The organism is Streptomyces sp. GbtcB7, from assembly GCF_019091445.1.
GTDB classification, from domain to species: Bacteria; Actinomycetota; Actinomycetes; order Streptomycetales; family Streptomycetaceae; genus Streptomyces; species Streptomyces mirabilis.
Genome location: NZ_JAGXJM010000003.1, coordinates 1 through 461373, shown reverse-complemented (window position 1 = coordinate 461373; position 461373 = coordinate 1). Strand labels below are relative to the sequence as shown.

Annotated in this window: 404 protein-coding genes, 8 tRNA genes, 4 pseudogenes and 1 riboswitch (1 of these 417 only partly in view); of the genes and pseudogenes, 265 read left to right on the top strand and 151 right to left on the bottom strand. The window is 71.0% G+C overall.

Annotation, left to right across the window (positions count from 1 at the left end; genetic code table 11):
* The 4 genes from KVT44_RS07420 to KVT44_RS07405 all read left to right on the top strand — a co-directional run.
* Positions 1-1097, top strand: partial view of an MFS transporter gene (locus tag KVT44_RS07420; protein ID WP_217566448.1) — the 3' portion only. The gene continues 133 nt to the left of window position 1, outside the view; 1097 of the gene's 1230 nt are visible here — the last part of the coding sequence; its start codon lies off the left edge, out of view; the stop codon is at positions 1095-1097.
* Between the two features lie 235 nt (positions 1098-1332).
* Positions 1333-2676 carry an ABC transporter ATP-binding protein gene (locus KVT44_RS07415; protein ID WP_190169551.1) on the top strand — a complete coding sequence of 448 codons (1344 nt, stop codon included), beginning with the start codon at positions 1333-1335 and terminating at the stop codon, positions 2674-2676.
* 114 nt (positions 2677-2790) lie between these two features.
* A complete protein-coding gene (locus KVT44_RS07410; RefSeq protein ID WP_217566447.1) occupies positions 2791-4179 on the top strand; it encodes an aldehyde dehydrogenase family protein in 1389 nt (462 codons plus the stop codon).
* A gap of 74 nt (positions 4180-4253) precedes the next feature.
* On the top strand, positions 4254-5336 hold the full coding sequence (locus tag KVT44_RS07405) for a Zn-dependent alcohol dehydrogenase (protein WP_217566446.1): 1083 nt from the start codon (positions 4254-4256) through the stop codon (positions 5334-5336).
* Between the two features lie 104 nt (positions 5337-5440).
* Here KVT44_RS07405 and KVT44_RS07400 read toward each other — a convergent pair whose 3' ends face one another.
* The 3 genes from KVT44_RS07400 to KVT44_RS07390 all read right to left on the bottom strand — a co-directional run bounded on the left by KVT44_RS07400 (position 5441) and on the right by KVT44_RS07390 (position 8116).
* Entirely contained in the window at positions 5441-6412 is a 972-nt protein-coding gene (locus KVT44_RS07400) for a DMT family transporter (protein WP_190169553.1), read from the bottom strand.
* Between the two features lie 71 nt (positions 6413-6483).
* Complete coding sequence (locus KVT44_RS07395) at positions 6484-7209, bottom strand: metalloregulator ArsR/SmtB family transcription factor (RefSeq protein WP_217566445.1); 726 nt, start codon at positions 7207-7209, stop codon at positions 6484-6486.
* A 265-nt stretch (positions 7210-7474) separates the two neighbouring features.
* Positions 7475-8116, bottom strand: a complete 642-nt coding sequence (locus KVT44_RS07390; protein ID WP_217566444.1) for a TetR/AcrR family transcriptional regulator — start codon at positions 8114-8116, stop codon at positions 7475-7477.
* A gap of 84 nt (positions 8117-8200) precedes the next feature.
* Here KVT44_RS07390 and KVT44_RS07385 point away from each other — a divergent pair, with 84 nt between their 5' ends.
* From KVT44_RS07385 to KVT44_RS07375, 3 genes are all read left to right on the top strand, one after another.
* Positions 8201-9352, top strand: a complete 1152-nt coding sequence (locus KVT44_RS07385; protein ID WP_217566443.1) for an acyl-CoA dehydrogenase family protein — start codon at positions 8201-8203, stop codon at positions 9350-9352.
* A gap of 70 nt (positions 9353-9422) precedes the next feature.
* A complete protein-coding gene (locus KVT44_RS07380; RefSeq protein ID WP_067365118.1) occupies positions 9423-9653 on the top strand; it encodes a YiaA/YiaB family inner membrane protein in 231 nt (76 codons plus the stop codon).
* Positions 9654-9713: 60 nt separating this feature from the next.
* Positions 9714-10340: a TetR/AcrR family transcriptional regulator gene (locus KVT44_RS07375; RefSeq protein ID WP_099923504.1), complete on the top strand. Its 627-nt coding sequence runs from the start codon at positions 9714-9716 to the stop codon at positions 10338-10340.
* Between the two features lie 24 nt (positions 10341-10364).
* Here the strand turns inward: KVT44_RS07375 and KVT44_RS07370 are convergent, their stop codons facing one another.
* Positions 10365-10826: a MaoC family dehydratase gene (locus tag KVT44_RS07370; protein ID WP_067366373.1), complete on the bottom strand. Its 462-nt coding sequence runs from the start codon at positions 10824-10826 to the stop codon at positions 10365-10367.
* Positions 10827-10954: 128 nt separating this feature from the next.
* On the opposite strand from KVT44_RS07370, the gene soxR reads away from it, so the two are divergent.
* Complete coding sequence (gene soxR / locus KVT44_RS07365) at positions 10955-11482, top strand: redox-sensitive transcriptional activator SoxR (protein ID WP_099923505.1); 528 nt, start codon at positions 10955-10957, stop codon at positions 11480-11482.
* Between the two features lie 68 nt (positions 11483-11550).
* Here soxR and KVT44_RS07360 read toward each other — a convergent pair whose 3' ends face one another.
* Both KVT44_RS07360 and KVT44_RS07355 read right to left on the bottom strand, forming a co-directional pair.
* Positions 11551-12618: an RNA ligase (ATP) gene (locus tag KVT44_RS07360; protein WP_217566442.1), complete on the bottom strand. Its 1068-nt coding sequence runs from the start codon at positions 12616-12618 to the stop codon at positions 11551-11553.
* A 275-nt stretch (positions 12619-12893) separates the two neighbouring features.
* Positions 12894-13496 carry a hypothetical protein gene (locus KVT44_RS07355; protein ID WP_217566441.1) on the bottom strand — a complete coding sequence of 201 codons (603 nt, stop codon included), beginning with the start codon at positions 13494-13496 and terminating at the stop codon, positions 12894-12896.
* A gap of 358 nt (positions 13497-13854) precedes the next feature.
* On the opposite strand from KVT44_RS07355, the gene KVT44_RS07350 reads away from it, so the two are divergent.
* Entirely contained in the window at positions 13855-16647 is a 2793-nt protein-coding gene (locus KVT44_RS07350; protein ID WP_217566440.1) for a penicillin acylase family protein, read from the top strand.
* Between the two features lie 33 nt (positions 16648-16680).
* Here the strand turns inward: KVT44_RS07350 and KVT44_RS07345 are convergent, their stop codons facing one another.
* Both KVT44_RS07345 and KVT44_RS07340 read right to left on the bottom strand, forming a co-directional pair.
* The gene (locus tag KVT44_RS07345) at positions 16681-18003 is read right to left on the bottom strand and encodes a serine-threonine protein kinase (protein WP_217566439.1); all 1323 of its coding nucleotides are present in this window, start codon (positions 18001-18003) and stop codon (positions 16681-16683) included.
* A 110-nt stretch (positions 18004-18113) separates the two neighbouring features.
* Positions 18114-19376, bottom strand: coding sequence for an exo-beta-N-acetylmuramidase NamZ domain-containing protein (locus KVT44_RS07340; protein ID WP_217566438.1), 1263 nt, complete (start codon positions 19374-19376; stop codon positions 18114-18116).
* Between the two features lie 251 nt (positions 19377-19627).
* Here KVT44_RS07340 and KVT44_RS07335 point away from each other — a divergent pair, with 251 nt between their 5' ends.
* Genes KVT44_RS07335 through KVT44_RS07325 form a run of 3 tightly spaced genes read left to right on the top strand, consistent with a single transcriptional unit; the run spans position 19628 to position 22699 of the window.
* Positions 19628-20392, top strand: coding sequence for an SDR family oxidoreductase (locus KVT44_RS07335; RefSeq protein WP_075027741.1), 765 nt, complete (start codon positions 19628-19630; stop codon positions 20390-20392).
* The gene (locus tag KVT44_RS07330; protein WP_217566437.1) at positions 20389-22050 is read left to right on the top strand and encodes a class I adenylate-forming enzyme family protein; all 1662 of its coding nucleotides are present in this window, start codon (positions 20389-20391) and stop codon (positions 22048-22050) included. Before KVT44_RS07335 ends, KVT44_RS07330 begins: the two co-directional genes overlap by 4 nt.
* A gap of 55 nt (positions 22051-22105) precedes the next feature.
* Positions 22106-22699: a TetR/AcrR family transcriptional regulator gene (locus tag KVT44_RS07325; RefSeq protein ID WP_054231210.1), complete on the top strand. Its 594-nt coding sequence runs from the start codon at positions 22106-22108 to the stop codon at positions 22697-22699.
* Positions 22700-22868: 169 nt separating this feature from the next.
* Here the strand turns inward: KVT44_RS07325 and KVT44_RS07320 are convergent, their stop codons facing one another.
* The 7 genes from KVT44_RS07320 to KVT44_RS07290 all read right to left on the bottom strand — a co-directional run bounded on the left by KVT44_RS07320 (position 22869) and on the right by KVT44_RS07290 (position 27913).
* Positions 22869-24083, bottom strand: coding sequence for an acyl-CoA dehydrogenase family protein (locus KVT44_RS07320; protein ID WP_099923512.1), 1215 nt, complete (start codon positions 24081-24083; stop codon positions 22869-22871).
* 6 nt (positions 24084-24089) lie between these two features.
* Positions 24090-25112, bottom strand: coding sequence for a phosphotransferase family protein (locus tag KVT44_RS07315; protein ID WP_217566436.1), 1023 nt, complete (start codon positions 25110-25112; stop codon positions 24090-24092).
* 152 nt (positions 25113-25264) lie between these two features.
* On the bottom strand, positions 25265-25561 hold the full coding sequence (locus KVT44_RS07310; RefSeq protein WP_054231106.1) for a hypothetical protein: 297 nt from the start codon (positions 25559-25561) through the stop codon (positions 25265-25267).
* A 101-nt stretch (positions 25562-25662) separates the two neighbouring features.
* Entirely contained in the window at positions 25663-26001 is a 339-nt protein-coding gene (locus KVT44_RS07305; protein WP_308313926.1) for a DUF202 domain-containing protein, read from the bottom strand.
* Entirely contained in the window at positions 25998-26390 is a 393-nt protein-coding gene (locus KVT44_RS07300; protein WP_099923515.1) for a YidH family protein, read from the bottom strand. The genes KVT44_RS07305 and KVT44_RS07300 overlap by 4 nt, the downstream gene beginning before the upstream one ends.
* 32 nt (positions 26391-26422) lie before the next feature.
* Positions 26423-26944, bottom strand: coding sequence for an NUDIX domain-containing protein (locus KVT44_RS07295; RefSeq protein WP_099923516.1), 522 nt, complete (start codon positions 26942-26944; stop codon positions 26423-26425).
* A gap of 75 nt (positions 26945-27019) precedes the next feature.
* On the bottom strand, positions 27020-27913 hold the full coding sequence (locus KVT44_RS07290) for a DMT family transporter (RefSeq protein WP_217566435.1): 894 nt from the start codon (positions 27911-27913) through the stop codon (positions 27020-27022).
* Positions 27914-28223: 310 nt separating this feature from the next.
* Between KVT44_RS07290 and KVT44_RS07285 the strand changes: the two genes are divergently transcribed.
* The 5 genes from KVT44_RS07285 to KVT44_RS07265 all read left to right on the top strand — a co-directional run bounded on the left by KVT44_RS07285 (position 28224) and on the right by KVT44_RS07265 (position 34294).
* Positions 28224-29879: an FAD-binding dehydrogenase gene (locus KVT44_RS07285; RefSeq protein WP_217566434.1), complete on the top strand. Its 1656-nt coding sequence runs from the start codon at positions 28224-28226 to the stop codon at positions 29877-29879.
* Positions 29880-30226: 347 nt separating this feature from the next.
* On the top strand, positions 30227-31186 hold the full coding sequence (locus KVT44_RS07280) for a hypothetical protein (RefSeq protein ID WP_097284013.1): 960 nt from the start codon (positions 30227-30229) through the stop codon (positions 31184-31186).
* 44 nt (positions 31187-31230) lie between these two features.
* Complete coding sequence (locus KVT44_RS07275; protein ID WP_217566433.1) at positions 31231-32796, top strand: APC family permease; 1566 nt, start codon at positions 31231-31233, stop codon at positions 32794-32796.
* Positions 32797-32997: 201 nt separating this feature from the next.
* A complete protein-coding gene (locus KVT44_RS07270; protein ID WP_229888938.1) occupies positions 32998-33675 on the top strand; it encodes a molybdopterin-dependent oxidoreductase in 678 nt (225 codons plus the stop codon).
* Positions 33659-34294 carry a cytochrome b/b6 domain-containing protein gene (locus KVT44_RS07265; RefSeq protein ID WP_217566432.1) on the top strand — a complete coding sequence of 212 codons (636 nt, stop codon included), beginning with the start codon at positions 33659-33661 and terminating at the stop codon, positions 34292-34294. The genes KVT44_RS07270 and KVT44_RS07265 overlap by 17 nt, the downstream gene beginning before the upstream one ends.
* Positions 34295-34332: 38 nt before the next feature.
* Here the strand turns inward: KVT44_RS07265 and KVT44_RS07260 are convergent, their stop codons facing one another.
* The 4 genes and pseudogenes from KVT44_RS07260 to KVT44_RS07245 all read right to left on the bottom strand — a co-directional run bounded on the left by KVT44_RS07260 (position 34333) and on the right by KVT44_RS07245 (position 38165).
* Positions 34333-35367 carry an L-idonate 5-dehydrogenase gene (locus tag KVT44_RS07260; protein WP_217566431.1) on the bottom strand — a complete coding sequence of 345 codons (1035 nt, stop codon included), beginning with the start codon at positions 35365-35367 and terminating at the stop codon, positions 34333-34335.
* 48 nt (positions 35368-35415) lie between these two features.
* Positions 35416-36170: pseudogene (locus tag KVT44_RS07255) on the bottom strand (SDR family oxidoreductase).
* A gap of 31 nt (positions 36171-36201) precedes the next feature.
* Positions 36202-37599 carry a gluconate:H+ symporter gene (locus KVT44_RS07250; protein WP_075027728.1) on the bottom strand — a complete coding sequence of 466 codons (1398 nt, stop codon included), beginning with the start codon at positions 37597-37599 and terminating at the stop codon, positions 36202-36204.
* A 38-nt stretch (positions 37600-37637) separates the two neighbouring features.
* The gene (locus tag KVT44_RS07245) at positions 37638-38165 is read right to left on the bottom strand and encodes a gluconokinase (protein WP_099923523.1); all 528 of its coding nucleotides are present in this window, start codon (positions 38163-38165) and stop codon (positions 37638-37640) included.
* Between the two features lie 130 nt (positions 38166-38295).
* Here KVT44_RS07245 and KVT44_RS07240 point away from each other — a divergent pair, with 130 nt between their 5' ends.
* Complete coding sequence (locus tag KVT44_RS07240; protein ID WP_099925775.1) at positions 38296-38997, top strand: FadR/GntR family transcriptional regulator; 702 nt, start codon at positions 38296-38298, stop codon at positions 38995-38997.
* 5 nt (positions 38998-39002) lie between these two features.
* Here KVT44_RS07240 and KVT44_RS07235 read toward each other — a convergent pair whose 3' ends face one another.
* From KVT44_RS07235 to KVT44_RS07220, 4 genes are all read right to left on the bottom strand, one after another.
* On the bottom strand, positions 39003-39377 hold the full coding sequence (locus KVT44_RS07235; RefSeq protein ID WP_180293057.1) for a YchJ family protein: 375 nt from the start codon (positions 39375-39377) through the stop codon (positions 39003-39005).
* Positions 39378-39430: 53 nt separating this feature from the next.
* Positions 39431-40819 (bottom strand): M1 family metallopeptidase, encoded by a 1389-nt coding sequence (locus KVT44_RS07230; RefSeq protein WP_308313925.1) that lies wholly within the window; start codon positions 40817-40819, stop codon positions 39431-39433.
* 74 nt (positions 40820-40893) lie between these two features.
* Positions 40894-44769, bottom strand: a complete 3876-nt coding sequence (locus KVT44_RS07225) for a Pls/PosA family non-ribosomal peptide synthetase (protein WP_217566429.1) — start codon at positions 44767-44769, stop codon at positions 40894-40896.
* A gap of 330 nt (positions 44770-45099) precedes the next feature.
* Positions 45100-45184: transfer RNA gene (locus KVT44_RS07220), tRNA-Leu, on the bottom strand.
* A 188-nt stretch (positions 45185-45372) separates the two neighbouring features.
* Here KVT44_RS07220 and KVT44_RS07215 point away from each other — a divergent pair.
* The 3 genes from KVT44_RS07215 to KVT44_RS07205 all read left to right on the top strand — a co-directional run bounded on the left by KVT44_RS07215 (position 45373) and on the right by KVT44_RS07205 (position 48119).
* On the top strand, positions 45373-46698 hold the full coding sequence (locus KVT44_RS07215; RefSeq protein ID WP_190169572.1) for a M20/M25/M40 family metallo-hydrolase: 1326 nt from the start codon (positions 45373-45375) through the stop codon (positions 46696-46698).
* Positions 46699-46844: 146 nt separating this feature from the next.
* Positions 46845-47078, top strand: coding sequence for a chaplin ChpH (gene chpH, locus KVT44_RS07210; protein WP_054231124.1), 234 nt, complete (start codon positions 46845-46847; stop codon positions 47076-47078).
* Between the two features lie 150 nt (positions 47079-47228).
* On the top strand, positions 47229-48119 hold the full coding sequence (locus KVT44_RS07205; RefSeq protein WP_190169573.1) for a chaplin family protein: 891 nt from the start codon (positions 47229-47231) through the stop codon (positions 48117-48119).
* 140 nt (positions 48120-48259) lie between these two features.
* Here KVT44_RS07205 and KVT44_RS07200 read toward each other — a convergent pair whose 3' ends face one another.
* Positions 48260-48448, bottom strand: a complete 189-nt coding sequence (locus tag KVT44_RS07200) for a DUF5703 family protein (RefSeq protein WP_054231126.1) — start codon at positions 48446-48448, stop codon at positions 48260-48262.
* 47 nt (positions 48449-48495) lie between these two features.
* On the opposite strand from KVT44_RS07200, the gene KVT44_RS07195 reads away from it, so the two are divergent.
* Entirely contained in the window at positions 48496-49203 is a 708-nt protein-coding gene (locus KVT44_RS07195; RefSeq protein ID WP_067365213.1) for a hypothetical protein, read from the top strand.
* 133 nt (positions 49204-49336) lie between these two features.
* Here KVT44_RS07195 and KVT44_RS07190 read toward each other — a convergent pair whose 3' ends face one another.
* Positions 49337-51559, bottom strand: a complete 2223-nt coding sequence (locus KVT44_RS07190) for a helix-hairpin-helix domain-containing protein (RefSeq protein WP_217566428.1) — start codon at positions 51557-51559, stop codon at positions 49337-49339.
* Complete coding sequence (locus KVT44_RS07185; protein ID WP_217566427.1) at positions 51556-52539, bottom strand: aldo/keto reductase; 984 nt, start codon at positions 52537-52539, stop codon at positions 51556-51558. Before KVT44_RS07185 ends, KVT44_RS07190 begins: the two co-directional genes overlap by 4 nt.
* Before the next feature lie 150 nt (positions 52540-52689).
* Here KVT44_RS07185 and KVT44_RS07180 point away from each other — a divergent pair, with 150 nt between their 5' ends.
* Together KVT44_RS07180 and KVT44_RS07175 are read left to right on the top strand one after the other, a co-directional pair.
* Positions 52690-53745, top strand: a complete 1056-nt coding sequence (locus KVT44_RS07180; RefSeq protein WP_217566426.1) for an LLM class F420-dependent oxidoreductase — start codon at positions 52690-52692, stop codon at positions 53743-53745.
* A 237-nt stretch (positions 53746-53982) separates the two neighbouring features.
* The gene (locus KVT44_RS07175; protein ID WP_217566425.1) at positions 53983-54771 is read left to right on the top strand and encodes a ferritin-like domain-containing protein; all 789 of its coding nucleotides are present in this window, start codon (positions 53983-53985) and stop codon (positions 54769-54771) included.
* Positions 54772-54819: 48 nt separating this feature from the next.
* On the opposite strand, the gene corA is transcribed toward KVT44_RS07175, so the two are convergent.
* On the bottom strand, positions 54820-55818 hold the full coding sequence (gene corA / locus KVT44_RS07170) for a magnesium/cobalt transporter CorA (RefSeq protein WP_099923533.1): 999 nt from the start codon (positions 55816-55818) through the stop codon (positions 54820-54822).
* Positions 55819-55916: 98 nt separating this feature from the next.
* Here corA and KVT44_RS07165 point away from each other — a divergent pair, with 98 nt between their 5' ends.
* The 4 genes from KVT44_RS07165 (at position 55917) to mshC (ending at position 60207) form a co-directional block, all read left to right on the top strand.
* On the top strand, positions 55917-56603 hold the full coding sequence (locus KVT44_RS07165) for a histidine phosphatase family protein (protein WP_067365234.1): 687 nt from the start codon (positions 55917-55919) through the stop codon (positions 56601-56603).
* 121 nt (positions 56604-56724) lie between these two features.
* Positions 56725-57315: a DUF3090 domain-containing protein gene (locus KVT44_RS07160; RefSeq protein ID WP_054231134.1), complete on the top strand. Its 591-nt coding sequence runs from the start codon at positions 56725-56727 to the stop codon at positions 57313-57315.
* Positions 57279-58106, top strand: a complete 828-nt coding sequence (locus KVT44_RS07155) for an SCO1664 family protein (RefSeq protein ID WP_217566424.1) — start codon at positions 57279-57281, stop codon at positions 58104-58106. The genes KVT44_RS07160 and KVT44_RS07155 overlap by 37 nt, the downstream gene beginning before the upstream one ends.
* 871 nt (positions 58107-58977) lie before the next feature.
* Positions 58978-60207: a cysteine--1-D-myo-inosityl 2-amino-2-deoxy-alpha-D-glucopyranoside ligase gene (mshC, locus tag KVT44_RS07150; RefSeq protein ID WP_099923535.1), complete on the top strand. Its 1230-nt coding sequence runs from the start codon at positions 58978-58980 to the stop codon at positions 60205-60207.
* A gap of 75 nt (positions 60208-60282) precedes the next feature.
* On the opposite strand, the gene KVT44_RS07145 is transcribed toward mshC, so the two are convergent.
* Both KVT44_RS07145 and KVT44_RS07140 read right to left on the bottom strand, forming a co-directional pair.
* Positions 60283-60870, bottom strand: a complete 588-nt coding sequence (locus tag KVT44_RS07145) for a hypothetical protein (RefSeq protein WP_254649038.1) — start codon at positions 60868-60870, stop codon at positions 60283-60285.
* A gap of 60 nt (positions 60871-60930) precedes the next feature.
* The gene (locus KVT44_RS07140; protein WP_190169579.1) at positions 60931-62688 is read right to left on the bottom strand and encodes a S8 family peptidase; all 1758 of its coding nucleotides are present in this window, start codon (positions 62686-62688) and stop codon (positions 60931-60933) included.
* Between the two features lie 285 nt (positions 62689-62973).
* Between KVT44_RS07140 and KVT44_RS07135 the strand changes: the two genes are divergently transcribed.
* Entirely contained in the window at positions 62974-63972 is a 999-nt protein-coding gene (locus tag KVT44_RS07135) for an SMP-30/gluconolactonase/LRE family protein (protein WP_217566423.1), read from the top strand.
* A 75-nt stretch (positions 63973-64047) separates the two neighbouring features.
* On the opposite strand, the gene KVT44_RS07130 is transcribed toward KVT44_RS07135, so the two are convergent.
* The 8 genes from KVT44_RS07130 to KVT44_RS07095 all read right to left on the bottom strand — a co-directional run bounded on the left by KVT44_RS07130 (position 64048) and on the right by KVT44_RS07095 (position 72507).
* Positions 64048-65043 carry a PAC2 family protein gene (locus KVT44_RS07130; RefSeq protein ID WP_075027709.1) on the bottom strand — a complete coding sequence of 332 codons (996 nt, stop codon included), beginning with the start codon at positions 65041-65043 and terminating at the stop codon, positions 64048-64050.
* A 171-nt stretch (positions 65044-65214) separates the two neighbouring features.
* Positions 65215-65886: a FadR/GntR family transcriptional regulator gene (locus tag KVT44_RS07125; RefSeq protein WP_054231141.1), complete on the bottom strand. Its 672-nt coding sequence runs from the start codon at positions 65884-65886 to the stop codon at positions 65215-65217.
* Between the two features lie 100 nt (positions 65887-65986).
* Positions 65987-67288 (bottom strand): amidohydrolase, encoded by a 1302-nt coding sequence (locus tag KVT44_RS07120; RefSeq protein WP_217566422.1) that lies wholly within the window; start codon positions 67286-67288, stop codon positions 65987-65989.
* Entirely contained in the window at positions 67285-68043 is a 759-nt protein-coding gene (locus KVT44_RS07115; RefSeq protein ID WP_217566421.1) for a nucleoside phosphorylase, read from the bottom strand. Before KVT44_RS07115 ends, KVT44_RS07120 begins: the two co-directional genes overlap by 4 nt.
* A complete protein-coding gene (locus tag KVT44_RS07110; RefSeq protein ID WP_217566420.1) occupies positions 68040-68906 on the bottom strand; it encodes an ABC transporter permease in 867 nt (288 codons plus the stop codon). The genes KVT44_RS07115 and KVT44_RS07110 overlap by 4 nt, the downstream gene beginning before the upstream one ends.
* Entirely contained in the window at positions 68906-69940 is a 1035-nt protein-coding gene (locus tag KVT44_RS07105; RefSeq protein WP_217566419.1) for an ABC transporter permease, read from the bottom strand. Before KVT44_RS07105 ends, KVT44_RS07110 begins: the two co-directional genes overlap by 1 nt.
* A gap of 1 nt (position 69941) precedes the next feature.
* The gene (locus KVT44_RS07100; protein ID WP_217566418.1) at positions 69942-71468 is read right to left on the bottom strand and encodes an ABC transporter ATP-binding protein; all 1527 of its coding nucleotides are present in this window, start codon (positions 71466-71468) and stop codon (positions 69942-69944) included.
* Positions 71449-72507, bottom strand: a complete 1059-nt coding sequence (locus tag KVT44_RS07095; protein WP_229888904.1) for a BMP family ABC transporter substrate-binding protein — start codon at positions 72505-72507, stop codon at positions 71449-71451. The genes KVT44_RS07100 and KVT44_RS07095 overlap by 20 nt, the downstream gene beginning before the upstream one ends.
* A gap of 315 nt (positions 72508-72822) precedes the next feature.
* On the opposite strand from KVT44_RS07095, the gene mtnA reads away from it, so the two are divergent.
* Positions 72823-73854, top strand: coding sequence for an S-methyl-5-thioribose-1-phosphate isomerase (gene mtnA / locus KVT44_RS07090; protein ID WP_217566417.1), 1032 nt, complete (start codon positions 72823-72825; stop codon positions 73852-73854).
* 60 nt (positions 73855-73914) lie between these two features.
* Here mtnA and mtnB read toward each other — a convergent pair whose 3' ends face one another.
* The 3 genes from mtnB to KVT44_RS07075 form a co-directional block, all read right to left on the bottom strand.
* Entirely contained in the window at positions 73915-74436 is a 522-nt protein-coding gene (gene mtnB, locus KVT44_RS07085; protein WP_229888939.1) for a methylthioribulose 1-phosphate dehydratase, read from the bottom strand.
* Between the two features lie 83 nt (positions 74437-74519).
* Positions 74520-75239, bottom strand: coding sequence for an acireductone synthase (gene mtnC, locus KVT44_RS07080; protein WP_097226367.1), 720 nt, complete (start codon positions 75237-75239; stop codon positions 74520-74522).
* Entirely contained in the window at positions 75236-75835 is a 600-nt protein-coding gene (locus KVT44_RS07075; RefSeq protein WP_217566416.1) for an acireductone dioxygenase, read from the bottom strand. Before KVT44_RS07075 ends, mtnC begins: the two co-directional genes overlap by 4 nt.
* 552 nt (positions 75836-76387) lie before the next feature.
* On the opposite strand from KVT44_RS07075, the gene KVT44_RS07070 reads away from it, so the two are divergent.
* The 4 genes from KVT44_RS07070 to mtnK are packed head-to-tail and all read left to right on the top strand — an operon-like array spanning position 76388 to position 81255.
* The gene (locus tag KVT44_RS07070; RefSeq protein ID WP_254649037.1) at positions 76388-77494 is read left to right on the top strand and encodes a substrate-binding domain-containing protein; all 1107 of its coding nucleotides are present in this window, start codon (positions 76388-76390) and stop codon (positions 77492-77494) included.
* Entirely contained in the window at positions 77481-79013 is a 1533-nt protein-coding gene (locus KVT44_RS07065) for a sugar ABC transporter ATP-binding protein (protein WP_217566414.1), read from the top strand. Before KVT44_RS07070 ends, KVT44_RS07065 begins: the two co-directional genes overlap by 14 nt.
* Positions 79014-79038: 25 nt before the next feature.
* Positions 79039-80079, top strand: a complete 1041-nt coding sequence (locus KVT44_RS07060; protein WP_217566413.1) for an ABC transporter permease — start codon at positions 79039-79041, stop codon at positions 80077-80079.
* A gap of 15 nt (positions 80080-80094) precedes the next feature.
* Entirely contained in the window at positions 80095-81255 is a 1161-nt protein-coding gene (mtnK, locus tag KVT44_RS07055) for an S-methyl-5-thioribose kinase (protein WP_217566412.1), read from the top strand.
* 92 nt (positions 81256-81347) lie between these two features.
* Here mtnK and KVT44_RS07050 read toward each other — a convergent pair whose 3' ends face one another.
* The 4 genes from KVT44_RS07050 to KVT44_RS07035 form a co-directional block, all read right to left on the bottom strand.
* Entirely contained in the window at positions 81348-82964 is a 1617-nt protein-coding gene (locus KVT44_RS07050) for a glycerol-3-phosphate dehydrogenase/oxidase (protein ID WP_099923551.1), read from the bottom strand.
* Between the two features lie 19 nt (positions 82965-82983).
* Positions 82984-84522, bottom strand: a complete 1539-nt coding sequence (gene glpK, locus KVT44_RS07045; RefSeq protein WP_099923552.1) for a glycerol kinase GlpK — start codon at positions 84520-84522, stop codon at positions 82984-82986.
* A 132-nt stretch (positions 84523-84654) separates the two neighbouring features.
* The gene (locus KVT44_RS07040) at positions 84655-85449 is read right to left on the bottom strand and encodes an MIP/aquaporin family protein (RefSeq protein WP_054231152.1); all 795 of its coding nucleotides are present in this window, start codon (positions 85447-85449) and stop codon (positions 84655-84657) included.
* A 339-nt stretch (positions 85450-85788) separates the two neighbouring features.
* The gene (locus tag KVT44_RS07035; protein ID WP_054231153.1) at positions 85789-86553 is read right to left on the bottom strand and encodes an IclR family transcriptional regulator; all 765 of its coding nucleotides are present in this window, start codon (positions 86551-86553) and stop codon (positions 85789-85791) included.
* A 269-nt stretch (positions 86554-86822) separates the two neighbouring features.
* On the opposite strand from KVT44_RS07035, the gene metH reads away from it, so the two are divergent.
* The 4 genes from metH (at position 86823) to KVT44_RS07015 (ending at position 94932) form a co-directional block, all read left to right on the top strand.
* Entirely contained in the window at positions 86823-90350 is a 3528-nt protein-coding gene (gene metH / locus KVT44_RS07030) for a methionine synthase (protein WP_217566411.1), read from the top strand.
* Positions 90351-90487: 137 nt separating this feature from the next.
* Complete coding sequence (locus tag KVT44_RS07025) at positions 90488-91189, top strand: HAD family phosphatase (protein WP_054231155.1); 702 nt, start codon at positions 90488-90490, stop codon at positions 91187-91189.
* A 445-nt stretch (positions 91190-91634) separates the two neighbouring features.
* A complete protein-coding gene (locus KVT44_RS07020) occupies positions 91635-93242 on the top strand; it encodes an ABC transporter substrate-binding protein (protein ID WP_217566410.1) in 1608 nt (535 codons plus the stop codon).
* 106 nt (positions 93243-93348) lie between these two features.
* Complete coding sequence (locus KVT44_RS07015; protein ID WP_217566511.1) at positions 93349-94932, top strand: ABC transporter substrate-binding protein; 1584 nt, start codon at positions 93349-93351, stop codon at positions 94930-94932.
* Positions 94933-95067: 135 nt separating this feature from the next.
* Here KVT44_RS07015 and KVT44_RS07010 read toward each other — a convergent pair whose 3' ends face one another.
* Together KVT44_RS07010 and KVT44_RS07005 are read right to left on the bottom strand one after the other, a co-directional pair.
* Positions 95068-95742: a response regulator transcription factor gene (locus tag KVT44_RS07010; RefSeq protein ID WP_075027695.1), complete on the bottom strand. Its 675-nt coding sequence runs from the start codon at positions 95740-95742 to the stop codon at positions 95068-95070.
* A gap of 63 nt (positions 95743-95805) precedes the next feature.
* Positions 95806-96798: a RecB family exonuclease gene (locus KVT44_RS07005; protein ID WP_217566409.1), complete on the bottom strand. Its 993-nt coding sequence runs from the start codon at positions 96796-96798 to the stop codon at positions 95806-95808.
* Positions 96799-96985: 187 nt separating this feature from the next.
* Here KVT44_RS07005 and KVT44_RS07000 point away from each other — a divergent pair, with 187 nt between their 5' ends.
* From KVT44_RS07000 to KVT44_RS06990, 3 genes are all read left to right on the top strand, one after another.
* A complete protein-coding gene (locus KVT44_RS07000; protein ID WP_217566408.1) occupies positions 96986-98614 on the top strand; it encodes a site-2 protease family protein in 1629 nt (542 codons plus the stop codon).
* A gap of 52 nt (positions 98615-98666) precedes the next feature.
* Complete coding sequence (locus KVT44_RS06995; protein WP_054231160.1) at positions 98667-99569, top strand: tRNA (adenine-N1)-methyltransferase; 903 nt, start codon at positions 98667-98669, stop codon at positions 99567-99569.
* 266 nt (positions 99570-99835) lie between these two features.
* Positions 99836-100414 carry a hypothetical protein gene (locus KVT44_RS06990; RefSeq protein ID WP_099923558.1) on the top strand — a complete coding sequence of 193 codons (579 nt, stop codon included), beginning with the start codon at positions 99836-99838 and terminating at the stop codon, positions 100412-100414.
* Between the two features lie 48 nt (positions 100415-100462).
* Here the strand turns inward: KVT44_RS06990 and KVT44_RS06985 are convergent, their stop codons facing one another.
* Positions 100463-100768, bottom strand: coding sequence for a ferredoxin (locus KVT44_RS06985; RefSeq protein ID WP_054231162.1), 306 nt, complete (start codon positions 100766-100768; stop codon positions 100463-100465).
* A gap of 253 nt (positions 100769-101021) precedes the next feature.
* Between KVT44_RS06985 and arc the strand changes: the two genes are divergently transcribed.
* The 6 genes from arc to prcA all read left to right on the top strand — a co-directional run bounded on the left by arc (position 101022) and on the right by prcA (position 107132).
* On the top strand, positions 101022-102788 hold the full coding sequence (arc, locus tag KVT44_RS06980; protein WP_099923559.1) for a proteasome ATPase: 1767 nt from the start codon (positions 101022-101024) through the stop codon (positions 102786-102788).
* A 234-nt stretch (positions 102789-103022) separates the two neighbouring features.
* A complete protein-coding gene (dop, locus tag KVT44_RS06975) occupies positions 103023-104534 on the top strand; it encodes a depupylase/deamidase Dop (protein ID WP_343323942.1) in 1512 nt (503 codons plus the stop codon).
* A 166-nt stretch (positions 104535-104700) separates the two neighbouring features.
* Positions 104701-104919, top strand: a complete 219-nt coding sequence (locus tag KVT44_RS06970; RefSeq protein ID WP_075027689.1) for a ubiquitin-like protein Pup — start codon at positions 104701-104703, stop codon at positions 104917-104919.
* A gap of 5 nt (positions 104920-104924) precedes the next feature.
* Positions 104925-105530: an endonuclease VII domain-containing protein gene (locus tag KVT44_RS06965; RefSeq protein WP_217566407.1), complete on the top strand. Its 606-nt coding sequence runs from the start codon at positions 104925-104927 to the stop codon at positions 105528-105530.
* The gene (gene prcB, locus KVT44_RS06960) at positions 105482-106327 is read left to right on the top strand and encodes a proteasome subunit beta (protein WP_099923560.1); all 846 of its coding nucleotides are present in this window, start codon (positions 105482-105484) and stop codon (positions 106325-106327) included. The genes KVT44_RS06965 and prcB overlap by 49 nt, the downstream gene beginning before the upstream one ends.
* Positions 106328-106385: 58 nt before the next feature.
* Complete coding sequence (gene prcA, locus KVT44_RS06955; protein ID WP_099923561.1) at positions 106386-107132, top strand: proteasome subunit alpha; 747 nt, start codon at positions 106386-106388, stop codon at positions 107130-107132.
* 194 nt (positions 107133-107326) lie between these two features.
* Here the strand turns inward: prcA and KVT44_RS06950 are convergent, their stop codons facing one another.
* On the bottom strand, positions 107327-108343 hold the full coding sequence (locus KVT44_RS06950) for a LacI family DNA-binding transcriptional regulator (protein ID WP_229888906.1): 1017 nt from the start codon (positions 108341-108343) through the stop codon (positions 107327-107329).
* 123 nt (positions 108344-108466) lie between these two features.
* Here KVT44_RS06950 and KVT44_RS06945 point away from each other — a divergent pair, with 123 nt between their 5' ends.
* From KVT44_RS06945 to KVT44_RS06890, 12 genes are all read left to right on the top strand, one after another.
* Complete coding sequence (locus KVT44_RS06945; protein ID WP_217566406.1) at positions 108467-109726, top strand: MFS transporter; 1260 nt, start codon at positions 108467-108469, stop codon at positions 109724-109726.
* Positions 109727-109735: 9 nt separating this feature from the next.
* Positions 109736-111097, top strand: a complete 1362-nt coding sequence (gene pafA / locus KVT44_RS06940) for a Pup--protein ligase (RefSeq protein ID WP_054231169.1) — start codon at positions 109736-109738, stop codon at positions 111095-111097.
* A 128-nt stretch (positions 111098-111225) separates the two neighbouring features.
* Positions 111226-112233: an FKBP-type peptidyl-prolyl cis-trans isomerase gene (locus KVT44_RS06935; RefSeq protein ID WP_217566405.1), complete on the top strand. Its 1008-nt coding sequence runs from the start codon at positions 111226-111228 to the stop codon at positions 112231-112233.
* Between the two features lie 69 nt (positions 112234-112302).
* Complete coding sequence (locus KVT44_RS06930) at positions 112303-112674, top strand: FKBP-type peptidyl-prolyl cis-trans isomerase (protein ID WP_099923563.1); 372 nt, start codon at positions 112303-112305, stop codon at positions 112672-112674.
* A 197-nt stretch (positions 112675-112871) separates the two neighbouring features.
* Entirely contained in the window at positions 112872-113825 is a 954-nt protein-coding gene (locus tag KVT44_RS06925; protein ID WP_099923564.1) for a YafY family protein, read from the top strand.
* Between the two features lie 17 nt (positions 113826-113842).
* A complete protein-coding gene (locus KVT44_RS06920; protein ID WP_217566404.1) occupies positions 113843-114859 on the top strand; it encodes a YafY family protein in 1017 nt (338 codons plus the stop codon).
* 113 nt (positions 114860-114972) lie between these two features.
* A complete protein-coding gene (locus KVT44_RS06915; RefSeq protein WP_168517106.1) occupies positions 114973-115233 on the top strand; it encodes a hypothetical protein in 261 nt (86 codons plus the stop codon).
* A 10-nt stretch (positions 115234-115243) separates the two neighbouring features.
* On the top strand, positions 115244-115438 hold the full coding sequence (locus KVT44_RS06910) for a hypothetical protein (protein WP_101406110.1): 195 nt from the start codon (positions 115244-115246) through the stop codon (positions 115436-115438).
* A gap of 259 nt (positions 115439-115697) precedes the next feature.
* Positions 115698-115982 carry a Sec-independent protein translocase subunit TatA gene (tatA, locus tag KVT44_RS06905; protein WP_054231175.1) on the top strand — a complete coding sequence of 95 codons (285 nt, stop codon included), beginning with the start codon at positions 115698-115700 and terminating at the stop codon, positions 115980-115982.
* 47 nt (positions 115983-116029) lie between these two features.
* Positions 116030-116977, top strand: coding sequence for a twin-arginine translocase subunit TatC (gene tatC, locus KVT44_RS06900; RefSeq protein ID WP_217566403.1), 948 nt, complete (start codon positions 116030-116032; stop codon positions 116975-116977).
* Positions 116978-117008: 31 nt separating this feature from the next.
* Complete coding sequence (locus KVT44_RS06895) at positions 117009-117899, top strand: diacylglycerol kinase (RefSeq protein WP_217566402.1); 891 nt, start codon at positions 117009-117011, stop codon at positions 117897-117899.
* Positions 117900-117939: 40 nt separating this feature from the next.
* The gene (locus KVT44_RS06890; protein ID WP_217566401.1) at positions 117940-120801 is read left to right on the top strand and encodes an RNA helicase; all 2862 of its coding nucleotides are present in this window, start codon (positions 117940-117942) and stop codon (positions 120799-120801) included.
* A 65-nt stretch (positions 120802-120866) separates the two neighbouring features.
* Here KVT44_RS06890 and KVT44_RS06885 read toward each other — a convergent pair whose 3' ends face one another.
* From KVT44_RS06885 to KVT44_RS06865, 5 genes are all read right to left on the bottom strand, one after another.
* A complete protein-coding gene (locus KVT44_RS06885) occupies positions 120867-121793 on the bottom strand; it encodes a hypothetical protein (protein ID WP_217566400.1) in 927 nt (308 codons plus the stop codon).
* 171 nt (positions 121794-121964) lie between these two features.
* Positions 121965-123626: an allophanate hydrolase gene (gene atzF, locus KVT44_RS06880; protein WP_217566399.1), complete on the bottom strand. Its 1662-nt coding sequence runs from the start codon at positions 123624-123626 to the stop codon at positions 121965-121967.
* A 136-nt stretch (positions 123627-123762) separates the two neighbouring features.
* The gene (locus tag KVT44_RS06875; RefSeq protein WP_217566398.1) at positions 123763-127278 is read right to left on the bottom strand and encodes a 5-oxoprolinase/urea amidolyase family protein; all 3516 of its coding nucleotides are present in this window, start codon (positions 127276-127278) and stop codon (positions 123763-123765) included.
* Entirely contained in the window at positions 127275-127880 is a 606-nt protein-coding gene (locus tag KVT44_RS06870; protein ID WP_097283982.1) for an urea amidolyase associated protein UAAP2, read from the bottom strand. The genes KVT44_RS06875 and KVT44_RS06870 overlap by 4 nt, the downstream gene beginning before the upstream one ends.
* Positions 127877-128701 (bottom strand): urea amidolyase associated protein UAAP1, encoded by an 825-nt coding sequence (locus KVT44_RS06865; RefSeq protein ID WP_095855594.1) that lies wholly within the window; start codon positions 128699-128701, stop codon positions 127877-127879. Before KVT44_RS06865 ends, KVT44_RS06870 begins: the two co-directional genes overlap by 4 nt.
* A gap of 373 nt (positions 128702-129074) precedes the next feature.
* Here KVT44_RS06865 and KVT44_RS06860 point away from each other — a divergent pair, with 373 nt between their 5' ends.
* The 6 genes from KVT44_RS06860 (at position 129075) to KVT44_RS06835 (ending at position 134610) form a co-directional block, all read left to right on the top strand.
* Positions 129075-129701, top strand: a complete 627-nt coding sequence (locus KVT44_RS06860; RefSeq protein ID WP_217566397.1) for a TetR/AcrR family transcriptional regulator — start codon at positions 129075-129077, stop codon at positions 129699-129701.
* 290 nt (positions 129702-129991) lie between these two features.
* Positions 129992-131599, top strand: a complete 1608-nt coding sequence (locus KVT44_RS06855; protein WP_217566396.1) for an ATP-binding protein — start codon at positions 129992-129994, stop codon at positions 131597-131599.
* Positions 131596-132003: a roadblock/LC7 domain-containing protein gene (locus tag KVT44_RS06850; protein ID WP_054231184.1), complete on the top strand. Its 408-nt coding sequence runs from the start codon at positions 131596-131598 to the stop codon at positions 132001-132003. Before KVT44_RS06855 ends, KVT44_RS06850 begins: the two co-directional genes overlap by 4 nt.
* Positions 132000-132437 (top strand): DUF742 domain-containing protein, encoded by a 438-nt coding sequence (locus KVT44_RS06845; RefSeq protein ID WP_099923574.1) that lies wholly within the window; start codon positions 132000-132002, stop codon positions 132435-132437. The genes KVT44_RS06850 and KVT44_RS06845 overlap by 4 nt, the downstream gene beginning before the upstream one ends.
* On the top strand, positions 132418-133038 hold the full coding sequence (locus KVT44_RS06840; RefSeq protein ID WP_054231186.1) for an ATP/GTP-binding protein: 621 nt from the start codon (positions 132418-132420) through the stop codon (positions 133036-133038). Before KVT44_RS06845 ends, KVT44_RS06840 begins: the two co-directional genes overlap by 20 nt.
* A 102-nt stretch (positions 133039-133140) precedes the next feature.
* Positions 133141-134610, top strand: a complete 1470-nt coding sequence (locus KVT44_RS06835) for a cytochrome P450 (protein ID WP_217566395.1) — start codon at positions 133141-133143, stop codon at positions 134608-134610.
* Positions 134611-134626: 16 nt separating this feature from the next.
* On the opposite strand, the gene KVT44_RS06830 is transcribed toward KVT44_RS06835, so the two are convergent.
* Complete coding sequence (locus KVT44_RS06830; RefSeq protein WP_217566394.1) at positions 134627-135574, bottom strand: RluA family pseudouridine synthase; 948 nt, start codon at positions 135572-135574, stop codon at positions 134627-134629.
* Positions 135575-135610: 36 nt separating this feature from the next.
* Positions 135611-137161: an amino acid permease gene (locus tag KVT44_RS06825; RefSeq protein ID WP_099923577.1), complete on the bottom strand. Its 1551-nt coding sequence runs from the start codon at positions 137159-137161 to the stop codon at positions 135611-135613.
* 251 nt (positions 137162-137412) lie between these two features.
* On the opposite strand from KVT44_RS06825, the gene KVT44_RS06820 reads away from it, so the two are divergent.
* The 3 genes from KVT44_RS06820 (at position 137413) to KVT44_RS06810 (ending at position 140044) form a co-directional block, all read left to right on the top strand.
* Positions 137413-138063 carry a PadR family transcriptional regulator gene (locus KVT44_RS06820; RefSeq protein ID WP_217566393.1) on the top strand — a complete coding sequence of 217 codons (651 nt, stop codon included), beginning with the start codon at positions 137413-137415 and terminating at the stop codon, positions 138061-138063.
* A 191-nt stretch (positions 138064-138254) separates the two neighbouring features.
* Positions 138255-139271, top strand: coding sequence for an ATP-binding cassette domain-containing protein (locus tag KVT44_RS06815; protein WP_054231191.1), 1017 nt, complete (start codon positions 138255-138257; stop codon positions 139269-139271).
* Positions 139268-140044 carry an ABC transporter permease gene (locus KVT44_RS06810; RefSeq protein WP_060899887.1) on the top strand — a complete coding sequence of 259 codons (777 nt, stop codon included), beginning with the start codon at positions 139268-139270 and terminating at the stop codon, positions 140042-140044. Before KVT44_RS06815 ends, KVT44_RS06810 begins: the two co-directional genes overlap by 4 nt.
* 48 nt (positions 140045-140092) lie before the next feature.
* Here KVT44_RS06810 and KVT44_RS06805 read toward each other — a convergent pair whose 3' ends face one another.
* Together KVT44_RS06805 and KVT44_RS06800 are read right to left on the bottom strand one after the other, a co-directional pair.
* Positions 140093-140941, bottom strand: coding sequence for a siderophore-interacting protein (locus KVT44_RS06805; RefSeq protein ID WP_217566392.1), 849 nt, complete (start codon positions 140939-140941; stop codon positions 140093-140095).
* 207 nt (positions 140942-141148) lie between these two features.
* Positions 141149-142081 (bottom strand): 5'-3' exonuclease, encoded by a 933-nt coding sequence (locus KVT44_RS06800; RefSeq protein WP_217566510.1) that lies wholly within the window; start codon positions 142079-142081, stop codon positions 141149-141151.
* Positions 142082-142201: 120 nt separating this feature from the next.
* On the opposite strand from KVT44_RS06800, the gene KVT44_RS06795 reads away from it, so the two are divergent.
* The 5 genes from KVT44_RS06795 (at position 142202) to KVT44_RS06775 (ending at position 148221) form a co-directional block, all read left to right on the top strand.
* Positions 142202-143281, top strand: a complete 1080-nt coding sequence (locus KVT44_RS06795; RefSeq protein WP_217566391.1) for a glycine betaine/L-proline ABC transporter ATP-binding protein — start codon at positions 142202-142204, stop codon at positions 143279-143281.
* Complete coding sequence (locus KVT44_RS06790; RefSeq protein WP_217566390.1) at positions 143274-145883, top strand: ABC transporter permease/substrate binding protein; 2610 nt, start codon at positions 143274-143276, stop codon at positions 145881-145883. The genes KVT44_RS06795 and KVT44_RS06790 overlap by 8 nt, the downstream gene beginning before the upstream one ends.
* A gap of 80 nt (positions 145884-145963) precedes the next feature.
* Positions 145964-146227: a hypothetical protein gene (locus KVT44_RS06785; RefSeq protein ID WP_217566389.1), complete on the top strand. Its 264-nt coding sequence runs from the start codon at positions 145964-145966 to the stop codon at positions 146225-146227.
* A 563-nt stretch (positions 146228-146790) separates the two neighbouring features.
* Entirely contained in the window at positions 146791-147372 is a 582-nt protein-coding gene (locus KVT44_RS06780) for a helix-turn-helix domain-containing protein (protein ID WP_075027664.1), read from the top strand.
* 90 nt (positions 147373-147462) lie between these two features.
* Positions 147463-148221, top strand: a complete 759-nt coding sequence (locus KVT44_RS06775; RefSeq protein ID WP_217566388.1) for a helical backbone metal receptor — start codon at positions 147463-147465, stop codon at positions 148219-148221.
* A gap of 119 nt (positions 148222-148340) precedes the next feature.
* Here the strand turns inward: KVT44_RS06775 and KVT44_RS06770 are convergent, their stop codons facing one another.
* From KVT44_RS06770 to KVT44_RS06755, 4 genes are all read right to left on the bottom strand, one after another.
* A complete protein-coding gene (locus KVT44_RS06770; RefSeq protein WP_217566387.1) occupies positions 148341-149333 on the bottom strand; it encodes an aldo/keto reductase in 993 nt (330 codons plus the stop codon).
* Between the two features lie 111 nt (positions 149334-149444).
* Positions 149445-150554: a PP2C family protein-serine/threonine phosphatase gene (locus tag KVT44_RS06765; RefSeq protein ID WP_217566386.1), complete on the bottom strand. Its 1110-nt coding sequence runs from the start codon at positions 150552-150554 to the stop codon at positions 149445-149447.
* 194 nt (positions 150555-150748) lie between these two features.
* Complete coding sequence (locus KVT44_RS06760) at positions 150749-151318, bottom strand: NADPH-dependent FMN reductase (RefSeq protein ID WP_217566385.1); 570 nt, start codon at positions 151316-151318, stop codon at positions 150749-150751.
* Between the two features lie 95 nt (positions 151319-151413).
* On the bottom strand, positions 151414-152184 hold the full coding sequence (locus tag KVT44_RS06755; protein WP_180293063.1) for an SDR family NAD(P)-dependent oxidoreductase: 771 nt from the start codon (positions 152182-152184) through the stop codon (positions 151414-151416).
* Positions 152185-152421: 237 nt separating this feature from the next.
* Here KVT44_RS06755 and KVT44_RS06750 point away from each other — a divergent pair, with 237 nt between their 5' ends.
* A complete protein-coding gene (locus tag KVT44_RS06750; RefSeq protein WP_308313924.1) occupies positions 152422-152862 on the top strand; it encodes a helix-turn-helix domain-containing protein in 441 nt (146 codons plus the stop codon).
* 72 nt (positions 152863-152934) lie between these two features.
* Here KVT44_RS06750 and KVT44_RS06745 read toward each other — a convergent pair whose 3' ends face one another.
* Complete coding sequence (locus KVT44_RS06745; protein ID WP_217566384.1) at positions 152935-154059, bottom strand: TDT family transporter; 1125 nt, start codon at positions 154057-154059, stop codon at positions 152935-152937.
* Positions 154060-154153: 94 nt separating this feature from the next.
* Here KVT44_RS06745 and KVT44_RS06740 point away from each other — a divergent pair, with 94 nt between their 5' ends.
* Positions 154154-155080: a LysR family transcriptional regulator gene (locus KVT44_RS06740; RefSeq protein WP_217566508.1), complete on the top strand. Its 927-nt coding sequence runs from the start codon at positions 154154-154156 to the stop codon at positions 155078-155080.
* A 340-nt stretch (positions 155081-155420) separates the two neighbouring features.
* Positions 155421-156386 carry an aminoglycoside phosphotransferase family protein gene (locus tag KVT44_RS06735; RefSeq protein ID WP_217566383.1) on the top strand — a complete coding sequence of 322 codons (966 nt, stop codon included), beginning with the start codon at positions 155421-155423 and terminating at the stop codon, positions 156384-156386.
* On the opposite strand, the gene KVT44_RS06730 is transcribed toward KVT44_RS06735, so the two are convergent.
* Together KVT44_RS06730 and KVT44_RS06725 are read right to left on the bottom strand one after the other, a co-directional pair.
* The gene (locus tag KVT44_RS06730) at positions 156355-157080 is read right to left on the bottom strand and encodes a gamma-glutamyl-gamma-aminobutyrate hydrolase family protein (RefSeq protein WP_308313923.1); all 726 of its coding nucleotides are present in this window, start codon (positions 157078-157080) and stop codon (positions 156355-156357) included. The genes KVT44_RS06735 and KVT44_RS06730 overlap by 32 nt on opposite strands.
* 71 nt (positions 157081-157151) lie before the next feature.
* Positions 157152-157889, bottom strand: coding sequence for a FadR/GntR family transcriptional regulator (locus KVT44_RS06725; protein ID WP_060902306.1), 738 nt, complete (start codon positions 157887-157889; stop codon positions 157152-157154).
* 77 nt (positions 157890-157966) lie between these two features.
* Between KVT44_RS06725 and KVT44_RS06720 the strand changes: the two genes are divergently transcribed.
* The 6 genes and pseudogenes from KVT44_RS06720 to KVT44_RS06695 all read left to right on the top strand — a co-directional run bounded on the left by KVT44_RS06720 (position 157967) and on the right by KVT44_RS06695 (position 163477).
* Complete coding sequence (locus KVT44_RS06720) at positions 157967-159337, top strand: glutamine synthetase family protein (RefSeq protein ID WP_217566382.1); 1371 nt, start codon at positions 157967-157969, stop codon at positions 159335-159337.
* Positions 159338-159348: 11 nt separating this feature from the next.
* On the top strand, positions 159349-160728 hold the full coding sequence (locus KVT44_RS06715; RefSeq protein WP_217566381.1) for an aldehyde dehydrogenase: 1380 nt from the start codon (positions 159349-159351) through the stop codon (positions 160726-160728).
* A 53-nt stretch (positions 160729-160781) separates the two neighbouring features.
* Positions 160782-161552: a 3-oxoacyl-ACP reductase gene (locus KVT44_RS06710; RefSeq protein WP_099925786.1), complete on the top strand. Its 771-nt coding sequence runs from the start codon at positions 160782-160784 to the stop codon at positions 161550-161552.
* A 24-nt stretch (positions 161553-161576) separates the two neighbouring features.
* A pseudogene (locus tag KVT44_RS06705) lies at positions 161577-161762 on the top strand (haloacid dehalogenase-like hydrolase); the annotation flags it as partial.
* A gap of 334 nt (positions 161763-162096) precedes the next feature.
* Positions 162097-162591, top strand: a pseudogene (locus tag KVT44_RS06700) (haloacid dehalogenase-like hydrolase); the annotation flags it as partial.
* A 28-nt stretch (positions 162592-162619) separates the two neighbouring features.
* Positions 162620-163477, top strand: coding sequence for a DUF2510 domain-containing protein (locus KVT44_RS06695; RefSeq protein ID WP_217566380.1), 858 nt, complete (start codon positions 162620-162622; stop codon positions 163475-163477).
* Positions 163478-163483: 6 nt separating this feature from the next.
* On the opposite strand, the gene KVT44_RS06690 is transcribed toward KVT44_RS06695, so the two are convergent.
* Positions 163484-164686: an amino acid deaminase/aldolase gene (locus KVT44_RS06690; protein WP_217566379.1), complete on the bottom strand. Its 1203-nt coding sequence runs from the start codon at positions 164684-164686 to the stop codon at positions 163484-163486.
* 728 nt (positions 164687-165414) lie between these two features.
* On the opposite strand from KVT44_RS06690, the gene KVT44_RS57845 reads away from it, so the two are divergent.
* Both KVT44_RS57845 and mycP read left to right on the top strand, forming a co-directional pair.
* Entirely contained in the window at positions 165415-167247 is a 1833-nt protein-coding gene (locus KVT44_RS57845) for a hypothetical protein (protein WP_308313922.1), read from the top strand.
* Positions 167244-168506, top strand: coding sequence for a type VII secretion-associated serine protease mycosin (gene mycP, locus KVT44_RS06680; protein ID WP_217566378.1), 1263 nt, complete (start codon positions 167244-167246; stop codon positions 168504-168506). The genes KVT44_RS57845 and mycP overlap by 4 nt, the downstream gene beginning before the upstream one ends.
* A 103-nt stretch (positions 168507-168609) precedes the next feature.
* On the opposite strand, the gene KVT44_RS06675 is transcribed toward mycP, so the two are convergent.
* Complete coding sequence (locus tag KVT44_RS06675) at positions 168610-169581, bottom strand: serine hydrolase (RefSeq protein ID WP_217566377.1); 972 nt, start codon at positions 169579-169581, stop codon at positions 168610-168612.
* A gap of 149 nt (positions 169582-169730) precedes the next feature.
* Between KVT44_RS06675 and KVT44_RS06670 the strand changes: the two genes are divergently transcribed.
* The gene (locus KVT44_RS06670) at positions 169731-170462 is read left to right on the top strand and encodes an SseB family protein (RefSeq protein ID WP_054236134.1); all 732 of its coding nucleotides are present in this window, start codon (positions 169731-169733) and stop codon (positions 170460-170462) included.
* Between the two features lie 47 nt (positions 170463-170509).
* Here the strand turns inward: KVT44_RS06670 and KVT44_RS06665 are convergent, their stop codons facing one another.
* Positions 170510-170866, bottom strand: a complete 357-nt coding sequence (locus KVT44_RS06665; protein WP_054236133.1) for a DUF1844 domain-containing protein — start codon at positions 170864-170866, stop codon at positions 170510-170512.
* Positions 170867-171248: 382 nt separating this feature from the next.
* Here KVT44_RS06665 and infC point away from each other — a divergent pair, with 382 nt between their 5' ends.
* From infC to KVT44_RS06615, 10 genes are all read left to right on the top strand, one after another.
* The gene (gene infC / locus KVT44_RS06660) at positions 171249-171965 is read left to right on the top strand and encodes a translation initiation factor IF-3 (RefSeq protein WP_217566505.1); all 717 of its coding nucleotides are present in this window, start codon (positions 171249-171251) and stop codon (positions 171963-171965) included.
* Positions 171966-172120: 155 nt separating this feature from the next.
* A complete protein-coding gene (rpmI, locus tag KVT44_RS06655) occupies positions 172121-172315 on the top strand; it encodes a 50S ribosomal protein L35 (RefSeq protein WP_007829094.1) in 195 nt (64 codons plus the stop codon).
* A 96-nt stretch (positions 172316-172411) separates the two neighbouring features.
* On the top strand, positions 172412-172795 hold the full coding sequence (gene rplT, locus KVT44_RS06650) for a 50S ribosomal protein L20 (RefSeq protein ID WP_054236131.1): 384 nt from the start codon (positions 172412-172414) through the stop codon (positions 172793-172795).
* A gap of 1123 nt (positions 172796-173918) precedes the next feature.
* Positions 173919-174776 carry an RNA methyltransferase gene (locus KVT44_RS06645; protein ID WP_075027645.1) on the top strand — a complete coding sequence of 286 codons (858 nt, stop codon included), beginning with the start codon at positions 173919-173921 and terminating at the stop codon, positions 174774-174776.
* 53 nt (positions 174777-174829) lie between these two features.
* Positions 174830-176050: an ATP-binding protein gene (locus KVT44_RS06640; protein ID WP_099923595.1), complete on the top strand. Its 1221-nt coding sequence runs from the start codon at positions 174830-174832 to the stop codon at positions 176048-176050.
* A 179-nt stretch (positions 176051-176229) separates the two neighbouring features.
* Positions 176230-177354, top strand: a complete 1125-nt coding sequence (gene pheS / locus KVT44_RS06635) for a phenylalanine--tRNA ligase subunit alpha (protein WP_095855645.1) — start codon at positions 176230-176232, stop codon at positions 177352-177354.
* The gene (pheT, locus tag KVT44_RS06630; protein WP_217566376.1) at positions 177354-179858 is read left to right on the top strand and encodes a phenylalanine--tRNA ligase subunit beta; all 2505 of its coding nucleotides are present in this window, start codon (positions 177354-177356) and stop codon (positions 179856-179858) included. Before pheS ends, pheT begins: the two co-directional genes overlap by 1 nt.
* Before the next feature lie 548 nt (positions 179859-180406).
* A complete protein-coding gene (locus KVT44_RS06625) occupies positions 180407-181363 on the top strand; it encodes a PP2C family protein-serine/threonine phosphatase (protein WP_190169805.1) in 957 nt (318 codons plus the stop codon).
* Positions 181364-181610: 247 nt separating this feature from the next.
* Positions 181611-182951 carry a transcriptional regulator gene (locus KVT44_RS06620; protein ID WP_099923597.1) on the top strand — a complete coding sequence of 447 codons (1341 nt, stop codon included), beginning with the start codon at positions 181611-181613 and terminating at the stop codon, positions 182949-182951.
* A gap of 107 nt (positions 182952-183058) precedes the next feature.
* A complete protein-coding gene (locus KVT44_RS06615) occupies positions 183059-183634 on the top strand; it encodes an NUDIX hydrolase (protein ID WP_067365642.1) in 576 nt (191 codons plus the stop codon).
* Here the strand turns inward: KVT44_RS06615 and KVT44_RS06610 are convergent.
* Both KVT44_RS06610 and KVT44_RS06605 read right to left on the bottom strand, forming a co-directional pair.
* Positions 183631-183888: a hypothetical protein gene (locus KVT44_RS06610; RefSeq protein ID WP_054236124.1), complete on the bottom strand. Its 258-nt coding sequence runs from the start codon at positions 183886-183888 to the stop codon at positions 183631-183633. The genes KVT44_RS06615 and KVT44_RS06610 overlap by 4 nt on opposite strands.
* Before the next feature lie 226 nt (positions 183889-184114).
* Positions 184115-184975, bottom strand: coding sequence for a 3-hydroxybutyryl-CoA dehydrogenase (locus KVT44_RS06605; RefSeq protein ID WP_164331669.1), 861 nt, complete (start codon positions 184973-184975; stop codon positions 184115-184117).
* Positions 184976-185213: 238 nt separating this feature from the next.
* Here KVT44_RS06605 and KVT44_RS06600 point away from each other — a divergent pair, with 238 nt between their 5' ends.
* The gene (locus tag KVT44_RS06600; RefSeq protein WP_217566504.1) at positions 185214-186479 is read left to right on the top strand and encodes a glycoside hydrolase family 10 protein; all 1266 of its coding nucleotides are present in this window, start codon (positions 185214-185216) and stop codon (positions 186477-186479) included.
* 40 nt (positions 186480-186519) lie between these two features.
* Here KVT44_RS06600 and KVT44_RS06595 read toward each other — a convergent pair whose 3' ends face one another.
* Positions 186520-186711 (bottom strand): DUF1918 domain-containing protein, encoded by a 192-nt coding sequence (locus KVT44_RS06595; RefSeq protein ID WP_054230651.1) that lies wholly within the window; start codon positions 186709-186711, stop codon positions 186520-186522.
* A 44-nt stretch (positions 186712-186755) separates the two neighbouring features.
* Positions 186756-187694, bottom strand: a complete 939-nt coding sequence (locus tag KVT44_RS06590; RefSeq protein ID WP_099923631.1) for a DMT family transporter — start codon at positions 187692-187694, stop codon at positions 186756-186758.
* Between KVT44_RS06590 and KVT44_RS06585 the strand changes: the two genes are divergently transcribed.
* The 3 genes and pseudogenes from KVT44_RS06585 to KVT44_RS06575 all read left to right on the top strand — a co-directional run bounded on the left by KVT44_RS06585 (position 187693) and on the right by KVT44_RS06575 (position 190402).
* Positions 187693-189129: a PLP-dependent aminotransferase family protein gene (locus tag KVT44_RS06585; protein WP_217566375.1), complete on the top strand. Its 1437-nt coding sequence runs from the start codon at positions 187693-187695 to the stop codon at positions 189127-189129. The two genes, KVT44_RS06590 and KVT44_RS06585, sit on opposite strands and share 2 nt — an antisense overlap.
* Positions 189130-189220: 91 nt before the next feature.
* Positions 189221-189670, top strand: a pseudogene (locus KVT44_RS06580) (carotenoid oxygenase family protein); the annotation flags it as partial.
* A 147-nt stretch (positions 189671-189817) separates the two neighbouring features.
* Entirely contained in the window at positions 189818-190402 is a 585-nt protein-coding gene (locus KVT44_RS06575) for a histidine phosphatase family protein (RefSeq protein WP_099923636.1), read from the top strand.
* Here KVT44_RS06575 and KVT44_RS06570 read toward each other — a convergent pair.
* Positions 190399-190854: a DUF6314 family protein gene (locus tag KVT44_RS06570; RefSeq protein ID WP_217566374.1), complete on the bottom strand. Its 456-nt coding sequence runs from the start codon at positions 190852-190854 to the stop codon at positions 190399-190401. The genes KVT44_RS06575 and KVT44_RS06570 overlap by 4 nt on opposite strands.
* A gap of 154 nt (positions 190855-191008) precedes the next feature.
* Here KVT44_RS06570 and KVT44_RS06565 point away from each other — a divergent pair, with 154 nt between their 5' ends.
* Positions 191009-193495: an alpha-L-arabinofuranosidase C-terminal domain-containing protein gene (locus KVT44_RS06565; RefSeq protein ID WP_217566373.1), complete on the top strand. Its 2487-nt coding sequence runs from the start codon at positions 191009-191011 to the stop codon at positions 193493-193495.
* On the opposite strand, the gene KVT44_RS06560 is transcribed toward KVT44_RS06565, so the two are convergent.
* The 3 genes from KVT44_RS06560 to KVT44_RS06550 form a co-directional block, all read right to left on the bottom strand.
* Positions 193482-193925, bottom strand: coding sequence for a carboxymuconolactone decarboxylase family protein (locus KVT44_RS06560; protein ID WP_054230645.1), 444 nt, complete (start codon positions 193923-193925; stop codon positions 193482-193484). The genes KVT44_RS06565 and KVT44_RS06560 overlap by 14 nt on opposite strands.
* Positions 193922-194335 carry a MerR family transcriptional regulator gene (locus KVT44_RS06555; RefSeq protein ID WP_217566372.1) on the bottom strand — a complete coding sequence of 138 codons (414 nt, stop codon included), beginning with the start codon at positions 194333-194335 and terminating at the stop codon, positions 193922-193924. Before KVT44_RS06555 ends, KVT44_RS06560 begins: the two co-directional genes overlap by 4 nt.
* Positions 194336-194442: 107 nt before the next feature.
* Positions 194443-195240, bottom strand: a complete 798-nt coding sequence (locus tag KVT44_RS06550) for a LysR family substrate-binding domain-containing protein (protein WP_217566371.1) — start codon at positions 195238-195240, stop codon at positions 194443-194445.
* Between the two features lie 57 nt (positions 195241-195297).
* Here KVT44_RS06550 and KVT44_RS06545 point away from each other — a divergent pair, with 57 nt between their 5' ends.
* Both KVT44_RS06545 and KVT44_RS06540 read left to right on the top strand, forming a co-directional pair.
* Positions 195298-195726, top strand: coding sequence for a DUF5997 family protein (locus KVT44_RS06545; RefSeq protein ID WP_217566370.1), 429 nt, complete (start codon positions 195298-195300; stop codon positions 195724-195726).
* Positions 195727-195820: 94 nt separating this feature from the next.
* Positions 195821-196201, top strand: a complete 381-nt coding sequence (locus KVT44_RS06540) for a hypothetical protein (RefSeq protein ID WP_099923641.1) — start codon at positions 195821-195823, stop codon at positions 196199-196201.
* 53 nt (positions 196202-196254) lie between these two features.
* Here the strand turns inward: KVT44_RS06540 and KVT44_RS06535 are convergent, their stop codons facing one another.
* Positions 196255-196998 (bottom strand): VOC family protein, encoded by a 744-nt coding sequence (locus tag KVT44_RS06535; protein WP_217566369.1) that lies wholly within the window; start codon positions 196996-196998, stop codon positions 196255-196257.
* Between the two features lie 76 nt (positions 196999-197074).
* Here KVT44_RS06535 and argC point away from each other — a divergent pair, with 76 nt between their 5' ends.
* Genes argC through KVT44_RS06510 form a run of 5 tightly spaced genes read left to right on the top strand, consistent with a single transcriptional unit; the run spans position 197075 to position 201917 of the window.
* On the top strand, positions 197075-198103 hold the full coding sequence (gene argC / locus KVT44_RS06530; RefSeq protein ID WP_217566368.1) for an N-acetyl-gamma-glutamyl-phosphate reductase: 1029 nt from the start codon (positions 197075-197077) through the stop codon (positions 198101-198103).
* A complete protein-coding gene (argJ, locus tag KVT44_RS06525) occupies positions 198100-199251 on the top strand; it encodes a bifunctional glutamate N-acetyltransferase/amino-acid acetyltransferase ArgJ (RefSeq protein ID WP_217566367.1) in 1152 nt (383 codons plus the stop codon). Before argC ends, argJ begins: the two co-directional genes overlap by 4 nt.
* A complete protein-coding gene (gene argB / locus KVT44_RS06520; protein ID WP_099923718.1) occupies positions 199248-200168 on the top strand; it encodes an acetylglutamate kinase in 921 nt (306 codons plus the stop codon). Before argJ ends, argB begins: the two co-directional genes overlap by 4 nt.
* Positions 200165-201370 (top strand): acetylornithine transaminase, encoded by a 1206-nt coding sequence (locus tag KVT44_RS06515; protein WP_190169746.1) that lies wholly within the window; start codon positions 200165-200167, stop codon positions 201368-201370. The genes argB and KVT44_RS06515 overlap by 4 nt, the downstream gene beginning before the upstream one ends.
* Before the next feature lie 10 nt (positions 201371-201380).
* Positions 201381-201917 (top strand): arginine repressor, encoded by a 537-nt coding sequence (locus tag KVT44_RS06510; protein ID WP_054230636.1) that lies wholly within the window; start codon positions 201381-201383, stop codon positions 201915-201917.
* A 147-nt stretch (positions 201918-202064) separates the two neighbouring features.
* Here the strand turns inward: KVT44_RS06510 and KVT44_RS06505 are convergent, their stop codons facing one another.
* The 5 genes from KVT44_RS06505 to KVT44_RS06485 all read right to left on the bottom strand — a co-directional run bounded on the left by KVT44_RS06505 (position 202065) and on the right by KVT44_RS06485 (position 207048).
* The gene (locus tag KVT44_RS06505) at positions 202065-202802 is read right to left on the bottom strand and encodes an FAD:protein FMN transferase (RefSeq protein ID WP_217566503.1); all 738 of its coding nucleotides are present in this window, start codon (positions 202800-202802) and stop codon (positions 202065-202067) included.
* Positions 202803-202845: 43 nt separating this feature from the next.
* Positions 202846-203679 carry an FMN-binding protein gene (locus tag KVT44_RS06500; protein ID WP_190169747.1) on the bottom strand — a complete coding sequence of 278 codons (834 nt, stop codon included), beginning with the start codon at positions 203677-203679 and terminating at the stop codon, positions 202846-202848.
* Positions 203680-203698: 19 nt separating this feature from the next.
* Positions 203699-205078 carry a ferric reductase-like transmembrane domain-containing protein gene (locus KVT44_RS06495; protein ID WP_180293074.1) on the bottom strand — a complete coding sequence of 460 codons (1380 nt, stop codon included), beginning with the start codon at positions 205076-205078 and terminating at the stop codon, positions 203699-203701.
* Positions 205079-205160: 82 nt separating this feature from the next.
* Complete coding sequence (locus KVT44_RS06490; protein ID WP_099923722.1) at positions 205161-205670, bottom strand: FMN-binding protein; 510 nt, start codon at positions 205668-205670, stop codon at positions 205161-205163.
* Between the two features lie 7 nt (positions 205671-205677).
* Complete coding sequence (locus tag KVT44_RS06485) at positions 205678-207048, bottom strand: ferric reductase-like transmembrane domain-containing protein (protein ID WP_217566366.1); 1371 nt, start codon at positions 207046-207048, stop codon at positions 205678-205680.
* A gap of 184 nt (positions 207049-207232) precedes the next feature.
* Here KVT44_RS06485 and KVT44_RS06480 point away from each other — a divergent pair, with 184 nt between their 5' ends.
* Together KVT44_RS06480 and KVT44_RS06475 are read left to right on the top strand one after the other, a co-directional pair.
* Positions 207233-207985 carry a response regulator transcription factor gene (locus KVT44_RS06480; RefSeq protein WP_190169750.1) on the top strand — a complete coding sequence of 251 codons (753 nt, stop codon included), beginning with the start codon at positions 207233-207235 and terminating at the stop codon, positions 207983-207985.
* Positions 207982-209472 carry a cell wall metabolism sensor histidine kinase WalK gene (locus tag KVT44_RS06475; protein WP_099923724.1) on the top strand — a complete coding sequence of 497 codons (1491 nt, stop codon included), beginning with the start codon at positions 207982-207984 and terminating at the stop codon, positions 209470-209472. The genes KVT44_RS06480 and KVT44_RS06475 overlap by 4 nt, the downstream gene beginning before the upstream one ends.
* Before the next feature lie 94 nt (positions 209473-209566).
* Here the strand turns inward: KVT44_RS06475 and KVT44_RS06470 are convergent, their stop codons facing one another.
* The 3 genes from KVT44_RS06470 to KVT44_RS06460 form a co-directional block, all read right to left on the bottom strand.
* Positions 209567-210256: a L,D-transpeptidase gene (locus KVT44_RS06470; RefSeq protein ID WP_217566365.1), complete on the bottom strand. Its 690-nt coding sequence runs from the start codon at positions 210254-210256 to the stop codon at positions 209567-209569.
* Between the two features lie 3 nt (positions 210257-210259).
* Positions 210260-210847 carry a pyridoxamine 5'-phosphate oxidase family protein gene (locus KVT44_RS06465; RefSeq protein ID WP_099923726.1) on the bottom strand — a complete coding sequence of 196 codons (588 nt, stop codon included), beginning with the start codon at positions 210845-210847 and terminating at the stop codon, positions 210260-210262.
* A gap of 87 nt (positions 210848-210934) precedes the next feature.
* Positions 210935-211801 (bottom strand): hypothetical protein, encoded by an 867-nt coding sequence (locus KVT44_RS06460; protein WP_217566364.1) that lies wholly within the window; start codon positions 211799-211801, stop codon positions 210935-210937.
* Positions 211802-212110: 309 nt separating this feature from the next.
* Here KVT44_RS06460 and KVT44_RS06455 point away from each other — a divergent pair, with 309 nt between their 5' ends.
* From KVT44_RS06455 to KVT44_RS06435, 5 genes are all read left to right on the top strand, one after another.
* Complete coding sequence (locus KVT44_RS06455) at positions 212111-213304, top strand: argininosuccinate synthase (protein ID WP_217566363.1); 1194 nt, start codon at positions 212111-212113, stop codon at positions 213302-213304.
* 121 nt (positions 213305-213425) lie between these two features.
* Positions 213426-214859, top strand: coding sequence for an argininosuccinate lyase (gene argH, locus KVT44_RS06450; protein ID WP_099923729.1), 1434 nt, complete (start codon positions 213426-213428; stop codon positions 214857-214859).
* A gap of 154 nt (positions 214860-215013) precedes the next feature.
* Positions 215014-215985, top strand: coding sequence for an aldo/keto reductase (locus tag KVT44_RS06445; protein ID WP_217566362.1), 972 nt, complete (start codon positions 215014-215016; stop codon positions 215983-215985).
* 106 nt (positions 215986-216091) lie between these two features.
* Entirely contained in the window at positions 216092-216637 is a 546-nt protein-coding gene (locus tag KVT44_RS06440; RefSeq protein WP_180293076.1) for a TetR/AcrR family transcriptional regulator, read from the top strand.
* A 2-nt stretch (positions 216638-216639) separates the two neighbouring features.
* Entirely contained in the window at positions 216640-218163 is a 1524-nt protein-coding gene (locus KVT44_RS06435; RefSeq protein WP_217566361.1) for an MFS transporter, read from the top strand.
* Between the two features lie 72 nt (positions 218164-218235).
* Here the strand turns inward: KVT44_RS06435 and KVT44_RS06430 are convergent, their stop codons facing one another.
* Positions 218236-218907: a 1-acyl-sn-glycerol-3-phosphate acyltransferase gene (locus KVT44_RS06430; protein ID WP_054230621.1), complete on the bottom strand. Its 672-nt coding sequence runs from the start codon at positions 218905-218907 to the stop codon at positions 218236-218238.
* 297 nt (positions 218908-219204) lie between these two features.
* On the opposite strand from KVT44_RS06430, the gene KVT44_RS06425 reads away from it, so the two are divergent.
* From KVT44_RS06425 to KVT44_RS06410, 4 genes are all read left to right on the top strand, one after another.
* Positions 219205-219363 (top strand): hypothetical protein, encoded by a 159-nt coding sequence (locus KVT44_RS06425; protein ID WP_217566360.1) that lies wholly within the window; start codon positions 219205-219207, stop codon positions 219361-219363.
* Between the two features lie 198 nt (positions 219364-219561).
* Positions 219562-220773: a glycerophosphodiester phosphodiesterase gene (locus tag KVT44_RS06420; protein WP_190169758.1), complete on the top strand. Its 1212-nt coding sequence runs from the start codon at positions 219562-219564 to the stop codon at positions 220771-220773.
* A 74-nt stretch (positions 220774-220847) separates the two neighbouring features.
* Positions 220848-221354 (top strand): sigma-70 family RNA polymerase sigma factor, encoded by a 507-nt coding sequence (locus KVT44_RS06415; RefSeq protein WP_099923734.1) that lies wholly within the window; start codon positions 220848-220850, stop codon positions 221352-221354.
* Positions 221355-221400: 46 nt separating this feature from the next.
* Complete coding sequence (locus KVT44_RS06410; RefSeq protein ID WP_075027603.1) at positions 221401-221904, top strand: GNAT family N-acetyltransferase; 504 nt, start codon at positions 221401-221403, stop codon at positions 221902-221904.
* Between the two features lie 62 nt (positions 221905-221966).
* Here KVT44_RS06410 and KVT44_RS06405 read toward each other — a convergent pair whose 3' ends face one another.
* On the bottom strand, positions 221967-222341 hold the full coding sequence (locus KVT44_RS06405) for a hypothetical protein (protein ID WP_097288849.1): 375 nt from the start codon (positions 222339-222341) through the stop codon (positions 221967-221969).
* Positions 222342-222450: 109 nt separating this feature from the next.
* On the bottom strand, positions 222451-222810 hold the full coding sequence (locus KVT44_RS06400) for a hypothetical protein (protein ID WP_217566359.1): 360 nt from the start codon (positions 222808-222810) through the stop codon (positions 222451-222453).
* Between the two features lie 69 nt (positions 222811-222879).
* On the opposite strand from KVT44_RS06400, the gene KVT44_RS06395 reads away from it, so the two are divergent.
* The 9 genes from KVT44_RS06395 to KVT44_RS06355 all read left to right on the top strand — a co-directional run bounded on the left by KVT44_RS06395 (position 222880) and on the right by KVT44_RS06355 (position 235281).
* The gene (locus tag KVT44_RS06395; RefSeq protein ID WP_217566358.1) at positions 222880-223527 is read left to right on the top strand and encodes an HAD family hydrolase; all 648 of its coding nucleotides are present in this window, start codon (positions 222880-222882) and stop codon (positions 223525-223527) included.
* 375 nt (positions 223528-223902) lie between these two features.
* Positions 223903-224937: a methionine ABC transporter ATP-binding protein gene (locus tag KVT44_RS06390; protein WP_217566357.1), complete on the top strand. Its 1035-nt coding sequence runs from the start codon at positions 223903-223905 to the stop codon at positions 224935-224937.
* A complete protein-coding gene (locus KVT44_RS06385) occupies positions 224934-225671 on the top strand; it encodes a methionine ABC transporter permease (protein WP_099923738.1) in 738 nt (245 codons plus the stop codon). Before KVT44_RS06390 ends, KVT44_RS06385 begins: the two co-directional genes overlap by 4 nt.
* Positions 225672-225771: 100 nt before the next feature.
* Positions 225772-226602 carry a MetQ/NlpA family ABC transporter substrate-binding protein gene (locus KVT44_RS06380; RefSeq protein WP_075027598.1) on the top strand — a complete coding sequence of 277 codons (831 nt, stop codon included), beginning with the start codon at positions 225772-225774 and terminating at the stop codon, positions 226600-226602.
* A gap of 164 nt (positions 226603-226766) precedes the next feature.
* Positions 226767-227405 carry a GNAT family N-acetyltransferase gene (locus KVT44_RS06375; RefSeq protein WP_075027597.1) on the top strand — a complete coding sequence of 213 codons (639 nt, stop codon included), beginning with the start codon at positions 226767-226769 and terminating at the stop codon, positions 227403-227405.
* Positions 227406-227580: 175 nt separating this feature from the next.
* Entirely contained in the window at positions 227581-228792 is a 1212-nt protein-coding gene (gene cbiE / locus KVT44_RS06370) for a precorrin-6y C5,15-methyltransferase (decarboxylating) subunit CbiE (protein ID WP_217566356.1), read from the top strand.
* 345 nt (positions 228793-229137) lie between these two features.
* Positions 229138-232947, top strand: coding sequence for a nicotinate-nucleotide--dimethylbenzimidazole phosphoribosyltransferase (gene cobT / locus KVT44_RS06365; RefSeq protein WP_217566355.1), 3810 nt, complete (start codon positions 229138-229140; stop codon positions 232945-232947).
* A gap of 206 nt (positions 232948-233153) precedes the next feature.
* Positions 233154-234398 carry a uroporphyrinogen-III C-methyltransferase gene (gene cobA / locus KVT44_RS06360; protein WP_217566354.1) on the top strand — a complete coding sequence of 415 codons (1245 nt, stop codon included), beginning with the start codon at positions 233154-233156 and terminating at the stop codon, positions 234396-234398.
* Positions 234399-234462: 64 nt separating this feature from the next.
* Positions 234463-235281 carry an RNA methyltransferase gene (locus KVT44_RS06355; protein ID WP_060902351.1) on the top strand — a complete coding sequence of 273 codons (819 nt, stop codon included), beginning with the start codon at positions 234463-234465 and terminating at the stop codon, positions 235279-235281.
* Here the strand turns inward: KVT44_RS06355 and KVT44_RS06350 are convergent.
* The gene (locus tag KVT44_RS06350; RefSeq protein WP_254649033.1) at positions 235278-236630 is read right to left on the bottom strand and encodes a serine/threonine-protein kinase; all 1353 of its coding nucleotides are present in this window, start codon (positions 236628-236630) and stop codon (positions 235278-235280) included. The genes KVT44_RS06355 and KVT44_RS06350 overlap by 4 nt on opposite strands.
* 196 nt (positions 236631-236826) lie before the next feature.
* On the opposite strand from KVT44_RS06350, the gene KVT44_RS06345 reads away from it, so the two are divergent.
* From KVT44_RS06345 to KVT44_RS06330, 4 genes are all read left to right on the top strand, one after another.
* Positions 236827-237102, top strand: a complete 276-nt coding sequence (locus KVT44_RS06345; RefSeq protein WP_060902353.1) for a hypothetical protein — start codon at positions 236827-236829, stop codon at positions 237100-237102.
* Positions 237103-237301: 199 nt separating this feature from the next.
* Positions 237302-237508, top strand: a complete 207-nt coding sequence (locus tag KVT44_RS06340; RefSeq protein WP_054230606.1) for a hypothetical protein — start codon at positions 237302-237304, stop codon at positions 237506-237508.
* A 421-nt stretch (positions 237509-237929) separates the two neighbouring features.
* Positions 237930-238868, top strand: coding sequence for an aminoglycoside phosphotransferase family protein (locus KVT44_RS06335; RefSeq protein WP_308313921.1), 939 nt, complete (start codon positions 237930-237932; stop codon positions 238866-238868).
* A gap of 74 nt (positions 238869-238942) precedes the next feature.
* The gene (locus KVT44_RS06330) at positions 238943-239242 is read left to right on the top strand and encodes a zf-TFIIB domain-containing protein (RefSeq protein WP_099923743.1); all 300 of its coding nucleotides are present in this window, start codon (positions 238943-238945) and stop codon (positions 239240-239242) included.
* A gap of 67 nt (positions 239243-239309) precedes the next feature.
* Here the strand turns inward: KVT44_RS06330 and KVT44_RS06325 are convergent.
* The 5 genes from KVT44_RS06325 to KVT44_RS06305 form a co-directional block, all read right to left on the bottom strand.
* Positions 239310-239384: transfer RNA gene (locus tag KVT44_RS06325), tRNA-Val, on the bottom strand.
* Positions 239385-239422: 38 nt separating this feature from the next.
* A tRNA-Val gene (locus KVT44_RS06320) sits at positions 239423-239494 on the bottom strand.
* A 34-nt stretch (positions 239495-239528) separates the two neighbouring features.
* A tRNA-Val gene (locus tag KVT44_RS06315) sits at positions 239529-239600 on the bottom strand.
* 1 nt (position 239601) lies between these two features.
* Positions 239602-239675 (bottom strand) — tRNA-Cys (locus KVT44_RS06310).
* A 39-nt stretch (positions 239676-239714) separates the two neighbouring features.
* Positions 239715-239787: transfer RNA gene (locus tag KVT44_RS06305), tRNA-Gly, on the bottom strand.
* 156 nt (positions 239788-239943) lie between these two features.
* Between KVT44_RS06305 and KVT44_RS06300 the strand changes: the two genes are divergently transcribed.
* The 3 genes from KVT44_RS06300 (at position 239944) to KVT44_RS06290 (ending at position 242742) form a co-directional block, all read left to right on the top strand.
* Complete coding sequence (locus tag KVT44_RS06300; RefSeq protein WP_217566352.1) at positions 239944-240993, top strand: chorismate-binding protein; 1050 nt, start codon at positions 239944-239946, stop codon at positions 240991-240993.
* Position 240994: 1 nt separating this feature from the next.
* Positions 240995-241816, top strand: coding sequence for an aminotransferase class IV (locus KVT44_RS06295; protein ID WP_217566351.1), 822 nt, complete (start codon positions 240995-240997; stop codon positions 241814-241816).
* Between the two features lie 101 nt (positions 241817-241917).
* Complete coding sequence (locus tag KVT44_RS06290) at positions 241918-242742, top strand: N-acetyltransferase (protein WP_099923746.1); 825 nt, start codon at positions 241918-241920, stop codon at positions 242740-242742.
* A 58-nt stretch (positions 242743-242800) separates the two neighbouring features.
* Here the strand turns inward: KVT44_RS06290 and KVT44_RS06285 are convergent, their stop codons facing one another.
* Positions 242801-243319, bottom strand: a complete 519-nt coding sequence (locus KVT44_RS06285; protein ID WP_075027586.1) for a DsbA family protein — start codon at positions 243317-243319, stop codon at positions 242801-242803.
* Between the two features lie 171 nt (positions 243320-243490).
* Here KVT44_RS06285 and KVT44_RS06280 point away from each other — a divergent pair, with 171 nt between their 5' ends.
* Positions 243491-243937, top strand: a complete 447-nt coding sequence (locus tag KVT44_RS06280; protein WP_099923747.1) for a hypothetical protein — start codon at positions 243491-243493, stop codon at positions 243935-243937.
* Positions 243938-244081: 144 nt separating this feature from the next.
* Positions 244082-244234 (top strand): hypothetical protein, encoded by a 153-nt coding sequence (locus KVT44_RS06275; protein WP_168490065.1) that lies wholly within the window; start codon positions 244082-244084, stop codon positions 244232-244234.
* 67 nt (positions 244235-244301) lie between these two features.
* On the opposite strand, the gene KVT44_RS06270 is transcribed toward KVT44_RS06275, so the two are convergent.
* Complete coding sequence (locus KVT44_RS06270; protein ID WP_054230598.1) at positions 244302-244859, bottom strand: CGNR zinc finger domain-containing protein; 558 nt, start codon at positions 244857-244859, stop codon at positions 244302-244304.
* A gap of 567 nt (positions 244860-245426) precedes the next feature.
* Positions 245427-245840: an SsgA family sporulation/cell division regulator gene (locus KVT44_RS06265; protein ID WP_003959770.1), complete on the bottom strand. Its 414-nt coding sequence runs from the start codon at positions 245838-245840 to the stop codon at positions 245427-245429.
* A 191-nt stretch (positions 245841-246031) separates the two neighbouring features.
* Between KVT44_RS06265 and KVT44_RS06260 the strand changes: the two genes are divergently transcribed.
* From KVT44_RS06260 to KVT44_RS06230, 7 genes are all read left to right on the top strand, one after another.
* Entirely contained in the window at positions 246032-246466 is a 435-nt protein-coding gene (locus KVT44_RS06260; RefSeq protein ID WP_217566350.1) for a TIGR02611 family protein, read from the top strand.
* An 81-nt stretch (positions 246467-246547) separates the two neighbouring features.
* Positions 246548-246622 (top strand) — tRNA-Val (locus KVT44_RS06255).
* A 1237-nt stretch (positions 246623-247859) separates the two neighbouring features.
* On the top strand, positions 247860-249149 hold the full coding sequence (locus KVT44_RS06250; RefSeq protein ID WP_190169766.1) for an ABC transporter substrate-binding protein: 1290 nt from the start codon (positions 247860-247862) through the stop codon (positions 249147-249149).
* Positions 249150-249160: 11 nt separating this feature from the next.
* Positions 249161-250117, top strand: a complete 957-nt coding sequence (locus KVT44_RS06245; RefSeq protein WP_095858215.1) for a carbohydrate ABC transporter permease — start codon at positions 249161-249163, stop codon at positions 250115-250117.
* Positions 250114-250986 carry a carbohydrate ABC transporter permease gene (locus tag KVT44_RS06240; RefSeq protein WP_217566349.1) on the top strand — a complete coding sequence of 291 codons (873 nt, stop codon included), beginning with the start codon at positions 250114-250116 and terminating at the stop codon, positions 250984-250986. Before KVT44_RS06245 ends, KVT44_RS06240 begins: the two co-directional genes overlap by 4 nt.
* Before the next feature lies 1 nt (position 250987).
* Positions 250988-251614, top strand: a complete 627-nt coding sequence (locus tag KVT44_RS06235) for a hypothetical protein (RefSeq protein WP_254649030.1) — start codon at positions 250988-250990, stop codon at positions 251612-251614.
* 79 nt (positions 251615-251693) lie between these two features.
* Complete coding sequence (locus tag KVT44_RS06230; protein WP_217566348.1) at positions 251694-254426, top strand: Tat pathway signal sequence domain protein; 2733 nt, start codon at positions 251694-251696, stop codon at positions 254424-254426.
* A gap of 111 nt (positions 254427-254537) precedes the next feature.
* Here the strand turns inward: KVT44_RS06230 and KVT44_RS06225 are convergent, their stop codons facing one another.
* Positions 254538-256928, bottom strand: coding sequence for an SCO7613 C-terminal domain-containing membrane protein (locus tag KVT44_RS06225; RefSeq protein ID WP_217566347.1), 2391 nt, complete (start codon positions 256926-256928; stop codon positions 254538-254540).
* A gap of 89 nt (positions 256929-257017) precedes the next feature.
* Here KVT44_RS06225 and KVT44_RS06220 point away from each other — a divergent pair, with 89 nt between their 5' ends.
* Positions 257018-257464 carry an SRPBCC family protein gene (locus KVT44_RS06220; RefSeq protein ID WP_217566346.1) on the top strand — a complete coding sequence of 149 codons (447 nt, stop codon included), beginning with the start codon at positions 257018-257020 and terminating at the stop codon, positions 257462-257464.
* A gap of 62 nt (positions 257465-257526) precedes the next feature.
* Positions 257527-257598: transfer RNA gene (locus KVT44_RS06215), tRNA-Val, on the top strand.
* A 56-nt stretch (positions 257599-257654) separates the two neighbouring features.
* Here the strand turns inward: KVT44_RS06215 and KVT44_RS06210 are convergent.
* Positions 257655-258380, bottom strand: a complete 726-nt coding sequence (locus KVT44_RS06210; RefSeq protein WP_060902366.1) for a 3'-5' exonuclease — start codon at positions 258378-258380, stop codon at positions 257655-257657.
* Positions 258381-258550: 170 nt separating this feature from the next.
* Between KVT44_RS06210 and KVT44_RS06205 the strand changes: the two genes are divergently transcribed.
* The 3 genes from KVT44_RS06205 to thrS all read left to right on the top strand — a co-directional run bounded on the left by KVT44_RS06205 (position 258551) and on the right by thrS (position 262443).
* The gene (locus KVT44_RS06205; RefSeq protein ID WP_054233932.1) at positions 258551-259117 is read left to right on the top strand and encodes a DUF4365 domain-containing protein; all 567 of its coding nucleotides are present in this window, start codon (positions 258551-258553) and stop codon (positions 259115-259117) included.
* Positions 259114-260340: a hypothetical protein gene (locus KVT44_RS06200; protein WP_190169771.1), complete on the top strand. Its 1227-nt coding sequence runs from the start codon at positions 259114-259116 to the stop codon at positions 260338-260340. Before KVT44_RS06205 ends, KVT44_RS06200 begins: the two co-directional genes overlap by 4 nt.
* Positions 260341-260466: 126 nt before the next feature.
* Positions 260467-262443, top strand: coding sequence for a threonine--tRNA ligase (thrS, locus tag KVT44_RS06195; RefSeq protein ID WP_097283914.1), 1977 nt, complete (start codon positions 260467-260469; stop codon positions 262441-262443).
* Between the two features lie 87 nt (positions 262444-262530).
* Here the strand turns inward: thrS and KVT44_RS06190 are convergent, their stop codons facing one another.
* Positions 262531-263217 (bottom strand): potassium channel family protein, encoded by a 687-nt coding sequence (locus KVT44_RS06190; RefSeq protein ID WP_217566345.1) that lies wholly within the window; start codon positions 263215-263217, stop codon positions 262531-262533.
* A gap of 67 nt (positions 263218-263284) precedes the next feature.
* Between KVT44_RS06190 and KVT44_RS06185 the strand changes: the two genes are divergently transcribed.
* Positions 263285-263845 (top strand): HIT domain-containing protein, encoded by a 561-nt coding sequence (locus KVT44_RS06185; RefSeq protein WP_099923757.1) that lies wholly within the window; start codon positions 263285-263287, stop codon positions 263843-263845.
* 131 nt (positions 263846-263976) lie between these two features.
* Here KVT44_RS06185 and KVT44_RS06180 read toward each other — a convergent pair whose 3' ends face one another.
* Together KVT44_RS06180 and KVT44_RS06175 are read right to left on the bottom strand one after the other, a co-directional pair.
* Positions 263977-265650 (bottom strand): hypothetical protein, encoded by a 1674-nt coding sequence (locus tag KVT44_RS06180; protein ID WP_217566344.1) that lies wholly within the window; start codon positions 265648-265650, stop codon positions 263977-263979.
* Positions 265651-265807: 157 nt separating this feature from the next.
* Positions 265808-268003 (bottom strand): elongation factor G-like protein EF-G2, encoded by a 2196-nt coding sequence (locus KVT44_RS06175; protein ID WP_099923758.1) that lies wholly within the window; start codon positions 268001-268003, stop codon positions 265808-265810.
* A gap of 217 nt (positions 268004-268220) precedes the next feature.
* Between KVT44_RS06175 and pgsA the strand changes: the two genes are divergently transcribed.
* The 16 genes from pgsA to KVT44_RS06095 all read left to right on the top strand — a co-directional run bounded on the left by pgsA (position 268221) and on the right by KVT44_RS06095 (position 284909).
* The gene (pgsA, locus tag KVT44_RS06170; RefSeq protein WP_217566501.1) at positions 268221-268943 is read left to right on the top strand and encodes a phosphatidylinositol phosphate synthase; all 723 of its coding nucleotides are present in this window, start codon (positions 268221-268223) and stop codon (positions 268941-268943) included.
* Complete coding sequence (locus tag KVT44_RS06165; RefSeq protein WP_308313920.1) at positions 268940-269929, top strand: phosphatidylinositol mannoside acyltransferase; 990 nt, start codon at positions 268940-268942, stop codon at positions 269927-269929. Before pgsA ends, KVT44_RS06165 begins: the two co-directional genes overlap by 4 nt.
* Positions 269926-271086: a glycosyltransferase family 4 protein gene (locus KVT44_RS06160; protein WP_217566343.1), complete on the top strand. Its 1161-nt coding sequence runs from the start codon at positions 269926-269928 to the stop codon at positions 271084-271086. The genes KVT44_RS06165 and KVT44_RS06160 overlap by 4 nt, the downstream gene beginning before the upstream one ends.
* A 226-nt stretch (positions 271087-271312) precedes the next feature.
* Entirely contained in the window at positions 271313-272002 is a 690-nt protein-coding gene (locus tag KVT44_RS06155) for an SUMF1/EgtB/PvdO family nonheme iron enzyme (protein ID WP_302832034.1), read from the top strand.
* Positions 272003-272027: 25 nt separating this feature from the next.
* Positions 272028-272573: a hypothetical protein gene (locus KVT44_RS06150; RefSeq protein WP_054233941.1), complete on the top strand. Its 546-nt coding sequence runs from the start codon at positions 272028-272030 to the stop codon at positions 272571-272573.
* A 305-nt stretch (positions 272574-272878) separates the two neighbouring features.
* Positions 272879-273802: a pyridoxal 5'-phosphate synthase lyase subunit PdxS gene (gene pdxS / locus KVT44_RS06145; RefSeq protein ID WP_054233942.1), complete on the top strand. Its 924-nt coding sequence runs from the start codon at positions 272879-272881 to the stop codon at positions 273800-273802.
* Between the two features lie 39 nt (positions 273803-273841).
* Positions 273842-274450 carry a pyridoxal 5'-phosphate synthase glutaminase subunit PdxT gene (gene pdxT / locus KVT44_RS06140; protein ID WP_099923761.1) on the top strand — a complete coding sequence of 203 codons (609 nt, stop codon included), beginning with the start codon at positions 273842-273844 and terminating at the stop codon, positions 274448-274450.
* 74 nt (positions 274451-274524) lie between these two features.
* Positions 274525-275277 (top strand): YebC/PmpR family DNA-binding transcriptional regulator, encoded by a 753-nt coding sequence (locus KVT44_RS06135; RefSeq protein ID WP_054233944.1) that lies wholly within the window; start codon positions 274525-274527, stop codon positions 275275-275277.
* A 201-nt stretch (positions 275278-275478) separates the two neighbouring features.
* Positions 275479-276087, top strand: coding sequence for a crossover junction endodeoxyribonuclease RuvC (gene ruvC / locus KVT44_RS06130; RefSeq protein WP_217566341.1), 609 nt, complete (start codon positions 275479-275481; stop codon positions 276085-276087).
* Entirely contained in the window at positions 276084-276692 is a 609-nt protein-coding gene (gene ruvA / locus KVT44_RS06125; RefSeq protein WP_217566340.1) for a Holliday junction branch migration protein RuvA, read from the top strand. Before ruvC ends, ruvA begins: the two co-directional genes overlap by 4 nt.
* Positions 276693-276812: 120 nt before the next feature.
* Positions 276813-277883 (top strand): Holliday junction branch migration DNA helicase RuvB, encoded by a 1071-nt coding sequence (ruvB, locus tag KVT44_RS06120; RefSeq protein ID WP_075027568.1) that lies wholly within the window; start codon positions 276813-276815, stop codon positions 277881-277883.
* A 163-nt stretch (positions 277884-278046) separates the two neighbouring features.
* On the top strand, positions 278047-278559 hold the full coding sequence (gene yajC, locus KVT44_RS06115) for a preprotein translocase subunit YajC (protein ID WP_054233948.1): 513 nt from the start codon (positions 278047-278049) through the stop codon (positions 278557-278559).
* 139 nt (positions 278560-278698) lie between these two features.
* Positions 278699-280480 carry a protein translocase subunit SecD gene (gene secD / locus KVT44_RS06110; RefSeq protein WP_217566339.1) on the top strand — a complete coding sequence of 594 codons (1782 nt, stop codon included), beginning with the start codon at positions 278699-278701 and terminating at the stop codon, positions 280478-280480.
* A gap of 1 nt (position 280481) precedes the next feature.
* Positions 280482-281597 carry a protein translocase subunit SecF gene (secF, locus tag KVT44_RS06105; RefSeq protein ID WP_099923764.1) on the top strand — a complete coding sequence of 372 codons (1116 nt, stop codon included), beginning with the start codon at positions 280482-280484 and terminating at the stop codon, positions 281595-281597.
* Positions 281594-282142, top strand: coding sequence for an adenine phosphoribosyltransferase (locus tag KVT44_RS06100; protein ID WP_190169777.1), 549 nt, complete (start codon positions 281594-281596; stop codon positions 282140-282142). The genes secF and KVT44_RS06100 overlap by 4 nt, the downstream gene beginning before the upstream one ends.
* 229 nt (positions 282143-282371) lie before the next feature.
* Positions 282372-284909, top strand: coding sequence for a bifunctional (p)ppGpp synthetase/guanosine-3',5'-bis(diphosphate) 3'-pyrophosphohydrolase (locus KVT44_RS06095; protein ID WP_190169778.1), 2538 nt, complete (start codon positions 282372-282374; stop codon positions 284907-284909).
* Between the two features lie 103 nt (positions 284910-285012).
* On the opposite strand, the gene KVT44_RS06090 is transcribed toward KVT44_RS06095, so the two are convergent.
* Positions 285013-286242: a DUF349 domain-containing protein gene (locus tag KVT44_RS06090; RefSeq protein ID WP_217566338.1), complete on the bottom strand. Its 1230-nt coding sequence runs from the start codon at positions 286240-286242 to the stop codon at positions 285013-285015.
* A 135-nt stretch (positions 286243-286377) separates the two neighbouring features.
* Positions 286378-287199, bottom strand: coding sequence for a peptidylprolyl isomerase (locus KVT44_RS06085; protein ID WP_075027561.1), 822 nt, complete (start codon positions 287197-287199; stop codon positions 286378-286380).
* Between the two features lie 180 nt (positions 287200-287379).
* Here KVT44_RS06085 and KVT44_RS06080 point away from each other — a divergent pair, with 180 nt between their 5' ends.
* Positions 287380-288105 (top strand): MBL fold metallo-hydrolase, encoded by a 726-nt coding sequence (locus tag KVT44_RS06080; protein WP_060902378.1) that lies wholly within the window; start codon positions 287380-287382, stop codon positions 288103-288105.
* Between the two features lie 12 nt (positions 288106-288117).
* Entirely contained in the window at positions 288118-289380 is a 1263-nt protein-coding gene (gene hisS / locus KVT44_RS06075; RefSeq protein WP_099923767.1) for a histidine--tRNA ligase, read from the top strand.
* A gap of 166 nt (positions 289381-289546) precedes the next feature.
* Here hisS and KVT44_RS06070 read toward each other — a convergent pair whose 3' ends face one another.
* From KVT44_RS06070 to KVT44_RS06055, 4 genes are read right to left on the bottom strand one after another with little or no spacing between them, the layout of a single operon-like run.
* The gene (locus KVT44_RS06070) at positions 289547-290170 is read right to left on the bottom strand and encodes a response regulator transcription factor (RefSeq protein ID WP_054233957.1); all 624 of its coding nucleotides are present in this window, start codon (positions 290168-290170) and stop codon (positions 289547-289549) included.
* On the bottom strand, positions 290167-291372 hold the full coding sequence (locus tag KVT44_RS06065; protein WP_217566337.1) for a sensor histidine kinase: 1206 nt from the start codon (positions 291370-291372) through the stop codon (positions 290167-290169). Before KVT44_RS06065 ends, KVT44_RS06070 begins: the two co-directional genes overlap by 4 nt.
* Positions 291369-292214, bottom strand: a complete 846-nt coding sequence (locus tag KVT44_RS06060) for an ABC transporter permease (protein ID WP_217566336.1) — start codon at positions 292212-292214, stop codon at positions 291369-291371. Before KVT44_RS06060 ends, KVT44_RS06065 begins: the two co-directional genes overlap by 4 nt.
* Positions 292211-293077 (bottom strand): ABC transporter ATP-binding protein, encoded by an 867-nt coding sequence (locus KVT44_RS06055; RefSeq protein ID WP_121416717.1) that lies wholly within the window; start codon positions 293075-293077, stop codon positions 292211-292213. Before KVT44_RS06055 ends, KVT44_RS06060 begins: the two co-directional genes overlap by 4 nt.
* Before the next feature lie 139 nt (positions 293078-293216).
* On the opposite strand from KVT44_RS06055, the gene KVT44_RS06050 reads away from it, so the two are divergent.
* The 3 genes from KVT44_RS06050 (at position 293217) to rpsD (ending at position 296183) form a co-directional block, all read left to right on the top strand.
* Positions 293217-293852, top strand: coding sequence for a vitamin K epoxide reductase family protein (locus KVT44_RS06050; protein WP_099923771.1), 636 nt, complete (start codon positions 293217-293219; stop codon positions 293850-293852).
* A gap of 44 nt (positions 293853-293896) precedes the next feature.
* Positions 293897-295252, top strand: a complete 1356-nt coding sequence (locus tag KVT44_RS06045) for a replication-associated recombination protein A (protein ID WP_217566335.1) — start codon at positions 293897-293899, stop codon at positions 295250-295252.
* Positions 295253-295568: 316 nt separating this feature from the next.
* Positions 295569-296183: a 30S ribosomal protein S4 gene (gene rpsD, locus KVT44_RS06040; RefSeq protein WP_054233962.1), complete on the top strand. Its 615-nt coding sequence runs from the start codon at positions 295569-295571 to the stop codon at positions 296181-296183.
* Positions 296184-296216: 33 nt separating this feature from the next.
* On the opposite strand, the gene KVT44_RS06035 is transcribed toward rpsD, so the two are convergent.
* Positions 296217-298376, bottom strand: a complete 2160-nt coding sequence (locus KVT44_RS06035) for an AAA family ATPase (RefSeq protein ID WP_217566334.1) — start codon at positions 298374-298376, stop codon at positions 296217-296219.
* Between the two features lie 203 nt (positions 298377-298579).
* On the opposite strand from KVT44_RS06035, the gene KVT44_RS06030 reads away from it, so the two are divergent.
* The 13 genes from KVT44_RS06030 to nusB all read left to right on the top strand — a co-directional run bounded on the left by KVT44_RS06030 (position 298580) and on the right by nusB (position 311882).
* Positions 298580-299023 (top strand): DUF948 domain-containing protein, encoded by a 444-nt coding sequence (locus KVT44_RS06030; RefSeq protein ID WP_075027554.1) that lies wholly within the window; start codon positions 298580-298582, stop codon positions 299021-299023.
* A 7-nt stretch (positions 299024-299030) separates the two neighbouring features.
* Positions 299031-299375: a DUF6167 family protein gene (locus tag KVT44_RS06025; RefSeq protein WP_095855786.1), complete on the top strand. Its 345-nt coding sequence runs from the start codon at positions 299031-299033 to the stop codon at positions 299373-299375.
* Positions 299375-302047, top strand: a complete 2673-nt coding sequence (gene alaS / locus KVT44_RS06020; RefSeq protein WP_190169785.1) for an alanine--tRNA ligase — start codon at positions 299375-299377, stop codon at positions 302045-302047. Before KVT44_RS06025 ends, alaS begins: the two co-directional genes overlap by 1 nt.
* 38 nt (positions 302048-302085) lie before the next feature.
* A complete protein-coding gene (ruvX, locus tag KVT44_RS06015; RefSeq protein WP_054233989.1) occupies positions 302086-302550 on the top strand; it encodes a Holliday junction resolvase RuvX in 465 nt (154 codons plus the stop codon).
* A 122-nt stretch (positions 302551-302672) separates the two neighbouring features.
* Complete coding sequence (gene mltG / locus KVT44_RS06010; protein ID WP_217566333.1) at positions 302673-304460, top strand: endolytic transglycosylase MltG; 1788 nt, start codon at positions 302673-302675, stop codon at positions 304458-304460.
* The gene (locus tag KVT44_RS06005; RefSeq protein ID WP_217566332.1) at positions 304441-305280 is read left to right on the top strand and encodes a shikimate dehydrogenase; all 840 of its coding nucleotides are present in this window, start codon (positions 304441-304443) and stop codon (positions 305278-305280) included. The genes mltG and KVT44_RS06005 overlap by 20 nt, the downstream gene beginning before the upstream one ends.
* Positions 305281-305458: 178 nt before the next feature.
* The gene (gene aroC, locus KVT44_RS06000; protein ID WP_075027550.1) at positions 305459-306643 is read left to right on the top strand and encodes a chorismate synthase; all 1185 of its coding nucleotides are present in this window, start codon (positions 305459-305461) and stop codon (positions 306641-306643) included.
* Entirely contained in the window at positions 306640-307158 is a 519-nt protein-coding gene (locus KVT44_RS05995) for a shikimate kinase (RefSeq protein ID WP_217566331.1), read from the top strand. The genes aroC and KVT44_RS05995 overlap by 4 nt, the downstream gene beginning before the upstream one ends.
* Positions 307155-308246 carry a 3-dehydroquinate synthase gene (aroB, locus tag KVT44_RS05990; RefSeq protein ID WP_217566330.1) on the top strand — a complete coding sequence of 364 codons (1092 nt, stop codon included), beginning with the start codon at positions 307155-307157 and terminating at the stop codon, positions 308244-308246. The genes KVT44_RS05995 and aroB overlap by 4 nt, the downstream gene beginning before the upstream one ends.
* Positions 308247-308436: 190 nt before the next feature.
* Complete coding sequence (locus KVT44_RS05985) at positions 308437-309306, top strand: Pro-rich N-terminal domain-containing protein (protein ID WP_217566329.1); 870 nt, start codon at positions 308437-308439, stop codon at positions 309304-309306.
* A 407-nt stretch (positions 309307-309713) separates the two neighbouring features.
* Positions 309714-310820, top strand: coding sequence for an aminopeptidase P family protein (locus KVT44_RS05980; RefSeq protein ID WP_190169789.1), 1107 nt, complete (start codon positions 309714-309716; stop codon positions 310818-310820).
* Between the two features lie 58 nt (positions 310821-310878).
* Positions 310879-311445 (top strand): elongation factor P, encoded by a 567-nt coding sequence (gene efp / locus KVT44_RS05975; RefSeq protein WP_010988257.1) that lies wholly within the window; start codon positions 310879-310881, stop codon positions 311443-311445.
* Positions 311446-311447: 2 nt separating this feature from the next.
* Positions 311448-311882 (top strand): transcription antitermination factor NusB, encoded by a 435-nt coding sequence (gene nusB / locus KVT44_RS05970; protein WP_067366002.1) that lies wholly within the window; start codon positions 311448-311450, stop codon positions 311880-311882.
* A gap of 415 nt (positions 311883-312297) precedes the next feature.
* Here the strand turns inward: nusB and bldD are convergent, their stop codons facing one another.
* Positions 312298-312798 (bottom strand): transcriptional regulator BldD, encoded by a 501-nt coding sequence (bldD, locus tag KVT44_RS05965; protein ID WP_037621142.1) that lies wholly within the window; start codon positions 312796-312798, stop codon positions 312298-312300.
* Between the two features lie 253 nt (positions 312799-313051).
* On the opposite strand from bldD, the gene pyrR reads away from it, so the two are divergent.
* The 14 genes from pyrR (at position 313052) to KVT44_RS05895 (ending at position 329954) form a co-directional block, all read left to right on the top strand.
* Positions 313052-313642, top strand: coding sequence for a bifunctional pyr operon transcriptional regulator/uracil phosphoribosyltransferase PyrR (gene pyrR / locus KVT44_RS05960; RefSeq protein WP_217566328.1), 591 nt, complete (start codon positions 313052-313054; stop codon positions 313640-313642).
* 95 nt (positions 313643-313737) lie between these two features.
* Positions 313738-314715 (top strand): aspartate carbamoyltransferase catalytic subunit, encoded by a 978-nt coding sequence (locus tag KVT44_RS05955; protein WP_217566327.1) that lies wholly within the window; start codon positions 313738-313740, stop codon positions 314713-314715.
* 4 nt (positions 314716-314719) lie between these two features.
* Positions 314720-316006: a dihydroorotase gene (locus KVT44_RS05950; protein ID WP_075027544.1), complete on the top strand. Its 1287-nt coding sequence runs from the start codon at positions 314720-314722 to the stop codon at positions 316004-316006.
* A complete protein-coding gene (locus tag KVT44_RS05945) occupies positions 316003-316584 on the top strand; it encodes a hypothetical protein (RefSeq protein WP_217566326.1) in 582 nt (193 codons plus the stop codon). Before KVT44_RS05950 ends, KVT44_RS05945 begins: the two co-directional genes overlap by 4 nt.
* A complete protein-coding gene (gene carA / locus KVT44_RS05940; protein ID WP_190173391.1) occupies positions 316581-317738 on the top strand; it encodes a glutamine-hydrolyzing carbamoyl-phosphate synthase small subunit in 1158 nt (385 codons plus the stop codon). Before KVT44_RS05945 ends, carA begins: the two co-directional genes overlap by 4 nt.
* Positions 317731-321039, top strand: a complete 3309-nt coding sequence (gene carB, locus KVT44_RS05935) for a carbamoyl-phosphate synthase large subunit (protein WP_099923785.1) — start codon at positions 317731-317733, stop codon at positions 321037-321039. Before carA ends, carB begins: the two co-directional genes overlap by 8 nt.
* A gap of 95 nt (positions 321040-321134) precedes the next feature.
* On the top strand, positions 321135-322241 hold the full coding sequence (locus KVT44_RS05930; RefSeq protein ID WP_217566325.1) for a quinone-dependent dihydroorotate dehydrogenase: 1107 nt from the start codon (positions 321135-321137) through the stop codon (positions 322239-322241).
* Entirely contained in the window at positions 322238-323080 is an 843-nt protein-coding gene (pyrF, locus tag KVT44_RS05925) for an orotidine-5'-phosphate decarboxylase (protein ID WP_054233982.1), read from the top strand. The genes KVT44_RS05930 and pyrF overlap by 4 nt, the downstream gene beginning before the upstream one ends.
* A 310-nt stretch (positions 323081-323390) precedes the next feature.
* Complete coding sequence (locus tag KVT44_RS05920) at positions 323391-323714, top strand: integration host factor (RefSeq protein ID WP_016638838.1); 324 nt, start codon at positions 323391-323393, stop codon at positions 323712-323714.
* 37 nt (positions 323715-323751) lie between these two features.
* Complete coding sequence (gene gmk / locus KVT44_RS05915; protein ID WP_054233983.1) at positions 323752-324309, top strand: guanylate kinase; 558 nt, start codon at positions 323752-323754, stop codon at positions 324307-324309.
* Between the two features lie 47 nt (positions 324310-324356).
* Positions 324357-324629 (top strand): DNA-directed RNA polymerase subunit omega, encoded by a 273-nt coding sequence (gene rpoZ, locus KVT44_RS05910; protein ID WP_003982715.1) that lies wholly within the window; start codon positions 324357-324359, stop codon positions 324627-324629.
* A 91-nt stretch (positions 324630-324720) separates the two neighbouring features.
* Complete coding sequence (coaBC, locus tag KVT44_RS05905; RefSeq protein ID WP_217566324.1) at positions 324721-325923, top strand: bifunctional phosphopantothenoylcysteine decarboxylase/phosphopantothenate--cysteine ligase CoaBC; 1203 nt, start codon at positions 324721-324723, stop codon at positions 325921-325923.
* Positions 325924-326163: 240 nt separating this feature from the next.
* Positions 326164-327372 carry a methionine adenosyltransferase gene (gene metK / locus KVT44_RS05900; RefSeq protein WP_190173394.1) on the top strand — a complete coding sequence of 403 codons (1209 nt, stop codon included), beginning with the start codon at positions 326164-326166 and terminating at the stop codon, positions 327370-327372.
* Positions 327373-327806: 434 nt separating this feature from the next.
* The gene (locus tag KVT44_RS05895) at positions 327807-329954 is read left to right on the top strand and encodes a primosomal protein N' (protein WP_217566323.1); all 2148 of its coding nucleotides are present in this window, start codon (positions 327807-327809) and stop codon (positions 329952-329954) included.
* Between the two features lie 88 nt (positions 329955-330042).
* Here the strand turns inward: KVT44_RS05895 and KVT44_RS05890 are convergent, their stop codons facing one another.
* Positions 330043-330585, bottom strand: coding sequence for a hypothetical protein (locus KVT44_RS05890; protein WP_067366048.1), 543 nt, complete (start codon positions 330583-330585; stop codon positions 330043-330045).
* A gap of 345 nt (positions 330586-330930) precedes the next feature.
* On the opposite strand from KVT44_RS05890, the gene fmt reads away from it, so the two are divergent.
* Complete coding sequence (gene fmt, locus KVT44_RS05885; RefSeq protein WP_190173396.1) at positions 330931-331863, top strand: methionyl-tRNA formyltransferase; 933 nt, start codon at positions 330931-330933, stop codon at positions 331861-331863.
* A 75-nt stretch (positions 331864-331938) separates the two neighbouring features.
* On the opposite strand, the gene KVT44_RS05880 is transcribed toward fmt, so the two are convergent.
* Positions 331939-332325 (bottom strand): peptidoglycan-binding protein, encoded by a 387-nt coding sequence (locus KVT44_RS05880; protein WP_190173397.1) that lies wholly within the window; start codon positions 332323-332325, stop codon positions 331939-331941.
* A 242-nt stretch (positions 332326-332567) separates the two neighbouring features.
* Here KVT44_RS05880 and KVT44_RS05875 point away from each other — a divergent pair, with 242 nt between their 5' ends.
* The 12 genes from KVT44_RS05875 to KVT44_RS05820 all read left to right on the top strand — a co-directional run bounded on the left by KVT44_RS05875 (position 332568) and on the right by KVT44_RS05820 (position 345202).
* The gene (locus KVT44_RS05875) at positions 332568-333734 is read left to right on the top strand and encodes a sensor histidine kinase (protein ID WP_217566322.1); all 1167 of its coding nucleotides are present in this window, start codon (positions 332568-332570) and stop codon (positions 333732-333734) included.
* Positions 333731-334396 carry a response regulator transcription factor gene (locus KVT44_RS05870; RefSeq protein ID WP_190173398.1) on the top strand — a complete coding sequence of 222 codons (666 nt, stop codon included), beginning with the start codon at positions 333731-333733 and terminating at the stop codon, positions 334394-334396. Before KVT44_RS05875 ends, KVT44_RS05870 begins: the two co-directional genes overlap by 4 nt.
* A gap of 107 nt (positions 334397-334503) precedes the next feature.
* Positions 334504-335946, top strand: a complete 1443-nt coding sequence (locus tag KVT44_RS05865; RefSeq protein WP_190173399.1) for an RsmB/NOP family class I SAM-dependent RNA methyltransferase — start codon at positions 334504-334506, stop codon at positions 335944-335946.
* A gap of 164 nt (positions 335947-336110) precedes the next feature.
* On the top strand, positions 336111-337613 hold the full coding sequence (locus KVT44_RS05860; protein ID WP_099925807.1) for an NAD(P)/FAD-dependent oxidoreductase: 1503 nt from the start codon (positions 336111-336113) through the stop codon (positions 337611-337613).
* 70 nt (positions 337614-337683) lie between these two features.
* The gene (locus KVT44_RS05855; protein ID WP_190173400.1) at positions 337684-338511 is read left to right on the top strand and encodes an alpha/beta fold hydrolase; all 828 of its coding nucleotides are present in this window, start codon (positions 337684-337686) and stop codon (positions 338509-338511) included.
* Between the two features lie 213 nt (positions 338512-338724).
* Positions 338725-339411 (top strand): ribulose-phosphate 3-epimerase, encoded by a 687-nt coding sequence (gene rpe / locus KVT44_RS05850; RefSeq protein WP_099923794.1) that lies wholly within the window; start codon positions 338725-338727, stop codon positions 339409-339411.
* 78 nt (positions 339412-339489) lie between these two features.
* Positions 339490-340533 (top strand): sugar-binding transcriptional regulator, encoded by a 1044-nt coding sequence (locus KVT44_RS05845; RefSeq protein WP_099923795.1) that lies wholly within the window; start codon positions 339490-339492, stop codon positions 340531-340533.
* Between the two features lie 68 nt (positions 340534-340601).
* On the top strand, positions 340602-341033 hold the full coding sequence (locus tag KVT44_RS05840; RefSeq protein ID WP_308313930.1) for a ribonuclease domain-containing protein: 432 nt from the start codon (positions 340602-340604) through the stop codon (positions 341031-341033).
* The gene (locus tag KVT44_RS05835; RefSeq protein WP_099923797.1) at positions 341030-341416 is read left to right on the top strand and encodes a barstar family protein; all 387 of its coding nucleotides are present in this window, start codon (positions 341030-341032) and stop codon (positions 341414-341416) included. Before KVT44_RS05840 ends, KVT44_RS05835 begins: the two co-directional genes overlap by 4 nt.
* 107 nt (positions 341417-341523) lie before the next feature.
* Positions 341524-342966, top strand: coding sequence for a GuaB1 family IMP dehydrogenase-related protein (locus KVT44_RS05830; protein WP_180293282.1), 1443 nt, complete (start codon positions 341524-341526; stop codon positions 342964-342966).
* A 306-nt stretch (positions 342967-343272) separates the two neighbouring features.
* Entirely contained in the window at positions 343273-344739 is a 1467-nt protein-coding gene (locus KVT44_RS05825) for an amino acid permease (RefSeq protein ID WP_054236818.1), read from the top strand.
* Between the two features lie 10 nt (positions 344740-344749).
* Positions 344750-345202 carry an Lrp/AsnC family transcriptional regulator gene (locus KVT44_RS05820; RefSeq protein WP_015661832.1) on the top strand — a complete coding sequence of 151 codons (453 nt, stop codon included), beginning with the start codon at positions 344750-344752 and terminating at the stop codon, positions 345200-345202.
* Positions 345203-345283: 81 nt separating this feature from the next.
* Here KVT44_RS05820 and KVT44_RS05815 read toward each other — a convergent pair whose 3' ends face one another.
* A complete protein-coding gene (locus tag KVT44_RS05815; protein WP_217566320.1) occupies positions 345284-346024 on the bottom strand; it encodes a GntR family transcriptional regulator in 741 nt (246 codons plus the stop codon).
* A 212-nt stretch (positions 346025-346236) separates the two neighbouring features.
* Here KVT44_RS05815 and KVT44_RS05810 point away from each other — a divergent pair, with 212 nt between their 5' ends.
* The 10 genes from KVT44_RS05810 to KVT44_RS05765 all read left to right on the top strand — a co-directional run bounded on the left by KVT44_RS05810 (position 346237) and on the right by KVT44_RS05765 (position 357917).
* Positions 346237-347394, top strand: coding sequence for an ABC transporter substrate-binding protein (locus KVT44_RS05810; RefSeq protein WP_099923800.1), 1158 nt, complete (start codon positions 346237-346239; stop codon positions 347392-347394).
* Positions 347391-348302: an ABC transporter permease subunit gene (locus tag KVT44_RS05805; protein ID WP_217566319.1), complete on the top strand. Its 912-nt coding sequence runs from the start codon at positions 347391-347393 to the stop codon at positions 348300-348302. The genes KVT44_RS05810 and KVT44_RS05805 overlap by 4 nt, the downstream gene beginning before the upstream one ends.
* Positions 348287-349165, top strand: coding sequence for an ABC transporter permease (locus KVT44_RS05800; protein WP_190173402.1), 879 nt, complete (start codon positions 348287-348289; stop codon positions 349163-349165). The genes KVT44_RS05805 and KVT44_RS05800 overlap by 16 nt, the downstream gene beginning before the upstream one ends.
* A gap of 3 nt (positions 349166-349168) precedes the next feature.
* A complete protein-coding gene (locus KVT44_RS05795) occupies positions 349169-350245 on the top strand; it encodes an ABC transporter ATP-binding protein (RefSeq protein WP_217566318.1) in 1077 nt (358 codons plus the stop codon).
* Positions 350246-350289: 44 nt separating this feature from the next.
* The gene (locus tag KVT44_RS05790) at positions 350290-351765 is read left to right on the top strand and encodes an HAD-IA family hydrolase (protein ID WP_308313919.1); all 1476 of its coding nucleotides are present in this window, start codon (positions 350290-350292) and stop codon (positions 351763-351765) included.
* 140 nt (positions 351766-351905) lie between these two features.
* Positions 351906-354275, top strand: a complete 2370-nt coding sequence (locus KVT44_RS05785) for a nitrate- and nitrite sensing domain-containing protein (protein ID WP_217566317.1) — start codon at positions 351906-351908, stop codon at positions 354273-354275.
* Positions 354265-354735, top strand: a complete 471-nt coding sequence (locus tag KVT44_RS05780) for a roadblock/LC7 domain-containing protein (RefSeq protein WP_099923803.1) — start codon at positions 354265-354267, stop codon at positions 354733-354735. The genes KVT44_RS05785 and KVT44_RS05780 overlap by 11 nt, the downstream gene beginning before the upstream one ends.
* 7 nt (positions 354736-354742) lie before the next feature.
* Positions 354743-355123, top strand: coding sequence for a DUF742 domain-containing protein (locus KVT44_RS05775; protein ID WP_308313918.1), 381 nt, complete (start codon positions 354743-354745; stop codon positions 355121-355123).
* 252 nt (positions 355124-355375) lie between these two features.
* Complete coding sequence (locus tag KVT44_RS05770; RefSeq protein WP_217566316.1) at positions 355376-356164, top strand: carbon-nitrogen hydrolase family protein; 789 nt, start codon at positions 355376-355378, stop codon at positions 356162-356164.
* 58 nt (positions 356165-356222) lie between these two features.
* Positions 356223-357917 carry an NAD(P)/FAD-dependent oxidoreductase gene (locus KVT44_RS05765; RefSeq protein ID WP_099923805.1) on the top strand — a complete coding sequence of 565 codons (1695 nt, stop codon included), beginning with the start codon at positions 356223-356225 and terminating at the stop codon, positions 357915-357917.
* Positions 357918-357957: 40 nt separating this feature from the next.
* On the opposite strand, the gene KVT44_RS05760 is transcribed toward KVT44_RS05765, so the two are convergent.
* Positions 357958-358890: a TIGR03619 family F420-dependent LLM class oxidoreductase gene (locus KVT44_RS05760; RefSeq protein WP_099923806.1), complete on the bottom strand. Its 933-nt coding sequence runs from the start codon at positions 358888-358890 to the stop codon at positions 357958-357960.
* A gap of 58 nt (positions 358891-358948) precedes the next feature.
* On the bottom strand, positions 358949-359653 hold the full coding sequence (locus KVT44_RS05755; protein WP_217566315.1) for a DUF5995 family protein: 705 nt from the start codon (positions 359651-359653) through the stop codon (positions 358949-358951).
* A 214-nt stretch (positions 359654-359867) separates the two neighbouring features.
* Here KVT44_RS05755 and KVT44_RS05750 point away from each other — a divergent pair, with 214 nt between their 5' ends.
* Complete coding sequence (locus tag KVT44_RS05750) at positions 359868-360986, top strand: glycoside hydrolase family 6 protein (protein ID WP_217566498.1); 1119 nt, start codon at positions 359868-359870, stop codon at positions 360984-360986.
* On the opposite strand, the gene KVT44_RS05745 is transcribed toward KVT44_RS05750, so the two are convergent.
* Positions 360968-362362 (bottom strand): uracil-xanthine permease family protein, encoded by a 1395-nt coding sequence (locus KVT44_RS05745; RefSeq protein ID WP_190173407.1) that lies wholly within the window; start codon positions 362360-362362, stop codon positions 360968-360970. The two genes, KVT44_RS05750 and KVT44_RS05745, sit on opposite strands and share 19 nt — an antisense overlap.
* A gap of 121 nt (positions 362363-362483) precedes the next feature.
* Here KVT44_RS05745 and KVT44_RS05740 point away from each other — a divergent pair, with 121 nt between their 5' ends.
* Entirely contained in the window at positions 362484-363749 is a 1266-nt protein-coding gene (locus KVT44_RS05740; RefSeq protein WP_217566314.1) for an alginate lyase family protein, read from the top strand.
* A gap of 99 nt (positions 363750-363848) precedes the next feature.
* On the top strand, positions 363849-364310 hold the full coding sequence (locus tag KVT44_RS05735; RefSeq protein WP_217566313.1) for a thioesterase family protein: 462 nt from the start codon (positions 363849-363851) through the stop codon (positions 364308-364310).
* Here the strand turns inward: KVT44_RS05735 and KVT44_RS05730 are convergent.
* Entirely contained in the window at positions 364270-365481 is a 1212-nt protein-coding gene (locus tag KVT44_RS05730; protein WP_217566312.1) for an MFS transporter, read from the bottom strand. The two genes, KVT44_RS05735 and KVT44_RS05730, sit on opposite strands and share 41 nt — an antisense overlap.
* 120 nt (positions 365482-365601) lie before the next feature.
* On the opposite strand from KVT44_RS05730, the gene KVT44_RS05725 reads away from it, so the two are divergent.
* The 10 genes from KVT44_RS05725 to KVT44_RS05680 all read left to right on the top strand — a co-directional run bounded on the left by KVT44_RS05725 (position 365602) and on the right by KVT44_RS05680 (position 375019).
* Positions 365602-366822, top strand: coding sequence for an ROK family transcriptional regulator (locus tag KVT44_RS05725; protein ID WP_217566311.1), 1221 nt, complete (start codon positions 365602-365604; stop codon positions 366820-366822).
* Positions 366823-367289: 467 nt separating this feature from the next.
* Positions 367290-367420: riboswitch (FMN riboswitch) on the top strand.
* A gap of 153 nt (positions 367421-367573) precedes the next feature.
* Positions 367574-368209 carry a riboflavin synthase gene (locus tag KVT44_RS05720; RefSeq protein ID WP_054236274.1) on the top strand — a complete coding sequence of 212 codons (636 nt, stop codon included), beginning with the start codon at positions 367574-367576 and terminating at the stop codon, positions 368207-368209.
* Positions 368206-368850: a nicotinamide riboside transporter PnuC gene (pnuC, locus tag KVT44_RS05715; protein WP_190173411.1), complete on the top strand. Its 645-nt coding sequence runs from the start codon at positions 368206-368208 to the stop codon at positions 368848-368850. Before KVT44_RS05720 ends, pnuC begins: the two co-directional genes overlap by 4 nt.
* Complete coding sequence (locus KVT44_RS05710) at positions 368847-370184, top strand: bifunctional 3,4-dihydroxy-2-butanone-4-phosphate synthase/GTP cyclohydrolase II (protein ID WP_217566310.1); 1338 nt, start codon at positions 368847-368849, stop codon at positions 370182-370184. Before pnuC ends, KVT44_RS05710 begins: the two co-directional genes overlap by 4 nt.
* Positions 370185-370206: 22 nt before the next feature.
* Complete coding sequence (gene ribH, locus KVT44_RS05705; RefSeq protein ID WP_067366149.1) at positions 370207-370692, top strand: 6,7-dimethyl-8-ribityllumazine synthase; 486 nt, start codon at positions 370207-370209, stop codon at positions 370690-370692.
* Between the two features lie 34 nt (positions 370693-370726).
* Positions 370727-370999: a phosphoribosyl-ATP diphosphatase gene (locus KVT44_RS05700; RefSeq protein WP_099925810.1), complete on the top strand. Its 273-nt coding sequence runs from the start codon at positions 370727-370729 to the stop codon at positions 370997-370999.
* Between the two features lie 57 nt (positions 371000-371056).
* On the top strand, positions 371057-371914 hold the full coding sequence (hisG, locus tag KVT44_RS05695; RefSeq protein WP_099923816.1) for an ATP phosphoribosyltransferase: 858 nt from the start codon (positions 371057-371059) through the stop codon (positions 371912-371914).
* 17 nt (positions 371915-371931) lie between these two features.
* Complete coding sequence (locus KVT44_RS05690) at positions 371932-372387, top strand: PH domain-containing protein (RefSeq protein WP_054236269.1); 456 nt, start codon at positions 371932-371934, stop codon at positions 372385-372387.
* A 203-nt stretch (positions 372388-372590) separates the two neighbouring features.
* Positions 372591-373925 (top strand): hemolysin family protein, encoded by a 1335-nt coding sequence (locus KVT44_RS05685; RefSeq protein WP_217566309.1) that lies wholly within the window; start codon positions 372591-372593, stop codon positions 373923-373925.
* On the top strand, positions 373922-375019 hold the full coding sequence (locus KVT44_RS05680) for a hemolysin family protein (protein ID WP_099923818.1): 1098 nt from the start codon (positions 373922-373924) through the stop codon (positions 375017-375019). The genes KVT44_RS05685 and KVT44_RS05680 overlap by 4 nt, the downstream gene beginning before the upstream one ends.
* 99 nt (positions 375020-375118) lie before the next feature.
* Here KVT44_RS05680 and KVT44_RS05675 read toward each other — a convergent pair whose 3' ends face one another.
* Positions 375119-376984 (bottom strand): AAA family ATPase, encoded by a 1866-nt coding sequence (locus KVT44_RS05675; RefSeq protein WP_060902403.1) that lies wholly within the window; start codon positions 376982-376984, stop codon positions 375119-375121.
* Between the two features lie 436 nt (positions 376985-377420).
* Entirely contained in the window at positions 377421-378041 is a 621-nt protein-coding gene (locus tag KVT44_RS05670; protein WP_217566497.1) for a uridine kinase, read from the bottom strand.
* Positions 378042-378283: 242 nt separating this feature from the next.
* On the opposite strand from KVT44_RS05670, the gene KVT44_RS05665 reads away from it, so the two are divergent.
* Positions 378284-379642: a peptidase C39 family protein gene (locus KVT44_RS05665; protein ID WP_217566308.1), complete on the top strand. Its 1359-nt coding sequence runs from the start codon at positions 378284-378286 to the stop codon at positions 379640-379642.
* A gap of 49 nt (positions 379643-379691) precedes the next feature.
* On the opposite strand, the gene KVT44_RS05660 is transcribed toward KVT44_RS05665, so the two are convergent.
* Positions 379692-381194: a M1 family metallopeptidase gene (locus KVT44_RS05660; RefSeq protein ID WP_217566307.1), complete on the bottom strand. Its 1503-nt coding sequence runs from the start codon at positions 381192-381194 to the stop codon at positions 379692-379694.
* Positions 381195-381440: 246 nt separating this feature from the next.
* Between KVT44_RS05660 and KVT44_RS05655 the strand changes: the two genes are divergently transcribed.
* Positions 381441-381587 carry an SCO1431 family membrane protein gene (locus tag KVT44_RS05655; protein ID WP_107096575.1) on the top strand — a complete coding sequence of 49 codons (147 nt, stop codon included), beginning with the start codon at positions 381441-381443 and terminating at the stop codon, positions 381585-381587.
* A 170-nt stretch (positions 381588-381757) separates the two neighbouring features.
* The gene (locus KVT44_RS05650; protein WP_099923821.1) at positions 381758-382417 is read left to right on the top strand and encodes a TetR/AcrR family transcriptional regulator; all 660 of its coding nucleotides are present in this window, start codon (positions 381758-381760) and stop codon (positions 382415-382417) included.
* 51 nt (positions 382418-382468) lie between these two features.
* On the opposite strand, the gene KVT44_RS05645 is transcribed toward KVT44_RS05650, so the two are convergent.
* A complete protein-coding gene (locus KVT44_RS05645; RefSeq protein WP_217566306.1) occupies positions 382469-383710 on the bottom strand; it encodes a glycoside hydrolase family 18 protein in 1242 nt (413 codons plus the stop codon).
* 351 nt (positions 383711-384061) lie between these two features.
* On the opposite strand from KVT44_RS05645, the gene KVT44_RS05640 reads away from it, so the two are divergent.
* From KVT44_RS05640 to KVT44_RS05630, 3 genes are all read left to right on the top strand, one after another.
* Positions 384062-385255 (top strand): acyl-CoA dehydrogenase family protein, encoded by a 1194-nt coding sequence (locus tag KVT44_RS05640; RefSeq protein ID WP_190173419.1) that lies wholly within the window; start codon positions 384062-384064, stop codon positions 385253-385255.
* Positions 385256-385677: 422 nt separating this feature from the next.
* Positions 385678-386805: a hypothetical protein gene (locus KVT44_RS05635; RefSeq protein ID WP_217566305.1), complete on the top strand. Its 1128-nt coding sequence runs from the start codon at positions 385678-385680 to the stop codon at positions 386803-386805.
* Between the two features lie 11 nt (positions 386806-386816).
* Positions 386817-387929 (top strand): phosphotransferase family protein, encoded by a 1113-nt coding sequence (locus KVT44_RS05630; protein ID WP_217566304.1) that lies wholly within the window; start codon positions 386817-386819, stop codon positions 387927-387929.
* Between the two features lie 13 nt (positions 387930-387942).
* Here the strand turns inward: KVT44_RS05630 and KVT44_RS05625 are convergent, their stop codons facing one another.
* Positions 387943-388380 (bottom strand): hypothetical protein, encoded by a 438-nt coding sequence (locus KVT44_RS05625; RefSeq protein ID WP_099923826.1) that lies wholly within the window; start codon positions 388378-388380, stop codon positions 387943-387945.
* A 267-nt stretch (positions 388381-388647) separates the two neighbouring features.
* Here KVT44_RS05625 and KVT44_RS05620 point away from each other — a divergent pair, with 267 nt between their 5' ends.
* The 4 genes from KVT44_RS05620 to fxsA all read left to right on the top strand — a co-directional run bounded on the left by KVT44_RS05620 (position 388648) and on the right by fxsA (position 392789).
* Positions 388648-389088 carry an Lrp/AsnC family transcriptional regulator gene (locus tag KVT44_RS05620; protein WP_099923827.1) on the top strand — a complete coding sequence of 147 codons (441 nt, stop codon included), beginning with the start codon at positions 388648-388650 and terminating at the stop codon, positions 389086-389088.
* Between the two features lie 47 nt (positions 389089-389135).
* The gene (locus tag KVT44_RS05615; RefSeq protein ID WP_217566303.1) at positions 389136-390752 is read left to right on the top strand and encodes an amidohydrolase; all 1617 of its coding nucleotides are present in this window, start codon (positions 389136-389138) and stop codon (positions 390750-390752) included.
* A gap of 539 nt (positions 390753-391291) precedes the next feature.
* Entirely contained in the window at positions 391292-392086 is a 795-nt protein-coding gene (locus KVT44_RS05610) for a polyprenol monophosphomannose synthase (protein WP_099923828.1), read from the top strand.
* 133 nt (positions 392087-392219) lie between these two features.
* On the top strand, positions 392220-392789 hold the full coding sequence (gene fxsA / locus KVT44_RS05605) for an FxsA family membrane protein (RefSeq protein WP_095855845.1): 570 nt from the start codon (positions 392220-392222) through the stop codon (positions 392787-392789).
* A gap of 210 nt (positions 392790-392999) precedes the next feature.
* Here fxsA and KVT44_RS05600 read toward each other — a convergent pair whose 3' ends face one another.
* From KVT44_RS05600 to KVT44_RS05585, 4 genes are all read right to left on the bottom strand, one after another.
* Positions 393000-393374 carry an RNA polymerase-binding protein RbpA gene (locus tag KVT44_RS05600; protein WP_003977404.1) on the bottom strand — a complete coding sequence of 125 codons (375 nt, stop codon included), beginning with the start codon at positions 393372-393374 and terminating at the stop codon, positions 393000-393002.
* Between the two features lie 255 nt (positions 393375-393629).
* On the bottom strand, positions 393630-394979 hold the full coding sequence (locus KVT44_RS05595) for an MFS transporter (protein ID WP_217566302.1): 1350 nt from the start codon (positions 394977-394979) through the stop codon (positions 393630-393632).
* 42 nt (positions 394980-395021) lie between these two features.
* Entirely contained in the window at positions 395022-395789 is a 768-nt protein-coding gene (locus tag KVT44_RS05590; protein WP_217566301.1) for a glycerophosphodiester phosphodiesterase, read from the bottom strand.
* Positions 395786-396475, bottom strand: coding sequence for a YitT family protein (locus tag KVT44_RS05585; protein ID WP_217566300.1), 690 nt, complete (start codon positions 396473-396475; stop codon positions 395786-395788). The genes KVT44_RS05590 and KVT44_RS05585 overlap by 4 nt, the downstream gene beginning before the upstream one ends.
* Before the next feature lie 134 nt (positions 396476-396609).
* Between KVT44_RS05585 and KVT44_RS05580 the strand changes: the two genes are divergently transcribed.
* Entirely contained in the window at positions 396610-398109 is a 1500-nt protein-coding gene (locus tag KVT44_RS05580; RefSeq protein WP_099925812.1) for a PLP-dependent aminotransferase family protein, read from the top strand.
* A 137-nt stretch (positions 398110-398246) separates the two neighbouring features.
* On the opposite strand, the gene KVT44_RS05575 is transcribed toward KVT44_RS05580, so the two are convergent.
* Both KVT44_RS05575 and KVT44_RS05570 read right to left on the bottom strand, forming a co-directional pair.
* A complete protein-coding gene (locus KVT44_RS05575) occupies positions 398247-399806 on the bottom strand; it encodes a hypothetical protein (RefSeq protein ID WP_217566299.1) in 1560 nt (519 codons plus the stop codon).
* 37 nt (positions 399807-399843) lie between these two features.
* A complete protein-coding gene (locus KVT44_RS05570; protein ID WP_054236250.1) occupies positions 399844-400038 on the bottom strand; it encodes a hypothetical protein in 195 nt (64 codons plus the stop codon).
* Between the two features lie 360 nt (positions 400039-400398).
* On the opposite strand from KVT44_RS05570, the gene KVT44_RS05565 reads away from it, so the two are divergent.
* The 5 genes from KVT44_RS05565 to KVT44_RS05545 all read left to right on the top strand — a co-directional run bounded on the left by KVT44_RS05565 (position 400399) and on the right by KVT44_RS05545 (position 405780).
* Complete coding sequence (locus KVT44_RS05565; protein ID WP_099923833.1) at positions 400399-400791, top strand: ankyrin repeat domain-containing protein; 393 nt, start codon at positions 400399-400401, stop codon at positions 400789-400791.
* A gap of 301 nt (positions 400792-401092) precedes the next feature.
* Positions 401093-402511, top strand: coding sequence for a HEAT repeat domain-containing protein (locus tag KVT44_RS05560; RefSeq protein ID WP_099925813.1), 1419 nt, complete (start codon positions 401093-401095; stop codon positions 402509-402511).
* Between the two features lie 139 nt (positions 402512-402650).
* Entirely contained in the window at positions 402651-403775 is a 1125-nt protein-coding gene (locus KVT44_RS05555; protein WP_054236247.1) for a glycosyltransferase family 1 protein, read from the top strand.
* Positions 403772-404926 (top strand): glycosyltransferase, encoded by a 1155-nt coding sequence (locus tag KVT44_RS05550; RefSeq protein WP_217566298.1) that lies wholly within the window; start codon positions 403772-403774, stop codon positions 404924-404926. The genes KVT44_RS05555 and KVT44_RS05550 overlap by 4 nt, the downstream gene beginning before the upstream one ends.
* A complete protein-coding gene (locus KVT44_RS05545) occupies positions 404923-405780 on the top strand; it encodes an SGNH/GDSL hydrolase family protein (protein ID WP_099923835.1) in 858 nt (285 codons plus the stop codon). The genes KVT44_RS05550 and KVT44_RS05545 overlap by 4 nt, the downstream gene beginning before the upstream one ends.
* Positions 405781-405807: 27 nt before the next feature.
* Here the strand turns inward: KVT44_RS05545 and KVT44_RS05540 are convergent, their stop codons facing one another.
* From KVT44_RS05540 to KVT44_RS05520, 5 genes are read right to left on the bottom strand one after another with little or no spacing between them, the layout of a single operon-like run.
* The gene (locus KVT44_RS05540; protein ID WP_217566297.1) at positions 405808-406677 is read right to left on the bottom strand and encodes a biotin-dependent carboxyltransferase family protein; all 870 of its coding nucleotides are present in this window, start codon (positions 406675-406677) and stop codon (positions 405808-405810) included.
* On the bottom strand, positions 406674-407345 hold the full coding sequence (locus tag KVT44_RS05535) for an allophanate hydrolase subunit 1 (RefSeq protein WP_217566296.1): 672 nt from the start codon (positions 407343-407345) through the stop codon (positions 406674-406676). The genes KVT44_RS05540 and KVT44_RS05535 overlap by 4 nt, the downstream gene beginning before the upstream one ends.
* Positions 407342-408100, bottom strand: coding sequence for a LamB/YcsF family protein (locus tag KVT44_RS05530; RefSeq protein WP_217566295.1), 759 nt, complete (start codon positions 408098-408100; stop codon positions 407342-407344). Before KVT44_RS05530 ends, KVT44_RS05535 begins: the two co-directional genes overlap by 4 nt.
* Positions 408101-408130: 30 nt before the next feature.
* Entirely contained in the window at positions 408131-408961 is an 831-nt protein-coding gene (locus KVT44_RS05525) for a putative hydro-lyase (protein ID WP_099923839.1), read from the bottom strand.
* Positions 408958-410277 (bottom strand): MFS transporter, encoded by a 1320-nt coding sequence (locus tag KVT44_RS05520; RefSeq protein ID WP_217566294.1) that lies wholly within the window; start codon positions 410275-410277, stop codon positions 408958-408960. Before KVT44_RS05520 ends, KVT44_RS05525 begins: the two co-directional genes overlap by 4 nt.
* Before the next feature lie 171 nt (positions 410278-410448).
* Here KVT44_RS05520 and KVT44_RS05515 point away from each other — a divergent pair, with 171 nt between their 5' ends.
* The 4 genes from KVT44_RS05515 (at position 410449) to KVT44_RS05500 (ending at position 418583) form a co-directional block, all read left to right on the top strand.
* Entirely contained in the window at positions 410449-411153 is a 705-nt protein-coding gene (locus KVT44_RS05515; protein WP_217566293.1) for a GntR family transcriptional regulator, read from the top strand.
* 233 nt (positions 411154-411386) lie between these two features.
* Entirely contained in the window at positions 411387-412904 is a 1518-nt protein-coding gene (locus KVT44_RS05510; protein WP_217566292.1) for a hypothetical protein, read from the top strand.
* A 37-nt stretch (positions 412905-412941) separates the two neighbouring features.
* Positions 412942-413823 carry a hypothetical protein gene (locus KVT44_RS05505; RefSeq protein WP_067366242.1) on the top strand — a complete coding sequence of 294 codons (882 nt, stop codon included), beginning with the start codon at positions 412942-412944 and terminating at the stop codon, positions 413821-413823.
* A gap of 56 nt (positions 413824-413879) precedes the next feature.
* Positions 413880-418583 (top strand): hypothetical protein, encoded by a 4704-nt coding sequence (locus KVT44_RS05500; protein ID WP_217566291.1) that lies wholly within the window; start codon positions 413880-413882, stop codon positions 418581-418583.
* On the opposite strand, the gene KVT44_RS05495 is transcribed toward KVT44_RS05500, so the two are convergent.
* The 9 genes from KVT44_RS05495 to KVT44_RS05455 form a co-directional block, all read right to left on the bottom strand.
* Complete coding sequence (locus KVT44_RS05495) at positions 418580-420130, bottom strand: GMC family oxidoreductase (RefSeq protein WP_217566290.1); 1551 nt, start codon at positions 420128-420130, stop codon at positions 418580-418582. The two genes, KVT44_RS05500 and KVT44_RS05495, sit on opposite strands and share 4 nt — an antisense overlap.
* A 50-nt stretch (positions 420131-420180) precedes the next feature.
* Entirely contained in the window at positions 420181-421755 is a 1575-nt protein-coding gene (locus KVT44_RS05490) for an APC family permease (protein ID WP_217566289.1), read from the bottom strand.
* A gap of 103 nt (positions 421756-421858) precedes the next feature.
* On the bottom strand, positions 421859-423325 hold the full coding sequence (locus KVT44_RS05485; RefSeq protein WP_067366254.1) for an aldehyde dehydrogenase family protein: 1467 nt from the start codon (positions 423323-423325) through the stop codon (positions 421859-421861).
* A complete protein-coding gene (locus tag KVT44_RS05480) occupies positions 423318-424463 on the bottom strand; it encodes an aromatic ring-hydroxylating dioxygenase subunit alpha (RefSeq protein WP_099923845.1) in 1146 nt (381 codons plus the stop codon). The genes KVT44_RS05485 and KVT44_RS05480 overlap by 8 nt, the downstream gene beginning before the upstream one ends.
* 11 nt (positions 424464-424474) lie before the next feature.
* The gene (gene solA / locus KVT44_RS05475) at positions 424475-425629 is read right to left on the bottom strand and encodes an N-methyl-L-tryptophan oxidase (protein ID WP_099923846.1); all 1155 of its coding nucleotides are present in this window, start codon (positions 425627-425629) and stop codon (positions 424475-424477) included.
* A gap of 48 nt (positions 425630-425677) precedes the next feature.
* Positions 425678-428203, bottom strand: a complete 2526-nt coding sequence (locus tag KVT44_RS05470; RefSeq protein WP_217566288.1) for an FAD-dependent oxidoreductase — start codon at positions 428201-428203, stop codon at positions 425678-425680.
* 44 nt (positions 428204-428247) lie between these two features.
* A complete protein-coding gene (locus KVT44_RS05465; protein WP_217566287.1) occupies positions 428248-428904 on the bottom strand; it encodes an MBL fold metallo-hydrolase in 657 nt (218 codons plus the stop codon).
* Entirely contained in the window at positions 428901-429986 is a 1086-nt protein-coding gene (locus KVT44_RS05460) for an S-(hydroxymethyl)mycothiol dehydrogenase (protein ID WP_067366268.1), read from the bottom strand. The genes KVT44_RS05465 and KVT44_RS05460 overlap by 4 nt, the downstream gene beginning before the upstream one ends.
* A gap of 232 nt (positions 429987-430218) precedes the next feature.
* On the bottom strand, positions 430219-431040 hold the full coding sequence (locus KVT44_RS05455) for an IclR family transcriptional regulator (RefSeq protein ID WP_179436646.1): 822 nt from the start codon (positions 431038-431040) through the stop codon (positions 430219-430221).
* A 215-nt stretch (positions 431041-431255) separates the two neighbouring features.
* On the opposite strand from KVT44_RS05455, the gene KVT44_RS05450 reads away from it, so the two are divergent.
* Both KVT44_RS05450 and KVT44_RS05445 read left to right on the top strand, forming a co-directional pair.
* On the top strand, positions 431256-431576 hold the full coding sequence (locus KVT44_RS05450) for a bifunctional 3-phenylpropionate/cinnamic acid dioxygenase ferredoxin subunit (RefSeq protein ID WP_099923849.1): 321 nt from the start codon (positions 431256-431258) through the stop codon (positions 431574-431576).
* Between the two features lie 34 nt (positions 431577-431610).
* Positions 431611-432804 carry an NAD(P)/FAD-dependent oxidoreductase gene (locus KVT44_RS05445; protein ID WP_217566286.1) on the top strand — a complete coding sequence of 398 codons (1194 nt, stop codon included), beginning with the start codon at positions 431611-431613 and terminating at the stop codon, positions 432802-432804.
* Positions 432805-432990: 186 nt separating this feature from the next.
* Here the strand turns inward: KVT44_RS05445 and KVT44_RS57835 are convergent, their stop codons facing one another.
* A complete protein-coding gene (locus KVT44_RS57835) occupies positions 432991-433635 on the bottom strand; it encodes a hypothetical protein (protein ID WP_308313917.1) in 645 nt (214 codons plus the stop codon).
* Between the two features lie 607 nt (positions 433636-434242).
* Here KVT44_RS57835 and KVT44_RS05435 point away from each other — a divergent pair.
* Genes KVT44_RS05435 through KVT44_RS05415 form a run of 5 tightly spaced genes read left to right on the top strand, consistent with a single transcriptional unit; the run spans position 434243 to position 442246 of the window.
* On the top strand, positions 434243-437164 hold the full coding sequence (locus KVT44_RS05435) for a nitrate- and nitrite sensing domain-containing protein (protein WP_217566285.1): 2922 nt from the start codon (positions 434243-434245) through the stop codon (positions 437162-437164).
* Entirely contained in the window at positions 437161-437601 is a 441-nt protein-coding gene (locus tag KVT44_RS05430; protein WP_054237190.1) for a roadblock/LC7 domain-containing protein, read from the top strand. Before KVT44_RS05435 ends, KVT44_RS05430 begins: the two co-directional genes overlap by 4 nt.
* Positions 437602-437610: 9 nt before the next feature.
* On the top strand, positions 437611-438006 hold the full coding sequence (locus KVT44_RS05425) for a DUF742 domain-containing protein (RefSeq protein WP_054237191.1): 396 nt from the start codon (positions 437611-437613) through the stop codon (positions 438004-438006).
* Between the two features lie 24 nt (positions 438007-438030).
* Positions 438031-441660 carry a hydantoinase B/oxoprolinase family protein gene (locus tag KVT44_RS05420; RefSeq protein WP_217566284.1) on the top strand — a complete coding sequence of 1210 codons (3630 nt, stop codon included), beginning with the start codon at positions 438031-438033 and terminating at the stop codon, positions 441658-441660.
* The gene (locus tag KVT44_RS05415) at positions 441641-442246 is read left to right on the top strand and encodes an ATP/GTP-binding protein (RefSeq protein WP_054237193.1); all 606 of its coding nucleotides are present in this window, start codon (positions 441641-441643) and stop codon (positions 442244-442246) included. Before KVT44_RS05420 ends, KVT44_RS05415 begins: the two co-directional genes overlap by 20 nt.
* Before the next feature lie 118 nt (positions 442247-442364).
* Here the strand turns inward: KVT44_RS05415 and glpK (KVT44_RS05410) are convergent, their stop codons facing one another.
* The 5 genes from glpK (KVT44_RS05410) to KVT44_RS05390 form a co-directional block, all read right to left on the bottom strand.
* Positions 442365-443885: a glycerol kinase GlpK gene (glpK, locus tag KVT44_RS05410; protein ID WP_095855875.1), complete on the bottom strand. Its 1521-nt coding sequence runs from the start codon at positions 443883-443885 to the stop codon at positions 442365-442367.
* 55 nt (positions 443886-443940) lie between these two features.
* Positions 443941-444681, bottom strand: a complete 741-nt coding sequence (locus KVT44_RS05405; RefSeq protein ID WP_099923853.1) for an MIP/aquaporin family protein — start codon at positions 444679-444681, stop codon at positions 443941-443943.
* A gap of 423 nt (positions 444682-445104) precedes the next feature.
* Positions 445105-446730 (bottom strand): GGDEF domain-containing protein, encoded by a 1626-nt coding sequence (locus KVT44_RS05400; RefSeq protein ID WP_190173449.1) that lies wholly within the window; start codon positions 446728-446730, stop codon positions 445105-445107.
* Between the two features lie 171 nt (positions 446731-446901).
* Positions 446902-448092 carry a lipid-transfer protein gene (locus KVT44_RS05395; RefSeq protein WP_075027475.1) on the bottom strand — a complete coding sequence of 397 codons (1191 nt, stop codon included), beginning with the start codon at positions 448090-448092 and terminating at the stop codon, positions 446902-446904.
* A gap of 28 nt (positions 448093-448120) precedes the next feature.
* Complete coding sequence (locus KVT44_RS05390; RefSeq protein ID WP_190173462.1) at positions 448121-448546, bottom strand: Zn-ribbon domain-containing OB-fold protein; 426 nt, start codon at positions 448544-448546, stop codon at positions 448121-448123.
* A 289-nt stretch (positions 448547-448835) separates the two neighbouring features.
* Between KVT44_RS05390 and KVT44_RS05385 the strand changes: the two genes are divergently transcribed.
* Both KVT44_RS05385 and KVT44_RS05380 read left to right on the top strand, forming a co-directional pair.
* Positions 448836-449645: a M15 family metallopeptidase gene (locus tag KVT44_RS05385; RefSeq protein ID WP_217566283.1), complete on the top strand. Its 810-nt coding sequence runs from the start codon at positions 448836-448838 to the stop codon at positions 449643-449645.
* Between the two features lie 127 nt (positions 449646-449772).
* The gene (locus KVT44_RS05380) at positions 449773-450309 is read left to right on the top strand and encodes an NUDIX domain-containing protein (protein WP_217566282.1); all 537 of its coding nucleotides are present in this window, start codon (positions 449773-449775) and stop codon (positions 450307-450309) included.
* 28 nt (positions 450310-450337) lie between these two features.
* Here KVT44_RS05380 and KVT44_RS05375 read toward each other — a convergent pair whose 3' ends face one another.
* Positions 450338-452704 carry a TIM-barrel domain-containing protein gene (locus KVT44_RS05375; RefSeq protein ID WP_217566281.1) on the bottom strand — a complete coding sequence of 789 codons (2367 nt, stop codon included), beginning with the start codon at positions 452702-452704 and terminating at the stop codon, positions 450338-450340.
* A 204-nt stretch (positions 452705-452908) separates the two neighbouring features.
* Between KVT44_RS05375 and KVT44_RS05370 the strand changes: the two genes are divergently transcribed.
* On the top strand, positions 452909-454876 hold the full coding sequence (locus KVT44_RS05370; protein WP_217566280.1) for an acetoacetate--CoA ligase: 1968 nt from the start codon (positions 452909-452911) through the stop codon (positions 454874-454876).
* On the opposite strand, the gene KVT44_RS05365 is transcribed toward KVT44_RS05370, so the two are convergent.
* A complete protein-coding gene (locus KVT44_RS05365; RefSeq protein WP_217566279.1) occupies positions 454877-456196 on the bottom strand; it encodes an aminotransferase class I/II-fold pyridoxal phosphate-dependent enzyme in 1320 nt (439 codons plus the stop codon).
* Between the two features lie 112 nt (positions 456197-456308).
* Between KVT44_RS05365 and KVT44_RS05360 the strand changes: the two genes are divergently transcribed.
* Together KVT44_RS05360 and KVT44_RS05355 are read left to right on the top strand one after the other, a co-directional pair.
* Entirely contained in the window at positions 456309-457517 is a 1209-nt protein-coding gene (locus KVT44_RS05360; protein WP_217566278.1) for an MFS transporter, read from the top strand.
* A gap of 22 nt (positions 457518-457539) precedes the next feature.
* Entirely contained in the window at positions 457540-458433 is an 894-nt protein-coding gene (locus tag KVT44_RS05355; RefSeq protein ID WP_099923860.1) for a hypothetical protein, read from the top strand.
* Positions 458434-458501: 68 nt separating this feature from the next.
* Here KVT44_RS05355 and ptsP read toward each other — a convergent pair whose 3' ends face one another.
* Complete coding sequence (gene ptsP / locus KVT44_RS05350; protein ID WP_099923861.1) at positions 458502-460172, bottom strand: phosphoenolpyruvate--protein phosphotransferase; 1671 nt, start codon at positions 460170-460172, stop codon at positions 458502-458504.
* 83 nt (positions 460173-460255) lie between these two features.
* Positions 460256-460705 (bottom strand): PTS glucose transporter subunit IIA, encoded by a 450-nt coding sequence (locus tag KVT44_RS05345; RefSeq protein WP_099923862.1) that lies wholly within the window; start codon positions 460703-460705, stop codon positions 460256-460258.
* Positions 460706-461373 lie beyond the last annotated feature (668 nt).

Below are 461373 nucleotides of genomic sequence, written 5' to 3'. Positions count from 1 at the left end.
TCGGTGTGATCGCCGGTGTGTACGCCCTGCTGCCCCTCTTCGCCGCCGTACCGCTGGGCCGCCGTACCGACCACGGACGTTGTGCCCCGCTGCTGCCCGTCGGGGTCGTCCTCATCGCGGGCGGTTGCGCGCTCAGCGGTACGGCGGACTCGCTGGGGGCGATGGCTGCCTGGAGCGGGGTGATGGGCCTGGGTCACCTCTGCTTCGTCATCGGTGCCCAGTCGATCGTGGCCCGGCAGTCCGCGCCGCACGAACAGGACCGCAACTTCGGCCATTTCACCATCGGCGCCTCCCTGGGCCAACTGGTCGGGCCGATCGTCGCGGGCCTTCTGATCGGGGGTCCGGACAGGGCGGGCAGCAGCGCGCAGGCCCTGCTCGTAGCGGGTGCGCTCGCCGCGGTGTCGTTCACCTCGCTCTGGCGCATCGAGCACCGTACGCCCGCCGAGTCCCGTACGGCTCAGGGCGACCGTGTGCCCGTGCACCGCATTCTGCGTGCCCGGGGCGTACCCGCCGGAATCCTCATCAGCCTCTCCGTGCTGTCCGCGACGGACATCCTGACCGCGTATCTGCCCGTGGTCGGCGAGCACCGGGGCATCGCGCCGTCCGTGATCGGTCTGCTGCTCAGTCTCCGCGCGGCGGCGACCATCGCCTGCCGACTGGTCATGACGCCGATGCTGCGACTGCTGGGCCGGGCGGCGCTGCTCACCGCGACCTGTCTGGTGGCCGGTGTGCTGTGCGCGGGTATGGCGCTGCCCGTGCCGGTGTGGGCGCTGGCCGCGATGCTGCTGGTCCTCGGCTTCTGTCTGGGCGTCGGCCAGCCGCTGTCCATGACGACGGTCGTGCAGGCCGCCCCGGACGAGGCCCGCTCCACGGCCCTGGCCCTGCGGCTGACCGGCAACCGTCTGGGGCAGGTGGCCGCCCCGGCCGCGGCGGGGCTGGTCGCCGGGGTCGCCGGTGTGGCCGCGCCGTTCGTGATGCTCGGCGCGCTGTTGGTGCTGTCCTCGGGGATCGCGCTGCGCTCGCCGAGGAAGGCGCCCGCAGGCCGTGCCGAGCCCGTACGGCCCGGAGTGCCCCTGCGTCGCAAGAGCGACATCTGACCTTCCCGACCGGCCCGACGAGGGTGCGGCGAAGTGTCGGTCGGGCCGGTAGGCGATCGTCCGTTTCCGCCGCGTCCGAACAGGGACGGGAACCGACACGCCGGATCCCGCCGGGTGTCTTCCCCCGGGTGGTCGCGGTCCGTTAACTTCCGTGACTCATACGTCCCTTGCGGCCCGCTCGGGGCGTCTCGACCGCGGAGCGACAGCGCCCTTTGAGCCCCCGGGGGCACCCTTCATGACACGCGCCATCTCCCTGCACCAGGTCAGCAAGTCGTATACGCGCGGTGTCCGCGTGGTGGAGCGGCTGTCGCTGGACATCCGGCCGGGCGAGTTCCTCGTCCTGCTCGGTCCCTCCGGCTGCGGCAAGTCGACCGTGCTCAGGATGATCGCCGGCCTGGAGAACGCCACTGAGGGCGAGGTACGTCTCGACGGTGAGGACGCGGGCGATCTGCCGCCGTCCGAGCGGGACATGGCGATGGTCTTCCAGAACTTCGCCCTCTACCCGAGCATGACGGGCCGCGACAACATCGGCTTCCCGTTGCGGATAGAGACCCCCGGCGAGGACCCGCGTCCGCGCGTCGACGCCACCGCCCGGATGCTCGGCATCGAGGACCTCCTCGACCGTTTCCCCCACCAACTGTCGGGCGGCGAGCGCCAGCGCGTGGCGATGGGCCGAGCGATCGCCCGGCACCCTTCCGCCTTCCTGATGGACGAGCCGCTCTCCAACCTCGACGCCAAACTCCGCAACCACCTGCGCGCCGAGATCGCCTCGCTCACCAGGGAGTTGGGCGTCACCACGGTGTACGTCACCCACGACCAGGCCGAGGCGCTGTCGCTCGGCGACCGGGTCGCCATCCTGCGCGGCGGCGTCCTCCAGCAACTGGACACACCCCGTACGGTCTACGCGCTGCCCGCGAACGTCTTCGTCGCCGCCTTCATCGGCACCCCGCGCATCAATCTGTTGCGCGGCCTGGTCCGGGCCCCGCTCGACGGGGCCATGACGATCAGCCTCGGCAAGCAGTATCTGCCGCTGCGCGAGCCCTGGTCGGTGGATCAGCGGTTGCTGCGGGTGCAGCAGGGCCGCGAGGTCATCGTCGGGCTGCGTTCCGAGGCCGTCCGTCTGGCCATGCCGTCGGAGGCCCGGCCCGGCGAGGTGGCGATCAGCGGTCTCGTCGAGCATGTGGAGTTCCAGGGGCACGAGGTGCTCGTCCACTTCAACACCGGCTCGCGGCCCGCGTTCGTCCCGGATCTGGAGGCGCCGCGCCCGGTCCGCCCGGTCAGGCGCCGCCGTCGCGAGGGCTCGCTCCTCGACCGTCTCCGGGACCGCCGGGCCGGTCTGCGGGCCGGCCCGGTGGTCGACCTCGACGACCCCGCCGACGTGGGTCCCGCGCGCGACGACGAGATACCGCCGGAGGGCCGGCTCCCCGGCGACCTGGTGGTCCGCACCACCCCCGACTTCGACCTGCGTCACGGCATGCAGGTGCCCCTCCTCGTCGACCTCGCCCATCTGTTCGTCTTCGACCAGCACGGCGAACGCATCTGCCCCGCTCCGGCGCGGCTGCCGGACCTGGACGAGTGAGGTGAGCAGGGTGAGTCGCGGGAAGACGTCTGGCGCCTGAAAACTAACACCGCTAGTTTGTGGGTCGGACGATGCCGCGAGGCGGACGGCACGCCCCCGCCCGGGAGGAACACGATGAAGGCACATGACGGCATGTACATCGACGGTGCCTGGCGCCCCGCCGCCGGGACGGACACGATCGAGGTCGTGAACCCGGTGGACGAACAGGTTCTCGGCCGGGTTCCGGCGGGCACGGCCGAGGACGTCGACACCGCCGTACGGGCCGCCCGTGCCGCCTTCCCTGCCTGGGCCGCGACCCCGCCCGCCGAGCGGGCCGCGCGGCTCGGCGCCCTGCGTGACGTCCTCACCGCACGCAAGGACGAGATCGCAGAGACGGTCACGGCGGAGCTCGGCTCCCCGCTGTCCTTCTCGCAGGCGGTCCACGCGACCGTACCGATCCTGGTCGCGGGCTCGTACGCCGAACTGGCGGCCACCCATGCCTTCGAGGAGAAGGTCGGCAACTCGACCGTCTACCAGGAACCGATCGGTGTGGTCGGCGCGATCACACCCTGGAACTACCCGCTGCACCAGATCGTCGCCAAGGTCGCCCCCGCGCTCGCGGCGGGCTGCACGGTCGTCCTGAAGCCCGCCGAGGACACGCCGCTCACCGCCCAGCTCTTCGCGGAGGCGGTCGCGGAGGCGGGCGTCCCGGCGGGCGTCTTCAACCTCGTCACCGGCCTCGGCCCGGTCGCGGGCCAGGCCCTCGCCGAACACCCGGACGTGGACCTGGTCTCCTTCACGGGCTCCACGGCGGTGGGGCGGCGGATCGGAGCGACGGCCGGTGCGGCCGTCAAGCGGGTCGCCCTCGAACTCGGCGGCAAGTCCGCCAACGTCATCCTGCCGAGCGCCGACCTCGCCAAGGCCGTCAACGTCGGCGTCGCCAACGTGATGTCCAACTCCGGCCAGACGTGCAGCGCCTGGACCCGCATGCTCGTGCACGCCGCCCAGTACGAGGAGGCCGTCGAGCTCGCCGCGACCGCCGCGGCGAAGTACGGAGACCGCATCGGCCCGGTCGTCAACGCCAAGCAGCAGGCGCGGGTGCGCGGTTACATCGACAAGGGCGTCGCCGAGGGCGCCCGGCTCGTCGCGGGCGGCCCCGAATCCCCGCGCGAACAGGGGTATTTCGTCCAGCCGACCGTCTTCGCGGACGTCACCCCGGAGATGACGATCGCGCAGGAGGAGATCTTCGGCCCGGTGCTGTCGGTGATCCCGTACGAGGACGAGGAGGACGCCGTCCGGATCGCCAACGGCACGGTGTACGGGCTCGCGGGCGCGGTGTGGGCGGGTGACGAGGCCGAGGCGGTCGCCTTCGCGCGACGGCTCGACACCGGGCAGGTCGACATCAACGGCGGTCGGTTCAACCCCAGTGCCCCGTTCGGCGGTTACAAGCAGTCGGGGGTCGGACGGGAACTGGGCGCGCACGGCCTGTCCGAGTACCTCCAGACGAAGTCCCTCCAGTTCTAGCCCGTTCCACACCACTCCACTCCGTTCCACTCCATTCCCGTCAGTTCCAGAGTTCTGGGCCGAGGAGCTTTTACGTGGTTCGCGCTGCCGTACTTCCCGCCGTGGGCGCTCCCCTGGAGATCGCCGAGATCGACCTCCCGGCGCCCGGTCCCGGTCAGGTCCGCGTCCGGCTGGCCGCCGCCGGGGTCTGTCACTCCGACCTCTCGCTGTCCGACGGCACCATGCGGGTGCCCGTCCCCGCCGTCCTCGGCCACGAGGGTGCCGGGACCGTCGTCTCCGTCGGGGAGGGCGTGACGGGTGTCGCGCCCGGCGACGGCGTCGTCCTCAACTGGGCGCCCTCCTGCGGAAGGTGCCACGCCTGCTCGCTGGGGGAGGTGTGGCTGTGCGCCAACGCGCTGACCGGCGCGGGCGACGTGTACGCGCGGCGCGCCTCCGACGGGAGCGATCTCCATCCCGGCCTGAACGTCGCCGCCTTCGCCGAGGAGACCGTCGTGGCCGCCGGCTGCGTCCTCCCCGTCCCGGACGGCATCCCCCTCACCGACGCCGCCCTCCTCGGCTGCGCCGTCCTCACCGGGTACGGCGCCGTCCACCACTCGGCGCGGGTGCGTGCCGGTGAGACCGTCGCCGTGTTCGGGGTGGGCGGGGTCGGGCTCGCGGCGCTGCAGGCGGCGCGGATCGCGGGCGCGTCGCAGGTCATCGCGGTGGACATCTCTCCGGAGAAGGAGCCACTGGCACGCGAGGCCGGTGCCACGCACTACGTCGTCGCCTCCGACACCACCGCCCGCGAGATCCGCTCCCTCACCGGCAAGCAGGGTGTCGACGTCGCCGTCGAGTGTGTGGGCCGTGCCGTGACCATTCGCGCGGCCTGGGACTCCACCCGCCGCGGCGGGCGTACGACGGTCGTCGGCATCGGTGGCAAGGACCAGCAGGTCACCTTCAACGCGTTGGAGATCTTCCACTGGGGCCGTACGCTGTCCGGCTGCGTGTACGGCAACTCCGACCCTGCGCGGGATCTGCCGGTGCTGGCGGAGCATGTGCGGGCGGGGCGTCTGGATCTGGGGATGCTGGTGACCGAGCGGATCGGGCTGGACGGGATCGCGGGGGCGTTCGAGAACATGGTGGCGGGGAAGGGCGGACGCGCGCTGGTGGTGTTCTAGGGCCTGTCCGGCGGATCATGCCGCAGACGCGGGGCTTGGCACGCCCATCTGCGGCGTTCATGAGCCACCGCCCGTTTCCTGCGACTTGATCCGCCGGACAGGCCCTAGCCCCCGGTGACTTGGTTGTCCGCGGGTGCGTGGGGGCCGGTCGCGCGGTTCGCCGCGTCCCGGAAAGCCTTGGACCGGGGGCGGGAGCGGGACACCGCGACTCCGGCCAGGCACAGTGCGCCGCCCGCGAGCGTGAGCAGCGCCGGCACCTCGTCGAGGAACAGCCAGGACATCGCGACGACGAGCGCGGGCACCGCGTAGGTCGTCGCGCCCATACGGCTCGCGGTGGTCCGGGCCAGCGCGTACGCCCAGGTCGTGAACGCCAGTGCGGTCGGGAAGACGCCCAGGTAGAGCACGTTGAGGGTGGCGGCGGCGGGCGCGTTCGCCACGTCGTGGACGAGTTGCCCCGCGAACGGCAGGCACGCCACCGTCCCGACCAGACATCCGAACGTGGTCACCTGGAGGGCGCTCGCCCGCCCGAGCGCCGGCTTCTGCGCGACGACCCCCGCCGCGTAGCCGACGGCGGCGAGCAGGCACAGGACCACTCCCAGCACCGAGGACCCGCCCTCGCCGGACATCGACAGCCCCACCGCGACCGCCCCCGCGAACGACACCGCCATGCCCGCGAGCAGCCGCGGTGGCATCGCGTCGCCGAGCAGTCGGGAGCCGAGCAGCGCGATGAGAAGCGGGCCGATGTTCACGACGAGCGCCGCCGTGCCGGCGTCCACCTGCTGCTCACCCCAGTTGAGCACCACCATGTAGAAGCCGAACCAGAGCAGGCCGGATATAGCGATCCCGCGCCGGGCCGCGCGCGGCGGCCACCCCTCGCCGCGTACGAGACAGAGGGCGCCCAGCGCGACGGATCCCGCCAACAGCCGCCCGAGTGCCAGCGCGCCCGGCGAGTACGCCGCGCCCGCGCTGCGGATCGACACGAAGGCGGAGGCCCACAGCACGACCGTGACGGTCGCGGCGCCCGCGGCGAGCAGGTCCGCGCGACGGGCGGACGCGGGAGAGGTGGCGTTCATCATGGTCCCGAGGCTAGGTGGGGTACGGGGCAGGGTGCTCGCGGCTTTCGGACGCCGCGGTGGGACATGGCCGGTCAGCGGAGTGCCGCCGCCTCGATGCCCAGGAGTTCCGCGAAGGCCCGCTCGCCGTCCGGCGTGACCTTGACCGCGCGCTCCGAGCCGATACGTACGCACCAGTGGGCGTCCAGGGCGTGGCGGCACAGGGCCGCGCCGGCGGTACCCGCGAGGTGGGGGCGGCGTTCGGTCCAGTCGAGGCAGCCGCGGGTGAGGGGGCGGCGGCCGGTGCGGTTCAGGTCGATGCCTGCCTCGTCGAACCATCGCAGGCCCGCGTCCGTGAGCGCGAACCCGGTGTCCTGGCGGAGCAGGCCGCGGTGGGTGAGGGCGTCGGTGAGGGTGATACCGAGGCGGCCCGCGAGGTGGTCGTAGCACGTGCGGGCGCGGGCCATCGCGGAGCCCGTGCCGGCTTCCCGCAGGGTGCGGGGGCGTCGGGCGGTGTCGGGTGCGACCTGGGCGGCGAGGTCCTCGACGAGTTGGGCGACGTGGGGGTCCGCGAGCCGTACGTAGCGGTGTCGGCCCTGTCGTTCCTCGGCGAGCAGGCCGCCTGCGACGAGCTTGCCCAGGTGTTCGCTGGCCGTCGAGGGGGCGACGTGGGCGTGCCTGGCCAGTTCACCCGCGGTCCAAGCGCGGCCGTCGAGCAGGGTGAGCAGGAAGGTGGCGCGGGTCTCGTCCGCGAACATCGCCGCCAGCGCGGCGAGTCCCGGTGCGACCGGATCCGTCGACCTCGTCATGCCACCCATCATCCGCCCCGTACAGTTCGGCCCCCGCCGAACGGTCTCCGGGCCGCGGGGGTTCTTCGGCTGCCGGGCGGTGGGGGCTGGGCGCGCAGTTCCCCGCGCCCCTGGGGCACGGGGCTGCGCCCCGGCGCCCCATGGGCCTCATCATCGAACGCCGGACGGGCTGGAGGCTTTTGGGGGCGCGGGGAACTGCGCGCCAAGCCCCCACTCACCTGCAGCCGAAGAACCCCACCCGGGGGCGGCGGGGCGGGATCAAACCGGCTCGGCGCCGTCAGCCTTCGCCCGTCACCCTTCCGAACTGCTCCGTCAGCCCGTCCAGCAACGCCCCGAGCCCCACCTCGAAGGCCCGCTCGTCCACCTTCTCCTGCTGCTCGGCGAGCAGGTGGGCCTGTCCGAGGTGGGGATAGTCGGCGGGATCGTACGCGCTCTCGTCGTCGACGAAGCCCCCGGCGAAGGACCCGAGGGCGGAGCCCATGATGAAGTAGCGCATCAGGGCGCCGATCGACGTGGCCTGGGCCGGTGGCCAGCCGGCGTCGACCATCGCGCCGAAGACGGCGTCCGCGAGGCGCAGCCCGGCGGGTCGGCGCCCGGGACCGCGGGCGAGGACCGGGACGATGTTCGGGTGGTCGCGCAGGGCCGCCCGGTAGGACACGGCCCAGTCGTGCAGGGCGGTACGCCAGTCCCGCCCGTCCTCGAACATCGCCAGGTCGACCTGCGCGCTCACGGAGTCCGCGACCGCTTCCAGGATCTGGTCCTTGGTGCGGAAGTGGTTGTAGAGGGAGGGCCCGCTCACGCCCAGTTCGGCGGCGAGCCGCCGCGTGGAGACGGCGGCCAGACCCTCCGCGTCCACCAGGGCCCGTGCCGTGTCGACGATCCGGTCGGTGCTCAGGAGGGGCTTGCGCGGTCGGGCCATGGCGCACATAGTAGGGCTGCGGACTTAAACTAGCAGTGCTAATTTAGCTTTTCGAATGTACGGCTTTCAAATGGGGTGACCGTCATGAACCTGGAGCTCAGCGAGGAGCAGACCGCCGTCCGGCAACTCGCCAAGGACTTCGTGGACCGCGAGATCGCCCCTCATGTCGTCGAGTGGGACCGGGCGGAGGAGGTCGACCGCTCGCTCGTGAAGAAGCTCGGCGAGGTCGGCTTCCTCGGGCTCACCGTCGACGAGGAGTACGGCGGCAGCGGCGGCGACCACCTCGCGTACTGCCTCGTGACGGAGGAGCTGGGCCGCGGTGACTCCTCCGTACGCGGCATCGTCTCCGTCTCGCTCGGTCTGGTGGCCAAGACGATCGCGTACTGGGGGAGCGAGGAGCAGAAGCGGCAGTGGCTGCCGGGGCTGACCTCCGGCGCCTACGTGGGCTGCTTCGGCCTCACCGAGCCCGGCACCGGCTCGGACGCGGGCAACCTGACGACGAAGGCCGTACGCGACGGCGACGACTACGTCATCAACGGCACCAAGATGTTCATCACCAACGGGACCTGGGCCGACGTCGTCCTGCTCTTCGCCCGCTCCACCGACGCACCCGGCCACAAGGGCGTCTCCGCCTTCCTCGTGCCGACCGACACCCCAGGCCTGACCCGCCGCACCATCCACGGCAAGCTCGGCCTGCGCGGGCAGGCCACCGCCGAACTCGCCCTGGAGGACGTACGCGTACCCGCGAGCGCCATGCTGGCGCCCGAGGGCAAGGGGTTCTCCGTGGCCATGTCCGCCCTGGCCAAGGGGCGGATGTCGGTCGCCGCCGGGTGTGTCGGCATCGCCCAGGCGGCCCTGGACGCCGCCGTGCGGTACGCGACCGAGCGGGAGCAGTTCGGGAAGACCATCGCGCACCACCAGCTCGTCCAGGAACTGATCAGCGACATCGCCGTCGACGTGGACGCGGCACGGCTGCTGACCTGGCGGGTCGCCGATCTCGTCGACCGCGGACTGCCCTTCGCCACGGAGTCGTCGAAGGCCAAGCTCTTCGCCTCCGAGGCCGCCGTGCGCGCCGCGAACAACGCACTCCAGGTCTTCGGCGGCTACGGCTACATCGACGAGTACCCGGTCGGCAAGCTGCTGCGCGACGCCCGCGTGATGACCCTCTACGAAGGCACCAGCCAGATACAGAAGCTGGTCATCGGGCGGGCGCTGACGGGGGTTTCCGCCTTCTGAGTACGCCCGCACGCGGCACTGAGTACGTCGGCGGATGCGGCGGCGGTCGCGTCCGCCGACCCTTGTCCCCATGAGTGAGACACCCGTCAAGCATCAGAACACGGCGGCCTTCTACGGCCAGGCCGTGGCCTCCTTCTCCGTCGCCATGGTGGCGACCGCCGTCGGCATCTACAAGCTGCACGCCGACGCCTGGGTGCGAGCCTTTCTGGCCATCGCCGTTCTCTATCTCGTGACGTCGTCCTTCACGCTGGCCAAGGTGATCCGGGACCGTCAGGACGCAGGCGCTGAGCGGGCACGCTAAGCGCCCGCTCAGCTTCGGCGGTATGGTGTACCTCCTGTCAGCGAGAGGGGCGAACCAGCGATGAGTACGGCGGAGGAGACGGCCGGCGGCGAGATGCAGCCGTGGGCCGAGGTCACCCCGGACGCGGCCCGGCGGCTGCTCGTCGCCGCCGTGGAGGCCTTCGCCGAGCGCGGATACCACGCGACGACGACCCGGGACATCGCGGGCCGCGCGGGCATGAGCCCCGCCGCGCTCTACATCCACTACAAGACCAAGGAAGAGCTGCTCCACCGCATCAGCCGGATCGGGCACGACAAGGCGCTCGACATCGTGCGCGGCGCGGCGCAGGGCGGCGGCAGCGCCGCCGAGCGGCTCACCGACGCCGTGCGGTCCTTCGTACGGTGGCACGCCGGGCAGCACACCACCGCGCGGGTCGTGCAGTACGAGCTGGAAGCCCTCGGGCCCGAGGCGCGGGCGGAGATCGTCGCGCTGCGGCGGCAGACCGACGCGGCCGTGCGCGGCATCATCGCGGACGGCGTGGCGGCGGGCGACTTCGACGTGCCGGACGTGCCGGGCACCACGCTCGCCGTGCTCTCCCTCTGCATCGACGTGGCTCGCTGGTTCAACGTCGACGGGCCCCGTACGCCCGACGAGGTCGGCGCGCTCTACGCCGACCTCGTGCTGCGCATGGTCGGGGCCAAGCAGTAGCGGCCCCGGGGCGGTTGGGGGCGCTCAGAGGTAGTAGCGCGACACCGACTCGGCCACGCACACCGGCTTGTCGCCGCCCTCGCGCTCCACGGTGAAGGCCACGGACACCTGGACACCGCCGGTCACGTCCTCGACGCCGGTGATCTGCGCGGTGGCACGCAGCCGTGAGCCGACCGGTACGGGGGCGGGGAAACGCACCTTGTTCGTCCCGTAGTTGACGCCCATCCTCACGCCTTCGACCTTGATCAGCTGCGGGCCGAACAGCGGGAGCAGCGACAGGGTGAGGTAGCCGTGCGCGATCGTCGTGCCGAAGGGGCCGGTCGCGGCCTTCTCGGGGTCGACGTGGATCCACTGGTGGTCGCCGGTCGCCTCCGCGAAGAGGTCGATCCGCTTCTGCTCGATCTCGACCCAGTCGCTGTACCCCAGCTGCTCGCCCACCGCGGCCCGCAGTTCGTCGACCGTCGCGAACGTCCTCGGCTCTGCCATCTTCCCGACCTCCCACATGTCCATGTCTAAGCAACTGCTTAGCATGGTCGGGTACGGGGCGCGTGTCAACGGACCGGACGTGTGACGAAGTAGGTAGAGCGGGTGACGAAGTAGGTAGGGTTCGAGGGGTGCCCCAGATCCCTGAGAAGATCCACGAGCTGACCGTCGGCCAGCTGTCGGCCCGCAGTGGCGCCGCCGTCTCCGCCCTGCACTTCTACGAGTCCAAGGGCCTGATCAGCAGCCGTCGCACCACCGGCAACCAGCGCCGCTACCACCGTGACGCGCTGCGCCGTGTCGCCTTCGTCCGGGCCGCCCAGCGCGTCGGCATCCCCCTCGCCACCATCCGCGAGGCGCTCGCCGAACTCCCCGAGGAGCGCACCCCGACGCGCGCGGACTGGGCCCGGCTGTCGGAGGCCTGGCGATCCGAACTCGACGAGCGGATCAAGCAGTTGAGCCGACTCCGGGATCACCTGACCGACTGCATCGGGTGCGGTTGTCTGTCCCTGGAGAACTGCGTGCTGTCCAACCCGGACGACGTCTTCGGCGAGCGCCAGGCGGGCTCCCGGCTCATGGTGGAGCGCGTCACCGCGCGGCCGGAGCCGCAGCGGTCACAGGGGGAGCAGGAGTCGCAGCGCGCGGCCGAGGAGTGCTGCTGAGGGCACCCCTCGGCCCGCGCCGTGGCCGGGTGGAACCGCGACTCCCGTGCCGCGACCGCCCGGACCCGTCACTCGTACTCCGTGCCGCCCTTGCGCGTCAGATACGCCGGGCTGACCGCCTTCGCGATGGCCCGGCCGCCGGTCACCGGGCTGTAGCGCTCGACGGCAGGGCGTATCACGACGCCCTCCCGCAGATGCAGTGCGCGCCCGGACACGGTCTCCCGGCCCGAGGCGACCTCCAGGACGCGGTCGATGTCGTACGGGCCCTCGTACAGCCGTGGCACCAGCGGCAGTTCGCCGTCGAGAAGCGCGGCCGCGTCCAGCCAGCGGACCTCGCCGGCGATCTCCGCGGACACGTCGAACACGGCGTGGCCGAGGGACTCGCGGCGGCCGTCGGCGCCGTACGACAGGTCCTGCACGCCCGCCCCGTACACCTCGCCGAAGATGCCGACCCGGCGGGCGCCGAGCCGTTCGGCGAGCCGGGCCGCGGCCGCCGCGACGCCGTGGGCGTGGACGGCACGCCAGTACAGATTGCGGGAATCCTCCTTGAGGGCGAGGGACTTGGCGCCGAAGCCCTTGGAGGAGACGTACACGCGGTCCTGGTCGGCGAGGTAGGTCAGCAGGCAGGCCGAGCCGTGCAGCTTCTCCGTCAGGACGACGTTCTCGCCCGGCGCGAAGATGTCCGGGTACCGCTGGATGTTCTCGATGTCGACCCAGGGCAGCAGATCGGGCGCGGACTCGACGTCGCCGTTCATGGTGGGCGGGATCGGCGGCACCCACTTGACGATGCCGAGCGCCTCGGCGAAGTCGGTGCCGTCCGCGGCGGCCCGCGCCAGATCGACGTCGGCCAGCGCCTTCGGGCGGCAGACGATGCCCTGCGACAGCTCACCGCGCAGGCGTACGGCCTTGACGCGGTCCGAGCCGGGGCCCGCGAGGCGTCCGGTCAGGCCCAGCTCCTCGATGAGCGTGGTGGGGAGCACGGACTGCTCGGGGATGTAGACGGCACTCTCGCCGGTGCGGTAGGCGCCCTTGGCGACGACGGCTCGGTACAGGCCCACCTGGGCCAGTTCGAGCGCGTCGGCGTTCGGATGCTCGTGGACGGTCAGCACTTCGGCGGTGACGCGCAGCGTCGACATCGGGACTCCTCGGGTACCTCAACGGGGTTTCATCGAGCCCAACTGTCCCGAGGAGAAAGAGATGGAGCGAACGGATTTGCGCCTGCTAGCGTCGGATTCACAGGTCTGTACGCCCCGTCCGCACCCCGGCGAGGTCAGCGCCCCGCCAGGGGCGCGGGGAACTGCGCGCCCAGCCACGGACGATCCCGCAGCCGACGACTCACCCGCAGTCCCCGTAACCCGGCCGACCCCGACCCTCACCACGACCCCGCCCCCCGTTCAACCCGGCGGAGCGCTCACACTGAGACGAGCAACCGCCCGCGCCTGGCCTCCGCCAGCGCCTCGGGCGTGAGCACGGGCCGCGGTACGACGATTCCGCATTCCGTGCAGACGGGACCCGACGACGGTTCGTGGGCCAGGTCGTACTTCCAGGTGAGGCGCTCACCGGTGCAGACCGGGCAGACCGTGCCCGGCTCGCGCTCCAGCGCGGCGATCAGCCGGCGCAGCACCTCGGCCAGTGATTCGTGGGGGTGGATCCGCGGATCGTCGCACCACGCGACGCCGAATCCGCCCCAGGTCAGCCGATGCCAGTCGTCCACGCTGCCCGGCCGGCGCAGCCCGTCGTGCTTCTCCTTCTTGCGGCGCTCGGCGAACTCGACCTCGTAGGCGAGCCAGACGGAGCGGGCCTCCTCTAACTCGTCCAGTGCGGCCACGAGCCGCGCTGGATCGGGGGACCGGTCCTCGGGGCCGAACCCGGCCCGGGAGCAGAGATGGTCCCAGGTCGCCCGATGCCCGTAAGGGGCGAACCTCTCCAGGCACTTGCGCAGTGAATAGCGTCGCAGTGCCAGATCATTCCTCGGATCTCGCACCTGTCTCGCCAGACTCCGAAAACCCGCCATCGCCCTGCACCTCCGTCACACCTGCACCTGTACTTCGGTCACTTCGGCGTTGCCGTCCCAGGGACGTCGCCGAGTAGACGTATCGACACGCGATTCGGCTCCATCCAATTTCCGATGAGCGCCATAAGTCACCGGCCGAACTCCCTCCGGCCTACCTCCCCTCGCTGTCAGCCAGCTGTCGAAAAGCCCGTGGGCCGGGATGAGCGGGGTGTCGCCGGATCCGCATGGCCCGTCGATCTCTAAACGGCTCGTGACGTCCGAACAGCTCAGTGATCGTTGAAAAGTTGACGCATGTTCATCTTCCAACTCGGGGATACCGGCGGTAACGTCCGGCCCACCCCCGTCGGTAGGAGCAGCCATGCCACGGCGCACCCCACGCACCGCACTCGACAGACAGAGAACTCCCCGCAGATTCCCCAAGTTCCTGGGGGCGGCTTCCATCTGTGCTCTCATAGCCGCCCTGCTGTCCCCGCTGACCCAGGCGGCGGCCGCCGACAGCACGACCGCGCTCGCCGCCAACGACTACTGCGGCGGCCAGTGTTCCGACATCCTCCCGCCCGGTCAGAACGGCAACGCCACCCTCGCCCAGATCCTCCTCAACCAGGCCTTCGGCATCCAGCCCGACCACGCCGAGGACCAGCTCGGCCCCTACAACAACCTGGCCTCGGGTGCCGCCACGCTCACCGACGCCAAGATCAACGACTTCTTCAACGACGCGTCCTTCGGGGTCGCCTCCGACCAGGTCGCCTCCACCACCGCGCCCGGCGGACGCAGCGACGTGACGATCGTCCGCGACAAGAAGACCGGTGTGCCGCACATCACCGGCACCACCCGCTACGGCACCGAGTACGGCGCCGGGTACGCCGCCGCCCAGGACCGGCTGTGGCTGATGGATGTCTTCCGGCACGTCGGCCGCGGCCAGCTGACCTCCTTCGCCGGCGGGGCCTCCTCCAACCAGGGCCTGGAGCAGGAGTTCTGGCGCAACGCGCCCTACACCGAGGCCGATCTGCAGACCCAGATCGACAACGCCATCGCGAACAACGGCGCCCGCGGTCAGCAGGCCCTCGCCGACGCCAACGCCTACATCGACGGCATCAACGCGTACATCGACGCGTCCGACAGCGGCCGTTACTTCCCCGGTGAGTACGTCCTGACCGGCCACAAGGACTCCATCACCAACGCCGGCACCATCGACCACTTCAAGATCACCGACCTGGTCGCGCTGGCCTCCGTCATCGGCTCGCTCTTCGGCTCCGGAGGTGGCGGCGAGGTCAACAACGCCATATCGCTGCTGGCCGCCCAGTCCAAGTACGGCGTGACCGAGGGCACCAAGGTCTGGGAGTCCTTCCGCGAGCGCAACGACCCCGAGGCGGTGCTCACCGTCCACAACGGCGAGAGCTTCCCGTACGCCTCGAAGCCCGACACCGCGCAGGGCGAGGCCCTGCCCGACGCCGGCTCGGTGACCCAGGAGCCACTGGTCTACGACCGCACCGGCAGCGCGGCCACCGCCACGGCCACCAGCGCCTCGGCGACGGCGGCCGCCACCACCCTCACCTCCGCGAAGCGCGGGATGTCCAACGCCCTCGTGGTGAGCGGCAAGTACACCGCCAGCGGCCACCCCATCGCCGTCTTCGGGCCGCAGACCGGCTACTTCGCGCCACAGCTCCTCATGCTCCAGGAGATCCAGGGGCCGGGCCTCAGCGCGCGCGGCGCCTCCTTCGCGGGCCTGAGCATGTACGTCGAACTCGGCCGCGGCCAGGACTACTCCTGGAGCGCGACGACCTCCGGCCAGGACATCATCGACACCTACGCCGTCGAGCTGTGCCAGGACGACTACCACTACCTGTACCACGGCACCTGCACCGCCATGGACAAGGTCGAGCGGACCAACTCCTGGAAGCCCACCACGGCCGACGGCACCGCGGCGGGCTCGTACCGCATGCAGGTCTACCGGACCAAGTACGGTCCCGTGGAGTACCGCGCGACGGTCGGCGGCAAGAAGGTCGCGTACACGACCCTGCGCTCCTCCTACATGCACGAGGCCGACTCGATCATCGGCTTCCAGATGCTCAACGACCCGGACTACGTGAAGAGCCCGCAGACGTTCCAGAGCGCGGTGCAGCACATCAACTACACCTTCAACTGGTTCTACGCCGACTCCTCGCACACCGCGTACTACAACAGCGGTGACAACCCGGTGCGGGCGGCCGCCGTCGACGCCGAGTTCCCGGTCTGGGCGCAGGCCGCGTACGAGTGGCGGAACTGGGACCCGACGACGAACACCGCCTCGTACACCCCGCCGTCCGCGCACCCCAACTCCATCGACCAGGACTACTACATCTCCTGGAACAACAAGCAGGCCAAGGACTACACCACGGCCCCCTGGGGAGACGGTTCCGTGCACCGCGGGAACCTCCTGGAGGACCGGGTGAAGAAGCTGGTCGCCGCGGGCGGGGTGACCAGGTCCTCGCTCACCAAGGCGATGGCCGACGCCGCGCTGGCCGATCTGCGGGCCGAGGACGTGCTGCCGAAGCTGCTGAAGGTCATCAACAGTTCGACGGTCACGGACACCACGGCCGCGGCGGCGGTGACCAAGCTGTCCGACTGGGTGACGGCCGGCGCCAAGCGCAAGGAGACCTCGGCCGGTTCGAAGACCTACTCCAACGCCGACGCGATCCGCATCCTGGACGCCTGGTGGCCGCTGCTGGTGAAGGCCGAGTTCGAACCCGGTCTCGGCACCGACCTGTACACGGCCTTCTCCAACAACCTGCCCATCGACGAGTCCCCGTCGGCCGCGCACGGTCCGACCGGGGCGCACGCCGGAAGCTCCTTCCAGTACGGCTGGTGGAGCTATGTCGACAAGGACATCCGGGCGGTCCTCGGTGAGTCGGTGCAGGGCGGACTGTCGCAGAAGTACTGCGGCGGCGGCACCCTCAGCGCCTGCCGGGACGCCCTGATCAGCACACTCAAGACGGCGGCCGGCCTGACCGCCGCCCAGGTCTACCCGGGCGACGACCAGTGCTCGGCGGGCGACCAGTGGTGTGCCGACTCGATCGTCCAGCGGACGCTCGGCGGTATCAAGCACGGCAAGATCACCTGGCAGAACCGGCCGACCTACCAGCAGGTGGTGGAGTACACGTCGCACCGGTGACCCCGGAGCGCGTCGCGGACTCCCGGCGGCGGGTCATCGAACACGGCCCGCCGCCAGCACCACCTGGGCCAACTCCCGGTGGCAGATGTCGCTGTGGGCCCCGCTCGGGGGCCCGCCGCGGTTCACCACCGCGCACGCGTCGACGTTCACGCACCCCGACACCGGAAGCTGAGCGCGCAGCGCGTCGGCGAGCGTGAACGTCCTTGTGCCCTCCACCGCCTGCACCCCGTCGTGTCCCATCGCGCCCCAGCGGGCACCCAGGAGGTGTCCGGGGTCGAGGTCGACGCCCAGCACCGAACGGTCGTCGTCCGCCATCCGGGAGGCCAGCGGATAGATCGTGGCGAGCGCCGTGTCGAAGTGGGAGTAGCAGCACACCACAGGGCCGTCGACGCGGCTCTGCAGACCGCGCAGCGCGCCGCTCGCCCGCGGGTCGCCGGGCAGCGACGCCGCGAACGCGTAGTGCGAGAACGCCCCTTGGAGCAGCGTCACGGACTTCACCGTGCGCACGCCCTCGGGCAGTCCGCGCAGCGCGAAGGAGACCAGCCGTCCGCCGAAGCTGTGTCCGACCAGATGTACCCGCACCCCGGGCGCGGCGGTCGCGAGCTGTCCGAGCGCGCGCCCGAGCCCACGCTCACCCACCGTGCCCGCGCGCCGCTTCATGGCGTAGTAGGTGGCCTGGCGCAGCAGTTCACGCGCCCCGTCCCAGGGCCGCGGCAGGGCGAAGCTCTCGCCGGGGGCCGTCATCCCGGCCAGTGCCTCGGCGAACTCGCCGCACACCGTGGCCGTGTCCCCGAAGAACATCGCGGGGTCGCCCTGCGGCGCGCCCTCCGCGAGCGTGTCCGCGGCGAAGGCGGCCTGCGGTCCCTGCGGTGGTACCTCCACGAGCAGCCGCACCAGGCGCCCGAACTCCTCCAACGAGGCTCCCTCGTCCGGCTGTTGGTCCAGCAGGCGCGCGATCTGCTCGACGACCGTCGCCCGGCCCGGGAACACCTCCAGGAGCGCCTGCCGGGTGTCCTTGTCGAGCGCGGTACGGGCGGCGGCGGGCACGTCGGCGGCCACCGACCGGGGAAAGTCGGGGATCGGTTCGTCCGAGAACCGCATCGAGGGCCACACCACACCGACGTAGCCCAGACGCGCGTGCGGCGCGAGGTCCGGCACGGGCGCGAAGAACTGGCTGTAGAGGCGGGTCGCGCCGGAGCGGTCGTTGTTCCAGCCGTGCGCGAAGACGATCAGATCACGCACTCCGCGCCGGGGCACCTCCGCGAGCAGCCGGTCCCTTTCCCGGCCGTCCACGTCCCCGTCCGCGTCGAAGGTCAGCTCCCAGTAGGGAGAAACACTGACTGCCGGATCCGCCATGGCAAGCCCCCTCGTCCCCCGAAGGCGGTGCGATGTGGGCGCATCGTCCTACCGGGGGCGAAGATTGGCCATACGTCACGACTCAACCGCGGAAAAGAAGTTCTTTCCGCTCATCCGTAGAGAAGATATTCCTTCCGGATCCTTTGGAAGGCCTTCAGCTCGTCCTGCCAGGCGGCCACGACCTCGTCGGTCGTCGCCCCCGCGTCGATCATCGTGCGCACCTCGGCGGAGCCGGTCAGCTTGTCGATCCAGTTGTCCGAGCGCCAGGCGAAGCCGCTCCAGACCTTCTTGGCGGTCACCAGGAGGGCGATTCCGGTGCGGACGGGGTCGTACGCGGCCCGGTCGTCCACATGGATCTGCATGCCGCCGATCGTCTTTCCCTGGAACTTGGAGAAGGTCGGAGCGAAGTACGCCTCCCTGAAGCGCACGCCCGGGACCTTGAGCCGGTTCGCCTCCAGAGCCCATCGGCCGTCGATGCCCTCCGCGCCCAGCAGCTCGAACGGACGGGTCGTGCCGCGCCCCTCCGACAGGTTCGTCCCCTCGAAGAGACACGTTCCGGAGTACACCAGGGCGGTGTCGGCCGTCGGCATGTTCGGGCTCGGCGGCACCCAGGGCAGGCCGGAGGCGTCGTAGAAGTCCGACCGCTTCCAGCCCGACATCAGTACGGTGGTCAGCTCCACCGGCGCCGCCAGGAACTCCCCGTTGAACAGCCGCGCGAGCTCGGCCACCGTCATCCCGTGCGCCTGCGCGATGGGCTGCCGCCCGACGAACGTCGCGAACTCCTTGTGCAGCACCGGGCCCTGGGCGGCTCGTCCGGTCACCGGGTTCGGCCGGTCCAGCACCACGAAGCGCTTGCCCGCGAGCCGGGCCGCCTCCATGCAGTCGTACAGCGTCCAGATGTACGTGTAGAAACGCGCGCCCACGTCCTGGATGTCGAAGACGACGGTGTCCACGCCGGAGGCGGTGAAGACGTCGGCGAGAGGCTTGCCGCTCTTGAGGTACGTGTCGTAGACCGGGAGTCCGGTCGCCGGGTCGTCGTAGCGGCCCTCGGAGCCGCCGGCCTGCGCGGTGCCGCGGAAACCGTGTTCCGGGCCGAAGACGGCGGTCAGCTCGACGTGGGGGTCGGCGTGCATGACGTCGACGATGTGGCGAACGTCTCTGGTGACACCGGTGGGGTTCGTGACGACGCCGACACGCCGGCCGTGGAGGGCGGCGTAGCCGCTTGCCTGGAGCTGCTCGAAGCCGGTGCGGAGGGGGTCGGCATGGGATGTCGTCGTGGTGGGGGTGGTGCGGGTGGTGTGGGTCGCCGCGAAGGCGGCTGTGGCGGTGGCCGTGGCGGTGGCTGTGAGGAGGGCTCGGCGGGACGGGCGCATGGGGGGACCTCCGTGATCGCGGAAGGCTGGCACCGGCACGTTAGGGCTCCCGCCGGTCGTTTGGAAGCTGCGGGTGGTTCGTGGCTTGTCGCGCCCACGCGGCGGAGCCGCATATGTCAGAGCCCCGCGCCTCTGAAGGGGCGCTCCTGCGGGCCGGGGCTTTCAAAGGGCCCTTCCCCTGCTACATACCGACTGGTTAGTCTGGGGTCGCAGCTGAGCCGTGTTGCGTTGCGTCGTGTCGAAGGAGACCGATGGTGGAAGCCGTGCAGGATGCGGGAGTGGTCGTCACCGGGGCCGGAGGCGGCATCGGGGCCGCACTGGCCCGTCGTTTCGCCGCCGAGGGGGCCCGGGTCGTCGTCAACGACCTGGACGCCGCCAAGGCGAAGGCCGTGGCGGAGGAGATCGGGGCGATCGCGGTTCCCGGCGACGCGTCCACCATCGTGGCCGAGGCCCGGGACGCCCTCGGGGGCACCATCGACGTCTACTGCGCCAACGCGGGCCTCCCCTCGGCCGGCAGTGAGTCGGCCGACGAGAAGGTCTGGGCGCTCGCCTGGGACGTCAACGTGATGGCGCACGTCCGGGCGGCCCAGGAGCTGCTCCCGGCCTGGCTGGAGCGCGGCAGCGGCCGGTTCGTCTCCACCGTCTCCGCCGCCGGACTGCTCACCATGATCGGCGCCGCGCCCTACAGCGTCACCAAGCACGGCGCGTACGCCTTCGCCGAGTGGCTGTCGCTGACGTACCGCCACCGCGGCGTGAAGGTGCACGCGATCTGTCCGCAGGGCGTGCGCACCGACATGCTCGACGCCACCGGCAGCGCGGGCGACCTGGTCCTGCAGCCCACCGCCATCGAGCCGGAGGCCGTCGCCGACGCGCTGTTCGCGGGGATCGAGGAGGACCGCTTCCTGATCCTGCCGCACCCCGAGGTCGCCGGGTACTACCAGGTGCGGGCCGCCGAACCGGACCGCTGGCTGACGAACATGAACCACATCCAGCAGAAGTGGGAGGCGACCCGGTGACCACCTACGCCGACCGGCCCTGGGTGGCCCTCCTCAATGACGCCCAGAGCGGCCCGGTGAGCCCGGCCGACTCCCTGGTGCACGCCCTGCGCGGCGCCGTGGCGGACGCTCCGGACCGCGCCGCGCTCGCCTACTTCGACGGGCGGCTGAGCTACCGCGAGGTGGACGAGCTGAGCGACTCCGTCGCCGGGCACCTCGCCGCCCGCGGTCTGGAGCGCGGCGACCGCGTCGCGATCCTGCTCCAGAACTCCCCGCACTTCGTGCTCGCGCTGCTCGGCGCCTGGAAGGCGGGCGCGACCGTCGTGCCGGTCAACCCGATGTACAAGTCGGGCGAGGTCCGCCACGTCCTGCACGACGCGGACGTACGCGCCCTGGTCTGCTCCGACCGCGCGTGGGAGTCGTATCTGCGCGAGACGGCCGCCGACTCGGCCGTGAGCGTCGTCCTCACCGGGTGTGAGCTGGATTTCCAGACTCGGGGCGACGCACGGGTGCTGACCTTCGAGCGGCTGCCGCAGGCCGCGGACGCCGACGATCTGGTGGCGGTCGCCCGGGCGGGTCACAAGGCCCCCGCGGGGCGTGACGCGGAGCCCTCCGACATCGCGCTGATCAGCTACACCTCGGGGACGAGCGGCACCCCCAAGGGGGCCACCAACACGCACGGCAACATCATGTACAACGCCGAGCGGCAGCGGACGGGCCTCGGGCTGCCGGAGGCGCCCGTCTACTTCGCGATGGCGCCCCTGTTCCACATCACCGGGATGGTCTGCCAGCTCGCCGCCTGCCTCGACAGCGTGGGCACGCTCGTCCTCGCCTACCGCTTCGAGGCGGGGGTCGTCCTCGACGCGTTCGCCGAGCACAGGCCGCTGTACACGGTCGGCCCGTCGACCGCCTTCATGGCACTCGCGGCGCATCCGGCGGTCACGCCGGACCACTTCGCCTCCTTCGTGAACATCTCCTCGGGCGGCGCGCCACTGCCGCCGGCCCTGGTGGAGAAGTTCCGGGCCGGCTTCGGGCCCTACATCCGCAACGGTTACGGACTCACCGAGTGCACCGCGCCCTGCGCCTCCGTACCGCCGGGCCGGGAGGCTCCCGTCGACCCGGTCTCGGGCACGCTGGCCGTCGGTGTGCCGGGCCCCGACACGGTCGTACGCATCGTCGACGACCAGGGCCAGGAGGTGCCCTTCGGCGAACAGGGCGAGATCCTCGTACGAGGCCCCCAGGTCGTGCCCGGCTACTGGCGCCGCCCCGAAGCCACCGCCGAGACCTTCCCGGACGGTGAGCTGCGCACCGGCGACATCGGATTCATGGACCCCGAAGGCTGGCTCTATGTAGTCGACCGCAAGAAGGACATGATCAACACGTCGGGCTTCAAGGTGTGGCCCCGCGAGGTCGAGGACGTGCTCTACACGCACCCCTCGGTCCGGGAGGCGGCCGTCGTCGGCATCCCCGACGGCTACCGCGGCGAGACCGTGAAGGCCTACATCAGCCTGCGGCCCGGCGCGGATGAGGACCCCGACGCGCTCGCCGCGTACTGCAAGGAGAGACTGGCCGCCTACAAGTATCCGCGGCATGTGGAGATCCTGCCCGAGCTGCCGAAGACGGCGAGTGGCAAGATCCTCCGTCGGGAACTGCGTTCCCGTCCCCAGGAGTCTCAGTAGACGAGCAGTAGACGACGCGTTTCACCGGACAACGCTTGAAAGGCAGGTGGCGGCAGTGCCCAGGACGACGGACGGAGACGGTACGCCCGTCCCGCAGCGGCTCTTGGCCGCCGCCACCAGGCTCTTCGCCGAGCAGGGCTACGACCGCACATCCGTGCAGGAGATCGTGGAGGCGGCGGGCGTCACCAAGGGCGCGCTGTATCACTACTTCGGCTCCAAGGACGACCTCCTGCACGAGGTGTACGCGCGCGTGCTGCGGCTTCAGCAGGAACGGCTGGACGCGTTCGCCGATGCCGACGCGCCGGTCGAGGAGCGGCTGCGGGGCGCCGCCGCCGACGTCGTCGTCACCACGATCGACAACCTCGACGACGCGGCGATCTTCTTCCGCTCCATGCACCACCTCAGCCCCGAGAAGGACAAGCAGGTGCGCGCCGAGCGCCGCCGCTACCACGAACGCTTCCGCGCGCTCGTGGAGGAGGGCCAGAAGAAGGGCGTCTTCTCCACCGCCACCCCGGCCGACCTGGTCGTCGACTACCACTTCGGCTCGGTGCACCACCTATCGACCTGGTACCGCCCCGACGGCCCCCTCACCCCCCAGGAGGTCGCCGACCACCTGGCCGACCTGCTGCTGCGCGCGCTGCGGCCGTAGTTCCTCGGCTGCGGTGAGCGAGGGCTTGTAGCGCAGTTCCCCGCGCCCTTGGGGCGCGGGGAACTGCGCGATCTTTTTGCGGGGGTCTGGGGGCGCAGCCCCCAGGGGACGGGAACGGGTAGGGGCGGCGGGGGCGAAAAGCCCGTGACCGCCCCACCGGACCGTACGGTCACACGTACTTCTTGATCTCCCGTCGCGCCAGCGACCGCTGGTGCACCTCGTCCGGGCCGTCCGCGAGCTTCAGCGTCCGTGCGCTCGCCCACAGCTCGGCCAGCGGGAAGTCCTGGCTGACACCGCCCGCGCCGTGCAGCTGGACCGCCTTGTCGAGGATGTCCACGACCGTGCGCGGGGTCGCGATCTTGATGGCCTGGATCTCGGTGTGGGCGCCCCTGTTGCCGACGGTGTCCATCATCCAGGCGGTCTTCAGGACCAGCAGACGCAGCTGTTCGACGGCGACGCGCGCGTCCGCGATCCAGTTCTGGACCACGCCCTGCTGGGCGAGCGGCTTGCCGAAGGCCGTACGGGACACGGCCCGGCGGCACATCAGCTCGATCGCCCGCTCGGCCATGCCGATCAGCCGCATGCAGTGGTGGATGCGGCCCGGGCCGAGCCGCGCCTGGGCGATGGCGAAACCGCCGCCCTCCTCGCCGACGAGGTTGCTCACCGGGACGCGGACATGGTCGAAGACGACCTCCGCGTGCCCGCCGTGGGAGTGGTCCTCGTAGCCGTACACCTGCATGGCGCGCCGGACTTCGAGCCCCGGGGTGTCGCGCGGGACCAGGACCATGGACTGCTGGCGGCGGAGGTCCGGCCCGTCCGGGTCCGTCTTGCCCATCACGATGAAGATCTTGCAGTCGGGGTTCATCGCCCCGGAGATGTACCACTTGCGGCCGGTGATCACGTACTCGTCACCGTCGCGTTCGATGAGCGTGGTGATGTTGGTGGCGTCGGAGGAGGCCACCTCCGGCTCGGTCATCGCGAACGCCGAGCGGATCTCACCGGCGAGCAGCGGCTCCAGCCACTGCTTCTTCTGCTGCTCGTCGCCGAACTGCGCGAGCACCTCCATGTTGCCGGTGTCCGGCGCGGCGCAGTTCAGCGCGGTGGGCGCCAAGTGCGGGCTGCGGCCGGTGATCTCGGCGAGCGGCGCGTACTGGAGGTTGGTCAGCCCGGCGCCGTACTCCGCGTCGGGCAGGAAGAGGTTCCACAGGCCCTGCCTGCGGGCCTCCGCCTTCAACTCCCCGACCACGGCGGGCGTGTCCCACGGCGAGGCCAGCCGGGCGCGCTGCTCCTCCGCCACCGCCTCCGCCGGGTAGACGTACTCGTCCATGAAGGCGAGCAGCTTCCCGCGCAGTTCCTCGGTACGCGCGTCGAATGCGAAGTCCATCTCGGATCAGCCTTCCTGAAGAGTGGTCAGACCGTGCTCGATGAAGAACGGGACCAGTTCACCGATGCGGTCGAAGCCGGCGCCGACCGTCTGGCCGAGCGTGTAGCGGTAGTGGATGCCCTCCAGGATCACGGCGAGCTTGAACCAGGCGAACGCCGTGTACCAGGCGACGTCGGACACATCGCGCCCCGAGCGCGCGGCGTACCGTTCGACGATCTCGGCCGGGTCCGGGTGCCCGGCGGCCGAGGCGGTCGTGCTGATGGGGGAGTCGGGCAGGTCCAGCGGCGCGCTGTACATCACCAGCAGGCCCAGGTCGGTGAGCGGATCGCCGAGCGTGGACATCTCCCAGTCCAGGATCACCTTGATCCGGTCGTCCTCGCCGATCAGCACGTTGTCGAGCCGGTAGTCGCCGTGCACGACGGAGGGCGCGGGGGAGTGCGGCAGCTCACGGCCGAGGGCGGCGTGCAGTTCGTCGATCCCGGCGAGCTCACGGTTCCTGGAGGCGTCCAGCTGCTTGCCCCAGCGGCGCAGTTGCCGGTCGAGGAAGCCCTCGGGGCGCCCGAAGTCGGCGAGGCCCACGGCGGCGGGGTCGACGGCGTGCAGTTCGACGAGCGTGTCGACGAGCCCGAGCACCGCGTCCCGGGTGCGCTCCGGGCCGAGCGGGGCGAGCTGCTCGGCGGTGCGGTACGGGGTGCCGACCACGAACTCCATGACGTAGAAGGGCGCGCCCAGCACCTCCTCGTCCTCGCACAGCAGCACCGGACGCGGTACGGGGACGGCGGTCGGGTGCAGCGCGCTGATGACGCGGTGCTCGCGCTTCATGTCGTGCGCGGTGGCCAGTACGTGCCCGAGCGGGGGCCGTCGGACGACCCAGCTCGAGGTGCCGTCCGTGACCGCGTACGTGAGGTTCGACCGTCCGCCCTCGATCAGCCGGCCGGTCAGCGGGCCGTGCACCAGACCGGGCCGCTCGCCGTCGAGCAGGCCGCGCAGTCGGTCGAGGTCGAGACCTGGCGGGTGGTCGGGACTCATCATTTCTCCTGCACGCCGGGAAACGGGACGTGACCATGATGCCGACCAGTCGGTATGTCGTCCAGCGCCCGGGCGAAACGTGATCGGCGTCTCCCTCCGGGAGCCGGGGGAGACGCCGGGGCGCGCTTGCGTCCACCGGGGCGTGCTCGCGCCTAGTGGTCGTCCCAGTGGCCGTCGTGCTCGGCGTGGCGGTGGCCGTCGTGCAGGTAGTCGACGTGGTCGCCGTGCGCGACCGCGGGGTGCCCGCAGCCCTCGCCGTGCCGGTGGCCGTGTTCGCCGTGCGCCGTGTGGCCGCTCGGCTCGCACTCGTCCCAGTGTCCGGAGTGCTCCCGGTGCAGATGTCCGTCGTGCGCGTAGTCGACGTGGTCCCCGTGTGGCACGGCGGTGTGCCCGCAGTCCGGGCCGTGCGTGTGCTCGTGGGTCGGATGCTCCAGGTGAAGGGTGGTCATGGTGCTCACCTTCGTGAGTGGCGTGAAATGACGGCTCAGGCTAACGCCAGAAAGAACCGCATTCATCGCCATTTGCGTCGTTACGCCCCATTTGATCCGGCTCAGAACACCAGTGCCACCGCGCACACGGCCAGGGCGACCGTGCACAGGGTCGCCGCCGTGGCGTGCCACGGTGCGAGCGCGGGCGGACCGTCGGTGCCGGACGTCGCGAGCACCCGGATGCGCCGGTGCGCGAGCGCCAGGAAGCCCAGCCAGAGCGCGCAGCACAGGGCGCAGGCCGCCACGTCGGTCGCCGACGGGCCGCCGTGCAGCGCCGCCTTCGCCGCGAGGACCGCGGCGACGGTGCTCGACAGGGTCGTACGCCGCCACGCGAGCCGCGTACGCTCCGGCTGCAGCCCTGGGTCCCGCTCGGGACGGTGCTGGGGGCCGGGCACGGTCACCCTTCCCAGCCGACGAGCACGACGAGGACCATCGCGACGGCCACGATCGCGACGGCGATGCTCAGCAGTGCCGGGAAGCGCGACACGGGAAGGTCCTCCCCGCGGCGCATCGCGCGCTCGCAGCGCACCCAGTGATTGACGGCGCGCAGCGAGCAGAGCACGCCCGCCGCCAGCAGGGCCAGCGCGAGGCCGACCCGCCAGCCCCAGCGCAGGTCCGGCAGGAACTGATCCACGGCGAAGCCACCGCCGATCAGCGCCAGCGCGGTGCGCAGCCAGGCGAGGAAGGTCCGCTCGTTCGCCAGCGAGAACCGGTAGTCGGGCGTGACGCCCTCCTGCCGGACCTCCTCGGGCGCGAACCACAGCCGGACGTTCCGTACGAATTCGATCACGCCATCGACCCTACCGGGGCCCGTCGGGGGGCTCAGTCGGTGCCCGTCGCCCGGTGGTCCTTCAGGCGCTCGTACGCCGCCAGGCCGTCCGGCACCCACGTCCAGTCCGTCAGGTGCCGTTCCACCTCCTCCTCGGTGAGGAAGTCGTGCCAGGCGACCTCCTCCGTCTGGGGGTTCACCGGGAGCTCGCAGCGGACCTCGTAGACGGCCGACCACCAGGTCTGGCCGGAGCCGTTGTCGTAGAGGAACTTGAAGAGGGGGACGGGCTGAGGGAGTCCGGAGACCCCGAGTTCCTCCTCGGCCTCGCGCAGGGCCGCGGCGTCGTAGGACTCGCCCGCGCCCACGACCCCGCCGACGAACATGTCGTACAGGGAGGGGAAGACGAGCTTGGTGGGCGTGCGGCGGTGGACGAAGAGACGGCCCCGGGCGTCCCGGGCCTGGATGAACACGCAGCGGTGGCGACGACCGCGCGCATACGCCTCGCCGCGCGGGGACTGCCCGATGACCACGTCGTTCTCGTCCACGATGTCGAGGATCTCGTCAGCGGCGCTCATGGCCCCATCCAAGCAGCCGTCGGCACCGGGCGGGGTGCGCGCCGTCCGTGCGGCCCGACGCGGCGTCGTACGCCCTCAATGCGGCTGGAGGTCCCGTACCGACTCGGTCTTGGTGGAGCCCGACGGCATCGCGGGGTGCATGCCCAGCAGGACGATTCCCGCCACGATCGCCGCGAGCCCCGCCGCTTCCCAGGTGAGTGCCCCCACGTCCGTGTGCAGCTTGTCCCCGAGGAAGCCCACGCCGCACACGATTCCGGCCAGCGGCTGGGCGGCGGTGAGCGCGGGCAGTGACATCCGCAGCTCCGCCGTCTCGAAGGCGCTCTGCACCAGCACGAGGCCCGTCACCCCGAGCGCGAGCACCCCGTACGGCTGCCAGCCGGTCAGCAGCTCACTGAAGCCGCCGGCTCCGAACCGCTCTCCGCTCACCCGGGTGAGCGCGTCCTGCACGCCGTACAGCAGCCCCGCGGCCAGCGCGAGCAGGACGGGCGCCGCGGTCATCCGGGAGCGCTTGGCGTAGGTGGTGAGCAGTAGCGCGAGCCCGATCATGATCCCGATGATCAGCCAGTGCCGCAGCGGATCGGTCACCGAGTCGCCGCCCTTGGGCTTGCCCGCCACGATGAACGCCGTGACCCCGCCAGCGAGCAGGACGAGGCCCGCCCAGCCCTGGCGGCCCAGGGGGTGCTTGGTCTGGTGGCGGGTGAGCGCGAGCGCGAAGAGCAGATTGGTCGCGAGGAGGGGTTCCACTTGGGAGATCTCGCCCTTGCCCAGGGCGACCGCGCCGAGGACCATGCCGCACACCATGAGCCCGATGCCGCCCAGCCAGCGGGGCACCCGGATGAGGTCGAGCAGCAGGCGCCAGGAGAGGAAGTCGCTCAGCGGGGCGTGCGAGGCGGCGTTCTGCTGGAGCACGAAACCGAAGCCCAGACAGCAGGCCGCGCTCACCGAGAGGATCAGAACGAGAACCGACACGCTGGGTACCTCGATACGTTCGGGTCAGCACGGGTCGCGGGCGCGTATTCCCGCCGACTGTAGTGCCATCGACCGTGCCCTGCCCACGGGAGTACCCGGAACCGGGCAGTTGACTCGGTCACTCTTCTTGCCGAAGGATCTGACCGATCAGTAACAACGGCTGGTCGAGCGGCGCCGCTGTCTGTTCGACCGATACCGATGCCTGATGTCTTCCGTACCACTGTCTCATCAACCAACGACGATGCCGCCGGCTCGTGACGAAGCCGACAGAAGCCGACCGGAAACGTCGGCAGGCCGAGAGGACGGGCCCATGGCCTACGACGCAGATGTGATCGTGATCGGAGCGGGCCTCGCGGGGCTCGCCGCGACCGCGGAGCTCGTCGACGCGGGCCGCAAGGTGATTCTCCTCGACCAGGAGCCGGAACAGTCGATCGGTGGCCAGGCCCACTGGTCCTTCGGCGGACTCTTCTTCGTGAACTCGCCCGAGCAGCGCCGGATGCGGATCAAGGACAGTCACGCGCTCGCCCTCCAGGACTGGATGGGCACGGCCGGCTTCGACCGGGCCGAGGACCACTGGCCGCGCCGCTGGGCCGAGGCGTACGTGGACTTCGCGGCCGGTGAGAAGCGGTCCTGGCTGCACCGGCAGGGGGTCCGCTTCTTCCCGGTGGTCGGCTGGGCGGAGCGCGGCGGCTACGACGCCAACGGTCACGGGAACTCCGTGCCGCGCTTCCACATCACGTGGGGGACCGGGCCCGGAGTGGTCGCGCCCTTCGAGCGGCGGGTACGCGCCGGGGTCGCCCGGGGGCTCGTCCAGCTCAAGTTCCGCCACCGGGTGACCGGGCTGTCTCGCAGCGCGGGCACCGTCGACACGGTCACCGGGGAGATCCTGGAGCCGTCCGGCATCGCGCGCGGGCAGGCCAGCAGCCGTACCGTCGCCGGGGCGTTCGAGCTCAAGGCACAGGCGGTGATCGTCACCTCGGGCGGCATCGGCGGCAACCACGACCTGGTCCGCGCGAACTGGCCCGAGCGGCTCGGTACGCCGCCCGAGAAGATGGTCGCGGGCGTCCCCGCGCACGTTGACGGCAAGATGCTCGCGATAGCCGAGGAGACGGGCGCGCACCTCATCAACCGCGACCGCATGTGGCACTACACCGAGGGCATCCAGAACTGGAACCCCATCTGGGAGAACCACGGCATCCGCATCCTGCCGGGCCCGTCCTCCCTCTGGCTGGACGCCCGCGGGAACCGGCTCCCGGTGCCGCTCTTCCCGGGCTTCGACACCCTCGGCACGCTCGAACACATCATGAAGACCGGATACGAGTACACGTGGTTCGTGCTCGACCAGAAGATCATCGGCAAGGAGTTCGCGCTCTCCGGCTCGGAACAGAACCCGGACCTGACCGGCAAGTCGATCAGGGACGTCATCGGCCGGGCGCGCGCCGACGTACCGGGCCCCGTCAAGGCGTTCATGGACAACGGCGCGGACTTCGTCGTCGAGAAGGATCTGGGCGCCCTGGTGCGCGGCATGAACGCTCTGACCAAGGAGCCGCTGATCGACGAGGCCGCGCTGCGCCGCGAGATCGCCGCGCGCGACCGGGAGATCGCGAACCCCTTCACCAAGGACCTCCAGGTGACGTCGATCCGCGGCGCCCGCAACTACCTCGGGGACAAGCTGATCCGTACGGCCACCCCGCACCGCATCCTGGACCCCAAGGCGGGTCCGCTCATCGCCGTCCGCCTCCACATCCTCACCCGCAAGAGCCTGGGCGGCCTCGAGACCGACCTCTCCTCGCGCGTACTGACGGAGGGCGGCGACCCGCTCTCCGGTGTGTACGCGGCAGGCGAGGCGGCCGGCTTCGGCGGTGGCGGAGTCCACGGCTACCGCTCCCTGGAGGGCACCTTCCTCGGGGGCTGCCTCTTCTCCGGCCGCACAGCGGGCCGAGCGGCCGCCCAGGCGGTGAGCTGACCCTCGGAAGAGTCCGGGCCCGACGCCCCGGGCCCGCATCCCGCTCCGGCGGGCCCGGCTCCGCAGGGGACCGTTCCGTGGTCGGGTTTCAGCCGTGACCCGGACTGCGGGGAGCCGGGGTCCGGGCGCGGCTCGACCCCCGCGGGGAGTCGGGCTCGCCCCCGGAGAGAGTCGTCCCACCAGCCTGTTCCCGCCCCGGAGAGCGTGCGAGGGAACATCAACTCTGCGCCATTCAAGGGAAGTTGCATCGTGCAGCGGATCGATCGGGCCTTGACGTAAACCCTCAGCCAAGGGTTTGCTGTGCGTGATCTCCCCTTGACTAGCCGCGTCTGTGAGGAAGCCCCGCGGTGTCGCCACCCCCGCCACCCCCTCCTCCCCTCGGCCGTGGCCGCAAACGCGCGGTCCACGCCTTCGACGCCGCGCTCGACGACACCGAACTCGTCGCCGCGCGCACCTCGTTGGCCCAGGGGCGATGGACCGCGGTGCGCGCGCTGCTCGCCGCCACCGGCGACGACTGGGACCGCCGCGGACACCGCGTCACCGTCCTGGCCCAGGAGCCCGCCGCCCTCGCCTGGGCCCGGGACTGGCAGCTCGCGGAACCCGAGTCCGCCGACGCCGCCGTACTCCTCGCCTGCGCCACCGTCCAGCGCGCCCTGCACGGCAAGGACCGCCCGGAGCGGGCCCGTGAGGCCTGCGACGCCGCCGCCGCGCTCGCGCCCGCCGACCCGACCCCCTGGCTCGGCCTGCTGATACTGGAGCGTGCGCGCGGCAGCGAGGGCGACGTGGTCCGGCTCTTCGACGAGGTGCGCCACCGTTACCCCGAGCACCATCACGCCCACCACCTGATGGTCGCCCGGCTCGCCGAGCGCCGCGCCGAGGCCGGCCAGGACCCTCTCCACGAGGTCTACGACTTCGCGAACTGGGCGGCCGAACAGGCGCCCGCCGACTCTCCGCTCGCGATGCTGCCCGTCGTCGCGCACGCCGAGCGCTATCGCGTGCTGGCCGGCGCCGGCAGCGAGTCCACCGACCCGGCCGCCTCCGGGCACTGGGTCGGACGCCGGGCCCGCCAGGTGATGAAGGCCGCCTTCGACTGGTGGCTGGAGTGGGAGCGCGAGGACCACCCCCGCCGCCACCTCGACCTCAACTTCCTCGCCCACGCCAAGTTCTGCGAGGGCCGGGGCGCCGAGGCCGCCGCCCTGTTCCACCGCATCGGCCCGCACGCCACCCCGGAGCCGTGGTCGTACCCCGACCGCGACCCGTACCAAGCCTTCCGTGCCGCCCGCGACAGCGCCCTCGGCACGGTGTGACCCCACCCACAAGAAGTCGAGAAACCCGAAAGGACGGCCCCGCGATGACGACGGGCAGTTCGAGCACCTCGAGCAGTTCGAACACGGGTAGACCCGCCACGGCCGGTGGCGCCATCAGCACCTTCAAGGGCCAGGACCGCGCCCTGCACGCGGGGCGGCTCGGCACGGGAGGTCTGCTGCTCTCCGTCCTCGCGGCGACCGCCCCCCTCATGGTGGTCGCGGGTGTCATGCCCACCACATTCGCGGTGATGGGCATCGTCGGACAGCCGCTGCTCTTCGTCATCCTCGGCGTGGTGCTGGTGCTCTTCAGCGTCGGGTACGCCGAGATGAGCCGCCACGTCCACAACGCGGGCGCCTTCTACGCCTACGTCGCCCGCGGTCTCGGCGGCACCGCGGGCGCCGGCGCCGCCGCGGTCGCGCTCGTCGCCTACAGCGCCCTGCAGTTCGGCATCTACGGCATCTTCGGCTTCGAGGTCTCCGGGCTGTTCGCCACCTACGCCGACGTCGAGGTCGCCTGGTGGATACCGGCGCTGATCGCCGTCCTCGCCGTCGGCGCGCTCTCCTGGCTGAAGATCGACGTCAACGCGCGGGTCCTGGGCGTCCTCCTGGTCGTCGAGGTGGCGCTCGTCGTCATCTTCGACATCGCCGCCGTCGCCGACCCCGCCAAGGAGGGCCTCTCCCTGCACGCCTTCAACCCGGACACGCTCACCGGGGCGGGCGTCGGCACCGCACTGTGCTTCTGCATCGCGGCCTTCACCGGCTTCGAACAGGCACCGGTGTACGCCGAGGAGACCAGCCGCCCGCACATCCTCGTCCCGCGCGTGATGTTCCTGGCGATCGGCTTCGTCGCCGTCTTCTTCGCGCTCAGCTCCTGGGCGCTGACCGTCGCCGCAGGCCCCTCCGGGATCGTCGGGGCGGCGCAGAAGCAGAGCGCCGGACTGCTGTTCTTCCTCACCGAGTCGCGGCTCGGGGGCACCTTCACCGACGTCCTGCACGTCCTCTTCGTGACCGGCATGTTCGCGGCGCTGCTCAGCTTCCACAACGTCGTCGCGCGGTACGCCTTCGCCATGGGCCGCGAAGGGCTGCTGCCCTCCGCCTTCGGCCGGACCACCGGCACCAGCGGCGCGCCCGGCACCGGCTCGCTGCTGCAGACCGGCGTCTCCGTGATCGTGCTGATCGCGTTCGCCGTGACCGACGACAAGCCCACCGGCGACCCGACCGCGCCCGTGCTGCACCTGTTCACCTGGGCCGGCAACGTCGGCGCGCTCGGCGTCATCCTGCTGATGGCGGCGGCCTCGCTCTCCGTGATCGTCTTCTTCGCCCGCCGCGGCGCCGCCCGCGCCCAGGCCTGGCGCCTGGCCACCTCGGCAATCGCGGCCGTCGCCCTCCTGGTGATCGCGGGCTACACGGTCAAGGACTTCGACATCCTGGTCGGGGCCGGTCCGGACTCCGCGCTCAGCTGGCTGCTGCCCGCCCTGATCGCGGCCGCCCTGGTCGTCGGCCTGGTGCAGGGCCTGGTGCTGCGCTCCCGCAAACCCGAGGCGCACGCCCGTATCGGCCTGGGCAACGAGGCGTTCCAGCTGGACAAGGCGGCGGAGTCCACCCCCTGATCCGGAGCCCCGATACGGGGCTCCTGTTCTGAGAAGCGTGTGAGAAGTGGTTACGGAAGTCTGACGAGCACCCGCTGCCGCTGGCCTCAAGGGGGTCGCGGGTGCTCGTATGGGTGTGTGAACCCTGAACAGTCCCCACGGCGGGGACCGGACCGGCTCCGGGAACGCCCGCCGGAGGACCCGGAAGCCTCCGGCGCGCCCATCGGCCGCCGGCTCCTGCTCGGCACGCTCGGACTCGGCGCCTTCGGCGTGCTGGCCGCGCCCACCCTGCAGCGCGGCCTGGAGTCCCTCTTCGCCGACGACCCCACGGGGCTGACCGGCCTGCTCCCCAACGGCGGCGGTTTCCGCTACTACTCGGTGACCTCCTCCGTCCCGCACAAGGACGCGTCGAACTACCGCCTCACCATCGACGGCCTGGTCGACCACCCCCGCAGCTACACCCTGGCCGACCTGAAGGCCCTGCCGCAGACCCGGATCGTGCACGACGTCCAGTGCGTCACGGGCTGGCGGGTGCCCGGCACCCCCTTCGAAGGCGTACGGCTGTCCCATCTCCTGGACGCCGCCGGGGTCCAGACCAAGGGCCGCGCGATCCGCTTCACCTGCTTCGACGGGGCGTACACCGAGAGCCTCACACTCCAGCAGGCCCGGCGCCCGGACATCCTGGTGGCCCACCGCATGCAGGACAAGCCCCTCGGCCACAACCACGGCGGCCCGGTCCGCCTCTACGTCGCCCCCATGTACTTCTACAAGTCCGCCAAGTGGCTCTCCGGCATCACCGTCACCGAGGACGTCCGTCCCGGGTACTGGGAGGACCGTGGCTACGACGTGGACGCGTGGGTCGGCCGTTCGAACGGACGCGACGATGCACCCACGAGTTGACGACACCCCGACCCTCGCCGCGCCCGCGCCGCGCGTACGGCGCTTCAGCCACGCCGAGCGCTGGGTGCACCGCGTGACCGCCCTGCTGATGGGGATCTGCGTGGCGACGGGGGCGTGCCTGTACCTGCCGATGTTCGCCGAGCTCGTCGGCCGCCGTGAGCTCGTGGTCAGGATCCACGAGTGGGCGGGCCTGATGCTCCCGGTACCGGTCCTGGCGGGCCTGGTCTCCCGCGCCTTCCGCGCGGACCTGGGCCGCCTCAACCGCTGGGGCCCGCACGACCGTACGTGGCTGCGCGCGGCGCTACGACGGGACCGGCACCCTTCGTCCCGACCCGCGGCCAAGTTCAACGCGGGCCAGAAGACCTACGCCGCCTGGATCGCCGGCGCGACCCTGGTCATGCTCGCCACGGGGCTGCTGATGTGGTTCACCCACCTCACCCCCCTGGTGTGGCGCACCTCGGCGACCTTCGTCCACGACTGGCTGGCGCTCACGATCGGTGTCGTCCTCGCGGGCCACATCGGCATGGCCCTCGGCGACCCGGAGGCCCGCCGCGGCCTGCGCACGGGCTCGGTGAGCCGCGAGTGGGCGGAGCGCGAGCATCCCCTCTGGCGGCCCTAGGTCGAGTCTGCCGGGGGCCTGCGGCCCCCGGCACACCGCTAGCCCTGCTGGACCTCGAAGTCCAGCAGCACCTTGCACGAGCGGCCGCGGTCCGCGGCCAGGGTGAACGCCGACTCCGCCGCGGCGAGCGGGACCACCGCGCTGACCAGGGAGTCGAAGCGCGGCTCGGCCGCGAGCAGGACCAGAGCGTCGTCGAACTCCTCGTCGAAGCGGAACGCGCCCCGCAGCTCGATCTCCCGGCTCACCACCAGGTTCCCCGCGAACGGACTCTGGCCCGGCGGCAGCATGCCGAGCTGGACGACGACCCCGCCGCGCCGCACCAGGCGCAGGCAGGTGTCGAGGCCCGCGGCCACCCCGGACGCCTCGACGGCCACGTCGACCTCCGTCGGCCACCCGGGATCGGCGGGATCGTCGGCCCGTACCACCGCGTCCGCGCCCGCCGCGACGGCGTACGACAACGCCTGCGGCAGCAGGTCCGTCACGGTCACCCGGGCCGCGCCCGCGGCCTTCGCGGCGGCCACCACGAGACAGCCGATGGGACCGGCCCCCGTCACCAGGACATGCCGGTCCTTCACCGCACCGGCCCGTCGGACGGCGTGCAGCGCCACCGACAGCGGCTCGGCGAGCGCCGCCCGCCGCAGCGGGAGCCCCGCGGGCAGCTCCCTCAACTGCCGTGCGGGCACCACCACTTGGGCGGCGAACCCGCCCTGCACATGCGGGGTGCGCGCCGCGCTGCCCAGGTAGCGGGTGTCCCGGCAGACGTTCGCCCGCCCGTCGGCGCACTCCGGGCACACCCCGCACGGGGTCGCCGGGTGCACCGCCACGGCCGTACCCGGCGCGGGACCGGTGGCCCCGTCGCCGTACGACAGCACCGTCCCCACGACCTCGTGGCCCAGCACCATCGGCTCGCGCAGCCGGAAGTCCCCGACGCCGCCGTGCCGCCAGTAGTGGAGGTCCGACCCGCACACCCCGCCGTACCGGACGGCGACGAGTGCCTCGCCGGGCCCGGCGGAGGGGACCGGCAGTTCGTCGACCCGCAGGTCACCCTGCCCGTGAATCACACAGCCGAGCATCGTCAGGCCCCTTTCGCCGCGTTCACCGCTTTCACCGCGCGGTCCGCTTCACAGCACACTCGTCATACCGCCGTCGACGTACAGCACCTGCCCGCTCACGAAGTCCGCCGCCGGCGAGGCGAGGAAGAGCACCCCGCCGACCAGGTCCTCCGTACGACCCCACCGGCCGGGGTGCGCCGCCGCACCCAGGCGCTGAACTCCTCGTCGTCGACGAGGGGCTGGGTCAGCTCCGTCTCGATGTAACCGGGGCCGAGCCCGTTCACCTGCACCCCGTACTGCCCCCAGTCCGCGCACATGCCCTTGGTGAGCATCTTCAGCGCGCCCTTGGTGGCCGCGTACGGGGCGATGCCCGGACGGACGACCTCGCTCTGCAACGAGCAGATGTTGACGATCTTGCCGTGGCCGCGTTCCGTCATCCGTCGCGCCGCCTCGCGGCCGACCAGGAACGCGCTGGTCAGGTTGGTGTTCAGGATCCGGTGCCAGTCGGTGTCCGTGAACTCCAGGAGCGGCGCCCGCAGTTGCATGCCCGCGTTGTTGACGAGGATGTCGAGCGGGCCCACCCGGTCCTCGACGTCCGCTATTCCGGCGGCCACCGAGGGGCCGTCCGTGACGTCGAAGACCGCGGTGTGGACGTCGCCGGGCAGCTCCGACGCGGCCTCGGTGAGCCGGTCTGCGTCCCGCCCGTTGAGGACGACCGTGCAGCCCGCCTCCAGGAGCCCGCGGGCGAGCGCGAACCCGATGCCCCGGCTGGAGCCGGTGACCAGGGCCCTGCGACCACTGATGTCGAACAGAGGGTGGCTCATCCCCGTACTCCCGTCTCTCATCCTCGTACCCCTAGATGACCAGCGACAGCAGCAGGACCAGCCCGCCCGCCACCACCGAGATGATCGTCTCCATGACGGACCAGGTCTTGACGGTCTGGCCGACGCTGAGGCCGAAGTACTCCTTGACCAGCCAGAACCCGGCGTCGTTGACGTGGCTGAAGAAGAGCGAGCCGGCGCCGATAGCGAGGACCAGGAGCGAGGTGTGGGTGGTGGACATGTCGGCCGCGAGGGGTGCGACCAGGCCGGCGGCCGAGATGGTGGCGACGGTCGCGGAGCCGGTGGCGAGGCGGATGGCCACCGCGATCAGCCAGGCGAGCAGCAGCGCGGGGATCGACCAGTCCTTGGAGATGTCCAGGATCATCTGGCCCACGCCGGAGTCGATCAGGGTCTGCTTGAAGCCGCCGCCCGCGCCCACGATCAGCAGGATGCCCGCGATGGGGGCGAGGGACTTCTCGACGGTGGTGGAGATGCGGTCCTTGGTGAAGCCGGCCGCGCGGCCGAGGGTGAACATGCCCACGATCACGGCGGCGAGCAGGGCGATCAGCGGGGAGCCGACGATGTCGAAGACGCGCTGCACCATGTGGGTGGGGTCGTCCACGATGATGTCGACCAGTGCCTTGGAGAGCATGAGGACGACCGGGAGGAGCATGGTGGCGAGGGTGGCGCCGAAGCCGGGTCGCTTGTCGAGTTCTTCGGAGGCGCGGGTGGGGATCATGCGGTCGGGGGCCGGGACGTCGACCCAGCGGGCGGCGTAGCGGGAGAAGACCGGGCCCGCGATGATCACGGTCGGGATGGCGACCAGGACGCCGAGGGCGAGCGTGATGCCGAGGTTGGCCTTGACCGCGTCGATGGCGACCAGCGGGCCGGGGTGCGGCGGGATCAGGCCGTGCATCACGGACAGACCGGCCAGTGCGGGGATGCCGATGCGCATCAGGGAGTAGTTGCCGCGCTTGGCGACCATCAGCACGACGGGGATCAGCAGCACGATGCCGACCTCGAAGAACAGCGGCAGACCGATCACCGAGGCGATCAGCACCATCGCCCAGGGCATGGCGCGGCCGCCGGCCTTGGCGAGGATGGTGTCGACGATCTGGTCGGCGCCGCCGGAGTCGGCGAGGAGTTTGCCGAGGATCGCGCCGAGCGCGATGAGGACGCCGACGCCGGCGACGGTGGCGCCGAGGCCGGTGGTGAAGCTGGTGATGGTCTTGTCGAGCGGGGCCCCGGCGAAGGCGCCGAGGGCGAGCGAGCCGATGGTCAGGGCCAGGAATGCGTGCAGCTTGAACTGGGTGATGAGCAGGACGATGACGGCGATGCCCGCCAGCACGGCGATGCCCAGCTGAGCATGGCCCGCTGAGGTGATCGGCTCGACGGTGTCCGCTGCCAGCATCTCGACGCTGAGTCTGGTCACGGTGGTCCCTTGCTTGAGAAACGTACGTGGGGAAGGTGTTACAGAGAGGGCTGGGCAAGCCCCTGGAGTGCGGCCACGGCCCGTTCGGTGATCTCCCCGGGGTCGCCGGAGACGTCCACGGAGACACCCGCCTCGTCCGCTTCCAGCGGCTGGAGGGTGGCGAACTGCGAGTCCAGCAGCGCCGTCGGCATGAAGTGCCCCTGACGGTGCGACATCCGGTCCTCGATGAGCGCGCGGTCACCGGTCAGATGGACGAAGACGACCCCGGGCGCCTCGGCCCGCAGTCGGTCGCGATAGCTGCGCTTGAGCGCCGAACTGCTGACCACTCCGCCGAGCCCGTGCCGGTCGTGCGCCCAACGGCCGATGGCATCCAGCCACGGCCATCGGTCCTCGTCCGTCAGCGGGGTCCCGGCCGACATCTTGGCGATGTTGGCCTGCGGGTGGAAGTCGTCGCCCTCGGCGTACGGAACGCCGAGCCGGGCCGCAAGCAGGGGACCGATGGTGGTCTTGCCGGTGCCTGCGACGCCCATGACCACGACGACATGGGGGGTGCGCACTTGCTGCATCGTGCTCTCACTGTCTTCGTCGACATCTGATGTCGACGACACTGAAACTCATTAGGTACGACGAATTCAAGAGTGTGTGACATATAAGTCTGACTTTTTGTTCCAGGACTCCGCCTCGTACGCTGACCCCATGACCACACGGGGCCGGGGGCTGCACGGACAGGTACTGGAATCCCTCGGGCCGGCGATCACGGCGGGCGAGTACCCGCCGGGGAGCGTGCTGCGCACCGACGAACTCGCGCAGCGCTTCGAGGTGTCACGCTCCGTGATGCGCGAGGCGGTCAGGGTGCTGGAGTCCATGTACCTGGTCGAGTCCCGCCGCCGCGTCGGCGTCACGGTCCGCCCCAAGGCGGAATGGAACGTGTTCGACCCTCAGGTCATCCGCTGGCGGCTGGCCGGCGCCGACCGCCCCCACCAGCTGCGTTCGCTCACCGTGCTGCGCTCCGCCGTCGAACCGATCGCCGCGGGCCTGTCCGCCCGGCACGCCACCGCCGCGCAGTGCGCGGAGCTCACCGAGTGCGCCCTCGGCATGGTGGCCAACTCACGCGGCCACAAGCTGGAGGAGTACCTCGTCCACGACATGGCCTTCCACCGGGTGATCCTCAACGCCTCCGGGAACGAGATGTTCGCCCGTCTCGGTGACGTGGTCGCCGAGGTCCTCGCGGGCCGCACCCACCACGAGGTGATGTTCGAGGACCCCGACCCGGCCGCCGTCACCCTGCACGTCCAGGTCGCGGAGGCGGTCCGCGCGGGCGACGCGTCCCGCGCCGAGGAACTCACCCGCCAGATCACGGTCGGCGCGCTCCAGGAACTGGACATCCTCGCGCCGTAGGCGTCCTACCCCAGGAAGTCGCCGTCGACGTACACCCAGGCCCCGTCGACCCGCTCGAACCGGCTCCGCTCGTGCAGCGAACCGCCCCGGTAGGAGGCCCGGAAGGTCACGGTCCCCACGGAGTGGAAGGCCGACCCCTGCCCCGTGTCGAGGATCTCCAGACCCGTCCACCGCATCCCCGGATCGAAGTCGACCCGCGCCGGCCGTGTCCGCGGATGCCAGGTCCGCAGCAGATACCCCTCGTCCTCCTTGACGAAGGCGCAGTACCGCGACCGCATCAGACGCTCCGCGGTCGGCGCGAGCGCCTCACCGCGGTGGAAGCGCCCACAGCACCGCGCGTACGGCTCGGGCAGCCCGCACGGGCAGCTACGACTGGTCATGACCGCCATTCTCTCCCGGCCCGGAGGGGCCTCTCTCCCCGCCCGGAGGGTCCCTACGCCGAGTCGGCGTTGGTCGGTGGGTACGTCGGGCGGGCCGGCATCGGCGCGACCGGTACGGTCAGGGTGGGCAGCGGCGGCAGCTTCGCCGTACGCAGCCAGGCCCCGAACAGGTCGTCCAGCGGCTCGGCCGAGTACCGGGCGGCATGCGCGGTGAACGCCGCCGTGGTGACCGCGCCGCCCCGGTGCAGGGCGGCCCAGCCGCGCAGCATACGGAAGAAGGCGTCGTCGCCCATCGCGCAGCGCAGCGCGTGCAGGGTGAGTCCGCCGCGCTCGTAGAGCCGGTCGTCGAACATCAGCTTGCGGCCCGGGTCGGACAGCACCAGGTCCTTCGGCTGCCCGGACAGCTTGCGGTGCGCGAGAGCGGCCAACTGCTGGGCCGTACGGCCTCCCGACCGCTCCGACCACAGCCACTCGGCGTACTTCGCGAAGCCCTCGTTCAGCCAGATGTGCCGCCAGTCCGCGATGGACACGCTGTTGCCGAACCACTGGTGCGCCAGCTCGTGCGCGACCAGCCGCTCCGAACCCCGCGCCCCGTCCACGTGGTTGGCGCCGAACAGCGACAACCCCTGTGCCTCGACGGGGACATCGAGCTCCTCCTCGGTCACCACGACGGCGTATTCGCCGAACGGATACGGCCCGAAGATCTGCTCGAACAGCTCCATCATCGCGGGCTGCCGCGCGAAGTCCCGGGAGAACGCGGCGAGCAGGTGCGCGGGCAGATGCCCCGTCTGCGGTACGCCGCCGAGCCCGGGGTCGCCGAGCAGCACCGTCTGGTACTTCCCGATCGACAGCCCGACCAGATAGCTGGAGGTCGGCGCCGCCTGCTCGTACACCCAGGTCGTCGTCGACGCCTTCGTCGTGCGGGTGAGCAGCCGGCCGCCCGCCACCACCGAGTACGCCGACGGCGTCGTGATCGAGATCTGGTACGAGGCCTTGTCGGCGGGGCGGTCGTTGCACGGGTACCAGGAGGGAGCGCCGATCGGCTGGCTCGCCACCAACGCCCCGTCCTCCAGCTCCTCCCAGCCGAGCTCGCCCCAGGGGCTGGGGACCGGCTTGGGGTTGCCCGACCAGTGCACCTCCACGGTGAACGCTGCCCCGGCCCGTATCGGCTTCGGCGGGCGGATGCGCAACCGGCCGCCCCGGTGCGTGTAGTGCGGTGCCTTGCCGTCGACCCGGACCCGGCCGATCCGGAAGTCGGCCAGGTTCAGCTGGAACTCGGTGAGTGGAGCCCGGCCCGCTATGGCGTTGAGCCGCGCGGTGCCCGACAGCCGGTTGGGGCCGGGGCGGTAGTCCAGCGCGAGCTCATACCGGTGTACCCGGTAACGGGGATCACCGTTGGCCGGGAAGTACGGGTCCGAACCCACTGTCTGCTGAACGCTCACGCTTGCGTCTGCTCCCTGCGCTGTGCTCGTACGACGTGCCGGTGCACCGTCCCCGGACGCCGTACGGGCCGCGCCTAGGAACGCCATGCCTCGATCGGGTTGCCCAGCCAGCGGGTGTCGTCGGGGACGGATTCCGCCGCCATGACGAGCGACGCGGGTCCCAGCGTGCTGCGCGCCCCGACTGTGCTGCCGGGAAGGACGATTCCGCCCGGGCCCAGAGTGGCGCCCTCACGGAGGACAACAGTATCCGTCCGCAAGATCCGGTCGTGGAAGAGGTGGGTCTGCAGGACACAGCCCCGGTTGACCGTGGTCGCGTCCTCCAGGGTCACCAGGTCCGTCTCGGGTAGCCAGTAGCTCTCGATCCATGCGCCCTTGCCGATATGGGCGCCGAGGCCGCGCAGCCACGCCGTCATCAGCGGCGTACCGGGCACGGATCCGGCCAGCCACGGCACGGCGACGACCTCGACGAAGGTGTCCGCCAGCTCGTTGCGCCACACGAAACCGCTCCACAGCGGGTGCTCGCCCGCCCGGTGCCGGCCCACCAGCAGCCACTTCGCCACGATGGACGTCAGGCAGGCCAGCACACCGACGCCCAGGAACACGATTCCGGCCAGCAGCGGCGCCCAGACGCCCAGCGCGCTCAGCGCGGCGACGGTCAGCACCGCCAGCGCCGCCGAGCAGAACACCGGCACGATCCGGCACAGCTCCACGAGGGCCCGCGCCCACAGCAGCCGCGCGGGCGGGTCGTAGGTACGGCTCTGATCGCCGTCCTGCGTCGAGCGCGGCAGCTTCACCGGCGGCAGACCCAGGTACGAGCTGCCCTTCTTCGCCTTCTTCGGGGTCGCCGACAGCACCCCGACCAGCCCGCCGTCCGGCACGCTGCGGCCCGGCCCGGTCATCCCGGAGTTGCCCAGGAAGGCCCGGCGGCCGATCTCGGCACGCCCGATCCGCATCCAGCCGCCGCCCAGCTCGTACGGCGCGGTGAGGGTGTCGTCGGCGAGGAAGGCGCCCTCGCCCACGGTGGTGAGACTCGGCAGGGCGAGGACGGTGGAGACCTCGGCACCCCGGCCGATCTTCATACCGAGCAGCCGCAGCCACACCGGCGTGATCAGCCCGGCGTACAGCGGGAACAGCGTGTCGCGCGAGCGGTCCATCAACTGTGTGACGGTCCAGGCCTGCCAGCCGATCCGGCTGTGTGTCGGGTACGTGCCTTCGCGCAGGCCCAGGCTGAGCAGACGCACGCCGACCAGGAGCAGCAGCGCGTACGCGAGCCCGAAGGCGAGCGTGGCCGGGACCAGTGCGAGCGCCGCGCCGCGCAGGGCCGCACCGAGCCCGGCGTCCGCGCTCACGAACAGATGAGCCACCAGGAGCGCGGCTGCGGCGGAGAGGACAGGCAGTGCGGTCAGCCCGAAACCGGTCGCGCCGTACATCGCCCGCCAGTACGTACCCCGGCGCGGACGCTCCTTGGGCCAGGCACGCTTCGCCTTGCCGAGCTTGCCGGCGGGCGCTCCGGCCCAGCGCTGCCCGGTGGGGATCTGCCCGGCGACCGCCGAGCCCGGCGCCACCTCGGCCCGCTTGCCGACCCGCGCGCCCGGGAAGAGGATGCTGCGCGTCCCGACCACCGCACCGGCGCCGACCTTGACCTGCCCGATCTCCAGCCGGTCACCGTCCAGCCAGTACCCCGACAGGTCCACCTCGGACTCGACGGCGGCACCCCGGCCCAGCTTGAGCATGCCGGTCACCGGCGGCAGCGAGTGCAGATCGACGTCCGCGCCGACCTTGGCGCCCAGGGCACGCGCGTACCGCTCCAGCCAGGACCCGGTCAGCGAGGCCGCGCCACTGAACTCGGCCAGCCGCTCGGCGGTCCACAGCCGCAGATGCACACGTCCGCCGCGCGGATAGCGCCCGGGCTTCACCCGGCGCAGCAGCAGCCGCGCCCCACCCGCCGCGATCGCGAGCCGCCCCGGCGGGCTGTAGAGCACGACAGCGCTGGCACCGACGAGCCACCACGGGGCGCTCGGCGCCCAGGGGTAGGGACCGAACCAGTGCAGTACGTTCCCGAGCGCGGCCAGCGCCACGGTCCAGCGCAGCCCCATCAGCGTGAACAGGGGTATCAGCAGGAACAGCTGGGCCACCTTGGCGCGCAGCGGCACCGGGGCGATCACCCGATCGCCGCCGTCGTCCTGCGCGGACTTCTCCAGGTGCCGGGCCAGCTTCCGCAGGACGGGCTGCTGGTAGATGTCGAGCACGGCGGCGCTGGGGTAGCGGGTGCGCAGCCGGGTGGTGAGCTGGGCGGCGGCGAGGCTGCCACCGCCGATCGCGAAGAAGTCGTCGGACCCGCTGCCGACCGGGATGCCGAGGACTTCGCTCCACTGCTCGGCGAGCCAGGCCTCGGTGCCGTAGAGCTGTTCCTTCGCACCGCCGGTCTCCAGGCCCTCCAGGGGCCAGGGAAGCGCGTCGCGGTCGACCTTGCCCGAGGTACGGGTCGGCAGGTCCGCGACCGGGGCGAGCAGCGGGACTAGGGCCGCGGGCAGTTCGGCGCGCAGCTTCTCGACGGCGGCGGCCTGGTCCCAGCCCTCCTGCGTGACGACATAGCCGACGAGCAACTGGTTGCCGCTGCGGGCGGTCCGGACGGCGGCGGCGGCGCCCGCCACACCGGGGAGCGCCTGGAGCGCCGTGTCGACCTCGCCGAGCTCGATGCGGCGCCCGCCGAGCTTGATCTGCTCGTCGGCCCGCCCGAGGAAGATCAGCCCCTCCGGCTCGGCCTTGACGAGGTCACCACTGCGGTACGCCCGCTCCCAGCCGAGCGACTGAAGCGGCGCGTACTTCTCCGCGTCCTTCTCGGCGTCGAGATACCGGGCGAGCCCGACCCCGCCGATCACCAGCTGGCCGCTGTCGCCCATGGCCACGGGCTCGCCGGCCTCGTCGACCACGGCCAGCTCCCAGCCGTTCAGCGGCAGCCCGATCCGGATCGGCTCCTCGCCGGTCAAGAGGGAGGCACAGGCGACGACGGTCGCCTCGGTGGGCCCGTAGGTGTTCCACACCTCGCGGCCCTCGGTCACCAGCCGCTGGACCAGCTCGGGCGGGCAGGCCTCACCGCCGAAGATCAGCAGTCGTACGTCGGCCAGGGCCTCCGGCTCCCAGAGCGCGGCGAGCGTCGGCACGGTCGAGACGACGCTGATCTCCTGCTCGACCAGCCAGGGCCCCAGGTCGGCGCCGCTGCGCACCTGGGAGCGCGGCACGGGTACCAGGCAGGCGCCGTAGCGCCAGGCCAGCCACATCTCCTCGCAGGAGGCGTCGAAGGCGACGGACAGGCCCGCCATGACCCGGTCACCGGGCCCGATCGGGTCCTCGGTGAGGAACAGCTCCGCCTCGGCGTCGACGAACGCGGCGGCGCTGCGGTGACTGACGGCCACGCCCTTGGGCTTGCCCGTGGACCCGGAGGTGAAGATGATCCAGGCGTCGTGCTCGACACCGGGCCGCGCGGCGGGCACCTCGGAGGTGCCGTTGACGGTCAGCCGGTGCCCGGCCCCGATGACGGCCCGCACCTCCGCCTCGCCGAAGACCAGCTCGGCCCGCTCATCGGGGTCCTCGGCGTCCACCGGCACATAGGCCGCGCCCGCGGCCAGTACGGCGAGGATGGCGACGTACAGCTCGTTGGTGCCGGAGGGGACGCGGACGCCGACCCGGTCGCCGAGGCCCACCCCGGCGTCGCTCAGCCGCCGCCGCAGGGCCTCGACCTCGCCGGCCAGGGCGCGGTAGGTGAGGACCCGGTGGCCGTCGTCGAGGGCGGGCTCGTCGGGGTGGGCCCGGACGGTGGCGTCGAGGATGTCGACCAGCGTGCGCGGCGAGGCGGCGACGGAGGCGGAGAAGCGCGCCGGGTCGCCGAACTCCGCGCGCACCTCCTCGTCGAACAGCGCGAGTGCGGGGCCTTGCTCGAGGGCTGCCATCGGGTCCTCACGTGTTGTTCCCGGAGCGTCCGGGGAGCTGGTGGGCCCGCAGGTATGCCTGGGGATGTTCCGGTCCAGCTCCGAACAAGCCTTGAATTTTAGTACGACGCTAGTCGCGTACCTGGTCATCAGCCATGTGAGGAGGCCGTACGAGGGCACCGGAACCACTGATTCCGGCGTGGTGACGGTGCTCTGACATGGGGGTATGTCATCCTGACGAGATCTGCCCCACATCTGTCCGTAACGCGGCGAACACGACGAGTTGAGGCCTGTGATGCGTACAACGAGTGAGGGCCGCGACCTGATGGTCGCGGCCCTCACTCCTCTGTGTGTCCGAGGGGGGACTTGAACCCCCACGCCCGATAAAGGGCACTAGCACCTCAAGCTAGCGCGTCTGCCATTCCGCCACCCGGACAAGGTGTTTGTCGCGCGGGTTTCCCTCGCGGCGACAGAGGAAACATTACCAGGCTTTCGAGGGCCCCCGGTCACACCCCGTCGCCGCGTGAACGGCGTGTGACGGGCCGGGTCCGGCCTTGGGGTGGGGAGGGGGTGGGGGAGAGGATGAGGGAGGGACCACCAGTAGTGACAGTGGGAGGAAGCAGCGTGAGCGAGTCGAACACGGCCAGGAGCGTCTCTGGCGAGGACGAGGTCGTGGACCTCTGTCGCGAGCTGATCCAGATCGACACCAGTAACTACGGGGACCACTCCGGACCGGGTGAGCGCAAGGCCGCGGAGTACGTGGCCGAGAAGCTCGCCGAGGTCGGGCTCGAGCCGCAGATCTTCGAGTCGCACAAGGGGCGCGCGTCGACCGTGGCCCGTATCGAGGGCGAGGACCGCTCGCGCCCCGCGCTGCTCATCCACGGCCACACCGACGTCGTACCGGCCAACGCGGCGGACTGGACCCATCACCCCTTCTCCGGCGAGATCGCGGACGGGATGGTGTGGGGCCGCGGCGCGGTCGACATGAAGGACATGGACGCCATGACGCTGGCGGTCGTCCGGGACCGGCTGCGCAGCGGGCGCAAGCCGCCGCGTGACATCGTCCTCGCGTTCCTCGCCGACGAGGAGGCCGGCGGTACGTGGGGCGCGCGGCACCTCGTCGACAAGCACCCCGACCTCTTCGAGGGCGTGACCGAGGCGATCGGCGAGGTCGGCGGGTTCTCCTTCACGGTCAACGAGAAGCTGCGGCTGTACCTCGTCGAGACCGCCCAGAAGGGCATGCACTGGATGAAGCTCACCGTGGACGGCACCGCCGGGCACGGTTCGATGATCCACAAGGACAACGCGATCACCGAGCTGTCCGAGGCCGTCGGACGGCTCGGGCGGCACAAGTTCCCGGTCCGGGTGACGAAGACGCTGCGGCATTTCCTCGACGAGCTCGGCGACGCGCTCGGCACCGAGCTCGACCCGGAGAACATGGACGAGACGCTCGCCAAGCTCGGCGGCATCGCCAAGCTCATCGGCGCCTCCCTGCAGAACACCGCCAACCCGACCCAGCTCGGTGCCGGATACAAGGTCAACGTGATTCCGGGGCAGGCGACCGCGCACGTCGACGGGCGTTACCTGCCGGGGTACGAGGAGGAGTTCCTCGCCGACCTGGACCGGATTCTCGGACCGAGGGTCAAGCGGGAGGACGTGCACGCGGACAAGGCGCTGGAGACCACCTTCGACGGGGCGCTGGTCGACGCCATGCAGACCGCGCTGTCCGCCGAGGACCCGATCGCGCGCGCCGTGCCCTACATGCTCTCGGCCGGCACCGACGCCAAGTCCTTCGCCGACCTCGGCATCCGCTGCTTCGGCTTCGCCCCGCTCAAGCTGCCGCCGGAGCTGGACTTCGCGGGCATGTTCCACGGGGTCGACGAGCGGGTGCCGGTGGATGCGCTGAAGTTCGGCGTCCGCGTGCTCGACCGCTTCATCGAGGCGTCATGACGGGTTGACGCCTGCAATCGCCCGTACGTACGGAGATCGCCCGGGACGGGTGAATGGGACCATAAGCTCGTAGCTCAAGTACTTCTTCCTCGTTACAGGTGATGTGATCCGCTACTTGGGATCGCATTTGCCTACAAGGAGGAATAATGATCAAGAAGGTCGTCGCTGCTGCGGCTGCCACTGGTGGTCTGGTTCTCGCGGGTGCGGGCCTGGCTGTCGCCGACTCGGGTGCCCAGGGTGCCGCTGTGCACTCCCCGGGCGTCATCTCCGGCAACGTCATCCAGGTGCCTGTTCACGTCCCGGTGAACGTCTGCGGCAACACGGTCTCCGTGATCGGGCTGCTGAACCCCGCCTTCGGCAACACCTGCATCAACAAGTGACGTTGTGCCTCACCCCATGAGGGTCTGAGCCCGTCGGCCCCGGAGCGTGCGCCATGCGCTCCGGGGCCGACCGGCTTTCGGCGCACGCACGGACGGATGCGTGCGCTTTCCGGAGGGTCCAAGCCAAGGACTAAGGCAGGGAATTCAGCTATGCGACAGGTCACCCGCAAGGGCCTGATGACCGTGGCGGCCGCGACCGGCGTGCTCGCCGCGACCGGAGGCTACGCACACGCCGACTCGGGTGCGATCGGCGCCAGTTCCAACTCGCCCGGCGTGCTGTCGGGCAACACGGTGCAGGCACCGGTGCACGTGCCGGTGAACGTCTGCGGCAACACCGTGAACGTCGTCGGGTTGCTCAACCCGGCGATGGGCAACAAGTGCGTCAACCACGGCGGCGGTGGGTCGTCCGCCGGGGGGCACGGAGGCGGCCATGACGGTGGTGGCTACGGGGGTGGTGGTTCGCACTCGGGCGGCGCCCACGCCGGTGGGCACGCGAGTGACTCGCCGGGCGTCGGCTCCGGCAACCACGTCCAGGTGCCGATCGACGTGCCGGTCAACGTGTGTGGCAACAGCGTGAACGTCGTCGGAGTCGGCAACCCGGCGATGGGCAACGACTGCGCGAACGGACACGGCGACCACACCCACTATCCGCCCGGCGGCGGCCACCCCGGTCAGCCTGGTCACCCGGGTCACCCCGGTCAGCCTGGTCACCCCGGTCACCCGGGCCAGCCGGGCCAGCCCGGGAACCCGGGACAGCCGGGGCACCCTGGCCAGCCCGGACACCCCGGCCAGCCCGGGAACCCGGGTCAGCCCGGGAACCCCGGACACCCGGGTACGCCCGGACACCCCGGAACCCCGGGCACGCCGCCCAGCTCGTACCCCAACCACCCGGGGACGCAGAACGTCTCCCAGCCGCAGAGCGCCGCGGCGCAGCTCGCCCACACCGGCAGTGACCTGCCGATCGGCGCGGTGATCCCGGCGGCCGCGGGCGCGCTGCTGGCGGGCGCCGTGCTCTACCGCCGGGCGCGCTCGGGCGCGTAGTCGGCAGGACAGAGAGAAGTGTCCGGGCCTGGAACGGGGGCCGGGGCAGGCGTGATCGCTTCGCCACAGGCATCCCCTGTGGCGAAGCGACCGGAGCGGGCCCGCACGGGCGGGGCCCGCTCCGTTTCAGCCGCTTTCGCTCACCACGTGGCACGCACCTGGCGGATGATCCGCCGGCGCAGCCGCACCTTGCGGCTGCCGTCGGGGTGCAGGCTGAGGCGGTCCAACTCCCAGTGTCCGTACTCCGCATGGTCCGTCAGCAGGCGTGTCGTCTCCTTGCGGGACACCCCGCGCGGCACGTACACGTCGACAAATTCGTATTCCGGCATCGCATCTATTGTGCGGGCAGAGGCCCTGTACGGATAGCGTCTGCACTATGTCTGATGCTGTGCAGCCCACCACTGCCGAGGTACGCGCCGCCGCCGAGGCTGTCAAGACCGCACTCGACCGCCACCTGGCCGCGGTCGAGCGCAGGTCGGGCGATGACGACCCGGCCGTATACGAGGCGTTCAACGAGCTGGCCGCCGCGGCCGAGGAGTACGACGAGCTGCTCTACGACCGTTATGACGAGGTCACTCCCTTCGAGATCCCCGGCAGCGACGACACGCTGCCGCCGTACACGGGCCCCGAGGAGCCGAACGCGCTGAGCGTGCTGATCCGCCGCGACTACGCGGTGGTGGAGCCGCAGCGACTGCTGGCGCAGGCCCAGCGGGTGGAGGCCGTGGAGGAGAACGGGGCCACCGCGGCCGCGGGCTTCGACGCGGCGTCCGGCACGGTGCACGGGGCGCTGGGCGTCCTGTTCGGCGAGTTCGAGCCGGACGAGATCGCCTCCCGGCACAAGGAGTTCGGCCTGGAGGAGGGCGACTCCACACTCTGGGTCACGGCCGCCGACGAACCGGCCGACCCCGGCGAGTGGCTGGAGACCCCCTTCGAGGCGATCGACCCGCAGCGCGTGGTCTGCCGCTTCGACGTCAGCGCGGTCTTCGACGACGAGTCGGACGACGACGAGCTGGAGGACGACCTCGCCCCGGACTCCGAACTGGACGAGGACGGGGATCTGGAGCCGCTGGACGCCGATCGCTGAGCGCAGCGTCAAAGGGATCCTGAGCATGCCGTCGCGGGAGCGCTGAGCACCGCGTCACAGGAAGGTGGCGGTCACCGGAAGCCCGGTGGCCGCCACCTTCCCGCGTACGGGAGCCGTGTCCCTGGGCGGCGGCTCAGCCCGCCGCCGGGACCTGTGCCTTGAGCAGGGCGGGCAGGCGCGTGGTGCGCGGCTTCTGCGGGACCTCGGCCACCGCCCGCTGCAGGGCCTGCTCCACCCCGTGTACCACGGACAGATGGCGCTCGGCCCGGCCGAAGGCCGTGTAGACCCAGGGCCTGGTCAGGGCCGCCGCGGCGTCACCGGGGAGCACCACGACGGCGGCGGGCCAGCGCAGACCGACCGCCTGGTGCGCCGTGAGCGCCCAGCCGTGCCGCACGGACTGCTCCACCCGCTCCTTCGGTACGACGACGGGCAGACCCGAGCACTCCAGGTGCAGCCCGTCGGCATCGGCCTTCACCACGTGCCCCACCGTCGTACGACCCGGAGCGGGGGAGTGGGCGACGCGGTCCCCGGGGTCGAAGCCCCCGAAGCGGCCGGGGCCCGGGTTCAGCCGTTCCTTGAGCGCGCTGTTGAGTGCGCGGGTGCCGACGGCGCCGCCGTGCCCCGGGGTGATCACCTGCGTCTGCTCGGCCGGGATGCCGATGGCGCGCGGCACCGAGTCCGCGACCAGCTGCACGGTCCGGTGCACCGCCTCGCCGGCGTCCCGCACGGGGACGATCACGACTTCCTTGCCGGGCGCCTCGACCTGGTTCAGCTCGCCGATGCCGACCCCGGAGACCAGCTCCCCGACGGGGCCGGGGTCCGGCGTCCGCGAGGCCACCTGCGGGCACACCCGGGCGGCGAGCAGATCGGCGAAGACCCGCCCCGGACCCGCCGACCACAGCACCCCGGGGTCCCCGCTCAGTACCAGCCGTGCGCCGTCCGGCAGCGACTCGGCGAGCATCGCCGCCGTCTCGACGTCCAGCTGTGGTGCGTCCAGGACGACCAGGAGGTCCAGGTCGAAGGCGCCTTCCGCGTCCCGGCCAGGGCCCTCGGCGCCCGAGAGGAGTCCCGCGACGGTGGTGACGCCGGTGACCGGCCCGTCCCCGGCGTCGCCCGAGGGGCCGTCCGCCAGGTCGTGCCGCGCCATCCGGGCCGTGAAGTCGTCGCGGCCGCTCGGCGTGTGGGTGGCCGCCCAGCCGCGCAGGCCGAGACCGCGCGCGGCGTGCAGCAGTGCCGCCGCCTCGGCCTGGGACGCGTGCCCGCCGGTGTGCAGGACCAGGCCGTGGCCCGCGACCGCCCGGATCAGCTCCGCGGCGGAGCGGGTGGCCGAGGCGGCGGCCTGTTCCCATCCGTCGGCGGAGCCGTCCGTCTTCGGCACGGAGTTCATGACCCGGGCCAGTCCGTCGGCGAGGCTCTCCTCGGCCAGCGCGTACCGCTCCAGGCCGATGAGGACGCGGACCGGGCGCTCCTCGGACTCCTCGGCGCCCTCCTCCTGGGCCGGGGGCGCGGTGTCGAGGGCGTCCTGGAAGACCAGCGCGTCGCCCTCCTCGAGGGCGCTCTGCACGGCCGCGTCCGGATCCGGCACCGCGCGCTGGGCGAGAGCGGCGGTGAGCGCCGGGGCGTCGAGAGCGGTGTGCCCGGCGAGGGCCGCCTGATCCAGGAGCCATACGGTGACCGCCCGCCCGCGCCGCTCGTCGTCCGGGCGGCACTCCGCGCCCAGCAGCGCGCGGGCGAACCCGTCGGCCTGCTCGGGCCGCACCCCGGCGACCCGCAGCAACTGCCAGGGGTCCTCGCGCAGCTGGTCGTCAGCGCCCTCGCCAAGTGCCGCGAGGGCCCCCGGTGCGAGGGTGTCGGGTGCGCCGCCCTCGCCCAGTACCGCGCGTACGGCGGCGATGGCTTCCGGTGCGAGGGCCGCCGAGGTCTCGGCCGGGACTGCCACCGGCTGCGGGCGCGACACGGGCTCCTGGGCGACCGCCCTGCGCGGCGTCGGCTCGGGCTCACGGAAGGCGGTGGCCACGGGCTTCTCGCCGCTTTCCACGGCCCGCACCGCCGCGAGCAGATCGGCAGCCGTCCCGCTGAGCTTGGCCCCGGCCGCGATCGGCCCCTGCTTCTCGGCCTTCCGCCGCTCGATCCGCTCCCGCTCCAGCCGCTGCGCCGCCAACTCGGCCGCTGCCTCGGACAGCTTTGCGGCGTCCGCCGTGCCTTCGGTTTCCGCGCCGCCCTCGACCGCGTCCGCGTCCGTGACCGCGGCTGCGGCCGTGTCTGTATCCGTGTCCACGTCCTGCGGGTCGGCGGTCGCTCCCGCGCCCGGCGTCCCCGGCTCCACTTCCTCCGTGGTCTCGGGCTCCGTGCTCACAGCGTGCTCCAGTCGTGATCGGGATAGTGGTGCACCGGTGCCGACACGTCGTCGAGCGCCCGGCAGATCTCGTCAGGAAGACTAAGGGTCTCCACTGACAACGCGGCCGTGAGCTGCTGCGCGTTGCGCGCGCCGACGATCGGGGCGGCGACACCGTGCCGGTCGCGGACCCAGGCGAGGGCGACCTGCAACGGCGTGACCGCGAGGCCGTCCGCCGCCGTCGTCACCGCGTCCACGATGCCGCTCGCCGTGTCGTCCAGGTACGGCGCGACGAACGGCGCGAGGTGCTCCGAGCCGCCCCGGGAGTCCGACGGTGTGCCGCCCCGGTACTTCCCGGTGAGCACACCCCGCCCGAGCGGGGAGGACGGCAGCAGGCCCACGCCCAGGTCGAGCGCCGCGGGCAGCACCTCCCGCTCCACGCCGCGCTGGAGCAGGGAGTACTCCATCTGCGTACTCGCGATCCGCGTCCGTGTCCCGGGCGCCGCCAGCTGCCAGGTCGCCGCCTTGGCGAGCTGCCAGCCGCAGAAGTTGGACACCCCCGCGTACCGCGCGCGACCGCTGCTGACCGCGAGGTCGAGCGCCTGGAGGGTCTCCTCCAGCGGGGTGTCCGGGTCGAAGGCGTGGACGTGCCACAGATCCACGTAGTCCGTGCCGAGGCGCTGAAGCGAGGCGTCGAGTGCCGACAGGAGATGTCCGCGCGAGCCGTCGAACCGCCGGTCCGGGTCGGGCACACTGCCCGCCTTGGTGGAAATGACCAGGTCGCGACGCGGCACGAGCCCTTCTATGAGTTGTCCGAGCAGGTACTCCGACTCCCCGTCCCCGTACACATCCGCGGTGTCGACGAGGTTCCCGCCCGCTTCCCAGAACACCTTCAACAGCTCCGCGGCGTCGTGCTCGTCGGTGTCCCGCCCCCACGTGAGGGTGCCGAGTCCGATCCGGGACACACGCAGGCCGGTACGGCCGAGATGCCTCTGCTCCATGGACGCCGAGATTACTGGCCAAAACTCGCCTCGTGGGGGCCCTGTGGACAACCTGGATGATCAGACCTGAACCCGTTCCCGCCGCCGCGCCCACCAGCGCGCTAGGGTCTGCGGCACAAGGGACGTTACTGATCGGTAAGGGGATCGGCCATGCAGCTCGGGATCAACCTCGGCTACTGGGGCGGCGGAATGGACGCGGACAATCTCGCCGTCGCCCAGGAGGCCGACCGACTGGGATACGCGGTGTGCTGGGCCGCCGAGGCCTACGGCTCGGACGCGGCCACGGTGCTCACCTGGGTCGCCGCCAAGACCGAGCGCATCGACGTCGGCTCGGCGATCTTCCAGATCCCGGCCCGTCAGCCCGCGATGACCGCGATGACCGCCGCGACGCTCGACTCGCTCTCCGGCGGGCGCTTCCGCCTCGGCCTCGGCGTCTCCGGGCCGCAGGTCTCCGAGGGCTGGTACGGCGTCAAGTTCGACAAGCCGCTGGCCCGCACCCGCGAGTACGTCGAGATCGTACGCAAGGCGATGACCCGTGAGCGGCTGTCGTACGAGGGTGAGCACTGGACGCTGCCGCTGCCGGACGGTCCGGGCAAGCCGATCAAGCTGACGGTGCACCCGCAGCGCGAGCACATCCCGCTGTACATCGCCGCGATCGGCCCGAAGAACCTGGAGCAGACCGGCGAGATCGCCGACGGCGCCCTGCTGATCTTCCCCTCGGCCGAGCACCTCGAGGACACCGCGCTCCGCCATCTGCGCGCGGGTCGCGAGAAGGCCGGCAAGACCATGGAGGGCTTCGACGTCTGTCCGACGCTGCCGCTCGCCGTCGGCGCCGACAAGGACGTGACGGCGCTCGCCGACATGTTCCGCCCCTACACCGCGCTGTACGTCGGCGGCATGGGCAGCCGCAAGCAGAACTTCTACAACCAGCTCGCCCGGCGCATGGGGTACGAGAAGGAGGCCGCCGAGATCCAGGACAAGTACCTGTCCGGCGACAAGGAAGGCGCGGCCGCCGCCGTTCCGCACGCGCTGATCGACCAGACCACCCTGCTCGGCTCCGTGGACCGCATCGCCGAGCGGATGAAGGCCTACGCGGCGGCGGGCGTCACCACGCTCACGCTGTCGCCGGCCGGCTTCACGCTGGAGGACCGGATCGCCTCGCTCCGCGCCGGTTCGGACGCGCTGGAGCGGGCCGGTCTGGCGTAACGCGTCACAACCCTTTCCCCGGAGGGGCGGAAGAAGTTCTGCGGCCGTGGTGGGGGCTCGGGGGGTCTTCCCCGCCACGGCCGTCACGGGGAACAACGCGCGGGCGTGCCCTGGGTTACGCGCTCGGGTCCGCCCCGTCATCCTTCGTTCGGCGCATTTGTCCGACACATCGGTTGCCGGGCCCCCGGCATCCCATTTGACTCGTTTTCTGCGGACCCTGCAGAAAGGGTGTCATCGATGCTTTCGGCCAAGAGTCTGTTCCAGGAGATCCTCGACAACGACGAGTCGTTCCGGCTCTTCTGCTCCATCGCCGCCAGCGGGGAGTCGCAGGGTGGCTGGGAGAACGCGCGCATCGCCGCCCTCGTTCCGCCGAGCGCACGCGAACTCGCCCCGAAGATCACCCGGCACGGCGCCGACGAGGAGAAGCACGGGCGGATCTTCAACGCCCTGATGAACAAGCGCGGCCTCACGCCGGTCGAGGTCCCGGCCGACACCGACTACACGATGCTCCTGGAACGGCACGGCATCGGCCTCGCCCACGACAAGCTGAAGAGCCGGCAGCCACTCACCGTACGGGACATCGTCACCTACCTCGCCCACAGCAGGGTCACCGAGCAGCGTGCCTCCGAGCAGATGGAGCTGCTGCTCAGGCACTTCGCCGACCATCCCGACATCGGTCGCGCGGTCCGGATGATCTCCGAGGACGAGGACCGGCACCTCGCCTACTGCCACGAGGAACTGCTCCGCTTCGCGTCCGCCGGACACGGCCCAGCCATCCGGCGGACGCTGCGCGCGTACGCGCTCGCCGAGATCCGCGTCTACCGGGACGTCAGTCTCGCCGTGATGGCCCACATGGGAGGCATTCTCGGCTGGTCGAGAGCCAGGGCGGCGACGCTCGCCGCGGCCATCCACACCGTCTACGCGTACGAGCGCGCCGCGGGCTGGCGCCGCATGGTCTCCCTGAAGATGCCGGAACAGCGCGACGCCCTGGGCGGCCCCGCGCCCCCCGGACCGGAGGTGGCGTGACCCGCGGCCGCGAACCCTCCGTACGTCGCTCACCCGGTCGCACGCCGGTCACAGCCAGCCTCGCCGCTTGAAGAGGTGGAACAGCAGGAATTCCAGCGCCACCATCGCCAGGATCACCACCGGGTACGACCACAGCCAGTGCAACTCGGGCATGTGGTCGAAGTTCATGCCGTAGATGCCGGCGATCATCGTGGGGACCGCGGCCATGGCCGCCCACGCCGAGATCTTCCGCATGTCGTCGTTCTGGCGCACGCTCATCTGCGCGAGATGCGCCGCGAGGATGTCCGAGACCAGCCGGTCCAGGCCCTCCACCGACTCGTTCACACGGGCCAGATGGTCGTTGACGTCGCGGAAGAAGGGCTGCGCCTTCTCGTTCACGAACGGCACCGGGGTGCCGGCCGCGCCCGAGCCCGAGAGCCGGGTCAGCGGAACGGTCAGTGGGACCGTGGCCCGCCGGAACTCCAGGATCTGCCGTTTGAACGTGTAGATCCTGGACGCGGTGTGCCGTGAACCGCCGCCGTTCGGCGAGAAGACCTCCGCCTCCAGCCCCTCCAGGTCCGTCTGGAGCTCGGTCGCCACCTCCAGGTAGTGGTCGACCGTGGCGTCGGCGATCGAGTAGAGCACCGCCGTCGGCCCGTGTCGCAGCATCTCGGGGTCCTCCTCCAGCCGGCGGCGCACCTGCGCGAGAGGCGAGCACTCGCCGTGCCGGACGGTCACCACGAAGGCGTCTCCGATGAACACCATCACCTCACCGGTGGTGACCACATCGCTCTCCGCCTCGTACGCGACCGGCTTCAGGACCACGAACAGCGAATCGTCGTACATCTCCAGCTTGGGCCGCTGATGCGCCTTGAGGGCGTCCTCGACCGCCAGCGGGTGCAGCCCGAACTCCTCGGTGACGAGGTCGAACTCCTGCTCCGTCGGCTCGTACAGCCCGATCCAGATGAACGCGTCGCCCTCGGCGCGTGCCAGATCCAGGGCGTCGGAGAGGTCCTCGGGGCCCTCCGTCCGGCGCCCGTGATGGTAAATGGCGCAGTCGACGATCACGGAGCGTATTCTCCCGTCGCCCGGCCGCCACCGCACCCCGGCCGCCGTTGTCCACAGGCCCCTCCGGGTCCCCGAGTCACCCGTTTACGCTGGGCCGCATGCCCACCCTGATTCTCGTACGGCACGGACGTTCGACCGCCAACACCGCTGGGCTGCTCGCCGGCTGGACGCCCGGCGTCGCCCTCGACGAGCGCGGCGCCCAGCAGGCCGCGGCGCTGCCCGGGCGGCTCGCCGCGCTGCCGATCTCCGAAGTCGTCACCAGCCCCCTGCAGCGCTGCCAGGAGACCGTGCAGCCGCTGCTCGACGCCCGCCCCGAGCTGCGAGTGCACACCGACGAGCGGATCGGGGAGGCGCACTACGGCGACTGGTCCGGCCGCAAGCTCGCCGAGCTGAAGGACGAGCCGCTGATGGAGGTCGTACAGGCGCATCCGTCCGCGGCCGCGTTCCCCGGCGGAGAATCGATGCGGGCGATGCAGACGCGGGCGGCCGAAGCGGTGCGCGAGTGGAACGCGCGCGTGGAGCGCGACCACGGCGGCGACGCCGTCTACGTCATGTGCTCGCACGGCGACATCATCAAGTCCCTTGTCGCGGACGCACTCGGACTTCATCTCGACCTCTTCCAGCGGATCTCTGTAGAACCGTGTTCCATCACCGCGATCCGTTACACACGACTGCGTCCCTTCCTCGTGCGCCTCGGGGACACCGGCGACCTCGCCTCCCTCGCGCCGCGCGAGGAGCCCCCCAGCGGGGACGCCCCGGTCGGGGGCGGTGCGGGCGCACCGTGATCGTCGGCCGCAGTAGGGTGAAGCGGTCGAAGCAGCGCAGTAGTTGTCAGCAAGTTGTCAGCAGCCGATGAGGGCCGAGGCAGTCAGCCGGTCCACATGCCGATTCCAATGGAGACAGGACGTGTCCCGTCAGGTGTTCCTCTACGACCCCCCGGACCGTTTCGTGGCCGGTACGGTCGGGTTGCCCGGGCGCCGTACCTTCTTCCTGCAGGCCTCCTCAGGCCCCAGGGTGACCAGCGTCGCTCTGGAGAAGACCCAGGTCGCCGCGCTCGCCGAACGTATGGACGAGCTCCTCGACGAGGTCGTACGGCGCACCGGCGGCAGCGCACCCGTCCCGGCCATGGCCCCCGCCGAGGTGTCCGACACCGCCCCTCTCGACACCCCGGTGGAGGAGGAGTTCCGGGTCGGCACGATGGCGCTGGCCTGGGACGGTGACGAACAGCGCATGATCGTCGAGGCGCAGGCCCTCGTGGAGCTCGACGCCGACACCGACGAGGACCTCGCCGAGGCCGAGGAAAGGTTGCTCCAGGACGAGGAGAACGGCCCGCCGATGCTCCGCGTCCGGCTCACCGGCGCGCAGGCCAGGGCCTTCGCCAAGCGCGCCCTCGACGTCGTCAACGCCGGCCGGCCGCCCTGCCCGCTGTGCAGCCTCCCGCTCGACCCGGAAGGACACGTATGTCCGCGCCAGAACGGATACCGCCGCGGAGCGTGACCACGGCCGAGCTGCTCGCCCTGGGCGAGCTGAAGGTGCGCGGACGGATCCGTGAGGCCTCGAACGCGGTGCTGTACTGCTCCGTTTCGTACGAGGGCAGGGACGCGTTCTGCGTCTACAAACCGATCGCCGGGGAGCGGCCCCTGTGGGACTTCCCCGACGGGACCCTCGCCCAGCGTGAGGTGGCCGCGTACGAGGTCTCCGAGGCCACGGGCTGGGGGCTGGTCCCCACCACCGTGCTGCGCGACGGGCCCTACGGCGAGGGCATGTGCCAGCTGTGGATCGAGGCCCTGCCGGAGGCCGACGGGGACGGGCTGCTGGCCCTGGTGGAGGCCGAGGAGCCTGCGGCGGGCTGGAAGGCGATCGGCTTCGCCGAGGTAGGCGAGGGAGAGACGGCGCTGCTCGTGCACGCCGACGACGTGCGGCTGCGGCGGCTCGCCGTGCTCGACGCCGTGATCAACAACGCCGACCGCAAGGGAGGGCATCTGCTGCCCGCCGGTGAGGGGCGGTTGTACGGCATCGACCATGGGGTCACCTTCAACGCCGAGAACAAGCTGCGCACGCTGCTGTGGGGTTGGGCGGGGGAGTCGCTGACGCCGGAGGCGGTCGAGGTCCTCACCTCCCTGCGGGACGGTCTGGCGCCGGGCGCGCCGCTCGCCACCCGGTTGGTCGAACTCATCACCACCACCGAAATCGACGCCACACGCGTGCGTGTCGAGGCGATGCTCGCCTCGGGGAAACACCCGGAGCCGAGCGGGGAGTGGCCGGCGATCCCCTGGCCACCGGTGTAAACACCGTCGACCGTCCAGGGGCCGGGCTCGCCCGCCTCACACCGAGTACGCCAACCGGGTCTCACGAAATCCGGTTCCCCCGGGACGAATTCCGCCGCCCCAGCAGCGGATGGGCCCATTCCGGGGCGACCCACTCCCGGGCGGGGCCACTTCCGTGCGGGGCCACTTCCGGGCACGCGCACTCCCCGGCGGGGCCACTCCAGGGCAGGCCCACACGTGCGGGCCCGCTCCCGGGCGGGTCCACATCCGTGCGGGGCCACTCCCGTGCGGGGCTACTCCCGGACGGGCCCACCCCTGGACGGGGCCACTGCCGGGCAGGCCCACATTCGTGCGGGCCCGTTCCCGGACGGGTCCACATCCGTGCGTGGCCACCCCCGGACGGCGGGGCCACGCCCGGGCGCGCAGCCGCCCGTGGCGGTGCCTTGCCCGGCGGTGCCGTCATCGCCCGGTGCGTAGGCCTGCGGGGGGCGAGCCCCGCGGTGTTCGCGTCGCTGGGGGTGGCAGTCGTGGGTGTGGTGTGGCGGAGGTGCGGGACGTGGGGCGCCGGGTTGGGTGGTGGGCGCCCGTTGCCGCGCCACCGCCAGCGCCCGCGGCCGGATTCGGGTGCGGGCGGCTCCGGCTGACGGGTGGCGTCCGGTCCGCGGTCCGTGACTTGCGACACCCACCGCCTCGCGCTCGCGCTCACGGCGCATGTGAGGCGGGGCGGACCGCCGTCCTCGGCGGTGCGCGCGGGGCGTTGTGCCGTAGGGCGGCGCCCTCACCCCCGTAGGACCGATGACGCACAGCGTCGGGCGTCGCGCAAGAGGGCCTTCCGCGTCATCAGGGCTGGTCCGGTTCGTATACGGAAGTTCCGTCCGGTTAGGCTCATGACATGCATGCCTGGCCCGCTTCTGAGGTCCCCGCCCTGCCTGGTGAGGGCCGCGACCTCCGGATCCACGACACCGCGACCGGCGGCCTCGTCACACTCGACCCCGGTCCCGTCGCCCGTATCTACGTCTGCGGCATCACGCCGTACGACGCGACCCACATGGGTCACGCGGCGACCTACAACGCGTTCGACCTCGTTCAGCGCGTGTGGCTCGACACCAAGCGGCAGGTTCACTACGTCCAGAACGTGACCGACGTCGACGACCCGCTCCTGGAGCGGGCGGAGCGCGACGGCGTCGACTGGGTAGGACTCGCCGAGAAGGAGACCGCCCTCTTCCGTGAGGACATGACCGCCCTGCGGATGCTGCCGCCGCGGCACTACATAGGCGCCGTCGAGGCGATACCCGGCATCGTGCCGCTCGTCGAGCGGCTGCGGGACGCGGGCGCGGCGTACGAACTCGAAGGGGACGTCTACTTCTCCGTCGAGTCCGACCCCAACTTCGGCAAGGTGTCCAACCTGGACGCCGCCGCCATGCGCCTGCTCTCCGCCGAGCGGGGCGGCGACCCGGACCGTCCGGGCAAGAAGAACCCGCTCGACCCGATGCTCTGGATGGCGGCGCGGGAGGGGGAGCCCAGCTGGGACGGCGGCTCGCTCGGCCGCGGCCGGCCCGGCTGGCACATCGAGTGCGTCGCCATCGCCCTCGACCACCTCGGGATGGGCTTCGACGTCCAGGGCGGCGGCTCCGACCTCGCCTTCCCGCACCACGAGATGGGCGCCTCGCACGCCCAGGTGCTCACCGGCGAGTTCCCGATGGCCAAGGCGTACGTGCACGCCGGCATGGTCGCCCTCGACGGCGAGAAGATGTCGAAGTCCAAGGGCAACCTCGTCTTCGTGTCGAAGCTCCGGCGCGACGGTGTCGACCCGGCCGCCATCCGCCTCGCCCTCCTCGGGCACCACTACCGCGCCGACTGGGAGTGGACGGACACCGTCCTCGCGGACGCGGTCGCCCGTCTGGAGAACTGGCGGGCGGCGGTGTCGCGTCCCGACGGGCCGTCCGCCGAGGCGCTGGTCGAGGAGATCCGCGAGGCCCTCGCGAACGACCTGGACGCACCGGCCGCGCTCGCCGCGGTCGACCGCTGGGCGGCGCTCCAGCGCGAGACGGGCGGTACGGACGAGGGCGCCCCCGGCGTCGTCTCGCGTGCCGTGGACGCCCTCCTGGGCGTGGCCCTGTAGTTCCTCCCGTACGTGTGGGGCGCCGGGCGGTCGTACCGCCCGGCGCCCCTTCTCTCTCAGATCTCTCTCAGAGCGTCACTTGTTCACGATGACGGCCTGTACGGCGCTGCTGTTGGCGTCGTAGACGCCGATGACCTGCTGCCCGTAGGCGAAGGCCTGCTGGACCTCGTCGTGGGTGACCTGGTTGGGGTTCACCAGGGGGCGCCAGGCGTTGTCGATGAACAGGTAGAGGATCGACGGCTGGCCCGGGAGCGGGGTGACCACGTCCCAGAAGTGCTGGGCGATCCCGCTCGTCAGGACCTGCGCCTGCTGCTGTTGCTGCTGCCCGCCGAGCTGCTGGAGCAGCTGCTGGAACGGCTGCTGCTGCCCCATCTGCTGGAGCTGCTGCTGGAGGTGCTGCGGAATCTGCTGCTGCGGGATCTGCGGTTGCGGGTTCTGGTGCAGCGGGTTCTGCTGCAGCGGGTTCTGGTGCTGCGGGTTTTGGAGTTGCGGGTTCTGCAGCTGGCCGAACGGCTGCTGCATCTGCTGTCCGAACGCCATGGGCTGCTGCTGTCCGAACTGCTGGGGCGGCGCCGTGCTCGGTGCCTGCTGCCCCAGCTGGATGCCTTGCTGGATGCCCTGCTGGTGTCCTTGCTGCTGACTCATCTGCGGGGTGGTGCTCATACGGGTGCCACCTTCCGTGAATCATCGAATCGTTGACTTGCGGCTACGCCCTCGGACACGTCAGCCCGTGACCACCAGGCCGACGATCTCGTCGTCCGAGAACCAGACACGTACGTCGGGCCGTCCGCCCGCGAAGGCGGAGTGCACCGCCTGACGGATCTCGGGGGAGGGGTTGTCGAGGTTGCGCCAGTCACCGGCCACGAACAGCCGGAGCCTGGGCGGGAGTTCGCGCGGGTACGGCAGCAGCTCGTCCCAGTACCGTTCGGCCTGGCCCGAGCCGACCGCCTCCGGCAGCAGACGGGTGACCGCCGCCTTGATGTCCGGCCGGTTGCCGATCCGCTGGGAGGCGGGCCGGCCCGGCGCGTCCTGCTGCGGGGAGCCGGTGGCCCGCAGCACCGCGCGGGCACGCTCCGGGGACATCGGTTCCTGGGCCGCCGCCTTGAGCATGCCCTGCAGCGCGGCCAGGGCGCCGACCACCACCGGGGAGGCGGAGGAGGTCCCGGAGAACGTGTCCGTGTACCAGCCGATCTCCTCGGCACCGCCCTGCAGGTCGCCGGGCCGGTCCCAGAAGCCGCCGGTGGTCGTGACCTCGCGCCCCCAGCCCTGCGCGTCCACCCGCGCCCCGTAGTTGGAGAAGGCGAGGCGGGAGCGGTCCGGACCGTGGTCGCGGCCGTGCGTGCCGGGCGGCGGTGCGCCCGCGCCGACCAGCACCGCGCCCGATGACGGGTTGGCGGGGTTGAAGGGGTTGCGCCACCACGCGGGGAACTCGGCGGGGCGCCGCTCGTACACCGCGTCGTCGAGCGACTCGGCGCCGTTGCCCGCGGCCGCCACGACGAGCACCCCCTTGGCGGTCGCGTACCGGATGGCCGCGAAGTTGTCCGGCCACCACTCGATCGCGATGTAACCCTGCTGGTCGTCGCGCTCCTCGAAGTCGAACCGCGGCCCTGGGGCGTGCAGTTCGACCAGGATGATGTCACCGGGGCCCAGCCGGTCGGCCGCCGCGTGGATCGCGGCCGCCGTGCCCATGCCCTGGAAGGACGCGGCCGCGGTCACCGCGTCCGGCGCGATGCCGGTGATCCCGCGCTCGTCGCGGTCGCCGCCGATCACCCCGATGACGGCGGTGCCGTGGTTGCGCCAGGCGAGGTCCGTCAGCGGGGTGCCGACGACCACGCCCGCGAGCTTCGCGGCCAGGTCCTCGTGGCCCAGCTGCCACGCCCCCTCCACATCGATCACCGTCACGCCCTGGCCCGTACCGCCCGGCCGCTGCCAGGCCCAGTGGGCGTCGATGCCCTCGGGCGCCGGCCGCAGATAGCCCTGGCGGCTGGTGAAGTCCGGGGTGACGGGCGCCCCTTCCTTCGTCCGTCGGCCGTCGTCCGCGCTCGCTGAGCCGTTCGTGCTCCGCCCGACCGATCCCACCGAGGCGGGGACGGCGCCGGGCTTCACGTACGCCGTGTCGATCTCCGGCAGCGCGGCGATCCGGGAACGCAGCTCCTGGGCGCGGCTCTCGACGCCGCGCACCCGGTAGAAGAGCGCGAGGTCGCTTCCGCCCCCGCCGTCCGCCACCTCGGACTGCCGCAGTCGTTCCTCGCTGCCGAACAGCGGCTCCAGGGCGAGCTGTTCGTCACTGAGGAACATGTTGAGGGCCGACACGTCCGAGCCCGCCGCCGAACGGACGCCCTCGGCCCCGGCGCGCAGCCGGGCCTCGGGGCGTGCGACGACGATCAGCTCCTGCTCGGCTCCCCGGTAGGTGAACCCCGCTCCGTCGGGTCCCGGCCCGGCCGTTCCCGGGCCCTGCGTCGGCTGTACCTGGTCGGTCATCGCGTACCGCTCCTCTCGGTTCGGTTCTGCGGGTGTTGCCAAGTCCCGTCCCCGGGCCGTGCCTTCGGGGCACAACCTGGCACGCCCAAGGCGACTCGTCCACCCCGGCTTCGCCAACTCGGTTTGAAAACAAGTTGAATGGGGAAACCTGTGCAATCCGTCCTGAAACAGATGTCACGCAGCAAACCGGCCAAAGGCTGCGGAGTCAGGGGTCATGTGGTGGGGTGGCAGGGACAGTTGATCGCTGGACCGGTCAACTCCCGGTCCCACCCGGAAGGACGCACCGTGACATCCACGCACCGTTCGTTCCCAGGCCGTCTCAGCCGCCGAAGACTGCTCACCGCCGGTGCCGCGACCGCCGGCGTCGCGCTCGCCGGGTCCTCGGCCGGCCCGGGCTGGGCAGCGGAGACCTCGTTACCCACCGTCATCCATCTGCCGAACGGCATCCGCCCGGAGGGCATCACCATCGGCGGCGGCCCGTACGCCTACCTCGGATCCATCGCCGACGGTTCGGTCTACCGCGCCGATCTGCGCACCGGACAGGGCCGGACCATCGCCCCGGGGCCCGGTACGGCGGCGGCCGGGCTCAAACTCGACGGCAGGGGGCGGCTGTTCATCGCCACGGTCGGTACGGGCGCCCGCGTGGTGGACGTCCGTACCGGCGCCGAACTCGCGTCGTACATCCTCGCCACAGAGCCCGAAACCTTCGTCAACGATGTGGTCCTGACCCCCCGCGCGGTCTGGTTCACGGACTCCTACCAGCCCACGCTGTACGCGCTGCCGCTCGGCCCGGGCGGCGCCCTGCCGGACGCGGCCGAGGTCGTACGACTCCCCCTGAGCGGCGACTGGAGCCAGGTGCCCGGCGCCACGATCAACGCCAACGGGATCACGCGGACCCCGGACGGCGCCGCCCTGCTCGTCGTGCAGACCGGGGCCGGTGGCCTGCACCGGGTCGACCCGAGAACCGGAGTCACCCGGCTCGTCGACCTCGGCGACGCGGCGCCCCTCGTCAACGGCGACGGGCTGCTGCTCACCGGCCGGACGCTGTACGTGGTGCAGAACATGCAGAACGCGATCGACGTCTTCCGGCTCTCGTCCGACGGGCGCAGCGGCGTCTTCCAGCGCCGCCTCACCGACCCGGACCTCGACGTGCCGACCACCGTGGCCGCGTACGGGGACCGCCTGTACCTGCCCAACGCCCGGTTCACGACCACGCCGACGCCGGACACCCCGTACGACGTGATCGCCGTCGCACGCCGACGCGTGGAGACCGCGGGACGCTGAACGCGGAGGGGCGGTGCGCCAGGTGCGCACCGCCCCTTCCGTCAGCCCGGCTTCCGCCCGGCCCGATCCGTCCGCTCAGTCCTCCGGGGAGTCCTCGTCCTCGGTGCCGGTCTCCGGCCGCGGGGACTTCGGAGGCTTCGGACGACCGCCGGGGTTGTCCCGCAGATACGAGGAGCTGTCGCTGCCGTCGGCCGTGGCGTGTCCGCCGGGGGCCGGGCCCGCCGGACCCCCGCCGTCCCGCCGCCGCAGATAGCGCTCGAACTCGCGTGCGATCGCCTCGCCCGACGCCTCCGGCAGCTCCGCGGTGTCCCGGGCCTCCTCCAGCGTCTGCACGTACTCGGCGACCTCGCTGTCCTCGGCGGCCAGCTGGTCCACGCCCAGCTGCCAGGCGCGCGCGTCCTCGGGCAGCTCGCCCAGCGGGATCCGCAGGTCGATCAGGTCCTCCAGGCGGTTGAGGAGGGCCAGCGTCGCCTTCGGGTTCGGCGGCTGCGACACATAGTGCGGTACGGCCGCCCACAGTGACACCGCCGGTACGCCCGCGTGCGTGCACGCCTCCTGGAGGATGCCGACGATGCCCGTGGGGCCCTCGTACTTGGTCTCCTCCAGGTCCATCGTGCGGGCCAGGTCCGGGTCGGAGGTGACCCCGCTCACCGGCACCGGACGTGTGTGCGGGGTGTCACCGAGCAGTGCGCCCAGGATCACCACCAGCTCCACACCCAGCTCGTGCGCGAAGCCGAGCAGCTCGTTGCAGAACGAGCGCCACCGCATCGACGGCTCGATCCCCCGGACCAGCACGAGGTCACGCGGCTTCTCGCCGCCGACCCGGACCACCGACAGGCGCGTGGTCGGCCAGGTGATCTTGCGGACCCCGCCGTCCAGCCACACCGTGGGGCGGTTCACCTGGAAGTCGTAGTAGTCCTCGGCGTCGAGCGCCGCGAACACCTCGCCCTTCCACTCCTTGTCGAGATGCGCGACCGCGGTGGAGGCGGCGTCGCCGGCGTCGTTCCAGCCCTCGAACGCGGCCACCATGACCGGGTCGATCAGCTCGGGAACCCCCTCGAGCTCGATCACCCAGCGCCTCCTTCCGACGTGCCCCTTACGTACGCCCCAACCTTACGGCGTGCCCAGGGGGCCTCCGCAGCCCCCTTGCACGGGGGAGTGAACGGATCACTGCCCCACCGAGGGGCCGGAAACACGCGTGATCGCCACCATGAACCACCCCCCGAGTCATCCGAGCTGTTTCTACAGGGTGCTGCGCAGCCACTGCTCTACGCTCGCGATGTGCACCGTCGCCCACGAGCGGGCCGCCTCCGCGTCGCGGTCCCGCAGGGCGGACAGGATCGCCCGGTGCTCGTGCAGGGTGCGGCTGACCGCGTCCTCCTGGGTGAGGCCGCGCCAGATCCGGGCCCGGGTGGTGGGCCCCGAGAGGCCGTCCAGCAGCGAGCACAGGACCGAGTTCCCGGAGCTCTGCACGATGCCCCGGTGGAACTCCAGGTCGCAGGCGACGAGTTCCTCCACCGAGGGGGCGGCGCCCAGCGCGTCCAGCTGGGAGGTCAGGGCGTGCAGTTGCTGCTCGCTGATCCTCGAGGCGGCCATCGCCGTCGCGGCGGGCTCCAGGATCCGGCGCACGGCGAGGAACTCGAGCACCGTGTCGTCCCGGTGGAAGTCGACGACGAAGCTCAGCGCCTCCAGGAGGAGCTGGGGGTCCAGGCTGGTGACGTACGTGCCGTCGCCCTGCCGTACGTCCAGGATGCGGATCAGCGAGAGCGCGCGCACCGCCTCCCGCAGGGAGTTCCGGGACAGGCCGAGGTCGGCGGCGAGCTCGCTCTCCTTGGGAAGCCGGTCGCCGGGGCGCAGCGTGCCGGAGACGATCATGCCCTTGATCTTCTCGATCGCCTCATCGGTGACTGCCATGGCCGACCTCCCTGTCACTCCGGATGTCGCTGAGTCATCCGATGTCTTGGGCCATTATGTGGGGTCACCAGGACGAACGGACACACAATCCTCGGTCGGATCAGGCGAGAGCCTCCAGATCGGCGAGGGCGGTGGCCTCGTCGAGCGTCGTGAGCACGCGGTCCCGCATCAGGATCCTGCCGTCGACGACGGTGTCCCTCACGTCCGCCGAGTGCGCGGCGTAGGCGAGCGTGGACCACGGGTTGTGCACCGGCCGTACCTGGGGCGCGTTCAGGTCGAGCACGATCAGGTCGGCGCGCTTGCCCGGCTCCAGGGAGCCAAGGTGGTCGCCGAGGCCCAGTGCGCGGGCACCCTCGAGGGTCGCCATCCGGACCGCCTGTTCGGCGCCCACCGCCGTGGGATCGCCGGCCGCCTTGTGGACCAGGGCCGCCTGCCGCACCGCTCCCAGCACGTCCAGCGTGTTCGAGCTGACCGCTCCGTCCGTGCCGAGCCCGACCGTCACACCCGCGCTCAGCAGGCGCGGCACCGGAGCGATGCCGCAGCCGAGTTTCAGATTGGAGACCGGACAGTGCGCGACGGAGGTGCCGGTGCGGGCCAGGGCCGCGATCTCGGGACCCGTCAGATCCACGGCGTGCGCGATCAGCAGATCGGGTCCGAGCAGCCCGAGCGAGTCGAGCAGTTCCACGGGCCGCCTGCCGTGGCGGACCTCGACGGTGGCGACCTCGGTCGCGTTCTCCGCCGCGTGGATGTGCAGCAGCGCGCCGAACTCCCGTGCCAGCGCGGCGATGTCGGTGAGCTGATCGGGCGAGAGCGTGTAGGTCGAGTGTGCGAAGAGGACGGGACGGGTGCCGGGCCGAGCCGTCGCGCGATCGGCCAGGTCACGGCGGGCCCACGCCATCCGGTCCTCGTACGCGATGCCGTCCGCCGGGTCCGGTACGTCCATGAAGGTCGGCCCGGTGTGCAGCCGCCAGCCCGCCTCCCGGGCGACCCGCTCGGCCGCCTCGTGGAACCAGTACATGTCGAGTGCCGAAGTGACCCCCGCCCGTACGCTCTCGGCGATCGCGGCCCGCACCCCCGCGGCGACGCTCTTCGGCGACAACAACTCGGCTTCCCAGCGCAGCACCCGCTCGAGGAAGCCCTGGAGCGTGACGTCGTCGGCGCGGCCGCGCAGCAGCGTCATCGCCAGGTGCGTGTGGGTGTTGACGAGGCCGGGCAGGACGAGACAGCCCGTCGCGTCGAGGGTCTCGGCGGCCGCGTACCGCGTGCGCAGCTCCTCGGCGGCGCCGACTTCACGGATCTCGCCGTCGCGGACCACGACCGCGCCGGAGCGTACGAAGGTGCCCGCCTCGTCGACGGTGAGGACGTCCCCGCCGTGGACCAGCAGGTCGGCGTGCTCGCTCATGCGGCGCCCGCCCTCTCTTCCGCCAGCAGACGCAGTGCTTCCAGCGCGACCACCGCACCGCGCTCCACGCCCGCCGCGACGACGTCGCGGTGCGGGTTGTAGCCGCCGGTGTTCTCTTTGTCGACCAGTTCGTCCGCGTTCGCGCCGTCGATCACGAGCACGCCGCCCGCGACGAGACCGCGCAGCGACGCGGTGACCAGCAGTGCGGACAGCTCCATCTCGATCGCCGCGAGGCCCGCGTTGTCGTAGGCGGTCAGCGGAATCAGGCCCGGCTGGAAGGCCGCCCGGGTCCACACGAGACCCCGGTGGTGAGGTGCGTCCGCGGCGCGGGCCGCGCGCTGGAGCGCGAACACCGTTTCGGGGGACGAGACCGCCGGGTACTCCGGCGGCAGCAGCTGCTGGGTCACCCCGTCGTCCCGTACGGCCCCCTCCGCGATGACGAGATCGCCGTCCCCGATGCCCGGGCGCATCGCCCCGGCCGTACCGAACCGCAGGAAGGTCGTGACGCCCGCGTCGGCCAGCTCCTGGAAGAGCAGGATCGCGCCCGGCGCGCCGACTCCGTGCGAGGCGACGGTGACCGGCAGACCCTTCCAACTCCCGCTGAACACACGGTACTCACGGTGGTAGGAGACCTCTTCGGCGCCGTCGAGCAGGGCGGCGACGGCCGCGGCGCGCGCCGGGTCGCCGACGACCACGGCGGACGGCGGCAGACCGGTGCGGGGTATCCGGGTGATGGGCAGCAGGTCCTGAGTCATGAGACGGCTCCAGCGGGGGTGGTGCGGCGACGGCGGCGGGCCGTCGTGAGGAAGAGGGCGCCGAGCGTGACGACGTACGGCGCGGCGTCGGTCGCCTGCTGAGGCAGGCCGAGGCCCTGCAGACGGAAGCCGGCGGCCTCGGCGAGGCCGAAGAGCAGCGCGGCGAGCAGGACGCCGAGGGGCAGGGCGCGGCCGAGCATGACCGCGACGACGGCGATCCAGCCACGCCCCGCCGTCATGTTCTCGGAGAACAACGTGACGTTGCCGAGGGCGAGTTGGGCCCCCGCGAGCCCGCACAGGACACCCGAGACGAGTACGGCCGCGTACTGGTACCTGGCTGGACTGACACCGAGGGTCGCCGCGGCCTGAGGTGCCTCGCCGACCCCGCGCAGGCGCAGTCCCCACACGTGCCGCGAGAGCACCAGCGTGGCCACCGCGACCGCGGCCCACGCCAGATAGGCGAGCGGCGAGAAGCCACCGACCAACGGGAGCCCGGCCAGTGACGGGTCGTCAAAGGTGCCCTGCACACCGAAGACCGTACGCAGCAGGAAGCTGGTCAGGCCGACGGAGAGGAGGTTCATGGCGATGCCCAGAACCACCGCGTCCCCGCGCAGGGTGACCGCGCCGACGGCGAGGATCAGGGAGTACGCGGCGGCGGCGAGCGCGGCCGCGAGGACGCCGAGCCAGGGGCTGCCGGTGAACCAGCTCGTGGTCACGGCCGTGAAGCAGCCCATCAGCATCATGCCTTCGAGGCCGATGTTGAAGACGCCCGCCCGTTCGCAGAGCGCGCCGCCGAGCGCGGCCAGCAGGATGGGGGTGAGCGCGCGCAACGCCGACATGAGGAGATCGGAGTCGAAGAACATCAGACAGCAGCCTTCTTCCGGAGCCGGCCGCGCGGGAAGCGCAGCCGGGCCGCCAGGAACACGATGACGATGGCCTGCAGCACCTGCGTCAGTTCGCGCGGCACCTCGGTCGTGCGCTCCATCGAGAGCCCGCCGACCTGGAGCACGGCGAAGAAGAACGACGCCAGCACCGTGCCCAGCGGGGCCGCGCCCGCCAGCAGCGCGGCGGTCAGGCCCGTCCAGGTGTAGCCGGGCGCGGTGAGAGCCCCGTCGAGGAAGCGGTACGGGAAGCTCAGTACGCCGATCGCACCGACCAGCCCGGCCAGCGCGCCCGAGGTGGCCATCAGCCGCAGCGTCAGCCCCCCGCGCTCGACGCCCGCGTACGCGGCGAAGCGGGGGTTGAGCCCGGTCATCCGGATCTCGTAGCCGATCGCCGTGCGTCGGTCGGTGAACCAGTACGTGGCCGCCGCCAGCGCGACCAGCAGCAGCCCGACCGTCACGGTCGACGAGCCGAAGGCCGGCAGCGCGACCCCGTCCGGCAGTTGCCGCGTCTGCGGGAGGCTGGAGCCGGGCTCCTTGAGCGGATAGCGGGCCAGGTAGGAGGCGAGCGACGACGCCGGATAGCTGAGCAGCAGGCTGCTCACCAGGAGCGGAACCCCGAAGTGGTTCTCGCACAGGGCGGCCAGGGCGGCATACCCGCCGCCCGCCGCCATGCCCGCGAGGAGCGCGAGGACGACGGTGAGCGGTGCGGGCAGTGGCGCGTACAGCCCGGTGACGGCCGCGGCCATCCCGCCCAGCACCAGTTGGCCGTCCCCGCCGAGGTTGATGAGCCCGGCGCGCAGCGGGATCGCCAGCGCCAGGGCCAGGCCGAGGACGCTGGTGACGGTGGTCAAGGTCGATCCGATGCCGTCGGCGCCGAGAGAGCCGCTCAGGACGGCGCCGTACGCGGTGAAGGGATCGGCGCCGGTGCCCACGAGGAAGAGCGCGCCGATGACCACGCCGGCGAGGACGGAGAAGGTGACGGGGGAGCGGAGGGCTCCCGTTATTCGGTTCATGTCAGTCTCCGACCTCCACCGGAGCCGCGCCGCCGGCCATGGCCAGCCCCAGCGTCCGTTCGTCCGCCCCGTCCTTCGGGTACGTCGCCGTCACGCGGCCCTCGTACATCACCAGCACCCGGTCCGCGAGCCCGCGGATCTCGCTGAGCTCGGCCGAGACCAGCAGGACGGCGTGGCCCGCGTCGCGGTAGGCGATCAGCTCGTCGTGGATGTTCTGGATGGCGCCGATGTCCACCCCGCGCGTCGGCTGCTCCACCAGCAACAGCGGTGCCTCATGGGCGAGTTCGCGGCCGATCAGCAGCTTCTGGAGGTTGCCGCCGGACAGCGCGGAAGCGGGCACCTCGGGCGTGCCCGCCTTGACGCCGAAGCGCTTGACGAGCCGCCGCGCGTGGGCGCGTACGGCCGCGGGCGACAACAGCCCGCGGGACGAGAGGGACGTACGGTGGTGGCCCATCGCGAGGTTGTCCGCGACGGACGCGGCAGGCGCCGTGCCCACCGCGTGCCGGTCCTCGGGTACGTAGGCGAGGCCTCGCGCCCGCCGTTCGGTCGCGGAGGCGTGCGTGATGTCCCGCCCCCGCAGGGTGACCTGCCCGGCCGTGATCGGCCGCAGTCCGGCCAGTGCCTCGATCAGCTCGCTCTGGCCGTTGCCCGCGACGCCGGCGATGCCGACGATCTCGCCCGCGCGGACGGTGAGCCGGACCTCGCGCACCGCGTCCGTGGTGAGATCCTGCACGTCCAGCACCACGTCGCCCGGGGTGCCCGGGGCGTGCACGCGGTCCAGCTCGACCGCGCGGCCCGTCATCGCGGCGGCGATCTCGTCGGCGGTCGTCTCGGCGGTGCGCAGCCGGGCGACGACGCGTCCGTCGCGCAGCACCGTGACGTTGTCGCTGCCTTCGAGGACCTCACGCAGCTTGTGCGTGACAAGGATCACCGTGCGGCCCTGTGCGGTCAGCGACTTGAGCACCGCGAACAGGGCGTCGGCCTCCGCGGGGGTGAGCACCGCGGTCGGCTCGTCGAGGATGAGCGTACGGGCGCCGCGGTGCAACAGCTTCAGGATCTCCACGCGCTGGCGCAGCCCGACCGGCAGGTCGCCGACCCGGGCGTCCGGATCGACGGCGAGGCCGTGTTCCGCGGCGAGTTCGCGCACCCGGCGCCTGGCCGCCGCCCGGTCGACCAGACCGAAGCGGCGCGGCTCGGCCGCGAAGACGACGTTCTCGGCGACCGTCAGCGAGTCGAACAGCTTGAAGCTCTGGTGGACCATGCCGAGCCCGGCGGCCATGGCGGCACCGGGATCCGCGAAGGTCACCGCACGACCGTCGATCCGTATCTCACCGGCATCCGGCCGCTCCATGCCGTACAGGACCGACATGAGCGTGGACTTGCCCGCGCCGTTCTCGCCCATCAGCGCGTGGATCTCACCGCGCCGGACGGTCAGGTCGACGGCGTCGTTGGCGAGCGTGCCGGGGAACCGCTTGGTGATTCCCCGGAGTTCGACGGCGACCTCGGCGTCAGCTCGCTGCGGGGTCATCGACCTTCAGCTCCCCGGCGACGATCTGGTCGCGCAGCGCCTTGACCTTCGTCAGGACGTCCTTGTGCTGGGCGATGACGCACTTGGAGGAGTCGACGCCGGCCTCAAGACCGGTCAGGCTGATGCCACCCTCCTTCAGGCCGTACGACACGGTCGTGCCCGCCTTGCCGCCGAGGACCTGGTCGATGCCCTTCTCCACGGCGACGTCCGTGCGCTTGATCACATTGTCGACGACCGTGCCGGGCGAGGAGACGCACTGGTTGACGTCGACGCCGTAGGCGAACGCACCCTTGGCCTTCGCGGCCTCGAAGACGCCGTAGTTGCCGGCCGCGGCCGCCGCCATGATCTGGTCGGTGCCCTTGGACAGGAGAGAGTTCGCCTGCTCCTTCGCGCGCGCCGAGTCGTCGAACGGGGACTGGCCGCCGACGAAGCGCGTCGAGGTGGACGTCTTGGCGGCCACCTTCTTGGCACCGGCCGCGAACGGGTCGCTGTAGCGCCGGAACTGGGGCGTGTCGAGGACGTCCACCGCGCCGACCTTGCCGCTCTTGCTGAGCAGCCCGGCCTCGGCGCCCGCCAGGTACACGCCCTCGTGCTCGCGGAAGACCGCGCAACCGACGTTCTTGAACGTCTTCGTCGTGCATGCGTCGATCATCAGGAACTGCTGGTCGGCGTGGGCCTTGGCCTGCTGCGCGACCAGGTCGGCGAACTCGAAGCCGACCAGCACGATGACGTCGGGCTTGGCCTCCACCGCGGCCTGCACGTTCTGCTGCTGCGAGGCGGTGTCGGAGGACTCGTAGACCTTCTGCGTCCCGTCGTGCGCCTTGGCCGCGGCCTTCACCCCGTCGACCGCGAGCTTCAGGAACTCGTTCTGCCCGACGGCGTCGGGCGTGACCAGAGTGAAGGACTTGCCGCTGCTCTTGGCGCCTTCGGAGGAACTGTCCTTGGCGGCGGCGTTGCAGGCGGTGGCGAGGAGCGCGGTGCCCGCCGCGAGGGCGGCGAACTGGAGGGGGCGGCGACTTCTGCGGGACACGGGGGACATGGGGATGACCTTCCAGTGGGTGCGGCGGGGCACGCTGGGGCGGCAGCGCGAAGAGGGTGGAGCGGTGAGGGGGACCTCGGGGTGAACGGCGGGAGCTGAACTGCGGTCAGCTACGACAGCCGTCGGCGGCGCACCGGCCGAAGTCGAGGAAGCGGCGCATCGTGAGCAGCACACGTCCTCCTTCACGTCGGCCTGGGGGCTGCGGGTGCTGGAGAGTAACACCGGTTTCAGGACACGCGTCCGGCTGTCTCGAACTGTGGTTCGCAAAGGTCATGTACGGTGTCGCGCATCTTCGGAACATCAGGAGTGCCCGTCATGCCCCAGGAACTGCGCGCCGTCGACTGGACCGGAAGCAGCCTCGCGCTCATCGACCAGACGGTCCTGCCGCACCGCACCGAGACCCGCGAGATCCGTGACGTGGACGGGCTGGTGGACGCCATCCAGCGGCTCGTCGTGCGCGGCGCGCCGGCGATCGGGGCGGCGGGGGCGTACGGGGTGGCGCTCGCGCTGTTGCAGGGCGAGCGCGAGGGCTGGTCGGCCGAGGAGACGCGGGCGGCCGTGGCCCGCGTCCGTGCGGCGCGCCCGACCGCGGTGAACCTCATGGTGTGCGTCGACCGGGTGATGGCCCGCTTCGACGAGGGACTGGACGCGGTGCTCGCGGAGGCCGCGGCCGTCCAGCGCGAGGACGTCGAGGCGAACCGGGCGATGGGGGCGTACGGCGCGGACTGGCTACTCAAGAAGGTCGGGGTGGACCGGCCGCTGCGGGTGCTCACGCACTGCAACACCGGTGCGCTCGCCACCGCCGGCTGGGGCACGGCGCTCGGCGTCATCCGTGAACTGCACGCGCGCGGCCTGGTCGAGGTCGTGTACGCCGACGAGACGCGTCCCCTCCTCCAGGGCTCCCGCCTCACCGCCTGGGAACTGCTCCAGGAGGGCATACCGCACTACGTCCAGGCCGACGGTGCCGCCGCGGGAACGATCCTGAGGGGCGAGGTCGACGCGGCGATCGTCGGCGCGGACCGCATCGCCGCCAACGGCGACACGGCCAACAAGGTGGGCACGGTCGGGGTCGCCCTCGCCTGCGCGGACGCCGGAATCCCGTTCCTGGTGGCCGCCCCCACCACGACGGTCGACCTGGCCACGGCCACGGGTGCCGACATCCACATCGAACTCTGCGGCGAGGACGAGGTACTGGAGTGGTCGGGCATCCGTACGGCGCCCTCCGGGTCCCGAGGCCACAACCCGGCCTTCGACGTCACCCCGGGCCGTCTGGTGACGGGCCTGGTGACCGAACGCGGGGTGCTGGAGATATCGGCGGGCGAACTCCCGGCCCACCACCTGCGCTAGCCGCCGGGGGTGGACTCACACGGTGCTTTCATCCCGGGTGAGTCCACCCGCCGCAATGACTCAGCGGCCCGTCAGTTCCAACTCCAGCAGCCACTCCACCACTTCGGTGTGATGGCGGGCCCGGCGTGGGTCCGCGCCCCAGACGTACAGCCCGTGGCCTGCCACGACGACCGCCGGCATGCGGGGGTCGCGGGCCGCTTCCAGGCGGTCGCCCAGGACCTTCATGTCCTGGCTGTTGGCGATGACGGGGAGGGTGACCTCGACGTCGTGGGCGGGCAGGCCGACGCCCTTGAGCATCTCCAGGTCCCGGAACACGATGCCCCCGGGCTCCCGGCGCCCCATGGCCACGGACGCGACCGTGTGGACGTGGACGACGGCCCCCGCACCCGTGAGCGCGGCCACGCGCGCGTGCAGCTCGGCCTCCGCCGACGGCTTCCCGCCCGCGACCGCCGCACCCGAACCGTCCACCAGCACCACGTCGTCGGGCGTGAGTTCGCCCTTGTCGTGCCCGCTCGCGGTGACGGCGAGCCGCAGCGGGTCCCGGCTCAGGACGACGGACAGGTTGCCGGACGTGCCGCGCATCCAGCCGAAGGAGGCGAAGCGGGCCGACTCGGCGGCCAGGACCGCGCCCGCCTCCTTGAGGTCGAGGGCCGGCGTCTCGGCGGTCATGTGGTGCTCCTCGCGATGGTGATCTCGTCGAACGTCCCCGCCTGCGGGTGATCGCCGACTCCCTGCTCGTAGTACGGCTCCCCGGGGCGGCGTACCCCCACGGTCCGCCATCCGGCCGCCCGCGCCGCGTCCAGCTCGCCGGGCCGGTCGGAGAGGAAGAGCAGCCGGTCGGGCGCGGTGCCCAGCGCCGCCGCGATCGTCTCGTACGACGCCGGCTCCTGCTTGGGCCCCGCGTTCTCCGTGTCGTACAACCCTTCGACGAGCGGCAGCAGATCGCCCTCGGGGCTGGACCGGAACCACGCCCGCTGCGCCGCCACGGACCCCGACGAGTACACGTGCAGCCGTACGCCCGCCGCGTGCCAGGCGCGCAGCGCCGGGACGACGTCCTCGTAGAAGTGCGAGACGAGGTCGCCGCGCGCGAAGCCCTCGGACCAGATGATGCCCTGGAGCGTCTTGAGCGGGGTGGCCTTGCGATCCTCGTCGAGCCAGCCGTTCAGGGCCTTCTCGACGCGGGCGGCGTCCGCGTCGGGCTCCGCGATCAGCTCCCGCACCTGCGCGGTCGCCCGCGCCACCGCCGGATCACCGCTCCGCTCCGAGAGCAGTGCTCCGAATCGAGAGCGGGAGTACGGGTACAGCACGTCCACGACGAACCCCGTGGCGCTCGTGGTGCCCTCGATGTCGAGCACCACGGCGTCCACGTCGAACCGGAGCGTCACGCCGTGGCCCGGTCCCGCTGGTACCCCGCGTCGATCGTGTCGAAGTCCGGGAAGCGGTCCGCGATCCGGTCACCGGTGAAGTTCCCGACCCAGCCGTCCTCCTCGTGGAAGAACCGGATCGCGGTGAACGACGGCGACGTACCCATGTCGAACCAGTGGGTCGTACCGCGCGGCACGCCCAGCAGGTCGCCCTTCTCGCACAGCACGGCGTGCACCTCGCCGCCTACGTGGAGATAGAAGATCCCGGACCCCGAGACGAAGAAGCGCACCTCGTCATCGTCGTCGTGCGTGTGCTCCTGCAGGAACTTCGCGCGCGCCGCCTTCGCCTTGGCCGGGTACTCGGGGTCGTCGCTCGGGTGCAGCCCGAGGACGTCGACCGTCGTGAAGCCCTCCTCCGCGTTCAGCTTCTCGATCTCGGCACCGTACGCGGCGAACACCGTGTCGCTGTCCGCGTCCGCGGGCACGTCCTCGCGGACCGGCCACTGCTCGTAGCGCACACCGATCGGCGCGAGCGCGGCGGCGATCTCGGCCGGGTCGGAGGTACGGCGCACCAGCGTCTCGGGTCCGGACTCGGGCCACGTCGTCAGCAGGGTCATGGGAGAAACTCCAAGGGGTGGATGGGGTGTCCGGATACCGAGACTGGCATCGGTGCCCGGCCCAGAGATGAGGAGGGCGGCGTGCAGGAGGCGGGAGAGCCGGTGGTCAGCCGCGACATGCCGCGCCGGTACAGCGGTGCGTCGCTGTCGCGCATGGTGTCGTCATCGGAAGCCTCACTGTCCAACGTCGTCCGGCGATGGTAACTCCCGCCCGGTGATCGGCCGAGTGTGACAAAGCGGTTGTTCCACATACTGAGAAACGACGTCCAATTCTTTGACGGCTGGCTGGAAACGTTCACATGATCTGCCTATGAAGACGCTGCTGCTCGTGCGGCGGCTGTACGTGGACTTGCTCCGGTCGACCACAGCCCGCTGTCGCTGACCTCCCCCGGAGCGCTCAACCACGCCCCGCCCTCGGTGCGTTCCCCGTGAACCCGAGGCGCCCGCCCGTGTACGAGACGTATGCCGCCCTGGCAGTTTCCTCCCCGGCGCTCCGGACCGGCACTCCCTCTTCGCCCCGCTCATTTCTGCTTTCCCAGCCCTGGAGCCCTCATGTCCCGTACCGCCCGCACCCGCGCCCCCCTCGCCGCGCTGTCGCTCGCTTCCGTCTCCGCGCTCTTCCTCGCGGGCTGCTCCCAGTCCTCCAACGCCTCGCAGAGCACCGGCGACCAGGCCGCCTCGGCCGCCGCCGCGACCGGCAAGAAGCCCGCGCCGTTCAGCAAGGGCAACGTGAAGGTGGCCCTGGTCCGGCAGAGCGGCGCCGGCGACTACTTCGAGCAGTGGGGCAACGGCGCCAAGGCACAGGCCAAGGCCCTCGGCATCGACCTGACCGTGTACGACGCCCAGGCCGACAACGCCAAGCAGGCCACCGACCTGTCCTCGGCCATCAACTCCGGCGCGCAGGCCATCGTCGTCGACCACGGCTTCCCGGCCACGATCCAGCCCGAGATCGACCAGGCGGTGAAGAAGGGCATCAAGGTCGTCGTCTACGACGTGGAGACCACCAACAAGAGCGTCGTCAGCACCAAGCAGGACGACGCGAGCATGGCGCAGGCCGTGCTCGACGTCATGGCGAAGGACCTCGGCAAGAACGCCAAGGTCGGTTACGTCAACGTCGCCGGGTACGCCGCCCTCGACAAGCGCGACAGTGTCTGGAAGAAGACCGCCGACGCCCATGGCTGGAAGCAGGCGTTCAAGGTCGGCAAGGTCACCGACTCCACCGCCACCGACAACGTTCCCCTGGTGTCCGCCGCGCTCACCCAGAACTCCGACGTGACCGGCGTCTTCGCCCCCTACGACGAGCTCGCCAAGGGCACCGTCCTCGCCGTCCAGAACAAGAAGCTCCAGGGCAAGGTGAAGGTCTTCGGCGCGGACGTCTCCAACGCCGACATCCAGAACATGACCGCCAAGGACAGCCCGTGGGTCGCCACGGCGGGCACCGACCCGTCCGCGGTCGGCGCCGCGGTCGTCCGTACGGCCGCCCTGGAACTGGCCGGTCAGCTGAACACCACCTCGGTCGAGTTCCCGGCCGTCGCCATCACCCAGGACTTCCTGAAGCAGAACAAGATCGAGAACATGGACCAGCTGCGCACGGCGCTGCCCGCGCTGAACCTCTCCAAGGTCAGCACCGCGGACTGGATTCCCAATGTCGCCCACTGACGCACCGGTGGAGAGCGCGGCGGTCGCCCTCCGCGACGTCAGCATGGCCTTCGGGGGCAAGACGGTGCTCGCCTCCGTCTCCCTCGACATCGCGCCGGGCAGCGTCGTCGCGCTGCTCGGCGCGAACGGCGCGGGCAAGTCCACCCTCATCAAGATCCTGTCCGGCGTGCACACGGAGCACGGCGGCCAGGTGAGCGTGAACGGCGTGCCCGCCGCGCTCCACTCCCCGCTCGCCGCCCGCCAGTTGGGCATCCAGACGGTGCACCAGCGCATCGGCGAAGGCATCGTGCCCGGCCTCTCGGTCGCCGAGAACCTGGTCTTCGAGGAACTGGCCCAGACGCGCGGCAACCCGTTCCGGGGCGGACGCCGGCTGCTGGCCCGCGCCCGGGAGATCCAGTCGGCCCTCGACCTCGGCTGGAGCGACGCCGTGCTCAGGCGGGACGTCACCGAACTCGGCATCTCCGACCGCCAGTTGCTGATCCTGGCGCGGGCCCTGGCGACCCGGCCCCGCCTCCTCGTCCTCGACGAGCCGACCTCCGCACTCTCCGCCGCCGAGGCGGAGCGCCTGTTCGCGCTCGTCGAGCGGATGCGGTCGGAGGGCATCGCGGTGCTCTACGTCTCCCACCGCCTCGGCGAGATCGACGCGCTCGCCGACCGCCTGGTCGTCCTGCGGGACGGCCGTCTCACCGAGGACCAGGTCAAGCCCTTCGACTGGGACAGCGCCCTGCGCGCCATGCTCGCCCAGGCCCACGAGACGACCACCGCCCGGCCGCGGCACACAGGCGAACACGGCGAGGTCGTCCTCTCCCTGCGCGGCGTTCCGCTCCTGGCCGGCCACCCGCCCCAGGACCTCGACCTGCGCACCGGCGAAGTCACCGGCGTCGTCGGGCTGCTGGGCGCGGGCAAGACCGAACTGGCCCGCGGCCTCTTCGGCGCCGAACCCTTCACCGGGGGAGCCGTCGAGCTGGACGGGAAGCCCTACGAGCCGCGCCGCCCGGCCGACGCCATCCGCGGCGGCATCCACCTGGTCCCGGAGGACCGGCACACGGACGCGCTGGTGCCCGGCTGGTCGGTGGCCCAGAACATCTCCCTGCCGTTCCTCAGGTCGCTCTCCACGGTGGGACTCGTGAGCCGCTCCAAGGAGGACGCGCTCGGCCGCGCCACCATCGAGCAGCTCGGTGTCGTCGCCCGGGACGAACACAGCACCGTCGAGGAGCTGTCGGGCGGCAACCAGCAGAAGGTCGTCGTCGGCCGCTGGCTCGCCGAGAACCCCCGCGTCCTCATCCTGGACGAGCCGTTCCGAGGAGTGGACATCGGCGCCCGCCGCGACATCGGCCGCCGCGCCCGCGCCCTGGCGGCCGACGGGGCAGCCGTCCTCGTCCTGTCCGCCGATGTTGACGAGATCCTCGAGATCGCCGACCGGGTCGTCGTCCTGGCCGCGGGCGAGATCCGCCTCGACGCGTACGGGGAAGACGCGGAGCGCGACCGCGTGATCCAGACCATCTCGGCGTCCGTCTGATGCCCGGCACACCAGGAAGCACGCCATGACCACCACCCAGAGCACCTCCGTGCCGACGGCGGCCCCGTCCGCACCCGCCGTCGGCCACCGGATCCAGAACGCCGTCATCAAGTACGGCTTCATCTTCGTCACCGTCACGCTCTTCGCGTACTTCGCGATCAGCGAGCCGTCCTTCCGGGACTCGGCGACGCTCCTCGACACCCTCCGGTACGTCTCCGTCGCCGCCATCCTCGGCCTCGGCGTCACGCTCACCATGGCCGTCGGCGGAATGGACATGTCGGTCGGCGCCGTCGCCGGCCTCGGCGTCACGGTCGCCGCGAAGACGATGGTCACCTACAACCAGGTCGGCACGGTCGCGATCCTCGCGGTCGTCGCGGCGGGCGCGCTGGCCGGGTTGCTGAACGCCCTGCTGATCGTCGTCCTCAAGATCCCCGACATGCTCGCCACGCTCGGCACCATGTTCGTGATCCAGGGCACCAAACTCATCCTGGTCGACGGCCAGTCCATCACCCCCGGCATGACCCGGTCCGACGGCACCACCGCGCCCGGCAGGTTCACCGAGGGCTTCCTGCGCATCGACCGCGGCACCTTCCTCGGCGTACCCGTCTCGGTGCTGATCTTCGGCGCGCTGACCGTCGTCGCCTGGGTGTTCCTGGCCCGCACCCGCTGGGGGCGCGTGCTGTACGCGATCGGCGCCAACCCCGAGGCCTCGCGGCTGGCCGGCATCCGCGTCGGCGCGTACCGGGCGCTCGCCTACGTCCTCTCCGGCGTCCTCGCCTCCATCGGCGGCCTGATCCTGGCCGCCCGCATCGGCCAGGGCGATGTCTCCGCCGGTACCTCCCAACTGCTCGAAGCCGTCGCCGTCGCCCTCGTCGGCACCTCCGTCCTCGGCCGGGGCCGCCCCAACGTCTGGGGCACGGCCCTCGGCGCCGTCCTGATCGGGATCATCACCACGGGTCTGACCATCGAGGGACTGCCGTACTACACGCAGGACGTCGTCGAGGGCGCGGTCCTCATCCTCGCCCTGGTCTTCAGCTTCACCCTGTCCAAGCGCCGCACCGCATAAGGGAGTTACGAGTCGATGGGCTACCGCATCCTGGAGACCGAGGACGTCGCCGGCTATCTGCGCGAGCGCGGCCACTGGGGCACCGACGAGCCCGAGGTCCGCGAGGTCTCCGACGGCAACATGAACCGCGTCTTCCTCGTCACCGCCACCGACGGCACCCGGGGCCTCGCCGTCAAGCAGGCCCTGCCCTGGGTGCGGGTCGCGGGCCCCTCCTGGCCGATGAGCCCCGAGCGTGCCGACGCCGAGGCCCGCGCCTACGAGCAGGTCGCCAAGGTCGCCCCGGACAAGATCCCGGCGATCCACGGCTACGACTCCGACAACTACGCCCTCGTCATGGAGGACATGTCCGACCTGGAGGTGCTGCGCACGATCCTCAACGAGGGTGGCACCTACGGCCCGGACACCTCCCGCCGCATCGGCGAGTTCGTCGCCCAGCTCTCCTTCGCCACCAGCGACTTCGGCATGCCCTCCGCCGAACGCAAGGAGCTGATCGCGGCCTCCGTCAGCCCCGAGCTGTGCAAGATCACCGAGGACGTCGTGCTCAGCGAGCCGTACCTCGAGCACGAGCACAACCACTGGCACCCCGGCCTCGACGACCTCGCCGCCGCCTTCCGCTCCGACCCGCGACTGCGCACCGAGGTCGCCGAACTGCGCCACCTCTTCATGACCGGCGCGCAGGCCCTCCTCCACGGCGACCTGCACACCGGCAGCATCATGGTCGGCACGCGCGAGGGCGCCCCGGTGGTACGGGTCTTCGACCCCGAGTTCTCCTTCGTCGGGCCGATCGGCTTCGACCTCGGCCTGTACTGGGCGAACACGCTCGTCTCCGCGGCCCGCGCGGACGCGCTCGGCGTCGAGGGCGACCACGGCGACCAACTCCGGCTCTCCTGGGACGCGTTCCGGGCGGAGTTCCGCCGGCTGTGGCCGACCCGTGTCGACACCTTCTTCGACGACGCCTTCCTCGACCGCTTCCTGGACCGCGTCTGGACCGAGTCCCTGGGCTTCGCCGGCGCGGAGGTCGTCCGCCGCATCATCGGCTTCGCCCACCTCACCGACCTCACCACCCTGCCGGACCCGGTGCCCGCCTCCCGGCGCGCGCTTCTCCTCGGGCGTGAACTGATCGTGCGCCGCGCGGAGTTGACGTCACCCGAGGACGTCGAGGCACTCCTGCGCTGACGGGCGCCCGGCTGTGGCGGCGCACGCGGAGGGGCGGCTCCCCCCGTGGGAGCCGCCCCTCAAACCGATCGGATCACCCGCTCAGGGTGTGGTCACTTCTTGTCGAGCAGGTCCTGCACCTTGCCGCGGATCTCGTCCGTGGCAAGCCCGCGGATCGTCAGCGTCGTACGGCGGCGCAGCACGTCGTCCGTCGTCTCGGCCCACTCGTGGTCGCGGGCCCACACGACCTGCGCCCAGATCTCCGGGGCGTCCGGGTGGACGCGCTCGCCGAGCTCCGGGTTCTCGTTCGCCAGGCGCGCGATGTCGAAGGCCAGCGAACCGTAGTGCGTCGCCAGGTGCTTGGCGGTGTCGGCGCCCATACGGGGGCCGGGCGCCGGGCCGTCGACGAGCAGCCGGTGGGCGACCGCGCGCGGGTTGGCGACACCCGGCAGCGGCAGCTTCTTCGGCAGCTCGGAGATCGGCTCGAAGTCCTCGCCCAGCGGGCGGCCCGGCAGCGACTCCAGCTTCTTCATGACCGTACGGCCGATGTGCCGGAAGGTGGTCCACTTGCCGCCCGCGACGGACAGCATCCCGCCACGGCCCTCCGTGACGACCGTCTCGCGCTTGGCCTTCGAGGTGTCGCCGGGGCCGCCGGGCAGCACCCGCAGACCGGCGAAGGAGTACGTGATCAGATCACGGGAGAGCTGCTGGTCGCGGATGGAGAACGCGGCCTCGTCCAGGATCTGGGCTATGTCCTTCTCGTTGACCGCGACGTCCGCCGGGTCGCCCTCGTACTCCTCGTCGGTCGTACCGAGCAGCAGCATGTCCTCCCAGGGGAGGGCGAAGGTGATGCGGTACTTGTCGATCGGGGTGGCGAGCGCGGCCTTCCAGGGGGAGGTGCGCTTGAGAACCAGGTGCGCGCCCTTGGACAGGCGGATGGACGGCGCCGCGTTCGGGTCCTCCATCTTGCGCAGGTGGTCGACCCAGGGACCGGTGGCGTTGAGGACGAGGTGCGCGTTGACGCCGAACTCCGCGCCGTTCGTTCCGTCCTTGAGGTCCGCGCCCGTGACCCGGCCCTTGGTGAAGCGCAGGCCGGTCACCTCCGCGTGGTTGAGCACGACCGCGCCCGCCTCGACGGCCGCGCGGACCGTCATCAGCGCCATGCGCGCGTCGTTCATCTGGTCGTCGCCGTACACGGCCACGGCCTTGAGGTTCTCGGTGCGCAGCTCCGGCACGTCCTGCTGCGCCTTGGCCGGCGAGAGCAGGTGGCCGACGCCGTCACCGAACGCCGACAGCGCGGAGTAGGCGAAGACGCCCGCCCCGAGCTTCGCCGCGCCGTGCGGCCCGCCCTTGTACACGGGGAGGTAGAACGTGAGCGGGTTCGCCAGGTGGGGGGCCACCTGACGGGAGACCGCACGGCGCTCGAAGTGGTTCTCCGCCACCAGCTTCACCGCGCCGGTCTGCAGGTAGCGCAGACCGCCGTGGAGCAGCTTGGAGGAGGCGGAGGAGGTGGCGCCGGCGAAGTCGCCGGCGTCGACCAGAGCCACCCGCAGACCGGACTGCGCGGCGTGCCAGGCGGTGGAGATGCCCAGGATGCCGCCGCCGATCACGAGAAGGTCGTACGTCGCCTTGGAGAGCTGCTCCCGGGTCTCGGCGCGGCTCGGGTTGGAGCCGGAGGCCGGGTGCGTACCGAGGGCAGGCACGGTCTGCAGGGTGGACTGACTGGTCATTACGGGTTCTTACTCCTCGTCAGTTCTCGTCCTCGAGCCAGCCCATGGTCCGCTCGACGGCCTTGAGCCAGCTCTTGTACTCACGGTCGCGGGTCTCCGCGTCCATGTTGGGGGTCCATTCCGCGGCCCGGCGCCAGTTGGCGCGCAGGTCCTCGGTGTTGGTCCAGAAGCCGACGGCGAGACCGGCGGCGTAGGCGGCGCCGAGGCAGGTGGTCTCGGCGACCATCGGGCGCACCACGGGGGCGTCCAGGACGTCGGCCAGGGTCTGCATCAGCAGGTTGTTGGAGGTCATGCCGCCGTCGACCTTGAGGGCCGTGAGCTCGACGCCGGAGTCCTTCGTCATGGCGTCGCTGACGTCACGGGTCTGCCAGGCCGTGGCCTCCAGGACGGCGCGCGCGATGTGCGCCTTGGTGACGTACCGGGTCAGACCGGCGATCACACCGCGGGCGTCGGGACGCCAGTACGGGGCGAACAGACCGGAGAAGGCCGGCACGAAGTAGGCGCCACCGTTGTCCTCGACCGAGGACGCGAGGGTCTCGATCTCGGCGGCGGACTTGATCAGGCCCATCTGGTCGCGCATCCACTGCACCAGCGAACCGGTGACGGCGATCGAGCCCTCGAGGGCGTAGACCGGAGCCTGGTCGCCGATGCGGTAGCCGACCGTGGTGAGCAGGCCCGAGTACGAGTTGATGATCTTGTCGCCGGTGTTCATCAGCATGAACGTGCCGGTGCCGTACGTGGACTTGGCCTCGCCCTCGGAGAAGCAGGTCTGGCCGAACAGGGCCGCCTGCTGGTCGCCGAGCGCGGAGGCGACCGGGATGCCGCCGAGCAGCTCGCCGAGCGGGCCGCCGGTGACCTCGCCGTAGACCTCGGCGGAGGAGCGGATCTCCGGGAGCATCGCCAGCGGGACGCCGATGGACTCGGCGATCTTCTCGTCCCACGCCAGGGTGTGCAGGTTCATCAGCATGGTGCGGGAGGCGTTGGTGACGTCGGTGACGTGGTGACCGCCGTTCACACCGCCCGTCAGGTTCCAGATGACCCAGGAGTCCATGGTGCCGAAGAGGATGTCCCCGGCCTCGGCGCGCTCGCGCAGGCCCTCGACGTTGTCGAGCAGCCAGCGGGCCTTGGGACCGGCGAAGTAGGACGCGAGCGGCAGGCCGGTCTCGCGGCGGAAGCGGTCCTGGCCGACATTGCGGCCGAGCTCCTTGCAGAGCGCGTCGGTGCGGGTGTCCTGCCAGACGATGGCGTTGTGGACGGGCTCACCGGTGTTCTTGTCCCACAGCACGGTGGTCTCGCGCTGGTTGGTGATGCCGATGGCCTTGATGTCGTCGCGGGTGATGCCCGCCTTCTCGATGGCCCCGGCCACGACTTCCTGGACGTTGGTCCAGATCTCGGCGGCGTTGTGCTCGACCCAGCCCGGCTTCGGGAAGATCTGCTCGTGCTCCTTCTGGTCGACGGAGACGATGCGTCCGTCGCGGTCGAAGACGATGCAGCGGCTGGACGTGGTGCCCTGGTCGATCGCGGCGATGAAGGGGCCGGCGGTGTGTGCGTCGGTCACGGTGTGCTCCTGAAGGTTCCGTATGAAAGGGGCTGGCTCACGGCGTATTGCTCACGGCCTGACGGCGTATTGCTTACGGCTCGGAAAACCTTGCGGTTCAAGGAGGGCCCGAGGCCCGAAGGCCTCGGGGATTTAAGCAAAGGCGACGTTGTAGAGGCCTGCGGCGATCGCGCCGCCGATCAGCGGACCGACGACCGGAACCCAGGCGTAGCTCCAGTCGGAGCCGCCCTTGTTCGGCAGGGGGAGCAGCGCGTGCACGATGCGCGGGCCGAGGTCACGGGCCGGGTTGATCGCGTAGCCGGTGGGTCCACCGAGGGAGAGGCCGATGGAGACAACCACCAGCGCGGTGATCAGGGCGCCCAGGGGGCCGAGGCCGTTGCCCTTGTCGTTGAGACCCTGCGTGAGGACCGCGAGCACCAGCACGACGGTCGCGATGATCTCCGTGGCGAGGTTCTGCACCGCGTTGCGGATCTCGGGGCCGGTGGAGAAGATACCGAGCACGGGGCCCGCGCCCTTCTCCTCCGCCTCGACGGCCTTGGAACCAGCGGCCTGCGCGTCCGAAGCCCCCACGATGTCGGGGTCGGTCAGGTGCGCGTGGAACTGTCCGTAGTACACGACCCAGACCAGCGTGGCGCCGATCATCGCGCCGAGCAGCTGGCCGCCCCAGTACACCGGCAGATTGTTCCAGCCGCCGTCCTTGATGGTCAGCGCCAGCGTCACGGCCGGGTTCAGGTGTGCGCCGGACAGCGGCGCGGAGGTGTAGACCGCCGTGAGGACCGCGAAGCCCCACCCGAAGGCGATGGCGAGCCAGCCGGCGTTTCTGGCCTTGGAGGCCTTCAGCGTGACGGCGGCACAGACGCCACCGCCGAGCAGGATGAGTATGGCGGTACCTATGGTCTCGCCGATGAAGATGTCGGAGCTGGACACCCGCGACTCCTTTGTCCTTCGTCCAGGGGAAGGCGAACCCCGGGTCCCACCGGTGGTTCGCGCCCTCGGGGGTGAGGGCGATGCCGGCCCATGGCACTGTCACACTCTAACGCGTATTGCCGGTAGGTGTTCGACAATGCCGACCGATGGACGGGAGTCTTGCTCTGGCGTTACCAGCTCGTCAAGAGTTCCGTTATCGAAAACACGATCGTTATTGATCGCCCCGAGTTATCGATCTTGAGCGGCCCGGATAGCTCGCGCGTACATGCCAAAACAGGCCGGTACGTAGGACACGTACCGGCCTGTTGTCGTACGGGGTTCAGCTCGTCGTTCGGGGCGTCAGAACCGCCCGGCTCCCAGGTCCCGGGAGACCGCGCGGGCGCAGTCCCGCACCGCCGCGATCAGCTCGGGGCGCACCTCGCCGTCCCGGCAGATCCGCTCCACGGCTCCCGCGATGCCCACCGCGCCCACCGGCATGCGCCGCCGGTTGTGGATGGGTGCCGCGACCGAGGCGACGCCCGTCCATGTCTCCTCGACGTCGTCGGCGTACCCGCGCGCGCGGGTCAGGTCGAGGACCCCCTCGAACTGCTCCGGTTCGACCGTCGTGCGGGCCGTGAACGTCTTCCGCTCGGCCTCCAGGACCTCGCTGTGCGCCACCGGGTCGTAGGCCGACAGGACCTTGCCCAGGGCCGTGGAGTGCAGCGGCTGCATGGCCCCGACCTCCAGCACCTGACGGCTGTCGTCGGGCCGGAACACGTGGTGCACGATCAGTACGCCATGTTGGTGCAGCACGCCCAGGTAGACGCTCTCGCCACTGGAGCGGGCCAGGTCGTCGGTCCACACCAGCGCCCGCGCGCGCAGCTCGTGCACGTCGAGATAGGTGGTGCCGAGCCGCAGCAGCTCGGCGCCCAGCTGGTAGCGCCCCGAGACGCTGTCCTGTTCGACGAAGCCCTCCTGCTGGAGGGTGCGCAGTATGCCGTGGGCCGTGCCCTTGGCCAGGCCCAGCGAGGAGGCGATGTCGGACAGGCCGAGCTGCCGCTCGCCGCCCGCGAGGAGCCGCAGCATCGCCGCCGCCCGTTCGAGCGACTGGATGTTCCGTGCCATCGCCGTGCTGCCTCCGTCCCCTTCGACCGACAGCGTGCGCCTCCGCTACCGCCGTTCGGCAATGTCGAACACTACCGTTCGTTGCCGAGCTCCCGCTAATGGGTCGTCGCAACATGTTCGGTCTGTCTTAACACCCCGGACGCACCCACCACGCCCGTCCGCCCCGTGGACGGCCCTGACCCTGTGACGGTGCTCGGGCTACCCTGACGGCGTGCGCCTTCCATGGGAAGCGCAAAGCCGACAGCCGTCGCACTTCAGGGAGCACCTTCATGGCTTCGTTGCCGAACCCGTCCCTTTCGTCCGAGCTTGCCGAGAACCGGACCCGCATCGCAGCCCTCCGCGAGGCGCTCGCCGAGCGTGTCGTGGTGGCCGACGGCGCGATGGGCACGATGCTGCAGGCGCAGGATCCGACGCTGGAGGACTTCGAGAACCTCGAGGGCTGCAACGAGATTCTGAACATCACCCGCCCCGACATCGTCCGTTCCGTCCACGAGGCCTACTTCGAGGTGGGCGTGGACTGCGTGGAGACGAACACCTTCGGCGCCAACCACTCGGCCATGGCCGAGTACGAGATCTCCGACCGCGTGCACGAGCTGTCCGAGGCGGGCGCCCGCATCGCGCGCGAGGTGGCCGACGAGTTCGCCAGCCGCGACGGCCGCCGGCGGTGGGTGCTGGGCTCCATCGGCCCCGGTACGAAGCTGCCGACCCTCGGCCACATCGGCTTCCACACGCTGCGCGACGGCTTCCAGGCGAACGCCGAGGGCCTGATCGCCGGCGGCGCGGACGCCCTCATCGTCGAGACCACCCAGGACCTCCTCCAGACCAAGTCGTCCATCCTCGGCGCCCGCCGGGCCCTGGACGCGCTCGGGGCCGACGTGCCGCTGCTGGTCTCCCTCGCCTTCGAGACGACCGGCACGATGCTGCTGGGCTCGGAGATCGGCGCCGCGCTGACCGCGCTGGAGCCGCTGGGCATCGACATGATCGGCCTGAACTGCTCCACCGGCCCCGCCGAGATGAGCGAGCACCTGCGCTACCTCGCCCGGCACTCCCGCATCCCGCTGCTGTGCATGCCGAACGCCGGGCTGCCGATCCTCACCAAGGACGGGGCCTACTTCCCGCTGACCCCGCCCGAGATGGCGGACGCGCAGGAGACCTTCGTCCAGCAGTACGGCCTGTCCCTGGTCGGCGGCTGCTGCGGCAGCACCCCCGAGCACCTGCGCCAGGTCGTCGAGCGTGTGCGCGGGATGGCACCGGCGGAGCGGCGCCCCCAGCCGGAGCCGGGTGCCGCCTCCCTCTACCAGACCGTCCCGTTCCGCCAGGACACCGCGTACATGGCGATCGGCGAGCGCACCAACGCCAACGGCTCGAAGAAGTTCCGCGAGGCCATGCTGGAGGCCCGCTGGGACGACTGTGTGGAGATGGCCCGCGACCAGATCCGCGAGGGCGCCCACATGCTCGACCTGTGCGTCGACTACGTCGGCCGGGACGGCGTCGCGGACATGCGGGAGCTCGCCGGACGCTTCGCCACCGCCTCCACGCTGCCCATCGTGCTGGACTCCACCGAGGTCGACGTCCTGCGCGCCGGCCTGGAGAAGCTCGGCGGCCGGGCCGTCATCAACTCCGTCAACTACGAGGACGGCGACGGCCCCGAGTCCCGCTTCGCCAAGGTCACCCGGCTGGCGCAGGAGCACGGCGCCGCGCTGATCGCGCTGACCATCGACGAGGAGGGCCAGGCCCGTACCGTCGAGACCAAGGTCGCCATCGCCGAACGGCTCATCGAGGACCTGACGACGAACTGGGGCATCCACGAGTCGGACATCCTCATCGACGCCCTGACCTTCACCATCTGCACCGGCCAGGAGGAGTCCCGCAAGGACGGCATCGCCACCATCGAGGCGATCCGCGAGCTCAAGCGCCGCCGCCCCGAAGTCCAGACCACGCTGGGCCTGTCGAACATCTCCTTCGGTCTCAACCCGGCCGCCCGCATCCTGCTGAACTCGGTCTTCCTCGACGAGTGCGTCAAGGCGGGCCTGGACTCGGCGATCGTGCACGCGTCGAAGATCCTGCCGATCGCCCGCTTCACCGAGGAAGAGGTCCAGACAGCCCTGGACCTGATCCACGACCGCCGCGCCGAGGGCTACGACCCCCTCCAGAAGCTGATGGCGCTGTTCGAGGGTGCCACCACCAAGTCGCTGAAGGCGGGCAAGGCCGAGGAACTGGCCGCGCTGCCCCTGGACGAGCGACTCAAGCGGCGCATCATCGACGGCGAGAAGAACGGCCTCGAGGCCGACCTCGCCGAGGCCCTCCAGACCCGCCCCGCCCTCGACATCGTCAACGAGACGCTGCTCGACGGCATGAAGGTGGTCGGCGAGCTGTTCGGCTCCGGCCAGATGCAGTTGCCGTTCGTGCTCCAGTCCGCCGAGGTCATGAAGTCGGCGGTCGCCTATCTCGAACCGCACATGGAGAAGTCGGACGCCGAGGGCAAGGGCACCATCGTGCTGGCGACCGTGCGCGGCGACGTGCACGACATCGGCAAGAACCTCGTCGACATCATCCTGTCCAACAACGGCTACAACGTCGTCAACCTCGGCATCAAGCAGCCGGTCTCCGCGATCCTGGACGCGGCCGAGGAACACCGGGCCGACGTCATCGGCATGTCGGGCCTGCTGGTCAAGTCCACGGTGATCATGAAGGAGAACCTGGAGGAGCTCAACCAGCGCGGTCTGTCCGCCGAATACCCGGTCATCCTCGGCGGCGCCGCCCTCACGAGGGCGTACGTCGAGCAGGACCTGTACGAGATCTACGAGGGCGAAGTCCGCTACGCCCGGGACGCGTTCGAGGGCCTGCGCCTGATGGACGCGCTCATCGGGGTCAAGCGGGGCGTGCCGGGGGCCGTACTGCCGGAGCTCAAGCAGCGCCGGGTGCGGGCCACCGCCCCGACGGTCGTCGAGGAGCGCCCGGAGGAGGGCCACGTCCGCTCGGACGTCGCCGTCGACAACCCGGTGCCCACCCCGCCCTTCTGGGGCACCCGTGTCATCAAGGGCATCCAGCTCAAGGAGTACGCCTCCTGGCTGGACGAGGGCGCGCTGTTCAAGGGCCAGTGGGGCCTGAAGCAGGCCCGTGCGGGCGACGGACCGACGTACGAGGAACTCGTCGAGACCGAGGGCCGGCCCCGGCTGCGCGGACTGCTGGACAAGCTCCAGACCGACAACCTGCTCGAAGCGGCCGTCGTCTACGGCTACTTCCCCTGTGTGTCCAAGGACGACGACCTGATCATCCTGGACGAACAGGGCAACGAGCGCACCCGCTTCACCTTCCCGCGCCAGCGCCGCGGACGGCGGCTGTGCCTGGCCGACTTCTTCCGGCCGGAGGAGTCCGGTGAGCGGGACGTCGTCGGCCTCCAGGTCGTCACCGTCGGCTCCCGCATCGGCGAGGAGACGGCCAAGCTGTTCGAGGCGAACTCCTACCGCGACTACCTCGAACTGCACGGCCTGTCCGTGCAGCTGGCCGAGGCCCTCGCCGAGTACTGGCACGCCCGCGTCCGCTCCGAACTCGGCTTCGCCGGTGAGGACCCCTCGGCCATCGAGGACATGTTCGACCTCAAGTACCGCGGTGCCCGATTCTCCCTCGGCTACGGCGCCTGCCCCGACCTGGAGGACCGCGCCAAGATCGCCCGACTCCTGGAGCCCGAGCGCATCGGCGTCCACCTCTCGGAGGAGTTCCAGCTGCACCCCGAGCAGTCCACGGACGCGATCGTGATCCACCACCCGGAGGCGAAGTACTTCAACGCGAGGTGACGCGGCGCGAGGCGCATCACAGGGCCGTCACAACCAACAGGCGCTTCACCTGACGCCGTCGTACACTGGACGGTCCACAGCAGGCCGGTTCCCCCTGAGGGAACCGGCCTTCTCGTCCCTCAAGGAGGTGCGCCAGGATGACCACTACGGTTCCCGCGCTCGGTACCCGTACGGCCGAAGGCTCAGCGCTGCAGGCCGTGCTCCTGGACATGGACGGCACCCTGGTGGACACCGAGGGGTTCTGGTGGGATGTCGAGGTCGAGATCTTCCGGGCGCTCGGGCACACCCTCGACGACTCCTGGCGCCATGTGGTGGTCGGCGGACCCATGACCCGCAGCGCGGGCTTCCTGATCGAGGCCACCGGGGCCGACATCACGCTCGGCGAGCTCACGGTGCTGCTCAACGACGGTTTCGAGGACCGTATCGACCGGGCGCTGCCGCTGATGCCGGGGGCGGCCAGACTCCTCGCGGAGCTCGCCGCGCACGAGATCCCCACCGCCCTGGTCTCCGCCTCGCACCGGCGCATCATCGACCGTGTTCTGGCCTCCCTGGGCCCCCAGTACTTCGCGCTGACCGTCGCGGGCGACGAGGTGGAGCGGACCAAGCCCTTCCCCGACCCGTATCTGCTGGCGGCGTCCGGACTCGGCGCCGAACCGGCCCGGTGCGCCGTCATCGAGGACACCGCCACGGGCGTCGCCGCCGCGGAGGCCGCGGGCTGCCACGTGGTCGCCGTCCCCTCCGTCGCACCGATCGCCCCCGCCGTCCGGCGCACGGTCGTGACCTCCCTGGAAGAGGTCGACCTGCCATTTCTGCGTGGTCTGATGACGGAAATGCGCTAGGCGTTCACCCAGCGTGCATAACCGAATGTGCCGATAACCCCTGCGTATCCGCAGGTAAGGGCCCCGGACCTGCCGCGGGAAATTGATTCCGGGGCCGGATGGCCGAATTCCGGTACTCTCCCACCGAGTTGGGAGTGTGAGGTTCATCACCTGACAGGGGGTCGACATTCGGGCCGCCGTGTGCAGTGACCCCCCTTTCGGGGGTGGTCGACGTGCCCTTGTGTCCCGATTGGTGGAACGCTGCACTAATCCTTCCGCTGTCGGGTTATCGGTGCGTCCACGCCCGGTTTCGCAGCGTGATGGGAACTCAACTCCGGTCTCTGCGGGCCGTCCTGGTGGTGCGGACTAATGTCGTCGCGAGAACCTCGCCATAACCCCGGTGACTCGCCCGCACCACCCCTGCATGGCGGGTACACGGATACGACAGCTCTGGAGAAACTCGAGCATGAACCGCAAGACTTTGGTGCTGCCGGCCGTTGTCGGCTTGCTCGCCCCGGTGCTCGCCGCGTGTGGCGGTTCCAACAGCGGGGGAAGCGGCGGCGACGCGATCGTCGTGGGCACCACGGACCGGTTCACCGCATCGAAGGATGCCCCGGCTCCTCTCGACCCGGCGTACGCGTACGACGTCGGCACCTGGAACATCCTGCGCCAGACCGTGCAGACGCTGATGGTCCAGCCCCGCGGTGACGGCGACCCCCAGCCCGAGGCTGCCGAGAGCTGCGGTTTCACCGACTCCGGCAACGAGCGCTACGCCTGCACGCTGCGCGACGGACTGAAGTTCGCGAGCGGTGACCCGATCACCGCCAAGGACGTGAAGTTCTCGATCGACCGCGCCATGGCGCTCAAGGCCGACAGCGGTGTGTTCGCGCTGCTGTCCACCGTCGACACCGTGGAGACGCAGGGCGACCGCCAGGTGATCTTCCACCTGAAGACCGCGGACGCCACCTTCCCGTTCAAGCTGTCGACCCCGGTGGCCGGCATCGTGAACCCGAAGGACTACGAGAAGGGCAAGCTGCGCGACGGCTTCTCCGTCGACGGCTCCGGCCCGTACACCCTCCAGGCCGACGTCAAGAACGACGAGGCCGACAAGATCACCTTCACCAAGAACCCGAACTACAAGGGTCTGTTGAAGCCGAAGAACGACAAGGTCGAGATGCGCTCCTTCGAGAGCGCCGACGCCATGGGCGCCGCGCTCAACAAGGGCGACATCGACCTCATGACCCGCGCGATGACGCCGGCGCAGATCACCAAGCTCGGTGCCGCCGGTGCGACCGGCAAGATCGACCTGGTCGAGATGCCCGGCCTCGAGATCCGCTACCTCGGCTTCAACACCGACGACCCGACGGTGAAGAGCAAGGCCGTCCGCCAGGCCATGGCCGAGGTGATCAACCGCGGCGAGCTCGTCTCCAAGGTGTACGGCTCCCAGGCCGAGCCGCTGTTCTCGATGGTCCCGGCCACCATCACGGGTCACTCCAACTCGTTCTTCAACAAGTACGGCGACCCGAGCGTCTCCAAGGCCACCACGACGCTGAACAAGGCCGGCATCACCACCCCGGTGAAGCTCACCCTGCACTACACGACCGACCACTACGGCTCGGCCACCGCGCAGGAGTTCGAGGTGCTGAAGAAGCAGCTCAACGCCAGCGGCCTGTTCAGTGTCGAGATCAAGGGCGAGCCCTGGACGACGTTCCGTCCGGCCGAGAAGAAGAACGAGTACCAGGTCTACGGCATGGGCTGGTTCCCCGACTTCCCGGACGCCGACAACTACCTGGCGCCGTTCCTCGACAAGGACAACACCCTCGGCTCGCCGTACGTGAACTCCACGATCCGCGGCACGCTGATCCCGGAGTCCCGCCGCGAGGCCGACCGCCTCACCGCGTCGAAGAGCCTCACCGAGATCCAGGACAAGGTGGCCGACGACGTACCGCTCCTGCCGCTGTGGCAGGGCAAGCAGTACATCGCCGCGCGGGACGACATCACCGGCACCGAGTGGGCGCTCAACTCGTCCTCCACGCTTCAGCTGTGGGAGCTCGGCCGCGGTGTGAGCGGCTGACCGGTTCTTCACAGGGCGCCGGGTCCCGTGGACCCGGCGCCCGACCGCACGACCCGGCGTCCGCTCCACGTGGCGTTCCAGAGAAACAATGACAAGGCACCTCCTCGTGAACATGCGCAACCAGTGGCCAGTCCTGTCCGTCGCGACGGGGCTGGCCGCCGGTCTGCTCGCCGGCTGCGGCTCGCAGACGAGCGACACCGGCAGCACCGGCTCCTCCCTGGTGATGGGGATGTCCGACGACGTCCTGGCCACCGACCCGGCATCCGGCTACGACCCGGGGTCCTGGCTGTTGTTCAACAACGTCTTCCAGTCGTTGCTGAGCTTCCCCGACGGCGGTACGGAGCCGGTTCCCGAGGCGGCCAAGGAGTGCGCGTTCTCGGACGCCACGACCAAGGTCTACAAGTGCACGCTCCAGGACGGCCTGAAGTTCAGCAACGGTGACGCCCTCACCTCCGAGGACGTCAAGTTCTCCTTCGACCGCATCCTGAAGATCGACGACGCCTCCGGTCCGGCCGTCATGTTCCCCATGCTCGACACGGTCCAGACCCCGGACGCGAAGACCGTCGTCTTCAGGCTGAAGTACGCCGACGCCACCTTCCCCAGCAAGATCGCCTCCGGCGCCGGCTCGATCGTGGATCACCAGCAGTACGCGGACAACGGGCTGCGCAAGGACGACCAGGCGGTCGGCTCGGGCCCGTACAAGCTGGACTCCTTCGGCAAGGACCAGGCCGTCTTCTCGGTCAACGACAGCTACAAGGGCACCGCCAAGGTGAAGAACTCCGGCATCACGCTGAAGTTCTTCCACGGAGACCAGGCCGCCCTGAAGAAGGCGCTGCTGAACCACCAGGTCGACATCGCCTACCGAGGTCTCGCCGCCGACGACATCGCGGACATCAGCAACGACACCTCCACCGGCAGGGGCGTCAACGTCGTCGAGGGCACCAGCGCCGAAGTCCAGCACATGGTCTTCAACATGGACGACCCGGTCGCCGGCAAGCTCGGCGTGCGCAAGGCCATCGCCTATCTGCTCGACCGCGAGGCCCTGGTCAACAAGGTCTACGAGGACACCGCGACGCCGCTGTACTCGATCGTCCCGGCCGGTGTCACCGGCCACAACACGGCCTTCTTCGACCGCTACGGCGCCCGCCCCTCGAGGACGAAGGCCGCCGCCGCGCTCCGGGCCGAGGGCATCACCGGCAAGGTCAGGCTCACGCTCTGGTCGACCCCCTCGCGCTACGGCCCCGCCACCGACCAGGAGTTCAGGGCGATCGCCCAGCAGCTCAACGCCAGCGGGCTGTTCGACGCGACCGTGAAGTCCGTCGCGTACGACCAGTACGAGAAGGACATCGCCAAGGGCAAGTACGGCGTGTACGTGAAGGGCTGGGTGCCCGACTACCCGGACCCCGACAACTTCACGGCCCCCTTCTTCGGCAAGGGCAACGTGCTGAGCAACCACTACACGAACAGCACGATCACCGGGCGGCTCATCCCGAAGACGGCCGCCCAGAGCGACCGCTCCTCGACCGAAACCGAGTACGGCAAGATCCAGGACATCGTGGCCGAGGACCTCCCGGTCCTCCCGATCTGGCAGGCCAAGCAGTACGCGATCGTGCGGGACAACGTCTACGGCCTCGAGAACTGCCTCGACGCCTCGACGGTGTTCCGCTTCTGGGAGATCAGCAAGGACTGACTCCACCACCGCCGGTACCGACGCTGAGGGCGCCCTCTTCGTGGAAGGGGGCGCCCTCGGTCGTGCACTGGGACCCTCGGTCGAGCTCCGGGGACCCTCAGCCGAGCTCCTGGGGGAGTGCACGGGGTCCGGGGGTCACTGCTGTGCGCCCGGGCGCACCAACCCGCTCTCGTACGCGTACACCGCGGCCTGCACCCGGTCGCGCAGCCCCAACTTGGTGAGCACGTGGCCCACATGCGTCTTGACGGTGGTCTCGCTGACGAACAGGTCGGCGGCGATCTCCGCGTTCGACAGGCCGCGCGCCACCAGCTTCAGCACCTCGACCTCGCGCTCGGTCAGGGTGTGCAGTGTGTCGGGCACCGGCTCGTCGCCCGACGGCAGATGACCCGCGTACTTGTCGAGAAGCCGACGGGTGATGCTCGGCGCGAGCATCGCCTCGCCCGCGGCGACCACCCGGATCGCCTGCACCAGCTCATTGGCCGGCGCGTCCTTGAGGAGGAAGCCGCTGGCCCCGGCGCGCAGCGCCTCCACCACGTACTCGTCGAGGTCGAAGGTCGTCAGGACGAGCACCTTGGCCGGCCCGTCCCGCCCCGGACCGGTGATCTGCCGGGTCGCCTCCACCCCGTCCATCCTTGGCATACGGATGTCCATCAGAACCACATCGGGCTGCAGCGCACGTACCTGATCCAGTGCCTGCAGACCGTCACCGGCCTCGCCGACGACCGCGATGTCCTGCTCCGCCTCCAGAATCATCCGGAAGCCGGTACGCAGCAGCGGCTGGTCGTCGACCAGTAGGACGCGGATGGCCACGCAAGTCTCCTTGGAGTCTGTCCGGCGGACCAGGCCGGAGCTGAAAAACGCGCCGGACAGGCCCTAGTCCCGCCCCATTCTGCCCTGCTCGGTGACGGCGGAATCCGGCGCCCTGACCGGCAGCGGGTAGGGCGGGGGAGTACCGCCGAATTCCGGACATACCGCTTGGTGGTCGCACCAGCCGCAGAGCTTGGTGGGCCTCGGTCGCCAGTCGCCCGTCTCGGTAGCCTGCTGGATCGCCTCCCACAAAGCGAGCAGTTTGCGCTCGACCCGCTCCAGGTCCTCGATCATCGGGTCGTACGTCACCACGTCGCCGCTGCCGAGGTAGACGAGCTGGAGCCGGCGCGGGACCACCTGCTTCAGCCGCCACACCACCAGGGCGTAGAACTTCATCTGGAACAGCGCACCCTCGGCGTACTCCGGCCGCGGCGCCTTGCCCGTCTTGTAGTCGACGATCCGGACCTCACCCGTCGGGGCCACGTCGACGCGGTCGATGATGCCGCGCAGCTTCAGCCCGGAGTCGAGTCGGGCCTCGACGGACAGCTCACGCTCGGCGGGCTCCAGCCGCGTCGGGTCCTCGAGACTGAACCAGCGCTCCACCAGCTGCTCCGCCTCGCCGAGCCAGCGCGTCAACCGCTCGCCCTCGGGATCGTCGGCGAACAGCTCCACGACCTCCGGCCGCGTCTCGCGCAGCCGGTCCCACTGCCCCGGAATGAGTGACTTGGCGCGCGGAGCCGTCCGCTCCGCCGCCGGGGCGTCGAAAAGGCGCTCCAGCACCGCGTGGACCAGCGTGCCGCGGGTGGCCGCCTCGCTCGGCTTCTCGGGGAGTCTGTCGATCACCCGGAACCGGTAGAGCAACGGGCACTGCATGAAGTCGCCCGCCCGTGAGGGCGACAGCGAGCTCGGAGGCAGGGCCGGGCGGGCCGCGGGAACCGCCGCCGCGTCCGTCGCTTCGGCCACGGCGGCTTCGGCCACGGCGGCTTCGGCCACGGCGGCTTCGGCCGTGACGGCTTCGGTCGGCTCGGGCGGCAAGGCGCCCCCGGTGCTGGTTTCCATGTCCACAGACCTTACGGCCCGCCACTGACAGTGAGTGCACGGTCGGGGCTTGTGCGCGCTTGTGCGACGGAGCGGAAAACAGAGGGGGTGCCGGGGCGGAACGCGTCGCGACGGACGCATACCATCGACCCAGACCCTCCTGCTTCGCATGATCGGGAGCGGGAGACGCTTCGAACGAGGGGACATCGTGGACGAGAGCGGCGGGAGCGGGCAGCCGCGGTCCGGCACCGACGAAGCGACCGAGCGCCACGGGGAGCAGCGGGCCTCCTCGGCCCCGGCCGCGGAGGCCGCGCGCTCCGGACCGGAGCGCCCCGAGCACCCCACCGGGCCGACACCACCCACGGCAGCCCCGGGCACCTCCGAGGCCGCCCCGTCCCCCGACCGACCCCACGACCCCACCGACTCCGCCCGCGGGGCCGCGACGCACAGCGACCCTTCGAGCGGGGCCGAGGACGGGGCCGAGGTGACCGGCGCTTCCTCGGACCAGGCCGAGGCACCCGCCGGTTCCGGTTCCTCGGACGAGGCCGGGTCGTCCGCCCAGGACGCGCCCCACGGTTCCTCCGCCGGAGCCCACCCGCACCCCGAGCCCGAACACCCCCGAACCCTCGCCCACTCCGGAACCGGCACCGGTACCGGCAAGGCGCAGCCCCCGCGACGCGGCCGGGAACCCGGTGGCGGGCTGCTGATGGGGCGGCCGTTCGGCGTCCCGGTGTACGTGGCGCCCAGCTGGTTCCTCGTGGCCGCGCTGATCACCTGGGTGTTCGGCGGCCAGCTCGACCGCGTGCTGCCCGAACTCGGCGCCCTGCGCTACCTCGTGTCCCTCTTCTTCGCGGTCGCCTTCTACGCCTCCGTCCTCGTCCACGAGCTGGCCCACACCGTCGCCGCCCTGCGCTTCAAACTGCCGGTGCGCCGGATCCAGCTGCAGTTCTTCGGCGGCGTCTCGGAGATCGAGAAGGAGGCCGAGACCCCGGGCCGTGAGTTCGTGCTGTCCTTCGTCGGACCCCTGCTCTCCCTCGTCCTCTCGGGCCTCTTCTACCTCGCCATGCTGGCCGTCGAGCCCGGCACGGTGCCCGGCGTGCTGCTGGCCGGCCTGATGATCTCCAACCTCATCGTGGCCGCCTTCAATCTGCTCCCCGGCCTGCCCCTGGACGGCGGCCGCATGCTCCGCGCCGTCGTCTGGAAGATCACCGGCAGGCCGATGAGCGGCACGATCGCCGCCGCCTGGGTCGGCCGCGCCCTCGCCGTCTCCGTACTGATCGGGCTGCCCCTGCTCACCCAGTCCGGAGCGCTCGGCGCCACCCAGGACAACGTCGGCGGCATGGACACGGTCACCGACGCCCTGCTCGCCGCGATCCTCGCCGCGATCATCTGGACCGGCGCCGGCAACAGCCTCCGCATGGCCCGTCTGCGCGAGCACCTGCCCGAGCTGCGCGCCCGCTCACTCACCCGGCGCGCGGTCCCGGTCGAGACCAGCACCCCTCTCTCGGAGGCGCTGCGCCGTGCCAACGAGGCCGGCGCCCGCGCCCTGGTCGTCGTCGACGCCGACGGCGAACCGCTCTCCCTCGTCCGCGAGGCCGCCATCGTCGGCGTACCGGAGCACCGCCGCCCCTGGGTCGCCGTCAGCGGCCTCGCCCAGGACCTCACCGACGGCATGCGCGTCTCCGCGGAGCTCGCCGGCGAGGCCCTCCTGGACACCCTCCGTGCCACCCCGGCGACCGAGTACCTGGTGGTGGAGGACTCGGGCGAGATCTACGGAGTCCTCTCGGCGGCAGACGTCGAGCGAGCCTTCGTCAAGGCGATGGCCCGCCCGTCCTGAGCGCGGCCGGAACGTGGTCGGCGCCCCGCGCGGGGACCGGTAGGCTGGTCACATGTCCGAACCGACCGGTGCCGCCCGCAGGCGCGGGCCCTTCAAGGTCGGGGACCAGGTTCAGCTGACCGACCCCAAGGGCCGCCACTACACGTTCACGCTCGAGGCCGGGAAGAACTTCCACACCCACAAGGGTTCCTTCCCCCACGACGAGCTGATCGGCGCTCCCGAGGGCAGCGTTGTCCGCACCACGGGGAACGTCGCCTATCTCGCGCTGCGCCCCCTGCTCCCCGACTACGTCCTGTCCATGCCCCGCGGCGCCGCCGTGGTCTACCCCAAGGACGCGGGGCAGATCCTGGCCTTCGCCGACATCTTCCCCGGCGCGCGCGTCGTGGAAGCGGGCGTGGGCTCCGGCTCGCTCAGCAGCTTCCTGCTGCGGGCCATCGGCGACCAGGGCATGCTCCACTCCTACGAGCGCCGCGAGGACTTCGCGGAGATCGCCCAGCAGAACGTGGAGCGCTACTTCGGCGGCCCGCACCCCGCCTGGCAGCTCACCGTCGGCGACCTCCAGGACAACCTGTCCGACACCGATGTCGACCGCGTCATCCTCGACATGCTCGCCCCCTGGGAGTGCCTGGAGGCCGTCTCCAAGGCACTGGTCCCCGGCGGCATCCTGTGCTGCTACGTCGCCACCACCACCCAGCTCGCGCGGACCGTCGAGTCCATCCGTGAGATCGGTTCCTTCAACGAGCCGACCGCGTGGGAGTCGATGATCCGCAACTGGCACGTGGAGGGCCTGGCGGTCCGTCCGGATCACCGGATGATCGGCCACACCGGCTTCCTGCTCACCGCCCGCCGCCTCGCGGACGGCGTCGAGCCGCCCATGCGCCGCCGCCGCCCCGCCAAGGGCGCCTACGGCGAGGACTACTCCGGCCCGAACGCCGACGGCGGCTCAGGCCGCTGACCCGACCGGCGCGCACGCCGTCGACGTACTCAACGCACCACACCTGTGGCCGAGTTCCCGGAAGCACTCCGGAGCTCGGCCGCTGTGCGTTCCCGCGCGGGGGCCGCGGAACAGGTGGGCAACTCCGCCGCAAGCCCTTTCCGTTGACGTGCCGCGTTGACGCGCCGCCAGAAGTCCGGACCCCGCCGTTCCACCTCACTGTGACGTGTGGCACCATGCTGGCCACCCCACCCCCACCGTCACGGCCCTCCCAGGAGACGCTCCTAGTGCAGCAATCCGTCGTCCCGGAACTGGCACACACCCACACCCGCCCCATCCACTGGCTCGCCACGGCCACCGCCCTGGCCGGAGTCGTCGCCCTCTCCTCGGTCCTCCAGCCCGGCTCCGCGACGGCGGCCCAGCCCGGCCCCGAGGCCAAGTCCGCCCCGGCCGCGACAGCGCCCCCGGACCCCGCGGGCGTCACGTTCCCGATCGAGTGCGGGCCCCTCAAGGTCCTCGTGCAGAAGAAGGCGTCCGGAGACCTCGACGGCGACGGCAGCCCGGAGACGGTGGCCGTGGTCCGCTGCGACGCGGGCATCGGCACCCCGCCCAACGGCGTCTACGTCCTCACCCAGGGCGGGTCGGGAGCCAAGAAGCCCCGCGTCGTGGCCACCCTGGTCGACCCGAAGGACCGCCTCAACGTCACCGACTTCGCGGTGCGTGACGGCGCCGTCACGGCGACCCTGCTCGGCTACTCCTCTGCCGACGTGCCGAGTTGCTGCCCGGACGTGAAGGAGCAGGCCAAGTGGCAGTGGAAGAACGGCACGTTCATCCGCTCGACACCCTCCGGGGCACAGAACGCATGAGAAGCATGTGAGAAAAGAGACATGTCGTGACGCGGAGTGCCTTCCAGGTCACTCCGCGTCGGGACCGTAGACCTCGACCCTGTCCGAAACTCGACGTACGTGGATGCAGTCGCCCGGGCACTCCTTCGCGGAGTCGGCGACATCCCGCAGAAGCGTCAGCGGTACGGGCGTTGTGGCGCCCGGGGCCTGCAGGAGCTCGTCCTCGGCGCTCTTCACATAGGCCAGACCGTCGATGTCCAGCTCGAAGACCTCCGGCGCGTACTGGGCGCAGATACCGTCTCCGGTACAGAGATCCTGGTCGATCCAGACCTCGAGAGCCTCGCTGTCGCCTGGGGCCTCCTGCTGCACGGTCATTTCTCCTGCCGTTTCCTGCGTCGAGCGATCCGGAGACTGGGGAATCGGGCCAGCTCTGACGGGTGTTGAACATGTCGACCCTACCTCCGCCCGCTTCCCGACCGTGTTCGGTGGGTATTCCCCTGGCGTGAGGGAGAGCGCAAGGGTGAAGATCGGACACACCTCGACAGTCTTTGTGATCTAGGGGTTTCAATCGACACCCACCCAGGTAGGGTCTGGAAGCGTCCAGCTCCCCTTGGAGGAGGTGAGGACCGTGGCAGCCCACGACGACGACATGAACCGCGGCATCCGCCCGGGACGAGGGTCCGATGACCCTGCCGGGCAGGTTGCCTACCTTGAGCAGGAGATCGCCGTCCTGCGACGCAAGCTCGCCGACTCTCCGCGGCACACGAGGATTCTCGAAGAGCGGATCGTCGAGCTGCAGACCAACCTGGCCGGCGTGTCCGCACAGAACGAGCGGCTCGCCAACACGCTCCGTGAGGCCCGCGACCAGATCGTGGCCCTCAAGGAAGAGGTCGACCGGCTGGCGCAGCCACCGGCCGGCTTCGGTGTCTTCCTCGTGGCGAACGAGGACGGCACGGCGGACATCTTCACCGGGGGCCGCAAGCTCCGGGTGAACGTCAGTCCCAGCGTGGAGCTCGAAGAGCTCAGGCGCGGCCAGGAAGTGATGCTCAACGAAGCCCTCAACGTGGTCGAGGCCATGGAGTACGAGAGCGTCGGCGACATCGTCACCCTCAAGGAGATCCTCGAGGACGGCGAACGCGCCCTCGTGGTGGGGCACACCGACGAGGAACGGGTGGTACGGCTCGCCGAGCCGCTGCTGGACGTCACCATCCGTCCCGGAGACGCCCTGCTTCTCGAACCCCGTTCCGGCTATGTCTACGAAGTTGTCCCGAAGAGCGAGGTCGAGGAACTCGTCCTCGAAGAGGTGCCGGACATCGGCTACGAGCAGATCGGCGGCCTGGGAAACCAGATCGAACTGATCCGCGACGCGGTCGAGCTCCCCTACCTCTACCCCGACCTCTTCAAGGAGCACGAACTGCGGCCGCCCAAGGGTGTGCTGCTCTACGGGCCCCCCGGATGCGGCAAGACGCTCATCGCCAAGGCGGTCGCCAACTCGCTGGCCAAGAAGGTCGCCGAGGTCACCGGCCAGGCCACCGGCAAGAGCTTCTTCCTCAACATCAAGGGCCCCGAGCTCCTGAACAAGTACGTCGGCGAGACCGAGCGGCAGATCCGCCTCGTCTTCCAGCGTGCTCGTGAGAAGGCCAGCGAGGGCACCCCCGTCATCGTCTTCTTCGACGAGATGGAGTCCCTCTTCCGCACCCGTGGATCGGGCGTCAGCTCGGACGTGGAGAACACCATCGTCCCCCAGCTGCTCGCCGAGATCGATGGCGTGGAAGGCCTGGAGAACGTGGTCGTGATCGGCGCCTCGAACCGCGAGGACATGATCGACCCCGCGATCCTGCGCCCCGGACGACTCGATGTGAAGATCAAGATCGAGCGCCCGGACGCCGAGGCCGCCAAGGACATCTTCGCCAAGTACCTCACACAACGCCTCCCGCTGCACTCCGACGACCTCGGAGAGCACGGCGGGGACCGGGCGGCCACCGTCCACGGCATGATCCAGACCGCCGTGGAACAGATGTACGCCGAGTCCGAGGAGAACCGCTTCCTCGAGGTCACCTACGCCAACGGCGACAAGGAAGTCCTGTACTTCAAGGACTTCAACTCGGGCGCCATGATCGAGAACATCGTCGGCCGCGCCAAGAAGGCAGCGATCAAGGCCTTCCTCGAGCAGAACCAGAAGGGCCTTCGGGTCTCCCACCTCCTCCAGGCGTGCGTGGACGAGTTCAAGGAGAACGAGGACCTGCCGAACACCACCAACCCGGACGACTGGGCCCGAATCTCCGGAAAGAAGGGCGAACGGATCGTTTACATCCGTACGCTCGTCACCGGAAAGCAGGGCGCGGACACCGGACGCTCCATCGACACGGTGGCGAACACCGGGCAGTACCTGTAAAAGACAGGGCGGCTGCGGGTGCCCTCTACGGGTACCCGCAGCCGACTGCTTTCCGGGGCACGGTTGGAGCAGAGCAATGACGCAAATGATCTCCCCACCAGCGCAGAGGCGTTCTAGGCTCTTTCGTACCGCCGAGTCGCGCGTTGCGGGGACGGGCACCGCACACGCACCGGAGCACCAGCGGTACTTGAGCAGCGCCCCCGACCGAGGGCGCCGCCGGGCAAGGAGGGCCGCATGACCGTACGGCGAGTAATGGGCATCGAGACGGAGTACGGGATCTCCGTCCCCGGCCACCCCAACGCCAATGCCATGCTCACCTCGTCCCAGATCGTCAACGCGTACGCGGCGGCGATGCACCGGGCGCGCCGCGCCCGCTGGGATTTCGAGGAGGAGAACCCGCTGCGGGACGCGCGAGGCTTCGACCTCGCCCGCGAGGCCGCCGACTCCAGCCAGCTCACCGACGAGGACATCGGCCTGGCCAATGTCATCCTCACCAATGGCGCACGGCTGTATGTGGACCACGCGCACCCGGAGTACAGCGCTCCCGAGGTCACCAACCCGTGGGACGCCGTCCTGTGGGACAAGGCCGGCGAGCGCATCATGGCGGAGGCCGCGGAGCGCGCGGCCCAGCTCCCCGGCGCCCAGCCGATCCACCTCTACAAGAACAACACCGACAACAAGGGCGCCTCGTACGGCACGCACGAGAACTACCTGATGAAGCGGGAGACCCCCTTCTCGGACATCGTGCGCCACCTCACGCCGTTCTTCGTCTCACGCCAGGTCGTCACCGGAGCGGGCCGCGTCGGTATCGGCCAGGACGGGCACGAGCACGGCTTCCAGCTCAGTCAGCGCGCGGACTACTTCGAGGTCGAGGTCGGCCTCGAGACCACGCTCAAGCGCCCCATCATCAACACCCGCGACGAGCCGCACGCGGACGCCGAGAAGTACCGCAGGCTGCACGTGATCATCGGTGACGCGAACCTGTCGGAGATCTCGACCTATCTCAAGCTGGGCACGACCGCCCTGGTCCTGTCCATGATCGAGGACGGTTTCATCGCCGTCGACCTGGCCGTCGACCAGCCCGTGCGCACGCTGCACCAGGTCTCGCACGACCCCACGCTGAAGCGGCTCGTCACGCTGCGCAGCGGACGCACGCTGACCGCGGTGCAGCTCCAGATGGAGTACTTCGAGCTGTCGCGCAAATACGTGGAGGAACGCTTCGGGGCGGACGCCGACGACCAGACCAAGGACGTCCTGGCCCGCTGGGAGGACACTCTCAACCGCCTGGAGAACGACCCGATGAGCCTCTCAGGGGAGCTCGACTGGGTCGCCAAGCGGGAGCTCATGGAGGGCTACCGGCGCCGTGACGGCCTCGACTGGGACGCGGCACGGCTGCACCTGGTCGACCTCCAGTACGCCGACGTACGGGCCGAGAAGGGCCTGTACAACCGTCTGGCGGCGCGCGGCAAGATGAAGCGGCTCCTGGACGAGCGAGACGTCGAGCGGGCCCGTACGAAGCCGCCCGAGGACACCCGTGCGTACTTCCGCGGGCGCTGTCTGGAGCAGTACGCGGACGATGTGGCGGCGGCATCCTGGGACTCGGTGATCTTCGATCTGCCGGGCCGGGACTCGCTCCAGCGCGTCCCAACCCTGGAGCCGCTTCGCGGAACGCGTAATCACGTCAAGGAGCTCCTCGACCGCTGCCGTACGGCGGAAGACCTGGTCAGGGTCCTGTCGGGCGGCTGACCGGGCCGCCAGGGGCATCGGAGCCCGGGCGGCACAACGGGGTGGAAAGACGCGACGTCCGGGAATCATCGAGGTGGCTCCCGGACGTTGTAGCAACTGCGGGGCCGATGTCGGACCCTGCTTGTAGGGTCTGATCAAGAACGTCGAACCGAGCGGGGTGAGGGTTATGGCGACCAAGGACACCGGCGGCGGACAGCAGAAGGCGACGCGTTCCACCGAGGAGGTCGAGGAGACGGCGCAAGACGCGCAGGTCTCCGAGGACCTCAAGGAGCGCCAGGAGAAGCTGAGCGACGACGTCGACTCCGTACTGGACGAGATCGACGACGTACTCGAGGAGAACGCCGAGGACTTCGTTCGGTCATTTGTGCAAAAAGGCGGACAGTAAGGGGCATGTCGGACTCGCTCGAAGCGAAGCGGTGTACCGGATGTGGGCAAGAGTTACCGCTTGCTTCGTTCGCTGCCGACAGCAACCGGCGTGACGGCCTGCAGGTGCGGTGTCGGGAGTGCGTGGCGGAATATTCTGCCGCGCACTACCGGCGGCGCAGGGAAGCGCTCGGCAAGACGGTGCGCGAGAAGGTGGAAGTCCCCGCGGGGCACAAGCTGTGCCGAACCTGTGGGGAGGTGAAGCCGCATAGCGAGTGGCATCGAAACTCGTCGGCGTCGGACGGCCTGTCCACCCGGTGTAAGGCGTGCAGGGCCATCAGGGGGCGCGAGGATCACCTGAAGCGTCAGTACGGCCTCACCGAAGCCGAGCGTGACGAGATGGTCGCCTCTCAAATGGGGCTCTGCGTGATCTGTTTGAAAGCTCCTGCAGTTCATGTGGATCACTGCCACGAGACGGGTAGGGTCCGTGGCGTACTGTGCTTCAACTGCAATTCGGCCATCGGCAAGTTGGGAGATGATCCCGACGCTGTTCGTCGGGCTGCCGCCTACTTGGAAGGATCCCCGTGGAAGCCAACACTCGTAGCACCGGGCGTCTACCGGCTGCCTTCCTGACGCCCGGCTCGTCGTCCTTCATGGACTTCCTGTCCGAGCACCAGCCGGAGATGCTGCCGGGCAAGCGGCAGCTACCGCCCGTCCAGGGCGTGATCGAGGCCCCGCACGGCACGACCATCGTCGCCGTCACGTTCCCCGGCGGAGTGGTCCTCGCCGGCGACCGCCGGGCCACCATGGGCAACATGATCGCTCAGCGCGACATCGAGAAGGTCTTCCCGGCCGACGAGTACTCGGCGGTGGGCATCGCCGGTACGGCCGGTCTGGCCGTCGAGATGGTGAAGCTGTTCCAGCTGGAGCTGGAGCACTTCGAGAAGGTCGAGGGCGCCACGCTCTCCCTGGAGGGCAAGGCGAACCGGCTCTCCACCATGATCCGTTCCAACCTCGCCATGGCCATGCAGGGCCTCGCCGTGGTCCCTCTCTTCGCGGGTTTCGACGTGGACCGCGACAAGGGCCGCATCTTCTCCTACGACGTCACAGGCGGCCGCTCCGAGGAGCACGGCTACGCCTCCACCGGCTCCGGCTCGATCTTCGCGCGCGGTGCCATGAAGAAGCTCTACCGCGACGACCTGACCGAAGAGCAGGCCACGACCCTCGTCATCCAGGCGCTGTACGACGCGGCCGACGACGACTCGGCGACCGGTGGTCCCGACGTCGCCCGCCGGATCTACCCGATCGTCACCGTGATCACCGAGGACGGCTTCCGCAGGCTCACCGACGACGAGTCCTCCGACATCGCTCGCGCGATTCTGGAGCGGCGTCTGGAGCAGCCGGACGGTCCGCGGGCCGCTCTGCTCTGAGCCCGGCTCCTTTTGCCAAGGTGACCCAGTGACTTCGACAGAAAGGGACGGATAACCGGTGTCGACGCCGTTCTATGTCTCACCCCAGCAGGCCATGGCCGACCGGGCGGAGTACGCCCGTAAGGGCATCGCCCGCGGTCGCAGCCTCGTTGTGCTGCAGTACGCCGACGGCATTGTGTTCGTCGGCGAGAACCCGTCCCGTGCGCTGCACAAGTTCAGCGAGATCTACGACCGGATCGGTTTCGCGGCCGCCGGCAAGTACAACGAATACGAGAATCTGCGGATCGGCGGCGTGCGCTATGCCGATCTGCGGGGTTACACCTATGACCGTGATGATGTGACCGCCCGGGGTCTGGCGAATGTGTACGCACAGACGCTGGGCACGATCTTCTCCTCGGCCGCCGAGAAGCCGTACGAGGTGGAGCTCGTTGTCGCCGAGGTGGGGGACACCCCCGAAGGCGACCAGATCTATCGGCTGCCGCACGACGGGTCCATCGTGGACGAGCACGGGTCCGTCGCGGTGGGTGGCAATGCCGAGCAGATCAGCAGTTACCTGGACCAGCGCCACCAGGACGGGATGTCGCTGGCGGAGGCGCTGAAGCTGGCCGTGCAGTCGCTGTCGCGGGAGCCGAACGGGGGCGAGCGGGAGATCCCCGCGGAGCGCCTGGAGGTCGCGGTCCTGGACCGTACGCGTCCGCAGCAGCGCAAGTTCAGGCGGATCGTCGGGCGTCAGCTGGGCCGGCTGCTGGAGGAGGGCGGCGCGGAGACCGCCACGGAGGCCGAGGACGCCGAAGACGAGGAGTGACAGTTGGTCTTTGCCCTGCCTGCCGGGTGCCGGTGGGTGGGGCGGGGCAGGGCCGGTACATCAGCCCGTCGCCGCCGGATCGGACGTTGCCCTATGGGGAGCCGTTTCCAGATCCGGGCATAGGCGACGGGCTTTGATGTACCGGCACGGCCCCTTTCGTGCGTCGGCGGCTGCGGGCGCGGGGGGCGAGTGGTCTATGGGGCGCTCGGTGGGGCCGTGGAGCCTCGTACGACCAGTTGCACAGGGATGTCGTCGGTGGGTGGGGTACGGCCGTCCAGGACGGCCAGGAGGGCTTCCATGCCGCGTTCGCCGAAGCGTTCCGCGTCCAGGCGGACGGTGGTCAGCTCCGGGTCGATGGCCTGGGCCAGGGCCAGGTCGTCCAGGCCCGTGACGGAGAGGTCCTCGGGGATGCGCAGGCCCAGGCGGCGGGCGGCCTTGTAGGCGCCGGCCGCCAGTTTGTCGTCGTCGCAGACCAGGGCGGTGGGGCGGGGGCCGGGGGCGGCCAGGGCCGATCCCGCGGCGGCCACCGCGTCCTCGATGGAGATCGGGGCCCGGGTCGTGCGGAGGTCCGTGCCGGGGACCTCGGACAGGCGCTCGGCCAGTTCCCGGGCGCGTACCTCGAAGGTCCAGGACGGGATGTCCGCCGCGAGATGGAGGAAACGGCGGTGGCCCAGGGACAGGAGGTGCTCGGCCACCTGTCGTACGCCGTCCGTGATGTCGAGGTTGACGGTCGCCGCGCCCAGGCTGCCCTCGGGGTCGCTGTCGAGCATCACCAGGGGGAGTTGGTCGCCCCGGATGGCGCTCAGGGCGTCCGCGGCCATGGAGGAGGCGATGACGCCGTCCAGGGCGGCAGCCGCGGAGCCGAACGGGTCACGGGCGGGGCCGATGCCCTCGGGGGAGGGGTACAGGACCACGCCGAAGCCGTGTTCCGCCGCGACGCGGGCCGCGCCGGTGTAGACCCCGGCGAAGAACTCGGTGGTCAGCGCCGGGACCACCAGGAGGACCGTACGGGTGCGGCCCAGGCGGAGGTTGCGGGCGGCCAGGTTCGGGCGGTAGCCGAGCTCCTGGGCGGCCTCGCGGACGCGTTCCGCGGTCGTCTCGGAGACCCGGCCGCGCCACTTGTCGCCCAGCACGAGGGAGACCGCGGCCTGGGACACCCCGGCGGCCTGGGCGACGTCACGGCTCGTCGGGCGGGTGCTACCTCGTGCCACCGGCGACCTGCTCCTTCGTCTGGACTCGCGGACTGGGCACATGGTACGTATGACACAGGGCGTTATACGTAAAACCTCGTGTGCATGACCATCGGGCGTCACGCGCTACCGGAAGGGCATGACATGGCTGCGGGATACCTGGAGATCCTCAGGGCGAGGCACGCCGCACGGCTGCTGGCCGGCACGCTCACCGGGCGGCTGCCGAACGCCACCGCCGCGATCGCCGTCGTGCTATTCGTCCGGGCTGAGGGCGGGACGTACAGCCTGGCCGGTGCGCTCGCGGCCGTCTACGGGGTGGGCAACGCCGTGGGGCAGCCGCTGCTCGGGCGGCTCGTGGATCTGTACGGGCAGCCGCGCGTCCAGTTGCCGGCCGCGCTCGTCTCGGCCCTCGGGATGGGCGTCTTCGCCTTCTCGGGCACCGACCCGCTGCCGGTGGCGTACCTCTCGGTGGTCGTCGCCGGGCTCTTCACGCCGCCCCTGGAGGGCGGTCTGCGGGCGCTGTGGCCCTCCGTGCTGCGCCGGGAGGAGCAGGTGCACACCGCGTACGCGATGGACGCCGTGGCGCAGGAAGTCATGTTCACCGTCGGACCGTTGCTGCTGACCCTGTGTGCCTCGCTCTGGTCCGCCCGGGCGGCGCTGCTGATCCTGAACGTCGTCGGGGTGCTGGGCGCCCTCTCCGTGGTCCTCTCGCCACCCTCGCGCGCGTGGCGTTCGGCACCGCGCGAGGCGCACTGGCTCGGCGCGTTGCGCTCACCCGGGCTGCTGGCGCTGCTCGGCGCGTTCCTGTTCGTGGGGATCGCGCTCGGCTCGATCACGGTCGCCGCGGTGTCGTACGCCGACGACCACGGCGGCGACGCGGTGTACGGCTGGCTGATGGCGGCCGTGGGGCTCGGGGCCCTCGTCGGTGGGACGGCGTACGGGGCGCGGCGGTGGAGCGGAGCGCCCGAGCGGCGACTGCGGGTGCTGGTCGCCCTTCTGGCGGTGTGTTATCTGCCACTCGTGCTGATGCCGGGCGTGGTCGCCATGACGGCCCTCGCGGCGCTCGCCGGGGTCTTCCTGGCGCCCTGCATCGCCTGCGCCTTCATCATCGTCGACCGGCACGCGCCGAGGGGCACCGTCACCGAGGCGTTCTCCTGGCTTGTGACGACGTTCACCGTGGGCGCGTCGGTCGGAACGGGCCTCGCGGGCCCGGTCGTCGAGTGGGGCGGGGCGGTGTGGGGCTTCGCCCTGCCGGGTGCCGCGGGTGCCGCCGCACTGGTGGTTCTGCTGGCCACGGGGCGGGTCCTCGCAGCTACCGGGGACGGTGCGGTCGTTGCGGTCTCATCGGAAAATGATCCAAACCGTGCCGTCGAACCCCGTTTCAGCTCGGGGGATCGGGCGTAATGTTCAGTCATGGACCGCCGCATTTTCGGGCTGGAGAACGAGTACGGCGTCACGTGTACGTTCAGGGGACAGCGCCGCCTGTCTCCCGACGAGGTGGCGCGGTACCTCTTCCGCCGTGTCGTGTCATGGGGCCGCAGCAGCAATGTCTTTCTGCGGAACGGTGCCCGCCTCTATCTCGACGTGGGATCACATCCGGAATACGCGACACCCGAATGTGACAACGTGACGGAACTCGTCACCCACGACAAGGCCGGCGAGCGCATTCTCGAAGGACTCCTGGTCGACGCCGAACGACGCCTGCACGAGGAAGGAATCGCGGGCGACGTCTATCTGTTCAAGAACAACACCGACTCGGCGGGCAACTCCTACGGGTGCCACGAGAACTATCTGGTGGCCCGGCACGGGGAGTTCTCCCGGCTCGCGGACATTCTCATTCCCTTCCTGGTCACCCGGCAGCTGCTGTGCGGTGCCGGCAAGGTGCTGCAGACTCCGCGCGGCGCCGTGTACTGCGTGAGCCAGCGCGCCGAGCACATCTGGGAGGGCGTCAGCTCGGCGACGACCCGCTCCCGGCCGATCATCAACACCCGCGACGAACCGCACGCCGACGCCGAGCGCTACCGGCGGCTGCACGTCATCGTCGGTGACTCGAACATGTCCGAGACGACGATGCTCCTCAAGGTCGGCGCCACCGACCTGGTACTGCGCATGATCGAGGCCGGTACGGTCATGCGCGACCTCACCCTGGAGAACCCCATTCGGGCGATCCGTGAGGTCAGTCACGACATCACGGGCCGGCGCAAGGTGCGTCTGGCCAGCGGCCGGGAGGCCTCCGCGCTGGAAGTGCAGCGGGAGTACTTCGAGAAGGCCGTGGACTTCTGCGAGCGCCGCGGCATCCGCACCGGCACGGTCGAGCAGGTGCTCGAACTGTGGGGCCGCACGCTCGACGCGATCGAGGCCGAGGACCTCGACCGGATCGGTACCGAAATCGACTGGGTGATGAAGTACAAGCTCATCGAGCGGTACCGGGCCAAGCACAACATGACGATGTCGCATCCCCGGGTCGCGCAGATAGACCTCGCATATCACGACATCCACCGGCGTCGTGGTCTGTACTACCTGCTGGAGAGGAAGGGACAAGCCACCCGGATCTGCAACGATTTGAAGATCTTCGAAGGCAAGTCCGTGCCGCCGCAGACCACTCGGGCCCGGCTGCGCGGCGACTTCATCCGGCGCGCTCAGGAGCAGCGCCGCGATTTCACCGTCGACTGGGTCCACCTCAAGCTCAACGACCAGGCACAACGCACGGTGTTGTGCAAGGACCCGTTCCGTTCGGTCGACGACCGGGTGGAGAAGCTGATCGCGGGAATGTGAGCGCTGAGTTCCGGGTGTGATGGCGGAACGCAACGCGGGGCGCCGTACGTTTTCCGTACGGCGCCCTTCTCACGTCGTAGAGTTGCGCGCACGCCATCAACCAAGATCGATCGATAGAGGCCCTCACCGTGCGCCGACGCTCCCTCATGATTGCCGTACCCGCCGGACTGGTCACGCTCGCCGGATGCGGTGACGACAAGTCGGACAAGGCCAAGTCCAGCACCAGTAGCCCGTCCCCGTCGGCCGCCGCGTCCGCCTCGGCGGCGCCGCCGCCGAAGATCGTCGACGGTCCGCTGCCGGCGATCACGGCCGGGACGAAGTTCGGTGAGAAGCCGACCGTGGCCAAGGGCAGCGGCTCCCCGTCGAAGGATCTGGCGGTCAAGACGGTCATCGCGGGCGGCGGCAAGACGGTCGCGGAGAACGACTACATCCAGGCCAACTACCTCGGCCAGATCTGGGACACCGCCAAGGTCTTCGACAACTCCTACGACCGTAAGACGCCGCTGGTCATCCAGCTCGCGCAGGGCGGCATCATCGACGGCTGGCGCTATGGCCTGGTGGGCAAGAAGGTCGGCAGCCGCGTCGAGATGTCCGTGCCGCCCACCTGGGGCTACGGCACGCAGGGCAACACGCAGGGGGGCATCAAGGGCACCGACACGCTGGTGTTCGTCGTCGACATCGAGAACACCTTCAACGCGAAGAGCTCCGCCCAGGGCAAGGAGGTCGCACAGAGCGACGCCGCCCTCCCGAAGGTCGGCACCAACACCGACGGCAAGGCCCCCTCCATCGACGTGCCGAAGGCGACGGCCCCGACGAAGCTCGTGGCGAACTACGTCCTCGAGGGCGACGGCGACGAGGTCAAGGCGGACAGCAGCGTCCTGGTGCAGTACAAGGGCGTGCTCTGGGACACCGGCAAGGAGTTCGACTCGACGTACACCAGCGGTCGGCTGGCGTCGTTCTCGCTGCAGCAGGTCGTCAAGGGCTGGGCGCAGGGCCTGACCGGCAAGAAGGTGGGCAGCCGCGTCCTCATCGTCATTCCGCCGGCGCTGGGCTACGGCAACAACCCGCCGAGCGGCAGTGGCATCAAGAAGGACTCCACCCTGGTGTTCTCGGTGGACATCCTGGCCAAGATGTAACGCGTTGCGGGATGTGAGACTGTCGGTGTTGCTTTAAGGCCTTTACGCGAACAAGCAGGAGCTAGAGACGTGAGCATCGAGAAGCCCGAGATCGACTTCCCGGGCGGCGAGCCCCCGGCGGACCTCGAGATCAAGGACCTCTGGGAGGGAGACGGCCCGGTCGCCAAGGCCGGCGACTTCGTCAAGGTCCACTACGTGGGCGTGGCCTTCTCCACCGGCGAGGAGTTCGACGCCTCCTGGAACCGCGGCACCCCGCTGGAGTTCCAGCTCGGTGTCGGTCAGGTCATCAGCGGCTGGGACCAGGGTGTGCAGGGCATGAAGGTCGGCGGCCGTCGCCAGCTGGTCATCCCGGCGCACCTCGCGTACGGCGACCGTGGCGCGGGCGGCCGAATCGGCCCCGGCGAGACGCTGATCTTCGTCTGCGACCTGGTCGCGGTCTGATCCACGGCCGGATCGGGTCTTGATCCGATCAGCATGGAGGTCGGGTTCCCGCCCGATCTTCGTACGCCCTGTGATCGGGATTCGTCCGAAGCCGATCACCTGGGGCCCATGCCTGTCCGGGCATGGGCCCTCGGCTTTTGCCGGGGCACTCCGGAGCGGTACGGTCATCGGTCGGAAGCACCAGAGGAAGGGCGTCGATGGCCATTGCCAAGGCCGAGCGGCTGATGAACCTCGCGCTGTGTCTGCTCGGGACGCGGCGGCCGCTCAGCAAGCGCGAACTCCGCGAGTCCATCGAGGCCTATCTGGAAGCCGGGTCGGACGACTCCTTCAACCGGATGTTCGAGCGCGACAAGGACGATCTGCGCGAGCTGGGCCTGGTCATCGAGACGGTGGAGAACCTCGACGGCGAGGTCGGCTATCTCGCCCGCCGCGACAGCAACCGCCTGCCGCCCATCACCCTCGACGCCGAGGAGGCCGCCGCCCTCGGCCTCGCCGCCAAGGTCTGGCAGCAGGCCCGGCTGGCCGGCGCGGCCAGCGGTGCGTTGCAGAAGCTGCGCGCCGCCGGGCTGCCCGAGGACTTCGACCCTTACGAGGCGCATGGCGCCCTCGAACCGCACATCCCCGTGCACGAGGCGGCCTTCGAGCCGCTGATGCTGGCCTGCCGCGACCGCCGCCCGGTCGTCTTCGACTACCGCAAGGCCACCGCCGCCCACCCCGAGACCCGGCAGGTCGAGCCGTGGGCGCTGGAGTGCTGGCGCGGCCACTGGTACCTGGCGGGCTGGGACCGCGACCGCGGCGCCGAGCGTGTCTTCAGGCTCTCGCGGATCACCGGCAGGGTCCGCTCCCGCGCTGGGAGGTACACCGCCGAGGTGCCCGATGTCGTCACCGTGCGGGAGACCGTGGCGAGCTGGGCGGGCGAGATCGCCGACCGCTCCGCGCGGATCCGGCTGCGCACCGGCTCCGGCTACCCGCTGCGGGCCAAAGCGGTCTCCGTACGGGAACTCGGCGACGGCTGGGACGAGTTGGAGATTCCGTACGGGCACGGTCTGGACGCCTGGCTCGTCGAGTTCGGGCCCGACGTGGTGGTCCTGGAGCCCGCCGAGCTGCGGGCCGATGTAGTGGACCGGCTGCGCGCCGTGGCCAAGGGCTGAGGGGGAACGTAGAGAACGTGGCAGGAAAACCGGCCAGGCCCACGAACGCGATCGACCAGACCCGGCGGATGCTGTCCCTGGTGACCTATCTGCGCGAGCGCCCCGGCGCGCACGTCAGTGATGTCGCCCGGGCCTTCGGGATCACCGAGGACGAGCTGATCTCCGACCTCGACGTGCTGCCGCTGTGCGGGACCAGCTTCCGCGGCGGTGACCTCCTCGACATCGACACCGACGGCGACCGTATCTGGTGGCACAACCCCGACCTCGTCGCCGAACCCCTCCGTATCGCCGCGGACGAGGCGACCGCGCTGCTGGTGGCCGCCCGCGCGGTCTCCACGCTGCCCGGGCTGCGTGAGGGCGACCGGCAGGCGCTGCTGCGCGCCACCGCCAAGGTGGAGGCCGCCTCGGGCGAGGCGGCGGGCGCCAGTTCCCGCCTCTCGGTGACCTTCGAGTCCGAGGGCGGCGTCTTCGCGGACGTCGACCGGGCGATCTCCGAGCGGCGCCGGCTGTGGATCCGCTACTACTCGCCCTCGCGCGACGAGCTCACCGAGCGCGAGATCGACCCGATCCGCCTGGTCAGCGTCGGGCACACGTACGTGGAGGCCTGGTGCCGCCGCTCCGAGGCGCGCCGCACCTTCCGGCTCGACCGGGTCGCCGAGATCCGCATCCTCGACGAGCCGTCCGCGCCGCCCGAGGTCGAGCTGCGGGACCTCTCCGAGGGGCTGGTGCAGCCCGCGGCCGAGGACCCCGAGGTGGTCGTCGAGGTCGGGCCGGGCGGGCGCTGGGTCGCGGAGTACTACCCGCACGACAGTGCGGATGAGCTGCCGGACGGCGGGCTGCGTATCACCTTGCGGACCCCCGACCCCACGTCGCTGCGACGGCTGGCGCTGCGCCTGGGCCGGGACGGCCGGATCGTGTCGCCCCCGGAGCTTGCGGACAGCGCCCGCGAAGCGGCTCGGGAGGCACTCGCGGCCTACGACGGGCTCGAGGGCGATGAGGACGGACCGTACGACAGGCAGGAGCAGGGGCTTTGACCACGTCGGCGATGTCGGGCGCGTCGGGGAGGGCCGGTACCTCGCAGAGGGCCGGCGGGCCGGTGAAGGCGGGCGGCGCGGAGCGGGCCGGCGCGTCCGTGGGCGCGGCGGAGATGACGGCCGTCACCGCGTTCGCCGGTATGCGCAGAGTCGCCGACGTGCTGTTCAAGGCCGGCTGCCCCGACTGCCGGGCCGCTCTGGAGCTCAGGGCGAACGCCCTGATGCTGGCCATCGGCGCCACCAGCCGCACCACGTTCTACTCCTTCACCTGCACCGAGTGCGGCTCGGCCGTCCGCAAGCCCGCGGGCGAGCGCATCGTCGAACTCCTCACCGGCGGCGGGGTGCGCACACTCCGTCTGCACTCCACGTCTTAGGCTCGGCCTCATGTTCTGGCCGATGTTCGCGATTGTCGTGGGTTTTCTTGGAATCGCCGTTCTCGGCGTGCTCGCTGTCCGTGTCTTCGTGGAAGCGGAACGTCTGGGACGGCAGGTGACGGACTCCGCGCGCCGGATCAACCAGGCGGCCGACGACCTGGAGCGGGCGGCCGTCGGGGTCGCGCGTTCTGTGGATGCCGTATGACCTTCCAGGGATCCCGGTATGAGTCCGTCCAGGTATACGCAATGAGCCGTTTGAGCCTGTCAACTTGCCGGTGAGGGCGGGTACGCTTCTGATCGCGGTCCGGAGAACGAGGCGCCGGCCGCGAACTGGGAGTACGCACAGGGATTGCCCCGCGTTCACCCCTGAGCGTTACGATCGCTGTCATCACGACGTTCGGACACAAGTCCGACCGATCGGACAGCACCCCGACCCAGCCGCCTCGGTGAGAAGGTAAAGACTTATGTTCGGAAGGCTCGGCGCTCCCGAGATCATTCTCATCCTCGTCGTCATCATCCTGCTGTTCGGCGCGAAGAAGCTTCCGGACATGGCGCGCTCCCTCGGTAAGTCCGCGCGCATCCTGAAGAGCGAGGCCAAGGCGATGAAGGACGAGGGCAGCACCCCCGCCCCGGCCGGTCCGCCCAGCACCGACGAGCAGACCCCGGCTCAGCGCACGATCCAGGCCGCGCCCGGCGATGTGACCAGCTCCCGCCCGGTCACCGAGCCGACGGACACGACCAAGCGCTGACGCAGGGCCGGACGCCTCCGGCCCGCCGCACGAGATGAGGACGTGGGTTGCTCAACTCTGCCCGCCAGGAGAAGGACCCCGAGGGGCGGATGCCCCTAGCGGATCACCTTCGTGAGCTCCGCAACCGGCTCGCGAAGGCGATGCTGGCCATCATCGTCGTCACGATCGTGGCCGCCTTCTTCTACAACGACATCATCAACTTCCTCACCAAGCCGATCCTCGACTCGGTCGGCTGCGGGAAGACCTTCGAAGAGCTGACGAAGTCGACCGACCATACCCAGCCCTGCGCGCGGATCACGATCAACGGCCTGCTCGCCCCCTTCACGCTGGCCCTGCAGGTCTCGCTGATGGCCGGCGTCGTGTTCGCCTCACCGGTCTGGCTCTACCAGCTGTGGGCGTTCGTCGCGCCGGGTCTGCACAAGCACGAGAGGAAGTACGCCTACGCCTTCGTCGGCACGGGCGTGCCGCTCTTCTTCGTCGGTGCCTTCTTCGCCTACAACGTGCTGCCCACCACGGCGAAGGTGCTCATCGGCTTCACGCCGCACGGGGTCGACAACCTGCTGCCGCTCGACCAGCTGCTCCAGCTCGTCACGCGCATGGTGGTCGTCTTCGGTCTCTCCTTCGAGCTGCCCCTGCTGCTGATCATGCTCAACCTCACCGGGGTGCTCAGCGGCAAGCGCATGCTCGGCTGGTGGCGCGGCATGATCCTCGGCATCACGGTCTTCGCGGCCTTCGCCACACCCAGCACCGACCCGCCCACGATGCTGGCGCTCGCCGTGCCGATCTGGGTGCTGTACTTCGGCGCGGTCGCGTTCTCCCTGATGAACGACAAGCGCAAGCGCCGCCGCGAGGAGCAGGGCCCCGCCGACGACGAGGCCTCCGACCTGGACCTCACGCCCGAGAACATCGGCGAGGTCGAGAGCGTGTCGGCGCACCGCGCGCTGCCCGAGCAGTCGGGCACGGACCGGGTCAACGGTTATGACGACGTGACCTGACGAAGCCCGGAGATCTCGTAGGGTCAGGGCCGTGACCAGCGAGATCACCCTCTTTGTCAACCCCACCGCGGGACGCGGCCGGGGCGCCCACGCGGCGCAGCCGGCCGCTTTCGCATTGCGAGCGGCGGGATTCTCCGTCCGTACGGTCCTCGGGGAGAACGCCGAGGACGCCCTCACGCGCGCGCGGGAGGCCGTCGAGGGCGGCACCGGCGCCCTGATAGCCGTCGGGGGCGACGGCATGGCGAACCTCGCCCTCCAGGCCGTCGCCGGCACCCGCACCCCGCTCGGCCTGGTCGCCGCCGGCACCGGCAACGACTTCGCCCGCGCCCTCGGGCTTCCGGTGCGCGACCCGGCGGCCGCGGGACGGCTGATCGCCGAGTCCCTCAAGGGGGCGCGGCTGCGCGGCATCGACCTGGGCCGGGTGAACGGCACCTGGTTCGCCACCGTCCTCGCCTCCGGCTTCGACTCCCGGGTCAACGATCGCGGCAATCGCATGCGGTGGCCGGTCGGCCGCTTCAAGTACGACCTCGCCATGCTCGCCGAACTGGCCGCCCTCAGGCCCCTCCCGTACCGGATCACCCTGGACGACGGCGAGGTCCGGGAGATCCGGGCGACCCTCGTCGCGGTCGGCAACGGGTCGTCGTACGGCGGCGGAATGAGGATCTGCGCGGGCGCCGACCTGCAGGACGGGCTGTTCGACGTCACGGTCGTCGGGGAGTGCAGCCGTACGACCCTGCTCAAGGTGTTCCCCAGGGTCTACCGGGGCACCCACCTCGACCACCCCGTCGTCACCGCGCACCGGGCCGCCAAGGTCGAGCTCGTCGCAGAGGGTGTCACCGCGTACGCGGACGGGGAGCCGCTGGGGCCACTGCCGCTCACGGCGGAGTGCGTGCCCGCTGCGGTGCGCGTGGCCATTGCCTGAGCTGCGGGAATCCGGGGTTTGAGATAAACAGATCCGGATATTGATCGTCATGTTGTCAGTGGCTGCCGGTAGTCTCGAAAGCACGATGACAGAGGACCTCTCACCGGCCGAGCGGTACGCGGCAGCACGGAAGCGCGCTGTCGAGCAGGCCACCGCGCTCGCCTCCTTCCGCGAGATGTACGACTTCGGCCTCGACCCCTACCAGATCGAGGCCTGCCAGGCGCTCGAGACGGGCAAGGGTGTGCTCGTGGCCGCGCCCACGGGCTCGGGCAAGACGGTCGTCGGCGAGTTCGCCGTCCACCTCGCCCTCCAGCAGGGCAAGAAGTGCTTCTACACCACGCCGATCAAGGCGCTCTCGAACCAGAAGTACGCCGATCTGTGCCGCCGTTACGGCGCGGACAAGGTCGGCCTGCTCACCGGCGACAACAGCGTCAACTCCGAAGCCCCGGTGGTCGTCATGACCACCGAGGTGCTGCGCAACATGCTGTACGCGGGCTCCCAGACCCTTCTCGGCCTCGGCTATGTGGTCATGGACGAGGTGCACTACCTCTCCGACCGTTTCCGCGGCGCCGTCTGGGAGGAAGTGATCATCCATCTCCCGGATTCGGTGACCCTGGTGTCACTCTCGGCGACCGTGTCGAACGCTGAGGAGTTCGGCGACTGGCTGGACACCGTGCGCGGCCACACCGAGGTGATCGTCTCCGAGCACCGGCCCGTCCCGCTGTTCCAGCACGTGCTGGCCGGTCGCCGGATGTACGACCTCTTCGAGGAGGGCGAGGGCAACAAGAAGGCGGTCAACCCCGACCTCACCCGCCTGGCCCGGATGGAGGCCAGCCGTCCGTCGTTCCAGGACCGCAGACGTGGCCGCGCCATGCGCGAGGCCGACCGCGAGCGCGAGCGCCGGCAGCGCTCGCGGATCTGGACACCGGGCCGCCCCGAGGTCATCGAACGGCTCGACGCCGAGGGCCTGCTGCCCGCGATCACGTTCATCTTCAGCCGCGCCGCCTGCGAGGCCGCCGTCCAGCAGTGCCTGTACGCGGGCCTCAGGCTGAACGACGAGGAGGCGCGCGCGAAGGTCCGCGAGATCGTCGAGGAGCGCACGGAGTCGATCCCCTCCGAGGACCTGCACGTCCTGGGCTACTACGAGTGGCTGGAGGGCTTGGAGCGCGGCATCGCGGCCCACCACGCGGGCATGCTGCCCACGTTCAAGGAAGTCGTCGAGGAACTCTTCGTACGCGGCCTGGTGAAGGCCGTGTTCGCGACCGAGACCCTGGCACTGGGCATCAACATGCCTGCCCGCTCGGTGGTGTTGGAGAAGCTCGTCAAGTGGAACGGCGAGCAGCACGCCGACATCACACCCGGCGAGTACACCCAGCTCACCGGTCGCGCCGGGCGACGCGGCATCGATGTCGAGGGCCACGCCGTCGTGCTGTGGCAGCGCGGCTTCAGCCCCGACCACCTGGCGGGACTCGCGGGCACCCGCACCTACCCGCTGCGCTCCAGCTTCAAGCCGTCGTACAACATGGCCGTGAACCTGGTCGAGCAGTTCGGCCGGCACCGCTCGCGCGAGCTGCTGGAGACGTCCTTCGCGCAGTTCCAGGCCGACAAGTCGGTCGTCGGGATCTCCCGGCAGGTGCAGCGCAACGAGGAGGGTCTTGAGGGCTACAAGGAGTCCATGACCTGCCACCTCGGGGACTTCGACGAGTACGCGCGGCTTCGCCGCGAACTCAAGGACCGCGAGACGGAGCTCGCCAAGCAGGGCGCGGCGCAGCGGCGCGCAGAGGCGGCCGTGGCGCTGGAGAAGCTCAAGCCCGGCGACATCATCCATGTCCCGACCGGCAAGTTCGCGGGCCTGGCGCTGGTCCTCGACCCGGGGCTGCCCGCGGGCCGTTCCAACGGCCACCGCGGCTTCGAGCACCACGACGGACCGCGCCCGCTGGTCCTCACCGCCGAGCGCCAGGTGAAGCGGCTGGCCTCGATGGACTTCCCGGTGCCGGTCGAGGCGCTGGAGCGGATGCGCATCCCGAAGTCCTTCAACCCGCGCTCCCCGCAGTCCCGTCGCGACCTCGCCTCCGCGCTGCGCACCAAGGCCGGGCACATCGTTCCCGACCGGCTGCGCAAGCGCCGTTCCGAGGCCGCCGACGACCGTGAGATCGCCCGGCTGCGCACCGCGATCCGCGCGCACTCCTGCCACGGGTGCAACGACCGTGAGGACCACGCCCGGTGGGCCGAGCGTTACCACCGACTGCTGCGCGACACCAAGCAGTTGGAGAACCGCATCGAGGGCCGGACGAACACCATCGCCCGCACCTTCGACCGGATCGTCGCCCTCCTCACCGAGCTGGACTACCTGCGCGGCGACGAGGCCACGGAGCACGGCAGACGGCTCGCCCGGCTCTACGGCGAACTCGACCTGCTGGCCAGCGAATGCCTGCGCGCCGGGGTCTGGGAGGGTCTCGACCCGGCCGAACTCGCGGCCTGCGTCTCGGCGTTGGTGTACGAGTCGCGGGTCGGTGACGACGCGATGGCGCCGAAGCTGCCGTCCGGCAGGGCCAAGGCGGCGCTCGGTGAGATGGTCCGCATCTGGGGCCGTCTCGACGCGCTGGAGGAGGACTTCCGGATCACCCAGTCCGAGGGCGTCGGCCAGCGCGAGCCGGATCTCGGCTTCGCCTGGGCGGCCTACGAGTGGGCTTCCGGCAAGGGCCTCGACGAGGTGCTGCGCGAGGCGGAGATGCCGGCCGGTGACTTCGTCCGCTGGTGCAAGCAGGTCATCGACGTGCTGGGCCAGATCTCGGCCGCCGCGCCGGTGTCCGGCGGTGAGAGGTCGACGGTCGCGAAGAACGCCCGCAAGGCGGTCGACGGCCTGCTGCGCGGAGTGGTCGCCTACTCGTCGGTGGGATGAGCCGAGCCGGTGGCCCGGTCGCTCGTGGCGCGCCGCCTCCCTGCCGGGGGCGGCGCGCCTTCTTGTCAGCTCCAGCTTGGTGAGGCCTCGTGCGGCCCCTCATGCGGCACAGGGCGGCCGGTGTGGGCGTCCAGGAGGACACGGTCGCCGAGCGGGCGTGTCAGCTTCACCGTCGCCCTCGCGCGGATCATCTCACCGGTGCAGGGACCCTTCCGCGCTCCGAGGACGGACGCGGACAGCACCACACTGGCCCCGGTCTCCCGTACGTGCACGGCGGGTCCGGAGTCGCAGGACCCGTGGTCGGCCAGGACCGTGACGGACCGGCCGTCGCCGGCCACCTCGACGAGGCGGTCGAGCGGGACCAGCGTGCCGGCGGGGACATCCCGGCTCGGCCCGATCGGTGGCTCGGGGAGCTTCGAGGGGCCGACGGCAGCGCGCTTGAGCGGAGTGTCGTAGCCCTTCAGGGTGAACAGCCAGGCCGGAATGGTCGCCGGGCCCCGGCTGGTGGCCAGGGTCATCTCGCCCGGCTTCGCCCCGGTCACGGTCAGGTGCGGGCCGTCGTTCCCGCCGCGCGCCACCCTCTCGTACGCCTCGCGCGCCTCCATCAGCGGCAGGGTGAGGGAGGCTCCGCTCTTCCACCTCACCTCCCCGTCCTTGCGCGGGAGGGCCGGAAGTGCGCCGCGCAGCACGAAGTTCTGGGTGGTGAAGGCCCGCTGGTCGGCTTTGTCGCGCGGGCCGCCCTCGGGCAGCTGGACCGCGTCCGCCATCGGGTGGTAGCCCTGGCGCCACTGCCGAGCGGCCTCGGACCCGTCCCAGGCGTCGGCGACCTGTCGGGCGCGGCTCTCCGCCCGCGGCTCCTGACCGGTGCCGGGGGCCTCCACCCCGCTGCCGGCGGCCCTTTCGCTGCCGCACCCCGTGACGGCACCGGCTCCGGCGCTCAGGAGGGCGAGGGGGACGAGCAGACGGGCGATACGGGTGGTCGTGGACTGCATGGGTCCCCCGGGGGCCGGCGCTGACGAACGGAAGGCGAGTGGTGCGGCGCGAAGCTCGTGCCACGCCTGTGACGCCCCGGCCCCGGCGCACGTTCGGCCCGCGCCCGTTTTCGCGATGCTTTTTGCCGCATCGTGACTCGTCGCTTTTCCGGCCCGACCACGGTCGTGAGGTCAGGCGCGGGTCCGGAGGTAGCCGCGCCAGCCGCCGTACTCCGTGATGTCCTCGGCGCCTTCGAGCGCCGCGGGCTCGCACAGGAAGCCGGGCACGTGGGTGCCGTCGGCCAGTTCGACCCGGCCCAGTGCCATCGGTCGCGGCAGGTCGGCGAGCAGCCGGCCGAGGCCCGCCGCGGGCAGTCGCCACACCTCGGCCTCGATGCGGGCTCCGGCGCTCTCGCCGACGTGGACCAGGCCCGGCTTGGGCGGGGTGGTGGACAGTGCGTGCAGACGGTAGGCGGGTGCCGTCGTGGTCGTACGTTCCCACTCCGCGCCCAGGGACAGGAGCTGGGGGTTCAGCGGCTGGCCGGACAGGTGGGCGCCGACCACCGCGATCCGCAAGCCCGGCTGGAGCAGCGCGGCGATCCGGGCGAGGCGTTCGTCGGTGAACGCCGGGCCGATCAGCATCACGCCGAAGGGCAGAGCGGCGGGCGTGAGACCGGCCGGGACGGCGACCGCCGCCAGGTCGAAGAGGTTCGTGGAGTTGGTGAAGCGGCCCAGCCGGGCGTTGGCGCCGAGCGGGTCGGCGGCGACTTCCGCGAGCGTGGGGTGGCCGGGTGCGGTCGGCAGCAGCAGGGCGTCCGCGTCCCCGAGTTCGGCGAGGGCCCGGGTGCGCAGGGCCGCCAGCCGGTCCTGGTCGGCGAAGAGCTGGTGGGCCGGGATATCCCGGGCGCGGGTGATGATCCCGGCAACGGTCGGGTCGAGACCCTCACCCCCCTCGCTGATCAACTTGTCGACAAAGCTCCCCACCGCCGTATAGCGCTCGGCGACGAACGCGCCCTCGTAGAGCATCGCCGCCGCCTCGGTGAACGGGGTGAGGTCGAGCGTGCGCACCTCGGCCCCGGCCGCGACGAGCTGCTCCACGGCGGCCTCGTACGCCTGCGCCCAGCCCTCGTCGAGTTCGCCGAGTTGTGCCGTCGGGGGGACGGCGACGCGCCAGGGGCCGGGGGCCCGCTGGGGGAGTGCGGGGAGTTCGCGTCCGGAGGGGGACGCCAGGTACGCGAGGGCCTGCTCGGCCTCCGGGAGCGTACGGGCGAAGACGGTCACGCAGTCGAGCGAGGCGCAGGCCGGGACGACACCGGTGGCCGGGACCAGGCCGCGGGTGGGCTTGAGGCCGACGATGCCGTTGAAGGCGGCGGGGACGCGTCCGGAGCCGGCCGTGTCGGTGCCGAGGGCGAGGTCGACGATGCCGAGGGCCACGGCCACGGCCGATCCCGAGCTGGAACCGCCGCTGATCCTGGCCGGGTCCAGGGCGTTCCGTACGGCGCCGTGCGGGGAGCGGGTGCCGACCAGGCCGGTGGCGAACTGGTCGAGGTTCGTGGTGCCGAGGACGAGTGCGCCGGCTGAGCGGAGGCGGGCGACCGCGGGGGCGTCGCCCTCCGGGGTGTACGCGTAGGCCGGGCAGCCTGCGGTGGTCTGCAGGCCGGCCACGTCGATGTTGCCCTTCGCGGCGAGGAGCTTGCCGGCGAGGGGGAGGTGTTCGCCCGCGGCGAGGCGGGCGTCGATGGCCCGGGCTTCCTTCTCGACCTCCGCCTGGGGGCGGAGGTCGATCCAGATCTCGGGGCGGTCCACGGCTTCGATGTGGGCGTAGGCCATGCGGACTCGGGTCAGGGCGGACATGGGTTGCTCCTTGTTCTTCGGGCGCGGGCCGGTGGGTGGTCTGTGCCCACCCGTTCCGCCCATGGGGGTCCCCCCTGTTCGAGCGGAGCCGAGAACTTGGGGGAGGAACGCCTGCCCACAGACCACCGGCGTGTTTTCAGCTCACCGGCGCCAGGACCACCAGTGCCGTGCCCGCTTCCACCTGGGCGCCGGGCTTGGTGAGGACTTGTTGGACCACTCCGTCCATCGGGGCGGGCACCCTGGACTCCATCTTCATCGCCTCCAGCGCCAGCAGGGGCTGGCCGGTCGTCACCCGGTCGCCCGGCCTGACGTTCAGCTGCCACACGGAGGCCGCGAACTCGGCCTCGATCAGACGGCCACCCGGGGGGACGGTCACCTCGGCGGTGGGCGCCGCGGGCGCGGACACGGCGTCCGCGCGGTCGAACTCGCCCGCCGCCTCCCAGGCGTCCCGCTCGGCGGAGAACGCGGCGCCCTGCCTGGCCCGGAACTCCGCGATGGACGTGGAGTGGGTGGCGAGGAAGGCCTCGTACTCGGCGAGAGAGAAGACGCCCTCCTCGATCCGGGGTACGAAACGGCCCGAGATGATGTCGGCGCGCAGGTCGAGGAGTTCGTCGGGCTCGACGGCGTACCACTTGATGCGGTCGAAGAAGCGCAGCAGCCAGGGCGAGCCCGGCTCGAACGCGCCGCGCTGCTGCCACCCCGACCACACCTGGGTCGTACGGCCGACGAACTGGTAGCCGCCGGGGCCCTCCATGCCGTAGATGCAGAGGTAGGCGCCGCCGATGCCGACCGAGTTCTCGGCGGTCCAGGTGCGTGCCGGGTTGTACTTGGTGGTGACCAGGCGGTGGCGCGGGTCCAGCGGGGTGGCCACCGGTGCGCCGAGGTAGACGTCGCCCAGGCCCAGGACGAGGTACTCCGCGTCGAACACCGTGCGGTACACGTCGTCCACCGAGTCCAGGCCGTTCACGCGGCGGATGAACTCGATGTTCCACGGGCACCAGGGCGCGTCGTCGCGGACGCCCGCCATGTAGCGGGCGATCGCCTCGCGGGTCGCGGGGTCGTCCCAGGAGAGGGGGAGGTGCACCGTGCGGGAGGGGACGACCAGTTGGTCGCTCGGAGGGAGCGTGCGGACCGTCTCCCGCACCATGGCGAGGAGTTCGCGTTGCGGAAGCCTGCCGGGGTCCGTCTGGATCTGCAGGGAGCGGATGCCGGGGGTCAGGTCCGTGACGCCGTCGAGCGCGGCCTCGGCCACGGCTTCCATCAGCGCGTGGACCCGCATGCGCAGCGCCAGGTCCAGTTGCATGGGCCCGAATTCGACCAGCAGGTTGTCGTCTCCGCTGCGGCGGTACGTCACATCGCCGTCCCGCGCGAGCACCCCACCGTCGACGATCGCGGGCCGCTGCGAGCCGTCGTCGGCCAGCGGTGCGAAGCGCACGGTGTCACCGGGGCGGAACTGGCCGAGCTTCCAGCGTTCCGTGCTGACGACCGTCGCCGGGCAGACGAAGCCACCGAGCGAGGGGCCGTCCGGGCCGAGCAGCACCGGCATGTCGCCGGTGTAGTCGACGGCGCCCACCGAGTACGGCGTGTCGTGGATGTTGGACGGGTGCAGGCCCGCCTCGCCGCCGTCCGTGCGTGCCCAGCGGGGCTTCGGGCCGATCAGCCGTACGCCCGTGCGCGCCGAGTTGAAGTGGACTTTCCAGTCGGCGGCGTAGAAGTCGTGGATGTCGTCCTCGGTGAAGAACTCCGGTGCGGCGTGCGGGCCTTCGAGCGCGCCGACCCGCCAGGTGGAGGAGAACACGGGGCGGTCGCCGACCGGTACCGGCACCCCGTGATCCGTCGCCGAGCCGCCGTGCAGTACGTCGCCCGTACGCAGGGCGCGGCCTCCGTGCCCGCCGAATCGGCCCAGCGTGAACGTGGACGCGCTGCCGAGGAACGCCGGTACGTCCAGGCCCCCGCCCGCGAAGAGCACGTAGGTGCGCAGGCCGTGTTGGGTGGGGGAGCCGACCTCCAGCAGGGCCCCCGCCGGTACCGTCACCGGTTCCCACTGCGCGATCGCCGCGCCGTCCACGGTGACCCGCGCCGGTGCGCCCGTGACGCACACCGTCGTGGCATGGGTGAAACGCAGGGTCGGCCCCTGGAGGGTGCACTCCAGACCGGGTGTCCCCTCGGGGTTGCCGAGGACGCGGTTGCCGAGCCGGAAGGAGAGGTCGTCCATCGGACCGCACGGTGGCACGCCCACCTGCCAGTAGCCGGTGCGGCCCGGCCAGTCCTGGACCGTGGTGAGGGTCCCGCCGGAGACGACCTCGACGCGCTGCGTGGGATCGCCGACTTCGGCCAGCGTCGCCGTCGAGTGCGTCGCCCGCCGGAAGGACGGTTCGGCGAGCGCGGCCCGCACCAGCCCCAGGTTCGTCTCGATACCGTCCACCCGGGTCCTGGCCAGCGCCTCGTCGAGGCGTTCCAGCGCGTGCGCCCGGTCCGGGCCGTACGCGATGACCTTGGCGAGCATCGGGTCGTAGGACGTGGTCACCTCGGTGCCCGTCTCCACCCAGCCGTCCACGCGGACGCCGCCGGGGAACTCGACCCGCGTCAGCAGGCCCGCGCTCGGCCGGTGGTCGCGCGAGGGGTCCTCGGCGTACACCCGGGCCTCGACGGCGTGACCGCGCGGCGCCCCCGGATCGCGTACGACCTCCGACTCCCCGCGCGCGAGCCGCAGCATCCAGGCGACGAGGTCGACGCCGTAGATCTCCTCGGTGACCGGATGCTCCACCTGGAGGCGGGTGTTGACCTCCAGGAAGTAGGCCTCCTCGCGGGCGGCGTCGTAGACGAACTCGACGGTTCCGGCCGAGCGGTATCCGACAGCGGCACACAAGTCTCGTGCGGCAGCCGCGAGTTGGGTGCGGACGGAGGACGGCAGGCCCGGTGCCGGGGCCTCCTCCAGCACCTTCTGGTTGCGGCGCTGGAGCGAGCAGTCGCGGTCGCCGAAGGTGACGACCCGGCCCCGGCCGTCGCCGAAGACCTGTACCTCGACATGGCGGGCGTGCTCCACCAGCCGCTCCAGGAAGACCCCGGCGGAGGAGAAGGAGGCGGCGGCGACGCGCTGTACCCGATCCCACGCCCCGGTCAGTTCATCGGCGGAGCGACATGCCGACATACCGATGCCGCCGCCACCGCCGGTGGCCTTCAGCATGACGGGATAGCCGATGCGGGCGGCCGCCTCCAGCGCCTCGGTGAGACCGGGGAGAAGTCCCGTGCCCGGCGCCAACGGCACCCCGGCCGCCTCCGCCGCCGCCCGCGCCGTGTGCTTCGCCCCGAACAGCTCCAGCTGCTCCGGCGTCGGACCCACGAACACGATCCCGGCGTCCTCGCAGCGCCGCGCGAAGGCCGCGTCCTCGGACAGGAAGCCGTACCCGGGGTGGATCGCCCCGGCCCCGGTGTCCTTGGCCGCCTTCAGGACGAGGTCGGCGTCGAGATACGACTCCTTCGCGGGCGCGGGCCCCAGCCGTACCGCCTCGTCGGCGAGCCGGACGTGGGGTGCGGAGCGGTCGGCGTCCGAGTACACGGCGACCGTGCGCAGGCCGAGTTCACGGGCGGTGCGGATGATCCGTACCGCGATCTCGCCGCGGTTGGCGACCAGCAGAGTGTCGAAGGTCATCCCGTCGCCCCGCTCGCCTCGATGGTCATCTCCACCGCGGTCGGCTCGAAGCCGTTGCAGGGGTTGTTGATCTGGGGGCAGTTGGAGACCAGCACGAGGACGTCGCACTCGGCGCGCAGGGTCAGCGTGAGCCCCGGGGCCGAGATGCCGTCGACGATGCCGAGGGTGCCGTCCTTCTCGACCGGCACGTTCATGTACCAGTTGATGTTCGAGACGAGATCGCGCTTGCCGAGGCCGTACTTGGCGCCCTCCGCGAGGAAGTTGTCCACGCAGGCGTGCTGGGACCAGGTGTGGTGGCCGTACCGCAGGGTGTTCGACTCCTTGGAGCAGGCGCCGCCGACCGTGTCGTGCCGGCCCACCTCGTCCGCGACCACGGTCATCAGCGGGGTGTGCTCGTTGGACATCAGCACGCTGCCGGTGGTGAGGAAGAGGTTGCCCTGCGCGTGGATCGTGTCGGGCGCGCTGTAGCGCACGGTCGTGTCGTGGGCGTCGTACACCAGGAAGTCGACGGCCTGGTTGCCGTGCAGGTCGGTGACGGTGAGCGTCTCTCCGGTGCGGACGACGGCGGACCAGGCGGCCCGGGCCGGAACCACGGTCTTCATGCGATCCCCCTCGCGGCAAGGAACTCGGCGGTGTTCAGGAAGGCGCGGCGGCCCTCGGGCGTGGCCTCCCACAGCGGGTCGCCGGGCGCGGTCGCGGCCGCGCGCCAGGCGAGGACCTCCAGGGGAGTGCTGACGTACTCCGTACGGGGGTCGGCGGGGTGCGGCACGTTCGCGATCAGCACGGTCACGTCCTGTTCGGCGCGCAGCGTCACGCTGCCGCCGGGGCCCGCGGAACCGGTGAAGTCCAGCGAGCCGTCGTCACGGACCTCCACGCCCTGGAAGAAGGAGAGCGAGGGTGGCAGGTCGCGGGGTTCGAGGCCGTTCTTGGCGGCGGCCAGCTTGAACAGTTCGCGGCCGGCGGGGGAGGCGGACTGCGGAGTTCCGTCGCCGTAGCGCTGGGTGTTGCGTACGAGGGTGGAGGTGCCGCAGAGCGTGTCGTGGCGGCCGGAGGTGTCGGCGACCAGGGAGGCGAGGACGCGGCCCTGGTCGGAGAGGAGCAGCTGCCCCTCGCCGAGGTAGGCGTTCCACTGGACCTTGACCGTGTCCGCCACGTTCAGGCGTTCCCAGGGGCGGTCGGCGGCGTACAGGAGCAGGTGCGCGCAGGCGTCGCCCCTGAGGTCGGTGAGCCTGAGTTCCGTGCCGCGGGCCAGCACCTTGTGCGTGTAGTTGCCGGCCGCCACCGTCTCCGCCCACACCAGGTGGCCCGCCTCGCAGGGCGGCGCGGGCCAGGCGCTCGCCGGGACGACGGGCATGGCCTCCGTGCGGGAGCCCTCTTGCGCCCGGGCGTGGGCACGGGCTCCGTAAGTGGTCGCTGTCGCCATCGCGAGTCCTCCGGCTCCTGGGTGGTTTCTGTCGCTCGACAGAAATTAGGGGCGGGGAGGGTCGGGGCCGTGTCCCGAGTGTTGCCGGACGGTTACCGACCCCTCACCGGACGCTCCGCGGGTTTGGCGGTACGGGGCGCTCCGCGGGTTCGAGGATGCGGGTTGTGTGGGGCTGGGCGCGCAGTTCCCCGCGCCCCTGGTGGGTGGGGGCGTTGTGGGTTTGGAGGTGCGGGTTGTGTGGGGCTGGGCGCGCAGTTCCCCGCGCCCCTGGTGGGTGGGGTGTGCTGTGGGTTTGGAGCTGAGGGTTGTGTGTGGCGGGGCGTGCGGTTGCTCGCGCCTCTTGGGGGTGGTCCCGTGTGCGAGGATCGAACGCATGGGAAGTGGTGGTGGGCGACGGGTCGGGCGGCCCCGGGCTGCGCAGCGGCCGGACAGTGGGCTGTCGCCGCGGGACGAACTGCTCGACGCCGCCGCCGAGTTGTTCACGACGCGCGGGTACGCCGCGACGACCACCCGTGCCGTCGCCGAGCGGGCCGGGATGCGCCAGGCTTCGATGTACCACTACGTCTCCGGCAAGGAGGAGCTGCTCGCCGAGCTCCTGGAGTCGACCGTCACACCCTCGCTCGCCTTCGCCCGGGAGCTCCTCGCCGACGACGCGACCCCGCCCGAGAACCGGCTGTGGGAGCTGTGCCGCACCGACGTGGAGCTGCTCTGCGAAGGCCCGCACAACCTGGGCGGTCTTTATCTGCTGCCCGAGGTGCGCGCCGAACGCTTCGCCGGCTTCCATGCCGTACGGGCCGAGTTGAAGGACACCTACCGGCAGTTGCTGGCCGCGACCACGGCGGGTGGCGCGCTCGTCAAGAGTGAACTCGACCTGCGGACGGATCTGCTGTTCGGTCTCATCGAAGGGGTGATCCTCGTGCACCGGTCCGATCCCGAGCGGCCCGTGTCCGCCTTCGCCGAGGCAACCGCCGACGCGGCGCTGCGGATCGCCGGAATCTGACGTGCCGCCCTGTGGAGGTGCGGTTCTCGCATGCCCGTACACCACTACTCACCGTGTGCGAACGAAGCCTGAGCGTGTAAATGGCCGAGAGTACTCCTGTCGCGCGGGCGATTTCAGGCGGTTGCTGAATATGACACGGCGATGATCCGGTCGGACTAAGCTCGCCCGCAGCGCACCGAGTTGAGATGTAATCGTGCGCTTGTTCCCAAAAGTTCCGAAGATCCGGTTTGACCACGCAGTTTCCCCACGAACTCCCCCCTACCCCAGCCGATTTGTCTCAGAGGGCATACATGGTGAGTGTTCAATCGCCTCCCGGTGGCCGTGAACTTCCCTACGCGCGCGTGCTGTTGCCGCCGGCCATACTGATGGCCGCGGTGACCGGGGCCGCCGTCGCCTTGGTGACGGGCCCGGCCCGGGCCGCCGTCGGCTGGTGTGGCGGCATCGCGACCCTGCTGGTGATCGCGGTCGCCGCCGAAGCCGTACGCCGTGGCCGCGTCATCCGTGCCGTGCGCGCCGAACTGGCCCGCCGTACCGCGTTCCTGGAACAGCGCGTCGCCGCCCACGACCAGGACATCGAGCGCTTCCACCACGAAGTCCTGCCCGCCGCGATCCGGCGCATGAACCGCGGCATGAACCCCGACTCCGTGGCGCTCCGCTTCGGCGTCGACGACCCCAGCCTGCCGCAGATCTCCGAGGTGGAACGGGATCTGCTGGGGACCATCCTGCAGTTGCTGGACACCGAGAAGCTGCTGCTCGACTCCTCGCACCGCTCCTTCGTCAACATCGCCCGCCGTGTGCAGGCGATCGTCCACCAGCAGAACAAGGAACTCCGCGAGATGGAGGAGGACCACGGGCGCAACCCCGAGGTCTTCGACGACCTGCTGCGCATCGACCACGGCACCGCGCTGATCGGCCGCCTCGCCGACTCCATCGCGGTGCTCGGCGGCGGCCGCCCGGGCCGCAACTGGCCCAAGCCCGTGCCGTTGTTCAGCGTGATGCGCGGCGCGATGTCCCGGATCCTCGAGTACCGGCGCATCGAGCTGCACTCGATCGCCGACGTCAACGTCAACGGCATCCACGTCGAACCGGTCATCCACGCGGTCGCCGAACTCCTCGACAACGCGACGCGCTATTCGCCGCCGAACAGCAAGGTGCACCTGACCGCCCTCAAGGTGCAGACCGGTGTCGCCATCGAGATCGAGGACTCCGGCGTCAGCTTCAGCGACGAGGCCCGCGGCAAGATGGAGGAACTGCTCCGGCAGGCCGCGGCCGGCACCGACCTCCAGGTTCTCGGCGAGGCCCCCCGGCTCGGCATCTCCGTCGTCGGCCGGCTCTCGAAGATGTACGACATGGCGATCGCGCTCCGGCAGTCCGCGTACGGCGGTGTCCGCGCGGTCGTCGTGGTGCCGAGCAACATGCTCACCAAGGACCCCGCGGCCTCCCTCGCCCACGGCATCGGCGCGAACTCCACCGCGACCATGGACACCGACGGGGTCGAGGGGCCCAACCGCAAGCCGAAGAAGCGTCGCCCGACCACCGGACCCCGCCTCCCCGAGCAGGACGACGGGTCCAGGGACGACGACGCCCCCCTGGTCACCGAGTGGACGCCCAACGGCCTGCCGCAGCGGCGCAGCCGGGTCAAGATCCCGCTCAGGGAGCGGTACGCCGAGGCCGCCCGGCTCGCCGCAGAGGAAGCGGCGGCCGCCGCCGCGGCGCCCTCCTGGGGCACTGTGCCCGCCGCCCCGAAGAAGCAGGAGAAGGAGAAGGAAGAGGAGAAGCCACCGGGGCACTGGGTCGAGGCGTTCTGGGAGGGCCTCAAGCGTGACCCGGACCCCGACGCGTTCACCAGGAAGAACCAGGCGGCCTCGGAGGCCGACGACGAGGGGGACCTCAAGTGATCCATCAGCGGGACAACTTCGACTGGATGCTCAGGGATCTCGCTGACGGAGTACCGGGCATCCAGCAGATCGTGGTGCTCTCCGCCGACGGACTGCGCATCGCACGCTACGGCGGCAACCCGGACGCCGCCGACCGCGTCGCCGCGGCCTGCGCGGGCCTGCAGAGCCTGGCCGCGGCGGTCGCGAGCGAGGTTCCCAGCAGCGACGGCACGATGAAGATGGTCCTCATCGAGATCGACGGAGGCTACTTCTACCTGATGTCCGCCGGGGCCAACGCCTATCTCGCGGTCCTCGCCAACCAGATCGCGGAGCCCGGCCTCATGAGCAACCGCATGAGCGACCTCGTCGCCCGGATCGGCGCCCATCTGACCAGTCCGCCGAGGCGCAACGGGCAGACCGTATGACTCCTCCGCAACGCCGACGGCGATACCCCAAGGAAGAGTTCACCGACCCTCCCCGGGAGCGGCCTCCCCAAGAGGGTGAGGAAGACGGTGAGGAAGAGGACCCCAAGAATCCCGGGCGCCTGTATCTGCTCACCGGTGGGGGCGAGGCGGGCGAGCGGGCCGACCTGGACCTGGTCACCTTGATCGTGGCGCGCGCCGACGCGCCGACACCCACCACCCAGCCGGAGCAGTCGGCGCTGCTCCGGCTCTGCCAGGCCCCTCTGTCCGTGGCCGAGCTCTCGGCCTATCTCAATCTGCCGTTCAGCGTGGTGACCGTCCTGCTCACCGAGCTGCTGGCGGCCGAACTGGTACAGGCACGCGCCCCGATCGTTCGCTCGGCGCTCCCCGACCGTTCCCTCCTCGAAGCGGTGATGCATGGACTTCAAAAGCTCTGAGACGATCACCGGCCCGCGCGCCGAGGACCATCTGCCGCACACGGCGCAAGCCGCCGTGAAGATCGTGATCGTGGGCGGGTTCGGAGTCGGCAAGACGACCATGGTGGGTGCCGTCAGCGAGATCAAACCGCTGACCACCGAGGAGACCATGACGCAGGCCGGCATCGGCATCGACGACAACTACGGCTCGGAGACCAAGACCGCGACCACCGTCGCCATGGACTTCGGCCGCATCAGCATCACGGAACGGCTGGTGCTCTACCTCTTCGGCACCCCCGGCCAGGAGCGCTTCTGGTTCCTGTGGAACGGCCTGTTCGAAGGCGCGCTCGGCGCGGTCGTACTGATCGACACCCGTCGGCTGGAAGTCAGCTTCGACGTGATCGGCCGTCTGGAGGAGCGCGGTGTGCCCTTCGTCGTCGCCATGAACACCTTCCCGGACGCGCCCAGCTATCCGATCGAGGACCTGCGCGCCGCGCTCGACCTGTCCGAGGACATCCCGATCGTGCAGTGCGACGCGCGCCGCCGGGCCTCCAGCCGGGACGTCCTGATGACGCTGATGCACTTCCTGTACTCGCTCACGATGAGCCAGGCACACACCTGATGCCCGCGGCGGCCGCCACTCCCGTCCCAAGACACCGGACCACCCCCAAGAACCCGGACACCCCCAAGACACCGGATCCACTTCAGTTTCGGAGCCATCACCGTGACGTCTGAATCCCACTTCCCGGCCGGTACGGACGACCGTACGCTCGCCCCGCCGCCCGGCTGCCCCGCCCACGGCCTCGGCCCCGGCGGACTGCACCGGCTGTACGGCCCCGAGGCGGACGACCTGGGAGACCTGTACGAGAAACTCCGTCAGGAGCACGGTGCGGTCGCCCCCGTCCTGCTCCACAACGACGTGCCGATCTGGGTGGTGCTCGGCCACGCCGAGAACCTGCACCTGGTGAGCACCCCCACACACTTCTCCCGGGACAGCCGGCTGTGGACGGCTGTCCAGGACGGCACGGCCGGCCCCGACCACCCCCTCGCGCCGCACATCGCCTGGCAGCCCATCTGTTCCCACGCCGAGGGCGACGAACACCTGCGGCTGCGCGGCGCGGTCATCGGTGCCATGTCGACCATCAACCACCGCACCATCCGGCGGCACATCAACCGCGCGACCCAGCTGCTCGTCAACCGGTTCTGCGAGAAGGGCCGGGCCGACCTGGTCAGCCAGTTCGCCGAGCACCTGCCGATGGCCGTGCTGTGCGAGATCCTCGGCATGCCCGACGAGTACGACGACCGGCTGGTGCAGGCGACCCGCGACCTGCTCAGGGGCACCGAGACCGCGATCGCCAGCAACGAGTACGTCATGAACATCCTGATCCGGCACACCGCCCGGCGCCGGGTCGAGACCACCGGGGACTTCACCAGCGTCCTGATCAACCACCCGGCCCAGCTCACCGACGACGAGGTCTCCCAGCATCTGCGCCTGGTGCTGCTCGCCGCGTACGAGGCCACGGCCAACCTGCTCGCCAACGTGCTGCGCGTGGTGCTCACCGACCCGCGCTTCCGCGCCCAGCTGAACGGCGGGCAGATGACGGTGCCCCAGGCGGTCGAGCAGTCCCTGTGGGACGAGCCGCCGTTCAGCGCGGTCCTCGGCTATTTCGCCAAGCAGGACACGGAGTTGGGCGGCCGGGAGATCCGCCGGGGCGACGGTCTGATCCTGGGGATCGCGCCGGGCAACATCGACCCCAAGGTGCGTCCCGACCTCAAGGCCAACATGATGGGCAACCGCGCCCACCTCGCCTTCGGCGGTGGCCCCCACGAGTGCCCGGGCCAGGACATCGGCCGTGCCATCGCGGACGTCGGGGTCGAGGCACTGCTGATCCGGCTGCCCGACGTCGAACTCGAGGGCGACGAGGACGAGTTGCGCTGGCGTTCGTCGATGTCCTCGCGCCACCTGGTGGAGCTTCCGGTGTACTTCGCTCCGCAGGCGCCCCAGGACGTCGAGGAAGTGCCGTCCATCAGCCCCGTGCCGCGGCAGCGGCCGAGCCTGGAGGTCACGACGGACGAGCCGGCCGCGGCGCCCGCCCCGGCACCCGTGGCATCGCCCGTCCTGCCGGCGACACCGGAACCCGTGCGCCGACTCGGCGCCTGGCAGCGCTTCCTGCGCTGGTGGCGGGGCTACTGAGCCGGGCCGTCGACGATCACGCCTCCTGGGCCCAGTCGTCGTACGAGGACCAGGCCCGCAGTGCCCGCCCACTGACGAACCGGTGCGCGCGTCCCGTGACCGGATCGGTGAACTCCAGGACCCGCGCGAGCAGTTGGAGCGGACGCCGGAAGTCACCGGCCGGCACGGGGCCGGTCACCACCGGGTAGAGCGGATCGCCGAGGATCGGCACGCCCAACGCGTTCATGTGCACCCGCAGTTGATGGGTCTGCCCGGTGCGCGGCAACAGGCGGTAGCGCCCCAGTCCGTCGCGGTGGCCGGTGAGTTCGACCTCCGTGACGGCGTTGGCCTCGCCCGCCACCTCGCGCGCGGCCAGCACCCCGCGTTCCTTCACGATCCGGCTGGTGACCGTCCGGGGCAGCGCGAGCCCCGTGTCGTACGGGGCCACCGCCTCGTACTCCTTGCGGACCAGCCGGTCGCGGAACAGCGTCTGGTAGGCGCCGCGCTCCTCGGGCCGCACGGTGAACAGCACGAGCCCGGCGGTGAGGCGGTCCAGGCGGTGCGCGGCGCCGATCGCCGGCAGGCCGAGCTCCCGCCGCAGCCGGGCGAGCGCGGTCTCGGCGACATGGCCCCCGCGCGGGGTGGTGGCGAGGAAGTGTGGCTTGTCGGCGACGACGATGTGCTCGTCGCGGTACACCACGTCGAGGGCGAACGGCACCGGTTCCTCGTCGGGCAGCTCCCGGTGGAACCACACGAACATCCCCGGCTCGTACGCCGCGTCGGGCGCCACCGGACGCCCGTCGGCGCCGACGATCAGTCCGTCCCCGAACATCCCGTCGATCACCCCGGCCCCCGCCGCGAGCCGCTCCACCAGATGCTCCCGCACGGTGGCCCACCCCCCGTCCCGCGGCAGCCTGATCCGCACGGGGTCGACTCCCTCGCGCTGCGGCAGGGGGGAGGGCGGGATCCGGGGTCTGCGTCTCACCTGGTCAAGCGTACGAGGCTCGGGCGGGGGAGGGGTTCAGGCGTACGTGGCCGGGACCACCTCGGGAGTCTCGGCCACCGGTGTCCGCGCCCGGTAGGCCCGGTAGGCGGCGCCCGCGACCAGCGTCAGGCCCAGGAACAGCACCGTGAACCACTGGAAGTACCAGTGCCCGCCGGCCGGGTCGTACACCGCCGCGCGCGGCCAGGCGAGGTTGACGGTCATGAAGAGGCCGTAGACGAGGGCGATCGCGTTGACGGGGACGCCCCAGCGGCCCAGTGAGAAGAGCGGGGCGCCCCTCTCGTCGGTGCCGTCGGCGGTGAACTGCCCGCGCAGCCGGCGGACCAGCAGCGGACCGGTCACCATCGCGTACGCCAGGTACAGCATCACGATGCAGGTGGTGCCGATCGCCAGGAAGGCGTCCGGGGAGGCGAAGTTGAGCAGCAGCAGGGCGGCGGCGAGGACGCCGACGACCAGGGCGGGGGCGCTCGGCATGCCGGTGCGCGGGTTGACCGCGCAGAGGCGGCGGGAGAAGGGGAGCTGGCGGTCGCGGGCCATCGAGAAGAGCATGCGGCAGGCGGCGGTCTGGATCGCCAGGGTCGCCACCGCGATGGCCACCACGACGTCGGCGAGCAGCGCGCGGCCGACCCCGTCGCCGAGGCTGCTGGTCAGGACGTAGCTCAGACCGTCGACGCCGAGACGGCCGTCGGTGAGGCTGGGCGCGGCGAGCAGTCCGCCGAGCACGATCAGTCCGCCGAGCAGACCCGCGGCGCCGAGCGCGGTGAGGATCGTGCGGGGCGCGGTGCGGCGCGGGTTGTGGGTCTCCTCGCTCATCTCACCGGCGCTGTCGAAGCCGATCATGACGTACGCGGCCATGAACGAGCCCACCATCAGCGCCCCGAACAGGCCGGTGCTGCCCTGGCCGGTGTGGAAGGTGATGCCGGGGGAGCGCTCGGAGTGGGTGAGCAGGAGCACGATGATCAGGACGGCGCCGATGATCTCGGCGGTGACACCGATCCGGTTGATCATCGACATCACACGGTTGTCGATGACGTTCACCAGGGTGGTCAGCACGAGGAGGATCACGCCGAGGACCGCCGCGTTGGCCGCGCCGTCGGGGCTGGTGGGTGCCGGATCGCTGCCGACCAGCTGGAAGCCGGACCAGATCGCGGGCAGCACCATCTGCAGCGCGAGCGCCGCCGCCGCGACCACCACGATCTGCCCGATCACCATGATCCAGCCGGCGAACCAGCCGAAGGAGAGGTTCGACAGGCGCGAGGACCACTGGTAGATCGCGCCCGAGATCGGATAGCGCGCGGCCAGCTCCGCGAAGCAGGCGGCGACCGCCAACTGGCCCACCAGCACGGCCGGCCAGGTCCAGAAGAAGACGGGGCCGCCGAACGCGTACCCGAAGGCGAAGAACTGGAAGACGGTCGTCAGGACGGAGATGAAGGAGAACCCTGCGGCGAACGAGGCGTACCGGCCGAGGCTGCGGTGCAGCTCCTGGCGGTAGCCGAACTCGGCCAGGGAGCGGTCGCCGGAGGACTCCGGAGGGTCGGGGCGTACGTCGGAGGGGGCGGTGGTGGTCACGGCGGCACCTGCCTTCGGCGCGGAAGGGTGAGCGGGGTGGGTGTGCTGGACGGCGTGAGCCGGATTCCTGTCGGGTGACAGAAATTAGGGAGTGCCTGTTTCGCTCGCGTGACACGGCCGTGTCGGGGTCGGGCCTAAGTCCTCACGCCCTTGCGTCCCGTGAAGAATCGCGATACATCGTGTGTATTGACGCTCGCCCCGCATACGCGATATGTTCGGCCACGGATATTCGGAGACGAGGTGAGGTCATCATGGCGACGAAACGCCGGAAGCTGAGCAATCCGCTGGCGCTCGCGGTCATGGTGCTGCTCACCGAGAAGCCGATGCATCCGTACGAGATCGCCCAGACCCTGCGCCGACGGGGCAAGGACACCAGCCTGAAGATCAACTACGGCTCGCTCTACACCGTCGTGCAGAACCTGGAGAAGCACGGCTTCGTCGAGGTCGCGGAGGTGCAGCGACAGGGCAACCGCCCCGAGCGCACGCTGTACGGGATCACGGACGCCGGACGTGCGGAGGCCACGGAGTGGCTGTCGGACCTGCTCGCCGTCCCGGCGGAGGAGTATCCGATCTTCGAGGCCGCGCTCTCACTGATGGGCGTGCTCCATCCCGACGAGGTGGCACGCCTGTTGGGAGAGCGGCTCAACATGCTGGAGGTGCGGGCCGCGAGTCTGCGCGGCGGCCTGGAGAAGCTCTACGAGACGCTGCCCCGGCTCTTCCTGATCGAGTCCGAGTTCAAGTTGCACATGATCGAGGCGGAGGCCGAATGGGTCCGCGGCTTCCTGGCGGAGGTCACGGCGGGCACGTTTCCGGGCGTCAAGGAGTGGCGGTCCTTCAGTGAGACGGGGGAGGTCCCCGAGGAGTTCCTGAAGCTGGAAGCCGGTGAGGTCGAAAGGCCGTAGCCGAACAGAGAAAAGACCCCGGCGGCGCTGTTCCAGCAGCCCCGCCGGGGTCTCGAACCCCGAACCGAACCCGCCGTGAGGCAGCTCCGGGCCATCGAGGTGCGGCACACCCAGGATAGCCCGGCGCTCTTCACGCGGATCGGCTCGGCATACCCACCCGAGATCACCGCTCACACAGGAGAGCAGTCGTCATGAGCAGTACCCGTGCGCCCGCGGTCGAGGCGCGTCAGCTGATCAAGACCTATCCGGGTGACGTCACCGCGCTCAGCGGCATGGACGTCACCGTCGAGACCGGCACCGTCTTCGGCCTGCTCGGCCCGAACGGTGCCGGCAAGTCCACCACCGTCAAGATCCTCACCACCCTGGCCCGACCCGACTCGGGCACCGCCACCGTGGCCGGGCACGACGTGCTGCGCCATCCGGACCGGGTGCGCCGCGCGATCGGCGTGGTCGCCCAGAACTCCGGGGCCGACCCGGTGGCCACCGGCCGGGAGAACCTCCAACTCCAGGGCAGGCTCTACGGCTTGAAGGGCGCAGGGCTGAACCGCCGGGTGGACGAACTGCTCGACCGCTTCAAGCTCGCCGACGCGGCGCGGCGCCCGGTCAAGGGCTACTCGGGCGGCATGCGGCGTCGGCTCGACGTGGCGCTCGGTCTCGTCCACCGCCCCGAGGTGCTCTTCCTCGACGAGCCCACCACCGGACTCGACCCCGAGGCGCGCACCGCGATGTGGGACGAGATCGCCCGCCTCGCCGGCGACGAGGGGCTGACCATCCTCCTCACCACGCACTACCTGGAGGAGGCCGACCGGCTCGCCGAGCGCATCGCGATCGTCGACCGCGGGCGTGTCGTGGTCGAGGGCACCCCGGACGCCCTGAAGGGCGAACTCCGCGGTGACGCCGTCCACGTGGAACTGCGCGAAGCCCTGGGAGACGCCGGTCGTACGCTGCTGAACGGCGCCCTCACCGGGCTGCCGGGCGTGCACGAGGCGCTGTTCGACGGCCGCCGTGTCAGTGTCCGCGCCGATGACGGGGCCGCCGCGATGCCCGCCCTGCTCGGGGTGCTGGAGCGGGCCGGGGTCGGGGTCGCCGCCGCGACCGTCGCCCGCCCCTCGCTCGACGACGTCTACCTCCGCTACGCGGGCCGCCGTTACGCGGAGGCGGAAGCGGAAGGCGCCGAGAACCTCGTCCTCGCCGGAGGTGTCCGATGAGTACCGCCGTCTCCCAGACCTGGTACATGACCCAGCGTCAGCTGATGGTGTTCGCACGTCAGCCCGCCTACGCGATCATCACCCTGATCCAGCCGGTGATCTGGCTGTTCCTGTTCGGCAACCTCTTCAAGAAGGTCGTCGAACTCGGAGGCTTCGGCACCACCTCGTACCTGGACTACCTCGTCCCGGGCGTGGTCGTGATGAGCGCGCTCAGCTCCAACATGTGGGCGGGCATGGGCACGCTCGACGAGATCCAGCGCGGCACGCTCAACCGCTTCCTGACCACGCCCGTCAGCCGGGCCGCCCTGATGAACGGCAACGTCGTCAACAACGGCCTGATCACCGCGCTTCAGTCGGTCATCATCGTGCTGCTCGGCCTGCTGGGCGGCGCGGATTACCCGGGAGGCATCGGCGGTATCGCGATCCTGATCGTCGCCTCGGTCCTGCTCGGCACGATCTTCGGAGCGCTGTCCAACGCGCTGGGCATGCTGGTCCGGGAGCGGGAGTCGATCATCGGCATCAACACGTTCCTGCTGCTGCCGCTGACCTTCCTCTCCTCGGCCTTCATGGCCCCGTCCCAGATGCCCGGCTGGATGCGGCACATCGCCGACTTCAATCCGCTCAACTGGGCCATGGTGGCGGGGCGTTCGGCGATGTCCGAGCACCCCGACTGGGGTGTCGTGCTCGGCCGCTCGGGCGCGCTGCTCGCACTGGCCGTGGCGGCGGTGTGGCTGTCGATCCGTACGTTCAGGTCCTACCAGCGTTCCGTGTGACCCCGAGGGGCCGGGGTCGGCGTCCTGAGTGACGCGAGTGGGCGGGAGTCAGGAGGCGGCCGACGCGGTCGCCTCCTGCTCCGCCTCCACCTGCGCGTTCCAGTCCCGCTTGGAGGCCTGCCAGCCGTCCTCGTTGTGCCCAAGACGCCAGTAGCCGGAGATCGACAGGTCCTCGCGCGGGATCTCACGCTCGACCCGCAGCAGCCGGCGCAGCTCCTTCACGAAGCCCGCCTCGCCGTGCACGAACGCGTGCACCCGGCCCGCCGGGAAGTCGAGGGCGCGGACGGCTTCCACCAGGGCCTCGCCGAGCGGCCGGTCCCCGCGGTGCAGCCAGACGACCTCCACGTCGGAGTCGACCTTCTGCTCCTCCTCACGCCCGGAGATCTCCACGAAGGCGCGGGCCACGGCGCCCTCCGGCAGTGCCTCCAGGGCGGCGCTGATCGCGGGCAGCGCGCTCTCGTCACCGGCGAGCAGATGCCAGTCGGCGCTCGCGTCGGGCGCGTAGGCGCCACCCGGACCCATGAAGCGCACGACCTCGCCCGGTTGGACGTGCGCCGCCCACGGCCCGGCCAGGCCCTCGTCGCCGTGCACCACGAAGTCGAGCGTCAGCTCGCGCAGTTCGGGGTCCCAGGCACGCACGGTGTACGTCCGGGTCACCGGCCACTGCTCGCGCGGGAGTTCCTCGCGGATCCGATCCATGTCGAAGGGCTCGGGGTAGGTGACACCCTCCGGGGCGAACAGCAACTTCACATAGTGGTCGGTGCTGGTGCCCGCGGTGAACTCGGCGAGGCCCTCGCCGCCCAGTACGACACGCTGCATGTGGGGGGTCAACCGCTCGGTCCGCACGACGTGCGCGGTGTGGGGCTTCCTGGACCTGCGTGCCGGACGCTCTGCCATGACGGCCTCCTCGTTCACTCGCTTAGGCTTACCTAAGTTAGCATCTCTCCCCTAGTTAACACCCCCCGCGTGAAAAGCCCATGAGCCCCCCACGCCAGGGCTCGAGTCGCGCGGCGGCCGGGGTCGAGTCCTGCTCTACGAGTAAGGCTACCCTAAATTGAGAATGTCACTCTTCTGAATGTGAACGTCACTTTCACCCGCTCCCGTTCACTCGCCGAGCGTGGTGAGCAACCGCTGCAGCGACCCGCCCAGACCCCAACGCGCGGCCAGTCCCTCCAGCGCGGCCGGGTCGCGCGGCGCGTGCGGCAACGCCGTGTCGACGTCCGGCAGGGGAACGTCACCGGCGACCCGTACGACCTTGGGCGCGACTGCGACGTACGGCCGCGACTCGTCGAGCCGCTTGCGCTGAGAAGGTGTCAGCTTCGCCTTCGGGTCGTCGACCGCCGCCATGATTCCAGCCAGGTCGCCGAACTGGTCGAGCAGTTTGGCCGCCGTCTTCTCGCCGATCCCCGGCACCCCCGGCAGACCGTCGCTCGGGTCGCCGCGCAGCAGCGCCAGATCCGCGTATCCGGAGCCGTCGACCCCGTACTTCTCGCGCAGCCAGGTCTCGTCGGTGAGCTGGAGCGTGCCCACACCCTTGAGGGGATACAGGACGCGCACCCCCCGCTTGTCGTCGACCAGTTGGTAGAGGTCGCGGTCGCCGGTGACGATGTCGACCGGGCCGTCGGCGCGCCCGGTGAAGGTGCCGATCACATCGTCCGCCTCGTACCCCTCGACCCCCACGCGGGCGATGCCCAGCGCGTCGAGGACCTCCTCGATGACCGGCACCTGCGGGGAGAGCGTGTCCGGCACCTCCTCCTCGTCCGGCCGGCCGGCCTCGGTCTCCACGGCGACGCGATGCGCCTTGTACGAGGGGATCAGGTCGACCCGCCACTGCGGGCGCCAGTCCGCGTCCATGCAGGCCACCAGATCGTCGGGGCGGTGGTCCCTGACCAACCGGTCGATGAAGTCGAGCAGCCCGCGCACGGCGTTCACGGGCGTGCCGTCGGGGGCCTTCACCGAGTCGGGGACCCCGAAGTAGGCCCGGAAGTACAGGGAAGCGGTGTCGAGCAGCATCAGGCGTCTGGTCACGCCTCGCATCATGCCGTACGCCACTGACAGTGACCTGGACCACTCCTGTGTTTGCTCCGTGTAAGCGTGGGCAGGCGCGGCACCGGGACAACCCCGTTGGTTTTTCAACTGTCCGATCGAGAGGCACCCGTGTCATCCAGGCTTGAGGCCGAGCATTTGTACAAGGTGTTCGGGAGACGACCCGACGCCGCGGTGGAGCGGCTCCGTCAGGGAGCCGACCGTGAGGAACTGCGCGCCGACGGCACGACCGCCGCGGTGATCGACGCGTCCTTCACGGTGGAACCCGGCCAGATCTTCGTCGTCATGGGCCTGTCCGGATCCGGCAAGTCCACCCTCCTGCGCATGCTCAACGGACTCCTGGAGCCCACCGCGGGCCAGGTGCGCTTCGACGGCCAGGACCTGACCGCGCTCAGCGCCCGCGCGCTGCGCGAGGTCCGCTCGAAGAAGATCAGCATGGTCTTCCAGCACTTCGCGCTCTTCCCGCACCGCAGTGTCCTGGAGAACGCGGCCTACGGCCTGGAGGTCCAGGGCGTGCCGAGCGCCGAGCGCAAGGAACGCGCCACCAGGGCCCTGGAGCTGGCCGGGCTCGCCGGCTGGGAGAAGTCCTGGCCCGACGAGCTGTCCGGCGGTATGCAGCAGCGCGTCGGCCTCGCCCGCGCGCTCGCCACCGACGCCGATCTGCTGCTGATGGACGAGTCGTTCAGCGCGCTGGACCCGCTGATCCGCCGTGACATGCAGGACCAGCTGATCGAACTCCAGAAGAAGCTCAAGAAGACCATCGTCTTCATCACCCACGACCTCAACGAGGCGATGCGCCTCGGCGACCGGATCGCCGTCATGCGCGACGGCCGCATCGTCCAGACCGGCACCGCCGAGGACATCCTCGTGCGTCCCGCGAACGACTACGTCGCCTCCTTCACCCAGGACGTCGACCGCTCCCGGGTCCTGACCGCCGGGGCCGTCATGGACACCGACGTACGCGGCGACGAGGCGGACTGCGACTGCGAGACCGCCACGCCCGACACCCCCTTCGTGGACCTCTGCGCGATCAGCGCCCGCCTCACGCACCCGGTGGCGGTGCTCGACGAGCGGCGCGCACTCGTGGGCGTCGTCCACCGGCGGCGCCTCGTCGCCTTCCTCGGCGACGAGCAGGGGACCCCCGCACGCTGTGCCAGCCCTCGGGACGAGGCGGTGACGGCCGGTGCCTAGGATCCCCTTCGGCGACTGGGTCAACAGCGCCGTCGACTGGCTGCTGAACCACATGGCGTGGCTCTTCGACTTCTTCAAGACCGTCTTCCAGGGCACGTACGACGGCATCGACGCCGTCCTCCAGGCCCCCGAACCGCTCCTCCTCGCGGGCATCTTCGCGGTGATCGCGTTCTGGCTGCGCGGCACCTCCGCCGGTGTCCTCACCTTCGTGGGATTCGCGTTCATCGACTCCCTCGAACTGTGGGAGGACGCGATGGTGACCCTCTCGCTGGTCCTCGTCGCCACGCTCATCGCGCTCGTCGTCTCGGTACCCGTGGGCATCTGGGCGGCGCGCTCCGACCGGGTCAGCGGCATCGTCCGCCCGGTGCTGGACTTCATGCAGACGCTGCCCGCGATGATCTACCTCATCCCGGCGATCCTGTTCTTCGGCACCGGCGCCCCGGCCGGCATCGTGGCCACCCTGATCTTCGCGCTGGCCCCCGGCGTCCGCATGACCGAGCTGGGCATCCGCCAGGTCGACAAGGAACTCGTCGAGGCCGCCGACGCGTTCGGCACCACGCCCCGCGCCACCCTGCTGCGCATCCAGCTGCCGCTCGCGCTGCCCACGGTGATGGCGGGCGTCAACCAGGTCATCATGCTGGGCCTGTCCATGGCCGCCATCGCGGGCATGGTCGGCACCGGCGGCCTCGGTGGCGACGTCAACGAGGCCATCGGGCAGCTGAACGTCGGCCTCGGCTCCGAGGCGGGCGTCGCCATCGTCATCCTGGCGATCTACCTGGACCGCATGACCAGCGCCCTGGGCACCCAGGTCTCCCCGCTCGGCCGCCGCGCCGCCGCCAAACTGCGCGCCGCGCAGGGCCTGAAGATCTGGTCCTACCGCCCCAGCGCGGCCGTCGCCGTCATCGGTGTGGTCGTGCTCGCGCTGGTCGCGGGCGGCATGGGCATGTTCGGCGGGACCGACTCGACGTCCACCGCGGCCGACGGCCAGAACGTCGGCCAGGGCAAGAAGATCACCATCGGCTACATCCCGTGGGACGAGGGCGTCGCCTCCACCTTCCTGTGGAAGGAGATCCTCGAGCAGCGGGGCTTCCAGGTCGACACCAAGCAGTTCGACGCGGGCCCGCTGTACACCTCCCTCTCCCAGGGTGACATCGACTTCGAGACGGACTCCTGGCTGCCGACCACCCACGAGCAGTACTGGAAGAAGTACGGCAGCAAGCTCGACGACCTGGGCTCCTGGTTCGGCCCCACCTCGCTGGAGCTGAGCGTCCCCTCGTACATGAAGGGCGTCGACTCCCTGGCGGACCTCAAGGGCAAGGCCGGCACCTTCGGTGGCAAGATCACCGGCATCGAGTCCAGCGCCGGAATGATGAGCCTGCTCAAGAGCAAGGTCCTCAAGGACTACGGCCTCGACAAGGAGTACAAGGTCGTCGACAGCTCCACGCCCGCGATGCTGGCCGAGCTGAAGCGCGCGTACGCCAAGAAGGAGCCGATCGTCGTCACCCTCTGGTCGCCGCACTGGGCCTACAGCGACTACGACCTGAAGAAGCTCAAGGACCCGAAGGGCGCCTGGGGCAAGGGTGATGGCGTGCACACCCTCTCCCGCAAGGGCTTCGCGCAGGACAACCCGGTCGTCGGGCAGTGGCTGAAGAACTTCAGGATGACGGAGAAGCAGCTCACCGGTCTCGAGGCCGAGATCAACAAGGTGGGCAAGGGCAAGCAGCAGGACGCGGTGCGCGCCTGGCTGAAGCGGAACCCCGGAGTCGTCGACAAGCTGGCCCCGGTCAAGAGCTCCGTGGCCGCTGCCGAGACGAAGCGCCCGCTGGACGTGGCCTGGTTCCCCTGGGACGAGGACGTCGCCGTCAGCTACCTCTGGAAGAACGTCCTGGCGCGGCGTGGCTACACGCTGAACCTCAAGCAGATGGACGTCGGCCCCGTCTACACCGGCCTGGCCTCCGGCGACCTGGACCTCAACTTCGACGCCTGGCTGCCGTACGCCCAGTCGAACTACTGGGACCAGCACAAGAACGACCTGAGAGACCTGGGCACCTGGTACCGGCCGACCTCGCTGGAGATCGCCGTGCCCTCGTACGTGAAGGACGTCAAGTCCCTCGCGGACCTCAAGGGCAAGGCGGGCACGTTCGGCGGCCGGATCATCGGCATCGAGCCGGGCACCGGCGAGATGAACCTCCTGAAGACGAAGGTGCTTCCGGGCTACGGCCTGGACAAGGAGTACAAGGTCGTCGACGGCTCCACGCCCGCGATGCTGGCCGAGCTGAAGCGCGCCTACGCCAAGAAGCAGCCGGTCGCCGTCGTCCTGTGGTCGCCGCACTGGGCGTACAGCGAGTACCAGCTCACCAAGCTCGCCGACGACAAGAAGCTGTTCGGCGAGGGGAACACGATCCGGACCATCTCCAGCAAGAAGTTCCCCGAGCAGTACCCGCAGCTCACCAAGTGGATCAAGAACTTCAGGATGAGCGAGTCCGAGCTCGGCACCCTGGAGAGCGAGATCAAGCAGCGCGGCCAGGGCCATGAGGAGGCGGCCGTCGCCGCATGGCTGAAGGAACACCCGGACGTGGTGGAGCGGATGACGCCGCAGTAGCCGCAAGGACGTTCGGCGAGGGGTGGCCGTCGGTCACGCGGGTGCCGGGACCCGCATGACCGACGGCCACCCCGACCTTCGTGCGCCCCCTGTTCCGGCCCGCACTCGCGACCGACGACATCAGTGGCTACGTACTGGCGTACGAGAAGGATCCGGACAACCACATCGCCGTACGCGGCTACGCCGATCTGGACGCCCTCCTGTTCCGAGAACGCCTCCCACGCCTTCGATGCGCCGCGCACCCTGTCACGCTGCGCCGAGGCACTCCGGACATCACCTCCGTGCACGACGGCACGGTACGAGTCCACCGGTCACCACCGGGCACGCTGCGCCACCGACCGTGAACTCCGCGCCACCCTCAATGACTTCACGACCTGGTACGCAGGCCCCGACCGACGGCCGGACCGCGCCCCTGGAGTCCTGGGGCGTGTGCGGCGACATCGGCAACCGCTCGCTCCTCCAACTCGGCGCACTCAGAACGACTTTGACGGAAAGTCAGCAATGACACCGGGCTTCGGGAGGTGATGGACGTACGCCTATGATCCGACGACCGGGCGGGCTGATCGGCTGACCATCCGCACCCACGGCGGCAGTCGTGCGCTCGCCGATCCCTCCGTGCCCGCGCTCATCGATCCGCAGGGGCATCCGGCCCTGCTGGTCAGCCTTTTCGTCCCGCGGGAGGGTGTGGCGCCGGGGGAGCCGGGGCGACTCGTCTATTGGCGCGAATTGTGGCCCTCACCCTCCTCCGATGTGTCAGCGATGTGACGGGTGCATGAAACGGTTTGCCGAACATGCGTAGGGTGCAAACAACTCATCAGAAGTTGTGCGCCGAAGCAGCAGCCTGAGCGGCGGCCGAAGCGGCAGACCGAAGCAGTGGACCGACGACGCGTGGGAGGGAGCCGGAGCGATGGGCGACCACAAAGAACAGCCCCTTCGGGTGGGTGCGGCCGTCCGGCGGCGGCGCCGGGCACTGGAGCTCACGCTCGCCGTCGTGGCTGAGCGCAGCGGCCTGTCGGTGCCCTTCCTCAGCCAGGTCGAGAACGAACGGGCCCGGCCCAGCCAGAGCTCCCTGGAGCGGGTCGCCGACGCCCTCGGCACCACCGCCGTCGAACTGCTCGCGGCGGCCGACCCGGCGTGCAGTGTCGATGTGGTGCGCGCCGACTCGGGCGCCGAGTTCACTCCCGAAGCCCATATGCGCCCCCTGGTGCGCGGTCACCATCAGTTGCACGCCACGGAGTTCACCGGTGACCACGAGGAGGGCCGCGAACTCCAGCACCGCAACGACAAGTTGATGTACGTCGCCGACGGGGCCGTCGAGGTCGAGGCGGAGGGCCGCGCCCACCGCCTGGGGCGCGGCGACACGCTGTACCTCACCGGTGGGGTGCGCCACCGGTGGCGGGCGACCGTGCCGGACACCCGGGTGGTCGTGGTCGAGGTCGCCGACCACATCGAGGCGGTGGAGGACCGCCAGACCTTCGGCAAGCGCTGAGCCGTTCCCGCGCGGGCCACACCGATCGCGAGCGGCCACGATCGCGGGCCGCTGCGATACTGGATGCCATGCCGCCCGAGACCTTCCAGCATGCCTAGCGGGCCCGCCGGAGTGCGTGTCGTGTCCCTCGTGCCCTCGCTCACCGAGGCCGTGGCCGTCACCGTCCCCGGTGCCCTGGTCGGCGCGACCGACTGGTGCAGCCGTCCGCCGGACCTCGACGTCGTGCGCGTCGGCGGCACCAAGAACCCCGCGGTCGACCGGATCGTACGACTCGCCCCGGACCTGGTGATCGCCAACGAGGAGGAGAACCGCGAGCCCGATCTGACGGCGTTGCGGGAGGCGGGGATCGAGGTACTGGTCACGGAGGTCCGCGAGGTGCCGGAAGCCTTCCGCGAGCTGGCGCGGGTGCTGGGCGCGTGCGGCGCGCGGAGCCGCCCCCGCTGGCTGGACGAGGCGGAGGCCGCATGGGCGCGGCCACCCGCTCCCGACCGCCGTACGACCGCGATCGTGCCGATCTGGCGGCGCCCCTGGATGGTCCTCGGCCGGGACACCTTCGCCGGGGACGTCCTGGCGCGCCTGGGCGTCGACAACGCGTACGCCCACCATGCCGACCGCTACCCCCGCGTCCCGCTCCCCGAACTCCGGGCGGCGGCCCCCGATCTCGTGATCCTGCCCGACGAGCCGTACCGCTTCACCGCCGACGACGGACCCGAGGCGTTCGAGGGCGTGCCCTGCGTGCTCGTCGACGGCCGCCTGCTGACCTGGTACGGGCCGTCGCTGGCACAGGCGCCGAGCCTGCTCAGCGCGGCGCTGCGCGCAGGGCCTGCGGAAGCTCAATGTCGACCATGAGTGGAGGCCGGATGCCAGAACCTCAATGCTTGCTCCCAGCGCTGTCTGGGGATGACTCGTCCTTCCCAACGAAGGGGTCTCGGCTCACGCGAGCCGGGACCCCTCCGAACAGGTGTGGACTACTGGTTGATGCGGCTCATGTCGGCGTACCGGTCGCCGACCGGCGCCGCCACCTCGGACAGCTGCTCCAGCTGCCCGGCCGAGAGCACCAGCTCGTCCGCCGCCACGTTCTGCTCCAGGTTGGCGACCCGGCGCGTGCCGGGAATGGGCGCGATGTCGTCGCCCTGCGCGAGCAGCCACGCGAGCGCAACCTGAGCGGGCGTCGCGCCGAGCTGCTTGGCGACGTCGTCCACCTGCTCCACGATCCGGATGTTCGCCTCCAGGTTGTCCCCCTCGAAGCGTGGGTTGGACCGGCGCCAGTCGTCGGCGTCGAGCTGGTCGAGCGAGCGGATCGTGCCGGTGAGGAAGCCGCGGCCGAGCGGCGAGTAGGGCACGAAGCCGATGCCGAGCTCGCGCACGGTGGGGAGCACTTCGGCCTCGGGGTCGCGCGTCCACAGCGAGTACTCGGTCTGGAGGGCGCCCACCGGGTGCACGGCGTGCGCACGCCGGATGGTGGCGGGCGCCGCCTCCGACAGCCCGTAGTGGCGGATCTTGCCTTCCTCGATCAGTTCGGAAAGCGTCCCGACCGTGTCCTCGATCGGCGTCCCCGGGTCTATCCGGTGCTGGTAGTAGAGGTCGATGTAGTCGGTGTTCAGGCGTCGTAGCGAGCCCTCGACCGACCGCCGCACATTCTCGGGGGTGCCGTTCAGCCCGAGGACCGGCAGCCCGTTCTCCTCGGGCACGAGGTGGTTGATCTGACCGAACTTGGTGGCGATGACCACCTCGTCGCGGTGGCCCGCGAACGCCTTGGCCAGCAGTTCCTCGTTCGTGTAAGGACCGTAGATCTCGGCGGTGTCGAAATAGGTGACGCCCAGCTCCATGGCGCGGTGGATCGTGGCGATCGACCCGGAGTCGTCGGTGCCGGCGCCGGTGTAGCCCCCGGACATGCCCATGCAGCCGAGGCCCAGACGCGAGACCTCGAGCCCCTCGCCTCCCAGGGTGATCTTCTTCATGTGGATAGCCTTTCCTGATAGAGACTGATCTTGTGGTCGATGGTGGCGAGCCCTGCGTCTGCCGCCACGTGACATGTCCCCCGTCGAGCGGGCGAACGTGGCCGGCCAGGTTCACAGGCGCACGATGACCAGGGCGGTGTCGTCGGTGGCGTCACCGGGTGGGATGAGGTCGGTGAGTACGGCGTCGGCGAGGGTTTCCGGGTCGTCTGCCTGGTGGCGGGCCAGGGAGTCGGCGAGCCGGGCGAGGCCCGTGTCGATGTCTTCGCCGCGACGTTCGATCAGACCGTCGGTGTAGAGCACGAGGACGGCGCCCTCGCGGAAGGCCGCGACAGCCTGGATCCGGGGGCCGTGTTGAGGACGGGCGGCCAGTGGCGGGTCGGTGGCCTGGTCCAGGAACTCGACGGTCCCGTCCCTCTGCAGGAGCGCTGGTGGGGGGTGGCCGGCGCTGCTGTAGGTGATGGTGTGGTTCTCCCAGTCGATGAATGCCGTGGCCACGGTGGTGTTCTCGGCGCCGTCGACGGTGCGGGCGTACAGCCCGAGGACTTCCAGGGCGCGGGCGGGGCCTTCGGGGACGAGAGAGGCGGCGGTGAGGGCGCTGCGCAGTTGTCCCATGACGCCGGCCGCGTACAGGCCGTGGCCGACGACGTCGCCGACGGCGACGGCGATGCGATCGCCGGGCAGGTCGACCAGGTCGTACCAGTCGCCGGCCACATTCAGCGCTTCGGCGGCGGGCCGGTAGCGAACGGCCGCCGGGTGCCGGCCGACCGGGCGAGGAGCGGGCAACATGGCTTCTTGCAAGGTCAGCGCGACTTCACGGGCGCGGATGAGTTCGGTGACGTCCTCCACCCGGTGCAGCAGCAGCGTCACCCGCCCATCAGGTCCGAATACGGGAATGTTGGTCATGTTGAAATACCGCTCGTGCCATACCCCGGGCTGGTCGGGGTCCTCCATGTCGTAGCGCTGCAGCGCTACGATGCTGCGCTCACCGGTGTTCGCCGCCCGGCGCAGTGACGCCAGAATTCTGAGCAGGAGAGGCTCGGCGGGGTCCTTTTCGGGGCGGTCATCGGGCAGGAAGCGACCGATCACCTGCTCGCGGGGGAGGCCCCGGAGGCGCAGGAACTCCGCGTTGGCGTCCGCGAAGATCAGCTGCGGAGTCACCAGCGCCGCCGCCCCGGGAAGAGCCTGGAACACCGCCGCGTAGTCGACCGCCGGTTCTGCCATGATTTTCCCGCTTACCATGCCGCTGTCTGCCTTTTCACGATACGAGCACGGAGTCGCAGCTCGCACCATGAGGTTGCGGCGTTCCCACGCCGCCGGTACGCCTTGTGCACGGATCACGCCGGGTGGAAGGCCGTCCCTTGCCCGCCACCCGGCACCGGAACGCCTCCGCTCGGAGCGTGCCGGGGATACGGGGCTCAGGACTCGGGGACCTCGATGGCGGCGGCGAGGGCGCTGAGCACCTGCCTGAGCTGCGCGACGGCTTCGGTGTCATCGGCCGGGTGTGTCTCGGCGAACCGGGTCACCGATCCGGGTATCGCGAGTTTGGCGTCCTCCAGGATCGTGGCGCCGGCGATACCGGCGGACTTGCGGGCGTCGTCCTGGGCCCACACGCCGCCGTACTGACCGAAGGCGGTGCCGACGACGGCGGTCGGCGTACCCACCAGGGCGCTGGAGCCGAACGGGCGGGACAGCCAGTCGATGGCGTTCTTCAGCACGGCGGGCATGGTGCCGTTGTACTCGGGGGTGACGAGCAGGAACGCGTCGGCGCGCGCGGCGGTCTCGCGCAGGCGGGTGGCGGCGGGGGGGGGGCGCCGCTCGTCGGTGTCAATGTCCTCGTTGTAGAAGGGCACCTCGGCCAGGCCCTCGTAGAGGGTGACCTCGACGCCCTCGGGGGCGTGTTTGACGGCGGCCTCGGCGAGCTGACGGTTGTGCGAGCCGGAGCGCAGGCTGCCGACGAGGGCGAGGACGTGGACGTGGCCGGACATGGGTTCTCCAGATATGGACGTGCTGATATGGACGTGCTGACGGAACAAATGCGTACGGAGAGAGGCGTGGATCTTGGTCCGCGGTAGCGGCGGCGCTACTCGCGCATGGTCAGGCCGCCGTCCACCGACAGGATCTGGCCGGTGATCCAGCTGGACTCCGCGGACAGGAGGAAGACGATCATGGAGGCGAGGTCCTCGGGCTCACCGAGCCTCGGCAGCGCGGTCTTCTCCGACAGAGCCTCGCGGACCTCGGGGGGCGTGCCGGCGCGGACGTTCTCCGTGAGGACGACCCCGGGGGCGACGGCGTTGGCCCGGATGTTCTTTCGGCCCCACGCATGGGCGGTGTGGCGGGTGAGCGCGTGCAGGGCGATCTTGGACGAGGCGTACGCGGTGAGCCACGCTTCCCGCTGCCACGCCGCCAGGGAGGAGACGTTGACGATCGAGCCGCCGCCCGCGGCGACCAGGGCCGGCAGGCTTTCGCGGATCACGAGCCCGGTGCCGGTGACGTTGATCCGCATCATCTCGGCCCACACCTCGGGGTCCATGGTGTCGACGCCCTGGTCGCGGGCCATGAGGTCCGCGCCGACGGCGGCGGCGACATTGGCGACACCGTCGAGTCGGCCGAACCGGTCAGTGGTCTGGGCGACCAGGGAGGCGATGGAGTCCTCGTCCCGGAGGTCGAACCGGACCGTAAGCAGCCGATCGGCCGCTTCCGACGCCTGCTCGCGGATCCGCGCGAGCTTCTCGGCGCTGGTGCCGGCCGCGGTCACTCGGGCACCTTCGGCCAGCAGTCGCCGCACGGTGACCGCGCCGATGCCCGATCCGCCGCCGGTGACGACGAAGACCTTGTCCTTGAGCCCTTCCATGGCTGGGCACATCCCTTCGGCTTGTGAGGGTGCGGCGCCGGTGCGGCAGGCGGGAACAGTGCCGGAGCGATGAGGCGGGAATACGCTGGAAGTGCCCGGCGGTTGCCGCCCTGTGCGCAGAGCGACCGCTTCGACCAGTGCGTTGACGCCTGGTGCGTAGGCCCACTGTGCAGGAGTGCGACAAGGGTTACAAAAGGCATGTTTATGTTCCTGAGGAACATCGGAAGGGCGTCATCCGTGAGCAACGACGAGGGTCAGGCGGTCTCCACCGGCGAGGCGCGGGCGAACGTACTGCGCCTCTCGGGTCCGTGTGAGCGCTGGGACGAACGGGACGCGGACTTCATTCGCGAGATCCTCGACCTGGTGGGCGACAAGTGGAGCATGCTGGTCATCGGCGCCCTGGCCGTGGGCGACGCCCGCTACTCGGACCTCGACACCACGATCCCCGCCATCTCCCGGCGCATGCTCACCCTCACCCTCAAGCGCCTTCAGCGCAGCGGGCTGGTCGACCGCACCGCCTACGCGGAGGTGCCGCCCCGCGTCGAATACTCACTCACCGGCCTCGGCGCCTCCCTGCTCTCCGCCATCGAGCCCCTGGCTGCCTGGTCCGCCGAACGGCGCACCGAGATCCGACGCCACCAGGACGCGTACGACATGAGCGCCACACGGAGTGCGTGACAGGCGTGCGGACACTGGCTGAGGTTCCACCGACGCCTGGCCTGGAACTGCGCGTCCGTAGCGGAGTTACCTCTACCTAGGTGTTGCGAGCAGCTCGCCGCTGACCAGGCCGCGCGCGGTCCGAGCGGCGGCCACGCACCAGGCGGCCACGAGAAGCGCGTACAGGGCGACCGCGAGCCAGTCGAACGCGACCAGCCCGGTGTGCCGGGCCAGGCTCTCGGCGCCGGTGACACAGGTCCCCACCGGGAAGGTGAACGCCCACCAGGTCATCGCGAACCCCATGCCCTGTCGGCGGGCCCGCGCCACCAGCGCGCCGGCGAGGCCCAGCCACAGCAGTGCGAAGCCCAGCACGGGGACGCCGTAGAGGACGGCGAGCATCCCGAAACCCTGCTCGTAGGGGGCCGGCACGACGCCCGGTGCGAAGTCCGCGAACTTGCCGACCGCGGTCGTGGACTGGCCGAGCGGACCGAGCACGAGGAACAGCGTCGGAGTGAGCGCGAGCGGCAGCGGCCCCGCGGTGATGAGCCGGGCGAAGATCACCGGCAGCATCACGAAGGTGGCCAGCAGGCTCAGCCCGAACAGCGCGAAGCACCCGAGAAGCAGGGTCGCCCGGGGCTGGCCCGGGGGCAGATGGGGCACGAGGAGCGGTCCGAGGGCGGCCGACACCATGGGCGCGACGAGGGGGAGCAGCCAGACGGGCGTGGCCTGGTCGGCGCGGATGCGGTGGCGTACGACCATCAGGTACGGGATGGCCAGGGCGGCGGCGAGTCCGACGGCGGTGCCGGCGGTGAACAGCACGGCGTCCACGGCGACCGCCGCCCGCGTCCCGATCCAGTCCCCGCCGACGACGAGGGTGCCGCCGCCCACGGCCAGCAGGGCCATCGCCAGGCAGCCGTAGAAGGGGGCCATGGCCGGGTCGAGGAGGTGGGCGCGGGCCTGGTCGCGGTGGTGCGTCCAGTGCAGGGCGCGGGCGCCGAGCAGGGTCACGAGCATGAGGGCCGAGAGGGCCCAGACAGCCGTGCAGACGGTTCGCAGGCCCGGGACGTCGCCGGGGAGTCCGGCGCCCGCCGTCGCCACGATCGCGGTGCCCATGACGGAGGCGTACCAGTTCGGGCCGAGATACCGGACGGCGGTGACGCGCGGGTGTCCGACTTCGGTGGCGGGGGTCGACAGGAGGGGCTGGGCTGCGGTGACCATGCGTCCACGGTCGCGCGCCCGTCGGGTCCCCACCAGGGAGTACGGGTCTATGGGGGCATAAGCTGGCTTTATGGGCGTGAGTACTGAGGGATCGATGGAGGGTGGCCGGTCGGGGGAACCGGTCGCGGTCGGGATCGCGCATCGGGTGCCCGACCTCGGGGCGCTGGAACTGCTGCTCGCGGTGGCGCGGCTCGGGAGTCTCGGGCGGGCGGCGCGGGAGCTGGGGATCACCCAGCCCGCGGCCAGCAGCCGGATCCGTTCCATGGAACGGCAACTGGGTGTCGCCCTCGTCGACCGCTCGCCCCGGGGCTCGCGGCTCACCGACGCCGGGGTGCTGGTCACGGACTGGGCGCGGCGGGTCGTGGAGGCGGCGGAGGCGTTCGACGCGGGGGCGCAGGCGTTGCGGGACCGGCGGGACTCGCGGCTTCGGGTGGCGGCGAGCATGACCATCGCCGAGTATCTGCTGCCGGGGTGGCTGCTCGCACTGCGCGCGCAGCGGCCGGACACGGCGGTGTCGCTTCTCGCCGGGAACTCGACGGCCGTGGCGGAACGTCTCCTCGCGGGCGAGGCGGACCTCGGCTTCGTGGAGGGACTGTCGGTGCCGCCCGCCCTCGACTCGACGGTCATCGCGCACGACCGGCTGATCGTGGTGACGGCGCCGGGGCATCCGTGGGCCCGGCGTCGCGCGCCGCTCGCGGGGGCGGAGCTGGCCGCGACGCCGTTGATCCTCCGGGAGGAGGGGTCGGGTACGCGGCAGGTTCTCGACGCGGCGTTGGGTGGGTTGGCGCGGCCGTTGATCGAGCTTTCCTCGACTACGGCGGTGAAGGCGGCGGCGGTGAGTGGGGCGGGGCCCGCCGTCCTGAGCGAGCTGGCCCTCGGCGAGGAGCTGTCGACGCATCGGCTGGTGAGCATCCCGCTGTCCGACGTCCAGCTCCGCCGGGCCCTCAGGGCGGTCTGGCCCACGGGCCACCGCCCCACGGGGCCGGCACGGGAACTGCTCTCACTGACGCGAGGCTTGTAGGCCACCGCCACCGGGGGGCTCCGCGGTGAGTGTGTCGGCCGCGGGCCGGTGGGGCTGGTCGCGCAGTTCCCCGCGCCCCTGGGGCCGGGGCTGCGCCCCGGATCTCCGTCCGGTTGTAGTCGTTCGGGTGCGGGTGGGTGGGGGCTGGTCGCGCAGTTCCCCGCGCCCCTAAAAACCTCACCCGGGCCCGCGTCTCCAGCCCGTCCGGCGTTTGAGGACGAGGCCGTTCAGGCCGATGGGGGTCTGGGGGCGGAGCCCCCAGGGGACGGGAATGGGTAGGGGCGGCGGGGGCGGAGAAATCGGTGGCGGGCGGGGGCAGGGGCCCCGCAGGATGCGAGGCATGACTCCGACCGCCCCGCCCGCCGCCGGCTTGCGCACACCCTGGGAAGAACTCCCGCGCACGCTTCGCGACGCCGTCGCGGACGTGCTCGGTGCGCCGGTGCGGACGGCCGTCACGCAGGAGGGCGGCTTCTCGCCCGGTGCTGCCGCCCGCGTGACCACCGCGGACCACCGCCGTGCGTTCGTGAAGGCGGTCAGCGGAGAGACGAACCCCGACAGCCCCTCCCTGCACCGGACGGAGGCGAGGAACGCCTCCGCGCTCCCGCCGAACACCCCGGCCCCCAGGCTCCTCGGCACCTACGACGACGGCACCTGGGTCGCCCTCGTCTTCGAGGACGTGGCGGGCCGTCAGCCCCATGTCCCCTGGCGGGAGGGCGAGTTCAGACGTGTCCTCGACGCCGTCGAGGAGTTGGGTCGGACCCTGACGCCGGCACCGTTCGACGCCCCGACCGCCGCACACTCCCTGGCCCACGCCTTCCAGGGGTGGCGGCAGCTCATCGACTCCGGAGACACCGGGGGTGCTGGCCTCGACCCGTGGATCGCGGCGCACCTGCACGAACTGGCCGAACTCTCCGCCCCGTGGGCCGAGTTCGCCACCGGCGACACCCTCGCGCACGCCGACCTGCGCGCGGACAACGTCCTGCTCACGAAGGTCGGCGGGGTCGTCTTCGTCGACTGGCCGCACGCCGTGCGCGCCGCCCCGTGGTTCGACCTGCTGCTGATGCTCCCGTGCGTCCGCGCGCAGGGCGGCCCCGACCCGGAAGAGGTGTTCACCACCCACCCGCTGGGCCGCGACGCCGACCCGGAAGGCGTCACCGCCACCCTGGCGGCCCTCGCCGGCTTCTTCGTCCAGCAGTCCCGGCAGCCACCGCCCCCGGGACTGCCGACCCTGCGTGCCTTCCAGCACGCCCAGGGCGCCGCCGCCCTCGGCTGGCTCAGGAAGCGGCTCGCACCAACGCCCGCATGACCCTCAGGTCCTCACCCATCTCGGGATGCCACTGCACACCCAACACCCAGCGGGAAGAGGGGAGTTCGATCGCCTCCACCGTTCCGTCGAGCGCGTGCGCCGAGGCCGTCAGTCCCTCTCCGAGGCGTTCGACCGCCTGGTGGTGATACGTCGGCACGGCGCAGGTCTCCGGCACGACATCCCCGTACAGACTCCCCGTCACCGGCGTCACCTCGTGCCGCCCGAAGACCCCGACGTCCTTCACATGCCCGTCGATGTGCTGGACGAGCGTGCCGCCGAGGGCGACGTTGAGGAGCTGCATGCCCCGGCAGATGCCGAGGAGCGGGGTGCCGGCCGCCAACGCGGCGTCGATCAGGGCGAGTTCCCAGGCGTCGCGGGCCGCGGCCGGCGGTCCGGTCCGCAGGGAGCGCTCGGCGCCGTAGTGGACCGGGTCGACATCGGGGCCGCCCGCGATCACGAGGCCGTCGAGACGGGCGACGGTCGACGCGGCGTGGGAGGGGTCGTCCGGCGGCAGCATCGCGGCGAGACCGCCCGCCGCCTGGACGAGCCGCGGATAGCCGGCCGGCAGCAGAGCGGCCTCCAGCTCCCACACCCCCCAGCGCGCGCCGGCCTCCAGATACGTACTCACGCCGATCAGCGGTCTACCCACGCCGCTCACACCGCCCACGCCGCCCGCACCGTCCGTACCTCCCACGCCGCGCTCCCTACGGATTCAATGGAATGCAGTCATACCTTTGAAGTCTTTGTACGGTACCGGCAGAGGGCTCACGCCAGGAAGCCCCGCAGGAGCGCCGCCGTCCCCGCGCAGTGCTCCCGCATCATCTCCCGCGCCCCGTCCGCGTCCCCGTCGAGCACCGCCTCGACCAGCGCGGTGTGCTGGCGCTGGGAGTGCTCCAGGTTGCGGACCAGGAGGGGGATGCAGTCGAGCAGGTCGTTGACGGAGGCGCGGACGGCCGCGTACTGGGCCGTCAGGGACGGCGAACCGCTCAGCTCGGCGAGGGTGAGGTGGAGCAGGGTGTCCAGGCGCCGGTAGTCCGCCAGCGGCGCCTCGTGCGTGCGGGCCAGCGCCTCGCGCAGCCGCTCGGCCTGCTCCGGGGAGAGCCCGTGCGTCGCGCACAGCCCCGCCGCCCCCACCTCCAGCACCTCACGGAAACGCAGGACGTCCTCGATGTCGACCTCGGCGAACCGGCGCCGCAGCTCGTCCTCGCCGGGGGTCTCGGCCCTCGGCACCACGAACGTGCCGCCGTACCGGCCGCGCCGCGACTCGACAAGACCCTGGTCCTGGAGCACCTTCAGCACCTCGCGCAGCGTCACCCGGCTGATCCCCAGCCGCTCCGCCAGCTCCCGCTCCGCGGGCAGCCGTCCGCCGCCCGGCACCAGCCCCAGCCTGACCACCTGGAGGATCTGCTCCAGTGCCTCCTCGAAACCGTTGCCCGCCCGCACCGGCCGCAGCACCGGCGTCAGTCGGTCGTCCACACCACCGTCGGCTTCCGCCCGCGTCATCTGGTCGTGCCCCCTTCCCAAGCAATGGTTCTCGGCAATACCTTATGGCTCTCGGCTGACCCAAGGAGGCTTTTCCGGTGGCAGACCGCACACCCCCGCTCGCCGTCGAGGAGCTGCACGCCCTCGTCGCGGGCGGCGAGATCGACACCGTCGTCCTGGCCTTCCCCGACATGCAGGGGCGGCTCCAGGGCAAGCGGTTCGCCGCGCGCTTCTTCCTCGACGAGGTCCTCGAGCACGGCACGGAGGGCTGCAACTACCTCCTCGCCGTCGACACCGAGATGAACACGGTCGACGGGTACGCCATGTCCTCCTGGGACCGGGGCTACGGCGACTTCGCCATGCGCCCCGATCTCAGCACCCTACGGCGGGTGCCGTGGAACGAGGGCACCGCCCTGCTCGTCGCCGACCTCGCCTGGAACGACGGCTCCCCGGTCGTGGCCGCGCCCCGCCAGATCCTGCGCCGCCAGCTCGACCGCCTCGCCGAACTCGGCTACACCGCCCAGGTCGGCACCGAGCTCGAGTTCATCGTCTTCAAGGACACCTACGAGCAGGCCTGGGACACGGGCTACAAGGGGCTCACCCCGGCCAACCAGTACAACGTCGACTACTCGGTCCTCGGCACCGGGCGCATCGAGCCGCTGCTGCGCCGCATCCGCAACGAGATGCAGGCGGCGGGGCTGACCGTCGAGTCCGCCAAGGGCGAGTGCAACCCCGGCCAGCACGAGATCGCCTTCAAGTACGACGAGGCCCTCGTCACCTGCGACCAGCACGCCATCTACAAGACCGGCGCCAAGGAGATCGCCTCCCAGGAGGGCGTCTCGCTCACCTTCATGGCCAAGTACAACGAGCGCGAGGGCAACTCCTGTCACATCCACCTCTCGCTCACGGACGCGGACGGCACGAACGTGATGGCCGGCTCGGCGCAGGACCCGGGTGGCATGTCCGAGGTCATGCGGTACTTCCTCGCCGGGCAGCTGGCAGCCCTGCGAGACTTCTCGCTCCTCTACGCGCCCAACATCAACTCCTACAAGCGCTTCCAGCCCGGCTCCTTCGCGCCGACCGCGGTCGCCTGGGGACACGACAACCGCACCTGTTCGCTCCGCGTCGTCGGCCACGGCCGCTCGATGCGCTTCGAGAACCGGCTGCCCGGCGGCGACGTCAATCCGCACCTGGCCGTCGCCGGGCTCGTCGCGGCCGGCCTGTACGGCATCGAACAGAAGCTGGAGCTGCCGGAGCCGTGCGCGGGCAACGCGTACACCGCCGAGTACGCGCACGTGCCCACCACCCTGCGCGAGGCCGCCGAGCTCTGGGAGAACAGCCCCATCGCCAAGGCCGCCTTCGGTGACGAGGTGGTCGCGCACTACCGCAACATGGCCCGCGTCGAGCTGGAGGCCTTCGACGCCGCGGTGACCGACTGGGAGCTGCGCCGCTCCTTCGAACGCATGTGAGAGGTCCTTCCTTGTCGAACGAGCTCGATCTCCAGGTACTCAACCCGGCCACCGAAGAGGTCCTCGCCACCGTCCCGGCCGCCACCGCGGCCGACGTGGACGCCGCCGTCGTACGCGCCGCGCGGGCCCAGGCGACGTGGGCGGCCCTCCCGCCCGCCGACCGCGCCCGCCTGCTGCGCCGCTTCGCGGCCGCCGTCGACGGACACCTGGAGGAACTCGCCCGGCTGGAGGTGCGCGAGGCCGGGCACACGGTCGGCAACGCGCGCTGGGAGGCGGGCAACGTCCGAGACCTGCTCGACTACGCGGCCGGGGGAGTGGAGCGGCTCACCGGCCGCCAGATCCCGGTTCCGGGCGGCCTCGACGTGACCATCCTCGAACCGCTCGGCGTCGTGGGCGTCATCGCGCCCTGGAACTTCCCGATGCCGATCGCCGCCTGGGGCACCGCCCCGGCGCTCGCGGCCGGGAACGCGGTCATCCTCAAGCCCGCCGAGACGACCCCCCTGACGGCGCTCCGGCTGGCCGAGCTGGCTCTGGAGGCCGGTCTGCCCGAGGGGCTCTTCCAGGTGCTCCCCGGCCACGGCCCGGTCGCGGGCAACGCGCTCGTCGAGCACCCCGGCGTCGCGAAGATCGTGTTCACCGGGTCAACGGCCGTGGGCAAACAGGTGTTGGCGAAGGGCTCGGCCCTGCTCAAGCGCGTCACCCTCGAACTCGGCGGCAAGAGCCCCAACATCGTCTTCGCCGACGCGGATGTCGAGGCCGCCGCCGCAGCGGCTCCGATGGCCTTCCTCGACAACTCGGGCCAGGACTGCTGCGCCCGCACCCGCATCCTCGTCCAGCGCTCCGCCTACGACCGCTTCGTCGACCTCCTCGCCCCGGCGATCGAGTCCGTCGTCGTCGGCGACCCCTCCGACGAGCAGACGCAGATGGGCCCGCTGATCTCCCGGGTGCAGCTGGAGCGCGTGCGCTCGTACGTCCCCGCCGACACCCCCGGTATCCGCGGCAAGGCCCCCGAAGGCCCCGGCTTCTGGTTCCCGCCCACCGTCCTCACCGATGTCGAGCCCCACGCGCGTGTGGCCGTCGAGGAGGTCTTCGGCCCCGTCGCCGTCGTCCTGCCCTTCGAGGACGAGGCGGACGCGATCCGGCTCGCCAACGCCACCGAGTACGGCCTCTCCGGCTCCATCTGGACCCGTGACGTCGGCCGCGCCCTGCGCGTCTCGGGGGCCGTCCGCGCCGGGAACCTGTCCGTCAACTCCCACTCCAGCGTCCGCTACTGGACCCCCTTCGGCGGCTTCAAGCAGTCGGGGATCGGCCGCGAACTCGGCCCGGACGCGCTCACCGCCTTCACCGAAACCAAGAACGTCTTCATCAGCACGGAGGGCCCCGCACAGTGACCGAAGCCACCGCAGGCACCGCAGGCACCGAAGCCACCGCGGACGCCGAAGGAATCATCTGCCGCCGCCTCGTCGGCCGTACCGCCGTCATCACCGGCGCCGGCAGCGGCATCGGTCTCGCCACCGCCCGTCGGCTCGCCTCCGAGGGCGCCCACGTCGTCTGCGGCGACGTCGACGACGCCCGCGGCAAGGCCGCCGCCGACGAGGTCGGCGGGATCTTCGTCAAGGTCGACGTCACCGACCCCGAGCAGGTCGAGGCGCTCTTCAAGACGGCGTTCGACACCTACGGCTCCGTCGACATCGCCTTCAACAACGCGGGCATCTCGCCGCCCGACGACGACTCCATCCTGGACACCGGCCTGGAGGCCTGGAAGCGCGTCCAGGAGGTCAACCTCACCTCCGTCTACCTGTGCTGCAAGGCCGCGATCCCCTACATGCGGCGCCAGGGCAAGGGCTCCATCATCAACACGGCGTCCTTCGTGGCCCGGATGGGCGCGGCCACCTCGCAGATCTCGTACACGGCCTCCAAGGGCGGTGTGCTGGCCATGTCCCGTGAACTGGGCGTCCAGTTCGCCCGCGAGGGCATCCGCGTCAACGCCCTGTGCCCGGGGCCGGTCAACACCCCGCTGCTCCAGGAACTGTTCGCCAAGGACCCCGAGCGGGCCGCGCGCCGGCTCGTCCACATCCCCGTCGGCCGGTTCGCCGAGGCCGAGGAGATCGCCGCGGCGGTCGCCTTCCTCGCCAGCGACGACTCCTCCTTCGTGAACGCCTCCGACTTCCTGGTGGACGGGGGGATCTCGGGCGCGTACGTCACGCCCCTGTAGATCGCCCCGGTGTATGCACGTTCCATGCGATATCGATCCATTCGTATCACTTTCGCATGGACCCTGGTCGCGGCCGCCACCCTGGCGGCCGCGCCACCCGCCTCCTCCGGCACCCGTCCCGACTGCCCACGGCTGTCCGCGCGTTGGTACGGCGACAACCGCGCCCACCTGCAACAGGTGATCGACGAGCGAGGCACCTGCGCCGGGCCGATCCCCCCGGGGGCAACGACGAGATCGGTGCGCTGACCGTGGGTGCCATGCGCGCCGATACCGAACTTGATCCCGAGGCTTGACTCTTACGGGTGGGTTTAAGTGACGCCTGTGGAGGCTCGTGTAAGACCACATCCCTCGGGTGCGGCAGGAGCCTGCGAAGCAGGAACCCGTGGTGGCGCCGCTTTTGAGGCGCGGACCTGAATCGCCGACGGTGACTTCGGCGAGGGCGTCAATACGACCAGCAGCGCGACCTGGTTCGCGGACTGGCGCGGACTGGGTGACGGTCCGCGCACGACTCGCCTCGGCCTTCTTTGTGCTTCGCGGTGGCACCCGGCACACGATCGCCATCCGTTCGGTCCTCGACCGGTGCGGCCGGATCACCACCCGGAACGAGGGCTGCGGCGGCGTACCGGCGACCCGGGGCGAGGCCATCCCGTACGTCGACGGCAAGCGCTGCTGGATCAACCAGGAGATCTACGGCGTCCACGGCGCCGCGGCCTGGCAGCGGCAGGACCCACGCCACCGCACCGCGCTCGCGGCCGGCGACGCCGACACCGATGTGACCTTCGTCGGGGACGCCACCGGAGCCCACCTCGTCCTCAACCGCGACAAGAGCGAACTCATGGGCCGCGCGTACGACGACGCCGACGGCCGCTGGGTGATCAACCCGATGTTCATCGGGCCGCTGCCGCGCAGGCCCGAGCCCTACCCGTGCGCGACCAGCGCCTACCACGCGACCGGCGGCGGCGCGGGACCCGTCCTCAGGGACGACGGTTCGGTCGTACCCGACCAGAAGGACACCGTCTACGGAACACCCGTGTACTGATGTTCGGGGCGCGCCCTAGAGTGCCGGAATGAGCATGACGCCTCCGCCCGGCTGGTACCGCGACCCCTCGTACCCGCTCGTCGAGCGCTGGTGGGACGGCACCGCCTGGACGGACCACCGGCGAGGACCCGAGGCACCCCAGATGCCCCTGGCACCGCCGCGACCCGTCGGCGGCGGCTCCGGACGTGCCAAGGCCGTGGCGCTCGTCACCGCCGGAGTCGTCCTGGTCACCTCGATCGTCACGGGCGCCTTCGTGCTCGGCCGGGAGGGCGGCGGGGGCACCGCGGCGACACGGACCACCCCGCCCGCCGCACCCGCACAGACCGCCGGCTCCCCGGCCGACCCGTCCTCCGGCGACCCGTCCGTCGTCGTGGACGAGCTCAACGGCATCGCCCTGCCGCTGTTCGACGGCTGGGTCCGCGCCCAGGACGTCGCCGAGGACGACGTCATGATGACCACCCCCGGCACCTACGACTGCCCGGGCGACCCCGGCCTGTGCCGGCATGGGCGGGTCGTCTCGCGCACCGTCACCGCGAACGACGAGAGGTCCCCGAAGGCCCTCGCCGAGCACGACATCGCGGACGCCGCGAGCACCGCGTACGACCGCGACCTTCTCGACAAGCGGCCCTTCCACGGCGTCACCTCCCACCGGCAGCTGCGGGCGAGCCCGGTCGCCGTCGCGGGCAGCGTCGGATACCTCGTGCGCTGGCAGGTGAAGACGGGGGTGGGACCCGGGGGGTACGTCGAATCGCTGGCGTTCCCCTCCGGCGTGGGCTCACGGGCCCTCGTCATCGTCCGCTTCGTGTTCGACGCGGGTGCGGACGGGCCGCCGCTCACCGACATGGACCGGATCACCGAGGGAATCCGGCCGGTGGGCACGCGGTGAGCCCGGCTACAGGAAGGTGTGGCCCTCTCCCCGGTACGTCGGGACGGTCGCCGTCACCCTGTCGCCCTCGACCAGGTGCAGCGCGTCGAACCGCTCGCACAGCTCCCCGGCCTTCGCATGCCGGAACCACACCTTGTCGCCGATGAGCAGGTCGTCCGCGGGGGCGCCGAGCAGCGGCGTCTGCACCTCGCCGGGGCCCTCCTGGGGGTCGTAGCGCAGACCCTCCGGCAGGTGGGGGACCGGCAGCCGGTCGGGGCCCGGGGCGCCCGAGGCCGGGTAGCCGCCGCCGAGCACCGTGACGACCCCGACACCCGGCCTGCGTACCACCGGCTGCGCGAAGAGCGCGGCCGGACGCCCGCTGAACGACGTGTAGTTGTCGAACAGCCGAGGAACGTACAGCCCGGAGCCCGCCGCGATCTCGGTGACCGCGTCCTCGGCGGCCGTGTGCTGCACACTGCCCGTCCCGCCGCCGTTGACGTACTCGAGGTCCGGCTCCACGGCCCGTACGGCACGGACCACCTCGGCGCGCCGCCGCGCGAGCTCCTTGCGGGCGGTGGCCTGCATGAGCCTGACCGCACGCGACCGCAAGGGCCGCCCCGCGACGGCGTCACCGACACCCGCGACATGCCCCTCGTACGCCATGATCCCCACCAGCTTGAACCCGGGCCGGCGGACCACGGCGCGGGCCAGGTCGGCGACCTGGGCGGGCGAGTGCAGCGGCGAGCGCAGCGCCCCGACCCGCACCCGGCCGCCGAGCAGCTTGAGGGAGGTGTCCAACTCCAGGCAGACGCGCACCACTTCGGCGCCGTCCCGGCGGGCCTCGTCGATCAGGTGGAGCTGGGCGGGGTCGTCGACCATGACGGTGACGGCGGCGGCGAGCTTGGGGTCGGAGGTCAGCTCGGCGAAGCCCCCGGTGTCCGCCGAGGGGTAGGCGAGCAGGATGTCGTCGAAGCCGGAACGAGCCAGCCAGATCGACTCGGCCAGGGTGAAGGACATGATCCCCGCGAAACCGTCCCGCTCCAGAACGCGCTCGAGCAGGGCGCGGCAGCGCACCGACTTGCTGGCGACCCGGATCGGCTTGCCGCCTGCCCTGCGGACGAGATCGTCCGCGTTCGCGTCGAAGGCCTCCAGATCCACGATCGCGAGAGGTGCGTCGAGATGAGCTGTGGCCCGGTCGTAGCGGGCCCGGTCTGCGGCGCGGGCAGTCATGACCGAAGCCTGCCAGACTCGATTACCGCAGGGTAGGGGGACGTTCCGGGCAGATGCCCCGGGCACGCGGACTGGTTCCCTCCCTGCCCACGTCAACCCGTAGAGTGACGCGCACGCAGGGAGGAACGACCTTGTCCGGGCGGGTCGTGCCCGGGATGACGGTCCGTCGGCACGGGTATGGGTGCTCGTGACGGGTGAGTCGCCGAGGTGGTTTCTTCCGTACACGTGAGCGGCCCGGCGGATTCCGGGCCGGGTCGGTAGCCCGGGTACGAGGAAACGGGGGGTGCATGAGCACGGAAGCGCGCCGCGCCTCCATCCCGCCACGCCCGGCCACCCCACCCCGCCCGGCACAGCCGCCGGGAGAGTCCCCCGAGGGGACAGTCTCCCCCGAGGGGGCAGCGTCTCCCGAGGGGGCAGCGTCTCCCGAGGGGGCAGCGTCTCCCGCGCAGGACACCCCACCGCCTCCCACGGAGGGCCGCACCGGCTCCACGCCCTCCCGCCCGACGAGCCCACCACGGCCCGAACAGGCCCCGACGAGCGGGGAGCGCGTGCCGTCCGGCCGGGCGACCCCGCCGCGGCCCGTACCGTCTCCGGCGGGCGGAGAGGGCGTGCCCTCCTGGTCGGCGACCCCGCCCCGACCCGAACGGTCCCCGAGGAGCGAGGGCGGTGTGCCGTCCCGTGCGGCGACCGCACCGAGGCCGGAGATGTCTCCCGGGCAGGGGAATCCGGTGCCCCCGCAGAGGTTCGAAGCGCCGCCCGCGGGGGGCGTCACGCCGCCGCGTCCGGCGACCCCGCCGCGACCCGAGCAGTCCCCCGCGGGTGGGGACGCGGTGCCGCCCCGCCCGAAGTACCTGCCCTCGGGCGCCACTTGGCGGCCGCGTCCGGCCGAGCCGCCCGTGGGCGGCGAGCCCTGGTCGCTGCCGAGCCCGCAGGAACCGCCCGCCGCCACCGCCCCGGGGCCCCGCCGGACGGACCCGTCCGTGGTGGGCGAGCCCTGGACGCTCTCCGACTCCGGTGACCTGCCCCCGACTGGCGCCCCGCGCCGCCCGGCGGAGCGGCCCACCACGGCTGACGCCCCCGCCGCGCGCGCACCCCGGCAGAGCCGCCCGTCCCCGGCGGACGACGCCATGACGCCGCCCCGCGCGGGCGCCGCCTCCCTGTCACCCGGTCCGTCCACCGCCGGGACACCGCGGTCGGGCGGCGATTCCCGTACCCCGTTGTCGCCCGATACCGCCGGGGCGCCCCGCGCGGGCGGTGGTTCCCGGCGGCCGGTGTCGGCCGGCTCCCCCGCGGACGCGGTCTCGCGCTCAGGTGAGGCGTCCGACGCCTCCGGCGATGTCATGGCGCGCCCGGACGACGGCGGTCCCCGGGCGGCGCGCCCCTTCCGGCTCTCGCACGATCCGAAGCCGTCGGAGGGGTCGTCCTCCGCCGGTACGGCGTCCCCACCGGCGCCGGGTGCCACCGGCACCTCTGAGCCCCCGCGCCACGAGCCGACGCACCCCCGCTTCCCCGGCCGGCGCACCACCCCCGCGTCCCCGCCCCCGCCCCCGGCCTCCGCGCGCTTTCCCGACGCCCCGCCGGCCGGTCGGCATCCCGGCGTGCCGCACCCCGGCCCGACCCGGCGGACCCCCGTACCCGAGGACGGGATCACGGAGACGACCACGCGGCTGCGCCCCGTCCCCGCGGAGCGGCCCGTCGAACCGTCCGCCCCCGCGAGCCCGGCCCCCGGCACGGCACGCCCGTACGTCTCGTTCGCGGAGCCCGAGACCTACGACGACACCACGCGCCCGCGCCACGTAGGCGCGCGCACCCGGCCCCGGGTGGCAGCGGCCGCGGCCTGCGTCGTGCTGGGCCTCGGCCTCATCGGCGGCGCGGCGGCCGGAAGCTGGCTGACCGGCGACGGCACGGGCACGGACGGTGCGCGCAGCGCCTTCGTGGCGGCCGGAAGCCTGTGGCACAGCGTGCCCGTGGACCAGCTCTTCCCGCCCACCGTGCAGGGCCGGGGCGCGGGCCCCGGCGGCGCCGACCGCACCTGGACCCGACTCGCCGTCGCCCCGGACAGCGGCTGCGCGAACGCCTTCGATCCACTCCTGAGCAAGGCGCTCGCCCCGGCCGGCTGTCTGCGGCTGCTGCGGGCCACGTACACGGACGCGACCCGCAGTCAGGTCACCACCGTGGGCCTGCTGTTCACCAAGGCGGACCCGGCGGCCATGACCGCGCTGAAGAACCGTTTCCAGCAGGAAGGCCTCGACCGGCGCACCGATCTGATGCCCCGTCCGTACGCCGCCAAGGGCACCGTCGCCGCCGGGTTCGGCGACGCCCAGCGCGCGTCCTGGACGGTGTCGGTGCTCACCGACGCGCCCGTCGTCGTCTACGCCGTCTCCGGCTTCGCCGACGGCCGTATCGTCACCGCCCCGCAGCCCGCCGCGGACGCCATCAAGCCCGGTGCGACCACGGCCCCGGCCCAGGCGGGCCTGGGCCACGACGCACAGGGCCTCGCCGACCGCATCGAGCGCAGCCTGCGCAAAACCGTCGGCTCGGCCACGGAGAAGCCGTCATGACCCGCAAGGCCACCACCCGCAGGGCCACCACCAGCGAGGCCACCCACGAGGCCGCCCGTAAGGCATCCCGCAGGGCCACTCAGAGGGCCGGAGCCCTGAGCGTCCTGCTGGCCGCCTCCCTCGCCCTGCTCCCGTCCACCGCCGCGCACGCCGACGGCATACGCGCCCAGCAGTGGGCCCTCGACGCGATGCACACCCAGCAGGCCTGGCGCACCACGAAGGGCCAGGGCATCACGGTCGCGGTCCTCGACACGGGCGTCGACGACCAGCATCCGGACCTGGTCGGCAACGTCCTCACCGGAAAGGACATGGTCGGCTTCGGGGCGCAGCGCGGTGACCGCGCATGGGCCCGGCACGGCACCGCGATGGCCGGGATCATCGCCGGTCACGGGCACGGCGTCGGCAACGGCGACGGAGTCCTGGGCATCGCCCCCGAGGCGAAGATCCTCCCCGTCCGCGTCATCCTCGAAGACGGCGACTCGGCCCGTACGAGGGCCCGCAACACCCGTGGCAACGCCCTCGCCGAGGGCATCCGCTGGGCCACCGACCAGGGCGCCGACGTCATCAACCTCTCCCTCGGCGACGACTCCAAGTCCGCCCATCCCGAGCCCGCGGAGGACGCCGCCGTCCAGTACGCCCTGAAGAAGGGCGCGGTCGTCGTCGCCTCGGCCGGCAACGGCGGTGAGAAGGGCGACCACATCTCGTACCCGGCGGCCTACCCGGGCGTGATCGCGGCCACGGCCGTCGACCAGAACGGCACCCGCGCCTCGTTCTCCACCCGCCGCTGGTACGCCACCGTCAGCGCTCCCGGTGTCGACGTCGTCATCGCCGACCCGGACGACAAGTACTACGAGGGCTGGGGCACCAGCGCGGCCTCCGCGTTCGTCTCCGGCGCGGTCGCGCTCATCAAGGCGGCCCACCCGGGCCTGTCCCCGGCGCAGATCAAGAAGCTCCTGGAGGACACCGCCCGCAACGCCCCCAGCGGCGGGCGCGACGACTCCCGCGGCTTCGGCTTCATCGACCCCGCGGCGGCCATCGCGGCCGCCGGCCGCCTCAAGCCGGACAGCACCCACGCGGCGGCGTACGGCAAGAAGTACTTCGGTACGGGCCCCGACGCCGCCCCGGACGACAACCAGCCGTCCGGCTGGGTGGGCCCGGCGGCGGGCGGCGCGGGCGTGGTCCTGCTGGCCGCGTCGGTACTCCTGTGGCGAGGCCGCAGGTTCTCAGCGCAGGACGCGTCGGGCGACGTGCCCCTTTAGGGGCGCGGGGCTGTGACATATGCGGCTCCGCCGCGTGAGCGCGCCCGGCCACAACGCACCCGCACCCGAACGGACAACCCGCACCTTTACGGCCCCCCCGAACTCACGCGGAGCCGAACGCGGCCACCGCCGCCTTCGCCGCCGCCTCCACCACCGAGATCCCCTTGGCCTTGGTCGTGTTGCCGTTCGACAGCGCCGCCACCAGGTACTCGTCCCCGTCGACAGTCACCCGGCCGATGCTGTTGATGTCCCACAGCCCGGTCGAACTCCGCGCCAGCCACCCGTTCTTGAGGGCCCACTGCGTGCCGTCGGCCGCCGCCGACACCCCCCAGTGCTGATCGGCGGCGATCTCGCCCATCAGCCCCTGGAGATACGTCCGCGAGGCCTTGCTGAGTTCGGAGTCGTCCCCGAACACCTGCTGGAGCAGGGTGAGCTGGTCGGCCGCCGTGGTCTGGGTCAGCCCCCACAGCGCACCGTCCCCGCCGGAGGTACCGCTCAGCCCGAACCGCTCGTTCGCGGCGTCGAGGCCGTCCGCCTGCCCGATGATGTCCCACAGCGCGGACGCGGACGCGTTGTCGCTGTTCGTGATCATCGCGGTGGCGTACGTCTTCTCCGCCGCCGTCAGATGCCGGTCCGCGTCCTGCGCCTGGAGCAGCAGCGTCGCGAGGATGTCGACCTTGACGATGCTGGCCGTGTCGAAGGCCCCCTCGCCGTAGGCGGCGCCCTCGGCGGAGTCGATGTCGAACACCGCGACCGAGACCGCTGCGCCGTTCTCCAGCGCCACGGCCTTCATCGCCTTGGCGAGCAGGGCGTCCCGGTCCACCGTGGGCTCCGTCACAGGTTCCACCGATGCCTCCTGGCTGGGGGACGACGACGCGGCCGACGCCGAGGACGACGTACCCGGCGATGCCGAGGGGGAGGATACGAGGCTCCCGCGGTCGTGCGCCTGTGCCTTCACGTACACGGCACCCGCCGCCGTACCGCCCACGAGGACGGCGGAAGCCACCACGGTGTAGACGAGGGTCCTGCGTCCGGAGCGGCGGATGCGACGCCGACGAGCTCTGTGAGGGGCCATCCCGCGATGCTCGGGGCGGTGCCTGTGCCCGGCGTTAGACGCATGTTAGAGGTGTGTCAGCGAAAGCTGAGAATCCCGTGAAAGCTGTCAACGCCAGGTTTCAGGGCCCGCACAAGCCCAGCAGCATCCCCCCGATAGGGTCGGGGACCGTGGCGAACAAGAACATTCCCGACTCTGGCTTCCCCGACGACGACGGCTCCGCCGATCCCCGGCTGAGCGCGGCACTCGCGGCCTGGGCCGAGGACCGCACCGCCGTGGGGCCGGTCCTGGAGGCGCTCAAGGGCGCCCGGCTCCTCGTGCCCGTCGTGGCCGTCCTCGGCGAGGTCGAGGAGGACGAGAACGGGCTGCGTCACGAGAAGACCAGCGACATGGCGGTGCCCACCCTGAAGGCCGGCCACCGCACGGCCCTGCCCGCCTTCACCTCGACCGAGTCGCTGGCCCGCTGGGACCCGGCGGCCCGCCCCGTCGCCGTACCCCTGCACCAGGCCCTGCAGGCCGCCGCGCACGAGAAGGCCGACACGGTCGTCCTCGATCTGGCCGGTCCGGTGCCGTACGAACTGACCGGCTCGGCGCTGCTCGCCCTCGCCGAGGGGCGTACGACGGCGGACCCGCTCGCCGATCCCGCCGTGGTCGAGGCGGTACGCGCCGCCGTGGCCGCCGAGCCCGCCGTACTCCGCGCCCACCTGGGCCCCGGCCAGGCCGACGGCACGCTCGCGCTGGTACTGGACCCCACCGCGGCCCCGGCCGAGGCCGCCCGCGCGCTCGCCGGGCGGCTCGCCGCCGACGAAACACTGAGGGCCCGCCTGGTGCGCGGTCTCGACCTGGCACTGCTGCCGGCCGGGACGACGCCACCGGGCGAGCCCTTGTACGTACGTCAGTAGAAAACGGGAGCGGGAGAGGAACCAAGGCCTCTCCGGCGGATCAGGTCCTAGCCGTAGATCGGGCCCGTGTACTTCTCGCCCGGGCCCTGGCCCGGCTCGTCCGGGACGATCGACGCCTCGCGGAACGCCAGCTGCAGCGACTTCAGGCCGTCGCGCAGCGGGGACGCGTGGAAGGAGCTGATCTCGGTCGCGCTCGCGTCGAGCAGTCCGGCCAGCGCGTGGATCAGCTTGCGCGCCTCGTCGAGGTCCTTGTACTTGTCGCCCTCCTCGGTGAGACCGAGCTTCACGGCGGCGGCGCTCATCAGGTTGACGGCGACCGTCACGAGGACCTCGACCGCGGGGACCTCGGCGATGTCGCGGGTCATGCTGTCGAAGTCGGGGTTCTGGGGAGGGGTGTCACTCATGTCCCACACGATAGGCCCCGGCACGCAGGCACCCGTCCGCGGGAGCGCGGAGGCGCTCGGTTAGCGCGGGCCCGGGGGAGCTGCTAACCTTGTGTAACGACCGGCCGGATGCGCCCAGACGTATGTCAGCGTGCTCGGCCCACAAGTGGAGGCTCCGATCTCCCACCCGACCGTCCTCAGGGATGGCGGGTCACCCGGTCAGGTGGCCACCACCGTTCCGTACGGACGGTGGAGTCGCCCGAATGTGCGCCCCGCGGTTCACCGCGGCGGTGCTCCGGTATTCCTTGGAGCCCCGCCTGTGTACCGTCCGGGGCATTTTTCATGCCCCGCGGTGGTTGGTCCAATGTCATCAGAGACATACGCGGCTGTCCGCCAGACCGCCGTGTGGTGCTACCGAGGAGGATCCATCAGCACCGAGCCCCGCATTAACGACCGGATTCGCGTTCCCGAGGTGCGACTTGTCGGTCCCAGCGGCGAGCAGGTCGGGATTGTTCCGCTTGCCAAGGCGCTGGAGCTTGCGCAGGAGTACGACCTCGACCTGGTCGAGGTGGCGGCGAGCGCACGTCCGCCGGTCTGCAAGCTCATGGACTACGGGAAGTTCAAGTACGAGTCGGCCATGAAGGCCCGTGAGGCGCGCAAGAACCAGGCGCACACGGTCATCAAGGAAATGAAGCTCCGGCCGAAGATCGACCCGCACGACTATGACACCAAAAAGGGTCACGTCGTCCGGTTCCTCAAGCAGGGCGACAAGGTCAAGATCACGATCATGTTCCGCGGTCGCGAGCAGTCCCGGCCGGAGCTCGGCTACCGACTGCTGCAGCGTCTGGCTTCGGACGTCGAGGACCTCGGGTTCGTCGAGTCGAACCCGAAGCAGGACGGCCGAAACATGATCATGGTTCTCGGTCCGCACAAGAAGAAGACCGAGGCGATGGCCGAGGCCCGTGAGGCCCAGGCGGCTCGTAAGGCAGAAGCGAAGGCCAACCCCGGCCGCTCGCAGAACGCCGCCGACGGTGAGATCGCCGAGGGTGAGATCGCCGAGGGCGAGACCTCCGAGGCCGAGACCGCCGAGGCCCCGGCCGAGGCTTCCGCCGAGGCCTGATCCCAGGGCGAAGGCTCCGGGGAGTCCGGGACGACAGTCCATGGAGTCCACGGGACGTGAGTCCGGGGATGTCAATCGATACATACATGACGTTCCACCGTGCCCGGTTTAACGACCGGGCATCGGAACGCCACTGACGAGGAGAGAACGGCGCTATGCCGAAGAACAAGTCGCACAGCGGTGCCAGCAAGCGCTTCAAGGTCACCGGCTCCGGCAAGGTGCTCCGTGAGCGCGCCGGCAAGCGCCACCTGCTCGAGCACAAGTCGTCGCGCCTGACGCGCCGCCTCACCGGCAACGCCGAGATGGCCCCGGGCGACGCCAAGAAGATCAAGAAGCTTCTCGGCAAGTGACGTCGGGCGCGCACCGCGCGCCTGATCTCCGACCGGGACCCAATCGATTTCGGGCCGTGTGACGACATCCACGGCCCCGCTACAAGGAGTTAAAAAGTGGCACGCGTCAAGCGGGCAGTCAACGCCCACAAGAAGCGCCGGGCGATCCTCGAGGCGGCCTCCGGCTACCGCGGTCAGCGTTCGCGCCTGTACCGCAAGGCCAAGGAGCAGGTCACCCACTCGCTGGTCTACAACTACAACGACCGCAAGAAGCGCAAGGGCGACTTCCGGCAGCTGTGGATCCAGCGCATCAACGCCGCTGCCCGCGCCAACGGCATCACGTACAACCGCTTCATCCAGGGTCTGAAGGCCGCGAACATCGAGGTCGACCGCAAGATCCTGGCCGAGCTGGCCGTGAACGACGCCGGTGCGTTCGCCGCGCTCGTCGAGGTCGCGCAGAAGGCGCTGCCGTCGGACGTCAACGCGCCGAAGGCCGCGTGACGCTCGCGCTCGCCTGAGCCGTACGTCGCTGTGGACCCGCTTGCCTCACGGCTTGCGGGTCCCGGTGCGTTTGGGCTCCGCCGGCCTGTCGAGGCACGCTGCGCGTGGGCGATGTCGGTTCGGCACCGCCGGATTCCGCCGTCGCGGCTGAGCGCCGCGACGGCGGGGGGAGAAGCGCCTGCGGCGCGGGAACCCCTGCCCGGCTCGGCACCGAACGCCACGCCTGACGTGCCGTGTCCGCTGCCCCCACCGGGCAGACGAAGCCCACCCGCAACACCTAAGCCCTCCAGCGGGATACCCAGCCGGTTGGCCCCGGGTCCGGCGGCGGGTTCCGTCCCGGCCGATGCCCGGCCTCCGGCGGGGATACCTGGCCGGTCGGTTCCGGGCCTGGCGGCTGGGGTCCGTCCCGGCCGATGCCTGGCCTCAGGCGGGATACCTAGCCGGTCGGGCCGGGTCTGGCGGCGGGATCCGTCCCGGCGGACGCCTGGCCTCCGGCGGGGGCACCCAGCCGGTTGGTTCCGGGCCTGGCGGCGGGGTTCCGTCTCGGCGGACGTCTGGCCTCTGGCGGGGATAGCTGGCCGGTTGGCCCGGGTCTGGTGGCGGGACTCCGTCCCGGCCGTCGCCTGGCCTCCGGCCGGGGGCACCTAGCCGGTTGGCCCGGGTCTGGTGGGGCTCCGACTCGGCGGACGTCTGGCCTCTGGTAGGGACCCCTGGCGCCGGTTGGTTTCGGGCCCGGCGGCGAGACTCCGTCCCGGCCGATGCCTGGCCTCCGGCGGGGGCACCCAACCCGTCGGTCCCGGGACCGACGGCGGGGCTTCGTTCTGGTGGACGTGGTGTGCAGGGTCGTCGTTCTCCGTCGGAGCTCAGTCGGACCGAGAGTCCGGCACCGGCTCGTCGTAGTTCTGCCGGACCGGGCGTCCGAGTCCGCCGGGATCGCGGTCACCGGACGCTGGCCGGTGACGGCGGGCGACTCGTCGGCCCGGTCCCGGAAGCCCCGGCCCCGGCCCCGGTCCCGGCCGCAGTCGGCATGGACACACAGACCCCGTTCTCGTCTTCTTCTTCGAGGGGACCCGGCCCCGCCCTATCCCAAGCCGAACCCTCCGCAACCCCCTGAGGTGACCCCATGCCCGCCGCCCCCGAGCTGATCTCCCCGCGCTCGCCGCGCGTAGCCGCCGCGCGGCGGCTCGCCCGGCGGAACTTCCGCGGCAAGGAGCGGTTGTTCCTCGCCGAGGGACCGCAGGCCGTGCGCGAGGCGGCGGCGCACCGCGTCGACGAGGCGGCCACGCTCGTCGAACTGTTCGCGACCGTCGAGGCCGCGGAGCGCTACGCCGACATCGTCGGGGACGCCCGGGCCGCCGGAGCCCGGGTGCACCTCGCCGACGAGGAGGTGATCGCCGACATCTCGACCACCGTCACACCGCAGGGACTCGTCGGGATCTGCCGGTTCCTCGACACCCCGTTCGAGGAGATCCTCGCGGCCCGCCCCAAGCTCGTCGCCGTACTCGCGCACGTCCGCGACCCCGGGAACGCCGGCACGGTGCTGCGGTGCGCCGACGCCGCCGGCGCCGAGGCCGTCGTACTCACCGACGCGTCCGTCGACCTGTACAACCCCAAGGCCGTACGGGCCTCGGTCGGTTCCCTCTTTCACCTGCCGGTGGCCGTCGGCGTGCCCGTGGAGGCAGCCGTGCAGGGCCTCAAGGACGCCGGCGTACGGATCCTCGCCGCGGACGGCGCGGGCGAGGACGACCTCGACGACGAGCTCGACAAGGGGACCATGGGCGGCCCCACCGCCTGGGTGTTCGGCAACGAGGCCTGGGGGCTCCCGGAGGAGACGCGCGCGCTGGCGGACGCCGTCGTGCGCGTACCGATCCACGGAAAGGCCGAGAGTCTGAACCTCGCGACGGCCGCCGCCGTATGTCTCTACGCGTCCGCCCGTGCACAGCGCGCCTCCGGAGGGTGCCGCTCCGTCACCGACAGCTAGTAGGGTGACGGGCTCGGGGGCCCACTGCGCCAGACGAGAGGTGGGGTACGGGGATGGGTGTCGGCACGAGCGGTGCGAAGAGCGCACCGCGCGCACGGGACGTGCGCGACACACCCGCGCCTCGGCGCGCCGGGCAGCACGACGATCGGCTCGATGCCGATCATGACGCCGATCACGGTGTCGGCCCCGGGTCGGAACCAGGGGGCGAACTCGGTATCGACCCCGACGACCTGCCCGACGGACTCGTCATCGCCGACGAGAACGGCCGGGTCATCCGCTTCAACGCCGCCGCCGCCCGCATCACCGCCGTCCCCGCCGCCGCCGCCCTCGGACGCCACCTGGAGTCGGCCCTTCCCCTGGAGGACCTCGAAGGCCGTCGCTGGTGGCAGCTGACCGACCCGTACGGCGGCCTCGCGATCCGCGTCGGACAGCCCGAGCGGAATCTGCTGCTCCCCGGGGGACGTGAGGTGCTCGTCACCGCGCGCTACGTACGCACCGCGCCCACCGGGCCCGTCCGCCGCGTCGTCGTCTCGCTGCGCGACACCGAGGCCCGCCGCCGCACCGAGCGCAGTCACGCCGAGCTGATCGCCACGGTCGCCCACGAGCTGCGCTCCCCGCTCACCTCGGTCAAGGGCTTCACCGCCACCCTGCTCGCCAAGTGGGAACGCTTCACCGACGACCAGAAGAAACTCATGCTGGAGACCGTCGACGCCGACGCCAACCGCGTCACCCGGCTCATCGCCGAGCTGCTCGACATCTCCCGCATCGACTCCGGCCGACTGGAAGTGCGCCGCCAGCCCGTCGACATCGGCGCCGCCGTCGGCCGCCACATCCAGGCGTACGTCACCTCGGGCCAGCCCGCCGACCGCTTCCTGCTGCGCATCGAACAGCCCCTGCCGCCCCTGTGGGCCGACCCGGACAAGATCGACCAGGTGCTGAGCAACCTGCTCGAAAACGCGGTGCGGCACGGCGAGGGAACCGTCACTATTGACGTCACGCCCTCGGCGTCCCCGCGTGAGCGCGAGGACGGCGAGAACGCGGCCACGTCGGTCACCGTGAGCGACGAGGGCACCGGCATCCCGGAGGAGTCCATGAACCGCGTCTTCACCCGCTTCTGGCGGGGCAGCAAGCGCGGCGGCACGGGCCTCGGGCTGTACATCGTCAAGGGCATCGTCGAGGCCCACGGCGGCACCATCACGGTCGGCCGCGCCCCCGGCGGCGGTGCCGAGTTCCGATTTACGTTGCCCGTGGGCACCCCGGCGTACCTGCTGTAACGCCGAAGAGGCCCCACGGGCGCAGTCGTACCGGAGCCACCCCTTGGACTGCGCGTCCGAGGTCGGCTCCCACCCCGTTAGACTCGGCCTTTGGCACCTTTGCGTCCCCGTTTCAGGGACCATGCGTCCCCCGAGTCGGGACGGGGACCATCCGCCAGCCAACGGAAGCACGGGAAGAGATGTCGGCACCGAATAAGTCGTACGACCCTGTAGAGGTCGAGGCCTTGAAACCGGAAGAGATCGAGCGCATGCGGGACGAGGCGCTCGCCGCCTTCGCCGCCGCCGGTGACCTCGACGCGCTCCAGGAGGCCAAGGTCGCCCACACCGGCGGCACCTCGCCGCTGGCCCTCGCCAACCGCGAGATCGGCGCCCTGCCCCCGCACGCCAAGGCCGCCGCGGGCAAGCTGGTCGGCCAGGCCCGGGGCGCGGTGAACAAGGCCCTCGGCGCCCGCCAGGCCGAGCTGGAGGCCGAGCGCGACGCCCGGGTGCTGGTCGAGGAGGCGGTGGACGTCACGCTGCCGTACGACCGAGTACCGGCGGGCGCCCGCCACCCGCTGACCACCATGATGGAGCGCGTCGCCGACGTCTTCGTGTCCATGGGATACGAGATCGCCGAGGGCCCCGAGGTCGAGGCGGAGTGGTTCAACTTCGACGCCCTGAACTTCACGCCCGACCACCCGGCCCGGCAGATGCAGGACACCTTCTTCGTCGAGGGCCCGACGGGCGACCACGGCGAGTCCGGTGTCGTGCTGCGCACCCACACCTCGCCCGTGCAGGCCCGCGCCATGCTGGACCGCGAGCCGCCGGTCTACGTCGTCTGCCCCGGCCGGGTGTTCCGCACGGACGAGCTGGACGCCACGCACACCCCGGTCTTCCACCAGATCGAGCTCCTCGCCGTCGACGAGGGCCTGACCATGGCCGACCTCAAGGGCACCCTCGACCACATGGTCCAGTCGCTCTTCGGCGCCGACATGAAGACCCGGCTGCGCCCGAACTACTTCCCCTTCACCGAGCCGTCCGCCGAGATGGACATGCTCTGCTACGTCTGCAAGGGCGAGTCCGTCGGCAACCCCGACCGCCCCTGCCGGACCTGCTCCTCCGAAGGCTGGATCGAGCTGGGCGGCTGCGGCATGGTCAACCCGCGGGTGCTGGTCGCCTGTGGCGTCGACCCGGAGAAGTACAGCGGATTCGCCTTCGGGTTCGGCATCGAGCGGATGCTGATGTTCCGCCACAACGTCGAAGACATGCGAGACATGGTCGAGGGTGACGTCCGGTTCACCCGGCCGTTCGGGATGGAGATCTGATGCGGGTCCCGCTTTCTTGGCTGCGGGAGTACGTCGACCTGCCGGCGACGGAGACCGGCCGCGACGTCCAGGCCAAGCTCATTTCGGCAGGCCTCGAGGTCGAGACCGTCGAGCAGCTCGGCGCCGACCTCAAGGGTCCCCTGGTCGTCGGCCAGGTGCGGTCCATCGAGGAACTGGAGGGCTTCAAGAAGCCCATCCGCTTCTGCCTCGTCGACGTCGGCACCGCCAACGGCACCGGTGAGCTCCAGGAGATCGTCTGCGGCGCCCGCAACTTCGCCGTCGGTGACAAGGTCGTCGTGGTCCTGCCCGGCGCCGTGCTGCCCGGCAACTTCGCGATCGCCGCGCGCCAGACGTACGGCAAGACCTCGCACGGCATGATCTGCTCCGGTGACGAGCTGGGCATGGGCGACGACGGCAGCGGCGGCATCATCGTCCTGCCGCCGGAGATCGAGGTGGGCACCGACGCGATCGAGCTGCTCCAGCTCGTCGACGAGGTCCTCGACATCGCCGTCACGCCCGACCGCGGCTACGCCCTGTCGATGCGTGGCGTGGCCCGCGAGGCCGCCATCGCCTACGGCCTGCCGCTGATGGACCCCGCGCTGCTCGACGTACCGGCCCCGAACGCGTTCGGCTACCCGGTGCGGGTCTCCGACCCGATGGGCTGCGACCGCTTCACCGCGCGGACGGTGACGGGCCTCGACCCCGAGACCCTCTCGCCGATCTGGCTGCGCCGCCGCCTCCAGAAGGCGGGCATGCGTCCGATCTCGCTCGCCGTCGACATCACCAACTACGTGATGCTGGAGCTCGGCCAGCCCCTGCACGCGTACGACCGCACCCGCGTCCAGGGCGCGATCGGTGTGCGCCGGGCCGAGCAGGGCGAGAAGCTCACCACCCTCGACGGCGTCACGCGCACGCTGGACGCCGAGGACCTGGTCATCACCGACGACCGCGGCGCCATCGGCCTCGCGGGCGTCATGGGTGGCGCGAACACGGAGATCGACGACACCGACGGCACCACCACCGAGGTCGTCATCGAGGCCGCGCACTTCGACGCGCTCTCCATCGCGCGCACGGCCCGCCGTCACAAGCTGGCCTCCGAGGCGTCCAAGCGCTTCGAGCGCGGCGTCGACCCGCAGGCAGCCTCGGCCGCCGCCCAGCGCACGGTCGACCTCCTCGTCCTCCTCGCCGGCGGCACCGCCGACGCCGGGGTCACCGAAGCCATCGCGCCCTCCGCGCCGCACAGCATCACCATCCCGGCGAACCACCCGGACAAGGTGGCCGGTGTCGACTACGGCCGCGAGACCGTCGTCCGCCGCCTCCAGCAGGTCGGCTGCGACGTCTACGGGCAGGACGAGCTGATCGTCACCGTGCCGTCCTGGCGGCCCGACCTGACGGACCCGAACGACCTGGCCGAAGAGGTCATCCGGCTCGAGGGCTACGAGAACCTGCCCTCGACCCTGCCGAAGCCTCCCGCGGGCCTGGGCCTGACCGGCCGGCAGCGGCTGCACCGCCGGATCGGCCGCGCGCTGGCCGGCGCCGGATACGTCGAGGCGCTGAACTACCCGTTCATCGGAGAGCACGTCTTCGACCAGCTCGGCCTGGCCGCCGACGACCCGAAGCGCAAGGTCGTCAAGCTGGTCAACCCGCTCTCCGACGAGGAGCCCGCGCTCCGTACGACGCTGCTGCCGGGCCTGCTGCACGCCCTGCGCCGCAACGACGGCCGCGGCAGCCACGACCTGGCGCTCTTCGAGACCGGGCTCGTCTTCCAGCCGCAGGACGAACTGCGCGTCGCGGGCCGGCTGCCCGTCGACCGCCGTCCCACCGACGAGGAGATCGCGTCCCTCACGGCCGCGCTCCCCGTTCAGCCCCGGCACGCCGCCGTCGTCCTCGCGGGCGCCCGCGAGCAGGCCGGCTGGTGGGGCAAGGGGCGCCCGGCCGACTGGGCCGACGCGATCGAGGCCGCGCGCTCGCTGGCCCACGAGGCGGGGACCGAACTCCTCGTCCGTTCCGGGCAGTACGGGCCGTGGCACCCGGGTCGCTGCGCCGAACTGGCCGTCGTCGTCGACGGCCAGGAGAAGGTCATCGGGTACGCCGGTGAGCTGCACCCCGGTGTCCTGAAGACCCTGGGTCTGCCCGCGCGCACCTGTGCGATGGAGCTCGACCTGGACGCGCTGGAGCAGGCGAGCGCGGGCCTCCCCAAGGGCCCGAAGATCTCGACCTTCCCCGTCGCCACCCAGGACGTTGCTCTGGTCGTCGACAAGACCGTCCCGCACGTGGACGTCGAGGCGGCGCTGCGCGAGGGCGCGGGTGAACTCCTGGAGTCCATCCGCCTGTTCGACGTCTACGAGAACAGTGAGCAGCTCGGCGAGGGCAAGAAGTCCCTGGCCTACGCGCTGCGGTTCCGCGCCGACGACCGCACGCTGACCGTCGACGAGGCCTCCGCGGCGCGTGACGTGGCCGTGGCGCTCGCCGCTGAGCGTACGGGGGCGGTGTTGCGGAGCTAGCTCCGTCGGCAGTGCCGGGGAACTGCGGGTTGTCCTTCGGCCGCGCGTATGTCGTGGCTGGGCGCGCAGTTCCCCGCGCCCCTTTGGGGCGCGCTTTCCCTGGCCCACCTGCATAAATGCGGTTGTCCGAAGCCGTGTCACTCATTCGGGTGGCAAGTCGGGGCGATCTGGCCCGATCGGGGCATGTGGTCGACAGAATCGGACCGGCCTCTTGAAGGTCGTCTGCGCTGTCAGGGCCTATTGGGGGGCCAATCGGCATGATCCGTATCAAGGCTGGGGCTCCCCGCAGGGCGACGTCCCGGACGAATTCGCGGGGGCCGGCTCGAGTGGGCCTCCGGGCGCGACCCCGGGGGAGCGGTCTGCGGGCCGGGCTCGTCCGGGCGGTGAGCCGGGGCGGACCGCGCGTGCGACTGGCCCGGACGGTCCACGGTGGCGGTGCGCCGGACGGTCTCGACCGGACGGTGCGCCGGGCCGAGCGGCGGCCCCTGCGGCGGGTACTGAGCCTGGGGCTGCCCACCGCCTGGGGCGCGATCGCCATCACGTACAAAATGACCTGCCCGCTCGCCCAGCGGGACGGCCTCGAGGCGCGGATCGTCACCAGCGCCGTCTTCTTCGCCGTCGGCACTGGACTGATCCTCCACGTCAGACGGGCGCTGCTGCGGGAGCTGAGGCAGATCCGCAAGGTCGCGGGCGCCGCCCAGAGCGTGCTGCTGCGACCGCTGCCGCCACGCATCGACGGCCTCAACATCGCCGCGGCCCAGCTCTCCGCCGACCATGGCGCGAACATCGGCGGTGACCTGTACGAGGTGATCGCCACCGAGCACGGCGTACGGGTCGTCATGGGCGACGTGCGCGGACACGGCCTCGGCGCCATCGGAACCGTCGCCGCCGTCCTCGGCAGCTTCCGCGAGGCCGTGCACGACGAACCCGAGCTCGCCAGTGTGCTTCGGCGGCTGGAACGCGCCCTGGCCCGGCACCTGCGCGAACGGGCGCGCGCCGAACACCCCTCGGCGGGCCCGGACCCCGACAGCCCGGTCGCCGAGGAGTTCGTCACCGTACTGCTCCTGGAGATCCGCCGTGACGGCGAGGTGTACGCCCTCAACTGCGGTCACCCGTCGCCGTACCGACTGGGCACCGGTCGCGTCGAACCACTCACGGGAGCCGAACCGCTGCCCCCGCTCGGCCCGTTCCCGCTCCCCGCCGAACTGGCGGCCAGCCGGTGCGGCCGACTCCTCCCCGGCGAGGCCCTGTTCCTGCACACCGACGGAGTGGAGGACGCCCGCGACCCCAAAGGCTGCTTCTTCCCACTGCCCGCCACGCTCGCCGAGGCCGTCCGTACCCAGCCCGTCTCCCCGCAGACCGTTCTCAGGGCGGTCTTCACCCGCCTGTTGCGCCACACCGGTGGCAGACCGGCGGACGACGTGGCTGTACTGATCCTCCGCAACGACCGCAGCCGAGTCGTCCCGACGCAGCAGGGCTGCACCGTGGCCCGCCACATCGGGTAGGCACAGCTCTCTCAGTGACCCCGCTCAACCGGCGGAGCCGAGCCGCCGCACTGTACGAGGGGGAGCCGGCGGCCCGGCCGGCCTCTTGCGAGGCATTTCAGTCAACCGGCAAGGAACTCTGCGCGACAGCGTGCACACGGTACGGATACGAGCGTTCGGTTCACACCCCGTGTGAAGGGGGACCCACAAGCACAGGGGACGGATTACTCTGACCGCACTGTCGCCACCGAGCCACCCGGGGGCCCGAATGCAGCCCAACACTCTGCTCGACGCGATACTCGACGAGGCCGGCATCTCGCACGCCGGACTCGCCGCGCATGTCAACCAGGCGGGGAGGGCACGCGGCCTCGCGCTCAGATACGAACACACGGCTGTGGCACGGTGGTTGAAGGGTCAACGCCCGCGCGGCCAGGTGCCCGACCTGATCTGTGAGGTGCTCGCGGGGCGCCTGCACCGGCCCGTCACCCTCGACGACATCGGCCTCGGCGTGCCCGGCGAGCCGTCCGCCCCGCACGGCACCTCGCTCTCCGGTTTCGTGGAGCGCGCCACCGCCCTGTGGCGCTCCGACGAACAGCAGCGCCCGCACCTCCTCGGCGCCCCGGCCGTCACCGGAACGCCCGCAGTGATGCCGGTGTGGGAGTGGGAGAACCCGCCCGAGGACGTGGACGTCTCACGCGGCGGCCGCCACCACGTGAGCATGGCCGACATCGAGATGCTGCGCGCGGCCCGCGCCCACTACGAGCAGATGTACCGCAAGGCGGGCGGGGTGGCGACCCGCAGCCGGATCGTCGGTTTCCTCAACGCGGAGACCGCGCCCCTGCTGCGCGGCAGTTATCCCGACGCCACCGGCCGTCAGCTCCACCGTGCGACGGGCGGCCTGGTCGCCATCGCGGGGATCTGCGCCTACGACTCCGACGCGCACGGGCTCGCCCAGCGCTACTTCCACCAGGCGCTGCGGCTGGCGAAGGCCAGCGGGGACCGGGGTCTTGGGGCGTACGTCATAGCGCTGCTGGTCAACCAGTCGCTGTTCATGCGCGAGCACCGGCAGGCCGTCGCCTTCGCGGAGGCCGCGCTGCGCGCCGCCGGCCGGCACATCACCCCGGCGCTCGCCTCGGACCTCTACGCCATGCAGGCGAAGGCGTACGCACACCTCGGCGACGGCAGCAGCGCGCTGTCCTGCATCCGGCGTGCCGAACAGGCCGCCGAGCGCATCCGGCGCGGTTACGAACCGGACGAGACCGGCTATGTCCAGCCCGGTCTGGTCAACGTACAGGTGGCGGAGGCACTGCTGAGCCTCGGTGACCTGGTGGCCGCCGCGGCGCACGCCGAGGCGGCCGTGGACACTCCGGCGCACGACCGGGGGCGCGTGCACCGTCTCGCGATGCTCAGTCAGATCGAGCTGCGGCAGGGGAACGCCGACAAGGCGGTGGCCACCGCCGTCCAAATGGCCGAGCAGGCCCGGGGAATGGAGTCCCAGCGGCTGCGCGACAGACTGCGCGCGGTACGCGAACACCTGGTGCGCAGCGGCTGTGCGGGCACGGCCGAGGCCGCCGAACTCATCGACGGAGCACTGCGCGTACCGCTGTAGACCACCGAGTCCCGCCGCCGCACCGTGCACTGTGCGCTGCTGTGCGCCTGCTGTCAGGACGCTCCTGCTGCGATATTGCCATCTACTCGGCGGAAGGTGGCAGAACCGTGCAGTGGACGAAACAGAACGAACAAACTGTGTACGCAAACCGCTGGTTCAGCGTCAATCTCGCAGATGTCGAGCTGCCGGACGGTCGGCACCTCGATCACTTTTTGATACGGCTGCGTCCGGTGGCCGTGGCCACGGTGGTGAACGAGGCCAATGAGGTACTGCTCCTGTGGCGGCACCGCTTCATCACCGACAGCTGGGGCTGGGAACTCGCGGCGGGCGTCGTCGAGGACGGCGAGGACATCGCCGTCGCGGCGGCCCGCGAACTCGAGGAGGAGACCGGCTGGCGACCGGGACCCCTGCGCCATCTGATGAGCGTCGAGCCCTCCAACGGGCTCACCGACGCCCGGCACCACATCTTCTGGGCCGACGAAGGCGCGTACATCGGACACCCCGTGGACGACTTCGAGTCCGACCGTCGGGAATGGGTTCCCCTCAAGCTCGTCCCCGACATGGTCGCCCGCGGCGAGGTCCCGGCCGCCAATATGGCTGCCGCGCTACTCCTCCTGCATCACCTCAGGCTCGGGCAGGACGCGTTGCCCCGATCCATCCCCCCACGGCGTCCTGAGCGTTAGCGCCCGAGAGCCTGCCAGACCGCCACGGCGAGTGCGCCCACGGCCGTGAGGGCCGCGATCGCGGGCAGTGGCCAGCGGGTGTGTTCCAGGGCGACGACCCGTGCGCTCAGGTCGTCGAGCTCCTTGGCGGTCTGTTCGGCGCGGTGACTGAGCAGGGCGTGCCCTCCCTCGACGCGTGCGTATGCCACGTCTAGGCGACGGCGTAACTCTGCGAGTTCTCCATGGACCACGGGATGCTCCGGGTCGGCGGTCACGGGTCCGCTCCTTTCCGTAGTCGTCACATCCCTTGGATGCGCACGGAAAGTCAACTCGCCTGGTGGACGCGTGGGGAGCGTGTGCGAGGGGCATATGCGAGCCCGGCGCGCACACGGCGTGTGAATGGCGCGGACCCGGCACCGAAAGGGGTGCCGGGCCCGCGTACGCCTGAGTTTCACCGTACGTGATCAGGTGACGGTACGAAAAGGGGGCGACCGTACCTGATCAGGCGTAGGTGTAGAAGCCCGAGCCGGACTTCCGGCCGAGCCGGCCCGCGTCCACCATGCGCTGGAGCAGCGGGGGAGCGGCGTACAGCGGCTCCTTGTACTCCTCGTACATCGAATAGGCGACCGAGGCCACCGTGTCCAGGCCGATCAGGTCGGAGAGCTTGAGCGGGCCCATCGGGTGGGCGCAGCCCAGCTCCATGCCGTTGTCGATGTCCTCGCGGCTGGCGATGCCCGACTCGAACATCCGGATCGCGGAGAGCAGATACGGGATCAGCAGCGCGTTGACGACGAACCCGGAGCGGTCCTGGGCGCGGATCGCGTGCTTGCCGAGGGCCTTCTCGGCGAACAGCTGAGCCCGGCCGAGGGTGCCCTCGGAGGTGGTGAGCGCCGGGATCAGTTCGACGAGCTGCTGCACCGGAGCCGGGTTGAAGAAGTGGATGCCGACGACCTGGTCGGGGCGCGAGGTGGCGACCGCGAGGCGCACCAGCGGGATGGAGGAGGTGTTGGAGGCGAGGATCGCGTCCTGCCGGGTCACCACCTGGTCGAGCACCTGGAAGATCTCGGTCTTCACCTGCTCGTTCTCGACGACCGCCTCGATCACCAGATCGCGGTCGGCGAACTCGCCGAGGTCGGTGGTGAAGCTGAGCCGCTCCTGGGTGGCGGTGAGCTCGTCCGCGGAGATCTTTCCGCGCTCGGCGGCCTTGGCGAGGGAGTTGAACAGCCGGGTACGGCCGATCTCCAGGGCCTCACCGGTGGTCTCGGCGACCTTGACGTCGAGACCCGCGCGGGCGCAGACCTCGGCGATGCCCGCTCCCATCTGGCCGCAGCCCACCACTCCGACGCGTTCGATGTCGGTCACATCGTCCCCTTCGCTGATCTACGGCTGTCGCAGGGCCCCCGTTGTTCGGTGCCTGCTCCGATCGTGCACGTCCCGTGCACGTTACTCCGAAGTATCGATGATCGATCGCCCGGGTGGGGCATGCTGGCCGAGGAGACGATCCGTGACCGGACGGATCCGGAGCGTGGAGGAGCGGGGTGCGGTGGGGCGGACGGCGGGGACGGGGCGGGGGTCGCGGCGGGCGTTCACCGTGGCGGCGATGGCGACGCTGACGGGTCTCGTCACGACGGGGGAGCCTGGCCTCGTCACGGAGGGGGAGCCGGGTCTCGGCCCGGCGGAGGACTCGGCTGCCGTACCCCGTTCCGGGGGAACCCGGGGGCCCGGTCGGCCACGGACGGCCTCCGAGCTGCGGGGCATGTGGCTGTCGACCGTCATCAACCGCGACTGGCCCTCGCGGGCCGGCCTGTCCGTCGCCCGGCAGCGCGCCGAACTCCTCGCCCACCTCGACAGGGCGGTCGACCGCCGCTTGAACGCCGTGTTCTTCCAGGTCCGCCCCACGGCCGACGCGTTCTGGCCCTCGTCGTACGAGCCGTGGTCGCAGTACCTCACCGGCGTCCAGGGCAGGGACCCGGGCTGGGACCCGCTCGGCACGGCGGTGCGGGAGGCTCACGCGCGCGGCCTCGAACTGCACGCCTGGTTCAACCCGTACCGCGTCGCGAACCACACCGACCCCGGCAGACTCGTGGCGACTCACCCGGCCCGCAAGCACCCCGACTGGGTCATCCCCTATGGCGGCAGGCTCTACTACAACCCCGGGTTGCCCGAGGTCCGCGCCTTCGTCCAGGACGCGATGCTCGACGCGGTGCGGAAGTATGCGTTCGACGCCGTGCACTGGGACGACTACTTCTACCCGTACCCGGTCGCCGGCCAGGTCTTCGACGACGACGCGGCGTACCGGACGCACGGCGCGGGCTTCGCGGGCCGGGCCGCCTGGCGGCGCGACAACATCGACAGACTGGTGCGGGAGACGGCCACCCGCATCCCGCAGATCCGGCCCGGTACCCGCTTCGGGATCAGCCCGTTCGGGGTGTGGCGCAACCACGCGAGCGACCCGCGGGGCTCGGACACCCGGGCCGCCGTGCAGACGTACGACGATCTGTACGCCGACACCAGGAAATGGGTCCGCGAGCGGTGGATCGACTACATCGTCCCGCAGGTCTACTGGAACCTCGGCTTCGCCGCCGCCGACTACGCGAAGCTCGTGCCCTGGTGGGCGGCGGTCACGCAGGGCACGGGCGTGGAGCTGTACATCGGGGAAGCGCTCTACAAGGCCGGTGACCCCGCGCAGCCCGCGGCCTGGCAGGACTTGGCCGAACTCTCCCGGCACCTCACCTTCGCGCGCGACCACACACAAGTGCGCGGACACGTCTTCTTCTCCGCGAAGGAGGTCGACGTCGACCGCGTCGGAGCGATGGCGCGGGTCGTGTCCGACCACTACCAGCGGTCGGCGCGACCCGCGCGCTGAATCTGCCCAATGTCTACAGCGGGTTCTTGTGACCGAATGTCTACAGCGGGTCCTTGTGACGGATTTCCGAGTCGGGGCCCGGTGAGCAGATCGCCTCGTGCCCGTCGGTGAAGCGCACGCGGTACGGGGGCGTGCCCTCCGTTCCTATTACTTCGGTGATCTCCGCGACCTTGTCGTGCTGTCCGACAACCCTGCCGTGCTGCACGAGCTTGTCGCCCACGTCTGCATGCATCTGAAGGGTCTCCTCGTCATCTGCGGGAGTAACGGTCCTGGGGCTCAGCCCCGCGCTCGCTGGGTGAGCGCGATGCAGATCAGCACGGCCGCGGCCGTCAGCGGTGCGGCCGGTGTGAGCTGCTCGCCGAGGAGCAGTACCGACCACACCAGTGTGAGCAGCGGCTGCGCCAGCTGCAACTGGCTGGCCTTGGGAATTCCGATCGCCGCCATCCCGCGGTACCAGACGACCAGCCCCAGGAACTGCGATCCGGCGGCCACCCACAGCAGCCCCGCCACGCTGTGCGCCGACAGGTGGACCGGCTCGTACGACAGCGCCACCAGCGCGCCCGGCACCGACAGCGGCAGACACAGGACCAGCGCCCAGCCGATGACCTGCCACCCGGGCATGGTCCGGGCGAGCCGGCCGCCCTCGGTGTAGCCGGCGGCGCAGATCAGCAGCGCCCCGAAGAGATAGGCGTCCGCGCTGCTCAGCGCCCCACCGCTCTGCTGCACGGTGAACGCGATCACCGCGGCCGCGCCCGCGAGGGCGGCGCCCCAGAACATCCGTGAGGGGCGCGCGCCGGTCCGCAGCGCCGACAGCAGCGCGGTCGTCAGCGGCAGCAGCCCGACGACCACGGCCGCGTGCGCGGTGGTGGACGTCTGCAGCGCGAGCGTCGTCAGCAGGGGGAAGCCGAGCACGACACCGGCGGCCACCACGGCGAGCCCCGCCCAGTGCCGGCGGGCCGGTACGGGCACGCGCAGCGCCAGCAGACAGCCGCCCGCGATGACGGCGGCGAGGACGCTGCGCACGGCCACCAGAGACCAGGGGCCGAAGCCCTCCAGGCCCCAGGCGGTGGCGGGGAAGGTGAGGGAGAAGGCGGTGACGCCGAGCGCGGCCTGGAGGGTGCCGGAACGGCGGTCCGCCGGGGGCCCCTGTTCGGGCGTCCTGGGCGTGCTGACCGCTATCCCGATCTGGTCAATAGCGCTACTCTGTGCTCTCATGCAAGAGCGTAGCAGTGTCGGAGATCTGGCGAATCAGCTGCGACGGGAGCTGAACCGCTACTCACCCGGTGGAAAGCTGCCATCGAGTCGGGCACTCGTCGAGCGGTTCCGGGTGAGCCCGGTGACGGTGTCGCGGGCACTGGCTCAACTCGCCGCCGAGGGGCTGGTGGTGACCCGGCCGGGCGCCGGCGCGTTCCGCGCGCACCCGCGTACGTCCGCCGCGCCCGCCGGGGACACCTCCTGGCAGGAGGTCACGCTGAGCGCGGACGCCGCGACGGAACTCGTCCCGCGCACGGTGGACGCCTCCGGGGTCCTCGCCTCGCTCGCCGCCCCGCCGCCCGGCGTCGTCGAGTTCAACGGCGGCTATCTGCACCCCTCGCTCCAGCCCGAGCGGGCCATGGGGGCGGCCCTGTCGCGGGCGGGCCGGCGTCCGGGAGCCTGGTCGCGGCCGCCGATGGAAGGGCTGACGGAGCTGCGCGAGTGGTTCGCGCGGGGAATCGGCGGTGCGATCACCGCCGCGGAGGTGCTCATCACGGCGGGCGGCCAGTCCGCGCTGACCACCGCGCTCAGGGCACTCGCCCCGCCGGGGGCCCCGGTCCTGGTCGAGTCGCCCACGTACCCGGGCATGCTGGCGATCGCCCGCGCGGCGGGCCTCAGGCCAGTACCCGTACCGGTCGACGCGGACGGAGTGAAACCGGACCTCCTCGCCGACGCCTTCAGGGCGACCGGCGCCCGGGTGTTCGTCTGCCAGCCGCTGTTCCAGAACCCGACCGGCGCCGTGCTCGCCCCCGAGCGGCGCGCCGACGTGGTGCGGATCGCGCGTGAGGCGGGCGCCTTCGTCATCGAGGACGACTTCGTACGACGTCTGGTCCACGAGGACGCTGGGCCCCTGCCGCGTCCGCTGGCCGCGGAGGATCCCGACGGGGTCGTCGTGCACGTCTCCTCCCTGACCAAGGCGACCTCGCCGAGCTTCCGGGTCGGTGCGCTGGCCGCGCGCGGTCCGGTCCTCGAACGACTGCGTGCCATCCAGGTCGTGGACACCTTCTTCGTGCCGCGTCCCTTTCAGGAGGCCGCGCTCGAACTGGTCGGCTCGCCCGCCTGGCCCCGTCATCTGCGGGCCGTGTCCGCCGAGTTGAGGAACCGGCGCGACACGATGACGGCCGCGCTCCGACTGACGCTCCCCGAACTCGCCCTGCCCCACATCCCCTCCGGCGGCTACCACCTGTGGCTCCGCCTGCCCGACGGCACCGACGAGTCCGCCCTGGTCTTCGCGGCCCTCCGCGAGGGCGTGGCCGTCGCTCCCGGCCGCCCCTACTTCAGCGCGGAGCCCCCTGCGGGGCACCTCCGGTTGAGTTTCGTGGCGGTCGGGGGGACGGGGGAGATCACGGAGGGGGTGCGACGGCTGAGGGCGGCGTGCGACGGGGTACTGAGGTGACCGGCACCGACGGGGGTGCGTTGACACCCAAGAGTGGAACTGGTGGGTCGGCGCGCCCGGCCGCGGCGCCGAGCCCAACACCCGCTCCTACGACCGCCGATGGGTCGTCGACCTGGCCGCCGGCAGCGTGGACGAGCAGATCATCGACGACCTCGCCGTCGAATTCCCCACCCTCAACGAGGACTTCCTCGGCGCCGAGCACCGCTACCAGTACGCGGTCTCCTTCCCCGACCAGGACGGCTACGGCGGCTACGGCATCGTCAAGTACGACCGCACCGGCGGCGCCCGCCGCGTCCACCGGGTCGGCGACGCCCGCCTCCCCAGCGAGGCCGTGTTCGTCCCCGCCGCCGGCGCCACCCGCGAGGACGACGGCTACCTGCTCTCCGTCGTCTCCGACCTCAAGCAGGACGCCTCCCAGCTCCTGGTCCTGGACGCCTCAGGCCTCGACCGGATCGCGACGGTCCACCTCCCGCGCCGGGTCACCGGCGGCATCCACGGCTCCTGGATCCCCGACACCGACCTCGACACCTCCGCCGGCTGACCCCCAGTGGCCCCCAGGGGGATCCCCCTGCGGGCCCGGCCCCGCCCCCTCCGACAGGTCCGCTTCGGCAAGCACACTCCGCCAAGCCTGCGTATACCTTGCGTAACACCTATTGACCTGCGGAGTCCCGCACTCCACGATCTCCGCATGCATCTTCGGGTCACTTTCGTCGCCGCCGCTCGCAGCTCCTCGCTGTTGGCCGAACGCTTCGAGGACGACCGGCCGCTGGACCAGGCCGGCTGGGACGAAGTGCAGCGCGCCGCCCCGGAACTGGTGCCACTGGCGGCGGCCGAGCTGCGCTACTGCTCGCCGACCCCGCGCAGCCGCGCCACCGGCGACGCCCTCGGGTACGCGCCGCTGGCGCAACCCGCGCTGCGCGACTGCGACATGGGCCGCTGGCGCGGCTTCACGCTGGGTGAGGCGATGGCCCGCGAGCCGTCGGCGGTCGACGCCTGGCTCGCCGATCCGCGCTCCGCCCCGCACGGCGGTGAGTCCCTGACCTCGTTCATCTCCCGCGTCGGAGGCTGGCTCGACACCCGCCCGGCGGACGACGGCAGCCGGATCGTCGCGGTGGCAGAACCCTCGGTGGTGCGGGCCGCGCTCGTCTACGCGCTCAAGGCCCAGCCCTCGACGTACTGGAACATCGACGTCCGCCCCCTGTCGACGATCACCCTCACCGGCGTCAACGGCCGCTGGAACCTGCGCCTGGAAGGCGTGCCGCAGCACGCCTAGGAGATCCGTGTGTAGTCGGTCGTGAGGACCAGGTCCTTGGCGGGGCCGCCCACCCGCCACACCGTGCGCCAGTGGTCCTCGTCCCGCACCGTGAACTCGCCCCGGTAGAGGTCCGCCGCGCACGGGTGGTCGGCGACGTACCGGCCGGTGCTCAGGTCCAGGTCGTGGAAGGGGCGGCCGTCGGAGAACTGGACGAGGGCCGTCGCCGGGCTCGGCCCCGGCAGGAACCGCAGCGTCCGTTCGGCGGGCCGGGGCGTGCCCTGCCACACGAACGTGCCGGATTCCTGGTGCAGAAGTCCGTGCGGAGCTCCCGGTTCCCCCAGCGGGCCGAAAACCGTCGTCCCCGTGAACCGCCCCTCCGCACCGCTCGCGAGATCCCGCACCGAGCGCTCCACCCGCCAGCTCCCGCCCAGGTGGGCGAGCACGTCCGTCACTGGCCAGAACTCGCCCATACCGTCCCGCTCTCCGTCCCATGCGACGCTGCGCGACCCATTGACGCGCTCTGACCCCCTCCCTATCTTGCCGTTCGAAGTATTGATCGTTGTCCGAAATGTCGAACAACTCAAGACCTGGAACAACTCAACACCACAGAGCCGCGGAGTATCCATGTCACGCACCCGCACCCGCTGGCGACTCGGACTCACGGCCACCGCACTCCTGGTGGCCTCAGCCGTCGTTCCCGGGCCCGCCCACGCCGCCGCCGACGCCACCGACGCCACCGACTACGCGATCACCGTCGACCCGAAGGGCTCGGGCGCGAAGATCGACGACACCATGTACGGCGTCTTCTTCGAGGACATCAACCGCGCCGCGGACGGCGGACTGTACGCGGAACTCGTACAGAACCGGTCGTTCGAGTACAGCACCGCCGACAACAGGTCCTATACGCCGCTCACCTCCTGGGCCACCACGGGCACCGCGACGACCGTGGACGACGACGGGCGCCTCAACGCCCGCAACCGCACCTACCTCGCCCTGGGCGCGGGCTCGTCCGTCACCAACTCCGGTTACAACACCGGGATCAGGGTCGAGAGCGGCAAGGCGTACGACTTCTCGGTCTGGGCCCGCGCGGACGCGAGGACGCCGCTCACCGTGACCCTGCACGACGCCGACGGCGCGCTCGCCGAGGCCCGGCAGGTCACCGCGCGCGGCGGCTGGGCCAAGTACCGGGCCAGGTTCACCGCCACCCGCGACAGCACCACCGGGCGCCTCACCGTCGCCGCCGACGCTCCCGTCGCGCTCGACATGATCTCGCTCGTCCCACGGGACACGTACAAGGGCCACGGCCTGCGAAAGGACCTGGCCGAGAAGATCGCCGCCCTGCATCCCGGCTTCGTGCGCTTCCCCGGCGGCTGCCTCGTCAACACCGGCAGCATGCAGGGCTACGACGAGGCCTCGGGCTATCAGCGCCGGCGCTCGTACCAGTGGAAGGACACCATCGGCCCGGTCGAGCAGCGCGCCACCAACTCCAACTTCTGGGGCTACAACCAGAGTTACGGGCTCGGCTACTACGAGTACTTCCAGTTCGCCGAGGACATCGGCGCCATGCCGCTGCCCGTGGTGCCCGCGCTCGTCACCGGCTGCGGCCAGAACCAGGCCACCGACGACGACGCGCTCCTCAAGCGCCACATCCAGGACACCCTCGATCTCATCGAGTTCGCCAACGGGCCGGTGACCAGCGAATGGGGCAGGAAGCGGGCGGCGATGGGCCACCCGAAGCCCTTCCACCTCACCCACCTCGAAGTCGGCAACGAGGAGAACCTCCCCGACGAGTTCTTCGCCCGCTTCAAGCAGTTCCGCGCCGCCGTCCAGGCCAAGTACCCGAACATCAAGGTGATCTCGAACGCCGGACCCGACGACTCCGGCACCACCTTCGACACCGCATGGAAACTCAACAAGGAAGCGAACGTCGACATGGTCGACGAGCACTACTACAACAGCACCCAGTGGTTCCTGCAGAACAACGACCGCTACGACTCCTACGACAGGAACGGTCCCAAGGTCTTCCTCGGCGAGTACGCCTCCGGTGGCAACACCTTCAAGAACGCCCTCGCCGAGGCCGCGTACATGACCGGTCTGGAGCGCAACGCGGACGTCGTCAAGCTCGCCTCGTACGCCCCGCTGCTCGCCAACGAGGACTACGTGCAGTGGCGGCCCGACATGATCTGGTTCAACAACCACGCCTCGTGGGGTTCGGCCGACTACGAGGTGCAGAAGCTGTTCATGAACAACGTCGGCGACCGGGTGGTGCCGTCGACGGCCACCACCACGCCCTCGCTGAGCGCGCCCATCTCCGGCGCCGTCGGCCTGTCGACCTGGGCGACCACGGCGGCGTACGACGATGTGTTGGTGACCGGCGCCGACGGCACCACGCTGTTCGGCGACGACTTCAGCGGTGACGCCTCCCGGTGGACCCACACGGGCGGCGGGAACTGGAGCCTCCAGGACGGCCAGTACGTGCAGACCGACGTGGGCGCCGAGAACACCATGGTGTCGGCGGGCGACCCGGCCTGGCACGACTACGACCTGCAGGTGAAGGCCACCAAGAAGTCCGGCAAGGAGGGCTTCCTCGTCGCCTTCGGCGTCAAGGACACCGGCAACTACTACTGGTGGAACCTCGGCGGCTGGAACAACACCACCACCGCCGTCGAACAGGCCGTGGACGGCGGCAAGTCGACCCTGATCTCCAAGCCCGGCACGATCGAGACGGGCAAGGCGTACGACATCGACATCAAGGTCCGCGGCCGGCAGGTGACCCTCTACCTGGACGGCCAGGAGTGGGGGAGCTTCAAGGACGACAAGCCCGCGGAGCCGTTCCGTCAGGTCGTCACGCGGGACGCGAGGACCGGCGACCTGATCGTCAAGGTCGTCAACGCGCAGGCAGCGGACGCCCGTACCGCGATCGACCTGGGCGGGGCGAAGGCGGGCCGCAAGGCCGCCGTCACCACCCTCCAGGCGGCGCCGGAGGCGGTGAACTCGGAGACGGTGACCGCGGTCGCCCCTGTGAAGTCCGCCTTCGACGGCGTCGCCGACAAATTCACCTACACCTTCCCGGCGAACTCCGTGACCTTCCTGCGGATCAGGCAGCGGTAGCCGGAGGCGTGGGCTGCTGTCCGGCGGGCAGCAGCCCACGCTCCGCGAAGACCTTCTTCGCGACCAGGCTCGCGTTCATCGCCTTCGGTATGCCGCAGTAGACGGCCGAGTGCAGCAGCGACTCCACGATCTCGTCCGGAGAAAGACCCACGTTCAGCGCCGCGTTGACGTGCACCTCCAACTGCGTCTCACAGCCGCCGAGCGCGGTGAGCATGCCGAGCGTCACCAACTGGCGGTCGCGCGGGGCGAGTCCGGGCCGGTCGTAGATGTCGCCGAAGGCCCAGGAGACGATCTGGTGGCCGAGTTCGGGATTGATGTCGCCGAGCGCGTCGACGACGCGCTGTCCGGCCTCGCCGTCGACGCGCTTGAGGACCTCCAGGCCGTGTTCGAAGCGCTCCTCGCGAGTGGTGGCGGTGTTCGTGAGCGTCATGGGAGTTCGTCCGATCCCGGCTGGTCGAGCAGCCGTTCGTAGTGGTCGATCTTGTCGTCGAGGGAGGCCGCGTTGCGGCGCAGCGCCCGGATGCGGTCCGCGAGGTCGGCGCGGTGCTCCCGGAGCATCGCGAGCCGCTCGGGAACCGTGGCGTCGCCGCGCGCCCGCAACTCGGCGAACCGCTGCATGTCAGCGATCGACATGCCCGTCTCGCGCAGCCGGATGAGGAACTCCAGCCAGGCCAGGTCGGCCGCCTCGTAGCGCCGCTGGTTCCCGGTGGTCCGGCCGACCCGTTGGATCAGGCCGGCCTTCTCGTAATACCGCAGCGTGTCGTGCGAGAGGCCGGTGCGCTCGACGACCTGGGCGATCGTGAGCGTCGGCTCCTGCGGGAGGGGTTGTTCGCCGGCCATGGAGAAACCGTAGAACCTGGAGTGCGCTCCAGGTCAAGCTTCATCCGTCGGGCGATCCTGGAGAGGGCTCGACGGCGTTTCGACCCGGCTCGGGAGCGGCGCCCAGGTCAGGAACGGCGACGGGGCTTGCCCCGCTTGGCGCCGCCCTTGGCGCCTCCGGAACCGCCGCCGCGGGGGTTCCGGCTGGTCGTCGACTTGCCGGACGACTTGCCCGCGGCGGGCTTGCGCCGTGCGCCGCCGCCCGTCTCGGGACGCTTGGCCTTCGTCGGGGCCGCGGGCGCCGCCGGGGCCTGGGCGCGTCCCCGTGAGCTGTTGACGGTCCGGCCGCGGACGATCCCGATGAAGTCCTCGACCAGGTCGGTGGTCGCGTCCTGTGGCCAGGACAGCGCGACGCGCGACTCCGGGGCGTCCGTGACCGGCCGGTAGGTGAGGTCCTTGCGGTGGTGCAGGCGGGCGAGGGACTGGGGGACGACGAGGAGCCCGATGCCCGCCGCCACGAGTTCGACGGCGTCCGCCGTGGTGGCGGGGCGCTCGAACGCGGGCTGCCCCGGCGGACGCTCCCAGTCGAGCGTGTCGTCGAGGGGGTGCAGCACGATCTCGTCGGCGAGGTCCTCGGAGGTCACCTCGTCGACCGCCGCCACGATGTGGTCCTTGGGGACCACGACCACCGTCGTCTCGGTGTAGAGGGGGATCGCGCTGAGGTCCTCCCGGTCGACCGGCAGCCGGACGAATCCGGCGTCGGCGCCGCGGCCCCGCAGCACGTCGAACGCTTCGTCGGTGGAGACCGCGACGAGCGTGAGGGGGATGTCGGGCAGCCGCTCGTTCCAGATCCGCACCCACTTCGTGGGCGTCACTCCCGGGACATAGGCGAGCCGGAACGAAGGGGGTACTTCCGAGCCTGTCACCTCGCCAGGCTATCGGTCGTGGTCGGAGGTCGCGCACACGCTCGATACCCTTGACGCATGACGTCGCACCAGACCACCCAGACCATGAAGCCCGCCACCGCGGCGAAGAAGCTGGGTGTGTACCTCGAGGCCACCCCCGCCGAGTTCCAGGAGGGCGTCGTCTCGCGCGCCGAGCTGACCGCCCTGCAGGCCGATCCGCCCGCGTGGCTCCAGGAGCTGCGGCGCAACGGCCCGCACCCCCGGCCCGTGGTCGCCGCGCGGCTGAGCATCTCCATCGCCGGGCTCGCCCGCGGCGGGGTCACCGAGGCCCTCACCACGGAGCAGATCGACGCCCTGAAGCAGGAGGACCCGGGATGGCTGCGCCGGGAGCGCGCCACCCAGGCCGAGGTCCGCAAGGAAGAGGTCCGCATCAAGGAGAAGCGCGCGGAGCAGCACGCCGAGCGGAACACGGAGCGCGCAGCCCAGCCCCGCAGCTCCCGTTCCTGACCCCGCCCCGCCCGACCGGCCCGTCCCACGACGGTGTTCCGTGTTCGTGGTCGGGACCCTGGTGGCCGGACGCGTGCCGTGAGATCGTCCGCGGGTGAGCGACGCTGCTGAGGAAGTCGTCCCGGGACCGCCGGACGATCGTGCCGCATCCGTTCTGCGGTTCGCGGTGGAACTCGTCGCCTGGGTGGCGACGCCTTGGGCGCTGGCCGATCATTCCTGGCTATTGGCCGCCCTGTCCCTGATATTGCTGATCGGCCTCCCGACGGTCCTGTCCACCCCGGGGGACAAGGCCGACGTGATCATCGCCGTACCCGGCTGGGTCACGATCCTTCTGGTGCTGCTGCAGCTCGTCGCGGCCGTTGTCTCCTCGTGGGTGCTGTGGCCCACGTGGGCGGCGGTCGCGGTCACCGCGCTGGCCGCCACCGTCCTCGTCACGGAACGCCCGCGCCGGCGGTGGCTGCTCTCCATCCGCTGAAGGGCCCCCGGGCCGGGGTCTCCCACGTGTCGGGGTGTCGTCAAGGCTCCGCGTCAGGACCGGCCGAGGACGCAGAACTCGTGGCCCTCCGGGTCGGCCAGGCACGTCCACGGGACGTCGCCCTGGCCGAGGTCGAGGTCGGTGGCGCCGAGGTCCCGCAGCCGGGCCACCTCCGCCGCTTTGTCGTCACCGGGGTAGGGCAGCAGGTCAAGATGGACGCGGTCCGGCACGGTCTTCAGGCCGGGCGTGCGGAGGAACTCGAGATACGGGCCGACCCCCTCGGCGGAGCGCAACACCGCATGATCGTCGGTCACCTCGTGCAGGGTCCAGTCCGTCGCCTCACCCCAGAACCGGGCCATGGCCCGCGGATCCGCGCAGTCGACCACCACCACGGCGATCGGCCCGGTGTCCCGGTAGATCTCCCGAGGCTCCAGCACGCAGAACTCGTTGCCCTCCGGGTCGGCGAGGACCGTCCACGGCACGTCGCCCTGGCCCACGTGGGCGGGCGTCGCACCGAGAGCCTTCAGGCGCGCGACCAACTCCGTCTGATGGGCCGCGGAGGTGGTGGCGAGATCGAGGTGCACACGGTTCTTTGTCGTTGTCTTCGGTTCCGGGACGGTGACGACGTCGATGCAGACGGCGACCGGGTCCGGCCAGACGAAGCCGCCGACGGGTTCAACGTTGGTCACGCCGGGTCCCTCGCTGGAAACACCCCAGCCGAGTGCCTCCGCCCAGAACCGGCCGACCGCCGAGTCATCAAGAGCCTTTATGTTCACCTGAACAGGTCGCAGCGCCATGTCGGCGATCCTATACGGGCGGATTGCATAAACGTGCAGCGAAACGTATAGTCATGCCATCTAGGAGGAGGGTTCCATGGTGGTACGCGCAGCGGTGGCGGGAGCGAGTGGGTACGCGGGCGGCGAAGCCCTGCGTCTGCTCCTGGCGCACCCCGAGGTCGAGATCGGCGCCCTGACCGGCAACTCCAACGCGGGTCAGCGCCTCGGCGCACTGCAGCCGCACCTGCTGCCGCTGGCCGACCGAGTCCTCCAGGAGACCACCCCGGACGTCCTCGCCGGGCACGACGTCGTCTTCCTCGCGCTGCCCCACGGGCAGTCCGCCGCCGTCGCCGAACAGCTCGGCCCCGAGGTCCTGGTCGTCGACATGGGCGCCGACTTCCGGCTCAAGGACCCGGCGGACTGGGAGAAGTTCTACGGCTCCGCGCACGCCGGCACCTGGCCCTACGGCCTTCCCGAACTGCCGGGCGCCCGCGCCGCGCTGGAGGGGTCCAAGCGCATCGCGGTGCCCGGTTGCTACCCGACGGCCGTCTCCCTCGCCCTCTTCCCGGCGTACGCGGCCGCACTCGCCGAACCCGAGGCCGTGATCGTCGCCGCGTCCGGGACCTCCGGCGCGGGCAAGGCGGCCAAGCCCCATCTGCTCGGCAGCGAGGTCATGGGCTCCATGTCCCCGTACGGAGTCGGTGGCGTCCACCGGCACACCCCCGAGATGATCCAGAACCTCGGTGCGGCGGCGGGGGAGCCGGTCACCGTGTCCTTCACACCCACCCTCGCGCCGATGCCCCGGGGCATCCTCGCCACGTGCAGCGCGAAGGCGCGTGAAGGGGTCACCGGTGAGTCCCTGCGCGCCGCGTACGAGAAGGCGTTCGCCGACGAACCCTTCGTCCACCTGCTGCCCGAGGGGCAGTGGCCCGCCACCGCGTCCGTCTACGGTTCCAACGCCGTTCAGGTCCAGGTCGCGTACGACGAAGCGACGCACCGCATCATCGCGATCAGCGCCATCGACAACCTGACCAAGGGCACGGCCGGCGGGGCCGTGCAGAGCATGAACATCGCCCTCGGGCTTCCCGAGGAAACGGGTCTTTCCACGATCGGAGTCGCACCGTGAGCGTCACCGCTGCCAAGGGCTTCACCGCCTCCGGCATCGCCGCAGGCATCAAGGAGAACGGCAACCCGGACCTGGCCCTCGTGGTCAACAACGGGCCCCGCCTCGCCGCCGCGGGCGTCTTCACCTCCAACCGCGTGAAGGCCGCGCCGGTCCTCTGGTCCGAGCAGGTCCTCAAGGGCGGTCAGGTCTCCGCCGTGATCCTCAACTCCGGCGGTGCCAACGCCTGCACGGGCCCCAAGGGCTTCCAGGACACGCACGCGACCGCCGAGAAGGTCGCCGCGGTCCTCGACGTCAACGCCGGCGAGGTCGCCGTCGCGTCGACCGGGCTCATCGGCGTACTCCTGCCGATGGACAAGCTGCTGCCCGGGGTCGAGTCGGCCGCCGCCCAGCTCTCCGCGCACGGCGGCGAGAAGGCCGCCATCGCCATCAAGACCACCGACACCGTGCACAAGACCTCGGTGCACACGGGCGACGGCTGGACCGTCGGCGGCATGGCCAAGGGCGCGGGCATGCTCGCCCCCGGCCTCGCCACCATGCTCGTCGTGCTGACGACGGACGCGGACCTCGACTCCGAGACCCTCGACAGGGCGCTGCGCGCCGCCACCCGCACCACCTTCGACCGCGTCGACTCCGACGGCTGCATGTCGACCAACGACACCGTGCTGCTGCTCTCCTCCGGAGCCAGTGAGGTCACCCCGCGGTACGCGGAGTTCGCCGAGGCCGTACGCGCGGTCTGCGACGACCTCGGTCAGCAGCTCATCCGGGACGCCGAGGGCGCCAGCAAGGACATCAAGATCGAGATCGTGAACGCCGCGAGCGAGGACGACGCCGTCGAGGTGGGCCGCTCCATCGCCCGCAACAACCTCCTCAAGTGCGCGATCCACGGCGAGGACCCCAACTGGGGACGCGTGCTGTCCGCGATCGGCACGACCGGCGCCGCCTTCGAGCCCGACCAGCTCAACGTCGCCATCAACGGCGTCTGGGTCTGCAAGAACGGCGGCGTCGGCGAGGACCGCGAGCTCGTCGACATGCGCTACCGCGAGGTCCACATCGTCGCCGACCTCGCCGCGGGCTCCCAGACCGCCACGATCTGGACCAACGACCTCACCGCGGACTACGTCCACGAGAACAGCGCCTACTCGTCATGAGCAATGTGACGCGGAAACACACCGCACTGCCCAAGGCCCGGATCCTCATCGAGGCACTCCCGTGGCTGACCCGCCACAACGGCAAGACGGTCGTCATCAAGTTCGGCGGAAACGCCATGGTGAACGAGGAGCTGAAGGCCGCCTTCGCCCAGGACGTGGTGTTCCTGCGGCAGGCCGGACTCAAGCCCGTCGTCGTGCACGGCGGCGGCCCGCAGATCAGCGCCGCCCTCGACCGGCACGGCATCGTCAGCGAGTTCAAGGCGGGCCTGCGCGTCACCACCGAGGACGCCATGGACGTCGTACGCATGGTCCTGGCCGGTCAGGTGCAGCGCGAGCTGGTCGGACTGCTCAACCAGCACGGACCGCTCGCCGTCGGCATGACCGGCGAGGACGCGCACACCATCACCGCCACCAAGCACCAGCCCGAGATCGACGGGGAGTTGGTCGACATCGGGCGGGTGGGCGAGATCACCGCGATCGACACGGGCGCGATCGAGGCACTGCTCGCCGACGGCCGGATCCCGGTCGTCTCCTCGATCGCCCGGAGCCAGGACGACGGACATGTCTACAACGTCAATGCTGATACGGCGGCTGCGGCTCTTGCTGCGGCACTGGGCGCCGAAACCCTCATGGTCCTCACGGACGTCGAGGGCCTCTACGAGGACTGGCCCGACAGCGACGAGGTGATCAGCCGCCTGACCGCCTCCGAACTGGAGAAGCTGCTGCCCGAGCTGGCCAGCGGCATGGTGCCGAAGATGGAGGGCTGTCTGCACGCCGTGCGCAACGGCGTCACCACCGCCCGCGTCATCGACGGCCGGGTCCAGCACTCGATCCTGCTGGAGATCTTCACCGACGAGGGGATCGGCACGATGGTCGTGCCGGACACACGGCCCGATGAACAGGGGGACGCCGAATGACCGGGACCAACGCGGAGCTCACCCAGCGGTGGCAGGGCGCGCTCATGGACAACTACGGCACCCCGCGGCTGCCGCTCGTCCGCGGCGAGGGCACCCGGCTGTGGGACGCCGACGGCAAGGAGTACCTCGACTTCGTCGGCGGTATCGCGGTCAACGCGCTCGGCCACGCCCACCCTGCGATCGTCGAGGCCGTGAGCCGGCAGATCGCCTCCCTCGGCCATGTCTCCAACCTCTTCGTCGCCGAGTCGCCCGTCGCGCTCGCGGAACGGCTGCTCCAGCTCTTCGGGCGCGAGGGCCGGGTCTACTTCTGCAACTCGGGCGCCGAGGCCAACGAGGGCGCGTTCAAGATCGGCCGGCTCACCGGCCGGGGCCACATGGTGGCCACCCACGGCGGCTTCCACGGCCGCACCATGGGCGCCCTCGCGCTCACCGGCCAGCCCGGAAAGCAGGAGCCGTTCCTGCCGCTGCCCGGTGACGTCACACACGTGCCCTACGGTGACGCGCAGGCGCTGGCCGCGGCGGTCACCGAGGACACCGCCCTGGTGATCATCGAGCCGATCCAGGGCGAGAACGGCGTGGTCGTACCCCCGCCCGGCTACCTCAAGGCCGCCCGCGCGATCACCGCCGCCACCGGCAGCCTCCTCGTCCTCGACGAGGTGCAGACCGGCATCGGCCGCACCGGACCCTGGTTCGCCTACCAGGACCACGAAGGTGTCCTGCCGGACGTCGTCACCCTCGCGAAGGGCCTCGGCGGCGGACTGCCGCTCGGTGCGACCGTCGCCTTCGGTCGGGCCGCCGAGCTGCTGAAGCCGGGCCACCACGGTTCGACCTTCGGCGGCAACCCGGTCGTCTGCGCCGCCGGACTCGCCGTCCTCGACACGATCGCGTCCGAGGGGCTCCTCGAGAACGTGAAGGCCGCGAGCGAGAAACTGCGGGGCGGAATCGAGTCACTCGGTAACCCGTTGATCGACCATGTCCGGGGTGCGGGCCTGCTCCTGGGTATCGTGCTCACCGAGCCGCTCGCGCCCCAGGTGCAGCAGGCGGCTCAGGACGCCGGTCTCCTGGTCAACGCGCCCGCCCCCGATGTCGTACGGCTGATGCCCCCGCTGAACCTGAGCGACGACGAGGTGGACGCGTTCCTCCAGGCCCTTCCCGGTGTCCTCGACGCTGTAGCCAACGGGGACGGACGAGCCAAAGAATGAGACGACGACGATGAGTCAGGCGCAGGATCACGAGCACGTCGGGCCTGCCGTGCCGCAGACCCGCACCGCACGCCACCGCCGGATCGTGGACATCCTCAACCGGCAACCGGTGCGATCCCAGAGCCAGTTGGCGAAGCTCCTCGCCGACGACGGGCTGAGCGTCACGCAGGCGACGCTCTCCCGGGACCTGGACGAGCTGAACGCGGTGAAGATCCGCAACAACGACGGCGACCTCATCTACGCGGTGCCGAGCGAGGGCGGTTTCCGCACCCCGCGCGCGCCGCTGGGGGAGTCGGCGAAGGAGGAGCGGATGCGGCGGCTCTCGTCGGAGCTGCTGATCTCCGCGGAGGCGTCCGCGAACCTCGTGGTTCTCCGTACCCCGCCGGGGGCGGCGCAGTTTCTCGCCTCCGCCATCGACCAGGCCGAGCTGCAGGACATTCTCGGGACGATCGCCGGGGATGACACGTTGCTGCTGATCAGTCGTAATCCGACGGGTGGGCAGGCTCTGGCCGATCATTTGCTGCGGTTGGCTCAGAACAATCATTGAGTTGTACGACGGTGGAGGCGCACCCCGGGTTGGGGTGCGCCTCCACTTCCGTGTGTTTGAGTTTTGGGTGCGGCCCGGTTGTGGCTGGTCGCGCCCGCGCGGCGGAGCCGCATGATGTCAACGCCCCGCGCCCCTAAAAACGGACACTCACCCCAGGCGCTGTGCCAGGCCCCCCGTGCACCGCACCTCGTCTCCCGCCGTGATCAGTAGGGCCTCGATGTCGGGGAGGGACTCCAGCCAGGTCAGGCCCTCTCGGGAGCCCATGGCGAAGGCCGCTGTCGCCCAGGCGTCCACCCAGGTCAGGCGAGGGCCCACCACGGTCACGGCGACCAGGTCGGTGACCGCGGAGCGGCCGGTGCGGGGGTCGACGATGTGCGCCCCGCGCTCGGCGGTGCCGGAGGTGGCCACCGACAGTTCGTCGACACCGGCCGCGGAGACCACGGCCGCGAGTGAACCGGGACGCAGCGGGTCCGAGACGCCGACCCGCCACGGGCGGTGCGTGCCGGGCGCGCCGAGCAGCTGGACGTCGCCGCCGCCGTTCACGCTGACTCCGGTCGCGCCGGCCGCCGCGAGGTGACGGGCCACGCGCTCGGTCGACCAGCCCTTCACGATCCCCGTCGGGTCGAGCCGGCCCTCGTACGTCGAGCTGAACCAGCCGTCGCTGACCCGCTCCGCCTCGGCACACAGGTCGAGCACCTCGGCGACCTCCGGATCGCACTCCTCGACCGTCAGCTCCCCGCGCGCGAGGCGCGAGATCTGGCTGTCCTCCCGATAGGTGCTGAACACTTCGTCCACCCGGTGGAGTTGGGCGACCGCCTCATCCAACGCGGTCCGCACGGCCTCGGGTTCGCCGCCACGCACGTCGAAGGAGAAGACGGTGCCCATGACCTCTTCCGCGTGCCGCAGGGCGGGCGGCTCCTGGTCCGGGTCAGCCACCGGCCTTGTCCAGGGCCGACTGCAGGGACTGCTTGTAACCGGTGCTGGTGTAGGTCGCACCGGAGACGGCGTCGATGTTCGCGTTCCCGGCCGCGACCGCCTCCTGGTTGAGCTTGGGCACGGCCAGCGCGGTCTTCTGGTCGCTCAGCCCGCCCTTGGGCGCCTGCACGGCCTCGGACTTGGTGATCTTTCCGCCGCTGACGGTGATACGGACCTGGACCGCCCCGTACTGGGTCTGGGCGACGCTTCCGGTGACCGTCTTGGCCTGTGCGGCGGGCGCCTGGGACGAGGAGCCGGCGGAACCGGCGGAGCCCGCACCCGCGGACCCGGTCGATCCCGCGGCTCCCGAGGAACCGCTGCCGCTCGCCTTGGCCTTGTCGAGGGCCGACTGCAGCGACTTCTTGTATCCGGCGCTCGTGTAGCTGGCACCCGACACCGCGTCGATGTTGGCGCTGCCCGCGGCGACGGCCTCCTGGTTCAGCTTGGGCACGGAGGCGTTGCTGACCTCGGTGCTGCGTCCGCCGCTGGGAATCTGGACGACCTCGGACTTGGTGATCTTTCCGCCGCTGACGGTGATACGGACCTGAACGGGCCCGTACTGGGTCTGCGCGACGTCGCCGGTGACCGTCTGGGCCCCCGTGGACGACTGCTGCGCGCTGCCGCCCTGGGGCGACTCCTGACCCGCCACCGACTGCTGGGGCGCGGCGCCCTGTGCCGACGCGGACGCCGGGTCGGAGGCGGGCTTCAGCGACAGCAGCAGGACGATCCCGGACACGGTGGCGGCGCCGGCCAGCACGACACGCCGCAAGGGGTGGCTCTTCTTCATCGCTCCTGACTCCCGTCGCTCACATCTCGAACGACTCGTGATGGATGCGGCGGGCGGGGACCCCCGCGCCGCGCAGTGCTTCGTAGACCTGCTGCGCGAAGCCGGGCGGCCCGCACATGAAGACGTCGTGGCGGTCGATGTCCGGCAGCTTGCGGCTCAGCGTCTCCGCCGAGATGTCCGGACGCTCGCCCTCGGGGCTGTTCACCGCGTACATCAGCCGGGCCCCGCGCTCCTCGGCGATCGCCGCGAGCTCGTCCCACAGGGCCAGGTCCTGGGTGGTGTTGGCCCGGTAGAGCAGCGTCAGGTCGCCCGCCGCGCCGGGCAGCGTCTCGAACAGCGCCCGCATCGGAGTGATGCCGACCCCGCCCGCCACCAGCAGCACCTTGCCGCGGCTGCGCTTGCCCGCCGTGAGCGCCCCGTACGGGCCCTCGGCCCAGACCCGGGTGCCGGGCCGCAGGTCGCGCAGCGCCGAGCTGTGGTCGCCGATCGCCTTTACCGTGATGCGCAGCATGTTGGGGCGGGGCGCCGCCGACAGCGAGTACGGGTGCGAGCTGAGCCGCATGCCCGGCGCCAGGAAACGCCAGCGGAAGAACTGCCCGGCCTCGGCGCCCATGCGGTGCAGCTTGCGCCCGCTGATCAGCACCGAGACGATCCCGGGGGTCTCCTCGATCACGGCCTCGACCCGCATCCGGTGCTTCAGGTTCAGCCGGATCGGCGAGAGGATGCGATACCAGATCACCAGGGCCGTCACCGACCCGTACAGCCCGTACCAGACCGTCTTGGCGGTCGGCTCGACGGCGAACTCGTTGCCCGTGGACAGCTGGTGCCAGAACGTCAGGAAGACGGCGGCGTAGGTGAGCAGGTGGATGTGGTACCAGGTGTCGTAGCCCATCCTGCGGCGCACCGGGCCCATGGAGAGCAGGCCGATCAGGAACAGCAGACCGGTGCCGATAGCCGCCTTGCCCATGTCGGGCAGCTGGTTGATCGAGTCGATGGTCTGCTGGACGATGTCGCCGAAGCTCTTGCCGGCCTGCAGCGCGTAGCCCCACATGATCAGCACGAGGTGCGCGAGCACCAGACAGATCGTGTACCGGCCGCTCATGGCGTGCCAGCGCGCCACCCGGTCCGAGCCCACCCGGCGCTCCAAGGCGGGCACCCGGGCCATCTGCAGCACCACCAGCGCCATCAGATACCCCGCGAGCAGCCCGGTGATCCGGCCCGCGTTGAGGATCTTGCTGTTGTCGTCGGCGATGGACGGGGTGTTGCTCCACCACAGCCAGATGACCCCGGCCGCGCCCGCCCCGACGGCGAGCAGCAGTGGGACGGCGGGGGAGCGTCGTGGGCGAATACGGCGCAAGGTCTGGCGCCGCGCGGCGCGGCCACCGGCGATCGTGGACACGGTTCCTCCGTGGTCGTCCGTGGGGACGGGGCTAGGGGAGAGGCCCCCTGGCCCAGAGATACGGGCCCCGACGGCCGTGCGTTCAGAGGCCTGCCGAGTCCAGTGCCGATTGGAGGGACTGCTTGTATCCGTCGCTGGTGTACGAGGCCCCTGAGACGGAGTCGATCTGGGCGCTCTGCGCGGCCAGCGCCTCCCTCCTGAGCTGGGGAATGGCGTAACTGTTGATCTCCTGGTCCCGTGGGTTGTCCGTGGGATAGGAGACCGCGGTCACATCGGTGATCTTGCCGTTCTTCAGTGTGACGCGCACCTGGACGGGGCCCCAGCGGGTCTGGACCGTGTCACCGGTGACGGTCTTGGTGCCGGTGCTCTTCGTGCTCCCGGACGAGCCTCCCGATGAGCTGCTGGAAGAGCTTCCGGGTGCGGGTGACTGGGACGGCGACTGTGACGCCGACTGTCCGGGGGAGGACGACGCCTGCGCCAGGGTCGGCGGCGTGTGCGGCTTGAGCGACAGCAGCAGGACGAAACCGGTGACGGTGGTGGCCGCCGCCAGCGTCACCCGGCGCAGCGGACGGTGCTTCTTCAGGGCGTGCACGGTGACCTCACAGCTCGAACGACTCGTGGTGGATACGGCGGTCGGGGACCCCGGCCGCGCGCAGCGCCCCGTACAGGTCCCGCGCCATGGCGGGCGGACCGCACAGATAGACGTCGTGCCCGGCGAGATCGGGCACGGAGGCCCGCAGGGACTCGGCGGTGAACCGCGGACGTGTCCCGTCGGCGCCGTTGACCGCGTACAGGACGCGCGCCCCGCGCCACTGGGCTATCGCCTCCAGTTCGGCGCCGAGCGCGAGGTCCTCGGCCGTGCTCGCCCGGTAGAGCAGCGTCACGTCGCCGGGTCCGCCGGGCAGCGTCTCGAACAGGGCGCGCAGCGGTGTGATGCCGACGCCGCCGGCGATCAGCAGCGCCTTGCGTCCGGTGTGCCGCTCGGCGGTCAGCGCCCCGTAGGGGCCCTCCGCCCACACCCGGGTGCCGGGCCGCAGCAGCCCCACGGCGGCACTGTGGTCGCCGAGCGCCTTCACGGTGATCCGCATCCGGTCGGGGCGCGGCGGCGCCGACAGCGAGTACGGCGTCGAGGTCCACCGCATTCCGTCCGAGAGGAACCGCCAGCGGAAGAACTGCCCCGCTTCGGCGCCGAGCTCGTCCAGCCGCTCCCCGCACACGACGACGGAGAAGACCCCGGGCGCCTCGCGGTACACGGACTCCACGCGCAGTTTGTGGCGCAGGTTGAGCCGCACCGGGACGAGCAGCCGGAACCACACCACCAGCGCTGCCGTGCCCAGGTAGAGCACGTACCAGGCGGCCTGGGCGGCGGTGTTGCCGACGAGGTCCGAGCCCAGCGCGAGCTGGTGGAAGAAGGTGAGGAACACGGCCACGTACGTCAGCAGGTGCAGGTAGTACCAGAACTCGTGGGTGATCCGGCGGCGGGCCGCGCGCGCCGAGGTGATCCCGACGGCGAAGAGGATGAGCGTGCCGGTCGTGGCCTTGAGCATGTCCGGGTAGTCGAACACCACGCTCAGCGTCTCGTGCACGATGCCCGCCCCGTCCTGGGCGGCGTACCCGAACAGGATCAGCGTGACATGCGCCACCAGCAGGCTGACCGTGTACCGGCCGGCCATGGCGTGCCAGCGGGCCACCCGGTCGGAGCCGATCCGCCGCTCCAGCAGGGGCACCCGGGCCATCAGCGCCACGAGCACCGCGCAGCTGTAGCCGCACAGCAGCCCGGCGATCCGCCCGGCGTCCGTCAGCCACCCGGCGAGGCCCACCACCGACCGCGTGTCGTACCACCACAGGGCGACGACCGCGCCGGCTCCGGCCCACAGCAGGGCCAGCAGGGGCCCGGCGGGCGAGGGGCGCGGTCGTCCGCGTCCGCGTGACGGGCGAGGGACCGCTGTCCGCTCGTACACCGTGGTCATATGTCCGTCCTTCCGGCTGTCCGGGAGGAAACTGTGCTTCGGCAACTTCTGAGCAGCCTCTGAATGGGCGCCCTCGTCGCGGATTCACAGGAAACGCAGAGCGGCGCACGCGGCCCACTCAGAGGAAACTCAGAGGCGGGAGGGGTGCTGCCGGCTCCGGCGAGGGGTGATCCTGGAAGACGACATGAACACTCCCCGCTCCCGAGGCACCGGCCTGCCCGCGCTCACCCGCCCCGACGGCACCCCCGTACGCGTCCTCGTCGTCGACGACGACCCCGACCTGGCCGAGGTGCTCTCCGGCGCCCTGCGCTACGAGGGCTGGGAGGTCCGCACGGCGGGCGACGGGGCCTCGGCCGTCACCGAGGCACGCGAGCTGATGCCGGACGCCGTCGTCCTCGACGTGATGCTCCCGGACACCGACGGCTTCGCCGTGCTGCGCACCCTGCACACCGTGCACCCCGAGGTCTGTGTGCTCTTCCTCACCGCGCGGGACGCCGTCGAGGACCGCATCGCGGGCATCACCGCGGGCGGCGACGACTACGTGACCAAGCCGTTCAGCCTGGAGGAGGTCGTCGCCCGGCTGCGCGGCCTGCTGCGCCGCGCGGGCATGGCCCGGCAACTGGACGAGGGCCCGCGCCTGACCGTCGGCGACCTCGTGATGGACGAGGAGGCCCGCGAGGTGACCCGGGGCGGCGAGCTGGTCGAGCTGTCGCCGACCGAGTTCGAACTGCTGCGCTTCCTGATGCGCAACCCGCGCCGGGTGCTCAGCAAGGCGCAGATCCTCGACCGCGTCTGGTCCTACGACTTCGGCGGTCAGGCCCATGTCGTGGAGCTGTACATCTCGTACCTGCGCAAAAAGGTGGACGCGGGCCGCGAGCCCATGATCCACACGGTGCGGGGCGCCGGGTACGTGATCAAGCCGGTGGCCGGACGATGAGCCGGCGCCGGTGGCCACGGGTGCGGGCGGTCATCCGTCGGCTGCCGCTCCCGCGCACGATGCGGGCCCGCCTCACCGCCGGGCTCCTGGTCCTGCTCGCCGTCAGCTGCGCCGCCGTCGGGGTGGCCGCGGTGTACGAACTGAACGGCTTCCTCACCGGCCGCCTCGACCAGCAGCTGCACGACGTGGGGGTGCGGTTCCCCGCGAGCCTGGAGCACGGCACCGTCAAACCGTCGGACCGTGACGGCGACGAGAACGGCGACACCCGGCGGCAGAGCACCGGTACCTTCGGCGCGCGGCTGGTCGGCCGGGACGTCACCAACGCGGCCGTCGTGCCCTCCGGCCAGAACATCACCGACCTGAACGTGTCCCTGACCACCTCCGACCGGCAGACCCTGGCCGGCATCCCCACCGACGGCCGCGCCCACACCGTCTGCCTGTCGGCGCTCGGCGACTACCGCGTGCTGGCGGCGCGCGGACTGGACGGCGACGTCCTGGTCAGCGGGCTGCCGATGGAACCGGTCCGGGCCGCCGTGCACCGCCTGGAACTGGTCGCGGGCTGTGTCTTCGGCCTGGCCCTCGTGGTCGCCGGAGTCGCCGGAGCCCTGTGGGTGCGCTGGTCGCTGCGCCCACTGAGCCGGGTCGCCGCGACCGCGACCCGGGTCAGCGAGCTGCCGCTCGCCAGCGGTGAGGTGGCGCTGCCGCCGCGTGCGCCGGAGCAGGACCCGCGCAGCGAGGTGGGCCGCCTCGCCGGCGCCTTCAACCGGATGCTCGGCCATGTCGAGGACGCCCTGACCAAGCGGCACGCGAGCGAGGAACGGCTGCGCAGCTTCGCGGCCGACGCCAGCCATGAACTGCGCACGCCGGTCGCCTCGGTCCGCGGCCACGCTGAGCTGGCGCTGCTGCACCCGGGCCCGGTGCCGCCCGAGGTCACCCGAGCCCTCGAACGTATCGCCGCCGAGTCGGCGCGGATGGGCGAGATGGTCGACGACCTGCTCCTGCTCGCCCGCCTCGACGCGGGCCGCCCGTTGGAGCGCCTTCCCGTCGACCTCACCCACCTCGTCCTCGACTCGGTCACCGACGCCCGCGCCGCGGGGCCCGACCACCGCTGGACGCTGGAACTCCCGGAGGAACCGGTCACGGTGACGGGCGACGCCCACCGTCTCCAACAGGTGTTGGCCAACCTGTTGGCCAACGCCCGTTGGCACACACCCGTCGGCACCAAGGTCACGGTGTCCTTGGAGACCGACGCCAAGACGGCCGTCCTGACGGTCCACGACGACGGCCCGGGAGTCCCGGAGGACGTCCAGCCCGGCGTCTTCGAACGGTTCACCAGAGCCGACCGCCGCCGCACCGGGGGAGCGGGCGGTGGCGCGGGCCTCGGGCTGTCCATCGTGGCGGCCGTGGTGGAGGCCCACGGCGGCACGGTCGAGCTGGAGAGCCGTCCGGGGGCGACGACGTTCACGGTCCGACTGGGCGCCCCGTAAGCGGCGCGGGGCTGTGACACCCTGCGGCTCCGCCGCGTGGGCGCGCCCGGCCACGAAGCACCCGCACCTAGTCCCCGCCGCAAAGCACCCGCACCTAGTAACGGGTGATCGCAGTCCCGCCACTCACCGTCCCGATCGCGATACGCGGCCCCCGCGTGGGATCGACCCACGCCAGAATCCGCCGCATCGCGGCCTCCGACACCGACACACAACCAGCCGTCGCCCCGGCCCCGTCGACGTGCAGGAAGATTCCCGCCCCGCGCCCCCGCACGGGCCGCTCGTAGTTGAACCCCACGACCAGCGCGTACGCGTACTGCGTCTCATACGCGATCAGATGCTCGGACTCGGACGCACGGCAGTCGGCCGGTCGCGGCTCGGTCCACCGGTTGTAGGAACGGGAGTCGTTGTCCTGGCACCACCAGGACTCCTCCCGCACCCGCCGGTAGGGAACCGCGGTACCGGCCGGCGCGGCCTTGATCCCGAAGGCGAACGGAAGGTCGTACAGCCCCGTGGGTGTCGTGTTCGATCCCTGCTTGCGTGAGCCCCCCTCCGCCAGCCCTTTCGCCCCGAAGCGCGCCGCCGCCGAACCGGCCTTCACCCAGTGCGCGTCCCGCCGGTCCCACCAGGTGAGCGTGCCCGACGTCGAGCCCTCGCGGGGCGCCTGAGCCGTGATCAGCTGGCTGCCGCCACCGGTGTCCGCCATCTGCTCGGGGAGGGTGGGCGGATCACTCGGGACCAGGGCGAGCAGGGACGCGGACGCGAGGGCGGCGGCTGCGAGGCGCATGGCTCAGACCGTACGGGGAGGCAGCGGGAGCGGCAGCCCGGGCAGGCCGTCCAGGCTCGTCGCCACGTGGTCCTTCTTGGTGAAGTACTCGCTCAGCGAGGCGTCGTCCTCGCGCGCGAAGCGCTTGCCGTGCAGGTCGCGGTCCGCTTCGTACGACATGAAGGGCACCGCGTAGCCGCAGGTGTCCCGGACGAGTTCGGCGGTCACGACGATGATCGCGCGCAGACCGTGCGGGGTCGGGTCGATGCCCGGGAAGTGCGTCAGCAGTTCCTCGAAGCGGGGGTCGTCGCGCAAGACGGGCTCGCCGTGGCCGTGCACCCGGACGATGTTCGGCGGGCCCTGGAAGGCGCACCACATGAGGGTGATCCGGCCGTTCTCCCGGAGATGGGCGATCGTCTCCGCGTTGCTGCCGGCGAAGTCCAGGTAGGCGACGGTGAGTTCGTCGAGGACGACGAACGAGCCCGTGAGGCCCTTGGGGGAGAGGTTGACCGTGCCGTCCCCGGACAGGGGTGCGGTCGCGGTGAAGAAGAGGGGCTGCGCCTCGATGAACGAACGAAGCCTGCCGTCTATGCGCTCATAAGTCTTTCCCATGTCTAATGATTATTGGGCAAGACCATTCGCCTGTCTAAGGAATTCACCCGTCCGGGGCATGGGTTCACGCGGCGGCCACGGAAGACATCACTCGTTGAGCGTGCAGGTCGCGAGGGAGTCCAGACCCGTGGGCTTGGCCGCGGTGCGGCCGATGGAGATGGCGATGCGGTCGATGGTCGACTTCCGCTTGTCCGCGAGGGGGCCGAGGATCGCGTTCTGCACGAAGTTCGGTCCGCCCTGGCCGACGGTGTTCGCCAGTCGGGTGTTGGCCTCGGTGATCTGGGTGTTCAGGAGCGTGAGGTTGCGGGTGACCTCGGCCTGCGCGGAAGCGGGGATCGCGGGCAGCTTCGACGCGACGTCCGGGCAGGTGATGGTGCCGGCGGCGGTGGTGCTGCCGGTGTTACCTGTGGCGCCCGTGTTTCCGGTGTTCCCCGTGTTGCCTGCCTGCTGGGTGGCCGTCGCGCTCGGGGCCGCGGTGGCCGCGCCGCCGCCCGCGTTCACGCCGTTCGCGTTCAGGGTGCAGGGCGCGAGCGAGTCGAGACCCGTGGGCTTGGCCGCGGTGCGGCCGATCGCGGTGGCGATGCGGTTGATCGTCGCCACCCGCTTGTCCTTGAGGGGGCCGAGGATCGCGTTCTGGACGAAGTTGGGGCCGCCCTGGCCGACGGTGTCGACGAGCCGCTTGTTGGCCTCGGCGATCTGGGTGTCCAGGAGCGTGAGGTTGCGGGTGACCTCGGCCTGCGCGGAGGCGGGGATCGCGGGCAGGCTCGGCGCGACGGCCGGGCAGTTCACCGTGCCCGGGGAGGTCGCGGCCTTGGTGGTGGCGTTCGTGCCGCTCTTGGACGTCTCCCCGGCCAAGGCGTTGCCGGCGATCACGGCTCCGGAGAGCACCACCGCGGCGGTGCCGCCGATCATCAGGACGCGGCGCTTGTTGTACTTCGGAAGGGCCCTGGACATGCGGAAGCCTCACTCGGTTCGGGGGTGGGGGACCGTCCGGTGGTCGTCCGGGCGGTCCGTTGCTCGTCGCGCCTCGGTCTGCGAAGACCTCGGCGGCAAAAACCTCTGTGTACGGAAACCTCGGTGTACAAAAACGCGGCGCCTGCGTTCGGGGAGAGGTACGAGAAAGCGCGTTCCGTCGTTCAAACACCCTCGGACATTTTCGATCAGGGTTCTCCATGGCTCCTTCGAGGACGACCCGTGATTGACGAATCATGCAGAGTGCTGCATACTCATGCATGCCAGCGAATGCAGCGTGAGGAGAAACCCGTGACCGAGCGCGTCGTACTCGCCTACTCAGGCGGTCTGGACACCTCCGTCGCCATCGGCTGGATCGCCGAGGAGACGGGCGCCGAGGTCATCGCCGTCGCGGTCGACGTCGGTCAGGGCGGCGAGGACCTGGACGTCATCCGCAAGCGCGCCCTCGCCTGCGGTGCCGTCGAGGCCGAGGTCGCGGACGCCAAGGACGAGTTCGCCGAGGAGTACTGCCTCCCGGCGATCAAGGCCAACGCCCTCTACATGGACCGCTATCCGCTGGTGTCGGCCCTCTCCCGGCCGACCATCGTCAAGCACCTCGTCGCCGCCGCCCGGAAGCACGGCGCCACCACGGTCGCCCACGGCTGCACCGGCAAGGGCAACGACCAGGTGCGGTTCGAGGCCGGCATCGTCGCCCTCGCCCCCGACCTCAAGTGCATCGCCCCGGTCCGCGACTACGCGATGACCCGTGACAAGGCGATCGCCTTCTGCGAGCAGAAGAACCTCCCGATCGCCACCACCAAGAAGTCCCCGTACTCCATCGACCAGAACGTCTTCGGGCGCGCGGTCGAGACGGGCTTCCTGGAGGACATCTGGAACGCGCCGATCGAGGACATCTACGAGTACACCTCGAACCCGGCCGAGGCCCGCGAGGCCGACGAGGTCGTCATCTCCTTCAAGGAGGGCGTCCCGGTCGCCATCGACGGCAGGCCCGTCACCGTCCTGCAGGCCATCCAGCAGCTCAACGAGCGCGCCGGAGGCCAGGGCGTCGGCCGGATCGACATGGTCGAGGACCGGCTCGTGGGCATCAAGTCCCGCGAGGTGTACGAGGCCCCGGGCGCGATCGCGCTCATCACGGCCCACCAGGAGCTGGAGAACGTCACCGTCGAGCGCGAACTCGCCCGCTACAAGCGGCAGGTCGAGCAGCGCTGGGGCGAACTGGTCTACGACGGCCAGTGGTTCTCCCCGCTCAAGCGCGCCCTGGACGGCTTCATCGACGAGGCCAACCAGCACGTCAACGGCGACATCCGGATGACCCTGCACGGCGGCCGCGCGGTCGTCACCGGACGGCGCTCCGAGACCTCGCTCTATGACTTCGACCTGGCGACGTACGACACGGGCGACACGTTCGACCAGGCCGCCGCCAAGGGCTTCATCGACATCTACAGCCTGTCGTCGAAGATCGCCGCGAAGCGGGACCTCGCGTAACGGCTCGCACAACGGCTCGCGTACGACGAGGTCCACCCCACACGCACTAGCCTGACAGCCGCCTCCTCACTCACGGGTGGGGAGGCGGCGGCACATCCAGACCTTCCGAGGAGCAACGCAAGTGAGCAGCAACAGCGGAGACGTCCGGCTCTGGGGCGGCCGTTTCGCCGACGGTCCCGCCGAGGCGCTGGCCAAGCTGTCCGCGTCCGTCCACTTCGACTGGCGGCTCGCGCCGTACGACATCGCCGGATCGCGTGCCCACGCGCGCGTACTGCACAAGGCGAACCTCCTTGACGACGACGAGCTGACGCGGATGCTCGCGGGCCTCGACCAGCTCGAAGCCGACGTGGCGGACGGCTCCTTCGTGGGCACCATCGCCGACGAGGACGTGCACACGGCCCTGGAACGCGGGCTGCTGGAGCGCCTCGGCCCCGACCTCGGCGGCAAGCTGCGCGCGGGTCGCTCCCGGAACGACCAGGTCGCGACGCTCTTCCGCATGTGCCTGCGCGACCACGCCCGTACGATCGGCGGTCTGATCGCCGACCTCCAGGACGCGCTGATCGGCCTCGCGGAGGCGCACCCGGACGTGGCGATGCCCGGCCGTACGCACCTCCAGCACGCCCAGCCGGTGCTCTTCGCCCACCATGTGCTGGCTCACGTCCAGCCCCTGTCCCGGGACGCGGAGCGGCTGCGCCAGTGGGACGAGCGGACGGCGGTCTCGCCGTACGGCTCCGGCGCGCTCGCGGGCAGCAGCCTCGGCCTGGACCCGGAGTCGGTGGCGAGGGACCTCGGCTTCGAACACGGCTCCGTCGCGAACTCCATCGACGGCACGGCCTCCCGCGACTTCGTGGCGGAGTTCGCCTTCATCACCGCGATGATCGGCGTGAACCTCTCCCGGATCGCCGAGGAGGTCATCATCTGGAACACGAAGGAGTTCTCCTTCGTCACCCTGCACGACGCGTTCTCCACGGGCTCGTCGATCATGCCGCAGAAGAAGAACCCGGACATCGCCGAGCTGGCGCGCGGCAAGTCGGGCCGTCTGATCGGCAACCTGACGGGCCTGATGGCGACACTCAAGGCGCTTCCGCTCGCGTACAACCGCGACCTCCAGGAGGACAAGGAGCCGGTCTTCGACTCCATCGACCAGCTCGAGGTCCTGCTCCCGGCCTTCACCGGCATGATGGCCACGCTGACGGTGCACCGCGAGCGCATGGAGGAGCTGGCCCCGGCCGGCTTCTCGCTCGCCACGGACATCGCCGAGTGGCTGGTCAAGCAGGGTGTGCCGTTCCGCGTCGCCCACGAGGTCGCCGGCGAGTGCGTCAAGGTCGCGGAGGCCGACGGCAAGGAGCTGAACGACCTCACCGACGAGCAGTTCGCGAAGATCTCCGCCCATCTCACCCCCGAGGTGCGCTCCGTCCTGAACGTCCCGGGTGCCCTCGCCTCCCGCGACGGCCGCGGCGGTACGGCACCCAGCGCGGTCGCCGTCCAGCTCGCCGAGGTGAAGGCGGACGTGGCGGCCCAGCACGCGTGGGCCACGGCCAAAGAGAAGCGGTGAGGGAAGCGCCCCGAAAGGGGCGCGGGGAACTGCGTGAGCAACCCCCACGATCCCGCACCCGCCACATCGCCGCACGAGCCGAGCTCTGAGGCGAAGGTCATCGCGGGTTACGTTGGTCAGGAGCCGCACCGGAGCCGACCGAACGGAGCCCGCGATGCCCTTCGCCCGTCTCGCCACCGCCACGACGCCCACCTGCCACATCGGCCTGGGTCTCGCCGCCGTCGGCCGCCCGGGTTACATCAACCTCGGCCGAGACCATGACCTCGGAGAGGATCGCAGCGTCGCAACGCTGCGCGCCCGCACCCACGAACTCCTGGACGCCGCCTACGCGCAGGGCGTGCGCTACTTCGACGTGGCCCGCTCCTACGGCCGTTCGGAGGAGTTCCTCGCCGACTGGCTGAAGAGCCGGCCGGACGTCGACGACGTGGTCATCGGCAGCAAGTGGGGCTACACCTACACCGCGGACTGGACCACGGACGCCGAGAAGCACGAGGTCAAGGACCACACCCTCGCCACGTACGAGCGGCAGCGCGCCGAGACCGCCGCCCTGCTCGGTGACCGGCTCGACCTCTACCAGATCCACTCGGTGACCCCGGACAGCCCGGCCCTCACCGACAAGGAACTCCACGCGAAACTCGCCGAGGCGGCCGCCCAGGGCCTTTCGATCGGCTTCTCCACGAGCGGGCCCGCCCAGGCCGACGCCATCCGCGCCGCGCTCGCCGTGACGGTCGACGGCGAGCCCCTCTTCCGTACCGTCCAGTCCACGTACAACGCCCTGGAGACCTCGGCGGCTCCCGCCCTCGCAGAGGCGCACGACGCCGGGCTCACGGTGATCGTCAAGGAGGGCATGGCCAACGGCCGCCTGGCCGCCGAGCACGCGCCGGACGCGGTGCGGGCGATCGCCGAGGAGACGGGCCTCGGCGCCGACGCCGTCGCCCTCGCGCTGATCCTGCGGCAGCCCTGGGCCGGAGTCGTCCTCTCGGGCGCGGCCACCTCCGCCCAGCTCGCCTCGAACCTGCACGCGGCCGTCGTCGACCTGAACGAGGACCAGCTGACCCGCCTCGCGGTGCTCGCGGAGGACCCGGACGTGTACTGGGAGCGGCGCGGGCAGCTGCCCTGGCACTGACCGCGGCGGAAATCCCGGTACCGCAAAAACCGACAAAGTAGGGCGCAGGTGAGACTCGCGCACCCCATGTGAGACAAACATGTCTCACATGGGGTACCGTTGTCTCATGGCCGTCGACCGTGACCACGTGCTGCGCAGCGCAGCCGCCCTGCTCACCCGTAAATCCACCGCCACCATGGACGAGGTCGCCAGGGCGGCCGGGATCAGCCGGGCCACGCTGCACCGCCAGTTCGCCGGACGGGACGCGCTCGTCCGGGCGCTGGAGGCCCTCGGTATCGAGGAGTGCGAGGCGGCACTCGACGCCACCCGCCTCGACGAGGGCACCGCTCAGGAGGCACTGCGCCGCCTGGTGAAGGAGCTCGAACGCGTGGCCGGTCTGCTCGCCTTCCTCTACACCGAGAACCAGCTGTTCGAGGGCGAGGGGCAGAACGAGGGCTGGGCCCGGCTCGATGCCCGGATGGCCGCCCTGTTCCGGCGCGGCCAGGAAGGCGGCGAGTTCCGCATCGACCTCAGCCCCGCCTGGCTCACCGAGGCGCTCTATGGCCTCATGGCCTCGGGCGCGTGGGCCGTGACCGAGGGCCGCGTCGCCGCCAAGGACTTCCACTACATGATCGTCGAGCTGCTGCTCGGCGGCGCACTACGGAGAGAGTGATCATGACCAGCACCCTGCAGCCGGCGCTGACGGCGGAGGTGGAGAAGCGTCCGGGCCGTTGGCTCGCGCTCTGCGTCCTCGTCCTCGCCGTGCTGTTGGTGGCCGTCGACGCGACCGTGCTCGGTCTCGCGACCCCTTACATCAGCGAGGACCTGAAGCCCTCCGGCACCCAGCTCCTGTGGATCGGTGACGTCTACTCGTTCGTCATCGCCGGTCTGCTCGTCTCCATGGGCAGCCTCGGCGACCGCATCGGCCGCAAGAAGCTGCTGCTGATGGGCGCCACGGCGTTCGGCGCGATATCGGTGCTCAACGCGTACGCGACGACCCCGGAGATGATGATCCTGGCGCGGGCGCTGCTCGGAGTCGCGGGCGCGACCCTGATGCCCGCCACGCTCGCCCTCATCCGCAACCTCTTCCACGACCCGCGCGAGCGCAGCCTCGCCATCGGCATCTGGGGCGCCACGGCCTCCGCCGGTACGGCGGTCGGGCCCGTCGTCGGTGGCTTCCTGCTCGAACACTTCTGGTGGGGATCGGTCTTCCTCATCAACGTGCCCGTGATGCTGATCCTCGTCCCCGTCGGCATCAAGCTGCTGCCCGAGTCCCGCAACCCGAACCCCGGCCCCTGGGACCTGGCCAGCGTCGTGCTCTCCCTCGTCGGCATGATCGGCATCGTGTACGCGGTGAAGGAGGCCGCCACGCACGGGTTCACCTGGCAGCCGATGGCCGTAGGCGTGCTCGGCGCCGGGGCTCTCCACGGCTTCGTACGCCGTCAACTCGCGATGCCCGTACCACTGCTGGACATGCGGCTGTTCCGCAACCGGGGCTTCTCGGCGGCGGTGCTCGCCGATCTGCTGACCGTCTTCGGCCTGTCCGGACTGGTTTTCTTCCTGTCCCAGTACCTGCAACTCGTCCAGGGCAGGCCGCCGTTCCAGGCGGGGCTCGCCGAACTGCCCGCCGCCATCGGAGCGGTGGGAGCGGGTCTGATCGCGGGCTCGGCCGCGCGCCGCTACTCGGTCCGTGCCGTGGTCTCCGGTGGTCTCGCCGCCGTGGGCCTCGCGCTCGGCGTGCTCACCCTGTTGAACCAGTCCACCGGGTACTCGGTGCTCGGCTCGGCACTTCTGATCGTCGGCGTCGGCGCGGGCTTCTCGTTCACCGTCACCGCCGACGTGATCCTCTCCAGCGTGCCCAAGGAGCAGGCCGGCGCCGCGTCCGCGGTCTCCGAGACGGCGTACGAGCTCGGCGCCGCCCTCGGCATCGCCCTGCTCGGCTCCATCGTGACCGGCGTCTACGCGGGCTTCACCGGCCCCGCGGGCACCCCGGCAGGGGCCCACGACTCCCTGGGCGGCGCGGTGGAGGCGGCGGCAACCCTGCCCACCCACACCGCGGAGGCCCTGCTGACCGCGGCTCGCACATCCTTCGTGGACGGCCTGGCACTGGCGTCCGGCATCGGAGCGGCGGTACTGCTCGCCACAGCGGCAGCGGCGTGGTTCCTGCTGAAGGGCCAGAAACTGGAATCCGGGGTCTAGGCAGGCGCCCCGTCAGGGGCGCGGGGAACTGCGCGACCAGCCACACTCCACCCGCACCCGAACAACAAACTGCTACGCGGCCTTCGCCTTCGTGGCGTACATGTCCACGTACTCCTGCCCCGACAACCGCATGACCTCGGTCATCACGGAGTCGGTCACGGCCCGCAGCACATACCGGTCACGGTCCATGCCTTCGTACCGCGAGAACTCCATCGCCTCACCGAAGCGGACCGTGACGCGGCCCGGCCGCGGCATCCCCGCACCGCCGGGCTGCAGTTTGTCCGTGCCGATCATCGCGAACGGGACGACCGGGGCGCCGGTCATCAGGGTGAGGCGGGCGATACCGGTGCGGCCGCGGTAGAGCCGGCCGTCGGGGGAGCGGGTGCCCTCCGGGTAGATGCCGAAGACCTTGCCCTCCTCCAGAATGCGACGGCCGGTCATCAGCGCCGCGACACCACCGTTGGCGCCGTCCCGGTCCACCGGGATCATGCCGACGCCGGTGAAGAACCAGGCCATGAGGCGGCCCTTGAACCCCTTGCCGGTGACGTACTCGTCCTTGCCGATGAAGAGCACCTGCCGGTCGCAGACCAGGGGCAGGATCATCGAGTCGATGAACGTGAGGTGGTTGCCGGCCAGGATGACGGGGCCGTCGCCCGGGATGTGCTCCACGCCTTCCACCCGTGGGCGGAACATCAGGCGCATGATCGGTCCGAGCACTGCCTTGATGAGCGCGAAGCGGGACAACGGGCCCTCCGGTGTCAAGGGATCGGTATGAAGTATGTGCAGGTGAGGACGATACTCGCGGCCCTCCGGTGATTGCACATCGGGTTCACCGACTGGATACGGACTGTTGACCAATGTTTACCTGAGGTGGCGGGCTGTTGCGCGTTCGTCACACGGACGGAAGCATGTGACGTATCTCGCGACGGCTTCGGCCGCCACGCCGGACGAGTCGCACAGGTTCGCCGAACGAGTCGCCCAGTTCGACCGGGTCGCACGCCTTGCCCGGGTCGGACGGATGGAACGGGGATTGTGGGATACATGATCGTGACGCTCGCCGCCTTGGTCCTGATCTTCGGGAGTGCCGCAGTGGTCCTGATCCGCAGGGACCGCCGCCGCGTCTACGAGGCCCAGCACGTCAGCGACTCCGGGGCCGTCAGCGCCGCCCGGGACCGGGACCCCGGAATCGGGAACCTCTGACCGCGTACCCGGACCGCGTACCCACCACCGTCACCCCGAAACTGACGGACCGCCAGGCCCCCTTGTTCCGTACAGCTGTTCCGTACGCCATCCAGTGGCACCCACGTGTTCCGCCACAGGTCTCCCTCCCGTCACGGAAGGGAACCTACGATCGACCCGCTTTGACAGGTACGGGGCGGTACAGCGGGAGGAGCGCTCATGGGGACGCAGGGGACGCACGGGACACAGGGCATACCGGAGTCGCGGGAGCCGAACGGGCAGGACCGGGGCACGGCGCGACGCGCGCTGCTCGGGGCCGCGGTGCTCGGCGCGGGCGGAGCGGTCCTCGGGCTGCCGGGTGCGGCGAGAGCCGACGAGCGGCACGCGAGCGGCGGGCACGGCGGCGGCTACAAGAGCCTGCCGAAGCCGACCGTCATCGGGCACCGGGGCGCCAGCGGCTACCGGCCCGAGCACACCTTCGGCTCGTACCAGCTGGCCCTCGACATGGGCGCCGACGTCGTCGAGGCCGGTGACCTGGTGCCCACCAAGGACGGCCACCTCGTCTGCCGGCACGAGCCGGAGATCGGCGGCACCACCGACGTGTCGGCGCACCCCGAGTTCGCCGACCGCAAGACCACCAAGACCCTCGACGGCATCCCCACCACGGGCTGGTTCACCGAGGACTTCACCCTCGCCGAGCTGAAGACCCTGCGGGCCGTCGAGCGCATCCCCGCCAACCGCCCGCACAACACGCTCTACAACGGCCGCTGGGAGATCCCCACCTTCGAAGAGGTGCTCCACTGGCAGGACGAGCAGACCCGCAAGCGCGGCAAGCAGGTCTGGATCTACCCCGAGACCAAGCACCCCACCTACTTCCGCGCGTTGGGCCTCGGCCTGGAGGAGCGCCTCGCCAAGGTGCTCCGCAAGCACGGCAAGGACAAGAAGAACTCGCCGGTCATCATCCAGTCCTTCGAGCCGACCAGCATCCAGCGCCTCGACAAGCTGGTCGACAACCCGCTCGTCGTGCTGCTCTCCGCCGCGAACACCCGCCCCTGGGACTTCGTCACGACGGGCGACCCGCGCACCGTCGCCGACCTCGTCAAGCCCGAGGGCCTGAAGTGGATCGCCTCGTACGCCCAGGGCATCGGCCCCACGCTCGACCTGGTCATCCCCAAGGACGCGAACGGCGCCCTCACCACGCCGACCACGCTGGTCGCCGACGCGCACCGAGCGGGCCTGATCCTGCACCCGTACACCATGCGCAACGAGAACACCTTCCTGCCCGCGAACTTCCGGCAGGGCACCGACCCGAACGCCTACGGTGACGCCTTCGGCGCCTTCAAGACCTACTTCGCCACCGGCATCGACGGCGTCTTCTCGGACAACGCGGACACCGCGCTGCTCGCCCGCGAGGACTTCGTCAACGGATGATCCACTCACCCCGGATGGGGTGACAGTCCCCCGCCCCGGCAACCCTGTGCCGGGGCGGCGGCGTCCCGCCGCATATGACCCACGAGATGGTTTCCACCCTGCGTCCGCTGCTCGCCGCCGAGGCCTCGGCGGAAGGCTTTGCGTCCGGGACCGAACCGAGCGACCTCGAACAGGCCGTCTGGCTACGCCTCCTGGAGCGCCTCGACTCGGACGGGCCGCCCGTCGACCCGCAGGGCTGGTTGCGCCGCGCCGTGCGCTCCGAGGTCCGCCGCACCCGCCGTACGGCCCGGTACGAACGGCCGTACGTCTCCGAGCCCGCCGACGAGAGCGGGCCGGACCCCGAACAGCAGGTGATGACCGCCGACAGCCGGCGCGCCCTGCACGACGCGGTTCGTCGGCTGCCGGGCCGCTGCCCCAGCCTGATGGCGGCACTGCTCTCCCCGAAGGACCTCACCTATCGGGAGATCGCAGGCGAGTTGGGTATCTCACAGGGCAGTCTCGGTCCGGAACGTTCCAGATGCCTGGGATGTCTGCGTCGATTGCTCTCCCCGGTGGTTGCGGCCCGCGCACCACGGGGATAGGAGTGGGGGACGACCGGTGGAACAGGTGAGCGGGAGGCATGCACACATGGGCATGAGCGTGACCATCTCGGCGGCGACCGAGCAGGACGCAGAGCAGATCCTCAAGCTGCAGTACCTCTGCTACCAGAGCGAGGCCGAGCTGTACGGGGACTATGGCATCGAGCCGCTCACGCAGCCGCTCGACTCCCTCAGGGCGGAATTGGCGGACGGTACGGTCCTGGTGGCCAGGCTGGGCGAAGAAGTGGTGGCCTCGGTCCGCGGAGCCGTGGACCCGGACGGCACGGCCCGCATCAACAAGCTCATCGTCCATCCGCGCATGCAGCGCCACGGCCTGGGCGGGCGGCTGCTCGCCGCGATCGAGGCCACGCTCGCGACGGACGGCGCGGCCAAGTCCTTCCAGCTCTTCACCGGCCACCGCAGCGACCGCAACCTGCGGATGTACCGCAAGCACGGCTACGCGCAGGTCTCCACGGAGCGCGTCGACGAGCGGCTCACCCTGGTGACCCTGCAGAAGGGCGCCGACACGGGCGCGTTCGTGACCAGCGCCTGACCGGCGCCCGTGTTCTGGGCCCGAGCCACGGCTACGGGCCCGAGGTACGACTACGGCCCGAGCTATGCCGACCGGTCGGCCGTACGCGCCTTGCGCAACCAGTACATGGCCGACAGCGGCAGCAGCACCGGGATGAACAGATAGCCGATCCCGTAGTCCGACCACACGGTGGCGTCGGGGAAGGCGGACGGCTCGACCAGCGTCCAGGTCCCGACGGTCAACACGCCCACGAGCTCGGCGGCGCAGCACACCAGCGCCGCCCTGCGGGCCGTTTCGCCGCCGCGCACGAGTGAGTACGTGATGAAGCCGTAGACGAGGCCCGCGACCGCCGACAACGAGTAGGCGAGCGGGGCCTTGTCGAACTCCGTCGAGATCTGGACGGCGGAGCGCGACACGGCGCCGACGACCATCACGCCGTACAGCCAGAGCAGCAGCATGCCGGGGCCGCTGATCAGCCGGGTGCGCTTCTTCTCCCGACCCTCCTGGCTCTCCCGGCCCTCCTGATTCTCCTGAGGCGCGGTCCCGTTCTCCTCCGTGGCCGTCATCTCAGCCTCCCCAGATGTCATAGAGCCGCACCTCCAGTACGGCGAGGACGACTCCGCCGGCCGCCACCGTGATCGATCCCCAGCGGGTGCGCTCCGCCAGCGACATGAAGCCCGCGGCCGGAATGCACGCGAAGGCACCGAGCAGATACGCCACGAAGATCGTCGTGCCCTGGTCGGGCTTCTCGCCGCGCGCCAGCTGGACGATTCCGACCACCAGCTGGATCACGGCGAGCAGGGTCACCACGGCCATGGCGATGAAGTGCCAGTCCTTGGTGGGCTGATCACGGTAGGCGGCCCAGCCGCACCAGGCGGCGAGCGCGAGCGCGGCGACGGCGGTCGCGACCGTCAGGGCATCAAGCATGCCGTGACCCTATTACGGGCCAAAAGGCCCGATGCCCTCGCCCCCGGGCTGCCCCGTAGGGTCGAGCGCATGAAGATCCACGCTGATGCCCTGCTGTTCGACAACGACGGGACGCTCGTCTCATCCCTCGAGTCGGTGAACCGGTGCTGGACACGATGGGCGCGCGAGTACGGGATCACCGCGGAGGACTTCGCCCGGATCGAACTGCACGGCCGCCCCGCCGCCGAGATAGCCGCCGACCTGCTGCCCGCCGACCTCGTCCCCGAGGCCCTCGCGCGCATCGAACTGCTGGAGGTCGAGGACGTTCCCGGCGGCGTCGTCCTGCTCCCCGGCACCGCGGCGTTCCTCGACTCGCTGCCGGCCGACCGCTGGGCCGTCGTCACCTCCGCCACCCGTCGACTGGCCGAGGCCCGGCTCGCCGAGGTCGGTATCCGGCCCAAGACGCTGATCTCCGCCGACGACATCACCCGCGGCAAGCCCGACCCCGAGCCCTATCTCCTCGCCGCCCGTGAACTGGGCGTCGACCCGGCCCGCTGCGTCGTCTTCGAGGACGCCCCGGCGGGCCTGCAGGCAGGCCGCGCCGCCGGGATGACCACCGTGGCGTTGGCCACAACCCACGAGGCGTCCGAGCTGGACGCGGACCTCGTGGTGAAGGACCTCTCGGCCCTGTCCGCACTGGTCACCGGCCGGGGAATGGAGATCTCCACCCGCGGCTGAGAGGTGTCCACCGCTGTCCGCAATGCGGACAGCGGTTCTGGGTCCCGCCTGTACGTCTGCTTTACTTGATCCCATGACCACGACGAGCAACCGCATCCTTGCGACCGAGGCGACCATGACGCCCGGTGCTCGTTGTATGTGTCGAATGTGCGCCTTCTAGAGGGCCCCCGCACCACCGCCCCGTCTCGCGCCCCGAAGCGAGACCGCCGCGCCCTGTCCGTACCCCGTACGTGAGCGGCGCCGCCCCGCGCGCATGTTCTCCCCCGGATTCATCCGGTTCCATCGCCACCGCGAGAACCGTGTCGCGTTCCCGACCGAATGCACCCGTGCCGGCGCACACCCGCGCCCCGCACTCGACAGTGACGGAAACCCCCAGTGATCACGACAACGGGCCTCACCAAGGTCTACCGCTCGCGCGGCCGTGAAGTGACCGCCCTCGACGGCGTCGATCTGCACGTCCGCGAAGGAGAGGTGTACGGCGTCATCGGCCAGTCCGGCGCCGGCAAGTCCTCCCTCATCCGCTGCGTCAACCTCCTGGAGCGTCCCACCGCCGGCACGGTCACCGTCGCCGGACAGGACCTCACGGCGCTCGTCGGGCGCGGCCCCCGCGCGGGCAAGGAGCTCCGCCAGGCGCGCAGCCGTATCGGCATGGTCTTCCAGCACTTCAACCTGCTGTCCTCGCGCACCGTCCAGGACAACGTCGAGCTGCCGCTCGAAATCCTTGGCCTGTCGGGGAAGGAACGATCCTCCAAGGCGCTCGGGCTGCTCGACCTGGTCGGTCTCTCCGACAAGGCCAAGGCCTACCCCGCCCAGCTCTCCGGCGGCCAGAAGCAGCGCGTCGGCATCGCCCGCGCCCTGGCCGGCGACCCCAAGGTGCTGCTCTCCGACGAGGCCACCAGCGCCCTCGACCCCGAGACCACCCGCTCCATCCTCCAGCTCCTGCGCGACCTGAACCGACAGCTGGGCCTGACCGTCCTGCTCATCACCCACGAGATGGACGTCGTCAAGACGATCTGCGACTCGGCCGCGCTCATGGAGAACGGCCGCATCGTCGAGTCCGGCACCGTCAGCGAGCTGCTCGCGACCCCCGGCTCCGAACTCGCCGGGGCACTCTTCCCGGTGAGCGGCGAGCCGTCCGGCGACGACCGCACCGTCATCGACGTCACCTTCCACGGCGAGGCCGCGACCCAGCCCGTCATCTCGCAGCTCTCGCGCACGTACAACATCGACATCTCGATCCTCGGCGCCGCGATGGACACCGTCGCCGGCAAGCAGGTCGGCCGGATGCGCATCGAACTGCCCGGCCGCTACGAGGAGAACGTCGTGCCGATCGGATTCCTGCGCGAGCAGGGCCTGCAGATCGACATCCAGGGCCAGCAGCCCGTGCTCGTGCAGGACGGTGCCAAGTGACCTGGTCGGAGATGCAGCCCCTGCTGTCCCAGGCGTGTTGGGACACGCTCTACATGGTCGGCTGGTCCACGCTGATCGCGATCGTCGGCGGTCTGCCGCTCGGCGTTCTGCTCGTCCTGACCGACCGCGGCGGACTCCTGCAGAACGTCGTCGTGAACAAGGTCATCGGGCAGGTCGTGAACATCGCCCGCTCGCTGCCGTTCATCATCCTGATGGTCGCGCTGATGAACTTCACGCGCACGATCACGGGAACGACCATCGGACGCGAGGCGGCGATCGTGCCGCTCGCCGTGGGCGCGATCCCCTTCTTCGCGCGCCTGGTCGAGACGGCGGTCCGCGAAGTGGACGGCGGTCTCGTCGAGGCCGTGCAGTCGATGGGCGGCAACACCTGGACCGTCGTGCGCAAGGTGCTCGTACCTGAGTCGCTGCCGTCGCTGATCTCCTCCGCGACCACCACGATCGTCGCCCTCATCGGCTACTCCGCGATGGCCGGCACCGTCGGCGCCGGCGGCCTCGGCGACATCGCCATCCGCTACGGCTACCAGCGCTTCGAGACCGGACTCATGTGGATCACCGTGGCGATCCTCGCGGTCGTCATCTCCCTCATCCAGTTCGCCGGCGACTACGCGGCCCGCACCCTGCACCGACGCGGCGGCCACTCCGGCGCCGCCCCGAAGCTGCGGCTGCTGAAGGCCAGGGAGCCCGCCACCGCGGAGGTCGGCAAGGTCGCCTGAGACCGCCCGAACACCCCCTCCGGTTCTCTCCCCCCACCCGCAGATTTCCCCGTAACCACCCACCACGGGGTCGCTCCACCCTTAAGGAAAGGCACTTTTCGTGCGTAACACCGCCAAGATCACCACCGCAGTCCTCGCCGCCGGAGCCCTCACCCTCGGCCTCTCCGCCTGCGGCTCGGACAAGAGCAGCAGCGCCTCCGACACCAGCGGCCCGCTGGTCGTGGCCGCGAGCCCCACCCCGCACGCCGAGATCCTCGACTACATCAAGGACAACCTGGCGAAGAAGGCCGGCCTCGACCTGCAGGTCAAGGAGTTCACGGACTACGTCACGCCGAACACGGCGACCGAGGACGGGTCCGTCGGCGCCAACTACTTCCAGAACCAGCCGTACCTCGACGACTTCAACAAGAAGAACGGCACCCACATCGTGCCCGTCGTCACGGTCCACCTGGAACCGCTCGGTCTCTACTCCCACAAGATCAAGAAGACCGACGAGCTCAAGAGCGGTGCGACGGTCGCCGTCCCGAACGACACGGTCAACGAGGCACGGGCGCTCAAGCTGCTCGCCTCCAAGGGGCTCATCACGCTCAAGGACGGCGCGGGCAACAGCGCGACCACCCAGGACATCGCGAAGAACCCGAAGAACCTCAAGTTCAAGGAGCTGGAGGCGGCCCAGACCCCGCGCTCCCTGGACGATGTCGACGCCGCGGTGATCAACGGCAACTACGCCATCTCGTCCGGCCTCAAGCCGGCCAAGGACGCGCTCTTCCTGGAGTCCGCGACGAACAACCCCTACGGCAACTTCCTCGCCGTCAAGAAGGGCAACGAGAGCGACCCGCGGGTGAAGAAGCTCGCCAAGCTCCTGACCTCGCCGGAGGTCAAGAAGTTCATCGAGGACAAGTACGCCGGTTCGGTCATCCCGTCGTTCTAGTTCCGGTCATCCCGTCGTTCCGGTCGGGTCACCGTACGGGGTCCACTCCATCACTCGGAGTGGACCCCGTGGTGCAGTTCGGTGGCCTCATGCTGCATGCTGGGCAGTTCAGCGGGCCCGAAGGATCCGAGGGCCCGACGTCCCCGACGGTTACGGAGCGGCGCATGACCAGCACCTTCCCCGACATCTCCATCAGCACGGAGCGGTTGGTCCTGCGTGCGCTCGACGAGGACGACGTCCCCTCCCTGGCCGCGATGATGAACGACGAGCAGGTCGGGGCCTGGACCGACGTGCCCCAGCCCTACACCGAGGACGCGGCCCGCACCTGGATCACCGAGTACGCGCCCACCGAACGCACGGCGGGCCGGGGACTCGACCTCGCCGTCACCGAGTTCCTCACCCAGCGCCTGGTCGGCATCGTGCAACTCGCCAAGACCAACTGGCATGTGCGCTCCACCGAACTGTCGTACGTCATCGCCCCCTGGGCCCGCGGCGAGGGCTACGCCTCCGAGGCGGCGCTCGCCACCGCCCAATGGCTCTTCCGGGACCAGAAGTTCGAGCGCATCGAACTGCGCACGGCGGCCGACAACACCGCCTCCCAGCAGGTAGCCCAGAAGATCGGCTGCATCAGCGAGGGCGTCCTGCGCAACGCCTGTATAGCGCACACCCGCACCGAGGACGGCCGCTGGGTGGACCTGCGCACCGACTTCATCGTCTGGAGCCTCCTCCCGGAGGACCTCGACGGAGTCGGCGACCAGCTCGCCGACACGGGTGGTTTCACGTCGTTCTCCGACTGGAACTGAACCGGCGGGATTCCCCGCGCCGAATCCGGGGGACGTCCCGCAGCGCGTTCCGAAGAACCGCTCCCACCCGGCAGCGACCTGTACGCCCGCACCCAGCAAGACCAGGTACCCTCACGGAGCCCGCCCGCGGGCTGCCCACCGACGACCTGCGAAAACCTTCTGGAGACTGACGACGATGGCCGACCGGGTCACGGTGATCGGCTGGGACGGCTCGCCCTTGACCGCCGCGGCGCGCTCCGCCCTCGGCGCGGCCACCCTGGTGGCCGGAGCGGCGCATCACCTGGCGCTCCCCGAGGTACCCCGGGCCGCCGAACGCATCCGCCTCGGCAGCGTCTCCCTCGCCGCCCGCCGCATCGCGGGCCACCGCGGCAGCGCCGTCGTACTCGCCGACGGCGACCCCGGCTTCTTCGGAGTCGTACGCACCCTGCGTGCCCCCGAGTTCGGCCTGGAGGTCGAAGTCGTGCCCGCCGTCTCCTCGGTCGCCGCCGCCTTCGCCCGCGCCGGCATGCCCTGGGACGACGCACAGGTGGTCGTGGCGCACCGTCGCACCCTGCGCCGCGCGGTGAACGTCTGCCGTGCCCACACCAAGGTCGCCGTCCTCACCTCGCCCGGCGCCGGCCCCGCCGAACTCGGCCTGCTCCTCGAAGGAGTCCACCGCACCTTCGTCATCTGCGAGGAACTCGGCACCACGAGCGAGCGGGTCACCATCCTCACCTCCGACAAGGCCGCCGACCACACCTGGCGCGACCCGAACGTCGTCATCGTCATCGGCGGTTTCGTGGCCGCCGCCGAGGACGGCGGCTGGATCGCCGGACGCGACCCGGGCACCGGACCGCGCGGCTGGGCGCTGCCCGCCCAGGCGTACGGCGGCGCACTGGGCGAAGGCGAAACGGATCTGCTGCGCGCCGCCCAACTCGCCCGGCTGGGCCCGCGCGTCGGAGACCTCGTGTGGGACATCGGCTCCGGCAGCGGCGCCTTCGCCACCGAGGCGGCGCGCACCGGCGCGGCGGTCATCGCCGTCGACCGCAACCCCGGCTCCTGCGCCCGCACCGAGGACTCCGCGCGCCGCTACGGCGTCCAGATGCAGATCGTGCACGGCACCGCGCCGCACGTTCTGGAGAACCTCCCCGAACCCGACGTCGTACGTGTCGGCGGCGGGGGAGTGCAGGTCGTCTCGGCCGTCGCCGACCGCCGTCCGCAGCGCATCGTGACGCACGCGGCGACCCGCGACGCGGCCGAACTCGTGGGACGTGATCTCAGCGAGCACGGATATCAGGTCGAATGCGCCCTCATTCAGTCCGTCGAACTCGACACAAGAGCCTGGACGGAGACCGAGCGGAGCGTCGCGTTCCTGCTCACGGGCCGTCTGCCCGATCGCAACCCGTGATCCTGTTGTCGTACCGCGCGCGGTAGGCTGGCCGATCGTTGTACCGCTCCCGGGCGATCGGCCTTTCGTAGGCCAATGTCCGGAAAACGCGCCCGTTTTGAGGCGTGTGTGGTACGGCAGAACCTGAGGACGCGCAACGTGGCGCAGTCCACAGCGGGCCGTCGCGGATCAAGCTGTCGCGAGGGTCGGACGACCGGGACAATGCCTGTTAATGGCTTTGTCGTCTTTGTTGGCCGGTCGTTCGTGCCGCTGGGCACGCACGCTCGTTCTTCACTGCGGGGCGGTCGGTGCGCCGTTCCGGGCGAGCAGGACTTGGAAGCACTAACCGATGGGCGAGGGGTACGCATGACCGACACCGGCCAGGTCCCGGGCGAGGGACTGCCGGAGAACGCAGGCATGGTGGAGCAGCCGGGCGTCCCCGCCCCGGGCGCGTACACCTTCCTCGACCCCTCCGAGAACCCCGCCGAGGACGACGACCTGCTTCTCATGCCGGGCGCACAGGGAGCATGGGGCAACGAGGTGGCCCCGCCGCCCCCGCAGCCCCTCGTCGAGGAGCAGCCTCTCGTCCATGAGCCGGGTCCGCACGAGACGGCCGGCCGGGACAGCGGTTCACTCGACCTCAGTGGCGTCCGCGTACCCGGCCCCGCGCCCGCCCCGCAGCCGACGGCTCCGCGCCGTCCGCTGCACCTCGGGCCGCCGACTCCGGACGGCTCCGCGAGCCCGGTGCGCTCGCTCGCCGACCGCGGCCCCGCCGCCGCGCCCATGGCCACCCCGATGAACCCCATGACTCCCCCAACTCCGGTCCGGCACGCGGGTCCCCCGACGACCGGTCCCGAGTACCTCGACGTGTCGCAGCTCTCCGAGATCCCGCCGCAGGGCGCGGTGCCGTGGGGAGCGCCGCCGGTGGGTCCCGAGGGGCCGGCTGAAGAAACGGTCGTCCCGTCGGCCGTCCAGGGCCCCGAGGCCGGAGCGGTCGCCGAGGCGCTGACGGTGCCGGAGACGGCGCCGGTCGCGGAGGCCGCCGAGCCCGCGGAATTCGCCCCGGTTCCCCAGGCCGCGGAGGCGGCCGAGGGGGCCGAGGCTCAGGGATTCGCGCAGGCGCCCCAGGCTCCGGAGGCCGCCCACATGCCCGAGGTGTCGGAGGGTCACTTCGTCCAGCAGGCGGTGGAGGTCGCGCCGAGCCCCGAGACCGGGCCGAGCCTTGAGGCCGAGCAGAGCTTCGAGGCCGAGCAGAGCTTCGAGGTGGCGCCGGGCCCCGAGGCCGGGCCCGCGCCGGACGGCTTCCCGGCCCCCGAGATCCCGGCGGCCACCGCCGCTTCGGCGCCCTTCCCGGTCGCCCAGGACCTCCCGCACCTGGCCCCGACCGCGGACGACACCGCCGGGCACCTTGCCGACATCCCGGTACAGGTTTCCGAGGCGGGGGAGCACTTGGCGACCGAGCCGGTGCTCCAGCCCGCGCAGGACCCGCAGTCGACGCCCGCGGCCGAGCCGCAGGCCACCGAACAGGCCCCCCAACTCGCGGACCAGGCCACCCACCTCGCCGAGCCCGTCGCCCACGCGGTGGACCAGGCGTCACCGTTCCCGGCCCAGGACGCCCGGTTCCCGGAAGCAGGTGTCCACACCCCGGAACCCGTGGTCCAGTCGGCGAACAGCGGCGTGGAGCCCGCGTCCCTCGCGGAGGCCGCGCGGCCCGAGTTCGCCCCGGAGCCCCTCGTGGTGTCCGCCGCCCACGCGGCCGCCGAGGCCCAGGCACAGGTGGCGCACGCCGCGCACGACTCGTACGGGCAGGCACTCCCCGGCGTCGAGGCCTTCCCGGTCCAGGCCGCGCAGTTCGTGGCCCCCGCCGAGGCCCACGCCGCGTTCGCCGAGGCCGGTGCCGGTGTACCGGTCGGCGTCGCCGCCCACGCACAGGCGCCGCACGCGGCCACGAACCAGTCGCACGGCGAGCACCGCCCCGGCGACACGGCAGGCGCACCCGGATTCCAGGGCGCCCCTCTGGACTCCGCCGCGGACCAGTCCCTCGGCCAGTTCGTGCCCGTCGAGGGCACGGTGCCGACGACCCCGCACCTGGCCCCGACCCCGCCGCACGCCATGACCGTGCCGCCGCTGCCCACGGAGGAGCGGCCTTCGGTCGATGAGCCTCCGGTCGAAGAGCCCCCGGTGGCGGCGGAAGCGGTGGCGGTGGAGAGCCGGGAGGCTCCCCTCGCCCCTCTCGCCGAGGCGGAGCCCGCCATCGAGGCGGAGCCCGTCGCCCAGGTTCCCGCGCCCCGCGAGGCCGAAGCCGAGACATCCCCCGTACCGGAGCCGTTCGAGGCGGACCCGGAGCCCGTAGTAGTCGCACAGCAAGCGGACGACCTGGACACCCAGGTCGCCGACCAGGAAGAGAGCACGGCCGCAGTGGAAGACGCACGAGAGTCCACCGGCCCCGCGGCCCCCGGCTACGACGACGCCGAGCGCGAGGCCGTGCTGCGCGTGATGCGCGAACGCCGCGACATCCGCAACGGCTTCCGCAGCGACCCGATCCCGCACGACGTGCTGCTGCGGGTCCTGGAGGCCGCGCACACCGCACCGTCCGTCGGCCACTCCCAGCCCTGGGACTTCGTCGTCATCCGCTCCGACGAGACCCGGCGCACGATGCACGAACTGGCCGCCCGTCAGCGCGAGGCGTACGCCAAGTCGCTGCCCAAGGGGCGCGCGAAGCAGTTCAAGGAACTGAAGATCGAGGCCATCCTCGACACCCCGGTGAACATCGTCGTCACCGCCGACCCGACCCGCGGCGGCCGTCACACCCTGGGCCGTCACACCCAGCCCCAGATGGCCCCGTACTCCTCCGCGCTCGCGGTCCAGAACCTGTGGCTCGCGGCCCGCGCCGAGGGCCTCGGCGTCGGCTGGGTCAGCTTCTTCGACGAGCGCGAGATGGTCCGCGCCCTCGGCCTGCCCGAGCACCTGGACGTGGTGGCGTACCTCTGCGTCGGCTACGTCGACGAGTTCCCCGAGGAGCCCGAGCTGATGCAGGCCGGCTGGTCCAAGCGCCGCCCGCTGTCCTGGGTCGTGCACGAGGAGACGTACGGCCGTCGCGCGCTGCCCGGTGAGGAGCCGCACGACCTGCTCGCCGAGACGGTCTCCAACATCCGCCCGCTGGACGCCAAGGCGCTCGGCGAGGCGTGGGAGCGCCAGAAGCGGATGACCAAGCCCGCGGGCGCGCTCGGCATGCTGGAGATCATCTCCGCGCAGCTGTCCGGCCTGTCCCGGATGTGCCCGCCGCCGATCCCGGAGCCCGCCGCCGTCGCGATCTTCGCGGGCGACCACGGCGTGCACGCCCAGGGCGTCACCCCCTGGCCGCAGGAGGTCACCGGCCAGATGGTGGCCAACTTCCTGGGCGGCGGCGCGGTCTGCAACGCCTTCGCCAACCAGGTGGGCGCCGAGGTCTGCGTCATCGACGTGGGCGTCGCCTCCGACCTCCCCGCGACCCCGGGTCTCCTCCCGCGCAAGGTCCGCGCGGGCACCGCCGACATGACGACCGGCCCCGCGATGACCCGCGAAGAGGTCACGGCCGCCATCGAGGTGGGCATCGAGACGGCCCGCGACCTCGTGGCGGCAGGCAACAAGGCCCTGCTGACCGGCGAGATGGGCATCGCCAACACCACGGCGTCGGCGGCCCTGATCTCCGTCTTCACGGACACCGACCCGTCCGAGGTGACCGGCCGCGGCACCGGCATCAACGACGAGACCCTCGCCCGCAAGACCGAGGTCGTGCGCCGCGCCATCGAACTCCACCAGCCGGACCCGGCCGACCCCATCGGCGTCCTCGCCGCGATCGGCGGCCTCGAACACGCCGCCATGGTCGGCCTGCTCCTCGGTGGAGCCTCCCTGCGTACGCCGGTAATCCTGGACGGCGTCAGCGCCGGCGCCGCCGCCCTCGTGGCCCGCGCCATCGCCCCCGAGGTCCTCGCGGCCTGCATCGCGGGTCACCGCAGCGCCGAGCCCGGCCACGTCGCCGCCCTGAACAAACTGGGCCTGCGCCCCCTGGTCGACCTGGACCTGCGCCTCGGCGAGGGCACGGGCGCCCTGCTGGCGCTGCCGGTGGTCCAGAGCGCGGCGAGGGCGATGCACGAGGTGGCGACGTTCGACTCCGCAGGGGTCACCGAGAAGTAGCCCGACGACGCACCCGCTCGTGCGGGGTGCGGGGGCGCGGCCCCCGCACGCGGCGGAGCCGCACAGCGTCACTGCCGGGACGGGACGGGGCGGGCTCGGGGAAGGAGCCCCTCCCGCCCCCGCCGTATCGTGGACCCGCACTCAAAACAGCACGTCAAGGCCGCTCCAGCCGAGCGCAGCGGCCCCGTACGAGGAGCCGCACCGCCATGGCCGAAAACCCCGCCTACCCCGTAGGCCTCCGCCTCACCGGTCGCCGCGTAGTCGTCCTCGGCGGCGGCCAGGTCGCCCAGCGCCGCCTCCCGGCGCTCATCGCGGCGGGCGCGGACATCCACCTCGTGTCACCCGAGGCCACCCCCTCCGTCGAGGCGATGGTGGACGCGGGCGAGATCACCTGGACGAAGCGCCCGTACGAGGACGGCGACCTCGCCGACGCCTGGTACGCCCTGATCGCGACCAGTGACCGGCAGGCGAACACGGACGCCTCCGCCGAGGCGGAGCGCCACCGCGTCTGGTGCGTCCGCTCCGACGACGCCGACGCGGCGACCGCCTGGACCCCGGCCACCGGTCACAGCGAGGGCGTCACGGTCGCCGTCCTCACCACGAACGCCAAGGGCCGCGACCCCCGCCACACCGCCGCGATCCGCGACGCGGTGGTCGAGGGGCTGCGCGACGGGACCCTCGTGGCGCCCCACCACCGCACCCGCACCCCGGGTGTCGCCCTGGTCGGTGGCGGTCCCGGCGACCCCGACCTGATCACGGTCCGCGGCCGGCGACTGCTCGCCGAGGCCGACGTGGTCATCGCCGACCGCCTGGGCCCGCGCGACCTGCTCGCCGAACTCCCGCCGCACGTCGAGGTGATCGACGCGGCGAAGATCCCCTACGGCCGGTACATGGCCCAGGAGGCCATCAACAACGCGCTCATCGAGCACGCGAAGCAGGGCAAGTCGGTCGTCCGGCTCAAGGGCGGCGACCCGTTCGTCTTCGGCCGTGGCATGGAGGAGGCCCAGGCGCTCGCCGAGGCGGGCATCGCCTGCACGGTCGTCCCCGGCATCTCCAGTTCGATCTCGGTGCCGGGTGCTGCCGGTATCCCGGTCACCCACCGGGGTGTCGCACATGAGTTCACCGTGGTCAGTGGTCATGTCGCCCCTGACGACGAGCGATCCCTCGTCGACTGGCCGGCCCTCGCCCGGCTGCGCGGCACGCTCGTCGTCCTCATGGGCGTCGACAAGATCGGCCGGATCGCCGAGACCCTGATCGCGCACGGCAAGTCGGCCGACACCCCGGTCGCCCTGGTCCAGGAAGGCACGACCGCCGCCCAGCGCCGCGTCGACGCGACCCTGGCCACGGTCGCCGAGACCGTACGCGCCGAGGACGTGAAGCCCCCGGCGGTGATCGTCATCGGCGAGGTCGTGAACGTGGGTGTGCACAGCCCGCTGAACGCTTCCGAGTAACCACCGGTAACCCAACCCGTGCCCAGCCGTTGGCACCGCACCCAGGACAAGGCAGTATCACCCTGTGGCCGATCTCATCACCGTTGAGAACCCCGACGACCCGCGTCTGCGTGACTACACGGGCCTGACCGACGTGGAGCTGCGCCGCAAGCGCGAACCCGTCGAGGGCCTGTTCATCGCCGAGGGCGAGAAGGTCATCAGACGCGCCAAGGACGCCGGGTACGAGATGCGCTCGATGCTCCTGTCCGCCAAGTGGGTCGACGTCATGCGCGATGTCATCGACGAGCTCCCGGCCCCGGTGTACGCGGTCAGCCCGGAGCTCGCCGAACAGGTGACCGGCTACCACGTGCACCGCGGCGCGCTCGCGTCCATGCAGCGCAAGCCGCTGCCGACGGCCGAGGAACTCCTGCGGTCCGCGCGCCGGGTGGTCGTCATGGAGGCGGTCAACGACCACACCAACATCGGCGCGATCTTCCGCTCCGCCGCGGCCCTCGGCATGGACGCGGTGCTGCTCTCCCCGGACTGCGCGGACCCGCTCTACCGCCGCTCCGTGAAGGTCTCGATGGGCGCGGTCTTCTCGGTCCCGTACGCCCGTCTCGAGACCTGGCCCAAGGGCCTGGAGACGGTCCGCGACGCCGGCTTCAACCTGCTCGCCCTCACCCCGGACGAGAAGGCGAGGTCCCTGGACGAGGCGGCCCCGCACCGGATGGACCGGGTCGCGCTGATGCTGGGCGCGGAGGGCGACGGCCTGTCCACGAAGGCCCTGATGGCGGCGGACGAATGGGTCCGCATCCCGATGGCCCACGGCGTCGACTCGCTCAACGTCGGCGCGGCGGCCGCGGTCGCCTTCTACGCGGTCGCGACGGGCCGTCCCCAGCTCTAGACCGGCTCCGCAGCGACCTGGACCCGGCCCCAGGGCCTGTCCGGTCGGCTCCGGTGCTGCTCGGCCATCAGATCGCCGGACGGTGGCGCGTACGACGACTGCCCCTGTCGTACGTCCTTGCGCGTGCCCCCGTCGTCCAGCCCGCGGGCCGGCCCCTGGCAGCCCTGCGCCGCCGCGATGCCCAGCGCGACGAGCAGCGTCACCACGACGAACACGAAGAGCCGCTGACGCAGCAGTCGCGGATTGGCCGGCCGCCGTCCGGTCCCCGTGGTCCGGGGCGCGGGACGCCCGGCGCCGCTGCGGGGCGCGGGCCTGCTGCCGGAGCGTCCGGTACCCCGGGCGGGCGCGGGTCGCGCACCCGACTGCGACGGCCGTGAGCCCCCGTTGGTGCCGCCCGTGCGCGGCGGCGGTGTGCCCTGCGGGCGGCGCTGAGTGGGCTGCTCGGCGTACTGATCGGCGAGGCGCCCCGTCGGCCGGTCGGGATCATTGCGCTGCGCGGGCGGGCGGACGTCCGCCATGCCCTGCGTCTCGCGGGCCGCGATCTCCTTGAGCCGCAGGGAGAGTTGGAGCGTGCTGGGACGCTCCTCGGGGTCCTTGGCCAGACATGCGCGGACGAGCGGAGCCAACGCGTCCGGAACTCCGTGCAGCTGCGGTTCCTCGTGCACCACTCGGTACAGCATCACCTCGGAACTGCCGTGCCCGAAGGGCGAGTCGTTGGTCGCCGCGTACGCCAGCGTGGCGCCGAGCGCGAACACGTCGGTGGCCGGGGTGACGGCGGCGCCGCGCACCTGCTCGGGCGCGAGGAACCCGGGCGAGCCGACCGCCGTACCGACGTGCGTCAGGGTGCTCGCCCCCGTCGCCCAGGCGATGCCGAAGTCGATGATCCGCGGCCCCTTCGGGGACAGCAGGATGTTGGACGGCTTGAGGTCCCGGTGCACGACACCGGCCTCGTGCACGGCGACGAGCCCCTCGGAGAGCGCGGCCCCGACGGCGGCCACGTCGGCGGCCGACATCGGGCCCTCCTCGGCGACCTTGTCGTGCAGCGAGGGCCCCGGCACGTACTGCGTGGCGAACCACGGCCGGTCCGCCTCGAGATCGGCGGCCACGAGCCGCGCCGTGCAGCCGCCCCTGATCCGCCGGGCCGCCGAGACCTCGCGGGCGAACCGCGACCGGAACTCCTGATCCTCCGCCAGATCCGGTCGGATCACCTTCAGCGCGACCCGCTGGCCACGGCGGTCGGAGCCCAGGTAGACCACGCCCATTCCACCCGCGCCGAGCCGTCTGTGAAGCCTGAACGAGCCGACGACACGCGGGTCCTCGCGCCTCAGGCGCATCATCGCCATGTCCATCCCCGCTGCCCGGTCCGTTTGACGAGCCACAGCTTACGTTTCCGCGGCCGGGTGCGCGCAGAGGCCGCGCCCTCACGGCCCGATCGATTGTCAGTGCCGGGTGGGAAACTTGAAAGACGGTCAGGGAATGCAAGAACACGGCTGCCTTGGGCTGCCCGTGATCCCAACCGTCCGTCGCAGAAGGGGGATTGAACCTGTGAAGGGTGATCGCGTGGAGATAGTCGTGGACGCCGGGGACACGACGCGTACGTACGAGGTGGTGGCGAGCAGGGCGGGTCGCAGAGTGGAGACCGCGGTGCGCCGGGGGGTGGTGGAAGTGAGCGAAGTCACCCGAAGCGGATCAGTGGTGCGCACCGCCCGCTTCATGGCGACCCGGGTGCTGGCGCTGGTCGAGCAGCCGGTGCCGAGGGAGGACAGCTCGGAACAGTCCGGGCACACCGGACGCCCCCTCCGGGAAGACCCTGAGACCTAGGTCCTCATCTCCACCCAGGGGAGTACATCGCAGGTCATCGCTCATCCTCCGGGAGGCCCGGCAATCGGTACGAGGGCATGACGACCGATCGCCGCCGCACCCATAGATTTGAGGTCAAGCGGCGGGTGCAGCACTCGTCCCCCGAGGTCAGACACCCGCCGCTGCCAAACCACATAGATGCTCGGTCAGGAGAGGGACCATGGCCCACACGGCACCGCGGACGGCGATCCGCACAGGACGCAAGGCGTACAGCGCAGCGTTCCGCCCGCGTCGTCAGGGTCAGCGCCACCCCTTGGTGGCGACAGCGATGGTCCTTCCTCTGGCGGCCCTGCTCGTAGTCGTCTTCGGCGGCTGGGACGCGGTGGTCACACAAGCGTCGTCCGTGGGCGTGATGCTGGGGCGCTGAGCGGCGCCCCAGGCCCGGAAGAGCGGTCCGGGCGGGGACATCCGGCCATGAAACCCCGTGGGGACGGGGGTGCGGCGGACGGCACAAATGCCCGCGCAGCTGGGGAGCTGCGCGGGCATTGTTTTTGCCCGCGCAGCTCCCCGCGCCCTGAAGGGGCGCTGCGCGCATCTGCAGCCCCGTCCGGCGTTTGGGGACAAGGCCGTCAGGCCGCTGGGGCACCGGGCCGATGGGGCACCGGGGCGCAGCCCCGTGCCCCAGGGGCGCGGGGAACTGCGCGACCGGCCCCCACTCACCCGCACCCGACGAACCCACCCGGGGATCCGGGGGCGGAGCCCCCGGGAAGGGGAGGGGACTGGCAGGGGGCCGCAGGGGCGGAGAACGTACGCTCGCGAGGTACCGACCGCACACCCCAGGGGGCCCCGTGACCGCAGACGTGCTTCCCGCCCTGACCGCCGGGGCGCGCACCGCGGCCCACCCCGCAGGCGCCCCCTGCACCCACCACGACTCCGTCCTCGCCGACCGCCGCGACGGCACCGTCGTCCGCCACGGCGACACCGTGGCCAAGGCCCACGCCCCCGGCACGGACCGCGCCGAACTCTCCCGTCGTCTCGAGCTCGCCGCACGCCCCGCCCTCACCGGCATCCTCCTCGCCCCGCTCCGCCCGAAGCCCGTCGACCTCCACGGCCGCCTGGTCACCTTCTGGCCGTACGGCACCCCGGTCGACCCGCAGACCCCCGAGTCCGCTCCCTGGGAGGCCGCCGCGACCCTGCTGGCCCGCCTCCACCGGACCCCCGCGCCGGACGGCCTGCCGCCCATGCGGGGCCCCGCCAAGGCGGCCCGGGCGATCGCCCGGCTGCGGACGGCGGGCCCGCACCCGGCCGCCGCCCCGGTGCTGCGCGCCTGGGCGGCCCTGCCCGCCTGGGCCCGCGCCGAGGCCCCCATGCCGCCCGCGGGGACCCTCTGCCACGGAGACCTGCATCTCGGCCAGCTCGTCCGCCACCCCGCGCCGACCGGCCCCTGGCTCCTCATCGATGTGGACGACCTCGGCGTGGGCGTCCCGACCTGGGACCTGGCCCGCCCGGCCGCCTGGTACGCCTGCGGCCTGCTCCCGCCCGACGAGTGGACCCGCTTCCTGACCGCCTACCAACGCGCCGGCGGCCCGGCCGTACCCGCCGACGGCGACCCCTGGCCCGCCCTGGACGTGGCGGCCCGCGCCCTCACCGTGCAGACCGCGGCCCTGGCGATCGCCAAGTCCGTGGGGGAGGAACGCCCCTTGGACGAGGTGCAGCAGGCCGTGATCGACGCCTGTGACCGAATGGGAGCCGTCCCGCCCGAGTTGGCGCAGGGCCCGACCGCGTAGGGTGCAACCGTTCGAGGCCGGACAGTGTCTGTCCTGGTGGAAGCGGTACCGAACGGCGAGGAGTTGAGCCGAGCATGCAGTGTCCGAAGTGCCATGCGCCGATGCACACGTACAACCGCAATGGCGTCCAGATCGAGCAGTGCAGCGGCTGCCGCGGGATATTTCTCGACTACGGCGAGCTGGAGGCGCTGACGCGCGTGGAGGCCCAGTGGTCGCAGCCCGCGCCGCCCCCGTCCGCCCCGCAGGCCTACCCCTCGGCGCCCGCGCCCGCGTGGGGCGCCCCGCAGCACGGCGGACACGGAGGCCATGGCGGCGGTCACTACGGCGGTCACCACCGCCACAAGAGCTTCGGCCACATGCTCTTCTCCTCCTGAGCACGACCGGAGGAACGACCTGACACGACGAAGCCCCCGACCGTACGAGACGGCCGGGGGCTTCGGCTGGTGCGCGATACTGGGATTGAACCAGTGACCTCTTCCGTGTCAGGGAAGCGCTCTCCCGCTGAGCTAATCGCGCAGGTGACCCTGCAGAGGGTGCGGGTGGTGCGTACTGCGTGCGCGATACTGGGATTGAACCAGTGACCTCTTCCGTGTCAGGGAAGCGCTCTCCCGCTGAGCTAATCGCGCGGGGATCCAGATGGATCGGGTCCTTGCGGACCAGTGGACGATACTGGGATTGAACCAGTGACCTCTTCCGTGTCAGGGAAGCGCTCTCCCGCTGAGCTAATCGTCCTTGGAGGTGGAGACGGGATTTGAACCCGTGTAGACGGCTTTGCAGGCCGTTGCCTCGCCTCTCGGCCACTCCACCAGGAGTGTGGGGGTTCGGGATGATCCCCCTCTTCCTGCGAGCGGACGACCAGGTTCGAACTGGCGACCTCAACCTTGGCAAGGTTGCGCTCTACCAACTGAGCTACGTCCGCGTGTCGTTTCCGTTCGGCTTGCGCGTCCCGGCGACGTGTTGAACTCTAGCGGATTCCCGGGCCAGCACAAAAACGCGTTTGCGCAGCGTGCTGCGGTCTGTCCGGCAAAGGACACGGTCAGGGCACCCGCAGGTCACCCGACCTAGACTCGACTGCGTGCTCGACCTCCCTCCTCTCGCCCGTTTCGGTGGCCTCGTCGCGACCGGTCTCCTCGACGTCACCAGCGACCCCGCGGCCCTGGACTCGGCCGGTTTCTGGGCCGTCGCGGCCGACTTCGAGGGCAGCCTGGTCTGCGCCCGCTTCGCCGACGTACGCACCGAACCCGTGCCCGCCCCCGTCCCCGGACAGTGGCAGGGACCCACCCCCGGTGACTGGACGTCCTCCCTCGACCACGCCGCGTACACCGCCGGCGTACGCCGCATCCGCGCCCACATAGCCGCCGGTGAGGTCTACCAGGCCAACCTCTGCCGCGTCCTGTCCGCACCCCTCGCCCCCGACGCCGACGTCGACGCCCTCACCGCGCTGCTGGCCCGCGGCAATCCCGCCCCCTACGCGGGAACGATCCGCCTGCCCCGCCACGGCGTCGAGATCGCCACCGCCTCCCCCGAACTCTTCCTACGCCGCACCGGCCCCGTCATCGAATCCGGCCCCATCAAGGGCACCGGACGCACCGAGGCCGACCTCCTCGACAAGGACCACGCCGAGAACGTCATGATCGTGGACCTCGTCCGCAACGACCTCGGCCGCGTCTGCGCCACCGGCACCGTCACCGTCCCCGACCTGTGCGTCGTCGAAAAACACCCCGGGCTCGTCCACCTCGTCTCCACCGTCCGCGGCCACCTGCGCGCCGACACCGGCTGGCCCGAACTGCTGGCCGCCGCGTTCCCGCCCGGCTCCGTCACCGGCGCCCCCAAAACCAGCGCCCTGACCATCATCGAGGCTCTGGAGACCGCACCCCGCGGCCCCTACTGCGGCGGCATCGGCTGGGTCGACGCCGACCGCGCCACCGCACAGCTCGCCGTCGGCATCCGCACCTTCTGGACCGACCGCGCCGAAGGCGTCCTGCGTTTCGGCACCGGCGCCGGCATCACCTGGGGCTCCGACCCCGAAAGGGAATGGCAGGAGACCGAGCTGAAGGCCGCCAGGCTGCTCACGGTAGCGTCGGGACAGTACGGAGACGCGTACGAAAGTGGAAGGACTCTCTGACGTGAAGATCTGGCTCGACGGCGGTCTGCAGGACATGGAGTCCGCCCGCGTCTCCGTCTTCGATCACGGACTGACCGTGGGCGACGGCATCTTCGAGACCGTGAAGGCGGTGGAGGGGCGGCCGTTCGCGTTGACCCGCCACCTCGACCGGCTGGCCCGCTCGGCGCGCGGCCTGGGGCTGGCCGCACCCGACCTCGACGAGGTGCGCCGCGCCTGCGTCGCCGTCCTGGACGCCAACCCGATGCCGCTCGGCCGACTGCGGATCACGTACACCGGTGGCTACGGCCCGCTCGGCTCCGACCGCGGCGAACACGGCCCGACCCTGCTCGTCGCCCTCGGCGAGTCCACCCGCCGCCCCGACTCCACCGCCGTGATCACGGTGCCCTGGACCCGTAACGAGCGCGGCGCCCTCACCGGCCTCAAGACCACCTCGTACGCCGAGAACGTCGTCGCCCTGGCCCGCGCGCGCGAACAGGGCGCGAGCGAGGCGCTGTTCGCCAACACGGTCGGGCAGCTGTGCGAGGGCACGGGGTCGAACGTCTTCGTCGTCCTCGACGGTGAGATCCACACCCCGCCCGTCGCCTCCGGCTGTCTCGCCGGCATCACGCGCGCGCTCGCCGTCGAGTGGACCGGCGCCAGGGAGACCGATCTTCCGCTGGATGTCCTGGAGCGTGCGGACGAGGTCTTCCTGACGTCCACGCTGCGCGACGTGCAGGGTGTGCACCGGGTCGACGGGCGCCAACTCCCGGGCGCGCCGGGCCCGGTGACCGCCAAGGCCATGCGCGTCTTCGAGGAGCGGGCCGGAAGCGACCTCGACCCGTAGAGATCGTGCGTGGCACGTCAGCGCGCAAGAAGGACGACGGCAAAACAGGATGACGGCAAAACGGGATGACGACGGGGCACGGGACGGGTAGAACACCCCTGATGACCACCACCCTGCGGCCGACCGAGCCGCTTCAGCGCGGAGCCGACGGGGCGCTGTCCCGCCGCTACAAGGTGTGCGTGAACAGTCGTCCCGTGGGCGGGATCCACCTCTCCACGCATCCGGAGTACGGCCCCACCGTGGCCCGAGTCGGAGAGCTGTACGTCGAGGAACCCGACCGTGGGCGGGGCCGGGGCACGGTGGCCGCGCTCGCGGCCGAGGAGGTGGCCCGCGGCTGGGGCTGCAAGCGCGTCGAGACGTCGGTGCCCGGGGACGCGGACGGTGCGCTCCGGCTCGCCACGACCCTCGGGTACGTGCTGAGCAACCGCGTCCTGACCAAGCCCTTGGACGGCCCCGGCCCCGAACTGCCGGTCGGCAGTGTCGCCCGGCCCATGACCGAGGCCGAGTACGTGCCCTGGCTGGCGAAGGAGCGCGAGGAGTTCGCCGGCTCGCAGATCGAGCGGGGCGTGCCCGAGGCCGAGGCGTACCGCAAGACGGACCAGGGGCTCGCCCGGTTCCTGCCGGACGGACTGGCCAGTGAGAACACGGTGCTCAGCGTCCTGGAACACGAGGGGACCCCGGTCGGCACGCTGTGGCTGGGCCTGTGGCCCGACGCGGCGTTCGTGCTCGGGGTCGAGACCGACCCCGAGCACCGGGGCCGCGGCCATGGGCGCACCCTGATGCTGCTGGCCGAGGCCCGGGCGGTGGCCGGCGGGAGGGACCGCATCGGCCTCAACGTGTTCGCGGGGAACACCCCGGCGGAGAAGCTGTACGAGTCACTCGGCTATACGACGAGCGAGTACTACCTCTACAAGAACCTGCTCTGAACGACTACAAGAACCTGATCTGAACCACTTCGCGAGAACCACTTCGCGAGAACGAGGACTACGCGTCCTCGGCCAGCAGGCGGTCGGCGATCTCCTCGATGCGCTCGCGCAGGCCCTCCTGGCTCTTGCCGCCGTCGAGCCGCTCGCCGCCGATGACGTACGTCGGGGTGCCGGTCACGCCGATGGCCTTGCCCTCGGCCTGGTCGGCGTCGACGATCAGGATGTGCCGACCGTCGATCAGGGCGGTGTCGAACTCCTCGGCGTCCAGACCGAGTTCGCGGGCCACCTCGATCAGGAAGGGCTCGCCCTTGCGGTCCAGTACCTCGACACGGTCGAGGACCGCCTCGACGTACGGCCAGGACCGGCCCTGCTCCGCGGCCTCCTCGGCGGCCTGCGCCGCGGCGAAGGCGTGCTTGTGCTTCTCCAGCGGGAAGTGCCGCAGCCGCAGCTCCAGACGGTCGCCGTAGCGGGCGCGCAGCGCGCGCAGGTCGACGAGGGCGCTGCGGCAGTCGGGGCACTGGAGTTCGCACCAGACGTCGAGGACGGCGGTGGCGCGGGCTGCGGAGGAGTCGTTCATGGCACCCAGTCTCCCAGCCCTGCCGACGGCGCCCCAACCGGGACCTGGGGAGGACCCCGACCCGGAGATGTCCCTGAGGTCCGCCCGGAGCATGGCATATCGGGCGTGGGGCGGTGCAGGATGGAAGGGACGAACCGACCCGCTCTGCCGAGCCCTGCCCTGGAGGACCGGATGATTGCCGAGACTGTCTGTTCCGCCGTCTCCGCGGCCGGCCTCGGCATCGCCGCGGTCACGGCCTACCGCAAGCGGTTCCTCTCCGCCGCCCGCATCGCCGCCTACTCGCTGGTGCCGGTCGGCCTGGTGATGACCGGAGTCGTCGGCTGGCTGGCCGACACCGCCTTCAGCCCCACCGCGTGGGCGGGCTTCGGTGTGCTGGGCGTGGCCTGGCTGCTGTTCATGACCACGCGGGCGGTGGAGCGGCGTGGCGGCGGGACCCGGAAGGAACGCAAGGCGGCCGCCCGGGCCGCCCGGCGGGAGGCGGTGGCCCCCGCGGCCTCGGCGCCCTCGCTGAGCCAGGGCTCCCGTCCGGCCGCCCGGCCCGCGACGACGCCTCGTGCCACGGGTTCCGACGACGACTTCAGCGACATCGAGGCCATCTTGAAGAAGCGCGGCATATGACGGACTGAAACGACACAGAGGATCATGGGAGAGCGCGGAAACGATCACGTTCGTGCCTGCTCATCGCGGATATTGGCGAACTCCCGGTCATTCCGGGCGTGTTGATCGCGGAGCGGGTGGCGGCTGCGTCATCATCGCCGCGAGATGCTGGACACAACACAGAGCGACACCGCCGCCCCTCCCGAGGAGCCGCGGGGTTGTCTCTACGCGCTTTCCCAGCCACCGCTGATGATCTTCCTTGCGGTGATCGGCTGTCTGCTGCTCATGGCTTCGCTGCACGACCTGCTGCTGCTCTGAGCCGTACACGGAGCCCCTGGCGTCACCCGCCGAGGGCTCCGTCAGCCCGCCGCGCGTCCAGCGTCCGTCAGCCCGCCGCTTCCTTGCGGCGCGCCCGGTACGCCGCCACGTGGAGCCGGTTTCCGCAGGTCCGGCTGTCGCAGTAGCGGCGCGAGCGGTTGCGGGAGAGATCCACGAAGGCGTGCCGGCAGTCCGGGGCCTCGCAGCGCCGCAGCCGGTCCTGCTCTCCGGCGACCACGAAGAACGCCAGCGCCATCCCGCAGTCGGCCGCGAGGTGGTCGGCGACGGAGGCACCCGGCGCGAAGTAGTGCACGTGCCAGTCGTAGCCGTCGTGGTCGGTGAGCCGGGGAGTGGTGCCCGCGACGGCGACCAGCTCGTTGATGAGGCCCGCGGCGGTACGGGGGTCGTCGGCGGCGAAGACTCCGGCGAACCGGCCGCGGACCTCGCGTACGGCCGCGAGGTCCTGCTCCGACAGCACGCCGACATCACTTATCCCGTGCTTTCGTACGAATTCGTCGAGGGACGCGACGTCCGCGAGCCCGTCCGGCGTGTCGTTCTCCGCCGCGGTGTTCACCAGGTCCACCACGGCGTCGAGGGAGCGCCGGGTGTCGTGGGTGATCAGCACGTTTCGCTCCCTGGCCTGGGGGTCGGGCGGGCGCCCTCCGATGCTGGCCGATGGTAGTGGCTTCCTGGCGTGGGGGAGCGGGGGCGGTCGATCTGCACGCGGTCCGCCACGACTCCGGGCCGGTCACGGGCCAGTCGCGGGCCAGTTTCACGGGCCATGAACGGCACCCTGAACACCTCCGAAACAGCCTCAGCCCCCGTCCTGGCCGGCGCTGAGCCTGGTGGGCCGCGTGAGTCCGCCGGGCGTGCCCCGCCCGGCCTGCCGGCCCGACTCGACCCGGCGCCTGCCCCGTGCCCTGCCCCGTGCCCCGGGCGGCGCCCTTATCGGCTCTCACGGCTCTCGTCGGCGTCCCCGCCCGGGCAGGGCAGGGAAGGCGCGCCCCAGCCACGCGCGGCGGCGCTGGGGCCGTCGAGGCCTGCCGTCGACCACGCACACCGGCGCCGCCCCCGCGGGAGTCCGCGGCGACGGCGCCGGTGTTCGTGCCCTTGCGGTTGTGCCCATTGCAGATGTTTAGGCCCGAGCCGTCTCCCCGAGTGGACGGCGCCGGGCGGCTCTATGGGGGGCTCGTCAGCTCTCGGCCAGGATGTGTGAGAGCTCCGTGTCGAGATCGAAATGCCGGTGTTCCGTGCCGGGGGGCACGGCGGCGTCCGTTCGCTTCAGGAACGATTCCAGGGCCCGCGCCGGGGCTTCCAGCAGGGCCTCGCCCTCCGGGGAGCTCAGGGCGATGCATACGACGCCCTGGCCATGGCTCCGGGACGGCCAGACTCGGACGTCGCCGGTACCGGTGGGCCGATGCAGGCCCTCGGCGAGGAGGTCGCGGGCGAACACCCACTCGACGGTTTCCTCGGCTCCAGTGTGGAAGGTGGCGTGCACGGCGTAGGGATCGGCCGTGTCATACCGCAGTCCTGCGGGTACAGGCAGTGAGGACTCGCTCGACACAACGAGGCGCAGGTGCAGCTCGCAGCTGACCGTGGTGTTCATAAGCGCCAGGGCCTTTCGCTCAGTGTGCGCTCGGGGATTCGCACGTCGGCGAAATCGACATGCCACCTACGGTGCCGTTGTAAACCCCTCTGAGTGTTTTGCGTGTCTTTACGTAACTCTTCCGGCCGAGAGTACGTTCGCCGGATAGGGCCATTCCGGTGACTGGTTTCTCTCCGGTAGGGTTTGGCCGTATGAATACGGGGAGTGACGAGCCGGGCCAGGTCGCCACGGCCGATGGTGAGACGAAGATCGAGGGGCCGCTCGGATCGCGGGCGCCGGAATTCATCAAGGCCCGCCGTGCGCTGCATCTGAGCTGGCAGGTGGGTGTTTTCGTCGTGGGGCTCGCGGTGGTCGGCGCGGGCGTGATCATGCTTCCGCTGCCGGGCCCCGGCTGGCTGGTGATCTTCGGCGGCATGGCGATCTGGGCGACCGAGTTCGTCTGGGCGCAGCTGGTGCTCCGCTGGACGAAGCGCAAGGTCACGGAGGCGACACAGCGGGCACTCGACCCGAAGGTGCGGCGCCGCAACATCATCCTCACGAGTGTCGGTGTCGTCATCGTCGCGGCCCTCGGTGGCGTCTACCTCTGGAAGTTCGGCGTCCAGATGCCGTGGAACATCCAGGAATGACCGACGGGCGAAGGTCCCTCCTGGAGGCTCCTTGGCTGGTCGGAGCCACCCCTGACATGGGGTAATGTTCTCCCTGCGCCCGGGCGATTAGCTCAGCGGGAGAGCGCTTCGTTCACACCGAAGAGGTCACTGGTTCGATCCCAGTATCGCCCACCAGCACGACAGGCGACCCAGTTCCACGCACCACGTGGGCGGGGTCGCCTTCGTCGTTTCCGCACCACCCCGCAGGGGCAGGAGAGCGCGCCCACGGCACCGACGGACCGCACTCCGTGCCAGTGGCGGAACCGGTAGCGGTCCCCGCGCGGGCGTCGGAATCGGAGCCGGAGCCACGGTCGCAGCCGCCATCGGAATCGGCGCCGGCACCCCGCGCGGACCCGGCCCCGCCCACACCCCCGAACACCCTCCGCACACGGACTCAAGGCGAGTGGCAATCCTCTCCCAAGCCGCTGACCTCGGTAGACGCCCGTTCCCCCCAGATGGCGCCCGGCCCGACCCCCACCCTCGCACCGGTGGTGTCCGGCCATGTGGTGCGGCCATGTGGACCACGCGGCTCCGCTCGCCCCTCCGGCGCCGGGCGTCGGCCGGACTGCCGCGCAACCTGTCCGCGCTGCTCGCGAGCATCGCCGCCAGGATGCGACGCGGCGCGGTGCCGGGCACACGTTGCAGGCACTGCCCTGCGAAGTCTTGAACCCCGCATCGCTACTCCGCATCGCGGGACGCCCCCCGCATCGACCAGGGCGAACGCCGGACCAACGCGAGCGAGCCGCCGTCGGGACGCGCATCAAGCGGTCCGCATCGCGGGACGCCCCCGCACCGACGCGCCGACCAGGGCGAACGCCGGACCGACGCGAGCGAGCCGCCCTCGTGACGTCCACCAGCCGCCCGCATGGGTACAACCCGCCCACTTCGGCGCAACCAGCCTGAACCCGTCCAGACCTACCAGGGCCCGTCCAGCCCCCCGAGCCCCCGAAGCCCACCCACCCCCTGCCCGCCTCTCCACCCCCCACCAACCCCACCCACGCGTACGCCAGTTCGACCACCACCCCTCCCGGAAATCCACCCCTCAACCCCTCACTCTCGGTCCACCCACCCCTCCTCCGCCCCGCCCCGCCCTCGCATCCCCACCCGCACGGCAGTTGTTTTCGGCCCGGCCCCATGCTCGCCCGCCCCGTCGTTTTCCGTTCGACACCCCGACCGCACGCCCCGGACCTGCACATTCAGGCACCCCCACGGGGGCGGCACCCCCAACACCCCTCGCCACGCGGTCGAACCGCGTCACATCAATTCCTGTCCGAATCATTGACGCGCTTGGAAGCCCTCCGTACCTTGTGCCAGCAAGCGCTTACTTGAAACGATTCATGCAGGTGCAACGACGTCGCGGGGAGGCCCGACTGTGGGTAACAACGGGAGTGTTGAGAGGCGAACGGTCCTCAAGGCGGCCGGAGCTTCACTGGCCACGCTGGGGCTGGCCGCGACGACGGGCTGCGGTGGGGACAGCGGCAGTTCCGGGGACGGGACGGTCACGATCCGGTACGCCTGGTGGGGTGCCGACGAGCGGGCGAAGAAGATCAACCAGTCCATCGCGCTCTTCGAGAAGAAGTACCCGAAGATCAAGGTGAAGACCGACTTCCAGGATTACGTGGCCTTTTGGGAGAAGTTCCAGACCCAGGCCGCCGGTGGAAATCCCCCGGACGTATTCCAGAACGCCGTCGGATTCCTGCGGAAGTACGACAAGAGAGGCATCCTGCTCGACCTCAAGCCTCAGATAGAAGCGGGAAATCTGAGCCTCGACAACTTCCGCGCCGGAGTCGAGAAGGTCGGTCAGGTCGATGGAAAGCAGCTCGGTATTCCGGTCGGATCCAACACCATGTCACTTGTCATCGACGAGAAGGTGTTCGAGAAGGCGGGCGTCAAGCCGAAGCAGGGCTGGACCTGGGACGAGTACTTCGCCGCCCTGAAGAAGATCCACGACACCCAGAAGCTGCCGGGCGACACCGGCTACTTCAGCATCATGTATCTGTACGACCTCTACCTCCGGCAGAACGGCAAGGCGTTCTTCACCAAGGACGGACTCGGCTTCGACGAGGCCGACCTGACGGAGTGGTGGACGGACGGCTACAACCGCGTCAAGGCGGGCATCGTCACCGACCCCAAGCGGGTCGAGCAGGACAAGCCCAAGTCCTCGCTCTCGGCGGCCCACGGCGCCTCCGAGTTCACCTGGGACAACTTCACGGTCCGCTACACCGCCGAGGGCACCAGCACCTACGGCCTCGCGCCGATCCCGACCACCGACGGCAAGCAGACCGGCCAGTACCTCGCCTCCCTGATGCTGAGCGCCTCCGCCCGCACCAAGCACCCCAAGGAGGTCGCCCAGTTCATCAACTTCATGGTCCACGACCCCGAGGTCGGCAAGATCATGGGCTACGACCGGGGCATCCTCGCGACCACCGAGCAGTTCGACGCGTACAAGCCGGCCGACGCGCCCAACCAGGCGATCGCGAAGTACGAGACGGATGTCGCCGCGGCCGGAGTGCTCGGCACCATCACCCCGCACCCGGCGGGCGCCGACACCTGCGAGTCCGCCTTCCTGCGCATCGGCGGTGACATGTCGCAGGGCACGACCAAGGTCGCCGACGCCGTCAAGCAGTTCTTCTCCGAGGCGAAGACCGCCCTCGCCGCCTGATGGGAACCGCCGTGACGCTCGTCAAGGACTCTCCGCCCGACGCCCCGGAGATACGCCCCGAGGCCCCCGCCGCCAAAAAGCGGCGGGGGCGCCGGGAAAACCTCGCCGGCTATCTCTTCATGTCCCCGTGGATCGCGGGCTTCCTGCTGCTGACCGCGGGCCCGATGGCCGCCTCCCTCTACTTCGCGTTCACCGACTACAACCTCTTCAATTCGCCGAAGTGGATCGGCTTCGACAACTTCACCAAGATGTTCCACGATCCGCGGTGGCAGAAGTCGGTCGAGGTGACGGCCAAGTACGTCGTCATCGGCACCCCGCTCAAGCTGCTGCTCGCGCTCGGAGTGGCCCTGCTGCTCGCGCAGAGCCGACGGGGGCAGGCCTTCTACCGGGCCGCCTTCTACGCCCCCTCGCTCATCGGGGCGAGCGTCTCCGTCGGATTCGTGTGGCGCGCGCTCTTCTCCGACGACGCCATCGTGGACCGCACGCAGTCGTTCCTCGGCTTCCACACGGGAGGGTGGGTCGGCGACCCGAACTGGGTGCTCTACAGCCTGGTCGCGCTCACCGTCTGGCAGTTCGGCGCACCCATGGTGATCTTCCTCGCCGGACTCAAGCAGGTGCCGAGGGAGCTGTACGAGGCAGCGGAGGTGGACGGCGCCGGACCGTTCCGCAGGTTCTGGAGCATCACCCTGCCGATGATCTCGCCGGTGCTCTTCTTCAACGTGCTCCTGGAGACCATCCACTCCTTCCAGATCTTCGGCTCGGCGTACGTGGTCTCCAACGCCACCTGCGGACCGGCGGACGCCACGCTCGTCTACACCTGCTACCTGTACCAGAAGGGCTTCAGGGAGTCCCAGATGGGCTTCGCGTCCGCCATGGCCTGGATGCTGCTGCTCGCCGTGGCGCTGGTGACGGCCGTCCTCTTCTGGTCCCAGAAACGGTGGGTGCACTACGAGGAGGACGCCCGATGAGCACCACCCTGCGCAAGCCACTGGAGGTCGGTGGCCGCAAGCGTGCCGGCTCGCTGGTCTGGCACATCGGCGCGCTGCTGATCCTCGCGGTCGTCCTCTATCCCGTCGTCTGGGTCATCGGCGCCTCGTTCAAGCCCAGCCGGGACATCATCGGCAGCCTGAACCTGTTCCCGACCAGCCCCGTCCTCGGCAACTTCAAGGGCCTGGCCGACGGCATCGCGGACATCTCGATCGCGACCTTCTTCCAGAACTCCCTCTTCTACGCGCTCGGCTCCGTCGTCGGCATCCTCATCTCCTGCTCGCTGACGGCCTACGCCTTCGCCAAGATCCGGTTCGCCGGGCGGAACCTGCTGTTCTCGCTCATGATCGGCACGCTCCTGCTGCCCTATCACGTGCTGCTCATCCCGCAGTACGTGATGTTCCAGAAGATGGAGCTGGTCAACACCTACGTTCCGCTGCTGATCGGCAAGTACCTGGCAACCGAGGCGTTCTTCGTCTTCCTCATGGTCCAGTTCATGCGGAACCTGCCGCGCGAACTGGACGAGGCGGCCCGGCTCGACGGCTGTGGCCATCTGCGGATCTACTGGTCGATCGTGCTGCCGCTGTGCCGCCCCGCCCTCATCACGAGCGCGATCTTCACCTTCATCAACGCCTGGAACGACTTCATGGGCCCGCTGATCTACCTCAACGAGCCCAGCAAGTACACGGTCTCGCTCGGCATGATGATGTTCCGCGACCAGGAAGGCGTCGCCAACTACGGCGGCATGATCGCGATGTCACTGGTCGCCCTGCTGCCCGTGCTCCTCTTCTTCCTCGCCTTCCAGCGCTATCTGATCGACGGTATGGCGACCTCCGGATTGAAGGGCTGAGATGGCCACCAGCCAGCTGCGGGCGCGGGCGGAGCGGAAGAGGCGGGCGAAGGCGCGCAAGGCACCTCGCGACTCCGTCTTCGCCGAGCGTTTCGGCGTGTTCGCCGAGTGTCTGCTCACCGGGGTGTGGATCGCGGTGGCCTCGTTGCCGCTGGTCACCTACCCCGCCGCGTTCGCGGCCGGTGCACGCCATCTGCGGCGGCGTACGTCCCACGAGGCGGGTGGCCTGAGGGAGTTCGTCGCCGACTTCCGGGCCGCCGTCCGGGGCGGCTGGATTGCCGGGGTCGCCGGCTGGGCCGCGGCCGCCGCGGTCTGGGTGGACGTCCAGGCCGTGCGCGCCGGTATCCCCGGCGGCCCGCTCGTCGGGGCCGTCGGTCTCTTCGCCCTGATCGGCCTCGTCGTGGCCGGGCTGCGCGCGGCGGCCGTCTGGGAACCCGGCGCCTCCTGGCGGGCGCTGCTCGCGGAGGCGGGACGCCGTACGGTCCTCGATCCGGCCGGCTCTTTCCTGCTCGTGGGCGGACTGGCCGTCGTGGCCGCTTCCGCCCTGTTCGTCGCGCCGCTTGCGGTCCCCGTCCTGGGGGCCGTCGCGGCGGCGGCCGTGGCCGTCGAGGCACGCCGCCGCCGCTGAGCTCCTCGCAGGTCGGCGCCCACGGCGTCGTGCCTCGCTCTGTCATGCCCCTGACTTCCCCGCACGGAAAGGAAAGGCCATGTCTCCCATCCCCCGCAGGTCCCTGCTGAAGGCGGCCGCAGTCGCCGGAGCCGCCGCACAGTTCAGCTGGGCCCTGGGAAGCACGAACGCGCAGGCCGCCGCCAGATCCGAGGCCGCCGACACCGACCCCGTGACCCTGGACTGGCTGGAGGACGGCGCCCTTGGTGCCGCCCCCGGCTCCACCGTAGGCGTGCCCTGGCCGAAGGGCGCGTACCAGCAGGACCAGACCTTCGCGCTCACCGACGCCTCCGGCAAGGACGTGCCGGTGCAGTCCTGGCCGATCGGGTACTGGCCGGACGGCTCTCTCAAGTGGACGGCGCACGCGGTGAGTTCCGGCTCCGGGAAGCTCACGCTCGCCGCCGGTGCGCCCGCCGCCCCCGACAAGAAGGTGACCGTCGACAAGAGCGGCGGCACCATCGACATCTCGACGGGCGTCATCACCGCGAAGATCGGCAAGAGCGGCTCCACCCTGGTCAAATCGGTGAAGCGCGGCTCCACCGAGATCGCCAAGGACGGCCGGCTGGTGCTGATCCGCCAGCCCGAGATCGAGGACGACGACCAAGGCGCGGAGAAGTACGAGCGGTTCGAGAGCGTCATCGCCGAGGTCACGGTCGAGCAGGAGGGCCCGGTCCGTGCCGTCGTCCGCATCGACGGCAAGCACCGCAAGGGCAGCCGCAGCTGGCTGCCGTTCTCGATCCGGCTGTACTTCTACGCGGGCGCCGACTCCTTCCGGATGGTGCACACCATCACCTTCGACGGGAAGCAGGAGCCGGGGAAGACGAGCGGCGACTTCATCCGCGGCCTCGGCGTCCGCTTCAACGTGCCGATGCGCGACGCGGCGTACGACCGGCACATCCGCATCGGCGGCGACGGCTCCGGTCTGCTGCGGGAGGCCGTGCAGGGCATCACCGGGCTGCGCCGCGACCCGGGCGCGGCCGTGCAGGCGGCGCAGTTCGCGGGCGAGAAGCTGCCCGACCCCTCCACCTGGGACCAGCGGGTGACGACCCGCCTCCAGTACATCCCCGAGTGGGGCGACTACACCCTCTCCCAGCTCTCCGCCGACGGCTTCACCCTGCGCAAGCGCACCAAGAAGGGGCACGGCTGGATCGGCGCGGGCGGTGGACACCGGGCGAGCGGGTTCGGCTACGTCGGCGGGGCGAGCGGCGGTCTCTCCTTCGGCCTCAGGGACTTCTGGGAGAAGTACCCGGCGCAGCTCGACATCCGCGACGCGGCGACCGACGAGGCCGAGGTCACCCTCTGGCTCTGGTCGCCCGAGGCGCAGCCCATGGACCTGCGCTTCTACCACGACGGCATGGGCCAGGACACCTACGCCGAGCAGCTCGAAGGCCTCAACATCACCTACGAGGACTACGAACCCGAGTTCGGCACCCCCTACGGCATCGCCCGCACCTCCGAACTCCTCTTCTGGGCCAACGAGTCGACGCCCACGCCCGAGACGCTCGCCGAACAGGTCGCGGCCGTACGTGTGTTGCCGCAGCTCGCCGCCCCGCCCAAGCAGCTCATCAAGGCCAAGGTCTTCGGCGGCCTCTTCTCCGAGCCGGACCGCTCCACCGCCGCCAAGGCGAAGATCGAGGACCACCTCGACTTCCTCTTCACCTATTACAAGGACCAGGTGGAGATGCGCCGTTGGTACGGCTTCTGGGACTACGGCGACTTCATGCACTCGTACGACACCGTGCGCCATCAGTGGCGCTACGACGTCGGCGGCTACGCCTGGGACAACTCCGAGCTGTCGCCCGACATCTGGCTCTGGATGGCCTATCTCCGCTCGGGCCGCTCGGACATCTTCCGTTTCGCCGAGGCGCTCACCCGGCACACCGGCGAGGTCGACGTCTACCACCTCGGCCAGTGGGCGGGCCTCGGCACCCGGCACGGCGTGCAGCACTACGCCGACAGCGCCAAACAGCAGCGCATCGCCAACACCACATACCGCCGCTATTACTACTACCTCACCGCCGACGAGCGGGTCGGCGACCTCATGCACGCCAACGTCGACTCCGACGAGACCTTCCTCGTCCTCGACCCGATCCGCAAGATCCGCACCGAGCCGTACACCCCCGACCGGCACGCCCTGTCCATCGGCTTCGGCACCGACTGGAGCGGTCTGGTCTCGGCCTGGCTCACGGAGTGGGAGCGCAAGGGCCCGAAGTGGGAGAAGGCCAAGGCGCGCGTGCTGTCCACAATGGAGACGATCGCCGCCCAGCCCAACGGCTTCGTCCAGGGCAGCGGGCTGTACGACCTCGACACCGGCAGGTTCGCCATCGCCTCCGCGCCGGTCGTCTCGGTCTCGCACCTCTCCGCCGTTTTCGGCCTCAACGAACTGTGCGCCGAGCTGATCGACCTGGTCGACGTGCCGAAGTTCAAGGAGGTCTACCTCGACTACTGCCGCTACTTCAACGCCACCAAGACCGAACAGGCGGCGCGTTACGGCTCCAACTTCGGCTCCTTGCTGCTGTTCCAGGGCCACTCGCGCCTCGACGCGTACGCCGCCGTCCAGACCGGCGACGCGACGCTCGCCAAGCGCGCGTGGACGAAGTTCTACAGCTCCGACGGCTACATGGAGTCCTCGCCCTGGAAGACCGAGCCGCTGAGCGGCCCGGTCACGCTGGTTCCCGGCAGCGAGGCCAACTGGGTCAGTTCGAACGACAGCGCCCTGTACGGCCTCGCCGCCATCGAGAACCTGGCACTGCTCGGCGACAAGATGCCGTAGGGCCATCGGCGCTGGGCGAATCCGTTGAACCGGGGGTTCTGCCGCGCCCCTTCAGGGGCGCGGGGAACTGCGCGACCGGCCACGACGCGGCCGCAGTTTCGGACCGTCCCTTCAGCGCATCCGTCCGAGGACGTCCCGCACGCGTCGCGCGTCCCGAAGCCGCTGCTCGTACGTCGCGCCGAGTGCGAGCAGCACCAGACCGGCGAGTGCGGGAGGCACCCAACGCGGCAGCGCGCCCGCCATCTGCACGAGGTACGGGGCGAGTTCGTGCAGGGCGTCCAGCGCGAGCACGCCGCCCCCGAGGACGAGCGGGGCCCGCAGCCGGTGCCGGGCACCCACGAGGGTGACCGCGAGGGCCGCGACACCGAGCAGCAGGGGGCGCGGCCAGTCCGGGTCGACCCACGCCGTCAGGAGACTCGGCACGAGCGTGACGGACAGCCCCGCTCCGTACGCCGTCCAGGACGAGGTCAGCGGATCCTTGCGGCGCCCGAACGCTCCCACCAGCAGCGCCGGCACGGTCACCGGCAGTGTGTACGCCTCGACGGAGCCGACGCCCCAGCACGCCAGCCGGACCCAGGCGGCCAGCACGAACAGGGCGGTGGCCGCGTAACCGGCGGGCCGCCGGTCCTCCCGTACGGCGGTGCCCGCGGCGATCACCGCGCACAGGGCCAGCACCAGGGCCAGCAACGGCGGGTCGGGCACCGCGAGGCCGACGGCCAGCAGCCCGGCGACGGCGCCCGTCACCTCGATGGGCATGCGCGCGGGGGAGCCGACGAGGCGTGCCGCGAGCAGGGCCGCGACGACCGGTACGAGGAGGACCAGCAGCGCGATGTACTGCGACTGCCAGCCGAGGGACGCGCCCACGGCACAGGCCAGCGCGGTGGCGTACGTGAGGGCGGCGACCGGGGCGAGGCGCGAGCGCCCGGACAGGGCGGCGAACAGCACGGTCAGCGCGGTGAGGACGCCGAGGGTCGTGCCCTCGGCGGCGAGGGAGAGGCACGCGAGGCTCACCGAGCTGACAAGGGCCAGGAGGAAGAGGACCGGGCGCGGCTCCGCGGAGCGGGCGACGTACGCCAGTGCCGCCACGATCGTGAGTCCTTGCGCCGACATCCCGGCCCAGTAGGGGATGTCGAGGGCCGCGGGAAGGACGAGCGCGGCCGCCCAGACGAGGGCCGACGCGCCGATCGTCGCCCTGGGGCGCGACTCCGTACCGCGGACGGCCACGGCGAGGACGGTGGCGACGACCACGAGGACGAGCGGGGCCGTGGCCGCGTACGGAGGCCAGGGGACGCCGTCGGTCGTGACCGCCTCACGCGCGGTCGAGGGGGCCCCGGTCCAGACCCGTCCCATCCAGGCCACTGGGCCCAGCAGAGCGACGACGACCGGCGGCAGCGCCCACACCACCGCGACCGCCTGCACGGAGGCGGCCGCCAGGGCGAGGCCGCGCCTCATCGGCTCGGGGAGCCGGGTGCGTACGGCCGCCAACAGGGCCACAGCGCAGACCAGATACCCCGGAACCGTCCACTCGCCCGGCAGCGACGAGCGCGGAACGCCACCGAGCGCGGCGACCGTGAGCAGGCCGCCGGCCGAGGCGACCCAGGTGGCGCCGTTCGTGTCCGGCAGCCGCCACGCCGCCGCCAGAGCGATCGCCGCCGAGAAGAGGAGGAGCGCCGCCGCACGGGCGACGGCGCTCGGACCGGTGGCCGTCCAGGACAGCCAGCCGGCCGCGAAGGAGCCCCAGCCGCCCAGGCCGTACGCGCCCACGGCGGCGACGAGACATACGGACCGCACGGGCACCCGGAGCGCGACGGCCGTGTCGAGCGCCGCCGTGACCAGCAGCGCGGCCGTCATGGCGGGGGCGCCCGCGTCGGCCGCGGCCGCCCAGAAGATCAGGGGGAGCTGCGCGGCGGCCAGCGCCGTCGGCAGGGGCAGGCGCAGCGTGAGCCGCGCGGGGGTGGCCGGTTCAGCGGTCGGCCGGCGCGGCCCGCCGAGTGCGAGTCCGTACGCCGTCCACAGGGCCGCCAACAGGGCCGACGCGATGGCCGCGTAACCCAGGCCGTTCGTGTCGGGGAACGCGACCTCGTGCAGCGCGTACACGTCCAGGACCGTCAGCGCGAGTCCCAGCCCCGCCACGGCCTCCGCCGTCGAGCGCAGCCTGTGCCGGAGCAGGAGCACGGGTGAGCCGAGCGCGGCCAGCGTCACCGCGCCCAGCACCAGCGCCCGCCCGGCGATCCCCATCCGGCCCCAGCTGACCAGCGTGAACGCGATCGCGGCGATGGTCAGGAGGGTGCCGCCGAGGACGAGCAGCACGTTCTGGACGCGGGGAGCCGTGGTTTCGGGCCGGCGTACGGGCGGACGTGGGGGCGGCGGAGCCACGGGCGACCGGAGCGCGGTGATCAGCCAGGCGCGGCGCGCCAGCAACAGGGCCCGGCGCGCGTCGAGTTGCCGCAGCTCGGTGTCCAGGAGCCGCAACTCCTCGGCCGGGGGCGGAAGGTGGGTCATATTCCCGGAGTGTGGTCCCGGTCACCTTCTCCGGCATGAGTGCGCGTACTCATGTCGTACTCAGATGCCGGGTCGGGCACACTCCGTCCATGGACTGGAGCCATTACCGCTTCCGCAGTGTGTGGGCCCTGCCCGCGCCGCCCGCCGAGGTCTACCCCGTTCTCGAACAGGCCGAGGACTACCCGCGCTGGTGGCCCCAGGTCCGTGAGGTGACCCGGATCGACGAGCGCAGTGGCACCATGCGCATCCGCTCGTTCCTGCCGTACGACCTGGTGTTCACGGCGCGCGAGCTGCGCCGCGACCCGGCGGCCGGGGTCCTGGAGATCGCGATGGCGGGCGACCTCGACGGCTGGGCGCGCTGGACGCTCACCACCGTCGGGTCCGGCACCCGCGCCCAGTACGACCAGGAGGTCGACGTGAGCAAGCCGCTGCTGCGGCGGTTCGCGGTGCCGGGACGGCCGGTGTTCCGCGCCAACCACGCCCTGATGATGCGCGCGGGACAGCGCGGACTGGCGGCCCGACTCACGGGTGACTGACGGCTCACCTCGAAGCGGTTTGAACCACACCCGCAGGGACCTGTATTGTTCAGTGCGTTCCCGGGCGATTAGCTCAGTGGGAGAGCGCTTCGTTCACACCGAAGAGGTCACTGGTTCGAACCCAGTATCGCCCACCCGGAGAAGACCGGTCCGTCACAGACGGACCGGTTTTTCGTTGTCCCGCGCGGGCTCAGGCCGCCGCCGGCAGTTCCGGACGCAGCGGCCACGCCGGATCCACCGCCTCCGGTGAACCGCTGCGCGCGAACCACGCCTGAAGGCCGCGCGCCTGTGCCGCGTGCCACACCGACTGCAGGGTGTGCAGCTCGGCGGGGGAGAGCCGCTCCAGCCTGGTGGCGAAACGACGCCCCACCGCTCGTACGACCTCCATCGCGGCCAGTGCGTCCGCCGCCGCGTCGTGCGCGCCCTCCAGGACCACGTCGTAGTGCGCGCACAGGTCGGTCAGGGTGCGGCGGCCCTTGCGGTAGCGGTCCAGATGTTTGTCCAGAACCCGCGGATCGAGCACACGCAGCGGCGCCGGCTCGAACCACCGGTCGAGATTGGTGGCGCGATGGCGGCGCAACTCCCGGTCCAGGAGCGTCAGATCGAACGGCGCGTTCATCACGACGAGCGGGCGGCCCGCCGCGGCCTGCTCGCCCAGCACCCTGGCTATCTCGTCCATCACCGGCGACGGCCAGCGGCCGTTGCGCTGAAGGTGTTCGTCTGTCAGCCCGTGCACCGCCGTCGCACCCGCGGGCACCGGCACTCCCGGGTTCACCAGCCAGCGGGTCACCCGGGGCCGGGAACCCGCGGCGTCCTGGACGACGACGGCGGCCGACACGATCCGGTCGGTCTCGACGTCCACGCCCGTGGTCTCCGTGTCGAACGCGGCCAAAGGGCCTTCGTACCAGCACGTCATACGTACACAACTCCTCGTTCACCCACGGCAGCTGACGCACCGTCTTCTGCCCGTTTGGTGATACCCGGGCTGTTTGCGCCGTACGCCGGAAGGAGACAACACAGGTACGGGTCTTTGCAGTTCAGCGGCCCGTCGCGGGGAATCACTTGGCTTGGAAGGCTGTTGGACTCATGGCACTCGCGCAGCCCGAGCGGGGCGGGCTGCTGCCCCAGCGGACGGCACCCCATCGCGGCACACTCGCCACCACCGCCTGCATGGAGACCTTGCAGGTGGGCTACTTGCACGCCGTCGCGGCCGCGGCGGGCTGTTCGCTGTCCCAGCCCTTTCCCGACAACGGCATCGACTGGCACGTCAGCCACAGCGCCCCCGGGCACACGGTCGACGACGAAGTCACCATCAAGGTGCAGCTCAAGTGCACGTACCAGATCCCGCCGAACCCGCCCGGGCCCGCCTTCTCCTTCACGCTCGACAACGAGCACCTGGCGAAGCTCGCCCGCACCCCGGTCTCGGTGCACAAGATCCTGGTCGTGATGCTCGTGCCCAGGTCCCAGGACGACTGGCTGCGCGCCAGCCACGACCGCCTCGACCTGCGGCACTGCTGCTACTGGATCAACCTCGCCGGCCACGCGATCACCGGCCGGCGCCGGACCACCGTGCGTATACCGACCTCGCGCATCTTCGACGACAGGGCGCTCTGCGAGATCATGACGAGGGTCGGGACGGGAGGGAAACCTTGACACACCGCCCCATCGACTCCATCGGCGAACCGCTCCGGCCGGTCAGGCCGCACCCCGTCGAGTCCCACTGGACCGAGCCGCCCGAGCCGGGCCAGGTCGACCCCGCCGTCCTCAGCGCGCTGCTGCACCGCCACGGCTGGCAGCGCCGCGGCGGAGCGCCCGGACGGTACGGCCGGTGGACCCCACCCGGGCCCGGTGGCGGCGGCACGAGCCTGCTCGTGCCGGAGAACCGGGCCTTCCCCGACAGCGACGACCTCCTCGGCGAGGCGCTCGTCGCGCTCTCCCGCAGCGGCGCGCCGTCCGCGCGCGACGTGCTGGTCGCCCTCGCCGTGCCCAGCGACGAGATCCGCTGGTGGCGCGATGTGCCGACCGGACCCGTGGGCGCCACGTCCTGGAGCGTGGAGGAGCGGCTGCGCTCGGCCGCCCGCTCGATGCTGCTCGCGGCGGCGCTCGCCACACGCGCGCGTGCGGGCTATTACGGCGCCCGCCACCGCAGGCCCGCCGCCGCTTCCCTGGAGAACGTCCTGGTCGGCGCCGACCCCGGCGGGCGCCGGCTCACCGCCTTCGTGCCCGTCGACACCGGCCGGCCGCTGTCCGTACGCCTGCACCAGGCGCTGTACGCCGCCCGCGAGGCCATCGACTACCAGCGGGCCACCGGCGGCATGGACGCCTTCGACGCGGCCGTCGAGGCGGGCGTCAGCCATGAACTCACCGAAGCCGTCGTCGCCCTCGTGCGCGGCACGGAGGGCGCCCGGATCGCCGTCGAGTGGGCGCCCGCCGCCGGGGTCCCCGAGGGCTGTGCGGCGCCCGACGAGGCCGTCGAGTTCTCGCCCGGCGACCTGCCCGTCCTGCGCGAGGCCGGGGCCCGCTATCTGCGCGCCGAGCCGTCCGTACCGGTGCGTCTCACCGGCGCCGTGGTGCGGATGCGCAGGTCTCAGCCGCGCGGCGAGGGCACGGTACGGCTGCGGGTGATCGCGGGAGCGGAGGTCCAGCACGTCCGCATGACGCTCGACGAGGAGGCGTACCGGATAGCGGGCCACGCCCATCTGGTGGGGCTGCCGGTGCGGGTGCTGGGGCGGCTGGAGAGCCGCGGCGGTTTCCGCAGGCTCACCGACGCCTCCGGGGTCGTACCGGTGCAGGTGGACGAGGCCGAGCGGGACCGGCTGATGAAGTCGCTCCAGGAGAACCTGGACTTCTTCGAGGAGGCGTGCAGCGGGGACTGACGGCTTTGTGGAGCTTTGCCGGCAACCGTTTCGCGGAGGGTGCCCCGGGCTCGGTAGGATCGCCGGGCAGGCATTGCACTGCCATGCCCACTGGGTGAGCTTGCCCCCTTCAGTCAGGAGAGACCGGTGTCAGACGTCCGTGTGATCATCCAACGCGATTCCGAGCGGGAAGAACGCGTGGTGACGACGGGCACTACGGCCGCCGACCTCTTCACCGGCGAGCGCACCATCGTCGCGGCCCGCGTGGCCGGCGAGCTGAAGGACCTCGCGTACGAGGTGCGGGACGGCGAGGAGGTCGAGCCCGTCGAGATCTCCTCCCAGGACGGCCTCAACATCCTGCGCCACTCCACCGCGCACGTCATGGCGCAGGCCGTGCAGGAACTCTTCCCCGAGGCCAAGCTGGGCATCGGCCCGCCGGTCAAGGACGGCTTCTACTACGACTTCGACGTCGAGAAGCCGTTCACGCCCGAGGATCTCAAGGCCATCGAGAAGAAGATGCAGGAGATCCAGAAGCGTGGCCAGCGCTTCTCCCGCCGTGTGGTCACCGACGAGGACGCCCGCGAGGAGCTCGCCGCGGAGCCGTACAAGCTGGAGCTCATCGGCATCAAGGGCTCCGCGTCCTCGGACGACGGCGCGGACGTCGAGGTCGGCGGCGGCGAGCTGACGATCTACGACAACCTCGACGCCAAGACCGGTGAGCTGTGCTGGAAGGACCTCTGCCGCGGTCCCCACCTGCCCACCACCCGCAACATCCCGGCGTTCAAGCTGATGCGCAACGCGGCCGCCTACTGGCGCGGCAGCGAGAAGAACCCGATGCTCCAGCGCATCTACGGCACCGCCTGGCCCTCCAAGGAGGAGCTGAAGGCGCACCTCGACTTCCTCGTGGAGGCCGAGAAGCGCGACCACCGCAAGCTGGGCAACGAGCTGGACCTCTTCTCCATCCCCGACCAGATCGGCTCGGGCCTCGCCGTCTTCCACCCCAAGGGCGGCATCATCCGCCGGGTCATGGAGGACTACTCGCGGCGCCGCCACGAGGAAGAGGGCTACGAGTTCGTCTACACCCCGCACGCGACGAAGGGGAAGCTCTTCGAGACCTCGGGCCACCTGGACTGGTACGCCGACGGCATGTACCCGCCCATGCAGCTCGACGAGGGCGTGGACTACTACCTCAAGCCCATGAACTGCCCGATGCACAACCTGATCTTCGACGCGCGCGGCCGCTCGTACCGTGAACTGCCGCTGCGCCTCTTCGAGTTCGGGACCGTGTACCGGTACGAGAAGTCGGGCGTCGTGCACGGCCTGACCCGCGCCCGTGGCTTCACGCAGGACGACGCGCACATCTACTGCACCAAGGAGCAGATGGCGGAGGAGCTCGACAAGACGCTCACCTTCGTCCTGAACCTGCTGCGCGACTACGGCCTGACCGACTTCTACCTGGAGCTCTCCACCAAGGACCCGGAGAAGTCCGTCGGCTCCGACGAGGTCTGGGAGGAGGCCACCGAGACGCTGCGGCAGGTGGCCGAGAAGCAGGGCCTCCCGCTCGTCCCGGACCCGGGCGGCGCCGCCTTCTACGGTCCGAAGATCTCCGTCCAGACCAAGGACGCGATCGGCCGGACCTGGCAGATGTCGACCGTGCAGCTGGACTTCAACCTGCCGGAGCGCTTCGACCTGGAGTACACCGGCCCCGACGGCTCCAAGCAGCGTCCGGTCATGATCCACCGCGCACTGTTCGGTTCCATCGAGCGCTTCTTCGCGGTGCTCCTCGAGCACTACGCGGGCGCGTTCCCGGCCTGGCTGGCGCCCGTGCAGGCGGTCGGCATCCCGATCGGCGACGCGCACGTGGAGTACCTGCAGAAGTTCGCCACCGAGGCGAAGAAGAAGGGTCTGCGGGTCGAGGTCGACGGCTCCTCCGACCGTATGCAGAAGAAGATCCGCAACGCCCAGAAGCAGAAGGTGCCCTTCATGGTCATCGCGGGCGACGAGGACATGGCGGCCGGCGCCGTCTCCTTCCGCTACCGCGACGGCTCGCAGGAGAACGGCATCCCGGTCGACGAGGCGATCGCCAAGATCATGAAGGTCGTCGAGGAGCGCGCACAGGTCTGACGCACAGGTCTGGCGCGCAGGTCCGACGCGCAGGTCCGACGCGTACGGTGCCTCTTTGACGCACGTAACGGAAGGCCCCCGGAGAGCTCAGCTCCCCGGGGGCCTTTTCTTACCCCTGTTCCCGTCGTTCCCGTCGTTCTCGTCCTCGCGCGCGAACACCTGGAGCAGCCAGGACGAGAACGAGCCGGTCACCGCGCCGAGCAGCGCCAGACCGCACACCATCAGCACCGACGCGATCGTGCGCCCCATCGGGGTCACCGGCACCACGTCCCCGTACCCCACCGTCGTGAGCGTGGTGCAGGTCCACCACACCGAGTCCCCGAACGTCCGGATCGAGGCGCCCGGCGCTCCGCGCTCCTGCTGGTAGACGGCGAGGGAGCCCGCGAAGCCGAGCAGCGCGGACGACAAACCCGCGTAGAAGACCACGCGCGCGTGCAAGGAGAGACGGGGCTCTCCACGATGACGCTGTACGGCCTCGTAGACCTTGACGATGCGCAGCGGACGCAGCAGCGGCAGCAGGAGCGCCAGGGTGTCCACCGGGTGCGCGCGGACGAAGCCGAGGCGCTGTCCGCTCAGGCCCCAGCGCACCGCGTAGTCGACGCCGAACAGCACCCAGGCGGCCAGCATCGCCGCCACACAGGCCTGCCGCCAGACGACGGGCAGCGTGTGCCCGAGGACCAGGACGGCGTACGCGGCGAGAAACAACGCCGAGGCCAGGCTGAGCGGGATCTCGGTGCGCCTTTCCCACCGGGCCTGTCGGCTGTCGTCGTCCATCGGCCCAGCTTGGCCCGGCGAGCATTCGGGAGAGCCCCGCCGACACGCCGCGAACGGGCGAAGCAATATGCTGCACCACATGACGAGTGAGCCGGAGCAGCAGATCGGAGTGGGAACGCAGGACGCGTTCCAGCGCTTGTGGACGCCCCACCGGATGGCTTACATCCAGGGCGAGAACAAGCCCACCGGCCCGGGGGCCGACGACGGCTGTCCGTTCTGCTCGATCCCCGCCAAGTCCGACGAGGACGGGCTCATCGTGAGGCGCGGTGAGCAGGTGTACGCGGTGCTCAATCTGTACCCGTACAACGGCGGCCACCTCATGGTCGTGCCCTACCGCCATGTCGCGGACTACACCGACCTGACCGGCCCGGAGACCGCCGAGCTCGGCGAGCTGACCAAGCAGGCCATGACCGCGCTGCGCACCGCCTCGGGCGCGCACGGTTTCAACATCGGCATGAACCAGGGCACGGTGGCGGGCGCGGGCATCGCCGCCCATCTCCACCAGCACATCGTTCCCCGCTGGGGCGGCGACACCAACTTCATGCCGGTCGTCGGCCACACCAAGGTGCTCCCGCAGCTCCTGGCCGACACCCGCAAGATGCTGGCAGAGGCCTGGCCGACGCACTAGTTCAAACGGGGGGCGCCTGCTGACAGACGCCCCCCGTCGACGCGCCCCTTCAGGGGCGCGGGGAACTGCGCGACCAGCCCCCGACGACCGTCACTCTGCGCACCGGCCCATCCCGCCCCTCCGCCGGAGGCTCACGCGTCGTAGAGGTCGGCCTTCCGGGGCGACGGGTCCTGCACCGCCGTGCTGAGGAACGCCGACCGGTTACCGAACTTCTCCGTGTCGACCCCGTTCTCGTCCAGCACCTTGATCGCCGCCGCGTGCACGACACGCAGCACCGGCGTGGCCGCCCGCAGCGCGTCGTCGGCCATGAAGCGGTGCCGCCAGGGCTGGTCGGCCCACGCGTGCCGCAGGCCGAACGGCTCGGGCAGCGTCAGCTTGCCGCCGAGCCAGTTCAGCAGGGGCGGGTACCCGGTGAGCGGGGCGCGCGCGGTGAGACGTACGACCTCGTCCGTGGTGACCAGCGGCAGCTTCACCTTGCGGGTCTCCCAGAACTTGACCGCCTTGGCGACCTCCTTCGTCGGGGCCTCGGGCTTGCTGGTGAACAGGGAGTTCACGGGACCCAGGGCGTGCCCGGTGATCTCGATGCGCAGCGTCTCGTGCAGCACGGTCACGGTGATCAGCATGGTGATGATCAACTGGCCGTCCCACAGCGTCCACTGCACGCCGAGGTAGTGCCGCTGGCCGCTGCCGAACTGCTGCTTGTTGCAGATGTCCTGTATGGCGTGGCTCTTGATCGTGTACGCCTCGACGTCCGTGCCGCCCGGCCGGGACACCTCCTTGGCGTTCTCACCGATCGGCGAGACGATCCAGTGCTTGATCGAAGGGGTGGGGAAACCACCGGTGTTGAGCGGGCCGCGCTCCAGCATGCGGAGCTTGTCGTGGATGTTGCGGACGACGTCCCAGCTGCGGAAGGGGTGGATCTCCTTGTCCGGGTCCTTGGGGACGAGGTCCTCGGCGAGCTGCCAGCTGCCCCAGCGGGTGCCCATGCCGAGTATGCCCTTGGGTCCGGCGTAGAACACCGAGTTGGACTGCTGCTCGGCGCTGAGGGCGGCCAGGGCCTGGCGCAGCCGCTCGGCCGCCGTCTCGCCCGGGCTGCCGGGCACCGCCTCCGGGATCTTGGCACCGAGGCCACCGCCGGACAGCAGGCTGTCCCAGCGCGCGCGCAGGTCCTTGGCGGTCCGTTCGCAGATCTGCTTGGCCCAGAGCCAGCCGATCACCGGGAGGACCACCGACGCACGCGCGTACCAGGCCCAGAAGCCGGTGAAGGGCATGCGCACGAGGAAGACCACGGCGAGGGCGCCGAAGGCGACCAGGAGCGTGGTACCGAGGGCGCCGGCGCGCTTGTTCGTCTGCTTGGCGATCATGGACCGGAGCTGGAAGACCAGCAGCCACACCAGCAGCCCGGGCAGGAACAGCACACCGCACAGCACCATGACGGCCGACAGCCAGTTGTCCCGCTCCCGGCGGATGCGGTTCGCCGCGAGGCAGTGCTCGACGACGACCTGCGGCTCGGTGCCGAAGGACTGGATGAGGGGCTTGCGGTCGGCGCCCAGCATGCGGTCCACCACCGCCCGCCCGAAGGCCTCGCCGAGGTTGGGCCTGAAGATCGTGGCCCACTTGCGGCCTGAGCTGACGGTGGACTCGTGCCACTGGTTGTTCGCCTTGAGGATCTCGCCGACATCGCTGTCCCGGTACGCCGCCGAGGCCAGGGCGAAGGTCGCCGCCGTCTGTCCCGCCGAACCCGAGAGCGGCACCTGCGCCCCGGGAGTGAAATCGAAACCGTCGAACGCCACTTCCGCCCCCATCGCCGCCGCACCCGCTCCTGCGGCTTTCCCGACTTCCCTACCCCGCACACCTGTTGATCAGGTCATCGTCTTGATCAGTTCCCAGAGTATCGGCCGCGACCGACATTCGTCGGCGGACGGCCGAAGCCGCCCGCCGAGGGTGAGAGGAACCGAACCGTCAGGCGTTCTGGGCCTGTTCGCGCATCCTTTCGGCGATCTGCGACGGCATCGGCTCGTGCCGTGCGTAGGTGCGGTTGAAGCGTGCGGTGCCGTGCGAGAGGGAGCGCAGATCCACGGCGTACCGTCCGATCTCGATCTCCGGGACCTCGGCCCGTACGAGCGTGCGTCCGCCGCCCGCCTGCTCGGTGCCGACCACCCGGCCGCGCCGCCCCGACAGGTCGCTCATCACGGCGCCCACGTACTCGTCGCCGACCAGGACCGTCACCTCGGCCACCGGCTCCAGCAGATGGATCCTGGTGTCGGCGGCCGCCTCGCGCAGGGCGAGCGCGCCCGCGGTCTGGAACGCCGCGTCGGAGGAGTCCACGGAGTGCGCCTTGCCGTCGAGCAGGGTGATCCGTACGTCGATGAGGGGATAGCCCGCGACGACGCCCTTGGCGGCCTGGGCCCGCACCCCCTTCTCGACGGAGGGGATGAACTGCCGGGGCACGGCACCGCCGACGACCTTGTCCACGAACTCGATTCCCGAGCCGTTCGGGAGGGGTTCGACCTCGATCTCGCAGATCGCGTACTGCCCGTGCCCGCCGGACTGCTTCACATGGCGGCCGCGCCCCGCGGCCCTGTCCGCGAACGTCTCCCGCAGGGAGACCTTGTGCGGGACCACGTCGACCTGGACGCCGTACCGGTTGCGCAGCCGCTCCAGGGCGACGTCGGCGTGGGCCTCGCCCAGGCACCACAGAACGACCTGGTGGGTGTTCTGGTTCTGTTCCAGGCGCATGGTGGGGTCCTCGGCGACCAGCCGGCCCAGGCCCTGCGAGAGCTTGTCCTCGTCGGCCTTGCTGTGTGCCTGGATGGCGAGCGGCAGCAGCGGGTCCGGCATCTGCCAGGGCTCCATCAGCAGCGGGTCGTCCTTGGCCGAGAGCGTGTCACCGGTCTCGGCCCGGTTGAGCTTGGCCACGCAGGCCAGGTCGCCCGCGATGCAGTGCGTCAGGGAGCGCTGCTGTTTGCCGAACGGCGCGGACAGGGCGCCGACGCGCTCGTCGACGTCGTGGTCCTCGTGCCCGCGGTCGCCGAGCCCGTGCCCGGAGACGTGCACCGTCTCGTCGGGGCGCAGGGTGCCCGAGAAGACGCGGACGAGGGAGACCCGGCCCACATAGGGGTCGCTGGCCGTCTTCACGACCTCCGCGACCAGCGGCCCGTTCGGATCGCAGGCCTTGACCTCGCGTTCCTGCCCCTCCGGTGTCGTCACGGTGGGCGCCGGGCGCTCCAGCGGGGTCGGGAAGCCCCCCGTGACGAGTTCCAGGAGCTCGACGGTGCCGAGACCCTGGCGGGCGCCCTCGGCGGCGGGCGCGGCCGCCAGGACCGGGAAGAAGGCCCCGCGCGCCACGGCCCGCTCCAGGTCCTGCACGAGCGTCTTGATGTCGATCTGCTCGCCGCCCAGGTAGCGGTCCATGAGGGTCTCGTCCTCGCTCTCGGCGATGATCCCCTCGATCAGCCGGTTGCGCGCCTCCTCGATCAGCGGCAGCTGCTCCGGTCCCGGCTCGGCCTCCTTGCGCTCCCCGGAGGAGTAGTCGAACAGCCGCTGTGTGAGGAGCCCGATCAGCCCGGTGACAGGGGCGTGCCCGTCGGGCCCCTGCGCGCCGTGCAGCGGCAGGTACAGCGGCAGTACGGCGTCGGGGTCGTCCGCGCCGAAGGCCTCGGCGCAGATCCGCGTCATGTCGTCGAAGTCGGCGCGCGCCGATTCGAGGTGGGTGATCACGATGGCGCGCGGCATGCCGACCGCCGCGCACTCCTCCCACACCATCCGGGTCGAGCCGTCCACCCCGTCCGAGGCCGAGACGACGAAAAGGGCCGCGTCCGCGGCGCGCAGACCGGCCCTGAGTTCCCCGACGAAGTCGGCGTATCCGGGGGTGTCGATGATGTTGATCTTGTATCCGTCCCAGTCGACGGGTACCAGGGACAGCTGCACCGAGCGCTGCTGCCGGTGCTCGATCTCGTCGTAGTCGGAGACGGCGGTGCCGTCCTCCACCCTGCCCGCCCGGTTCACTGCTCCCGCCGTCAGCGCGAGAGCTTCCACCAATGTCGTCTTGCCGGATCCGCTGTGGCCGACCAGCACCACATTCCGTACGGACGCGGGGTGGTCGGCCGCTGTAGCCCTGCCGGCGGCTCCGGGGTGTGCGTTCGCCTTGTCGCCCATGGTCTTGCCTCCCGTGCACGGTGAGGTCTCTTTGGGCGCGGGCCAGCCGGAACCGCGTGCGGTGCGGCTCCGATGACGCCCGCGGTGTCTTCGAGCTTTGCACTCGCGTCACGGTGCGTCCATACGGGGGACGCGATCCCGCCGTGACATCGATGGCATCCCACCGTGACACGGGGTGCGGGTGCCCGGCCGTCGCACCAGCGCGCGCGTGGCTACGATGGGCCAGCCGGTGGCCAGCAGGGGCCGCGCGGCGACACCGACCCTCGGGAAGGCCATGCTGAACAAGTACGCGCGTGCATTCTTCACGCGTGTCCTCACACCGTTCGCCGCGTTTCTCATCCGTCGGGGGGTAAGCCCCGACACGGTCACCCTCCTGGGTACGGCCGGAGTCATGGCGGGCGCGCTGGTCTTCTACCCCCGCGGAGAGTTCTTCTGGGGCACGATCGTCATCACGCTCTTCGTCTTCTCCGACCTGGTCGACGGAAACATGGCGCGCCAGCTCGGCCGCTCCAGCCGCTGGGGCGCCTTCCTGGACTCCACGCTCGACCGGGTCGCCGACGGCGCGATCTTCGGCGGTTTCGCGCTCTGGTACGCGGGCAGCGGCGACGACAACGCCCTGTGCGCCGTCTCGATCTTCTGCCTGGCCAGCGGCCAGGTGGTCTCGTACACCAAGGCCCGTGGCGAGTCGATCGGCCTGCCCGTCGCCGTCAACGGCCTGGTCGAGCGTGCCGAGCGCCTGGTGATCTCCCTGGTCGCGGCGGGCCTCGCGGGGCTGCACAAGTTCGGGGTGCCCGGCATCCAGTGGCTGCTGCCCGTCGCGCTGTGGATCGTCGCCGTCGGCAGCCTGGTCACGCTGATCCAGCGCGTCGTCACGGTGCGCCGGGAGTCCGCGGAGGCGGACGCCGCGGCCGCGGCGCAGAACAGCGGGGCCACGTCGTGACCAGTCTCCAGGAGAGGCTGGTGGACGGGGCGTACGCGCTGGGCTGGAGCACCGTCAAGAAGCTTCCGGAGCCGGTCGCGGTGCGCCTGGGCCGCACCATCGCGGACATCGCCTGGAAGCGGCGCGGCAAGGGCGTACAACGGCTGGAGAGCAACTACGCGCGCGTGCTGCCCGACGCGACCCCGGAGCGGCTCGCCGAGCTCTCCCGGGCGGGCATGCGCTCGTACCTGCGCTACTGGATGGAGTCCTTCCGCCTCCCCGCCTGGAGCAAGGAGCGCGTGCGGACGGGCTTCGACTGCAAGGACGTGCACCATCTGACGGACGGGCTCGCCTCCGACCAGGGCGTCATCCTGGCCCTGCCGCACATGGGCAACTGGGACCTCGCCGGCGCCTGGGTCACCACCAAGCTGGAGACCCCGTTCACGACCGTCGCCGAGCGCCTCAAGCCGGAGTCGCTGTACGACCGCTTCGTCGCCTATCGCGAGGGCCTCGGCATGGAGGTCCTGCCGCACAGCGGCGGCACCGCGTTCGGCACGCTGGCCCGGCGGCTGCGGGACGGCGGACTGATCTGCCTGGTCGCCGAGCGTGATCTGTCGGCCTCGGGCGTCGAGGTGGAGTTCTTCGGCGAGACGACCCGGATGCCCGCGGGCCCGGCGCTGCTCGCCCAGCAGACCGGAGCCGTCCTTCTGCCGGTCACGCTCTGGTACGACGACTCACCCGTGATGCAGGGCCGTGTGCATCCCCCTGTCGAGGTCCCCGAGACAGGCACCCGGGCCGAGAAGACGTCTGTCATGACACAGGCGCTGGCCGACGCCTTCGCCACGGGTATCGCCGAACATCCGGAGGACTGGCACATGCTGCAGCGCTTGTGGCTCAAGGACCTCGATCCCGGGAAGGATCCTGACAACAGGGATTCTGACAGCGGAAATCCTGACAACAAGGATCCTGACAACGCCCAGCAGGATTCCGAGAAGAGGACTCCGTGAGGATCGGCATCGTCTGCCCCTACTCCTGGGACGTGCCGGGGGGCGTCCAGTTCCACATCCGTGACCTGGCCGAACACCTCATCCGCCGTGGGCACGAGGTCTCCGTGCTCGCCCCCGCGGACGACGAGACACCGCTGCCGCCGTACGTCGTCTCGGCGGGCCGCGCGGTCCCGGTGCCCTACAACGGCTCCGTGGCGCGCCTGAACTTCGGCTTCCTGTCGGCGGCCCGGGTGCGGCGCTGGCTGCACGACGGCACCTTCGACGTGATCCACATCCACGAGCCGGCCTCGCCCTCGCTCGGTCTGCTCGCGTGCTGGGCCGCGCAGGGCCCCATCGTCGCCACCTTCCACACCTCCAACCCGCGCTCCCGGGCCATGGTCGCCGCGTACTCGATCCTCCAGGCGGCCCTGGAGAAGATCAGCGCGCGGATCGCGGTGAGCGAGTACGCCCGTCGCACCCTCGTCGAGCACCTGGGCGGCGACGCGGTCGTCATCCCGAACGGCGTCGACGTCGACTTCTTCGCCCGCGCCAAGCCCAAGCCCGAGTGGCAGGGCGACACCCTCGGCTTCATCGGCCGCATCGACGAGCCCCGCAAGGGCCTGCCCGTCCTCATGAAGGCCCTGCCCAAGATCCTCGCCGAGCGTCCGGGGACCCGGCTCCTGGTCGCCGGACGCGGTGACGAGGAGGAGGCCGTCGAGTCCCTGCCCGCCGAGATGCGCTCGCGCGTCGAGTTCCTCGGCATGGTCAGCGACGAGGAGAAGGCCCGCCTCCTGCGCAGCGTCGACGTGTACGTGGCGCCCAACACCGGTGGCGAGAGCTTCGGCATCATCCTCGTGGAGGCGATGTCGGCGGGCGCGCCGGTGCTGGCCTCCGACCTCGACGCGTTCGCGCAGGTCCTCGACCAGGGCGCGGCCGGTGAACTCTTCGCCAACGAGGACGCGGACGACCTGGCCGCCGCGGCCCTGCGCCTGCTCGGCGACCCCGAGCGCCGGGCCGACCTCCGCGCGCGGGGCAGCGCCCACGTACGGCGCTTCGACTGGTCGACCGTCGGCGCGGACATCCTGTCCGTCTACGAGACGGTGACGGACGGTGCGGCGGCGGTCGCCGCGGACGAACGGACGGGGCTGCGGGCGAGGTTCGGCCTGGCCCGGGACTGAGCGTGCGGGACACGTCGACGCCGGGCGGGGGAGAGGCGTGCTGCGCACCCGCGCGCGGGGAGGTCGGTTCGCACGGGGAGTTCGGTTAACGCGGAGAAGGCGGTTCACTCGGAGAGGTCGGTTCGCTTCTCCAACTCTCCGTACCGGTACCGCTTCCCGGTGGGCGCAAGGGCGACCCTCCTCGGCCTCCTCGTCCCCGTCCCGCGCCTGACGGTGCCGCCGCACACTGCCGGGCGGCGAGTTCCGCATGGGCGACGCATTCGGCGAGGGCTACCCGGACGACGGCGAAGGACCGGTCCGTACGGTGCGCGTCGAGCCGTTCCGGATCGGCGCGACGGCCGTCACCAACGCCCGGTTCGCGGACTTCGTGCGGGCGACCGGACATGTGACGGAGGCGGAGCGGTACAGCAGTTCGTTCGTGTTCCACCTGCCGCTGCACCCCCGCGCGCGGGAGGCCGTTTTCGGGGCGGGCGCCCGGCTGCCCACCGAGGCGGAGTGGGAGTACGCGGCGCGCGGTGGCTCGGCAGGCCGCCGCTACCCCTGGGGAGACGAGTTCGCGCGCGCCGGCCAGGAGCGCATGAACGCCTGGCAGGGCGACTTCCCCCGGGTCAGCACCCGTCCCGGCGGCCGTACGGGAACCGTCCCGGTGGACTCCTACGAGCCCAACGGCTTCGGCCTGTACAACACTTCGGGCAACGTGTGGGAGTGGTGCGCGGACGCCTTCACCGCGCCCTCCGGGAACTCGGCCGAGACCTCGGCGACGGATCCCGGCCAGCGGGTCATCCGCGGGGGCTCGTACCTGTGCCACGCCTCGTACTGCAACCGCTACCGGGTGGCCGCCCGGTCGAGGAACACCCCCGACTCCTCCACCGGGCACGGCGGTTTCCGTTGCGCCTGGGACGTGGGGGAGGGGTGAGCACACCCGGGTAGCCTTGCCGCCCGTGACCGCAACCCTCATCTGGATCCTCGTCGGCCTTGTCGCGATCGGCCTCTACCTGAGCTGGACCGCGGGGCGTCTCGACCGGCTGCACGCCCGGATCGACGCCGCCCGTGCCGCGCTCGACGCGCAGTTGTTGCGCCGTGCCTCGGTCGCCCAGGAGTTGGCGACCTCCGGGGTGCTCGATCCCGCCGCCTCGATCGTGCTCTACGAGGCCGCGCATGCCGCGCGGCAGGCGGAGGAGGAGCAGCGCGAGGTGGCCGAGAGCGACCTCAGCCAGGCCCTGCGGGCCGTCTTCGGAGAGGTGCAGCAGGTGGAGGCGGTGCGGGAGGCGCCGGGTGGGGACGCGGCGGCGACCGAGCTGGCGCAGGCGGTGCGACGGGTGCCGATGGCTCGACGGTTCCACAACGACGCGGTACGTGCCGCCCGCGCTCTTCGTCGCCACCGCAAGGTCCGCTGGTTCCGTCTCGCCGGTCACGCGCCCTTCCCCATGGCCTTCGAAATGGACGACGAGCCTCCCACCGCACTGGCGGACCGCCCCACGACCTGAGGACGGGGTCCCTCTCGGCCGCGGGTGGGTGTTGCTCAGGGGCTGCGGGCCGGTGGGGGCTGGTCGCGCAGTTCCCCGCGCCCCTGAAGGGGCGCGGGGCGCATCTTTCAGCCTGTCCGGCGTTTGAGGACGAGGCCGTTCAGGCCGATATGGGGGTCTGGGGGCGTAGCCCCCAGGGATGGGTCGGGTAGGGGCGGCGGGGGCGAAAAGGATCCACCGGCTCCCCATTGGCCCTTGCTGTGGACTGGTCCACTCACGTTTCCTCAGTGCTGCAGAAATCCTCTTTCACCGAGTGAGGTCAACCCGTGTCCAGCACGCTCTCCAACACCGCCCAGCCCGCCGAGAACACCGCAACCGGCACCGCCCGCGTCAAGCGCGGAATGGCCGAGCAGCTCAAGGGCGGCGTGATCATGGACGTGGTCAACGCCGAGCAGGCGAAGATCGCCGAGGACGCCGGCGCCGTGGCCGTCATGGCCCTGGAGCGGGTGCCCGCCGACATCCGCAAGGACGGCGGCGTGGCCCGTATGTCGGACCCGAACATGATCGAGGAGATCATCGACGCGGTCTCCATCCCCGTCATGGCCAAGTCCCGCATCGGCCACTTCGTCGAGGCCCAGGTCCTCCAGTCCCTCGGTGTCGACTACATCGACGAGTCCGAGGTCCTCACCCCGGCCGACGAGGTCAACCACTCCGACAAGTGGGCCTTCACGACCCCCTTCGTCTGCGGTGCGACCAACCTGGGCGAGGCCCTGCGCCGCATCGCCGAGGGCGCCGCCATGATCCGCTCCAAGGGCGAGGCAGGCACCGGCAACGTCGTCGAGGCCGTCCGTCACCTGCGCCAGATCAAGAACGAGATCGCCCGTCTGCGCGGCTTCGACAACAACGAGCTGTACGCCGCCGCCAAGGACCTGCGCGCCCCGTACGAGCTGGTCAAGGAGGTCGCCGAGCTCGGCAAGCTCCCGGTCGTGCTGTTCTCCGCCGGTGGTGTCGCGACCCCCGCCGACGCCGCTCTCATGCGTCAGCTCGGTGCCGAGGGCGTCTTCGTGGGCTCCGGCATCTTCAAGTCCGGTGACCCGGCCAAGCGCGCCGCCGCCATCGTGAAGGCGACCACCTTCTACGACGACCCGAAGATCATCGCGGACGCCTCCCGCAACCTGGGCGAGGCCATGGTCGGCATCAACTGCGACACCCTCCCCGAGACCGAGCGCTACGCCAACCGCGGCTGGTAAGAGACCGGACACACGAGACCGGACAAAGGCATCACGTACATGACTGACGCACCTGTCGTAGGCGTCCTGGCACTCCAGGGCGACGTACGGGAGCACCTCATCGCCCTGGCCGCGGCGGACGCCGTGGCCAGGCCGGTGCGGCGTCCCGAGGAGCTCGCCGAGGTGGACGGCCTGGTCATCCCCGGCGGCGAGTCCACCACCATCTCCAAGCTGGCCGTCCTGTTCGGACTGATGGAGCCCCTCCGCGCGCGCGTGCGCGCGGGCATGCCCGTCTACGGCACCTGCGCGGGCATGATCATGCTCGCCGACAAGATCCTCGACCCGCGCTCGGGCCAGGAGACGATCGGCGGCATCGACATGATCGTGCGCCGCAACGCCTTCGGACGTCAGAACGAGTCCTTCGAAGCGGCGGTCGACGTCCGGGGCGTCGAGGGCGATCCTGTAGAGGGCGTCTTCATCCGCGCCCCCTGGGTCGAGTCCGTGGGAGCCGCGGCCGAAGTGCTCGCTGAGCACGAGGGTCACATCGTCGCCGTACGTCAGGGCACCGCGCTCGCCACGTCGTTCCACCCGGAACTGACCGGTGACCACCGCGTGCACGGCCTGTTCGTCGACATGGTGCGCGCGAACCGGATACCGGAGTCCTTGTAGGATCTGGGGGTCCCCCAGATCCTCAAGGTCTGGGGGAGTTCGTACAGGATGGGTTACGCGAAGGAGACAGGCAGATGTCCGGCCACTCTAAATGGGCTACGACGAAGCACAAGAAGGCCGTGATCGACGCCAAGCGCGGCAAGCTCTTCGCGAAGATGATCAAGAATATCGAGGTCGCGGCCCGCACCGGTGGCGCCGACCCGGGCGGCAACCCGACGCTGTTCGACGCCATTCAGAAGGCCAAGAAGAGCTCGGTCCCGAACAAGAACATCGACTCCGCGGTCAAGCGCGGCGCCGGTCTCGAGGCCGGTGGCGCCGACTACGAGACGATCATGTACGAGGGTTACGGGCCGAACGGTGTCGCGGTGCTCATCGAGTGCCTCACCGACAACCGCAACCGCGCCGCCTCGGACGTCCGCGTCGCCATGACGCGCAACGGCGGCAACATGGCCGACCCGGGCTCCGTCTCGTACCTCTTCAACCGCAAGGGCGTCGTCATCGTCCCCAAGGGCGAGCTGACCGAGGACGACGTCCTGGGTGCCGTGCTCGACGCGGGTGCCGAAGAGGTCAACGACCTGGGCGAGTCCTTCGAGGTCATCTCCGAGGCCACCGACCTGGTCGCGGTCCGCACGGCCCTCCAGGACGCCGGCGTCGACTACGACTCCGCCGAGGCCAACTTCGTCCCGACCATGCAGGTCGAGCTCGACGAAGAGGGCGCCCGGAAGATCTTCAAGCTGATCGACGCCCTGGAGGACAGCGACGACGTGCAGAACGTCTTCGCCAACTTCGACGTGAGCGACGACGTGATGGCCAAGGTCGACGCCTGAGCTGCCAAGGATTCATTTCGGCGGGCCCGCGGGACACGTCCTGCCGGCCCGCCGTCGTTGTCAGTGGCAGCGGTTAGCCTGTCGAGGACGGATGATGATCGCAGTCCAGCGGACCGCAACCATCAATTGAGGAACCACGACGGCGATCAGCCACCTCCGCGAGAGCGGCGGCGGCTCAGCCGCAAAAAAGGGGGGTTCGGGGTGCGGGTGCTGGGCGTTGACCCGGGACTGACCCGATGCGGTGTCGGGGTGGTCGAAGGAGTTGCGGGCCGACCCCTGACCATGCGCGGCGTCGGGGTCGTACGGACTCCGGCGGACGCCGAGTTGGGGCTGCGCCTCCTCGCCATCGAGCAGGGCATCGAGCAGTGGCTCGACGAGTACGAGCCCGAAGTCGTCGCCGTGGAGCGGGTGTTCAGCCAGCACAACGTGCGGACGGTGATGGGCACGGCCCAGGCCAGCGCCGTCGCCATGCTCTGCGCCGCGCGCCGCGGCCTGACGGTCGCCCTGCACACCCCGAGCGAGGTCAAGGCCGCCGTCACCGGCAGCGGACGCGCGGACAAGGCCCAGGTGGGTGCCATGGTCACCAGGCTGCTCAGGCTCGACGCGCCGCCGAAGCCCGCCGACGCGGCGGACGCCCTCGCCCTCGCCATCTGTCACATCTGGCGCGCCCCCGCGCAGAACCGACTCCAGCAGGCCGTCGCGCAGAACCGACTCCAGCAGGCCGTCGCGCAGAACCGGCTCCAGCAAGCCGCCGCCCTGCACGCGTCGAAACCCGCATCGCACCACGCTTCGAAAGGCCGTACCGCATGATCGCCTTCGTCAGCGGCCCGGTCGCCGCCCTCGCCCCGGACTCCGCGGTCGTCGAGGTCGGCGGCATCGGCATCGCCGTCCAGTGCTCGCCCAATACGCTCTCCGGGCTCCGGATGGGACAGCAGACCAAGCTCGCCACCTCCCTCGTCGTGCGCGAGGACTCCCTGACGCTGTACGGGTTCGCGGACGACGACGAGCGCGGAACCTTCGAGCTGCTCCAGACCGCCAGCGGTGTCGGCCCACGCCTCGCGCAGGCCATGCTCGCCACGCACTCGCCCGACGCCCTGCGCCGCGCGATCGCCACGGGTGACGAGAAGACGCTCACGGCCGTACCCGGCATCGGCAAGAGGGGAGCCCAGAAGCTCCTGCTGGAGCTCAAGGACCGGCTCGGCGCGCCCCTCGGCACGAGCACCGGCATCGGCGCCCCGGTCAGCACCGGTTGGCGCGACCAGCTGCACGCCGCGCTGATCGGCCTCGGGTACGCGACGCGCGAGGCCGACGAGGCCGTCTCCGCCGTCGCCCCGCAGGCCGAGGCCGCCGAGGGCACACCCCAGGTGGGCCAGCTGCTCAAGGCCGCCCTCCAGACCCTCAACCGCGCCCGCTGAACCACCGGCCCCCCGACCACCAGATCGCGAGGCACCCATGCACGCTGTGTCTTCCCGGGGAGCGGCCCCGGACCCCCGGCCGGATGACACAGCCGGCATGCCACGGCTAGGAGAACTTCAGTGAACTGGGACGACACGACCGACGAGAGCGACGCTGAGCGGCTCGTCGGCGCGTCCGCCGACCGTGAGGACCAGGCCGTCGAGGCGGCCCTGCGCCCCAAGGACCTGGACGAGTTCATCGGCCAGGAGAAGGTCCGCGAGCAGCTCGACCTCGTCCTGCGCGCCGCCCGCGCGCGCGGCGCCACCGCCGACCACGTGCTGCTCTCCGGCGCCCCAGGCCTCGGCAAGACCACCCTCTCGATGATCATCGCCGCCGAGATGGGCGCCCCCATCCGCATCACCAGCGGCCCCGCCATCCAGCACGCCGGTGACCTGGCGGCGATCCTCTCCTCGCTCCAGGAGGGCGAGGTGCTGTTCCTCGACGAGATCCACCGCATGTCCCGGCCCGCCGAGGAGATGCTCTACATGGCGATGGAGGACTTCCGCGTCGACGTGATCGTCGGCAAGGGCCCCGGCGCCACCGCGATCCCCCTGGAGCTGCCGCCGTTCACGCTGGTCGGCGCCACCACGCGCGCGGGTCTGCTGCCGCCCCCGCTGCGCGACCGCTTCGGCTTCACCGCGCACATGGAGTTCTACGAGCCCGCGGAGCTCCAGCGCGTCATCCACCGTTCCGCGCATCTCCTCGATGTGGAGATCGGCTCGGAAGGCGCCGCCGAGATCGCGGGCCGCTCCCGCGGCACACCCCGTATCGCCAACCGTCTGCTGCGCCGCGTCCGGGACTACGCGCAGGTCAAGGCGGACGGAATCATCACGCGCGAGATCGCCGCCGCCGCGCTCAAGGTCTACGAGGTCGACGCCCGCGGCCTCGACCGGCTCGACCGCGGTGTTCTGGAGGCCCTGCTCAAGCTGTTCGGCGGCGGCCCGGTCGGTCTGTCCACGCTCGCGGTCGCGGTGGGGGAGGAGCGCGAGACCGTCGAGGAGGTCGCCGAGCCCTTCCTCGTACGGGAGGGACTGCTCGCCCGTACACCGCGCGGCCGGGTGGCGACCCCGGCCGCATGGGCCCATCTCGGTCTGACGCCGCCGCGCCGGTCCACGGGGGGAAACGGACAAGGGGACCTGTTCGGGGCGTGACGGCGCGCGCACTCGCGGGGTCAGGAACCCCGGTGCCATGCTGAGCGTTGTTCCCTGAGTGCGGACTCGCTTAGACTCCGCCGATGCCGCCCTTGTCGACGGCATACATACCCCCATCCAGCAGGCCGCTCACCATCGCGGTCGAAGAAGGAAGTTCCGACCCGTGAGTCTCGTGACCCTCCTCCCGTTCATCGTGCTCATCGGGGCCATGTTCCTGATGACCCGGTCGGCCAAGAAGAAGCAGCAGCAGGCCGCTTCCATGCGCAATGAGATGCAGCCCGGCTCCGGCGTGCGCACGATCGGTGGCATGTACGCCACCGTCAAGGAGGTCAACGAGGACTCGGTCCTCCTTGACGCCGGCCCGGGCGTCGACCTGCTGTTTGCGAAGAACGCGATCGGCGCCGTGCTCTCCGACGAGGAGTACAACCGCATCGTCCACGGCGCCGAGCACGACCTGGACGCGGACGGGTCGGTCGTCCCCGACGACGCCTCCTCCCTCACCGAGACCGACGAGCCCGCCGCCGACGCCTCTTCCGACGCCTCCGACGACAAGCCCCTCGACCTCGGCAAGAAGGACGTGGCCGCCGAGCCGTCCGACAAGCCCGCCGAGGCGAAGGCCGACGAGGCCGACGAAGCAGAGCCGAAGAAGACCGACGGCGAGTCCGACGCGAAGTAGTCACGCCCCGGGGACGCGGCGCGATCCGCTTGCGCTCCGCACCTCCGGGACCTGCGTTTTCGCACGGAATCCCGACACCATGTCATGGCCGCTCCCGCGCTGACCCCGCGCACGGCGGCCCGAGAGGGAGTACGAGAAGGTGGCAGCACCGAAGAAGGGCCGGAGCGCGAGCGCCCAGAGCAGGCCGGGGCGCTCGTTGGCCTTCATCCTGATCGCCATCGCGGCGCTCACGGGGGGGATGTTCCTCTCCGGGCATCCCACCCCGCGTCTCGGCATCGACCTCGCCGGCGGCACGAGCATCACGCTCACGGCGAAGAACGAGCCGGGCCAGCCGAACGCGATCAACAAGACCAACATGAACACCGCGGTCGACATCATGAACCGCCGTGTCAACGGTCTCGGCGTTTCTGAGGCCGAGGTGCAGACCCAGGGATCCGACAACATCATTGTCAACATCCCCAAGGGCACGAACTCCAAGGAGGCCCGGGACCAGGTCGGCACCACCGCGAAGCTCTACTTCCGTCCGGTCCTGGCCACCGAGGTCTCCGGTTCGGCCGCGTCGGCCAGCCCGTCGCCCAGCGCCTCGAGCAGCTCCTCCTCGAAGGCCACGGACAAGGCCACCGAAAAGGCGACCTCGTCGAGCTCCGCGAGCCCGACGTCCTCCGCCACCTCCCAGGGCCGTGCGGTCACCGACGCCCTGAAGGCGGACTCCACGCCGTCCGCGAGCAGCTCCGCGAGCTCCTCGGCCAGCCCCTCGGCCTCCTCCAGCGCCTCGCCGTCGGCGACCAGCAGCGCGAGCGCCAGTGCCGCTGCCACCAAGCTCGAGGCTCAGTACACGGCGCTCAACTGCGCGGACAAGGCGCAGCGCGCCAAGGCCGGCGAAGGCTCCAAGGCCACCGACCCCACCGTGGCCTGCGGCAAGAACTCCTCGGGCCAGTGGCAGAAGTACATCCTCGGCCCCGCCGAGGTCTCGGGTACGGACATCAAGAGCGCCTCGGCCGTCTTCGACACCCAGAGCGCGGCGGGCTGGAAGGTCACCATGGAGTTCACCTCCGGTGGCTCCAAGAAGTTCGCCAACATCACCGGCAAGCTCGCGCAGAACCAGTCCCCGCAGAACCAGTTCGCGATCGTCCTCGACGGTGATGTCGTCTCCGACCCGTTCGTCCAGCAGGCGCTGACCGGCGGCAGCGCGGAGATCTCCGGCAGCTTCGACCAGACCGAGGCGCAGAGCCTGGCGAACATGCTGAAGTACGGCGCGCTGCCGCTCACCTTCAAGGAGTCGAGCGTCACCACGGTGACGGCCGCGCTCGGCGGCGAGCAGCTGCACGCCGGTCTGATCGCGGGCGCCATCGGCCTCGGCCTGGTCGTCATCTACCTGGTGGTCTACTACCGGGGCCTGTCGATCATCGCCATCCCCTCCCTGCTGGTCTCGGGTGCCCTCACGTACGTGATCATGGCGCTGCTCGGTCCCACCATCGGCTTCGCGCTGAACCTGCCCGCGGTCTGTGGTGCGATCGTCGCGATCGGAATCACAGCGGACTCGTTCATCGTGTTCTTCGAACGCATCCGGGACGAGATCCGCGAAGGCCGCTCCCTGCGCCCGGCCGTCGAGCGTGCCTGGCCGCGCGCCCGGCGCACCATCCTGGTCTCCGACTTCGTGTCGTTCCTCGCCGCCGCGGTGCTCTTCATCGTCACCGTCGGCAAGGTCCAGGGCTTCGCGTTCACGCTCGGTCTGACCACGGTGCTCGACGTGGTCGTCGTGTTCTTCTTCACCAAGCCGCTGATGACGCTCCTCGCCCGCCGGAAGTTCTACGCGACCGGCCACAAGTGGTCCGGCCTCGACCCCAAGGCCCTGGGCGCCAAACCACCGCTGCGTCGTACGCGCCGTCCCTCCGCCCCCGTCGACCCGAAGGAGGCGTGAGATGTCGAAACTCGGCACCCTCGGCGCCCGGCTCCACCGCGGCGAGATCGGCTACGACTTCGTCGGCAAGCGCAAGATCTGGTACGGCATCTCGATCCTGATCACCATCACGGCCATCCTCGGCCTGACGGTGCGCGGCCTGAACATGGGCATCGAGTTCCAGGGCGGCGCCGTCTTCACCACTGGGAAGACCAGCGTCTCGGTGGCCCAGGCCGAGACGTTCGCGCAGAACTCGTCCGGCCACGACGCGGTCGTCCAGAAGCTCGGCAACGGCGGACTGCGCATCCAGGTCGCCGGCATCGACACGGACAAGTCCGACAAGATCAAGGACGACCTCGCCAAGGACCTGAACGTCAACGCGGAGTCGATCAACGCGGACCTGGTCGGCCCCAGCTGGGGTGACCAGATCGCCAACAAGGCCTGGGAGGGCCTGGCGATCTTCATGGTTCTCGTCGTGATCTACCTGGCGATCGCGTTCGAGTGGCGCATGGCCGTGGCCGCGCTCGTGGCCCTGATCCACGACATCACGATCACGGTCGGCATCTACGCCCTGGTGGGCTTCGAGGTCACCCCGGGCACCGTGATCGGTCTGCTCACCATCCTCGGTTACTCGCTCTACGACACGGTCGTCGTCTTCGACAGCCTCAAGGAGCAGACGAAGGACATCACCAAGCAGACCCGCTACACGTACAGCGAGATCGCCGACCGCTCGATCAACGGCACCCTGGTCCGTTCGATCAACACCACGGTGGTCGCGCTGCTGCCGGTCGCCGGTCTGCTGTTCATCGGTGGCGGTGTCCTCGGCGCGGGCATGCTCAACGACATCTCGCTGTCGCTGTTCGTCGGCCTCGCGGCCGGTGCGTACTCCTCGATCTTCATCGCCACGCCGCTCGTTGCCGACCTCAAGGAGCGCGAGCCGCAGATGAAGGCCCTCAGGAAGCGCGTCCTCGCCAAGCGGGCCCAGGCCGCCGCCAAGGGCGAGCCCCTGGAGACCGAGGTCACCGACGTGATGCTGGACGACGAGCCGGAGGACGACGCGCCCATGGTCGTCGGCCCGCGCAACCAGCCCGCGTCCCGCAACCGCGGTCGCGGCCGACCCTCGGGGAAGCGCCGATGACCGAGCTCACGGACATCACGACGCTGCTGCTCAGCCGTATCCGCGACGTGGCCGACTACCCGGAGCCGGGTGTGATGTTCAAGGACATCACCCCGCTCCTGGCGGACCCGGCGGCCTTCACGGCGCTCACCGACGCCCTGGCGGAGATCGCCGTGCGCGCCGAGGCCACGAAGATCGTCGGTCTGGAGGCCCGTGGCTTCATCCTCGGCGCCCCGGTCGCCGTCCGCGCCGGGATCGGCTTCGTCCCCGTACGCAAGGCGGGCAAGCTCCCCGGAGCGACCCTGTCGCAGGCGTACGACCTGGAGTACGGCTCGGCCGAGATCGAGGTGCACGCCGAGGACCTGAGCGCGGCCGACCGCATCCTGGTCGTCGACGACGTCCTCGCCACCGGCGGCACCGCCGAGGCCTCGCTCCAGCTCATCCGCCGGGCGGGCGCCGAGGTCGCGGGCGTCGCCGTGCTGATGGAGCTCGGGTTCCTCGGCGGCCGCGGCCGTCTGGAGCCGGCTCTCGCGGGCGCTCCGCTGGAGGCGCTCCTCAAGGTCTGAGGGCCGCGTTCGCGACACCTGGGGGAAAGCCCCGGGAAAGGCCTGGGAAGGCCCTGAGACACCCGTAGGACACCGTGGAGGCGGGCCCGGAGGAATCCGGAGCCCGCCTCTCGCGTTCCTCCTGTACGACGCCGTCCCAGCGGCCGAAAGCGAGTCCGGCCCCCAGGATCGCTACCATGGGGTTTCCGGAGCCTGACCGGGGGACCCGGAACGCGCACGAGGAGCCCTCTTGCCAGACGAGGCCCAGCCACTCACCGCCGCCAAGCCCGAGCCTGCCTCGGCCCCCGCGGCGACGCCCGCCAAGAACGCCACGAGCGGGCCGGTCGAGCACGCCCAGTCCGCGCCCGACGGCAAGGCGGCCGAGCAGTCACGCCCCAAGCCGGCCCCTTCCGAGCGCCCCGCGAAGACTCCGGCGGTCCGTTCCGCGGCAGCTCCGTCCGGCCGCCCCAGCTCCTCCTCCAACCGTGTCCGCGCCCGCCTGGCCCGGCTCGGCGTGCAGCGCTCGAACCCGTACAACCCGGTCCTGGAGCCGTTGCTGCGGATAGTGCGCAGCAACGACCCGAAGATCGAGACGTCGACGCTGCGGCAGATCGAGAAGGCCTACCAGGTCGCCGAGCGCTGGCACCGCGGTCAGAAGCGCAAGAGCGGCGACCCGTACATCACGCACCCGCTCGCCGTCACGACGATCCTCGCCGAGCTGGGCATGGACCCCGCCACGCTGATGGCCGGTCTCCTGCACGACACCGTCGAGGACACCGAGTACGGCCTGGACACGCTCAAGCGCGACTTCGGCGACCAGGTCGCCCTGCTCGTCGACGGCGTCACCAAGCTCGACAAGGTCAAGTTCGGCGAGGCCGCGCAGGCCGAGACCGTCCGCAAGATGGTCGTCGCCATGGCCAAGGACCCCCGCGTCCTGGTCATCAAGCTCGCCGACCGTCTGCACAACATGCGCACCATGCGCTACCTCAAGCGCGAGAAGCAGGAGAAGAAGGCGCGCGAGACCCTGGAGATCTACGCGCCGCTCGCCCACCGGCTGGGCATGAACACCATCAAGTGGGAGCTGGAGGACCTCGCGTTCGCGATCCTCTACCCCAAGATGTACGACGAGATCGTGCGTCTGGTCGCCGAGCGCGCCCCCAAGCGCGACGAATACCTCGCCATAGTGACCGACGAGGTGCAAGCCGACCTTCGCGCCGCCCGCATCAAGGCCACGGTCACCGGCCGCCCGAAGCACTACTACTCCGTCTACCAGAAGATGATCGTACGAGGTCGTGACTTCGCGGAGATCTACGACCTGGTGGGCATCCGCGTCCTCGTGGACACCGTCCGCGACTGCTACGCGGCCCTCGGCACCGTGCACGCGCGATGGAACCCGGTCCCCGGCCGGTTCAAGGACTACATCGCGATGCCCAAGTTCAACATGTACCAGTCGCTGCACACGACGGTCATCGGGCCCAACGGCAAGCCGGTCGAACTCCAGATCCGCACGTTCGACATGCACCGCCGTGCCGAGTACGGCATCGCCGCGCACTGGAAGTACAAGCAGGAGACCGTCGCCGGTTCCTCCAAGATCCGTACGGACGTCCCCCGGGCGGCCAAGGGCAGCGCGGGGCAGGACACCGTCAACGACATGGCGTGGCTGCGCCAGTTGCTCGACTGGCAGAAGGAGACCGAGGACCCGAGCGAGTTCCTGGAGTCCCTGCGCTTCGACCTGTCCCGCAACGAGGTCTTCGTCTTCACGCCCAAGGGTGACGTCATAGCGCTCCCGGCCGGCGCGACACCGGTGGACTTCGCGTACGCGGTCCACACGGAGGTCGGCCACCGGACGATAGGCGCACGGGTCAACGGACGCCTCGTCCCGCTCGAATCCACCCTGGACAACGGCGACTTGGTGGAGGTCTTCACCTCCAAGGCGGCCGGTGCGGGCCCCTCCCGCGACTGGCTGGGCTTCGTGAAGTCCCCGCGCGCCCGCAACAAGATCCGCGCCTGGTTCTCCAAGGAGCGCCGCGACGAGGCCATCGAGCAGGGCAAGGACGCCATCGCCCGGGCGATGCGCAAGCAGAACCTGCCGATCCAGCGCATCCTCACCGGCGACTCCCTGGTCACCCTCGCGCACGAGATGCGCTACCCCGACATCTCCTCGCTGTACGCGGCGATCGGCGAGGGCCATGTCACCGCGCAGAGCGTCGTGCAGAAGCTGGTGCAGGCCCTCGGCGGCGAGGAGGCGGCCACCGAGGAGATCGACGAGAGCGTTCCGCCCGCGCGCGGGCGTGGCCGCAAGCGCCGCTCCAACGCCGACCCGGGTGTCGTCGTCAAGGGCGTCGAGGACGTGTGGGTCAAGCTCGCCCGCTGTTGTACGCCCGTCCCCGGCGACCCGATCATCGGCTTCGTCACCCGCGGCAGCGGCGTATCGGTGCACCGCAGCGACTGCGTCAACGTCGACTCGCTCTCCCGCGAGCCCGAGCGCATCCTCGAGGTCGAGTGGGCGCCCACCCAGTCCTCGGTCTTCCTGGTGGCCATCCAGGTCGAGGCTCTGGACCGCTCCCGGCTCCTGTCGGACGTCACCCGCGTCCTGTCGGACCAGCACGTCAACATCCTGTCCGCGGCCGTCCAGACCTCCCGCGACCGCGTCGCCACCTCTCGCTTCACCTTCGAGATGGGGGACCCCAAGCACCTGGGGCACGTCCTGAAGGCGGTCAGGGGCGTGGAGGGCGTGTACGACGTGTACCGGGTGACGTCGGCGCGCAGGCCCTCCGACGGGTCCTGACGTCCCTGGCCCGTCAACGGGCCACTACGTAGAGGGGCTCCCGTACGCACCGTACGGGAGCCCCTCTACGTAGTGGCGGGAAAGCCCAGCCGCCTCGGCCGCCTCAGCCGCCGAACTCCTGGAGACCCTTCAACGCCTGGTCCAGCAGCGCCTGACGGCCATCGAGCTCCTTCTGGAGCTTGTCGGCCCTCGAAGTGTTGCCCGCGGCGCGCGCCGTCTCGATCTGGCCCTGGAGCTTGTCCACGGCGGCCTGCAGCTGACCGGTCAGACCCTCGGCACGCGCGCGTGCCTCCGGGTTGGTCCGGCGCCACTCGGCCTCCTCGGACTCCTGCAGAGCCCGTTCCACCGCGTGCATCCGGCCCTCGACCTTCGGGCGGGCGTCGCGGGGCACGTGGCCGATGGCCTCCCAGCGCTCGTTGATGGAACGGAAGGCGGCGCGGGCGGCCTTCAGGTCCTGCACCGGGACGAGCTTCTCGGCCTCCTCGGCCAGCTCCTCCTTGAGCTTCAGGTTCTCCGACTGCTCGGCGTCCCGCTCGGCGAAGACCGAGCTGCGCGCCGCGAAGAACACGTCCTGGGCGCCGCGGAAGCGGTTCCACAGGTCGTCCTCGTGCTCACGCTGCGCGCGGCCCGCGGCCTTCCAGTCCGCCATCAGCTCGCGGTAACGCGCCGCCGTCGGACCCCAGTCCGTGGAGGCGGACAGCGACTCGGCCTCCGCGACCAGCTTCTCCTTGATCTTGCGGGCGTCCTCGCGCTGCGCGTCCAGCGAGGCGAAGTGCGCCTTACGGCGCTTGGAGAACGCCGAGCGCGCGTGCGAGAAGCGGTGCCACAGCTCGTCGTCCGACTTGCGGTCGAGTCGCGGCAGCCCCTTCCAGGTGTCCACCAGGGAGCGCAGTCGCTCACCGGCCGCCCGCCACTGGTCGCTCTGCGCCAGTTCCTCCGCCTCGACGACCAGCGCCTCCTTGGCGTGTCGCGCCTCGTCGGACTGCTTCGCACGCTGGACCTTGCGCTCCTCACGGCGCGCGTCGACCGTCTCGACGAGCTTGTCCAGCCGCTTCTTCAGCGCCTGCAGATCGCCGACCGCGTGGTGGGCGTCCACCTGTTCGCGAATATGGTCGATGGCGATCTGGGCGTCCTTCGCCGACAGGTCGGTGGTTTTCACTCGTCGCTCGAGGAGGCCGATCTCGACAACCAGGCCTTCGTACTTGCGCTCGAAGTAGGCCAGCGCCTCATCAGGGGAGCCGGCCTGCCAGGAACCGACGACCTGCTCGCCGTCGGCCGTACGCACGTACACGGTCCCCGTCTCGTCGACGCGGCCCCACGGGTCGCTGCTCACAGCGCCTCCTCCACATGATGCCTGCGAGGGGCTTCAGCGCCCCTGGGCATCGTCCACAGTTTCGTCACGGCCAACATAGGCGACCAGCCCGGCGGCTGTCCGCATCCAGCGCGACCGAAATTTCGCAGTTGACGGTCAGGATTTCGTCACGGTCAGTTTGTTGATCACGACCGTCGCGTTGGGCGCCCCGTCGCCCTGGCCTGTGCTCTCTCCGGCCGCGGCGATCTTCTTGAGAACCGTGAGGCCGGACTTGGAAATAGTTCCGAACGGTGTGTAGCTGGCCGGTAGCTGACTGTCCTGGTACACGAGGAAGAACTGGCTGCCACCGGTGTGCTTCTGGCCCGTGTTGGCCATCGCGATCGTGCCCGCCGGGTAGATGCCGCCCTTGAGGCTGGTGTCCTTCAGGTTCTCGTCCGGGATCGTGTACCCGGGACCGCCGCTGCCGGTGCCCTTCGGGTCACCGCACTGCAGCACGTAGATGCCGTTCGTGGTGAGCCGGTGGCACTTGGTGTGGTCGAAGAACCCCTTGCCCGCGAGGAAGTCGAACGAGTTCACCGTGTGCGGGGCCGCGGCCGTCTTCAGCGCGACGTCTATGTCGCCGCAGGTCGTCGCCAGCTTCATCGTGTAGTCCGCCGACTTGTCGATGGCCATCGCCGGCTCCGTCTTCCAGCTCAGCGACTTCACCGCGCCTTCGGCGGGCTTGGCGCACGGGTCCGGCGCCTTGCTGGTCGGGGAGGCGCTCGGCGTGACCTCCGCGCCCGCGTTGGCCTTCTTGTCGTCGTTCTTGAAGACCCCGGTCGCGTACGACACCACGCTGCCGACGACGATCACGCCGAGGACCGACGCGACCACCGTATTGCGCATGTGTGACTTGCGCCGCGCGGCCGTACGCCGCTGCTGTTGCCGCAAGAACTTCTCCCGGGCGAGCTGACGCCGCCGCTGTTCCTGGGTGACCACCGGGTTATCTCCTCATGCGTCTCGTACGTCAAGTGGGACGCGTGCGTCTTGTGAGCCGACCGCCTGCGTGTGCCCCGTACCGTATATGGGTTAGCTGAGGAATCGGCAGCGCCGGTAGGCTCTGATCCACAACCACCCACCCCGTACGGCATCACGCGTACGCCACCACGAAGGACGATCGTGCTCATTGCCGGGTTCCCCGCCGGGGCCTGGGGCACCAACTGTTACCTGGTCGCCCCCGCCGCCGGTGAGGAGTGCGTGATCATCGACCCGGGCCATCAGGCCGCCCAGGGAGTCGAGGACGCACTCAAGAAGCATCGGCTCAAGCCCGTCGCCGTCGTCCTCACCCACGGCCACATCGACCACGTGGCCTCGGTCGTGCCCGTCTGCGGTGCCCACGACGTACCGGCCTGGATCCACCCCGACGACCGGTACATGATGAGCGACCCGGAGCGGGCGCTCGGCCGGTCCATCGGCATGCCGCTGATGGGCGAGCTGACCGTGGGGGAGCCGGACGACGTGCGGACGCTCACCGACGGCACGCGGCTGGAGCTGGCCGGTCTGGAGCTGTCCGTCGCGCACGCGCCCGGCCATACGAAGGGGTCGGTGACCTTCCAGATGCCCGAAGCCCGCGACGGATCAGACATTCCGTCGGTCTTCTTCTCGGGCGATCTGCTCTTCGCCGGCTCCATCGGACGCACCGACCTGCCCGGCGGTGACATGGACGAGATGCTCGGCTCGCTGGCCCGTGTGTGCCTGCCGCTCGACGACTCGACCGTGGTGCTGTCCGGCCACGGCCCCCAGACGACCATCGGCCAGGAGCGCGCCACCAACCCGTATCTGCGGCAGGTGGCGGCGGACCGCCAAGCGCGCGGCGCCGAACCCGCTCCCCGACGAGGAATGTGACGAGAGACCTTCGTGAGCACCTTCAAGGCCCCCAAGGGCACGTACGACCTGATCCCGCCGGAGAGCGCCAAGTACCTCGCCGTGCGCGAGGCGATCGCCGCGCCGCTGCGCAACTCCGGCTACGGCTACATCGAGACGCCCGGCTTCGAGAACGTCGAGCTCTTCGCGCGCGGTGTCGGTGAGTCCACCGACATCGTGACCAAGGAGATGTACGCCTTCGAGACCAAGGGCGGCGACCAGCTCGCCCTGCGCCCCGAGGGCACGGCCTCCGTACTGCGCGCCGCGCTGGAGGCCAACCTGCACAAGGCCGGCAACCTCCCCGTCAAGCTCTGGTACTCGGGCTCCTACTACCGCTACGAGCGTCCCCAGAAGGGCCGTTACCGCCACTTCTCGCAGGTCGGCGCCGAGGCGATCGGTGCGGAGGATCCGGCGCTCGACGCCGAGCTGATCATCCTGGCGGACCAGGCGTACCGGTCGCTGGGGCTGCGGGACTTCCGCATCCTGCTGAACTCGCTGGGCGACCAGGAGTGCCGTCCGGTGTACCGGGCCGCCCTGCAGGACTTCCTGCGCGGCCTCGACCTGGACGAGGACACGCTGCGCCGCGCCGAGATCAACCCCCTCCGGGTCCTCGACGACAAGCGCGACGACGTGCAGAAGCAGCTGGTGGGCGTGCCGTTGCTCCGTGACTACCTCTGCGACGCGTGCAAGGCGTACCACGAGGAGGTGCGCGAGCTGATCACGGAGGCGGGGGTTGCCTTCGAGGACGACCCCAAGCTGGTGCGCGGCCTGGACTACTACACGCGGACCACCTTCGAGTTCGTCCACGACGGTCTGGGCTCCCAGTCCGCGGTGGGCGGCGGCGGGCGCTACGACGGGCTGTCCGAGATGATCGGCGGTCCCGCGCTGCCTTCGGTGGGCTGGGCGCTCGGTGTCGACCGCACGGTCCTCGCCCTGGAGGCGGAGGGTGTCTCGCTCGAACTCCCCGCGGCCACGAGCGTGTTCGCCGTTCCGCTCGGTGAGGAGGCCCGTCGGGTGCTCTTCGCCAAGATGACCGAGCTGCGCAAGCTCGGCATCGCCGCCGACTTCTCCTACGGGTCCAAGGGGCTCAAGGGGGCGATGAAGAACGCGAACCGGTCGGGGGCGCGGTACGCGATCGTCGCCGGTGAGCGGGATCTCGCCGAGGGTGTGGTGCAGCTCAAGGACATGGAGTCCGGCGAGCAGGTGGCGGTCGGGGTGAACGAGATCGTGGCGGAGCTCGAGACGCGACTGGGCTGAGAACCGGGTTTCCCGCCCCCGCCGCCCCTACCCGTCCGGACGGGCTGAAAGATGCGCGCCAGCGCTCTTAAGGGGCGCGGGGAACTGCGCGACCAGCCCCCACCCGCCCGCAGACAGGGAACACACCCGGGGGGCTGGGGGCGCAGCCCCCAGGGGCGGCAGAAGGTCAGTCCAGCAGGCCGAAGCGCATCGCGCTCGTCACCGCCGCGGTTCGGTCGTCCACCCCCAGTTTGGTGAAGGCCCGCAGCAGGTGGGTCTTCACGGTGGACTCGCCGATGAACAGACGGCGCCCGATCTCGGCGTTCGTGCAGCCCTCCGCCACCAGCCGCAGCACCGCCGTCTCACGCTCGGACAACCTCGGCCGCTCCGGCTTCGTACGGAGCTGGTCGACGAGCCGGGCGGCGACGGACGGGGCCAGCACGGTCTCGCCGCGCGCGGCGGAGCGGACGGCGTCGGCGAGTTCGGCGCGAGGGAGGTCCTTCAGGAGATAGCCCGCGGCTCCGGCCTCGACCGCCCGCAGAATGTCCCGGTCCGTCTCGTACGTCGTCAGCACGATGACCCGGCAGCCCAACCCCGCCTCGGTCATCCGCACGATCGAGTCGACACCCCCGCCCCCCGGCATCCGCAGGTCCATCAGGACGATGTCCGGCCGGAGTTCGGCCGCCAGCGCCTCCGCCTGCGGGCCGTTCGACGCGTCGGCGATCACATCGAGGTCGGGTTCGGCACTGAGCATCGCGCGCAGCCCTTCCCGTACGACGGGATGGTCGTCGGCCAGGACGATGCGGATCACGAGTCACTCCTTGGAACGGGCAGGCAGACGGTGATGGTCGTGCCCTCGCCGGGCGCGCTGCGCACACGGGCCCTGCCGCCCACTTCCGCGGCCCGGGCGCGCAACCCGGTCAGACCGTAACCGTCGACCGGTGCGGCGGGGTCGAAGCCGGGGCCGTCGTCCCGTACGGAGAGCGTCAGCGAGTCGTGGGCGTACGCCAGGGCGACCGCGATCGTCGACGAACTCCCCGCGTGTTTGCGGGCGTTGGCGAGCGCCTCCTGGCAGGAACGCAGGACCACGACCTCGGGCCCGGCGGGCAGCGCGCGCACGGGGCCGGTGACGTCGACCGTCGCCTCGTGGCGCGCGGCCAGCCGGCGCAGCGCGTCGGGCAGCGAGGCCCCGTCGAGATCGGCGGGCGCGCCCCCGGCGACCAGGGCCCGCGCCTCGGCGAGGTTCTGCCGGGCCGTCTCCGCCATCAGGGTCAGGTGGCGGCGGGCCTGCGGGACGTCGTGGTCGAGTTCGGCCTCGACCGCCTGCACCAGCATCAGCAGGCTGGTGAAGCCCTGCGCGAGCGTGTCGTGGATCTCCCGGGAGAGCCGCTCCCGCTCGGCCAGCGCGCCGTGCGCCGACGAGAGCCGGGAGAGCTCGTGGCGACTGGCGTCCAGTTCGGCGATCAGCTCGGCCCGTTCCTGGCTCTGCTCGATGATGCGGATGGTCCAGTTGCCGAAGGCCGCCGAGAAGACGAGGGTGACCAGGCCGAAGAGCGAGTTGAAGAAGACGTCCTGGCCGCTCGGCCACCACAGCAGCGCCCAGCCCACCACCGGCACGATGTTGATGACCGTCACGGCCGCCAGCGCCCAGCGCAGACGCAGCGCCATGAAGCACTGGGGGACGAGCGCGAAGGCCATCAGCCGGGTCTCACCGACGAGGATCCCCGACGGCAGGAACAGCACGATCGCCCCCGCGAGATAGCCGAGGGCCCGGCGTTCGTCGGGCGGGTCGCCGCCGAGGACGGGCCGCCCCACCATCACGTACCAGGGAACCAGCGCCACCAGCAGCGCCGCCGAGACGAGGCGCAGGGGCCACCCCGGATGCCCCGTGCCGAGCACGAACACCAGGGTGGCCACGCACACGACAGCGAAGTACGAGTCCCACAGCCGGAAGGAGCGGTCCCAGGTGTACGAGCTCTTCGCGCCGTCGGGTCCGGCGATCCGTTCGGTCATCCGTCGCGGCGGTTCTTCCAGCGGAAGGTCAGCAGACACAGCAGCAATCCTCCGACGCACCAGGCCCCCAGCACCAGAGCGATCCGCCCGAACTCCCAGCCGCCCGCCTGCTCCAGGACCTTCGCCGACTCGGGCAGGAACACCCCGCGCAGCCCCTGGCACATCCACTTCAGCGGGAACAGGGCGCCGATGTTCAGCATCCAGTCGGGGATCGTGTCGATGGCGATGTAGACCCCGGAGATGAACTGCAGCACGAGGAAGGGGAGTACGACGACGGACGTGGCGCTCTTGCCGGTCTTCGGCACCGAGCTGATCGCGATGCCGAGCAGGGCGCAGGCCGTCAGGCCCAGGACGAAGATCCAGGCGAAGTCGGCCCACTTGGCGGGATCCGAGGGCAGCTTCACGTCGTACAGCGTCGTGCCGACGACGAGCAGGATCGCCGTCTCCAGGAGGCCGGTGACCAGGACCAGCCAGATCTTGCCCAGGAAGTACGCGGACGGTGGCATCGGAGTGCCGCGCAGCCGCCGCAGCACCTTCTCGTCCCGCTCGATGGCGATGGAGATGCCGAGGGACTGGAAGCTGGTGGACATGATGCCCGCGGCCATCATCGCGGGGACGTACAGCTGGGAGGCGGTGATGCCCGCGCCCCGCACGTCGTCCTTGAAGATCGACGCGAAGAGGAAGAGGAAGACGACGGGGAAGGCGAAGGTGAACACCACCTGGTCGCGCTGGCGGAAGAACTGCTTGATCTCCAGGGCGCCCCGCCGCAGGCCGAGGCCCCAGGCTCCGGGCAGCCGCACGGAGGAGGCCTCGCCGCGTACGCGTACGGTCGTCAGGGTCATCGCGCGTTCTCCTGTCCGGTCAGACGGAGGTAGACGTCCTCCAGGGTCGGGCGGGTCACACTCAGCCCGGGTATCTCGCCGTCGAAGCGGCGGGTGAGCTCCGCGACCGTGCGCGTGGGGGTGTCCGTGCGCTCGCTGCGCGTCGTGCCGTCGGCCTCCGTCCACTCGACGGTCGCCTCGGTGCCGAAGCGTTCGCGGAGCGCGGCGGGTTCGCCTTCCGCGACGACGCGGCCCCGCGCGACGACCGCGAGCCGGTGCGCCAGCGCCTCCGCCTCCTCCAGGTAGTGCGTGGTGAGCAGGATGGTCGTGCCCTCGTCGGCCAGTTTCCGGATCAGGTCCCAGAACTGGCGGCGGGCGGCCGGATCGAAGCCGGTCGTCGGTTCGTCCAGGAGCAGCAGCTCGGGGCCGCCGATCACCCCGAGCGCCACGTCCAGACGCCTGCGCTGGCCGCCCGAGAGCGCCTTGATGCGGCTGCCCGCCTTCGCCTCCAGACCGACGAGCCCGATGACCTCCTCCGGGTCGCGGGGCCGCGGGTAGTAGCGGGCGAAGTGCCGTACGGTCTCGTCGACCGTCAACTCCGCGGGCGCCGATTCGTCCTGCCAGACGATGCCGACCCGTGAGCGCCACGCGCGTGTGCCCGTCGCCGGGTCCGCGCCGAGCACGGACACCTCGCCCGCGTCCCGCCCGCGGTTGCCCTGGAGGATCTCCACTGTGGTGCTCTTGCCCGCGCCATTGGGTCCGAGCAGGCCGAACACCTCGCCGCGGCGGATGCCGAGATCGATGCCGTCGACGGCGGTCACGTCCCCGTACTGCTTGCGCAGCCCCCGTACGTCCACCGCGAGTTCGTTCGCGTGTGTTGTCATGCCGACGAGCCTGCCGCCGAAACGAACGCTCCGGGACGACCGTGCGTACCTCCTTATGTCCATCGAACGGTGGACACACATGTGGGTGCGGCACAATGTCGGTTGCCCGCAGGCCCTTCGAGACTACGGAAACGGCGTGATGAGCAAGACGACAGTCAAGGACGTCTCCATCGACCAGGAACGCTCCGACGGTCCCCGGACGGTCGGCGGCAGCCGTGCGCTCGCCGTGCTGCTCGTGATCACCGGTGCGGCCGGTCTGCTCGCCGCGTGGGTCATCACGATCGACAAGTTCAAGCTGCTGGAGAACCCGAACTTCGTGCCGGGGTGCAGCCTGAACCCGGTCGTCTCCTGCGGCAACATCATGAAGAGCAAGCAGGCCGCGGCCTTCGGGTTCCCCAACCCGATGCTCGGTCTCGTCGCGTACGGCATCGTGATCTGCGTCGGGATGAGCCTGCTCGCGAGGGCCACCTACCCGCGCTGGTACTGGCTGACCTTCAACGCCGGCACCCTCTTCGGCGTCGGATTCTGCACCTGGCTGCAGTTCCAGTCGCTGTACCGGATCAACTCGCTGTGCCTGTGGTGCTCGCTGGCCTGGGTCGCCACGATCATCATGTTCTGGTACGTGACCTCGTCGAACATCCGCAACGACTTCCTGCCCGCCCCGCGCTGGCTGAAGAGCTTCTTCGGCGAGTTCACCTGGGTCCTGCCCGTCGTGCACATCGGGATCATCGGGATGCTGATCCTGACCCGCTGGTGGGACTTCTGGACCGGCTGACAGCCCTGCGGGGATTGTCAGTGGCGTGACATAGGGTTTTGGACGTGGAGCCCGACCTGTTCACCGCCGCAGCAGAAGAACGCCAGGAGAAGGACCCGTCCAGCAGCCCCCTGGCCGTACGGATGCGCCCGCGTACCCTCGACGAGGTCGTGGGCCAGCAGCATCTGCTGAAGCCGGGCTCACCCCTGCGCAGACTCGTCGGCGAGGGCAACGGCGGTCCGGCCGGACCGTCCTCGGTGATCCTCTGGGGCCCGCCCGGCACCGGCAAGACGACCCTCGCGTACGTCGTCTCCAAGGCCACCAACAAGCGCTTCGTGGAGCTTTCCGCGATCACCGCGGGCGTCAAGGAAGTCCGCGCGGTCATCGACGGCGCCCGCCGCGCCACCGGCGGCTTCGGCAAGGAGACCGTCCTCTTCCTGGACGAGATCCACCGCTTCAGCAAGGCCCAGCAGGACTCCCTGCTCCCGGCCGTCGAGAACCGCTGGGTGACGTTGATCGCCGCCACGACCGAGAACCCGTACTTCTCGGTGATCTCCCCGCTCCTGTCCCGCTCCCTCCTCCTCACCCTCGAACCGCTCACCGACGACGACCTGCGCGGCCTGCTGCGCCGGGCACTCACCGACGAGCGCGGCCTCAAGGAGGCCGTCACCCTCCCCGAGGACACCGAGCGGCACCTGCTGCGCATCGCCGGGGGAGACGCCCGCCGCGCCCTGACCGCCCTGGAGGCCGCCGCCGGCGCGGCGCTCGACAAGGGCGAGCCGGAGATCAACCTCCAGACCCTGGAGGAGACCGTCGACCGCGCCGCCGTGACGTACGACCGCGACGGCGACCAGCACTACGACGTGGCGAGCGCCCTCATCAAGTCCATCCGCGGCTCCGACGTGGACGCCGCGCTGCACTACCTGGCCCGGATGATCGAGGCAGGCGAGGACCCCCGCTTCATCGCCCGCCGCCTGATGATCTCCGCCAGCGAGGACATCGGCCTCGCCGACCCGAACGCGCTGCCGATAGCCGTGGCCGCCGCCCAGGCCGTCGCCATGATCGGCTTCCCCGAGGCCGCGCTGACCCTCAGCCACGCCACCATCGCCCTCGCCCTGGCCCCGAAGTCCAACGCCGCGACCATGGCCATCGGCGCCGCGATGGAGGACGTACGCAAGGGGCACGCGGGCCCGGTGCCGATGCACCTGCGAGACGGGCACTACAAGGGCGCGGCCAAGCTCGGGCACGCCCAGGGGTATGTGTATCCGCACGACCTGCCCGAAGGCATCGCCGCCCAGCAGTACGCCCCGGAAGAGCTCAAGGACCGGGAGTACTACACACCGACCCGGCACGGCGCCGAGGCGCGCTACGCGGACGCGGTGGAGTGGACCAGGAAGCACCTCGGTAGAGGGCGGTCCTGACCACCCTGTATCATGACGCGAAGCGCTGCGTCCCGTGTCCGGCTCCGGTCGGCACCACCAGAACGGGACATCCAGCCGGAGCCCCTGCCTTCACGGAGGGATTCCAGGAGCGTCGCGCACCGTCGAAGGTGTCGCGGGCAGCCCACCACCACCCGGTCTCCGGGAACGGTCGGTGGGCCACTCGCGTGCTGCACGTATGTGCCCAGACCCAGGAGCGGCTGCCCAGCAGGTCCCCCCGAGGACCCGCGGGGTTTCCCGGGCTGCGGATTGCGACCTCCCTTAACTCTGGTGAGCCGAAATCACGGAAAGAGAAAAAGTGGCGAATCAGTCCCGCCCCAAGGTCAAGAAGTCGCGTGCCCTCGGCATCGCGCTGACCCCGAAGGCCGTCAAGTACTTCGAGGCCCGCCCCTACCCGCCGGGCGAGCACGGCCGCGGCCGCAAGCAGAACTCGGACTACAAGGTCCGTCTGCTCGAGAAGCAGCGTCTGCGCGCGCAGTACGACGTGTCCGAGCGTCAGCTCGTCCGCGCCTACGAGCGTGCCTCCAAGGTCCAGGGCAAGACCGGTGAGGCCCTGATCATCGAGCTCGAGCGCCGTCTCGACGCGCTGGTCCTGCGTTCGGGCATCGCCCGCACGATCTACCAGGCCCGCCAGATGGTCGTGCACGGCCACATCGAGGTCAACGGCCAGAAGGTCGACAAGCCGTCCTTCCGCGTCCGTCCCGACGATGTCGTGATGGTCCGCGAGCGCAGCCGCAGCAAGACGCTGTTCGAGGTCTCCCGCGCCGGTGGCTTCGCCCCCGACGGCGAGACCCCGCGCTACCTCCAGGTGAACCTCCCGGCCCTGGCGTTCCGCCTGGACCGTGAGCCGAACCGCAAGGAGATCCCGGTGATCTGCGACGAGCAGCTCGTCGTCGAGTACTACGCCCGCTGATCGTCTTCCAGCGGACGTAGCACCACCTGCGCGTCAGCCCGTCGTCTCCCCGCCCTTCGAGGTGGGCGAGACGGCGGGCTTCCGCGTGTCCGGGGGCAGCCCGCGCGGCGAGGGCACCGCACCCAGCGGCCGGGGACCGGGCCGCCGCAGTGCCCGCGCCACCGCCGCCTCCCGCCCGAGCCGAGACCCCGCCCGTACGCACTCCTCGTACCGCTCGTCGCCCAGCCGCCGCCGGGCCCCGGCCTCGCACCGCTCGTGCGGCACGTTGTAGTACGCCGAGCCGAACAGGGGCAGGCCCACCGAGGGCCACTGCCGGGCCGCCGCGCCCTGCAGCAGCGCGGCCTCGGCCGGATCGCCCTCCGCCTCCGTGACCAGCGCCAGCAGCTCGATCGCGAGGACCGTGCCGAGCAGGTCGTGGAAGGCGTGCCCGATGTCCAGGCTCTGTTCCAGGAGATCTCGGGCGCGCCCCGGATCGCCCGCGGTCTGGGCCTCGTACGCCAGCACATACAGCGCGTAGGCGAGCGCCCAGCGCTCCCCGTGGTCCTCGCAGACCCGGCGGACGTCCTCGCACAGCCGCACCGCGCCCGGCAGATCGCCCCGGAACGCCAGCGCCATCGCCAGCTCCACCTGGGCCATCAGCACGTTGCTGTTGAGCTCGCCGATCGCGTGGTAGCGGTCGAGCGCCGAGCGCAGCAGGGTTTCCGCGCGTGCCATGTCGTCGCCGACCAGCGCCAGACAGCCGGTGCGGTGCTCGGCGTAGGCGATCGCGGTGGGGTTGTCGGTGCGTTCGGCCTCCTCGCGGCACTCCTGGAGCGCGGTGAGAGCGGACACCATGTCGCCCTGGAGGATCGCCACGTAGCCGAGCACCCACAGGGCCTTGAGCCGCGACTGGTCGCGGTCGCTGTCGAGCTCCACCCCGCGCTCCAGCCAGTGCCGCCCCTCCGCCAGCCGGCCGCAGCCGACCCAGTAGAACCACAGGCTGCCCGCGAGGTACTGGCCCAGATGCGTCTCGCCCGGCTCGGTCAGGCTGTACTCCAGGGCGCAGCGCAGATTCGGCAGCTCCGTCTCGACGCGCGCGGCCACCTCGCCCTGCCGTGGCGAGAACCAGTCCAGCTCGCACCAGGTGGCCAGGCCCATGTACCAGTCGCGGTGGCGGCGGCGCAGCCGGCTCGCGTCGCCCGCCGCCACGAGCCAGTCCGCGCCGTACGCCCGCACCGTGTCCAGCATCCGGTAGCGCAGGCCGGCCGCCGTCTCCTCGCGCGCCAGCACCGACTGCGCGAGCAGCTCGCCCAGCACGTCGAGGACGTCGTCGGCGTGCAGTCCGTCACCGCTGCACACGTACTCGACGGCCTCCAGGTCGAACGGTCCGGCGAACACCGAGAGCCGCGACCACAGCAGCCGCTCCTCGGGCGTGCACAGCTCATGGCTCCAGCCGATCGCCGTCCGCAGCGTCTGGTGGCGTGGCAGGGCGTCACGCCCGCCGCCGGTGAGCAGCCGGAAGCGGTCGTCGAGCCGGGACAGCAGCTGCCCGGGGGAGAGGGCGCTCAGTCGGCCGGCGGCCAGCTCGACGGCGAGCGGGATCCCGTCCAGGCATCGGCACAGCTCCAGGACGTCCGCCCGGTTGCCGTCGTCCAGCGCGAACCCGGGCACCCGGGCCGCCGCCCGGTCGGTGAACAGCTCCGCGGCCTCCCGCTCGGGCAGCGGGGCCAGTGGGAAGCGCAGCTCGCCCTCGACCTCCAGCGGCCTGCGGCCCACGGCGAGCACCCGCAGCCCCGGCGCATGCCGCAGCAGCTCGCCCACCAGCGCGGCGCACGCGTCCACCAGATGCTCGAACCCGTCCACGACCAGCAGGAGTTGACGCTCGGCGAGATGGTCGAGGAGCAGCGCGCGGGGCGGCCTCGACGTCTGGTCCGTCAGAGCGAGGGCCTCCACGAGCGCGTACGCGACGAGATCCGGATCGCGCACGGAGGCCAGTTCCACCCGCCATGATCCGTCGCGCGGCCGGGTGTGTGCCGCGGCCCGGGCCGCGAGGCGTGACTTGCCCACGCCGCCCATGCCCGTCACCGTCACCAGCCGGGCCTGCCCCAGCGCCTCCGCCAGCCGTGCGAGTTCGGCCGTGCGCCCCACGAACGCGTTGAGTTCCAGGGGCAGATTGCCGGGTGCGGACCGGTCGGAGCACTCAGAAGCTCGCATGGGACACGGAGCGTACTGACCCGTAAGCGGTCCGTACAATCGCTTCGCGCAACTCCGGGCCCGGCAGCCGGTAATGCGGTACGGAGCGGCGGCCCCGGCGCGATAGGCTCGGGGGACGACTTTTTGATGTTCAGACACGATGTCCAGGCAGGTATCAGACACGGTGTCCGGGCATGTACTGGCAGGCACGTACTAGGGAGCGGGTGCGAACAGTGTCCGGTGGAGAGGTGGCCGGGATCCTGGTGGCCGTCTTCTGGGCGATCCTGGTCTCGTTCCTCGCCGTCGCACTGGCGAGGCTGGCCCAGACGCTCAGGGCGACGACCAAGCTCGTGGCGGACGTGACCGACCAGGCTGTCCCGCTGCTGGCCGATGCCTCCGCGGCGGTGCGTTCCGCGCAGACCCAGATCGACCGGGTCGACGCCATCGCGTCGGACGTCCAGGAGGTCACCTCGAACGCGTCGGCGCTCTCCACGACCGTCGCGTCCACCTTCGGCGGCCCGCTGGTGAAGGTCGCGGCGTTCGGCTACGGCGTCCGCCGGGCCATCGGCGGCCGCAAGGACAATGTGCCCCCCAAGGCCTCCCGTCGTACCGTGATCGTGGGCCGCACCGTCCCGTCCGCGCGACGGGGAAAGCGGAAGAAGGACTGACGCAGCGATGTTCCGCCGTACGTTCTGGTTCACCGCCGGCGCAGCCGCGGGTGTGTGGGCCACCACCAAGGTCAACCGCAAGCTTAAGCAGCTGACCCCCGAGAGCCTCGCGGCCCAGGCCGCGAACAAGGCGATCGAGGCCGGGCACCGGCTCAAGGACTTCGCGCTCGACGTCCGCGACGGCATGGCCGAGCGGGAGGCCGAACTCGACGAGGCACTCGGGCTCGATCGCCACCCCGAGCTGCCCGCGCCCCGGCGTGTCGCGGCGATCGAGAACAGTCCGAAACACAGCAAGAACCCGACGTACGTCGAGAGGTCGACGTACTCGTACAACCGGAATGAGGACCACTGATGGAGTCGGCCGAGATTCGCCGCCGCTGGTTGAGCTTCTACGAGGAGCGCGGTCACACTGTCGTTCCCTCGGCGTCGCTCATCGCGGACGACCCGACTCTGCTCCTGGTCCCCGCGGGCATGGTGCCCTTCAAGCCGTACTTCCTCGGTGAGGTCAAGCCGCCGTGGTCGCGCGCCACCAGCGTGCAGAAGTGCGTGCGTACGCCCGACATCGAAGAGGTCGGCAAGACCACCCGGCACGGCACGTTCTTCCAGATGTGCGGCAACTTCTCCTTCGGTGACTACTTCAAGGAAGGCGCGATCACCTACGCCTGGGAGCTGCTCACCTCGCCCCAGGACAAGGGTGGTTACGGGCTCGACCCCGAGCGTCTGTGGATCACGGTCTACCTCGACGACGACGAGGCCGAGTCCATCTGGCGCGACAAGATCGGTGTCCCGGCCGAGCGCATCCAGCGCCTGGGCAAGAAGGACAACTACTGGTCCATGGGCGTTCCGGGTCCCTGCGGCCCGTGTTCCGAGATCAACTACGACCGCGGCCCCGAGTTCGGAGTCGAGGGCGGCCCGGCCGTCAACGACGAGCGGTACGTGGAGATCTGGAACCTGGTCTTCATGCAGTACGAGCGCGGTGAGGGCACCTCGAAGGAGGACTTCGAGATCCTCGGCGAGCTGCCCAGCAAGAACATCGACACCGGCCTCGGCATGGAACGTCTCGCCATGATTCTGCAGGGCGTGCAGAACATGTACGAGATCGACACCTCCATGGCCGTCATCAAGAAGGCCACCGAGCTGACGGGCGTCGAGTACGGCGCCGCCCACGACTCCGACGTCTCGCTGCGCGTGGTCACCGACCACATGCGCACCTCCGTGATGCTCATCGGCGACGGCGTGAGCCCCGGCAACGAGGGCCGCGGCTACGTCCTGCGCCGCATCATGCGCCGCGCCATCCGCAACATGCGGCTGCTCGGCGCCACCGGTCCGGTCGTCAAGGACCTCATCGACGTCGTGATCGAGATGATGGGCCAGCAGTACCCGGAGCTTGTCACCGACCGGCAGCGCATCGAGACCGTGGCCCTCGCCGAGGAAGCCGCCTTCCTCAAGACGCTGAAGGCCGGCACGAACATCCTCGACACGGCCATCACGGACACCAAGGAGTCCGGCGGCACGGTGCTCGCCGGCGACAAGGCCTTCCTGCTCCACGACACCTGGGGCTTCCCGATCGACCTCACCCTCGAAATGGCCGCCGAGCAGGGCCTTTCGGTGGACGAGGACGGCTTCCGGCGTCTGATGAAGGAGCAGCGGGACAAGGCCAAGGCCGACGCCCGGGCCAAGAAGACGGGCCACGCCGACCTCGGCGCCTACCGTCAGATCGCGGACGCCGCCGGTGAGACCGAGTTCATCGGCTACGACCGGACCGACGGCGAGTCGCGCATCGTCGGCATCCTGGTCGACGGTGTCTCCTCGCCCGCCGCCACCGAGGGCGACGAGGTCGAGATCGTCCTCGACCGCACCCCGTTCTACGCCGAGGGCGGCGGCCAGATCGGTGACACCGGCCGCATCAAGGTCGACACCGGGGCCGTCATCGAGATCCGCGACTGCCAGAAGCCCGTCCCGGGTGTGTACGTCCACAAGGGCGTCGTCCAGGTCGGCGAGGTCACCGTCGGTGCCCAGGCCCAGGCCACCATCGACTCCCGTCGCCGGACGGCGATCGCCCGCGCCCACTCGGCCACGCACCTCACCCACCAGGCCCTGCGCGACGCCCTCGGCCCGACGGCCGCCCAGGCCGGTTCCGAGAACCAGCCCGGCCGCTTCCGCTTCGACTTCGGTTCCCCCTCGGCCGTTCCGACGACCGTCATGACCGACGTCGAGCAGAAGATCAACGAGGTGCTCGCCCGCGACCTGGACGTGCACGCCGAGATCCTGAGCCTCGACGAGGCCAAGAAGCAGGGCGCCATCGCCGAGTTCGGCGAGAAGTACGGCGAGCGCGTCCGCGTCGTGACCATCGGCGACTTCTCCAAGGAGCTGTGCGGCGGCACGCATGTGCACAACACCTCCCAGCTCGGCCTGGTCAAGCTGCTCGGCGAGTCCTCGATCGGCTCCGGCGTACGGCGTATCGAGGCGTTGGTGGGCGTCGACGCCTACAACTTCCTCGCCCGCGAGCACACGGTCGTCGCCCAGCTCCAGGAGCTGATCAAGGGTCGTCCCGAGGAGCTCCCGGAGAAGGTCTCCACCATGCTCGGCAAGCTGAAGGACGCCGAGAAGGAGATCGAGAAGTTCCGCGCGGAGAAGGTCCTGCAGGCCGCCGCCGGTCTCGTGGAGTCCGCCAAGGACGTCCGCGGTGTGGCGCTGGTCACCGGCCAGGTCCCGGACGGCACGAGCGCCGACGACCTGCGCAAGCTGGTCCTCGACGTGCGTGGCCGCATCCAGGGCGGACGGGCCGCCGTGGTGGCCCTGTTCACCACCGCCGGTGGCAAGCCGCTCACGGTCATCGCCACCAACGAGGCCGCCCGCGAGCGTGGCCTCAAGGCCGGTGACCTGGTCCGTACGGCCGCCAAGACCCTCGGCGGCGGCGGTGGCGGCAAGCCGGACGTCGCCCAGGGCGGCGGCCAGAACCCGGCCGCCATCGGCGAGGCCGTCGACGCGGTCGAGCGGCTCGTCGCCGAGACGGCCAAGTGAGCACGGACGATCAGCAGCGGAGCGGGGACGGCCGGGGCATGCGCCGCGGCCGTCGGCTCGCGATCGACGTCGGGGACGCCCGGATCGGGGTCGCCTCGTGCGACCCCGACGGGATCCTCGCGACTCCGGTCGAGACCGTGCCGGGGCGCGATGTCCCGGCCGCTCAGCGCCGGTTGAAGCAACTCGTCGAGGAGTACGAGCCGATCGAGGTCGTCGTCGGGCTCCCTCGCTCCCTCAAGGGGGGCGAGGGTCCCGCCGCCGTGAAGGTGCGCGCCTTCGCCCAGGAGCTGGCCCGGGCGATCGCGCCCGTCGGCGTCCGGCTCCTCGACGAGAGGATGACCACAGTGACGGCCAGTCAGGGTCTACGCGCGTCGGGCGTGAAGTCCAAAAAGGGCAGGTCCGTCATCGATCAGGCGGCCGCCGTCATCATCCTGCAGCAGGCTCTGGAGTCCGAACGGGCGTCAGGGAACGCACCGGGTGAGGGCGTCGAAGTGGTCATCTGATCGCGATACGGTAACGTTCCGCGCGATGTGGTGGTGTTCGAACAGCTACCGCACAGCGAAGAGGCGGACGGGAGCCGAGCCACCAGCGACAGCAGCCACCGCCTCGCGGCTCTAGGGGATCGATGACTGAGTATGGCCGGGGCGCAGGCTCCGAACCGTGGAATCCGGAGGACCCGTTGTACGGGGACGGCGGATGGGGAGGACAGGCCGCCGACGGCCAGTCCCCCTACGGCGGCCAGCCGCAGCACTACCCGCAGCAGCCGCAGCAGCAGTCCCAGTACGGCGAGTGGAGCCCCGACCAGCAGGGCGGCTACGGCCAGGAGCAGCAGTACGGCGCCCAGAACCAGCAGCAGTACGAGGGCCAGGACGGGCAGCAGTATCACGACCAGGGCCGGCAGCACTTCCACGGTCAGGGGCAGCAGCAGTACCCGCAGCAGTACCCCGGCCAGGAGCAGCAGCAGTACGTCGATCAGGGTCAGCAGCAGTACAACGGACAGAACCAGCAGCAGTACCACGACGGTGGCTGGGACAACGGGACGCAGCACCAGGTCACCTACGCCGCCGACCCGAACGATCCGTACGCGAACCAGGCCGCCGGGTACACCGGTGAGCAGCCCGACTTCTACGGCACTCCCGACGCGTATCCGCCGCCGGAGCCGCCCGCCCGTCGCCGCGCCGAGCCCGAACCGGAGATCGACTGGGATCCGGGACCCGATCAGGGCGAACACGCCTTCTTCGCGGGCGGCGACGACGATGACGACCTCGACGACGACGATCCGAAGGCCGGCCGCGGCGACCGGAAGGGCCGCGGCGGCAAGGGCGACAAGGGCAAGAAGCGCCGCAGTGGCTGCGCCTGCCTGGTCGTGGTGATGGTGTTCGGCGGCGGTATCGCCGGTGTCGGATATTTCGGGTATCAGTTCTACCAAAATCGTTTCGGCCCGGCTCCGGACTTCGCGGGCGAAGGCAGTGGCCAGGTCACGGTCGAGATCCCCAAGGGCGCGGGTGGCCTCGCGATCGCACGGGTGCTGAAGGAGAACGGCGTCGTCAAGAGCATCGACGCCTTCGTGTCCGCGCAGCAGAACAACCCCAACGGGAACAGCATCCAGGCGGGCGCGTATGTGCTGAGGAAGGGCATGTCGGCTGCCAGCGCGGTCAAGCTGATGCTCGATCCCAAGAGCCAGAACAACGTGATCGTCGCCCCTGGGCAGCGCAATGTCGTTGTCTATCAGGCGATCGACAAGAAGCTCGATCTCGCGGACGGCACCACCGGGAAGATCGCCAAGAAGGAGTACAAGACCTTCGGACTTCCCAGCTGGGCGAACGACAGCAAGGACATAAAGGATCCGCTGGAAGGATTCCTCTACCCGGCGACCTATCCCGCCGCCAAGGGCATGAAGCCCGAGGCGATCCTGAAGCAGATGGTGACGCAGGCCAAGGAGAAGTACGCGGCGTACAACCTCACGGCCAAGGCCAAGGAACTGAACCTGCAGGACCCGCTCCAGGTCGTCACGGTCGCGAGCCTCGTCCAGGCCGAGGGCAAGACGCACGACGACTTCCGCAAGATGGCCGAGGTGGTCTACAACCGCCTCAAGTTGACGAACACGGAGACCAACAGGCTGCTCCAGTTCGACTCGACCTTCAATTACCTGAAGGGCCAGAGCAACATCCACATCAGCGAGTCCGAGATCAACAGCAACAAGGACCCGTACAACACCTATACGCGCAAGGGTCTGCCGCCCGGACCGATCGGCAACCCCGGTGACGACGCGATCAAGGCGACGCTGAACCCGACCAGCGACGGCTGGATCTATTTCGTGGCGACCGACGGCCAGAGCAACACCGAATTCGCCAAGACCTATGCGGAATTCCAGAAGCTCAAGGACAAGTTCAATGAGAGCTCGGGCAACTGACGCCCGAAGGGCCGCGGTACTCGGCTCCCCGATCGCCCACTCCCTCTCCCCGGTGCTGCACCGCACCGCGTACCGGGAGCTGGGACTCGGCGACTGGTCCTACGACCGTTTCGAGATCGACGAGGAGGCGCTGCCGGGCTTCTTCGGGGACCTCGGTCCCGAGTGGGCGGGTCTGTCGCTGACCATGCCGCTCAAGCGGGCCGTCATCCCGCTCCTCGACGAGGTGAGCGAGACGGCGGCCTCGGTCGAGGCAGTCAACACGGTCGTGTTCACCGAGGACGGCCGTCGCGTCGGCGACAACACCGACATCCCCGGGATGGTCGCCGCGCTGCGCGAGCGCGGGATCGAGCAGGTGGACTCCGCCGCGATCCTCGGCGCGGGCGCCACCGCCTCCTCCGCGCTGGCCGCGCTCGCCCGGATCTGCACCGGCGAGGTCGTCGCCTACGTCCGCAGCGCGGAGCGGGCCGCCGAGATGCGGCAGTGGGGCGAGCGGCTCGACGTGGAGGTCCGTACGGAGGACTGGGCGCACGCCGCGCAGGCCCTGCGCGCCCCGCTCGTGATCGCCACCACCCCTGCGGGTACGACGGACGCCCTGTCCGCCGCGGTCCCGGAACGGCCCGCGACGCTCTTCGACGTGCTGTACGACCCGTGGCCCACCGACCTCGCGGCCCGCTGGTCCGGCTACGGCGGCGCCGTGGTCAGCGGACTCGACCTGCTCGTGCACCAGGCGGTGCTCCAGGTTGAGCAGATGACTGGACGCGCCCCGGCGCCCCTCGACGCCATGCGGAAGGCGGGCGAGCAGGCCCTCGCGAGCCGCTGAGCACCGCCGCGGCGGCCCGGGCGTCGTCCCGCCTGATGGACCTGCGGCGGGGCACCGCGCCCGGACGTGGGAGGATCGGAGGTGGCGGGCCCGGGCCGCGCACCCGGTCGCGCCGTCGCCGTACACGAGGACGCGTGTACGCAGCAGCAGTACCAGGGCGCGAGCATGAGGAGCACCGTTGAGCAGGTTGCGCTGGCTGACCGCGGGGGAGTCCCACGGTCCCGCACTTGTCGCGACGCTGGAGGGCCTTCCCGCCGGCGTGCCGATCACCACGGAGATGGTGGCGGACCACCTCGCCCGGCGGCGCCTGGGCTATGGACGCGGTGCCCGGATGAAGTTCGAGCGCGACGAGGTCACCTTCCTGGGCGGTGTCCGGCACGGTCTCACCCTCGGCTCGCCGGTGGCCGTCATGGTCGGCAACACCGAGTGGCCCAAGTGGGAGCAGGTCATGGCGGCGGACCCGGTCGCCCCGGAGATCCTCGCCGAGCTGGCCCGCAACGCCCCGCTGACCCGGCCCCGGCCCGGCCACGCCGACCTCGCGGGTATGCAGAAGTACGGCTTCGACGAGGCCCGGCCGATCCTGGAGCGCGCCTCCGCCCGGGAGACCGCGGCCCGTGTCGCGCTGGGCGCCGTGGCCCGTTCGTACCTGAAGGAGACGGCCGGGATCGAGATCGTCTCGCACGTCGTCGAGTTGGCCGCGGCGAAGGCCCCGTACGGCGTCTACCCCAAGCCCTCGGACGTCGAGAGGCTCGACGCCGACCCGGTGCGCTGCCTCGACGCCGACACGTCGAAGGCGATGGTCGCGGAGATCGACCAGGCCCACAAGGACGGCGACACGCTCGGCGGCGTCGTCGAGGTGCTCGCGTACGGCGTGCCGGTGGGCCTCGGCTCGCACGTGCACTGGGACCGGCGCCTCGACGCCCGGCTCGCGGCCGCGCTCATGGGCATCCAGGCGATCAAGGGTGTCGAGGTCGGCGACGGCTTCGAACTGGCCCGCGTGCCCGGCTCCAAGGCCCACGACGAGATCGTCCACACCGAGGACGGCATCCGTCGCACCTCCGGCCGCTCCGGCGGCACCGAGGGCGGTCTGACCACCGGCGAGCTGCTGCGCGTACGCGCCGCGATGAAGCCGATCGCGACCGTGCCGCGCGCGCTGGCCACGATCGACGTGGCGACCGGCGAGGCCGCCAAGGCCCACCACCAGCGCTCCGACGTCTGCGCGGTCCCGGCCGCCGGAATCGTCGCCGAGGCCATGGTCGCCCTCGTCCTCGCGGACGCGGTGGCCGAGAAATTCGGCGGCGACAGCGTGCCCGAGACGCGGCGCAACGTCGAGTCCTACCTCGAGAACCTGGTCGTGCGGTGACCGCTGGACCACTGGTCGTCCTCGTCGGGCCGATGGGCGTCGGCAAGTCCACCGTCGGCGCGCTGGTCGCGGCCCGGCTCGGCTGCGCCTACCGCGACACGGACGACGACATCGTGGCCGAGCAGGGCCGCACCATCGCCGACATCTTCGTCGACGAGGGCGAGCCGGTCTTCCGCGCCATCGAGAAGAGCGCCGTGCACAAGGCGCTGGCCGAGCACGACGGGGTACTGGCGCTGGGCGGCGGCTCGATCCTCGACGCCGACACCCGCGCGCTGCTCGCCGGACACCGGGTCGTCTACCTCTCCATGGACGTCGAGGAGGCGGTCCAGCGCACCGGCCTGAACGCGGCCCGTCCGCTGCTCGCCGTCAACCCGCGCCGACAGTGGCGCGAGCTGATGGAGGCCCGCCGCCACCTGTACACCGAAGTCGCCCGCGCGGTCGTGCCCACCGACGGCCGCACCCCCGAAGAGGTCGCCCAAGCCGTCCTCGACGCACTGGAGTTGAAGGAAGCATGAGCGAGGCAGTGACGCGTATCCAGGTCGGCGGCACCGCGGGCACCGACCCGTACGAGGTCCTGGTGGGCCGTCAACTCCTCGGTGAACTGGGCGCGTTGATCGGCGACAGAGCCCAGCGGGTCGCGATCATCCACCCCGAGGCCCTCGCCGATACCGGGGACGCGCTCCGCGCCGACCTGGCCGGACAGGGCTTCGAGGCCGTCGCCATCCAGGTGCCCAACGCGGAGGAGGCCAAGACCGCGGAGGTCGCCGCCTACTGCTGGAAGGCGCTCGGCCAGTCCGGCTTCACCCGCACCGACGTCATCGTCGGCGTGGGCGGCGGCGCCACCACCGACCTCGCCGGGTTCGTGGCGGCGACCTGGCTGCGCGGGGTGCGGTGGATCGCCGTTCCCACCACCGTGCTCGGCATGGTGGACGCGGCGGTCGGCGGCAAGACCGGCATCAACACCGCCGAGGGCAAGAACCTCGTCGGCTCCTTCCACCCGCCCGCGGGCGTGCTCTGCGACCTGGCCGCGCTCGACTCGCTGCCGGTCAACGACTTCGTCTCCGGGCTCGCGGAGATCATCAAGGCCGGCTTCATCGCCGACCCGGTGATCCTGGAGCTCATCGAGTCCGACCCCGAGGCGGCACGGACGCCCGCGGGCCCGCACACCGCCGAGCTCATCGAGCGCTCCATCAAGGTGAAGGCCGAGGTCGTCTCCGGCGACCTCAAGGAGTCGGGGCTCCGCGAGATCCTCAACTACGGCCACACCCTCGCGCACGCCATCGAGAAGAACGAGCGCTACAAGTGGCGGCACGGCGCGGCCGTCTCCGTCGGCATGCACTTCGCCGCCGAACTGGGCCGACTGGCGGGTCGGCTGGACGACGCGACCGCCGACCGCCACCGCACGATCCTGGAGTCCGTCGGCCTCCCGCTCAGCTACCGCTACGACCAGTGGCCCAAGCTGCTGGAGAACATGAAGGTCGACAAGAAGTCCCGCGGCAACCTGCTGCGCTTCATCGTCCTCGACGGGCTGGCCAAGCCGACCGTCCTGGAGGGCCCCGACCCGGCGGTGCTCCTCGCCGCTTACGGCGAAGTGGGGGAGTAGCTCCCAACGGGCCCCTACTTGGCCCTGTTTGCCCTCCGCTCATGGGCACTCCCCAGCTTCCCCGGCCGTTCACACAACGACGGCCGGGGAAGGTACCGTTCGGTACCGAGCGGGAGGCTCCGCTCGTCGGCGTCAAATCGCCTGCCGCGAGCGAATGGGCGAAAAGATTCACGAGACGGAGTGGCACCGGATGCAGCACGCAGTGGGGGCTCCGCTGCCGCCGCCCCACCAGCCGGGGCAAGGACCCGCCGCCGGCTGGTCGCCGGCCGCACAGCACCCGGGACACCCGGGCGGACCCGCCGGTCCGGCGCCCACGAGCCCACCCGCCCCCGGCTTCACCGGTCCGCCGCCGGGACATCCGGCGCCCCCCTCGCACCTGCCGCATCCCGCGCCCCCGCAGCACGCCCCCGCAGCGCCCATCCCCGACACGACGGGTCATGTGCAGTTGCCCCCGGGCGGCCCGGTCGCCATGCCCAGCGCCCCGGGAGCCCCCGACCCCGCGGCGACCACCCTGGCCGTGCTGCTCATCGGGCCCGCGGGTGCGGGCAAGACGAGCGTCGCCAAGTACTGGGCGGACCACCGCCGGGTGCCGACCGCCCACATCAGCCTCGACGACGTACGGGAATGGGTGCGCTCGGGCTTCGCCGATCCGCAGTCGGGGTGGAACGACCATTCGGAGGCGCAGTACCGCCTGGCCCGCCGCACCTGCGGCTTCGCCGCGCGGAACTTCCTGGCGAACGGCATCTCCTGCATCCTCGACGACGCGGTCTTCCCGGACCGTCCGGTCGTCGGCCTCGGCGGCTGGAAGCGACACGTCGGGCCGGGGTTGCTGCCGGTGGTGTTGTTGCCGGGCCTGGAGATAGTCCTGGAGCGCAACGCCGAGCGCTCCGGAAACCGCCGCCTGACCGACGAGGAAGTCGCCCGTATCCACGGCCGGATGGCCGGCTGGTACGGCTCAGGGCTCCCCATCATCGACAACTCCCAGCTCGACGTCCCGTCCACGGCCCGCGTCCTGGACGAGGTCCTGGCCCGCTCCATCGCGAGCCCACCGCAGTGGTAGCCCCGCGGCACCGGCGGTAGCCCGTCGGCGACACGGCGTCGGTGGAGGAGCGTTGGGCGGCCGGCGGCACAGCGTCTTCGGCGACCCCGTCGGGGGTGCCACGTCCTTGGTGTCGCCCCCCCCGCCGATGTCTGGAAGGCCATGGCGCGGCGCGCGCCGGCCTCCGGCGGCGCAGCGCGGCCGACGGCCCCAGGATTATCGCCGGGGTATGTGCCTCCGACGTGCCGGCCCCCTGGGGCGGCGCCCCGCGAGTCGGGTCGCGCCGCCTGTCGGGCCCCGTTGATCGCGGTCGCGGAACCAGCCCCCTGGCCCCCGCCCGCGGTGCCTCCGTCTCACCGTCGACCGCCTACCGCCCATCCGGCCCCGCTGGAACGGCGACATCGCGTCGACGCTCGTAGGCTCGATTTATGTCAGAGGTGTACGCGGCGCGACGCGAGCGGCTTCGGGAGCGCTGTGCGGCGGGCGGCAGCGCGACGGCGCTCGTCACCCGCCCGGCCAACGTGAGGTACCTCGCGGGCGCGGCCCCGCGCGGTGCCGTCCTCCTGCTGGGCAGCAGTGAGGACCTGCTGCTCTGCGGCGCTCCGCCGAGCGGCGAGGCCGACGAGGGGCGTCCCGACGAGGCGCTGCGCGTGCAGGTGCTGCCGCGCGCCGGGAGCGACGCGGCGGTGGCCGCCGCCGAAGCAGCCATCGCCCAGGGCGCCGACTCCCTGGCGGTCGAGGAGCACCACCTCACCGTGGCCCGGCATCGGGCCATCGGCTCGGTGGCACCCGGGCTGCGCCTCGCCGACCTGGGCGGTGCGGTGGAGCAGCTGCGGGTGATCAAGGACGAGGAGGAGATCTCCTGTCTGCGGATCGGCGCCGAGATCGCCGACCAGGCTCTCGGGGAGCTCCTCGAATCGATCCTCGTCGGCCGCACCGAGCGGCATCTCGCGCTGGAGCTGGAGCGCCGGCTCGTCGACCACGGTGCCGACGGCCCCGCCTTCGCGACCTCCGTCGGCACCGGCCCGAACTCCGGGCGGCGCGGGCACCGGCCCAGCGACCGGCGCGTCGAGGAGGGAGATTTCCTTTCCGTCTGCCTCGGCGCGACCTACCGCGGATACCGCTGTGAAATCGGCCGTACCTTTGTGATCGGCACGTCGCCCGCCGACTGGCAGATCGAGTTGTACGACCTCGTCTTCGCCGCCCAGCGGGCCGGACGCGAGGCGCTGGTACCCGGCGCCGCCTACCGTGACGTGGACCGGGCCGCACGCCAGGTGCTCGACTCCGCGGGCCACACGGAAGGCCTTCCTGCACTGATCGGGCACGGTGTGGGGCTCGAAATCGACGAGGACCCGCAGCTGGCCCCCGCGGCCATGGGTAAACTGGACACTTGCGTGCCGGTCACCGTCGAACCGGGGGTCCACCTCCCGGGCCGGGGCGGTGTCAGGATCGATGACACGCTCGTCGTACGCCCCGAGGCGGACGGCGGACCCGAGCTACTCACCATCACGACCAAGGAACTGCTCGCGCTGTAGCCAATCGCTACGCGCGTGTCCCGGGGTCGTCCACGTCAGTCCAGGAGATTCCGCAACCGTGGCTTCCACGAACGACCTCAAGAACGGCCTGGTGCTCAAGCTCGACGGAGGCCAGCTCTGGTCCGTCGTCGAGTTCCAGCACGTCAAGCCCGGCAAGGGCCCGGCCTTCGTGCGCACCAAGCTGAAGAACGTGCTCTCCGGCAAGGTCGTCGACAAGACGTTCAACGCCGGCGTCAAGGTCGAGACGGCCACGATCGACAAGCGCGACATGCAGTTCTCGTACATGGACGGCGAGTACTTCGTCTTCATGGACATGGACACGTACGACCAGCTGATGGTCGACCGCAAGTCCGTCGGCGACGCCGCCAACTTCCTGATCGAGGGCTTCACCGCCACCGTGGCGCAGCACGAGGGCGAGGTGCTCTTCGTCGAGCTGCCGGCCGCCGTCGAGCTCGTCATCCAGGAGACCGAGCCGGGTGTCCAGGGCGACCGCTCCACCGGCGGCACCAAGCCCGCCACCCTGGAGACCGGTCACCAGATCCAGGTCCCCCTCTTCATCACCACCGGTGAGAAGATCAAGGTCGACACCCGCACGAGCGACTACCTCGGCCGGGTGAACAGCTAACCGTGGCTGCCCGCAACACGGCCCGCAAGCGCGCCTTCCAGATCCTCTTCGAGGGCGACCAGCGCGGCGTGGACGTCCTGACGGTCCTCGCGGACTGGATCCGGCATTCCCGGACCGACACCCGGCAGCCGCCGGTCAGCGAGTACACGATGGAGCTGGTCGAGGGCTACGCCACCAAGGCGAAGCGGATCGACGAGCTCATCGCGACATACGCCGTCGACTGGACGCTGGACAGGATGCCGGTCGTCGACCGCAACATCCTGCGCCTCGGCGCCTACGAGCTGATCTGGGTCGACGGGACCCCCGACGCCGTGGTCCTCGACGAGGCGGTGCAGTTGGCGAAGGAGTTCTCCACGGACGAGTCGCCCTCGTTCGTGAACGGCCTGCTGGGCCGTCTGAAGGACCTGAAGCCGTCGCTGCGCCGCGACGAGGCCTAGGCCCTGTCGTCGAATTCCCGTCTGCCCCGCGACGCCATGCACGCGCCCCCAAGTTCTCGGCTTCGCTCGAACAGGGAGGGACCCCCTTCGCCGCACCGGGCACAGACCCAAGTACATCCAGTACGAGGGCCTGTGCCCGGCACGCCGAGAGCACGCACCTGACGCCGCAGGGCCCGCCCTCCGGGCGGACGACGGGAATTCGACGACAGGACCTAGCGCGTACGGCGCCGGTGGTCCGTACGCGCCCGTAGACGACGTACGAAAACGCCGGGGGGCCCGCAGCACGTCCGCTGCGGGCCCTCCGGCGTTCCCGTACCCATCGGGCTCCGGAGGCCCGCACAAAGCCGCCGGGGTGGCCGGAACACATGGTTCCGGCCACCCCGGCGGCACGTTTCTGCTGAACTCCTCGAAGGGATCAGCCCTCGTCGTGGGCGACGGCGCGGCGCGCGTCCGCGTCCAGCACGCCCCAGCTGATCAGCTGCTCGGTGAGGACCGAGGGCGACTGGTCGTAGATGACGGCGAGGGTGCGCAGGTCGTCCTGGCGGATCGACAGCACCTTGCCGTTGTAGTCACCGCGCTGGGACTGGATCGTCGCGGCGTAGCGCTGCAGCGGACCCGCCTTCTCGGCCGGCACGTGGGCCAGCCGCTCCAGGTCGAGGACGAGCTTCGGCGGCGGCTCGGCGGCTCCGCCAGGAGTGGTGCCGGGCAGCAGCTCCTGCACGGGAACCCCGTAAAAATCCGCCAGTTCGGCGAGGCGCTGCACGGTGACGGCGCGGTCGCCGCGCTCGTACGACCCGACCACGACCGCCTTCCAGCGTCCCTGTGACTTCTCCTCGACTCCGTGGAGGGAAAGGCCCTGCTGGGTGCGGATGGCCCGGAGCTTGGCCCCGAGCTGTTTGGCGTATTCGCTGGACATATAGCTCCCCGGACGCTGTATCAACGTGCGGCTCCGCCGCGCGGCTGGTGACTCTGGTGACTCACTGTGAGGTTACGCAGCGTTACTCTCCCCCGTCAAGCCGAATGGTCCGGACCGACCTTCGCGCGGGAGTCACCGGCGGTGGCCCACGGGGTGGTGATCAGGCGCGTTGCCGGGCTGGTACCGTGGATGGCGCAAATCCGACGTCCTTTAATGATCCGTCCCGTGAGGCGGAGAAGGAGGTCCGTTTCGTATGGACACCGAGCAGGACAAACAGCAGTACGAAGCCGATGCGCGGCCCGTTCTGGAAGCCCCCGACATCGCGCGGGTGCTGACCCGCATCGCCCACGAGATCGTCGAACGCGCCAAGGGTGCCGACGACGTGGTGCTCCTCGGCATTCCGACCCGGGGCGTCTTCCTGGCCCGCAGACTGGCCGACAAGCTCGAAGAGATCACCGATCGCAAGATCCCGGTCGGCTCGCTCGACATCACCATGTACCGCGACGACCTGCGCATGCACCCGCCGCGTGCGCTGGCCCGCACCGAGATCCCCGGTGACGGCATCGACGGCCGCCTGGTCGTCCTCGTCGACGACGTGCTCTTCTCCGGCCGCACCATCCGCGCCGCGCTCGACGCGCTGAACGACATGGGCCGGCCGCGCGCCGTGCAGCTCGCGGTCCTCGTCGACCGCGGCCACCGTGAACTGCCCATCCGCGCCGACTACGTCGGCAAGAACCTCCCCACGTCGTTGCGGGAGACGGTCAAGGTCCAGCTCGCCGAGGAGGACGGTCGCGACACCGTGCTGCTCGGTGCGAAGCGGACCTCCCCGGACGCACAGCAGTAGCACTCCGGAGTACGCCACCGCCGTACGCCCCCGAGTGCGCTCCTCGCGCGCCCGCCTGCCCGAATTCTCCTGAACTGCCTTACGGAGCCTGACAGATGCAGCGTCATCTCATCTCGGCCGCCGACCTCACCCGCGACGACGCCGTCCTGATCCTCGACACCGCCGAGGAGATGGCCCGGGTCGCCGACCGGCCGATCAAAAAGCTGCCGACCCTGCGCGGCCGGACCGTCGTCAACCTCTTCTTCGAGGACTCGACCCGTACCCGGATCTCCTTCGAGGCCGCCGAGAAGCGCCTCTCCGCGGACGTCATCAACTTCACCGCCAAGGGGTCCTCGGTGTCCAAGGGGGAGTCCCTGAAGGACACCGCCCAGACCCTCGAGGCCATGGGCGTCGACGCCGTCGTCATCCGGCACGGCGCCTCCGGAGCCCCGTACCGGCTCGCCACCTCCGGCTGGATCGACGCCGCCGTCATCAACGCGGGTGACGGCACCCACCAGCACCCCACACAGGCCCTGCTCGACGCCTTCACCATGCGCCGCCGCCTGGTCGGCCGCGACGCCGGGATCGGCCGGGACCTGTCCGGCAAGCGCATCACGATCGTCGGCGACATCCTGCACAGCCGGGTCGCCCGCTCCAACGTCGACCTGCTGCACACCCTCGGCGCCGAGGTCACCCTCGTCGCCCCGCCCACCCTGGTGCCGGTCGGCGTGGAGTCCTGGCCCTGCGAGATCTCCTACGACCTCGACAGGACCCTCTCCAAGTCCGACGCGGTGATGATGCTGCGCGTCCAGCGCGAGCGGATGAACGCGGCGTTCTTCCCGACCGAGCGCGAGTACTCGCGGCGCTACGGCCTCGACGGCGACCGCATGGCGAAGATGCCCGAGCACGCCATCGTGATGCACCCCGGCCCGATGGTCCGCGGCATGGAGATCACCGCCGAGGTCGCCGACTCCGATCGCTGCACCGTCGTCGAGCAGGTCGCGAACGGCGTCTCGATCCGCATGGCCGTGCTCTACCTGCTCCTGGGCGGCAACGAGCCCGCCGTCACCCACACCCGTACCGAGGAGAAGTAAGAACATGAGCAAGATCCTGATCCGTGGTGCGAAGGTGCTCGGGGGCGAGCCGCAGGACGTACTGATCGACGGTGCCGTGATCGAGGCGGTCGGTACCGGTCTCCCGGACGAGGGCGCCGAGGTCGTCGAGGCCGACGGCAAGGTCCTCCTGCCGGGCCTCGTCGACCTGCACACCCATCTGCGGGAGCCCGGTCGTGAGGACTCCGAGACCGTCCTGACCGGTACGCGCGCGGCGGCGAGCGGCGGCTACACCGCCGTGTTCGCCATGGCCAACACCTTCCCGGTCGCCGACACCGCCGGTGTGGTCGAGCAGGTCTACCGGCTCGGCCAGGAGCACGGCTACTGCGACGTGCAGCCCATCGGCGCCGTCACGGTCGGCCTGGAGGGCAAGAAGCTCGCCGAGCTGGGCGCGATGCACGAGTCCGCGGCCGGCGTCACGGTCTTCTCGGACGACGGCAAGTGCGTGGACGACGCGGTGATCATGCGCCGGGCCCTGGAGTACGTGAAGGCCTTCGGCGGTGTGGTCGCGCAGCACGCGCAGGAGCCCCGCCTCACCGAGGGCGCCCAGATGAACGAGGGCGTCGTCTCCGCCGAGCTGGGGCTCGGGGGCTGGCCCGCGGTGGCCGAAGAATCGATCATCGCCCGGGATGTCCTGCTCGCCGAGCACGTCGGCTCGCGCGTCCACATCTGCCACCTGTCGACCGCCGGCAGCGTCGAGATCGTGCGCTGGGCCAAGTCCCGCGGCATCGACGTCACCGCCGAGGTCACCCCGCACCATCTCCTCCTCACCGACGAGCTGGTCCGCACGTACGACCCGGTCTACAAGGTCAACCCGCCGCTGCGCACCGAGCGCGACGTGACGGCGCTGCGCGAGGCGCTCGCCGACGGCACGATCGACATCGTCGCCACCGACCACGCGCCGCACCCGCACGAGGACAAGGACTGCGAGTGGGCCGCCGCCGCCATGGGCATGGTGGGGCTCGAGACCGCGCTCTCCGTCGTCCAGCAGACGATGGTGGAGACCGGGCTGCTGGACTGGGCCGGCGTCGCCGACCGCATGTCCTTCAAGCCCGCCCGGATCGGGCAGGCCGCGGGCCACGGCCGTCCCGTCTCGGCAGGTGAGCCCGCCAACCTCACGCTCGTCGACACGGCATACCGTGGGGCCGTGGACCCCGCGGGCTTCGCCTCGCGCAGCCGCAACACTCCCTACGAGGGCCGTGAGCTGCCGGGCCGGGTCACGCACACCTGGCTGCGGGGCAAGGCCACCCTCGTCGACGGGAAGCTCGCGTGACACCTCTCATCCCGATGGCCGCCTCCATGGCTGCCGAACAGAAGTCGGCCGAAGTGACCGACTGGGCCGCCCGGATCGGCTGGCTCGTCGGCCTCGTCCTGTTCGTCGCCCTCGTCTACTGGCTGATGCGCGAGGGCTGGAAGTGGCGCGGCACCCTTCAGAGTGACCTGCCGGAGCTGCCCACCGCGCCGGAAGACCCCGGCCCGGTGAAACTGAGCATGAGCGGCCGCTACCACGGCTCCACCACCGCCGGGCAGTGGCTGGACCGCATCGTGGCGCACGGCCTGGGCACTCGAAGCCGGGTCGAGCTCACGCTGACGGACGCGGGACTGGACGTCGTACGCCCCGGCGCCACCGACTTCTTCATCCCGGCCGAGGCACTGCGCGAGACCCTGCTCGGCAAGGGCATCGCCGGGAAGGTCCTCAGTGAGGGCGGTCTGCTCGTCGTCACCTGGGCGCACGGCGACAAGCTGATCGACTCCGGGTTCCGCTCCGACCGCGCGGCCGAGCACACCGAGTGGGTCGACACCCTGAACAACATGATCAACATGAGCACCAAGACGGAAGGCGCACGATGACGACCTCCAACCAGGGAGCCGCCTCGCAGAGGCACAAGGCAGCTCCCGCCGTACTCGTCCTGGAGGACGGCCGGACCTTCCGCGGCCGCGCCTACGGGGCCGCGGGGGTGACCTTCGGCGAGGCCGTGTTCTCCACCGGGATGACCGGCTACCAGGAGACCCTCACCGACCCGTCGTACCACCGCCAGGTCGTCGTCATGACCGCCCCGCACGTCGGCAACACCGGTGTCAACGACGAGGACCCCGAGTCGAAGCGGATCTGGGTCGCCGGCTACGTCGTCCGCGACCCCGCGCGCGTGCCCTCCAACTGGCGCGCCCGGCGCTCGCTGGACGAGGAACTGCGCAGCCAGGGTGTCGTCGGCATCAGCGGTATCGACACCCGCGCCCTCACCCGTCACCTGCGTGAGCGCGGCGCCATGCGCGTCGGCATCTTCTCCGGCAACGCGCTGCCCGACGAGGGCACCATGCTCGCCGAGGTGCGCCAGGCGCCCGAGATGAAGGGCGCGAACCTCGCCGCCGAGGTCGCCACCAAGGAGACGTACGTCGTCCCCGCCATCGGCGAGAAGAAGTTCACCGTCGCCGCCGTCGACCTGGGCATCAAGGGCATGACCCCGCACCGCATGGCCGAGCGCGGCATCGAGGTGCACGTGCTGCCCGCCACGGCCACGGTCGAGGACGTGTACGCCGTGAACCCCGACGGGGTCTTCTTCTCCAACGGCCCCGGTGACCCGGCCACCGCCGACGGTCCCGTCGCCGTCATGCGGGAGGTCCTCGCCCGCAGGACCCCGCTCTTCGGCATCTGCTTCGGCAACCAGATCCTGGGCCGCGCCCTCGGCTTCGGCACGTACAAGCTGAAGTACGGCCACCGCGGCATCAACCAGCCGGTCCAGGACCGTACGACCGGCAAGGTCGAGGTCACCGCGCACAACCACGGCTTCGCCGTCGACGCGCCGCTCGACAAGGTCTCCGAGACCCCCTACGGCCGCGCCGAGGTCTCCCACGTCTGCCTGAACGACCAGGTCGTCGAGGGGCTCCACCTCCTCGACCAGCCGGCCTTCAGCGTCCAGTACCACCCCGAAGCGGCAGCCGGCCCGCACGACGCCGCCTACCTGTTCGACCGCTTCGTTTCCCTGATGGAGGGCCAGCGTGCCTAAGCGCACCGATATCCAGTCCGTCCTGGTCATCGGCTCCGGCCCGATCGTCATCGGCCAGGCCGCCGAGTTCGACTACTCCGGCACCCAGGCGTGCCGCATCCTGCGCGCCGAGGGCCTGAGGGTCATCCTGGTCAACTCCAACCCGGCGACGATCATGACGGACCCGGAGATCGCCGACGCCACCTACGTCGAGCCGATCACCCCCGAGTTCGTCGAGAAGATCATCGCCAAGGAGCGCCCGGACGTCCTGCTGCCGACGCTCGGCGGCCAGACGGCCCTCAACACCGCGATCTCCATGCACGAGCAGGGTGTGCTGGAGAAGTACGGCGTCGAGCTGATCGGCGCCAACGTCGAGGCGATCAACAAGGGCGAGGACCGCGACCTCTTCAAGGGCGTCGTCGAGGCCGTCCGCGCGAAGATCGGGCACGGCGAGTCCGCCCGGTCCGTGATCTGCCACTCCATGGACGACGTGCTCGCGGGCGTCGAGACGCTCGGCGGCTACCCCGTCGTCGTCCGGCCCTCCTTCACCATGGGCGGCGCCGGCTCCGGCTTCGCCCACGACGAGGAGGAGCTGCGCCGGATCGCCGGTCAGGGCCTCACGCTCTCCCCGACCACCGAGGTGCTCCTGGAGGAGTCCATCCTCGGCTGGAAGGAGTACGAGCTGGAGCTGATGCGCGACAAGAACGACAACGTCGTGGTCGTCTGCTCCATCGAGAACTTCGATCCCATGGGCGTCCACACCGGCGACTCCATCACGGTCGCCCCGGCGATGACGCTGACCGACCGCGAGTACCAGCGACTGCGCGACATCGGCATCGCGATCATCCGCGAGGTCGGCGTCGACACCGGCGGCTGCAACATCCAGTTCGCGGTCAACCCCGTCGACGGCCGCATCATCGTCATCGAGATGAACCCGCGCGTCTCGCGGTCCTCGGCGCTCGCCTCCAAGGCCACCGGCTTCCCGATCGCCAAGATCGCGGCCAAGCTCGCCGTCGGCTACACGCTCGACGAGATCCCGAACGACATCACGGAGAAGACCCCGGCCTCCTTCGAGCCGACGCTCGACTACGTGGTCGTGAAGGCCCCGCGCTTCGCCTTCGAGAAGTTCCCGTCCGCCGACTCCACCCTGACGACCACCATGAAGTCGGTCGGCGAGGCCATGGCGATCGGCCGCAACTTCACCGAGGCGCTGCAGAAGGCGCTGCGGTCGCTGGAGAAGAAGGGCAGCCAGTTCACGTTCGTCGGCGAGCCCGGTGACAAGGCTCTTCTCTTGGAAGAGGCCGTGCGGCCCACCGACGGCCGGATCAACTCCGTCATGCAGGCGATCCGCGCGGGCGCCACGCCCGAGGAGGTCTTCGAGTCGACGAAGATCGACCCGTGGTTCGTCGACCAGCTCTTCCTGATCAAGGAGATCGCGGACGAGCTGGGCGCCGCCGACAAGCTCGACCCCGAGCTGCTCGCCGAGGCCAAGCGGCACGGCTTCTCCGACGCCCAGATCGCCGAGATCCGCGGGCTGCGCGAGGACGTGGTGCGCGAGGTGCGGCACGCGCTGGGTGTGCGCCCGGTGTACAAGACGGTCGACACCTGCGCCGCCGAGTTCGCGGCGAAGACGCCGTACTTCTACTCCTCGTACGACGAGGAGACGGAGGTCGCGTCGCGCGAGAAGCCCGCGGTGATCATCCTGGGTTCCGGTCCGAACCGCATCGGCCAGGGCATCGAGTTCGACTACTCCTGCGTCCACGCCTCCTTCGCGCTCAGCGACGCGGGCTACGAGACCGTGATGGTCAACTGCAACCCCGAGACCGTCTCCACGGACTACGACACCTCCGACCGTCTGTACTTCGAGCCGCTGACGCTCGAGGACGTGCTGGAGATCGTCCACGCGGAGTCGCTGGCCGGCCCGATCGCCGGTGTGATCGTCCAGCTCGGCGGCCAGACCCCGCTGGGCCTGGCCCAGGCGCTCAAGGACAACGGCGTGCCGGTCGTCGGTACGTCCCCCGAGGCGATCCACGCCGCCGAGGACCGCGGCGCCTTCGGACGCGTCCTCGCGGAGGCCGGTCTCCCGGCCCCCAAGCACGGCACCGCCACCACCTTCGCCGAGGCCAAGGCCATCGCGGACGAGATCGGCTACCCGGTCCTCGTACGGCCGTCGTACGTCCTCGGCGGGCGCGGCATGGAGATCGTGTACGACGAGACCCGGCTGTCGTCCTACATCGCCGAGTCCACCGAGATCAGCCCCTCCCGGCCGGTCCTCGTCGACCGCTTCCTCGACGACGCGATCGAGATCGACGTGGACGCGCTGTACGACGGCGAGGAGCTGTACCTCGGCGGCGTGATGGAGCACATCGAGGAGGCCGGCATCCACTCCGGCGACTCGGCGTGCGCGCTGCCGCCGATCACGCTGGGCGGCTTCGACATCAAGCGGCTGCGGGCCTCCACGGAGGCCATCGCGAAGGGTGTCGGGGTCCGTGGCCTGATCAACATCCAGTTCGCGATGGCGGGCGACATCCTGTACGTCCTCGAAGCCAACCCGCGAGCCTCGCGCACGGTCCCCTTCACCTCGAAGGCGACCGCGGTGCCGCTGGCGAAGGCCGCCGCCCGGATCTCGCTGGGCGCGACCGTCGCCGAACTGCGGGCGGAGGGGCTGCTCCCCGCGCACGGAGACGGCGGCGAGCTGCCGCTCGACGCGCCGATCTCCGTCAAGGAGGCCGTCATGCCGTGGTCGCGCTTCCGCGACATCCACGGACGCGGCGTCGACACCGTCCTCGGCCCGGAGATGCGCTCCACCGGTGAGGTCATGGGCATCGACTCCGTCTTCGGCACGGCGTACGCCAAGTCCCAGGCGGGCGCCTACGGTCCGCTGCCGACCAAGGGCCGCGCCTTCATCTCGGTCGCCAACCGCGACAAGCGCTCGATGATCTTCCCGGCGCGCGAGCTGGTCGCGCACGGCTTCGAGCTGCTGGCCACCTCCGGCACAGCCGAGGTGCTCAAGCGCAACGGCATCAACGCGACAGTCGTGCGCAAGCAGTCCGAGGGCACAGGACCGAACGGCGAGCGGACCATCGTCCAGCTGATCCACGACGGCGAGGTCGACCTCATCGTCAACACGCCGTACGGCACCGGTGGCCGCCTCGACGGCTACGAGATCCGTACGGCCGCGGTCGCACGCTCCGTGCCCTGCCTGACGACCGTCCAGGCACTCGCCGCCGCCGTCCAGGGCATCGACGCGCTCAACCACGGCGACGTGGGCGTGCGCTCACTCCAGGAACACGCCGAACATCTGACAGCGGCCCGCGACTAGAAGCCCTGAGGGGGACACCGGAAACGGTGTCCCCCTCTTCATGAGGCTCATGAGGCTTCACGAGGACACCGAGAGCTTCAAGAGGACACTGAGACATGTACAAGCTTTTCTTCCGCCTGGTCTTCAAGCGGATGGACCCCGAGCAGGCCCACCACCTCGCCTTCCGCTGGATCCGGCTCGCCGCCCGTATCCCCGTATTGCGTACGTTCGTCGCCGCCGCGCTCGCGCCCCGCCACAAGGAGCTGCGGACCGAGGCGTTCGGCCTGCGGATGCACGGTCCCTTCGGACTCGCGGCGGGCTTCGACAAGAACGCCGTCGCGATCGACGGGATGTCGATGCTCGGCTTCGACCACATCGAGATCGGCACGGTCACCGGGGAGCCGCAGCCGGGCAATCCCAAGAAGCGGCTGTTCCGCCTTGTGCCGGACCGGGCGCTGATCAACCGCATGGGGTTCAACAACGAGGGCTCCGTGGCCGTCAGCGAGCGCCTGGGGGCCCGTACGCCCGTCTTCAGGACCGTCGTGGGCGTCAACATCGGCAAGACCAAGGTCGTCCCCGAGGAGGAGGCCGTCGGCGACTACGTGAAGTCGACCGAGCGGCTCGCCCGGCACGCGGACTACCTCGTGGTGAACGTGAGCTCGCCGAACACGCCCGGCCTGCGCAACCTCCAGGCCACCGAGGCACTGCGGCCGCTGCTGAGCGCCGTCCGCGAGGCCGCCGACCGCGCGGTCACCGACCGGCGTGTGCCGCTGCTCGTCAAGATCGCGCCCGACCTCGCCGACGAGGACGTGGACGCGGTCGCCGACCTCGCCGTCGAGCTCGGCCTGGACGGGATCATCGCCACGAACACCACCATCGCGCGCGAAGGACTCGGTTTGAAGTCCGAACCCTCGCTCGTCGAGGAGACCGGCGGACTCTCGGGCGCGCCGCTGAAGGCACGCTCCCTGGAGGTGCTGCGCCGCCTCTACGCGCGCGTGGGCGACCGGATCACCCTGGTGGGCGTCGGTGGCATCGAGAACGCCGAGGACGCCTGGCAGCGCATCCTGGCCGGCGCCACGCTGGTCCAGGGGTACAGCGCGTTCATCTACGAGGGCCCCTTCTGGGGCCGGGCGATCCACAAGGGGCTCGCCGCCCGCCTCCGTACCAGCCCGTACGCCACCCTCGCCGACGCGGTCGGCGCCGACGTGAGGAAGTCCGCATGAGCCTGGAACCCTTTGGCGCACGTCTTCGCCGTGCCATGGACGAGCGCGGCCCGCTGTGCGTCGGGATCGACCCGCACGCCTCGCTGCTCACCGACTGGGGCCTGAACGACGACATCGCGGGCCTGGAGCGGTTCAGCCGCACCGTCGTCGAGGCGCTGGCCGAGCGGGTCGCGGTCCTCAAGCCGCAGAGCGCGTTCTTCGAGCGGTTCGGGTCGCGGGGCATCGCCGTCCTGGAGAAGTCGGTCGAGGAGGCGCGGGCGGCCGGGGCGCTGGTCGTGATGGACGCCAAGCGCGGCGACATCGGCTCGACCATGGCCGCGTACGCGGAGACCTTCCTGCGCAAGGACGCGCCGCTCTTCTCGGACGCGCTGACCGTGTCGCCGTATCTGGGCTACGGCTCGCTCAAGCCCGCGGTGGACCTGGCGCGGGAGAGCGGGGCCGGGCTCTTCGTCCTCGCGCTCACCTCGAACCCGGAGGGTGGCGAGGTGCAGCACGCGGTCCGCGGGGACGGCCGTAACGTCGGAGCGACCATGCTGGCCCACCTCGCCGCCGAGAACGCGGGAGAGACACCCCTGGGGTCCTTCGGCGCGGTCGTCGGCGCCACGCTGGGCGATCTCTCCTCCTACGACCTGGACATCAACGGACCGCTCCTGGCGCCCGGCATCGGCGCTCAGGGAGCCACGGCGGCCGATCTGGCGGGCGTCTTCGGGGCGGCGGTGCGCAATGTCGTGCCGAACGTGAGCCGGGGTGTTCTTCGTCACGGTCCCGACGTGGTCGCGCTGCGTGCGTCCGCCGAGCGCTTCGCGGAGGAGATCAGAGCCGCTGTGACGGCCGCCTGAGTCCTCCGACAGCCGTTCGGGAGTCCTCCGATGAGTGCCTTCGGAACGCCGCGAGTCTGAATACATCCTCAAATCCGGGGCAGTATGTCGTAAATGTCCGGCTCCAGGGAGGCTGACCAGGACTTTTCCGCTGTTCTCGCTGACTCCGGCGCACTTGCCCGCTAGTCTCCGTCGAGTGGGGCCACCTCCCACACTTTCAAGGCAGTGGGGGAGAACGGGCAAGCGTGTTGCTCGTAGCTCCCCAGGTGTGGGGCGACTAGGTTCCTCACCGGTCCGTATCCGACAGTTCGACATCCGAGGTGACGTAGGCGTGGCTCTTCCGCCCCTTACCCCTGAACAGCGCGCAGCCGCGCTCGAAAAGGCCGCCGCGGCTCGCCGGGAGCGGGCCGAGGTCAAGAATCGACTCAAGCACTCCGGCGCCTCCCTTCACGAGGTCATCAAGCAGGGTCAGGAGAACGACGTCATCGGCAAGATGAAGGTCTCCGCTCTCCTGGAGTCCCTGCCGGGCGTGGGCAAGGTCCGCGCCAAGCAGATCATGGAGCGACTCGGTATCTCCGAGAGCCGCCGCGTACGCGGCCTCGGCTCGAACCAGATCGCTTCTCTGGAGCGTGAGTTCGGCGGCTCCGGCGCCTGAGTCCTGGGCACACCGGGATTGCTGGAATAATCGCTGCATGAGTGAACGTCCGCGGCTGACCGTGCTCTCCGGCCCCTCTGGGGTCGGCAAGAGCACGGTCGTCGCCCATATGCGCAAGGAACACCCCGAGGTCTGGCTCTCGGTGTCGGCGACGACCCGCAAGCCGCGCCCCGGTGAGAAGCATGGAGTCCACTACTTCTTCGTCTCCGACGAGGAGATGGACAAGCTGATCGCCAACGGCGAGCTGCTGGAGTGGGCCGAATTCGCCGGCAACCGCTACGGGACGCCGCGTGCCGCCGTCCTGGAGCACCTGGAGTCGGGTGTGCCCGTCCTCCTGGAGATCGACCTCCAGGGTGCACGGCAGGTCCGCGAGTCCATGTCGGAGGCCCTGCTCGTGTTCCTGGCTCCGCCCTCCTGGGACGAGCTGGTGCGCAGGCTCACCGGACGGGGCACCGAACCGCCCGAGGTGATCGAGCGCCGCCTGGAGGCGGCCAAGATCGAACTGGCGGCCGAGCCGGAGTTCGATGTCACCCTGGTCAACACCTCCGTCGAGGACGTGGCGCGTGAGCTGCTAGCCTTGGTAGAAGTTGTTTGATCTTTCAGGTCACTTTTAGGTCATTTCCACCTTTCGGAAGGCAGAGCGTGTCCTCTTCCATTACCGCTCCCGAGGGCATCATCAACCCTCCGATCGACGAGCTCCTCGAGGCCACCGACTCGAAGTACAGCCTCGTGATCTACGCGGCCAAGCGCGCCCGTCAGATCAACGCGTACTACTCGCAGCTCGGCGAGGGCCTCCTCGAGTACGTCGGTCCGCTCGTCGACACCCACGTCCACGAGAAGCCGCTGTCGATCGCCCTGCGCGAGATCAATGCGGGTCTGCTGACGTCCGAGGCCGTCGAGGGCCCCGCGCAGTAGTCGTTCAATCGCTCATCCCAGGCCCGGCGGCGCGACCGCCGGGCCTGTGGTGTGTCATGGAGTCGTACGTTTCCGAGCTCGGGGAGAGACGGTGGACAAGCCCAAGGTCGTGCTGGGGGTCAGCGGTGGCATCGCCGCGTACAAGGCCTGTGAGCTGCTGCGCAGGCTGACGGAGTCGGGCCACGACGTTCGCGTCGTCCCCACCGCCTCCGCGCTGCACTTCGTCGGCGCCGCCACCTGGTCCGCGCTCTCCGGCCACCCCGTCTCCACCGAGGTCTGGTCGGACGTCCACGAGGTCCCGCACGTCCGCATCGGACAGCACGCGGACCTGGTGGTGGTGGCCCCCGCGACGGCCGACATGCTCGCCAAGGCCGCCCACGGCCTGGCCGACGACCTCCTCACCAACACCCTGCTCACGGCCCGCTGCCCGGTCGTCTTCGCGCCCGCCATGCACACCGAGATGTGGGAGCACCCGGCCACCCAGGAGAACGTGGCGACGCTGCGCCGCCGCGGCGCCGTCGTCATCGAGCCCGCGGTGGGGCGCCTGACCGGTGTCGACACCGGCAAGGGGCGGCTGCCCGAGCCCGCGGAGATCTTCGAGGTCTGCCGCCGGGTGCTCGCCCGCGGTGTGACCGAGCCCGATCTGGCGGGCCGCCACGTCGTCGTCAGCGCCGGCGGTACCCGTGAGCCCCTCGACCCCGTCCGCTTCCTCGGCAACCGCTCCTCCGGCAAGCAGGGGTACGCCCTGGCGCGCACGGCGGCCGCGCGGGGCGCCCGGGTCACGCTGATCGCCGCGAACACCGGACTGCCGGACCCGGCGGGCGTGGACGTGGTGCAGGTCGGGACGGCCGTGCAGCTGCGCGAGGCGGTCCTCAAGGCGGCCTCGGACGCCGACGCCGTGGTGATGGCGGCGGCGGTGGCGGACTTCCGCCCGGCCGCCTATGCGGCCGGGAAGATCAAGAAGAAGGACGACCAGGAACCGGAGCCGATCGTTCTGGTCCGCAATCCGGACATCCTCGCGGAGATCTCGGCGGACCGTCCCCGCCCCGGCCAGGTGGTCGTCGGTTTCGCCGCCGAGACGGACGACGTCCTCGCCAACGGTCGTACGAAGCTGGCGCGCAAGGGGTGCGATCTTCTCGTCGTGAACGAGGTGGGGGAGCGCAAGACCTTCGGTGCCGAGGAGAACGAGGCCGTGGTGCTGGGGGTCGACGGCAGTGAGACCCCGGTGCCGTACGGACCCAAGGAGGCTTTGGCCGAGATGGTGTGGGACCTGGTGAGACGCCGCCTGGTGTGAATGTCTCATTAACCCCAGCCGCCGCGTCCATCAGCGTGAAATCGCCCGTGGGGACCCTGGTGGAGAACGATCGGCATGGCGCAGAATGCCCGTGCCGCAGGTCACAGGGCTTCCGAGAAGCGAGACAGGGGGGCCTGTGGGTGAGTGCGACCGATAAACTGTTCTCGGACGACGCCGAGCGCAGCTCTCGTCCCGTCCACCAATGATCAGCCAGCAGCCGCTGCAACCACAGGGAGCGTTGTGTCCCGTCGCCTGTTCACCTCGGAGTCCGTGACCGAGGGTCACCCCGACAAGATCGCTGACCAGATCAGCGACACCATTCTCGATGCTCTTCTGCGCGAGGACCCGACGTCCCGGGTCGCCGTGGAGACGCTGATCACGACCGGCCTGGTGCACGTGGCCGGCGAGGTAACGACCAAGGCGTACGCGCCGATCGCCCAGCTGGTCCGCGACAAGATCCTGGAGATCGGTTACGACTCGTCGAAGAAGGGCTTCGACGGAGCTTCCTGTGGTGTCTCGGTGTCGATCGGCTCGCAGTCGCCCGACATCGCGCAGGGTGTCGACACGGCGTACGAGAACCGGGTCGAGGGCGACGAGGACGAGCTCGACAAGCAGGGCGCGGGCGACCAGGGCCTGATGTTCGGGTACGCGACGGACGAGACCCCGAACCTGATGCCGCTCCCGATCCACCTCGCGCACAAGCTCTCGCGCAGGCTGTCCGAGGTCCGCAAGAACGGGACCATCCCGTACCTGCGCCCCGACGGCAAGACCCAGGTCACCATCGAGTACGACGGCGACAAGGCGGTCCGCCTGGACACGGTCGTCGTCTCCTCGCAGCACGCGTCGGACATCGACCTCGACTCCCTCCTCGCTCCCGACATCCGCGAGTTCGTGGTCGAGCCGGAGCTCAAGGCTCTCCTCGACGACGGCATCAAGCTGGAGACCGAGGGCTACCGCCTCCTGGTGAACCCGACCGGCCGCTTCGAGATCGGCGGCCCGATGGGCGACGCCGGCCTCACCGGCCGCAAGATCATCATCGACACGTACGGCGGCATGGCCCGCCACGGCGGCGGCGCCTTCTCCGGCAAGGACCCGTCCAAGGTCGACCGCTCCGCCGCCTACGCCATGCGCTGGGTCGCCAAGAACGTCGTCGCCGCGGGCCTCGCCTCCCGCTGCGAGGTCCAGGTCGCCTACGCCATCGGCAAGGCCGAGCCCGTCGGTCTCTTCGTCGAGACCTTCGGCACCGCCAAGGTCGACGCCGAGAAGATCGAGACCGCCATCGCCGAGGTCTTCGACCTCCGCCCGGCGGCCATCATCCGCGACCTCGACCTGCTGCGCCCGATCTACTCCCAGACGGCCGCCTACGGCCACTTCGGCCGCGAACTGCCCGACTTCACGTGGGAGCGCACGGACCGCGTGGAGGCCCTGCGCAAGGCCGTCGGTCTGTAAGCAACGCCTGCACGGTGAGGCCCGGTACCCCTTCGGGGGCGCCGGGCCTCACCGTTTCCCGGCGGGAGTCCGCGAGGGGCCGGGCGCGGCGGGTGGGTAAATCGGTGGTGCGGGTGGGGTCGGGGTTCGTAGGGTCGGGGTCTCCCGGTGCGATGGCCGCGGTTACTTCGGTGGAGTGCGCCCAGGGCGCGCGGTGATTCTGGATCATGGTCCGCTGCCGCTTGGAACTCGGGAGAACTGACGCCGTGGCGTCCGGTGCGATGGTCGCGGATACTTCCGGGTGATCCCCTCGCAGGTTCGAATCCTGCTGCCGGTCCTTGGACCGGTATGGCCGAGTGGCCCATGGCAGAAGCGCCCTCGGGGCGTTCGTGATCCGTGGCCGGTCTGATCTCGGGCGCGCGGCGGTGTCAGTGGGGTCTGGTAGGAATGTTGCTGTGAGCAGCGCGAACGGGTGGGGTGAGGGTGGCGCGGAGGGCGCGCCGCCCGAGCAGCTTGCGTTGATTCGGGAAGGGGTGCGGCAGGCCAGGGCCCCCAAGGCGAAGCCGCGGACGTGGCGGGGGGCGAAGCTCGCCGAGGAGCTGCCTGTCGCACGGGTCCTCGTCGACAAGGGTGTGCTGCACCTCGACCGGTATTTCGACTACGCCGTGCCCGCCGAGCTGGACGCCGAGGCGCAGCCGGGCGTGCGGGTCCGGGTGCGGTTCGGGGCCGGGCGGCACCGGGTGCGGGACGGCCGGCGTGAGGGCGGGGGGCTGATCGACGGGTTCCTCGTCGAGCGGCTCGCCGAGTCCGACTACTCCGGGCCGCTCGCCGCGCTCGCGCAGGTCGTGTCGCCCGAGCCCGTGCTCGGGCCCGAGCTGCTGGGGCTCGCGCGCGCCGTCGCCGACCGGTACGCGGGGAGCCTCGCGGACGTGCTGCAGCTCGCCGTCCCGCCGCGCAACGCGCGGGCCGAACAGAAGCCCTCGCCCGCGCCGCTTCCTCCGCCCGGCATACCCGAGACCGGTTCCTGGACGCGATACGGGCGGGGGGCGGCTTTCCTCGAGTCGCTCGCCGCGGGCGGGGCACCGCGGGCCGTGTGGAACGCGTTGCCGGGGCCCGGCTGGGCCGAGGAGATCGCCAGAGCCGTGGGCGCGACGCTCGCCTCGGGGCGGGGCGCGCTCGTCGTCGTCCCGGACGGCCGGGCCGTCACACGGGTGGACGCCGCGCTGTCCGCCGTACTGGGGGAGGGGCAGCACGCGGTGCTCACGGCCGAGGCCGGGCCCGAGAAGCGGTATCGCGAGTGGCTGGCCGTGCGGCGTGGGTCCGTACGGGCCGTCGTGGGGACCCGGGCCGCCATGTTCGCGCCCGTACGGGATCTGGGACTCGTCGTCATCTGGGACGACGGCGACGACAGCCACAGCGAGCAGCACGCGCCGCAGCCGCATGCCCGGGAAGTGCTGCTGCTGCGGGCCGCCCATGACAAGTGCGCTTTCCTGTTGGGGAGTTGGGGCTGCACGGTCGAGGCGGCGCAGCTGGTCGAGAGCGGGTGGGCGCTGCCGCTGGTCGCCGAGCGGGAGCAGGTGCGGGCGAGCGCGCCGCTCGTGCGGACCGTGGGAGACGGGGACCTCGCGCGGGACGAGGCGGCGCGGGCCGCCCGGCTGCCGACCCTCGCCTGGCAGGTGGTGAGGGACGGCCTGCGGCACGGGCCCGTACTGGTGCAGGTCCCGCGGCGTGGGTACGTACCGCGGATGGCCTGTGCGCAGTGCCGGGCGCCGGCCCGCTGCCGGCACTGCGCGGGACCGCTGGAGGCGCGGGACGCCGGGGCGCTGCTGTGCACGTGGTGCGGGCGGGACGAGGCGGCCTGGCACTGTCCCGAGTGCGGTGGGTTCCGACTGCGGGCCCAGGTCGTGGGCGCGCGGCGGACCGCGGAGGAGCTGGGGCGGGCGTTTCCGGCCGTGCCCGTGCGGACGTCGGGACGCGAGCAGGTGCTCGACACGGTCCCGGGTGCGCCCGCGCTCGTCGTGAGCACGCCGGGGGCCGAGCCCGTCGCCGAGGGCGGGTACGCGGCCGCGTTGCTGCTCGACGGCTGGACGATGCTGTCGCGGCCCGATCTGCGGGCCGGCGAGGACGCGCTGCGACGGTGGATCGGCGCGGCGGCGCTGGTCCGCGGGCAGGGGGCGGGGGGCACGGTCGTGGTCGTCGCGGAGCCGACCCTGCGACCCGTGCAGGCGCTCGTACGGTGGGATCCCGTCGGACACGCGGTGCGGGAGCTCGCCGAGCGGGCCGAGCTCGGATTCCCGCCGGTGTCCCGGATGGCGGCCGTGTCGGGTACGGCGGAGGCGCTCGCCGGGTTCCTCGCCGTGGTCGAGCTTCCGGGCGACGCGGAGGTGCTGGGGCCGGTGCCGCTGCCCGTCACGCAGGCCGGGGGACCGCGGCGGGTGGGGGCGCCGCCGCCGGGGGAGCAGTGGGAGCGGGCGCTCGTTCGGGTGCCGCCGGGGAGCGGGGCGGCGCTGGCGGCCGCGCTGAAGGCCGCCCAGGCGGCGCGGATGGCGCGGGGCGTGAGTGAGCCCGTACGGATTCGGATCGATCCGCCGGACATCGGGTGACGAGCGTCGGTCCGCCCCCGTCCAGGCCGCCCCGACCTGGGCCGCCTCCCGGCTTCGATGGTGCCGGGAGGCAGGCGAGAGGTGGGGTTCAGCCGTTGCGGGGGCCCGGGAACGCCGTGGGCCTGACCTCGTCGCGCAGGGTGGGGCTGCCCGCGGTCGGCTGGGTCGGCATGGAGCGGGCGGCGGGGACCGTCGGCACCGTGGGGATGCCCGTGTTGACGGCGACCGTGCGGGTGCCCGAGGTCTCCGTGGAGCGCTCGGCCTCGGCGGCGGCCTGCGCGGCGGCGCGGCGGGCGCCGTAACGGCGGTGCACCGCCTGCTTGGTGACCCCGAGGGCGGAGCCCACCGCGTCCCAGGAGAAGCCCAGGGAGCGGTCGAAGTCCACGGCGGCCGTGACCAGGGTCTCGACGCTGTCCCGCAGCTCCTGGGCGAGGCGGACGGTCGGGGCGGGGGCGCGTCCGTAGACGACGAAGCCCGCGGAGGGGCCGGAGCGGCGCGGGCGGTAGACATTGCCCAGTTGTGCGGTGAGCGTGCGCAGTGCGTCCACCTGCCGGCGGACCCGCTCGATGTCCCGCACCAGCAAGTGCAGGCTGGCCCGAGCCTGGGCGTCGTGGGTTGCGTGGTCGGCCATGAACAAGCCTCTCGAACCGGCGTTGAAAAGGATCGGGCCGCGATCGCGGCCCGTTGTGGTCAACTCTCACTTGACCAACGCGTTTGCGGGTGAGTGGTCACGCTGTGGGGGCGTAAGGGCATATGCACAGGGCGCGTCCGGGGGCGTACGCCCCCGGTGCGCTGTTGTCTCGCCTCGGTCTTCGGTATCTGTTCGTGTGTTCGACGTGCCGCCCGTCTGACCCCCGAACCCCCGAGCCGCCGAGCCCTCGCGCCGCATAGACTGGTGCGCTGCCCCGTACCCCGTCCGGACCGGCGGGCGTGCAGGGCCCTGAAGCGTTCCCGCCCGAGAGGCCAGCCGCCACCCATGAAGCTCGTCTTCGCAGGTACCCCCGAGGTCGCCGTTCCCGCACTGGACGCCCTGATCGCCTCCGGGCGGCACGAGGTGGCCGCCGTGGTCACGCGGCCCGACGCGCCCGCCGGCCGGGGACGGCGGCTTGTCGCGAGTCCGGTCGCCGAGCGGGCGGAGGAGGCCGGCATCGAGGTGCTGAAGCCGGTCAAGCCGCGGGACGAGGACTTTCTGACCCGGCTGAGGGAGATCGGGCCCGACGCGTGCCCCGTGGTGGCGTACGGGGCGCTGCTGCCCCGGGTCGCCCTCGACGTGCCCGCCCACGGATGGGTCAATCTGCACTTCTCCCTGCTACCCGCCTGGCGCGGCGCCGCCCCCGTGCAGCACGCGATCATGGCGGGGGACGAGATCACCGGTGCCTCCACCTTCCTCATCGAGGAGGGGCTCGACTCGGGGCCGGTGTACGGGACCGTCACCGAGGAGATCCGGCGCACCGACACCAGCGGGGACCTGCTCACCCGGCTCGCCTTCGCCGGTTCCGGCCTGCTCGTCGCGACGATGGACGGCATCGAGGACGGCACACTGAAGGCCGTACCGCAGCCTGCCGACGGCATCACCCTGGCGCCGAAGATCACTGTCGAGAACGCCCACGTCGACTGGTCCGCACCGGCGCTGCGCGTCGACCGGATGGTGCGCGGGTGCACGCCCGCGCCCGGCGCCTGGACCGTCTTCCGCGGCGAGCGGCTCAAGCTCATCCACGCCACGCCCGTGCCCGAGCGCACCGACCTCGCCCCGGGCGAACTGTCCGTCGGCAAGAACAACGTGTACGTCGGGACCGGCTCGTACGCCGTGGAACTGCTCTGGGTCCAGGCCCAGGGCAAGAAGCCGATGCGCGCGGCCGACTGGGCCCGCGGGGTGCGCATCGCCTCCGGGGAGCGGCTCGGGGCCTGACACGCGGTCGTACGGCGATGGCCCGCACCTCCCCCGGGGGTGCGGGCCATCGGGCTCCCGGCCGGCCGGGAGGGATCAGAAGGCGTGGGCGCGCAGCACCGGCCAGGTCTTCGGGCCGACCTTGCCGTCCACCGTGAGGGTGACCCCGTAGTACTTGTTGGCCAGCCGCTGGAAGTCCGCGGCCGCCGCCTGGGACTTGGTGCCGAAGACTCCGTCGATGGTGCCGGGGCTGAAGCCCGCCAGGTCGAGCAGGCACTGTGCCTCGATGCCCGCGGACGACACCCCGGTGCTCGAAGGCTGCACGGTGGTCCCCGAGTAGTGGCCGGCGTATGCCCAGTAGCCGTCGGTGCTGTAGTCGCAGGTGTACGTCGTCGCCGACGCCCCGGTCGCGGGCAGTACGGCGAGGCCGCTGCCCAGGGCGAGGGCGGCCGTGGCCAGGGCGATGTGCTTGCGCAGGGTCATGCGGGCTCCTTAGGCCCTGGGCCGGGTCCCCGGCCGGGAACCCCGAACAGCCCACGGGCCGTGTGGCTCCGCTCGATCGGCGGTGCCGCTGTGCCTGACGGTAGGAGCGGTGCCACGGCCGGCGCGTCCCGCGGCGGGTGGAACTCCCGCCCCACCGAGCGCGGTAGCCGTGAGGTTGTACAACTCCGGTGGTAACACCAGAAGTTGACGCACCGTCCGGGATCCGGGACTAGGCTGCGGCGATGCGCCTGAGGACGCCTCGGCCGTTCGTCGTCGACACACTGATCGCGCTCGCCATGACCGGGGTGGCCATGCTGCTGGGGCATGTGTCGAGGGCGGCGCAGGGCTGGCCCGAACCCGACGGGCGCGCCCACGTCCTGATCGCCCTCGCGCAGCTGCCGGTCGCCCTGCGCGGCAGGTGGCCGCTCCCCGTCTTCGCCGCCGTACAGGCCGCCTCGATCGCCTACGTCTCCTTCGGCTACTGGCCCGTGGCGTGCTTGTTCGGCCCCATGCTCGCCCTGTACACGGTCGCGGCGCACCGTCCGCCCCGGATCGCCGTCGTCTGCGCGGCCTGCGCGGTCGCGGTCTGGGGCTACGGCGGGCTGGTCGGCCACAGCCCGTCGATGGCGGTCGTCCTGGGGCAGGCGCTGCTGTACTGCTCGGTGCTGGTGCGGTTCGGCACCCTGACCCGGCACTCCGCCGAACTCACCCGCAGACTGCGTGAGGAGCAGACCGAGCGGGCCCGGCGTGCGGTCGCCGACGAGCGTGGGCGGATCGCGCGGGAGCTGCACGACGTGGTCGCGCACCACATGTCGGTGATCTCCGTGCAGGCGGGCCTGGCCCGGTTCGTCTTCGACTCCGATCCGGCCAAGGCCCGTGGCGCGCTGGGCACCATCGCGGACTCCAGCGGCGACGCGCTGGAGGAGCTCAGACGCATGCTCCAGTTGCTCCGCGAGGAGGACCCGCGGGCACCCGACGGGGCCCCGATGCCCACCCTGGCCCGGCTGGCGGAGCTGGTCGACCGGGTCAGGGCCGGCGGCGTCCCGGTCGAGCTGGCCGTCGAGGGCACACCGCGCCCACTCGCGCCGGGCGTCGAACTGTGCGCCTACCGCGTCGTCCAGGAGGCCCTCACCAACGTCCTCAAGCACGCCGGACGGGCACACGCGCGCGTGGCACTCGGTTACGGGCAGCACGAGTTGACGGTCTCCGTCACGGACGACGGAGAGGGGGTGATTCCGGACACGGTCCCGACGGGCACCGGGCACGGCTTGATCGGCATGCGCGAGCGGGCCAAGCTCTACGGCGGGACACTCAGCCTCGGCCCGCGCGCCGAGGGAGGCTTCGCGGTCGAGCTGGCTCTGCCGACCTCGGCATCGGCCACCTGGCGGGGGGACGACCGTAGGAGATGACCAGAGTGCTCGTCGTCGACGACCAGTTCCTCATCCGCGCCGGGCTCGTGGGCCTGCTGGACGCGGCGCCCGGGTTCGAGGTCGTGGGGGAGGCGGCGGACGGCGCGGAGGCCGTGCGGCTGGCCGCGAGGACCCGCCCCGATGTGATCCTCATGGACATCCGCATGCCCGGTGTGAACGGCATCGAGGCCACCGAGCGCATCCTCGCCGAGGCCCCCGACCGGGCGCCGCGCATCCTGATCCTGACCACCTTCGACCTCGACGAGTACGTGTACGGAGCCCTGCGGGCCGGGGCCTGCGGGTTCCTGCTGAAGGACTCCGGGCCCGAGCGGCTGCTCGCCGCGGTGGCCGCGGTCGACGGCGGCGACGCCCTCTTCGCACCCAGCATCACCCGCCGCCTGATCGAGGCCTTCGCCCGGCAGCACGGGCCCGCGCGGGACGCCGCGCCACCCGATCTGGGCGTGCTGACCTCGCGCGAGGTCGAGGTGCTGAAGCTGACCGCCCGGGGCCTGTCCAACCTGGAGATCGCCCACCGCCTCGGGATCAGCGAGGCCACCGTCAAGACCCACCTCAACCGCACCATGACCAAGCTCGGCCTGGACAGCCGGGCCCAGGCGGTCGTGATCGCGTACGAGACGGGACTGGTGATCCCGGGCGGCTGAGCGGCGGGCGGCCGGCCGACCAGGACACGTGGGCCGTCCGGCCGGCGACGTCCGTCCGGAAGTAGGCTGGAGGGGTCGAACCATCCAGGATCCGGAGCACCTTTTTCGTGACTGAGCAGTCCCGCGGGCCGCGCAAGCCCGGCAAGCCCTACCGCCGCCCCCAGAAGGACCCGGTCCGCATGCTCGCCTTCGAGGCGCTGCGGGCCGTGGACGAGCGCGACGCGTACGCCAACCTCGTGCTGCCGCCGCTGCTGCGGAAGGCGCGCGAGAAGGAGGGACCGGAAAAGTTCGACGGGCGGGACGCGGCGCTGGCCACCGAGCTGGTGTATGGGACGCTGCGCCGGCAGGGGACGTACGACGCCGTCATCGCGGCCTGTGTGGACCGGCCGCTGCGAGAAGTCGATCCGCCCGTGCTCGATGTGCTCAGCCTCGGCGTGCACCAGCTGCTCGGGACGCGCATCCCGACGCACGCCGCCGTGTCCGCCTCCGTCGAACTCGCCCGCGTCGTACTCGGCGACGGGCGCGCCAAGTTCGTCAACGCCGTGCTGCGCAAGGTCGCCCGGCAGGATCTCGACGCCTGGCTGGAGCAGGTCGCGCCGCCCTACGACGAGGACCCCGAGGACCACCTCGCCGTCGTGCACTCGCACCCGCGCTGGGTCGTCTCGGCGCTGTGGGACGCGCTGGGCGGCGGCCGTGCCGGGATCGAGGACCTGCTCGAGGCCGACAACGAGCGCCCCGAGGTGACGCTCGTGGCGCGGCCCGGGCGTTCCACCGCCGACGAACTCCTCGGCGTCCTCGGGGAGGAGTCCGCGTTGCCGGGACGCTGGTCGTCGTACGCCGTGCGGCTCAGCGAGGGCGGCGAGCCCGGTGCCATCGACGCCGTACGGGAGGGGCGAGCGGGCGTCCAGGACGAGGGCAGCCAGCTGGTGGCGCTCGCTCTCGCGAACGCGCCGCTCGACGGCCGAGACAAGGCGTGGCTGGACGGCTGCGCGGGCCCCGGCGGCAAGGCCGCCATGCTCGCCGGACTGGCCGCCGAGCGCGGCGCCGCGCTGCTCGCCGCGGAGAAGCAGCCGCACCGGGCGGGCCTGGTGGCCAAGGCGCTCGCGGGCAATCCCGGCCCCTACCAGGTCATCGCCGCCGACGGCACCCGTCCGCCGTGGCTGCCCGGCACCTTCGACCGGGTGCTCATGGACGTGCCGTGCACGGGTCTTGGCGCCCTGCGCCGCCGTCCCGAGGCCCGCTGGCGGCGCCGTCCCGAGGACCTGGACGGCTTCGCGCCCCTCCAGCGCGGGCTGTTGCGCACGGCGCTGGACTCCGTACGGGTCGGCGGCGTCGTCGGGTACGCGACCTGCTCGCCGCACCTCGCCGAGACCCGCGCGGTCGTGGACGACGTCCTCAAGCACTACGACGCGGGCTCCGCCGAACTCCTCGACGCCCGCCCGCTCCTGCCCGGCGTCCCGGCGCTGGGCGACGGCCCCGACGTACAGTTGTGGCCGCATCTGCACGGTACGGACGCCATGTATCTGGCGCTGATCCGCCGGACGGCGTGACCTCTCCCAGCGCCGAGAACAGCCAGAAGGCGTACCCTTTCTCGTATTCGGAGAAAAGGCCGGAGCGGAGTAGGACGAGGCGTGGTAACCCCCGTCCGAGCGCAATATGAGAGCCATCGCCTGATCCTCCGAGTTCACCATTCTCGTATTTGAGGGCGTGAATGATGGCAGCGCGTGTGGATCCCGATCGTTCCGAGTGGGACGTCATCGTCCTGGGCGGCGCCGCGGCCGGGGAGAACGCGGCTCAGTACGCCACGCAGTTCTCCGGTCTGGACGCGGTGCTGGTCGAGGCGGAGTTGCTGGGCGGCGAGTGCTCGTACTGGGCCTGCATGCCCAGCAAGGCCCTGTTGCGCCCGGCCGAGGTGCTGGACGGCGGACGGCATGTGCCGGGTGTGTCCTCGCTGTTGACGGGGCGCGAGCTGGACGTGCGGGCGGTACTGGCCCGCCGGGACACCGTCGTGAACGGCCTCGACGACTCCTCGCAGATCAACTGGGCGCTCGGCGTCGGCATCGATGTCGTGCGCGGGTACGGGCGGCTCGCCGGGGAGCGCGCGGTGGCGGTGGAGACGGCGGCCGGCGGCACCCGCGTGCTGACCGCACGGCACGCGGTGGTGATCGACACGGGCTCCTGCACCACCGTGCCGACGATCCCCGGCATGAGCGAGGCACGCCCGTGGACGTCCCGCGACGTCACCAATCTGCGCGAGGTGCCACGCCGGGTCGTGGTGCTGGGCGGTGGGGTGGTCGCGTGCGAGGCGGCCACCTGGCTGAAGCCGCTGGGCGTCGAGGAGTTGAGCGTCGTGTACCGGCGCACCGGCCTGCTGGCCCGGGCGGAACCCTTCGCCGGGCGCATGGTGGCTGACCGGTTGACGGACGCGGGGGTGCGGCTGCTTCCCGGCAGGTCGGTCACCGAGGTGCGGCGCGACGATCCCCGTGACACGGGAGTCGGGCTGCCGCACGGCGGCGAGGTCACTGTCCGGCTGGACGACGGGAGCACGCTCGTCGCCGACGAACTGGTGCTCGCCACCGGCCGTACGCCGAACACCCAGGACATCGGCCTGTCGTCGGTGGGATGCCCCGACGGCGGCTTTCTGGAGGTCGACGACGAGCAGGCCGTACGGGCGGTGGACGGGCACTGGCTGTACGCGGTCGGTGATGTCTGCGGACGCGCGCTGCTGACCCACATGGGCAAGTACCAGGCGCGGATCGCCGGTGAGGTGATCGCCGCCCGTGCCACGGACGGGCGGGTGGACGGAGCGGGGAGCGGTGTGCCGGGCTCCGCCGACGGACATCGGGGCAACCCGCAGGTGACGTTCACCGACCCGGAGGTCGGATCGGCCGGCATGACCGAGCGGGCCGCGCGCGCGGCGGGACTCGACGTGGCGACGGTCGAGTACGACATGGCCGCGCTGGCCGGCACGTATGTGCTGCGCGAGGACTACCTGGGGCGCGCCAAACTCGTCGTCGACCGGGGTACCGACACGGTGGTGGGCGCGACGTTCGTCGGCTCGGGCGTCGCGGAACTCGTCCACTCCGCCACGACGGCCATCGTCGCGAGAGTGCCGCTTCCCGTGCTGTGGCATGTCGTGCCCAGCTACCCCACCGCGAGTGAGGTGTGGCTCCGCCTGCTGGAGGCGTACCGCGCGGAAAAGCGGCGTGTCGGGTAGCGTGAAATTCCTGTCATGCATTTCAGTCGATCAGGGATCCCGCACGTAACTCGATCGAAAGAAATATGCCATGCCTTTCATTTCCACGAAGGATGACACGGAAATCTATTACAAGGACTGGGGTACGGGGCAGCCGGTCGTGTTCAGTCATGGCTGGCCGCTGAACGCCGACGCCTGGGATCCCCAGGTCCGCATGATGGCCGAAAACGGCTTCCGTGCGATCGCGCACGACCGCCGCGGCCACGGACGCTCAGGCCAACCGTGGGACGGAAACGACCTGGACACGTACGCGGACGACCTGGCGCAGTTGATCGAGGCCCTCGATCTGCGCGACGTGATCCTGGTCGGCCACTCCACCGGTGGCGGCGAGGTGACGCGCTACATCGGCCGCCACGGCACGGGACGAGTCGCCAAGGCCGTCCTCCTCGGCGCGATCCCCCCGCTGATGCTCAAGACGGAAGCGAACCCCGAGGGGCTGCCGTTGGAGGTCTTCGACGAGATCCGCAAGGGCGTCGCGACCGACCGCTCGCAGTTCTACGAGGACCTCAGCGCGCCCTTCTACGGCGCCAACCGGCCCGGTTCGCAGGTGTCCCAGGGCACGCGGGACGCGTTCTGGCTGTGGTCCCTGCAGGTGGGCATCAAGGGCTCGTACGACTGCGTCAAGGCGTTCTCCGAGACCGACCTCACCGAGGACCTGAAGCGGTTCGACATCCCCACCCTGATCGCGCACGGCGACGACGACCAGATCGTGCCCATCGTCGCGGCCGCGGAGAAGTCCTCGAAAATCGTCAAGGACGCCACGCTGAAGGTGTACCCGGGTGCCCCGCACGGCCTGTCGATGGTCGCCCCGTTCAAGGACGTCTTCGACGCCGACCTGCTGGCCTTCGCCCGCGGCTGAGGAACCGGGCGGCACCCGGACCGTGCGGGGCGCGACACCCGCGCAACGGTCGCGGTGCCGCTTTGGCGCCGCCCCGGTGCGGCTCGGGCACGGCGCATGTATGGCGCATGTATGGCGCATGTATGGCGGAGGTATGGCGCCGGTATGTCTCAGGTACGGTCCAGGAGCCGGACCGAGGAGAGCAACCGGCCCGGGGCATGGCAGGCTTGGGGCATGGCCGTGCAGATCAACCCCAGCATTCTGTCCGCGGACTTCGCCCGTCTTGCCGAGGAGGCACAGGCGGTGGAGGGCGCGGACTGGCTCCATGTCGACGTCATGGACAACCATTTCGTCCCGAACCTCACGCTCGGTGTGCCGGTAGTGGAGTCCCTGGCCCGTGCGACGGACACGCCGCTGGACTGCCATCTGATGATCGCGGACCCTGATCGGTGGGCACCCCAGTACGTGGAAGCGGGTGCCGGTTCCGTCACCTTCCACGTCGAGGCGGCCGCCGCGCCGGTTCGGCTCGCCCGCGAGATCCGGGCCAAGGGCGCCCGCGCCTCCATGGCGCTCAAGCCCGCGACCCCCATCGAGCCGTACGAGGATCTGCTCCCCGAGCTCGACATGCTGCTGATCATGACGGTCGAGCCCGGTTTCGGTGGCCAGGCGTTCCTGGACATCATGCTGCCGAAGATCCGCCGCACCCGTGAGTTGATCAGCAAGCACGGCCTCGAGCTCTGGCTTCAGGTCGACGGCGGTGTGTCGGCGTCCACCATCGAGCGGTGCGCGGAGGCGGGCGCGGACGTCTTCGTCGCCGGTTCGGCCGTGTACGGGGCCGCTGATCCGGCCCAGGCGGTACGTGCATTGCGCACCCAGGCTCACGGCGCGACGGCCCATGCGGCGTGGGCGTGCGACCACTGACCAACGGGAACGTGAACGCCGCCCATCAGGGCTGATCGAGTACGCCGGATCTGCAAGGATGAACGGCGAATCCAGAGTGTGAACAGCAGTGAGGAGATCGCCGTGTCGGGTATGTCGGCGGGCCGGTCAGCCATGCGGATGGGACCCGCTGAGCTGGTGCAGGCGGCGGCCATGGCCCGCCGCTTCTACCTCGAGGGCAAATCCAAGATCCAGATCGCCGAGGAGTTCGGCGTCAGCCGCTTCAAGGTGGCCCGGGTCCTGGAGACCGCCCTCGAACGGGATCTCGTGCGGATCGAGATCCGGGTGCCCGCCGAGCTGGACGCGGAGCGCTCCGACGCGCTGCGCGCCCGCTACGGCCTGCGGCACGCCGTCGTGGTCGAGTCCCCGGCCGAGGCCCAGGAGTCGCCCGACCCCGAGAACCTCGGTGAAGTCGCCGCCGACCTGCTCGGTGAGCTGGTCAACGAGGGCGATGTGCTGGGCCTGGCCTGGGGCCGCTCCACCATCCACATGGCGGCGGCGCTCGACCGGCTCCCGCCGTGCACGGTGGTGCAGCTGACGGGCGTGTATGACGCCGGGACCGCGGAGCGCGGGTCGGTGGAGGCGGTACGGCGCGCCGCGCAGGTGTCGGGCGGCGACGCCCACCCCATCTACGCGCCGATGCTGCTGCCCGACGCGGCCACCGCGGCCGCGCTGCGCAGCCAGACCGGGATCGCCCGTGCCTTCGAGTACTTCGACAAGGTCACGGTCGCCTGCGTGTCGATCGGCTCCTGGGAGCCCGGCATCTCGACGGTGCACGACATGCTCACCGAGGAGGAGCGCGCCCACTACGCCACCCTCGGTGTCGCCGCCGAGATGTCCGCGCACCTCTTCGACGCCGAGGGGCGGCGGGTCGGCCGTGACCTGGGCGAGCGGTGCATCACCGTCGAGGCCGACCGGCTGCGGCGCATCCCTGAGGTCGTGGCGATCGCGGGCGGACAGCGCAAGGCCGCCGCCATCGACGCGGTGCTGCGGTCCGGGCTCGTCACCAGCCTGGTGACGGACACGTCCGCCGCGGACTATCTGATGACAGCGGGCGCGACTCCCCGACCCGCCCTGAACCGGGCGGACCCGGACGGTCCGTGACCCGTCAGGAGGCGCTTCGGGGTATCGGCGCGCCGCGTGGAGGGGGGCGTGGCAGCATCGGCGGCATGGTGGTGGTGCGGTGGGTGCCCCGGGCGCTCGTGGGCCTGTTTCTGTGTTTCGGCGTGCTCCTGACGGGCTGCTCGTCGACGGAGTCGGCCGGTGCGGGTGCGGTGACGGGACTCCCGTCGGCGGCCCGTTCGGCGGTTCCGTCCTGGGCCCACGGGATGGGGACGCTCGACGCGGCCCGGCTTCCCGCCGAGGCCCGCACGACGCTCGCCCTCATCGACAAGGGCGGCCCCTTCCCGTACGCCAGGGACGGCATCGTCTTCGGGAACTTCGAGGGCATGCTGCCCAAGCACCAGCGCGGCTATTACCACGAGTACACGGTCAAAACCCCCGGCGCATACGATCGGGGAGCCCGTCGCATTGTCACCGGGCAGGGCGGTGAGATCTACTACACCGATGATCACTACAAGTCGTTCAGGGCGGTGCTGAGATGACGGACGGCCCGTTGGCGGAGGTGTTCCGCGCGGCGCGCGCGGTCGGATGGCAGGTCAGCGTCCTCGACCTCAGCGGAGTCTCGGACAAGGCGGCCTTCATGGAACGCTGCGTCCGCGCCCTCGACCTGCCCGAATGGTTCGGCCGGAACTGGGACGCGCTCGCGGACTGCCTGGGCGACCCCGACTGGGGGCCCGCCAGCCCGGGCCGCGTCATCCTGGTGAGTGGCTGGCGGCACTACGCCAAGGCCCGCCCCGACGAGTGGGAGATCGCCCAGGAGGTGCTGGAATCGGCCACCGGGCACTACGAGGAGCACGACGCCACGCTGTCGGTGGTCCTCTCGCTTGGAGGATCCGACCAACTGCCCCCTGACCAGCCTGGATGATCTGTCCGGGCATCACATACAGGTCGCCATGGGACAATGAAGTACGTGCTCTTCCCCCTGGCTGACCTGTCCGGGGGCCACCTCTGATCGACTGGGATGTGCAGCACGTGCGTTTCCTCAACGACATCCAGCCTCCGTACGACCTGACGTACGACGACGTCTTCATGGTCCCCAGCCGCTCCGCGGTCGGCTCCCGGCAGGGCGTGGACCTCAGTGCCCCGGACGGCACGGGCACCACGATCCCCCTGGTCGTCGCCAACATGACCGCGATCGCGGGCCGCCGGATGGCCGAGACCGTCGCCCGCCGGGGTGGTCTCGTGGTCATCCCGCAGGACATTCCGATCGAGGTCGTCACCGAGGTCGTCTCCTGGGTCAAGGGACGCCACCTGGTGCTCGACACCCCCATCGTCCTGGCCCCCCACCAGACCGTCGCCGACGCGCTGGCGCTGCTGCCCAAGCGCGCCCACAACGCGGGCGTCGTCGTCGACGAGGACGGCCGTCCGATCGGCGTGGTCACCGATGCCGACCTCACCGGCGTGGACCGGTTCACGCAGCTGGCCGAGGTCATGTCCCGGGACCTGCTGCTCCTCGACGGCGACATCGAGCCGCGCGAGGCGTTCAACAAGTTGGACGGCGCAAACCGCCGCTACGCCCCGGCCGTGGACGCCGAGGGCAAGCTCGCCGGCATCCTCACCCGCAAGGGCGCCCTGCGCGCCACGCTCTACACCCCGGCCACCGACGCCGCCGGCAAGCTGCGCATCGCGGCCGCCGTGGGCATCAACGGCGATGTCGCGGGCAAGGCCAAGCAGCTCCTCGACGCGGGCGTCGACACGCTCGTCATCGACACCGCGCACGGCCACCAGGAGTCGATGATCAGCGCGATCAGGACCGTGCGCGCGCTCGACCCGCGAGTCCCGATCGTCGCGGGCAACATCGTCGCCGCCGAGGGCGTCAAGGACCTCATCGACGCGGGCGCGGACATCATCAAGGTCGGCGTCGGCCCCGGCGCCATGTGCACCACCCGCATGATGACCGGCGTCGGCCGGCCGCAGTTCTCGGCCGTCCTCGAGTGCGCCGCCGAGGCGAAGAAGTACGGCAAGCACGTGTGGGCCGACGGCGGCGTCCGTCACCCGCGCGACGTGGCCATGGCGCTGGCCGCGGGCGCGTCCAACGTGATGGTCGGTTCCTGGTTCGCGGGGACGTACGAGTCCCCGGGCGACCTCCAGCAGGACGCCGACGGGCGCCTGTACAAGGAGTCGTTCGGCATGGCGTCCGCGCGCGCGGTCCGCAACCGTACGAGCGAGGAGTCGGCGTACGACCGCGCCCGCAAGGCCCTCTTCGAGGAGGGCATCTCCACCTCGCGGATGTTCCTCGACCCGGGCCGCCCGGGCGTCGAGGACCTGATCGACTCGATCATCGCGGGTGTCCGCTCCTCCTGCACCTATGCGGGCGCGGGCTCCCTGGAGGAGTTCGCCGAGAACGCGATCGTCGGCATCCAGAGCGCGGCCGGCTACGCGGAGGGCCAGCCCCTGCACGCCAGCTGGAGCTGACCCTTTCCACCGTCGTACGGCCCCCGTGGTGCGCCCACGGGGGCCGTCGGCGTACCTGCCGCGGATCGCCGTGCGGGGGCGTGCGCAACCATCGAAAGGCCCCGCGCAACGAACACGCGCCGAGGTGCGATGAACGCAACGATCTTGCGGAGATGCGCAAGGTTGCTGCATTACGCCCGTGAAGCCCGGACTCGTAGGGTCAAGCGCTGTACATGGCGTGGCGGGGACCCCGCTCGGTGGGTCCCTGCTGCCAGGGGTGCCGCCGGTCCCCGCCGTATCGACCGGCAGCGATGAAGGAGCCACCGCGTGCTCGATCAAGGCGCACCCCCGCAGTCCCGCACAGAGTCCGCCGCACCGTCCCCGGGTGTCGGCGCACGCCTTATGCGCCGCAAGCCCGTGGAACGCCTGGTGGCCGAGGGCGGCCAGGGCGAGGGAGGCTCGCTCAGGCGCTCCCTCGGGCTGTGGCAGCTCACCATGATCAGCATCGGTGCCACCCTCGGTACCGGCATCTTCGTGGTCCTCGGTGAGGCCGTCCCCAAGGCCGGACCCGCGGTCACCCTCTCCTTCGTGATCGCCGGCCTCACGGCGCTCTTCTCGGCCCTCTCGTACGCCGAGCTGGCCGGCACCATCCCGGTCGCCGGCTCCTCGTACTCGTATGCGTACGCAACGATGGGTGAGCTGATCGCCTGGATCTGCGGCTGGTGTCTGGTCCTGGAGTACGGCGTGTCGGTGGCCGCCGTCGCGGTCGGCTGGGGCGAGTACCTCAACGAACTGCTCGCCGGCACGATCGGCGTCACCATCCCGAACGCGCTCTCCGCACCTCCCGGCGACGGCGGCATCTTCAACCTGCCGGCCCTGATCGTCGTACTGCTCGCCATGGCCTTCCTGCTCGGCGGCGCCAAGGAGTCCGCACGCGCCAACACGATCATGGTGGCCGTGAAGATCGTCGCGCTGCTGCTGTTCTGCGCGATCGGCATCCAGGGCTTCAAGTCCGGCAACTACGAGCACTTCATGCCGCTCGGCATGGCGGGCGTCAGCGCCGCAGGTGCCACGCTGTTCTTCTCGTACATCGGCTTCGACGCCGCCTCCACCGCGGGTGAGGAGGCCAAGGACCCGCAGCGCGACCTGCCGCGGGCGATCATGCTCTCGCTGGTCATCGTGACGGCGCTGTACGTCGTCGTCGCGGCCGTCGCCGTCGGCGCCAAGCCCTGGCGGAAGTTCAACGACTCGGAGGCCGCGCTCGCCGAGATCATGAAGAACGTCACCGGGCAGACCTTCTGGGGCACGCTGCTCGCCGCCGGTGCCGTCATCGCCATCGCCAGCGTCGTCCTGACCGTGCTCTACGGCCAGACCCGCATCCTCTTCGCCATGTCCCGCGACGGGCTCGTGCCCAAGGTGTTCTCGCGCGTCCACCCGAAGACCGGCGCGCCCCGCGCCAACACGGTGATCGTCTCGCTGTTCTGCGGTGTCCTCGCCGCCGCGATCCCGCTCGGCCAGCTCGCCGACGCCACCAGCATCGGCACCCTCTTCGCCTTCGCGCTGGTCAATGTGGCTGTCGTGGTGCTGCGCCGGACGCGCCCGGAGATGCGGCGCACCTTCCGGGTGCCGTTGTCGCCGGTGCTGCCCGCGATCGGCTTCGCCCTGTGCGTGTGGATGATGGGCAGCCTTTCGGCCGTCACCTGGGTGGTCTTCGGAGTCTGGATGGCCGCCGGGCTCGTGTTCTACTTCAGTTACGGCTACCGCCGCTCCCGTCTCGCGCCATCAGAAAAGTGAAACACCCGCAGTGCTGAACGATCTCGACGAACGCATCGTGCACGCCCTCGCCGAGGACGCCCGTCGCTCCTACGCCGACATCGGCCAACTGGTCGGCCTGTCCGCGCCCGCCGTGAAGCGCCGGGTGGACCGGCTGCGGGCCACGGGTGCCATCACCGGGTTCACCGTGCGGGTGGATCCGGCGGCGCTGGGGTGGGAGACGGAGGGGTTCGTCGAGATCTACTGCCGGCGGAACACCTCGCCGGAGACCATTCAGCGGGGGCTGGAGCGGTATCAGGAAGTGGTGGCCGCGTCCACCGTCACCGGTGAGGCGGATGCGGTGGTGCAGGTGTTCGCTTCTGACATGCGGCATTTCGAGCGGGTGTTGGAGCGGATCGCTGGGGAGCCGTTCGTTGAACGGACCAAGTCGGTGCTGGTGTTGTCTCCGTTGCTGCGGCGGTTTTCGTCGGGGTCGCCTACGTAGGGGGCACGGCGATTCGTAGGCGGCTGCGGGTTCGTTGTGGCTGGCCGCGCAGTTCCCCGCGCCCCTTCGGGGCGCTCCACCTCACTCCGCTGTTTTGCGGGCCAACGCGTTGTTGCCGATCGAGTTGTGGACGCTGAAGCTCACCGCGTCCGAGCGGTAGCGGTCGTCGGACCATTCCACCGGGCGGCCTTCGCGGGTGGTGGTGACGCGGCGGACCCTCAGGAGGGGACTGGTGCGGCGGACGCCGAGGAGTTCGGCGTCCTGCGCGCCCGCCGCCACCGCGTCGATGACGTGCTCCCCGTAGGCGAAGACCAAGCCGGTGTCCTCGTAGAGCCGCTGGGTGACCGAGGGGCAGTCGGGCTCGATGGCCTCGACGGCGGAGGAGATCCAGTCCGCGTACACGGTCCGCTCCAGGAGGACCGGCTCGCCGTCCAGGCCGCGGACCCGCAGGACGTGCAACACCGGTGTCTTCTCGGGGAGTTGGAGGCGCCCGGCGTCCTCCGTGGTCGCCGGGCGGTGCTCCTGCTCGACGACGTGTCCCGTCGCCTCCCGGCCCATCGCGCGGGCCCACTGGGCGAAGCTGCGCAGTTCGGCGAAGCTCTGGCTGCGGCGGCTGGCGAGGACCACCCGGCGGGCGCCCTGGCGGGAGCCGATGAGGCCCTCGGCGGTCAGGGCCGCGACGGCCTGGCGGACCGTGCCGCGTGCCACGCCGTACTGGGCCGCGAGGTCCGTCTCCGCGGGCAGCAGACTGCCCACCGTGTACTCCTCGCGGTCGATGGCGCGCCGCAGCTCGTCGGCGATCTCCTCGTGTCGCGCCGGCATGCTTCCCCTCTGACTCGACTGCTGTGCACAGCGTGACCAGCCTAATCGAGATCCGAACGTGATCGGCGCGGGCCGGGATTGTGCAGGGAATCAAGGGTCACGGTTTCGCCAAAGTTTACGAACAGGACACCAACGCCGGGCCTACTGGGGCCAACTTGTTCAGACAAGTTCTCCGCACTACCCGAACCCTCGTGCGTACTCCTGGAGAGACCGTGACCGTGTTCCTGCCGAGGACCGCCGTCCTCACCGGCGGCCTCGCCGTCGCCGCCGCCCTCGCCCTCAGCGCCTGTGGCGCGGCCCCCGACGACAAGTCGACCACCGCCGACGGCAAGAGCGCGGCCACCGCGACCTCCGCCGCGGACTTCGGCGGCCTCGACGCCCTGGTCAAGGCCGCCAAGAAGGAGGGCACGCTGCACGCGATCGCGCTGCCCCGTGACTGGGCCAACTACGGCGCCCTGATCGACGGCTTCAAGAAGAAGTACGGCATCAAGATCGAGGTGGAGAACCCGGACGGCTCCAGCCAGGACGAGATCAACGCCGTGACGTCGAGGAAGGGGCAGGACCGCGCCCCGGACGTCCTCGACCTGGGCAGCTCGTTCGCGCTCAGCGCCGCCCAGCAGGGGCTGCTCGCGCCCTACAAGGTGACCGCCTTCGCCGACATCCCCGAGGGGCAGAAGGACGCGCAGGGCCGCTGGTTCAACGACTACGGCGGCTACATCTCCATCGGCTGCGACGCCAAGAAGGTCAAGGAGTGCCCGAAGACCTTCAAGGACCTGCTCAAGCCGGAGTACAAGGGCCAGGTCGCCCTCAACGGCAACCCCACCAAGTCCGGTTCGGCCTTCGGTGGTGTCTACGCGGCCTCGCTGGCCAACGGCGGTTCGTTCGACGACATCCAGCCCGGCCTGGACTTCTTCGCCAAGCTGAAGAAGAACGGCAACTACACGCCCGTCGAGTCGACCCCGGCCACCGTCGAGAAGGGCGAGACCCCGATCAGCATTGACTGGGACTACCTGAACGCCGGTTACGCCGACGAGTTCAAGTCCAAGGGCGTCGACTGGAAGGTCGCCATCCCCTCCGACGGCCAGTACGCCCAGTACTACTCCCAGGCCGTCAACAAGGGCGCCCCGCACCCGGCGGCCGCCCGCCTGTGGCAGGAGTACCTCTACAGCGCCGAGGGCCAGAACCTCTGGCTCAAGGGCTACGCCCGTCCGGCCCTGATGACCGCCATGCAGACGGCCGGCACCCTCGACAAGACCGCCGCCGCCAAGCTCCCCGCGGTCTCCGGCACGCCGAGCTTCCCGACCGAGGCCCAGCAGGCCAAGGCCAAGACGGTCCTCGCGCAGGGCTGGGGCAAGGCCGTCTCCGGATGACCACCGTCCTCACCGAGGCCGAGGCCGACGTGACGCCCGCCGCCGCCGCTTCCCAGCGGCGGCGGCGCCGCACCCCCGGCTGGCTCGCCGTGCTCCCGCTGCTCGTCTTCGTCGCGATCGCCTTCGGCATCCCCGCCCTGGCCATGCTGAACGGCGCCTTCACCGTCAAGAACCAGACGACCGGCGCCACCTCGTACACCACGGCCAACCTGACCGACTCGCTCCAGGGCGCCTACCTCACCGCCCTGATCGGCAGCGTCAAGCTGTCCGCGGTCTCCGCGGGCATCGCGACCGTCCTCGGACTGCCGCTCGCCCAGGCCGTGGTGACCTCCCGCTTCCGCGCCCTGCGCGAGGCGGTCCTCACCGCGTCCGGCGTCCTCGCCAACTTCGGCGGCGTCCCGCTGGCCTTCGCGTTCGTCGCCACCCTAGGCAACGCGGGTGTCCTGACCGAGCACCTGGGCCTGAAGGACAAGGGCTGGAACCTCTACAGCTTCTGGGGCCTGGTCATCGTCTACCTGTACTTCCTGATCCCGCTGATGGTCCTCACCATCACGCCCGCCCTGGACGGCCTGCGCTCCCAGTGGCGCGAGGCCGCACAGAACAACGGCGCCACCGGAATCCAGTACTGGCGGCACATCGCCCTCCCCGTCCTCACGCCCTCCCTGCTCGGCGGCCTCGTGCTGCTCTTCGGCAGCGCCTTCGCCGCGTACGCCACCGCGGCGGCCATGGTGGGCAGCGCGGTCCCGCTGGTCACCCTGCAGATCGCCGACGCCATCTCCGGCAACGTCCTGGTCGGCCAGGAGAACGTGGCGCTCGCCCTCAGCCTCGACATGGTCCTCATCGCGGGCCTGGTCATGGCCGTGTACCTGCCCCTGCAACGACGGAGCGCGCGATGGCTGGAAGCCTGAACAATCCCGCTCGGGTCCTGAAGCCCGCCCGCGGGGCGAACAAGTCCGTACGCGTACGTCCCTGGCGCGGGGTCGTCCTCGTCTGCGCCGGGCTCTACTTCCTGGTCCCGCTCGCCGCGTCCGTGATCTTCACGGTCGACGTGCCGAACCAGGGGATCACCTTCGACGCGTACCGCCAGATCGTCTCCGCCGACGGCTTCGGCTCCAGCCTGCTGCTCTCCCTGGAACTGGCCGCCGCCACCATCGCCGTGGTCCTGCTGCTGATGGTGCCCGCGATGGTCGCGCTGCGGCTCGGCGCGCCCAGGCTGCGCCCGGTGGTGGAGGTGATCTGCTCGCTGCCGCTGGTCGTCCCGCCGATCGCCTTCGTCGCCGGGATCGCCACGGTCCTCAAGTGGGGCCCCGAACACCTCTCCCGCACCCCGCTCTTCGAGACGTTCGTGGCCCTCCAGAACCCCGACTTCCCCGTAGTGCTCGTCCTCGCGTACGTCGTGATGGCGCTGCCGTTCGTGTACCGGGCCCTGGACGCCGGGCTGCGCGCCGTCGACGTGCGCACCCTCGTCGAGGCCGCGCGCAGCTGCGGGGCGAACTGGCCGCAGGCGCTGGTACGGGTCGTGCTGCCCAATCTGCGCGGGGCGCTGCTCAACGCCTCCTTCCTCACGCTGGCCCTGGTGCTCGGCGAGTTCACCGTCGCCCAGCTGCTCGGCTTCCAGCCCTTCGCCGTGTGGATCTACAGCGTCGGCGGCTCGCAGGCCCAACTCTCCGTCGCCGTCTCCGTGCTCAGCCTGCTCGTCACCTGGGCCCTGCTCCTCTCGCTCGCCGGGCTCGGCGGGCGCTCCCGTTCCGCTTCCGCCTCCCGGGGATGAACCATGACCGTCACCACGCTTGAGAAGGCCGCCGACGCCAAGGCCGCCACCGTTGAATTCCGGGGCCTTCGACGGGAGTTCGGCCCGACCGTCGCCCTCGACGGCCTCGACCTGACCGTCCGTCCCGGCGAACTCCTCGCCCTGCTCGGCCCCTCCGGCTGCGGCAAGACCACCGCGCTGCGCATGCTCGCCGGGTTCGAACACCCCGACTCCGGCGAGGTGCTGGTCGACGGCGAGGACGTCACCCGGGTCCCGGCCCACCGCCGCGACGCGGGGATGGTCTTCCAGTCCTACAGCCTCTTCCCGCACCTCAGCGCCCTCGACAACGTGGCCTTCGGGCTGCGGATGCGCAAGGTGCGTACCGCCGAACGGCGTTCCCGCGCGGCCGAGTTGCTCGACCTCGTGGGCCTCGCCGACAAGGGCGAGCGGTTCCCGCACCAGCTCTCCGGCGGCCAGCAGCAGCGCATCGCGCTGGCCCGCGCGCTCGCCCTGCGTCCGCGCGTGCTGCTGCTCGACGAACCTCTCTCCGCCCTGGACGCCAAGGTGCGGCTCACCCTGCGCGAGGAGATCCGCCGACTTCAGCAGGAACTCGGCATCACCACGCTGTTCGTGACGCACGATCAGGAAGAGGCGCTGTCCATGGCGGACCGCGTCGCCGTGATGCGGGCCGGGCGGCTCGAACAGTGCGCCGCGCCCGCCGAGCTGTACGGGCGGCCCGCGACCGCCTTCGTCGCCGAGTTCGTCGGCACGATGAGCCGGATTCCGGGGCGGCTGGACTCCGGCGTGGCCGAGGTGCTCGGACAGCGGCTGCCGGTCGACGGGGACGCGCCCGCCGCGACCGAGATCGACGTGCTCGTACGCCCCGAGGCGGTGCGGGTACGAGCCGACGAGGCCGGGACCGCGCGCGTCGTCGCCAGCGCCTTCCTCGGCGCCGCCACCCGTGTCACCGTCCGGCTCCCGGACGCCACCGAGGTCAAGGCCGACCTGCCCACCCACGAGGCCGCCGGGCTCGGCTCGGGCGCCGCCGTGACCGTGAGCCTCCCGGAGCGGCCGGTACTGGTCGCCGAGCGCACGCAGTGACCGACGCATCCCCCACTGAGTTACGCCGAGTGAAAGAGAGCACCGTGACCCTCCGCACCACCTCCCCCCACCTCCCCCTCCAGGCCGTCCTGTTCGACATGGACGGCACGCTCGTGGACACCGAGCGGCTGTGGTGGGAGGCGGTGGAGCAGGTGGCCGACGGGCTCGGGCGCCGGCTGACCGGGGCCGACCAGCCGGAGGTGCTCGGCCGGCCCGTCGAGTACACCGCCGCCTGGCTGGGCGGGATCACGGGCGCCGAGGTGGGGGAGATCGCCACCGAGCTGCACCGGGAGTTCGCGCACCGGGTCCGCACCGGCATCGTGCCCCGCCCGGGCGCGCTGCGGCTCCTCGGCGAACTGGTCCGCGAGGGTGTCCCCACCGCCCTCGTGACCGCGTCGCCGCGCGCGGTTGCCGACACTGTCCTCGCGGCCCTCGGCGCCGAACACTTCGCGGTCTCCGTCACGGCCGACGACACCGAACGCACCAAGCCCGCCCCCGACCCCTACCTCGCTGCCTGCCGCGCCCTCGGCGTCGATCCCGCCGCGTGTGTGGCCGTGGAGGACACCGAGACGGGTGTGGCGTCCGCCGAGGCCGCGGGGTGCGCCGTGCTCGCCGTGCCCTCGCTCGCGCCGATCGACTCCGTACCCGGACGCACCGTCCTGACCAGCCTGGAGGAGGTGACCGCGGCCCGGCTGCGCGCCATGGTCGCGCCCCGCGAGCTGCGGGTGATGAGCTGGAACCTCTGGTACGGCGGGACGAAGGTCGACGACCACCGCGAGAAGCAGCTCAAGGTCATCGCCGGGACGGGCGCGGACGTGGTCGGCCTCCAGGAGACGTACGGCACCTCGGCACAGGAGCTCGCCGAGGCCCTCGGCTGGCACCACCACCGGGCCGGCGAGAACCTCGGCGTCATCAGCCGCTACCCGATCACCGCCCGCCACGGCGACCCGGACGTCGGCTTCTACGGCGGCACCGGAGTGCGCGTCCGGCTGGACGGCGGCCAGGAGGTGGACGTCTGGAGCGCCCACCTCGACTACACGCCGTACGGCCCTTACGAGGCCCGCTTCGACGGGCTCCCGGCGGCCGAGCTGATCGCCCACGAGGGCGTCCGGCTGGAGCAGATGCGGGAGATCCTGCGGCGGATCACCGAGTCCGCCACCGAGGCGGTCCCCGTGGTCCTGGTCGGTGACTTCAACGCGCCCTCGCACCTGGACTGGCCGGACGTCGAGTGGCCCGTGACCAGGGCCGCCGAGGAGGCGGGCCTGCGCGACTCCTACCGCGAGGCCCACCCCGACCCCGTGCGGGAGCCCGGACACACCTGGTCGCCGGTCCACGTGGAGCACGAGGACGGCAGCGGGCGGCCCGAGCCGCAGGACCGGATCGACTTCGTGCTGCACCGGGGGCTGACGGTGCTCGACTCCCGGGCGCTCGTCACCGGCACCCCGCGCCCCTGGCCCGAGGTCGCCGGCAACGACTGGCCCTCGGACCACGCCGCGGTCGTCACCACCTTCGCCGTCTGAACCGAGCGACGGTCCAGGAAACCATTGCGGTGCGGGCGCGCCATCACGTAGGTTGATCCGCGCCCGCTACCAGCGAGTAACACCGATGGGTAACCAACCGTCGCCCGGCCACCCGACCGTCCTGTCGTCCTGGGGAGTCCATGCGCTGGTCCTTCGGCCGTCCCACCACGGTCCGTACGCGCATCGTGGCGCTCGCGCTCGCACCGGTGGTCGCCCTCATGGTGCTGTGGAGCTTCGCCATGGTGTCCGTCACCGGCGAACTGCGCGCGCTCGTCCGGGTCCAGGGGGTGTACGACGACTTCGGGACACCCGTCGACACGGCGGTCGGCCAGATCCAGATCGAACGGCGGCTCGCGGCCGCCTACCTGGGCGCGGACCACGGCACGGCGGCGGCCCTCGACCTGATGGAACAACAGCGCCGCACCGACCGCGCCGTGACCGCCCTGCGGACGGCGATCCGGGACGGCGACCGCGGGCGGCTCTCCGGCAGGCAGCGGCAGGTGCTCGACGCCGTGCTGCGCTCCTTCGACGGGCTGGAGGGGCTGCGGGAGCGGGTGCTGTCCCGCGCCATCAGCTGGGACCGGGCGGTCACCGAGTACGGCGCCCTCGTGGAGCCGGGCTTCGACGTCCAGTCCGCCCTCACCGCGCTGCAGGCCGGACAGCTCGCACGCGAGGCCCAGGTCGTCATCGAGCTGGTGCGGGTGAGGGAGTTCGTCTCGCGGGAGGACGCCCTCGTCGCCGGGGCGCGAGCCGCCGGATCGCTCACCGACCGCCAGTACGACACGCTCACCGCGACGATCGAGGACCGCCGGGTCTTCGAGCGGACGTATGTGCCCGACCTCCCCGCCGACTCGCGCGCCCTCTTCGAGGAGTTCCAGCGCGGCTCCCTGTACCGGGAGCTGACCCGGGGTGAGGACGCCCTGCTGCGGGCGGGCGCACGGAGTGCGGGGGAGGCCGTCGCGGCCGGCTCCTGGCGCACCACCACCGACCGGGCCGTCAAGCGGTACATGCAGCTGTGCACGCGGTCGGCCGTCAACTCCGCCGAACGCGGACGGGCCTTCGCCTACCGGGAGCTGGCCAAGGCGGCGATCGTCGGTGTACTCGGACTCGCCGCCGTGGGACTGTCCCTGTGGTTCGCCGTGCGCGGCGCCCGGCGCATCTCGCGCCGCCTGGAGACCCTCCGGGACGCCGCCGACGTCCTCACCACCCGCCAACTGCCCGACGTGATGCGGCGGCTCAGCGCGGGCGAGGACGTGGACGCCGCCACCGAGGCACCGCCCCTGGCCGACGGGGAGGCGGGAGCCGACGAGATCGGCCAGGTCGGCCGGTCCTTCAACACCGCCCGCCTCGCGGCCGTCGAGGCCGCCGTCAAGCAGGCCACCCTGCGCCGCGGGCTGTTCGCGGTGCTCCTCAACATCGCCCGCCGCAACCAGGCGCTCGTCCACCGCCAGCTCAAACTGGTCGACACGCTGGAGCGGCGCACCGAAGACCCGGACGTCCTGGACGACCTGTTCCGGATCGATCACCTCACCACCCGGATGCGGCGCCACGCGGAGAGCCTGATCATCCTCTCCGGCGCGGCGCCCGGCCGCAGATGGCGCAGGCCCGTACCGGTCGCCCGCGTGGTGGCCTCCGCGGTGGGCGAGATCGAGGAGTACGCGCGCGTCGTGGTCCCGCCGATGCCGGAGGTGGGCGTGGCGGCGGACGCCGTCGCCGACGTCGTCCATCTGATCGCCGAACTCGTGGAGAACGCCACCGTGTTCTCACCGCCCCACACCCAGGTCACCCTGCGCACCGGGCGGGCCGGGGGCGGGTTCGTCCTGGAGATCGACGACCGGGGCCTTGGTCTCGAACCCGAACAGATCGAGGAGGCCCACCGCACCCTCACCACGCCGGACGACTTCGACCCGACCCGGCACGACCGGCTCGGGCTGTACGTGGTGGGTCGGCTCGCCGCACGGCACGGCATCGAGGTCACGCTGTGCCGGTCGCCGTACGGCGGCACGACGGCGGTGGTGCTGCTGCCGGAGGCGGTCCTCGCGCCGGTCGACCCCGAGCGGCCGGAGCCGGCGGCGGACACGGACCCGCGGGCACTGCCGTCGCGCACCTCCCGGACCTTCGAGACGTCCCGGACCTCCGAGACCTCCCGGAAGGGCACCGCGGTCCTTGAGAAACAGCGGGAGGCATCTGACCATCACACGGACCGTGCAGAGAAACAGCCGGAGGCACCTGAGCGGCACGCGGACCGTGTGCCGGAGAGCGCTCCCGCCGCGAGCCCGCCCGCGCTGCCCACCCGCGTCCGGCAGACCTCCCTCGCCCCCGAACTGCGCACCGAGGGCCCGGCCGCCGACGAACCGTCGGAGCGCGAGGCCACCCCCGAGGAGGTCCGCGCGGTCTTCGGCGCCTTCCAGCGCGGCCTCGACCGCGGCCGCAAGGGCCTGCCCACCGGGTCCGGATCCGAGCGGCGAACCGACACCGAGGAAGGGACGGACGCCGACGATGCTCCGTGACCAGACCCCCGAGCACTCCGACCGGGCCTCCGAGCCCCAGGGCAGCACCCCCGAACCGCCCGGCACGGACCTCGGCTGGCTGCTCGACGACCTCGTGGCCAGGACCGACCACGTCCGCCAGGCCGTGCTCCTCACCGCCGACGGCCTCCCGCTGAGCTGCTCGGACGGCATGCGCCGACGGGACATCGAGCACCTCGCCGCCGTCTGCTCCGGCTTCCACAGCCTGGCCCGCTCGGCCGGTGAACGCTTCGCCGCGGGGGAGGTGCGCCAGACCATGGTGATGCTCGACGACGCCTACCTCTTCATCACCCCGGCGGGCGACGGCAGCCGGCTGGCCGTCCTGAGCGAGGTGCAGACGGACGTCGGACAGCTCGCCCACGAGATGGCGCTGCTGGTCCGCCGCGTCGGCCGCCACATGGCCGCTGCCGTACGGTCGGCCGCCGACCCCGCGGGCCCCTGACCCGGCCGTGACCGACGACCACTGGTACGAGGACGAGACCGGGTCGATGGTGCGGCCCTACACCGTGACCCGGGGCCGGACCCGGCCCTCGGACCGGCACACGATCGATCTGATGTCGCGGGTCACCGCCCTGAGGACGGACGGGGGCAGGCCGGGTGTCGACCACGCCGGCGCCGCCCTGCTGGCCCTGGTGCGCCACGGACCCCGGCCGGTCGTCGAGCTCGCCGCCGACGCCGACCTGCCCCTGACCGTCGTACGCGTGCTGCTCGGCGATCTGGCCGAGGCCGGTCTCGTACGCATCGACGCGCCGCGGCGGCCGGAACCGGGCGGCCCGGCGGCTGACCCCGAGCTGCTGCGCGAGATCGTGGAGCGACTGCGCGCGCTGTGAGAACGGGACGCGGGCCGGGCGGCCGGGACGGCTCGTCACGGCGAGGTCGCGACGGCGCGTCACGACGTCTGTGACCTGCGCCTCAGGGGTTTCGGGCCCCGTCCGAGGGCGCGCAACGAATCGCCGCCGGAGGCGGGGCGCACGCAACGATTCGTCCACCGGCGCGCAACGGCTCCTCCTTGTCCCCCCGAGCCCCCCGCCCGTACCGTCTAAGCAGCCCCCGACACCCCTCCGTACCCGTGAGGACCACGCATGCGCACAGCCCTGCTCCAGAGCTCCGGCCGCCCCGGCTCGGTCGTCGAGAACCTGAAGGTCCTCGACGAGGCCGCGGGCCGCGCCGCCGCTGCCGGCGCCGGGCTCGTGGCGGCGCCGGAGATGTTCCTCACCGGGTACGCGATCGGCGACGACATCGCCCGCCTCGCCGAGCCCGCCGACGGGGACTCCGCCGACGCGGTCGCCGAGATCGCCACCCGCCACGGCGTCGCCGTCGTCTACGGCTACCCCGAGCGCGAGGGCGAGACGGTCCACAACTCCGCGCAGCTCATCTCCGCCGACGGCACCCGCCTCGCGAACTACCGCAAGACCCACCTCTTCGGCTGCTTCGAGCGTGACCACTTCACGCCCGGCGAGCAGCCCGTCGTCCAGGCGGACCTGAACGGCCTCCGCGTCGGCCTCATGATCTGCTACGACGTCGAGTTCCCGGAGAATGTCCGGGCGCACGCCCTCGCCGGCACCGACCTCCTCGTCGTGCCGACCGCGCAGATGCACCCCTTCCAGTTCGTCGCCGAGTCCGTCGTCCCGGTGCGCGCCTTCGAGAACCAGATGTACGTCGCGTACGTCAACCGGGTCGGCCCGGAGGGCGAGTTCGAGTTCGTCGGACTGTCCACGCTGGCCGGCCCCGACGGGATCGCCCGTTCCAGGGCCGGACGCGGTGAGGAACTCGTCCTCGCCGACGCCGACCCCGACTTCCTCGCGGCCTCACGCGAGGCGAACCCGTATCTGAAGGACCGCCGCCCCGGCCTCTACGGGTCGCTCGTCTGACACCCGGCCGCCCCCGGCGCCTCCCCTCACCAGCTTTCCCGCAAGGAGTCCGTACCCCATGACGTCCACGGTGCCCACCGCCGTCCAGCACGCCGACGCGCAGCAGCCGCCGATCACCATGTTCGGCCCGGACTTCCCGTACGCGTACGACGACTTCCTCGCCCATCCGGCGGGCCTCGGCCAGATACCCGCGACCGAGCACGGCACCGAGGTCGCGGTCATCGGCGGCGGCCTGTCCGGCATCGTGGCCGCCTACGAGCTGATGAAGATGGGCCTCAAGCCCGTCGTCTACGAGGCCGACGAGATCGGCGGTCGCCTGCGGACCGTGGGCTTCGAGGGGTGCGACCCGTCGCTCACCGCCGAGATGGGCGCCATGCGCTTCCCGCCCTCCTCCACCGCCCTCCAGCACTACATCGACCTGGTGGGTCTGGAGACCCGGCCGTTCCCCAACCCGCTCGCGGAGTCCACTCCCTCGACGGTCGTCGACCTCAAGGGTGAGTCGCACTACGCGACCACCGTCGACGACCTGCCGCAGGTCTACCGCGACGTGATGAACGCCTGGAACGCCTGCCTCGAAGAGGGCGCCGACTTCTCCGACATGAACCAGGCCATGCGTGAGCGCGATGTGCCGCGCATCCGCGAGATCTGGGCGAAGCTCGTCGAGAAGCTCGACAACCAGACCTTCTACGGCTTCCTCTGCGACTCGGACTCCTTCAAGTCCTTCCGGCACCGCGAGATCTTCGGCCAGGTCGGCTTCGGCACGGGCGGCTGGGACACCGACTTCCCGAACTCGATCCTGGAGATCCTGCGGGTCGTCTACACCGAGGCCGACGACCACCACCGCGGCATCGTGGGCGGCTCCCAGCAGCTGCCGCTGCGCCTGTGGGAGCGCGAGCCGCAGAAGATCGTGCACTGGGCGTACGGCACCTCGCTCGCGAAGCTGCACGACGGCGCCCCGCGCCCGGCCGTGACCCGGCTGCACCGCACGGCGGGCAACCGGATCACGGTGACGGACGCGAACGGCGACATCCGCACCTTCAAGGCGGCGATCTTCACCGCCCAGTCCTGGATGCTGCTCTCCAAGATCGCCTGCGACGACTCGCTCTTCCCGATCGACCACTGGACGGCGATGGAGCGGACCCACTACATGGAGAGCTCCAAGCTCTTCGTGCCCGTCGACCGGCCCTTCTGGCTGGACAAGGACGAGGAGACCGGGCGGGACGTCATGTCGATGACGCTCACCGACCGCATGACCCGCGGCACCTACCTCCTCGACGAGGGCCCGGACAAGCCCGCCGTCATCTGCCTCTCGTACACGTGGTGCGACGACAGCCTGAAGTGGCTGCCGCTGTCCGCGAACGAGCGGATGGAGGTCATGCTGAAGTCGCTCGGCGAGATCTACCCGAAGGTCGACATCAGGAAGCACATCATCGGCAACCCGGTGACCGTGTCCTGGGAGAACGAGCCCTACTTCATGGGCGCGTTCAAGGCCAACCTGCCCGGCCACTACCGCTACCAGCGCCGCCTGTTCACGCACTTCATGCAGGACGCGCTGCCCGAGGACAAGCGGGGCATCTTCCTCGCCGGCGACGACATCTCCTGGACAGCCGGCTGGGCCGAGGGCGCCGTACAGACCGCCCTGAACGCGGTCTGGGGCGTCATGCACCAGCTGGGCGGGGCGACCGACCCGACCAACCCCGGGCCCGGCGACGTCTACGACGAGATCGCGCCGGTGGAACTGCCCGAGGACTAGGACAGGTCCTAGCCGGGCCGGCCTTCGTGGGGCGGCCCGGTCAGATTCCGGCCGCCCGCGCCGCCGTGTACACCTCGGCGGCCAGGTCCTTGAGCTCCTCGGCGTCCCGCGGGCCGTCCTGGAGGTCGACGAAGTACTCGTCGAGGCCGATCTCGGCGTAGGGCACCAGGTCCGACACGATCTGGTCGACGTTGCCCTGGAAGGGCTGGCGGTCCGCGCCGTCGTAGGCCTTGGCGGAGTAACGCGTGTTGATCCGTGCCACCGACTGGATCGGCTCGGTGCGCCCGCGCTCGGCCGCGAAGTCCTGCACCTGCCGCCACTGGGCGGCGAGTTGGTCGGCGCCGCCCTGGGCGACGGGCTGCCAGCCGTCGCCGCGGTCCACGAGCCGGGTCAGCGCCTTCTTGCTGAAGGCGGGCAGCAGGATCGGGATCGGCCGGACCGGCTTCGGGGCGACCACGGCCGACTCGATCTTGGTCAGGCGGCCCTCGTACGACACCGGGTCCGGGCCCCACACCGCGCGGCACACGTCGAGGACCTCGTCCAGGACCTGGCCCCGCTCCTCGAACGGCGCCACGCCCGCCGCGGCGTACTCGTCGAGCGACCAGCCGGTACCGAGACCGGCCACGACCCGGCCGCCGCTCGCCGCGTCCAGTGTGGCCAGGGCCCTGGCCAGCTGGAACGGCCCGTGCAACGGGGCGACCAGGACGCTGGTGCCCAGCCGCGCCCGCCGCGTGGCCGCCGCGGCCAGCGTCAGGGTCACCAGCGGCTCGGCGACGCCGCGGTACAAGTCGGGCCAGGGCAGGTTCGGGACGCCGTACAGCCCCTGCGTGGCAGGGTCCGGGAACAGAGCGCGCTCGAACACCCACAGACTCTCGTAGCCGATCTCCTCAGCCGTGCGCGCCACGTCCGGGACGTCACGACCGATGTCGAACTGGCGTGTTTGAGGAAGACTCAGACCCAGCCGAGCAGCCATGCTTGTGCTCCTTCGCATTCGGCATTTGAATCGTGAACGTATCGCGTACGAGGGTGAGTTACGTGCCGTACGCGGTGATATGGCCGGATCGGTCCCCCAAGGGCGTGAGCAGTATCCGGCCCGCCAGACCGACCGCGGCGCCGAGTCGGTCGGCGAACTCCTCGGCGAGGTCGGGGAGTCCGCGCAGCGCCCACAGGGCCCGCGCCGCCGACCAGGCCGCGTCGCGGGCCCTCTCCAGGCTCCACGAGCCGAGGAGATGGGTGAGCGGATCGGCGATCTGGAGGAGGTCGGGGCCCGGCATCAGATCTTCGCGGACGCGCTCCTCCAGCGAGACGAGGAGGTCACCCACGCGCTCGAACTCGTCCTCCAGATCGGCTGGTTCGCAGCGCAGCGTACGACAGGTGTCCACGACGGCGAGCGCCAGATCGTGTCCGATGTGCGCATTGATGCCCGCGAGCGCGAACTGCAGCGGGCGTACTCCCGGATGGCGCCGGAACTGGAACAGCGGGCGCCAGCAGGCGGGCGGGGACCCCTCCTCGGCCACGCGCAGATAGCGCTCGGCGAAACGTACATCCAGCGAGACCGCGGCCTCGCCGTCCGGGAAATCCCCCGCGTCCAGGCGCCGTTCGACCTCCTCCGTGACGGTGAGGTAGACGCGGTTGAAGACCGCGATTCCGTCCCGCTCCGGCAGGGTCGCCGCCAGGGTGCGCATCCGGGAGGCGACCGCGTCCACGGGGGTGGTGAACTGTTCCAACTGCGTCATGGGGGCAGGTTCCCAGCCCTAGGCTGACCGCAGTCGCCGCCTGGCCGGGCACATCCCCAGAACGGGGGAACACGCCCGTGTCGGGAGGCGCGGATGTGGCCGGGAGTGGCGCAAACGTGGTGGGAACCGGGGGGAGCGGTACGTGTCAGGCTTACGTGCGCAGCGCCTGGCCGCACGCAGGGCCGAGCACCGGCGGGCGGCCCGGCGCGCAGCCATGGTCGCGGCGGCCTCGGTGGTCGTGGCGGTCGGCGCGGTGACGGGGATGATGTCCGCCCTCGACCGCGAGCGCCCCTCCGACGACGCCCAACCGCTGGTGACCCGCTCGCCCGGCCTCCGCCCGCCGCCCGCCGTACCGACTCCCTCCCCGCCCGGGACCTCCGCCGCGCCGTCCCCGTCCCGGCACTCCCCGTCCCCGAAGCCGAGCCCGACGCCCTCCCCGAGCAGGAAGGAGCCGACGACCGTGGCAGCCCCCGCCCTGCTCTACAGCCACCCCGACTCCCAGGTCCTGGACTGGGTCGCGTCCCACCCCGGCGACCACCGGCGCGCGGTCATCGAGTCCCGGATCGCCGACCGCCCGGCCGCCGTCTGGTTCGCCGACTTCACCCCCGCCACCATCACCGCGCGGGTCAGGGCGGTGACCGCGGGCGCCGCGGCCGAGGGCCGGGTCCCGGTCGTCGTGCCGTACGCCATCCCGCAGCGCGACTGCGGCGGGGCCTCACAGGGCGGCGCACCCGACCTCGCCGCGTACGACGACTGGATCGACGACTTCGCGGCGGGCCTCGGCGAGGACGAGGTCATCGTCATCCTGGAGCCCGACTCGGTCGCCCAGGCCGGCTGCCTCCCCGCGACCGACCGGGCCGCCCGCTTCGCCTCGCTGGCCCGCGCCGGCCGCGTCCTCAAGGCCGCCGACCCCCGGGCCCGCGTCTACTACGACGCCGGCCACTCCGCCTGGAACCCGGCCGCCGAGCAGGCCGCGCTCCTCGCACGGGCGGGCGCCGCCTCGGCCGCCTCCTCCAACGGTGTCTTCACCAACGTGTCCAATTTCCACCGTACGAGCGACGAGATCGCGTACGCCCGGCAGGTGCTGTCCGCGCTGGGCGGCCCCGCGAGCCTGGGCGCCGTCATCGACACCAGCCGCAACGGCAACGGCGCCCCGGCCGACGGGGAGTGGTGCGATCCGGCGGGCCGGAAGATCGGCCGGGCGCCGACCCTGAACACCGGGGAGGCCAGGATCGACGCCTATCTGTGGGTGAAGCTGCCGGGGGAGTCGGACGGGTGCAAGGGCACGCCTGGAACGTTCTCGGCGGAGTACGCCTATGAGCTGGCGCGCTGATCGTCCGGCTCGTCGTACGAGGATGTGCCGGAGTCCAGCAGCGGCCCCTCGGTCTTGAGGTGGGCCGGGGCCATCGCCCGCAGCGCGTGGTACCCGGTGATCACGACGAGCGTGCCGAGCGCGATGCCGCTGAGCGAGAAGTTGTCCGTGAACTTCAGGGAGACGCCACCGACGCCGATGATGATGCCCGCGGCGGCCGGCACCAGGTTCAGCGGATTGCGCAGGTCGACCCGGGCGTTGAGCCAGATCTGGGCGCCGAGCAGGCCGATCATGCCGTAGAGGATGACGGTGATGCCGCCGAGCACGCCGCCCGGGATCGCGGCCACGATCGCGCCGAACTTGGGGCAGAGGCCGAAGAGGAGGGCGAAGCCCGCGGCGGCCCAGTAGGCGGCCGTGGAGTAGACGCGGGTCGCGGCCATCACGCCGATGTTCTCGGAGTACGTGGTGTTGGGCGGGCCGCCGACCGCCGTGGAGAGCATCGAGGCGACGCCGTCCGCGGAGATCGCGGTGCCCAGCTCGTCGTCCAGCGGATCGCCGGTCATCTCGCCGACGGCCTTGACGTGCCCCGCGTTCTCGGCGACCAGCGCGATCACGACCGGCAGCGCGACGAGGATCGCCGACCACTGGAAGGACGGGCCGTGGAAGGACGGCAGCCCGATCCAGTCCGCCTTGCCGACGCCGGAGAGGTTCAGCCGCCAGTGGTCGGTGAGCTTGCCGCTCGCGTCCACCGAGTGGATCTTTCCGAAGATCCGGTCGAAGACCCAGGAGGCCGCGTATCCGAAGACCAGGCCCAGGAAGATCGCGATCCGGGACCAGAAACCGCGCAGGCAGACGATGGCCAGACCGGTGAGCAGCATGGTGAGCAGGGCCGTCCACTGGTCCTGCGGCCAGTACGTGGACGCCGTCACGGGCGCCAGGTTGAAGCCGATCAGCATGACGACGGCGCCCGTGACGATCGGTGGCATCGCGGCATGGATGATCCGCGCCCCGAACCGCTGCACGGCCAGGCCCACCAGGAACAGCGCGACGCCGACGACGAACACCGCGCCGGTCACCGTGGCGCTGGTGCCGCCCTGCGCGCGGATCACCGCGGCGACGCCCACGAAGGAGAGCGAACAGCCGAGGTAGCTGGGCACCCGGCCGCGGGTGGCGAGCAGGAAGATGACCGTCGCGAAGCCGGACATCATGATCGCGAGGTTCGGGTTCAGACCCATGAGCACGGGTGCCACGAACGACGCCCCGAACATCGCCACCACGTGCTGGGCGCCGAGCCCGATCGTGCGCGGCCACGAGAGGCGTTCATCGGGGCGGACAACCGCTCCGGGCGCGGGCGTCCGCCCGTCGCCGTGCAGTTTCCAGCGCACGCCGAGGTCCATGGTGGGTTTCGCTTTCTTCGTACGTGAAACTTTGTCCGGACCATTGTCACGGGTACCTGGCGGTTCTACGCTCGCACGGTCTTACTCATGAACTGCGTTCACGTTTCTGATCGGAGGCTTGATGAGTGCAAGACCCCGTCTGGCTGTCCTCCTCGCCGCCGTGGCCACCATCGCGGCGGTCGTCGTCCCCTCCGCCTCGGCCCACGCGGCGCCGAAGGCCCCCCGGACCGCCGTCCTCGACGGCACCCGGCTCCAGGAGACCCGGCAACGCCTCGACCGCGGCGATCCCCAACTGAAGCGCACGCTCAAGGACTTGACGGCCCGCGCCGACAACTGGCTGCCCCAGGGCCCCTGGACGGTCGTCGACAAGCCCAAGCCCGCCCCCGGCGGCGACGTCCACGACTACCTGAGCCAGGCTCCGTACTGGTGGCCCTCCCAGCCGAAGACCGCCGACAACCCCTGGGGCTGCCCGTACGTCCAGCGCGACGGCCAGCGCAACCCCGAGGTCGACACCGGCACCGACCGTCAGGACGTCGAGAAGGTCTTCGACTCGACGTACGACCTCGCGCTCGCCTGGTACTACACCGGCAGGAAGCAGTACGCGGAGAAGGCCGCCACCGTCCTGCGCACCTGGTTCCTCGCCCCGGCCACCCGGATGAACCCGAACCTCGACCACGGGCAGTTCATCCCCTGCAAGTACGACGGCCGGGCCATCGGCATCATCGACTTCTCGCAGTCCTACACCAGCGTCCTGGACGCGATCGCGATCCTGGAGACGGGCGCCCCCGGCTGGTCGAAGAGCGACCGCACCGCCATGCGCGCCTGGAACACCGACTTCCGCGACTGGCTGGAGAACAGCGCCTTCGGCGGCGAGGAGGGTGCCGCCAAGAACAACCACGGCACCTTCTACGACATGCAGCTCGCCGCCCTGGCGTACGCGACCGGCGACGAGGACCTCGCCCGCCGGACCGTCCTCGGCGCGGAGTCCAAGCGGATCGACCCGCAGGTCGCCGCGGACGGCAGCCAGCCCCAGGAGCTCACCCGCACCCGCAGCTGGCACTACTCGACCTTCGACCTCGTCGCCTACACCCGCCTCGCGGCCATCGGCCGGCACGTCGGCGTGAACCTGTGGCGGTACACGGGGCCGGACGGCCAGACCCTGGCCAAGGCGGTCGACTATCTGCTGCCCGCCGCGACGGGCGCCGCGCCGTGGCCCTACCCGGAGCTGGAGTTCCACCGCTACGCGGCGAGCGACATCGTGCACGCGGCGGCCGACGCGGGGGACCGGGCGGCCCAGGCCGCGGTGGTGAAACTGGAGACACCGCCCGGCGGCGACCTGTGGACACTGCGGCCCGCCGCCGAGCAGCTGGACTCGATCGCCGGCTGACCTGAAGGCATACGAACACCCTGATCAGGGGCTCCTGAGCGGCCGCTTAGGATGGGGGTGTCCCCACCATCCCCACCGGCACCCTCAGGAGCCCCGCCCGTGACCGCCGAAGCCCCCGCAACCCCCGCCCTCTCCTACGGGCGGCTCCTCCCCGTCACCGTCCACTTCGACGACCTGGACGCACTCGGCCTGCTCCACAACGCCCGCTACCCGGTCATGGTCGAACGCGCCTGGACGGCCCTGTGGAACGACCAGGGCTTCCTGGCCTACGAGGGCGACTGGGAGGCGGCGGGCGACTTCTGCAACGCCGTCAAGGAACTGCGGATCAGCTACGAGGCCCCGATCAACCGCCCCGGCGAGTACGCCGTCCACCTCTGGCTGGAGCGCCTGGGGAACACCGGACTGACGTACGGCTTCCGCTTCTGCTCGGCCGACGGCGCGCTCACGTACGCGCACGGCACGCGGGTCCTTGTCAGGCTCGACGCCGCGACGCTGCGTCCCACGCCCTGGAGCGACCGCTTCAGGGCCGTGGGTCGGGAACTGCTGCGGGTGCGGGACTGACCTTGGGCCGGTCGCGCTCACCCGCGCGCAGCACCCCCGCGAACGCGGCAAGGCCACACGCCAGCACCGTGACCAGCCCGAACGACACCACCAGGCTCGTCGCCTGCGCCAGCGTGCCGATCGCACTCGGCGCGACCAGGCCGGAGGTGTACGTGATGGTGGCGACGCCCGCGATGGCCTGACTGGGGTTGGGGCCGCTGTGCCCCGCCGCCGCGAAGCAGAGCGGGACGACGACCGCGATGCCGAGACCCATCAGGGCGAAGCCGCTCATCGCCACGGCGGGGTGGTCCGCGACGACGACGAGCAGCCCGCCGAGCACGGCGAGACCGCCGCCGGCCCGCACCGTGCGCACCGCGCCGAACCGATTCACCACCGCGTCGCCCGCGAGCCGGGCCAGCGCCATGGTCAGCATGAATCCGGTCGTCGACGCCGCCGCGAGACCGGCCGAGCTACCCAGTTCGCCCTTGAGATAGACCGCCGACCAGTCCAGGCTGGCGCCCTCCGCGAACACCGCGCAGAAGCCGATCGCGCCGATGAGCAGGGCGGACTTGGGTGGCAGCGCGAAGCGCGGTGGCGGGGCCTCGTCCTCGGCCGGTCGCAGGTCGAGGACCCACTGGCAGGCGGTGAGACCCAGGACCGTCAGGACCCCGGCCGCCAGTGCGTGGTGCAGGCGCGCATCCGAGCCGAGGTGCGCGGCGAGGGTGCCGCCCGCCGAGCCGACCAGGGCGCCCGCGCTCCACATGCCGTGCAGCCCCGACATGATCGACTTTCCGAGGCGGCTCTCGATCTCGACGCCGAGCGCGTTCATCGCCACGTCCGCCATGCCCGCCGACGCGCCGTAGACGAAGAGGGCCGGGCACAGCGTGTAGATGTTCGGCGCGAGGGACGGGAGGATCAGCGACAGCGTCCACAGGGACAGCAGCCCGCGCAGCGCGGTACGGGCGCCGAAACGGTGGCTGATCCGGCCCGCCAGCGGCATCGCGACGGAGGCCCCGATCGCCGGGAACGCGAGGGCCAGTCCGAGCTGGCCGGTGCTGACGGACGCGTGGTCCTGGATCCAGGGGACACGGGTCGCGAACGAGCCCGTCACCGCTCCGTGCACCGCGAAGACGGCGGCCACGGCATACCGCGCCCGCTTCACCTCACGCAGGTCGTAGACCATGTAACCCATCTTTCCCGCCCCTCCAGGCTTCGCTCCCCGCGCTGCCGCCGTAAACTATCAGGAACCCTGCCTGATAGATAGATGATTTACTGGCCACCGACTGAGCGACTGATCTGGGAGGATCCCGGCATGCCCGCATCACCGAGCACCGCCCGGGCCATCAACGACCGCGTCGCGCTGCGCCTGCTCCAGCAGGAAGGCCCCCTGACGGCAGGGCAGTTGAAGCAGCTCACGGGACTGTCCCGGCCCACCGTCGCCGACCTCGTCGAACGCCTCACGGCCGCCGGACTGATCGAGGTGGTGGGGGAGTCGGGGGAACAGCGCCGCGGCCCCAACGCCCGTCTGTACGGGATCGTCGCCGACCGGGCCCATCTCGCCGCCCTCGACGTCCGCACCGAGGGTGTCTCGGTCGTCGTCTCCGACCTCCTCGGCAGGGAACTCGCCCGGGCGTCGGTGCCGATCGCGGACGACACCGGCACCGGGCCCGCCGTCGAGCAGGCGGTCACGCTGGTCGAACGCGCGGCCAAGGAGGCCGGGGCGGAGCGCCTGCACACGGTCGGCGTCGGAGCCCCCGGCCTCATCGACCCCGCCACCGGCGAACTCCGCGACTCCTCCGGCCTGCCCGAGTGGCACCGCCGCCTGGTCGCCGCCCTCCAGGAACGGCTGCCCGCCCGCGTGATCGTCGAGAACGAGACGAACCTCGCCGCCCTCGCGGAGCAGCGTGACGGCGCCGCCCGCGACCGCGACACGTTCGTCCTGCTCTGGCTCGGCCACGGCACCGGTGCGGCCGTCGTCCTCGACGGCAGACTCCGTCGAGGGGCGTCCGGTGGCACGGGCGAGATCGGCTTCCTGCCGGTACCGGGCACGTCGACGCTGCCCTCGGCGACGGACTGCGAGGGCGGGTTCCACTCCCTGGCGGGGTCCGCCGCGATCGCGGAACTCGCGGCCCGCCACGGGTTGGTGGCGACAGCGGTGTCGCCCGGCGAACCGGAGGCGGCGGCGCTGGTGAGGCAAGCGGTGGCGACCCTTTCCTCCCCCGCTCCCTCCCCTTCCCCTTCGGCTTCCTCCGGAGCCGACCGCTTCCTCTCCGCCCTCGCCGACCGCCTCGCCATCGGCGCGGCGTCCGTCGTGGCCGTTCTCGACCCCGGGTGCGTGGTGCTCGGCGGTGAGGTGGGGCAGGTGGGCGGGGAGGTACTGGCCACGCGGGTCGGCGAGCGACTCACCCGGATGTCCCCGCTACCGGTCGAGGTGCGCGCGAGCGCGCTGGGCGGCGGCGCGGTACTCCGCGGAGCCCTCCTGACGGCCCGAGAATCAGCCCAGGACGACCTCTTCGCACCGCGCTCCCGGTAACCCGGCCTGAAGACGCGCGCCCCGCCAGGGGCGCGGGGAACTGCGCGCCAAGCCCCCACCGGCCGACGGCCAAAGAGCTTCGGGCGGGCGGGGAATCGGGGCGAAGCCCCGCCCGAGGGGCGCGGGGAACTGCGCGATCAGCCCCACCCGCCCGCAGCCCAAGACTCCCCGGATGGGGAGACCCGGCGGCGGGGCAAGGGCCTCCGTCACCGCCGCCGGGTCGCTCAAGGGGCGAGTGCGACGCCTCGGCTTCGGCAAACCATTGATCATGGACCTTAAGAGGACTAGACCAGGGTGGTCAATGGGTACGGACCAAGGGACGATCGCGTCAAGCGTGAGGGGTCTCGCGGGAGTTGACCTCCCGCGACGCGCCGGAGAAGTCCATCCGGACGACCTGTGAGGCACCCCACAGACGTTCGCCCGCATGGACGTGGATCAGACGTGGCACACTGATGCTGTACCAGAAGCAGCGCACTCCGGGGTCGGTGAAAGTCCGAACCGGCGGTTATAGTCCGCGACCCGGTCGCTTCCAGCGGCCGGTTGACCAGGTGAAATTCCTGGACCGACGGTTAAAGTCCGGATGGGAGGCAGTGCGCGGCGGGCGGGCATTCGTGCGCGCTGCCGTTTGTTTCGGCGCGTCCTTCGGGACGTGTCGCCCCATGCGGCTCGCTCCCGGTGTCGCAGTCCGCTCATTCTGTCGTCATCGACAGGCCCCGGAGTCCGTGCCCCATGAGGCAGGAGGACCCGGGAAGTGTTCACCGGAATCGTCGAAGAGCTGGGTGAGGTCACCGCCGTCGAAATTCTCGACGACGCCTCCCGTTTCCGACTGCGTGGCCCCGTCGTCACGCAGGGCGCACAGCACGGCGACTCCATCGCCGTGAACGGCGTCTGTCTCACGGTCGTCGAACACGAAGGCGACGAATTCACCGCCGACGTCATGGCCGAAACCCTGGACCGCTCCAGCCTCGGCGCCCTGACCGTCGGCTCCCGCGTCAACCTGGAACGCCCGATGGCCGTGGGCGAGCGCCTCGGCGGCCACATCGTCCAGGGCCACGTCGACGGCACGGGAACGGTCATCGAGCGCAAGCCGTCCGAGAACTGGGAGATCGTCAAGATCTCCCTTCCCGCGGACCTCTCCCGCTACGTGGTCGAGAAGGGCTCCATCACCGTCGACGGCATCAGCCTGACGGTGGTCGACGCGGGCCCGGACTTCTTCACCGTCAGCCTCATCCCCACCACCCTCGACCTGACCACGCTCGGCCACAAGCAGGCCGGCGACCCGGTCAACCTCGAGGTGGACGTCATCGCCAAGTACGTCGAGCGACTGCTCGGCGCCCGTGGCGAGCAGCCGGTCGCGCTGCCCGACACCCAGGGGAGCGGTCGGTGAACTGGCTGAACTCCGAGGCGTTCACGCTCCTCGGACAGCACATCAAGTGGTCGGACATGATCGGCAACATCATCGGTCTGATCGGCCTCGCACTCGGCTGGCTGCGCTCCATATGGAGCTGGCCCGTACAGCTCCTGTCCGGCGTCGTCCTCTTCACGGCCTTCGCCAGCGGCCATCTCTCCGGCAGCGCCGGCAAGCAGGTCGTGGTCATCGTCGTCGCCGTGTGGGGCTGGTGGCAGTGGAACCGCGGCAAGGCGGAGGGCCAGGGCGGCCACATCTCCGTTCGGTTCGCCACCTGGCGCGAGCGCGCCTACATGGTGGGTGCCGCCGCCGTCGGCACGCTCGCGGTCAGCGGTCTGTTCCACGCGTACCCGACCCTGTCCTGGGACCCCTGGCCGGACGCGTACATCTTCGTCGGCACGATCGTCGCCATGTACGCGCAGGCCCGCGGCATGGTCGAGTTCTGGTTCGCCTGGCTGCTGGTCGACGTGGTGGGCGTCCCGCTCAACTTCGCCAACGGCTACGCCTTCTCCGGTTTCGTCTACGTCGTCTACGGCGCGCTCGTCCTGTCGGGCATGCGCGACTGGTGGCTGCGCTCCCGCAAGGCCGGGCAGCCCGTCCTGGAAGGAGCCCCCGCATGACCACGGCACCCGTTTGGTACAGCACGGGCCACGATGAAGACGCTTCGGACTTCGCACTCGACCCGGTCGAGAAGGCCATCGCCGACATCGCGGCGGGCCGACCGATCGTGGTCGTCGACGACGAGGACCGGGAGAACGAGGGCGACCTCGTCATCGCCGCCGAGAAGGCGACCCCCGAGATCATCGCCTTCATGATGAGCGAGTGCCGTGGGCTGATCTGCGCGCCCATGGAGGGCGACGAACTCGACCGCCTCCAGCTCCCCCAAATGGTCGAGAACAACACCGAGTCGATGAAGACCGCGTTCACCGTCTCGGTGGACGCCTCCGCCGCCCACGGCGTGTCCACCGGCATCTCCGCGGCCGACCGCGCCACCACACTGCGGCTGCTGGCCGGCGGCGAGGCCGAGGCGGGCGACTTCGTGCGCCCCGGCCACATCTTCCCGCTGCGCGCCAAGCCCGGCGGTGTCCTCGTCCGCAACGGCCACACCGAGGCCGCCGTCGACCTCGCCCGGCTCGCGGGCCTGCGCCCGGCCGGCGCGATCGTCGAGATCGCCGGGGAGGACGGACGCATGCTCCGGCTGCCCGAGCTGATCCCGTTCGCCCGCAAGCACGGTCTGACGATCATCTCCATCGAGGACCTGATCGCCTACCGCCGCTCCCCTAAGCTCTCGACTTCGCTCGAGCAGGGGGCACCCCCATCCGAGCCCACCGTCCGCCGCGAGGCCAAGACGCAACTGCCCACCGCCTTCGGCGAGTTCACGGCGTACGGCTACCGCTCCACCGTCGACGGCGTCGAGCACGTCGCCCTGGTGCACGGCGAGATCGGCGACGGCGAGGACGTCCTCGTCCGTGTCCACTCCGAGTGCCTGACCGGCGACATCTTCCACTCGCTGCGCTGCGACTGCGGCCCCCAGCTCCAGACCTCCATGGAGCGCATCCAGGCCGAGGGCCGGGGCGTCGTGGTCTACCTGCGTGGGCACGAGGGGCGCGGCATCGGCCTGTTGTCCAAGCTGCGCGCCTACGAGCTCCAGGAGCGCGGCCGCGACACCCTCGACGCCAACCTGGAACTCGGCCTGCCCGCCGACGCCCGGGACTACGGCGCGAGCGCGCAGATCCTGGAGGACCTCGGCGTCCACAGCCTGCGCCTGCTGACCAACAACCCCGACAAGACCGACGCGCTGGTCCGGCACGGCCTCAAGGTCACGCGCCGGGAGCCGATGCCCGTACAGGCGGGCGAGCACAACCTCCGCTACCTGCGCACCAAGCGGGACCGGATGGGTCACGACCTGCCCTGGCTCGACACGGCCACCGTGTCCGCCTGCGGCAACCAGTAACAAGAAAGCACTGAGGAGAGACGTGAGCGGCAAGGGTGCACCTGAACTGTCCGTACGCAACTGCGGCGACCTGCGCGTCGCGGTCATCGCGGCACAGTGGCACGAAAAGGTGATGGATGGCCTCGTCAACGGCGCGCTGCGCGCCCTGCACGAGCTCGGGATCGACGAGCCGACCCTGCTCAGGGTCCCCGGCAGCTTCGAGCTGCCGGTCGTCGCCAAGGTCCTCGCGGGCCGCGGCTACGACGCGATCGTCGCGCTCGGCGTCGTCATCCGCGGCGGTACCCCGCATTTCGAATACGTGTGCCAGGGTGTCACCCAGGGCCTCACCCAGGTCTCCATCGACACCGGCGTCCCCATCGGCTTCGGCGTGCTGACCTGCGACACCGAGGAGCAGGCTCTCGACCGTGCGGGTATCGAGGGCTCCAACGAGGACAAGGGACACGAGGCGGTGACGGCCGCCGTGGCGACCGCGGCCACACTGCGCTCAGTATCCGAACCCTGGCACTGAGGCAGGGGCGGTAGCGCGTAGGGTGGGCAGCATCATGTCCAAGAAGACGTTCGAGGAGCTCTTCACCGAGCTCCAGCACAAGGCCGCCTCCGGCGATCCCACCACTTCGCGCACCGCCGAACTGGTCGGCAAGGGCGTCCATGCCATCGGCAAGAAGGTCGTCGAAGAGGCCGCCGAGGTCTGGATGGCCGCCGAGTACGAGGGCAAGGACGCCGCCGCCGAGGAGATTTCGCAGCTCCTCTACCACGTTCAGGTGATGATGGTGGCGCGCGGGATCTCCCTCGACGACGTGTACGCCCACCTCTGAGCCGTAAACCCCGCAATCCCGTACGTATCGTACGCACGAACGAAGGAAGCCGACCTCATGCTGCGCATCGCCGTCCCCAACAAGGGTTCCCTGTCAGGCCCTGCGGCGGAGATGCTGCATGAGGCCGGCTACCAGCAGCGCCGGGAGTCCAAGGAACTGCGCATCGTCGACCCGGGCAACGAGGTCGAGTTCTTCTACCTCCGCCCCCGCGACATCGCGATCTACGTCTCCTCCGGCCGCCTCGACATCGGCATCACCGGCCGCGACCTGCTCATCGACTCGGGCGCCAACGCGGAGGAGATCCTCCCGCTCGGCTTCGCCCGCTCGACGTTCCGCTTCGCCACCAAGCCCGGCACCGCCAAGGGCATCGAGGACCTCGGCGGCATGACGGTCGCCACCTCCTACGAGGGCATCGTGGCCAAGCACCTCGCCGACAGCGGCATCGACGCCTCCGTCGTCCACCTCGACGGCGCCGTCGAGACGGCGATCGAACTCGGTGTCGCCGAGGTCATCGCGGACGTCGTCGAGACCGGCACCTCGCTGCGCAACGCGGGCCTCGAGGTCTTCGGTGAGCCGATCATGAAGTCCGAGGCCGTCGTCATCCGCCGGGTCGGGGCCGACACCTCCGAGGACGCCGAGTCCAAGGTGCAGCAGTTCCTGCGCCGCCTCCAGGGCGTCCTGGTCGCACGGACGTACGTGATGATGGACTACGACTGCCGCGCCGAGCACCTGGAGAAGGCCGTCGCGCTCACGCCCGGCCTGGAGTCGCCGACCATCTCCCCGCTGCACAACGAGGGCTGGGTCGCCGTCCGTGCCATGGTGCCCGCCAAGGAGGCCCAGCAGATCATGGACGACCTGTACGCGCTCGGCGCGCGGGCCATCCTGACCACGGCCATCCACGCCTGCCGCCTCTGAGGACCCCGACCGAAGCCATGCCCGACCTTCCCACGCTCCCCGTCACGTTCCGGCCGTCCCTCACCCGGGCCGTGCTGCTCACCGCGGGCGTCGCGATCTTCGTCGTCATAGCGACGGTCGCGATGCTCCTCGAACAGCTCAGCCCGGGCGAGAAGCTCAGCTTCATCTTCATCGGCGCGCTGCTCTTCGGTGTCCTGCTGATGCTCTCGCGGCCCAAGGTCGTCGCCGACGAGACCGGCGTCACCGTGGTGAACATCACCAGCAGGCGACACCTGGAGTGGGCGGAGATCCTCCAGGTCAACCTGCGACCCGGCGACCCCTGGGTGTTCCTCAACCTCAGTGACGGCACCAGCCTGCCCGTGCTCGGCATCCAGCCGGGCATCGCCAAACAGCGCGCGATCCAGGACGCCCGCGCCCTGCGCGCGCTCGCCGAGGCCCGCTCCATCGGCGACCCGGAGCAACATCACGGCTGACTCTCGGCCTTCCACCCTGCCGTACGGGCCCATGTCTTGATTAATCTGTTGGCGGAGGCGTTTTCGTTGCGCCTCCGCCGCTGATTTTCCACCTGGTGACTCAGAGGCCCCCTGCTACCCGAGGAGTGACTCCCTCCAGCGATGGACGGATCGTCCTGTAGTACCTGCGCCGCCCCCTCCCGACATATCGAGGCGGCGGCATCATGACCATCCCCCTGCTGCTCCTTGGGGCGGCGTTCCTGCTGATCCTCGCCAACGGCTTCTTCGTGGCGGCCGAGTTCGGCCTCGTCACGGTCGAGCGGCCCGACGCCGAGAAGGCGGCGGCCGAAGGCGACCGACGGGCCGGTACGGTCGTCGAATCGCTCAAGGAGCTGTCCTTCCAGCTCTCCGGCACCCAGCTCGGCATCACCATCACCTCGCTCGTCGTCGGCATGCTCGCCGAACCGGCGCTCGCCGAACTGCTGCACGGACCCTTCACCGCGATCGGAGTGCCCGAGGGCGCCGTGTCCGGTGTCGCCGTCGTGGTCGGCATGCTGCTCGCCGCGGCCGTGCAGATGGTGATCGGCGAACTCGTGCCCAAGAACTGGGCGGTCTCCAAGCCGCTTCAGGTCGCCCGCTTCGTCGCGGGTCCGCAGCACGTCTTCTCCCGCCTCTTCCGGCCGGTGATCGCCGCGCTCAACACGGTCGCCAACCGGCTCGTACGGGCCCTGGGTGTCGAACCCGCCGAGGAGCTGGCCTCCGCCCGCACCCCCGGCGAGCTCGTCTCCCTGGCCCGGCACTCGGCCCAGGCCGGCGCCCTGGAGCAGGACACCGCGGATCTCTTCGTACGGACCATCTCGCTCGCCGACCTGACCGCGCAGCACGTCATGACCCCGCGGGTACGGGTCAGCGCGCTCCAGTCCTCCGCCACGGCCGAGGACGTCGTCAACCTCACCCGCGCCACCGGCCTCTCCCGTTTCCCCGTCTACCGGGAGCGGATCGACGAGATCGTCGGCATGGCGCACCTCAAGGACGCCCTGGCGATCCCCTCCCAGGACCGGCTGCGCACCCCCGTCGGCCGGATCGCCCAGGCCCCGCTGCTGGTCCCGGAGACGCTGCCCGTGCAGCCCCTGCTCGAGCAGCTGCGCAACCAGCAGCCGATCGCCGTCGTCGTCGACGAGTACGGCGGTACGGCGGGCGTGGTCACGCTGGAGGACATCGTCGAGGAACTCGTCGGCGAGGTCCGCGACGAGCACGACGCCAAGGACCTGCCGGAGCTCGCCGCCGTACCGCCCGAGGACGGGCGGCCCGCCTGGGACGCCGACGGCAGCTGCCGGGTCGACGTGCTGCAGCGCATAGGCCTCGACGTGCCCGAGGGCCCGTACGAGACCGTCGCGGGCCTCGTCGCCGATCTGCTCGGCCGGATCCCGGCCCCCGGCGACAAGGCCGAACTGCCCGGCTGGCGTCTCTCGGTACGCCAGGTCGGGCACTACCGGGCCGAACGGGTCCGGCTGGTCAGGACCGCCGACGCGGCTGCCGCGCCGGAGGCCGTCCGATGAGCGTGCTCCAACTCCTGTTCGCCGTGTTGCTGGTGCTCGCCAACGGGTTCTTCGTCGGCGCCGAGTTCGCGCTCGTCTCCGTACGCCGCAGCCAGATCGAACCCCTCGGCACCGCCCGCGCCCGACAGGTCCTCTACGGCCTGGAGCGGCTGCCGCAGATGATGGCGGCGGCCCAGTTCGGCATCACCATCTGCTCGTTGACGCTCGGCGCGGTGGCCGAACCGACGGTCGCCCACCTGCTGGAGCCCGTCTTCGAGGCGGTGCACCTCCCCGAAGGGGTGATCCACCCCCTCGGATACGTCATCGCGCTCGCCCTCGTCGTCTTCTTCCACCTCGTCATCGGCGAGATGGTCCCGAAGAACCTGGCGATGGCCGCGCCCGAGAAGACGGCGCTGTGGCTGAGCCCCGGCCTGGTGGCCTTCGCGCGCCTGTGCCGTCCCGTCACCGTCGCCCTGGGCGCCTGCGCCCGCCTCATCCTGAAACTCTTCCGGGTCGAACCCAAGGACGAGGTCGAGGCGGTCTTCACGAGCGAGCAGCTCAACCGGCTCGTCGAGGACTCCGGTCAGGCGGGCCTGCTGGACCCCGAGGAGCAGGAACGCCTCGAAGACGCCCTGGAACTGGGCTCCCGCCCGGTCACCGACGTCCTCCTGGACCACGGCTCCCTGGTCACCGTCGGCCCCTCCGTCACCCCCGGCCAGGTCGTCGCGCTCACCGCCCGCACCGGGTACTCCCGGTTCCCGGTGGTCGCGGAGAACGGCGCCTTCATGGGCTATCTGCATGTGAAGGACGTACTCGACCTGGAGGAGTCCGAACGGGCGGTTCCCCAGCACCTGTGGCGACACATGACCACCCTGAGCTCCGAACTCCCGCTGGACGACGCCCTGACCGTGATGCGCCGCGCCGCGACGCACCTCGCGCAGGTCGCGGACGCGTCGGGCAAGGTTCTGGGTCTTGTCGCGCTGGAGGACGTCCTGGAGCTCCTGGTGGGCGAGGTACGCGACCCGGCCCATCGGGACGTCGGCGCTGCCGCTGTGGCCACGCCGCTGAAGGAACCCCGCCTCAGCGAGACCCCCGAGCAGGCCTTGGCAACCTGACGCCACCGTGTGGGGAGCTGCTCGCGCGGCTCCCCACACCCCCAGACCGGGGCTACGCCCCGATTCCCCCTGCGCCTGGTTGTTCGGCTGGGACGTTGGTTACATTGCTGACGGATCCTGGGGGCCCCGGCCCGACAGCACCTCCCCGTACGCCTGCATGAGGTCCGGCAGCCGGAGTGTCGACAAATCGTCGCGGGAGGGTGTGTTCGGGTAACCGGAGAGACGCAGGTCCCGGTACGCGCAGCTCTTCTCGTACAGGGTGCGCAGGAACCGGCCGTTGCCGAGTTCGTCGATCCAGCCCTGGTCGACCACGTGCCCGGCGATGGAGCGGAGCTCGTCGAGCGCCTCCTCGTCCCAGATGTCACCGTTCTCGGCGGCGAGCACCTCACCGATGGAGGTGAGTTCCAGGGGGCGGTAGGAGGGGAAGTCGACCCGGGTGGTGAAACGGGAGGAGAGGCCGGGGTTGGCGGCCAGGAGGCGGTCCATGCCCTCCGGGTAGCCGGCGAGGATGACCACGAGGTGGTCGCGGTTGTCCTCGGCCCGCTTCAGCAGCACCTGCAGCGCCTCGTCCCCGTACGCGTCCCCCTTGCCGTAGCCCGAGTTCGACAGCGCGTACGCCTCGTCCACGAAGAGGACCCCGCCGATCGCCGAGTCGATCAGCTCGTTGGCCTTGACGGCGGTCTGGCCCAGGTACTCGCCCACGAGGTCTGCCCGCTGCGCCTCCACGAGGTGGTCACCGCCGAGCAGACCGAGCGCGTAGAAGACCCGTCCGAGAATGCGAGCCACCGTGGTCTTGCCGGTGCCCGAGGGGCCGGAGAAGACGAAATGGCGCTTCGGCGGCTGGACGGGCAGGCCCTGTCCGGCCCGCAGCCGCGCCATGTTCAGCTGCGCCGACAACGCCTTGACCTGGCGCTTCACCGGCTCCAGCCCGACCATGCGCTCCAGTTCGGCGAGCGCTTCGTCAAGTAAGGCGGGGTCGGTCGGCCCGGCCGGCAACGGCTGCACCGGCACCACGGCCTTCTCGCGCACCACGTCGGTCTCCGGCGGCAGCGCGCCCGGCGGGAGAGGATCGGGCTCCGAGAGTTTCAGGTCGCGGCCCTCGACGCCGAAGAGGGGATCGATTCCGTCGGGGCCGTCCATGACGTCCTGCCCGACCCCGGCGAGGGTGATCGCCGCGAGGTCGGCGGCGGCATCGTCGTACCCGTCGCCCTCGGAGATCGCGGCCAACCGGGCCGAGGTGTCCATGAAGGCCGGGTCGACGCGGTGCACCGCCCGGTACAGAGGCAGCGCGGCGGCCGACCGCCCGGTGCCCTCGTGGGCCCGCGCGAGCCAGTACCGCAGCTCCTTGCGCTGGGGCTGCTCGCTGCGGCAGCGCATCAGCGCGGAGGAGAGGAGCGGCTCCGCCTGGCCGAACATCTCCAGGCGGACCCGGGCCATGCCGCCGAAGAGGCCGGCCTCTATGCCCAGCATGGGGTCGTCGATCAGCGGATCCGTGTGCCGGACCAGCTGCTCCCAGTCCTTGACCAGATAGGCCCGGCAGGCGTGCAGAAACCGCACCTGATGATCGGCGTCGACCGGCGGCAGCCCCGCGAGCGCCCGGTCCAGCTCGGGCACATGGCGGCCGTCCAGCCAGTGCGAGGCGTGCGCGAGCAGCAGATCGCGCGGGCTCTCCAGTACCGGCTGCACCCACCAGCCCAGCCAGTACCAGGAGTTGAGCGTGCGCCGGTGGCGCGAGCGCTGCTCACCGAAGCGGTCCCGGTGCCGGAACATCCGCAGCAGCGCGGTCGTCGTGTCCACCCGCAGCGCGTGCAGTCCGAGCCAGCCGTCCGCCATGCCCGGGTCCATCCGGACCGCGGTACGGAACTCCTCCTCCGCCTGCGGATAGGCGCCCATGGTGTAGGCGTCCACACCTCGCATCCAGGCGAGGTCGGCCGGGGCCTCCGGGCCCTGCATGCCGAAGTCCATCACGTCCCCCACAAACCGTGCCCCCGATGCTTCTCCGAACGGGCCGGTGCCCGTCGGCAGCTTTGGTCGAACCCCTGTGCCGCGGACGGGAGTTGCACCGGTGCGCAGAGCAGCCGTCCGAAGGTCGCACCGAGAGGCATCGTACCTGCGGTTCATGGGCGTGCCGAAGGGTGCCGCACGCCCCCGTTCCACGAGGTGGGAGCAGATGGGGCGCACTTGACTCGGTGACCGAGGGTGAGCGAATCGCGGCGTGGAGCGCCCGAAAAGAGAGGGTGTGGGCAGAACGAAGCCCCCGATCACGGGGGAACAACCGGGGGCTTCGCGACTGCGGGCGGCTTCGAAAGACCGCACATTCAGAACGTAAGTCCTGTACGGCCCCCGGGTCAAGCCGAGTTGAGGCACTGAGGGAACTTCCCTCGCAAGGCTCTTCACAAGTTCAGCACATTGCGGATGATCCGTCACCGTGAGTGAGGGGCTGGTCCGGTCCAGCGGTCCCAGTGGGTCCCGAAAACACCTCGTATCCCTCAGAACACTGCCGCACCAGAAGATCGGCAAAGGGTTTTGAGGGATCCTCGACGAAGTGCTGACGCTCGGCGGCGACCCACCCGGCCCAGAACGCGCTCTGCGCCTCGCCGTCCCGTCGCCGCCCTCGTGTCCAGGCCTCGTCGCGCGCCAGTTCCATCCACAGCAGCCGCGCGAGATACGGGCGCAGTGCCCGGCGGCCGGCGCCGACCCCCTCCAGCAGGATCACGGGCGCGGGCGGCAGTTCGCGGACCGGACCGAAGGCGCGGGCGCTCCAGTCGTACGGGACGTAGCGCGCTGTCTCGCCCCGGCTCAGCGGCTCGACCACCTGGCGCAGCAGCCGCCGGGTCCAGCCGAACAGCTCCTCGTGCGTCGCGATGTCGTCGAGGTGCAGCACGGGCACGTCGCCCAGTGCCGCGGCCAGCCGTCCGGCGAAGGTGGTCTTCCCGGAGCCGGCGTGCCCGTCGACACCGATCAGGCGGACGGGTCCGCAGGAGGGCGGCAGGGCACGCAGGCGCGCGGCGAGGTCGCGAATGACGGTTCCCGAGGTGCGGTGAGACGCGGGCGCATCCGCCCGGCGGGCACACGCACCCCTGTACGGGGAACACTCTAGTGGCGGTCGGCGCGCCCCCGCCGGAACCGAGGCGTCGCAGGTCATGCCAGTGGTTGCGACCAATATTGGTGGGCGCGGCACAGGCCGAAGTGCTGGCAGGAGCCGCCTTCCACCGTCCATAGTGGGGAGCCGCCGCTTCCGGACGAACTGGGGGTCCCCCACCCATGACCAGAGCTTCACAGCCGTCCCGCAGAGCCCTGCTGGCCGTGGCGGTCGCCGCGGCGGCGACCGGTACCGCGGGCACCGCGGCCGCGGCCACGCCGGCCGGGGCGGCGCACACGCACGCGGGTCCGGGCCGCGTGGACAACCGGGCCTGGACCTCGTACGCCGACTGGCGGACCGGCACCGCGAAGGGCACGCGGGCCCTCGAGGCCGCCCGTCCCGGCCTGGTGATCGCGACCCCGGCCGGCACCGCGGACTACACCGATCCGCACACCGGAAAGACCGCGACCTGGGAGTACGCGACCTGGACCTCGCCGGTCCACCGGCTCGCCGTCCCCGCCACCGAGGCCATCGCCTCCTGGAACGCGCACACCCCGGCGGGCACCTGGCTCCAGGTCGAGCTCACGGGCACGTACTCCGACGGCACCGCCACCCCCTGGTACGTGATGGGCCGCTGGGCGGCCGGCGACCAGGACATCAAGCGGACCTCCGTGGACAACCAGAAGGACGGCAAGAGCAGCATCTCGACGGACACCTTCTCGATCGACGACGCGGCCTCGGGCCTGCGCCTCGTCTCGTACCGGCTCCGTCTGACCCTGTACCGCACGCCGGGCTCCGGGCTCACGCCCACCGTGTGGCGGCTCGGCGCGATGGGCTCCGACATCCCCGACCGCTTCACCGTCCCGGCCTCCACCCCCGGGCTCGCGAAGGAGTTGACGGTCCCGCGCTACTCCCAGGAGATCCACGCGGGCCAGTACCCCGAGTACGACAACGGCGGCGAGGCCTGGTGCAGCCCCACCTCCTCGCAGATGATCATCGAGTACTGGGGGCGCAGGCCCACGGCGGAGCAACTCGCCTGGGTCGACCCGGCCTTCGCCGACCCGCAGGTGTGCCACGCGGCCCGCTTCACCTACGACTACCAGTACGGCGGCTGCGGCAATTGGCCCTTCAACGCGGCGTACGCGGCGACGTACAAGGACCTCCAGGGGGTGGTCACCCGCCTCCGCTCGCTCACCGACCTGGAGACGCTGATCGCCGCCGGCATCCCGGCCATAACGTCCCAGTCGTTCCTGAAGTCCGAGCTGACGGGGGCGGGGTACGGGACCTCGGGCCACCTCATGACCGTCATCGGGTTCACCGCGGGCGGCGATGTGATCGCCAACGACCCCGCCTCGCCGGGCGACGACGCCGTGCGCCGCGTCTACAAGCGGCGCGAGTGGGAGAACATCTGGCTCCGTACCAAGAGGTACAACGCCTCCGGGAACGTCGTCTCCGGTACCGGCGGGGTCTGCTACCTGTACTTCCCGGCGAGTCCGTCGGCGGGGCAGTGCGAGGCGCTCAAGGCGGTCGGAGTCCGTTGAGCGAGGGGGCGACCCCCGTGGTGCCGCCCCCTCACTCGGCCCTGGGCCCTCAGCCCTGGACCGGGTTGACCACCCAGTCCGGGTGGTTGGGCATCGGCGGGGTCTTGGCGCCGTAGAGCCACGGGTGCAGGAAGCCGTCGAGGTCCTGGCCCGCGACCTGGGACGCCAGGTCGACGTAGTCCTGGGTACTGGCGATCTTTCCGCGGTACTCGGTGACCCAGGCCCGCTCGATCCTCCCGAACGTCTCCTGGCCGACCTTCTCGCGCAGCGCGTACAGGACGAGCGTCGAGCCGTCGTACCGCATCCGCTTGAAGAGGTTCGGTTCGGTCGGTTCGGCGGGGGCGCCGTAGTCGTGGCGCCACTGGTCGTGGCTCGCGTACGCCGTCTTCATCGTGGCCTCGAAGCTGTCGCCGCCGTGCGCCTGCGAGTACAGCCGCTCGTAGAAGCGGGCGTGGCCCTCGCTCAGCCACAGGTCGGACCAGCTCTTGATGCCGACGCTGTCGCCGGTCCACTGGTGGGTGAGCTCGTGCACCAGGTTGCGCTCGGCGCTGACCCGGTCACCGAGCAGGTCGGCCTTCGGGATCAGGGAGAGCGTCTGTGTCTCCAGGGCCACGCCCAGGTCGGTGTCGCCGACGAGGAGGCCGTAGCGGTTGAAGGGGTAGGGGCCGAGCCGCTCCTCCAGCCACGCGATGTGGTCGGCCGTGAGCTTGCGGTACTGCTCGGTCGAGGCGACCAGGTCGTCCGGGACCACATCGCGGATCGGCAGCCCGTGCGGACCGGTGCTGTCGACGAAGGTGAACCTGCCGATCGCCAGCTGGGCGAGCTGGGTGGCGAGGGGCTGTTCGGAGTCGTACGTCCACTTCACGCGCCCGTCCGCCTGCTCGGCGCGGCCGGTGAGCTCGCCGCCCGCGACGGCGGCCAGGCCCGGCGGGGTGGTGATGCGGAAGGTGATCGGGGCGCGCTGACTCGGGTGGTCGTTCGACGGGAAGATCATCTTGGCGCCGTTGGGCTGTGGGTACAACACCGTGCCGTCCGGCGTGGGGATCCAGCCGTAGTCCTCGATGGCGTCGTCGCGGTGCCGTGTCTGGGTCGGGTCGGCGGTGTAGGTGACCTTGACCGTGAAGGGCTTGCCCTTGGCGAGCGGCTTGGCCGGGGTGATCACCAGTTCGTCGCCGTCGCGCACGGCCCTGGCGGTCGTCCCGTCCACGGTCACCGTGTGCAGGGTGTTGCCCGCGAAGTCCAGGTCGAAGCGGGACAGGGCCTGGGTGGCGGTCGCCTTGACCGTCGTGGCGGCCTCGAAGGGCGTCCTGGGTGCCTGCCAGTCGAAGTCGAGGAGGTAGCGGTTCACCCTGTAGCCGCCGTTGCCGTCGAGCGGGAAGATCGGGTCGCCGAGGCCCGGCGCACCCGGGGAGGGCGCGGCGGACGGGGACGTGGGGGCGGACGGGGAGCCGGCGGCTTGCGAGACAGGCCCCGTCAAGGCGGCTGCCACCGTGATCGCCGCCGCCGCCAGAGCGAGGCGGGCTCTGCGGCGAGGCGTCCGGAACGTGCTCATCGAGGACCTTTCGGTTGGCTGACCACTGTCCTGTGAGGAGACCCACACCCCCGACGCATCGTTGCCGAAAGGCGAGGTATTCGAAGGTGGTCGAAGTGTCCGGCGTGTCCCGTCGAGGTGTTCGAGGTGTCCGGGGTGACCCAGGTCTCTACCGCTGAAACCCGTTCCGGTGGCAAGGTGGTCGGGTCGGTGGGGAGCCGGCGTGAGGCGGGGGATGTCACCGCACCACTACGTCAGCGAGAAACCATGACCGCGAGCTCCGCCACCGCCACCCGACTCCGCGCCCGCACCGGCGGTCCCAAGGACGACGGCCCCAAGATCCTCGAACACGTCGCGGGCTGGACCTTCGTCGTGGTCCTCGCGATGCTCGTCACCCAGCTCGGCCTGCTGTGAACCGGACCGGCGGACCTGCTGTGAACTGAACCGGCGGACGCCAGGGCGCGCTGAGCCCACACGACAGTTTCCCCCAAGACCGCGCCCGGTCGATCAGGGGCGAACGAGTGGGTGGTACCGGTCTGCCATACTGCCAACGTCCCGCTGGCAGTCGGAGACTAGGGCTGGAATTGAATCATAGTCAACAGCGCGCCGTCGACCGCCCCCGGGCGCGCGGCACCGATCGCTCACTCGCGCGCCGCGCCGAACTCATCGCCATCGGGCGGAAGTTGTTCGCCGACACGTCCTACGACGCGCTGTCGATGGACGACATCGCACGCCAGGCGCATGTCGCCAAAGGGCTGATCTACTACTACTTCAAGTCCAAGCGCGGCTATTACCTCGCGATCGTCGAGGACTCGGTCGCGGACCTGATCTCCCGGGCGGCGAGCGGCCTCGAACTGCCCCCGGTCGAGCGGGTGCACCGCACCATCGACGGCTATCTGCGCTACGCCGAGCACAACCAGGCCGCGTACCGCACGATCATCACCGGCGGAGTCGGCTTCGACACCGACGTGCAGAGTATCCGCGAGGGCGTGCGCGAGGTCATCGTCGAGACCATCGCCGAAGGGGCTTACGGCACACGCAAGATAGCGCCGCTGCCCCGTATGGCGCTGCTCGGCTGGCTCTACAGCGTCGAGGGCGCGACCCTCGACTGGATCGGCAACCCGGCCCTGCCGCGCGACACGGTCCGCGAGCTGCTGGTGAAGATGCTGGGCGGCGCGATGCGCGCGGTCGAGGAGCTCGACCCCACCTACCGGGCCCCGCAGCCGGCCCGCCGGGGGACCTGAGCGAGGGGCGGGGGCAACCGAACCCCCGCCCCGACTCAGCTACGACACAGGCTAGTTGATCGCCTTGATCAGCTCCCCGTTCGAGGTGTCACCGCTGAGCTCCCAGAAGAAGGTGCCGCCCAGGCCCTGCTGGTTCTTGTAGGTCATCTTCCCCGCGATGGTCGACGGGGTGTCGTAACTCCACCAGTTCGTACCGCACTTGGCGTACGCCGTGCCGCCGACCGTGCCCGTCGCCGGGCACTTCGTCTTCAGCACCTTGTAGTCGTCGATGCCCTGCTCGTATGTTCCCGCCGCCGGTCCGGTGGCCGTGCCGCCGGGGGCCGCCTGGGTGACGCCGGTCCAGCCGCGCCCGTAGAACCCGATGCCCAGCAGCAGCTTCGAGGCCGGGATGCCCAGGCCCTTGAGCTTCGCGATCGTGGCGGAGGTGTGGTAATCCGCCTTGGGGATACCGCTGTACGAGTTCAGCGGGGAGTGCGGAGCCGTGGGGCCGGCCGCGTCCCAGGCGCCGAAGAAGTCGTACGTCATCGGGTTGTACCAGTCGACGTACTGCGCCGCGCCCGCGTAGTCCGCCGCGTCGATCTTGCCGCCCGCGGTGGCGTCCGCCGTGATCGCCGCGGTGACCAGGTTGCCGGAGCCGAACTTCGCCCGCAACGCCGCCATCACGTTCTTGAAGGCCGCCCTGCCGCTGGTGTCGCAGGTGTTGCCGCAGGCGTTCGGGTACTCCCAGTCGATGTCGATGCCGTCGAAGACGTCCGCCCACTTGGAGTTCTCGACCAGGTCGTAGCAGGACTGCGCGAACGCGGCCGGGTTCTTGGCGGCCTCACCGAAACCGCTCGACCAGGTCCAACCGCCGAAGGACCAGAGGACCTTGAGGTTCGGGTGCTTCTTCTTCAGCTTGCGCAACTGGTTGAAGTTGCCGCGCAGGGGCTGGTCCCAGGTGTCGGCGACCCCGTCCACCGACTGGTCGGCGGTGTACGCCTTGTCGGTCGCCGCGTAGGCGTCGCCCATGGCGCACTTGCCGCCGGTGACATTGCCGAAGGCATAGTTGATGTGGGTGAGCTTGGCGGCCGAGCCGGACGTCTCGACGTTCTTGACGTGGTAGTTCCGGTCGTAGACGCCCCATTCCGTGAAGTAGCCGACGACCTTGGAACCGGCGGCCTGCTGGGCCGAGGGGGTCGCGGTGGTCGCGGTCGCCGTGCCCGCGCCGGCGAGCAGCGTGGCGCCGAGGGCGGCGCAACAGGCGGCGGACAGGAGCGCTCGGAAGCGGGAGCGGGGGCGGTGCGGTCGGAGCATCGGTTCTCCTCGTGGGGGAGGGGAGCGTGGGGGAGGCATGCTGGGACCTGCGCGTGCTGTTTGGCATGAACGCGGTGAGGCGTTGAGGGAACAGTAGGAGGACTAGACCAGTGCGTCAATGGTTCGGACCAATTGGGCGGTGCGGCCGGATCGGTTCCCCTTTCTCTTGGTAAGCGGTCGTCGACTGGTGACTCGGTGCCCCCGAACGGGCATACTCACAGCGCCACAGCCGCTGATCAGGCCGTTCTCCACCCTGGAACGACAGCATCGGCTGGGCCGTGAGACCCGGCGACGCCGCCCCACCCCTGGCGCGCGTGCGCCGATGCGCCCGACAGGGAGGAGAGCGTCGCCATGCCCGACCGCGCCCCGCAGCCGGTGGACCGTCAACTGCCCACGGACGAGGCCCGGGATCTGATCTCGCTCGTCCGTGACATCGCGCAGCGCGAGATAGCCCCGAAGGCGGCCGAGGAGGAGGACGCCGGACGCTTCCCGCGCGAGATCTTCGGCCTGCTCTCCGATTCCGGACTGCTCGGACTGCCGTACGACTCCGAGTACGGCGGCGGCGACCAGCCGTACGAGGTCTACCTCCAGGTCCTCGAAGAGCTCGCCATGGCCCGTCTCACCGTCGGCCTCGGCGTCAGCGTGCACACCCTCTCCTGTCACGCCCTGGCGAACTACGGCACCAAGGAACAGCGGGCCGAGTACCTGCCCGCGATGCTCGGCGGCGGCCTCCTGGGGGCCTACTGCCTCTCGGAGCCGTCCTCCGGCTCGGACGCCGCCTCCCTGCGGACGAAGGCCGTCCGGGAGGGTGGGGGAGAAGCCGAGAGCGGGGGAGAGTGGGCGATCACGGGCACCAAGGCCTGGATCACGCACGGCGGCGTCGCCGACTTCTACACCGTGCTCGCCCGCAGCGGCGGCGCGGGCCCGCGCGGCATCACCGCGTTCCTGGTGCCCGGCCACGCCGAGGGACTGAGCGCCGCCCCGCCCGAGAGGAAGATGGGCATGAAGGGCTCGCCCACCGCGCAGATCCACTTCGACGGCGTACGGGTGTCCGACGGTCGGCGTATCGGCGACGAGGGGCAGGGCTTCGCGATCGCCCTCGCCGCGCTCGACTCCGGCCGGCTCGGCATCGCGGCCTGCGCCATCGGCGTCGCCCAGGCGGCCCTCGACGAGGCCGTCGCGTACGCGACCGGGCGCGAGCAGTTCGGCCGGCCGATCTCCGACTTCCAGGGCCTGCGCTTCATGCTCGCGGACATGGCGACGCAGATCGAGGCGGGCCGGGCGCTCTACCTGGCCGCGGCACGGCTGCGTGACGCGGGGCGGCCCTTCGCCAAGCAGGCCGCCATGGCGAAGCTGCTGTGCACGGACACGGCGATGAAGGTCACCACGGACGCCGTCCAAGTGCTCGGCGGGTACGGCTACACCGCGGACTTCCCGGTCGAGCGCTATCTGCGCGAGGCCAAGGTCCTCCAGATCGTCGAGGGCACCAATCAGATCCAGCGGATGGTCATCGCCCGTCACCTCGCGGGGCCGGAGTCACACTGAACTGCCCATAGCCGTAGAGAACCGGCGGCGCCACCAGCCGGACCCACTCCGGGTCGTGGCGCCCCGGCAGCGTGCGGCCGCGCTCGGCCCAGGCGCGGATCAGCGCGCGGTAGATGGGGGGATCCTGGGGCGGCGGCGCGGCGGCTGCCGGCCGAACCGATTCTGCCGGAGCCGGGACGAAGATCCGGCGAGGCCGCTCGGTCGCCGCATAGGTGGGGGTCATACCGGGGCAACGCGCGGGCGAGCGCGCAGGTCACCCGCCCGCGTAATCGAGCGTGGGTTCGCGGCCGGCCCGTACGGGGGGCGCCCCGGCGCGCAGGTGTCTGGCCCCGGGCCGCCATCTGACGTACCGTCAACTGGCGCCGCCGGGGGCCGCACCTCTCCGGGGGACGTCAACCGCCGTGCCCCCAGGGAGGCTTGCCGTGCCCGACGACCGCCCCGTTGCCCTCGACGAGTACCCCGTGCACCAGGTGCCCCTGTCCATGAAGCACCTCGCGACCGGGGACCGGAACGCGTACGACCGCTGCATCTTCCACGTTTTCGACCACCAGGGCCGGGCGCTGCTGATCCTGGGTCTCGGCGTCTATCCGAACGTCGGGGTCGTCGACGCCTACGCCACCCTGCGACTCGGTGACCGCCTGCACGCCGTGCGCGCCTCGGACGCGCTCGGGGACGACCGGATGCGCCTCGCCGTCGGCCCGCTGCGCATCCGCGTCGAGCGCCCCCTGAAGACCTTCGTGCTGAGCTGCGCGGCCGATCCCGCCGACCCGGAGGGACTGTCGTACGAGATCACCTGGACGGCGGACTTCCCGGCCCTGTGGGAGCCGCACCACCTCCAGCGGCGCGGCGGCCGACTCACGCTGGAGGGCAAACGCTTCGTGCAGGCGGGGCACTGCGAAGGCTGGATCCGCATCGGCGGCGAGGAGATACGCCTGGAGCGCGGCCGCTGGACCGGCACCCGCGACCGCAGCTGGGGCGTGCGCCCGATCCCGGGGGAGGAGGGCGGCCGGCTCGCCGAGGAGAACCCGACGGAGGGCTTCCACTGGCTGTGGTGCCCGGTCCGGTTCGAGGACCGCTTCCTGATGGTCGTCGTCCAGGAGGACGCCGACGGCTACCGGACGCTGAACGACGCGACACTCGTACGTAACGCGGAGCGCGACCTGCAACTCGGCTGGCCCCAGACCGACATCACCTATCGCTCCGGCAGCCGCCACCCCACGTCCGCCGTCATCCACCTCACCCGTCCGGGCGACCGCAAGCCCATGGAACTGGACGTGGAGATGCTCACCTCCTCCCCGCTCGCCGTAGGCGCCGGCTATCCGCCCGCCGGCGACTGGCAGCACGGCACCTGGGTCGGGCGCGACTGGACCGACCGCCGCGCCTACGACCTCTCCGACCCGTCCGCGCACCCCCGCGCCGCGTACGGGGTGATCGACCACGCGGCCCGCTGCACGCTGGACGGGCAGGTCGGCCACGGGATCTTCGAACACGGCTCGTTCGGCCGCCACGATCCGAGTGGGTTCACCGGCTTCGACTCGGTCGCGCCCTGAGGGGGAACGAGATGGCCACGGCACCGCGCCCGCGCACGACCACCCGCGACCCGGAGGAACTGGGCCGAAGGCTGACCGCCTGGCTCACCGCCCGCCTCCCGGGGGCCAAGGCGGCCAACGTCACCGTCCCCGAGTCCAACGGCATGTCCAGCGAGACCCTGCTCTTCGACATCGAGCATCCCGAACCGCCGCTGACCGCCTGCGCGTTGAGGCTGGCGGCGGACCCGGCGGCGTACACCGTCTTCCCCGTCTACGACATGCCCCGTCAGTACCGCACGATGAGACTGGTCGCCGAGCGCACCGACCTCCCCGTGCCGCGGGTGCTGTGGCTGGAGGAGGACCCCGCCCCGCTCGGCGCGCCGTTCTTCGTCATGGAACGGGTCGAGGGGCGCGTGCCGCCGGACGTCATGCCCTACACGTACGAGGGGAACTGGCTGCACGCGGCGAGCGACCAGGAACGCGAACGGCTGGAGGCGGCCTCAGTAGGGCTCCTCGCCCGGCTGCACGACCAAGTCCCGCTGCCGGAAGCAGACTTCCTGACCTTCCCGGGTGAAGGCAGCCCCCTCCGTCGTCATGTTGAGGCCCAACGCGCCTACTACGAATGGGTGATTGACGGGCTGTCATGCTCACCCCTGATAGAGAGCGCGTTCGACCGGCTCGACGAGCTGTGGCCGCGTGACGAGGGCGAGGCGGTGCTCAACTGGGGCGACGCGCGCATCGGGAACGTCGTCTACGACGGGTTCGCCCCCGCGGCCGTCCTCGACTGGGAGATGGCGGCCCTCGCCCCGCGCGAGGTCGACCTCGGCTGGACGGTCTACCTGCACCGCTTCTTCCAGGACCTGACGGCGAGCTTCGGCCAGCGCGGACTGCCCGACTTCCTGCGCCGTGACCGCGTCGAGCGGCGCTATGCCGAACTCACCGGCCACACACCCCGGGACATGGACTTCCACACACTGTACGCGGCACTGCGGCACGCGATCGTCATGCTGCGCGTCGCCTACCGCCAGGTGCACTTCGGTGAGGTCGTCGTACCGCCGGACCCGGACACACTGATCCTGCACCACGGCAGCCTGCGAGCCATGGTGCAGGGCAGTTACTGGGAGGGACCGGCCGCCGGTCGCTGAACGCGAGGGCCGGTCAGGCGGCCTGACGGCGCATCTCGGGGACCCGCATCGGGCGCGAGGCCGGGCCGCCGACGTGCGAGAACGGCTGCGTCCGCCAGTCGAGTCCCTGAGGGAGCGTCAACAGGAGGGCGGTGTCCTGCTCCTGAGGCTCCACCGACTCGTCGGCGGGGCGGGCGTCGCCCGCCGCACGGCCCGTACCGGCGCAGACCGTCAGCCCGAACGGGTTCCACGGGGAGGCGCACAGCGCGTGCTCGGGCAGGCTCTCCTCGTCCGCCAGGAGCGCGATGGGCTGGGCGCAGTCCGGGCAGATCACCCGGTACATCTCGAAGGTGTCGTAGGCGTCGAACTCCTCACCGTCGACGGCGTCGGGTTCGACGCCCTCCGGCTCAGGTTCGACGACCAGCTTGGGCCGCCTGGATGCGGGACGACCAGGGCGCTTAAGACTCTGCATGGGATTCTCCCCCTCGGGTGGGCCGACAAGGCGCTGCGGCCTCGACCACAGCAAGCATTTCCCGTCCCGTCTCTGCGGTAATCACGAGAACATCACGGACCCGGTTGCGGCACTGTGTCGTTCGTCACATGCCGCCCGCAGGTGCCCGGCGCGGTGGGTTTGTCCACCAGGCGGTTCACAGTCAGCACTCTGCCACATCACAAAGCGGGTATGACCTGCGCGGCTGAGGTATCCGACGAGATCAAGGGCCCTGTAGGTTCTTGCGTCATGGAGGAGCTGGACCGACAGATCGTGCAGCTGCTCGTCGCAGACGGGCGGATGAGTTACACCGACCTGGGCAAGGCCACGGGCCTGTCCACGTCCGCCGTGCACCAGCGGGTGCGCCGGCTCGAACAGCGCGGTGTCATCCGCGGCTATGCCGCGGTCGTGGACCCCGAGGCCGTCGGGCTGCCCATGACCGCCTTCATCTCGGTGAAACCGTTCGATCCGAGCGCGCCCGACGACATCGCGGAACGCCTGGCCGGCGTGCCCGAGATCGAGGCCTGCCACAGCGTCGCGGGCGACGAGAACTACATCCTGAAGGTGCGGGTCTCGACCCCGCACGAACTGGAGGAGCTCCTCGCCCGCCTGCGCGGCCTGGCAGGCGTGTCGACCCGCACGACCGTGGTGCTCTCGACGCCGTACGAGGCGCGCCCGCCCCGCATCTGACCCACCCGGGGACCGACCGGACACCGGCAGGCGCGAGACTGTTCCCCATGAGTGAGAGCACCGCCACGTCGGACACCGTGCTGTTGCGCGGTGGAGAAGTCCACAGTCCCGCCGATCCCTTCGCCACCGCGATGGTCGTCGAACGCGGACAGATCGCCTGGGTCGGCTCGGAGGGCGCGGCCGACGCCTTCGCCGACGGGGTCGCCGAGGTCGTGGACCTGGAAGGCGCACTGGTCACCCCGGCGTTCACCGACGCCCACGTCCACACCACCTCCACCGGGCTCGCGCTCACCGGCCTCGACCTGTCCGACGCGCCCTCCCTGGACGCCGCCCTCGCCCTCGTACGCGAGTTCGCCGCCGCCCGCCCCGCCGACCGGGTGCTGCTCGGCCACGGCTGGGACGCGGCCCGCTGGCCCGGTGGCCGCCCCCCGACGCGCGCCGAACTCGACGAGGCGGCCGGCGGACGCCCGCTCTACCTCTCCCGCATCGACGTGCACTCCGCCGTGGTCACCACAGCGCTCCTGGACCTGGTCCCGGGGGTCACCGCACGAGCGGGGTACGCCGCCGACGGCCCCCTGACCCGGGACGCCCACCACGCCGTGCGCGCCGCCGCGCTCGGCGCCGTCACCCCGGCCCAGCGCACCGAGGCCCAGCGCGCCGCGCTCGCCCACGCCGCCTCCCTCGGCATCGGGTCCGTGCACGAGTGCGCGGGCCCGGAGATCTCCTCCGAGGACGACTTCACCGGACTGCTGCGTCTCGCCGCGGAGGAAGCCGGCCCCCGGGTCGTCGGCTACTGGGCCGAACAGGATGTCGAGAAGGCCCGGGCGCTGGGCGCGATCGGCGCCGCGGGCGACCTCTTCGTCGACGGGTCCCTGGGTTCGTACACCGCCTGCCTGCACCAGCCCTACGCCGATGCCGATCACACCGGCACCGCCTACCTGGACGCCGCCGCCGTCGGCGCGCATGTGGTCGCCTGCACCGAGGCGGGCCTCCAGGCGGGCTTCCACGCCATCGGGGACGCCGCCGTGACCGCCGTGGTCGAGGGAGTCCGCGCAGCCGCCGAGAAGGTCGGCCTGGCCCGTGTGCGCGCCGCCCGGCACCGCGTCGAGCACGCCGAGATGCTCCACCCCGAGACCATCGCCGGCTTCGCCGAGCTCGGCCTCACCGCCTCCGTGCAGCCCGCCTTCGACGCGCTGTGGGGCGGCGAGGACGGCATGTACGCCCTGCGCCTGGGCGCCGAGCGGGCCCGCGCCCTCAACCCGTTCGCGGCCCTGCTGCGCACCGGCGTGCCGCTGGCCTTCGGTTCCGACAGCCCCGTCACCCCCCTCGACCCGTGGGGCACCGTGCGCGCCGCCGCGTTCCACCGCACGCCGGAGCACCGGGTCTCCGTGCGCGCCGCGTTCACGGCGCATACGCGCGGCGGGTGGCGGGCGATCGGACGGGACGACGCGGGCGTCCTGGTGCCGGGCGCGCCCGCCGACTACGCCGTGTGGCGCACCGAGGAACTGGTCGTGCAGGCCCCCGACGACCGCGTCGCACGCTGGTCGACCGACCCTCGTTCGGGTACTCCTGGACTGCCCGATCTGAGCCCCGGCGGCGACCTGCCGGTGTGCCTGCGTACGGTCGTCGGCGGGCGGACGGTCTTCGTACGGCCGGGCGAGTGATCTCCGGGGGTGGCGCCGCGCCGATCAGCCGTCGCCGCCCCGTCGCGCGACCTGCGCATCCTCCGCGCTGACCAGACACTTGAGGGAAAACCAGCAGGTCAGACGAGTGTTGACAGCTGGCCTCGGGGGGCCGGTAGGTTCGGCCGGGTCCACCACCGGACGTCCGACCGGAGAACTTCCACGCAGTCGCCGGAGCGCCGCTGGGTCAGGGGTGGTGTGCCGCACCGGCGCACCACCACTGGGAGCCAGGCTCAGCGCCAGTGCGACGGCGAGGGAACGTTCATGTCTGTCGGAAGGGTGTGACCCGGGTGGGGCCCGGACGTCCAGTAGACAACGGCTTTCGGTCGACCCGCAGCCAGCGGGTCCCAGGTCGGCCCGAAGGGCGCCGGGCCCCGATCCGCAGTACGGTGCTCCGGCGCGGCGGGCTCTCTCTTACCCGGCTCTTGCCGAATCGACACCCCCGTACTAACGCGCCGACGCGTCAGTGCAGGCTGCGGCCACTATGGTGGACCCCTGCGTACGGACATGAAGGGGCAGTAGTGAACGACGGCGACGGGACCCTCGCGGCAGGAGCCAAGGGGAGGCAGTTCGGCCCGCTCGGCACGGCCTTGGTGATCATCCCGACCTACAACGAGGCGGAGAACATCAAGAAGATCGTCGGCCGGGTACGAGCCTCGGTGCCCGATGCACACGTTCTCGTGGCGGACGACAACAGCCCGGACGGCACGGGCAAGCTCGCCGACGAGCTGGCCGCCGAGGACGACCATGTCCAGGTGCTGCACCGCAAGGGCAAGGAAGGCCTGGGCGCCGCGTATCTCGCGGGCTTCGCCTGGGGCCTGGAGCACGGCTACGGCGTCCTCGTGGAGATGGACGCGGACGGCTCGCACCAGCCCGAGGAACTGCCCCGGCTGCTGACCGCGCTCAAGGGCGCCGACCTCGTGCTGGGGTCGCGCTGGGTGCCGGGCGGGCGGGTCGTGAACTGGCCCAAGTCCCGCGAGTTCATCTCGCGCGGCGGCAGCATGTACTCCCGCCTCATGCTCGACGTGCCGATCCGGGACGTCACCGGAGGCTTCCGTGCCTTCCGCCGCGAGACCCTCGAAGGTCTCGGACTCGCTGAAGTCGCGTCCCAGGGGTACTGCTTTCAGGTGGACCTGGCCCGGCGTGCGGTCAAGTCCGGTTTCCACGTCGTCGAGGTGCCCATCACCTTCGTCGAGCGCGAGCTCGGCGACTCCAAGATGAGCCGCGACATCCTCGTGGAGGCGCTGTGGCGGGTCACCACGTGGGGCGTGGGGGAGCGGGTCGGCCGGATCACCGGCCGGAAGCACACGTCTTAGGAGCGCTTGCGAAGTGGGGGGCGGGCCCGGGTGGGGCCGCCCCCCCACTCCCACTGCGCCCTCACTTCACTCCACAGCTACGGCTGATCATCCGCTTATCCCGTACTGAGCTGTGCCCAGGCACACTGGGTGCATGACGACTGGCGCACCGACCCCTACATACCCCGCGCGGCCGCGGCGATCCCGGCTGCGCACCTACCTGCCGCTCGGCATCGCCGTCTGGCTGGTGCTGGAGATCTGGCTCCTGACCGTGGTCGCGGGCGCGGCGAGCGGTTTCGCGGTCTTCCTGCTGCTGGTCGCCGGTTTCATCCTCGGTTCCGTGGTCATCAAGCGGGCCGGCCGCCGTGCCTTCCGCAACCTCACCGAGACGCTGCAACAGCAGCAGAGCGGGGTGCCTCCCACGAGCGGGGGCGGCGAAGGCAACGGGCTGATGATGCTCGGCGGTCTGCTCCTGATGATCCCCGGGCTCATCTCCGACGCGCTGGGCCTGCTCCTGCTGATCCCGCCCGTCCAGAAGGCCCTGAGCCGTTACGCCGAGCGAGCCATCGACCGCAAGATCCGCGAGGCCGCGCCGGGCAGCGTCGGTGACGCCTTCCAGCAGGCCCGTATCCATCGCCCCGACGGCAAGGTCGTCCAGGGCGAGGTCATCAGGGAAGAGAACCCGACGACGGACCCGGGCCCGCGTCCGCCACTGAACCGCTGACGCTGACCTCGGCCGTGGCTGGGTAATCGGGTGCGGGTGAGCGGGGGCTGGTCGCGCAGTTCCCCGCGCCCCTGAAGGGGCGCGATGGCCTGCGCCGGCCCTTATCCACCGCACCGCCACGCGCACAACGCACAGAGCCGCGGGCCCCGTACGACTTGCGTACGGCGCTCGCGGCTGCGTGCGTGGTATGCCGCCCAACCCCCGGAGGGGTTACGCGGACTTGCGGCTGTCCCGCGGATGCACCGCGATGTTCATCGCGCCGGAGCGCAGAACGGCCAGGCGCTCCTCGAGGACCTCTTCGAGCTCCTCTCGGGTGCGCCGCTCCATCAGCATGTCCCAATGCGTACGCGCGGGCTTGGCCTTCTTTTCCTCAGGGCCGTCGCCGTCCACCAGGAGTGCCTGGGCCCCGCAGACCTTGCACTCCCACTCCGGCGGAATCTCCGCCTCGACCGAGAAGGGCATCTCAAACCGGTGCCCCTTCTCGCATGCGTACTCCACGGCCTGGCGCGGGGCCAGGTCGATGCCGCGGTCCGTCTCGTAGCTGGTCACCACGAGGCGCGTGCCGCGAAGAGCTCGCTCACTCATGAATCGTGCCTCCCGGGCTTGTCGCCCACAGGACAGGTGTCGCTGTCGTCGTCATCCGGTCAACGTCCGGTCGGCGGTAAAGATTCCCGTTCCGGGTCATGCGTCGCCGTCGTAGCCGCCCCTTGTTGTACCCACCGGCGCCCGGTTTGTCACATCTGGCAGCAGATGTCACCCAACGCTTCAGTATCTTTGACGCGCAGTAACGGTACGCCTGGCAGGCCAAACGCGTACACTACCGGCCTTTGGCCTCAGGTGCTAAATCCTGTCCGGAACGGGATTACCCGCGTCGCGCACGGCCTGCCGCACCGGAACCCTCGCGAGCAGCACGAATCCGATGACGAAGAAGGCCACGAGCGAGATGATCGCGTCCCGATAACTTCCCGTCAGCTGGTAGGTCAAACCGAACAGAAGCGGGCCGAGCCAGCTCATCCCCCGGTCGCTCATCTCGTACGCGGAGAAGTACTCGGCCTCCTTCCCGCTCGGCACCAGATGGGAGAACAGCGAGCGCGAGAGCGCCTGGCTGCCGCCCAGGACCAGGCCGATCCCGGCGGCCAGGACGAAGAACCAGACGGGCGCGCCCGCCGGCAGGAAGTATCCGGCGCCGAGCGGCACGGTCCAGGCGACGAGCGAGCCGAGGATCGTGCGCTTCGCGCCGTAGGTCCGTGCGAGCCGTCCCATCCCCAGGGCGCCCCCGACCGCGAGCACCTGCACCAGCAACACGGCGACGATCAGGGTCGACTGGCTCAGCCCCAGCTCCTCCGATCCGTACACCGACGCCTGCGAGATGACCGTCTGGATGCCGTCGTTGTAGACGAGGTAGGCGAACAGGAAGGCGAGGGTGAGCGGTGTGCCCCGCATGTCCCGCACGGTGGCCGCCAGCTGCCGCCATCCGTGCCCCGGCGCCTGCCCCGCGGACGCCGTGGGCCGGTCCCGCAGCCGCTTCAGCGGTACGAGCGTGAAGGCGCCCCACCAGATGCCCGCCGAGGCCAGACAGATGCGGACGGCCGTCGACTCGGAGACGCCGAAGGAGCCGTGGGCCGAGTACAGGACCAGGTTCACGACCAGCATCAGCGAGCCCGCCGCGTAGCCGAAGGCCCAGCCGCGGGACGAGACCGCGTCACGCTCCTCGGGCGGGGCGATCTGCGGCAGGTAGGAGTTGTACAGCACCATCGACACGGCCACCGAGGCATTGGCGACGATCAGCAGCAGACCGCCGAGCAGATAACGGTCGCCGTCCAGGAAGAACATGCCCGTGGTGGCCGTGGCGCCGAGATAGGCGCAGAGCGCGAGCAGGGGCTTCTTGCGGCCGGTGCGGTCGGCGGCCGCGCCCGCCATCGGCATCACGAAGATCGACACAATGACGGACGCCGAGACCGCGTAGGCGAAGAAGGAGCCGGCGCGGACCGGGATGCCCAGCGGATGGACGAAGCCGTCCGCGTCCGCCGCGTGCTTGGCGACGGAGGTGAGATAGGGGCCCAGGAACACGGTGAGCACGCTCGTCGAGTAGACGGAGCACGCCCAGTCGTAGAAGTACCAGCCGCGCTGCTCGCGCCGCCGTTCGGTGACCTCGTCGGTCGCCTGTGCCCGCACGGTCTCGGTGCCCACCCGTGCCCCTCGCTTCCCGCTGAACGGACCGCGCGAGAGGGCTCAGACCCAGGTGCCCCGGTCCTCCAGGACCCTGCGCAGCGTGTCGATGTGATCGGTCATGATGCCATCGACGCCCAGGTCCAGGAGCCGGTGCATCCGATCGGGTTCGTTGACCGTCCACACGTGGACCTGCAGGCCGCGCGCGTGGGCGGCGCGCACGAAGCGCCGGTCGACCACCGGCACGCCCGACTGGTACTCGGGCACCTGGGCGGCGATCGCCGAGTCGCGCAGTGCGGCCGGGATGCCGTACGAGCGCAGCCGCAGCCCCACGACACCCTTGGTGCCGTACGAGGTCGCCAGACGAGGTCCGGCCAGACGCTGGGCGCGGAAGACCCGCGCCTCGGAGAACGAGCCGACGCAGACGCGGTCCCAGGCGTCGAGGCGGCCGATGAGGCTCAATAGGGGGTGGAGGGCGGGTTCGGCCTTGACGTCGACGTTCCAGCGGACGTCGGGGAAGGTTTCGAGGAGCTCCTCGAAGAGGGGGACCGGTTCCTTGCCCGCCACGCGCGCGTGGCGCACGTCCTCCCAGGGCAGGTCCGCGATCCGGCCCGCGCCGTCCGTCACTCGGTCCAGGGTCGCGTCGTGGAAGGCCACGAGCTTGCCGTCCGACGTCGCGTGCACATCCGTCTCGATGTAGCGGTAGCCCGTTTCCACCGCGCGGCGGAACTGGGCGACGGTGTTCTCCAGACCGTCCGCCGCGCCGCCCCGGTGGGCGAAGGCGATCGGGCCGGGGTGGTCGAGGTACGGGTGGCGTATGCGCGGGCTCACCCTGGAAGTATCGCTCGCTCCGGTTGACCGGCGGCAACGACGGTGCTGCCCCCCGGTGCCGGGCGGACGGCGAACACGCGCAGGAACAGCTGGGCGAGCGGCCCGATCGCGACGGCGTACAGCACCGTGCCGATGCCTACCGTGCCGCCGAGCGCGAATCCGGTCGCGACGACCGCCACCTCCAGGACCGTGCGCACCAGCCGGACCGAGCGGCCCGTACGCCGGTGCAGGCCCGTCATCAGACCGTCACGGGGACCCGGACCGAAGCTGGCCGAGATGTAGAGACCCGTGGCCACACCGTTCAGCACGATGCCCGCCACGAGCAGCGGAATCCGTACGGCCAGGGAGTGGGCGTCCGGCACCACGGCGAGGGTGCCGTCCATGGCGATGCCGACCACGAACACGTTGGAGACCGTGCCGAGGCCCGGACGCTGGCGCAGCGGGATCCACAGGAGCAGCACCGCCGCGCCCACGAAGATCGACACCACGCCGATCGTCAGACCGGTCAGTTCGGCGAGCCCCTGGTGCAGCACGTTCCAGGGCTCCAGACCGAGGCCCGACTCCACCAGCAGGGCCGAACTCGCGCCGTACAGCGCGAGGCCCGCGTACAGCTGGACGAGGCGACGAGGAAGCCGTCGCCCGGATCCCCTGCGCTCCCGGTGCGGGGAGTCGGCGTGTGTGGACAAGAGGTCCCCCTGTGGTGATGACCCGTGATGGTCCGTGATGAACCGCGGTGGTGATGGTGGCCTGGCTCGTGACATTCTGTGGCCTGAAGGAAGACGCCATCCAAGGCCAATCCGAGGAAGGTGGACTGGGAATCATGACGCAGTGGACTTCAGCGATGGGAGCCGCGCAGCTCGCACGGCTGCTCAACTCCCAGCAGGAGCGCCCCGCGGGGCCCGGCACCCGCCGCCCGCCCGCCTATCGCGCGCTCGCCGACGGCATCCGGCTGCTCGTCCTCGAAGGCCGGGTTCCGGTCGCCGCGCGGCTGCCCGCCGAGCGGGAGCTCGCGCTGTCCCTCTCCGTCAGCCGTACCACGGTCGCGGCGGCCTACGAGGCGCTGCGCGGCGAAGGGTTCCTGGAGTCCCGCAGGGGAGCGGGCAGTTGGACCGCCGTCCCCGCCGGGAACCCGCTGCCCGCGCGCGGCCTCGAACCGCTGCCGCCCGAGGCCCTCGGCTCCATGATCGACCTCGGCTGCGCGTCACTCCCCGCGCCGGAGCCCTGGCTCACCCGTGCCGTGCAGGGTGCCCTGGAGGAGCTGCCACCGTACGCGCACACGCACGGCGACTATCCGGCGGGGCTGCCCGCGCTGCGCGCGATGATCGCCGAGGGGTACACCGCGCGCGGCATTCCGACCATGCCCGAGCAGATCATGGTGACGACCGGCGCGATGGGCGCGATCGACGCCATCTGTCATCTCTTCGCCGGGCGCGGCGAACGCATCGCCGTCGAGTCCCCCTCCTACGCCAACATCCTCCAGCTGATGCGGGAGGCGGGCGCCCGGCTCGTCCCCGTCGCCATGGCCGAGGGGCTCGCCGGCTGGGACGTGGAGCGTTGGCGCCAGGTCCTGCGCGACGCCGCGCCCCGGCTCGCTTACGTCGTCGCCGACTTCCACAACCCGACGGGAGCCCTCGCGGACGAGGACCAGCGGCGCCGCCTGGTGGACGCGGCGCGGTCGGCGGGGACCGTACTGGTGGTCGACGAAACGATGAGCGAGCTGTATTTGGAGGAGGGGCTGTCGATGCCCCGGCCCGTGTGCGGCTTCGACCCCTCCGGGTCCACGGTCATCACCGTGGGGTCGGCCAGCAAGGCGTTCTGGGCGGGGATGCGGATCGGGTGGGTCCGTGCGGCCCCCGATGTCATCCGCAGTCTCGTCTCCGCGCGCGCGTACGCCGACCTCGGAACGCCCGTGCTGGAGCAGCTGGCCGTGAACTGGCTTTTCAGCACCGGGGGATGGGAGCGGGCCCTGGAGATCCGGCGTGCGCAGGCCCGGGAGAACCGGGACGCGCTCGTCGTCGCCGTGCGCCGTGCGTTGCCCGACTGGGAGTTCACTGTGCCGCGGGGCGGGCTGACGCTGTGGGTGCGCACCGGCGGGCTGTCCGGCTCGCGGATCGCCGAGGCGGGTGAACGGGTGGGGGTACGGGTGCCCTCCGGGCCGCGGTTCGGGGTCGACGGCGCCTTCGAAGGGTATGTGCGGCTGCCGTTCACCGTGGGGGGTGCGGTGGCCGAGGAGGCGGCGGTCCGGTTGGCCGCGGCGGCGCACCTGGTGAAAACGGGCGCGACCGGGGGCAACGAAGCCCCCCGCACGTTCGTGGCCTAGCAGCCGACCGGACCCCGGGTGGGTTCGTCGGGTGGGGGGCGGTGGGGGCGGGGGCGCAGCCCCCGCCCAGGGGCGCGGGGAACTGCGCGACCAGCCCCCACTCACCCGCAGCCGAACTCCACAGCCAGGGAGCCCGCTCAGCCCTCCGCTACCGCGGCCTCCGTGGGGATCGGGTCCGCCTCTGCCGGAGTCGTGCGTTCCGGCAGGAGGTCCAGGACGGCGCGTCGGTGGGTCTCGCTGGTGGCGTCGTCGTAGGGGTCCGGCGTAGCCGGCACCTGGAGGCGCAGGACGGGACCCGCGCCCAGCCGGGCGTACCCGCGGCCGGGCGGTACCTCCCGCGTAGGAGTGGTGTGCGGCGGCGCGCCGAGGACGGCTTCCAGCTGGACCGGAGACGCCGGACCGAGGACCACGCGCGCGCGGGTGTGCTGCTGCACGGCCTCGCTGAGCGCCTCGAGATCCTCGAACTGCTCGGCGATGACGACCGTGACGCCCGCCGCGCGCCCGTGCCGGAGCGGGACCTGAAGGAGTGCCTGGGGATCGTTGCGGCCGTCGGCGGCGGCGAAGTGTCCGAGCGCGCTCGGCCGGTCGAGCAGGATCCACAGGGGGTTCTTGGTGTCGTCGGGGGCCGGGTGCCCCGCCTGCCGCGCACGGTTGGCGGAGATCAGCCGCCGCTCCGTCTCGTTCGCGGCCCACTCCAGACTCGCGAGCGCCCCGGCGAGGCCGGACTCGACGGCGAGGACGCCGGCCCGGCCGGTCAGGCACGCGTACTCGCCGGTGTTGCCGCCCTCGACGATGACGACATCGCCGTACTGAAGGGCCTGGAGCGCGATGGAGCGCACGAGTGTGGTCGTGCCGCTGCCGGGATTGCCGGCGATCAGCAGGTGCGGCTCGGTGGAGCGGATGCCGGTGCGCCAGACGACCGGGGGGACGTCTCGCTGTTCCTCCCCGTAGGTGAGGGGGAGGGTGCGCTGGACGTCGGCCGGGTCGGTGAAGCCGAGGACCGTCTCGCCGGGTGAGGTGACGAATCGCTGGGCGGCGATGTCGGTGGGAAGCGGCGGGAGGACGGTGACGGTGAGCTCGTTGCCCTCCTCGTCCCAGTCGAAGTGGTACTCGCGCCCGCGGCCCGACTTGGCGTGCAGAAGCTGCTCGATCCGGGCCCGGGACTCCGCCTCGCCGTCCGTGAAGTACGCCGGGTAGCGGATGAGCAGCCGGGACACGCGCCCGTCGTCGTCGAAGTCGTGCGTGGGGAAGGCCTTCTCCCAGTCGCCGCCGTGGGCGTACAGGGGGGCCGGGTCCTCGGCCACGGAGAAGTACGGGACGAGGGCGTCGTACAACGACTGGAGTCGTTGGATCTGTGCCTCGTCGGGGCCCGTGGGCTCCGACGAGGCCTGCTGACGGCCCGTCCACGCCGCCGCCGCCATCAGGGTGATGGCGGCGAGCAGCGGTCCGTACGGCACCAGCGCCACGACCAGGATCACCGAGGCCACCAGGAACAGCAGCGGCCCGCGCCGGTCCTTGGGGGTGGCGGCCCACTTGCGCCCGCCGGCGGCTGCCAGCCGGCGCAGTCCACGGGTGACCGTGATCAGTGGGTGGAGGACGTCGGTGGCGCTGTCGGCTGCCGTTCGGGCCAGCTCCCGGCTTCGGGCGATCTGTGCGCTGCCGTTGCTGAGGATGCGGGGGAGAGGGCGCCGGGCCACTGCTGTCTCCTGAAGGTGCGTGCGATGGGCAGGGACGTCAGAACTTGATCCCGCCGAGGAGGCTCGCCAGGCTCTCCCCGCCTGCCTTGATGCTCGGCGCGATGGCCGTGCTGGCGAGGTAGAAACCGAAGAGCGAGGACACCATGGCATGCGACGCCTTGAGTCCGTCCTTGCGGAAGAAGAGGAAGACGATGATGCCGAGCAGGACGACGCCTGAGATGGACAGAATCATTTGTGCTCTCCTGGTTCGTGGGGACAGTCACCATGAGTACTTCCAGGATCACAGGATGTATCCATACGATAAAAGGTGCAACTGAGTGAAATTCGGCTGATTTCATCCAGTCGGCAGAGCTGTTCCGGGCCCCCTGGGCAGGTCTGTTGCCCCCTGTCGGCTCTTGGGTGGCTTGTGGTGATCTTTGCCTCGGTCGGCGCCGGTCATGTGCCGCCGGAGCCAGTACGCTGGCGAATCACCCGTACGGCCGCACACTTCGCTGTCGTACGGACCTGCGCATGACAGCCCACCCGCTGTCGTACGCTCCCGCAGTCCCCCATGACGTAGCTGTCGTTGTCCTTGTGAGAGGTGGTCCGGCCGATGAGTGAAGCCCCCGACCCCGAAGTCGTGGAGCTGGCGACCAAGATCTTCGATCTCGCGCGCCGAGGGGAGACCGAGGCGCTCGTGGCGTACGTCGACGCGGGTGTTCCGGCCAACCTCACCAACGACCGCGGTGACTCGCTGGTGATGCTCGCCGCCTACCACGGTCACGCCGAGGCGGTGCGCGCCCTGCTGGAGCGCGGCGCCGAGGCCGACCGCATCAACGACCGCGGCCAGACCCCCCTCGCGGGGGCCGTCTTCAAGGGCGAGGCGGCGGTCATCCGCGCGCTTCTGGACGGCGGCGCCGACCCGGCCGCGGGCACCCCCTCGGCCGTCGACACCGCCCGGATGTTCGGCAAGACGGAACTTCTCGAATTGTTCGGCGCGCACTGATTCGAACACGCTGACCAGGTACAACACCGAAAACGGGGGAGGCGGTACGGGGCCGCCGGAAATACGGTCGCGGCAAGAAGAACTGCCGAGTCATCATGACGTCGTGATTCATGGACGCGATGGCTGGGCAGATGTTGCCGCACCGCGCGGGCCGTGACGCGGCCCGTATGGGCCCACCAACGAGAGGCAGAGGAAGATGGTCTACAGCAAGCAAGAAACGGCGGGCGCTCCGACGTGTTGTCACGCGGCCAGGTAATGCAGGATCCCGGTTGCGTCGACGCTTGATGTGAGGCTGTTTCCCATGTTCGATCCGGTCATAGCGCCCAGCGGTACGCTGCTCGGCCTGCTTCAGAGGGGCCGCGGCGACGGTACGCTGCACGCGCTCACCGCACCGCGAGCCGAAGCGCTCGCGGCACTGAACCACTGTGTGCTGCGCGATCCCCGCCACGACTGGCAGGTGGAGAACCGCTCCCTGTACTACGCCCGTCTCTACCTCGATCTGAGCGGTGAGCTCGACGAGATCGAGCGGCACCTCTTCGACGTCGAGGACGTCCTCGACGACTGCGAGTCACGCACGGGGCTCGCCCTCGCGGTCCTCGGCCACCTCGCCTCGTACGGCAGGCGGGACGCCCTGGAACTGCTGCGCAGGTACGCCGCCTCGGGCACCAACTGGGCCTGGGCCCTGGACGAGCTGGCCCTGCGCGACGACGACGCGGGACTGCGCGCCCTCGCCGTGCCCGTCCTCGCCCGCTTCCCGGCCGATCCGGAGGGCGAGGCCGCACTCGTCGCCCAGGTGCGCGACGCCTTCGAGCCCCGGCCCTGGCGGCTGTGGGCGGACGACTCCCGCGAATCCATCGCCACGCGGGTGCGGGCCGCCCAGGAACAGGGCTCCTTCGACCGATGGCAACGGCAACTGCGCCCCACCGGGCCACGTCCGGGGTGGAGCGTGCGGGCCGTGTTCGAGTGGGCCCAGCAGGGCCTCGACCGCGGAGCCGCACTCCATGTGCCGGCCGCGCGCTGCCTCACGGCCGTCGCGGGACCCGAGGACCGGCCCGAGATTCTCCAGGCCGCCCGGGACGGCGGCGACGGAGCGCGCTGTACCGCCCTGCGCTACCTCGCCGACAGCAACGATCCGGACGCTCTCGATCTGATCGAGGCCGCCGCGACCGGCGGCACGGCGACCGTCGGGGAGGCCGCCGTCGACGCGTTCGAACGTATGCGCAGTGTCGCCGCCGTCGAGCGGGCCCGACGGTGGGCCGAGCGGCCCGACGCCCTCGGCGCCGCCGCGGGACGGATGCTCGCCTGCCGGGGCGGCACCAAGGACAGCGAACTGGTGCTGGGCGCCCTGCGCGAGGCCGTACGCGGCGAAGGCCCCGACGCGCCCACGCTCTGGACCCTCGTCGACGGAGCCGGACGCCTCGGCATCGTCTGCGCCGCACCCGTACTGCGCCATGTCTACCGGGAGACGGCGTCGTCCCATCTGCGCGGGCGAGCCGCCCGCGCCCTCGCCGCCACCGACCCCTCCTTCCCCGCCGGCTTCGCCGTCGAGTGCCTGTGGGACTGCGAGGAGTCGACTCGCGAGGTGGCCGCTCGACACGCCGAAACCGGTGACGCGCGCGTCGTCGATCAGTTGCGGCGGCTGGCGTCGGATCCGGCCGAGGAAGCGGAAGTACAGACAGCCGTACGCAGCCGGATCGGGCCCGACGCACCCGCCGTATGAACACGAAGTGACTCGCGGGTCAGGAGGGCGTGGCCGCGGGCTGACCTGGAAAAGCGTGCAGTACAACGCTCACGGGGCGTTCCCCGGTAGGAAAGATCGACGTTGACGCGGCCACGTCCAGCACGGCGACAACACGGGTATGCGTGTCGTCATCGTGACCGAATCCTTTCCCCCCGATGTGAACGGCGTGGCCCACTGCGCGCTCCAGACCGCCCGGCACCTCGTCGATCGCGGTCACGCTCCCCTCGTCGTCGCCCCGGCCACTGCGGCCGGGCACGGGCCCGACGCCCTCGCGCCGTGCCCTGTCGTCCGTGTCCCCTCCCTACCGCTCCCCGGCTACCCCCAGGTCCGCGTCGCTCTCCCCAGCCGACGCGTCGCCGCCGCGATCACCGAACACCGCGCCGACATCGTCCACCTGGCCAGTCCCTTCATCCTCGGCGTCCGCGGCATGGCGGCCGCCGCCCGGCTCGGCGTCCCCGCCGTCGCCGTCTACCAGACCGACCTCGCCGGTTACGCCCGTACGTACGTGGGCGCGGGCGAAGCCACCGCCTGGCGGCGCATCCGCTCCGTCCACGCCGCCGCCGACCGGACGCTCGCCCCGTCCAGCGCGGCCCTGCACGACCTGGAGGCACACGGTGTGCCCCGGGTGCGGCTGTGGCCGCGCGGTGTGGACACCGTCCGCTTCCGCCCCGAGCACCGGGACGAGGCCCTCAGGCGCGAACTGGCGCCGAACGGTGAGCTGATCGTCGGCTACGTCGGCCGGCTGGCCCCCGAGAAGCAGGTCGAACTGCTCGCCGGAGCCTGCGGCCTGGAAGGCGTACGCGTCGTGATCGTGGGCGACGGGCCCAGCGAGACGAGCCTGCGCGAGGCGCTGCCCGGCGCCGTCTTCCTCGGGCGTCGCACCGGCGACGAACTCGCCCGGATCTTCGCCTCCCTGGACGTCTTCGCGCACACCGGCCCCTTCGAGACCTTCTGCCAGACCGTCCAGGAGGCCATGGCCAGCGGCGTACCGGTCGTCGCACCCGCCGCGGGCGGACCGCTGGACCTGGTCGCACACGGCCGTACGGGGCTGCTGGTGCCGCCCCGCGACGAGGCCGCCGTGCGCGACGCGGTGGGGGCGCTCGCCGCCGATCCGGCGCTGCGAGCGGCCTACGGCGCCGCCGGGCGGGCCACCGTCGAGGGCCGCACCTGGGCGGCCGTCGGCGACCAGCTCATCGACCACTACGCCGACGTGCTCACCGCGCGGACGGTGGTGGCGGCATGAGCCTGCGCATCGTACGGCTGGCCAACTTCGTCGCCCCCGCGTCGGGCGGTCTGCGCACCGCCCTGCGGGAGCTCGGCAGCGGCTACCTGGCCGCCGGACACGAGCCCGTGCTCATCGTCCCCGGCGAGCGTGCCACCGACCGCGAGACCGAGCAGGGGCGGGTCATCACGCTGCCCGGTCCGCTGCTGCCCGGAACCGGCGGCTATCGCGTCCTCACGGACAAGCGGCGGGTCGCCCGCGTCCTGGAGTCGCTCGCGCCCGACCGCCTCGAAGTCTCCGACCGGACCACCCTGCGCTGGACCGGGGTCTGGGCGCGGCGCGCCCGGGTGCCCGCGGTCATGGTCTCCCACGAGACCGCCGACGGCGTGCTGCGGACCTGGGGGCTCTCCAAGGGAATGGCCCGCAAGGCAGCCGACGCCCTCAACATCCGTACGGCGCACACCTACGCGCGGGTCGTGTGCACCACGGAGTTCGCGGAGCGCGAGTTCGTCCGCATCGGGGCCCGCAATGTCGTACGGGCCCCGCTGGGCGTCGACCTGGTCGGCCGGCACCCCGGGCTGCGCGATCGCGAGGTGCGCGAGCGGTACGCGCGCGCGGACGAGGTGCTGCTCGTGATGTGCTCCCGGCTGTCCGTCGAGAAGCGGCCCGGTACGGCGCTCGACGCGCTGGAGGCGCTGCTGCGGCGCGGCGAGCGTGCCGTGCTCGTCGTCGCCGGGGACGGGCCGCTGCGGGCCCGGCTCGAACAGCGGGCCCGGGAGCGGCGGCTGCCCGTCACCTTCCTCGGGCATGTCGCCGACCGCGCGCTGCTCGGCGCGTTGCAGGCCTCCGCCGACGTGTGCATGGCACCGGGGCCCGCCGAGACGTTCGGGCTGGCCGCCCTGGAGGCGATGGCCTGCGGTACGCCCGTGGTGGCCAGCGCGGTGTCGGCGCTGCCGGAGGTGGTCGGCTCCGCCGGAGCCACCGCCGCGGACAGCGGGGACTCCTTCGCGGACGCGGTACGCCTGCTCCTGGGGCGTCCCGAGGCCGCGCGCAGGGAAGCCGCACGCGCGCGTGCGGAGTGTTTCGGCTGGGACACCGCCGTGGAGGCGTTCCTCGCCGCGCACGACGCGGTGGTCGAGTCCCGGCCCCGCCTCCAGGAGGGCGTCGGATGAGACCCCTTCGGTTCGTCGCCCTCGGGGACTCGTTGACCGAGGGCGTGGGCGACCCCGTCGGCGAGGCCTGGCGGGGCTGGGCCGCGCTGCTCGTCGACGGGCTGTCCGACGGCCCGGACACGTCCGTGGAGTTCACCAATCTCGCGGTGAGCGGGGCCCAGACGCGCGACGTCCTGGAACGGCAGACCCCGGCGGCGCTGGCCCTGGCTCCGGACGTGGTGTCCGTCGTGATCGGTGTGAACGACACCCTTCGCTGCACCTTCGACATCCACGCCGTGGCCGCGCGCCTCGACCGGGTGTACGCGGCGTTCCGGGCCCAGGGCGCCGTCCTGCTGACCGCCTGCCTGCCGGATCCCGGCGCGATGCTCGGGCTGCCGGGGGTGCTGGCCAGGCCCCTGGCCCGGCGGCAGCGGGCCGTCAACACGGTCGTGCACGCCCTGTCCGAGCGCCATGGAGCCGTGCATCTGCATGCGGCGGAGGGCGCCTGGCTCATGGACCGCGCGATGTGGAGCGCGGACCGGCTGCACCCGGGGGAGCGGGGGCACCGGCAACTCGCCCTGCGTTTCCACGCACTGCTCGAACAGGAGGGCATCGCCACCGGGGACACCCCCTCGGCCGAGCCGGAGTTCCCCGCGCCCACACGGTCGGCCAGCCTGTGGTGGCTGGCCACCGCGGGGACGGGGTGGGTGGCCCGGCGGTGCACCGACCTGCTGCCGCAACTGCTCACCCTGGCCGCCGCCGAGGTGCGCCACCGGGCGCGCGGCACCAGCGCCCGGCTCGACCTCAGCGCCTCGCACGCCGTGGCGTCCGCGCTGGCCGCCCTGTCGGTGGCGGAACAGCCGGACGCGGCATGACGGTTCGAGGTGGTGGGCCCGAGCTCGTCAGCGGCGGCGTACGAGCATGAAGCGCACCGGCGTGCCCGGGACCGCCTGAGCGGCCGCGGGGAGGTCGGCGCCACGGACCACCGCGATCACCGGGTACCCGCCGGTGGTCGGATGGTCGGCGAGGAAGACGACCGGTCTGCCGTCGGGCGGCACCTGCACGGCGCCCAGCACCATGCCCTCACTGGGGAGTTCGCCGGAAACGGCCCTCTCCAGTGAGGGCCCTTCCGTACGTAGCCCTATGCGGTTGCTCGCGGAGGACACCCGGTAGGTGCCCGTCGCCAGGGTCCGCAGGGCCGAGGCCGTGAACCAGTCGTCGCGCGGGCCCGGTGTCACCCGCAGGACCAGCTCCAAGGGCGGCCCCGGATGCGGAACCACGTCCACACGCGTGTGCATGCCGTTGGGGCGCCCCAGAGGCAGCACCGTGCCGTCCGTGAGCGGCGGCGGACCGAGCCCCGAGAGGAGGTCCGTGGAGCGGCTGCCGAGGACCGGATCCACGGCCACTCCGCCGGCGACGGCCACGTAACTGCGAACCCCCGCGCGGGCCGGGCCGATGTCCAGCAGCGCTCCGGCGGGGACGCGCACGGGCGCTCCCCAGGGCGCCGGACGGCCGCCCACCGTGACCGGGCACGGCGCGCCCGTGACGGCCACGGTGACCACCGAACGCGGACGCAGGGCGCATCCGTTGAGCGTCGTCTCCAGTACGGCCGCCTCGACGGGGTTGCCGACGAGCCGGTTGGCCAGCGCCGCGGCGGGCGCGTCCAGCGCGCCGGAGCGGGGTACGCCGAGGTGGGCGTGGCCGGGGCGGCCCCGGTCCTGGACGGTGGTCAGGGCCCCGGCGCGCACGACGGCGAGGGCCCGGTCGGTCATGAGCACCCCACCGGTACGAACCGGACGCGCGTCCCAGGGGCGAGCAGCGCGGCCGGCACGCGCGCGTGGTCCCACAGCACCGCGTCCGTCGTGCCGATCAGCTGCCAGCCGCCCGGCGAGGAGCGTGGGTAGACGCCCGTGTACGGGCCCGCGAGCGCCACGGAACCCGCCGGAACCGCCGTCCGCGGAGTCGCCCGGCGCGGCACGTCGTACCGGGCCGGCAGCCCCGTGAGATAGCCGAAGCCGGGCGCGAACCCGCAGAAGGCGACACGGAACTCGGCCGCCGCGTGGATCACGGGCACCTCGTGCTCGGGCACCCCCCACAGAGCGGCGACATCCGCCAGATCGGGACCGTCGTACCGTACGGGGATCTCGATCGCCTCCTCCGCGCGCGCGGTGTGCGGTGGGATCTGCCACCCGGGGAGCTGCTCCGCCAGCCGCCGGGGGTCCTCCAGACCGTCCAGGAGGACCGTGCGGGCGGCGGGGACGATCTCCGTGGCCGAGAGCGAGCCCTCGGCGCGGCGGCGCAGCAGTTCGGCGTGCAGGGCCTGGGCCGCCGCGACCGAGGAGACCTCGACGAGCAGGGCGTGGTCACCGACCGGCAGCGCCCTCGTGCCGTCGGCGGCCGGTGACGCCTGTGTGCTGCCGGCGGCCGGAACAGCCTTCATACGAAGGCCTTCACGGGGACGCCGGAGGACTCCAGACGCGCGCGGACCCGACGTGCCAGGTCCACCGCGCCCGGGGTGTCGCCGTGCAGGCACAACGAGCGGGCACGGACCGGGATGCGCGCCCCGGAGTGGGAGGTGACCATGCCGAAGCGGGCCAGGCCCAGCGAGCGCTCGACGACCGCCTCGGCGTCCGTGATCACCGCGTCGGCCTGGGTGCGGGGCACCAGGGTGCCCTGCTCGGTGTAGGCGCGGTCCGCGAACGCCTCCGTGGCGGTGGGCAGTCCGGCCCGCTCGGCCACCTTCAGGAAACGGGAGGACGGGAGACCGAGGACGGGCAGCGCGGCGTCCGCGAGCAGCACGCCCTCGACGACCGCCGCCGCCTGCTCCTCGTCGTGCACGACGCGGTTGTAGAGCGCGCCATGCGGTTTCACGTACGACACGCACGCCCCGGCCGCGCGTGCGAAGACCTCCAAGGCACCGATCTGGTAGGCCACTTCGGCAGCCAGCTCGTCGGGCGGCACGTCCATCGCGCGCCGCCCGAAGCCCGCCAGGTCGCGGTAGGAGACCTGGGCGCCGATCCGTACACCCCGCTCGCCCGCCAGCTCGCACACCCGCCGCATGGTGGCCGCGTCCCCGGCGTGGAAGCCGCAGGCCACATTGGCGCTGGTCACGACGGACAGCAGTTGTTCGTCGTCGGTCAGCCGCCAGCGGCCGAAGCCCTCGCCGAGGTCGGCGTTGAGGTCGATCGGGGTCATGAGGTGCGGTCTCTCCTTCGTAGGTCGTTCTCAGGCCACGCGGTACTGCTCGTCGCGGGCGTCGGTGAGGAACATCTGGCCCGGTGCGTGGGTGATGGCGAAGGGCGGGCGCGACGCCATCACGGCCGCCTGGGGTGTCACCCCGCAGGCCCAGAACACCGGGATGTCGTCCGGCTCGGCGTCCACCGCGTCGCCGAAGTCGGGGCGCGAGAGATCCTCGATGCCCAGCCCCGACGGCTCGCCGCAATGCACCGGGCTGCCGTGCACGGCGGGCAGCAGGCTGCTCTCCCTGATCGCCGCGGCCACATGCTCGGGAGGGACCGGGCGCATCGACACCACCATCGGTCCGTGCAGCCGCCCGGCGGGGCGGCACTCGCGCTCCGTCACGTACATGGAGACATTGCGGCCCTGCTCGATGTGGCGCATCGGGACGCCCGCCTCGGTCAGCGCCCACTCGAAGGTGAAGCTGCATCCGATGATGAACGACACCAGGTCGTCGCGCCAGCGGTCGATCACGTCCGTGGGCTCGTCGACCAACTCGCCGTGCTCCCACACCCGGTAGCGCGGCAGGTCCGTGCGCAGATCCGCGTCCTCGGCGAGCGGAGTGGTCCAGGAGCCGGCGTCCGTGACGTCGAGGACCGGGCAGGACTTCGGGTTGCGCGTGCAGAACAGCAGCATGTCGTACGCCCAGTCGGCGGGCACCGAGATCAGGTTCGCCTGGGTGTGGCCGGTGGCGACTCCGGCGGTGGGACCGGACACGCCCGAACGGAACCGGGCGCGCGCCTCCTTGGGGGTCCACCGGTGCGCAGAGCCGTCGATGGGGAGGAGGCTCGAAGGGCGTTCCTGGAGGGTGTGCTTCACAGCAGTTCCTTCCCACGCGTCTCGGGGAGTCCGATCAGTGCCAGGGCGGCGAGGGCGTAGCCGATCGCGCCGAAGACCAAGGCGCCGCCCACACCCCAGCTGTCGGCCAGGAAGCCGACGGTGGTGGGGAAGGCGGCCCCCACGGCGCGCCCGGTGTTGTACGTGAAGCCCTGCCCCGTGCCGCGCACCGCCGACGGGTACAGCTCGCTGAGGAAGGAGCCGAACCCGCTGAAGATCGCCGACATGCAGAAGCCGAGCGGGAAACCGAGCACAAGGAGAAGCGTGTTGGCGCCGCTCGGGATGTTGGTGTAGGTGAGGATGCAGGCCGCGGAGAGGATCGCGAAGAGCAGGATGTTCCGTTTGCGGCCCAGTTTGTCGGTGAGATAGCCGCCGGTGAGGTAGCCGATGAAGGCCCCGGAGATCAGGAACGTGAGGTAGCTGCCGGTGCCGACGACGGACAGGCCGCGCTCCGTCTTCAGATACGTGGGCACCCAGGTGGCCAGCGTGTAGTAGCCGCCCTGCACGCCGGTGGAGAGCAGGACCGCGAAGAAGGTGGTGCGCAGCAGGCCGGGGCCGTCGGCCGAGGCGGGCTTGAAGATCGCGGCGAACGAGCCCTTCTCGGCGCTCTTCTCGCGCACGGCGGCCGCCTCCGGGGCGTCCTGCACCCGACGCCGCACCCACACGACGAGCAGTGCGGGCAGCGCGCCGGTCCAGAACATCACGCGCCAGGCGAGGTCGTCGCCGAGGAACTGGAAGACAAGGGTGTAGACGATCACCGCCAGCCCCCAGCCGACGGCCCAGGAGCTCTGGATCGCGCCGAGCGTGCGCCCCCGGTGCCTGGCGCTCGAGTACTCGGCGACGAGGATCGCGCCGACCGCCCACTCACCGCCGAAACCGAGGCCCTGAAGGGCACGGAAGACCAGCAGCGTCTCGTAGTTGGGCGCGAAACCGCAGGCCACCGTGAACACCGCGTACGTGATCACGGTGATCATCAGTGCCTTGACACGTCCGATCCGGTCCGCGACCACACCCGCGATCGCGCCGCCGACCGCCGAGACGACCAGCGTCACGGTGGTGAACAGACCGGTCTGGCCGCTGTCCAGGCCGAAGTACGCCGCCAGCGCGACCATGCTCAGCGGCAGCGTGAAGTAGTCGTACGAGTCCAGGGCATAGCCGCCGAACGCGCCGGCGAACGCCCGGCGGCCCTGCGGACCGAGGGCGCGCAGCCAGGCCAACGCGCCGTCGTCCGAGGTGAGTTCATTCGTTCCGGGGTGTGCACCGGTGGTCAGGGCCTGTGGTGGAGGGGTCGTGCTCATGGGCACCTCGCAGTGGGAGGACGGAGGGTGCTTGGGGACTGAGCCGTGCCGTGCGGAAGCCGTCGGCGCTCGGGTGAGCGGGTGGCGCCGTGTGTAGCAAGGTAGAGGATCGTTGAACGATCCCTCAATACCCGTGTTGTTTCGTTCTTATTTCTGCGATTGAATCCGGGCATGGCAGAGCTGACGGGACTGGCCGACGATCGCGCCCTGCTGGGCCGCACCAGCACCGCCGAGCGGGTCTCGGACATCCTCAGGAGCCGTATCGCCGAGGGGTACTTCCCGCCCGGGACACGACTGTCCGAGGACAGCATCGGCGGTGCGCTCGGCGTCTCCCGCAACACACTGCGCGAGGCGTTCCGGCTGCTCACGCACGAACGACTCCTGGTGCACGAGCTCAACCGCGGGGTCTTCGTACGGGTGCTGACCATCGATGACGTCGAGGACATCTACCGCACCCGCACCCTCGTCGAGTGCGCCGTGGTCCGTGGCCTCGGCGAGCCGCCGTACGCCGTGGACGACCTCGCCCAGGCCGTCGCCGACGGGCAGCGGGCGGCGCGCGAAGGTGACTGGAAAGGCGTCGGTACGGCCAACATCCACTTCCACCGGGAACTGGTGGCGCTCGCCGGGAGCGACCGCACCGACGAACTGATGCGCAGCGTCTTCGCCGAACTGCGCCTCGCCTTCCATGTGGTGGCCGACCCACGGCGACTCCACGAGCCGTACCTCGCGCGCAACCGCGAGATCCTCAAGACGCTCCGGGCGGGCGACCGCGACGAGGCCGAGCGACTGCTAGCGGTCTATCTCGACGACTCGCTCACCGGGGTCGTGGAGGCCTATGCGCGGCGGGTCACCGACGGGGCGCAGGGGATCGGCTGAGCCGGGTCGTGGTTCTCGGGGACGGCCGCGGCGGCGGTTCGTTCCGCCGCACTCGCCGCTGCTCTCGGCACTGCTCTCGCGAGGCGCTATGTGGAGCCGGTGTGACGTGCTGCGTGGAGCCGGTGTGACGTGCTGCGCGGAACCGGCGTGACGCGCTGTGTGGAGTCGGTGTGACGGCGGTCGCTTCTGAGTCGTTTCGACCGTTGTCAGACCGAGGACCTAGTCTGTGCACCGTGACTTCGCCTGCATCGACGGACAGCGTTCCGCCCCAGCTCAGCGCGGGGCCGCGCCCCGCTCCGGGCCCGGCCGCCGACGAGGGCCTGGCGCGGCGGCTGCGCGCGCTCGCATGCACCGCGCCGCTGCACGACCTCGATGTGCGCAAGGCGAATCTCGCGGGCGAGTACACGGTGTACGGGATGGCCGAGGTGGCCCTCGCCGCCATCGACCTCGTCACACTGAACATGGACTTCGACACGGGCGCCGACCACGACCAGATAGTGGCCCGGCTCATCCCGCGCATCGCCGCGCAGGCCCCCCGGCGCCCCGTCGCCGAGCACGAGCGCGTGGCCAAGTGGGTCCTGGAGAACCTGATCAACGTCGGCAGCGTCGACCGCGGCTTCCGGGCCGTATACGGCACCTTCGCCCCCGACGGCTCCTATGTGCGCCGCGACTACGACTTCAAGCTGATCGAGGAGGTGCCTGGGTACGGGGGGACCGTCTACCTCCGTACGACGGACGAGGCGGTCAACGTCCTCGTCGGCGCCCTCGACACCGACGTCACCAGCGCGCAGATCGCCGCCGAGGTCAAGCTCGAGGTGCTGATCAGCCGCGGCCGTCTCGCCGACGCCCAGCTCGCCGCCGAGCAGGCCCGGTACCGGACCGTGCAGTACTCGGAGACGCTCCGCAGGGCGCTCGACGCGACCCGGCGCAATGTGCGGGCCGTCGACTGGCTCCAGGCCGTGCCCGACATGATCGCCGAGGCGCTCGACCACGTCGCCGACCGCTACCGCCACGAGAACGCGATCCTCACCAACATCCGCAAGGCCCGCGACGAGTCCGAGGACCCCGAGCAGAAGCGCCGCGCCGCCGAGCTCGTCGACATCGTCAAGGACTGCATCCGCCGGCACACGCAGTTGCAGTCCCGGCTCCTGGATGCCGGGCCGCTGTTCCGCGCCGAGCAGGACCGGCAGGCCTTCGCCACACCCATGACGACCTCGGGGATCGACCTCTACGGCCACCTCGTCGCGCCCGTGCTGCCGCTGCCCGTCGCACAGGCTCGGCGCGTGACGGACGCGTTCTTCGCGCGCGGGACGGGGCTGCGTACGCCGGTGGCCGTACGGGTGGGGGATCTTGTCGAGCTCCTGCTGACACCACCCCTGGAGCGGGAGCACCTCGGTGCGGAGATGCCCGAGCCGGACCTGATCGCCACGCCGGACGACAGTCGGTTCAGTGAGGAGCAGCTCGCCTCCGCGATGGAGCTGCTGGATCTGCCGGCGGACGCGCCGCGACGGCTGTCCGGGCTGCTCGCCGAAGCGCGCCGCCGGGATCCCGAACTGCCCTACCTCGTCGCCCTGCTGGCCGTTCACGCGGCCAGTCCGCCGGTCGGTACCGCGTATCGGCAGGGTGAGGAGAAGCTGTTGTTCGCCGTGGACGACGGGGTCGAGCTCGATGATCCCGAGTTCGGCGGGGCCGATCTGATAGTGGGGATGGCTTTGCTGGACGCGGCGGGGATGGCGGCGGACCGGTCGTGAATCCCAGCCTCGTAACTCTGTACAAGGAGCCTCTGTCGTGACCGAGCAGCACGTCGAGTGGAGTGAGCCGGATGCCGTCGCCGCGCCGGCGAACGCTCCCGTCACACCCGCCGACGCCGCCGACGCGGCGCGGCTCGTCGCCTTCGGGCTCCAGCCCAAACTGCAGCCTGCGCGGGACCAGGAGTACGCGGAGCTGTTGCGGCGGTACCGCGAGGACCCGGCGTTCGCCCGGCTCGCCGACGCCGTGGCCGCCGGGCTCGGGCTGGTCGTGCTGGAGGTGTCCCCGCGCGCGGGAATGGCCGTGACGGCCGCCGAGGACTCGGTGTTCGCCGTCCGGATGGGCGACTACGCCCGTCGTACCTCGGCCGACTCCGCGGACCGCTTCCTGCACGGCCTCGCCCACCTCGCCGTCGCCGCGATGGCCTTCCCACGCCCCGAGGACCTCGCGGACGACGGGTACATCGGGCGGGTCTCGGTCAACGGCGTCGACGCGTTCGTACGACAGGCCTGCCGCCGTCTGGAGGAGCGGGCCGAGGAGCAGGGCGAGAACACCGATCCGGCGACCGAGGCGCCCGGCCTCGAGGCGGCCTGGCGGATCTGGGCACGGCGCAGCTCCACCGGCGCCACCAAGGACGCGCGAAGACTGTCCGGTTCGACCACCGGCATCATCGGCAAGGCCGTCGCCTTCCTCACCGACTCCGGATTCCTCCAGCGGACCGGGGACGACTCCGGGGGGACGTACCGGACGACGGCCCGTTATCAGCTCCAGGTGCGGGACATGGCGGGCAGCGCCGCGATGGCCGAGCTCCTCGAGCTGGGCGTCGTCCCGGTGACCGACGGCACCCCGACGCTGCTGCCCGCCGAGCACACCGACGACCTGGAGCTGGTGGCCGACGCAGGCCTGCCGTTCCACTCCTGAACCCACCTACGTATCTGCCCTACGTATCCGAAGACTTACTACGAGAGTCCGCCGCCATGTACGAGCTGTCCCGGGTCCGCCTCTACTCCATCGGGCCTGCTGGCGCGCGCTATGCCGACACCGTCCTTGACCTGAGGGGTGTCGGCGAGCCCGTGCCCGACCCCGCCCCCACCCAGGCGGAGTTCTTCGAGGAGGAGCCCGTCGGGCCGCCGCGTCGGCCCGCGCCCGCGGGCGTGCTCTTCCTGGAGAACGGCGGTGGCAAGTCGGTGCTGCTCAAGCTGATCTTCTCGGTGATGCTGCCGGGCCACCGCAACACCCTGGGCGGCGCCAGCTCCGGTGTGCTGCGCAAGTTCCTGCTCGCCGACGACTGCGGTCATGTCGCGCTGGAGTGGCAGCACACGCTGACCGGCGAGTGCGTCGTGGTCGGCAAGGCCAGCGAGTGGCGGGGACGGCAGGTGTCCAACGACCCGCGGAAGTTCGCCGAAGCCTGGTACTCCTTCCGGCCCGGTCCCGGCCTGAGCCTGGACAACCTGCCCGTCGCCGAGGCGACCGCCGTCCGGCCGCCCGTCGAGGGCGCGTCCGGCGCGCAGGGCCGGCGGCGCACCATGAAGGGCTTCCGCGACGCCCTCACCGAGGCCGGAAAGGCGTATCCGCACCTCGAAGTGCACTGGGAAGAGATCCACGACCGCTGGAACGAGCACCTGACGGACCTCGGCCTCGACCCCGAACTCTTCCGTTACCAGCGGGAGATGAACGCCGACGAGGGTGAGGCCGCCGGTCTCTTCGCCGTCAAGAAGGACTCCGACTTCACCGACCTGCTGCTGCGCGCGGTCACCGACACCCGGGACACCGACGGGCTCGCCGACCTGGTCGGCGGCTTCGGCAACAAGCTGGGTCGGCGCGCCGAGCTGATCGCCGAGCGGGACTTCACGGCGGGGTCCGTGGATCTGCTCGGCCGGATCGTCGAGGCCGCCGAGGCACGGGCACGCGCCCGAGACATCCACGCGGGCGCCGAGCGGCGTACCCGCACCCTGGCCCGGCGACTGTCCGCGCGAGCCGTGCGGGAGCGCGTCCGCGCCGGTGAGCTCGCACAGCGCGTGACCGCCGCCGCGTACGCCGTCACCCACGCCGAGGGCGCGCGCGAGCGCGGTGCCCTCATCGCCGCCGAACTCGCCTACCGGCACGCCTCGTTGGCGCTCGCCGGGGCCGAGAAGTCGGCGGCCGCCCAGAAGCGCGAACTCGCCGACGCGCGCACCCTGCACTCCTCCTGGCAGGCCGCCGAGCTCGTACTGCGGCACCGTGCCGCCGCCGACCGCTCCGCGCGCGTGGCCGCCGCGATCCTCGAGGCCGAGCGGGACGCCGCGCCCGCGCTCGCCGCCCGCGCCAAGGCCGCCGTCGACCTCGTCCGCGCGCTGCACCGCGCCGCCGATGGCGCCGAGGCGCTCGCCAACGAGGAGGAGGAGCGCTCCGCCGGACTCCAGGAGGTCGGCGAGACCGCGTACGCCGACTCGACCGCCGCGGCCACCGCCGCGCAGCGCGCCCGCAGCGAGGTCGGACATCTGCGCCAGCGCCTGAGCGAGGTCGAGCAGGAGACCGCGGAGGCGGTCCGCGCCGGCTGGCTCGACGACAGCGCCCCCGACGCCGACCCGGCCCGCGCCGCCCTCGCCGCCAGCGACGCCGAGAAGACGGCCGTCGCGGCGTGGGACACCGCGCGTGAGGCCTCGCGACGGGCCTCGGAGCACGGCCGCGAGGCGGCGTCCGCCGAGTCCCGCGCCGAACTGACGGCCGCCCGTGCGGCGGACGCGGCGACGGCGGCCGAGCGCGCGTACGACGGCGAGCGCCGTACGGCCGAGGCACTGGCGGGGGAGGAGCGGCTCGCGGAGCTGCTCAGCCTGCCGGGCACAGCCGGAACGCGGCACGGCGGGGTACCGGTGCCCCGGGCGGCCGGGGACGCCGCTACCTCGACCGGCCACGGCAAGGGCGGCGACACCGGCCGAGGCGCCCGCGGCACCTCCGCCGACGTCTGGGCGGAGGCCGAAGGCGCCCTCACGCCGGAGGAGTTGGACCAGTACGCCGACGAACTGCGCGAGCTGCTCGACGACGGAGTCGCCTCCGCCGAGCGCCACCTCTTCGAGCTGCGCACCGCGGCGGCCGACGACGCCCGGATCCTCGGCGCCCTCGGCGACGGCGGACTCCTGCCGCCCGGCCCCGACGTGCTGGCCACGGTCGAGTACCTCGGTGAGCACGGCATCCCCGCCCTGCCCGGCTGGCGCTATCTCGCGCAGGCCGTCGACCCCGTCGACCACGCGCGCGTGCTGGCCGCCAGGCCCGAGCTCGTCGACGGCGTGATCATCACCGACCCGGACACCCACGCACGGGCCCGTGAGGCGCTCAGCGAAGCGGCGCTGCTGCCGCGCTCCGCCGTCGCCGTCGGCACGGCCGCCGCGCTGCTCGCCCCGACCCCGGTCGCCGACCCGGGCGACGGCGGCGTCTTCCTCGTGCCGCCGAACCCGGCCATGCACGACGAGCACGCCGCCGACGAGGAACGGCAGGCGCTGCGCACCCGAGCGACCGAGCGGGACGAGGAGATCCGCATCCTGGCGGCCCGGCTCGGCAAGGACCGGGAGCTCGCGGCCCGGCTCGCCTCCTGGCGCACCGGCTGCCCCGCCGGGCGGCTCGTCGAACTGGCCGCGGCCGCCCGGGACGCGCGCGCGTTCGCCGAGGAGGCCGAAGCCGAGCTCGCCGAGGCGCGCACCGTGCGGGCCGAGGCAGACGAGGCGGCGGCCGAGGCGGCCCTCGTGCGCGACGAGCGCCAGGACGCCGCCCAGCGCGCCCGGCGCGCGGCCGACGCGCTCGCCGGACTCGCCTTCCGCCTGCGCGAACGCGCCGGCTGGCAGGTCAAGGTGCGCGAACTCGCCGACGAGGCCACCGAGTCGGAGGCTCGCGCCCAGGTCTGCCTGGAGCGCGCCCGCGCCGCCGACGAGGACCGCCGCGCCACCCAGCGCGCCGCCGACGACGCCCGCCGCACGGCCCGCGCGCTGCGTGCCGAGCGCGCCGAGATCGCGGGCGCCCCCGACGACGTACCGGAGGACGCGTCGGAGACGGCGAAGTCCTCGCTGCCCGCCCTGCGTGAGGCCTACCGGGCCGCGTCACAGCTGTACGAGAAGGTCGGCGTCGGCGCCGATCTGCGCGCCGAGCAGGCCCGCGCCGAGAGCGACGAGACCGCGGCCCTGGCAGAGCTGGACCGGCTCAGCAACAAGGTGCGCACGCGCGCCGCACAGCTCCTTCAGGCGCCGGACGGTTCCGACGGGCCGTCCCGGCAGGCCGCGGCCGCCCGTGCCGAGGAGCTCGTGCAGCTCCTGGAGACCCGCATGTCCACCGCGAGCGAGCAGCTCGGGCGGCTGCGCGGCGAGGCCGAGCGGCACGCGCCCGAGGACGGCGAGGCCCACACCGAGCTGTCGCAGGAGCTGGTCCCGCGCGACGCCGAGCACGCGCAGTCGCTGCTGCGCACGGCCACCGGTGAACTCGCCTCCCGCGCCGAGGCGCTCGGCCAGGCGCGCGAGGCGCACGCCGAGCTGCTCGACGCGCACCGCGCCGCCGAGGACGCGGCCGGTGGCTTCGACGAGACGGCAGCCCTGCTCAGGGACCTGCTGCGGGAGCACTCCGACGAGGAGCAGGAGGAGCCCGAGCCCTACCCCGGCACCCTCGAGGAGGCCCGGCACTCCGCCGCCGAGACCCGCCGCTCCCTGCGCGGCTGCGCCGCCGACCTCTCCGCGGCCGAGGGCGCCGTGCGCGAGGCGAGCGACATCCTCGTACGGCATGCCAACTCCAACCGGTACGAGCAGGTACGCACCCCCGCCCGGCAGCAGATCCGTGAGCTGCCCGCGTCCGCGCTGCCGGAACACGCCCAGAAGTGGGCGGACGCCTTCGCGCCCCGACTGCGGGTGCTGACCGACGAGCTGGCGCAGCTGGAGCGCAACCGGGACTCGATCGTGGACCGGCTGCGGGGGCTGGTGGAGTCGTCGCTCGCCACCCTGCGGTCCGCGCAGCGGCTGTCCCGGCTGCCGGAGGGGCTCGGCGAGTGGTCCGGGCAGGAGTTCCTGCGCATCCGCTTCGAGGAGCCCGATCAGGCCACGCTCGCCGAGCGGCTCGGCGAGGTCGTCGACGAGGCCACCCGCGCGGCGGTCAAGAAGAACTCCGACATGCGGCGCGACGGCATGTCACTGCTGCTGCGCGGAGTCAGCGCCGCCCTCGAACCGAAGGGCGTCGCCGTCGAGATCCTCAAGCCGGACGCCGTACTGCGCGCCGAGCGCGTCCCCGTCGGGCAGATGGGTGACGTCTTCTCCGGCGGTCAGCTGCTGACCGCGGCCATCGCGCTGTACTGCACGATGGCCGCGCTGCGCAGCAACGACCGGGGCCGTGACAAGCACCGGCACGCCGGCACGCTCTTCCTCGACAACCCCATCGGACGCGCCAACGCGACCTACCTGCTGGAGCTGCAGAGGGCCGTCTCGGACGCGCTCGGCGTCCAGCTCCTCTACACCACCGGGCTGTTCGACACGACCGCGCTCGCCGAGTTCCCCCTCGTCATCCGCCTGCGCAACGACGCCGACCTGCGCGCCGGGCTGAAGTACATCAGCGTGGAGGAACACCTCCGGCCGGGGCTCCCGCAGCAGGCCCCGGCCGGGGAAGGTGAGTCGGTGCACAGCGAGATCACGGCGACGAGAATGTTCAAGAGGCCTTCACCTCAAGAGGCCTAGCGATCCTCCTTCAAAAGGTCCGCGCACTTCTCGCCGATCATCATGGTCGTGATGCAGGGGTTGACGGAGATGAGATCCGGCATCACCGAACCGTCCGCGACCCGCAGCCCCTCGACCCCCTTGACCCGCAGCCGTGCGTCGAGCGGGGCCGAGGAGTCGTCGTCCGCGCCCATCTTCACGGTGCAGGACGGGTGGTAGACGGTGTTGTGGGTCTTGTGGATGTAGTCGAGCAGCTCGTCGTCCGTCCGCACGTCCGGCCCGGGGGCCAGCTCCGCGCCCGCCCAGCCGCTCAGCGCCGGCTGGGAGGCGATCTTCCGCGCCAGTTTCAGCCCGTACGTCATCACACGCACGTCGTGCTCGTGCGTGAAGTAACGCGGATCGACCATCGGCTTGTCCCGGTAGTCCCGGGTGCGCAGTCGCACCGTGCCGCGTGACTTCGCGCGCGTCACGTTCGGCGTGAGGCAGAACGCGTTCTCGGACGTCGGGAACCCGTGCCGAGCCGTGTTCATGTCGAACGGCACCGAACCGTAGTGGTACATCAGGTCGGGCCGGTCCAGGCCCGGTTCGGTGTCGTAGAAGATGCCCGCCTCCCACCACTGGCTGGACGTGGTGGTCATGGGCTGCTTGGCCTCCCACATGATGACGCCCTCGGGGTGGTCCTGGAGGTTCTTGCCGACCCCCGCCGAGTCCACCACCACCTCGACCCCCACCTCGCGCAGATGCGCGGCGGGCCCGATGCCCGACAGCATCAGCAACTTGGGGGTGTCGATGGACCCGCAGGACACGATCACCTCGCGGCGTGCGCGCACCGTCCGGGTGTGGATCAGGTCCGGGTCCAGGTACTCGGCGCCCACACAACGGCGGCCGTCGAGCACGAGCTTCTTGGCCCGTACCCCGGTGCGCACTTCCAGGTTCGGCCGCTTGCCCATGACCGGATGCAGATACGCGACCGACGAGGACTGCCGGATGTTGTTCTCGTCGGAGTTGATCTGGAACCAGTTGGCGCCACGGACCACGGTCTTGCCGGTGTTGAACGCGGTGGTCGGAATGCCCGCCTGCGCACACGCCTCCAGCAGGGCGGAGCCACAGGGGTCCGCGCCCTTCAGCGTGCGCAGTTTCACCGGGCCGGTGCGGCCGTGGTGGTCGCCGGGAGCGTCGTTCGACTCCAACCGCTGGTAGAGCGGGAAGAGTTCGGCCGCGCTCCACCCCGTACAGCCCGCGGCGGCCCAGTCGTCCAGGTCCTCCGCGGGTGCCCAGAAGGCGATGCAGGAGTTGTGCGAGGAACAGCCGCCGAGCACTTTGGCGCGGGCATGCCGCATGAAGCTGTTGCCGCTGACCTGCGGTTCGACCGGGTAGTCCCAGTCGTATCCGGACTCCAGCAGTCCCATCCAGCGTTCCAGCTTCAGGATGTCGTCGTCGCCGACATCGCTGGGGCCTGCCTCGAGGACGCACACGGTGACGGACGGATCCTCGGAGAGCCGGGCCGCGACCACGTTGCCCGCGGTGCCGCCGCCGACCACGACATAGTCGAACTCATCGACGTTCATGGGGAGTTGACCTCCTTGCTTTGCTCTTCGGTCGGTCGTGTGACGGTCCTTCAGTCGGTCGCGGGGGTCACGGGAGTCACGGGAGTCGCGACGGGAGCCGTCGCGGGGGCCTGGAACTGGTGCTCGGCGAGCACCCCGGTCCGGTGCCGCTGCACGAACCAGTAGTAGGCGAAGCCGCCGCCCGCGACGACGCCCACGAACAGGACGGCACCCCAGCGCAGGTACCAGTGGTACGGCGCGGCCGCGTTGTAGACCGCGGAGCGCGGCCAGATCAGGTTGATCGTCATGACCGCGCCCCACACCACGGCCACGATGTTGACGAGCAGGCCCCAGCGACCGAGCGAGAACTTGCCGTCGCCCGCGGGCTGCCACTTGCCACGCAGCCGTGCGACCAGCATCGGACCGGTGACCAGCAGGTATGCCAGGTAGATCATGATGATGCCGATGCTGGTGACCACGGTGAAGATCTGCGGCTGGCGGATGTTGACCACCAGGATCGCCAGTGCGAGCACACCGATGATCACGGTCGGCAGGACCGGCGTCTGGAAGCGCGCGTTGACCTTGGCCAGCTTCGAGGAGGCGGGCAGGTTGTTGTCGCGGGCCATCGCGAAGGCCAGCCGGATCGCCGCCGTGTGCACGGCCAGGGCGCACACCGTGACCGCGATCAGCACGCACCACAGCATCGCCTTGCCGGCCGTCGGGCCGAGCACGTCGAGGACGATGTACTGCAGACCGTCGGTGGAGAGCTTGTCGCCCTTCAGGCTGGAGACGCTCATCAGCGCGAGCAGCAGCACGAGCCCGCCGAGGACGAACGAGGCGACGATGGCACGGATGATGGCACGCGGCGCGTTGCGCGACGGGTCGAGGCACTCCTCACCGAGCGAGGAGGCCGTGTCGAATCCGTACATGACGTACGCGGACGCCAGCGAGGCCACCAGGAACGCGCCGAGGTAGCCGAACGACTGCCCGTGGCCGGTGCCCTGGGTGTCCATCACCACCTGCGGGCCGCGTGTGATGTGCACCGCGAACAGGATGATCAGTACGACGGTGGCGATCAGCTCGATGAAGACGCCCGCCGTGTTGATGGTCGCCATCAGCTTCACACCGAAGGCGTTCACCAGGGTGGTGAACAGGATCAGTACGGCCGCCAGCAGAACCGCGTTGGTGGCGACGTCGTACTTGCCCGTGCCGTCACCCACGAACTGGAAGGTGGAGGAGATCTGGGGAAGCGTCAACTGATAGGCGAGTGCCACGGCCGAGATCGACACGATCGACGCGAGCAGCATCATCCAGCCCGCGAGCCAGCCTATGTGCGGATTGCCCACCTTCTTCGACCAGTTGTAGACGGAGCCGGCCACGGGATAGCGGGCGGCGAGCTCGGCGAAGCAGAGGGCGACCATGAACTGGCCGATGAAGACCATCGGCCAGGACCACCAGTAGGCGGGGCCACCGCTGCCGTAGCCGAAGTAGAAGAGCTGGAAGGTGCCGGTGAGGATGGAGATGTAGCTGATGCCGGCGGCGAAGGTGTGGAAGTTGCCAAGGGTGCGCTTGAGTTCGGGCTTGTAGCCGAACTCGGAGAGTTCGGCGTCGTCGTTCTGCTCGGTCGCGGGTGGATGGGTGGTCATGAGCGGCCTCCTGGATCGGGGGAGAGGGGCGCGGCTCGTGCGGGTGGGTGGGGGGAATCAGGGGATCAGATCATCCGGACGTCACCGGGGGATCATCAGGGGATTACGCGAACCACCCCTGTGGGGACGGGTTGGTGTTGCGCCAGATGTGCTTCGCCTCGCGGTACTCGGCGAGGCCGGCGGGTCCGAGCTCGCGCCCGAAGCCGGACTGCTTGAAGCCGCCCCATTCCGCCTGAGGGACGTAGGGGTGGTAGTCGTTGATCCAGACCGTGCCGAGCCGCAGCCGGGCCGCCACGCGCTGGGCCTTGGCCTCGTCGGTGGTGAAGACGGCGCCCGCGAGCCCGTAGATCGTGTCGTTGGCGAGCCGCACGGCCTCCGCCTCGCCGCTGAAACGCTCCACGGTCAGCACCGGCCCGAAGGACTCGTCCTGGACCACGGACATGTCGGACGAGCACTCGTCCAGTACGGTCGGCGGATAGTAGAAGCCCGCCTCGAACTCGGGCCCGGAAGGCCGCGCGCCGCCGCAGCGCAGCACCGCGCCTTCCGCCAGACCCTTGGCGACGTACGCCTCGACCTTGGCGCGATGCGCAGCCGAGACCAGCGGCCCGCTCTGTGCCCGCTCGTCGAACGGGCCGCCGAGCCGGATCTCCGAGGCCCGGCGGACGACCTCGTCGACGAACCGGTCGTGCAGCGAGTCCTCGACCAGCAGCCGGGCCCCGGACGAACAGACCTGCCCCGAGTGCAGGAAGACCGCGGTCAGCGCCATGTCGACGGCCGTCTCGAAGTCGGCGTCGGCGAAGACGATGTTCGGGTTCTTGCCGCCGAGTTCCAGGGCCACCTTCTTCACTGTCCCGGCCGCGGCGGCCATCAGCCGCCGCCCGGTCTGCAGCCCGCCGGTGAAGGAGACGAGGTCGACGTCCGGATGATCGCCGAGCGGGGCCCCTGCCTCGGGGCCCGCGCCGAGGACGAGGTTGGCCACTCCGGGCGGCAGCCCGGCCTCCTCCAGCAGCCGCATCAGATGGATCGCCGTGTGCGGGGTGAGCTCGCTCGGCTTGAGGACGAAGGTGTTGCCCGCGGCGAGCGCCGGGGCGACCTTCCAGGCGGTCTGCAGGAGCGGATAGTTCCAGGGCGTGATCAGCGCGCACACCCCGACGGGTTCGTACACGACCCGGCTGTCGACGCTCGCCGTACCGGTCTCGACGACCCGGCCCGTCTCGGCGGTGGCCGCCCGCCCGAAGTAGCGGAAGCAGTTCGCGATGTCGTCGATGTCGTACTCGCTCTCGACGAGCCGCTTGCCCGTGTCGAGCGACTCGGCGCGGGCGAGCGCGTCCTTGTCACGTACGAGGAGGTCGGCGACGCGCAGCAGCAGGTCACCGCGGTCGGCGGCCGGGGTCGTGGGCCAGGGGCCCTCGTCGAAGGCGCGGCGCGCGGCGGCGATCGCCTCCACGGTGTCCTTGCCGCCCGCCTCGTCGACGACGCCCACCAGGGAGCCGTCGGCGGGGCAGCGGATCTCGCGCGTGCGCTCGTCGAGAGCGCTCCGCCACGTACCGTCGATGAACAGGTCAGGCACTGGGGCCTCCCAATTGCTGGATCAGCCACTCGTGGAAGATCCCGATGTGGTGCTCGGTGGGCACCAGGACACCACCGTTCCGGTAGGCACGCGAGGCCATGGCCGGCTGCGTACGTTCACACGCCTCGAAATCCTGTTCGTTGACCCGGTGGAAGAGCTCGACCGACTTGGACACGTCCGCGCCGGACTCCACGACCTCCGGCGCGTAGAGCCAGTCGCACTCGACGACCGTGCGGTCCTCGGCGAGCGGGAACATGCGGTGCAGGATGACATGGTCGGGGACCAGGTTGATGAAAACCGTCGGTTTCACAGTGATCGCGTAGTAGCGACGGTCCTGGTCGTCCGCTATGTCCGGCAGCCGGCCGAAGCCCTCGCTGCCGTCGACCGTGAAGCCCTGGATGTCCTCGCCGAACTCGGCACCGTGCCCCACGTAGTACTGGGCCGCGTAGCCTTCGGCGAACTCCGGGAGGACGTCGACGAGTTCGGGGTGGATCGTCGCGCAGTGGTAGCACTCCATGAAGTTCTCGACGATCAGCTTCCAGTTCGCCTTCACGTCGTAGGTGATGCGCTTGCCGAGGGCCAGCTTCTCGGTGCCGTAGTGCTCGATGGCGGCCGCGTTGCCCAGCCGCTCCACTGCGGCGCCCATCACCGTCTCCTCGAAGGAGGGCGGCTCGTCGGCCAGGCACACCCAGGCGTACCCGAGCCATTCGCGCAGCGCGACCTTGACCAGGCCGTACTCGACGCGGTCGACGTCCGGCATCTTGATCAGGTTCGGCGCGGCGACCAGCTTGCCGTCGAGGTCGTAGGTCCAGGCGTGATAGGGGCACTGCAGATTGCGGCGGACCTCCCCGGACTCCTCGGTGCACAGCCGGGCCCCGCGGTGACGGCAGATGTTCAGGAAGGCGCGCAGCTCACCCGTGCGGGAGCGGGTGATCAGGACGCTCTCGCGGCCCACCTGGACGGTGCGGAAGGCGCCGGGCCCGGCGAGATCCGCGGAGCGGACGGCGCAGAACCACATCGACTCGAACAGGGACTCCTGCTCCTGCCGGAAGATCTCCGGGTCGGTGTAGTAGTGCCCGGGGAGGGTGGCGATCAGGCTGGGGGAGATGGGGGACGGGGAGACGGGGGTCGTCGTCACGTGCGTACTCCTCAGGCGGGCGCGGCGGCGAGGCGGTGGGGGTCGAACAGCCCGATCGGGTGATCGGTGGTGCCGGTCAGGGCGAGGTCGGCGACGATCTCGCCGACGACCGGCACGAACTTGAAGCCGTGCCCGGAGAATCCGCAGGCGACGGTCACGGACTCCGGGTGGGCGGGGTGGCGGGCGATGACGAAGTGCTCGTCGGGGGTGTTGGAGTACATGCAGGTGGCCGCCTTGAGGAAGGCGCCCGGCAGATCCGGGATGTGACGGGACATGTGATCCGCCATGGCCTGGACCTCGTCCTCGTGGACCGTCCGGTCGATGGTCTCCGGGGTGGTCACGACCCCCTTGCGGAAGAAGGCGACCTTGGCGCCCAGCTCCGGCCCGTCGATCGACGGGAAGCCGTACGCCTGGACTCCGGCCGCGTCCTCCCAGATGTAGATCGGGTGGTTCTCCGGCAGGAACGGCTGGACCCCGCCCCTCGGCTGGAACCAGTACATGACCTGGCGCTCGATCGTGAACGGCACCCCGAGATCGGTAAGCAGCTGCGGTGCCCACGCGCCCGGGCAGATCACCAGCTGGGCCGCCGTGTAGGTGTTCTCGGCCGTGTGGACGCGTACGCCGTCCTTGTACGGCTCCCAGCGGGTCATCGGTTCCTCGAAATGCAGGTCGGCGCCCTGCCGGGTGGCGAGCTGGAGGTGCGCGGCGACGGTGTTCTCGGGGCGCACGAGCCCGGCCCGCGCCTCGAACAGCGCGACCTCGTCGTCCTTCGGGGTCAGGGTCGGGAAACGCCGGCGGATCTCGGAGGCGTCCAGCATCTCGTGCGGCAGGTCCCACTGCTCGGCGGAGAGCAGCGAACCGGAGACCGTCCGGGAGTCGGGGCGTCCGACCATGACGCCACCGCACAGGGTGGCGATCTCCCGGCCGGTCGCCCGCTCCAGCTCCTCGTACAGCTCGTACGAGCGCAGCAGCAGCGGCACGTACGCCGGGTCCTCGAAGTAGGACTGGCGGGTGATGCGGGAACCGCCGTGGCTGGAGCCGCGGTTGTGCACCGGGCCGAACTTCTCGAGGCCGAGCACGCGGGCACCGCGGGCGGACAGATGGTGGGCGGCGGCGCTGCCCATACCGCCGAGACCGATCACGATCACGTCGTACGTGGGGGACACAGGGGCCTCCTTATGCCGTGTGGCCGGGCTCATGTCTATTGATCGGTTTCAGCGGCGGATTCGGTTCATCTTCGGGTCGAAGAGGGGTTCTTCCGCGACGGTCGCGGGGACCTTCTCGCCGAAGTACTCGATGTGCACGCCCGTACCGGTCGGGAGCGCCGGCAGCCAGGCGTACGCGACGCAGCGGCCCAGCGTGTAGCCGTACGAGGCGCTGGTCACGTAACCGGCCGGGGCGCCGTCGACGTAGACGGGCTCCTTGCCGAGCACGACCGCGACCGGGTCGTCGAGGAGGAGGGGGGTGAGCCTGCGCGCGGGTTCCTCCGTGGCGAGGCCTTGCAGCGCCTCCTGGCCGACGAACCCGTCCTTGTCCATCCGGACCGCGAAGCCGACCCCCGCCTCGAACGGGTTGTGCTCGTCGGTCATGTCCACGCCCCAGGCGCGGTAGCCCTTCTCCAGTCGCAGACTGTTGAAGGCGGAGCGCCCGGCCGCGATCACGCCGTGCTCCTGGCCCGCCTCCCACAGCGTGTCCCAGAGCCTGAGCCCCAGATCGGCGGACGTATACAACTCCCAGCCCAGCTCGCCGACGTACGACAGCCGCATCGTCGTCACCGGGACGTGCCCGAGGCAGGTCTCCTTCGCGCGGAAGTAGCCGAAGCCCTCGTGCGAGAAGTCGTCGCGGGTCAGCGGCTGCACGAGCTCGCGGGCGAGCGGGCCCCAGACGCCGATGCAGCAGGTGCCGGAGGTGATGTCCCTGATCCGTACGTCGTCCGGGGCGTGCCGGACCAGCCAGTCCAGGTCGGTGGGGGAGTTGGCGCCCACCTGGAAACGGTCCGGGGCGAGGCGCGCGACGGTGAGGTCGGAGCGTACGCCGCCCGTCTCGTCCAGGAGCAGCGTGTAGGTGACCGCGCCCGGCTTCTTGCGGAGGTTGTTGGTGGTCATGCGCTGGAGGAAGTCGAGGGCCCCGGGCCCGGTGACTTCGAGGCGGCGCAGCGGGGTCATGTCGTACAGGGCGACCTTCTCGCGGGTCGCCTTCGCCTCGGCGGCCGCGATGGGCGACCAGTAGCGGGCCGACCAGGCGTCGCGCTCGGGGAGCCGCAGACCGTCCACGAGCGGGGCGTTCGCCTCGTACCAGTGCGGGCGCTCCCAGCCGCCGCCCTCCAGGAAGTACGCGCCGAGTTCCTGCTGCCGGGCGTAGAAGGGGCTGACGCGCAGGGGGCGCGGGTGCTCCATCGGCTGGAGGGGGTGCAGGACGTCGTACACCTCGACGAACTGCTGCGAGCCGCGTTCGCGGACGTACGACGGTGAGCGCTGCGCGTCCTCGAAGCGTGTGAGGTCGCATTCGTGCAGGTCGATGGAGGCGCGCCCGTCGACCATCCATTCGGCGACCGCCTTCGCGACCCCCGCGGAGTGGGTGACCCAGACGGCCTCGGCCAGCCAGAATCCGCGCAGCTCGCGCGATTCCCCGAGCACCGGCATGCCGTCCGGGGTGAAGGAGAAGACGCCGTTGAAGCCCTCCTCGATCTCCGTCTCGCGCAGGGCGGGCATCAGCCAGCGGCAGTCGTCCCAGCTCGGTGCCCAGTCCTCTTCGGTGAAGGGGTACGACGACGGCATCTCCATGTCGTTCGCGCGCGCCTCGTCGTAGGGGAGGATCCCGAACGGGTCGACGGGCAGCGGCTTGTGGGCGTAGCTGCCGATGCCGATGCGGTCGTGGTGCTCGCGGAAGTAGAGGTCGCGGTCCTGGAAGCGGAGGATGGGCTTCGAGGCGTCGGTGGGGGCGGGTGCGGTGGTTTCAGCGGTGGCTTCGGAGGCGGCTTCCGGGGGCGCTTCGGAGGTGGTTTCCGGTGTGGCTTCGGCCAGTTCGGGGAGCGGCTTGGTCTTTGCGTACTGGTGTGCGAGCGGCTGGAGGGGTACGTCGACCCCGGCCATCCGGCCGATGACCGGGCCCCAGAAACCGGCCGCGGAGACGACGTGGTCGGCGGGGAAGGTGCCACGGTCGGTGACCACGGCGGTGACCTTGCCGTCCTCCTGTTCGATACCGGTGACCGTGTGGCGGTCGAGGAAACGGGCGCCCCGTTCGGTGGCGCGTTCCCTCTGGGCCCGGGACGCGAGTACGGCGCGGGCCAGGCCGTCGTCGGGGGTGTGGAAGCCGCCGAGGATGGCCGACTGGTCGATGAGCGGCCACAGCTCCTTGCAGCGGGCCGCGCTGACGATCTCGCCGCGTACGCCCCACGAGGCGGCGTAGCCGGCCTTGCGGTGCAGGTCGGCGAGGCGCTCGGGCGTGGTCGCGAGTTCGAGACCGCCGACCGGGTTGAAGCAGGAGACGCCCTCGACCTGGAGCGAGTTGAACTTCTCCACGGTGTACCGGGCGAACGCCGTGAGCGTCTTGGACGGGCTGGTCTGGAACACCAGGCCCGGTGCGTGCGAGGTGGAGCCGCCCGGGGCGGGCAGCGGCCCCTGTTCGAGAACGGTGACGTCGGTCCAGCCGCGGGCGGTCAGCTCGTCGGCGAGCGAGCAGCCGACGATGCCGGCGCCGATGATGACGACACGGGGATGGTTTGCGGGCGTGCTGGACATGCCCCTCCTTGCCGGGGTGGGGAGTGGACGCGCTCGGGGGTGGATCAGACGGTGGGGACGTGGGGGCGCTCGGCGGCGATGGTGGTGTCCTCGCCGTGCCCGGTACGGACCACCGTGTTGCCGGGGAGGGTGAGGAGTCGGTTGCGGAGTGAGGCCTCGATGGTGGGCCGGTCCGAGTACGAGCGGCCGGTCGCGCCGGGGCCGCCGTGGAAGAGGGTGTCCCCGGTGAAGACCGTGTCCAGGAACGGGGCGTAGAGGGAGCAGCTGCCCCAGGTGTGGCCGGGGCTGTGGATCACCTGGAGTTCGATACCGGCGACCGCCAGGATCCGGCCGTCGCGCAGTTCCCCGTCCGGCTTGCGCCCGGGGTGGGTGAAGGACCACAGCTCGTTGTCGTCGGGGTGCAGGAGCACGGGCGCGCCGGTCAGTACGGAGAGCTCGGCGGCCGCGTCGATGTGGTCGTCGTGCCCGTGGGTGCAGACGATCGCGGTGACACGGCGTCCCGCGACGGCCTTGTGGATCGTACGGGCGTCGTGGGCGGCGTCGACGATCAACACCTCCTCGTCGTCGCCCACGAGCCAGACGTTGTTGTCGACGTCGAAGGTCTCGCCGTCGAGGCTGAAGGTGCCCGAGGTGACGACGCGTTGGACCCGTACCGCGTGGTCCTGTGCGTGACCGTGTCCCTGGGGCCCGGCTTGGCTCACAGGACCACCACCGACCGCAGCACTTCACCGCGGTGCATCTTCGCGAACGCCTCCTCGACCTGGTCGAGGGAGATGGTCTCGCTGACGAAGGCGTTGAGGTCGAGCAGCCCGTACAGGTACTGGTCGATGAGGAACGGGAAGTCGCGGCTCGGCAGGCAGTCGCCGTACCAGGAGGACTTCAGCGCACCGCCGCGCGAGAACAGGTCGATCAGCGGGAGGTCGATCTTCATCTCCGGGTCGGGGACACCGACCTGGACGAGCACCCCCGCGTGGTCGCGCATGTAGAAGGCCTGTTTGTACGTCTCCGGTCGGCCCACCGCGTCGATGGCGATGTCGACCCCGAAACCGCCGGTCAGCGCACGGACGGCCTCGACGGGATCCGTCCCGCGCGAGTTCACCGTGTGGGTGGCGCCGAACTTCTCGGCCTGGTCGAGCTTCTTGTCGTCGATGTCGACGGCGATGACCTTCATCGCGCCGTTGAGACAGGCGCCCGCGATCGCCGCGTTGCCGACGCCTCCGCAGCCGATGACGGCGACCGTGTCGCCGCGCCCGACGTTGCCGGTGTTGACCGCCGCGCCGTATCCGGCCATGACACCGCAGCCGATCAGGCCCGCGGCCTCGGGGCGGGCGGCCGGGTCGATCTTCACCGCCTGCCCGGCCGCGACCAGGGTCTTCTCGGCGAAGGCGCCGATGCCCAGCGCGTTGCTGAGCGGGGTGCCGTCGAGCAGCGTCATCGGCTGGGTGGCGTTACGGGAGTCGAAGCAGTACCAGGGGCGCCCGCGGCGACAGGAGCGACAGGTTCCACAGGGCGCCCGCCAGGCGAGGACCACGTAGTCGCCCGGGACCAGGTCGGTGACGCCGTCGCCGACCGCCTCGATCGTGCCGGCCGCCTCGTGGCCGAGCAGGAAGGGGAAGTCGTCGGTGATCGCGCCCTCCCGGTAGTGCAGATCCGTGTGGCAGACCCCGCAGGCCTGGACGTTGACGAGCACCTCTCCAGGGCCCGGGTCGGGAACGACGATCGTCTGCACCTCGACGGGTGCGCCCTTCTTGACGGCGACTACGGCACGGACCTCGTGTGGCACGACAAGCTCCTCTGCTGTTGCGCAATGCACGATGGGTTGCGCGATGAGGAACATATTGAGAACGCCGTCATGGGGTCGTCAAGGGGTCGGCGTTAACCCTTGGCAAAAGGAACGGGCCGCCCGAAACGTGCCGGACACACGGACTGGGCACACGGACTGGGCACACGGACTGGACACACGAAGGGGCGGGGCCGGGAGAATCCCGTGCCCCGCCCCTTCACCCCTCGGGCTCTCAGAAGCCGTACCCCATCCGGCGCGACAGCTCGGCCCCCGCCGCCACCGTCCGCTTGGCCAGCTCCGGCAGCCGATCGGAGTTCAGCCGGTACACCGGACCCGACACGCTGATCGCCCCGATCACCTTCCCGTCGTGCGCCCGGATCGGCGCGGCCACGGCGGCGAGTCCCAGCTCCAGTTCCTCGATGGTGACCCCGTAGCCCTGCTCGACCACGGCCTCCAACTCGGCGCGCAGCACGGACGTACCCGTGATCGTGCGCTCGGTGAACCGTGGCAGGGCGCGTGCGAGCAGACCTTCGCGCAGGGTGGGCGGCATGTGCGCGAGCAGCACCTTGCCGCTGGAGGTCGCGTGCAGCGGGGTGCGCCTTCCCAGCCAGTTCTGCGCGGTGACCGACGCGGTGCCGCGCGCCTGCATGATGTTGACCGCCGCGTCGTCGTCGAGCACCGCGACGTTGACGGTCTCGCCCAGTTCGTCGGCGAGTTCGCGGCAGACCGGGACGCCCTCCTGGGAGATGTCGAGGCGCACCGCCGCCGCCCCCGCCAGACGCAGAACGGCGGCCCCCAGGTAGTACTTCCCGCGGTCCTTGGCCTGGGCCACCAGACCGCGGTTCTCCAGGACACCGAGCAGGCGGAAGGCGGTGGACTTGTGCACGTCCAGCTCCTCGGCGATCTCGGTGACGCCGGCCTCGCCGACCCGGGCGAGGATCTCCAGCACGCTCACGGCGCGGTCCACCGACTGGACGGCGCTGCCGGCCCCTCTCCCGTGCTGCTTCTCGGAACTGTCCCCGGTGTGCTCAGCCTGCTTCTGCGTGCGGGTCATAGCTCAACTCTCACCACCTGACGGCCCGGTTTGGGCCGCATCTGCGGGAAGCCCTTGACGTGAAGGGACCCCCGCGCGGATTCTGTTGCGCATAGCGCTCCCTCGTGCGCCATGCGAAACACCATGTTACCGAAGCGTCCGGAACCCGAAAGGTCTCCGGACCCACCTGGACCAGGAGGTCCCGGACGAAGAGTCCAGGACCGAGAGGGGGGCCCATGATTCCCGTCTGCCGCCTCGACGACCTCCCCGCGGGCGAATCCGTCCGTGTCGACACCACGCCGCCCATCGCGGTGTTCAACGCCGACGGCGAGTTGTACGCCATCGACGACACCTGCACCCACCAGGACGCCTCCCTCTCGGAGGGCTGGCTGGAGGGCTGCCTGATCGAATGCCCGCTGCACGCCGCCTCATTCGATCTCCGTACGGGCCTGCCGACGTGCCTGCCCGCACGCCGCCCCGTCCGCACCCACCGCGTCACCGTCGACGACGGATTCATCCACGTCCACCTGGCCGCGGAGGAGGGCACCGCCGCATGAACGCCCTGACCGAGTGCGCCCAAGAGCGCGCCTCATGAGGACCGTGACCGTCGTCGGTGCCTCCCTCTCCGGGCTGTACGCCGCCCGAGAACTCCGGGCCCAGGGGTTCGACGGCCGTCTGGTGATCGTCGGGGACGAGCCCCACCACCCGTACGACCGCCCACCCCTCTCCAAGGCCTTCCTCACCGGCCGCGCCGACGAGACCCAACTCGCCCTCGCCGACGCCGAGGAGACCGCCGAACTCGACGCCGAGTGGCTGCTCGGCGTACGCGCCCGCGGCCTCGACGCCCGGGGGCGCACCGTCCTCCTCGACGACGGCCGTACCGTCTCCACGGACGGCGTGGTCATCGCGACCGGCGCCTCGGCCCGCCGGCTCCCGGGGGACGGCCTCGTCGGCGTGCACACCCTGCGCACCCTCGACGACGCCCGCGCCCTGCGCGCGGAGCTCTCCCGGGGCCCGCGCAGCGTCGTCGTCATCGGCGGCGGCTTCATCGGCGCCGAGACCGCGTCCTCCTGCGCCGGACTCGGCCACGACGTCACCGTCGTGGAGGCCGCACCCCTGCCCCTCGTTCCCCAACTCGGCCCCGAGATGGCCGCCGTGTGCGCCGCCCTGCATCGCCGCGGTGGTGCAGGCCTCGTGACCGGCATCGGTGTCGCCGGCCTGCGGGGGAGCGGCACCGTCACGGGTGTGGAGCTCTCCGACGGCCGGGTCCTGCCCGCCGATGTCGTGATCGTGGGCATCGGCGCCACCCCCAACACCGGCTGGCTCGCCGGTTCGACACTCGCTCTGCACGATGGCGTGCTGTGCGACGACGGTTGCGCGACCGCACTGCCGCAGGTGGTCGCCGTCGGCGACGTCGCCCGCGTCGGAGGCGCCCGCGCCGAGCACTGGACCTCCGCCACCGAACAACCCCGGGTCGCGGTACGCAACTTGCTCGCCGGGCGCACCGTCGAGAGCGCACGGTCCCTGCCCTACTTCTGGTCCGATCAGTACGGCGCACGGATCCAGTTCGCGGGGCGCCGGCACGCGGCGGACACCGTCCGCATCACCGAGGGCGCGCTCGACGACGGCGCACCGGCCGAAGGCGGCTTTCTCGCCCTGTACGAGCGCGGCGGCCGCACCACAGCCGTGCTGTCCATCGACCGCCCCCGCCCGTTCATGAAGACACGCCGTGAACTGGCGCGCAGCGAGGACCCGGTGGAGCCGGCGGGCGCCGTGGCGAGCTGATGGCCCGTGGGCGGACCCACGGACGGGGGCCACCTGGACCACCAGCTTCACGGGGTCCAACGGGGTCCGTGGAGTCCGCCCCTTGGCCGTGCCGTGGGCAGCCCTGAGCCGGGCTCGGTCACGAGCCGGGCTCAGTCGCGAGCCGTACCGTACTCAGTCGCGAGCCGTACTCGTCGCGAGCCGTACTCAGAGGTGCGACAACTGCCCGGTGCCGCCCTGCCGCCGTATTCGCTCCTGAGCGCGCTCCGTCGCGCGTGCCTGCCGTCGGGCCCTGCGCCGCTCGCGCCTCAGGGTCCTTGCGGTGCTGCTCGGTTCGGACACCACGCCGTTGCGCTGGTTCCACACCTGGCGGGTGACCCAGACGTCGAGGGCGGCCCAGGTGGCCACCACCGTGCTGGCCACGCTGCTCAGGACCATCGGGAAGGCGAGCCAGGACTCCGCCAGCGTGGACAGGAAGGCGATCACGGCCTGGATCAGGGTCACCGCGATGATCAGCACCGCCCGTACGGCCGACGTACGCACCGGATCGGGCAGCCGTCGCCGACGCGCGGGCTCCTCGATCCACAACGGCCGGTAGTACGCCTGCTCTTCGTATCCGTCCATGTGACCGACAGCTGCCCGCGCCTGCCCGTCGACATGCCGCTGACCCGCAGCAGTACCCTCCCCGACCGCCTGCTCATGCCCACCGGTGGCCGTGCCCCGCCCGCCCACCGGCTCGGGCCCGCCCTCGGCCACGGCCTGGGCGCTCACGCGCTCGCTTCCGATCCCGGCGGAACCCGCCCGGTCGTTCTTCCGGTCGCGTCCCTCCAGGACCACGCTCTGCCGGCTCACCCGATCGCGCCCGTCCGTGACAACGCCTTGTCCGCTCACTTCGTCGCGTCCGTCCGCCGAGTCCGCCGGTATGTCGCGATCCCGTGTTCGTGTGGCCGATCGCACCGCCACAGGCGCCGCAGTACCCACCCCTGGTGCCCCGCCCCGCTCCGCCGTGCCCATCAACTTGTCACTCCCCACCGCCCAGCAGACCCTCGCACGGGTGTCATACGACACCTGCTCCCCAGTGGCTGCCCGGCTTGCGCTGTTTTACGCCGCCTGGACGCGGCATGCGGCCCCTGTGGCCGATTCCGCCCCCATTTCCCGTAGAGAAGGACGAACAATGTGCCCGGAAGATTCCCAACAAGCGAAAAATTCCGGCCAACTGACCAAGTTCACTGGCCCGATGAGGTTCGGCTCGCCATGCCGGATTCGGGGCGGCAATCTCCCCCAATGAACGGACAACTGCCCATCTCCGGTTCCCTCAAGAGCCCGGGTTCCACCCTCTTCACGCCGGGCGGCCGCCCGGACACGTCTTCGAGTTACCTGTGGGTCAGTAGTAGGCTCACGCCGTTTGTTGACGCACAGGTGTGCCCCCGGGCCGGAGGGGGTCGAGCTGGGGGAGGCCATGCGCTTTCGCGGGAAGTCCATCCGCCGGAAGATCGTGGCGCTGCTCCTCGTGCCGCTCCTCTCCCTGACGGGGATCTGGGCCTTCGCGACGGTACTCACCGGCCGCGCGGCCAACCAGCTGTTCAACGTGTCGGACGTCGTCGAGAAGATCGGCTACCCCGCCGAGGACACCATCAGTGTTCTCCAGCAGGAACGCCGCCAGACACTCGTCTATCTCGCCGATCCCCGCGCCTCCGACGCGCTGGCGGCGCTGAAGCGCAGTCGCACCGCGACCGACCGGGCCGTGGCGAAGGTCCGCAAGAACGCCAACGACGAAGACGTACGGGAAGAGATGAACGGGGGCACCTCACAGCGCCTCACCACCATCCTGGACGCCCTCGACGGGATCGACTCGCTGCGCCGCAGTGTCGAGGAGGGCACCGTCAACCGGGCCCAGGCCCTCGACCTCTACAACCGTCTGGTCGACCCCTGTTACACACTGATGGCCAACCTCCACGTCGTGGACAACGTGGAGATGGACAAGCAGGGCCGCGCCCTCGTCAACGTCGCCAACGCCCGCGAACTGCTCTCCCGCGAGGACGCCCTCCTCGGTTCCGCGCTGGTCGCGGGCCGCGTCACCCGCGACGACATCCGCGACATCTCCGATCTCGTCGCGCAGCGCACCCTGCTGTACGACATCAGCCTGCCGCTGCTGCCCTCTTCGGAACGCGGCCGCTTCGAGCGCTACTGGTCGAACGCCGACACGGCTCCCCTGCGTGTGGCGGAGCAGGCTGTCGTCACCTCCCCGGCCGGATCCCCGCACGGTGTCACCGCGCAGAGCTGGGACCGGGCGGCCGGACACGTGCTCGACGAACTCGCCGACCTCGACGACAAGGCCGGCGACCGCTACCAGGACCGTGTCAGCCCCGTGGCCACGGGCGTCATCGTCAAGGCGGTCATCGCGGGTGTCCTCGGACTCATCGCCCTGCTGGCCTCGCTCTTCATGTCCGTACGCATCGGCCGGGGCCTCATCCGCGACCTGCGCCGACTGCGCCTGGACGCCCACGAGGCGTCAGGCGTCCGACTCCCCAGCGTCATGCGCCGCCTCTCCGGGGGCGAACAGGTCGACGTCGAGACCGAAGTGCCCCGCCTGGAGTACGACAAGAACGAGATCGGCGAGGTCGGCCAGGCCCTCAACACCCTTCAGCGCGCGGCCGTCGAGGCCGCCGTCAAACAGTCCGAACTGCGGGACGGCGTCTCCGAGGTCTTCGTCAACCTCGCCCGCCGCAGCCAGGTCCTGCTGCACAAGCAGCTCACCCTCCTCGACACCATGGAACGCAGGACCGAGGACACCGACGAACTCGCCGACCTGTTCCGCCTCGACCACCTGACCACCCGTATGCGCCGGCATGCCGAGGGCCTGGTCATCCTGTCCGGCGCGGCCCCGTCCCGGCAGTGGCGCAAGCCCGTCCAGCTCATGGACATCGTCCGCGCCGCCGTCGCCGAGGTCGAGGACTACGAGCGCATCGAGGTACGCCGACTGCCCCGCGTCGCCGTCACCGGGCCCGCGGTCGCCGACCTCACGCACCTGGTCGCCGAACTCCTCGAGAACGCCACGGTGTTCTCGCCCCCGCACACGGCCGTGCAGGTCGTCGGCGAACGCGTCGCCAACGGTTTCACCCTGGAGATCCACGACCGCGGTCTGGGCATGGCGGCCGAAGCGCTCCTCGACGCCAACCTACGGCTCGCCGAGACCCCCGAGTTCGAACTGTCCGACACCGACCGGCTCGGTCTCTTCGTGGTCAGCCGGCTCGCGCAGCGGCAGAACGTCCGTGTCTCCCTCCAGCCTTCCCCGTACGGCGGCACCACCGCCGTGGTGTTCATCCCCGACGCGCTGCTCACGGACGACGTCCCGGACACCAACGGCATCGGCTTCCGTCTCGACCGAGCGCTGCCCTCGAAGGAGGGCAAGATCGAGGAGGACCGCAAGGCGGCGCTCTCCGACGTACCGGTGCGCCTCCCCGGCCTGCCTGCCGCGATCCTGGACGGGCCGGTCGAACTGGAGGCGCCGGTCGATCTGGACGTGCTCGGCGGTTTCCCGGGCGCCCTCGACGACGAGGACGCCGAGCAGGGCGGTCTGTTCCGGCCGCGCCGCTCCATAGCGGGTGTCCCGGTCGAGCAGCACCGGCCCCACCAGCAGCCCCGCGCAGGCGGCGCGGAGACGGCCCGCTCCGGCGACGACGACCACGCGGGGGGCCCGGTCCCCCTGCCGCGCCGCAGAACTCCCAAGCTGGTCAGCTCGCACGGTCGTCCCGTGACCCGGACGAGGCCCCGGCGCGGCGAGGCGGGCGAGGAGCCCGCCGAGGCGCTGAAGCCGGTGGAGAGCCTCGAACCGGCCCTCGAGCCGGTGGAGAGGCAAGGCATCGCGGAGAGGGCGAGCGCACAGTCGTCGACCGCCCGGCGTACTGACCGCACCGAGACCTCCGGGCGCCGCAACAGCGACCGCACCGAGACCTCCGGGCGCCGCAACGGCGAACGCCCCGAGACTCCGGGCCTTCGCTCCGAGGCGTCCGGCCGCCGCGAGGCCCCCGCTCTCCCCCGGCGCACTCGCTCCGCCGGCTCGCCGTCGGACAGGGCCGGGACCACCCCGGGATCCGCCGCCACGACGCAAGGGGCAGAATCGGGTGCGAGCCCGCTGCCCCGCCGCGTCCGACAGGCCAATCTGGCCCCCCAGTTGAAGGACGGACCCGAACGGCGCGCCGAGCGCGACAAGGCCCGCACCCCGAAGGGGGCGGAACTCGCCGATCGCGACGCCGACGAGGTACGCAGCCGGATGGCCTCGCTCCAGCGGGGCTGGCAGCGGGGCCGCGAGGAGAACGCCGCGGGCGACGGGGCCCAGGGCGGCACAGCACCAGGAACGACGAAGGGGGACGGTCGATGACCGCACCGAAGGCCACAGGGCCCACCGCGACCAGCAAGACGTCGGGAGAGCTGAACTGGCTGCTCGACGACCTGGTGGACCGCGTCGCCAGCATCAGCAAGGCGATCGTGCTCTCCGGCGACGGCCTTGCCACCGGGGCCTCCAAGGATCTGACCCGGGAGGACAGCGAGCACCTGGCCGCCGTCGCCTCCGGCTTCCACAGCCTCGCCAAGGGTGTCGGCCGCCACTTCGAGGCGGGCGGTGTCCGGCAGACCGTGGTCGAGCTCGAGGAGGCCTTCCTCTTCGTCACGGCCGCCGGGGACGGCAGCTGTCTCGCCGTTCTTTCGGACGCCGACTCCGATGTCGGGCAGGTCGCCTACGAAATGACGCTCCTGGTGAAGCGGGTCGGCGCACATCTGGCCGCCGCTCCGCGCACCGATCTGCCCTCGGGCGGGTAGTGGGATGGCATGAGCGGAGACGGTCAGGGAAAACGCCACTGGTTCGACGACGACGCCGGACCGGTGGTCCGTCCTTATGCCATGACACGCGGGCGCACCACCAGTCCGGCCCAGCATCGCCTCGACCTGATCGCGGTGGTCGTCACGGAGCCCCACGCGGACGACCCCGAAGCCGACCATTCGCTGTCCCCGGAACATGTGGACATAGTCGAGCTCTGCCGCGACACCCCCCAGTCGGTCGCCGAGCTCGCCGCCGAGCTCGACCTGCCCATCGGAGTCGTCCGGGTCCTCATCGGGGACCTCGTGACCGAGGAAATGGTCCATGTGACACGTCCCGTACCCCCTGCCGAGCTGCCGGACGAGAGTATTCTGCGCGACGTGATCAGCGGCCTCCGGGCGCTCTGAGCTGGGCGGAAGCGGGGAGCAGACGTGACAGGCTGGCAGTTCTGGGTCGACCGAGGCGGCACCTTCACCGACATCGTCGCGCGACGCCCGGACGGCCGCCTGCTCACGCACAAACTGCTGTCCGAGAACCGGGCGAGGTACGCCGATGCGGCGGTGGCAGGTGTCCGTGAACTCCTCGGCAGCGGTCAGGACGCCCAGGGCGCGCGGATCGACGCCGTCCGCATGGGAACCACCGTCGCCACCAACGCCCTCCTGGAACGCAAGGGAGAGCGCACCCTCCTCGTCATCACCCGAGGCTTCCGCGACGCCCTGCGCATCGCCTACCAGAACCGCCCCCACATCTTCGCCCGCGCGATCGAACTGCCCGAGCTGCTCTACGAACGCGTGGTCGAGGTCGACGAGCGGATCGCCGCCGACGGCACGGTCCAGCGCGCCCCCGACCTGGACGCCCTGGCCGGGCCCCTCCAGGAGGCGTACGACTCCGGGATCCGGGCCGTCGCCGTCGTCTGCATGCACAGTCACCTCCACCCCGCCCACGAAGAGGCCGTCGGCGAACTGGCGGCACGCACCGGCTTCCCGCAGATCTCGCTCTCCAGCGAGGTCAGCCCGTTGATGAAGCTCGTCCCGCGCGGTGACACGGCCGTCGTCGACGCCTACCTGTCGCCCGTGCTGCGCCGCTACGTCCAGCACGTCGCCGATGAGCTCCAGGGCGTGCGACTGATGTTCATGCAGTCCAACGGAGGCCTCGCCGAAGCGGGTCAGTTCCGCGGCAAGGACGCCATCCTGTCCGGCCCGGCGGGCGGCATCGTCGGCATGGCCCGGATGTCGCAGCTCGCCGGCTTCGACCGTGTCATCGGCTTCGACATGGGCGGCACCTCCACGGACGTCTCGCACTTCGCGGGCGAGTACGAGCGGGTCTTCACCACCCGGATCGCCGGGGTCCGGCTGCGGGCGCCCATGCTGGACATCCACACCGTCGCCGCGGGCGGCGGCTCGGTGCTCCACTTCGACGGCTCCCGCTACCGGGTGGGCCCCGACTCGGCCGGTGCCGACCCCGGCCCCGCCTGCTACCGCGGTGGCGGCCCGCTCACCGTCACCGACGCCAACGTCGCACTCGGCCGCATCCAAGCCACCCACTTCCCCACAGTGTTCGGCCCCGACGGTGACCAGCCCCTCGACGACACCCTCGTCCGCGACCGGTTCGCCGCCCTCGCGCGCGAGATCCGTGAGAAGACCGGCGACGACCGCACCCCGGAGCAGGTGGCGGAGGGTTACCTGCAGATCGCCGTGGCCAACATCGCCAACGCGGTCAAGCGGATCTCGGTCCAGAAGGGCCACGACGTCACCCGGTACGCGCTCACCACCTTCGGCGGCGCGGGCGGCCAGCACGCGTGCATGGTCGCCGACTCGCTCGGCATCCGCACCGTCCTCGTCCCGCCCATGGCCGGCGTCCTGTCCGCCCTCGGCATCGGACTCGCCGACACGACGGCCATGCGCGAGCAGTCCGTGGAGGCCCCCCTTGAGGCCTCCGCGATGCCCGGCATCCTCAAGACCGCCGACGACCTGGAGGGCGCCGCCCGCACCGAACTCCTCGCCGAGGACGTGCCCGAGGACCGCATCCGCGTCACCCGCCGCGCCCAACTCCGCTACGACGGAACGGACACGGCTCTCACCGTCGAGCTCACCGAGCCCGACACCATGACCCACGCCTTCGAGGAACGCCATCGCGCCACCTACTCCTTCACCCTCGACCGTCCGGTCGTCGTGGAAGCCCTCTCCGTAGAAGCCACCGGACTCACCGAACCCCCCGATCTCTCCGCCCTCGTGACGTCTTCGTCCGCCCGAGGCGCGGCGCAGACGGTCAGCCTCCACACGGGCGGCGCCTGGCGCGACGTACCCCTGCACCGCCGCGAGGAACTGCCCCCCGGTGAAACGGTCACCGGCCCCGCGATCATCACCGAGGCCAGCGCGACGACCGTCGTCGACGACGGCTGGCGGGCCGCGACGACCGACGACGGGCATCTGGTCATGGAACGCGTGGCGGTTACGCAGAGTTCCGATCTCGGCACGGAAGCGGACCCGGTTCTCCTCGAGGTCTTCAACAACCTCTTCATGTCCATCGCCGAGCAGATGGGCGCCCGCCTGGAGTCCACGGCCCAGTCGGTCAACATCAAGGAACGCCTGGACTTCTCCTGCGCGCTCTTCGACCCCGACGGCAGCCTTGTCGCCAACGCCCCTCACATCCCTGTCCACTTGGGCTCGATGGGCACGAGCGTGCAGGAGGTCATCCGGCGACGCGGCGACAGCATGCGCCCGGGCGACACGTACGCGGTCAACGACCCGTACCACGGAGGCACCCACCTCCCCGACGTCACCGTGATCACCCCGGTCTTCGACACGGAGGGTGAGCACATCCTGTTCTACGTCGCCTCGCGCGGACACCACGCCGAGATCGGCGGCATCGCCCCGGGCTCCATGCCCGCGAACAGCCGCACCATCGAGGAAGAGGGCATCCTCTTCGACAACTGGCTGCTCGCCGAGAACGGCCGCTTCCGCGAGGCCGAGACGCTCCGCCTGCTCACCGAGGCGCCCTACCCCTCGCGCAATCCGAAGACCAACCTCGCCGACCTGCGTGCCCAGATCGCCGCCAACCAGAAGGGCGTCGACGAAGTCGCCCGCATGATCGAGAACTTCGGCCTCGACGTCGTCCAGGCCTACATGCGGCACGTGCAGGACAACGCGGAGGAAGCCGTACGCCGCGTCATCGACGCCCTGGACGACGGTGAGTTCGCCTACGAGACCGACTCCGGGGCGGTCATCCGTGTCCGGGTCTCCGTAGACCGCGAAAATCGTTCCGCCACTGTCGACTTCACGGGCACGTCCCCGCAGCTCAGCACCAACTTCAACGCACCCTTCGCGGTGGTCAACGCCGCCGTCCTGTACGTCTTCCGCACGCTGGTCGCCGACGACATCCCGCTCAACGACGGCTGTCTGCGCCCGCTCGACATCGTCGTGCCGCGTGGCTCGATGCTCGCTCCCGAGGCCCCCGCCGCCGTGGTCGCGGGCAATGTGGAGACCTCTCAGGCGATCACCGGCGCGCTGTACGGAGCCCTGCGCGTGCAGGCCGAAGGGTCAGGAACGATGAACAACGTCACCTTCGGCAACGAGCGCTACCAGTACTACGAGACCGTGGCCTCCGGATCCGGCGCGGGCGACGGCTTCCCCGGCGCCTCCGTCGTACAGACCCACATGACCAACTCGCGGCTCACCGACCCCGAGATCCTGGAGTGGCGACTGCCGGTCCAGCTCGAGGAGTTCGCGGTCCGGCCGGGCAGCGGCGGAGCCGGGCGCTGGAGCGGCGGGGACGGTGCCGTGCGCCGTATCCGGTTCCAGCAGCCCATGACAGTCTCCACACTGTCCCAGCACCGCAGGGTCCCGCCCTACGGCATGGCCGGCGGCGAGCCCGGAGCGCTCGGCGCCAACCGGGTGGAGCGCGCGGACGGCACGGTCACGGAACTTGGCGCAAGTGATACGGCGGACGTCGGCCCCGGCGACGTACTTGTCATCGAAACCCCCGGCGGCGGGGGCTACGGCCCACCGTCCCACGACCCCCATCAAGCAGGAGAAGAGATCGATGATCTTCGGGCGTTCTGAGCGCGGCAAGCCCCCGGTCGAGCCCGTCACGCTCAAGATCCTGGTGGCCGGTGGCTTCGGGGTGGGCAAGACGACCCTGGTCGGCGCGGTCAGCGAGATCAAACCGCTGCGCACCGAGGAGGTGCTCACCGAGGCGGGCCGCCCGGTCGACGACACCAGCGGCGTGGAGGGCAAGCACACCACCACCGTCGCCATGGACTTCGGCCGCATCACGCTCCGCGAGGACCTGGTGCTCTACCTCTTCGGGACGCCCGGACAGGACCGCTTCTGGTTCCTGTGGGACGAGCTCGCCTCCGGCTCCCTGGGCGCCGTAGTGCTCGCCGACACGCGCCGCCTGGAGGACTGCTTCGCCGCCGTCGACTACTTCGAGCGGCGCTCCATACCGTTCGTGATGGGCGTCAACTGCTTCGAAGGATCGGCCCGGTACCCGGTCGACGAGGTCCGCCAGGCACTCGACCTCGACGACGACGTTCCGGTCGTCCTGTGCGACGCGAGAGACCGGGAGTCGGCCAAGGAGGTCCTCATCGAGGTCGTCCAGCACGCGATGGCGTACGGAGCCGACCGACGCGAACCGGTCACCACCTGACCCGTACATACGATACGAACCGCGCATACGGCCCGTACCCCCGCCGACCGGGGTACGGGCCGTCGTCCCGCACACGCGTGTGGCTCACGCGAGACGCACGCGCGCGTGGACCCCTGTCTCAGCTGACGTCGTCCTCGTGCCAGCCGAAGCTCTTCTCCACCGCCTTGCGCCAGTTGTGGTACTCACGGTCGCGCACGGAGGCCTCCATGGACGGTGTCCACTCGACGTCCTTCTGCCAGTGCGACTTCAGCTCGTCGAGGTCGTTCCACACACCGGTCGCGAGCCCGGCCGCGTAGGCCGCGCCCAGACAGGTCGTCTCGGACACCCGGGGACGGATCACCGGCACGCCCAGGACATCCGCCTGGTGCTGCATCAGCAGATTGTTCTTGGTCATGCCGCCGTCCACCTTCAGGGTGGTGATCTGCACACCGGAGTCCTGGAACATGGCGTCGACGACCTCACGGGTCTGCCAGCTCGTCGCCTCCAGGACCGCGCGGGCGAGGTGCGCCTTGGTGACGTACCGGGTGAGGCCGGTGACGACACCGCGCGCGTCCGAGCGCCAGTAGGGGGCGAACAGGCCCGAGAACGCCGGCACGATGTACGCGCCGCCGTTGTCGTCGACGCTCGCGGCCAGCGTCTCGATCTCGTCGGCGTTGCGGATGATGCCGAGCTGGTCGCGGAACCACTGCACCAGGGCGCCGGTGATCGCGATCGACCCTTCGAGGCAGTAGACAGGCGCCTCGCCGCCGATCTTGTAGCCCATGGTCGTCAGCAGCCCGTTCTTCGAGGGGACGGGCCGGTTGCCGGTGTTGAGCAGCAGGAAGCTGCCGGTGCCGTACGTGTTCTTGGCGGTGCCCACGTCGTAGCAGGCCTGCCCGAAGACCGCCGCCTGCTGGTCGCCGAGCGCCGAGGCGACGGGAACGCCCGCCAGCTGCCCCACGGCGGTGCCGTACACCTCGGCCGACGACCTGATCTCGGGCAGCACCGCCTCGGGGACGTTCATCGCCGCGAGGATCGACGGGTCCCACTGAAGGGTCTCCAGGTTCATCAGCATGGTGCGCCCGGCGTTGGTGACGTCGGTGACGTGCCGACCGCCGTCCGTGCCGCCGGTCAGGTTCCAGATCAGCCAGGAGTCGATGGTGCCGAAGGCGATCTCGCCGCGCTCGGCACGCGCGCGCAGCCCCGGCACGTTATCGAGCAGCCAGGCCGCCTTGGGGCCGGAGAAGTAGCTGGCCAGCGGCAGGCCGGTCTGTTCGCGGAAGCGGTCCTGGCCGTCCGTGCCGCCCAGCTGGTTGCAGAGCGCCGAGGTCCGGGTGTCCTGCCACACGATCGCGTTGTGCACGGGCTTGCCGGTGGCCCGGTCCCACAGGACGGTCGTCTCGCGCTGGTTGGTGATGCCGAGCGCGCTCAACTGGTCGGCGCGCAGCCCAGCCTTGGCGATCGCTCCCGCGACGACCGCCTGCACCTTGGACCAGATCTCGGTGGCGTCGTGTTCCACCCAGCCCGGCTTGGGGAAGATCTGGCGGTGCTCGCGCTGATCGACGGCGACGATCGCGCCGCTCCGGTCGAAGATGATGCAGCGGCTGGAGGTGGTGCCCTGGTCGATTGCGGCGACGTACTTCTCGGCGTTCTCCGTCATGACGTCCCCTTACGTCTTCTACGTCAGAAGGCTGCGTTGGAAGCCTGCGTTCTCGTCAGAAGGCTGCGTTGTAGATCGCGGCCCCGATGGCGGCACCGGCGATCGGGCCGACCACCGGGATCCAGGAGTAACTCCACTCCGAGGTGCCCTTGTTGGGAATCGGCAGCAATGCGTGGGTGAGGCGCGGTCCCAGGTCGCGGGCCGGGTTGATGGCGTACCCGGTGGGGCCGCCCAGCGAGAGTCCGATACCGACCACGAGGAACGCGATGAGCTGGACGGGCAGTCCGGCGTCGCCGATCCCGGCCACGTGTTTGTGGCCGCCGACCATGGCCAGAATGGGCAGCATCAGGCCGACGGTGGCGATGGTCTCGGTGAGGAGGTTCTGCACGGGATGGTTGATCTCTGGCCGGGTCGAGAAGATGCCCAGCGTCTCGATGGCCTTGTCCTCGTCGGCGTTGAGGTTGAACTGGCCGAGGTAGAGCAGCCAGCAGAGCACGGCGCCGACGATGGCGCCCGCGAACTGGCCCAGAATGTAGAAGGGCACGTCCTCCCACTTCGTCGAGCCCTCGATGGCGAAACCGATGGTCACGGCCGGGTTGATCTGACCGCCGGACAGCGGCGCCGCGGTGTAGGCCCCGGCGAGCACGCCGAAACCCCATCCGAACGCGATGACGACCCAGCCGGCGCCCTGCGCCTTGGACTTGTTGAGGGTGACCGCGGCGCAGACCCCCGCGCCGAACAGAATCAGAATCGCAGTGCCGATCAACTCGCCGACAAAAATGTCTCCGTTGCTCATGGCGGCTCCTAGGCCTCGCCCGGAGCGGTCCGCTCCGGGCCACCGTGCGGGGTGCGTTTCCCATGGCTACTTCAGCCGAAGGCAGGGAGGTCCCGCGCCCCGCCCGGCGTCCGTGACGAGCGTGCCGTCGCAGCGGAATCGCCCGTGGGGGACGGCCTTGGAAACAGGTCGGGAACCCGAGCGGTGCGGTGCCTGAAGACGCCCGAATGCGGCGATGCCGACTGACATCCGGAAGTGTTCACCGGCGCCCAGAGGGCGTCAAGGTCGCCGACGGCAACGGTTGAAGGCCGTGAACGGGCCAAGATCGGGACACGGTACGGGCCTGCCCGGGACACGGTCTCGGGCCGACCGTCCCTTCGCTCTCACCCGTCACAGGGGTCCCAGGCAGCACGGCCGTTGCTCAGAACCCTCCCGGTCCGTCGCTCAACCGGCCTGTGCCCGCTCCGCCCCCGAACCACGCAGGACCTCATGTCCCGGCAGTCCCGGCCGCCCCAGCACCCAACTCGCCCCGCTCAGAGCCTTGGCGGCCTGCTTGAGCGGTGCCAGACAGGCCGCCGCCTGTCGGTGATCGGTCACGCTGCCCGGCGCGCACAGGACCGTGGCCAGCGACAAGGTGACGGGACGTCCACCCGCCGACCAGGGCGCGTCGAGTACCGTGCCGGCCAGCGGCCCGAGAGTCTCCGGCTCCGCGAGGACCAAGAAGTCGTCGCCGCCGATGTGCCCCACCCGGGTCGTCCCGGAAGCCGCGTGCTGCAGCGTCCGCCCGACCGCCCGGATCAGCTCGTCGCCCGCGGCGAAGCCCGCTCCGTCGTTGACCTGCTTGAAGTGGTCGACATCGAGCCAACTGAGCGCGAACGTCCGGCCGTCGGCGATCCGCCGGTCCACCTCGCCGGTGATCGCGTCCGAACCGGGCAGCCTGGTCAGCGGGTTGAGCCCGGCCGCCTCCTCGACCCGGCTCTCGGAGAGCGCTCGTACGAGATCGGCCAGACGTACGACCCCCACGCACCGCCCGTAGTGATCGACGACCGCGACATCGTCCGACGTACGGTCCCGCTCGCCGTCCGCCACCACGTCGAGGACCTCCCACGCGGTCGCGTCGACGCCGACCGTACGCGGCGGATCGCCGAGCTTGGCGGCCGGCCGGTCGGCGTACAGGGCATGCCCGTACGGCCCCGACATCGACAGCAGGAACCGTGACCGGTGCACCGAGCGGACCGGGATCCCGGAGGGATCCACGAGCAGCACACCGGACACGTCGGGCGAGCCGGTGAGCAGCGCCCGCACCTGCCCCGCGGAGGCCGTCGCGGGCAGCAGCGCGGCGGGCCGCACGAACTGCCGCACCGACGGTCCCGACCGGGGGGCCGCCGCGACGCCGGGGGAGAGGGCCGGAACGTATACGTCCGCGACGGGCAGCCGTGCGGGCGGCGCGAACAGCTCGCCCTGCGCCAACTGCGCCCCCGCCGACACCGCGGCCGCGCACTGCAGCTCCGTCTCGACACCCTCCACGGACAGCAGTGCGCCCAGCTGCTCGCACAGCGTCCGCATCGCCCTGACCGCCGCCGGCCGCGTCAGCAGGGACGCATCGAGCTTCACCAGCTCGGGCGCGAGGTCCGTGAGCAGCCGCAGGGGTACGTCGCCGTCGCCCACCCCGTCCGCGCAGATCCGGAAGCCTTCGCTCCGCACCGTGGACACCGCCTCCAGCAGGGCGTGGTGAGGCACGTGCGTGTACGGCGGAACGATGTCGATCGTCACCTCCCACGGCAGCCGACCGGCCTCGCGCACGGCGTCGCGCAGCGCCGCGAGCCGTCCGAGATCGGCCAGTGTCCCGGCGAAGACATTCACGTGCAGCGGCAGCATCGTCTCCCTGCGGGCCGCTGCGCGGATCGCCAACGCCGCCAGCCGCCCGTCGAGTTCGGGGTCGCGGCGGGCCTGTGCCAGGATGTCGCCGGATTCGGGACGGGCGAGTATCTCCAGCGCCGCAACCCCTCCGGTCGTCAGGTTGACGACCGGCTGGAAGGCGAAGCGGACAGTATCCGTCCAGGAGGGCACGGGAGCATACTGGCCCCGCCCGCGCACGCCCGGGCGCGATTCACGAGCTGTTCACGCAGCATTCCGAGGTCGTCACACCGAGTGCGGACGGCCGCGGGGCGAGCCTCCGCGGACGGCGGTCGTCGCGGCGCACGCCGCCCCTGGACGCGGTGCATTCGGCCGGCCGCCGACTCAACGGACGGCGACGACCGACGAACCGTGTCCGAACAGCCCCTGGTTCGCCGTGATTCCCACGCGCGCGCTCGCGACCTGCCGGTCGCCCGCGTCCCCGCGCAGCTGCCATGTCAGCTCGCACACCTGGGCTATGGCCTGCGCCGGAACGGCCTCTCCGAAGGAGGCCAGTCCGCCGCTGACATTCACCGGTATGCGCCCGCCCAGCGATGTGGCACCCTCCCGCAGCAGCTTCGCGGCCTCCCCCTCCCCGCACAGCCCCAGGTCCTCGTACCACTGCAATTCCAGGGCCGTGGACAGGTCGTACACCTCGGCGAGCGAGAGGTCCTCGGGACCGATGCCCGCCTCCTCGTACGCCGCCCGCGCGATCGAGGCCCGGAAGGTGCCGGGCGCGGGTTCCACCGCGACGGCGGAGTCCGTGGCGATGTCCGGGAGGTCGAGCACGGTGTTGGGGTAGCGCGGTGTCACCGTCGACACCGCGCGGATCCGTACGGGGTCCGCCGCCCCGTGGCGTCGCGCGAAGTCCATGCTCGACAGCACGAGGGCGGCGCCCCCGTCGGACGTCGCGCAGATGTCGAGCAGCCGCAACGGGTCGGCGACGACGGCGGAACCCGCCACCTCTTCGGCCGTGACCCTCTTGCGGTACCGCGCGTTCGGATTCAGCGCCCCCAGGGCGGCGTTCTTCACCTTGACCTGTGCGAAGTCCTCCAGGGTGTCCCCGTGCACGGCCATCCGCCGCCGTGCGTACAGTCCGAAGTACGTCGGATTCGTCGCTCCGAGGACCCGGAACCGCAGCCAGTCGGGATCGTCCGGCCTGTCCCCGCCCGCAGGACGGAAGAATCCCTTGGGCGCCGCGTCGGCGCCGACCACGAGGACCACGTCCGCGAGGCCCGAAAGGATCTGTGCCCGCGCCGCGTTGATGGCCTGCGCCCCCGACGCGCACGCGGCGTACACACTCGTGACCCGCGCTCCCTGCCAGCCCAGGGCTTTCGCGAACGTCGCTCCCGCCACGTACCCCGGATAGCCGGCGCGCACGGTGTCGGCGCCCACGACCGAGCCGACGTCCCGCCAGTCGACCCCCGCGTCGGCCAGCGCCGCACGCGCCGCCACGACCCCGTACTCGACGAATCCGCGCCCCCACTTGCCCCACGGGTGCATGCCCGCGCCGAGCACCGCCACCTCACCGCTCATGCCGTCACCCCCGTACGCCACATGCCCTTCATGCCGTCACCCCCGTCGGCCGCCAGTGCCACGTCGTCCAGGTCGTCTCCTCGTCCTCGTTCAGCACGCCGGGGACGACCTCCACTTCCATGCCCACCGCCAGGTCGGAGACGGTGATCCCGGGAACCGTCTGGCCGAGTACGACGAGCCGCTCGGATTCCAGCTCCACAGCGATCAACGCATAGGGTTCCCACGAGAGTTCCGGATCGGTCACATACGGTGACGGAGGCCGGTACCGGCTGTCGGTGTACGACCAGACGCGACCGCGCCGGGACAGCGGGACCTCGGTCAGCTCACCGCCCCGGCATCCCGGATTTCGACAGAAGGCGTCCTCGCGGGGGAAGAAGACCGAGGCGCACGCGGAGCAGCGCGTGCCGAGGAGACGGAAGTCGTCCCCGTCCCCGGCGAACCATCCGGTGACCACAGGTGTGCGTGTACGCGACAAGACCCCTCCATGACACTGGATCTGACGGAGCGTCAGAAGTGTGCCACGGGCATCGGGAAATGGGCAGCGCGACGGAGAGAACCGTGGAGGCCTCCTGGGCGTCGGAGTATCGAGAGGTGCGGCCGGGGCTCACGGGGGTGGTTCCGGCCGTGCCTCCCGGTGCGGCTCCTGGGCCCGTTGGGCGATCCGCTGATTCCCTCACTCGATGGTGCCCGACCGCATGTGATCCCTTCCCCGACGGATCCCGCACCTGATAGATGCAGGGGGCATGACACGACTCTCCACCGCCGTACGCGGTCTGGTGACCACGCTCGCCGCCTTACTGGCCGTGACCGCCGCCTCCGCCACCGCCCGGGCGACGCCCGAGCCGAAGGCTCCCGAGGACTTCTTGGCCCTGAGATCCGTGGACCCGACGATCATCCAGGAGATGCGCTACTTCACGCCGCACAACTTCGTGGGCGAGCGCGTCGACGGCTACCGGCAGCCGATCTGCATCCTCACCCGACCCGCCGCGGAAGCCCTCCACAAGGCTCAGGTGACACTGCTGCACGAGGGCTACACCCTCAAGGTGTACGACTGCTACCGGCCGCAACGCGCCGTCGACCACTTCGTGCGCTGGGCCGAGGACCTCGACGATCAGGCGATGAAGCCCGAGTTCTATCCGCAGGTCGACAAGACCCGTCTGTTCGAGGACGGTTACATCGCCGAGAAGTCCGGACACAGCCGCGGCTCGACGATGGACCTCACGATCGTGCGGCTGCCGGCGAAGCCGACCCGCCCGTACGTCCCCGGAGAACCCCTCGTGCCCTGCTACGCGCCCCAGGACGGGCGCTTCCCGGACAACTCCGTGGACATGGGTACCGGCTTCGACTGCTTCGACACCCTCGCGCACACGCTGGACCCACGCGTCCAGGGCGTGCAGCGAGCCAACCGGCTGCTCCTGAAGAGCACCCTCGAAGACCTCGGATTCGTCAACCTCGCCGAGGAGTGGTGGCACTACACGTACAAGCCCGAGCCCTACCCCGACACGTACTTCGACTTCCCCGTGTCCAAGGAGTCACTGGCTTCGTCCCCCTGAGCCGGGCCGGTCCGCCCCGTGACGGCGGGGCGGACCGCATCACGAGACGCACTTCGACGGGCGCCCGGACCCGCACCTGATGAGGCACCCGAAGACGAGCGAGAAGTGATCGGCTACAGTCCGCGGCGTGTCCGCAACCCCGCACCCACCCGCCGACTTCGCGCCGGACTCGCACTGTTCGAGCTGCGGAGCACCCTACGGAGAAGCCAACTCCGGCTGGCCCCGCACCTGCGCCGTCTGCGGCGGCGTGGCCTACCGCAATCCGCTGCCGGTCGCGGTGGCCCTGCAGCCCGTGTACGACGACAGGGGCACCGCCCTGGTCGTCATCACCCGGACCATCGCCCCCGCGCGCGGAGGCATCGCGCTGCCCGGAGGGTTCATCGACCACCGGGAGGACTGGCGACACGCCGTCGCCCGGGAACTCAAGGAGGAGACGGGAATCGACGTGGCGAGCCGCGAGGTGCGGCTCGCCGACGCGATGAGCTCTCCCGCCGGGCACCTGCTGCTCTTCGGGCTCCTACCGGAGCGCCCGGCCGCCGAACTGCCGCCGTCCGCCGCCACGGACGAGACCGAGGGCTGGCACCTGCTGCGCCGGCCCACCGAGCTCGCCTTCCCGCTGCACACCTTGGCGGCGCGTGCATGTTTCGAGGGACGGTACGTCTGAGGGGGTCCCACAGGGTTCTCGGAGGCCGTCATCGCGTCCCGAGGCCCCGCACCCGGACCGGATACTCCGGCGTGCCCGCTCCGCCCTCTCCGTCCCGCCGCACGACCACGTGCTGCCCCTCCCAGCGCGTCACATAGCGTTCGAGCTCGGGCTCGTCCCAGCCGTCGCCGCGGTCCGGCACGGCGAGTCCGCCCCCGACCCGCCCGCGCGCCGGAGCCCACGCCTCCAGCTCCAGGCCGCCGTCGTCGCCCCGGACGGGCACGACGGCACCCGCGCGCGCCAGCACCGGAATCCGCGACAAGGGGGCATCGAGCAACACCTGGGCCGGCCCCTCGTACACCTCCTCGGTGACCGTGTCGTACCAACGCCCCCGGGGCAGCTGCACCGCACGACGGTCGGCCCCATGGTCCAGCACCGGTGCCACAAGAAGGCAGTCACCCAGCATGAAGGCGTCCTCGCAGTCCCTGAGCGCCCGGTCCTCCGGCGCCGCCCACCACAGGGGCCGCACATAGGGAGCGCCCGTGCGGCGCGCCAGCAGCGCCAGCGTCATGAAGTACGGGAGCAGCCGCCGCCGCTCGACGAGAGCCACGCGCGCGTGCTCCAGTACGTCGTCACCGAACTCCCACGGCTCCCGGCGACCCGCCCGCAGACTCGCGTGCGTACGGAACAGCGGCAGATACGCGCCGAGCTGGAACCACCGCAGGTACAGCTCGGGAGACGGGCTGCCGTCGAAACCGCCCACGTCGGGACCCGAGTACGGAACCCCGCACAGCCCGAGCCCCATCACCAGTGACAGCGAAGCCCGCAGCCCGGGCCAGCCCGTGGCCACGTCTCCGGACCAGGTCCCTCCGTAGCGCTGCATTCCGGCCCACCCGGAGCGCGAGAAGAGGAACGGCCGCTCCTGGGGATCCAGCTCGCGCAGGCCCTCGTACGCGGCTCGGGCCATGCCCAGGGCGTACACGTTGTGCGCCTCACGATGGTCGCCGCCGCGTCCCTCCAGGGAGTGCCGAGCCGACCTCGGCAGCGTCGACTCCCCGAACGCCGTGAACGACGTCGGCTCGTTCATGTCGTGCCAGAATCCCGCGAACCCCTGCGCCAGCCGTTCCTCGTAGAGGCTGCCCCACCACTCCCGCACACGCGCGTGCGTGAAGTCCGGATATACCGACTCCCCGGGCCATACGACACCCCGCACAAGCCGGCCCGAACCGTCCCGCACGAAGGCGTCCTCGGCGAGACCGCTGTCGTACACCGCGTTGCCCGGCTCGGCCTTGACCGCCGGGTCGACGATCGACACCAGCCGGATGCCGTCGCGGCGCAGCTCCTCGGCGAGCACCGGCAGCTTCGGGAAGCGCTCCCGGTCCACCGTGAACACCTGATGGGCGTCGTAGTGATCGATGTCCAGGTGGACCGCGTCGAGGGGCAGACCGCGCTCCTGATAGCCCGCGACGATCCGCCGCACCTCCTGCTCGCTGCCGAAGCCCCAGCGCGCGTGATGGTGTCCCAGAGCCCACGCGGGCGGCAGCGCGGGCGCCCCGGTGAGCGAGGCCCAGGCGTGCAGCACGCGAGCGGGGGTGCCCACCATCAACCAGCAGCGCAGCGGGCCACCGTCCAACCGCAACTCGCACGTTCCCGCCCGGTCGTGCCCCGACCCCGCGCCCTCCTCTCCCTCGCGCAGGTTCACCGTGCCGTCCCAGGAGGTGTCGTGGAACACGAGATGCGTGCCCGCGTCGGAGACCACCATCTGCACGGGCATCGTGATGTACAGCGGATCGTCGTCCGGCGCGAAGGCGTGCCCGGGATCCGTGTTCCACAGCCGGTACGTCCCGTCACGCAGCCTGGGACCGGCCGCGCGCCCGCCCAGGCCGAAGAACCGAGCGTCGGCGGCCACTTCCGAGCGCTGCATCCACCGCGCGCCGCCCCCGTCGACTGGCTCCCACCAACGGGGCGGCAGATCACGGCGCAGGATCACACCACCCGGGGTTTGCACCTCCACGGCGCCGTGCCGCGAGACGACGACCGTCACTCGTTCGGCCACCACCCGCCAGCCGCCGTCCTTGTCGGGCTCCAGCACGGCCCGTGGGTCCGGCTCCGGGCAACGGCCCGCGAGCGCGTAGGACGGCTCCGGACCGGCCCCGTCCCAGCCCCAGAACACCGCCCCGCTCACCGCGACCGTGATCCTCAACTCGGACCGCGCGAACCGGACGACCCCACCCCCGGGCCCCGGCTCCGCCCCCTCCACCGGGCCGGGCACCCGCGCGCGCTCGGCCCCCCGTCGCGGTAGCCCGGCGGCGTCGGCACGCCTCCTTCGCCAAGCGGCCCGCACGGTACGCAAGCCCTGGGCCGCCCCCGTCGAACCGACCGTCTTCACCGAACGCACCAGGTCACGACCGTCCATGCTGCTCACCCTGCCATTGCCTGCGCCAAATGAGTGAGTCGTTCAACTGCCGTTCACCCGTGATGGGGGCACATCTTCACGCGGACGACCATCTGCGGCGCACCCTGGTGCGGAAGTCGATCACATGGCATCGTCCGTGTCAGCCGCGTGACGCGCACACCCCAGCTCGTGCGCGACCGACGCACACAGTCCGGGAGCCGATTCATGTCCACCGCGAACCCCTCAGCGCTCTGGCAGCCCGACCCAGGGCGCATCACCCAGGCGCAGGTCACGAAGTTCCAGGCCTGGGCGGCCGAGCACCACGGAGCCCCGTCCGACGGCGGCTACCCGGCACTGCACAGCTGGTCGGTACGGGAACTGGACACGTTCTGGAAGGCCGTCACCGAGTGGTTCGACGTACGGTTTTCGACCCCCTACGCGCGCGTGCTCGGTGACCGCTCGATGCCCGGCGCCGAATGGTTCCCCGGGGCGACCCTGAACTACGCCGAGCACGCCCTGCGCGCGGCCGAGACCCGCACGGACGAACCAGCGCTCCTGTACGTCGACGAGACCCACGAGCCGGCCCCGGTGAGCTGGTCCGAGCTGCGCCGTCAGGTCGGCTCCCTGGCCGCCGAGCTGCGCGCCCTCGGGGTACGCCCCGGGGACCGCGTCAGCGGCTATCTCCCGAACATTCCGCAGGCCGTGGCCGCCCTGCTCGCCACGGCCGCCGTAGGGGCCGTGTGGACGTCCTGTGCCCCCGATTTCGGCGCGCGCAGCGTCCTCGACCGCTTCCAGCAGGTCGAACCCGTCGTGCTCTTCACGGTCGACGGCTACCGCTACGGCGGCAAGGAGCACGACCGCCGTGACGTGGTCGCCGAGCTGCGCCGCGAACTGCCGACCCTGCGCGCCGTCGTCCACATCCCACTGCTCGGCACCGAAGCCCCCGAAGGCGCCCTGAACTGGTCCGAGCTGACCTCGGCGGACGTGGCGCCCGTCTTCGAAGAGGTCCCTTTCGACCACCCTTTGTGGGTGCTCTACTCCTCCGGCACGACCGGCCTCCCCAAGGCCATCGTCCAGTCCCAGGGCGGCATCCTCGTCGAGCACCTCAAGCAACTGGGCCTGCACTGCGACCTCGGCCCCGAGGACCGCTTCTTCTGGTACACGTCCACCGGCTGGATGATGTGGAACTTCCTCGTCTCCGGCCTGCTCACGGGCACCACGATCGTCCTCTACGACGGCAGCCCCGGATACCCGGACACGGGTGCCCAGTGGCGGATCGCCGAACGTACGGGAGCGACCCTCTTCGGCACGTCCGCCGCGTATGTGATGGCGTGCCGCAAGGCGGGCGTCCACCCCTCCCAGGACTTCGACCTCACGCGTGTGCGGTGCGTCGCGACGACCGGCTCGCCCCTGCCGCCCGACGGCTTCCGCTGGCTGCACGACGAGGTCCGCGACGATCTGTGGATCGCCTCCGTCAGCGGTGGCACGGACGTGTGCTCCTGCTTCGCGGGAGCGGTGCCGACGCTCCCGGTGTACATCGGGGAACTCCAGGCGCCCGGCCTCGGCACCGACCTCCAGTCGTGGGACTCCGGCGGCAAGCCCCTGATCGACGAAGTCGGTGAGCTGGTGGTCACCAACCCGATGCCGTCCATGCCCATCCGCTTCTGGAACGATCCCGACGGCAGCCGCTACCACGACAGCTACTTCGACACCTATCCCGGAGTGTGGCGCCACGGTGACTGGATCACCGTCACCTCGCGCGGTTCCGTCGTCATCCACGGCCGCTCGGACTCGACGCTCAACCGCCAGGGCGTGCGCATGGGGTCGGCCGACATCTACGAAGCCGTCGAACGCCTCCCCGAGATCAAGGAGTCGCTCGTCATCGGTGTCGAACAGCCCGACGGCGGCTACTGGATGCCCCTCTTCGTCCACCTCGTCCCCGGCGCCGCGCTCGACGAGGCCCTCCTGAACCGCATCAAGCAGACCATCCGCGAACAGCTCTCCCCGCGCCACGTCCCCGACGAGGTCATCGAGGTGCCCGGCGTCCCGCACACCCTCACGGGCAAACGCATCGAGGTTCCGGTCAAGCGCCTTCTCCAGGGAGCCCCTTTGGAGAAGGCGGTCAACGTCGGCTCCGTGGACAACGTCGAGTTGCTGCACTTCTACGAAGAGCTGGCCCGCAAGCGCGGCTGATCAACCTCCGTAGGTGGCCTCGGACTCGCCGAGCACGACAGCGAAGTCCGAGGCCAGGCGCACCGCGTCGGAGGGTTCGAGCTCCGCGACCGAGATCCGTACACCGGGCGCGGAAGCGAGCCTGAACCGCGCACCCGCCGCGACCCACCATCCGTAGGACCGCAGCCCATTGACGACGGCCGACTCGTCGCGCACCGGTACCCAGACGTTCAATCCGCTCACGGAATGAGACGGGATCCCACGTTCCGCGAGTTGGTGTCGCAGTGCGTTCCGCCGCAGCGCGTACGTGTCCTGTGCGCGGGCGACCAACGCGCGCGTGTCGTCGTCCGTCATCAGCTCGTACACCGTCTCCTGGAGCAGGTGACTGACCCAGCCGGAGGTGAGCAGCATCCGGCCGTCGTGCCGGGCCAGCGTGATCGGATCGCAGGCCGCAGCCGCCCACCGCAGGTCCGTCCCGAGGAACTTGCTCACGGTCCGCACGTGCACCCAGCGCGCAAGGCCGCCCGCGGCCAGAGCATGAAGAGGCGCATCAGCGACGGCGGACGCATGGTCGTTCTCCACCACGAGCACGTCGGGCTCTTCCTGGAGTACGGCGACCAGAGAGTCCCGGCGCTCCGCCGAGAAGCGACCGCCGTACGGATTCTGCGCCCGTGGACTGCACACCACCGCTCGTACGCCGGCCCGTAGCGCGTCGCGCAAGGCCTCGGGTCGCATCCCCTGGTCGTCCACGGCCACCGGGACCGTACGCAGCCCCAGCGCCGTGACCAGGTCCAGCAGATGGTGATAGCCGGGGTCTTCCATGGCGACGGCGTCACCGGGACGCAACTCCACCGACAGCAGTCGCCCGATCAGATCGAGCGCGCCGTGCGCGAAGGTCACGTGTTCCGTCGGCACCCCGTCCGGTCGCAGCCAGTCGCGCACGGCGTCCTCCAACCGCGCCAGGCGCGGCGTGCTGCGGTGCGACCGCGCGCCGGGGGAGAGCCGTGAGGGCGGCACCAGGTGCGGAAGCAGCCGAGGGTCGGGATGGCCGCCCGCCAGGTCCCGCAGCCCGTCCGGCACTTTCGGTGGTCGCCGCGAAGCCACCGAGGGAGCCGCGGCGACCACGGTCCCGCCCCGCCCGCGCGTCACGACGATCCCGCGCCGCCGAAGTTCCTTGTACGCCGTCGCGACCGTCCCCGGGCTCACTCCGAGCTCGTCGGCAAGCCTGCGTACCGGAGGCAGCGCCGCCCCCGGCCCCAACGCGCCCTCGGCCACGCCTCGTTCGACGGACGAGGCAATTCCCTTGGCCGTCGCGCCACTGATCCCATATTGTGTTGCCACGTTACCAAGTATGTATCAATACATAAGTGTAGGCAAGGGGGGAACGGTGGGACCGATCAGCCGCGCAGCCGCATGGTCGACACGCATTCCAGGAGGCCCAGACGGCCGAAGAATGCTCTGGATCGCCCTCGTCGACCGGACCGGCAGCGGCCTGTGGGCAGCCGTGTCGGTCCTGTACTTCACCTACGTCACCGGCCTGTCCGTGGCACAGGTCGGCACCCTCGCCGCGGTCTCGGGGGCCATCGGCATCGCCGGCGCACCGCTCGGCGGCAGCATCGCCGACCGCCTGCCCCTCACCCGCGTCCTGATCTCCCTGCAGATTCTCCGAGCCCTGGCCTCCCTCGCCCTGCTCACCACCGACAACTACGCCCTGCTCCTGGCCTTCTCGGCCGTCGGCAGCTTCGGCGACCGGGCCGCCAACGTCCTCACCAAGCTGTACGCCACCCGCGTCTCCGGACCCGACCGCGTCCGCTACCAGGCCGTCACCAGAACCGTCGCCAACGCCGGATGGGCCCTGGGCGGCCTCACCGCAGCAGCCGCTCTCACCATCGGCACCACCACCGCCTACCAGTGGCTCCTGACAGGAGACGCGCTGTCGTTCGTCGCCGCAGCCCTCCTCACCGTGCGCTGCGCCGAACCGCCGTCCCCCGCACGCACGATCGCCACGTCCAAGGACCCGGCCCCCACCACCAGGCCGGCCAACCCCTGGCGCGACCGCGGCTATCTCGCGTACGTAGCCACCGAGACCGTCCTCTGCCTCGACGACGCCGTGTTCAAGGTCGGCCTGCCGCTCTGGATCGCCCACTCCGACCAAGCCCCTCACGGCCTCGCCCCCTTGCTCATGGTCCTCAACAACCTGATGGTCGTGGCCCTTCAGGTCCCGCTGGCCCGCTTCGGCGCCACGACGGCCGCCGCGCGCTCCCTGTTGCTCCCCTTGTCCGCCGCCTTCGCTCTCGGTGGCGTCGCCATGGCACTCTCGGCCACGGGCGGAGCCTTCACCGCCACGCTGTTCCTCACGACCTCGGCCGTCGCCTTCACCGTGGCGGAGATGCTGCACGCCACCGTCTCCTGGGAACTCTCGGTCGCCCTCGCGCCCGGGACGGCCCAGGGCGCCTACCTGGGCGTCCACGGACTGGCGCAGTCCGCCCAGCGCAGCATCGGGCCACTCGCCGTCACCGCGGCCATCGCAACCGGCCCCCTCGGCTGGACGGCCTTCGGCGCGACCATCGCCGTGACCTGCGTGTTTCAGCACCACCTGGTGCGCGACCCGCTCTCCCGCACCGCGTTGTCAGTGCCGCCAGTTACTGTGAGTGAGCATTGATCGACTGCGCACAGGGGGAAACATGGCGCACACCGAGCACCAGACCATGCGACGCGTCCTGCGCCGCGAAATCGCCGGCACCATCGGTCTGCTGACCGACGAGCACGACTTCACGGTGATGCGGCGCTACCGCACCTTCACGTTCGACGACCACACGACCTACCTCCAGCAGGTGGAATCCCTGCTCAGGACCCTGGCAGCCCAAGGCAGCCACACCACGGTCGCGCTCTTCGACCCCGAGGAGTACGCGGAGTTCTGCGCCCACAACGGCCTGGAACCCGACACCGCCGCCAGCCGCACACGCTTCACCGCCGAACTCGCCGCCACCGGCCCCACCGTCGCGTACGAGGGACAGCCCCTCGCCGAACTCGTCCCCGACCTCGTCGACGAAGCCGTCCGAAAAGCGACCTGGGAGTACGCGACCACACTCCTGGCCCGCATCGGCAACTGCGCGTCCTGCGGAGAGGACATCGGACGAGCGTCCTTCGCCCGCGCCTCCCACCTGCTCACCCGCGTCCTCGACACCGCGAGCCCCGGCGAGCGCCAACTCGTGTGCAGCGTCTCCGCGGCACCAGAAACACTCGTCGCGGTGCTGCGGGCCGACGACGACGCCGAGGGCACCACCCGCCTCGACGAGGCGGAAGCCCTCGAATTCACCACCGTCCTGGCCCTGGGTCTTGCCACCGGCAGCGCCGGAGGACTCGTCATGCGCACCACCGCCCCCGACACGACCGACCGCGTCTACGGATGGCGGCTGCGCGGAGAAGGCCTGCAACCCCTCACCGCAGGCGAGGTCTTCGACGCCTACTGCACCGATGTCACATCCGGAGACCTCGTCTCCCCGGAGTCAGGCGTCGACTACTGCGTACCACCCGACCTCGGCAGCGGAGGGGAGGCGACTGGCCACACGCACTGAACGCGAAGGGGCGCCCCACCCGCAGGTGAAGCGCCCCTGAGCAACCTTCGCTCGACGAACGGTCCCGGCTACTCGCCGGACAGCACCGCCTGGGCCGCCGTGCGCGCCTCGTCGGCCGTGTCCGTGGCACGTGCCGCCGCGGCGGCACGCTCGCACTGCGCCAGCGTGTACTTGGCGAGCGTCGCCCGGACATAAGGAATGGACGCGGCACCCATCGACAGGGAGGTGACCCCCAGACCGGTCAGCACACACGCGAGCAGCGGATCGGACGCGGCCTCACCGCAGACACCACAGCTCTTGCCCTCGGCCTTCGCCGCCTCGGCGGACACGGCGACCAGGTCGAGCAGCGCGGGCTGCCACGGGTCCTGCAGGCGGGACACCGCACCCACCTGCCGGTCGGCGGCGAAGGTGTACTGCGCGAGGTCATTGGTCCCCAGCGACAGGAACTCGACCTCCTGGAGGATCGAGCGAGCCCGCAGCGCGGCCGACGGAATCTCCACCATCGCGCCGAACTTCGCCTTCAGCCCGGCGGCACGGCACGCGTCCGCGAACGCCTTGGCGTCGATGCGGTCGGCGACCATCGGCGCCATGACCTCGAGGTAGACCGGCAGCCCCTCCGCGGCCTTCGCGAGCGCCGTCAGCTGCGTACGCAGGACATCAGGGTGGTCGAGCAGGGTGCGCAGACCCCGCACACCCAGTGCCGGGTTCGGCTCGTCGGCCGGAGTGAGGAACTCCAGCGGCTTGTCCGCGCCCGCGTCCAGCACCCGCACCACGACACGCCCCTCGGGGAACGCCTCCAGCACCTGCCGGTACGCCTCGACCTGCTTCTCCTCGGACGGCGCCTGCTTGCTGTCGTCCAGGAAGAGGAACTCGGTACGGAACAGACCGACACCCTCGGCACCGGCCTCGACGGCCGCCGGCACATCGGCGGGACCGCCTACATTCGCCAGCAGCGGGACCTTGTGTCCGTCGGAGGTGGCACCTGGTCCGGTGGAGGCCGACAGCGCCGCCTTCCGCTCGGCAGCCGCGGCCTCCAACTGCGCCCGCTTCTCGGCGCTCGGCTCCACGAAGATCTCGCCGGTGCTGCCGTCCACGGCGATCACCGTGCCTTCGGCGAGCTCTCCGGCGCCGGGGAGCGCGACGACGGCGGGCACTCCGAGCGCCCGAGCCAGGATCGCGCTGTGGCTGGTCGGCCCGCCCTCCTCGGTGACGAAGCCGAGAACGAGGGTGGGGTCGAGCAGCGCGGTGTCCGCGGGCGCAAGGTCACGAGCAATAAGGACGTACGGCTCGTCGCTGTCCGGGACGCCCGGCATGGGCACCCCGAGCAGCCGGGCGACGATACGGTTCCGCACATCGTCGAGGTCGGCCACACGACCGGCGAGGTACTCACCGGCACCCGCCAGCAGCGCGCGATAGGAGGCGAACGCGTCATAGACGGCACGCTCGGCCGTGCTGCCGACCGCGATACGTCGATCCACGTCCGCCATCAGCTCGGGGTCCTGGGCCATCATGGCCTGCGCCTCGAGCACCGCCTGGGCTTCGCCCCCCGCCAGATTGCCGCGCGCCATCAGATCGGCCGCCACAGCCTCGACGGCCTTACGGGCGCGCCCCTGTTCGCGCTCCGCGTCCTCCGCCGGGATCTGCTTGGCAGGCGGCTCAAGCACCGCCGTTCCCATGTGCCGAACCTCGCCGATCGCCACACCGTGGCTCACGCCGACGCCTCGCAGCGTTGTCTCCATCTCACCCGTCTCCGGTAGTGCGGCGCGTCCCGCCGCCGCGGTGGTTTTCGAACCTGCCGTCTATGACGGCAGTGCTGTTGATGTCACTGCCAGCTGAAAAGGGCGTCGCCGGCCTTCACATCGCCGTCCTCGCGGAGATCGCTGAGAGAGTCGGCCGTTGCCTCGAGCGCCACGATCGGGCAGATCGGGGACTTGCCGGCCACCTCGACGGCAGCCGGGTTCCAGCGCACGACGGCCTGACCGCGCGTCACGGTGTCACCCTTGTTGACGAGAAGCTCGAAGCCCTCGCCGTTGAGCTGCACTGTGTCGATGCCCAGGTGCGTGAGCACGCCATGGCCCTCTGCGTCGACGACGACAAAGGCATGAGGATGAAGCGAGACGATCACCCCGTCCACGGGGGCGACAGCCTCCCCGGGCTCACGCACGGGGTCGATCGCCGTGCCGGGGCCTACCATCGCTCCGGAGAAGACGGGATCCGGTACCGCGGTGAGTCCGATGGCGCGTCCTGCAAGAGGGGACGTCACGATGGTCATGGGAAGCCTCCCAGGGGTGGAGATTCATATGGGCCGTCACTGCCTGTACCGGACGGCGCACTGTTGAGCAGGGTATGTCATACGAACTACCGGTTCCGCATGAGAGGTCCCGGTTGGCGGCCCTAGAACACCGCGCAAACGATTTGCGCGCGCTCCAAACCCCCATGTAGAGTCGTACTCCTGCTTGAGGCCGAGCGACGCGACCAAGCGTCCTTGCCTGGCAGCACCCAACTTGTCAGATCCTATCTCGGGGTCTGGTTCTGCATGTCCGCAGAGCCGTGGTCAGAGAGACGGAAAATCGCTGATAGTGTTTGGACCGCCGGAAAGGGAAACGCGAAAGCGGGAACCTGGAAAGCACCGAGGAAATCGGATCGGGAAACGGTCTGATAGAGTCGGAAACGCAAGAACAAAGCAAGACAGCAAGACCGAAGGGAAGCGCCCGGAGGAAAGCCCGAGAGGGTGAGTACAAAGGAAGCGTCCGTTCCTTGAGAACTCAACAGCGTGCCAAAAATCAACGCCAGATATGTTGATACCCCGTCTCCGGCCGATCGGCTGGGGCGAGGTTCCTTTGAAAAAGTCCTGCCGGGCATGGTCTCGGTAGGCGCACAGCGAGGACGCTGTGAACCGAGGGGATTATTCCTCCCTTCGGTTCCGCTCTCGTGGTGTCG

What these genes read in the sequence shown, in the direction of transcription:
- KVT44_RS06690 (WP_217566379.1), bottom strand. Translation starts at nt 164,686, where the DNA reads ATGACTGCCCGCGCCGCAGACCGGGCCCGCTACGACCGGGCCACAGCT.
- KVT44_RS06395 (WP_217566358.1), top strand. Translation starts at nt 222,880, where the DNA reads ATGAAGATCCACGCTGATGCCCTGCTGTTCGACAACGACGGGACGCTC.
- KVT44_RS06595 (WP_054230651.1), bottom strand. Translation starts at nt 186,711, where the DNA reads ATGCATGCAGACGTGGGCGACAAGCTCGTGCAGCACGGCAGGGTTGTC.
- KVT44_RS05630 (WP_217566304.1), top strand. Translation starts at nt 386,817, where the DNA reads ATGGCCACGGCACCGCGCCCGCGCACGACCACCCGCGACCCGGAGGAA.
- cbiE (WP_217566356.1), top strand. Translation starts at nt 227,581, where the DNA reads ATGGCCGACCGGGTCACGGTGATCGGCTGGGACGGCTCGCCCTTGACC.
- KVT44_RS05570 (WP_054236250.1), bottom strand. Translation starts at nt 400,038, where the DNA reads ATGATTCTGTCCATCTCAGGCGTCGTCCTGCTCGGCATCATCGTCTTC.
- KVT44_RS05805 (WP_217566319.1), top strand. Translation starts at nt 347,391, where the DNA reads ATGACCACCGTCCTCACCGAGGCCGAGGCCGACGTGACGCCCGCCGCC.
- KVT44_RS07075 (WP_217566416.1), bottom strand. Translation starts at nt 75,835, where the DNA reads ATGACCCTGCTGACGACGTGGCCCGAGTCCGGACCCGAGACGCTGGTG.
- KVT44_RS05950 (WP_075027544.1), top strand. Translation starts at nt 314,720, where the DNA reads ATGAGCAAGATCCTGATCCGTGGTGCGAAGGTGCTCGGGGGCGAGCCG.
- KVT44_RS06470 (WP_217566365.1), bottom strand. Translation starts at nt 210,256, where the DNA reads ATGCGCCTCGCAGCCGCCGCCCTCGCGTCCGCGTCCCTGCTCGCCCTG.
- KVT44_RS06400 (WP_217566359.1), bottom strand. Translation starts at nt 222,810, where the DNA reads ATGCTTGATGCCCTGACGGTCGCGACCGCCGTCGCCGCGCTCGCGCTC.
- KVT44_RS07125 (WP_054231141.1), bottom strand. Translation starts at nt 65,886, where the DNA reads ATGGCAGTCACCGATGAGGCGATCGAGAAGATCAAGGGCATGATCGTC.
- glpK (WP_095855875.1), bottom strand. Translation starts at nt 443,885, where the DNA reads ATGACGGAGAACGCCGAGAAGTACGTCGCCGCAATCGACCAGGGCACC.
- fmt (WP_190173396.1), top strand. Translation starts at nt 330,931, where the DNA reads ATGAAGCTCGTCTTCGCAGGTACCCCCGAGGTCGCCGTTCCCGCACTG.
- KVT44_RS06060 (WP_217566336.1), bottom strand. Translation starts at nt 292,214, where the DNA reads ATGACCCTGACGACCGTACGCGTACGCGGCGAGGCCTCCTCCGTGCGG.
- KVT44_RS07415 (WP_190169551.1), top strand. Translation starts at nt 1,333, where the DNA reads ATGACACGCGCCATCTCCCTGCACCAGGTCAGCAAGTCGTATACGCGC.
- KVT44_RS06845 (WP_099923574.1), top strand. Translation starts at nt 132,000, where the DNA reads ATGACTCCTCCGCAACGCCGACGGCGATACCCCAAGGAAGAGTTCACC.
- KVT44_RS05395 (WP_075027475.1), bottom strand. Translation starts at nt 448,092, where the DNA reads ATGAGCGGTGAGGTGGCGGTGCTCGGCGCGGGCATGCACCCGTGGGGC.
- KVT44_RS05760 (WP_099923806.1), bottom strand. Translation starts at nt 358,890, where the DNA reads ATGGCTGCTCGGCTGGGTCTGAGTCTTCCTCAAACACGCCAGTTCGAC.
- KVT44_RS07295 (WP_099923516.1), bottom strand. Translation starts at nt 26,944, where the DNA reads ATGAGCGCCGCTGACGAGATCCTCGACATCGTGGACGAGAACGACGTG.
- KVT44_RS06260 (WP_217566350.1), top strand. Translation starts at nt 246,032, where the DNA reads ATGAATACGGGGAGTGACGAGCCGGGCCAGGTCGCCACGGCCGATGGT.
- rpe (WP_099923794.1), top strand. Translation starts at nt 338,725, where the DNA reads ATGGCCGTGCAGATCAACCCCAGCATTCTGTCCGCGGACTTCGCCCGT.
- KVT44_RS05660 (WP_217566307.1), bottom strand. Translation starts at nt 381,194, where the DNA reads ATGAGCACGTTCCGGACGCCTCGCCGCAGAGCCCGCCTCGCTCTGGCG.
- KVT44_RS05540 (WP_217566297.1), bottom strand. Translation starts at nt 406,677, where the DNA reads ATGACCGACCGGGCCCTCGCCGTCGTGCGCGCCGGGGCCCTGACCACC.
- KVT44_RS05745 (WP_190173407.1), bottom strand. Translation starts at nt 362,362, where the DNA reads ATGGACCTCGGCGTGCGCTGGAAACTGCACGGCGACGGGCGGACGCCC.
- KVT44_RS06035 (WP_217566334.1), bottom strand. Translation starts at nt 298,376, where the DNA reads ATGCGAGCTTCTGAGTGCTCCGACCGGTCCGCACCCGGCAATCTGCCC.
- KVT44_RS06570 (WP_217566374.1), bottom strand. Translation starts at nt 190,854, where the DNA reads ATGGGCGAGTTCTGGCCAGTGACGGACGTGCTCGCCCACCTGGGCGGG.
- KVT44_RS06025 (WP_095855786.1), top strand. Translation starts at nt 299,031, where the DNA reads ATGTTCCGCCGTACGTTCTGGTTCACCGCCGGCGCAGCCGCGGGTGTG.
- KVT44_RS06590 (WP_099923631.1), bottom strand. Translation starts at nt 187,694, where the DNA reads ATGAGAGCACAGAGTAGCGCTATTGACCAGATCGGGATAGCGGTCAGC.
- KVT44_RS05870 (WP_190173398.1), top strand. Translation starts at nt 333,731, where the DNA reads ATGACCAGAGTGCTCGTCGTCGACGACCAGTTCCTCATCCGCGCCGGG.
- KVT44_RS05435 (WP_217566285.1), top strand. Translation starts at nt 434,243, where the DNA reads ATGCGCTTTCGCGGGAAGTCCATCCGCCGGAAGATCGTGGCGCTGCTC.
- KVT44_RS06505 (WP_217566503.1), bottom strand. Translation starts at nt 202,802, where the DNA reads ATGGGCACCGTCTTCTCCTTCGACGTGCGTGGCGGCGAACCCGAGGCC.
- KVT44_RS06350 (WP_254649033.1), bottom strand. Translation starts at nt 236,630, where the DNA reads ATGGACATGGCGATGATGCGCCTGAGGCGCGAGGACCCGCGTGTCGTC.
- KVT44_RS05985 (WP_217566329.1), top strand. Translation starts at nt 308,437, where the DNA reads ATGCAGCACGCAGTGGGGGCTCCGCTGCCGCCGCCCCACCAGCCGGGG.
- KVT44_RS07065 (WP_217566414.1), top strand. Translation starts at nt 77,481, where the DNA reads ATGTCGCCCACTGACGCACCGGTGGAGAGCGCGGCGGTCGCCCTCCGC.
- KVT44_RS07145 (WP_254649038.1), bottom strand. Translation starts at nt 60,870, where the DNA reads ATGAGCACCACCCCGCAGATGAGTCAGCAGCAAGGACACCAGCAGGGC.
- KVT44_RS06555 (WP_217566372.1), bottom strand. Translation starts at nt 194,335, where the DNA reads ATGGCCGGCGAACAACCCCTCCCGCAGGAGCCGACGCTCACGATCGCC.
- fxsA (WP_095855845.1), top strand. Translation starts at nt 392,220, where the DNA reads ATGACGACTGGCGCACCGACCCCTACATACCCCGCGCGGCCGCGGCGA.
- KVT44_RS07350 (WP_217566440.1), top strand. Translation starts at nt 13,855, where the DNA reads ATGCCACGGCGCACCCCACGCACCGCACTCGACAGACAGAGAACTCCC.
- KVT44_RS06500 (WP_190169747.1), bottom strand. Translation starts at nt 203,679, where the DNA reads ATGAAGAAGAGCCACCCCTTGCGGCGTGTCGTGCTGGCCGGCGCCGCC.
- KVT44_RS05560 (WP_099925813.1), top strand. Translation starts at nt 401,093, where the DNA reads ATGTTCGATCCGGTCATAGCGCCCAGCGGTACGCTGCTCGGCCTGCTT.
- KVT44_RS06860 (WP_217566397.1), top strand. Translation starts at nt 129,075, where the DNA reads ATGGGAAGTGGTGGTGGGCGACGGGTCGGGCGGCCCCGGGCTGCGCAG.
- KVT44_RS07245 (WP_099923523.1), bottom strand. Translation starts at nt 38,165, where the DNA reads ATGCAGCAAGTGCGCACCCCCCATGTCGTCGTGGTCATGGGCGTCGCA.
- KVT44_RS06820 (WP_217566393.1), top strand. Translation starts at nt 137,413, where the DNA reads ATGGCGACGAAACGCCGGAAGCTGAGCAATCCGCTGGCGCTCGCGGTC.
- KVT44_RS07265 (WP_217566432.1), top strand. Translation starts at nt 33,659, where the DNA reads ATGCACCCACGAGTTGACGACACCCCGACCCTCGCCGCGCCCGCGCCG.
- secF (WP_099923764.1), top strand. Translation starts at nt 280,482, where the DNA reads ATGTCGAAACTCGGCACCCTCGGCGCCCGGCTCCACCGCGGCGAGATC.
- KVT44_RS05515 (WP_217566293.1), top strand. Translation starts at nt 410,449, where the DNA reads ATGGCAGAGCTGACGGGACTGGCCGACGATCGCGCCCTGCTGGGCCGC.
- KVT44_RS07400 (WP_190169553.1), bottom strand. Translation starts at nt 6,412, where the DNA reads ATGATGAACGCCACCTCTCCCGCGTCCGCCCGTCGCGCGGACCTGCTC.
- mltG (WP_217566333.1), top strand. Translation starts at nt 302,673, where the DNA reads ATGACTGAGTATGGCCGGGGCGCAGGCTCCGAACCGTGGAATCCGGAG.
- KVT44_RS06065 (WP_217566337.1), bottom strand. Translation starts at nt 291,372, where the DNA reads ATGACCGAACGGATCGCCGGACCCGACGGCGCGAAGAGCTCGTACACC.
- KVT44_RS06755 (WP_180293063.1), bottom strand. Translation starts at nt 152,184, where the DNA reads ATGGAAGGGCTCAAGGACAAGGTCTTCGTCGTCACCGGCGGCGGATCG.
- KVT44_RS05470 (WP_217566288.1), bottom strand. Translation starts at nt 428,203, where the DNA reads ATGTCCAGCACGCCCGCAAACCATCCCCGTGTCGTCATCATCGGCGCC.
- KVT44_RS06330 (WP_099923743.1), top strand. Translation starts at nt 238,943, where the DNA reads ATGCAGTGTCCGAAGTGCCATGCGCCGATGCACACGTACAACCGCAAT.
- KVT44_RS06275 (WP_168490065.1), top strand. Translation starts at nt 244,082, where the DNA reads ATGCTGGACACAACACAGAGCGACACCGCCGCCCCTCCCGAGGAGCCG.
- atzF (WP_217566399.1), bottom strand. Translation starts at nt 123,626, where the DNA reads ATGTCCGCCCTGACCCGAGTCCGCATGGCCTACGCCCACATCGAAGCC.
- KVT44_RS06235 (WP_254649030.1), top strand. Translation starts at nt 250,988, where the DNA reads ATGGCCACCAGCCAGCTGCGGGCGCGGGCGGAGCGGAAGAGGCGGGCG.
- bldD (WP_037621142.1), bottom strand. Translation starts at nt 312,798, where the DNA reads ATGTCCAGCGAATACGCCAAACAGCTCGGGGCCAAGCTCCGGGCCATC.
- aroB (WP_217566330.1), top strand. Translation starts at nt 307,155, where the DNA reads ATGAGCGAGGCAGTGACGCGTATCCAGGTCGGCGGCACCGCGGGCACC.
- KVT44_RS05550 (WP_217566298.1), top strand. Translation starts at nt 403,772, where the DNA reads ATGAGCCTGCGCATCGTACGGCTGGCCAACTTCGTCGCCCCCGCGTCG.
- KVT44_RS06175 (WP_099923758.1), bottom strand. Translation starts at nt 268,003, where the DNA reads ATGGGCGACAAGGCGAACGCACACCCCGGAGCCGCCGGCAGGGCTACA.
- KVT44_RS05755 (WP_217566315.1), bottom strand. Translation starts at nt 359,653, where the DNA reads ATGACGCAGTTGGAACAGTTCACCACCCCCGTGGACGCGGTCGCCTCC.
- KVT44_RS07165 (WP_067365234.1), top strand. Translation starts at nt 55,917, where the DNA reads ATGCCCACCCTGATTCTCGTACGGCACGGACGTTCGACCGCCAACACC.
- KVT44_RS07180 (WP_217566426.1), top strand. Translation starts at nt 52,690, where the DNA reads ATGCAGCTCGGGATCAACCTCGGCTACTGGGGCGGCGGAATGGACGCG.
- KVT44_RS05385 (WP_217566283.1), top strand. Translation starts at nt 448,836, where the DNA reads ATGACACGACTCTCCACCGCCGTACGCGGTCTGGTGACCACGCTCGCC.
- KVT44_RS07175 (WP_217566425.1), top strand. Translation starts at nt 53,983, where the DNA reads ATGCTTTCGGCCAAGAGTCTGTTCCAGGAGATCCTCGACAACGACGAG.
- KVT44_RS06425 (WP_217566360.1), top strand. Translation starts at nt 219,205, where the DNA reads ATGATCGTGACGCTCGCCGCCTTGGTCCTGATCTTCGGGAGTGCCGCA.
- KVT44_RS05645 (WP_217566306.1), bottom strand. Translation starts at nt 383,710, where the DNA reads ATGCTCCGACCGCACCGCCCCCGCTCCCGCTTCCGAGCGCTCCTGTCC.
- cobT (WP_217566355.1), top strand. Translation starts at nt 229,138, where the DNA reads ATGACCGACACCGGCCAGGTCCCGGGCGAGGGACTGCCGGAGAACGCA.
- ruvX (WP_054233989.1), top strand. Translation starts at nt 302,086, where the DNA reads ATGCGCCGCGGCCGTCGGCTCGCGATCGACGTCGGGGACGCCCGGATC.
- KVT44_RS06810 (WP_060899887.1), top strand. Translation starts at nt 139,268, where the DNA reads ATGAGTACCGCCGTCTCCCAGACCTGGTACATGACCCAGCGTCAGCTG.
- KVT44_RS05520 (WP_217566294.1), bottom strand. Translation starts at nt 410,277, where the DNA reads ATGAGCACGACCCCTCCACCACAGGCCCTGACCACCGGTGCACACCCC.
- KVT44_RS06640 (WP_099923595.1), top strand. Translation starts at nt 174,830, where the DNA reads ATGGGTGTCGGCACGAGCGGTGCGAAGAGCGCACCGCGCGCACGGGAC.
- hisG (WP_099923816.1), top strand. Translation starts at nt 371,057, where the DNA reads ATGCTGCGCATCGCCGTCCCCAACAAGGGTTCCCTGTCAGGCCCTGCG.
- argB (WP_099923718.1), top strand. Translation starts at nt 199,248, where the DNA reads ATGAGCAATGTGACGCGGAAACACACCGCACTGCCCAAGGCCCGGATC.
- KVT44_RS06445 (WP_217566362.1), top strand. Translation starts at nt 215,014, where the DNA reads ATGCCCTTCGCCCGTCTCGCCACCGCCACGACGCCCACCTGCCACATC.
- KVT44_RS05415 (WP_054237193.1), top strand. Translation starts at nt 441,641, where the DNA reads ATGATCTTCGGGCGTTCTGAGCGCGGCAAGCCCCCGGTCGAGCCCGTC.
- KVT44_RS05955 (WP_217566327.1), top strand. Translation starts at nt 313,738, where the DNA reads ATGCAGCGTCATCTCATCTCGGCCGCCGACCTCACCCGCGACGACGCC.
- KVT44_RS07120 (WP_217566422.1), bottom strand. Translation starts at nt 67,288, where the DNA reads ATGAGCGAGCACGCCGACCTGCTGGTCCACGGCGGGGACGTCCTCACC.
- KVT44_RS06340 (WP_054230606.1), top strand. Translation starts at nt 237,302, where the DNA reads ATGGCCCACACGGCACCGCGGACGGCGATCCGCACAGGACGCAAGGCG.
- KVT44_RS06840 (WP_054231186.1), top strand. Translation starts at nt 132,418, where the DNA reads ATGGACTTCAAAAGCTCTGAGACGATCACCGGCCCGCGCGCCGAGGAC.
- KVT44_RS07310 (WP_054231106.1), bottom strand. Translation starts at nt 25,561, where the DNA reads ATGACCACCCTTCACCTGGAGCATCCGACCCACGAGCACACGCACGGC.
- KVT44_RS06600 (WP_217566504.1), top strand. Translation starts at nt 185,214, where the DNA reads ATGGCGACGCTGACGGGTCTCGTCACGACGGGGGAGCCTGGCCTCGTC.
- KVT44_RS05555 (WP_054236247.1), top strand. Translation starts at nt 402,651, where the DNA reads ATGCGTGTCGTCATCGTGACCGAATCCTTTCCCCCCGATGTGAACGGC.
- KVT44_RS07315 (WP_217566436.1), bottom strand. Translation starts at nt 25,112, where the DNA reads ATGAGTCCCGACCACCCGCCAGGTCTCGACCTCGACCGACTGCGCGGC.
- KVT44_RS07200 (WP_054231126.1), bottom strand. Translation starts at nt 48,448, where the DNA reads ATGCCGGAATACGAATTTGTCGACGTGTACGTGCCGCGCGGGGTGTCC.
- KVT44_RS05740 (WP_217566314.1), top strand. Translation starts at nt 362,484, where the DNA reads ATGAGTGCAAGACCCCGTCTGGCTGTCCTCCTCGCCGCCGTGGCCACC.
- KVT44_RS05455 (WP_179436646.1), bottom strand. Translation starts at nt 431,040, where the DNA reads ATGACCCGCACGCAGAAGCAGGCTGAGCACACCGGGGACAGTTCCGAG.
- KVT44_RS05770 (WP_217566316.1), top strand. Translation starts at nt 355,376, where the DNA reads ATGCGCACAGCCCTGCTCCAGAGCTCCGGCCGCCCCGGCTCGGTCGTC.
- KVT44_RS06620 (WP_099923597.1), top strand. Translation starts at nt 181,611, where the DNA reads ATGCAGCCCAACACTCTGCTCGACGCGATACTCGACGAGGCCGGCATC.
- KVT44_RS06460 (WP_217566364.1), bottom strand. Translation starts at nt 211,801, where the DNA reads ATGTCCAGGGCCCTTCCGAAGTACAACAAGCGCCGCGTCCTGATGATC.
- KVT44_RS05700 (WP_099925810.1), top strand. Translation starts at nt 370,727, where the DNA reads ATGTCCAAGAAGACGTTCGAGGAGCTCTTCACCGAGCTCCAGCACAAG.
- KVT44_RS07260 (WP_217566431.1), bottom strand. Translation starts at nt 35,367, where the DNA reads ATGCTCGGCTGTGTGATTCACGGGCAGGGTGACCTGCGGGTCGACGAA.
- KVT44_RS07195 (WP_067365213.1), top strand. Translation starts at nt 48,496, where the DNA reads ATGTCTGATGCTGTGCAGCCCACCACTGCCGAGGTACGCGCCGCCGCC.
- KVT44_RS07385 (WP_217566443.1), top strand. Translation starts at nt 8,201, where the DNA reads ATGAACCTGGAGCTCAGCGAGGAGCAGACCGCCGTCCGGCAACTCGCC.
- KVT44_RS07340 (WP_217566438.1), bottom strand. Translation starts at nt 19,376, where the DNA reads ATGCGCCCGTCCCGCCGAGCCCTCCTCACAGCCACCGCCACGGCCACC.
- KVT44_RS06885 (WP_217566400.1), bottom strand. Translation starts at nt 121,793, where the DNA reads ATGCAGTCCACGACCACCCGTATCGCCCGTCTGCTCGTCCCCCTCGCC.
- KVT44_RS05565 (WP_099923833.1), top strand. Translation starts at nt 400,399, where the DNA reads ATGAGTGAAGCCCCCGACCCCGAAGTCGTGGAGCTGGCGACCAAGATC.
- KVT44_RS06535 (WP_217566369.1), bottom strand. Translation starts at nt 196,998, where the DNA reads ATGGCGCTGCGACCTGTTCAGGTGAACATAAAGGCTCTTGATGACTCG.
- KVT44_RS07285 (WP_217566434.1), top strand. Translation starts at nt 28,224, where the DNA reads ATGGCCTACGACGCAGATGTGATCGTGATCGGAGCGGGCCTCGCGGGG.
- KVT44_RS06005 (WP_217566332.1), top strand. Translation starts at nt 304,441, where the DNA reads ATGAGAGCTCGGGCAACTGACGCCCGAAGGGCCGCGGTACTCGGCTCC.
- KVT44_RS06415 (WP_099923734.1), top strand. Translation starts at nt 220,848, where the DNA reads ATGACCCACGAGATGGTTTCCACCCTGCGTCCGCTGCTCGCCGCCGAG.
- KVT44_RS06770 (WP_217566387.1), bottom strand. Translation starts at nt 149,333, where the DNA reads ATGAAGAAGATCACCCTGGGAGGCGAGGGGCTCGAGGTCTCGCGTCTG.
- KVT44_RS06740 (WP_217566508.1), top strand. Translation starts at nt 154,154, where the DNA reads ATGGAGGGTGGCCGGTCGGGGGAACCGGTCGCGGTCGGGATCGCGCAT.
- KVT44_RS06970 (WP_075027689.1), top strand. Translation starts at nt 104,701, where the DNA reads ATGGCGACCAAGGACACCGGCGGCGGACAGCAGAAGGCGACGCGTTCC.
- KVT44_RS06100 (WP_190169777.1), top strand. Translation starts at nt 281,594, where the DNA reads ATGACCGAGCTCACGGACATCACGACGCTGCTGCTCAGCCGTATCCGC.
- pdxT (WP_099923761.1), top strand. Translation starts at nt 273,842, where the DNA reads ATGACTGACGCACCTGTCGTAGGCGTCCTGGCACTCCAGGGCGACGTA.
- KVT44_RS06240 (WP_217566349.1), top strand. Translation starts at nt 250,114, where the DNA reads ATGAGCACCACCCTGCGCAAGCCACTGGAGGTCGGTGGCCGCAAGCGT.
- KVT44_RS06675 (WP_217566377.1), bottom strand. Translation starts at nt 169,581, where the DNA reads ATGGCCCCTCACAGAGCTCGTCGGCGTCGCATCCGCCGCTCCGGACGC.
- KVT44_RS06800 (WP_217566510.1), bottom strand. Translation starts at nt 142,081, where the DNA reads ATGCGAGGCGTGACCAGACGCCTGATGCTGCTCGACACCGCTTCCCTG.
- KVT44_RS05675 (WP_060902403.1), bottom strand. Translation starts at nt 376,984, where the DNA reads ATGGACTTCGGCATGCAGGGCCCGGAGGCCCCGGCCGACCTCGCCTGG.
- KVT44_RS05680 (WP_099923818.1), top strand. Translation starts at nt 373,922, where the DNA reads ATGAGCGTGCTCCAACTCCTGTTCGCCGTGTTGCTGGTGCTCGCCAAC.
- KVT44_RS05490 (WP_217566289.1), bottom strand. Translation starts at nt 421,755, where the DNA reads ATGACCACCCATCCACCCGCGACCGAGCAGAACGACGACGCCGAACTC.
- mtnA (WP_217566417.1), top strand. Translation starts at nt 72,823, where the DNA reads ATGCCCCAGGAACTGCGCGCCGTCGACTGGACCGGAAGCAGCCTCGCG.
- KVT44_RS05890 (WP_067366048.1), bottom strand. Translation starts at nt 330,585, where the DNA reads ATGGCCGACCACGCAACCCACGACGCCCAGGCTCGGGCCAGCCTGCAC.
- KVT44_RS06925 (WP_099923564.1), top strand. Translation starts at nt 112,872, where the DNA reads ATGGCCATTGCCAAGGCCGAGCGGCTGATGAACCTCGCGCTGTGTCTG.
- KVT44_RS06965 (WP_217566407.1), top strand. Translation starts at nt 104,925, where the DNA reads ATGTCGGACTCGCTCGAAGCGAAGCGGTGTACCGGATGTGGGCAAGAG.
- KVT44_RS06225 (WP_217566347.1), bottom strand. Translation starts at nt 256,928, where the DNA reads ATGACCCACCTTCCGCCCCCGGCCGAGGAGTTGCGGCTCCTGGACACC.
- ptsP (WP_099923861.1), bottom strand. Translation starts at nt 460,172, where the DNA reads ATGGAGACAACGCTGCGAGGCGTCGGCGTGAGCCACGGTGTGGCGATC.
- KVT44_RS06945 (WP_217566406.1), top strand. Translation starts at nt 108,467, where the DNA reads ATGGCTGCGGGATACCTGGAGATCCTCAGGGCGAGGCACGCCGCACGG.
- KVT44_RS07345 (WP_217566439.1), bottom strand. Translation starts at nt 18,003, where the DNA reads ATGGCGGATCCGGCAGTCAGTGTTTCTCCCTACTGGGAGCTGACCTTC.
- KVT44_RS05620 (WP_099923827.1), top strand. Translation starts at nt 388,648, where the DNA reads ATGGAGGAGCTGGACCGACAGATCGTGCAGCTGCTCGTCGCAGACGGG.
- KVT44_RS06480 (WP_190169750.1), top strand. Translation starts at nt 207,233, where the DNA reads ATGAACACTCCCCGCTCCCGAGGCACCGGCCTGCCCGCGCTCACCCGC.
- KVT44_RS06180 (WP_217566344.1), bottom strand. Translation starts at nt 265,650, where the DNA reads ATGGGGGCGGAAGTGGCGTTCGACGGTTTCGATTTCACTCCCGGGGCG.
- KVT44_RS06435 (WP_217566361.1), top strand. Translation starts at nt 216,640, where the DNA reads ATGACCAGCACCCTGCAGCCGGCGCTGACGGCGGAGGTGGAGAAGCGT.
- KVT44_RS06915 (WP_168517106.1), top strand. Translation starts at nt 114,973, where the DNA reads ATGACGGCCGTCACCGCGTTCGCCGGTATGCGCAGAGTCGCCGACGTG.
- KVT44_RS06775 (WP_217566388.1), top strand. Translation starts at nt 147,463, where the DNA reads ATGCCTAGCGGGCCCGCCGGAGTGCGTGTCGTGTCCCTCGTGCCCTCG.
- tatA (WP_054231175.1), top strand. Translation starts at nt 115,698, where the DNA reads ATGTTCGGAAGGCTCGGCGCTCCCGAGATCATTCTCATCCTCGTCGTC.
- mtnK (WP_217566412.1), top strand. Translation starts at nt 80,095, where the DNA reads ATGGGCTACCGCATCCTGGAGACCGAGGACGTCGCCGGCTATCTGCGC.
- KVT44_RS06515 (WP_190169746.1), top strand. Translation starts at nt 200,165, where the DNA reads ATGACCGGGACCAACGCGGAGCTCACCCAGCGGTGGCAGGGCGCGCTC.
- KVT44_RS07100 (WP_217566418.1), bottom strand. Translation starts at nt 71,468, where the DNA reads ATGACCCCGCAGCGAGCTGACGCCGAGGTCGCCGTCGAACTCCGGGGA.
- KVT44_RS07275 (WP_217566433.1), top strand. Translation starts at nt 31,231, where the DNA reads ATGACGACGGGCAGTTCGAGCACCTCGAGCAGTTCGAACACGGGTAGA.
- alaS (WP_190169785.1), top strand. Translation starts at nt 299,375, where the DNA reads ATGGAGTCGGCCGAGATTCGCCGCCGCTGGTTGAGCTTCTACGAGGAG.
- KVT44_RS06210 (WP_060902366.1), bottom strand. Translation starts at nt 258,380, where the DNA reads ATGACGTGCTGGTACGAAGGCCCTTTGGCCGCGTTCGACACGGAGACC.
- pheT (WP_217566376.1), top strand. Translation starts at nt 177,354, where the DNA reads ATGCGGGTCCCGCTTTCTTGGCTGCGGGAGTACGTCGACCTGCCGGCG.
- KVT44_RS07035 (WP_054231153.1), bottom strand. Translation starts at nt 86,553, where the DNA reads ATGGCACGGAACATCCAGTCGCTCGAACGGGCGGCGGCGATGCTGCGG.
- KVT44_RS05535 (WP_217566296.1), bottom strand. Translation starts at nt 407,345, where the DNA reads ATGAAGGCTGTTCCGGCCGCCGGCAGCACACAGGCGTCACCGGCCGCC.
- KVT44_RS05625 (WP_099923826.1), bottom strand. Translation starts at nt 388,380, where the DNA reads ATGCAGAGTCTTAAGCGCCCTGGTCGTCCCGCATCCAGGCGGCCCAAG.
- KVT44_RS05530 (WP_217566295.1), bottom strand. Translation starts at nt 408,100, where the DNA reads ATGACCCCGATCGACCTCAACGCCGACCTCGGCGAGGGCTTCGGCCGC.
- KVT44_RS07395 (WP_217566445.1), bottom strand. Translation starts at nt 7,209, where the DNA reads ATGATGGGTGGCATGACGAGGTCGACGGATCCGGTCGCACCGGGACTC.
- chpH (WP_054231124.1), top strand. Translation starts at nt 46,845, where the DNA reads ATGATCAAGAAGGTCGTCGCTGCTGCGGCTGCCACTGGTGGTCTGGTT.
- KVT44_RS06760 (WP_217566385.1), bottom strand. Translation starts at nt 151,318, where the DNA reads ATGTCCGGCCACGTCCACGTCCTCGCCCTCGTCGGCAGCCTGCGCTCC.
- KVT44_RS06865 (WP_095855594.1), bottom strand. Translation starts at nt 128,701, where the DNA reads ATGGCGACAGCGACCACTTACGGAGCCCGTGCCCACGCCCGGGCGCAA.
- KVT44_RS07380 (WP_067365118.1), top strand. Translation starts at nt 9,423, where the DNA reads ATGAGTGAGACACCCGTCAAGCATCAGAACACGGCGGCCTTCTACGGC.
- mtnB (WP_229888939.1), bottom strand. Translation starts at nt 74,436, where the DNA reads ATGCGCGGCACGTCCGGCAACCTGTCCGTCGTCCTGAGCCGGGACCCG.
- KVT44_RS07240 (WP_099925775.1), top strand. Translation starts at nt 38,296, where the DNA reads ATGACCACACGGGGCCGGGGGCTGCACGGACAGGTACTGGAATCCCTC.
- KVT44_RS05665 (WP_217566308.1), top strand. Translation starts at nt 378,284, where the DNA reads ATGACCAGAGCTTCACAGCCGTCCCGCAGAGCCCTGCTGGCCGTGGCG.
- KVT44_RS07185 (WP_217566427.1), bottom strand. Translation starts at nt 52,539, where the DNA reads ATGGAGCAGAGGCATCTCGGCCGTACCGGCCTGCGTGTGTCCCGGATC.
- KVT44_RS05375 (WP_217566281.1), bottom strand. Translation starts at nt 452,704, where the DNA reads ATGGACGGTCGTGACCTGGTGCGTTCGGTGAAGACGGTCGGTTCGACG.
- KVT44_RS06765 (WP_217566386.1), bottom strand. Translation starts at nt 150,554, where the DNA reads ATGGCAGAACCGGCGGTCGACTACGCGGCGGTGTTCCAGGCTCTTCCC.
- KVT44_RS06475 (WP_099923724.1), top strand. Translation starts at nt 207,982, where the DNA reads ATGAGCCGGCGCCGGTGGCCACGGGTGCGGGCGGTCATCCGTCGGCTG.
- KVT44_RS06575 (WP_099923636.1), top strand. Translation starts at nt 189,818, where the DNA reads ATGCATCTTCGGGTCACTTTCGTCGCCGCCGCTCGCAGCTCCTCGCTG.
- KVT44_RS05690 (WP_054236269.1), top strand. Translation starts at nt 371,932, where the DNA reads ATGCCCGACCTTCCCACGCTCCCCGTCACGTTCCGGCCGTCCCTCACC.
- KVT44_RS05425 (WP_054237191.1), top strand. Translation starts at nt 437,611, where the DNA reads ATGAGCGGAGACGGTCAGGGAAAACGCCACTGGTTCGACGACGACGCC.
- KVT44_RS05780 (WP_099923803.1), top strand. Translation starts at nt 354,265, where the DNA reads ATGCTCCGTGACCAGACCCCCGAGCACTCCGACCGGGCCTCCGAGCCC.
- KVT44_RS06510 (WP_054230636.1), top strand. Translation starts at nt 201,381, where the DNA reads ATGAGTCAGGCGCAGGATCACGAGCACGTCGGGCCTGCCGTGCCGCAG.
- KVT44_RS05495 (WP_217566290.1), bottom strand. Translation starts at nt 420,130, where the DNA reads ATGAACGTCGATGAGTTCGACTATGTCGTGGTCGGCGGCGGCACCGCG.
- pheS (WP_095855645.1), top strand. Translation starts at nt 176,230, where the DNA reads ATGTCGGCACCGAATAAGTCGTACGACCCTGTAGAGGTCGAGGCCTTG.
- KVT44_RS06375 (WP_075027597.1), top strand. Translation starts at nt 226,767, where the DNA reads ATGACCAGCACCTTCCCCGACATCTCCATCAGCACGGAGCGGTTGGTC.
- KVT44_RS06280 (WP_099923747.1), top strand. Translation starts at nt 243,491, where the DNA reads ATGATTGCCGAGACTGTCTGTTCCGCCGTCTCCGCGGCCGGCCTCGGC.
- rpmI (WP_007829094.1), top strand. Translation starts at nt 172,121, where the DNA reads ATGCCGAAGAACAAGTCGCACAGCGGTGCCAGCAAGCGCTTCAAGGTC.
- KVT44_RS05450 (WP_099923849.1), top strand. Translation starts at nt 431,256, where the DNA reads ATGATTCCCGTCTGCCGCCTCGACGACCTCCCCGCGGGCGAATCCGTC.
- KVT44_RS05860 (WP_099925807.1), top strand. Translation starts at nt 336,111, where the DNA reads ATGGCAGCGCGTGTGGATCCCGATCGTTCCGAGTGGGACGTCATCGTC.
- KVT44_RS05685 (WP_217566309.1), top strand. Translation starts at nt 372,591, where the DNA reads ATGACCATCCCCCTGCTGCTCCTTGGGGCGGCGTTCCTGCTGATCCTC.
- KVT44_RS06290 (WP_099923746.1), top strand. Translation starts at nt 241,918, where the DNA reads ATGACCACCACCCTGCGGCCGACCGAGCCGCTTCAGCGCGGAGCCGAC.
- KVT44_RS06725 (WP_060902306.1), bottom strand. Translation starts at nt 157,889, where the DNA reads ATGACGCGGGCGGAAGCCGACGGTGGTGTGGACGACCGACTGACGCCG.
- KVT44_RS06420 (WP_190169758.1), top strand. Translation starts at nt 219,562, where the DNA reads ATGGGGACGCAGGGGACGCACGGGACACAGGGCATACCGGAGTCGCGG.
- KVT44_RS05710 (WP_217566310.1), top strand. Translation starts at nt 368,847, where the DNA reads ATGACCACGGCACCCGTTTGGTACAGCACGGGCCACGATGAAGACGCT.
- KVT44_RS05785 (WP_217566317.1), top strand. Translation starts at nt 351,906, where the DNA reads ATGCGCTGGTCCTTCGGCCGTCCCACCACGGTCCGTACGCGCATCGTG.
- KVT44_RS06440 (WP_180293076.1), top strand. Translation starts at nt 216,092, where the DNA reads ATGGCCGTCGACCGTGACCACGTGCTGCGCAGCGCAGCCGCCCTGCTC.
- KVT44_RS06230 (WP_217566348.1), top strand. Translation starts at nt 251,694, where the DNA reads ATGTCTCCCATCCCCCGCAGGTCCCTGCTGAAGGCGGCCGCAGTCGCC.
- mycP (WP_217566378.1), top strand. Translation starts at nt 167,244, where the DNA reads ATGACCCGCAAGGCCACCACCCGCAGGGCCACCACCAGCGAGGCCACC.
- KVT44_RS05600 (WP_003977404.1), bottom strand. Translation starts at nt 393,374, where the DNA reads ATGAGTGAGCGAGCTCTTCGCGGCACGCGCCTCGTGGTGACCAGCTAC.
- KVT44_RS07335 (WP_075027741.1), top strand. Translation starts at nt 19,628, where the DNA reads ATGGTGGAAGCCGTGCAGGATGCGGGAGTGGTCGTCACCGGGGCCGGA.
- KVT44_RS06815 (WP_054231191.1), top strand. Translation starts at nt 138,255, where the DNA reads ATGAGCAGTACCCGTGCGCCCGCGGTCGAGGCGCGTCAGCTGATCAAG.
- KVT44_RS06745 (WP_217566384.1), bottom strand. Translation starts at nt 154,059, where the DNA reads ATGGTCACCGCAGCCCAGCCCCTCCTGTCGACCCCCGCCACCGAAGTC.
- KVT44_RS05370 (WP_217566280.1), top strand. Translation starts at nt 452,909, where the DNA reads ATGTCCACCGCGAACCCCTCAGCGCTCTGGCAGCCCGACCCAGGGCGC.
- KVT44_RS06055 (WP_121416717.1), bottom strand. Translation starts at nt 293,077, where the DNA reads ATGACAACACACGCGAACGAACTCGCGGTGGACGTACGGGGGCTGCGC.
- metH (WP_217566411.1), top strand. Translation starts at nt 86,823, where the DNA reads ATGGCTTCGTTGCCGAACCCGTCCCTTTCGTCCGAGCTTGCCGAGAAC.
- KVT44_RS05875 (WP_217566322.1), top strand. Translation starts at nt 332,568, where the DNA reads ATGCGCCTGAGGACGCCTCGGCCGTTCGTCGTCGACACACTGATCGCG.
- KVT44_RS05750 (WP_217566498.1), top strand. Translation starts at nt 359,868, where the DNA reads ATGGTCGCGGCGGCCTCGGTGGTCGTGGCGGTCGGCGCGGTGACGGGG.
- KVT44_RS05655 (WP_107096575.1), top strand. Translation starts at nt 381,441, where the DNA reads ATGACCGCGAGCTCCGCCACCGCCACCCGACTCCGCGCCCGCACCGGC.
- pyrF (WP_054233982.1), top strand. Translation starts at nt 322,238, where the DNA reads ATGAGCCTGGAACCCTTTGGCGCACGTCTTCGCCGTGCCATGGACGAG.
- mshC (WP_099923535.1), top strand. Translation starts at nt 58,978, where the DNA reads ATGCATGCCTGGCCCGCTTCTGAGGTCCCCGCCCTGCCTGGTGAGGGC.
- KVT44_RS07005 (WP_217566409.1), bottom strand. Translation starts at nt 96,798, where the DNA reads ATGGAAACCAGCACCGGGGGCGCCTTGCCGCCCGAGCCGACCGAAGCC.
- KVT44_RS07235 (WP_180293057.1), bottom strand. Translation starts at nt 39,377, where the DNA reads ATGACCAGTCGTAGCTGCCCGTGCGGGCTGCCCGAGCCGTACGCGCGG.
- KVT44_RS07320 (WP_099923512.1), bottom strand. Translation starts at nt 24,083, where the DNA reads ATGGACTTCGCATTCGACGCGCGTACCGAGGAACTGCGCGGGAAGCTG.
- KVT44_RS07095 (WP_229888904.1), bottom strand. Translation starts at nt 72,507, where the DNA reads ATGTCCCCCGTGTCCCGCAGAAGTCGCCGCCCCCTCCAGTTCGCCGCC.
- KVT44_RS07355 (WP_217566441.1), bottom strand. Translation starts at nt 13,496, where the DNA reads ATGGCGGGTTTTCGGAGTCTGGCGAGACAGGTGCGAGATCCGAGGAAT.
- KVT44_RS07105 (WP_217566419.1), bottom strand. Translation starts at nt 69,940, where the DNA reads ATGAACCGAATAACGGGAGCCCTCCGCTCCCCCGTCACCTTCTCCGTC.
- KVT44_RS05980 (WP_190169789.1), top strand. Translation starts at nt 309,714, where the DNA reads ATGTCAGAGGTGTACGCGGCGCGACGCGAGCGGCTTCGGGAGCGCTGT.
- KVT44_RS07115 (WP_217566421.1), bottom strand. Translation starts at nt 68,043, where the DNA reads ATGACTCAGGACCTGCTGCCCATCACCCGGATACCCCGCACCGGTCTG.
- carA (WP_190173391.1), top strand. Translation starts at nt 316,581, where the DNA reads ATGACGACCTCCAACCAGGGAGCCGCCTCGCAGAGGCACAAGGCAGCT.
- KVT44_RS05430 (WP_054237190.1), top strand. Translation starts at nt 437,161, where the DNA reads ATGACCGCACCGAAGGCCACAGGGCCCACCGCGACCAGCAAGACGTCG.
- KVT44_RS06780 (WP_075027664.1), top strand. Translation starts at nt 146,791, where the DNA reads ATGGGCGACCACAAAGAACAGCCCCTTCGGGTGGGTGCGGCCGTCCGG.
- KVT44_RS06465 (WP_099923726.1), bottom strand. Translation starts at nt 210,847, where the DNA reads ATGGGAAAGACTTATGAGCGCATAGACGGCAGGCTTCGTTCGTTCATC.
- ruvA (WP_217566340.1), top strand. Translation starts at nt 276,084, where the DNA reads ATGATCGCCTTCGTCAGCGGCCCGGTCGCCGCCCTCGCCCCGGACTCC.
- KVT44_RS06645 (WP_075027645.1), top strand. Translation starts at nt 173,919, where the DNA reads ATGCCCGCCGCCCCCGAGCTGATCTCCCCGCGCTCGCCGCGCGTAGCC.
- KVT44_RS06585 (WP_217566375.1), top strand. Translation starts at nt 187,693, where the DNA reads ATGCAAGAGCGTAGCAGTGTCGGAGATCTGGCGAATCAGCTGCGACGG.
- KVT44_RS06135 (WP_054233944.1), top strand. Translation starts at nt 274,525, where the DNA reads ATGTCCGGCCACTCTAAATGGGCTACGACGAAGCACAAGAAGGCCGTG.
- KVT44_RS05345 (WP_099923862.1), bottom strand. Translation starts at nt 460,705, where the DNA reads ATGACCATCGTGACGTCCCCTCTTGCAGGACGCGCCATCGGACTCACC.
- KVT44_RS06625 (WP_190169805.1), top strand. Translation starts at nt 180,407, where the DNA reads ATGACCTGCCCGCTCGCCCAGCGGGACGGCCTCGAGGCGCGGATCGTC.
- KVT44_RS05795 (WP_217566318.1), top strand. Translation starts at nt 349,169, where the DNA reads ATGACCGTCACCACGCTTGAGAAGGCCGCCGACGCCAAGGCCGCCACC.
- cobA (WP_217566354.1), top strand. Translation starts at nt 233,154, where the DNA reads ATGGCCGAAAACCCCGCCTACCCCGTAGGCCTCCGCCTCACCGGTCGC.
- KVT44_RS05855 (WP_190173400.1), top strand. Translation starts at nt 337,684, where the DNA reads ATGCCTTTCATTTCCACGAAGGATGACACGGAAATCTATTACAAGGAC.
- KVT44_RS07070 (WP_254649037.1), top strand. Translation starts at nt 76,388, where the DNA reads ATGTCCCGTACCGCCCGCACCCGCGCCCCCCTCGCCGCGCTGTCGCTC.
- KVT44_RS05580 (WP_099925812.1), top strand. Translation starts at nt 396,610, where the DNA reads ATGACGCAGTGGACTTCAGCGATGGGAGCCGCGCAGCTCGCACGGCTG.
- KVT44_RS05725 (WP_217566311.1), top strand. Translation starts at nt 365,602, where the DNA reads ATGCCCGCATCACCGAGCACCGCCCGGGCCATCAACGACCGCGTCGCG.
- KVT44_RS05500 (WP_217566291.1), top strand. Translation starts at nt 413,880, where the DNA reads ATGTACGAGCTGTCCCGGGTCCGCCTCTACTCCATCGGGCCTGCTGGC.
- KVT44_RS07225 (WP_217566429.1), bottom strand. Translation starts at nt 44,769, where the DNA reads ATGGCAGCCCTCGAGCAAGGCCCCGCACTCGCGCTGTTCGACGAGGAG.
- KVT44_RS06285 (WP_075027586.1), bottom strand. Translation starts at nt 243,319, where the DNA reads ATGAACGACTCCTCCGCAGCCCGCGCCACCGCCGTCCTCGACGTCTGG.
- KVT44_RS06190 (WP_217566345.1), bottom strand. Translation starts at nt 263,217, where the DNA reads ATGGACGACGACAGCCGACAGGCCCGGTGGGAAAGGCGCACCGAGATC.
- KVT44_RS05445 (WP_217566286.1), top strand. Translation starts at nt 431,611, where the DNA reads ATGAGGACCGTGACCGTCGTCGGTGCCTCCCTCTCCGGGCTGTACGCC.
- KVT44_RS06995 (WP_054231160.1), top strand. Translation starts at nt 98,667, where the DNA reads ATGTCCGAACCGACCGGTGCCGCCCGCAGGCGCGGGCCCTTCAAGGTC.
- KVT44_RS06560 (WP_054230645.1), bottom strand. Translation starts at nt 193,925, where the DNA reads ATGACGCTCACGAACACCGCCACCACTCGCGAGGAGCGCTTCGAACAC.
- KVT44_RS06485 (WP_217566366.1), bottom strand. Translation starts at nt 207,048, where the DNA reads ATGACCACGGTGTACGAGCGGACAGCGGTCCCTCGCCCGTCACGCGGA.
- KVT44_RS07410 (WP_217566447.1), top strand. Translation starts at nt 2,791, where the DNA reads ATGAAGGCACATGACGGCATGTACATCGACGGTGCCTGGCGCCCCGCC.
- KVT44_RS06875 (WP_217566398.1), bottom strand. Translation starts at nt 127,278, where the DNA reads ATGACCTTCGACACTCTGCTGGTCGCCAACCGCGGCGAGATCGCGGTA.
- KVT44_RS05355 (WP_099923860.1), top strand. Translation starts at nt 457,540, where the DNA reads ATGGCGCACACCGAGCACCAGACCATGCGACGCGTCCTGCGCCGCGAA.
- gmk (WP_054233983.1), top strand. Translation starts at nt 323,752, where the DNA reads ATGAGTGAACGTCCGCGGCTGACCGTGCTCTCCGGCCCCTCTGGGGTC.
- KVT44_RS05730 (WP_217566312.1), bottom strand. Translation starts at nt 365,481, where the DNA reads ATGGGTTACATGGTCTACGACCTGCGTGAGGTGAAGCGGGCGCGGTAT.
- pyrR (WP_217566328.1), top strand. Translation starts at nt 313,052, where the DNA reads ATGGACACCGAGCAGGACAAACAGCAGTACGAAGCCGATGCGCGGCCC.
- KVT44_RS06870 (WP_097283982.1), bottom strand. Translation starts at nt 127,880, where the DNA reads ATGAAGACCGTGGTTCCGGCCCGGGCCGCCTGGTCCGCCGTCGTCCGC.
- KVT44_RS06545 (WP_217566370.1), top strand. Translation starts at nt 195,298, where the DNA reads ATGACGTCGCACCAGACCACCCAGACCATGAAGCCCGCCACCGCGGCG.
- KVT44_RS06205 (WP_054233932.1), top strand. Translation starts at nt 258,551, where the DNA reads ATGGCACTCGCGCAGCCCGAGCGGGGCGGGCTGCTGCCCCAGCGGACG.
- KVT44_RS05930 (WP_217566325.1), top strand. Translation starts at nt 321,135, where the DNA reads ATGTACAAGCTTTTCTTCCGCCTGGTCTTCAAGCGGATGGACCCCGAG.
- KVT44_RS06565 (WP_217566373.1), top strand. Translation starts at nt 191,009, where the DNA reads ATGTCACGCACCCGCACCCGCTGGCGACTCGGACTCACGGCCACCGCA.
- KVT44_RS06185 (WP_099923757.1), top strand. Translation starts at nt 263,285, where the DNA reads ATGCTGCACCACATGACGAGTGAGCCGGAGCAGCAGATCGGAGTGGGA.
- KVT44_RS07025 (WP_054231155.1), top strand. Translation starts at nt 90,488, where the DNA reads ATGACCACTACGGTTCCCGCGCTCGGTACCCGTACGGCCGAAGGCTCA.
- KVT44_RS06220 (WP_217566346.1), top strand. Translation starts at nt 257,018, where the DNA reads ATGGACTGGAGCCATTACCGCTTCCGCAGTGTGTGGGCCCTGCCCGCG.
- KVT44_RS07390 (WP_217566444.1), bottom strand. Translation starts at nt 8,116, where the DNA reads ATGGCCCGACCGCGCAAGCCCCTCCTGAGCACCGACCGGATCGTCGAC.
- KVT44_RS07050 (WP_099923551.1), bottom strand. Translation starts at nt 82,964, where the DNA reads ATGACCAGTCAGTCCACCCTGCAGACCGTGCCTGCCCTCGGTACGCAC.
- KVT44_RS07205 (WP_190169573.1), top strand. Translation starts at nt 47,229, where the DNA reads ATGCGACAGGTCACCCGCAAGGGCCTGATGACCGTGGCGGCCGCGACC.
- KVT44_RS05405 (WP_099923853.1), bottom strand. Translation starts at nt 444,681, where the DNA reads ATGAGCAACGGAGACATTTTTGTCGGCGAGTTGATCGGCACTGCGATT.
- KVT44_RS05640 (WP_190173419.1), top strand. Translation starts at nt 384,062, where the DNA reads ATGCCCGACCGCGCCCCGCAGCCGGTGGACCGTCAACTGCCCACGGAC.
- dop (WP_343323942.1), top strand. Translation starts at nt 103,023, where the DNA reads ATGACCGTACGGCGAGTAATGGGCATCGAGACGGAGTACGGGATCTCC.
- KVT44_RS05835 (WP_099923797.1), top strand. Translation starts at nt 341,030, where the DNA reads ATGACGGACGGCCCGTTGGCGGAGGTGTTCCGCGCGGCGCGCGCGGTC.
- KVT44_RS05615 (WP_217566303.1), top strand. Translation starts at nt 389,136, where the DNA reads ATGAGTGAGAGCACCGCCACGTCGGACACCGTGCTGTTGCGCGGTGGA.
- KVT44_RS06050 (WP_099923771.1), top strand. Translation starts at nt 293,217, where the DNA reads ATGAGCAAGACGACAGTCAAGGACGTCTCCATCGACCAGGAACGCTCC.
- KVT44_RS06265 (WP_003959770.1), bottom strand. Translation starts at nt 245,840, where the DNA reads ATGAACACCACGGTCAGCTGCGAGCTGCACCTGCGCCTCGTTGTGTCG.
- KVT44_RS06910 (WP_101406110.1), top strand. Translation starts at nt 115,244, where the DNA reads ATGTTCTGGCCGATGTTCGCGATTGTCGTGGGTTTTCTTGGAATCGCC.
- KVT44_RS05800 (WP_190173402.1), top strand. Translation starts at nt 348,287, where the DNA reads ATGGCTGGAAGCCTGAACAATCCCGCTCGGGTCCTGAAGCCCGCCCGC.
- KVT44_RS06985 (WP_054231162.1), bottom strand. Translation starts at nt 100,768, where the DNA reads ATGACCGTGCAGCAGGAGGCCCCAGGCGACAGCGAGGCTCTCGAGGTC.
- KVT44_RS06805 (WP_217566392.1), bottom strand. Translation starts at nt 140,941, where the DNA reads ATGGCAGAGCGTCCGGCACGCAGGTCCAGGAAGCCCCACACCGCGCAC.
- KVT44_RS05815 (WP_217566320.1), bottom strand. Translation starts at nt 346,024, where the DNA reads ATGCCGGCGCGACACGAGGAGATCGCCGACGAGCTGCGGCGCGCCATC.
- KVT44_RS06665 (WP_054236133.1), bottom strand. Translation starts at nt 170,866, where the DNA reads ATGAGTGACACCCCTCCCCAGAACCCCGACTTCGACAGCATGACCCGC.
- KVT44_RS07370 (WP_067366373.1), bottom strand. Translation starts at nt 10,826, where the DNA reads ATGGCAGAGCCGAGGACGTTCGCGACGGTCGACGAACTGCGGGCCGCG.
- KVT44_RS06410 (WP_075027603.1), top strand. Translation starts at nt 221,401, where the DNA reads ATGGGCATGAGCGTGACCATCTCGGCGGCGACCGAGCAGGACGCAGAG.
- KVT44_RS05880 (WP_190173397.1), bottom strand. Translation starts at nt 332,325, where the DNA reads ATGACCCTGCGCAAGCACATCGCCCTGGCCACGGCCGCCCTCGCCCTG.
- KVT44_RS06405 (WP_097288849.1), bottom strand. Translation starts at nt 222,341, where the DNA reads ATGCTGCTGCTCTGGCTGTACGGCGTGATGGTCGTCGGCGCCGTGTCG.
- KVT44_RS07360 (WP_217566442.1), bottom strand. Translation starts at nt 12,618, where the DNA reads ATGTCGACGCTGCGCGTCACCGCCGAAGTGCTGACCGTCCACGAGCAT.
- KVT44_RS07155 (WP_217566424.1), top strand. Translation starts at nt 57,279, where the DNA reads ATGTCCGCGCCAGAACGGATACCGCCGCGGAGCGTGACCACGGCCGAG.
- KVT44_RS05360 (WP_217566278.1), top strand. Translation starts at nt 456,309, where the DNA reads ATGCTCTGGATCGCCCTCGTCGACCGGACCGGCAGCGGCCTGTGGGCA.
- KVT44_RS07140 (WP_190169579.1), bottom strand. Translation starts at nt 62,688, where the DNA reads ATGACCGACCAGGTACAGCCGACGCAGGGCCCGGGAACGGCCGGGCCG.
- KVT44_RS07020 (WP_217566410.1), top strand. Translation starts at nt 91,635, where the DNA reads ATGAACCGCAAGACTTTGGTGCTGCCGGCCGTTGTCGGCTTGCTCGCC.
- pgsA (WP_217566501.1), top strand. Translation starts at nt 268,221, where the DNA reads ATGGGCCAGCCGGTGGCCAGCAGGGGCCGCGCGGCGACACCGACCCTC.
- KVT44_RS05545 (WP_099923835.1), top strand. Translation starts at nt 404,923, where the DNA reads ATGAGACCCCTTCGGTTCGTCGCCCTCGGGGACTCGTTGACCGAGGGC.
- KVT44_RS07060 (WP_217566413.1), top strand. Translation starts at nt 79,039, where the DNA reads ATGACCACCACCCAGAGCACCTCCGTGCCGACGGCGGCCCCGTCCGCA.
- KVT44_RS05765 (WP_099923805.1), top strand. Translation starts at nt 356,223, where the DNA reads ATGACGTCCACGGTGCCCACCGCCGTCCAGCACGCCGACGCGCAGCAG.
- KVT44_RS07110 (WP_217566420.1), bottom strand. Translation starts at nt 68,906, where the DNA reads ATGTTCTTCGACTCCGATCTCCTCATGTCGGCGTTGCGCGCGCTCACC.
- KVT44_RS06735 (WP_217566383.1), top strand. Translation starts at nt 155,421, where the DNA reads ATGACTCCGACCGCCCCGCCCGCCGCCGGCTTGCGCACACCCTGGGAA.
- KVT44_RS06855 (WP_217566396.1), top strand. Translation starts at nt 129,992, where the DNA reads ATGGTGAGTGTTCAATCGCCTCCCGGTGGCCGTGAACTTCCCTACGCG.
- KVT44_RS07375 (WP_099923504.1), top strand. Translation starts at nt 9,714, where the DNA reads ATGAGTACGGCGGAGGAGACGGCCGGCGGCGAGATGCAGCCGTGGGCC.
- pafA (WP_054231169.1), top strand. Translation starts at nt 109,736, where the DNA reads ATGGACCGCCGCATTTTCGGGCTGGAGAACGAGTACGGCGTCACGTGT.
- argC (WP_217566368.1), top strand. Translation starts at nt 197,075, where the DNA reads ATGGTGGTACGCGCAGCGGTGGCGGGAGCGAGTGGGTACGCGGGCGGC.
- KVT44_RS06695 (WP_217566380.1), top strand. Translation starts at nt 162,620, where the DNA reads ATGAGCATGACGCCTCCGCCCGGCTGGTACCGCGACCCCTCGTACCCG.